This window comes from Hydrogenophaga taeniospiralis (assembly GCF_020510445.1).
Taxonomy (GTDB): Bacteria; Pseudomonadota; Gammaproteobacteria; order Burkholderiales; family Burkholderiaceae_C; genus Hydrogenophaga.
Genome location: NZ_JAHBAG010000001.1, coordinates 1,050,070 through 1,498,232 on the forward strand (window position 1 = coordinate 1,050,070; position 448,163 = coordinate 1,498,232).

At 66.3% G+C, this 448,163-nt stretch carries 424 protein-coding genes, 1 tRNA gene and 6 pseudogenes (2 of these 431 only partly in view); 249 read left to right on the plus strand and 182 right to left on the minus strand.

From position 1 onward, the window contains the following. Together KIH07_RS05170 and KIH07_RS05175 are read left to right on the plus strand one after the other, a co-directional pair. Positions 1-821, plus strand: partial view of a lysylphosphatidylglycerol synthase domain-containing protein gene (locus KIH07_RS05170; protein ID WP_226490956.1) — the 3' portion only. 142 nt of this gene lie to the left of the window's left edge; the window shows 821 of its 963 coding nt (coding positions 143-963); its start codon lies beyond the left edge, outside the window; the stop codon is at positions 819-821. Positions 822-850: 29 nt separating this feature from the next. Continuing rightward, entirely contained in the window at positions 851-1,483 is a 633-nt protein-coding gene (locus KIH07_RS05175) for an MBL fold metallo-hydrolase (protein WP_226490957.1), read from the plus strand. 76 nt (positions 1,484-1,559) lie between these two features. On the opposite strand, the gene KIH07_RS05180 is transcribed toward KIH07_RS05175, so the two are convergent. After that, on the minus strand, positions 1,560-2,432 hold the full coding sequence (locus KIH07_RS05180; protein WP_226490958.1) for a M48 family metallopeptidase: 873 nt from the start codon (positions 2,430-2,432) through the stop codon (positions 1,560-1,562). A 144-nt stretch (positions 2,433-2,576) separates the two neighbouring features. On the opposite strand from KIH07_RS05180, the gene KIH07_RS05185 reads away from it, so the two are divergent. Then, the gene (locus tag KIH07_RS05185; RefSeq protein WP_226490959.1) at positions 2,577-4,061 is read left to right on the plus strand and encodes an AmpG family muropeptide MFS transporter; all 1,485 of its coding nucleotides are present in this window, start codon (positions 2,577-2,579) and stop codon (positions 4,059-4,061) included. Between the two features lie 66 nt (positions 4,062-4,127). Here the strand turns inward: KIH07_RS05185 and KIH07_RS05190 are convergent, their stop codons facing one another. Beyond that, on the minus strand, positions 4,128-5,732 hold the full coding sequence (locus KIH07_RS05190; protein ID WP_226490960.1) for a class I adenylate-forming enzyme family protein: 1,605 nt from the start codon (positions 5,730-5,732) through the stop codon (positions 4,128-4,130). A gap of 88 nt (positions 5,733-5,820) precedes the next feature. Here KIH07_RS05190 and KIH07_RS05195 point away from each other — a divergent pair, with 88 nt between their 5' ends. Then, positions 5,821-6,540 (plus strand): response regulator, encoded by a 720-nt coding sequence (locus KIH07_RS05195; RefSeq protein WP_226490961.1) that lies wholly within the window; start codon positions 5,821-5,823, stop codon positions 6,538-6,540. Further along, entirely contained in the window at positions 6,537-7,829 is a 1,293-nt protein-coding gene (locus KIH07_RS05200; protein ID WP_226490962.1) for an ATP-binding protein, read from the plus strand. Before KIH07_RS05195 ends, KIH07_RS05200 begins: the two co-directional genes overlap by 4 nt. A 334-nt stretch (positions 7,830-8,163) precedes the next feature. Here the strand turns inward: KIH07_RS05200 and KIH07_RS05205 are convergent, their stop codons facing one another. The 5 genes from KIH07_RS05205 to radA are packed head-to-tail and all read right to left on the minus strand — an operon-like array spanning position 8,164 to position 12,365. Beyond that, the gene (locus KIH07_RS05205; RefSeq protein ID WP_226490963.1) at positions 8,164-8,370 is read right to left on the minus strand and encodes a zinc-finger domain-containing protein; all 207 of its coding nucleotides are present in this window, start codon (positions 8,368-8,370) and stop codon (positions 8,164-8,166) included. 1 nt (position 8,371) lies between these two features. After that, a complete protein-coding gene (locus tag KIH07_RS05210) occupies positions 8,372-9,310 on the minus strand; it encodes a branched-chain amino acid transaminase (RefSeq protein WP_226490964.1) in 939 nt (312 codons plus the stop codon). Between the two features lie 58 nt (positions 9,311-9,368). Continuing rightward, positions 9,369-9,815, minus strand: coding sequence for a glycerate kinase (locus KIH07_RS05215; RefSeq protein WP_226490965.1), 447 nt, complete (start codon positions 9,813-9,815; stop codon positions 9,369-9,371). Continuing rightward, on the minus strand, positions 9,812-10,975 hold the full coding sequence (locus KIH07_RS05220; RefSeq protein ID WP_226490966.1) for an acyltransferase family protein: 1,164 nt from the start codon (positions 10,973-10,975) through the stop codon (positions 9,812-9,814). The genes KIH07_RS05215 and KIH07_RS05220 overlap by 4 nt, the downstream gene beginning before the upstream one ends. A 7-nt stretch (positions 10,976-10,982) precedes the next feature. Then, positions 10,983-12,365 (minus strand): DNA repair protein RadA, encoded by a 1,383-nt coding sequence (radA, locus tag KIH07_RS05225; RefSeq protein ID WP_226490967.1) that lies wholly within the window; start codon positions 12,363-12,365, stop codon positions 10,983-10,985. A gap of 66 nt (positions 12,366-12,431) precedes the next feature. Between radA and KIH07_RS05230 the strand changes: the two genes are divergently transcribed. After that, complete coding sequence (locus tag KIH07_RS05230) at positions 12,432-13,574, plus strand: hypothetical protein (RefSeq protein WP_226490968.1); 1,143 nt, start codon at positions 12,432-12,434, stop codon at positions 13,572-13,574. 392 nt (positions 13,575-13,966) lie between these two features. Here KIH07_RS05230 and KIH07_RS05235 read toward each other — a convergent pair. Beyond that, positions 13,967-15,004: pseudogene (locus tag KIH07_RS05235) on the minus strand (NAD(P)H-dependent flavin oxidoreductase); the annotation flags it as partial. Between the two features lie 115 nt (positions 15,005-15,119). Here KIH07_RS05235 and hpaR point away from each other — a divergent pair. The 10 genes from hpaR to hpaI all read left to right on the plus strand — a co-directional run bounded on the left by hpaR (position 15,120) and on the right by hpaI (position 24,065). Next, positions 15,120-15,611 carry a homoprotocatechuate degradation operon regulator HpaR gene (gene hpaR, locus KIH07_RS05240; protein ID WP_226490969.1) on the plus strand — a complete coding sequence of 164 codons (492 nt, stop codon included), beginning with the start codon at positions 15,120-15,122 and terminating at the stop codon, positions 15,609-15,611. 10 nt (positions 15,612-15,621) lie between these two features. Next, the gene (locus KIH07_RS05245; protein ID WP_226490970.1) at positions 15,622-16,284 is read left to right on the plus strand and encodes a fumarylacetoacetate hydrolase family protein; all 663 of its coding nucleotides are present in this window, start codon (positions 15,622-15,624) and stop codon (positions 16,282-16,284) included. Then, a complete protein-coding gene (locus tag KIH07_RS05250; RefSeq protein WP_226490971.1) occupies positions 16,281-17,075 on the plus strand; it encodes a fumarylacetoacetate hydrolase family protein in 795 nt (264 codons plus the stop codon). The genes KIH07_RS05245 and KIH07_RS05250 overlap by 4 nt, the downstream gene beginning before the upstream one ends. Positions 17,076-17,149: 74 nt before the next feature. Then, on the plus strand, positions 17,150-18,619 hold the full coding sequence (gene hpaE, locus KIH07_RS05255) for a 5-carboxymethyl-2-hydroxymuconate semialdehyde dehydrogenase (RefSeq protein WP_226490972.1): 1,470 nt from the start codon (positions 17,150-17,152) through the stop codon (positions 18,617-18,619). Between the two features lie 337 nt (positions 18,620-18,956). Next, positions 18,957-19,883, plus strand: a complete 927-nt coding sequence (gene hpaD / locus KIH07_RS05260) for a 3,4-dihydroxyphenylacetate 2,3-dioxygenase (RefSeq protein WP_226490973.1) — start codon at positions 18,957-18,959, stop codon at positions 19,881-19,883. Between the two features lie 2 nt (positions 19,884-19,885). After that, entirely contained in the window at positions 19,886-20,332 is a 447-nt protein-coding gene (locus KIH07_RS05265; RefSeq protein WP_226490974.1) for a 5-carboxymethyl-2-hydroxymuconate Delta-isomerase, read from the plus strand. A gap of 2 nt (positions 20,333-20,334) precedes the next feature. Next, on the plus strand, positions 20,335-21,156 hold the full coding sequence (gene hpaH / locus KIH07_RS05270; RefSeq protein WP_226490975.1) for a 2-oxo-hept-4-ene-1,7-dioate hydratase: 822 nt from the start codon (positions 20,335-20,337) through the stop codon (positions 21,154-21,156). A gap of 136 nt (positions 21,157-21,292) precedes the next feature. Then, a complete protein-coding gene (locus tag KIH07_RS05275) occupies positions 21,293-22,135 on the plus strand; it encodes a class II aldolase/adducin family protein (RefSeq protein WP_226490976.1) in 843 nt (280 codons plus the stop codon). Further along, the gene (locus tag KIH07_RS05280) at positions 22,132-23,184 is read left to right on the plus strand and encodes a 2-dehydropantoate 2-reductase (protein ID WP_226490977.1); all 1,053 of its coding nucleotides are present in this window, start codon (positions 22,132-22,134) and stop codon (positions 23,182-23,184) included. Before KIH07_RS05275 ends, KIH07_RS05280 begins: the two co-directional genes overlap by 4 nt. Before the next feature lie 74 nt (positions 23,185-23,258). Next, on the plus strand, positions 23,259-24,065 hold the full coding sequence (gene hpaI / locus KIH07_RS05285) for a 4-hydroxy-2-oxoheptanedioate aldolase (protein ID WP_226490978.1): 807 nt from the start codon (positions 23,259-23,261) through the stop codon (positions 24,063-24,065). Between the two features lie 13 nt (positions 24,066-24,078). Here the strand turns inward: hpaI and KIH07_RS05290 are convergent, their stop codons facing one another. The 3 genes from KIH07_RS05290 to KIH07_RS05300 all read right to left on the minus strand — a co-directional run bounded on the left by KIH07_RS05290 (position 24,079) and on the right by KIH07_RS05300 (position 26,029). Beyond that, the gene (locus KIH07_RS05290) at positions 24,079-24,699 is read right to left on the minus strand and encodes a MarC family protein (protein ID WP_226490979.1); all 621 of its coding nucleotides are present in this window, start codon (positions 24,697-24,699) and stop codon (positions 24,079-24,081) included. 61 nt (positions 24,700-24,760) lie between these two features. Further along, a complete protein-coding gene (locus KIH07_RS05295; RefSeq protein ID WP_226490980.1) occupies positions 24,761-25,258 on the minus strand; it encodes a MaoC family dehydratase in 498 nt (165 codons plus the stop codon). Further along, positions 25,259-26,029, minus strand: a complete 771-nt coding sequence (locus KIH07_RS05300) for an SDR family oxidoreductase (protein ID WP_226490981.1) — start codon at positions 26,027-26,029, stop codon at positions 25,259-25,261. An 83-nt stretch (positions 26,030-26,112) separates the two neighbouring features. On the opposite strand from KIH07_RS05300, the gene KIH07_RS05305 reads away from it, so the two are divergent. The 3 genes from KIH07_RS05305 (at position 26,113) to KIH07_RS05315 (ending at position 28,166) form a co-directional block, all read left to right on the plus strand. Then, entirely contained in the window at positions 26,113-26,712 is a 600-nt protein-coding gene (locus KIH07_RS05305; RefSeq protein WP_226490982.1) for a 2-hydroxychromene-2-carboxylate isomerase, read from the plus strand. A gap of 32 nt (positions 26,713-26,744) precedes the next feature. Continuing rightward, entirely contained in the window at positions 26,745-27,428 is a 684-nt protein-coding gene (locus KIH07_RS05310) for a dienelactone hydrolase family protein (RefSeq protein WP_226490983.1), read from the plus strand. Between the two features lie 87 nt (positions 27,429-27,515). Next, on the plus strand, positions 27,516-28,166 hold the full coding sequence (locus KIH07_RS05315; protein ID WP_226490984.1) for a glutathione S-transferase family protein: 651 nt from the start codon (positions 27,516-27,518) through the stop codon (positions 28,164-28,166). Positions 28,167-28,296: 130 nt separating this feature from the next. Here KIH07_RS05315 and KIH07_RS05320 read toward each other — a convergent pair whose 3' ends face one another. Further along, positions 28,297-29,406: a magnesium transporter CorA family protein gene (locus KIH07_RS05320; RefSeq protein WP_226490985.1), complete on the minus strand. Its 1,110-nt coding sequence runs from the start codon at positions 29,404-29,406 to the stop codon at positions 28,297-28,299. A 34-nt stretch (positions 29,407-29,440) separates the two neighbouring features. Further along, the gene (gene hemB / locus KIH07_RS05325; protein WP_226490986.1) at positions 29,441-30,442 is read right to left on the minus strand and encodes a porphobilinogen synthase; all 1,002 of its coding nucleotides are present in this window, start codon (positions 30,440-30,442) and stop codon (positions 29,441-29,443) included. A gap of 320 nt (positions 30,443-30,762) precedes the next feature. On the opposite strand from hemB, the gene KIH07_RS05330 reads away from it, so the two are divergent. The 22 genes from KIH07_RS05330 to KIH07_RS05435 all read left to right on the plus strand — a co-directional run bounded on the left by KIH07_RS05330 (position 30,763) and on the right by KIH07_RS05435 (position 46,768). Then, a complete protein-coding gene (locus KIH07_RS05330) occupies positions 30,763-31,884 on the plus strand; it encodes a hypothetical protein (RefSeq protein WP_226490987.1) in 1,122 nt (373 codons plus the stop codon). Between the two features lie 244 nt (positions 31,885-32,128). Beyond that, positions 32,129-32,557, plus strand: a complete 429-nt coding sequence (locus KIH07_RS05335) for a CopD family protein (RefSeq protein WP_226490988.1) — start codon at positions 32,129-32,131, stop codon at positions 32,555-32,557. Between the two features lie 27 nt (positions 32,558-32,584). Continuing rightward, positions 32,585-33,691 (plus strand): VanZ family protein, encoded by a 1,107-nt coding sequence (locus tag KIH07_RS05340; RefSeq protein WP_226490989.1) that lies wholly within the window; start codon positions 32,585-32,587, stop codon positions 33,689-33,691. A 9-nt stretch (positions 33,692-33,700) separates the two neighbouring features. Beyond that, a complete protein-coding gene (locus KIH07_RS05345) occupies positions 33,701-34,039 on the plus strand; it encodes a (2Fe-2S) ferredoxin domain-containing protein (RefSeq protein WP_226490990.1) in 339 nt (112 codons plus the stop codon). A gap of 68 nt (positions 34,040-34,107) precedes the next feature. Then, a complete protein-coding gene (locus KIH07_RS05350; RefSeq protein WP_226490991.1) occupies positions 34,108-34,731 on the plus strand; it encodes an alpha/beta hydrolase in 624 nt (207 codons plus the stop codon). A gap of 57 nt (positions 34,732-34,788) precedes the next feature. Further along, on the plus strand, positions 34,789-35,964 hold the full coding sequence (locus KIH07_RS05355; RefSeq protein ID WP_413465701.1) for a D-alanyl-D-alanine carboxypeptidase family protein: 1,176 nt from the start codon (positions 34,789-34,791) through the stop codon (positions 35,962-35,964). Positions 35,965-36,131: 167 nt separating this feature from the next. Beyond that, positions 36,132-36,509 (plus strand): 30S ribosomal protein S12, encoded by a 378-nt coding sequence (rpsL, locus tag KIH07_RS05360; protein ID WP_068169701.1) that lies wholly within the window; start codon positions 36,132-36,134, stop codon positions 36,507-36,509. A 156-nt stretch (positions 36,510-36,665) separates the two neighbouring features. Further along, complete coding sequence (rpsG, locus tag KIH07_RS05365) at positions 36,666-37,136, plus strand: 30S ribosomal protein S7 (protein WP_068169697.1); 471 nt, start codon at positions 36,666-36,668, stop codon at positions 37,134-37,136. A gap of 99 nt (positions 37,137-37,235) precedes the next feature. Beyond that, a complete protein-coding gene (gene fusA, locus KIH07_RS05370) occupies positions 37,236-39,338 on the plus strand; it encodes an elongation factor G (protein WP_226490992.1) in 2,103 nt (700 codons plus the stop codon). 110 nt (positions 39,339-39,448) lie between these two features. Continuing rightward, positions 39,449-40,639, plus strand: coding sequence for an elongation factor Tu (gene tuf / locus KIH07_RS05375; protein WP_068176647.1), 1,191 nt, complete (start codon positions 39,449-39,451; stop codon positions 40,637-40,639). Positions 40,640-40,707: 68 nt separating this feature from the next. Next, positions 40,708-41,022 (plus strand): 30S ribosomal protein S10, encoded by a 315-nt coding sequence (rpsJ, locus tag KIH07_RS05380; RefSeq protein WP_068174613.1) that lies wholly within the window; start codon positions 40,708-40,710, stop codon positions 41,020-41,022. Positions 41,023-41,247: 225 nt separating this feature from the next. Then, on the plus strand, positions 41,248-41,922 hold the full coding sequence (gene rplC / locus KIH07_RS05385) for a 50S ribosomal protein L3 (RefSeq protein ID WP_068174615.1): 675 nt from the start codon (positions 41,248-41,250) through the stop codon (positions 41,920-41,922). Then, positions 41,922-42,542 (plus strand): 50S ribosomal protein L4, encoded by a 621-nt coding sequence (gene rplD / locus KIH07_RS05390; RefSeq protein WP_226490993.1) that lies wholly within the window; start codon positions 41,922-41,924, stop codon positions 42,540-42,542. The genes rplC and rplD overlap by 1 nt, the downstream gene beginning before the upstream one ends. Beyond that, positions 42,539-42,853, plus strand: a complete 315-nt coding sequence (rplW, locus tag KIH07_RS05395; protein WP_226490994.1) for a 50S ribosomal protein L23 — start codon at positions 42,539-42,541, stop codon at positions 42,851-42,853. The genes rplD and rplW overlap by 4 nt, the downstream gene beginning before the upstream one ends. Before the next feature lie 2 nt (positions 42,854-42,855). Beyond that, positions 42,856-43,680 carry a 50S ribosomal protein L2 gene (gene rplB, locus KIH07_RS05400; protein WP_066272349.1) on the plus strand — a complete coding sequence of 275 codons (825 nt, stop codon included), beginning with the start codon at positions 42,856-42,858 and terminating at the stop codon, positions 43,678-43,680. 12 nt (positions 43,681-43,692) lie between these two features. Next, positions 43,693-43,968 carry a 30S ribosomal protein S19 gene (rpsS, locus tag KIH07_RS05405; protein WP_056266785.1) on the plus strand — a complete coding sequence of 92 codons (276 nt, stop codon included), beginning with the start codon at positions 43,693-43,695 and terminating at the stop codon, positions 43,966-43,968. Between the two features lie 9 nt (positions 43,969-43,977). Next, positions 43,978-44,313, plus strand: coding sequence for a 50S ribosomal protein L22 (gene rplV / locus KIH07_RS05410; protein ID WP_068174624.1), 336 nt, complete (start codon positions 43,978-43,980; stop codon positions 44,311-44,313). 15 nt (positions 44,314-44,328) lie between these two features. Continuing rightward, positions 44,329-45,204, plus strand: coding sequence for a 30S ribosomal protein S3 (rpsC, locus tag KIH07_RS05415; protein WP_226490995.1), 876 nt, complete (start codon positions 44,329-44,331; stop codon positions 45,202-45,204). 2 nt (positions 45,205-45,206) lie between these two features. Next, on the plus strand, positions 45,207-45,623 hold the full coding sequence (gene rplP / locus KIH07_RS05420; RefSeq protein ID WP_068174628.1) for a 50S ribosomal protein L16: 417 nt from the start codon (positions 45,207-45,209) through the stop codon (positions 45,621-45,623). Positions 45,624-45,639: 16 nt separating this feature from the next. Continuing rightward, positions 45,640-45,846 carry a 50S ribosomal protein L29 gene (rpmC, locus tag KIH07_RS05425; protein WP_226490996.1) on the plus strand — a complete coding sequence of 69 codons (207 nt, stop codon included), beginning with the start codon at positions 45,640-45,642 and terminating at the stop codon, positions 45,844-45,846. 9 nt (positions 45,847-45,855) lie between these two features. Further along, a complete protein-coding gene (gene rpsQ / locus KIH07_RS05430) occupies positions 45,856-46,125 on the plus strand; it encodes a 30S ribosomal protein S17 (protein WP_068174632.1) in 270 nt (89 codons plus the stop codon). Positions 46,126-46,255: 130 nt separating this feature from the next. Beyond that, positions 46,256-46,768, plus strand: a complete 513-nt coding sequence (locus KIH07_RS05435) for a peroxiredoxin (protein ID WP_226490997.1) — start codon at positions 46,256-46,258, stop codon at positions 46,766-46,768. Between the two features lie 78 nt (positions 46,769-46,846). Here the strand turns inward: KIH07_RS05435 and KIH07_RS05440 are convergent, their stop codons facing one another. After that, the gene (locus KIH07_RS05440) at positions 46,847-47,344 is read right to left on the minus strand and encodes a GNAT family N-acetyltransferase (RefSeq protein ID WP_226490998.1); all 498 of its coding nucleotides are present in this window, start codon (positions 47,342-47,344) and stop codon (positions 46,847-46,849) included. An 82-nt stretch (positions 47,345-47,426) separates the two neighbouring features. Further along, entirely contained in the window at positions 47,427-48,104 is a 678-nt protein-coding gene (locus tag KIH07_RS05445; RefSeq protein ID WP_226490999.1) for a cytochrome b/b6 domain-containing protein, read from the minus strand. A 148-nt stretch (positions 48,105-48,252) separates the two neighbouring features. Between KIH07_RS05445 and KIH07_RS05450 the strand changes: the two genes are divergently transcribed. Next, complete coding sequence (locus tag KIH07_RS05450; protein ID WP_226491000.1) at positions 48,253-48,705, plus strand: c-type cytochrome; 453 nt, start codon at positions 48,253-48,255, stop codon at positions 48,703-48,705. A gap of 97 nt (positions 48,706-48,802) precedes the next feature. On the opposite strand, the gene KIH07_RS05455 is transcribed toward KIH07_RS05450, so the two are convergent. The 3 genes from KIH07_RS05455 to KIH07_RS05465 all read right to left on the minus strand — a co-directional run bounded on the left by KIH07_RS05455 (position 48,803) and on the right by KIH07_RS05465 (position 51,331). Then, entirely contained in the window at positions 48,803-49,327 is a 525-nt protein-coding gene (locus KIH07_RS05455; protein ID WP_413465702.1) for a TlpA family protein disulfide reductase, read from the minus strand. Positions 49,328-49,569: 242 nt separating this feature from the next. Then, entirely contained in the window at positions 49,570-50,022 is a 453-nt protein-coding gene (locus tag KIH07_RS05460) for a thioredoxin fold domain-containing protein (protein ID WP_226491001.1), read from the minus strand. 43 nt (positions 50,023-50,065) lie between these two features. After that, positions 50,066-51,331 carry a CaiB/BaiF CoA transferase family protein gene (locus KIH07_RS05465; protein WP_226491002.1) on the minus strand — a complete coding sequence of 422 codons (1,266 nt, stop codon included), beginning with the start codon at positions 51,329-51,331 and terminating at the stop codon, positions 50,066-50,068. Positions 51,332-51,400: 69 nt separating this feature from the next. Here KIH07_RS05465 and KIH07_RS05470 point away from each other — a divergent pair, with 69 nt between their 5' ends. The 6 genes from KIH07_RS05470 to KIH07_RS05495 all read left to right on the plus strand — a co-directional run bounded on the left by KIH07_RS05470 (position 51,401) and on the right by KIH07_RS05495 (position 56,241). Beyond that, positions 51,401-51,964 carry a hypothetical protein gene (locus KIH07_RS05470; RefSeq protein ID WP_226491003.1) on the plus strand — a complete coding sequence of 188 codons (564 nt, stop codon included), beginning with the start codon at positions 51,401-51,403 and terminating at the stop codon, positions 51,962-51,964. A gap of 89 nt (positions 51,965-52,053) precedes the next feature. After that, entirely contained in the window at positions 52,054-53,322 is a 1,269-nt protein-coding gene (locus KIH07_RS05475) for an MFS transporter (protein WP_226494624.1), read from the plus strand. A gap of 11 nt (positions 53,323-53,333) precedes the next feature. Then, positions 53,334-53,780, plus strand: a complete 447-nt coding sequence (locus KIH07_RS05480) for a PTS sugar transporter subunit IIA (RefSeq protein ID WP_226491004.1) — start codon at positions 53,334-53,336, stop codon at positions 53,778-53,780. Beyond that, positions 53,749-54,018 carry an HPr family phosphocarrier protein gene (locus tag KIH07_RS05485; RefSeq protein ID WP_068174652.1) on the plus strand — a complete coding sequence of 90 codons (270 nt, stop codon included), beginning with the start codon at positions 53,749-53,751 and terminating at the stop codon, positions 54,016-54,018. Before KIH07_RS05480 ends, KIH07_RS05485 begins: the two co-directional genes overlap by 32 nt. A 4-nt stretch (positions 54,019-54,022) precedes the next feature. Continuing rightward, positions 54,023-55,789 (plus strand): phosphoenolpyruvate--protein phosphotransferase, encoded by a 1,767-nt coding sequence (gene ptsP, locus KIH07_RS05490; RefSeq protein WP_226491005.1) that lies wholly within the window; start codon positions 54,023-54,025, stop codon positions 55,787-55,789. 29 nt (positions 55,790-55,818) lie between these two features. Beyond that, a complete protein-coding gene (locus tag KIH07_RS05495; RefSeq protein WP_226491006.1) occupies positions 55,819-56,241 on the plus strand; it encodes a VOC family protein in 423 nt (140 codons plus the stop codon). 63 nt (positions 56,242-56,304) lie between these two features. Here the strand turns inward: KIH07_RS05495 and KIH07_RS05500 are convergent, their stop codons facing one another. The 3 genes from KIH07_RS05500 to KIH07_RS05510 form a co-directional block, all read right to left on the minus strand. Continuing rightward, positions 56,305-57,201 (minus strand): sulfotransferase family protein, encoded by an 897-nt coding sequence (locus KIH07_RS05500; RefSeq protein ID WP_226491007.1) that lies wholly within the window; start codon positions 57,199-57,201, stop codon positions 56,305-56,307. Next, positions 57,198-57,776, minus strand: a complete 579-nt coding sequence (gene cysC, locus KIH07_RS05505; RefSeq protein ID WP_413465798.1) for an adenylyl-sulfate kinase — start codon at positions 57,774-57,776, stop codon at positions 57,198-57,200. Before cysC ends, KIH07_RS05500 begins: the two co-directional genes overlap by 4 nt. A 247-nt stretch (positions 57,777-58,023) precedes the next feature. After that, on the minus strand, positions 58,024-58,863 hold the full coding sequence (locus KIH07_RS05510; RefSeq protein ID WP_226491008.1) for a DMT family transporter: 840 nt from the start codon (positions 58,861-58,863) through the stop codon (positions 58,024-58,026). A gap of 105 nt (positions 58,864-58,968) precedes the next feature. Between KIH07_RS05510 and KIH07_RS05515 the strand changes: the two genes are divergently transcribed. After that, on the plus strand, positions 58,969-59,319 hold the full coding sequence (locus KIH07_RS05515; RefSeq protein WP_226491009.1) for a carboxymuconolactone decarboxylase family protein: 351 nt from the start codon (positions 58,969-58,971) through the stop codon (positions 59,317-59,319). Positions 59,320-59,448: 129 nt separating this feature from the next. Here KIH07_RS05515 and KIH07_RS05520 read toward each other — a convergent pair whose 3' ends face one another. The 5 genes from KIH07_RS05520 to KIH07_RS05540 are packed head-to-tail and all read right to left on the minus strand — an operon-like array spanning position 59,449 to position 63,098. Continuing rightward, on the minus strand, positions 59,449-60,132 hold the full coding sequence (locus KIH07_RS05520) for a helix-turn-helix domain-containing protein (protein WP_226491010.1): 684 nt from the start codon (positions 60,130-60,132) through the stop codon (positions 59,449-59,451). Positions 60,133-60,134: 2 nt separating this feature from the next. Then, positions 60,135-61,157 carry a lipoyl synthase gene (gene lipA, locus KIH07_RS05525; protein WP_226491011.1) on the minus strand — a complete coding sequence of 341 codons (1,023 nt, stop codon included), beginning with the start codon at positions 61,155-61,157 and terminating at the stop codon, positions 60,135-60,137. Between the two features lie 38 nt (positions 61,158-61,195). Further along, entirely contained in the window at positions 61,196-61,888 is a 693-nt protein-coding gene (gene lipB / locus KIH07_RS05530; protein ID WP_226491012.1) for a lipoyl(octanoyl) transferase LipB, read from the minus strand. 2 nt (positions 61,889-61,890) lie between these two features. Continuing rightward, the gene (locus tag KIH07_RS05535) at positions 61,891-62,175 is read right to left on the minus strand and encodes a DUF493 family protein (protein WP_226491013.1); all 285 of its coding nucleotides are present in this window, start codon (positions 62,173-62,175) and stop codon (positions 61,891-61,893) included. Between the two features lie 11 nt (positions 62,176-62,186). Further along, positions 62,187-63,098, minus strand: coding sequence for a D-amino acid aminotransferase (locus KIH07_RS05540; protein ID WP_226491014.1), 912 nt, complete (start codon positions 63,096-63,098; stop codon positions 62,187-62,189). A gap of 133 nt (positions 63,099-63,231) precedes the next feature. Here KIH07_RS05540 and KIH07_RS05545 point away from each other — a divergent pair, with 133 nt between their 5' ends. From KIH07_RS05545 to KIH07_RS05590, 10 genes are all read left to right on the plus strand, one after another. Then, a complete protein-coding gene (locus KIH07_RS05545) occupies positions 63,232-63,732 on the plus strand; it encodes an ATP synthase subunit I (protein WP_319004779.1) in 501 nt (166 codons plus the stop codon). Positions 63,733-63,761: 29 nt separating this feature from the next. Beyond that, positions 63,762-64,646 carry a F0F1 ATP synthase subunit A gene (gene atpB, locus KIH07_RS05550; RefSeq protein ID WP_226491015.1) on the plus strand — a complete coding sequence of 295 codons (885 nt, stop codon included), beginning with the start codon at positions 63,762-63,764 and terminating at the stop codon, positions 64,644-64,646. Positions 64,647-64,720: 74 nt separating this feature from the next. Further along, complete coding sequence (gene atpE, locus KIH07_RS05555) at positions 64,721-64,966, plus strand: F0F1 ATP synthase subunit C (protein WP_068174683.1); 246 nt, start codon at positions 64,721-64,723, stop codon at positions 64,964-64,966. 126 nt (positions 64,967-65,092) lie between these two features. Next, the gene (locus KIH07_RS05560) at positions 65,093-65,563 is read left to right on the plus strand and encodes a F0F1 ATP synthase subunit B (protein WP_068174685.1); all 471 of its coding nucleotides are present in this window, start codon (positions 65,093-65,095) and stop codon (positions 65,561-65,563) included. A gap of 53 nt (positions 65,564-65,616) precedes the next feature. Continuing rightward, positions 65,617-66,147, plus strand: a complete 531-nt coding sequence (locus KIH07_RS05565) for a F0F1 ATP synthase subunit delta (protein ID WP_068174687.1) — start codon at positions 65,617-65,619, stop codon at positions 66,145-66,147. Positions 66,148-66,209: 62 nt separating this feature from the next. After that, positions 66,210-67,766, plus strand: a complete 1,557-nt coding sequence (gene atpA, locus KIH07_RS05570; RefSeq protein WP_226491016.1) for a F0F1 ATP synthase subunit alpha — start codon at positions 66,210-66,212, stop codon at positions 67,764-67,766. Positions 67,767-67,796: 30 nt separating this feature from the next. Then, a complete protein-coding gene (gene atpG / locus KIH07_RS05575) occupies positions 67,797-68,663 on the plus strand; it encodes a F0F1 ATP synthase subunit gamma (protein ID WP_226491017.1) in 867 nt (288 codons plus the stop codon). A 44-nt stretch (positions 68,664-68,707) separates the two neighbouring features. Beyond that, positions 68,708-70,114 (plus strand): F0F1 ATP synthase subunit beta, encoded by a 1,407-nt coding sequence (atpD, locus tag KIH07_RS05580; protein WP_226491018.1) that lies wholly within the window; start codon positions 68,708-68,710, stop codon positions 70,112-70,114. A gap of 120 nt (positions 70,115-70,234) precedes the next feature. Beyond that, positions 70,235-70,651: a F0F1 ATP synthase subunit epsilon gene (locus KIH07_RS05585; RefSeq protein ID WP_226491019.1), complete on the plus strand. Its 417-nt coding sequence runs from the start codon at positions 70,235-70,237 to the stop codon at positions 70,649-70,651. 117 nt (positions 70,652-70,768) lie between these two features. After that, positions 70,769-71,341 carry a cyclic nucleotide-binding domain-containing protein gene (locus KIH07_RS05590; RefSeq protein WP_226491020.1) on the plus strand — a complete coding sequence of 191 codons (573 nt, stop codon included), beginning with the start codon at positions 70,769-70,771 and terminating at the stop codon, positions 71,339-71,341. A gap of 93 nt (positions 71,342-71,434) precedes the next feature. On the opposite strand, the gene KIH07_RS05595 is transcribed toward KIH07_RS05590, so the two are convergent. Genes KIH07_RS05595 through KIH07_RS05605 form a run of 3 tightly spaced genes read right to left on the minus strand, consistent with a single transcriptional unit; the run spans position 71,435 to position 73,531 of the window. Further along, complete coding sequence (locus KIH07_RS05595; protein ID WP_226491021.1) at positions 71,435-71,962, minus strand: TPM domain-containing protein; 528 nt, start codon at positions 71,960-71,962, stop codon at positions 71,435-71,437. Positions 71,963-71,975: 13 nt separating this feature from the next. Then, positions 71,976-72,926: a TPM domain-containing protein gene (locus KIH07_RS05600; RefSeq protein WP_226491022.1), complete on the minus strand. Its 951-nt coding sequence runs from the start codon at positions 72,924-72,926 to the stop codon at positions 71,976-71,978. After that, positions 72,923-73,531: a LemA family protein gene (locus KIH07_RS05605; RefSeq protein WP_226491023.1), complete on the minus strand. Its 609-nt coding sequence runs from the start codon at positions 73,529-73,531 to the stop codon at positions 72,923-72,925. Before KIH07_RS05605 ends, KIH07_RS05600 begins: the two co-directional genes overlap by 4 nt. A gap of 124 nt (positions 73,532-73,655) precedes the next feature. Here KIH07_RS05605 and KIH07_RS05610 point away from each other — a divergent pair, with 124 nt between their 5' ends. Genes KIH07_RS05610 through KIH07_RS05620 form a run of 3 tightly spaced genes read left to right on the plus strand, consistent with a single transcriptional unit; the run spans position 73,656 to position 75,735 of the window. Next, positions 73,656-74,093 carry a YybH family protein gene (locus KIH07_RS05610; RefSeq protein ID WP_226491024.1) on the plus strand — a complete coding sequence of 146 codons (438 nt, stop codon included), beginning with the start codon at positions 73,656-73,658 and terminating at the stop codon, positions 74,091-74,093. A 15-nt stretch (positions 74,094-74,108) separates the two neighbouring features. Continuing rightward, positions 74,109-75,143: a YheT family hydrolase gene (locus KIH07_RS05615; RefSeq protein WP_413465703.1), complete on the plus strand. Its 1,035-nt coding sequence runs from the start codon at positions 74,109-74,111 to the stop codon at positions 75,141-75,143. Between the two features lie 16 nt (positions 75,144-75,159). Continuing rightward, complete coding sequence (locus tag KIH07_RS05620; RefSeq protein ID WP_226491025.1) at positions 75,160-75,735, plus strand: DUF2946 family protein; 576 nt, start codon at positions 75,160-75,162, stop codon at positions 75,733-75,735. Between the two features lie 61 nt (positions 75,736-75,796). Here KIH07_RS05620 and KIH07_RS05625 read toward each other — a convergent pair whose 3' ends face one another. Next, on the minus strand, positions 75,797-76,648 hold the full coding sequence (locus tag KIH07_RS05625; RefSeq protein WP_226491026.1) for a c-type cytochrome: 852 nt from the start codon (positions 76,646-76,648) through the stop codon (positions 75,797-75,799). Positions 76,649-76,788: 140 nt separating this feature from the next. On the opposite strand from KIH07_RS05625, the gene KIH07_RS05630 reads away from it, so the two are divergent. The 13 genes from KIH07_RS05630 to KIH07_RS05690 all read left to right on the plus strand — a co-directional run bounded on the left by KIH07_RS05630 (position 76,789) and on the right by KIH07_RS05690 (position 92,502). Continuing rightward, a tRNA-Arg gene (locus KIH07_RS05630) sits at positions 76,789-76,864 on the plus strand. A 143-nt stretch (positions 76,865-77,007) separates the two neighbouring features. Further along, positions 77,008-77,997 (plus strand): 3'-5' exonuclease, encoded by a 990-nt coding sequence (locus tag KIH07_RS05635; protein WP_226491027.1) that lies wholly within the window; start codon positions 77,008-77,010, stop codon positions 77,995-77,997. A 160-nt stretch (positions 77,998-78,157) separates the two neighbouring features. Further along, entirely contained in the window at positions 78,158-79,396 is a 1,239-nt protein-coding gene (locus tag KIH07_RS05640; RefSeq protein WP_226491028.1) for an NnrS family protein, read from the plus strand. Between the two features lie 18 nt (positions 79,397-79,414). Then, positions 79,415-79,738 carry a ferredoxin FdxA gene (gene fdxA, locus KIH07_RS05645; RefSeq protein WP_226491029.1) on the plus strand — a complete coding sequence of 108 codons (324 nt, stop codon included), beginning with the start codon at positions 79,415-79,417 and terminating at the stop codon, positions 79,736-79,738. A gap of 300 nt (positions 79,739-80,038) precedes the next feature. Beyond that, positions 80,039-81,343: a sugar phosphate nucleotidyltransferase gene (locus KIH07_RS05650; protein WP_226491030.1), complete on the plus strand. Its 1,305-nt coding sequence runs from the start codon at positions 80,039-80,041 to the stop codon at positions 81,341-81,343. A 260-nt stretch (positions 81,344-81,603) separates the two neighbouring features. Beyond that, positions 81,604-82,128, plus strand: a complete 525-nt coding sequence (locus KIH07_RS05655; RefSeq protein ID WP_226491031.1) for a hypothetical protein — start codon at positions 81,604-81,606, stop codon at positions 82,126-82,128. A gap of 18 nt (positions 82,129-82,146) precedes the next feature. Next, positions 82,147-82,824, plus strand: coding sequence for a hypothetical protein (locus KIH07_RS05660; protein ID WP_226491032.1), 678 nt, complete (start codon positions 82,147-82,149; stop codon positions 82,822-82,824). Positions 82,825-83,262: 438 nt separating this feature from the next. Next, the gene (locus KIH07_RS05665; RefSeq protein ID WP_226491033.1) at positions 83,263-85,500 is read left to right on the plus strand and encodes a hypothetical protein; all 2,238 of its coding nucleotides are present in this window, start codon (positions 83,263-83,265) and stop codon (positions 85,498-85,500) included. Positions 85,501-85,561: 61 nt separating this feature from the next. After that, positions 85,562-86,065: an OmpA family protein gene (locus tag KIH07_RS05670; RefSeq protein ID WP_226491034.1), complete on the plus strand. Its 504-nt coding sequence runs from the start codon at positions 85,562-85,564 to the stop codon at positions 86,063-86,065. Between the two features lie 89 nt (positions 86,066-86,154). Next, on the plus strand, positions 86,155-87,840 hold the full coding sequence (locus tag KIH07_RS05675; RefSeq protein WP_226491035.1) for a hypothetical protein: 1,686 nt from the start codon (positions 86,155-86,157) through the stop codon (positions 87,838-87,840). Next, complete coding sequence (locus tag KIH07_RS05680; RefSeq protein ID WP_226491036.1) at positions 87,837-89,672, plus strand: peptidase domain-containing ABC transporter; 1,836 nt, start codon at positions 87,837-87,839, stop codon at positions 89,670-89,672. The genes KIH07_RS05675 and KIH07_RS05680 overlap by 4 nt, the downstream gene beginning before the upstream one ends. Beyond that, positions 89,669-90,997, plus strand: a complete 1,329-nt coding sequence (locus KIH07_RS05685) for an HlyD family type I secretion periplasmic adaptor subunit (protein ID WP_226491037.1) — start codon at positions 89,669-89,671, stop codon at positions 90,995-90,997. The genes KIH07_RS05680 and KIH07_RS05685 overlap by 4 nt, the downstream gene beginning before the upstream one ends. Before the next feature lie 2 nt (positions 90,998-90,999). After that, the gene (locus tag KIH07_RS05690; RefSeq protein ID WP_226491038.1) at positions 91,000-92,502 is read left to right on the plus strand and encodes a TolC family protein; all 1,503 of its coding nucleotides are present in this window, start codon (positions 91,000-91,002) and stop codon (positions 92,500-92,502) included. A gap of 114 nt (positions 92,503-92,616) precedes the next feature. On the opposite strand, the gene KIH07_RS05695 is transcribed toward KIH07_RS05690, so the two are convergent. From KIH07_RS05695 to KIH07_RS05780, 18 genes are all read right to left on the minus strand, one after another. Beyond that, entirely contained in the window at positions 92,617-94,002 is a 1,386-nt protein-coding gene (locus tag KIH07_RS05695) for a sigma 54-interacting transcriptional regulator (protein WP_226491039.1), read from the minus strand. A gap of 127 nt (positions 94,003-94,129) precedes the next feature. After that, the gene (locus KIH07_RS05700; protein WP_226491040.1) at positions 94,130-95,833 is read right to left on the minus strand and encodes a pilus assembly protein TadG-related protein; all 1,704 of its coding nucleotides are present in this window, start codon (positions 95,831-95,833) and stop codon (positions 94,130-94,132) included. 83 nt (positions 95,834-95,916) lie between these two features. Further along, the gene (locus KIH07_RS05705) at positions 95,917-96,396 is read right to left on the minus strand and encodes a TadE/TadG family type IV pilus assembly protein (RefSeq protein WP_226491041.1); all 480 of its coding nucleotides are present in this window, start codon (positions 96,394-96,396) and stop codon (positions 95,917-95,919) included. Positions 96,397-96,467: 71 nt separating this feature from the next. Continuing rightward, positions 96,468-96,986, minus strand: coding sequence for a TadE/TadG family type IV pilus assembly protein (locus KIH07_RS05710; RefSeq protein WP_226491042.1), 519 nt, complete (start codon positions 96,984-96,986; stop codon positions 96,468-96,470). Between the two features lie 5 nt (positions 96,987-96,991). Further along, positions 96,992-97,300: a DUF3613 domain-containing protein gene (locus tag KIH07_RS05715; protein WP_226491043.1), complete on the minus strand. Its 309-nt coding sequence runs from the start codon at positions 97,298-97,300 to the stop codon at positions 96,992-96,994. Positions 97,301-97,334: 34 nt separating this feature from the next. Beyond that, positions 97,335-98,117 carry a tetratricopeptide repeat protein gene (locus KIH07_RS05720; RefSeq protein WP_226491044.1) on the minus strand — a complete coding sequence of 261 codons (783 nt, stop codon included), beginning with the start codon at positions 98,115-98,117 and terminating at the stop codon, positions 97,335-97,337. Continuing rightward, on the minus strand, positions 98,114-99,061 hold the full coding sequence (locus KIH07_RS05725; protein WP_226491045.1) for a type II secretion system F family protein: 948 nt from the start codon (positions 99,059-99,061) through the stop codon (positions 98,114-98,116). The genes KIH07_RS05720 and KIH07_RS05725 overlap by 4 nt, the downstream gene beginning before the upstream one ends. A 5-nt stretch (positions 99,062-99,066) precedes the next feature. Then, the gene (locus KIH07_RS05730; protein ID WP_226491046.1) at positions 99,067-100,008 is read right to left on the minus strand and encodes a type II secretion system F family protein; all 942 of its coding nucleotides are present in this window, start codon (positions 100,006-100,008) and stop codon (positions 99,067-99,069) included. A gap of 1 nt (position 100,009) precedes the next feature. Next, positions 100,010-101,320, minus strand: coding sequence for a CpaF family protein (locus tag KIH07_RS05735; RefSeq protein ID WP_226491047.1), 1,311 nt, complete (start codon positions 101,318-101,320; stop codon positions 100,010-100,012). Positions 101,321-101,332: 12 nt separating this feature from the next. Then, a complete protein-coding gene (locus tag KIH07_RS05740) occupies positions 101,333-102,613 on the minus strand; it encodes an AAA family ATPase (protein WP_226491048.1) in 1,281 nt (426 codons plus the stop codon). 22 nt (positions 102,614-102,635) lie between these two features. After that, on the minus strand, positions 102,636-103,955 hold the full coding sequence (locus KIH07_RS05745; RefSeq protein WP_226491049.1) for a type II and III secretion system protein family protein: 1,320 nt from the start codon (positions 103,953-103,955) through the stop codon (positions 102,636-102,638). A 35-nt stretch (positions 103,956-103,990) separates the two neighbouring features. Beyond that, positions 103,991-104,995, minus strand: a complete 1,005-nt coding sequence (cpaB, locus tag KIH07_RS05750) for a Flp pilus assembly protein CpaB (protein WP_226491050.1) — start codon at positions 104,993-104,995, stop codon at positions 103,991-103,993. Positions 104,996-105,052: 57 nt separating this feature from the next. After that, positions 105,053-105,520 (minus strand): prepilin peptidase, encoded by a 468-nt coding sequence (locus KIH07_RS05755; RefSeq protein WP_226491051.1) that lies wholly within the window; start codon positions 105,518-105,520, stop codon positions 105,053-105,055. A 37-nt stretch (positions 105,521-105,557) separates the two neighbouring features. Next, positions 105,558-105,731, minus strand: coding sequence for a Flp family type IVb pilin (locus KIH07_RS05760; RefSeq protein ID WP_226491052.1), 174 nt, complete (start codon positions 105,729-105,731; stop codon positions 105,558-105,560). 732 nt (positions 105,732-106,463) lie between these two features. Next, entirely contained in the window at positions 106,464-108,146 is a 1,683-nt protein-coding gene (locus KIH07_RS05765; RefSeq protein ID WP_226491053.1) for a SulP family inorganic anion transporter, read from the minus strand. A gap of 167 nt (positions 108,147-108,313) precedes the next feature. Further along, positions 108,314-109,717, minus strand: coding sequence for a sulfatase (locus KIH07_RS05770; RefSeq protein ID WP_226491054.1), 1,404 nt, complete (start codon positions 109,715-109,717; stop codon positions 108,314-108,316). 92 nt (positions 109,718-109,809) lie between these two features. Continuing rightward, complete coding sequence (locus KIH07_RS05775; RefSeq protein WP_226491055.1) at positions 109,810-110,784, minus strand: Bug family tripartite tricarboxylate transporter substrate binding protein; 975 nt, start codon at positions 110,782-110,784, stop codon at positions 109,810-109,812. 48 nt (positions 110,785-110,832) lie between these two features. Further along, positions 110,833-111,801: a Bug family tripartite tricarboxylate transporter substrate binding protein gene (locus KIH07_RS05780; RefSeq protein ID WP_226491056.1), complete on the minus strand. Its 969-nt coding sequence runs from the start codon at positions 111,799-111,801 to the stop codon at positions 110,833-110,835. Between the two features lie 120 nt (positions 111,802-111,921). Here KIH07_RS05780 and KIH07_RS05785 point away from each other — a divergent pair, with 120 nt between their 5' ends. Next, positions 111,922-112,425: a MarR family winged helix-turn-helix transcriptional regulator gene (locus KIH07_RS05785; RefSeq protein ID WP_226491057.1), complete on the plus strand. Its 504-nt coding sequence runs from the start codon at positions 111,922-111,924 to the stop codon at positions 112,423-112,425. A 30-nt stretch (positions 112,426-112,455) separates the two neighbouring features. On the opposite strand, the gene KIH07_RS05790 is transcribed toward KIH07_RS05785, so the two are convergent. Genes KIH07_RS05790 through KIH07_RS05810 form a run of 5 tightly spaced genes read right to left on the minus strand, consistent with a single transcriptional unit; the run spans position 112,456 to position 117,236 of the window. After that, positions 112,456-113,415, minus strand: coding sequence for an ornithine cyclodeaminase family protein (locus tag KIH07_RS05790; protein ID WP_226491058.1), 960 nt, complete (start codon positions 113,413-113,415; stop codon positions 112,456-112,458). A 53-nt stretch (positions 113,416-113,468) separates the two neighbouring features. After that, positions 113,469-114,212 (minus strand): ABC transporter ATP-binding protein, encoded by a 744-nt coding sequence (locus KIH07_RS05795; RefSeq protein WP_226491059.1) that lies wholly within the window; start codon positions 114,210-114,212, stop codon positions 113,469-113,471. After that, positions 114,209-115,399: an ABC transporter permease gene (locus KIH07_RS05800; RefSeq protein ID WP_226491060.1), complete on the minus strand. Its 1,191-nt coding sequence runs from the start codon at positions 115,397-115,399 to the stop codon at positions 114,209-114,211. Before KIH07_RS05800 ends, KIH07_RS05795 begins: the two co-directional genes overlap by 4 nt. Continuing rightward, positions 115,396-116,607, minus strand: coding sequence for an efflux RND transporter periplasmic adaptor subunit (locus KIH07_RS05805; protein WP_226491061.1), 1,212 nt, complete (start codon positions 116,605-116,607; stop codon positions 115,396-115,398). The genes KIH07_RS05800 and KIH07_RS05805 overlap by 4 nt, the downstream gene beginning before the upstream one ends. Further along, entirely contained in the window at positions 116,604-117,236 is a 633-nt protein-coding gene (locus KIH07_RS05810; RefSeq protein WP_226491062.1) for a TetR/AcrR family transcriptional regulator, read from the minus strand. The genes KIH07_RS05805 and KIH07_RS05810 overlap by 4 nt, the downstream gene beginning before the upstream one ends. A gap of 153 nt (positions 117,237-117,389) precedes the next feature. On the opposite strand from KIH07_RS05810, the gene KIH07_RS05815 reads away from it, so the two are divergent. Together KIH07_RS05815 and KIH07_RS05820 are read left to right on the plus strand one after the other, a co-directional pair. Then, complete coding sequence (locus KIH07_RS05815; protein ID WP_226491063.1) at positions 117,390-118,727, plus strand: TrkH family potassium uptake protein; 1,338 nt, start codon at positions 117,390-117,392, stop codon at positions 118,725-118,727. Continuing rightward, on the plus strand, positions 118,717-119,391 hold the full coding sequence (locus KIH07_RS05820) for a potassium channel family protein (protein WP_226491064.1): 675 nt from the start codon (positions 118,717-118,719) through the stop codon (positions 119,389-119,391). The genes KIH07_RS05815 and KIH07_RS05820 overlap by 11 nt, the downstream gene beginning before the upstream one ends. A 180-nt stretch (positions 119,392-119,571) precedes the next feature. On the opposite strand, the gene KIH07_RS05825 is transcribed toward KIH07_RS05820, so the two are convergent. From KIH07_RS05825 to KIH07_RS05835, 3 genes are read right to left on the minus strand one after another with little or no spacing between them, the layout of a single operon-like run. Then, positions 119,572-120,666, minus strand: a complete 1,095-nt coding sequence (locus KIH07_RS05825; protein WP_226491065.1) for a patatin-like phospholipase family protein — start codon at positions 120,664-120,666, stop codon at positions 119,572-119,574. Positions 120,667-120,709: 43 nt separating this feature from the next. Then, positions 120,710-123,115: a zeta toxin family protein gene (locus tag KIH07_RS05830; RefSeq protein ID WP_226491066.1), complete on the minus strand. Its 2,406-nt coding sequence runs from the start codon at positions 123,113-123,115 to the stop codon at positions 120,710-120,712. A gap of 18 nt (positions 123,116-123,133) precedes the next feature. Further along, entirely contained in the window at positions 123,134-123,478 is a 345-nt protein-coding gene (locus tag KIH07_RS05835; RefSeq protein WP_226491067.1) for a hypothetical protein, read from the minus strand. Positions 123,479-123,684: 206 nt separating this feature from the next. Between KIH07_RS05835 and dinG the strand changes: the two genes are divergently transcribed. Then, on the plus strand, positions 123,685-126,069 hold the full coding sequence (dinG, locus tag KIH07_RS05840; protein ID WP_226491068.1) for an ATP-dependent DNA helicase DinG: 2,385 nt from the start codon (positions 123,685-123,687) through the stop codon (positions 126,067-126,069). 106 nt (positions 126,070-126,175) lie between these two features. On the opposite strand, the gene KIH07_RS05845 is transcribed toward dinG, so the two are convergent. The 3 genes from KIH07_RS05845 to KIH07_RS05855 are packed head-to-tail and all read right to left on the minus strand — an operon-like array spanning position 126,176 to position 129,587. After that, positions 126,176-127,099: a LysR family transcriptional regulator gene (locus tag KIH07_RS05845; RefSeq protein WP_226491069.1), complete on the minus strand. Its 924-nt coding sequence runs from the start codon at positions 127,097-127,099 to the stop codon at positions 126,176-126,178. Positions 127,100-127,134: 35 nt separating this feature from the next. Next, positions 127,135-128,598, minus strand: coding sequence for a sulfatase-like hydrolase/transferase (locus KIH07_RS05850; protein WP_226491070.1), 1,464 nt, complete (start codon positions 128,596-128,598; stop codon positions 127,135-127,137). 29 nt (positions 128,599-128,627) lie between these two features. Further along, positions 128,628-129,587 carry a tripartite tricarboxylate transporter substrate-binding protein gene (locus KIH07_RS05855; RefSeq protein WP_226491071.1) on the minus strand — a complete coding sequence of 320 codons (960 nt, stop codon included), beginning with the start codon at positions 129,585-129,587 and terminating at the stop codon, positions 128,628-128,630. Between the two features lie 216 nt (positions 129,588-129,803). Between KIH07_RS05855 and KIH07_RS05860 the strand changes: the two genes are divergently transcribed. Together KIH07_RS05860 and KIH07_RS05865 are read left to right on the plus strand one after the other, a co-directional pair. Continuing rightward, positions 129,804-130,274, plus strand: a complete 471-nt coding sequence (locus KIH07_RS05860; RefSeq protein ID WP_226491072.1) for a CopD family protein — start codon at positions 129,804-129,806, stop codon at positions 130,272-130,274. Positions 130,275-130,404: 130 nt separating this feature from the next. Then, entirely contained in the window at positions 130,405-131,019 is a 615-nt protein-coding gene (locus KIH07_RS05865; RefSeq protein ID WP_226491073.1) for a LysE family translocator, read from the plus strand. Positions 131,020-131,041: 22 nt separating this feature from the next. On the opposite strand, the gene KIH07_RS05870 is transcribed toward KIH07_RS05865, so the two are convergent. From KIH07_RS05870 to KIH07_RS05880, 3 genes are all read right to left on the minus strand, one after another. Continuing rightward, complete coding sequence (locus KIH07_RS05870) at positions 131,042-131,350, minus strand: EthD family reductase (RefSeq protein WP_226491074.1); 309 nt, start codon at positions 131,348-131,350, stop codon at positions 131,042-131,044. Between the two features lie 104 nt (positions 131,351-131,454). Further along, the gene (locus KIH07_RS05875; protein ID WP_226491075.1) at positions 131,455-132,549 is read right to left on the minus strand and encodes a metal-dependent hydrolase; all 1,095 of its coding nucleotides are present in this window, start codon (positions 132,547-132,549) and stop codon (positions 131,455-131,457) included. Positions 132,550-132,602: 53 nt separating this feature from the next. After that, complete coding sequence (locus tag KIH07_RS05880; protein WP_226491076.1) at positions 132,603-133,553, minus strand: LysR family transcriptional regulator; 951 nt, start codon at positions 133,551-133,553, stop codon at positions 132,603-132,605. Between the two features lie 123 nt (positions 133,554-133,676). Here KIH07_RS05880 and KIH07_RS05885 point away from each other — a divergent pair, with 123 nt between their 5' ends. The 9 genes from KIH07_RS05885 (at position 133,677) to KIH07_RS05925 (ending at position 142,273) form a co-directional block, all read left to right on the plus strand. Further along, positions 133,677-135,185 carry a CoA-acylating methylmalonate-semialdehyde dehydrogenase gene (locus KIH07_RS05885; protein WP_226491077.1) on the plus strand — a complete coding sequence of 503 codons (1,509 nt, stop codon included), beginning with the start codon at positions 133,677-133,679 and terminating at the stop codon, positions 135,183-135,185. A 330-nt stretch (positions 135,186-135,515) separates the two neighbouring features. Further along, entirely contained in the window at positions 135,516-136,031 is a 516-nt protein-coding gene (locus KIH07_RS05890) for a DUF1269 domain-containing protein (protein ID WP_226491078.1), read from the plus strand. Between the two features lie 131 nt (positions 136,032-136,162). Next, positions 136,163-137,287, plus strand: coding sequence for a cytochrome c oxidase subunit II (locus tag KIH07_RS05895; protein ID WP_226491079.1), 1,125 nt, complete (start codon positions 136,163-136,165; stop codon positions 137,285-137,287). A gap of 19 nt (positions 137,288-137,306) precedes the next feature. Further along, entirely contained in the window at positions 137,307-139,073 is a 1,767-nt protein-coding gene (locus KIH07_RS05900; RefSeq protein WP_226491080.1) for a cbb3-type cytochrome c oxidase subunit I, read from the plus strand. After that, positions 139,070-139,684, plus strand: a complete 615-nt coding sequence (locus KIH07_RS05905) for a cytochrome c oxidase subunit 3 (RefSeq protein ID WP_226491081.1) — start codon at positions 139,070-139,072, stop codon at positions 139,682-139,684. The genes KIH07_RS05900 and KIH07_RS05905 overlap by 4 nt, the downstream gene beginning before the upstream one ends. 9 nt (positions 139,685-139,693) lie before the next feature. Beyond that, entirely contained in the window at positions 139,694-140,416 is a 723-nt protein-coding gene (locus tag KIH07_RS05910; protein ID WP_226491082.1) for a heme-copper oxidase subunit III family protein, read from the plus strand. Between the two features lie 5 nt (positions 140,417-140,421). After that, the gene (locus KIH07_RS05915; protein ID WP_226491083.1) at positions 140,422-140,751 is read left to right on the plus strand and encodes a cytochrome C oxidase subunit IV family protein; all 330 of its coding nucleotides are present in this window, start codon (positions 140,422-140,424) and stop codon (positions 140,749-140,751) included. A gap of 85 nt (positions 140,752-140,836) precedes the next feature. Further along, the gene (cyoE, locus tag KIH07_RS05920) at positions 140,837-141,706 is read left to right on the plus strand and encodes a heme o synthase (RefSeq protein ID WP_226494628.1); all 870 of its coding nucleotides are present in this window, start codon (positions 140,837-140,839) and stop codon (positions 141,704-141,706) included. Between the two features lie 87 nt (positions 141,707-141,793). Next, entirely contained in the window at positions 141,794-142,273 is a 480-nt protein-coding gene (locus KIH07_RS05925) for an aminoacyl-tRNA deacylase (protein ID WP_226491084.1), read from the plus strand. 33 nt (positions 142,274-142,306) lie between these two features. On the opposite strand, the gene KIH07_RS05930 is transcribed toward KIH07_RS05925, so the two are convergent. Continuing rightward, positions 142,307-143,089: a DUF2189 domain-containing protein gene (locus KIH07_RS05930; RefSeq protein ID WP_226491085.1), complete on the minus strand. Its 783-nt coding sequence runs from the start codon at positions 143,087-143,089 to the stop codon at positions 142,307-142,309. 367 nt (positions 143,090-143,456) lie between these two features. Between KIH07_RS05930 and mgrA the strand changes: the two genes are divergently transcribed. Then, positions 143,457-144,497 (plus strand): L-glyceraldehyde 3-phosphate reductase, encoded by a 1,041-nt coding sequence (gene mgrA / locus KIH07_RS05935; protein WP_226491086.1) that lies wholly within the window; start codon positions 143,457-143,459, stop codon positions 144,495-144,497. A 1-nt stretch (position 144,498) separates the two neighbouring features. Here mgrA and trxA read toward each other — a convergent pair whose 3' ends face one another. Further along, positions 144,499-145,407 (minus strand): thioredoxin, encoded by a 909-nt coding sequence (gene trxA / locus KIH07_RS05940; RefSeq protein WP_226491087.1) that lies wholly within the window; start codon positions 145,405-145,407, stop codon positions 144,499-144,501. Positions 145,408-145,546: 139 nt separating this feature from the next. Between trxA and purE the strand changes: the two genes are divergently transcribed. The 3 genes from purE (at position 145,547) to KIH07_RS05955 (ending at position 148,484) form a co-directional block, all read left to right on the plus strand. Beyond that, complete coding sequence (gene purE, locus KIH07_RS05945; RefSeq protein WP_226491088.1) at positions 145,547-146,038, plus strand: 5-(carboxyamino)imidazole ribonucleotide mutase; 492 nt, start codon at positions 145,547-145,549, stop codon at positions 146,036-146,038. Positions 146,039-146,042: 4 nt separating this feature from the next. Beyond that, positions 146,043-147,266, plus strand: a complete 1,224-nt coding sequence (locus KIH07_RS05950; RefSeq protein WP_226491089.1) for a 5-(carboxyamino)imidazole ribonucleotide synthase — start codon at positions 146,043-146,045, stop codon at positions 147,264-147,266. Positions 147,267-147,470: 204 nt separating this feature from the next. Next, the gene (locus KIH07_RS05955; RefSeq protein ID WP_226491090.1) at positions 147,471-148,484 is read left to right on the plus strand and encodes an L-threonylcarbamoyladenylate synthase; all 1,014 of its coding nucleotides are present in this window, start codon (positions 147,471-147,473) and stop codon (positions 148,482-148,484) included. A gap of 137 nt (positions 148,485-148,621) precedes the next feature. Here the strand turns inward: KIH07_RS05955 and dacB are convergent, their stop codons facing one another. Beyond that, entirely contained in the window at positions 148,622-150,172 is a 1,551-nt protein-coding gene (dacB, locus tag KIH07_RS05960; protein WP_226491091.1) for a D-alanyl-D-alanine carboxypeptidase/D-alanyl-D-alanine-endopeptidase, read from the minus strand. Positions 150,173-150,312: 140 nt separating this feature from the next. On the opposite strand from dacB, the gene tsaB reads away from it, so the two are divergent. The 4 genes from tsaB to KIH07_RS05980 all read left to right on the plus strand — a co-directional run bounded on the left by tsaB (position 150,313) and on the right by KIH07_RS05980 (position 153,712). Next, entirely contained in the window at positions 150,313-151,179 is an 867-nt protein-coding gene (gene tsaB, locus KIH07_RS05965) for a tRNA (adenosine(37)-N6)-threonylcarbamoyltransferase complex dimerization subunit type 1 TsaB (protein ID WP_413465706.1), read from the plus strand. An 11-nt stretch (positions 151,180-151,190) separates the two neighbouring features. Then, the gene (gene rimI / locus KIH07_RS05970) at positions 151,191-151,805 is read left to right on the plus strand and encodes a ribosomal protein S18-alanine N-acetyltransferase (RefSeq protein ID WP_413465707.1); all 615 of its coding nucleotides are present in this window, start codon (positions 151,191-151,193) and stop codon (positions 151,803-151,805) included. Continuing rightward, positions 151,802-152,695, plus strand: coding sequence for a uracil-DNA glycosylase (locus tag KIH07_RS05975; protein WP_226491092.1), 894 nt, complete (start codon positions 151,802-151,804; stop codon positions 152,693-152,695). Before rimI ends, KIH07_RS05975 begins: the two co-directional genes overlap by 4 nt. 153 nt (positions 152,696-152,848) lie before the next feature. Further along, positions 152,849-153,712: a PEP-CTERM/exosortase system-associated acyltransferase gene (locus KIH07_RS05980; RefSeq protein ID WP_226491093.1), complete on the plus strand. Its 864-nt coding sequence runs from the start codon at positions 152,849-152,851 to the stop codon at positions 153,710-153,712. Here KIH07_RS05980 and KIH07_RS05985 read toward each other — a convergent pair. After that, positions 153,660-154,547: a DMT family transporter gene (locus tag KIH07_RS05985; RefSeq protein ID WP_226491094.1), complete on the minus strand. Its 888-nt coding sequence runs from the start codon at positions 154,545-154,547 to the stop codon at positions 153,660-153,662. The two genes, KIH07_RS05980 and KIH07_RS05985, sit on opposite strands and share 53 nt — an antisense overlap. A gap of 152 nt (positions 154,548-154,699) precedes the next feature. Between KIH07_RS05985 and pyrF the strand changes: the two genes are divergently transcribed. Beyond that, positions 154,700-155,539: an orotidine-5'-phosphate decarboxylase gene (gene pyrF, locus KIH07_RS05990; RefSeq protein ID WP_226491095.1), complete on the plus strand. Its 840-nt coding sequence runs from the start codon at positions 154,700-154,702 to the stop codon at positions 155,537-155,539. A 106-nt stretch (positions 155,540-155,645) separates the two neighbouring features. Here the strand turns inward: pyrF and KIH07_RS05995 are convergent, their stop codons facing one another. From KIH07_RS05995 to KIH07_RS06005, 3 genes are all read right to left on the minus strand, one after another. Then, on the minus strand, positions 155,646-156,704 hold the full coding sequence (locus KIH07_RS05995) for an XdhC family protein (protein ID WP_226491096.1): 1,059 nt from the start codon (positions 156,702-156,704) through the stop codon (positions 155,646-155,648). Positions 156,705-156,807: 103 nt separating this feature from the next. Further along, positions 156,808-157,269: a (2Fe-2S)-binding protein gene (locus KIH07_RS06000; protein WP_226491097.1), complete on the minus strand. Its 462-nt coding sequence runs from the start codon at positions 157,267-157,269 to the stop codon at positions 156,808-156,810. Positions 157,270-157,283: 14 nt separating this feature from the next. Then, positions 157,284-159,563, minus strand: a complete 2,280-nt coding sequence (locus tag KIH07_RS06005; RefSeq protein WP_226491098.1) for a xanthine dehydrogenase family protein molybdopterin-binding subunit — start codon at positions 159,561-159,563, stop codon at positions 157,284-157,286. 189 nt (positions 159,564-159,752) lie between these two features. Here KIH07_RS06005 and KIH07_RS06010 point away from each other — a divergent pair, with 189 nt between their 5' ends. The 8 genes and pseudogenes from KIH07_RS06010 to KIH07_RS06045 all read left to right on the plus strand — a co-directional run bounded on the left by KIH07_RS06010 (position 159,753) and on the right by KIH07_RS06045 (position 165,170). Continuing rightward, positions 159,753-160,418, plus strand: a complete 666-nt coding sequence (locus tag KIH07_RS06010; protein ID WP_226491099.1) for a TetR/AcrR family transcriptional regulator — start codon at positions 159,753-159,755, stop codon at positions 160,416-160,418. 9 nt (positions 160,419-160,427) lie between these two features. Beyond that, complete coding sequence (locus KIH07_RS06015) at positions 160,428-160,622, plus strand: hypothetical protein (RefSeq protein WP_226491100.1); 195 nt, start codon at positions 160,428-160,430, stop codon at positions 160,620-160,622. A gap of 62 nt (positions 160,623-160,684) precedes the next feature. Continuing rightward, on the plus strand, positions 160,685-161,029 hold the full coding sequence (locus tag KIH07_RS06020; RefSeq protein ID WP_226491101.1) for a hypothetical protein: 345 nt from the start codon (positions 160,685-160,687) through the stop codon (positions 161,027-161,029). Between the two features lie 16 nt (positions 161,030-161,045). Next, a pseudogene (locus KIH07_RS25530) lies at positions 161,046-161,414 on the plus strand (zeta toxin family protein); the annotation flags it as partial. Beyond that, positions 161,362-161,718 (plus strand): hypothetical protein, encoded by a 357-nt coding sequence (locus tag KIH07_RS06030; RefSeq protein ID WP_226491102.1) that lies wholly within the window; start codon positions 161,362-161,364, stop codon positions 161,716-161,718. The pseudogene KIH07_RS25530 and the gene KIH07_RS06030, both read left to right, overlap by 53 nt. Continuing rightward, positions 161,715-163,754 carry a hypothetical protein gene (locus tag KIH07_RS06035; RefSeq protein ID WP_226491103.1) on the plus strand — a complete coding sequence of 680 codons (2,040 nt, stop codon included), beginning with the start codon at positions 161,715-161,717 and terminating at the stop codon, positions 163,752-163,754. Before KIH07_RS06030 ends, KIH07_RS06035 begins: the two co-directional genes overlap by 4 nt. Positions 163,755-163,827: 73 nt before the next feature. Beyond that, positions 163,828-164,556: a glutathione S-transferase family protein gene (locus KIH07_RS06040; protein WP_226491104.1), complete on the plus strand. Its 729-nt coding sequence runs from the start codon at positions 163,828-163,830 to the stop codon at positions 164,554-164,556. Further along, positions 164,553-165,170 (plus strand): glutathione S-transferase family protein, encoded by a 618-nt coding sequence (locus tag KIH07_RS06045; RefSeq protein WP_226491105.1) that lies wholly within the window; start codon positions 164,553-164,555, stop codon positions 165,168-165,170. The genes KIH07_RS06040 and KIH07_RS06045 overlap by 4 nt, the downstream gene beginning before the upstream one ends. Positions 165,171-165,181: 11 nt before the next feature. Here KIH07_RS06045 and KIH07_RS06050 read toward each other — a convergent pair whose 3' ends face one another. Then, positions 165,182-165,628, minus strand: coding sequence for an acyl-CoA thioesterase (locus KIH07_RS06050; RefSeq protein WP_226491106.1), 447 nt, complete (start codon positions 165,626-165,628; stop codon positions 165,182-165,184). Between the two features lie 94 nt (positions 165,629-165,722). After that, the gene (locus tag KIH07_RS06055) at positions 165,723-167,276 is read right to left on the minus strand and encodes a CYTH and CHAD domain-containing protein (protein ID WP_226491107.1); all 1,554 of its coding nucleotides are present in this window, start codon (positions 167,274-167,276) and stop codon (positions 165,723-165,725) included. A gap of 90 nt (positions 167,277-167,366) precedes the next feature. Between KIH07_RS06055 and KIH07_RS06060 the strand changes: the two genes are divergently transcribed. From KIH07_RS06060 to KIH07_RS06070, 3 genes are all read left to right on the plus strand, one after another. Continuing rightward, entirely contained in the window at positions 167,367-168,191 is an 825-nt protein-coding gene (locus KIH07_RS06060; RefSeq protein WP_226491108.1) for a MipA/OmpV family protein, read from the plus strand. A 169-nt stretch (positions 168,192-168,360) separates the two neighbouring features. Next, positions 168,361-171,462, plus strand: coding sequence for a type ISP restriction/modification enzyme (locus tag KIH07_RS06065; protein WP_226491109.1), 3,102 nt, complete (start codon positions 168,361-168,363; stop codon positions 171,460-171,462). Then, on the plus strand, positions 171,459-173,171 hold the full coding sequence (locus tag KIH07_RS06070; protein WP_226491110.1) for an RNA-binding domain-containing protein: 1,713 nt from the start codon (positions 171,459-171,461) through the stop codon (positions 173,169-173,171). The genes KIH07_RS06065 and KIH07_RS06070 overlap by 4 nt, the downstream gene beginning before the upstream one ends. 130 nt (positions 173,172-173,301) lie before the next feature. Here the strand turns inward: KIH07_RS06070 and uvrA are convergent, their stop codons facing one another. Continuing rightward, positions 173,302-176,295 (minus strand): excinuclease ABC subunit UvrA, encoded by a 2,994-nt coding sequence (gene uvrA, locus KIH07_RS06075; RefSeq protein WP_226494632.1) that lies wholly within the window; start codon positions 176,293-176,295, stop codon positions 173,302-173,304. A gap of 292 nt (positions 176,296-176,587) precedes the next feature. Here uvrA and KIH07_RS06080 point away from each other — a divergent pair, with 292 nt between their 5' ends. Both KIH07_RS06080 and KIH07_RS06085 read left to right on the plus strand, forming a co-directional pair. Further along, positions 176,588-177,268 (plus strand): hypothetical protein, encoded by a 681-nt coding sequence (locus KIH07_RS06080; RefSeq protein ID WP_226491111.1) that lies wholly within the window; start codon positions 176,588-176,590, stop codon positions 177,266-177,268. Further along, positions 177,265-178,599 carry a (Fe-S)-binding protein gene (locus KIH07_RS06085; RefSeq protein WP_226491112.1) on the plus strand — a complete coding sequence of 445 codons (1,335 nt, stop codon included), beginning with the start codon at positions 177,265-177,267 and terminating at the stop codon, positions 178,597-178,599. The genes KIH07_RS06080 and KIH07_RS06085 overlap by 4 nt, the downstream gene beginning before the upstream one ends. 35 nt (positions 178,600-178,634) lie before the next feature. Here KIH07_RS06085 and KIH07_RS06090 read toward each other — a convergent pair whose 3' ends face one another. After that, the gene (locus tag KIH07_RS06090; protein WP_226491113.1) at positions 178,635-179,699 is read right to left on the minus strand and encodes an acyltransferase family protein; all 1,065 of its coding nucleotides are present in this window, start codon (positions 179,697-179,699) and stop codon (positions 178,635-178,637) included. Positions 179,700-179,757: 58 nt separating this feature from the next. Then, positions 179,758-180,156 (minus strand): hypothetical protein, encoded by a 399-nt coding sequence (locus KIH07_RS06095; RefSeq protein WP_226491114.1) that lies wholly within the window; start codon positions 180,154-180,156, stop codon positions 179,758-179,760. Between the two features lie 219 nt (positions 180,157-180,375). Here KIH07_RS06095 and KIH07_RS06100 point away from each other — a divergent pair, with 219 nt between their 5' ends. From KIH07_RS06100 to KIH07_RS06115, 4 genes are all read left to right on the plus strand, one after another. Beyond that, positions 180,376-187,158, plus strand: a complete 6,783-nt coding sequence (locus tag KIH07_RS06100; protein ID WP_226491115.1) for an Ig-like domain-containing protein — start codon at positions 180,376-180,378, stop codon at positions 187,156-187,158. Positions 187,159-187,809: 651 nt separating this feature from the next. Continuing rightward, positions 187,810-191,571 carry an RHS repeat domain-containing protein gene (locus KIH07_RS06105; protein WP_226491116.1) on the plus strand — a complete coding sequence of 1,254 codons (3,762 nt, stop codon included), beginning with the start codon at positions 187,810-187,812 and terminating at the stop codon, positions 191,569-191,571. A gap of 592 nt (positions 191,572-192,163) precedes the next feature. Further along, positions 192,164-194,554: an Ig-like domain-containing protein gene (locus KIH07_RS06110; protein ID WP_226491117.1), complete on the plus strand. Its 2,391-nt coding sequence runs from the start codon at positions 192,164-192,166 to the stop codon at positions 194,552-194,554. After that, on the plus strand, positions 194,551-194,964 hold the full coding sequence (locus KIH07_RS06115; protein WP_226491118.1) for a hypothetical protein: 414 nt from the start codon (positions 194,551-194,553) through the stop codon (positions 194,962-194,964). The genes KIH07_RS06110 and KIH07_RS06115 overlap by 4 nt, the downstream gene beginning before the upstream one ends. 119 nt (positions 194,965-195,083) lie before the next feature. Here the strand turns inward: KIH07_RS06115 and KIH07_RS06120 are convergent, their stop codons facing one another. The 12 genes from KIH07_RS06120 to KIH07_RS06175 form a co-directional block, all read right to left on the minus strand. Continuing rightward, positions 195,084-195,605 carry a type II secretion system protein gene (locus KIH07_RS06120; RefSeq protein ID WP_226491119.1) on the minus strand — a complete coding sequence of 174 codons (522 nt, stop codon included), beginning with the start codon at positions 195,603-195,605 and terminating at the stop codon, positions 195,084-195,086. Further along, complete coding sequence (locus KIH07_RS06125) at positions 195,592-195,990, minus strand: type II secretion system protein (protein ID WP_226491120.1); 399 nt, start codon at positions 195,988-195,990, stop codon at positions 195,592-195,594. Before KIH07_RS06125 ends, KIH07_RS06120 begins: the two co-directional genes overlap by 14 nt. A gap of 3 nt (positions 195,991-195,993) precedes the next feature. Beyond that, positions 195,994-196,518 (minus strand): type II secretion system protein, encoded by a 525-nt coding sequence (locus tag KIH07_RS06130; protein ID WP_226491121.1) that lies wholly within the window; start codon positions 196,516-196,518, stop codon positions 195,994-195,996. Further along, positions 196,515-198,857, minus strand: coding sequence for a secretin N-terminal domain-containing protein (locus KIH07_RS06135; protein ID WP_226491122.1), 2,343 nt, complete (start codon positions 198,855-198,857; stop codon positions 196,515-196,517). The genes KIH07_RS06130 and KIH07_RS06135 overlap by 4 nt, the downstream gene beginning before the upstream one ends. Next, on the minus strand, positions 198,854-199,408 hold the full coding sequence (locus tag KIH07_RS06140) for a hypothetical protein (protein WP_226491123.1): 555 nt from the start codon (positions 199,406-199,408) through the stop codon (positions 198,854-198,856). Before KIH07_RS06140 ends, KIH07_RS06135 begins: the two co-directional genes overlap by 4 nt. Next, positions 199,405-199,950 carry a hypothetical protein gene (locus tag KIH07_RS06145; protein WP_226491124.1) on the minus strand — a complete coding sequence of 182 codons (546 nt, stop codon included), beginning with the start codon at positions 199,948-199,950 and terminating at the stop codon, positions 199,405-199,407. Before KIH07_RS06145 ends, KIH07_RS06140 begins: the two co-directional genes overlap by 4 nt. A 71-nt stretch (positions 199,951-200,021) precedes the next feature. After that, positions 200,022-200,600, minus strand: a complete 579-nt coding sequence (locus KIH07_RS06150; RefSeq protein ID WP_226491125.1) for a hypothetical protein — start codon at positions 200,598-200,600, stop codon at positions 200,022-200,024. Further along, the gene (locus KIH07_RS06155) at positions 200,597-201,424 is read right to left on the minus strand and encodes a hypothetical protein (RefSeq protein ID WP_226491126.1); all 828 of its coding nucleotides are present in this window, start codon (positions 201,422-201,424) and stop codon (positions 200,597-200,599) included. The genes KIH07_RS06150 and KIH07_RS06155 overlap by 4 nt, the downstream gene beginning before the upstream one ends. After that, positions 201,405-202,991 (minus strand): GspE/PulE family protein, encoded by a 1,587-nt coding sequence (locus tag KIH07_RS06160; RefSeq protein ID WP_264181803.1) that lies wholly within the window; start codon positions 202,989-202,991, stop codon positions 201,405-201,407. The genes KIH07_RS06155 and KIH07_RS06160 overlap by 20 nt, the downstream gene beginning before the upstream one ends. Positions 202,992-203,113: 122 nt before the next feature. Next, complete coding sequence (locus tag KIH07_RS06165; RefSeq protein ID WP_226491128.1) at positions 203,114-204,319, minus strand: type II secretion system F family protein; 1,206 nt, start codon at positions 204,317-204,319, stop codon at positions 203,114-203,116. Positions 204,320-204,329: 10 nt separating this feature from the next. After that, entirely contained in the window at positions 204,330-204,761 is a 432-nt protein-coding gene (gspG, locus tag KIH07_RS06170) for a type II secretion system major pseudopilin GspG (protein WP_226491129.1), read from the minus strand. Between the two features lie 13 nt (positions 204,762-204,774). Beyond that, complete coding sequence (locus tag KIH07_RS06175; protein WP_226491130.1) at positions 204,775-205,470, minus strand: lytic transglycosylase domain-containing protein; 696 nt, start codon at positions 205,468-205,470, stop codon at positions 204,775-204,777. 389 nt (positions 205,471-205,859) lie between these two features. On the opposite strand from KIH07_RS06175, the gene KIH07_RS06180 reads away from it, so the two are divergent. Then, positions 205,860-207,053: an MFS transporter gene (locus KIH07_RS06180; RefSeq protein ID WP_226491131.1), complete on the plus strand. Its 1,194-nt coding sequence runs from the start codon at positions 205,860-205,862 to the stop codon at positions 207,051-207,053. Between the two features lie 3 nt (positions 207,054-207,056). On the opposite strand, the gene KIH07_RS06185 is transcribed toward KIH07_RS06180, so the two are convergent. The 3 genes from KIH07_RS06185 to KIH07_RS06195 form a co-directional block, all read right to left on the minus strand. Continuing rightward, positions 207,057-207,851: a cupin-like domain-containing protein gene (locus tag KIH07_RS06185; protein WP_226491132.1), complete on the minus strand. Its 795-nt coding sequence runs from the start codon at positions 207,849-207,851 to the stop codon at positions 207,057-207,059. Beyond that, positions 207,848-209,302: a metal-dependent hydrolase gene (locus tag KIH07_RS06190; RefSeq protein ID WP_226491133.1), complete on the minus strand. Its 1,455-nt coding sequence runs from the start codon at positions 209,300-209,302 to the stop codon at positions 207,848-207,850. Before KIH07_RS06190 ends, KIH07_RS06185 begins: the two co-directional genes overlap by 4 nt. 123 nt (positions 209,303-209,425) lie before the next feature. Next, positions 209,426-210,829 carry a chloride channel protein gene (locus KIH07_RS06195; RefSeq protein WP_226491134.1) on the minus strand — a complete coding sequence of 468 codons (1,404 nt, stop codon included), beginning with the start codon at positions 210,827-210,829 and terminating at the stop codon, positions 209,426-209,428. 143 nt (positions 210,830-210,972) lie between these two features. Here KIH07_RS06195 and ssb point away from each other — a divergent pair, with 143 nt between their 5' ends. From ssb to KIH07_RS06220, 5 genes are all read left to right on the plus strand, one after another. Continuing rightward, the gene (gene ssb / locus KIH07_RS06200; protein WP_226491135.1) at positions 210,973-211,476 is read left to right on the plus strand and encodes a single-stranded DNA-binding protein; all 504 of its coding nucleotides are present in this window, start codon (positions 210,973-210,975) and stop codon (positions 211,474-211,476) included. A 341-nt stretch (positions 211,477-211,817) separates the two neighbouring features. Next, positions 211,818-212,864 carry a tyrosine-type recombinase/integrase gene (locus KIH07_RS06205; RefSeq protein WP_226491136.1) on the plus strand — a complete coding sequence of 349 codons (1,047 nt, stop codon included), beginning with the start codon at positions 211,818-211,820 and terminating at the stop codon, positions 212,862-212,864. Beyond that, positions 212,848-214,383, plus strand: coding sequence for a site-specific integrase (locus tag KIH07_RS06210; protein WP_226491137.1), 1,536 nt, complete (start codon positions 212,848-212,850; stop codon positions 214,381-214,383). Before KIH07_RS06205 ends, KIH07_RS06210 begins: the two co-directional genes overlap by 17 nt. Continuing rightward, on the plus strand, positions 214,380-216,383 hold the full coding sequence (locus KIH07_RS06215) for an integrase (RefSeq protein ID WP_226491138.1): 2,004 nt from the start codon (positions 214,380-214,382) through the stop codon (positions 216,381-216,383). Before KIH07_RS06210 ends, KIH07_RS06215 begins: the two co-directional genes overlap by 4 nt. Continuing rightward, positions 216,380-216,814 (plus strand): hypothetical protein, encoded by a 435-nt coding sequence (locus KIH07_RS06220; protein ID WP_226491139.1) that lies wholly within the window; start codon positions 216,380-216,382, stop codon positions 216,812-216,814. Before KIH07_RS06215 ends, KIH07_RS06220 begins: the two co-directional genes overlap by 4 nt. A 154-nt stretch (positions 216,815-216,968) precedes the next feature. Here the strand turns inward: KIH07_RS06220 and KIH07_RS06225 are convergent, their stop codons facing one another. The 3 genes from KIH07_RS06225 to KIH07_RS06235 all read right to left on the minus strand — a co-directional run bounded on the left by KIH07_RS06225 (position 216,969) and on the right by KIH07_RS06235 (position 218,923). Continuing rightward, positions 216,969-217,397: an IS66 family transposase gene (locus tag KIH07_RS06225; RefSeq protein WP_264181805.1), complete on the minus strand. Its 429-nt coding sequence runs from the start codon at positions 217,395-217,397 to the stop codon at positions 216,969-216,971. 386 nt (positions 217,398-217,783) lie between these two features. Continuing rightward, a complete protein-coding gene (gene tnpB, locus KIH07_RS06230; protein ID WP_226491140.1) occupies positions 217,784-218,122 on the minus strand; it encodes an IS66 family insertion sequence element accessory protein TnpB in 339 nt (112 codons plus the stop codon). A 471-nt stretch (positions 218,123-218,593) separates the two neighbouring features. Beyond that, a complete protein-coding gene (locus KIH07_RS06235) occupies positions 218,594-218,923 on the minus strand; it encodes a helix-turn-helix domain-containing protein (protein WP_226491141.1) in 330 nt (109 codons plus the stop codon). A gap of 67 nt (positions 218,924-218,990) precedes the next feature. On the opposite strand from KIH07_RS06235, the gene KIH07_RS06240 reads away from it, so the two are divergent. Then, positions 218,991-219,461 (plus strand): hypothetical protein, encoded by a 471-nt coding sequence (locus tag KIH07_RS06240; RefSeq protein ID WP_226491142.1) that lies wholly within the window; start codon positions 218,991-218,993, stop codon positions 219,459-219,461. A 161-nt stretch (positions 219,462-219,622) separates the two neighbouring features. Further along, positions 219,623-219,829: pseudogene (locus KIH07_RS06245) on the plus strand (IS3 family transposase); the annotation flags it as partial. Between the two features lie 105 nt (positions 219,830-219,934). On the opposite strand, the gene KIH07_RS06250 reads toward KIH07_RS06245, so the two are convergent. Next, entirely contained in the window at positions 219,935-220,597 is a 663-nt protein-coding gene (locus tag KIH07_RS06250; RefSeq protein ID WP_226491143.1) for a TetR/AcrR family transcriptional regulator, read from the minus strand. A 357-nt stretch (positions 220,598-220,954) separates the two neighbouring features. On the opposite strand from KIH07_RS06250, the gene KIH07_RS06255 reads away from it, so the two are divergent. The 17 genes from KIH07_RS06255 to pcaF all read left to right on the plus strand — a co-directional run bounded on the left by KIH07_RS06255 (position 220,955) and on the right by pcaF (position 238,259). Continuing rightward, positions 220,955-223,072 carry a molybdopterin-dependent oxidoreductase gene (locus KIH07_RS06255; RefSeq protein ID WP_226491144.1) on the plus strand — a complete coding sequence of 706 codons (2,118 nt, stop codon included), beginning with the start codon at positions 220,955-220,957 and terminating at the stop codon, positions 223,070-223,072. A gap of 29 nt (positions 223,073-223,101) precedes the next feature. Then, positions 223,102-224,058 carry a DUF1295 domain-containing protein gene (locus KIH07_RS06260; protein ID WP_226491145.1) on the plus strand — a complete coding sequence of 319 codons (957 nt, stop codon included), beginning with the start codon at positions 223,102-223,104 and terminating at the stop codon, positions 224,056-224,058. Between the two features lie 321 nt (positions 224,059-224,379). Continuing rightward, the gene (locus KIH07_RS06265; protein ID WP_226491146.1) at positions 224,380-225,327 is read left to right on the plus strand and encodes a LysR family transcriptional regulator; all 948 of its coding nucleotides are present in this window, start codon (positions 224,380-224,382) and stop codon (positions 225,325-225,327) included. Positions 225,328-225,465: 138 nt separating this feature from the next. Continuing rightward, positions 225,466-225,972, plus strand: coding sequence for a hydroxyquinol 1,2-dioxygenase (locus KIH07_RS06270; RefSeq protein WP_226491147.1), 507 nt, complete (start codon positions 225,466-225,468; stop codon positions 225,970-225,972). Positions 225,973-226,012: 40 nt separating this feature from the next. Beyond that, complete coding sequence (locus KIH07_RS06275) at positions 226,013-227,020, plus strand: hydroxyquinol 1,2-dioxygenase (RefSeq protein WP_226491148.1); 1,008 nt, start codon at positions 226,013-226,015, stop codon at positions 227,018-227,020. Positions 227,021-227,069: 49 nt separating this feature from the next. Next, complete coding sequence (locus tag KIH07_RS06280) at positions 227,070-228,578, plus strand: aldehyde dehydrogenase family protein (protein WP_226491149.1); 1,509 nt, start codon at positions 227,070-227,072, stop codon at positions 228,576-228,578. A 20-nt stretch (positions 228,579-228,598) separates the two neighbouring features. Continuing rightward, entirely contained in the window at positions 228,599-229,660 is a 1,062-nt protein-coding gene (locus KIH07_RS06285; protein WP_226491150.1) for a maleylacetate reductase, read from the plus strand. Positions 229,661-229,699: 39 nt separating this feature from the next. Further along, a complete protein-coding gene (locus tag KIH07_RS06290; RefSeq protein ID WP_226491151.1) occupies positions 229,700-230,953 on the plus strand; it encodes an ABC transporter substrate-binding protein in 1,254 nt (417 codons plus the stop codon). A 19-nt stretch (positions 230,954-230,972) separates the two neighbouring features. Continuing rightward, the gene (locus KIH07_RS06295) at positions 230,973-231,692 is read left to right on the plus strand and encodes an ABC transporter ATP-binding protein (protein WP_226491152.1); all 720 of its coding nucleotides are present in this window, start codon (positions 230,973-230,975) and stop codon (positions 231,690-231,692) included. A gap of 1 nt (position 231,693) precedes the next feature. Then, positions 231,694-232,395, plus strand: a complete 702-nt coding sequence (locus tag KIH07_RS06300; protein WP_226491153.1) for an ABC transporter ATP-binding protein — start codon at positions 231,694-231,696, stop codon at positions 232,393-232,395. 8 nt (positions 232,396-232,403) lie between these two features. Beyond that, positions 232,404-233,252 (plus strand): branched-chain amino acid ABC transporter permease, encoded by an 849-nt coding sequence (locus tag KIH07_RS06305; RefSeq protein WP_226494634.1) that lies wholly within the window; start codon positions 232,404-232,406, stop codon positions 233,250-233,252. A 13-nt stretch (positions 233,253-233,265) separates the two neighbouring features. Next, positions 233,266-234,258, plus strand: coding sequence for a branched-chain amino acid ABC transporter permease (locus tag KIH07_RS06310; protein ID WP_226491154.1), 993 nt, complete (start codon positions 233,266-233,268; stop codon positions 234,256-234,258). A gap of 69 nt (positions 234,259-234,327) precedes the next feature. Next, on the plus strand, positions 234,328-234,657 hold the full coding sequence (locus tag KIH07_RS06315; protein ID WP_226491155.1) for a Dabb family protein: 330 nt from the start codon (positions 234,328-234,330) through the stop codon (positions 234,655-234,657). A gap of 66 nt (positions 234,658-234,723) precedes the next feature. Then, positions 234,724-235,554: an intradiol ring-cleavage dioxygenase gene (locus KIH07_RS06320; protein WP_226491156.1), complete on the plus strand. Its 831-nt coding sequence runs from the start codon at positions 234,724-234,726 to the stop codon at positions 235,552-235,554. Positions 235,555-235,651: 97 nt separating this feature from the next. Beyond that, positions 235,652-236,368, plus strand: a complete 717-nt coding sequence (locus KIH07_RS06325) for a 3-oxoacid CoA-transferase subunit A (RefSeq protein WP_226491157.1) — start codon at positions 235,652-235,654, stop codon at positions 236,366-236,368. 18 nt (positions 236,369-236,386) lie between these two features. After that, positions 236,387-237,064: a 3-oxoacid CoA-transferase subunit B gene (locus KIH07_RS06330; RefSeq protein WP_226491158.1), complete on the plus strand. Its 678-nt coding sequence runs from the start codon at positions 236,387-236,389 to the stop codon at positions 237,062-237,064. After that, complete coding sequence (gene pcaF / locus KIH07_RS06335; protein ID WP_226491159.1) at positions 237,057-238,259, plus strand: 3-oxoadipyl-CoA thiolase; 1,203 nt, start codon at positions 237,057-237,059, stop codon at positions 238,257-238,259. The genes KIH07_RS06330 and pcaF overlap by 8 nt, the downstream gene beginning before the upstream one ends. A gap of 215 nt (positions 238,260-238,474) precedes the next feature. On the opposite strand, the gene KIH07_RS06340 is transcribed toward pcaF, so the two are convergent. From KIH07_RS06340 to KIH07_RS06375, 8 genes are all read right to left on the minus strand, one after another. Continuing rightward, positions 238,475-239,119: a c-type cytochrome gene (locus KIH07_RS06340; RefSeq protein ID WP_226491160.1), complete on the minus strand. Its 645-nt coding sequence runs from the start codon at positions 239,117-239,119 to the stop codon at positions 238,475-238,477. A gap of 29 nt (positions 239,120-239,148) precedes the next feature. Next, positions 239,149-240,051, minus strand: coding sequence for a pirin family protein (locus KIH07_RS06345; protein ID WP_226491161.1), 903 nt, complete (start codon positions 240,049-240,051; stop codon positions 239,149-239,151). Positions 240,052-240,065: 14 nt separating this feature from the next. Then, entirely contained in the window at positions 240,066-240,467 is a 402-nt protein-coding gene (locus KIH07_RS06350; protein WP_226491162.1) for an OsmC family protein, read from the minus strand. A gap of 13 nt (positions 240,468-240,480) precedes the next feature. Beyond that, positions 240,481-241,449: a glutathione S-transferase family protein gene (locus KIH07_RS06355; RefSeq protein WP_226491163.1), complete on the minus strand. Its 969-nt coding sequence runs from the start codon at positions 241,447-241,449 to the stop codon at positions 240,481-240,483. 2 nt (positions 241,450-241,451) lie between these two features. Further along, a complete protein-coding gene (locus tag KIH07_RS25535) occupies positions 241,452-241,790 on the minus strand; it encodes a thioredoxin family protein (RefSeq protein ID WP_226491164.1) in 339 nt (112 codons plus the stop codon). A 31-nt stretch (positions 241,791-241,821) separates the two neighbouring features. Further along, entirely contained in the window at positions 241,822-242,523 is a 702-nt protein-coding gene (locus tag KIH07_RS06365; protein ID WP_226491165.1) for a pirin family protein, read from the minus strand. 150 nt (positions 242,524-242,673) lie between these two features. After that, positions 242,674-243,408 carry a hydrolase gene (locus KIH07_RS06370; protein ID WP_226491166.1) on the minus strand — a complete coding sequence of 245 codons (735 nt, stop codon included), beginning with the start codon at positions 243,406-243,408 and terminating at the stop codon, positions 242,674-242,676. A 237-nt stretch (positions 243,409-243,645) separates the two neighbouring features. Beyond that, on the minus strand, positions 243,646-244,644 hold the full coding sequence (locus KIH07_RS06375; RefSeq protein ID WP_226491167.1) for a LysR substrate-binding domain-containing protein: 999 nt from the start codon (positions 244,642-244,644) through the stop codon (positions 243,646-243,648). Between the two features lie 59 nt (positions 244,645-244,703). On the opposite strand from KIH07_RS06375, the gene KIH07_RS06380 reads away from it, so the two are divergent. From KIH07_RS06380 to KIH07_RS06390, 3 genes and pseudogenes are all read left to right on the plus strand, one after another. After that, positions 244,704-245,129: a DoxX family protein gene (locus KIH07_RS06380; protein WP_226491168.1), complete on the plus strand. Its 426-nt coding sequence runs from the start codon at positions 244,704-244,706 to the stop codon at positions 245,127-245,129. Between the two features lie 36 nt (positions 245,130-245,165). Next, a complete protein-coding gene (gene wrbA / locus KIH07_RS06385; RefSeq protein WP_226491169.1) occupies positions 245,166-245,765 on the plus strand; it encodes an NAD(P)H:quinone oxidoreductase in 600 nt (199 codons plus the stop codon). Between the two features lie 299 nt (positions 245,766-246,064). Further along, a pseudogene (locus KIH07_RS06390) lies at positions 246,065-246,175 on the plus strand (IS5/IS1182 family transposase); the annotation flags it as partial. A gap of 378 nt (positions 246,176-246,553) precedes the next feature. On the opposite strand, the gene KIH07_RS06395 reads toward KIH07_RS06390, so the two are convergent. The 8 genes and pseudogenes from KIH07_RS06395 to KIH07_RS06430 all read right to left on the minus strand — a co-directional run bounded on the left by KIH07_RS06395 (position 246,554) and on the right by KIH07_RS06430 (position 257,143). Continuing rightward, positions 246,554-247,522 (minus strand): VacJ family lipoprotein, encoded by a 969-nt coding sequence (locus KIH07_RS06395; protein WP_226491170.1) that lies wholly within the window; start codon positions 247,520-247,522, stop codon positions 246,554-246,556. 58 nt (positions 247,523-247,580) lie between these two features. Then, entirely contained in the window at positions 247,581-248,378 is a 798-nt protein-coding gene (locus tag KIH07_RS06400) for a MipA/OmpV family protein (protein WP_226491171.1), read from the minus strand. Positions 248,379-248,432: 54 nt separating this feature from the next. After that, entirely contained in the window at positions 248,433-251,516 is a 3,084-nt protein-coding gene (locus KIH07_RS06405; RefSeq protein WP_226491172.1) for an efflux RND transporter permease subunit, read from the minus strand. Continuing rightward, positions 251,513-252,625: an efflux RND transporter periplasmic adaptor subunit gene (locus tag KIH07_RS06410; protein WP_226491173.1), complete on the minus strand. Its 1,113-nt coding sequence runs from the start codon at positions 252,623-252,625 to the stop codon at positions 251,513-251,515. Before KIH07_RS06410 ends, KIH07_RS06405 begins: the two co-directional genes overlap by 4 nt. A gap of 77 nt (positions 252,626-252,702) precedes the next feature. Further along, complete coding sequence (locus KIH07_RS06415; protein WP_226491174.1) at positions 252,703-254,127, minus strand: efflux transporter outer membrane subunit; 1,425 nt, start codon at positions 254,125-254,127, stop codon at positions 252,703-252,705. Between the two features lie 305 nt (positions 254,128-254,432). After that, positions 254,433-254,593: pseudogene (locus tag KIH07_RS06420) on the minus strand (IS5/IS1182 family transposase); the annotation flags it as partial. Between the two features lie 64 nt (positions 254,594-254,657). Continuing rightward, positions 254,658-255,617, minus strand: a complete 960-nt coding sequence (locus tag KIH07_RS06425; RefSeq protein ID WP_319004780.1) for a sugar kinase — start codon at positions 255,615-255,617, stop codon at positions 254,658-254,660. Continuing rightward, positions 255,614-257,143, minus strand: a complete 1,530-nt coding sequence (locus KIH07_RS06430; protein ID WP_226491175.1) for a UxaA family hydrolase — start codon at positions 257,141-257,143, stop codon at positions 255,614-255,616. Before KIH07_RS06430 ends, KIH07_RS06425 begins: the two co-directional genes overlap by 4 nt. A gap of 148 nt (positions 257,144-257,291) precedes the next feature. Here KIH07_RS06430 and KIH07_RS06435 point away from each other — a divergent pair, with 148 nt between their 5' ends. The 12 genes from KIH07_RS06435 to KIH07_RS06490 all read left to right on the plus strand — a co-directional run bounded on the left by KIH07_RS06435 (position 257,292) and on the right by KIH07_RS06490 (position 272,924). Next, entirely contained in the window at positions 257,292-258,002 is a 711-nt protein-coding gene (locus KIH07_RS06435) for a FadR/GntR family transcriptional regulator (protein WP_226491176.1), read from the plus strand. A gap of 236 nt (positions 258,003-258,238) precedes the next feature. Continuing rightward, complete coding sequence (locus tag KIH07_RS06440) at positions 258,239-259,795, plus strand: sugar ABC transporter ATP-binding protein (protein WP_226491177.1); 1,557 nt, start codon at positions 258,239-258,241, stop codon at positions 259,793-259,795. Positions 259,796-259,828: 33 nt separating this feature from the next. Further along, a complete protein-coding gene (locus KIH07_RS06445; protein ID WP_226491178.1) occupies positions 259,829-260,812 on the plus strand; it encodes an ABC transporter permease in 984 nt (327 codons plus the stop codon). 69 nt (positions 260,813-260,881) lie between these two features. Beyond that, a complete protein-coding gene (locus KIH07_RS06450; RefSeq protein WP_226491179.1) occupies positions 260,882-261,826 on the plus strand; it encodes an ABC transporter substrate-binding protein in 945 nt (314 codons plus the stop codon). A 50-nt stretch (positions 261,827-261,876) separates the two neighbouring features. Further along, the gene (locus KIH07_RS06455; protein WP_226491180.1) at positions 261,877-262,884 is read left to right on the plus strand and encodes an aldo/keto reductase; all 1,008 of its coding nucleotides are present in this window, start codon (positions 261,877-261,879) and stop codon (positions 262,882-262,884) included. 10 nt (positions 262,885-262,894) lie between these two features. Beyond that, positions 262,895-263,731 carry an amidohydrolase family protein gene (locus KIH07_RS06460; RefSeq protein ID WP_226491181.1) on the plus strand — a complete coding sequence of 279 codons (837 nt, stop codon included), beginning with the start codon at positions 262,895-262,897 and terminating at the stop codon, positions 263,729-263,731. A 19-nt stretch (positions 263,732-263,750) separates the two neighbouring features. Next, entirely contained in the window at positions 263,751-264,080 is a 330-nt protein-coding gene (locus tag KIH07_RS06465; protein ID WP_226491182.1) for an L-rhamnose mutarotase, read from the plus strand. Between the two features lie 23 nt (positions 264,081-264,103). Beyond that, positions 264,104-265,114, plus strand: coding sequence for a zinc-binding alcohol dehydrogenase family protein (locus KIH07_RS06470; RefSeq protein WP_226491183.1), 1,011 nt, complete (start codon positions 264,104-264,106; stop codon positions 265,112-265,114). Positions 265,115-265,128: 14 nt separating this feature from the next. Beyond that, positions 265,129-266,247, plus strand: coding sequence for a mannitol dehydrogenase family protein (locus tag KIH07_RS06475; protein ID WP_226491184.1), 1,119 nt, complete (start codon positions 265,129-265,131; stop codon positions 266,245-266,247). 8 nt (positions 266,248-266,255) lie between these two features. After that, entirely contained in the window at positions 266,256-267,851 is a 1,596-nt protein-coding gene (locus KIH07_RS06480) for a methyl-accepting chemotaxis protein (RefSeq protein ID WP_226491185.1), read from the plus strand. A 310-nt stretch (positions 267,852-268,161) separates the two neighbouring features. Further along, complete coding sequence (locus KIH07_RS06485; protein WP_226491186.1) at positions 268,162-269,685, plus strand: ABC transporter substrate-binding protein; 1,524 nt, start codon at positions 268,162-268,164, stop codon at positions 269,683-269,685. A 1,319-nt stretch (positions 269,686-271,004) separates the two neighbouring features. Next, complete coding sequence (locus KIH07_RS06490) at positions 271,005-272,924, plus strand: alpha-L-fucosidase (protein ID WP_226491187.1); 1,920 nt, start codon at positions 271,005-271,007, stop codon at positions 272,922-272,924. 103 nt (positions 272,925-273,027) lie between these two features. Here the strand turns inward: KIH07_RS06490 and KIH07_RS06495 are convergent. From KIH07_RS06495 to KIH07_RS06505, 3 genes and pseudogenes are all read right to left on the minus strand, one after another. Then, a pseudogene (locus KIH07_RS06495) lies at positions 273,028-273,706 on the minus strand (transposase). A gap of 164 nt (positions 273,707-273,870) precedes the next feature. Then, positions 273,871-274,884, minus strand: coding sequence for an alpha/beta hydrolase (locus KIH07_RS06500; RefSeq protein WP_226491188.1), 1,014 nt, complete (start codon positions 274,882-274,884; stop codon positions 273,871-273,873). Positions 274,885-274,925: 41 nt separating this feature from the next. Continuing rightward, entirely contained in the window at positions 274,926-275,351 is a 426-nt protein-coding gene (locus tag KIH07_RS06505) for an organic hydroperoxide resistance protein (RefSeq protein WP_226491189.1), read from the minus strand. A 117-nt stretch (positions 275,352-275,468) separates the two neighbouring features. Here KIH07_RS06505 and KIH07_RS06510 point away from each other — a divergent pair, with 117 nt between their 5' ends. Further along, positions 275,469-276,341 carry an AraC family transcriptional regulator gene (locus KIH07_RS06510; RefSeq protein ID WP_226491190.1) on the plus strand — a complete coding sequence of 291 codons (873 nt, stop codon included), beginning with the start codon at positions 275,469-275,471 and terminating at the stop codon, positions 276,339-276,341. Positions 276,342-276,803: 462 nt separating this feature from the next. On the opposite strand, the gene KIH07_RS06515 is transcribed toward KIH07_RS06510, so the two are convergent. From KIH07_RS06515 to KIH07_RS06525, 3 genes are all read right to left on the minus strand, one after another. Further along, the gene (locus KIH07_RS06515; RefSeq protein WP_226491191.1) at positions 276,804-278,201 is read right to left on the minus strand and encodes a sensor histidine kinase; all 1,398 of its coding nucleotides are present in this window, start codon (positions 278,199-278,201) and stop codon (positions 276,804-276,806) included. Beyond that, entirely contained in the window at positions 278,198-278,863 is a 666-nt protein-coding gene (locus KIH07_RS06520; protein WP_226491192.1) for a response regulator transcription factor, read from the minus strand. The genes KIH07_RS06515 and KIH07_RS06520 overlap by 4 nt, the downstream gene beginning before the upstream one ends. 224 nt (positions 278,864-279,087) lie before the next feature. After that, positions 279,088-279,465: an HAD domain-containing protein gene (locus tag KIH07_RS06525; RefSeq protein WP_264181813.1), complete on the minus strand. Its 378-nt coding sequence runs from the start codon at positions 279,463-279,465 to the stop codon at positions 279,088-279,090. Positions 279,466-279,761: 296 nt separating this feature from the next. Here KIH07_RS06525 and KIH07_RS06530 point away from each other — a divergent pair, with 296 nt between their 5' ends. Continuing rightward, complete coding sequence (locus KIH07_RS06530) at positions 279,762-279,995, plus strand: H-NS histone family protein (RefSeq protein ID WP_226491194.1); 234 nt, start codon at positions 279,762-279,764, stop codon at positions 279,993-279,995. 221 nt (positions 279,996-280,216) lie between these two features. Then, positions 280,217-280,525 (plus strand): hypothetical protein, encoded by a 309-nt coding sequence (locus KIH07_RS06535; protein WP_226491195.1) that lies wholly within the window; start codon positions 280,217-280,219, stop codon positions 280,523-280,525. Between the two features lie 435 nt (positions 280,526-280,960). Here KIH07_RS06535 and KIH07_RS06540 read toward each other — a convergent pair whose 3' ends face one another. From KIH07_RS06540 to KIH07_RS06580, 9 genes are all read right to left on the minus strand, one after another. Continuing rightward, the gene (locus KIH07_RS06540) at positions 280,961-281,431 is read right to left on the minus strand and encodes a GNAT family N-acetyltransferase (RefSeq protein WP_226491196.1); all 471 of its coding nucleotides are present in this window, start codon (positions 281,429-281,431) and stop codon (positions 280,961-280,963) included. After that, positions 281,428-281,709: a DUF1778 domain-containing protein gene (locus KIH07_RS06545; protein WP_226491197.1), complete on the minus strand. Its 282-nt coding sequence runs from the start codon at positions 281,707-281,709 to the stop codon at positions 281,428-281,430. The genes KIH07_RS06540 and KIH07_RS06545 overlap by 4 nt, the downstream gene beginning before the upstream one ends. A gap of 144 nt (positions 281,710-281,853) precedes the next feature. Next, positions 281,854-282,222, minus strand: a complete 369-nt coding sequence (locus tag KIH07_RS06550) for a hypothetical protein (protein WP_226491198.1) — start codon at positions 282,220-282,222, stop codon at positions 281,854-281,856. A gap of 446 nt (positions 282,223-282,668) precedes the next feature. Then, on the minus strand, positions 282,669-284,675 hold the full coding sequence (locus KIH07_RS06555) for a DUF4157 domain-containing protein (RefSeq protein ID WP_226491199.1): 2,007 nt from the start codon (positions 284,673-284,675) through the stop codon (positions 282,669-282,671). Positions 284,676-284,960: 285 nt separating this feature from the next. Continuing rightward, positions 284,961-285,332, minus strand: coding sequence for a DNA-binding protein (locus KIH07_RS06560; protein WP_226491200.1), 372 nt, complete (start codon positions 285,330-285,332; stop codon positions 284,961-284,963). A 1,016-nt stretch (positions 285,333-286,348) separates the two neighbouring features. Further along, on the minus strand, positions 286,349-286,840 hold the full coding sequence (locus KIH07_RS06565) for a hypothetical protein (RefSeq protein ID WP_226491201.1): 492 nt from the start codon (positions 286,838-286,840) through the stop codon (positions 286,349-286,351). A gap of 12 nt (positions 286,841-286,852) precedes the next feature. Further along, positions 286,853-288,406, minus strand: coding sequence for a DUF4403 family protein (locus KIH07_RS06570; protein WP_226491202.1), 1,554 nt, complete (start codon positions 288,404-288,406; stop codon positions 286,853-286,855). Between the two features lie 13 nt (positions 288,407-288,419). Next, a complete protein-coding gene (locus tag KIH07_RS06575) occupies positions 288,420-288,704 on the minus strand; it encodes a hypothetical protein (RefSeq protein WP_226491203.1) in 285 nt (94 codons plus the stop codon). 1,384 nt (positions 288,705-290,088) lie between these two features. After that, positions 290,089-291,342, minus strand: a complete 1,254-nt coding sequence (locus KIH07_RS06580; protein ID WP_226491204.1) for an SH3 domain-containing protein — start codon at positions 291,340-291,342, stop codon at positions 290,089-290,091. Positions 291,343-291,510: 168 nt separating this feature from the next. Between KIH07_RS06580 and KIH07_RS06585 the strand changes: the two genes are divergently transcribed. Beyond that, the gene (locus tag KIH07_RS06585; RefSeq protein WP_226491205.1) at positions 291,511-292,761 is read left to right on the plus strand and encodes a nucleoid-associated protein; all 1,251 of its coding nucleotides are present in this window, start codon (positions 291,511-291,513) and stop codon (positions 292,759-292,761) included. Further along, entirely contained in the window at positions 292,758-293,747 is a 990-nt protein-coding gene (locus KIH07_RS06590) for a GTP pyrophosphokinase family protein (protein WP_226491206.1), read from the plus strand. Before KIH07_RS06585 ends, KIH07_RS06590 begins: the two co-directional genes overlap by 4 nt. Positions 293,748-293,954: 207 nt before the next feature. Here the strand turns inward: KIH07_RS06590 and KIH07_RS06595 are convergent, their stop codons facing one another. Continuing rightward, positions 293,955-294,938: an IS5 family transposase gene (locus KIH07_RS06595; RefSeq protein WP_226491207.1), complete on the minus strand. Its 984-nt coding sequence runs from the start codon at positions 294,936-294,938 to the stop codon at positions 293,955-293,957. A gap of 773 nt (positions 294,939-295,711) precedes the next feature. Between KIH07_RS06595 and KIH07_RS06600 the strand changes: the two genes are divergently transcribed. Next, entirely contained in the window at positions 295,712-297,049 is a 1,338-nt protein-coding gene (locus KIH07_RS06600; protein WP_226491208.1) for a DUF3422 family protein, read from the plus strand. 101 nt (positions 297,050-297,150) lie between these two features. Beyond that, positions 297,151-297,768: a ubiquinol-cytochrome c reductase iron-sulfur subunit gene (gene petA, locus KIH07_RS06605; protein ID WP_226491209.1), complete on the plus strand. Its 618-nt coding sequence runs from the start codon at positions 297,151-297,153 to the stop codon at positions 297,766-297,768. A 47-nt stretch (positions 297,769-297,815) separates the two neighbouring features. Here the strand turns inward: petA and KIH07_RS06610 are convergent, their stop codons facing one another. The 3 genes from KIH07_RS06610 to KIH07_RS06620 all read right to left on the minus strand — a co-directional run bounded on the left by KIH07_RS06610 (position 297,816) and on the right by KIH07_RS06620 (position 300,677). Then, positions 297,816-298,589 (minus strand): DUF4395 domain-containing protein, encoded by a 774-nt coding sequence (locus KIH07_RS06610; protein WP_226491210.1) that lies wholly within the window; start codon positions 298,587-298,589, stop codon positions 297,816-297,818. A gap of 232 nt (positions 298,590-298,821) precedes the next feature. After that, positions 298,822-299,946, minus strand: coding sequence for a tRNA 2-thiouridine(34) synthase MnmA (gene mnmA, locus KIH07_RS06615; protein ID WP_226491211.1), 1,125 nt, complete (start codon positions 299,944-299,946; stop codon positions 298,822-298,824). Positions 299,947-300,008: 62 nt separating this feature from the next. Continuing rightward, entirely contained in the window at positions 300,009-300,677 is a 669-nt protein-coding gene (locus KIH07_RS06620) for a glutathione S-transferase family protein (protein ID WP_226491212.1), read from the minus strand. A 345-nt stretch (positions 300,678-301,022) separates the two neighbouring features. On the opposite strand from KIH07_RS06620, the gene KIH07_RS06625 reads away from it, so the two are divergent. From KIH07_RS06625 to KIH07_RS06675, 11 genes are all read left to right on the plus strand, one after another. Then, positions 301,023-301,502 (plus strand): VOC family protein, encoded by a 480-nt coding sequence (locus tag KIH07_RS06625; RefSeq protein WP_226491213.1) that lies wholly within the window; start codon positions 301,023-301,025, stop codon positions 301,500-301,502. A gap of 146 nt (positions 301,503-301,648) precedes the next feature. Then, positions 301,649-302,467 carry a dioxygenase gene (locus tag KIH07_RS06630; RefSeq protein ID WP_226491214.1) on the plus strand — a complete coding sequence of 273 codons (819 nt, stop codon included), beginning with the start codon at positions 301,649-301,651 and terminating at the stop codon, positions 302,465-302,467. An 11-nt stretch (positions 302,468-302,478) separates the two neighbouring features. Next, positions 302,479-302,961: a hypothetical protein gene (locus KIH07_RS06635; RefSeq protein ID WP_226491215.1), complete on the plus strand. Its 483-nt coding sequence runs from the start codon at positions 302,479-302,481 to the stop codon at positions 302,959-302,961. 164 nt (positions 302,962-303,125) lie between these two features. Beyond that, positions 303,126-304,190 carry an extracellular solute-binding protein gene (locus tag KIH07_RS06640; protein ID WP_226491216.1) on the plus strand — a complete coding sequence of 355 codons (1,065 nt, stop codon included), beginning with the start codon at positions 303,126-303,128 and terminating at the stop codon, positions 304,188-304,190. A gap of 3 nt (positions 304,191-304,193) precedes the next feature. Continuing rightward, complete coding sequence (locus KIH07_RS06645) at positions 304,194-305,315, plus strand: ABC transporter ATP-binding protein (RefSeq protein ID WP_226491217.1); 1,122 nt, start codon at positions 304,194-304,196, stop codon at positions 305,313-305,315. 3 nt (positions 305,316-305,318) lie between these two features. Continuing rightward, positions 305,319-306,188, plus strand: a complete 870-nt coding sequence (locus tag KIH07_RS06650; protein ID WP_226491218.1) for an ABC transporter permease — start codon at positions 305,319-305,321, stop codon at positions 306,186-306,188. A 1-nt stretch (position 306,189) separates the two neighbouring features. Further along, complete coding sequence (locus tag KIH07_RS06655) at positions 306,190-307,059, plus strand: ABC transporter permease (protein WP_226491219.1); 870 nt, start codon at positions 306,190-306,192, stop codon at positions 307,057-307,059. A gap of 172 nt (positions 307,060-307,231) precedes the next feature. Continuing rightward, positions 307,232-307,489, plus strand: coding sequence for a PepSY domain-containing protein (locus KIH07_RS06660; protein ID WP_226491220.1), 258 nt, complete (start codon positions 307,232-307,234; stop codon positions 307,487-307,489). A 13-nt stretch (positions 307,490-307,502) separates the two neighbouring features. Continuing rightward, positions 307,503-308,042 (plus strand): cytochrome b/b6 domain-containing protein, encoded by a 540-nt coding sequence (locus KIH07_RS06665; RefSeq protein WP_226491221.1) that lies wholly within the window; start codon positions 307,503-307,505, stop codon positions 308,040-308,042. An 87-nt stretch (positions 308,043-308,129) separates the two neighbouring features. Next, positions 308,130-308,552, plus strand: coding sequence for an alternative ribosome rescue aminoacyl-tRNA hydrolase ArfB (gene arfB, locus KIH07_RS06670; protein WP_226491222.1), 423 nt, complete (start codon positions 308,130-308,132; stop codon positions 308,550-308,552). A 164-nt stretch (positions 308,553-308,716) separates the two neighbouring features. Further along, a complete protein-coding gene (locus KIH07_RS06675) occupies positions 308,717-309,469 on the plus strand; it encodes a hemerythrin domain-containing protein (protein WP_226491223.1) in 753 nt (250 codons plus the stop codon). 11 nt (positions 309,470-309,480) lie between these two features. Here the strand turns inward: KIH07_RS06675 and KIH07_RS06680 are convergent, their stop codons facing one another. The 3 genes from KIH07_RS06680 to KIH07_RS06690 are packed head-to-tail and all read right to left on the minus strand — an operon-like array spanning position 309,481 to position 311,897. Continuing rightward, on the minus strand, positions 309,481-310,845 hold the full coding sequence (locus KIH07_RS06680) for a GAF domain-containing protein (protein WP_226491224.1): 1,365 nt from the start codon (positions 310,843-310,845) through the stop codon (positions 309,481-309,483). Continuing rightward, positions 310,842-311,345, minus strand: a complete 504-nt coding sequence (locus tag KIH07_RS06685; RefSeq protein WP_226491225.1) for a hypothetical protein — start codon at positions 311,343-311,345, stop codon at positions 310,842-310,844. Before KIH07_RS06685 ends, KIH07_RS06680 begins: the two co-directional genes overlap by 4 nt. A 33-nt stretch (positions 311,346-311,378) precedes the next feature. Continuing rightward, positions 311,379-311,897, minus strand: a complete 519-nt coding sequence (locus KIH07_RS06690) for an NUDIX hydrolase (RefSeq protein WP_226491226.1) — start codon at positions 311,895-311,897, stop codon at positions 311,379-311,381. 287 nt (positions 311,898-312,184) lie between these two features. Here KIH07_RS06690 and KIH07_RS06695 point away from each other — a divergent pair, with 287 nt between their 5' ends. The 5 genes from KIH07_RS06695 to KIH07_RS06715 all read left to right on the plus strand — a co-directional run bounded on the left by KIH07_RS06695 (position 312,185) and on the right by KIH07_RS06715 (position 318,832). Then, the gene (locus KIH07_RS06695) at positions 312,185-312,919 is read left to right on the plus strand and encodes a hypothetical protein (protein WP_226491227.1); all 735 of its coding nucleotides are present in this window, start codon (positions 312,185-312,187) and stop codon (positions 312,917-312,919) included. 48 nt (positions 312,920-312,967) lie between these two features. After that, a complete protein-coding gene (locus KIH07_RS06700) occupies positions 312,968-314,578 on the plus strand; it encodes a Re/Si-specific NAD(P)(+) transhydrogenase subunit alpha (RefSeq protein ID WP_226491228.1) in 1,611 nt (536 codons plus the stop codon). Between the two features lie 14 nt (positions 314,579-314,592). Further along, positions 314,593-316,014, plus strand: coding sequence for a Re/Si-specific NAD(P)(+) transhydrogenase subunit beta (pntB, locus tag KIH07_RS06705; RefSeq protein ID WP_226491229.1), 1,422 nt, complete (start codon positions 314,593-314,595; stop codon positions 316,012-316,014). A gap of 255 nt (positions 316,015-316,269) precedes the next feature. Beyond that, positions 316,270-317,958 carry a long-chain-fatty-acid--CoA ligase gene (locus KIH07_RS06710; protein ID WP_226491230.1) on the plus strand — a complete coding sequence of 563 codons (1,689 nt, stop codon included), beginning with the start codon at positions 316,270-316,272 and terminating at the stop codon, positions 317,956-317,958. A gap of 118 nt (positions 317,959-318,076) precedes the next feature. After that, positions 318,077-318,832 (plus strand): 5'-methylthioadenosine/adenosylhomocysteine nucleosidase, encoded by a 756-nt coding sequence (locus KIH07_RS06715; RefSeq protein ID WP_226491231.1) that lies wholly within the window; start codon positions 318,077-318,079, stop codon positions 318,830-318,832. 321 nt (positions 318,833-319,153) lie between these two features. On the opposite strand, the gene corA is transcribed toward KIH07_RS06715, so the two are convergent. Both corA and KIH07_RS06725 read right to left on the minus strand, forming a co-directional pair. Continuing rightward, positions 319,154-320,140, minus strand: a complete 987-nt coding sequence (gene corA / locus KIH07_RS06720; protein WP_226491232.1) for a magnesium/cobalt transporter CorA — start codon at positions 320,138-320,140, stop codon at positions 319,154-319,156. Positions 320,141-320,342: 202 nt separating this feature from the next. Further along, entirely contained in the window at positions 320,343-321,614 is a 1,272-nt protein-coding gene (locus KIH07_RS06725) for a patatin-like phospholipase family protein (RefSeq protein WP_226491233.1), read from the minus strand. 143 nt (positions 321,615-321,757) lie between these two features. Here KIH07_RS06725 and KIH07_RS06730 point away from each other — a divergent pair, with 143 nt between their 5' ends. Further along, entirely contained in the window at positions 321,758-323,008 is a 1,251-nt protein-coding gene (locus tag KIH07_RS06730) for an MFS transporter (RefSeq protein WP_226491234.1), read from the plus strand. Here KIH07_RS06730 and KIH07_RS06735 read toward each other — a convergent pair. From KIH07_RS06735 to KIH07_RS06755, 5 genes are all read right to left on the minus strand, one after another. After that, positions 322,953-323,498, minus strand: a complete 546-nt coding sequence (locus tag KIH07_RS06735; RefSeq protein WP_226491235.1) for a response regulator — start codon at positions 323,496-323,498, stop codon at positions 322,953-322,955. The two genes, KIH07_RS06730 and KIH07_RS06735, sit on opposite strands and share 56 nt — an antisense overlap. Before the next feature lie 20 nt (positions 323,499-323,518). Continuing rightward, positions 323,519-324,406, minus strand: coding sequence for an HDOD domain-containing protein (locus tag KIH07_RS06740; protein ID WP_226491236.1), 888 nt, complete (start codon positions 324,404-324,406; stop codon positions 323,519-323,521). Between the two features lie 111 nt (positions 324,407-324,517). Further along, the gene (locus KIH07_RS06745) at positions 324,518-326,134 is read right to left on the minus strand and encodes an EAL domain-containing protein (protein ID WP_226491237.1); all 1,617 of its coding nucleotides are present in this window, start codon (positions 326,132-326,134) and stop codon (positions 324,518-324,520) included. Continuing rightward, on the minus strand, positions 326,118-328,277 hold the full coding sequence (locus tag KIH07_RS06750; RefSeq protein WP_226491238.1) for a PAS domain S-box protein: 2,160 nt from the start codon (positions 328,275-328,277) through the stop codon (positions 326,118-326,120). Before KIH07_RS06750 ends, KIH07_RS06745 begins: the two co-directional genes overlap by 17 nt. Next, complete coding sequence (locus tag KIH07_RS06755; RefSeq protein WP_226491239.1) at positions 328,274-329,659, minus strand: HD domain-containing phosphohydrolase; 1,386 nt, start codon at positions 329,657-329,659, stop codon at positions 328,274-328,276. The genes KIH07_RS06750 and KIH07_RS06755 overlap by 4 nt, the downstream gene beginning before the upstream one ends. A gap of 197 nt (positions 329,660-329,856) precedes the next feature. Here KIH07_RS06755 and KIH07_RS06760 point away from each other — a divergent pair, with 197 nt between their 5' ends. From KIH07_RS06760 to hprK, 4 genes are all read left to right on the plus strand, one after another. Continuing rightward, positions 329,857-331,095 carry an MFS transporter gene (locus tag KIH07_RS06760; protein ID WP_226491240.1) on the plus strand — a complete coding sequence of 413 codons (1,239 nt, stop codon included), beginning with the start codon at positions 329,857-329,859 and terminating at the stop codon, positions 331,093-331,095. 170 nt (positions 331,096-331,265) lie between these two features. Beyond that, positions 331,266-331,595 carry a ribosome hibernation-promoting factor, HPF/YfiA family gene (hpf, locus tag KIH07_RS06765; protein WP_226491241.1) on the plus strand — a complete coding sequence of 110 codons (330 nt, stop codon included), beginning with the start codon at positions 331,266-331,268 and terminating at the stop codon, positions 331,593-331,595. Between the two features lie 142 nt (positions 331,596-331,737). Continuing rightward, positions 331,738-332,208 carry a PTS sugar transporter subunit IIA gene (locus KIH07_RS06770; protein WP_226491242.1) on the plus strand — a complete coding sequence of 157 codons (471 nt, stop codon included), beginning with the start codon at positions 331,738-331,740 and terminating at the stop codon, positions 332,206-332,208. Positions 332,209-332,353: 145 nt separating this feature from the next. Continuing rightward, positions 332,354-333,304 carry an HPr(Ser) kinase/phosphatase gene (gene hprK, locus KIH07_RS06775; RefSeq protein WP_068167658.1) on the plus strand — a complete coding sequence of 317 codons (951 nt, stop codon included), beginning with the start codon at positions 332,354-332,356 and terminating at the stop codon, positions 333,302-333,304. A 36-nt stretch (positions 333,305-333,340) separates the two neighbouring features. Here the strand turns inward: hprK and fur are convergent, their stop codons facing one another. After that, positions 333,341-333,784 (minus strand): ferric iron uptake transcriptional regulator, encoded by a 444-nt coding sequence (gene fur / locus KIH07_RS06780; protein WP_226491243.1) that lies wholly within the window; start codon positions 333,782-333,784, stop codon positions 333,341-333,343. A 187-nt stretch (positions 333,785-333,971) separates the two neighbouring features. On the opposite strand from fur, the gene KIH07_RS06785 reads away from it, so the two are divergent. The 8 genes from KIH07_RS06785 to holA all read left to right on the plus strand — a co-directional run bounded on the left by KIH07_RS06785 (position 333,972) and on the right by holA (position 341,807). Continuing rightward, complete coding sequence (locus tag KIH07_RS06785; RefSeq protein ID WP_226491244.1) at positions 333,972-334,574, plus strand: outer membrane protein assembly factor BamE; 603 nt, start codon at positions 333,972-333,974, stop codon at positions 334,572-334,574. After that, positions 334,571-335,392: a 4-hydroxy-tetrahydrodipicolinate reductase gene (dapB, locus tag KIH07_RS06790; RefSeq protein WP_413465711.1), complete on the plus strand. Its 822-nt coding sequence runs from the start codon at positions 334,571-334,573 to the stop codon at positions 335,390-335,392. The genes KIH07_RS06785 and dapB overlap by 4 nt, the downstream gene beginning before the upstream one ends. A 23-nt stretch (positions 335,393-335,415) precedes the next feature. Then, the gene (locus KIH07_RS06795) at positions 335,416-336,075 is read left to right on the plus strand and encodes a MotA/TolQ/ExbB proton channel family protein (protein WP_413465712.1); all 660 of its coding nucleotides are present in this window, start codon (positions 335,416-335,418) and stop codon (positions 336,073-336,075) included. Between the two features lie 55 nt (positions 336,076-336,130). Continuing rightward, the gene (locus KIH07_RS06800) at positions 336,131-336,589 is read left to right on the plus strand and encodes an ExbD/TolR family protein (RefSeq protein ID WP_226491245.1); all 459 of its coding nucleotides are present in this window, start codon (positions 336,131-336,133) and stop codon (positions 336,587-336,589) included. Between the two features lie 169 nt (positions 336,590-336,758). Further along, the gene (locus KIH07_RS06805) at positions 336,759-337,136 is read left to right on the plus strand and encodes a hypothetical protein (RefSeq protein ID WP_226491246.1); all 378 of its coding nucleotides are present in this window, start codon (positions 336,759-336,761) and stop codon (positions 337,134-337,136) included. A gap of 318 nt (positions 337,137-337,454) precedes the next feature. Beyond that, positions 337,455-340,145 (plus strand): leucine--tRNA ligase, encoded by a 2,691-nt coding sequence (leuS, locus tag KIH07_RS06810; protein WP_226491247.1) that lies wholly within the window; start codon positions 337,455-337,457, stop codon positions 340,143-340,145. An 11-nt stretch (positions 340,146-340,156) separates the two neighbouring features. Then, complete coding sequence (lptE, locus tag KIH07_RS06815; RefSeq protein WP_226491248.1) at positions 340,157-340,744, plus strand: LPS assembly lipoprotein LptE; 588 nt, start codon at positions 340,157-340,159, stop codon at positions 340,742-340,744. Positions 340,745-340,754: 10 nt separating this feature from the next. Beyond that, a complete protein-coding gene (gene holA, locus KIH07_RS06820) occupies positions 340,755-341,807 on the plus strand; it encodes a DNA polymerase III subunit delta (protein WP_226491249.1) in 1,053 nt (350 codons plus the stop codon). A 28-nt stretch (positions 341,808-341,835) separates the two neighbouring features. On the opposite strand, the gene KIH07_RS06825 is transcribed toward holA, so the two are convergent. Continuing rightward, positions 341,836-342,813 (minus strand): helix-turn-helix domain-containing protein, encoded by a 978-nt coding sequence (locus KIH07_RS06825; RefSeq protein ID WP_226491250.1) that lies wholly within the window; start codon positions 342,811-342,813, stop codon positions 341,836-341,838. 192 nt (positions 342,814-343,005) lie between these two features. Here KIH07_RS06825 and KIH07_RS06830 point away from each other — a divergent pair, with 192 nt between their 5' ends. The 8 genes from KIH07_RS06830 to KIH07_RS06865 all read left to right on the plus strand — a co-directional run bounded on the left by KIH07_RS06830 (position 343,006) and on the right by KIH07_RS06865 (position 353,189). After that, positions 343,006-344,205 carry an amino acid ABC transporter substrate-binding protein gene (locus KIH07_RS06830; RefSeq protein ID WP_226491251.1) on the plus strand — a complete coding sequence of 400 codons (1,200 nt, stop codon included), beginning with the start codon at positions 343,006-343,008 and terminating at the stop codon, positions 344,203-344,205. Between the two features lie 108 nt (positions 344,206-344,313). Then, positions 344,314-345,204 carry a branched-chain amino acid ABC transporter permease gene (locus tag KIH07_RS06835; protein WP_226491252.1) on the plus strand — a complete coding sequence of 297 codons (891 nt, stop codon included), beginning with the start codon at positions 344,314-344,316 and terminating at the stop codon, positions 345,202-345,204. A 16-nt stretch (positions 345,205-345,220) separates the two neighbouring features. Continuing rightward, positions 345,221-346,249 carry a branched-chain amino acid ABC transporter permease gene (locus KIH07_RS06840; protein ID WP_226491253.1) on the plus strand — a complete coding sequence of 343 codons (1,029 nt, stop codon included), beginning with the start codon at positions 345,221-345,223 and terminating at the stop codon, positions 346,247-346,249. A gap of 123 nt (positions 346,250-346,372) precedes the next feature. Then, positions 346,373-347,152: an ABC transporter ATP-binding protein gene (locus KIH07_RS06845; RefSeq protein ID WP_226491254.1), complete on the plus strand. Its 780-nt coding sequence runs from the start codon at positions 346,373-346,375 to the stop codon at positions 347,150-347,152. After that, a complete protein-coding gene (locus tag KIH07_RS06850; protein WP_226491255.1) occupies positions 347,149-347,964 on the plus strand; it encodes an ABC transporter ATP-binding protein in 816 nt (271 codons plus the stop codon). Before KIH07_RS06845 ends, KIH07_RS06850 begins: the two co-directional genes overlap by 4 nt. A 32-nt stretch (positions 347,965-347,996) precedes the next feature. After that, complete coding sequence (locus tag KIH07_RS06855; protein WP_226491256.1) at positions 347,997-349,451, plus strand: aldehyde dehydrogenase; 1,455 nt, start codon at positions 347,997-347,999, stop codon at positions 349,449-349,451. A gap of 276 nt (positions 349,452-349,727) precedes the next feature. Next, positions 349,728-351,839 (plus strand): glycosyltransferase family 39 protein, encoded by a 2,112-nt coding sequence (locus KIH07_RS06860; RefSeq protein WP_226491257.1) that lies wholly within the window; start codon positions 349,728-349,730, stop codon positions 351,837-351,839. Between the two features lie 150 nt (positions 351,840-351,989). Next, on the plus strand, positions 351,990-353,189 hold the full coding sequence (locus tag KIH07_RS06865) for an acyltransferase family protein (RefSeq protein ID WP_226491258.1): 1,200 nt from the start codon (positions 351,990-351,992) through the stop codon (positions 353,187-353,189). Positions 353,190-353,300: 111 nt separating this feature from the next. On the opposite strand, the gene KIH07_RS06870 is transcribed toward KIH07_RS06865, so the two are convergent. Then, complete coding sequence (locus KIH07_RS06870; RefSeq protein ID WP_226491259.1) at positions 353,301-354,149, minus strand: 2OG-Fe(II) oxygenase; 849 nt, start codon at positions 354,147-354,149, stop codon at positions 353,301-353,303. A gap of 209 nt (positions 354,150-354,358) precedes the next feature. On the opposite strand from KIH07_RS06870, the gene KIH07_RS06875 reads away from it, so the two are divergent. From KIH07_RS06875 to KIH07_RS06895, 5 genes are all read left to right on the plus strand, one after another. Next, a complete protein-coding gene (locus KIH07_RS06875; protein WP_226491260.1) occupies positions 354,359-355,639 on the plus strand; it encodes a glutamate-5-semialdehyde dehydrogenase in 1,281 nt (426 codons plus the stop codon). Between the two features lie 184 nt (positions 355,640-355,823). Continuing rightward, positions 355,824-357,116 carry a glutamate--cysteine ligase gene (gene gshA / locus KIH07_RS06880; protein WP_226491261.1) on the plus strand — a complete coding sequence of 431 codons (1,293 nt, stop codon included), beginning with the start codon at positions 355,824-355,826 and terminating at the stop codon, positions 357,114-357,116. A gap of 287 nt (positions 357,117-357,403) precedes the next feature. Continuing rightward, entirely contained in the window at positions 357,404-359,272 is a 1,869-nt protein-coding gene (locus KIH07_RS06885; RefSeq protein WP_226491262.1) for a potassium transporter Kup, read from the plus strand. A gap of 93 nt (positions 359,273-359,365) precedes the next feature. After that, positions 359,366-360,310 carry a glutathione synthase gene (gshB, locus tag KIH07_RS06890; RefSeq protein ID WP_226491263.1) on the plus strand — a complete coding sequence of 315 codons (945 nt, stop codon included), beginning with the start codon at positions 359,366-359,368 and terminating at the stop codon, positions 360,308-360,310. Between the two features lie 90 nt (positions 360,311-360,400). Next, entirely contained in the window at positions 360,401-360,676 is a 276-nt protein-coding gene (locus KIH07_RS06895; protein ID WP_226491264.1) for a VF530 family DNA-binding protein, read from the plus strand. A 317-nt stretch (positions 360,677-360,993) separates the two neighbouring features. On the opposite strand, the gene KIH07_RS06900 is transcribed toward KIH07_RS06895, so the two are convergent. The 3 genes from KIH07_RS06900 to KIH07_RS06910 all read right to left on the minus strand — a co-directional run bounded on the left by KIH07_RS06900 (position 360,994) and on the right by KIH07_RS06910 (position 363,915). Next, the gene (locus KIH07_RS06900) at positions 360,994-361,326 is read right to left on the minus strand and encodes a DMT family transporter (protein WP_226491265.1); all 333 of its coding nucleotides are present in this window, start codon (positions 361,324-361,326) and stop codon (positions 360,994-360,996) included. A gap of 88 nt (positions 361,327-361,414) precedes the next feature. Further along, on the minus strand, positions 361,415-362,197 hold the full coding sequence (locus KIH07_RS06905; protein WP_226491266.1) for a class II glutamine amidotransferase: 783 nt from the start codon (positions 362,195-362,197) through the stop codon (positions 361,415-361,417). Positions 362,198-362,421: 224 nt separating this feature from the next. Next, positions 362,422-363,915 carry an MFS transporter gene (locus KIH07_RS06910; RefSeq protein WP_226491267.1) on the minus strand — a complete coding sequence of 498 codons (1,494 nt, stop codon included), beginning with the start codon at positions 363,913-363,915 and terminating at the stop codon, positions 362,422-362,424. A 149-nt stretch (positions 363,916-364,064) separates the two neighbouring features. Between KIH07_RS06910 and KIH07_RS06915 the strand changes: the two genes are divergently transcribed. From KIH07_RS06915 to KIH07_RS06930, 4 genes are all read left to right on the plus strand, one after another. Then, positions 364,065-364,724, plus strand: a complete 660-nt coding sequence (locus tag KIH07_RS06915; protein WP_226491268.1) for a response regulator transcription factor — start codon at positions 364,065-364,067, stop codon at positions 364,722-364,724. 132 nt (positions 364,725-364,856) lie between these two features. Continuing rightward, positions 364,857-366,191 carry an ATP-binding protein gene (locus tag KIH07_RS06920; RefSeq protein WP_226491269.1) on the plus strand — a complete coding sequence of 445 codons (1,335 nt, stop codon included), beginning with the start codon at positions 364,857-364,859 and terminating at the stop codon, positions 366,189-366,191. 767 nt (positions 366,192-366,958) lie between these two features. Then, complete coding sequence (locus tag KIH07_RS06925) at positions 366,959-368,464, plus strand: DegQ family serine endoprotease (protein ID WP_226491270.1); 1,506 nt, start codon at positions 366,959-366,961, stop codon at positions 368,462-368,464. 32 nt (positions 368,465-368,496) lie between these two features. Continuing rightward, positions 368,497-368,796: a hypothetical protein gene (locus KIH07_RS06930; RefSeq protein WP_226491271.1), complete on the plus strand. Its 300-nt coding sequence runs from the start codon at positions 368,497-368,499 to the stop codon at positions 368,794-368,796. Between the two features lie 7 nt (positions 368,797-368,803). On the opposite strand, the gene KIH07_RS06935 is transcribed toward KIH07_RS06930, so the two are convergent. Then, positions 368,804-369,061, minus strand: a complete 258-nt coding sequence (locus tag KIH07_RS06935) for a cysteine-rich CWC family protein (RefSeq protein WP_226491272.1) — start codon at positions 369,059-369,061, stop codon at positions 368,804-368,806. A gap of 223 nt (positions 369,062-369,284) precedes the next feature. Between KIH07_RS06935 and KIH07_RS06940 the strand changes: the two genes are divergently transcribed. Both KIH07_RS06940 and KIH07_RS06945 read left to right on the plus strand, forming a co-directional pair. Further along, positions 369,285-369,950: a c-type cytochrome gene (locus KIH07_RS06940; protein WP_413465713.1), complete on the plus strand. Its 666-nt coding sequence runs from the start codon at positions 369,285-369,287 to the stop codon at positions 369,948-369,950. A gap of 35 nt (positions 369,951-369,985) precedes the next feature. After that, complete coding sequence (locus tag KIH07_RS06945; RefSeq protein WP_226491273.1) at positions 369,986-371,296, plus strand: cytochrome c; 1,311 nt, start codon at positions 369,986-369,988, stop codon at positions 371,294-371,296. A 12-nt stretch (positions 371,297-371,308) separates the two neighbouring features. Here the strand turns inward: KIH07_RS06945 and KIH07_RS06950 are convergent, their stop codons facing one another. Then, positions 371,309-372,214 carry a LysR family transcriptional regulator gene (locus tag KIH07_RS06950; protein ID WP_226491274.1) on the minus strand — a complete coding sequence of 302 codons (906 nt, stop codon included), beginning with the start codon at positions 372,212-372,214 and terminating at the stop codon, positions 371,309-371,311. A 119-nt stretch (positions 372,215-372,333) separates the two neighbouring features. Here KIH07_RS06950 and KIH07_RS06955 point away from each other — a divergent pair, with 119 nt between their 5' ends. Both KIH07_RS06955 and KIH07_RS06960 read left to right on the plus strand, forming a co-directional pair. After that, positions 372,334-372,540: a hypothetical protein gene (locus tag KIH07_RS06955; RefSeq protein ID WP_226491275.1), complete on the plus strand. Its 207-nt coding sequence runs from the start codon at positions 372,334-372,336 to the stop codon at positions 372,538-372,540. Between the two features lie 2 nt (positions 372,541-372,542). Next, positions 372,543-372,956: a tautomerase family protein gene (locus KIH07_RS06960; RefSeq protein ID WP_226491276.1), complete on the plus strand. Its 414-nt coding sequence runs from the start codon at positions 372,543-372,545 to the stop codon at positions 372,954-372,956. A 23-nt stretch (positions 372,957-372,979) separates the two neighbouring features. Here the strand turns inward: KIH07_RS06960 and KIH07_RS06965 are convergent, their stop codons facing one another. The 4 genes from KIH07_RS06965 to KIH07_RS06980 all read right to left on the minus strand — a co-directional run bounded on the left by KIH07_RS06965 (position 372,980) and on the right by KIH07_RS06980 (position 377,833). Further along, positions 372,980-374,092, minus strand: coding sequence for a DUF2855 family protein (locus tag KIH07_RS06965; protein WP_226491277.1), 1,113 nt, complete (start codon positions 374,090-374,092; stop codon positions 372,980-372,982). Between the two features lie 123 nt (positions 374,093-374,215). Beyond that, the gene (locus KIH07_RS06970) at positions 374,216-374,515 is read right to left on the minus strand and encodes a hypothetical protein (RefSeq protein ID WP_226491278.1); all 300 of its coding nucleotides are present in this window, start codon (positions 374,513-374,515) and stop codon (positions 374,216-374,218) included. A 158-nt stretch (positions 374,516-374,673) separates the two neighbouring features. Continuing rightward, positions 374,674-376,890, minus strand: coding sequence for a malate synthase G (locus KIH07_RS06975; protein ID WP_226491279.1), 2,217 nt, complete (start codon positions 376,888-376,890; stop codon positions 374,674-374,676). A 199-nt stretch (positions 376,891-377,089) separates the two neighbouring features. Continuing rightward, positions 377,090-377,833, minus strand: coding sequence for an IclR family transcriptional regulator (locus tag KIH07_RS06980; RefSeq protein WP_226491280.1), 744 nt, complete (start codon positions 377,831-377,833; stop codon positions 377,090-377,092). Positions 377,834-377,918: 85 nt separating this feature from the next. Between KIH07_RS06980 and KIH07_RS06985 the strand changes: the two genes are divergently transcribed. From KIH07_RS06985 to KIH07_RS07005, 5 genes are all read left to right on the plus strand, one after another. After that, complete coding sequence (locus tag KIH07_RS06985; RefSeq protein WP_226491281.1) at positions 377,919-378,872, plus strand: hydroxymethylglutaryl-CoA lyase; 954 nt, start codon at positions 377,919-377,921, stop codon at positions 378,870-378,872. A 19-nt stretch (positions 378,873-378,891) separates the two neighbouring features. Then, positions 378,892-380,097, plus strand: a complete 1,206-nt coding sequence (locus KIH07_RS06990; RefSeq protein WP_226491282.1) for a CaiB/BaiF CoA transferase family protein — start codon at positions 378,892-378,894, stop codon at positions 380,095-380,097. Between the two features lie 98 nt (positions 380,098-380,195). Further along, on the plus strand, positions 380,196-380,579 hold the full coding sequence (locus tag KIH07_RS06995) for a DUF4189 domain-containing protein (protein ID WP_226491283.1): 384 nt from the start codon (positions 380,196-380,198) through the stop codon (positions 380,577-380,579). 108 nt (positions 380,580-380,687) lie between these two features. Then, on the plus strand, positions 380,688-381,620 hold the full coding sequence (locus KIH07_RS07000; RefSeq protein ID WP_226491284.1) for a LysR family transcriptional regulator: 933 nt from the start codon (positions 380,688-380,690) through the stop codon (positions 381,618-381,620). An 88-nt stretch (positions 381,621-381,708) separates the two neighbouring features. Continuing rightward, positions 381,709-382,485: a S1 family peptidase gene (locus KIH07_RS07005; protein WP_226491285.1), complete on the plus strand. Its 777-nt coding sequence runs from the start codon at positions 381,709-381,711 to the stop codon at positions 382,483-382,485. Here the strand turns inward: KIH07_RS07005 and KIH07_RS07010 are convergent. The 4 genes from KIH07_RS07010 to KIH07_RS07025 form a co-directional block, all read right to left on the minus strand. Beyond that, positions 382,482-383,306, minus strand: a complete 825-nt coding sequence (locus tag KIH07_RS07010; protein WP_226491286.1) for a carbon-nitrogen hydrolase family protein — start codon at positions 383,304-383,306, stop codon at positions 382,482-382,484. The two genes, KIH07_RS07005 and KIH07_RS07010, sit on opposite strands and share 4 nt — an antisense overlap. 26 nt (positions 383,307-383,332) lie before the next feature. Next, complete coding sequence (locus KIH07_RS07015; RefSeq protein ID WP_226491287.1) at positions 383,333-385,006, minus strand: flavin monoamine oxidase family protein; 1,674 nt, start codon at positions 385,004-385,006, stop codon at positions 383,333-383,335. An 83-nt stretch (positions 385,007-385,089) separates the two neighbouring features. Beyond that, a complete protein-coding gene (locus KIH07_RS07020; protein WP_226491288.1) occupies positions 385,090-385,770 on the minus strand; it encodes a LysE/ArgO family amino acid transporter in 681 nt (226 codons plus the stop codon). Positions 385,771-386,035: 265 nt separating this feature from the next. Further along, the gene (locus KIH07_RS07025) at positions 386,036-387,010 is read right to left on the minus strand and encodes a helix-turn-helix domain-containing protein (RefSeq protein ID WP_226491289.1); all 975 of its coding nucleotides are present in this window, start codon (positions 387,008-387,010) and stop codon (positions 386,036-386,038) included. A 222-nt stretch (positions 387,011-387,232) separates the two neighbouring features. Between KIH07_RS07025 and eat the strand changes: the two genes are divergently transcribed. From eat to eutC, 3 genes are all read left to right on the plus strand, one after another. Further along, the gene (gene eat / locus KIH07_RS07030) at positions 387,233-388,624 is read left to right on the plus strand and encodes an ethanolamine permease (protein ID WP_226491290.1); all 1,392 of its coding nucleotides are present in this window, start codon (positions 387,233-387,235) and stop codon (positions 388,622-388,624) included. A gap of 216 nt (positions 388,625-388,840) precedes the next feature. Further along, a complete protein-coding gene (locus tag KIH07_RS07035) occupies positions 388,841-390,175 on the plus strand; it encodes an ethanolamine ammonia-lyase subunit EutB (RefSeq protein ID WP_413465799.1) in 1,335 nt (444 codons plus the stop codon). Further along, complete coding sequence (gene eutC / locus KIH07_RS07040) at positions 390,172-390,999, plus strand: ethanolamine ammonia-lyase subunit EutC (protein WP_226491292.1); 828 nt, start codon at positions 390,172-390,174, stop codon at positions 390,997-390,999. Before KIH07_RS07035 ends, eutC begins: the two co-directional genes overlap by 4 nt. Positions 391,000-391,421: 422 nt before the next feature. On the opposite strand, the gene KIH07_RS07045 is transcribed toward eutC, so the two are convergent. From KIH07_RS07045 to KIH07_RS07085, 9 genes are all read right to left on the minus strand, one after another. Beyond that, on the minus strand, positions 391,422-391,760 hold the full coding sequence (locus KIH07_RS07045; protein ID WP_226491293.1) for an L-rhamnose mutarotase: 339 nt from the start codon (positions 391,758-391,760) through the stop codon (positions 391,422-391,424). Positions 391,761-391,782: 22 nt separating this feature from the next. Then, complete coding sequence (locus KIH07_RS07050) at positions 391,783-392,559, minus strand: SDR family oxidoreductase (protein ID WP_226491294.1); 777 nt, start codon at positions 392,557-392,559, stop codon at positions 391,783-391,785. 32 nt (positions 392,560-392,591) lie between these two features. Then, positions 392,592-393,485 carry an amidohydrolase family protein gene (locus KIH07_RS07055; RefSeq protein ID WP_226491295.1) on the minus strand — a complete coding sequence of 298 codons (894 nt, stop codon included), beginning with the start codon at positions 393,483-393,485 and terminating at the stop codon, positions 392,592-392,594. Then, positions 393,482-394,768 carry an L-fuconate dehydratase gene (locus tag KIH07_RS07060; protein ID WP_226491296.1) on the minus strand — a complete coding sequence of 429 codons (1,287 nt, stop codon included), beginning with the start codon at positions 394,766-394,768 and terminating at the stop codon, positions 393,482-393,484. The genes KIH07_RS07055 and KIH07_RS07060 overlap by 4 nt, the downstream gene beginning before the upstream one ends. A 32-nt stretch (positions 394,769-394,800) precedes the next feature. After that, positions 394,801-395,655, minus strand: coding sequence for a fumarylacetoacetate hydrolase family protein (locus tag KIH07_RS07065; protein ID WP_226491297.1), 855 nt, complete (start codon positions 395,653-395,655; stop codon positions 394,801-394,803). 130 nt (positions 395,656-395,785) lie between these two features. Next, positions 395,786-396,727 (minus strand): ABC transporter substrate-binding protein, encoded by a 942-nt coding sequence (locus KIH07_RS07070; RefSeq protein ID WP_226491298.1) that lies wholly within the window; start codon positions 396,725-396,727, stop codon positions 395,786-395,788. A gap of 95 nt (positions 396,728-396,822) precedes the next feature. Further along, the gene (locus KIH07_RS07075) at positions 396,823-397,824 is read right to left on the minus strand and encodes an ABC transporter permease (protein ID WP_226491299.1); all 1,002 of its coding nucleotides are present in this window, start codon (positions 397,822-397,824) and stop codon (positions 396,823-396,825) included. 21 nt (positions 397,825-397,845) lie between these two features. Then, complete coding sequence (locus KIH07_RS07080) at positions 397,846-399,369, minus strand: sugar ABC transporter ATP-binding protein (protein ID WP_226491300.1); 1,524 nt, start codon at positions 399,367-399,369, stop codon at positions 397,846-397,848. Between the two features lie 2 nt (positions 399,370-399,371). Continuing rightward, on the minus strand, positions 399,372-400,133 hold the full coding sequence (locus KIH07_RS07085; RefSeq protein ID WP_226491301.1) for an SDR family oxidoreductase: 762 nt from the start codon (positions 400,131-400,133) through the stop codon (positions 399,372-399,374). A gap of 157 nt (positions 400,134-400,290) precedes the next feature. On the opposite strand from KIH07_RS07085, the gene KIH07_RS07090 reads away from it, so the two are divergent. From KIH07_RS07090 to KIH07_RS07135, 10 genes are all read left to right on the plus strand, one after another. After that, a complete protein-coding gene (locus KIH07_RS07090; RefSeq protein ID WP_226491302.1) occupies positions 400,291-401,133 on the plus strand; it encodes an IclR family transcriptional regulator in 843 nt (280 codons plus the stop codon). Between the two features lie 101 nt (positions 401,134-401,234). Next, positions 401,235-402,164, plus strand: coding sequence for an HTH-type transcriptional regulator ArgP (locus tag KIH07_RS07095; RefSeq protein ID WP_226491303.1), 930 nt, complete (start codon positions 401,235-401,237; stop codon positions 402,162-402,164). Between the two features lie 11 nt (positions 402,165-402,175). Next, entirely contained in the window at positions 402,176-403,849 is a 1,674-nt protein-coding gene (argS, locus tag KIH07_RS07100; protein WP_226491304.1) for an arginine--tRNA ligase, read from the plus strand. Between the two features lie 14 nt (positions 403,850-403,863). Continuing rightward, the gene (locus tag KIH07_RS07105; RefSeq protein ID WP_226491305.1) at positions 403,864-404,559 is read left to right on the plus strand and encodes an SPOR domain-containing protein; all 696 of its coding nucleotides are present in this window, start codon (positions 403,864-403,866) and stop codon (positions 404,557-404,559) included. 89 nt (positions 404,560-404,648) lie between these two features. Next, positions 404,649-405,284, plus strand: coding sequence for a thiol:disulfide interchange protein DsbA/DsbL (locus tag KIH07_RS07110; RefSeq protein WP_226491306.1), 636 nt, complete (start codon positions 404,649-404,651; stop codon positions 405,282-405,284). A gap of 139 nt (positions 405,285-405,423) precedes the next feature. Next, positions 405,424-406,068, plus strand: a complete 645-nt coding sequence (gene lptA / locus KIH07_RS07115; RefSeq protein WP_226491307.1) for a lipopolysaccharide transport periplasmic protein LptA — start codon at positions 405,424-405,426, stop codon at positions 406,066-406,068. A gap of 32 nt (positions 406,069-406,100) precedes the next feature. Then, positions 406,101-406,850 (plus strand): LPS export ABC transporter ATP-binding protein, encoded by a 750-nt coding sequence (lptB, locus tag KIH07_RS07120; RefSeq protein WP_226494639.1) that lies wholly within the window; start codon positions 406,101-406,103, stop codon positions 406,848-406,850. Between the two features lie 107 nt (positions 406,851-406,957). Further along, a complete protein-coding gene (gene rpoN / locus KIH07_RS07125) occupies positions 406,958-408,622 on the plus strand; it encodes an RNA polymerase factor sigma-54 (protein WP_226491308.1) in 1,665 nt (554 codons plus the stop codon). A 12-nt stretch (positions 408,623-408,634) separates the two neighbouring features. After that, the gene (locus KIH07_RS07130) at positions 408,635-409,975 is read left to right on the plus strand and encodes a THUMP domain-containing class I SAM-dependent RNA methyltransferase (RefSeq protein ID WP_226491309.1); all 1,341 of its coding nucleotides are present in this window, start codon (positions 408,635-408,637) and stop codon (positions 409,973-409,975) included. 74 nt (positions 409,976-410,049) lie between these two features. Continuing rightward, positions 410,050-410,487 carry a putative toxin-antitoxin system toxin component, PIN family gene (locus tag KIH07_RS07135; RefSeq protein WP_226491310.1) on the plus strand — a complete coding sequence of 146 codons (438 nt, stop codon included), beginning with the start codon at positions 410,050-410,052 and terminating at the stop codon, positions 410,485-410,487. Here the strand turns inward: KIH07_RS07135 and KIH07_RS07140 are convergent. Next, the gene (locus tag KIH07_RS07140; RefSeq protein WP_226491311.1) at positions 410,462-410,704 is read right to left on the minus strand and encodes a hypothetical protein; all 243 of its coding nucleotides are present in this window, start codon (positions 410,702-410,704) and stop codon (positions 410,462-410,464) included. The genes KIH07_RS07135 and KIH07_RS07140 overlap by 26 nt on opposite strands. A gap of 80 nt (positions 410,705-410,784) precedes the next feature. On the opposite strand from KIH07_RS07140, the gene KIH07_RS07145 reads away from it, so the two are divergent. Then, the gene (locus KIH07_RS07145) at positions 410,785-411,339 is read left to right on the plus strand and encodes a hypothetical protein (protein WP_226491312.1); all 555 of its coding nucleotides are present in this window, start codon (positions 410,785-410,787) and stop codon (positions 411,337-411,339) included. A 62-nt stretch (positions 411,340-411,401) separates the two neighbouring features. On the opposite strand, the gene KIH07_RS07150 is transcribed toward KIH07_RS07145, so the two are convergent. From KIH07_RS07150 to KIH07_RS07160, 3 genes are all read right to left on the minus strand, one after another. Then, positions 411,402-412,538, minus strand: a complete 1,137-nt coding sequence (locus tag KIH07_RS07150; protein WP_226491313.1) for a hypothetical protein — start codon at positions 412,536-412,538, stop codon at positions 411,402-411,404. A 108-nt stretch (positions 412,539-412,646) separates the two neighbouring features. Further along, entirely contained in the window at positions 412,647-413,456 is an 810-nt protein-coding gene (locus tag KIH07_RS07155; RefSeq protein ID WP_226491314.1) for a hypothetical protein, read from the minus strand. A 125-nt stretch (positions 413,457-413,581) separates the two neighbouring features. Beyond that, positions 413,582-413,824: a hypothetical protein gene (locus tag KIH07_RS07160; RefSeq protein ID WP_226491315.1), complete on the minus strand. Its 243-nt coding sequence runs from the start codon at positions 413,822-413,824 to the stop codon at positions 413,582-413,584. Positions 413,825-414,102: 278 nt separating this feature from the next. On the opposite strand from KIH07_RS07160, the gene KIH07_RS07165 reads away from it, so the two are divergent. Beyond that, positions 414,103-414,315: a hypothetical protein gene (locus tag KIH07_RS07165; RefSeq protein WP_226491316.1), complete on the plus strand. Its 213-nt coding sequence runs from the start codon at positions 414,103-414,105 to the stop codon at positions 414,313-414,315. Here KIH07_RS07165 and KIH07_RS07170 read toward each other — a convergent pair. Then, positions 414,279-415,229, minus strand: coding sequence for a LysR family transcriptional regulator (locus KIH07_RS07170; RefSeq protein ID WP_226491317.1), 951 nt, complete (start codon positions 415,227-415,229; stop codon positions 414,279-414,281). The two genes, KIH07_RS07165 and KIH07_RS07170, sit on opposite strands and share 37 nt — an antisense overlap. A 223-nt stretch (positions 415,230-415,452) precedes the next feature. On the opposite strand from KIH07_RS07170, the gene KIH07_RS07175 reads away from it, so the two are divergent. Genes KIH07_RS07175 through KIH07_RS07245 form a run of 15 tightly spaced genes read left to right on the plus strand, consistent with a single transcriptional unit; the run spans position 415,453 to position 431,924 of the window. Continuing rightward, entirely contained in the window at positions 415,453-417,117 is a 1,665-nt protein-coding gene (locus tag KIH07_RS07175) for a DUF1302 domain-containing protein (protein ID WP_226491318.1), read from the plus strand. Positions 417,118-417,131: 14 nt separating this feature from the next. Beyond that, positions 417,132-418,484, plus strand: coding sequence for a DUF1329 domain-containing protein (locus KIH07_RS07180; protein ID WP_226491319.1), 1,353 nt, complete (start codon positions 417,132-417,134; stop codon positions 418,482-418,484). A gap of 12 nt (positions 418,485-418,496) precedes the next feature. After that, complete coding sequence (locus KIH07_RS07185) at positions 418,497-419,534, plus strand: WD40/YVTN/BNR-like repeat-containing protein (RefSeq protein WP_226491320.1); 1,038 nt, start codon at positions 418,497-418,499, stop codon at positions 419,532-419,534. Continuing rightward, positions 419,531-421,951 carry an efflux RND transporter permease subunit gene (locus KIH07_RS07190; protein WP_226491321.1) on the plus strand — a complete coding sequence of 807 codons (2,421 nt, stop codon included), beginning with the start codon at positions 419,531-419,533 and terminating at the stop codon, positions 421,949-421,951. The genes KIH07_RS07185 and KIH07_RS07190 overlap by 4 nt, the downstream gene beginning before the upstream one ends. Before the next feature lie 27 nt (positions 421,952-421,978). Beyond that, a complete protein-coding gene (locus KIH07_RS07195; protein ID WP_226491322.1) occupies positions 421,979-423,229 on the plus strand; it encodes an FAD-dependent oxidoreductase in 1,251 nt (416 codons plus the stop codon). Continuing rightward, the gene (locus tag KIH07_RS07200; protein WP_226491323.1) at positions 423,226-423,726 is read left to right on the plus strand and encodes a nuclear transport factor 2 family protein; all 501 of its coding nucleotides are present in this window, start codon (positions 423,226-423,228) and stop codon (positions 423,724-423,726) included. The genes KIH07_RS07195 and KIH07_RS07200 overlap by 4 nt, the downstream gene beginning before the upstream one ends. Before the next feature lie 5 nt (positions 423,727-423,731). Then, positions 423,732-424,907 carry an alpha/beta hydrolase family protein gene (locus KIH07_RS07205; RefSeq protein WP_226491324.1) on the plus strand — a complete coding sequence of 392 codons (1,176 nt, stop codon included), beginning with the start codon at positions 423,732-423,734 and terminating at the stop codon, positions 424,905-424,907. A gap of 29 nt (positions 424,908-424,936) precedes the next feature. Further along, a complete protein-coding gene (locus tag KIH07_RS07210; RefSeq protein ID WP_226491325.1) occupies positions 424,937-425,887 on the plus strand; it encodes a VOC family protein in 951 nt (316 codons plus the stop codon). A 13-nt stretch (positions 425,888-425,900) separates the two neighbouring features. Beyond that, positions 425,901-426,251, plus strand: coding sequence for a Rieske (2Fe-2S) protein (locus KIH07_RS07215; protein ID WP_226494640.1), 351 nt, complete (start codon positions 425,901-425,903; stop codon positions 426,249-426,251). Continuing rightward, complete coding sequence (locus KIH07_RS07220; protein ID WP_226491326.1) at positions 426,248-427,372, plus strand: FAD-dependent oxidoreductase; 1,125 nt, start codon at positions 426,248-426,250, stop codon at positions 427,370-427,372. The genes KIH07_RS07215 and KIH07_RS07220 overlap by 4 nt, the downstream gene beginning before the upstream one ends. Positions 427,373-427,384: 12 nt before the next feature. Next, complete coding sequence (locus tag KIH07_RS07225) at positions 427,385-428,539, plus strand: MFS transporter (RefSeq protein WP_226491327.1); 1,155 nt, start codon at positions 427,385-427,387, stop codon at positions 428,537-428,539. After that, the gene (locus KIH07_RS07230; protein WP_226491328.1) at positions 428,536-429,339 is read left to right on the plus strand and encodes a cyclase family protein; all 804 of its coding nucleotides are present in this window, start codon (positions 428,536-428,538) and stop codon (positions 429,337-429,339) included. The genes KIH07_RS07225 and KIH07_RS07230 overlap by 4 nt, the downstream gene beginning before the upstream one ends. Beyond that, complete coding sequence (locus KIH07_RS07235; RefSeq protein ID WP_226491329.1) at positions 429,336-429,914, plus strand: cupin domain-containing protein; 579 nt, start codon at positions 429,336-429,338, stop codon at positions 429,912-429,914. Before KIH07_RS07230 ends, KIH07_RS07235 begins: the two co-directional genes overlap by 4 nt. 31 nt (positions 429,915-429,945) lie before the next feature. Then, a complete protein-coding gene (locus tag KIH07_RS07240) occupies positions 429,946-430,947 on the plus strand; it encodes a fumarylacetoacetate hydrolase family protein (protein WP_226491330.1) in 1,002 nt (333 codons plus the stop codon). 17 nt (positions 430,948-430,964) lie between these two features. Further along, on the plus strand, positions 430,965-431,924 hold the full coding sequence (locus KIH07_RS07245; RefSeq protein ID WP_226491331.1) for an NAD-dependent epimerase/dehydratase family protein: 960 nt from the start codon (positions 430,965-430,967) through the stop codon (positions 431,922-431,924). 3 nt (positions 431,925-431,927) lie between these two features. Here the strand turns inward: KIH07_RS07245 and KIH07_RS07250 are convergent, their stop codons facing one another. The 6 genes from KIH07_RS07250 to KIH07_RS07275 all read right to left on the minus strand — a co-directional run bounded on the left by KIH07_RS07250 (position 431,928) and on the right by KIH07_RS07275 (position 439,445). Further along, the gene (locus KIH07_RS07250; RefSeq protein ID WP_226491332.1) at positions 431,928-432,320 is read right to left on the minus strand and encodes a RidA family protein; all 393 of its coding nucleotides are present in this window, start codon (positions 432,318-432,320) and stop codon (positions 431,928-431,930) included. A 175-nt stretch (positions 432,321-432,495) separates the two neighbouring features. Then, a complete protein-coding gene (locus tag KIH07_RS07255) occupies positions 432,496-434,139 on the minus strand; it encodes an AMP-binding protein (RefSeq protein WP_226491333.1) in 1,644 nt (547 codons plus the stop codon). 148 nt (positions 434,140-434,287) lie between these two features. After that, a complete protein-coding gene (locus KIH07_RS07260; protein WP_226491334.1) occupies positions 434,288-435,490 on the minus strand; it encodes an acyl-CoA dehydrogenase family protein in 1,203 nt (400 codons plus the stop codon). A 90-nt stretch (positions 435,491-435,580) separates the two neighbouring features. Next, positions 435,581-436,435 carry an enoyl-CoA hydratase family protein gene (locus KIH07_RS07265; protein WP_226491335.1) on the minus strand — a complete coding sequence of 285 codons (855 nt, stop codon included), beginning with the start codon at positions 436,433-436,435 and terminating at the stop codon, positions 435,581-435,583. Positions 436,436-436,440: 5 nt separating this feature from the next. Next, entirely contained in the window at positions 436,441-436,941 is a 501-nt protein-coding gene (locus tag KIH07_RS07270) for a MarR family winged helix-turn-helix transcriptional regulator (RefSeq protein WP_226491336.1), read from the minus strand. Then, positions 436,938-439,445, minus strand: coding sequence for a bifunctional salicylyl-CoA 5-hydroxylase/oxidoreductase (locus tag KIH07_RS07275; protein WP_226491337.1), 2,508 nt, complete (start codon positions 439,443-439,445; stop codon positions 436,938-436,940). Before KIH07_RS07275 ends, KIH07_RS07270 begins: the two co-directional genes overlap by 4 nt. 188 nt (positions 439,446-439,633) lie before the next feature. On the opposite strand from KIH07_RS07275, the gene KIH07_RS07280 reads away from it, so the two are divergent. Further along, positions 439,634-439,960, plus strand: coding sequence for a DUF1840 domain-containing protein (locus tag KIH07_RS07280; protein WP_226491338.1), 327 nt, complete (start codon positions 439,634-439,636; stop codon positions 439,958-439,960). Between the two features lie 236 nt (positions 439,961-440,196). Here the strand turns inward: KIH07_RS07280 and KIH07_RS07285 are convergent, their stop codons facing one another. From KIH07_RS07285 to KIH07_RS07320, 8 genes are all read right to left on the minus strand, one after another. Beyond that, positions 440,197-441,180, minus strand: coding sequence for a tripartite tricarboxylate transporter substrate-binding protein (locus KIH07_RS07285; protein WP_226491339.1), 984 nt, complete (start codon positions 441,178-441,180; stop codon positions 440,197-440,199). Between the two features lie 134 nt (positions 441,181-441,314). Continuing rightward, the gene (locus KIH07_RS07290; protein WP_226491340.1) at positions 441,315-442,568 is read right to left on the minus strand and encodes a phenylacetate--CoA ligase family protein; all 1,254 of its coding nucleotides are present in this window, start codon (positions 442,566-442,568) and stop codon (positions 441,315-441,317) included. Positions 442,569-442,691: 123 nt separating this feature from the next. Next, on the minus strand, positions 442,692-443,504 hold the full coding sequence (locus tag KIH07_RS07295; RefSeq protein WP_068167498.1) for an ABC transporter ATP-binding protein: 813 nt from the start codon (positions 443,502-443,504) through the stop codon (positions 442,692-442,694). A 220-nt stretch (positions 443,505-443,724) separates the two neighbouring features. Next, positions 443,725-445,062: an ABC transporter substrate-binding protein gene (locus KIH07_RS07300; protein ID WP_226491341.1), complete on the minus strand. Its 1,338-nt coding sequence runs from the start codon at positions 445,060-445,062 to the stop codon at positions 443,725-443,727. Positions 445,063-445,137: 75 nt separating this feature from the next. Next, positions 445,138-446,214 carry a branched-chain amino acid ABC transporter permease gene (locus KIH07_RS07305; RefSeq protein WP_226491342.1) on the minus strand — a complete coding sequence of 359 codons (1,077 nt, stop codon included), beginning with the start codon at positions 446,212-446,214 and terminating at the stop codon, positions 445,138-445,140. A 33-nt stretch (positions 446,215-446,247) separates the two neighbouring features. Further along, positions 446,248-447,177 carry a branched-chain amino acid ABC transporter permease gene (locus tag KIH07_RS07310; RefSeq protein ID WP_226491343.1) on the minus strand — a complete coding sequence of 310 codons (930 nt, stop codon included), beginning with the start codon at positions 447,175-447,177 and terminating at the stop codon, positions 446,248-446,250. Positions 447,178-447,332: 155 nt separating this feature from the next. Continuing rightward, entirely contained in the window at positions 447,333-448,115 is a 783-nt protein-coding gene (locus KIH07_RS07315; protein ID WP_226491344.1) for an ABC transporter ATP-binding protein, read from the minus strand. Further along, positions 448,112-448,163, minus strand: partial view of an AMP-dependent synthetase/ligase gene (locus tag KIH07_RS07320; protein ID WP_226491345.1) — the 3' end only. 1,895 nt of this gene lie beyond the right edge of the window; 52 of the gene's 1,947 nt are visible here — the last part of the coding sequence; its start codon lies off the right edge, out of view; its stop codon occupies positions 448,112-448,114. Before KIH07_RS07320 ends, KIH07_RS07315 begins: the two co-directional genes overlap by 4 nt.

The following is a 448,163-nucleotide window of genomic DNA, read 5'->3' on the forward strand; positions in this document are numbered from 1 at the left end:
CGCCCGATCGGCTGGCGGCGGCGGCCGGCCTGGCGCTGCTCAGCCATGGCCTGTACGCCAGCTTCGACCTGATCGGGCGCCGGCTCAGCGGCCACCGGCTGTCGGCGCTGCGCACGCTCGGCACCGCCGCCATCAGCTACGCGTTCAACCTCAACGCCGGCTCGCTGGTGGGTGGCTTCGCCCTGCGGCTGCGCCTGTACACGCGCTGGGGTCTGTCGGTGGCGCAGGTGGCCCAGGTCATCGCGCACAGCATGGCGACCAACTGGCTGGGCTACCTGTGGGTGGGCGGTGTGGTGCTGCTGTGGGCGCCGCCCCGCCTGAGCGCCGGCTGGGCGCTGCCGGACCCGGCTTTGCGCGCCGCCGGGCTGGCGATGCTGCTGGCGGCGCTGGCCTACCCGGTGCTGTGCCGCTTCGTGCGCCCGCGCCGGCTGGTCTGGCGCGGCCAGTCGTTGACGTTGGCCAGCGCCCCCCTGGCGGTGTGGCAGTTGGTGGCGGGCGGCGCGAGCTGGCTGCTGATCGGCGCCACCGTCTGGAGCCTGTTCGGGGGCCGCATCGATTACCCGACCGTGCTCGGTGCCCTGCTGCTGGCGGCGCTGGCGGGCGTGCTGACGCACGTGCCGGCGGGCCTGGGCGTGCTGGAGGCGGTGTTCGTGGCCACGCTCGGTGGCCGGCTGCCGGTGGTCGAGGTGTTGGCCACGGTGCTGGCCTACCGCGCCACCTACTACCTGTTGCCGCTGGCGCTGGCCCTGCCCGCCTACGCGCTGAGTGAGGCGGCCGCGCGGCACCGCAACGGCGCGGCCGAGGCGTCGGCCCAACGATAATCCGGGCCACCCTCCGCCGGCCCAAGCCCATGTTGAAGTACCTCACCGTTCCCGTCACCGCGTTCGCGCAAAACTGCTCCATCGTCTGGTGCGACGAGACCCTGGACGCCGCCGTCATCGACCCCGGAGGCGACCTGGACCGCATCGAAGCCGAAGCCCGGCGCCTGGGCGTCACGCTCAAGGCGATCTGGCTCACCCACGCCCACATCGACCACGCCGGCGGCACGGCCGATCTGGCCCGGCGCCTGGCGCTGCCCGTCATCGGCCCGCACCCAGGCGACCAGTTCTGGATCGACGGCCTGCCGCAACAAAGCCAGATGTTCGGTTTCCCGCCCGCCGGCCCCTTCACGCCCACGCGCTGGCTCGCCGACGGCGACACGGTGCAGATCGGCAACAGCAGCCTCAACGTGCGCCACTGCCCGGGCCACACGCCGGGACACGTGGTGTTTCATTCGCCCGAGGCCAAGCGCGCGTTCGTCGGCGACGTGCTGTTCGCCGGCAGCATCGGGCGCACCGACTTCCCGCAGGGCAACCACGCCCAGCTGATCAGCAGCATCCAGCAGCGCCTCTGGCCCATGGGCGACGACACCGTGTTCATCCCCGGGCACGGCCCCGAAAGCACGCTCGGCGAAGAGCGGCGGTTCAACCCCTACGTGCGCTGAATGGAGTCACCCCCGCTGCGCTGCGCGCGACCCCCTCGGGGGGCAGCGACCCGCGCAACGGCGGAGCTCTTTACCCTTACCCCTTGCGCGCCTGCTCGTACAGCCCCTGCACCTTCGGCACATTCGCCTCCAGGTCGCGGATGCGGTTCGGGCCGGTGGGGTGGGTCGATAGAAAGCCGATGCCCGGGCCCCCCGTTTTGGCGGCCATCTTCTGCCACAGGCTCACGCTGGCCCGGGGCTGGTAGGCGCCGCGCGCCGCGAGTTCCAGGCCCACCAGATCGGCCTCCGACTCGTCCTCGCGGCTGAACCGAAGCGTGAGCAACTGCGAGCCCAGCCCGGCGGCCACGTTGCCCAGATCGCCCAGCCCCAGCAGCTGGGCGCCCAGCCGCAGGCCGATGTCGGTGGCACTGCTCTTGGCCAGGCGTTCGCGCGCGTGTTCGCGCAGCGCATGGGCCATCTCGTGGCCCATGATCATGGCGGTCTCATCGTCGCTGAGCGCCAGTTGGTCCAGGATGCCGGTGTAGAAGCCGATCTTGCCGCCGGGCATGCAAAAGGCGTTGATCTCCGGGCTCTGGATCAGGTTGACCTGCCATTTCCATTCGCGTGCGCGCGGGTTCCAGGCCGCGGTGTGCGGAATGATGCGCCGCGCGATGGCGTGCAGCCGTTTGACCTGCGGATGGCCGGCGGGCAGCAGCACCTGTTTGCCCTGGGCCTCGCGCATCATCTGCACGTACTGCTGCGTGGCCGCGCCTTCGATCTCATCGGCCGGCACCAGCTTGCGCAGTGAAGACGGTTTGCCCACATCGACCTGCGCCGCCGCGGGCAGGGTGGTGCTGGCCGCGGAGGCCGCGGCGGCCAGGACAAAGGCGCGCCGGGACGACCAGACGTGGCCGGGGCGCGGTGCGGACGCGGAGGGCTGGGGGGACTTGAGATCGCAGAGAAGACACATGCCGCCATGATAGGGGGACGGTCGGCGCATGGGCACAATGGGGGCATGGCCCAACCCACACCCAGCGCTGTCGCGAACGCTTCCCCCAACGCCCCTGAGGCCGGTCAGGGGGGGCCGCCCGCCCGCCCGCCGTGGCGCGACACCTTGCGCTCCCTGTGGGACCGGCGTGTGTTGACCATGCTGTTCCTGGGTTTTGCCGCCGGCCTGCCTTACTTGCTGGTCTTTTCCTCGCTCTCGCTGTGGCTGGTGGAGGCCGGGGTGGAGCGCGCGGCGGTCACGTTTTTCAGCTGGGCGGCGCTGGGCTATTCGTTCAAGTTCATCTGGGCGCCGCTGGTGGACCGCCTACCGCTGCCGCTGCTCACGCGCTGGCTGGGCCGGCGCCGCGCCTACCTGTTGCTCGCGCAGCTGGGCGTGATCGCTGCCATCGTCGGCATGGGCAGCACGGATCCGGCCAGCGGCCCCACCAGCCTGACCGCTATGGCGCTGTTCGCGGTGATGCTGGGCTTCATGTCGGCCACGCAGGACATCGTGATCGATGCCTACCGCATCGAGATCGCATCACCCGAGTTGCAAGGCGTGTTGTCGTCGGCCTACATCGCGGGCTACCGGATCGGCATGATCGTTGCAGGAGCGGGGGCGCTGCTGCTGGCTGAACACTTGGGATCGGCGCGCGAGGTCTATGTGTACGCCGCCTGGCAGCAGACCTATCTGGTGATGGCCCTGGCCATGGGCGTGGGGGTGCTGACCACGCTGCTGATCCGCGAGCCGGTGGTTGCCGAGCGCGAACCCCAGCCTTCGGGGGCGCACGCGCGCCTGCTGGCGGTGTTTCTCTGCGCGGTGCTGGGCTTTGTGGGGGTGTTCTGGTCCTGGGGACAATGGCTGTCGCCGGCCGAGCCCGGCCCCTTGTTGGGCCTGCTGGTGGAGGCCTTGCGCATGGGCACCGCGCTGGCGGCGGCTTTCGGGATCGGCGCTCTTCTGGTGTACGCGGGCCTAGCCAGCCGGGATCGGGCGCGCGAGACCTGGGTGTTGCCGGTGCTGGATTTCTTTCGCCGCTACGGCACACGCACCGCCTGGCTGCTGCTGGCGCTGATTGGCCTGTACCGCATTTCGGACATGGTGCTGGGGACAATCTCCAACGTGTTCTACCAGAACATGGGCTTTTCCAAGACCGAGATCGCCTACGCGGTCAAGACCTTTGGTGTGGTGGTGGCCATTGCCGGCGGTTTTGTGGGGGGCTTGTTGACCACGCGCATTGGCGTGATGCGTTCGCTGTTCTGGGGCGCGGTGCTGGCCGCACTGACCAACATGGCCTTTGTATTGCTGGCCTTCGCCGGGCATGACGTACAGCTGATGTACGCCGTGGTCGCGGCCGACAACCTGGCCGCCGGTTTCGCCAGCGCCGCGTTCGTGGCCTTCCTCTCCAGCCTGACCAGCGTGTCCTTCACCGCCGTGCAGTACGCCATCTTCAGCTCGCTCATGTCGCTGCTGCCCAAGACGCTGGGCGGCTATTCGGGCGGCATGGTGGACGCGCTGGGTTACCCCGGGTTCTTCATGCTGACCAGCTTGATGGGCCTGCCTGTTCTGGTGCTGGTGCTCATGGCCAAGCGCCTGTTGCCGGTCGGTCGCTGATCTGGCAGGCCACGCGGCTGGCGCCTGCGCAGGCCAAGACCTGAAACCGGGCCGCAGGCTGGTGGTTCAGTCCGGGTGCAGGGTGTCGAGCACGGCCCTGAGCGCCGGTTTCTGCACCTTGCCCAGGGCGGTTTTGGGCAGGGTGTTCATCCGGTGCCAGCGGCGCGGCCATTTGTAGCGCGCCAGCCGCCCGTCCAGAAAATCCAGCAGGGGCTGTGTCCAGTCGTCGCCGCTGGGGGCGCCCTCGCGCAGCACCAGCACGGCCGCGGCCACCTCGCCCCAGCGCGCGTCCGGCTGGCCGACCACCGCGCACTCGGCTACCAGGGGGTGCTGCACCAGCAGGTTCTCGATCTCGGCCGGGTAGATGTTTTCGCCGCCGGAAATGATCATGTCCTTGGCACGGTCCACCACGGTGTAGCTGCCATCGGGCGCCTGCCTTGCCAGGTCGCCGGTGTGGAAAAAGGCCTCGTCGTCGCAGGCGGGCCAGAGCGGCCAGTAGTGGCGCACCACGTTGGGCGCGCGTATCCAGAGTTCACCCACCTCGCCCTGGGGCATCGCTTGCCCCCGGGCATCGCGCAGTTCGACGCCGACCCCGGGCGCGGGCCAGCCGCACGAACCCAGGTGGCTGCGCGCGCAGTCGGGCGGCAGGGCGATGGAAAACGGCCCGGTTTCGGTGCTGCCGTACACATTGCACACCGGCACGCCGCGCGCGTGGAAGGCCTGCAGCGGCCCTGGTGGCAGCAGGCTGGAGCCGGCCCAGACCGCGCGCAGGCTGGACAGATCGGTGCCGGCCCAGCGCGGGTGCGCGGTCAGCGCCTGCAACGTGGCGGGCACCTGCAGCGTGAGCGTGGGGCGGTCGGTCTCGATGCAGGTGAGCATGGCGTCGGCGTCAAAGCGCGTGAACAGCAGCACCTGCGCGCCGACCGACAGCGCCGGCAGGGTCTGGATGCACAGCCCGCCGACGTGGAACAGCGGCAGCGCCGTGGCCACCACGTCGCGTTCGCTCAGGCCCTGCACCTGGGCCGCGATGGCCATGTTGGCCAGCAGGTTGCCCTGGGTGTGGACCGCCCCCTTGGGCTGGCCGGTGGTGCCCGAGGTGTAGACCAGCAGCAGCGGTCGCTGCAGCGGGTCGTCGGTGAGGGGTGGCGGCGCTTCGCTGGCGGGCGCCGCACCCGGTGTCGGCGAGGAGGGTGCCAGCGCGTGCACGGGCCACAGCGCCGGCGCCGGGTGGGCGCGCCGCACCAGGTCTTGCGCGGCGGTGGCCAGGGTGTCGTCGTGCACCAGCAGCGTGGGCGTGCAGTCGAGCAGCACCGACGCCCATTCGGCGGGCGAGAGCCGGTGGTTCAGCGGCACCAGCAGCGCCCCCAGCCGCGCCAGGGCGAACAGCAGCACGATCTGCGCCGGGTGGTTCAGGCCCAGCCAGGCGACGCGTTCGCCGGGTTGAAGCCCCTGGTGGTGCAGCCATTGCGCGACGCCATCCACCCGCTGGCGCAGCGCCGCCGCGTCGAGCATGGCCCAGTCGGCACCGGTGCTGGCGGCGGCCGGGTCCCGCCAGCTCAGCAGCGGCTGCGCGGGCCGTTGCGTGGCCAGCCGGTCCAGCAGGGCATCGAACGAGCCGGCCGGCAGGGCAGGGGGTGTGACCGTGACCGGCCAGGGCGGAGGTGGCGACATTCACCTTACTTTACGCGAGCCACCCCACCCGGTTTACAGGGCTTGGGCACCATGGTGTGCTCTGGTGGACACCGCTACACTGAAAACCATGACATCTCCATTGCTGATGATTGAAGACGACGGCCGCCTCGCCCAGATGGTGGCGGAGTATCTTGGCCAGTCGGGTTTCGAGGTCACCCACGCCGCCGACGGTGAAAAGGGCCTGGAGCAGCTGCAGCTGGCGTTGCCCGAGCTGGTGATCCTGGATCTGATGATGCCGGGCATCGACGGGCTCGAAGTCTGCCGTCGCATCCGTGCCCTGCCGGGCGAGGCCGCGCGCGTGCCGGTGATCATGCTCACCGCCAAGGGCGACCCGATGGACCGCATCATCGGTCTGGAGATGGGGGCCGACGATTACCTGCCCAAACCTTTCGAACCGCGCGAGCTGCTCGCGCGCATCCGCGCCGTGTTGCGCCGCCGCTCGGAAAACGGCGGGGGCACCTCCACCACGCGCAGCACGCCGGTGCTGCGCTTCGGCTCGCTGGAGATCGACCGCGACGCCCGCTCGGTGCAGGTGGCGGGCGTGGCGTGTGAGCTGACCTCGTACCAGTTCGACCTGCTGGTGGCGCTGGCCGAGCGCGCCGGGCGCGTGCTCACCCGCGACCAGATCATGGAGGCCGTGCGCGGGCGCGAGCTCGAAGCCTTTGACCGCTCCATCGACGTGCACATCGGCCGCATCCGCAACGCCATCGAAGCCGACAGCAAAGACCCCAAGCGCATCCTCACGGTGCGTGGCGTGGGCTATGTGTTCGCGAAGCTGCAGGAATGAAACGCCTGCTTGGGCAGCGCCTGTACCTGCGCATCTGGCTGGCCGTGGTGGCTGCGGTGGCGGTGTTGACCCTGGTGGTCGGCTGGCTGTGGCAGATGGCGCTCGACCGCGACCGGCAGGAGCGCGACGCCCGCATGGCGCGCGAGATCGTGCTGCGCAACAGCGCGGGCGAGGTGGTGGGCCAGTCGCCGGCCAAGGCCGTGCGTGTGCCCGGCCAGGGGCTGGAATTCCAGGTCACCATGAAGGACGGGCAGACCCTGTACGTCCAGCTGCCACGCCCCAACCGGACCCCCGGCAGCGTGGTGTCGTCGCGCCGCGCGCCCCTGGGGCTGGAAGCGCCGTTTGGTTTTGCCTGGCTGCTGGGCATGGTGGCGCTGGCCGTGGCCTTGGGCGCGTACCCGATCGTGCGCCGCCTGACCAAGCGGCTCGAAGCGCTGCAAAAGGGGGTTGAGCGCTGGGGCCAGGGGGACTTGTCCACGCGGCTGCCGGTGCATGGGCAGGACGAGGTGGCCTTCCTGGCCGCGCGCTTCAACGCGGCCGCCGAGCGCGTGCAGACCCTGCTGATGTCGCACAAGGCGCTGCTGGCCAATGCCTCGCACGAACTGCGCTCACCGCTGGCGCGCATCCGCATGGGGCTGGAGCTGTTGGGACGCGACAACGCCACCACCGGCCAGCGCGCCGAGATCGCGCGCAGCATCGAAGAACTCGACCAGCTCATCGACGAAATCCTGCTCGCCAGCCGGCTCGACGTGCGCGATGCCAACGACAGCTCGGTCCTGGGCCCCACGGAGGAGGTGGATCTGGTGGGCCTGGCGGCCGAAGAATGCGCCCGCACCGGCGCCGAGCTGGAGATCGCCGAGGGCGCCTCGCCCGTGCTGGTCCAGGGCCATGCCCGTCTGTTGCGCCGCCTGCTGCGCAACCTGCTGGAAAACGCGCGGCGCTATGGCGTGCGCGCGTCGCAATCGGGTGAGGCCGGCGACGCCGACGTGCACCTGCGCATCTTCGTGCGGACGGTGGAGTCGGCCCGGCGCTCGCGCGGCGCCATTCCCGCCGCCCCGGCCTCGCGCGCCGTGGTGTGGGTCGAGGACCATGGGCCGGGGGTGCCGCCCGAGCTGCGCGAGCGCATTTTCGAGCCGTTTTACCGCCTGCCCGGCGCCAGCGAGCGTGAGGGTGGGGTCGGCCTGGGGCTGGCGCTGGTCAAGACCATTGCCGAGCGCCATGGCGGCAGCGTGCACTGTGAAGGTGGCGAAGGCGGCGGCGCCCGTTTCGTGGTCGAACTGCCGCTGTGAACCGCTTCGGTCCATGACATTTGTGATCTGAATCACAAACATTTCGGGTCATATTCACCTTTGAAATACCACAAATCCCCCAAACGGGGGATAGCGTAAAAGCAGGTGGCGGCGCACAATTTAGACTGTTGCTGTCACAACATCACCAACAGACGGATCCGGCAAACAACACACGTCATGAAACACGTTTGAAACTGGTCTCCCAACGACGTCCTTCCAAGGACCTTCCAAAAGCCACCCTCGGGTGGCTTTTTTTTGTCCTGCCGTGCCGTCGCCCAAAAAAAAATGGGCCGACACGCGGTCGGCCCATGCGGCTCACGCCAGCGCTTCGGGATCAGTGCCCGTGCGAAACCGTCTCGCCGGCCTTGAGCCGGTACACCGTGCCGCAGTAGGGGCAGCGCGCCTCGCCCGTTTTGGCGACGTCCAGATACACCTTGGGGTGGGCGTTCCAGAGCTTCATGTCGGCCAGGGGGCTGGGGCAGAAGATGCCGCCTTGGTGGTTGAGGTCTTTGGCGGCCAGTTCGACCGATGCGTTTTTCATGTCAAACCTTCGTCAGCCAGTGGGCGTACTTGTCGTTGCGGCCATTGACGATGTCAAAGAACGCGCTCTGGATCTTTTCGGTGATCGGGCCGCGGCTGCCGGCGCCCAGCTCGATGCGGTCGAGTTCGCGGATCGGGGTCACTTCTGCGGCGGTGCCGGTGAAGAAGGCCTCGTCGGCGATGTAGACCTCGTCGCGGGTGATGCGCTTTTGCACGATCTCCAGGCCCAGGTCCTTGGCGATGTGGAACACGGTGTTGCGGGTGATGCCGTTGAGCGCGCCGGCCGACAGGTCGGGTGTGTAGATCACGCCGTTTTTCACCACGAAGATGTTTTCGCCGGCGCCTTCGCTCACGAAGCCCGAGCTGTCCAGCAACAGGGCTTCGTCGTAACCCTCGTCGGTCACTTCCATGTTGGCCAGGATGGAGTTGGTGTAGTTGCTCACCGCCTTGGCCTGCGTCATGGTGATGTTGACGTGGTGGCGGGTGTAGCTGCTGGTCTTGACGCGGATGCCGCGCTGCAGGCCTTCTTCGCCCAGGTAGGCGCCCCAGGCCCAGGCCGCGACCATCAGGTGGATGGTGTTGCCCTTGGGGCTGACGCCCAGCTTCTTGTCGCCGATCCAGGTCAGCGGACGGATGTAGCAGCTCTCCAGCTTGTTTTCGCGCACCACCGCCTTCTGGGCCTCGTTCACCTCTTCCTTGGTGAACGGCAGCTTCATGCGCAGGATCTTGGCGCTGTTGAACAGGCGCTCGGTGTGCTCTTCCAGGCGGAAGATGGCCGTGCCGTTGGCGGTGTTGTAGGCGCGCACACCTTCAAACGCGCCACAGCCGTAGTGCAGGGTGTGGGTCAGCACGTGGATCTTGGCGTCGCGCCAGTCGACCATCTGGCCGTCCATCCAGATCTTGCCGTCGCGATCGGACATCGAGGGAACTACGGGGCTCATGCATTCGTCCTTTGGAGATGAGGGGGTGGCCCTGGGGCAGGCCTGCCAACCGGCGATTTTACGGCGCGGTACCGGGCGCCGGGGCGGGCGCTGTTTCCGTGGTCGGGCCGGCCGCCGGGCGGTTCAAGGCCCAGCTCTGCAGCCGACCGCCCAGGAAGGTGGCGGTCACCGACGAGGCGCTGCCGTCCGTCCAGCGGAACACCTCGGGCTCCTCGCTCTCGGCGGACAAGCGCTCACCGAGCGCGCGCGTCATGGCGATCACGTGCATCAGCGTCACGCCGGTTTTGAGCTTGGCGTTGAGCATGACGGCGCTGTCGACCCAGCCGATCGGCCGGTTCGCGGCCCGTTTCATGACCGTCATCAGCCGCGTGAAGTGCAGCAGCAGCCACATCAGCAGGCCGCCCGAGACGGCGACCACGCCGGGCCAGCCGTAGCGCTGCCAGGCCACATAAACGAGGAACAGGGCGGCCAGTGCCAGGGCTGCGTTTTTCACACGGGTGTTCATGGAAGTTGGGGGGGTGGAAGTGAAGGATTCTGCGCTGTCTGGCCCAAGGGCCCCCTGGGTGCACGCTGGCGCCGGGCCAGCCAGGCCAGGGCCGGTTTTTCCACCCACTCGTGGCTCGCGACGGCCAGCAACAGGGTGATGACCAGACAGAGGCCGAGCGCCCCGGCGCTGCCCTCGACGGTGTTCCATCGCATGGGCAGGAGCTTGGGCAGCCATCGCAGCACCGGGAAATGCCAGAGGTAGATGCCATAGCTCCAGTCCCCAAGGCGAACCAGGACGGTGGAGCCCAGCCACCGTGCGCCTTTTCCAGGCTGGATCAGCGTGGCGATCACCAGTGCGATGGACAGTCCGGCCAGCAGATCCCAGGTGATCAGCAGGAGGCCGCCTGTTTTCAGCACGTCCTTGTTGGCGTCGAGCAGCCACAGCAGCGCGACGTAGATCAGCACCGCGGGCAGCAAGGCGTGGCGCATGGCCTGGTGCGCGGAATCGGCCCAGCGGTTGATCGACAGCCCTGCCACAAACAGGAACAGCATGCCCGGGAAGGCCTTCAGCAGGTACGCATAGCGCTGCAGGTCCTCGCCTGCATGTTGTTGCGCCACGCCGGCGCGCCAGCCCAGGCTGACCAGCAGGGCCATGACCACGATGGGCCACAGCCCCCACCGACGCTGGCACAGCAGCAGGAGCGGCAGCAGCAGATAGAACAGCAGCTCCACCGGCAGCGTCCACCACACCCCGTTGTACATGTCGACCCCGCCGGGCAGCGGCGCCAGCCAGAGCAGGAAGTTGCCCAGCAGTTGTCGCGCTTCGAGAAACTGGAACGAGCCCAGGAAGGCGTAGGTGGCGACGATGGAGATGGCCAGCTGGACCCAGACCGCCGGGTAGATGCGCATGAAGCGCCGTTGCCAGAACTGGACGACGTCGCGTCGGGTCAGCGGCCGGTTCCAGATCGTCGCGGCCAGCAGATAGCCCGACAGCACGAAGAACCAGTGAACGCCGACCCAGCCGTAGTCGATGAAAAAGAAGGGCGCCCATTCCGTGCCCAGGAACGAGACGGTTTTGTGGTGGTTGGCCAGGGCGGGAAAGTTGCCTCTCCAGTGGTAGAGCAGCACGAGCAAGGCGGCCAGGCCCCGCAGGCCGTGCAGGACGGGGTTGAATTTCATGGTTTCTTCAGTCGGCGAGTTGGCGGACCAGGGACATCGCTTCTTCGATGCGCTCCACGGCGTGGATGGTCAGGCCCTCGAAGGCCTTGTCGTTCTTCTTCGGCGCGTTGGCTTTGGGCACCACCGCCACGCTGAAACCCAGCTTGGCGGCCTCTTTCAGCCGTTCCTGGCCGCGTGGCGCGGGCCGCACCTCGCCCGCCAGACCCACTTCGCCAAAGGCGATGAAGCCCTTGGGCAGCGCCTTGCCGCGCAGGCTGGAGGTGATGGCGAGCATCACGGCCAGATCGGCCGCCGGTTCGCTGATGCGCACACCGCCCACGGCGTTGACGAACACGTCCTGGTCCATGCAGGCCACGCCGGCGTGGCGGTGCAGCACGGCCAGCAGCATGGCCAGGCGGTCGCGGTCCAGGCCCACGCTCAGGCGCCGTGGCGACGGGCCGCCGCTGTCCACCAGCGCCTGGATCTCCACCAGCATCGGCCGGGTGCCTTCCAGCGTCACCATCACGCAGCTGCCCGGCACCGGCTCGCTGTGCTGGCTCAGAAAGATCGCGCTGGGGTTGCTCACCCCCTTCAAACCGCGCTCGGTCATGGCGAACACGCCGATTTCGTTCACCGCGCCAAAGCGGTTCTTGATCGCGCGGATCAGGCGGAAGCTGGAATGGGTGTCGCCTTCGAAGTACAGCACGGTGTCTACCATGTGTTCCAGCACGCGCGGGCCGGCGAGAGCGCCTTCCTTGGTCACGTGGCCCACCAGCACGATGGCGGTGCCGCTGGCCTTGGCCGCGCGCGTCAGGTGGGCCGCGCATTCGCGCACCTGCGCCACCGAGCCGGGCGCGCTGGTGAGCTGCTCGGAGTACACGGTCTGGATCGAGTCGATCACAGCGATGGCGGGCTGGGTGTGGGCCAGCGTGGCCAGGATCTTTTCCAGTTGGATCTCGGCCAGCACGCTGACCTGCGAGCCGTCCAGCCCGAGGCGGCGCGAGCGCAGCGCCACCTGGGCGCCGCTCTCTTCGCCGGTGACGTAGAGCGTTTTCTGGCCCGAGCGTTGCAGCGCATCCAGCGCCTGCAGCAGCAGGGTGGACTTGCCGATGCCCGGGTCGCCGCCGATCAGCACCACGCCGCCTTCCACGATGCCGCCGCCCAGCACGCGGTCCAGCTCGTCGTGGCCGGTGGGGGTGCGCTGCACGTCGGTGGCGTCGATGTCGGCCAGGGTCGTGACCTCGGCGGTCTTCGCCAGCGAGGCGAAGCGGTTTTTCGCCGGAGCCGATGGCGATTCGGCCACCGATTCGATCAGCGTGTTCCAGGCGTTGCAGTGCGGGCACTTGCCCAGCCACTTGGGGCTGGTACCGCCGCATTCGTTGCAGGTGTATTGGGTTTTGTCTTTGGCCATGTGGCAGGCAATATAGTCGAGTCCCGCCGGGCCGGCTCCGGCCCCGCCCGCCCCACTGGACCCCTTTTGCCCGACCCCCGCCATCCCACCCCGCCGCCCGCCGCGGCCTTGCGCGCGCTGCCGCCCGACGAGCAGCCGCTCTCGGCGGCTGCGCGGGCCTTCAACCTGCAGCTGACCCGCGTCGACAAGCTCAAGGCCCAGCTCGACGAGCTGGACGCGCTGGGCCAGTCGCACCGGGTGGAGCTGCACCGTTGGGTCGCGCCCTTGCAGCAGCGCCAGCGCCAGCGCATGCGCGAGCTGGCCCTGTGGCTGGCCGAGTGTCTGCGGGGCAAGACGCTCAGCCGCCTGCAGCAGGCAACGGCGACCGCGGCCCTGTGCCGGTTGGCGCAGACCCTGGCCGAGGAGGGCGACAGCGCCATGGCCGCGCTGCACGACCAGCACAGCCCGCAGACGCTGGCGCAGAAGAAGCAGGCCGCGGCCGACGCCATGCGCGAGCGGCTGGAGCAGGTGCTGGGCGAACCGCTGGCCGATGCGGGGGAAGACGCGTCGATGGAAGCGCTGTTGCGTGCCGGCATGGCGCGGCTGCGCGCGTCGCAGGACGAAGAGCAGGCGCGCCGCCAGGCCAAGGCCAAGGCCCGCAAGGCGCGGCAGAAACCCGGCGCGGAGCAGACCCAGGCCCAGGTGCAGCAGACCGATGCCGACACCCAGCTGCGCACCCTGTTTCGCCAGTTGGCCAGTGCCCTGCACCCGGACCGCGAGACCGATCCGCAGGAGCGTCTGCGCAAGACAGCGCTCATGAGCGAAGCCAACGCCGCCTACGGCCGCAAGGACCTGGTCACGCTGATGCAGATCCAGCTGCGCGCCGAACTGGCAGACCCGACGGCGGTTTCGCGCCTGGCCGATCACCGGCTGGCCGCGCTGACCCTGCTGCTCAAGCAGCAGGTGGCCGGGCTGGAGCGCGAGCGCGCCGCGCGCCAGCAGCGCCTGGCGGGCGAGTTCGACCTGCCGCCGGGCCAGGTGGCCAACCCGAACACGTTGAAGCAGAGCCTGCTGGCGCAGGTGGCGGCGCTGGAGTCCGCCGTGGCGCGGACCGAGCAGGATCTGGCGCAGGTGCAGGAACCGGCCGGCCTCAAGCGCTGGCTGAACCAGCAGCGCGAGCAGCGCAGCCACACGGTCCGTAACGACCGCGACCTCGACGACTATGGCTGATCCGGTGCGGCCGGGTGGCCGTAGCGCCGTTTCACCTCGGCGATCTCCACCGTGTAGCTGGCGTACCAGCGCTCCCGCCCCAGCCGCTGTGCCATCAGGTGGTCGGTGTGCTGTTTCCAGGCGCGGATGCTGGCTTCGTCGGGCCAGTAAGAGAGCGCGATTTCCTGGTCGCCCTCGGTGGCGGCGGTGAAATCCAGGCAGCCGAACCGCGTCAGCGCCAGCTCGCGCATCTGCGCGGCCATGGCGCTGTAGTCGGCGTCGAGCGCGCGTGCCTTGGCGCGGAAGATCACGACAAATCCGGATTCAAGCGCCGGGCCGCCCCCAGCTGGAATCGCGGCCCCCTCGGGGGGCAGCGACCCGCGCAAGCGGTGGAGCGTGGGGGCCATGGACTCGAAACCCCGGGCGAGCTGGTGGGTGATCTCGGCCGCCGGCAGTGACCGGCAGCCGCTGGCGTTCTGGCCCGACCACAACGGTGAAAAGTCGCCGCTGCCCAGCGCCTCGAAGTGCGCGCGCAGCGGCGCCATGGCGGCGGTGGCGAGCGGGAAGGCCGGCGCGGCTGGGCTCAGGGGGCCGAGTTCGCGCATCACGCGGTTGACGATGCCGCGCGCCGGCCGGCCGGTGAACAGGTTGGTGAGCGCCGTGTGCTGCGCGGCCTCGCTCTGCAGGGCGGCACGGTGCAGGGCGCTGGTGGTGGTCTCCGGGCAGCACAGGTAGGCCGTGCCCACCTGCACGCCGGCCGCACCCAGCGCCATGGCGGCCGCCACGCCCGCCGCATCGGCGATGCCGCCGGCGGCGATCACCGGCACGTCCACCGCCGCCACGATCTGCGGCAGCAGCGCGAAGGTGCCGACTTGCGTGGTGATGTCATCCGTCAGGAACATGCCCCGGTGGCCGCCCGCCTCCAGGCCCTGGGCGATCACCGCGTCGGCGCCGTGGGCCACGAGCCAGCGCGCCTCGTCCACCGTGGTGGCGCTCGACAGCAGCACGCTGCCCCAGCTTTTCACGCGGGCCACCAGCTCCGGCGCCGGCAGGCCGAAGTGGAAGCTCACCACCGGCGGGCGGAAGGATTCCAGGATGTCGGCCGACGCGGCGCTGAACGGCACGCGGCCGGCGCCGGCCGGCACCGCGGTGAGGTCCAGCCCGGCCTCGGCATAGAAGGGCGCGAGCGCCGCGCGCCAGGTGGCCTCGCGGGCCGCGTCGGGCTCGGGCGGGGTGTGGCAGAAGAAGTTGACGTTCCAGGGGCGCTGGGTGCCGGCGCTCAAGGCCGCCAGCTCGCGCTGCAGCGCCTCGGGCGTGAGCATGGCGCCGGGCAGCGAGCCCAGGCCGCCGGCGTTGCTGACGGCCATGGCCAGGGCCGCGCCCTGCACGCCGGCCATCGGCGCCTGGATCAAGGGAAATTCGGTGTGCAGCAGGTCGGTCAGGGGGGTCATGCGCGGATTGTCGGTGCGCCGGACCCCGGTGACCAGCGCCACGGTATGGGCCACCCCAGGGCTCAGGGTAAACCCGGAAACAAGGTGCTGGAAAATCATTTAATATATTAAATAAATGAGCGCCGAAACCCCTTTTGTCCACCGCAACCTGCCCCGCCTGCTGCTCGAAGCGCGCGAGGCCGTGATGCAGCACACCCGGCCCAGCCTGCGCGAGCACGGCCTGTCGGACCAGCAGTGGCGCGTGCTGCGCGTGCTGGGTGAACACGCGGCCGACCCGGCGGGCGTCGAAACCGGCCGCGTGGCCCGCGAAGCGCTGCTGCTCGGCCCCAGCCTCACCGGCGTGCTCACGCGCATGGAGCGCGACGGCCTGATCAGCCGCGCGCGTTGCCCGCAGGACGCGCGCCGCACCGTGGTGCGCGCCACGCAGGCCGGCCTGAAGCTGGTGGCCACGCTGTCGCAGACCATCGAGGCGCACTACGCCTGGATGGAGTCGCAGCTGGGCAAGGCGCGGCTGGCGCAGCTCTACGCCCTGCTCGACGGTGTGATCGCGCTGGAAGTGCCCGATGCCGAAGCGGGCGAGGGCGAGGCCGAAGAAGACGCCGCATGAAGGAGCACCCATGAACACCCCCTGGACCCCGCCGTACCTGCCGCAGGGCACGGTCTACGGCACCCTGTTGAACTTCCGGCGCGAGCACGCGCTGTGGGCGCCGCGCATGAGCGAGGCGCCCTACAAGGCGCCGCCGCAGGCGCCGGTGCTCTACATCAAGACCGCCAACACCTTCACGCCGTCGGGCCATGCCATCCCCTTGCCCCACCAGCTTGCCGAGGTCGAGGTGAGCGCGTCGCTCGGTCTGGTCGCGGGCGAGGGCGGCCGGGTCGCCGGCGCCGTGCTGTTCAACGACGTGGCGGTCCCGCACGAGAGCTACTACCGTCCGCCGGTGAAGTTCCGCTGCGTGGACGGCTTCCTGGGGGTGGGGCGCGACCTGCTGCCTTTCGACGCCCTCGGGGGGTTTGCGGGGCTGGCCAGGCTGAGCCTGGAGCTGCGGGTGCACGGGGTGCTGAAGCAGACGGTGTCGCTGGCCGATCTGGTGCGCGACGCGGCCACGCTCTGGGCCGACGTGAACGCCTTCCAGACCCTGCGGCCGGGCGACGTGCTGATGCTTGGCACCGACTGCCTGAGCGACGGCACGCGACCACGCGCACATGCGGGCGAAGCGGTCGAAATTACCGCCGTCGGCTTCCATCCGCTGGTCAACCATTTCACCGAGGAGCTGGCATGAAGCGCGCCCGCATCGCCTGGGCCGGCGCGGTCCACGACGCCATCGAAGCCGATGGTCAGCTGGAGTTGCTCACGCCCGCTTTCAAAGGCCGCCGCATGGCCTTCGACGAGGTGGTCTGGTTGCCGCCGCTGGCTCCGGTGCCCCGTCCCCGCACCGTGCTCGCACTGGGCCTGAACTACGCCGACCACGCGAAAGAACTCGCCTTCAAGGCGCCCGAGGAACCGTTGGCCTTCATCAAAGGCGAGGCCTCGCTCATCGGCCACCGCGCGTTCACCGTGCGGCCCGAGGGCGTGCGGTTCATGCACTACGAATGTGAACTGGCGGTGGTGATCGGAAAGCCCGCGAAACGCGTGAAGAAGGCCGACGCCCTGCAGTACGTGGCCGGCTACACCGTGGCCAACGACTACGCGATCCGCGACTACCTGGAGAACTGGTACCGCCCCAACCTCAAGGTGAAGAACCGCGACACCTGCACGCCCATCGGCCCCTGGCTGGTGGACGCGGCCGATGTCCCCGACCCCATGAACCTCGCGCTGAAGACGACCGTGAACGGAAGGGTCACGCAGCAGGGCAGCACGAAAGACATGATCTTCGACGTGCCCACGCTGATTCAGTACTTCAGCGGTTTCATGACGCTCATGCCCGGCGACCTGATCCTCACCGGCACGCCCGACGGTGTGGTCGACTGCCAGCCGGGCGACGTGGTCGTTACCGAGATCGAGGGCATCGGCTCACTGACCAACACCATCACCGCTGAGCAAAAGGGGTCAGATCCTGATTCAGGACAGTGACCTCGCCGGATCAAAACCACGTTGAACGAAATCAGGCTCTGACCCTTTTGCGGTCTGGCCGGCGAAAGACCCTTATGAAAATCGATCACCTCATCAACGGCAAGACCGTTGCCAGCCGCGACTATTTCGAATCCATCAACCCCGCCACGCAGGGCGTGCTGGCCGAAGTGGCCTCGGGCAGCGAAACGGAAGTCAACGCGGCGGTGCAGGCCGCCAAGGACGCGTTTCCGAAATGGGCCGGCCTGCCCGCGACCGAGCGCGCCAAGAAGATCCGCGCGCTCGGCGAGCTGATCGCGAAGCACGTGCCCGAAATCGCGCAGACCGAAACCGACGACACCGGCCAGGTGATCGCGCAGACCGGCAAGCAGCTGATCCCGCGCGCGGCCGACAACTTCAGCTACTTCGCCGAGATGTGCACCCGCGTGGACGGCCACACCTACCCCACGCCCACGCACCTGAACTACACGCTGTTCCACCCGGTGGGCGTGTGCGCGCTCATCAGCCCGTGGAACGTGCCCTTCATGACGGCGACCTGGAAGGTCGCGCCCGCGCTGGCCTTCGGCAACACGGCGGTGCTGAAGATGAGCGAGCTGAGTCCCATGACCGCCGCACGCCTGGGCGAGCTGGCGCTGGAAGCCGGCATCCCGGCCGGCGTGTTGAACGTGGTGCACGGCTTCGGCAAGGAAGCGGGCGAGCCGCTGTGTGCCCACCCGGACGTGCGCGCGATCAGCTTCACCGGTTCGACCGCGACGGGCAACCGCATCGTCAAGACCGCGGGCCTGAAGAAGTTCAGCATGGAGCTGGGCGGCAAGAGCCCGTTCGTGGTCTTCGACGACGCCGATCTGGACCGTGCGCTCGACGCCGCCCTCTTCATGATCTTCAGCAACAACGGCGAGCGCTGCACGGCCGGCAGCCGCATCCTGGTGCAGCAGAGCATCTACGCCGACTTCGCCGCGAGGTTCGCCGAGCGCGCGAAGAAGATCGTGGTCGGCGACCCGCTGGATGAGAAGACCACCATCGGCCCGATGATCAGCCAGGGCCATCTGGCCAAGGTGCGCAGCTACATTGAATTGGGGCCGAAGGAGGGCGCGACCCTGCTGTGCGGCGGTCTGGATCGGCCGTCGTATGCGACCGAATTGCCGGCGCATGTGCGGGCCGGCAACTACGTGTGGCCCACGGTGTTCGCCGACGTGGACAACCGCATGCGCATCGCGCAAGAAGAGATCTTCGGCCCGGTGGCCTGCCTGATCCCGTTCCGCGACGAAGCGCACGCCATCGAGTTGGCGAACGACATCGCCTACGGCCTCTCCAGCTATGTGTGGACCGAGAACATCGGCAAGGCGCACCGGGTGGCGGCTTCGATTGAAGCGGGCATGTGTTTCGTGAATTCGCAGAACGTGCGGGACCTGCGGCAGCCGTTTGGTGGCACCAAGGCATCGGGCACGGGGCGTGAGGGCGGGACCTGGAGTTACGAGGTGTTCCTGGAGCCCAAGAACGTGGCTGTTTCTCTGGGGTCGCACCACATTCCCCATTGGGGAGTTTGAGTTGCTCTCTGCTGTTTTACACAACCACCTGGGCGGGAAGGGAGCGCCGTGGCGCTCTGTTCCGCTCATGTCCCCCGAAACGGGCTATGCCCGTTTCTCCTCCTTTACTTCGCTACACAGAACGCCACGTCACTCCCTTCCTGAAACGATGTTGGCGCTCAACGTTCAAATGCCGATGCGCAGCGAGAAGGCGGTGATGGGTGTGTGCCGCAGCGAAGTAAAGGAGGAGGGCTGCGCGCAGCGCAGACCGGGGGACATGAGCGGAGGTGGGCGCCCGGCGTGGTCGGCCCACGGAGCGCACGAAACAAATCCCATCCACTGACAGGAGACAAACCCCATGGGCAAAGTAGCACTGGTCGGCAAGATCACCCACGTCCCCTCCATGTACCTCAGCGAGCTGGACGGCCCGCGCAAAGGCACCCGGCAGGACGCCATCGACGGCCACAAGGAAATCGCGCGCCGCTGCAAAGAACTTGGCGTCGACACCATCGTCGTCTTCGACACCCACTGGCTCGTCAACGCCAGCTACCACCTCAACTGCGCCCCGCAGTGGCAAGGCACCTACACCAGCAACGAGCTGCCGCACTTCATCAGCAACATGCCCTTCGCCATCCCCGGCAACCCCGAGCTCGGGCAACTGCTGGCCAAGGTGGCCAATGAACACGGCGTCGAAACCCTGGCCCACCACGCCACCACGCTCGACCCCGAGTACGGCACCCTCGTGCCCATGCGCTACATGAACGCCGACCAGCACTTCAAGGCCATCTCGGTCTCCGCGCTGTGCACGGTGCACTACCTCAACGACAGCGCACGCCTGGGCTGGGCCATGCGCAAGGCCGTGGAAGACCACTACGACGGCACCGTCGCCTTCCTCGCCAGCGGGTCCTTGAGCCACCGCTTCGCACAGAACGGCCTCGCGCCCGAATTCGCCTTCAAGGTCTGGAGCCCCTTCCTCGAAACGCTGGACCACCGCGTCGTGCAGATGTGGGAAAACGGCGAGTGGGCCGACTTCTGCGGCATGCTGCCCGAGTACGCGGCCAAGGGCCACGGCGAAGGCTTCATGCACGACACGGCCATGATGCTGGGCGTGTTGGGCTGGAGCGAGTACGACGGCCAAGCCGAGGTCATCACGCCGTATTTCGGTGCGAGCGGCACCGGCCAGATCAACGCCGTGTTTCCAGTCACCCCCGTCACCGGCAAGGCCATCCCCAAGGCGCAGGCCTCGGCCGCCGATGGCTTCAGCCTGGTCAGCACAAGGCTCTGAACATGCCCCACCTCGTCATCCTCTACACCCCCAACCTCGACAAGCCCGCGGCCGAAGGCGGCGTCGACATGGGCGGCCTGTGCCGCGCCCTGTGCGACACCATGCTCGCCGTGCGCGACGAGCAGGACCGCCAGGTTTTCCCCACCGGCGGCACGCGCGTGCTGGCCTACCCCGCCGCGCACAGCGCCGTGTCCGATGGCGGTGCGGCCGGCATCGCGGCCGGTCTGGGCGGCGACTACGCCTTCGTCTACATGAACGTGCGCATGGCCAAGGGCCGCAGCGCGCTCGTGCACCAGCGCGTGGGCGAGGCGCTGAACGCCTGCGTGAAAGAGCGCTTCGCCGAACAGCTGGCCCGCCGCCCCATCGGCATCACGGTGCAGGTGGACGAGGGCCACGAGGTCTTCGACGCCAAGAACAGTTCGCTGCACCCGCTCTTCCAGAAGACATAACCATGTTCGACGACGCCCTCGTTCAGCAACTCGCCGCCGAGCTGCATCGGTCCCAGCAGATCCGCACCCAGGTCGAGCACTTTTCCAAACGCCACCCCGGCATGACCGTTCAAGACGGCTACCGCATCGGCCGCGCGTGGGTGGACATTCAGAAGGCCGAAGGCAAAAAGGTCATCGGCCACAAGATCGGCCTGACCAGCCGTGCCATGCAAATCAGCAGCCAGATCGACGAGCCCGACTACGGCACGCTGCTCGACGACATGCTCTACGTCGCGAAGGTCGGTGAGGTGCTGGAGATTCCGGTCAGGAACTTCATCGCACCCCGCGTCGAGGTCGAACTGGCCTTCGTGCTCAAGGCGCCGCTGGCCGGTCCGAACGTGACGGTGGACGACGTGCTCGCCGCCACCGACCACATCACCCCGGCCATCGAGATCATCGACGCGCGCATCGAGCAGTTCGACCGCCACACCAAGGTGATGCGCAAGGTCTACGACACCATCAGCGACAACGCGGCCAACGCCGGCATCGTCATCGGCGACCCCGAGTACCGTGCCGACCCGCGCAGCACCAACCGCCCCTGGTGCGGTGCCATCCTGCGCCAGAACGGCGCGGTCGAAGAGACCGGCCTGGCCGCCGGCGTGCAGGGCGACCCCGCCATCGGCATCGCGTGGCTGGCCAACAAGCTGGCGCCCTGGGGCGAACGGCTGGAAGCGGGCGAGATCGTGCTGGCCGGCAGCTTCACGCGGCCGGTCGCGGCCAAGGCGGGTGACCTGTTCGAGGCCGATTACGGGCCGCTGGGTTGCCTGCGTTTCCGGTTCGTCTGAAGAAAATGAAACCCCCTGCGCCGCTTCGCGTCTTCCCCCTGGAAGGGGGACCACACCAGCAGCCCGGCAAAGCCGGTTCTGCGGTGTGCGCTGGAAGGCGTCGCACACCCGTTACCCCTGTCGTTAAGGAGACCCCATGCCCGACGCCTTCCTCAAACCCGCCCGCTTCAGCGACGCCGAGTGGCACGCCCGCGTGCAGCTCGCCGCGTGTTACCGCATCTTTGCCCACCTGGGCTGGGCCGAGCTGATCTACAACCACATCTCGCTGCGCGTGCCGGGGCAGAAACAGCCCCCCCTGCCCGGTGCTTCGCACCGTTCTCCCCCTGAGGGGGGCGGTTCGTCTTGGGAGCGGCCCGGCGACGAACCTGACCACTTCCTCATCAACCCCTTCGGCCTGCACTACACCGAGGTCACGGCGTCCAACCTGGTCAAGGTCGATGTCGACGGCAACATCATCGGCAACGACGACTGGCCGATCAACCCGGCCGGTTTCACCTTCCACGGCGCCATCCACGCCACGTTGCCCGACGCGCACTGCGTGATGCACGTGCACACCACGCCGACCATGGCCGTGTGCTGCAGCGAAGAGGGGTTGAGCTACACCAACTTCTATGCCGCCCAGCTCTATGGCCAGGTGGCGTACCACGACTTCGAGGGCATCACGGTGCACCGCGACGAAGGCGCGCGCGTCCTCGCCAGTGCGGGCGGAAAGCGCGTGCTGCTGCTGCGCAACCATGGGCCGGTGATCATCGGTCACACCCTCGCGCAGGCCTTCAGTCTGATGTGGCTGGTACAGCGCGCCAGCGAGATCCAGGTGGCCTCGGCCCCGCTCGGCAAGCTGCGCCAGATTCCGGTGCCGGTGCTCGAAGGCTGCGTGCGGGACTCGCTCAACTTCAACCCCAAATTCGGCGCCGGTGAGGATTCGTTCGCCGCCATGCAGCGCCTGATCGACCGCATCGACCCTGGGTACCGCGCATGAGCAATACCCCTGTCTTCAAAAACGTGGCCATCGTTGGCGTCGGTGCCATCGGCGGGCTGTTCGCTGGCTGGCTGGGTTCGCGTCTGCCCTCGGGTCAGGTTCAACTCTCTGCGGTGGCTCGTGGCGAAACCCTGCGCACCCTGCGCGGGCAGGGCCTGACCTGGGTGGATGTCGACGGGACCGAACACCATGCGAGCGTCAACGCCAGCGACGACCCGGCGAGCCTGGGTGTGCAGGACCTGGTGATCGTCTCGGTCAAGGGCCCGGCCATGCCGCAGGTCGCACCGGCCGTGCGCGCACTCATGGGGCCGCACACGGTGGTGCTGGTCGCGATGAACGGCGTGCCCTGGTGGTTCTTCGACGGCCTGCCCGGCGAAGCCGCCGGCTTGCGGTTGAACGCGGTGGACCCCGGCGGCGCGACGGCCGCGCAGATCCCCACGTCGCAGGTCATCGGCTGCGTGGTGCACGCCAGCGCCGCTTCGCCGTCCCCGGCGCGCATCGAGCGCATCAAGAACAACCAGCTCATCATCGGCGAGCCGGCCGGCGGCGCGACGCCGCGCGTGCAGGCCGTGGCCGATCTGCTGAGCGCGGCGGGTTTTGGCGTCACCGTGTCCGAACGCATCCAGCGCGACATCTGGTTCAAGCTCTGGGGCAACATGACCATGAACCCGGTCTCGGCCATCACCGGCGCGCCCTGCGACCGCATCCTCGACGACGACCTCGTGCGCGGCTTCTGCAGCGCCGTCATGCGCGAGGCGCAGGCCATCGGCGCGCGCATCGGCATCCCGATTGACCAGCAGCCCGAAGACCGCCACGCCGTCACGCGCAAGATGGGCTCCTTCAAGACCTCGATGCTGCAGGACGTGGAGGCCGGCCGCCCCATCGAACTCGACGCCCTGGTGGGCGCGGTGCGCGAGATCGGGCAGCACCTGGGCGTGGCCACGCCGAACATGGACGCGCTCATGGGTCTCACCAGGCTCATGGGCCAGATGCGAGACTTGTACCCCCCTGCGCCGCTTCGCGTCGTCCCCCCAGGGGGACAGCACTAGCCGTCTGGCAAAGCCAGCCCGGCGGTGCCCTTGGACCAAGGCACTCCCTCCTCAACGCTCTTAGGCACTTCGACATGAAGATCCCCCAGAACACCTTCCGCGATGCACTCAAGGCCGGCCAGCCGCAGATCGGCTGCTGGGTCGGCTTTGCTTCGCCCGACGTGGCTGAGGCCCTGGCCGGCTGCGGCTTCGATTGGCTGCTGCTCGACGGTGAACACGCGCCCAACGACCCGCGCAGCGTGCTGCAACAGTTGCGCGCCGTCGCGCCCTACACGACCACGCACCCGGTGGTGCGCGCCGTCGAGGCGAACGTGGCCCTGGTCAAGCAGTACCTCGACGTGGGCGCGCAGACGTTGCTGATTCCCATGGTGGACACGGCCGAGCAGGCGGCGTTGATGGTGAAGGCCATGCGCTACGCCCCCGACGGCATCCGCGGCATGGGTGCCGCGCTCGCCCGCGCCTCGCGCTGGAACCAGGTCGACGACTACCTCAACCAGGCCAACGGCCAGATGTGTCTGCTGGTGCAGGCCGAGACGGTGGAGGCGGTGAAGAACCTGAAAGCCATCGCCGAGACCGACGGCGTGGACGGTGTGTTCTTCGGCCCGGCCGACCTCTCGGCCAGCATGGGTTACCGGGGCCAACCCGGCCACCCCGAGGTGCAGAAAGTGATCCTGGAAGGCATCGCCACGGTCAGGGCCGCCGGCAAGGCCGCCGGCATCCTGGCCACCGACCCGGTGCTGGCGCAGCAGTACCTGGACGCCGGCGCGCTGTTCGTGGCCGTGGGGCTGGACACCAGCCTGCTGGTCAAGGCCGCGACCGATCTGGCGCGCCGGTTCTCCGGCGCCCGCGCGGCGGCGGCTGGCGCATCGGGCGGTTACTGAAATCGGGCGCGTGTCACGCGCCCAGCGCAGGGAACAGCTTGACCAGCCCGGCGGCCATCACCTCCACCGACAGCGCGGCCAGGATCAGGCCCATCAGCCGGGTCATGACGTTGATGCCGGTCTGGCCCATCAGGCGCGCGATCGGCTTGGCCAGCGAGAAACACAGCGCGGTGGCGACCGCGACCACCACGCCGTAGCCCACCAGCGCCGCGTGCTGGAAAAAGGTCTTGGCCTGGTCGGCGTAGATCACCACCGTGGACATGGTGGCTGGGCCGGTGAGCAGCGGGATGGTGAGCGGCACCACGGCAATCGAGGCGCGCGCCGAGGCGTCGTCCACCTCGCCCTGGGTGGTCTTTGCCTCGGCCGGTTGCGCGTTCAGCATCGACAGCGCCGAGGTCAGCAGCAGCATGCCGCCACCCACCTGGAAGCTCGCCAGCGAGATGCTGAAAAATTCCAGGATCTGCAGGCCGATGATGGCGCAGGTGGCGATCACGGCGAACGCGCTGATCGACGAGATCAGGATCGTGCGCCGACGCTGCGCCGAGCTGAAGCCCTGCGTGTAGTGAATGAAGAACGGAACGATCGCCAGCGGGTTGACGATGGCGAGCAGGGTGATGAGGGGCTTGAAATCCATGGCCGGCATTGTGGGGCAGGAAGGGCCCGCCCGCGCTGCATCAGCGGAAATCAGGCGGCATTCATGCCGGGTTTGGCGTCCCAGGCTCCCGTCGCCGAAACATGCCATACCCTTCCATGTGCAGCACCTTGTCGCCGTGCTGGTTGAACATCTCCCACACCGTGCGCACCAGGCCCACGTCGGGCCGCTTGCTCATGGCGCGCTTTTCGGTGATGGTGTGCTGCAGCCGCAGCACGTCGCCGGGGTAGACCGGCTTGGTCCACTTCAGGCTCTCCAGCCCGGGCGAACCGAGGCTCGATGTTTCATGCAGGAAATTCGTGACCATCAGCCGCATGGCCATGGCGCAGGTGTGCCAGCCGCTGGCGCTCAAGGCTCCGAACACCGAGGCCTGGCCGGCTTCTTCGCTCAGGTGAAAGGGTTGCGGGTCGAACTGGCTGGCGAAGGCGATGATTTCTTCCTTCGTCGGCGAGACGCTGCCCAGGTCGCGCACCTGGCCGATCTCCAGGTCTTCCCACCAGATCTTGATGTGCGGGCTGTGTTCGGGGGTGGTGGCGGTCATTCAGCGTCCTCCAGAAACGTCGAGCAGGCTCATGGTGGTGTAACTCGCGGCGTCCGACAGCAGCCAGACGATGGCCTGCGCCACCTCGTCGGCCGTGCCGCCGCGCTGCATCGGCACCTGGTGCTTGAGCTCGTTGACGCGGTTGGGCAATCCGCCCGAGGCGTGGATGCCGGTCTCGATCAGGCCCGGGCGCACGGCGTTCACGCGCACGCCTTCGGCGGCCACTTCTTTGGCCAGACCGATGGTGAACGCGTCGATGGCGCCCTTGGCCGCCGCGTAGTCCACGTACTGCCCGGGCGAACCCAGGCGAGACGCCGCGCTGGACACGTTGACGATGGCGCCGCCCTCGCCCCCATGCCGCGTGCTCATGCGCCGCACCGCTTCGCGCGCGCAGAGCATGCTGCCGATCACGTTGATGTCGAACATGCGGCGCCAGCGCGCCACGCTCATCTGATCCAGCCGCGCGGTCACGTCCACCACGCCCGCGTTGTTCACCAGCCCGGTGAGACGGCCGAGCTTGGCGTCCACCTTCTCAAACATCTGGAGCACCTGCGCCTCGTCGGCCACATCGGCCTGCACCGTGATCGCCGTGCCGCCGCCCGCGCGGATGGCGCGCACCACCTCGTCGGCCGCGAGCGAGTTCGCGGCGTAGTTCACCGCCACGGCCCAGCCCTGGCGCGCGGCGAGCAGGGCGGTGGCCGCGCCGATGCCGCGACTGCCACCCGTTACCAGCAACACCTTCGGATACCTTGCGTTGTCGTCCTGTCCCATAACCTCTCTCCTGCAAAAGCCGCCGGCATCGCTTACAACACCGGCTCGACCGCCCTTCATTACAACAGCGTCAGGAAACCACCATGCGTCGCACAGTCGACTACTACTTCGCCCCCCAGAGCCCCTGGATGTACCTCGGCCACGAGCGTTTTGCCAAGCTGCTGCAGCGCAGCGGCGCCCAGGTGCGGGTGCTGCCGGTGGACTTCGGCAAAGTGTTTCCAGCGTCGGGCGGACTGCCGCTGCCGCAGCGGGCGCCCCAGCGCCAGGCCTACCGGCTGGTGGAACTGCGCCGTTTCAGCGAGGCGCTGGGCATTCCGCTCAACCCGCAGCCACGCTGTTTCCCGGTGGCGGGCGATCCCGCGGGCTGGCTGATCACGGCGGTGGCCGGGCAGGACGGCGAAGCCGCCGCGATGCGGTTGACCGGCGCGGTGGGCCGGGCGGTGTGGGCGCAGGAGCGCGACATCGCCGACGCCACCGTGCTGGCCGATCTGCTGGCCGAATGCGGGCTGGACCCGCAGCGCCTGGCGCAGTCGCAGCAGGACGGTGCGAAGGCGCTGTACGCGACCCACACCGCGCAGGCGATTGACGCCGGGGTATTCGGTGCGCCAAGCTACGTCATCGACGGTGAAATTTTCTGGGGTCAGGACCGGCTCGATTTTGTCGAGCGCCGGCTACTCGCCTGACCCCTCTGTTTGACAGCGCACAGGAGCTTTCCATGGGGACTTTCACCAATCTCACCGCCGCCGATGGCTTCACGTTTCCGGCCTATGTGGCCCAGCCCACCGGAAAACCCCGGGGCGGCCTCGTCGTGTTGCAGGAGATCTTTGGCGTCAACGCCCACATCCGCGCCGTGGCCGATGGCTACGCAGCCGACGGCTATTTCGTCGTCGCGCCCTCGACCTTCCACCGTGTGAAGGTCGGCGTGGAGATGGGCTACACCGAAGCCGACATGCAGGCCGGTATGGCGCTCAAGGCCGCGGTGGAGGCGTTGCCGGCGCCGGGCGTGATGTCCGACATCCAGGCCGCCATTGACCACGCGGCGCAGGCGGGCAAGGTCGGGATCCTGGGTTACTGCTGGGGCGGCCTGCTGACCTGGCGCGCGGCCAGTGCGCTCAGCGGCCTGTCCGCCGCCGTGCCCTACTACGGCGGCGGCATGACCACCGAGGCCGAGGCGGCGCGCCAGCCGAAAGTGCCGGTGATGGCCCACTTCGGCGAACAGGACCGCTGGATTCCCATGGACAGCGTGCGCGCCTTCGAAAAGGCCCAGCCGGGCGTGGTGGTGCACGTCTACGCCGCGAACCACGGCTTCAACTGCGACCACCGTGGCGCCTGGAACGCCCCGGCGGCGAAACTCGCGCGGGAGCGCACGTTGGCCTTCCTGGCCCAGCACCTCGGCTGACACCGTGCGCGCCGCCGAGTTGACGCGGCGCATCGCCTGGGACAATGCTGCCCACCTGTTGGGTGTATCCACCCCGAAGAACCGACCATGATCCAACTGCACCATTCCCCCAGCAGCGCCAGCATGGTGCCGCACATCCTGCTCGAAGAGCTGGGCCTGCCCTACGAACGGGTGCTGGTGGACCGCACGCAGAACGCGCAGAAGACGACCGCTTTTCTCAAGCTCAACCCCAACGGCCTGATCCCGGTGCTGACCGACGGCGACCTGGTGCTCTACGAGACCGCCGCGATCTGCCTGCACCTGTGCGACACCCACCCCGAGGCCGGCCTGGCGCCCGGTCTGGGCACGGCCGAGCGCGCCCATTTCTACAAGTGGCTGATGTGGCTGACCAATACGCTGCAGAGCACGCTCATGGTGTATTTCCACCCGGACCGCTGGGTCAACGCCGGCAATGCCTCGGGCATGGCCCAGGTCAAGATCCATGCCGAGGCCCGTACCCGCATCCTGCTGGACCAGCTCGACACCGAACTGGCGCGCCACGCCGGTCCCTGGTTCATGGGGGCCTCGTACACCGCGCTGGACCCGTATGTGTTCACCCTGTGCCGCTGGACGCGGCACTTCGCCAGCACACCGGCGCGCGACCGGCCGCACCTGGGGCCCTACCTGCAGCGCGTGCTGGAGCGGCCGGCGGTGCAGCGCGCCCTGGCCAACGAAGGCCTGAGCCCTCCGTTTGTTTGAGTCCGTCCTTCGTTTGCGTGCCCCAGCGTGTCCGGCGCGAGGCACCCAGCCCAGAATGCGGTGGAACCGGCTTCGCCGGGCCACTCGCATGGCCCCTTGAGGGGCCGCGCGCAGCGCGGCGGGGGTGGGTCTATCGTCCCGTGCGCGCCAGGTAGCGCTTGCGCCAGAACAGCACACCCAGCAGCACCGCCGTCAGCGCCATGGTGCCCATGGCCCACCAGAAGCCCGACTTCTGGTGCAGCAGCGGGATGAACTCGAAGTTCATCCCGAAGATGCCCGCGATCAGGTTCAGCGGCAGGAAGATGGCGGTCAGCGCGGTCAGCGTGCGCATGATGTCGTTGGTGCGGTTGCTCTGCGCCGAAAAATGCATCTGCACCGCGATTTCCGCGTTTTGTTCCAGCCGGCGCACGTGGTGCACCACGCGTTCGATGTGCTCCAGCACGTCGCGGCTGCGCACCCTGAGCAACTCCAGGCCGCGCTGCCCGCCGATGGTCTCGCTGGCTTCCCAGCCGGCCAGGGCCTCGATCCAGTCCTGGATCGAGGCGCGCTGGTCTTCGCAGATCTCGTCGAGGTGGTGCAGCGACTTGCGCGCGTCCAGCAGCGAGCCCCAGTTGTTGAAGTGCGTGCCTGGGCGTAGCAGCTCGGTCTGCCAGTGGTCGAGCTGGCGCGTGAGCTCGCGCCGCAGCTCCAGAAAACCATCGACCATGAGGTTGACCACGCGCAGCATCAGGTCGGCCGGGCTGGTCGGCCACTGGTTGCCGATGGCGCGCTGCGCCCCGTTGGCCGGCGAGAGCAGGCGCGCCGCGTAGGTCTCGAGCACGCCACAGCCGGCCGGGTGCACGGTCAACACCACCTTGTCGAACACCGCGAAACACACCGGGCTGGTGTCGATGCGGCGCAGCACCGGCGGACCGCTCTGTTTCTGGCGCTGGGTCAGCGGCTGGCCCGGGTGGTCGAGGTCGGTTTCGCTGTGGCCCGCTGCGAGGCGGCGAAAGGCGAGGATGTCGTACAGCGAGGTGTAGTCGTAGTGTGAGGGCAACTGGTTGTTGAGCAGGTCAGAGACGTGCAGGTCGACCAGGGTCATGCCGCATGTCGCTTGCAGGCAGGCCTGCACCGCGCCCAGTTCGACCTCAAGCTCGCGCCGGCTGCAGGCGATCCAGACATAGCCCTGGGGCGGCGCCTGGACGGGCAGGGCGGCAATCTCGGCGACCGCGTGGGGCTGGATGTGAAAGATGCGCATGCGTGGCCACGCTTGGACGTTGAGCGTGCGGACTTCAGGCGCGCAGCAGGCGCGCCGCGTCGCGCGCGAAGTAGGTCAACACGCCGTCGGCGCCCGCGCGCTTGAAGGCCAGCAGGCTTTCCATCATCACCGCGTCGTGGTCCAGCCAGCCGTTCTGCGCGGCGGCCTTGAGCATGGCGTATTCGCCGCTGACCTGGTAGGCGAAGGTGGGCACGTGGAACTCGTCCTTGACCCGGCGCACGATGTCCAGGTAGGGCATGCCGGGTTTGACCATCACCATGTCGGCGCCTTCGGCGATGTCCAGCGCCACTTCGCGCAGGGCCTCGTCGCTGTTGCCCGGATCCATCTGGTAGACCTTCTTGTCGGCCTTGCCCAGGTTGGCCGCCGAGCCCACGGCATCGCGGAACGGACCGTAGAAGGCGCTGGCGTACTTGGCGCTGTAGGCCATGATGCGCGTGTGCACCAGGCCGCGTGCTTCGAGTTCGCGACGGATGGCGCCGATGCGGCCGTCCATCATGTCGCTGGGCGCGACCATGTCCACGCCCGCCTCGGCCTGCGTGAGGGCCTGTTGCACCAGGATCTCGACCGTGGGGTCGTTCAGGATGTAGTTGTGTTCGTCCAGCACGCCGTCCTGCCCGTGGCTGGTGAACGGGTCGAGCGCCACGTCGGTCATCACGCCCAGTTGGGGGTATTGCTTCTTGAGTTCACGCACCACGCGCGGCACCAGACCATTGGGGTTCAGCGCTTCCCGGCCGTCGGGGGTCTTGAGCGACGGGTCGATCACCGGGAACAGCGCCATCACCGGGATGCCCAGTTGCACGCAGTCTTCCGCCACCGGCAGCAGCAGGTCCAGGCTCAGGCGCTCCACGCCCGGCATGGAGCCCACCGCTTCGCGCCGGCCGTGCCCGTCGAGCACGAAGACCGGGTAGATCAGGTCCGACACCGTGAGGCGGTGTTCGCGCACCAGATCCCGGGTGAAAGGGTCGCGACGCAGGCGGCGCGGGCGGGCGAGGGGGTAGGGGGCGGGTAGATGCATGGGGGGTATTGTGGCAAAGCCGCGCCGGCGCGGGGCGGAGCTCAGCGGGGACGGTCTGGTGCGAGGCAAGGTCGATCTGAATGTGTCGAATCGTAAAAACAGCAAGAGGATTGAAAAACCTGGGGGTTTGTGTTGAACTCCACAGTAAGAAGAAAATACTGCAGTCGCATCCGTACCGTGTTCGGGGAGGCGGTGGTACTTTCATGTCAACCCCTACCCTCGAATGGCTTGCTGGGCCGTTCGATCATGTGGTGGACCGGCGTGTGTGGTGCTGGTGTGCTCAGGTGGGGGATCCCGCACTTACTTCACGAGTCCTCACCATGTTGCAAACCAAGAAAAGCCATTCCAACCCAACGACCGCCGGCAAGGCAGGCGCCGATGCCGACGCCTGGTCGCTGGAGGAGCACTGGCCCGAACTGGTCACCGGCCTGGCCGACCAGATCACCGAAGGCGTGAGCGCGCTGCAGCAGCACCTTGACAACCTGCTGGCCCACGGCCGGATCAACAAGCTGGAGCACCGCGCGCTGAGCATTCCGGCCGAGCGGATCAAGCTCGCCGGTGTGAGTGCCCAGCAGATCCACCGGTTCTACGGCGGGCGCATCCGCCAATCGCATGAAAAAGTGGACATGTCGGTGCTGGTCGAGGGCGTGCTGCAGGAGCGCAAGAAGGAACTGGCCATCCTGGGGATTGCATTGCGGCGCAAGCTCAAGCCGGTCGAGGTCTTGATCGACCCCACGGTGGCGCACACCTTCGTGAACGCCGTGCTCGACTGGGGGATGCCGTTTGGCAACCGGGTGGACGTGCGCATGGACCTCAACGCCTGGCCCCAGCACGCCCGGTTGCAGATGCGGGTGTCCAACGATGGGGTGCCGCCCTCCAGCGTCACTTCGTCCGACAACCTGAGCTGGATGTTGATCCGGCAGATCGCGTTGGGCGCGGGCGGGATCGAGATTTCGCGGGGGGTGACCGACGAAGGCGTGAACTTCACGGCGCTGTTCAACCGCACCGTGCAGGCGATCGATGGCATTTCCGCAGTCGACCTGTCCGATGAGCACTCCTCCATGTTCAAGTCGCTCTCGGGCACCTATGTGCTGACCATTTCTCCCAGTCTGCAGATCCGCGCCGACGTGCGCGACGCTTTGCGGGAAATCGGCATCATCTCCGACAGCGTGGTGGACTTCAATCAGGCCCGTGATGCCGTCAAGGCGCGCATGCCCAACCTGATCGTGGTCGACTCGGAGATCAAGAACGACGCGTTCGAGAGTTTCCGCCGCGACCTGCTGCGGGAGGTGTTCGAGTTCCCGTTCGTCGAAATTTCGCCCGACGACAGTTCGTTTGACATGTCCGGGTTCGGCGAGTTTTCCATGGCCAAGGTCGGGCGCGGCAATATCCGCGAGGCCCTGGGCACCGCCGTGATGTTCGAACTTGCAAAAATGATGTAAATGTCACACTTTGTGGCGTGTGAAGGCCATGGAATTGTCAAAATTGACAGGGTGTTTTTTGGAGGAAATGTTTTTTTGGTGTAGCATAGAGCCGGGCGAGCCGAAAGGTGAGCCTCCCGCTTTTCCTCCCTGAGCGGGTGCCTTAGTGTGTGACAGCAAAAAGGCTTCCCAACCCGGCCCACGGCCGGGTTCTTTTTTGCCCGCTCCTTTTTCGAGGCTTCGGCCCGAGGGCTACACTGACCCCATGCTTTGGGTCAAATCCTTTCACATCGTTTTTGTGACCAGCTGGTTTGCCGGCCTGTTCTACCTTCCCCGCATCTTCGTGAACCTTGCCATGGTGCCGCCCGAGAGCGTGGCGGAGCGCGAGCGCCTGCTGCTCATGGCTCGCAAACTGATGCGTTTCACCACCATGCTGGCGGTTCCCGCCTTGGGTCTGGGGCTGTGGCTCTGGTTGGGCTACGGCATTGGGCGGGGTGAGGGCAACGGGTGGCTGCACGCCAAGCTGGCGGTGGTGTTGCTGATCCTGGGCTATCACCATGCCTGTGGCGTCATGCTGCGCCAGTTCCTGCGGGGAACCAATCGGCGCGATCATCGCTGGTTCCGCTGGTTCAACGAGGCGCCCGTCGTCATGCTGGTGATCGTGGTCCTGCTGGTGGTGGTCAAACCCTTTTGACGTCCGTTCCGCGGACTTGAATCCGCTTTGAAACCGTACTCTTCCGCCTGGCCGCTGGCGTTGCTGTTTGGCGCGCTGGTGGTCTACGCCAGTCTCTATCCCTTTTCGGGCTGGCGGGTGCAGGGCGTCCTGCCCATGGCGTTCCTCCAGGCGCCCTTGCCGCAGTACTGGACCGGTTTCGACGTGATCGCCAACCTGCTCGGTTATGCGCCCCTGGGTTTTCTGCTGGCGCTGGCCATGCTGCGTTCGGGTTGGGGTCACTGGTCCTGGCCGATGGCGGTCGGTCTGCCTGTCCTCCTGTCATTGGCGGTGGAAACGCTGCAGAACTACCTGCCCATGCGGGTTCCGTCCAATGTGGATCTCGCGCTGAACACGGCCGGTGCCGCGCTGGGGGCGAGCACTGCCTGGGTGCTCGAGCGGCTGGGGGGATTGAGGCGCTGGACCCAGTTTCGTGCCGACTGGTTTGAACCCAGCGCCCGTGGCGGGCTGGTGCTGCTGGCCCTGTGGCCAATGGCGCTGCTCTATCCGGTGTCCGTGCCTTTTGGTCTTGGGCAAGTGTGGGATCGGCTGGAGACGGGGTTGACCACCCTGCTGGAAGACACCCCGTTTCTGGACTGGCTGCCCCTGTGGGGAGCGGCGTCGGTTCCTCTGGGGCCGCTGGCCGAGGTGCTGTGTGTGGTCCTGGGCCTGTTGGCGCCTCTGCTGATGGGGTACGCCGACATGCGTTCCATTCCCCGTCGGGCAGGGTTCATGGTGATGCTGCTGCTGTGCGCCACGGCGTCGGCGAGCATATCGTCAGCACTCACTTACGGCCCGGAGCATGTCTGGTCCTGGATCAGTCCTCAGGCAATTCTGGGCATGGGGCTGGCGTTGCTGGCAGGGTTGGCGTTGTTGACCCTGCCCCGACGGCTCTGCAACGTGGGCATGTTGCTGAGCCTGGCGGTGTCGTTGAGCCTGTTGAACCGCGCGCCGGCCAGCCCATACTTTGCCCAGTCGCTCGAAGTCTGGGAGCAGGGCCGGTTCATTCGGTTTCATGGCCTGTCCCAGTGGTTGGGCTGGCTCTGGCCGTTCGCCGCGCTGATCCATGGGGTGATGGCCGTGGCCCGGCCGGCAGCACCACCCCGTCCCCACTAAAATCCCACAATGCCTGAAAACAAGTCTTATTACGAGCGGCACATCTTCTTCTGCCTCAACCAACGCGAAGGCGGGGAGGCCTGCTGTGCCCAGCACAAAGCCCAGGCCGCGTTTGACCGCTGCAAGTCCCAGGCGAAAAGTCTCGGCCTGCTGGGTGCGGGCAAAGTCCGGGTGAACAAGGCGGGTTGCCTGGACCGTTGTGCAGGGGGGCCGATTGCGGTCGTATACCCGGAAGCGGTCTGGTACAGCTATGTCGACGAGAGCGACATCGATGAGATCGTGCAGTCTCACCTGCGCGATGGCGTGGTGGTGCAGCGCCTCCTGACGCCCCCCGACGTGGGGCGCTGAGCCATGGTCGTCGCACCGGTGTGTCCTGCGCTGGGGCCGGGCGCGCGCCCGGTCCGGGGAGTCTGCCTATGAATGCGCAGACCGAATACCTGCTGCAGACGGGCCCGGCCGGTCTGCTGGAGGTGGCGATCGACCGGCCCGAGGGGGTGTCTTTGGGCGCGGCTGTGCTGGCGCACCCCCACCCGCTGCACGGCGGGACGCTGACCAACAAGGTGGTGCAGACCCTGGCGCGTGCTTGTGTGCTGGCGGGCTGGACCGCTGTGCGTTTCAACTTCCGGGGTGTGGGGCGCAGCGAGGGCGCCTACGACGAAGGCCGGGGCGAACTGGCCGATCTGCTGTCGGTTGTGGATGCCCAGGCGCCGCAGGGCGCGCTGTGTCTGGCCGGATTCTCGTTCGGCGCCTTTGTCACCAGCCATGCGGTGGCAGCCTTGCACCCCCGGCGTGAGATGCATCGGGTGGTTCTGGTGGGTACCGCCGCCAGCCGATTTGAGGTCGCGAGCGTTCCTGCGGAACTCCATCTGCGCACCTTGGTCATCCATGGCGAGCGCGACGACACCGTGCCACTTTCGGCCGCGATGGATTGGGCGCGGCCCCAGTCCCTGCCGGTGCTGGTGGTTCCCGGTGGCGGGCATTTCTTTCATGGCCAGCTGCCGTTGCTCCGGGAGCTGGTTTTGCGCCACCTGCGCGCCTGAGCTGGCGGCGGGCTGGTTTTTCTCTCTTTCTTTTCTATTTCTCAAGGACCGGATTTGTTGCGTCGATTGTTTGCCCGTGTTGTATCTGTGTTGGCCGCCACGGTGGCCCTTTCGGCGGCGGCCCAGTCGCCCCAGCCACCCGAGGTCGCGGCGAAGGCCTACCTGTTGCTGGATGTGACCTCAGGGCAGGTGTTGGCGGCCCGGGAGGCCGACCAGCCGGTGGAACCCGCTTCGCTGACCAAGCTGATGACGGCCTACCTGGTGTTTGATGCCCTCAAGTCGGGCAAGCTCAGCCTGACGCAAACCCTTTCGGTGAGCGAGCGGGCCTGGAAGATGCCGGGATCGCGCATGTTCATCGATCCCAAGATGCAGGTGCCGGTTGAAGACCTGATCAAGGGCATGATCGTGCAATCGGGCAACGATGCGACCATGGCGTTGGCCGAGGGCGTTGGGGGGACCGAAGAGCGTTTCGTCCAGATGATGAACGATCAGGCCAGGGCGCTGGGCATGAAGGCCAGCAGCTTCAAGAACCCAGAGGGCCTGACGGTGGCGGGCCACACCACCACCGCCCGGGATCTGGCCACCCTGGCCACCCGTCTCATGCGGGATTTCCCGGAGTACGTGCCTTATTACGCGATCCAGCGCTACCGCTACCCGGGCACGCCCGCCTCCAACGACACCAATCGCAACCTGTTGCTGTTTCGCGATCCCAGCGTCGATGGCCTGAAAACGGGGCACACCAATACGGCGGGCTATTGCCTGGTGGCCACGGCGCGGCGCCAAGTGCCAGGCCTCGGTGAGGGCGCTCAGGGTCAGCGCCGCCTCCTCAGTGTGGTGCTGGGCGCCGCCAGTGAAAACGCGCGGGCCGCGGAGAGCCAGAAACTGCTCAACTGGGGGTACACGGCCTACGAGGCCGTGCGGCTGTCCCAGGCGGGAGCGCCGCTGGCCACGCCGCGCGTCTGGAAAGGCACGGCCTCCCAGGTGAAACTGGGGCGGCCCGAGGGCGTGGTGGTTTCCGTGCCGACCGGCGAAGGGGCGCGCCTGAAGACCGATATCGTGCGACCCGAACCATTGGTGGCTCCCCTGAGGCGTGGACAACCCGTCGGCACGCTGCGCGTGACCCTGGCCAGCGGTGTACCCGTGGCCGAAGTGCCACTGACGGTGCTCGAAACGGTGGATGAAAGCGGTATTTTTGGCCGCGCTTGGGATGCCCTGCGTCTTTGGATTCAGTGATTCGGCCCGCGCACAGGAGTTGCGTGCGGCGCTCCTGCCCGGTGCGAACGGAGGAATTGCCTCCAACGGTTTGGCGGAAAACCAGGCCCATGCTACAGTAGAGGGCTTTTCGGAATTTTCCGAGAGGTTTTCGTTTTCGCTTTTCTTTAAACGTTTAGGGACGTTTCATGCCAACCATCAATCAACTCGTGCGCCACGGCCGGGAGGTCGAAAAGACCAAATCCAAGAGCCCGGCCATGGAAAACTCTCCGCAGCGTCGCGGTGTGTGCACCCGTGTGTACACCACGACCCCCAAGAAGCCCAACTCCGCTCTGCGCAAGGTTGCCAAAGTGCGCCTGACCAACGGCTTTGAGGTCATCTCCTACATCGGCGGCGAAGGCCACAACCTGCAGGAACACAGCGTCGTGCTGGTTCGCGGCGGTCGTGTCAAGGACTTGCCCGGTGTGCGTTACCACATCGTGCGCGGTTCGCTCGATTTGCAAGGCGTGAAAGACCGCAAGCAGTCGCGCTCCAAGTACGGCGCCAAGCGCCCCAAGAAGGCCTGATTCTTTGGAAATTGCGGTGCCGCTTCCGCCTGGCTGGTGGATCGAGCGCCAAGGCCCACAACACGGAATCGTCCGTGCGGGTCGAGTAAGTGAGAGTTCAGGATGGCTCTCGCGGTGCCTGAAAAGGTGCCAACTGAACAAATATGAGGTGAAAAAATGCCACGTCGTCGCGAAGTCCCTAAACGTGAAATCCTGCCGGATCCCAAGTTCGGCAACGTCGAGCTCTCCAAGTTCATGAACGTGATCATGGAAGGCGGCAAGAAAGCTGTCGCCGAGCGCATCATCTACGGTGCTCTGGAGCAGATCGAGAAAAAGACGGGCAAAGACCCGGTCGAAGCTTTCTCCATCGCCATCAACAACGTCAAGCCCATGGTGGAGGTCAAGTCCCGCCGTGTCGGCGGTGCGAACTACCAGGTGCCCGTTGAAGTGCGCCCGGTGCGTCGTCTGGCGCTGTCGATGCGCTGGATCAAGGAAGCTGCGCGCAAGCGCAGTGAGAAGTCCATGGCCATGCGCCTGGCGAACGAGCTGATCGAGGCCACCGAAGGTCGCGGAGGCGCCATGAAAAAGCGTGACGAAGTGCACCGCATGGCCGAAGCCAACAAGGCTTTCAGCCACTTCCGCTTCTGAAGCTCGCGGGTTCCATTCGAGCCCGCCATCCTTGTCAGAAGCGAGCCCGCTGGCCTCATGAGGGCAGCGGGCTCTGGTACTTAATTTTGGAGAATTTTCATGGCACGCAATACGCCCCTTGAGCGTTACCGCAACATCGGTATCTCGGCGCACATCGACGCTGGCAAGACCACCACCACCGAGCGCATCCTGTTCTACACGGGTGTGAACCACAAAATCGGTGAAGTGCACGACGGTGCCGCCACCATGGACTGGATGGAGCAGGAGCAGGAGCGTGGCATCACGATCACGTCCGCTGCCACCACCTGCTTCTGGAAAGGCATGGACAACTCCTTCCCGGAGCACCGTTTCAACATCATCGACACCCCCGGCCACGTGGACTTCACCATCGAGGTGGAGCGTTCCATGCGCGTGCTCGACGGCGCCTGCATGGTGTACTGCGCCGTGGGTGGCGTGCAGCCCCAGTCGGAAACCGTCTGGCGCCAGGCCAACAAGTACAAGGTGCCGCGTCTGGCCTTCGTGAACAAGATGGACCGCACCGGTGCCAACTTCTTCAAGGTCGTTGACCAGATGAAGCTGCGCCTCAAGGCAAACCCGGTGCCCATCGTGATCCCGATCGGCGCCGAGGAGAAATTCACCGGCGTGGTCGACCTGCGCAAGATGAAAGCCATCATCTGGGACGAGGCCTCCCAGGGCATGAAGTTCACCTTCGAGGAAATTCCGGCCAGCCTGCTGGAGCAGGCCAAGGAGTGGCGCGAAAAGATGGTGGAAGCCGCTGCTGAAGCCACCGAAGAGCTGATGAACAAGTACCTCGAAGAAGGGGATCTCAGCGAGGCGGAAATCACCGCCGGTCTGCGTGCGCGTACCCTGGCTTGTGAAATCCAGCCCATGCTGTGCGGCACCGCCTTCAAGAACAAGGGTGTGCAGCGCATGCTCGACGCCGTGGTCGAGCTGCTGCCCTCGCCGGTGGACATTCCTCCCGTGACCGGTACCGACGAAGACGAAGCGCCGACGTCCCGCAAGGCGGACGACGAAGAAAAGCTGTCTGCGCTGGCGTTCAAGCTGATGACCGACCCGTTCGTGGGTCAGCTGACCTTCGTGCGTGTGTACTCCGGCGTGCTCAAGAAGGGCGACACCGTGTACAACGCGGTCAAGGGCAAGAAAGAGCGCATCGGCCGTATCGTGCAGATGCACGCCAACAACCGCCAGGAAGTGGAAGAGATCCGCGCTGGCGACATCGCTGCCTGCGTGGGCCTGAAGGACGTGACCACGGGTGAAACCCTGTGCGACCCGTCCGCCATCATCACGCTGGAACGCATGGTGTTCCCGGAGCCGGTGATTGCCCAGGCCGTCGAGCCCAAGACCAAGACCGACCAGGAAAAGATGGGCATCGCCCTCAGCCGCCTGGCCGCCGAAGATCCGTCGTTCCGCGTGCGCACCGACGAAGAATCCGGTCAGACCATCATCGCCGGCATGGGCGAGCTGCACCTGGAAATCATTGTCGATCGCATGAAGCGCGAGTTTGGCGTGGAAGCCAACGTCGGCAAGCCGCAGGTGGCCTACCGCGAAACCATTCGCGGCACCGTCGAAGAAGCCGAAGGCAAGTTCGTTCGCCAGTCGGGTGGTAAGGGCCAGTACGGCCACGTCGTGCTCAAGATCGAGCCGCAGGAAGCCGGCAAGGGCTTTGAGTTTGTCGACGCCATCAAGGGCGGCGTGGTGCCGCGCGAGTACATTCCCGCGGTCGAAAAGGGTGTGATCGAAGCCCTGGGTCAGGGTGTGCTGGCCGGTTACCCGGTGGTGGACGTCAAGGTCACGCTGCACTTCGGTTCGTACCACGACGTGGACTCGAACGAACTGGCGTTCAAGATGGCCGCGATCTTTGGCTTCAAGGAAGGCTGCCGCAAGGCCCAGCCGGTCATTCTGGAACCCATGATGGCCGTGGAAGTGGAAACGCCGGAGGACTACGCCGGTACCGTGATGGGCGACCTTTCCAGCCGCCGTGGCATGGTGCAGGGCATGGAAGACATGGTGGGTGGCGGCAAGGCCATCAAGGCCGAAGTGCCGCTGTCTGAAATGTTCGGCTATTCGACCTCGCTGCGCTCCGCCACCCAGGGCCGTGCCACCTACACGATGGAATTCAAGCACTACTCCGAGGCGCCGCGCAACGTTGCCGAGGCCATCGTCGCAGCGCGTTCCAAGTAATTTCAGCCGGTCTGCGATCTCACGCCGCCCTGTCCCCGTGCGGGGCGAATCAGCAGTGGGATGCAGACCTAAAACCGTGACACGGGTTTGTTCTTTCTAGGAATTGAAAAATGGCAAAAGAGAAATTTGAGCGGACCAAGCCGCACGTGAACGTGGGCACCATTGGTCACGTTGACCACGGCAAGACCACGCTGACGGCGGCCATCACCACCGTGCTGGCGGCCAAGTTCGGCGGTTCGGCCAAGGCCTACGACCAGATCGACGCGGCGCCCGAGGAAAAAGCGCGCGGCATCACCATCAACACCGCCCACGTGGAATACGAAACGGCCAACCGCCACTACGCCCACGTCGACTGCCCCGGCCACGCCGACTACGTCAAGAACATGATCACCGGTGCCGCCCAGATGGACGGCGCCGTGCTGGTGTGCTCCGCCGCCGACGGCCCCATGCCCCAGACCCGCGAACACATCCTGCTGGCCCGCCAGGTCGGCGTGCCTTACATCATCGTGTTCCTGAACAAGTGCGACATGGTCGACGACGCCGAGCTGCTCGAACTCGTTGAAATGGAAGTGCGCGAACTCCTGGACAAGTACGACTTCCCCGGCGACGCCACCCCCATCATCCATGGTTCGGCCAAGCTCGCCCTCGAAGGCGACAAGGGTCCTCTGGGTGAAGAAGCCATCATGAAGCTGGCCGACGCCCTGGACACCTACATCCCCACGCCCGAGCGCGCGGTGGACGGTGCCTTCCTGATGCCCGTGGAAGACGTGTTCTCCATCTCCGGCCGCGGCACCGTCGTGACCGGTCGTATCGAGCGCGGCATCATCAAGGTCGGTGAAGAAATCGAAATCGTCGGCATCTCCACCACCCAGAAGACCACCTGCACCGGCGTGGAAATGTTCCGCAAGCTGCTCGACCAGGGTCAGGCCGGCGACAACGTCGGTATCCTGCTGCGCGGCACCAAGCGCGAAGATGTGCAGCGCGGCCAAGTGCTGTGCAAGCCCGGCTCCATCAAGCCGCACACCCACTTCACCGGTGAGGTCTACGTGCTGTCCAAGGACGAAGGCGGCCGTCACACCCCGTTCTTCAACAACTACCGCCCGCAGTTCTATTTCCGCACCACCGACGTGACCGGCTCCATCGAGCTGCCCGAAGGCAAGGAAATGGTCATGCCGGGTGACAACGTGTCGATCACGGTCAAGCTGATTGCCCCGATCGCCATGGAAGAAGGTCTGCGCTTCGCCATCCGTGAAGGCGGTCGCACCGTCGGCGCCGGCGTCGTCGCCAAGATCATCGAGTAATCCGATTTGTTTGCGGGACCGGGCCCAGGGCCTGGTCCACAAGCGATTGACCAAACAAAGGAATTACCATGTCTTCCAAGCAAAAAATCCGCATCCGCCTCAAGGCCTTCGATTACAAGCTGATCGACACGTCGGCCGCCGAGATCGTTGACACCGCCAAGCGCACCGGCGCCATCGTCAAGGGTCCCGTGCCCCTGCCGACGCGCATGAAGCGTTTCGACATCCTGCGTTCGCCGCACGTCAACAAGACCAGCCGCGACCAGCTCGAAATCCGCACCCACCAGCGTCTGATGGACATCGTGGACCCGACCGACAAGACGGTTGATGCCCTGATGAAGCTCGACCTGCCGGCCGGCGTGGACGTCGAAATCAAGCTGCAATAAGCACGCTGTGCAGTTCTGCCGGCAGATGTTGCCGGTGGACTTGCAAAAAAAAAGCCTGCTGGTTATACTGGCAGGCTTTTCAAGCTTTGGCTTGAGAGGTTCGGCTTTGCGCCGATGCGGCCTGTCAATTTTGCAGCTGCCGTATTCCTAAAACGTGTCGGTGCCCTCTGGGTGTGCCGATGCACCATCAGCCCCGGCCAATTGAAGTCGGGAACGGAGAAAACAATGAGTCTTAGCAACTCCCTCGGGTTGTTGGGTCGCAAGGTGGGCATGATGCGTCTGTTCACCGATGACGGGGATGCAGTTCCTGTCACGGTGGTCGATGTGTCCAACAACCGTGTGACACAAGTCAAAACTCAAGCCAACGATGGCTACGATGCACTGCAGGTCACCTTTGGTGTTCGCCGTGCTTCCCGCGTCACCAAGCCCGAAGCGGGCCACCTGGCGAAAGCCGGTGTTGAGGCGGGTGAGATCATCCAGGAATTCCGCGTCGCCTCCGACGTCGCTGCCCAGTACCAGCCCGGTGCCGTGGTGGCCGCCAATGCGATCTTCGCAGCGGGCCAGAAGGTGGACGTGCAAGGCACTTCGATCGGTAAAGGCTTTGCCGGCACCATCAAGCGCCACAACTTCAAATCCCAGCGCGCTTCGCACGGCAACAGCCGTTCGCACAACGTGCCGGGTTCGATCTCCATGGCCCAGGATCCGGGCCGTGTGTTTCCGGGCAAGAAAATGACCGGCCACATGGGCGATCAGACCAAAACCATCCAGAACCTGGACATCTTCCGTGTTGACGAAGCCCGTCAACTGCTGATGATCCGTGGCGCTGTGCCGGGCTCCAACGGCGGTTTCCTGACCGTTCGCCCCGCTGTCAAAGCCAAAGTCAACAAGGGAGCTAACTGATGCAAGTTGAACTCCTGAATGACCAGGGTCAAGCCTCCACCAACGTGGACGTGCCTGAAACCGTGTTTGGTCGCGACTACAACGAAGCGCTGATTCACCAGTTGGTGGTGGCTTATCAGGCCAATGCCCGCCAGGGTACGCGTGCTCAAAAAGACCGTGAAATGGTCAAGCACTCGACGAAGAAGCCGTTCAAGCAAAAAGGCACGGGCCGCGCCCGCGCCGGTATGACGTCTTCCCCGCTGTGGCGCGGAGGCGGTCGCATTTTCCCGAACAGCCCCGACGAAAACTTCACCCAGAAGCTCAACAAGAAGATGTACCGCGCCGGTATGGCGTCCATCTTCTCGCAACTGGTGCGTGAAGGCCGTCTGGCCGTGGTCGATTCCATCAAGGTCGACTCGCCCAAGACCAAGCAGCTCGCCGACAAGTTCAAGGCCATGAACCTGAACCACGTGCTGGTGATCGCCGAAGAGATCGACGAAAACCTGTACCTGGCTTCGCGCAACCTGCCCAACGTGCTCGTCGTTGAGCCGCGTTACGCCGATCCGGTGTCGCTGGTGCACTACAAGAAGGTGATCGTCACCAAGGGTGCCATCGACCAGCTCAAGGAGATGTTCGCATGAGCGTCACGAAATACGACGAAGGCCGTCTGATGCAGGTCCTCGTGGCACCCATCGTGTCCGAGAAAGCCACGCAAGTCGCCGAGCAGACCAACGCCGTGATGTTCAAGGTGTTGCGCGATGCTTCCAAGCCCGAGATCAAGGCCGCTGTTGAACTGATGTTCAAGGTGCAGGTCAAGGGTGTTTCCGTGCTCAACCAGAAGGGCAAGTCCAAGCGTTTCGGCAAGACCATCGGTCGCCGCGACCACGTGCGCAAGGCCTATGTGACCTTGATGCCGGGCCAAGAGCTCAACTTTGGCGGGGAGGCTGTTTAATCATGGCAGTTATCAAGATGAAACCGACTTCACCAGGCCGTCGCGGCATGGTGAAGGTCACGCGTGACCACCTCCACAAGGGTGAAGGTTTTGCGCCGCTGCTGGAGCCTCAGTTCCAGAAGGCCGGCCGCAACAACAACGGTCACATCACCACCCGCCACAAAGGCGGTGGTCACAAGCACCACTACCGTGTGGTGGATTTCCGTCGCAACAAGGACGGTATTCCGGCCAAGGTCGAACGCATCGAATACGACCCGAACCGCACCGCCCACATCGCGCTGCTGTGCTACGCCGACGGCGAGCGCCGCTACATCATCGCCCCGCGCGGTGTTGAAGTCGGTGCCACGCTGTTGTCGGGTTCGGAGTCGCCGATTCGTGTCGGCAACACCCTGCCGATCCGCAACATCCCGGTCGGTTCGACCATCCACTGCATCGAGCTGCAGGTTGGCAAGGGCGCGCAAATCGCCCGTTCCGCCGGCGCCTCGGCCGTGCTGCTGGCACGCGAAGGCATCTACGCCCAGGTGCGCATGCGCTCGGGTGAAGTGCGCAAGGTCCACGTGGACTGCCGCGCCACCATCGGTGAAGTGTCCAACCAGGAACACAGCCTGCGTCAGCTGGGCAAGGCCGGTGTGAAGCGTCACATGGGCATTCGCCCGACCGTTCGCGGTACTGCGATGAACCCGATCGACCACCCGCACGGTGGTGGTGAAGGCAAGACCGGCGAAGGCCGCGCTCCGGTGGATCCGTGGGGCAACCTGACCAAGGGCTATCGCACCCGCAACAACCGCCGCACGCAGTCGATGATCGTGTCGCGTCGCAAGAAGTAAAGGGTTGACAACATGACACGCTCACTCAAAAAAGGCCCCTTCGTTGACCATCACCTGATGGCCAAAGTGGAAAAGGCCGTGTCCACCAAGGACAAAAAACCCGTCAAGACCTGGTCGCGTCGCTCCATGATCCTGCCCGATTTCATCGGGTTGACCATCGCCGTTCACAACGGCAAGCAGCACGTGCCCGTGTACATCACCGATCAGATGGTTGGACACAAGCTCGGCGAGTTCTCGCTGACGCGCACGTTCAAAGGCCATCCGGCCGATAAAAAAGCGAAGAAGTAAGGACCAACCATGAGTACAGAAACCCGCTCTGTCGTTCGCGGCGTGCGCCTGTCGGTGGACAAAGGCCGACTGGTTGCCGACCTGATTCGCGGCAAAAAGGTCGACCAGGCCCTGAACATCCTGGCGTTCACGCAGAAGAAGGCCGCTGGCATCGTCAAGAAGGCCCTGGAGTCCGCCATCGCCAACGCTGAACACAACGACGGCGCCGACATCGACGAACTGAAGGTCACCACGATCTACGTCGAACAAGGTGCAACGCTCAAGCGCTTCTCGGCCCGCGCCAAAGGCCGCGGCAACCGCATCAGCAAACCCACGTGTCACATCTACGTGACGGTTGGCAACTGAAGAGGTCACAGGAATATGGGACAGAAAATCAACCCGACCGGGTTCCGCCTCGCAGTTTCCCGCAACTGGGCCAGCCGTTGGTACGCCAGCAACCGCGATTTCGCGGGCATGCTGGCCGAAGACATCAAGGTGCGTGAGTACCTCAAGGCCAAGCTGAAGAATGCCGCCGTCTCGCGCGTCGTGATCGAGCGTCCTGCCAAGAACGCACGCATCACCATCTACTCGGCACGTCCGGGTGTGGTGATCGGCAAGAAGGGCGAAGACATCGAGAAGCTGAAGAAAGAACTGGCCGCCAAGCTGGGCGTGCCGGTCGCGGTCAACATCGAGGAAGTGCGCAAGCCCGAAATCGATGCCAAGCTGATCGCCGACAGCATCACGCAGCAGCTCGAAAAGCGCATCATGTTCCGCCGCGCCATGAAGCGCGCGATGCAGAACGCCATGCGTCTGGGTGCCCTGGGCATCAAGATCATGTCGTCCGGTCGTCTCAACGGTATCGAAATCGCTCGCTGCGAGTGGTACCGCGAAGGCCGCGTGCCGCTTCACACCCTGCGCGCCGACATCGACTACGGCACGTCCGAAGCCAAGACCACCTATGGCGTCATCGGCGTCAAGGTCTGGGTCTACAAGGGCGACACCCTGGGTCGCAACGATGCGCCCGTGGTCGCGGAAGCGCCGCGTTCCGAAGAAGAGCGCCGTCCGCGCGGTCCGCGCCGCGAGCGTCCGGCAGGTCCTCCTGCCCGCGCAGCGGTTCGCCGCCCTGGCGCCAATGCCGCCCCGGCCGATGGCAGCGACAAGCCTGCCGAAGCCACGGGTGGTGACACCAAACCCGCCGTTAAGCGCGTTCGTAAAGACGCACCCGCATCTGCAGCTGCGGACGGCAAAGGAGAATAAACATGTTGCAACCCGCTCGTCGCAAGTACCGTAAAGAGCAAAAAGGACGCAACACGGGCGTCGCCACCAGTGGCGCCACCGTGGCGTTCGGCGACTTCGGTCTGAAGTCCACCGACCGCGGCCGTCTGACGGCCCGCCAGATCGAAGCCGCACGCCGTGCCATTTCCCGTCACGTCAAGCGTGGCGGCCGCATCTGGATCCGCGTGTTCCCGGACAAGCCGATCTCCCAGAAGCCCGCCGAGGTCCGTATGGGCAACGGCAAGGGTTCGGTGGAGTACTACGTGGCTGAGATCCAGCCCGGCAAGGTGCTCTACGAGATCGTGGGTGTGCCCGAGCAGCTGGCGCGCGAAGCGTTCACGCTGGCCGCCGCCAAGCTTCCACTGCGCACCACGTTCGTGACGCGCCTGTTGGGTCAGTGATTCAGGAGAACACAAGATGAAAACTGCTGAACTGCGCCAAAAGGATGTGGCCGGCCTCGAAGCCGAAGTGAAATCGCTGCAAAAGGCCCACTTCGGTCTGCGCATGCAAAAAGCCACGCAACAACTCAACAACAACGCCACGCTGGGCGACACCCGTCGCGCGATTGCCCGAGCCAAGACCATCCTGGCCGAGAAGCAGCGTGCTGCGGCCACGGCCAAATAAGGAGTGACCATGACGGAAGCTAAAACATCCCTCAAGCGCACCTTGGTTGGCAAGGTGGTCAGCGACAAGCGTGCCAAGACCGTGACGGTTCTGGTCGAGCGCCGTGTGAAGCACGAGCTCTACGACAAGATCGTTGCCAAGTCGAGCAAGTACCACGCACACGACGAAAACGGCGAATACAAGACGGGCGACGTGATCGAGATCACCGAAAGCCGTCCGCTGTCCAAGACGAAGAACTGGGTGGCCACGCGTCTGGTGCAGAAAGCCGCACTGGTGTAAGCCTCTTTGTGCTGCGTGCAGCACGGATCTGAAAAGCGACCGACAATCCGGTCGCTTTTTCTTTTTCCGGCCCCCCAGTTTTGCGGGGCCACCACTGGCCTGAGGGCCTTATCTGTACGAGGAGCGACACATGATCCAGGTGGGAGACAAGATTCCGGCGGCCACGCTGATGGAGTACGTCGAGGTGGAAGGCAATGGCTGCAGCATCGGTCCGAATCCGGTCGATACGCAGAAGGCCAGTGCGGGCAAGACCATCGCCGTGTTTGGTTTGCCCGGTGCGTTCACGCCCACCTGCTCGGCCAAGCATGTGCCCGGTTATGTGGAGCAGTTCGACGCGTTCAAAGCGGCGGGCGTGGACGAAATCTGGTGCCTGAGCGTGAACGATGCGTTCGTCATGGGGGCCTGGGCCCGCGACCAGAAGACCGGCGACAAGGTTCGCATGCTCGGTGACGGCGATGCCGCTTTCGCCAAGGCCACCGGCCTGACGCTGGACCTGACGGGCAAAGGCCTGGGTCTGCGCAGCAACCGCTATTCCATGCTGGTCAAGGATGGCGTGGTGCAGACGCTGAACATCGAGGGGCCTGGCAAGTTCGAAGTGAGCGACGCAGCTACCTTGCTGGCACAGGCACGCGCGGCCGGCTGAGTTTTCTGAAGAACCCGAAAGAGGGGGCAGATCGCCATCGGCGGTCTGCCCCCTCTTTTTCATGATCGTGCCCGTGGGTCACAAAGCGACTTTGAGGTAGTGCGCACCGGGCAAGGGGTTGTGGTAGTAGGGCGGAACCTCGATGAAGCCGGCTTCCTGGTAAAGCGCGCGTGCGGCTTCCATGTCGCTCAGGGTGTCGAGCAGCATGGTGGTGTAGCCGGCCAACTGCGCGCGCGACATGATCTGCTCGACCAGTTGCCGGCCCAGTCCGAAACCGCGAAACGCGCGACGCACGAACAGGCGTTTCATTTCACAGGCGTTGAGGTGGTCGCTGTTGGCCAGCGGGCGAAACGCGCAGCAACCCGCGGGCGCGCCGTCCACCCGTGCCAGCATCAAGCCACCCGCCGGTTCAGCGTATTCGCCGGGCAAATGGTCGAGTTCGGTCGCGAAACCCTGGAAACACAGATCAATGCCCAAATCGGCCTGGTAGTCGAGGAAAAGCGCTCGCGCGGCTTCGATATCTTCCGGGGTTTGGGCCAGGTGCAGGGTGATCTCGGCGGAAGCGGGCTCGGTCATGGACACGACAGGATGCGACGGGGCATCGGTGGAAGTCAGTCGGCCTGAGACTATACGACAAGGCGTGCGGGGCCGGCGCAGGTCAAAAGGCCGTGGCCACCCCAAGCCCGACCAGCCTGTTCACCGCCACCGCACACAGCGTCAACACGGCCAACGCGAGCAGGCGGGTGCGCGTCGTGTCCCGCGCGCTGGGCACGGGAGTCCGCACCTGCTTGTCGCCGTCGATCATGGGCCGGACCAGCCGCTCCTTCTTGACCAGCTTGTAGTAGCCGATGGCCAGCAGATGCAAGGCAACGAGCACCAACACAAACAGCTTGCCGACGCTCTTGTGGTAACTGGTGGCCAGGCTCACGGTGTCGCCCGAGACCCAGGCCACCAGCGGGCCTGTGAAGGCGATCTCGTCGTCGCTGAACAGGCCGGTACCGACCTGGGCCAGCAGGATGGCCAGCAAGGCGAACACCGACAGGGCGCCCAGCGGGTTGTGGCCGACCCGGTGCTCGGGGCTGCGGGACCGACCCCGGAGATACGACCACACCACGCGCGGCGCATAGGCAAAACTGGAAAAACGCGACCAGTGTCCGCCCACAAACCCCCACACCAGGCGAAACAGCAGCAGGGTCAGGACGGCATAGCCCACGCGCAGATGCCAGTTCATCCAGTTGCCGCCGACATTGGCGGTGATGAGTTGAGCGACGACACAGACCGCCAGCACCCAATGAAACAGGCGGGTGGGCAGGTCCCAGACGCGAACGGTGTGCATGGCAACGCTCCCGGAAATCGGCGGACACCGATTATGGAGAAGTTCGGGCGAACCGGGCCCGCTCGGAACCAAAGCGCCTGACTTGCACTCAGGGCGTTGTGGCGCCCCACGCCCCCATCCTGGTCACATCTGCCGCAAAGGAGTTCACATGAAGGCTCTCGCATCGCTTGCATTGGTCATTCCCCTGGTCGGACTGTCTGCGCCCGCCATGGCGCAGTTCCAGAAAGCCGAGGACGCCGTCAAATACCGGAAATCGGTCATGACGGTCTTGGGCCATCACTTTGGTCGAATCGGCGCCATGGCCAACGGACGGGTGCCGTTCGATGCCAAGGTGGCGGCCGACAACGCCGCACTCGTGGAGACGCTGAGCAAGTTGCCATTCGTGGCCTTCGCTGAAGGCACCGACAAGGGTGAAACCCGGGCCAAACCCGAGATCTGGACCGACCAGACCAAGTTCAAACAGGCGGCCGAGAAGATGCAGACCGAGGTGGCCAGACTGTCGGCCGCGGCGAAGACCGGCAGCCTGGACAGCGTGAAAGCGGCCTTTGGTGCCGCGGGAGAAAGCTGCAAGGCTTGCCACGACGCGTTCCGCAAGGAGTGAGAGACCGGGCGCCGAGCCCGATGGATGCCGGAAAATCAAAGAGGGGCTGACGTCGTGCAACGTCAGCCCCTCTTTTTTGGGTGGTATGTCCTTGGAGTCAGCTCTGGGCCAGCAGTTCTTCGATCAGGCTGTGCAGGGCGGTGAAATCGGGTTCGCCCACGAAGCGCTTCACGATGCGGCCCTGTTTGTCCACCAGGTAGGTGGTGGGCGTGAGCCGGACGTCGCCCCAGCTCTTGGCCAGCTCACCCGTGTTGTCAAACGCCACCTTGAAAGGCAACTGCCGGGTCTGGGCGAAATTGAGCACCCAGGCCGGCGGGTCGTAGCTCATGGCCACCGCGACGGTTTCGAAACCCTGGTTTTTGTACTTGTTGTGGGTGTTGACCAGCGAGGGCATTTCCTTCACACAGGTCACGCAGGTGGTGGCCCAGAAGTTCACCAGGGTCACCTTGCCCTTGAGGTCGGCGGTGGTGACGGTCGCGCCATCGAGCAGCACGAAGGTGGATGCCGGAGCCTCTTCCCGCGCCGCGCAACCGGTCAGGACCAGCACCACGGAGGCGCTCAGCGCCAGCAGCATGGACAAAAACGGGCGCCGTGAAGCCTGGGGGCGGAATGCGTGGGTCATGGTCGGGGTTCGGCGGGAAGGACGGTGTTTGGCGATGCCCGGCAGATCGATCGGGGGCGCGAAACGTATCGCTTTGAGATCGTCTTGCTCGCAGGGAGTTCAATCCCCATCCACGCCTGGGTTGGCAGTTTAACGAATCGGGCATCGCCCGTGTCTGCGTCAGGTCAAGCACCCGGCACGGGAGTGGCGCCGGAAACGGGGTGTGTGTCCGGTGCCAATCGATGGATCATCGCAGTGTATGCTCACTTCAACGCTTTGCGGGCCGTGGCCAGGCGCGCGTCCAGGTACTCGCCGTAGAAGTCGGGCACGGCCACGCCGACCAGCCGTTCGGCCAGTTCGCGCCCGTCCAGCCCCAGGAACAAGACCGTGGGTGCAAAACGCGCCTTCCACCGCCGTGCCTGCTCAGCCGGGGTGGTGTTTTCGCCGTCGAAGCCCTGCAGGTTGCTGGTGCGGTCCCGGATGTCGATCTGCACCGCGTGCACCAGGCCCTCGCGCCGCAGGGGCAGCAGGTGGTGATTGCGCACCAGGTCGCAGTATGGGCAGCCCGACAGCGTGGTCATGACCACCAGCGGTTCGCCGCGTGCGGCGGCGGCCTGGCCGGCCGCGCGCAGGGACGCCGGGCTGGGCAGCGCGGTCGAAACGAGCGGCGCCGATCCGGAGGTGGGCGTCTTGGAGAATGTGGCGGATGGGCTCATGGGCGGGGCGGCTTGAGGTGGTGGGGCGGTCGCGGCGTCCGCTTCAGACAACGCCCCGCCGTTGAAGTTCAGACCAGCGTTGTGGCGAATCGCCCAGCCAGTCGTTCAGCACCTCGGCCGTGTGCTGGCCCAGCAGCGGTGGCGGCAGGTCGTTGCGCACCGGGGTGGCGCTGAGTTTGAGCGGGCTCGCCACCAGGTCCAGCGTGTCGGCCAGCGGGTGGGTCCAGCTGTGGACCATGCCGCGCGAGCGCACGTGTTCGTCGGCAAACACCTCGGCCAGGTTGTTGATCGGGCCGCAAGGCACCTTGGCCGCTTCGAGCGCGCCGAGCCAGTCGGCCTTGCCGCGGGTCTTCATCAGCGCCGCCAGTTCGGGCACCAGGGTGTCGCGGTGGCGCACGCGGTCCTGGTTGCGGGCGAAACGCGCGTCCACGGCCAGTTCGGGCCGGCCGGCCACTTCGCAGAACTTGGCGAACTGGCCGTCGTTGCCCACCGCAAGAATGATGTGTTGTGGCACGCCCTGCGCGTCGGGTGCCACCTCGAACACCTGGTAGGGCACGATGTTGGCGTGCGCGTTGCCGGCGCGCCCCGGCACCTTGCCGTCTTCGCGGCCCCGCACCAGGTAGTTGGCGCCCAGGTTGGCCAGCATCGCCACCTGGGTGTCGAGCAGCGCCATGTCGATGTGCTGGCCAACGCCGGTGCGCTCGGCGTGGCGCAGCGCGGCCTGGATCGCCACGGTGGCGTACAGGCCGGTGAACAGGTCAGCGACGGCCACGCCCACCTTTTGCGGCCCACCGCCGGGCAGGTCGTCGCGCTCGCCGGTCACGCTCATCAGGCCGCCCATGGCCTGGATCGCGAAGTCGTAGCCGGCGCGGTCCTTGTAGGGCCCGGTCTGGCCAAAACCGGTGATCGAGCAGTAGACCAGCCTGGGGTTGATCGCCCGCAGCCGTTCGTAGTCCAGCCCGTAGCGCGCCATGTCGCCAACCTTGTAGTTCTCGACGAACACGTCGGCCTGGGCCGCGAGCTCACGGATCAACGCCTGGCCCTCGGGCTGGGCGATGTCGCAGGTGATGGAGCGCTTGTTGCGGTTGGCGCCGAGGTAATAGGCGGCCTCGGCGGTGTCGGCGCCGTCGCGACCCCTGAGGAAAGGAGGACCCCAGCCGCGCGTGTCGTCGCCGCCGGGGTGGTTGGGGCCGGGCGGGCGTTCCACCTTCACCACGTCGGCGCCCAGATCGGCCAGCGTCTGGGTGCACCAGGGGCCGGCGAGCACGCGCGACAAATCGAGTATGCGGATACCATCCAGAGCGTTCATCTCGCCATTGTGCGCGACCCGGCATGCGCCGACTGTCGCTGATGCAAGGCCGACTTCTGCTGGAATCCCATGCTGCTCCCTGTCCTGGCCGGTGTGCGACGCGCGTGCCGTTCGCTGCCCCGTGTCGCCGGCCCGGCCGTGCTGGCCTTGTGTGCCTGCAGCCCCACCTTCAACTGGCGCGAGTTGCGCCCCGAGGGCACGCCCTTGCTGGCCCTCATGCCCTGCAAGCCCGAAAGCGCGGTGCGCCCCGTGCCGCTGGGCGGCGCGCCGACCGAGCTGCACATGCACAGCTGCGACACCGGCGGCCTGACCTTTGCCGTGGCCTGGGCCGACGTGGGGGAGCAGGCCCGGGTGCCCGAAGCGCTGGCGCGGTGGCGCGTGGCCACGCTGGCTTCGATGCGGGTGGACCCGGCGCTCGCGGGCGCGCCGCAGACGCAGTGGAGCGCCCCGGTGCCGGGGGCCGAGCGGGCGCAGGGGCTGGTGGCGGGTGGCACTGGCCACGATGGTCGGGCGGTGCAGGCCAGGGCGCTGTATTTCGCGCGCGGCGCGCAGGTGTACCAGGCGGCGGTGTACGGCCCTGCCCTGCCGGACGCTGTGGTCAGCATCTTTTTCGACGGGCTGCGCCTGCCGTGAAGCCTCCCATCGAATCGGGTGCCCAAACCCCGTCGCACCGCGAGCCGGGCCCGGTGCGCCACGTGCCCACGGCGCCCGGTGCACGGCCGCTGGCCGCGCCGGACCTGCTGGGGGCGCGGGCGGCGGTGCTCGTGTTTCTCGCGTTCGCATTGGCCTACTTTCTGTCCGCACTGGTGCGTGCGGTCACGGCCACGCTGTCGCCCGCGCTGAGCGTCGAGCTTGCCCTGCAGGCCAGCGACCTGGGTTTGCTGGCGGGCGGCTACTTCTTCGGCTTCGCGCTGACCCAGCTGCCGCTGGGCAACTGGCTGGACCGCCACGGGCCGCGGCGGGTGATTCTGGGCTTTCTGGGGGTGGCGGTGCTGGGCTGCGTGGAGTTCGCGCTGGCCACCGGCTTTTCGGGCCTGCTGGCCGCGCGCGTGCTCACGGGCATGGGCGTGAGCGCCTGCCTGATGGCGCCGCTCACCGGCTACCGCCGCTGGCTCACGCCCGCCACGCAGATGCGCGCCAACTCCTGGATGCTCATGACCGGCTCGCTGGGCATGGTGGCGGCCACGCTGCCGGTGCAGTGGCTGCTGCCGCTGACTGGCTGGCGAGGTCTGTTCTGGGCGCTGGCGGCGCTGTTCGTGCTGGCCATGGTCGGCATTGCGTTCACCGTGCCGCCCTGGCGCAAGGCCGTCGCACCGCCGACCTCGGCCGGGCCGAGTGAGCTCGGTGCGCCGGCGGGCTATGGCCTGATCTGGCGCCATCCCTACTTCCGGCAGATGGTGCCCATCGGCTTCGTCAACTACGGCGGCATGGTGGCGGTGCAGACGCTCTGGGCCGGCCCCTGGATGGTGAAGGTCGCGGGGTATTCGCCCCAGCAGTCGGCGGCCGGCCTGTTTGGCATCAACCTGTCTATGCTCTGCACGTTCTGGCTCTGGGGTGTGATCAACCCCGGCCTGGCGCGGCGCGGCCTGCCCGCCGAACGGTTGATCGCCTGGGGGCTGCCGCTGAGCCTGTGCGTGTTGCTGAGCATCGTCTGGCTGGGGGCCGACGCGGGCTGGCCGCTGTGGGCGCTGTTTTGTGTCAGCAGCACCTTCGTGGCGCTGTCGCAGCCGGCGGTGGCGCTGGCGCTGCCGGCCGAAGCGGCCGGGCGGGCCCTCTCGGCCTACAACCTGGTCATCTTCGCCGGGGTGTTCACCGTGCAATGGAGCGTTGGCCTGGTGATCGATGCGCTGGCCGTGTTCGGCTGGAGCGAACCCGACCGCTACCGGGGCGCGGTGGGCGCGTTCCTGGGCTGTTGCGTGCTGGCCTACCTGGCCTTTCTGCGCATGCAGCTTCGTGCCCGGGCGCGTGGCACGCCGCCCCAACACCGCTAAACTGCTCTGCTATGAACGGCATCCTCATCATTGCACACGCCCCGCTGGCTTCGGCCTTGCGCCAATGCGTGCTGCACGTGTTTCCCGACAGCGCAAACGCGGTGTCGGCCCTGGATGTCCAACCCAATGTACCGCCCGAAGAGTCGTTGGCCCAGTCGCGCGCGCTGATGCGCCAGCTCGGCCTGCCCAACACCCTGGTCGTGACCGACGTGTTCGGCGCGACGCCCTGCAACGTGGCGCAGAAGCTGGTCGACGGCGTGAGCTCCAAGCTCATCACCGGCGTCAACCTGCCCATGCTGCTGCGCACCGTGTCTTACCGCCACGAGTCGCTTGACGCGCTCGTTTCGCGCGCCATGATCGGCGCCACGCAGGGGGTCATTCAAGTGGCGGTGACCGCTCCCCAGAACCAGGCCCGAAGAGCCACCCATGATCAAGACCACCGTGACCATCAGCAATAAGCTCGGGCTGCACGCACGCGCCTCGGCCAAACTCACCAAACTCGCGGCCAGCTTTGCCAGCGAGGTGTGGATGTCGCGCGGCGAGCGCCGTGTCAACGCCAAGAGCATCATGGGGGTCATGATGCTGGCCGCCGGCCTGGGCAGCACGGTCGAGATCGAGACCATCGGCAGCGACGAGCAGGTGGCGATGGACGCGCTGGTGGCGCTGGTGAACGACAGGTTCGGCGAAGGAGAGTGAGCGCATGAGCTTCACGGTCCACGGACAGGCGGTTTCCCGGGGCATTGCCATCGGGCGGGCCGTCATCGTCGCTTCCAGCCGCGTGGACGTGGCGCACTACTTCGTCACGGCCGATCAGGCCACGGCCGAGATCGAGCGGCTGCGCCATGCGCGCAACGCGGTGATGGAGGAGATCGTGCGCGTGCAGCAGGGCCTGGGCGAGCTTGGCTCCAACGACGCCCATCCCGAGCTCAGTGCCTTGCTCGACGTGCACCTGATGCTGCTGCAGGACGAGCAGCTCATCAATGGCGTCAAACACTGGATCGTGGACCGGCACTACAACGCCGAGTGGGCGCTGACGACCCAGCTGGAGGTGATCGCGCGCCAGTTCGACGAGATGGAAGATCCCTATTTGCGGGAGCGCAAGGCCGACCTGGAGCAGGTGGTCGAGCGCATGCTGCGTTTCATGCGCGGCGTGGCCTCGCCCATCATGGCGCCGGTCCCGACCGAGACCCGGCGCGATGCCGCGCACGACAGCCTGGTCGACGCGCCGCTGGTGCTGATCGCGCACGACCTCTCGCCCGCCGACATGCTGCAGTTCAAGCAAAGTGTGTTCGCCGGTTTCGTGACCGACGTCGGCGGCAAGACCAGCCACACCGCCATCGTCGCGCGCAGCATGGACATCCCGGCGGTGGTCGGCGCGCGCTCGGCCAGCCACCTGGTCGAACAGGACGACTGGGTCATCATCGACGGCGACGCCGGCGTGGTGCTGGTCGATCCTTCGCCCGTTCTGCTGGCCGAGTACGGTTTCAAGCAGCGCCAGGGCGAGGTCGAGCGTGAGCGCCTCTCGCGGCTGAAGAACACCCCGGCCGTCACGCTCGACGGCCAGCGGATCGAACTGCAGGCCAACATCGAACAGCCCGATGACGCGGTGGCCGCCCTCAAGGCCGGCGCCGTGGGCGTGGGCCTGTTCCGCACCGAATTCCTGTTCATGGGCCGCAACGGCAAACTGCCCGACGAGGAAGAGCAGTACCGGGCCTACCGCCGCGCGGTCGAAGGCATGCAGGGCCTGCCCGTGACCATCCGCACGGTGGACGTGGGGGCCGACAAGCCGCTGGACCGCACGCCGGTGCGCGGGGGCGAAGACCACCTCAACCCCGCGCTGGGTCTGCGCGCCATCCGCTGGAGCCTGGCCGACCCGGCCATGTTCCTCGCGCAGCTGCGCGCCATCCTGCGCGCGGCCGCGCACGGCTCGGTCAACCTGCTCATTCCCATGCTGGCCCACGCCAGCGAAATCCGCCAGACCCTGGCGCTGGTGGACCGGGCGCGCGAGCAGCTCAACACGCGCGGCCAGGTCCACGGCCCGGTGCGGCTGGGCGCGATGATCGAAATTCCCGCCGCGGCGCTGACCATTCCGCTGTTCCTGAGGCACTTCGACTTCCTGTCGATCGGCACCAACGACCTGATCCAGTACACCCTGGCGATCGACCGGGCCGACGAGGCCGTCGCTCACCTCTACGACCCGGTCCACCCGGCCGTGCTGCAACTGCTCGCGAGCACGATTGCGCAGTGTCGGGCGCAGGGCAAGGGGGTGAGCGTGTGTGGCGAGATGGCCGGCGACGTGACCATGACGCGCCTGCTGCTCGGGCTGGGCCTGCGCACATTTTCCATGCACCCGTCCCAGATCCTGGCGGTCAAGCAGCAGATTCTGCGCAGCGACACCGCGCGCCTGCAGACCTGGGCGCAAAGCGTGCTGGTCGCCGAGGACCCGGCGGCGCTGATGGCCGACTGAGCGGCCGAGAAGCTGAAGGTATCCGCACCATGCTGCTGCGCATCCACCACGCGGCGATCATCTGCGCCGACTACGAACGGTCCCGGCGCTTCTACACCGAGGTGCTGGGTCTGCGCGTGCTCGCCGAGCACCACCGCGAGCCGCGCCAGAGCTGGAAGCTCGACCTGGCCTTGCCCGACGGCTCGCAGATCGAGCTGTTTTCGTTCCCGAACCCGCCGCCAAGACCGTCCTTCCCCGAGGCTCAGGGCCTGCGGCATCTGGCGTTTGAGGTGGACGATGTGGCGCAGTGCAAGCGCGGGCTGGAAGCGATGGGCGTGGCGGTGGAGCCGGTGCGGGTGGACGAATACACCGGCCGGCGCTTCGTGTTCTTCAGCGATCCCGACGGCCTGCCCTTGGAGCTGTACGAGGCCGCCCAGGACGAAGGGGCGGCGGGTGGGCCCGCGACGGGTTAAAGCGCCGTGGAACCCGATGGTCGAGGCATCTGGCACCACCGGTGCGCGATGCCTTCGGCCGGATCAGTTGTGGTGCTGCAATTCATACCCCAGCTCGACAAGCAGGCCACCCGCCACGCGTTCGAAGCGCCGGACTTCGTCCTCGCTCAGTTCTTCGCGCCAGGAACCGATGCGCCCGGTGCCCGGTCGTTCCATGGTTCTGCGCTGTTGGCGCAGGCGCTGCGCGTGGCTCGCGATGACGGTGCCATCCAGCGAGAGACGCGTCCGGTGTTCTTCCAGCCTTCGGGGGGCGCGCTCCTGGTGGTTCAGCAACTGGTCCGACCAGTGCAGATCCAGGAAATCGCACAGGTGCCGCAACACGGGCTCTGGCCGCGCCACCAGGTCTTCGTAGAAGACCTCGACGTAGTGGGTGCGGCCCAGGCCCGTGCCGCGGGCGGCCCGCACCCGGTCGGTCCAGGCACGCGCCAGGACTTCGGGCTCATGGCCCGGCGAGAACCATTGCTGGCGCCAAGACGCCGCCACATCGCGGCCGTCGCGAATGAGATGGACGAACCGGGCCTCTGGCAACAGCGCGGCAATCGCGCCGATGTGAAGCGAATAGTCCGGCGTCTTTTCGCCCCAACGTGGTTTGCCCAAGCGTTGCGCGTAGAGCCGATAGAAGGCCCGCAGTCCGTCCGCCACGGTGAAAGGTTCAAGGGCTTGTACGGCCTCGGCCAGTGTCTCGCGCGCGAGACCGAAGTCCTCCCAGTTGGGGGCCTGGGGCGGAAAGGCGGTGACTGTGTCGAGAAAACGAGCGCGCAGATCGCTCGTCGACGCGTCCAACGCCGAGGCGGCAACGACGAAGCCCGTCTCGGGCGGGATCGCGAGGTCGGGATGGGCGTCGAGCATCAGCCGCAGCAGCGTCGTGCCCGAGCGAGGTGCGCCCACGATGACCGGCATCGGGAGCGGAGGATGGCTCATGGCGTTGCTTCCCCGATCAGCGCGAGCAGTTCATTCACGGCGGGCCGCAGCCCCGTCCGCATGGGGTTGATCGCCAGCCGGGGCGCCTCCGGCGCTTCATAGGGAGCGCTGACACCGGTGAACAGGGCGAGTTCGCCTCGCCGGGCTTGGCGATAGAGGCCCTTGACGTCGGCGGCTTCGCACACTTCCAGCGGCGTGCTGACGTGGATTTCCAGGAAGCGATGCGCCCCGATGATGGAGCTGGCGTGTGCCCGGTCGGTCCGCAAGGGCGAGATCAACGCCGCAACGACGATCAGGCCGGCGTCGTTCATCAACCGGGCGACCTCGGCGGCACGGCGGATGTTCTCGCTGCGCTCGTGCGCGCGGAAACCCAGGTCCCGGTTCAGCCCGCGGCGCAAGGTGTCGCCGTCGAGCACCACACATCGGCGGCCGCGCTCATTCAATGCCCGGGACAGTGTCTGGGCCAAGGTGGTTTTGCCCGCTCCGCTCAAGCCGGTGAGCCACAGGGTGAGAGGCGCATCGGGGGACGTGTCAGGCGCTGGTGCGGACATGGGATCGGGCGCCCGGCTGCCCATCGTTTGTCGATCCATCGAACTTCATGAGCAAGGTCGTCTGATGCATGGGTTCGATTTCTGAAGTGGGCGCCCATTATTGTCGAAGCGAATGCGGCCGCATAGACCGCCTCCGCCGCGCCGACCATCAACCAGGCCGTTTCCCCAAAGCCCATACCGGCCGCGGGCCCGGGCCATCGAGGCCGTGCGGGTGTTTGACAGACGCAACCTGAACGGTTGAATGCTTTGAAAGGGATCCATGGGGGCGCCCTCAACGGCTCCGGGTGGCCATCACCGCTGCGCCGATGATCATCAACGCCGCCAGTGCCACGGAAGCGCTCGGCGTCTCGCCGCGCACCCACAGCAAGGTGAGGGTCGACAGCAGCGGTGTCAGGAAACTCAGCACCCCGATCTGGCGCGCGTCGCCCCGCTTGAGCGCGGCATCCCAGAGGAAAAACGCGCCGCCCAGCGGGCCCAGACCCAGCACCACGATCAGACCCCAGTCACGGGCCGACAACGTGGTGCTGGGCTCCAGCCAGAAATGGCACAACACCGAGAGCAGGCCCGAGGCCAGCGCAAAGCTGCCGATGGCCGCGGTGGGGAAGGCCCGCACACGTTGGGTCAGCAGCGAGTAGCTGGCCCAGATGAAGGCCGAGCCCAGCGCGGGCACGTAACCCCAGGCCCAGACCGCTTCGACGCCGGCGCCGCGCCCACCCAGGATGGCCAGCGCCGCGCCGGCAAAACCGATCAGTGCGGCCAGCACATGGCGCGTGGTGAGCGACACCCCGGGCAGGAACAGCGGCGCCAAGACCACGATGCCCAGCGGCCAGAGGTAGTTCACCAGATTGGCCTGCACCGGCGGGGCGTGGCGCAGCGCGATGAACAGCAGGAAGTGGAACCCGAACAGGCCGTAGACACCGAGCGCGAGCGTGGCGCCGGGCACCCGCCATCGGCGGACATCAAAACGCGACAGTGGCAGGGCGATCACGCTGCCCACCAGCAGGGCCAGCCCGGTGAGCAGGAACGGGGGCACGTGGGACAGCGACACGCCGAGCGCGGCCAGGGAGGCCCACAACGCCATGGCGCCCAGCGCCAGCAGGTTGGCCGTCATGCGCTTCCCCCGGCCGGCGCGGCCGGACTTTGATCAATGACAAGGTGGGGTGAGCGGTTCATGCTTGATACTCCACTGGGTATTAAATTCTGCAAAGGACACTTCTTGAGCACCTTCAACCACAACGAGCTGATGCGCGACATCAACGAGAGCCTGGCGCCGTTCCGCAAGGCCCAGCCCACCGCCATGGCGGGTTTCGGCCAACTGGCCAGGGCCGCCATCACCGATGGCGAGCTCAGCGCCAAACACAAGGAGCTGATCGCTCTGTCGATCGCGGTCACGCAGCGCTGCTCGGGTTGCATCGGCTTTCACGTCAAGGCCCTGGTCCAGCTGGGCTGCACGCGCGCCGAACTCGAAGAGATGCTGGCTGTGTGCGTGTACATGGGCGGGGGGCCGGCGCTGATGTACGCCGCCGAGGTGATCGCGGCCTGGGAAAAAATGAGCGCCACGGGCTGAGGGCCCGCAGGCCTGGGGTGCCACAGAGGTGGAGACTGATCGCCGTGAGCCAGGACACATGCGGCCAGCATAGGGGGCCGCACTGTTGGCGGACGCGGGTGGATCGTCGCGATCCGCGGGTCTTGCGCTTCAGTGGCCCGCTTGCTTGCGCAGGGCAGCGGTGAGCGCCGACGGCGAGCGGTAGCCCGTGCGCCGCGCCACCTCGGCCACGGGCAGGCCCTGGCTTCTGAACCGGCGTGCCTCGGCCAGCCGCAGCTCGCGCAGCCACGCCATGGGGCTTTGTCCCAGGTCCTCGCGGCAACGGGCGGTGAACTGCGCGGCGCTCAGGTGCACGCGCGACGCCAGGTCGCCCACCTGCAGGGCCGCATGACCGTGGGCCTGTGCCCAGGCGGTCAGCGCGGCCCAGTCGATGGCGCGCCGTGCCCGCCGCACCGCGGCGGGCGGTGTCCAGGCTTCCAGGAGCAGGGCCGGGCCCAGCAGCCGGGCGCGGGGCAGGGCGCCGTCGCAGGCCGCGGCAAGGTAGATGGCCAGGGGTGCCAGTGCCCGAGGCTCGGGGTTGTGGTGGGCGTGTTGCCAGCGGGCATCGCGGGAGTCCAGCACCAGGCAGCGTGCCGACCCGCTGGCTTCGAAGTCGTGGCGGTCCCCGGGGACGATCACGACGCCGTCACCGGCGGCGATGCGCCGGCCGCGGCCATCCACTTCCAGCTCCAGCACGCCGTCCAATCCGAGCAGGATCTGGAAGTGGTCGTGCGCGTGGCTGCCGTGCGAGGCGCCATAGCACCGGACCGACAGGGTATCGGCCGGGCGGTTCATGCTCAGGCCTTGGGGGCGCCCGCGTGGAGCGCGTTGTGCGCCTGCTGGTCGGCGTGGTAGCTGCTGCGCACCATCGCGCCTACGGCGGCGTGGGTGAAGCCCATCTCGTAGGCCTTGGCCTCGAACATCTTGAAGGTGTCGGGGTGCACGTAGCGGCGCACCGGCAGGTGGTGGCCGCTGGGGGCCAGGTACTGGCCGATGGTCAGCATCTCGATGTTGTGCGCGCGCATGTCGCGCATGACGTCGAGGATTTCCTCGTCGGTCTCACCCAGGCCGACCATCAGGCCGCTCTTGGTGGGCACGTGCGGGAACAGGGCCTTGAACTTCTTGAGCAGGTTCAAGCTGAACTGGTAGTCAGAACCCGGGCGCGCTTCCTTGTACAGGCGCGGCGCGGTTTCCAGGTTGTGGTTCATCACGTCGGGCGGCGCGGCCTTCAGGATCTCCAGCGCGCGGTCGTCGCGGCCGCGGAAGTCGGGCACCAGCACCTCGATCTGCGTGCCCGGCGACAGCTCGCGGGTTTTCTCGATGCAGGCCACGAAATGGCCGGCGCCGCCATCGCGCAGGTCGTCGCGGTCCACACTGGTGATCACCACGTATTTCAGCTTGAGCGCTGCAATGGTCTTGGCCAGGTTCTCGGGCTCGTTCACGTCCAGCGGGTCGGGGCGGCCGTGGCCCACGTCGCAGAACGGGCAGCGGCGCGTGCACTTGTCGCCCATGATCATGAAGGTGGCCGTGCCCTTGCCGAAGCATTCACCGATGTTGGGGCAGCTGGCTTCCTCGCACACCGTGACCAGCTTGTTGGCGCGCAACACGTCCTTGATTTCGTAGAAGCGCGTGGTCGGCGAGCCGGCCTTGACGCGGATCCACTCGGGCTTCTTCAGCACCTCGGCCGGCACGATCTTGATCGGGATGCGCGAGGTCTTGGCCTGGCTCTTCTGCTTGGCGCTGGCGTCGTAGCCGGCGGCGGGCTGGGCTTCGCGGACCGTGTGGGTGTCGGCGGCCGTGGGGGTGTCGGGGCGGGTCATGGCGTGGGCGCGGGTGGCGCGATGAGAGAACGGGAGGTTCAGGGGCTGAGGGTGGCGCCGAGCTTCTGGCTCAGGACCTGGGCCGCTTCATCCCATGAAACGGCGACCCCGATTGTAGAAAGGTCCACCGTCTGCAGCCCCGCATACCCACACGGATTGATGCGCCAGTAGGGCTGCAGGTCCATGGCCACGTTGAGCGCCACGCCGTGGTAGGTGCAATGGCGGCTGACCTTGATGCCCAGCGCGGCGATCTTGCCCAGGCCGGTGAAGTCGGGGTCGGCCGCAGGTTGGCCGTCCACTTTCTTTTGCGGTCGCTGGGGTAGCAGGGCGTGGCTGGTCGGGTCGTCCAGCCGCACGTAGATGCCGGGTGCACCGGCCACGCGGTGGCCGGTCACGCCGAAGTGGTCCAGCGTGCGGATCACCGCTTCTTCGATGCGGTAGACGTACTCCTTGACGAAGTAGCCGGCGCGTTGCAGATCGATCAGCGGGTAGGCCACCACCTGGCCCGGGCCGTGGTAGGTCACCTGGCCACCGCGGTTGGTTTTCACCACCGGGATGTCGCCCGGCGCGAGCAGGTGGTCGTCGCGGCCCGCGATGCCCTGGGTGAACACGGGCGGGTGCTCGCAGACCCAGAGCTCGTCGGGCGTATCGGCGGTGCGCGCCTCGGTGAACGCCACCATGGTGTCGCAGGTGGGTGCGTAGTCCACCCGGCCGAGGTGGCGAATCTGCATGCTCACAGAACGATCTTGACCATCGGGTGCGTGGTCAGCGTGCGGTACAGCTCGTCGAGCTGCTCGCGGCTGGTCACGTACACCGACAGCGTGAGACCCAGGTAGTTGCCGGCCTTGCTCGGGCGCATCTCGATGGTCGAGGCGTCGAAGCTGGCATCGAAGGCCTTGGCCACATGGGTCATGGCCGTGACGTAGCCGTCCACGTTGGCGCCCATCACCTTGACGGGGAAGTGGCAGGGGTATTCGATGAGCGATTGTTCGGGCGAGATCTCGCGGGGCTGGTCCATGGCGATATTCCTCAAATCGATTGCGCGGCCTTGGCGCGCTGGTATCCGGCATAGAGCCGCTCGTACACCGGGCCGGGGCGACCACGCTGCGCGCCATGCCCCACCGGCTGGCCGTCCAGCGTGGTGATGGGCAACACCTCTTTGGTGGCCGAGGACAACATCAGTTCGTCGGCGTCCAGCACCTCGGTGCGGCCGATGCGACGCAACTCGAAGGGGATGTCTTGCTCCCTGCAAATCTCTTCGATCAGATCGAAGCGGATGCCTTCGAGCACCAGATGGTCCTTGGGCGGCCCCATGACCACACCATTCTTCACCACCCAGACGTTGCTGGCGGCGGCCTCGCTGAGAAAACCATCACGGAACATCACGGTCTCGATGGCATCGGCGTCGGCACTGATCTGGCGTGCCAACACGGCGCCCAGCAGGCTGGTGCTCTTGATGTGGGCCTTCTGCCAGCGGAAGTCGTCGGCGCTGACGCAGGACACGCCGACTTGTCGTTGCTCCGGCGTCGCCGGCTTCATGTCACCCACCATGACAAACACCGTGGGCCGCAGGCCAGGCGGCATCACGTGGTCGCGCACCGCGACGCCACGCGTGACCTGGATGTAGACCAGCTGGTTGGCCGCGCCGGTGGACGCCATCTGCGCCTGGATCAGGCGACGCGCGATCGCCAGCCAATCCGCGGCCCTCAGCGGGTTGGCGATGCGCAGTTCACCCAGCGAGCGCTCCAGTCGGGCCGTGTGCTGCTCGAGTCGGAAAATCTTGCCGCCGTAGGCCGGCAACACCTCGTAGACACCATCACCAAAGATGAAGCCCCGGTCGAGCACACTCACCTTGGCATCGCACAAAGGGCCGTACTCGCCGTTCAGATAGCAGAGTGAGTCGGGCAGCACGGACGCACTCGTTTCGCGGGGGGTGTTCATTTTTGAGATTATCGGACGCAGCGCGAGCGCCTGCCCCAGTTCGGCCGGCAGGCTTGACGAGCCCATGGGGTTTCTACGTATAATCAACGGCTGTGCTCAATCGCATCCATCTGTAACCCGTCTGTAATTTGCCATGTCGACAATGCCTCCGGTCGGGTCGACGAAGCAAGCCGCAGATGCTTGGGAAGATGGGGCGAACGAAGCCGATTTCAAGCCACTCACGCACGAAGAGGCGTTGCGGTGGCGGTCCGGTCAGCCGGTGCTGTCGGTCTGGCGCCTGGTTGGCGTGCAGTTGCTGGTCGGTCTGGCGGTCGCTGCACTGACGTGGTTGTTCACGCAGTCGGTGTCGCTGGCGTCGTCGGTCCTGTATGGCGCTGCTTCGGTGGTGCTCCCAACGGTCTTGATGGCTTGGGGCATGACGTCGAGTGCCTTGTCCCGCCGGGCGGCGGGGCATGTGATCTCGATGTTCATGGGTTTTGTTTTGTGGGAGGGGGTCAAGATTCTGCTGTCGGTGGCCATGTTGTGGTCCGCGCCCAGAATCGTCCCTGACCTGAATTGGCTCGCCCTGTTGGCGGGCTTGGTGGTGGTGCTCAAGGTGTACTGGTTTGGATTCTGGATCCAGACCCGGCGTTGAACTCAAACGGTAGACGGAAACATACAAACATGGCTGCTGAAGGACACACATTGACCCCGGGTGAATACATCCGGCACCATCTGGTTCATCTCAACAACGCCGGCCACAAGCAGGAGTCGATTGTCGACTTCTCCATCATCAACCTGGACTCGGTGTTCTTCAGCGTCGCGCTGGGCGCGCTGGTCAGTTTCTTCCTGTGGCGCGCCGCGCGCAAGGCCTCGGCCGGTGCTCCCGGCCGTTTCCAGGCCGCGGTCGAAATCCTGTTCGAGATGGTCGACAACCAGGCCAAGTCGGTGATCCACAACGCCCACAGCCGCAAGCTGGTGGCGCCGCTGGCGTTGGCGGTGTTCTGCTGGATCTTCATGATGAACTTCATGGACATGCTGCCGCTGGACCTGCTGCCCATGCTCTGGGGCAAGTACAACGCCGCCATCGGTCACGATCCGGCCCACGCCTACCTGCGCGTGGTGCCCACCGCCGACCTCTCGACCACGCTGGGTCTGTCGATGTCCGTGCTGCTGCTGGTGCTGTTCTACAACCTGAAGATCAAGGGTCTGGGTGGCTGGTCGCACGAGCTGGTCACCGCCCCGTTTGGCACCAGCAAGAACCCGGTGTTCGCGCTGCTGCTGGGCGTCGTCAACTTTGCCATGCAGATGATCGAATTCGTCGCCAAGACCGTCTCCCACGGCATGCGACTGTTCGGCAACATGTTTGCCGGCGAACTGGTGTTCATGCTGATCGCGCTGCTGGGGGGCTTTGCGGCCTTCTCGCTGAGTGGCGGCCTGTTCTTCGTCGGGCACATCATCGCCGGCACGGTGTGGACCATCTTCCACATCCTGGTGATCACGCTGCAGGCGTTCATCTTCATGATGCTGGCCCTGATTTATCTGGGCCAGGCGCATGACGCTCACTGAGTGGCACGGATCTTCCGCGCACTGAGTTTCTTTTCCTCTCTTTTCAACTTTCTTCCATTTCAATAGGAGTCATCATGGAAAACGTTCTGGGTCTCGTCGCACTGGCTTGCGGTCTCATCGTCGGTCTGGGCGCTCTGGGCGCTTCGGTTGGCATCGGCATGATGGGTGGCAAGTTCCTCGAATCCGGTGCCCGTCAGCCTGAGCTGATGAACGACCTGCAGACCAAGATGTTCCTGCTGGCCGGTCTGATCGACGCCGCGTTCCTGATCGGTGTGGCCATCGCCCTGCTGTTCGCGTTCGCCAACCCCTTCACGCTGTAATCGGGTTTGCTGCCCTGCGTGGCGCTTCCGATGTGGTGATGGAGGCCTTGGGCCGAGTCACCGTTCGCGGCGCTTCGCGGCAGCAAGTGCGTCACCACCTTTGTTAACACACAGAAAGGCGTTGCGATGAATATCAATGCAACCCTCTTTGCGCAGGCCATCGTCTTTGCGATCCTGGTGTGGTTCACGATGAAATTCGTGTGGCCTCCCATCGCCAAGGCACTGGATGAGCGTGCGTTGAAGATCTCCGAAGGACTGGCTTCCGCCGAGAAAGCCAAGTCCGAACTGGCCGTGGCCAACAAACGTGTGGAAGAAGAGTTGAGCAAGTCGCGCAACGAATCCGCCACCCGCCTGGCCGATGCCGAACGCCGCGCCCAGATCGTGATTGAAGAGGCCAAGGCGCGAGCCACCGAAGAGGCTTCCAAGATCGTGGCCACCGCCCGTCAGGAAGCCGATCAGCAGGTCATCAAGGCGCGCGAACTGCTGCGGGAAGAAGTCGCAGCGCTGGCCGTCAAGGGTGCAGAGCAGATCCTCAAGCGCGAAGTCAACGCCGGCATCCATGCCGAGTTGCTGGGCCGTTTGAAGAGCGAACTCTGATCCGCCCTACGCTGACGCACCCTACGTTAACCGCAGGCATCCCAAGGTAGACCATGGCCGAAATCGCAACAATAGCCCGCCCTTACGCGGAAGCGCTGTTCAAAGTGGCGGGCGCGGACGCAGCCGGTGCAGCCGCATGGCTGGACGAACTGGCGGCCGTTGCTTCCAACGAGCAACTGCGTCAGTTCGCTGACAGTCCCAAGTCCTCACCCGAACAGGTGTTCGGTGTCATCTCTGGTGTGCTCAAGAGCAGCCTGCCCGCCATGGCGCAGAACTTCCTGCGCACGGTGATCGACAACGGACGCCTTGCCGCCTTGCCCGAAATTGCCAGTCAGTTTCGCGCATTGAAGAACGCGCAACTGGGCTCCTTCGACGCCATCGTGTACAGCGCTTTTGACATGGACAACGCCGCCTTGGCCGACCTCTCCGGCGTGCTGGAAAAGCGGTTTGGCCGCAAGCTCAACTTGCAGGTCACGCTGCAGCCGGAGCTGATCGGTGGTGTTCGCGTGGTGGTGGGTGACGAGGTGCTCGACACCTCGATCAAAGCCCGCCTGGAACAAATGAAAGTTGCCCTCACGGCCTGAAGGCCTTTTGGCTGACTGCACGGGCGCGCCCTCATCCCATTTAACGAAAGAAGGAAAGAGTCATGCAACTCAATCCCGCCGAAATCTCTGAACTGATCAAGTCCCGTATCGAGGGTCTGGGCGCATCGAGCGATGTGCGCAACCAGGGCACCGTGGTGTCGGTGACCGACGGTATCGTCCGCGTCCATGGCCTGTCCGATGTGATGCAGGGCGAAATGCTGGAATTCCCGGCCAACAAGGACGGCGTGCCTTCCTTTGGTCTGGCTCTGAACCTGGAGCGCGACTCCGTCGGCGCCGTGATTCTGGGTGAGTACGAGCACATCTCCGAAGGCGAGACCGTCAAATGCACGGGCCAGATTCTGTCGGTGCCGGTCGGCCCCGAACTGATCGGTCGTGTGGTCAACGCCCTGGGCGCTCCGATCGACGGCAAGGGCCCGGTCAACGCCAAGATGACCGACGTGATCGAAAAAGTCGCCCCGGGCGTGATCGCCCGCAAATCGGTGGACCAACCGGTGCAGACCGGCCTGAAGTCGATCGACTCGATGGTGCCCGTGGGCCGTGGCCAGCGCGAGCTGATCATCGGTGACCGCCAGACCGGCAAGACCGCCGTGGCGATCGACGCGATCATCAACCAGAAGGGTCAGAACATGACCTGCGTTTACGTCGCGATTGGCCAGAAGGCCTCGTCGATCAAGAACGTGGTGCGTGCCCTGGAGCAGGCTGGCGCGATGGAATACACCATCGTCGTGGCGGCTTCGGCCTCTGAATCCGCTGCCATGCAGTACCTGTCGGCCTATTCCGGCTGCACGATGGGCGAGTACTTCCGTGACCGCGGCCAGGATGCCCTGATCGTGTACGACGACCTGTCCAAGCAGGCCGTGGCCTACCGCCAGGTTTCGCTGCTGCTTCGCCGCCCGCCAGGCCGCGAAGCCTACCCCGGCGACGTGTTCTACCTGCACAGCCGTCTGCTCGAGCGCGCCGCGCGCGTGAACGCCGACTACGTCGAAGCCTTCACCAAGGGTGAAGTCAAGGGCAAGACCGGTTCGCTGACCGCACTGCCCATCATCGAAACGCAGGCCGGCGACGTGTCCGCTTTCGTGCCGACCAACGTGATCTCGATCACCGACGGCCAGATCTTCCTGGAAACCAGCCTGTTCAACGCCGGTATCCGCCCCGCCATCAACGCCGGTATCTCGGTGTCGCGCGTCGGTGGTGCGGCTCAGACCAAGCTGATCAAGTCGCTGTCCGGTGGTATCCGTACCGACCTGGCCCAGTACCGTGAACTGGCCGCGTTCGCGCAGTTCGCTTCCGACCTGGACGAAGCCACCCGCAAGCAGCTCGACCGCGGTGCCCGCGTGACCGAACTGCTCAAGCAGGCCCAGTACTCGCCCCAGTCGATCGGTCTGATGGCCTCCACGCTGTTTGCCGTGAACAAGGGCTACCTCGACGACGTCGAAGTGAAGAAGGTGCTGCCGTTTGAAGCGGGCATGCACGCTTACTTGAAAGACAAGTACGCGGCCCTGCTGGCCAAGATGGAATCCGACAAGGCCATGGACAAGGACGCTGAAGCCCAGCTCGCCGCCGCCATCGCCGAGTTCAAGAAGACCGGCACGTACTGATCCGTCCATTGACCCGATAAAGGAGCAGCAATGGCAGTAGGCAAGGAAATACGCGGCAAGATCAAATCGGTGGAGAACACCAAGAAGATCACCAAAGCCATGGAAATGGTCGCCGCCTCCAAAATGCGCAAGGCGCAGGACCGCATGCGTGCGGCCCGGCCCTACGCAGAAAAAGTGCGCCAGATCACCGGCAACCTGAGTCGGGCCAACCCGGAGTACACGCACCCGTTCATGCAGATCAACACCGCCAAGGCCGCCGGCTTTGTCGTGGTGACAACCGACAAGGGTCTGTGCGGGGGCCTGAACACCAACGTGTTGCGCGCGGTGACCAACCAGCTCAAGGACCTCCAGTCCAAGGGTGTGAGCGCCGAAGCCGTGGCCATTGGCAACAAGGGTCTGGGCTTCCTCAACCGCATCGGTGCCAAGGTGGTGTCCAGCGTGACGGGTCTGGGCGATACGCCCCACCTCGACAAGCTGATCGGCCCGGTCAAGGTGCTGCTCGATGCCTACACCGAAGGCCGGATCAACGCGGTCTACGTCTGCTACACCAAGTTCATCAACACGATGAAGCAGGAGTCGGTGATCGAACAGCTGCTGCCGCTCAACGCGAGCACCTTGCAGGACGGTGCCGGTGGCCGCGACTGGGACTACATCTATGAACCCGATGCCCCTGCCGTGATCGACGAGCTGCTGCTGCGCTATGTGGAAGCCCAGGTGTACCAGGCGGTGGCCGAGAACATGGCTTCCGAGCAGTCCGCCCGCATGGTGGCCATGAAGGCCGCCACCGACAACGCCGGCAGCGTCATTGGTGAACTCAAGCTGGTCTACAACAAGACCCGCCAGGCCGCGATCACGAAAGAGCTTTCGGAAATCGTGGCCGGTGCCGCAGCGGTCTGAAGCAGCCGCCCAACAGAATCCAGAGAAAACAGAAGGTATCCATCATGTCTCAAGTACAAGGCAAGATCGTCCAGTGCATCGGCGCCGTCGTGGACGTGGAATTTCCGCGCAACCAGATGCCGCGCGTTTACGACGCCCTGAAAATGGAGGGCTCGGCCCTGACGCTGGAAGTCCAGCAGCAGCTCGGCGACGGCGTGGTGCGCACCATTGCGCTGGGCTCGTCCGACGGCCTGCGCCGTGGCATGGTGGTGTCCAACACCTCCAACCCCATCATGGTGCCGGTGGGCAAGGCCACGCTGGGCCGCATCATGGACGTGCTGGGCACGCCCATTGACGAACGTGGCCCGGTGGATCAGACCCTGACCGCTTCCATCCACCGCAAGGCCCCGGCCTACGACGAACTGTCCCCCTCGCAGGAACTGCTGGAAACCGGCATCAAGGTGATCGACCTGATCTGCCCGTTCGCCAAGGGCGGCAAGGTGGGCCTGTTCGGTGGTGCCGGTGTGGGCAAGACCGTGAACATGATGGAACTCATCAACAACATCGCCAAGGCCCACTCCGGTCTGTCGGTGTTCGCTGGTGTGGGCGAGCGTACCCGTGAGGGCAACGACTTCTACCACGAGATGGCCGACTCCAAGGTCGTGGACCTCGAGAACCTGCCCAACTCCAAAGTGGCCATGGTCTACGGCCAGATGAACGAACCCCCGGGCAACCGTCTGCGCGTGGCCCTCACCGGCCTGACCATCGCCGAGTCGTTCCGCGACGAAGGCCGTGACGTGCTGTTCTTCGTGGACAACATCTACCGTTTCACGCTGGCCGGTACCGAAGTGTCCGCCCTGCTGGGCCGCATGCCTTCCGCCGTGGGCTACCAGCCGACGCTGGCCGAAGAAATGGGCCGCCTGCAAGAGCGCATCACCTCCACCAAGGTGGGCTCGATCACCTCCATCCAGGCTGTGTACGTGCCTGCCGATGACTTGACCGACCCGTCGCCCGCCACCACCTTCGCCCACCTGGACTCCACCGTGGTGCTGTCGCGTGACATCGCTTCGCTGGGTATCTACCCCGCTGTGGACCCGCTGGACTCCACCAGCCGCCAGCTCGACCCGCTGGTCGTGGGCCAGGACCACTACGAAACCGCTCGCGCCGTGCAGAACACGCTGCAGCGCTACAAGGAACTGCGCGACATCATCGCCATTCTGGGCATGGACGAACTGGCGCCGGAAGACAAGCTGGCCGTGGCCCGCGCCCGCAAGATCCAGCGTTTCCTGTCGCAGCCGTTCCACGTGGCCGAGGTGTTCACCGGTTCGCCCGGCAAATACGTGCCGCTGTCGGAAACCATCCGCGGCTTCAAGATGATCACCAACGGCGAGTGCGATCACCTGCCCGAGCAGGCGTTCTACATGGTCGGCACCATCGACGAAGCCTTCGAGAAGGCCAAAAAAGTCGCGTAAAGCGGCGTACTCGGGCGCCCGGCGTTGTTGGTGTGCGCTATGTGCAGCAGCACATCTCCGCGCACCGCCTAGCCGGACACCCGATTACTTGCTTTCCGACGACTTTTTAAAGGAGAACATATGAGCACCATCCGCGTCGATGTGGTCAGCGCCGAAGAGTCCATCTTTTCGGGCGAGGCCAAGTTCGTGGCGCTGCCGGGTGAAGCCGGTGAGTTGGGCATTCTGCCCGGTCACATTCCGCTGATCACCCGCATCAAGCCCGGTGCCGTGCGCATCGAAAAAGCCGACGGCGGCGAAGAGTTCGTGTTTGTGGCCGGTGGCATTCTGGAAGTGCAGCCGAACCACATCACCGTGTTGTCCGATACCGCCATCCGTGGCAAGGATCTGGACGAGGCCAAGGCCACCGACGCGCGCAAGCAAGCCGAAGAAGCGGTCAAGAACGCCAAAAGCGACATCGATCTGGCCAAGGCCACCTCGGAACTCGCGGTCATGGCGGCCCAGATCGCGGCGCTGCGCAAGTACCGTCAGAAGAAGTGAAACGCCCGCAGCGTTTGACGAAAGCCGGCTCAGCGCCGGCTTTTTTTCGCCAGGGGTTTGCCTGGCGAACGCCGCATGGGAAGATAGCGGACCCCATAACCACAACGAGCGCGCGGGATGTCATCGATCTTTGAGAACCCCGATATGGCCCCCGAAGAGGTGGCGGCCCGGCTGCTGGTGACGGCGTCCGCCCTGGACGACCTGACCCTGGCCGACGCCATGAAGGTGGTGGGTTACATGCGGCCCAAGCGCATCAAGGCGGGCACCGTGTTCATCCACGAGGGGGAGGTGACGCACAACGACTACATGCTGCTGGTGCTCGAAGGCGACATCGCCGTGGCCAACGATCTGCCGGGGCTGCACGAAAGCATCGTGGTCAACATCCTGGGCCCGGGGCACCTGATCGGTGAAATGGGCGTGCTCGACGGCGCACCCCGCTCGGCCACCTGCACCGCGACCACCGACATCGCCGCGGCGGTGCTCTCGCGCACCGCCTTGATGCGGCTGCTGCGGGACGAGCCGCGCGTGGGCGCGCGCTTGCTGCTCGCCATTTCCAAGCGCATGGCAGACCGCCTGCGCGACACCACGCGCAAGCTCCGGACGTTCGCGTTGATGAACAAGGCGCTGCAGGAGGAACTGCAGGTGATCATGAACAGCCGCACGCCCTTGCCCAAGAAGACCATCCGCTGAGCCGTTGGCGATGGGTGCCGCAACGCACCCGAGAAGGCCGGCCCTCTGCCCGAACGGCTGAGCCCGGGTCGCGGCGCGCCCCGTGGCGCGGCACTAGACCCGTACCACGGCGTCGGGCAGTTCGTTGGCGGTTTGCGTGCCGGGTTCGGCCGGGAAGTGCTCCACCAGCAGGGCCGAGACTTCTTCCAGGGCCTGGGTGAGGCCGTCCTCGAACGCCCCCTCGTGCAGATGGGCGCCCAGGCGGTCGACGATGCCCTGCCACTGGGCCGCACTCACGCGCCGGCTCAGTGCCCGATCGGCCACGAATTCGATGGCGTGTTCGGCCAGCAGCAGGTAGATCAGCACGCCGTTGTTGGACTCGGTGTCCCACACACGCAGGCGGCCAAACCAGCTCAGGGCGCGCTGGCGCACCACCGCTTTCAACGGCATGGTGGCTTGGACGCGCCACAGGTAACTGGTGGGCAGGGCGGCTTCCACGCACAGCCGCACCTCGCCGGTGTGGCGCAGCTCGCTGGCGGCGACGCGCCGGGCAAGGCGGGCGGCCATGTCGTCCGGGACGGCGCGCCGCGTGTCGGCGCGGTCGCGCCAGCGGTGTTTGAGGATGCGAAGCAGTTTGTTCATGCGCGTGTCCGAATCACCAGTTGCCGGAAGCACCGCCGCCGCCGAAGTTGCCACCGCCCCCGGACCCAAAACCCCCGCCCCCGGACCCAAAACCCCCGCCCCCGGACCCAAAACCCCCGCCACCGGAGCCGAAACCACCGCCACCCCCGAAGCCGCCGGTGGGGCCGCCCCAGCCGCCGCGCCCGCCCCGTCCCGAGGTGGGCGTGGTGGGCAGGAACTGCATGAAGAGCGCGGCCAGCATGCCCAGCAGGCCGGCACCGATGGCGATCCACAGCACCGCCGTGAACAGCCAGGCCAGGCCCCCGACACCCAGGCCGGTGAGCAGGCTGCCAAAGCGGTTGCCGAAGATGCCGCGCAACACGCTCGCGATGATGGGCACGGCGAAGACGATGAAGACCAGCAGATCCATCGGTTCGAAACCGTCCTTGGCGGTGGAGGCTTCGGGCAGCGGCAGGTCTTCGCCCGAAATGCGGGCCAGGATCTGGTCTACGCCGGCCTGGATGCCGCCGGCGTAATCGCCGGACCGGAAGGCCGGGGTCACGGCCTGGTCCAGGATGCGCCGCGCCATCAGGTCGGGAATGGCGCCTTCAAGCGTCTTGGCCGTGGCGATGCGCATGCGCCGGTCGTCCTTGGCGATGACGAACAGCACGCCGTCGCCCACCTCCTTGCGCCCGATCTTCCAGGCGTCCCCCAGGCGCTGGGTGTAGTCGGCGATGTCTTCGGGGGCGGTGGTGGCCACCATCAGCACCACCACCTGCGAGCCGCGCGACTGTTCGAAGGCCGCGAGCTTGGCTTCGATGGCGGCCAGGGCGGCGGCGTCCAGCGTGCCGGTCTGGTCCATCACCCGGGCCCGCAGCTCGGGCACCGGTTGCAGGCCTTGCGCGGCGGCCAGGCCGGCGCAGAGCCAGAGCGCCAGCGTGGCAAGCCAGCGGCCGAGCCCGGTGCGGGATCCGCGCAGTGTCATGGTTTGTTGAAGTCGACCGCCGGCGGCGCCGAAATGGCCGCCTCGTTCTGCACCTGGAAGTTCGCCTTGGGCGCGTAGCCGAAGACCATGGCCGTGAGGTTGGTCGGGAAGCTGCGCGCGAGCACGTTGTATTCCTGGACCGTCTGGATGTAGCGGTTGCGCGCCACGGTGATGCGGTTCTCCGTGCCTTCGAGCTGCACGCGCAAATCGCTGAAGCCCTGGTTGGCCTTGAGGTTGGGGTACTGCTCCACCACCACCATCAGGCGGCTGAGCGCGCTGCCCACTTCGCCCTGGGCGGCCTGGAATTTCTGCATCGCGGCCGGATCGTTCACCATCTCCGGTGTCATCTGGATCGACGTCGCCTTGGCGCGCGCCTCGATCACCTTGGTGAGCGTCTCCTGCTCGAAGTTGGCCTCGCCCTTGACCGTGGCGACGATGTTGGGGATCAGGTCGGCGCGGCGCTGGTACTGGTTGAGCACCTCCGACCAGGCCGAGCGGCTCTGCTCGTCGAGCCGCTGGAAATCGTTGTAGCCACAGCCGGTGAGGCTGGCACCGAGAAGCAGGGCCGTGGCCCAGGTGAGCAGGCGTCGGACAGATGGGGACATGAGGAACCTCCACGGGGCCGCAGGGGCCGGATGAACAAGAGACACGGGCGTCGCGCAACGCCCAGGGCACTATACCCCGGTGTCCGGCCGCCACGGGCTCGGGGCGCGCGGCAAAATAGCCCGCATGCGAAAACCCAAACTGCCACCCAGTTCCGCGGACGATACCGAGGCGGCCTTCTACGACGCCCTGCAGCACGCCGACATCGAGCGGCTCATGGCCTGCTGGAGCGACGATGACGAGATCGTCTGTGTGCACCCGGGTGGCCCGAGACTGGTCGGGCACGCCGCGGTGCGCGCGGCTTTCGAGGCCCTGTTTGCCAACGGCAGGGTCATGGCACAGCCCGAAAAGGTGCGCCGACTCGACACCGGCGCCTGCTGCGTGCACAGTGTGGTCGAGCGGGTCTCGGTGATGAGCGACGATGGTCTGCAGCACGCCTGGGTGGTGGCCACCAATGTCTACGCCAAGACCGCGCAGGGCTGGCGTTTGGTGGCGCACCACGCCAGCCCGGGCTCGCGCTCCGAGCCTCAGGATGTGTTGACGGTGCAACCGGTGCTCCATTGAGAGAGGGGGTGTGCCATGAAACGCGACGACACGGCCTGGATGGGCCCCGGCATTCGCGCCGAGGGCTTCGACTACCGCCCCCCCTGGTGGGTGCCGGGGGGCAATGTGCAGACGCTGTGGGCCGCGCTGGCCGCGCGCCGCCACTTCGGCCCCGCGCCGCGCTGGCAGCGCAGCCGCTGGACCACGCCCGATGGCGACTTCATCGACGTGGACCGGGCCGACCACCCCAGCGCGCCCGGGGCACCCCTGCTGGTGCTGTTCCATGGCCTGGAAGGTTCGTCGAGCAGCCAGTACGCCGTGGCCTTCGCCGACTTCGCCGCAGCCCGGGGCTTGGCGCTGGCGGTGCCGCATTTCCGGGGCTGCTCGGGGGAACTCAACCTGGCCCCGCGCGCTTACCACTCGGGCGATTTCCTCGAGGTCGACTGGGTGCTCAAGCGCTTTGCCCATGAACATCCGGATCGGCCCCTGATCGCGGCTGGGGTGTCGCTGGGTGGCAACGCCCTGCTGCGCTGGGCCGGCGAAATGGGCGCCGAGGCCTGCGCCGTGGTGCGGGCGGTCGCGGCGGTCTGCTCCCCGCTGGACCTGGCCGCCGGGGGGCACGCCATCGGGCGCGGCTTCAACCGGCTGGTCTACACCCGCATGTTCCTCTCGACCATGGTGCCCAAGGCCCTGAAGAAGCTGGAACAGTACCCCGGCCTGTTCGACCGCGAGGCCCTGCTGGCCGCGCGCGATCTGTACGAGTTCGACAACCTGTTCACCGCGCCCTTGCACGGCTTTCGCAACACCGACGACTACTGGTCGCGGGCCTCGGCCAAACCCTTGCTGTCCGGCATCCGTGTGCCGGCGCTGGCGCTCAACGCGCGCAACGACCCGTTCGTGCCCCCTGCCTCGCTGCCCACGGCGCGGGAAGCCGGCCCCTGTGTCACGCTGTGGCAACCTGGCGCGGGTGGGCACGTCGGTTTTCCCGCGCCGTACGGCCACCTGGGCTTGCCCGGCCACGTGCGGGCCATGCCCGAGGCGGTCGGTGGCTGGCTGCTCCAGCACACCTGAACCCGGAGACCCCACCATGGACGACATCGTCAAAGCCGCTCTGGCCAAATGGCCCAACGTGCCGCACTGCTACGGCTGGCTCGGGCTGGACGCGCGGGGCCAGTGGTTCATGCGCGACGACCGCATCCAGGCCGCCGGGCCGTTTGCGGCGGTGCCCGGCGAGAGCGCTGCCGCCAGCAAAGGCTCGCTGCTCAAACACGACAAGCTGATCGAATTCATCCACCGCAACTACGCTGCCGACGAAGCCGGGCAATGGTTCTTCCAGAACGGGCCGCAGCGTGTCTACGTGGAACTGGAGCTCACGCCCTACATCTGGCGCCTGCAGCCCGATGGGAGCGTGCTGGCCCACACCGGCCAGCCCGCGGGGGCGGTGCAGCGCTGTCTGCTGGACGAAGCGGGGCGCCTGTACCTGCAGACCGGGCTGGGCCTGGGGTTGGTGCACACCAGCGACATGGCGCTGGCCGCCGACGCGGTGGACGCGGGGGCCTGGCGCCCCGAGGCCGTGACCGCGGCCGAGCTGCCCGTGCGGTTCGGCTTTGTGCGCAGTCCCCAGCGCCGCCTGGCATCGGCCAGCACCGCCAGTGGGGGCTGAGCCGGGCGGGGGACGAAAAAAAGCCGGTCACTGACCGGCTTTTGTCTGGGCTCGGTGCGGCTTACTTCACCGCGGCGAGCATGTATTCCACGGTGGCCTTGATGTCGGCGTCCGACGCGGTGCTGCCGCCCTTGGGCGGCATGGCATTCTTGCCCTTGATGGCGCTGGCGGTCAGGCCGTCCACGCCCAGCGTCAGGCGCGGGGCCCAGGCGGCCTTGTCGCCGAACTTGGGCGCGCCGGCCACACCGGCCGCATGGCAGACCGCGCAGGTCTGCTTGTAGATGGCCTCGCCGGCACCGGCGGCCACCGTGGTGGATGCCGCAGCAGGGGCGGGTGCGTCCACCGGAGCCGCGGCGGGAGCGGCCGCCACGGGGGCGGCTTCGGTCGCTGGCGCTGCGGCGGGCGCGGCAGCGGCGCCTGCGGGCGCCTGGGGCACCTCGAACTTGCCGCCAGCGGCGTTGGCCATGTGCACCACGGCACGGCCGATCTCCACATCGCTGAAGGCGCCGCCACCTTGGGCCGCCATCGCGTTCTTGCCCTTGAGCGCGGAGTTCAGCAGGGCCTCGTAGCCGGTGCCGATGCGGGGGCCCCAGGCGGCGGCGTCGCCGAACTTGGGCGCGCCCACCACGCCGGCGGCGTGGCAGGCCGAGCACTGGGCCGTGTACACCGCTTCACCCGTCTGCAGCGGGCGGTTGGCGTCGCGCAGTTCCACCGAGCCCACGCGCTGGATGCGCTGGGCCGTCGCGAGTTCGGTGTCCACGGCGCCCGCGGCGGGCTTGTCACCGGCGGTGACGTAGTACACCAGGCCAATGATGATGAAGATGGGAGCCACAAAGGCAAAGAACGACGTCCACAGCAGCTGGGCGGGCGTCTTGATCGGGCCGGTGTGAGATTCGTGCGCGTGGTCGCTCATGTTGTCCTCAAGGGTGCGGAACGGGGCCAGGATTGGGGGGTTGGCGGGCCTGCACCGGGTGGGCAGACAGCCCGCGATTATAGCCAGCGGCCCCCCTGCGCCCGCCTGACACGGGCCCCGCCTGCTAGAATCGCCCGGTTGCGGCTGTAGCTCAGTGGATAGAGTATTGGCCTCCGAAGCCAAGGGTCGTGGGTTCGATCCCCGCCAGCCGCACCACCATCCACGACCAGCATGGGTTTTTCATCGCCCGTCCATGGCTCGCCCCACTTCCCCGATTCCCTGCCTCTGACCTTGCCGGCCCTCGGTCGCTGGCCCTGCGTGGAAATCCGTTCGTTCAAGTGCTCGGGTAGGCTTCACGGATGCAACAGTTCAGTTTCGAGTTTGACCCACCCCGTCCGGCGCAGCCGGCGGCCACCCCACCCGCTGCGCCCGTGGCCGAGCCGAGCCTGGAGGCGATGGCGCAACGGCTGGAGCAGCACCCCGACTTTCGGGTGTTGCGCCGCCTCGTGCCCATCCTGGACTTCGGGCCCGCCGCGTTGCCCACCACCGCCCGCCAGCGTGTGCTGGTGCTCGACACGGAAACCACCGGGCTGTCGCACCCGACCGACCGGATCATCGAGCTGGCCATGCTGCTGGTGGAGGTGGACACGGCCTGCGGCTTGCCGGTGGGCCCGGTGGCCTGCTTCGAGGGCTTCGAAGACCCCGGCATGCCGATTCCGCCGGTGGCCCGGGAGGTGACGGGCATCACCGATGAGATGGTCAAGGGCCACCGCCTGGACGACCAGCAGGTGGAGGCGATGGTGTCCCAGGCCGACCTGATCGTGGCGCACAACGCCGGCTTCGACCGCCCCTTCGTGGAAGCCCGTTTTCCCTGCTTTGCCGGGAAGGCCTGGGCCTGTTCGTTCATGGACATCGACTGGAAGGCGGCCGGCGCGGGCTCGTCCAAGCTCAGTGCCCTGGCCAACGACCAGGGCTGGTTCTACGACGCCCACCGGGCCCTGGTGGACTGCCATGCCTTGTTGCACGTGCTGGCCAAACCCGTGGGCAGCGGCGCTACCACAGGCCTGAGCCAGCTGATCGCCGCGGCCGCCAGGCCCAGCTTCAAGCTGCGTGCCACGGGTTCGCCCTTCGAGTCCAAGGACAAACTCAAGGGCCGGGGCTACCGGTGGGATGCCGACGCCAAGGTCTGGGCCTGCACGCTGGCCAGCCAGGAACAGCTGGACGCCGAGCTGGCATGGCTCAAGGCCGAGGTCTATGGGCGTCGCCAGGCACGCCTGGAGATCGAGGTGCTGGACAGTCTGGTGCGCTATTCGGCAAGGCGGGGCGAGGCCGCCGACCGGAGCCTGTAGGGCCTCGTCGGGCGAGACCCCGACCACCGAGGCACCTCAAAGCCCTTGAAGAAGTGCGCGATAGCTTGATTCCGGTCGGCATCGGAATTAAGATTCATACAAAATGAATCTTATAAACACCGAGGCGGAAGCCCGACGCCGCTGAACCCCTCGCATCCCCATGCCCACCCCGACGCTCCCCCCGACCTTGTCTCTCACCCCGGCCGGCTCCCCGGCGGCCCCCGGCACACCGGCGCTGGAAGGCTGGCCGCTGCTGCGCCTGGGGTTCCGGCCGTTTTACCTGGGTGCCGCGCTGTACGCGCTGCTGGCGGTGCCGCTGTGGACGGCCCTTTTTCTGGGCCAGGTGACGCTGACTCTGGCGGTGCCGCCGTTGCTGTGGCACGCGCACGAAATGCTGTTCGGGTTTGCGGTCGCCGTCATCGTCGGCTTCCTGCTGACCGCCGCCAAGGTCTGGACCGGGCTGGCCATGCCGCGCGGCGCCCTGCTGGGGGCCCTGGTGGTGGTCTGGCTCGCTGCCCGCCTCGCGGCCGTGCTCGCGCCTTACCCGGTGTACGCCGTGCTCGACCTGGCGTTGCTGCCGCTGGTGGCGGCCGTGCTGATCGAGCGGCTGCTGCGTGCGCGCAACCGCCGCAACCTGCCCTTGGCCGCTCTCCTGGTGCTGCTCTCGCTGTCCAACCTGGCGTTTCACCTGAGCGTGTCCGGGGCCCTGGCGCTGCCACCCCTGAAGGCCCTGTACGCCGGTCTGGCGCTGATCGTGATGATCGAGTGCGTGATCGCGGGGCGGGTGGTCCCGGCGTTCACCATGGGGGCCACACCGGGGCTGAAGCTGGTCGCGCGGCCGTGGCTGGAGCGCGCCACCCTGTCGTTCACCGCGCTGGCATTGGCGCTCTGGCTCTTCCTGCCGGCGGGGCCCAGCACCGGCCTCGTCAGCGCCGGGGTGTTCGCGCTGGCCGCTGGGCTGCACCTGCGCCGCCAGTGGCACTGGAAGCCCTGGACGACCCGGGGCCGGCCCATCCTGTGGATCCTGCATGCGGGCTACGCCTGGATACCGCTGGGCCTTGCGCTGCTGGCGCTGGCCCAGGCCGGCTGGATCGGCACCTCGGCGGGCGTGCACGCGCTGGCGGTCGGCGCCACCGGGGGCCTCATCATCGGCATGATCACGCGCACGGCCCGCGGCCACACCGGGCGGCCGCTGCAGGCATCGAAGGCTGAAGTGGCGGCCTACGCCCTGGTGATGGCGGCCGCCACGCTGCGCGTGCTGCTGCCGCTGGTGGCGCCGCAATGGCTGCCGCTGGCCCTGGTGGGCGCGGCGCTCACTTGGTGTGCCGCGTTCGCCATCTATCTCTTCATCTTTGCGCCGTGGCTGGCCCAGACCCGCCACGACGGCAAGGATGGCTGACCCACAGGAGCCCCCGCCATGACCTTTGTCGTCACCGAAGCCTGCATACGCTGCAAATACACCGACTGCGTGGACGTCTGCCCGGTCGATGCCTTCCGGGAAGGGCCGAACTTTCTCGCCATCGATCCCGACGAATGCATCGACTGCGCGGTGTGCGTGCCGGAGTGCCCGGTCGCGGCCATCTATGCCGAGGACGATGTGCCCGCGAATCAGCAGGGCTTCATCGCGCTGAACGCGGAACTCTCCCGCGAGTGGAAACCGATCACCCGCACCAAGCTGGCCCTGCCGGACGCCGACGAGTGGAGCAAGGTCGAGGCCAAGCTGAACGAGCTCAAGCGCTGAAGCCCCGGCGCGGCCGACGGGGCCGCCGCCGGCCATCGTGTGGAGCCCCGCCACCCGTTCCCTTGCGCCGTTACGTGACGCGTCGCCCCGACCGGGTAACGCCGCGGCCCCGGTGCGCGCCCGAGCGGCCCCGCCTGCGGGTGAGGTCGGAAAAAGTCGTTGTGAATCAAGGCCTGGATGCGGCCCGGCGCGTGGCCGTGGCCGCTGGCGCGAAACCTGCACCCGGCCCATGGCAGAAGCGGCAACCCCGCCTGCGGCACCCAGCCCAGGCGCGTTGCCTCGCCCAACACCGGACGACCCATGACCATCATCCCCGTCATCTTGTGCGGGGGGGCCAGCACCCAGCTGTGGCCCCTGAGCCGGAGCAACCGGCCCGCGCAGTTCGTGCCGCTGATCGACGGCCGCAGCCTGCTGCAGCTGACCCTGTCGCGCCTGGCCTGGTGCGGAGCGTCGGTGATCTGCGTGGCGGACGAGGACCACCGGTTCCACGTGCAGGAAGCGTTGCGCAAGGAGCGCCTGCACGGGCAGATCGTGCTCGGGCCGGATGGGGCCATGCCCGCGGTGGCCATGGCGCTGGCGGCGCTGCAGGTGCGCACCCTCGAGGGTGGAGACCCTCTGCTGCTGTTTTCCCCGGCCAACCACCACGTGCCCGACAGCGTGGCGTTTCGCGAGGCGGTGCTGGAGGGCGTGGGGGCCGCGATGTCGGGCGCCATCGTCCATCTGCGTGCCCGGCCCGGGCTGCCCGGCCCCGTCTGGCAGCGCGGCGTGGTGCTGGCCCGGGCCAGCACCGTGCTGGCCGCGCTCTCGGCCCACGCGGAGAGCACCCTGCTCACCTGCGCCAACGCCATGGTGGGCGTGGCCTGCGAAACCCCGGCGGGCGACGCGCGCATCCGGTTCGTGCGGCCCCACCCGGTGGATCTGCGGTGTTGCCTCCAGGAAGCGGGGGAGCGGGACTTCATGGCGCGATACGCGCGGGTGGTGGAGCGGCCCTTTGCCGGGCCCTGGACCCAGGTCGACGGCTGGAACGACGTGGCCGCGCTGCTGCCGGCCGACACCGCGGGCAACCACATCACCGGCCCGGCACACACCGTGCACGCCCGCCGCAACCTGATCCACGCCCACGGACGCACGGTGGTCGCCCTCGGCACCCAGGACCTGCTGATCGTCGATACCCGCGACGCCCTGCTGGTGGCTCGCCGCGACCAACTGCAGGCGATGGACGCCGTGCTGGCCCAGCTGCGCTGCCAGCAGGCCTCGCTCACCGCCCGGCCTTCGCAGGCGGTGGCGCAATGGGGGCAGCTCAGCAGCGTGGACCAGGGGGAGCGCTTCGAGATCAACCACCACCGGGTCAAGCCGGGGGGCTGCCTGGGCCTGCGGCTGCACCACCACCGCTCGGAACACTGGATCGTGCTCCGGGGCACCGCGGAAATCACCCACGGCGAGCAGAGCCAGCTGCTGTACGAAAACCAGTCCACGCAGATCGCCGTGGGCCAGGCCTACCAGGTGTGCAACCCCGGGAGCATCGAGCTGGAAATGATCGAAGTGCAGACCGGCAGCTTCATCGGCGACCAGGACGTGATCCACCTGGAAAGCGTCGCGGGGTAAGGCGCTGCGTTTCCTGTTCCCGGTGCCGTGGGCCGTGGCGTTACGTAACGGGGGCGCTCCCAGCCATTGAAAACCGGCCCCGGCCCGCTGCCTGCGGCCTTCGAACCGTGTGGGCCTGAAAACAAGGCGTTGAATTCAAACGGAATTTGCCCCGTTGGGGATGGCCGGCGATCGGTGGCACCCTATTTGCTTTGTTGTCACAAATTGTGTGCTTTGTGCAGGTCCGTGGCCGCCGACTGGCGTGAATGGAGAAACCGGAAATGAAAGAAAAAGACGTCGCGATGGGTTACGTGGTGATTTCCCGCGTATTGGCGCTGTTGACCGATCATCGCGCCCCTGAAGAAAACCGAACCGAGGGCCTTCCGGGTGACATGCGTTGCCTGGAAGATGCCCAATTGGTCGAATTGTTTGGTTCTGTCATGGCGCGCGGATTCATCGGCATTCTGGATGTGTTCAGAAAAGCGCAGAGCTTGTCCAATGCGGGGGAATTCCCGGTGGCGGGATTGGTGCTGGACGCATCGTTGAGCGCCAATGCCATGGAGCAGATGGAAATATCGGGGGTGCTCAAGGCGCTGCTCTCACGGAAATACGCGGTGGTGCTGCTGGGGGCTGGCGGTGGGCGAATCGATTTGCACGAATTGAGCGAATGTTGCACCAATTACGATTTCGTCCACATGTACATGAGCGACATCTTTCCCAGCGCCAAACCCGCCGAGCGGCGCCCCAGCGAGGCGCGCAGCAGCTGGGTCGAGCGGGCCTGGGCGCAGTCGGCCCAGCTCGCCTGAGCAGGCCCGGTTTGAACCATGCGGCAGGACTTGCCCGGGGCGATCGTCTTTTCGGATGAGCTGAAAAACACCTATCCCGCCGAAGACGTCAAGGGCCTCATCCGCTCGGGAAGCCTGCGAAAACTGGCCCGGGGCGCCTTCACCACAGAGCGCCAAAAACCGCTGGACGTGATCGTGCGGGAGAACTGGTGGCGGCTCGCGGAGCGATGGTTCCCGGGTGGCCTGGTCGTGCGGCGCTCGGCCGTGCCCGGGGTCATCGAACGCGAAAAGGTGGTGTACCTGACGTTTGGCCGCATGCATGGCACCACCCAGATCCACGGATTCCGATTCACCGTTTCACCGGGGCGGCCGGCGGTCAAAGGCGTGAAAAACATGGTTTGTGACCACCGGCTGGGCAAGCTGTTTGTGTCATCGCGCGTGCGGGCCATGTTGGAAAACCTGGAATTCGACATTGACCAACCCGAAAGCATTCTCGGGTATGGCTGGGTGGAAGACGAATTGCGCCGGCTGTACCGGCACCAGGGATATGCCGGGCTGGTGGCGCTGTGCATGGATGCGGGTGCATTGGCCAGCCATTTCGGCATGGAGAAACCACGGGATGAATTGGCCATCTGCGTGGAAAGGGTATTGGCGCTGTCGGGGAATGGGCGGGGTCCGTTGCCGAATGTTGCGGGGATGCGCGGGGCCGTTACGTAACGCGGAGCCCGTCGCTGACGTAACGTGGCCAGGGCCTGGGCCCATTGACCCGGGCAGTGGGGTGCCGGGACGTGAGATTTTCCCGGAAATGCCCTGGAAATGCGGCATTTTTGCCGATTTTCGGGAGCTGACGGGGCTTTGATGGGGCATTCAAGCCGCTGGCATGCAAGTTGCGATTTACACCCCGTTGAGCGATTGTTTCGGCGTGTTCGTTCAATGGATCGGGGAAATGCCCCGGCGCTTGAATGGCCCTGCAATGGCTTTCGCATGGCCTGGATTCGATGGAATTCATGACGTGCGATGGCCCTGGAACGGCAATCGATGGGTGGCGTACTTTTAACTGGAGAGGGTGTTATGGCGACTGAAACTGTATTGAACCAAGGGGTGGCCGGTGCTGCGGCGAACACGGCGTCTGCTTCGGCGGCGGAGCTGGGCGTCTTGTCCAACGCATCACCGGGGGTGGTGGTGGTCCGCGAGGGGCAGCGCATGGCCGTGCAGGACAGCGTGGCCCTGAAGGTGGGCGACCAGGTGCTGGTGCCCCAGGGGGGCCAGGCCGCCGTGACATTCCCGGGATCGGCAGCCAACCAGGCGCCCTTGCAGGGGACGCTCGTGGGCGGGACGGACGCCACCATTGGCGTCGCGTCGCTGCCCAACGGGACGCAGCAGGCGGTGATCGATCTCGCGGCGGGCGACTTCGTGCCCAGCGGGCAAGGTGCCGAGGAAGCGGCCGTGCTGATGGTCAAGAAAGCCGCCCCGTCCTTGTTGGGCGGCGGCCTGGCCCTGGGTGAGTTTGCACTGGGCGCTCTCGGCGTCGGGGCCGTCGCCGCGATGCTCAATGACGATGGCGATGACTCGGATGCCGATGCTGATGCTGATGCCGATGCCGATGCTGACGCTGACGCTGACGCTGATGCCGATGCTGACGCTGACGCTGACGCTGATGCTGATGCCGATGCCGATGCCGATGCCGATGCCGATGCCGATGCCGATGCCGATGCCGATGCCGATGCCGATGCCGATGCCGATGCCGATGCCGACGCCGATGCCGACGCCGACGCCGATGCTGACGCCGATGCTGACGCTGACGCCGATGCTGACGCTGACGCCGATGCTGACGCTGACGCTGACGCTGACGCTGACGCTGATGCTGACGCTGACGCTGACGCTGATGCTGATGCTGATGCTGATGCTGACGCTGACGCTGATGCCGACGCTGACGCGGATGCCGACTCCGATTCGGACGCGGATGGCGGCGACAAGCTGTTCGATCCGGGCAGCGACCTGGCCGACGGGACGGTGGATTCGCTTGACAGGACCCTGGTGCTCGAAGGGGTGCTGGAACCGGTGGCGTCCACGGTGGGCGATCTGACCGACACCGTCAGCGATGCCCTGGCGCCGCTGGTGGGCGACGAATTCACCGAGGACGATCCGAATGGCCTGGACCCGGCCGACGATTTCGTGGATCAGGTGGCCGACACCGGTGAAAGCCTGCTGGAGCCGGTCGTGGACGGCCTGCTGGGCGACGGGACGACCGACATGCTGCTGGGCTCGACGGTGGGGCAGGTGGACTACCTCACGGACGCGGTCGGCAACCTGGTGGACGATGGCACGCTGGTCGGCGATGCGCTGGACGGTCTCGGCCTGGGCGGCCTCACCGACGGTTTGCTGGACGAAGGTGGTGTGGTCGATGGCCTGCTGGGCGCCACGGTGGGCGACGAGGGCCTGGTGGGTGGCCTGCTGGCCGACGAAGGTCTGGTGGGTGAGCTGCTGACCGACGACGGTCTGCTCGGGGGCTTGCTGGATGTGCAGGAGCCCACCACCGGCGACGCGCTGCTCGATCCGTCCGAAGGGCTGCTGGGTGGGGCGGTGGACGACACCGGCGCCCTGGGCCTGGGCGACACGCTGGAGCCGGTGGTGGACATCGTCGGCAACGTGACCGACACCACCAGCGGCCTGCTGGCCCCGGTGCTGGGCACCGACTTCCAGGCGGACGACCCCAACGCGCTGGACGGTGTGGACGGCCTGGTCGGCACCGTGACGGACCCGGCGGGCGATCTGCTGGCGCCCGTGGTCGATGGCCTGCTGGGCGACGGCGCGCTGGACGGCACGCTGGGCGCCGTGGAAACGCAGGTGGACTACGTGACCGACGGCGTCGTCAACGTGCTGGAGGGCGATCTGCTCGGCGGGGACCTGCTCGGTGGTCTGACCGAAGGCGATCTGCTGGGTGGCTTGACCGAAGGCGACCTGCTCGGTGGCGTGGTCGGTGAGGACGGCCTGCTCGGTGGTCTGACCGAAGGTGATCTGCTGGGTGGCTTGACCGAAGGTGACTTGCTCGGCGGTGTGGTCGGTGAGGACGGCCTGCTCGGTGGTCTGACCGAAGGCGATCTGCTGGGTGGCTTGACCGAAGGCGACCTGCTCGGTGGCGTGGTCGGTGAAGACGGCCTGCTCGGTGGTCTGACCGAAGGCGATCTGCTGGGTGGCGTGACCGAAGGTGACTTGCTCGGTGGCGTGGTCGGTGAGGACGGCCTGCTGGGTGGTCTGACCGAGGGCGATCTGCTGGGTGGCTTGACCGAAGGCGACCTGCTCGGCAGCACCCTGGAGCCGGTGACCAGCATGGCGCCGCTCGACGGGGCGCTCACGCCGGTGGTGGACCTGACCCAGGGCCTGCCGGTCTGATCCGATCCATCTCCACAACGGGCCTTCCCGGCGCGACCGCCGGGAAGGCGGGAGGAAACACATGAAGACACAGCTTTTTCTATGGACCTGTGTGGCCGCTTTCGCCAGCGGCTGCGCGACCCAGCCCCAGGAGGGCGCCAAGCAGCAGGTGTATTACCAGGCCTACAAGCGGCAGGACGCCGCTGTGGTCCGGCGGGTGGAGCCCGCGCCGGTGGCGAGCGTGCTGGGGCCGATGGGCGTGTCCGGCACGGTCTATTTCGGCTTCGACCAGTCGACCCTGCAGCCGCAGTACCTGCGCATCGTGGAACAACACGGTGAGTACCTGCGCCAGAACACCGGCCGCAAGGTGCAGCTCGACGGCCACACCGACGAGCGCGGGGGCACGGAATACAACATCGGGCTCGGCCAGCGCCGCGCCGAGACGGTCCGGCAAGCCCTGATGCGCATGGGCGTGGCCGACACCCAGCTGGAGGCGGTGAGCTTCGGCAAGGAAAAGCCGGCCTCCGCGCTGCAGACCGAAGAAGGCCACCAACTCAACCGGCGGGTGGAGTTCAGCTACCGATGAGCCGGGCCGGTGCGGGCCCGCCCGCACCGCTGCCTTCCCCCTCCAACCCTCACACCCGTACGGCCATGACCCTCCAGGACCAGTTGAGCATGTGCCGGCAGCTCCTGCCGGCCGGGAACACGTCGGTGGGCCCCTGGCCCGCGCAGACCCTGTTCTTCTCCGTCAGCGACCGGGCTTCGCGGGCCCGGGTGTTCCACGTGAGTGCCGCCAGCCTCGACGCGGCCTGGCAGCAGGGTGTGGACTGGGTGCAGGCCTGGAGCGCGGCGACCCAGCGCAGCGAGCCCCTGTGGCTGCGGGTGGACGTGGTCACCTCGGTGCGGGCGATGGCCTGGAGCGGGTTCAAGGAACAGCTCCAGCAGGTCAAGCGCAACTACCTGCGCTACGGGCTCGCGCTCGACGAAGGCTTTCGCCACGCCTTCACCGAGCAGGAGATCAACGCCAACGCCATGATGTACGGCGGGGCCGGCATCGCGCACGCCGAGGTCAACATGGGCCACCTCAAGCGCTACGGCCGGGCCCGGTTTGGCGAAGACTTCGAGCCGGTCCTGCTGCCCTCGTCGCCGGTCTACCTGCTGACCACCGCCGGCGTGTTCTGCGACGAACACGGCCGCGCGCACCCCATCAGCGGCCAGGGGCCGGACGCCGGCCGGCGCGACCTGGCCGAGCTCGATGCGGCCACCGTGCGCGGCCTGGTGCGCTCGGGCGCCGGGTACCTGGCGCGCCAGGTGCAGGAAGACGGGCGTTTCATCTACGGCCGCTTTCCCTGCTTCGACCGCCGCATCGACACCTACAACGCCCTGCGCCACGCCAGCTCCACCTACGCCATGATCGAGTCGTGGGAGCTGATCGAGGGCGACGAACTGAAGGCCGCAATCGAGCGCGCCCTGGTGTACCTGGTGGAGCGCCTGATCCGCACCTGCCAGCTGCCCGACGGCCGGCGCGCCGCCTTCCTCGTGGACGAGGTGGGCCAGGAGATCAAGCTCGGCGGCAACGCGATGGCGATTCTGGCGCTGGTCAAGTACAGCGAGGTCATGGGCACCAGCGCCTGCGCCGACCTGCTGGAGCGGCTCGGCACCGGCATCGAGCTGATGCAGGACCCCCGCAGCGGCGCCTTCACACACGTGCTCCATGCGCGCAACCTGAAAGTCAAGGAGCCGTTCCGGATCATCTATTACGAAGGCGAGGCCGCGTTCGCCCTGTGCCGTCTCCACGGCTTCAGCGGCGACCCGCGCTGGCTGGCCATGGCCGAGAAGGCGTTCGATCATTTCATCGCGTCGCAGCACTGGCAGCACCACGACCACTGGCTGAGCTACGGTGTCAACGAACTGACCCGCTACCGCCCCGAGGAAAAGTACTTCCGCTTTGGCCTGCAGAACATCGAAGGCCACATCGGCTTCGTGCGCCACCGCCGGACCACCTTCCCCACCCTGCTGGAGCTGATGATGGCCTCCAGCCAGATGCTGCGCCGCCTGCAGGACAGCCCCGAGCTGGGCCACCTGCTGGCCGACGTGGACCAGGAAAGCTTCCGCGAGGCGCTGGTGCACCGGGCCCGCCACATGCTCAACGGGCATTTCTGGCCCGAGATGGCGATGTACTTCAAGCAGCCCGACAGCATCGTGGGCTCGTTCTTCATCCGCCACCACTCGTTCCGCGTCCGCATCGACGACGTGGAGCACTACCTGTCGGGCTACGTCGCCTACCACGCCTGGCTGATGCAGCAGCAGACCCAGGCGACGCTGGAGGCCAGCGCCGGCATTCCCGAAAGTTGCCCATGATCAAACTCCTGCTTCCGCGCCAGCTGGTGGCCCGGGTGCCTACCGACGGCACCGAGAGCCCCTTCGCGCACGGCCTCACCCAGGCCTTCGACGACGCCTACCCCCTGCTCAAGCGGGCCGCGCTGTGGTCGCTGCCGATCAGCCTGTTTGGCCTGCTGCCCTCGGTGTTCGTGCTCCAGGTCTACGACCGGGTGATCTCGCGCAGCGGCACGGCCACGCTGGTGGCCCTGGTGGCCGGCATCTTCGTGTTCCTGGGCATCGAGTTCTGGCTGCGCACGCGGCGCTCGCGCGACCTGCGCAACGCCGGCGCCACCATCGACCACCACGTCTCCGAGTCGCTGATGGGCTCCATGCTCAAACGGCCCCTGATGGCGCTGGAGGCGCGGCCCGCGTCGGCCTGGTTCATGCTGTTTCGCGACGTGGGCGCCGTGCGCGGTACGGTCACGGGCGGGCTGCTGGGCGCCATCTTCGATCTGCCCATGGCGCTGTTCGCCCTGATCGTGATCGGTGTGGTGGCGCTGCCGGTGCTGCCGATCGTGGTGCTGTTCCTGGCGGTCATGGCCTTCCTGGCCTGGTGGTGGGCCGACGAGGTGCGCGCTGGCCGGGTGGAGGAAACGCAGCGCGCGCGCGACGTGGACCGCGTGGTCTCCGAAATCTGCCGCGCCCGCGAAACCATCAAGACCCTGGGGCACGACGCGCCGGTGGTCCAGATGTGGCTGCAGGCCTACCGCAACTGGCTGGCCGAGAGCTTCCGCAAGAACGGCGAGCTGGAGACCGCGCGCGACAGCAGCACCGTGCTGCTCACGGTGTTCTCCGTGCTGGTGGTCACGGCCGGGGCCGTGGCCGTCACCCAGCAGCTGATGACGGTGGGCGGGCTGATGGCCGTCAACCTGCTGGCGATCAAGGCGCTCTCGCCGGTGGCGGGCATGGCCTCGGGCTGGCGCGGGCTGGCGCGCGCGGCCGAAGCGGCGCAGCGGCTGGAGAAGGTGCTGGCCGAGCCGGTGGAGCGCGCCGCCAGCGGCGTGGAGCTCACCAAGCCGCCTGGCCTGCTGCGCCTCACGGAGGTGAGCTTCCGCTTCCCCGACGCGCCGCGCCCGGTGTTTGAAAAGCTCAACCTGGAGATGGGCCCGGTGGGCCTGCACGTGATCGTGGGCAAGAACGGCGCCGGCAAATCGACCCTGGTGAAGCTGCTGGGCGGGCTCTACAGCCCCAGCGAGGGCGCGATCCAGATCGGTGGCTACGACCTGGCCCAGTTCTCGCGCGAGGAGCTGGTGGGCTGGATCAGCTGCCTGTCGCAAGAGGTGTACTGGTTCGGTGGCGCGCTGATCGAGTCGCTGCGCCGGGCCGCGCCCGGCCAGACCGACGAGCAGATCGTCTCGGCCTGCCGGCTGTCGGGCGCGCACGAGTTCATCTCGCGCCTGCCCCAGGGCTACCGCACCGAGGTGGGCGAGGGCGGCATGGGCCTGTCGGTGGGCGAGCGGCGCAAGCTCGCGCTGGCCCAGCTGTTCCTGCGCAAGCCCGCGGTGCTGATCCTGGACGAGCCGAGCAACGACCTGGACTACCAGAGCGAGACCCACCTGATGACCGCGCTGGGCGCCGTGGCCAAGCGCCGCAACGTGGTGGTCGTGACGCATTCGCTGCGCATGGTCTCCATCGCCACGCAGATCTATTACGTGGGCGGCGACGGCACGGTGCAGCAGGGCACCCCGGCCGAGATGGTGCCGCGGCTGTTCGGCGTGCAGCGCCCGGTGCCGGTGCCGGCGCCGGCCCGCGAGGCGGTGGCTGGCGGCGGCTCGGTGGTGCATCTGAAGGGCATGGGGGTGGGCACATGAAACACACCGACAACTCGCCGGACCTGCCCGATGTGCTGCGGCGCCGCCCGGGCGGCGGGGTGGCGGGGCAACCCGAGCGGCGCGGGGTCTACTGGGCGCTGTGGAGCGCGGTGGCCGTGCTGGCCGTGGTCGGCCTGGGCTACCCGGTCGAGACCGTGGTGGTCGCGCCCGGGCGGGTGATCCCGTCGGACCGCGTCAAGTCCGTGCAGCACCTCGAAGGTGGCATCGTCGCCGCCGTGCTGGTGAAGGACGGCGAGCGCGTGCGCGAGGGCCAGCCCCTGGTCGAGATCGATCTGGGCGGCAACGGGCTGAACCTGGAGGAGCTCTCGGCGCGCTTCGCCTCGAACCAGGCCGCGCGCATCCGCCTCAGGGCCGAGAGCCAGGACCAGCCCCTGCGGCGCGAGATGTTCCCCGCCGCGCTGGACGCGGCCGTGGTGCAGGGCGAGATGGGCGCCTTCGAGGCCCGCATGCAGGAGCAGCGCGGGCTGCTGGTGGGCGCGGGCTCGCAGCTGGAGCAGGCCCGCAGCAAGGAGCTGGAGCAGCAGGCCAAGGTGGTGGGCCTGCAGCAGCGGGTGCGGCTGTTCCAGAGCGAGGTCGAGATCTCGAACCAGTTGCTGCGGGAAAAGCTGGTGGGGCAGCTGGAGGTGCTGCAGAAACGCCGCGAGCACGAGGCCGCGCGCAGCGAGTTGCAGGTGGCCCAGCAGTCCCTGGTGTCGGCGCGCGCGGCCATCGCCGAGGCCCAGGCCAAGGTGGCCGAGGTCACGGGGCGCTTTCGCCGCCGCGCGTCGGAGGAGCTGGCCGAGGTCGAGCGCGACATCGCCAGCCTCAACGAGAACCTGGCCCGGGCCCAGGCGCAGCGCGAGCGCACGGTGGTGCGCGCGCCCACCGAAGGCATCGTCAAGGGCTCGCGCAACCCGAGCCCGGGCTGGGTCATCAAGCCCGGCGAGCCCATCATGGAGATCGTGCCCGACGAGGACGTGATCATGATCGAGGCCAAGCTCAGCCCGAACGACCGCGGCTTCGTCTCGCCGGGCCAGACCGCCCAGGTGAAGGTCACGGCCTACGACTTCCTGCGCTACGGCACCATCGACGGCACGGTGACCCTGGTCGCGGCCGACGCCGACCGCGATGCCACCGCGCCCAACGCGCCGCCCTACTACCGCCTGCTGCTCAGCACCAGCCAGTCCTTCATCGGCTTTCCCCAGAACCGCGTGACCCCGGGCATGGAGGCCGAGATCGACCTCAAGGTCGGGCGCGATCCTTTCATCTGGTACCTGCTGCGCCCGGTGCTCAAGCTGCAGCGCGAAGCCTTCCGGGAGCCCTGACCATGACCCTCCACCGTGTCTGGCCCCTGGGCCTGCTGATGTGCTGCGGCCTGAGCGCCGCCGCCGAACCGGCGCCGCCGCTGGCGCTGCGCTCCGCGCGCCAGGTCAACATGGAGGTGCTGGGCGTGAGCACCCAGCTCGGCCACCTGCGCAGCGGCCTGCTGCAGGCCATGCAGGCGCACCCCGAGGTGCTCTCGGCCAAGGCCGCGTCGGACAGCCGGTTGATCGAAGTGGAGGCGGCCCAGTACGCGCGCTACCCGCGCTTCCAGCTCGGCACGGGCGCCGGTTCGTCGAGCTCGCAGGGGGACGGCGGGAGCGAGAGCTACCGCGTGGTGTCGGCCACGGCGCGCATGACTCTGCTCGACGGCGGCGTGATCAGCGCGCGGATCGACGCCACCCAGGCCAACAGCGTGGCCTTCGAGATGGCCATGAAGTCCACCTCGCAGAAGGTCGCGCTCGACGCCCTGACGGCCTACCTGCAGGTGCTGCGTTTCGAGAACAAGCGCACCGTGGCGCAAAGCGCCGTCGCGGCGCTCGACGAGCTCGCGCGCCTGGAGCAGCGCAAGGTGGACCTGGGCGCCGTGGGCGAGAACGACCTGCGCATGACGCGCTCGCGGCGCGCGGCCTTCGCGGCCAAGCGGCAGGAGTTCGAGGTGCAGCTGGCCGACGCCACGGCGAAGTTCGAGAGCTATTTCGGCTTCGCGCCCCAGCCCTCGCGCCTGCCGGCGCTGGCGATACCGGCGCACTGGAAGCCGGTGTCGCAGCAGGACCTGCTGGCGCGGGTGGAGGCGCAGAGCACCGAGCTGGCCGAGGCGCGCAGCCGCATCGAGCACGCCCAGGCGCTGGTGCGCCAGCAGGAGGCCGCGCGTTTCCCCGCGGTCGAGGTCGTGGTGGCCAAGACCCGCGACCCGCGCGGCGTGGTCTACGCCGACTCGACGCGCACCGGGCTGGAGTTCAACTGGAATTTCGGCAACGGCTTCGACCTGCAGCTCAAGGTGAAGACCGCGCTGGCCGAGCTGGCGAACCAGCAGGCCAAGCTGGAGGCTGTGCGGCTCAACCTGGTGCAGCTGAGCAACACCGCCTGGGGCCAGGCGCAGGCGGGTGAGCAGAAGGTGTCGGAGCTGGCCGGGGCGGTGCGCGAGGCGGCCCTGCTGGTGCAGGGGCGCCGGCGCATGCTGGAGGTCGGCCGCGAGACCCTGCTCCAGGTGCTGGATGCACAGGTCGAACACGATCTGCAGTTGCTCGACTTCGTGGACGCCGTGGCCGACCTGCGCACCAACGAGCTGCGGCTGGCCCGGGTGAGTGGCCGCCTGGCGCTGGACGCGGCCAGCGACGCCGGCTGGGTCGGCCAGCTGTTCGCCCAGGGCGGCGCGTCGGGGCTGCTGTGGCTGGCGCAGGGCCTGTGCCCGGTGACGGCGGGCTGCCCGGTGCCCGAGGCACCGCAGGGCGGTGTGGCCATGGCGGCGCTGCGGCTGCAGCTGGACCGCGAGCTCGCTGCGCGATGAAACACCCCCGCCGCGCTGCGCGCGACCCCCTCAAGGGGGCGACACTGGCCGTCCGGCAAAGCCGGCCCGGCGGTGTCCCCGGTTGGGCCGTTTCGTGTACCGCGGGCAGGGGCGCTACGCCATGTCGGGGATGTCGGGAATGCCGGGCTCGCCGTCGATGATCTGGTACTTGCGCATCTTTTCCCACAGCACCTTGCGGCTGATGCCCAGGTGCTGGGCCGTGTCCTGGCGCCGCCACTCGTGTTCCTGCAGCGCCTCGATGATGCGGTTGCGCTCGTCGCCGTTCCAGCGGCGCCGGTCGGGTCGGTCGGCGCCGTTGCCCAGCGCCACCAGGTCGCGCGAATGGCCCATGGCGCGCTGGATCAGGGCCTGGTCCCAGCGGTGCACCTGGCGCACCACCACGCCCACCCGCTCGGCGAGGTTGCGCAGCTGGCGCACGTTGCCCGGGTACTCCATGCTGGCCACGGTCTCCACCAGCCAGTAGGGAACCTCGGGGTCCACGTCGTCCACCCCGTCGATCACCGAGAGCAGGATGCTCTTGAAGATGGCGATCTTGTCGATCTCGCCGCGCTGCTCCAGGTTGGGCACGTGCAGCTCGATCACCGCCAGCCGGTAGAACAGGTCGGAGCGGAACTCGCCCAGGCGCACCAGCTCGCGCAGGTCGCGGTTGGTGGCCGCGACGAGGCGGAAGTCCAGCTGGATCGACGCGGTCGAGCCGATGCGCGTGACCGCGTTGTCCTCCAGCACCCGCAGCAGCTTGACCTGCTGGTAGCGCGGCAGATCGCCGATCTCGTCCAGAAACAGCGTGCCGCCGGTGGCCTGCTCGAAGTAGCCCTTGTGGGCCGCCACGGCGCCGGTGAACGAGCCCTTGGCGTGGCCGAAGAACAGCGACTCGAACAACCCGTCGGGGATGGCGCCGCAGTTCACCGCCACGAACGGGCCCTTGGAATAGTCCTGGTGGCCGATGTGCAGCTGCTGCGCGATGCGCTCCTTGCCCACGCCGGTCTCGCCGCGGATGAGCACGTTGTGGTCGCAGTTGGCGAAGGTCTGGGTTTCCTCCAGCAGGGCGCGCATGCACTCGGAGTTGGCGATCAGGGCCTCGGGCTTGTCGGGCGAAGAGCCGTGCGCCTGCAGCTGGCGGACCACCTTGGTGACCATGGTGCGCAGCTCGGCGCAGGTGAAGTCGTAGGGCAGCACGTGCAGGTATTCGGCGGGGTAGGTGTGGGTGTCGCGGTCGCGCGTGGCCGCGCCCACCCACACCACCGGGATGCCGCGCAACACGTCCGAGGCCATGGTCAGCAGGCCACTTTCGATGGCGGTGACGCTGATCACGGCCACCGTCAAGCGGCGGCGCAGCCGCTCCTCGGGAATCGGTTGGCCGTCGGCGCGCACGATCTCCACGTCGAAGGTGGACATGCACTGGGCCACGCGGTCGTGGATGTCGACCTTGCCCTCCCAGACATAGATCTCAAGATCGTCAAGGCTCAAAAGCTCTTTCATGAGGCGGTTCCTCTCCCACCGGAAAGTCCCCGCCGCCGGGCTTGGGCGTGGGGGGCTGTGAAAACAGGGGCGCGACAGGCGATGTGTTGCATGGATGGGGGTTTCTTCATGGGCTTCAACAGGGTCTTCAATAGACCAGTCTGGCTTTGCCGCAGCTCACCGAGAGCACTTCGACGTCGGTTTCACCCAGGTTCAGGCCCAGGACGTCGAGCAGGCTCTGCACGATGGCGTCCAGGATGGGGTCGAGCGTGGCGAGCACGTCGCCGAGGCCTTCGCCCAGCAGGGCGTCGGTGATGCTGGAGACGGTCTGGCTCACGCCCAGGGAGGCCGCGCTCACCGTGGCCTGGTGGGTGCCATCAAGCGGGTCCGACGGCTCGTTGAGCGGCCCGGTGTTGACGGGCGCCTGCGAGGACAGCAGCGGCAGAGCCACGCGGGCCGGGGGGATGATCGGGAGGCCAAAAAGGTCCAGCACCGACAGGATTTGGTGGTCCCGCACGCCGTCGGGGGCATCGGGAACCCCATTGCCGCCGTCGGCGACGCAGCGGTTGTTCTCGGAGAAGAAATGGTCGTTGTTGCTGTCGCTCACGCTGGTCATGTCCTGGAAGCGGCCGATGCACAGCGCCACCGGCGCCGAGCTCACGGCGATGGAGGCGTTCTGGCGCTCGGACTGGCAGTCGACAGCGGTCAGCGTGCCCGTGGACTGCACCAGCTCCAGGATCAGCGGCAGGTCCAGGCCGGTGCCGAGCAGGCCCAGCAGGCCGCCGACCAGCGGGATTTCGTCGGTCTGGGCGCGCAGGTAGAGGCGGATCTGGGCCGTGTGGGCCACCGTGCCGATCCCCCCGATGCCCACGGCCGGTGGCTCCACGACGCTGGCCCGGGCCGCCACCCCCAGCGTCGGGATGCTCAGGTCGGGCAGGTCCACCAGGTGTTCGCCGTTGGCCACGGTCAGCGCGGTGCCCACCAGGCTCAGCAGATCCACCTCGGCGTCGAGCGCGGAAGTGCCGCTGCTGTCCAGCCCGAGCAGCACCCCCGGGGTGTCGCCGTTGCCGAAGAGCGGGATCTGCGTGTTGAGCGCGTCGGCGCTGAGGTGGGCGATCAGGTGCGTGAGCAGCGCCACCTGGGCGTCGGCCGCGCTGCCCTGGGCCTGCAGCGCGGTGACGCTGGCGTTGAGCAGCGTGCCCAGGCTGAGGTTCTGGATGTCGGCCAGCGCGTTGAGCGTGCCCACGTCCAGATCGGTGGTCACCGGGATGCCCAGGGCTTCGAGCAGGCCGGCCGGTGTGATTAGGGCGTTGGCCAGCCCCTGGTAGCTCAGGATGTCGGTGTCGTCCAGATCGACCCCAAGCACCCCCAGGATGGACGGCAGCAGGCTGCCCGCCTCCAGCCGCAGCAGCCGCGAGCCCACGGTGAACGCCGCCACCGGCGGATCGATCGTGGTCACCGCTTCCACATAGATGCTGCGGTCCATGTCCAGGGGCAGCAGCGCGGGTGGCGTGGCGTTGAAGCTCACGCGCACGGCGTTGAAGTCCCCTGCGCTGAACGCCTTCTCGGCGGTGTAGGTCGGGTCCCAGTGCCCGCAGACGACGGTGGGCGTGTAGCCCTCCAGGTTGTGCGTGACGTGTTCCAACGCCACGGCCTGGGCGGGCGCACAGTTGCTGGCCTGCACGTGGGGCGCTGCGGCCAGGGCCGCGAGGTCCGCGGTCTTCTGCAGCTCGCGCTTCATGAAAAACAGATAGCCCAGATCCAGCCCCACCAGCAGGAAGGCGGCGATGCCCAGCGTCATGGCCGCCTGCACCAGCACGGAGCCAGCCTGGCGACGCGCGAGGTGCTCCACCCGGGAACCCGGTGGAACCGGCTTCGCCGGGCCACATCGGGTTGCCCCCTTGAGGGGGTGGCGCGAAGCGCTGCGGGGGTGTGTCATCGCAACTCCAGCGCCACGGAGGCGCGCCCTTCGAGGGTGTCGGACATCCAGCCGCTGGTGTCGAGCAGAGGCAGGGAGGGCAGCACCCGGTTTTCGCTGTAGGGGTAGCTCACCACCACGTCGGCCCGGGAGGACGGCTGCCCCGGTTCGCCGATCAGTTGCAGCTGCACCTCCACCACATCGTCGAGCCAGGCCTGGCGCAGCGCGGGGGTGCTGCTCTGCGCCGGGGGCGCGATCAGCGACTGCGCCAGCGACTCCAGCACCACGCTGCGGACCCGGGGCAGGCCCACCGGCTCCAGCGGCGAAGGCATGCCTGCGGCGCGCGCGCCGTCTTCGGCCGCGCGCGACACCGCCTGCTGCGTGTAGAGCACGGCGCCAAAAGTGGCCAGGCCGTACAGGAAGAGCAAGAGCAGCAGCGCGATCAGGGCGAATTCGATGGCCGCCACGCCGCGGCACCGCGAGCGCGTCGAATGCATGCGGTTACGCGGGCGCGCCGAATGCAGGCGGCAACGCGAGCGCATCGGGCGCGGGTGGGCGGGCTGCGCCATCACAAGGCCCTCCCGTCGAGCAGCATGCTGGCCTGCCCCACCAGCGTCTCGGGCATGAAGATGCCGAACCCGGGCAGGGCGGGCGCCACCGGGTGGGTGCCGTAGGGGTAGGTCACCGTCACGGTCATCTGGCAGCCGCTGGTGATGTGCACGCCGCAGTCCAGTGCCGTCAGCCCGTCTTCGGTGCAGGCGCCGCCTTCGAGCCGGCACACGCTGGCACTGACCTGCGGGGCTTCGGGCAGCCAGGTCACGAGGCTGGTGGCCAGGGCCTTCGCGGCGCTGATGCGGGCCGGCAACTGGCTGCCGCCCGAGGCCTGGTGGCGCAGGCCGGCGCGCGCGCCTTCTTCGGCCGCGTTCTGCAGGCCCAGGCGCAGGCTGAAGACGATGCCGTAGCTCAGCAGCGCGTAGAGCAGCGCGAAAAACACCGGGAAGACCACGGCGAACTCCACCGCGTACGCGCCGCCCTGGCGCGGGCGGGAGCCGCGGGGCCGGTGCGGTGGGGGGGCGCCAGCGGCCATGCGCCTTATTCCTTGGCCGAGCCGGTGGCGGCGTCGCCCAGGCGGGAGCCGAACCACGGCGGCACTTCGGTCTGGAAGCTCTTGAGGTAGCGCTGGTGGCTGAGCTCGGCCACGCTGCCCTCGATGGGGCGTGGCACGGTGGAGGCGACGCTGCCCTCGCGCTGGCGCTGCAGCAGGCTGCGCGTGGCGTCGCCCACGGCCAACCGGCTGGGCGTCTCGCCCGGGGTGGGCGCGGTCGGGGTCGCGGCGGTCTGCGCCCACAGGGGCGTGCTGGCGAGCAGCACGGTCAGGAGCAGGGGGCGGTGGGTGTTCATGCGGAGGGCCCTTCGTGGGGTGGTCATGGGACGGTCACTGGGGCTGGTTGGCCCGGGCTTCGGCCAGGCTGGCCTGGCTCAGGCGCTGCGCGCTTTTCAGCACCAGGCTGGACGGGGGCGCGGGCTGCGCGGCGCCGGGGCGCAGCACCAGCGCCAGCTGCTCGATGGCCTGGCGCGTGGCGGGGCTGAGCGCGCGCTGCGCCATCAGCCGCCGCGCGTGCTCCGGTTGGCCGGTGCTCAGGTGGTACAGGGCCAGGTTGCTCGCCACCCGGGGGTGGTTGGGCAGCAGCTCCGAGGCTTGCATGAGCGGCAGCCGGGCTTCTTCGAAGCGTTGCGCCAGCAGGTAGGCGTAACCGAGGTCGTTGAGCACCAGGCCGTCGGTGGGCAGGAGCTGGCGCGCTTTTTCCAGCATCAGGATGGCGCGGGGGAAATCCTCCTGGCTCCCGGCGATCAGGCCCAGGCCCCGGTAGGCGGCACCGCGCACCGGGGTGTCGAGCAGTTGCTCGTACAGGCGGCGGCTCGCGCTCCACTGCGCGGTGTGGCGCAGCGCCTCGGCCTTGAGGACCTGCGAGTCGGGCGAGGTGCCCCATTTCTGTTCCAGCGCGTCGATGTGGGCCAGCGAGGCGAACCACAGGCCGTTGCCCTGCATCTGCCGCACCAGGCTCAGGTAGGTGGGCCGGTTGTCGAGCGTGGGGCCGGGGCCGGTGGGGGAGGCCGTGGCCGCGCCGTCGGCGCCCGGGGCTGTGGTGCGTGCGGCGCAGGCGCCCAGCAGCAGGGCCGCGCACAGGGCGAGGGTCAGAGACAGTCGTGGATTCATTTCACCATGCTCCCGAGAGACCGGATCACCGCGAGGAAGCCCGGCCCGGCCACGATGATCAACAGGGCGGGCAACAGCGTGGTCACCATGACCACGGTCATCTTCACCGTGATGACGCCCACCCGGGTCTTCATCTCGGCCTTGCGGTGCACCCGCAGCCGTTCGCTGAACTGGCGGATCGGCTCCTGGATGGCGCCGCCGTGTCGGTCCACCTGGATCAGCAGCGAGATCAGGTCGGTGAGGTGCTGGTTCTGGTGCAGATCGGCCATGCGCTGGAACGCGTGTTCGCGCGTGCGGCCCTGGTTGTACTGGCGGTTGGCCGCCGCCACGTCGTTGCCCAGGATGGGGATCACGGCCGTGAAGTCCTTGGCGATGATCTGCAGGCTCTGGTCCAGGCTCAGGCCCACGCTCTGGAGCAGGCCGAGCAGGTCCACGAACAGCGGCAGCTCGTGCGAGACCCGGATGCGGCGGCGCGCGGCCAGGCGCTGCAGCAGCCATTTGGGCAGCATGAAACCCACCACGAAGGCCGTGGCCAGCAGCAGGAACCCCTTGCGCGTGAGGTCGGGCCCGTGCACGAACAGCGCGTCCGTCAGCAGGGGCAGGCCGACCGCCAGCGCGGCGCGCGTCAACAGCAGGGTGAGCTGGGCCCGCACCGAGGGGAAGCCGCACTGGCTGATCATCCGGCGGTCTTCGTCGGCCACCAGCAGGCGGCCCAGCCGGGTGTCTAGCCAGTGCGCCGGCAGCTGCTCGTCGCGGTTGGGCGCCGCCAGGCCCGGGTCGTCGCTCTCGCGGGGCAGGCCGGCACCGCTGCGGTCCAGCGCGTTCTGGATCACCTGGGCGCCGCGCCGCTGCAGCCGCTGGCGGCGCAGCAGCAGCGCGGCCATGAGCACCAGGGCCAGGCTCAGCGAGGCCAGGGACAGCAGCAAGAGGGTGTGGGCCGTCATGGGGGTCACTCCAGCCGGGACAGGCGGTAGAGCAGGTAGACGCCCAGCGCCTGCAGGCCGGCCGCGCCCAGCACCAGCTGGCGCCCGGTGCCGTCGTCCCAGAGGCGGGCGAAATACGCGCCATTGATGGTGATGATGGCCGCGCCCACCACCAGGGGCAGCAGGCCCAGCACCCAGGCCGACATGCGGGTCTCGGCCGACATGGCCACCAGCTCGTGCTCCATTTCCTCGCGGTCGCGCATGAAGTGCGCGACCCGCTCCAGCAGCACGTCCGAGCGGCCGCCGTAGCGCACCCCCAGGCCCATGATGGACGCGAGCAGCTGCATCTCTTCGAAGCGCACCTTGTTCGCGACCTGCTGCAGCGCCTGGTCGATGTCCAGCCCGGCGCGCACCAGGCTCAGGGCGTTGTCCATCTGCTGGCGCAGCGGGTTCTGCACGCCGGGGATCGCCATCTGGAAGGCGGCCTGGGTCGAGTTGCCGACCACGATCAGGCGGGCAATGATGTCCAGGAAGCCGGGCAGCTGGCGGATCAGTTCGGTGCGGATTTTCTGCACCCGGGTCCAGAGGTAGAACGCGCCCAGCGCGAGCAGCAGCGCCAGCAGGCCGGCCGCGGCCATCCAGCCGGAGCGCGCGCCCACGACCACCACGGCCGCCACGATCAGCAGCCCGCCGGTCAGCAGCTGCCGGGAGGAGAGCGCGCCCAGCAGCCACTCGGGCATGGGGAAGAGCTCGCGCTGGCGCGCCACCGGGGTTGGCTCTTCCAGAGGGGGCGGCGCGCCAAAGCGCAGCTCGGAGGCCAGGGCCGCGCCCTCCAGCGCCATCTTCTTCGCCAGGGTCTGGTTGGCCACCCGGCGCCGCCGCTGGCGCGCCGCCATGTCCCACAGGAGCAGCAGCGCGCCACCCAGGGCCAGGGTCAGGCTGAACAGCAACACCCAGGGGCCGGACATGTCAGCTCTCTTTGTGTTGCTGGCGCTGCAGCACCTGCCGCAGGCGGACGATCTTGGGCGAGTGCGGGCTGATGCCCAGCGAGATCCAGCGGTCGCGCTCGTCCCCGTCGGGCAGGGGCTGCGGCTCGTAGCGGAACAGCTCCTGCATGGCGACCACGTTGTCGTTCAGGCCGGTGATCTCGCTGATCGAGATGATGCGGCGCCCGCCGTTGGGCAGGCGCCCGATCTGGATGATGAAGTCGATGGCGTTGGCGATCTGGCGCCGCAGGCTGACCTCGCTGCCCTGGTAGCCGGCGAAGCCTGCCAGCATCTCCAGCCGGTACAGGCACTCGCGCGGCGAGCTGGCGTGGATGGTGCCCATGGAGCCGTCGTGCCCGGTGTTCATGGCCTGCAGCATCTCGATCACCTCGCCGCCGCGCACCTCGCCGACGATGATGCGGTCCGGGCGCATGCGCAGGCTGTTGCGCAGCAGGTCGCGGATGGCCACGTGGCCGGCCCCGTCGTAGCTGCCGGGGCGGCTTTCCATGCGGACCACGTGCGGGTGGTTCAGGGCCAGCTCGGCCGTGTCTTCGATGGTGACCACGCGCTCGTTCTCGGGGACGAAGCTCGCCAGCGCGTTGAGCAGGGCGGTCTTGCCCGAGCTCGTGCCGCCGCTGATCAGGATGTTGCAGCGCGCGCGCACCGCCATCTCCAGCAGTTGCGCCATGGCCAGGTCGAAGGTGCCCAGCTTGAGCAGGTCTTCGGGCGTGAGCGGGTCCTTGCGGAACTTGCGGATCGACACCACCGGGCCGTTGATCACCAGCGGCTCGATCACCACGTTGATGCGCCCGCCGTCGCTCAGCCGCGCATCGACCATGGGGTTGGACTCGTCCAGGCGCCGGCCGATGGGCGCGAGGATGCGCCGCACGATGCGCATCAGGTGCGCGTTGTCGGCGAAGTTGAGCACCGCCTTCTGCAGCACCCCGTGTTTGGAGATGTAGATCTGCTTGCTGCCGTTGATCAGGATGTCTTCCACCGCGGGGTCGTTGAGCATGTCCTCCAGCGGGCCGAAGCCGGCGAACTCCTTGGTCAGGGCCTCGGCCAGGAGCTGGGTCTCCTGGCTGTTGATCGGCACCCGGTGCAGCCGCACCAGGCTCTCGCATTCCAGCGCGACGAACTGCTGGATCGAGCTGCGCGACCAGCGGCCGAACTCGGCGCCGAGCTCCTCGATCCGGTTGAGCAGGTGTTCGTGGATGAAGGCCTTGATGGTCTGGAACTCCTGGGAGTTCTGGAAGGTCTGCCTGTCGTCGGAAAACTCAACGTCCAAAGTCATGGTGGTGCTTCCTTAACTCTTCCACTTGCCGATCAGTTGAGTCATGTACCGCGTCCAGATGCCGGGGCTGGCCGTGGCGGAGGGGGTGTCGCCGGGCCAGGGCCCGAGGCTGCGGATCATGCCGCCCAGGGCCGTGACGTAGGGGTCGTTGCGGGCCACCCGCGAGATCAACTCGCCCTTGCTCGCGGCGATCAGCAGCGGGGCGCTGCGGTCGGGGATCACATGCCCCAGCGGGATGCCCAGCCGCGCGGCGATGTCGCTCGCGGGCAGGCCGATGCTGAGGCTGTACTTGTTGAGCACGAGGGCGAAGTGCTGGGTGTCCAGGCCGCGCTCGCGCAGCTCGCGCAGCAGCGTGGAGGTGGAGACGATGCCGCCGATGCTCTGGTCGCAGACCACCCAGACCTTCTCGGCGTCGCGCACCGACTGCGCCACGAAATCCACCGTGCTGAAGCCGCCCAGATCGGCGATCAGGAAGTCGTAGAAGTCGGTGAGCCGCCGGATCAGCGAGACCGACTCCGCGTGCGACACCTCCTTGATCTGCGCCAGGCTGGCCGGCAGCGGCAGCAGCGCCATGCCGCTGGGGTGGTGGGCCAGCGCCGTCTGCAGCAGGGTCTGGTCCAGCCGCTTGAGGTTGCGCACGCCGTCGACAAAACTGAAGCTGCTCTCCTGCCCCAGGTAGAGCAGGCCGTCGCGCGCGGGCAGCCCCAGGTCGAGCAGGACCACGCCCAGGCGCTGGGCCAGCCGGTTCGCCGCCTGTGGCTGCGCCTGCGCCGCGTTGCGCATCTCCTGCAGGCTCACCGCGAGGTTGCTCGCCAGCGTGCTGACCCCCAGGCCGGGGCGCGCGCCCAGCAGCGCGATGGTGCGGCCGCGGGCCTTCTCGCGGTCGCTCAGCCGGCGCACCATGAGCGCCTGCATGACCGACTGCACCGCCTCGTTCGAGGCGTTGACGAAGACGAAATCGTCGACCCCGCTGCGCAGCGCGAGCAGCGTGCACTGGGTGTCGGCCTCGCGGCCGGTGCCGATCAGCAGCACCTCGGGCCAGTCCCGGCGCAACAGGTCCACGATGCGGCCGGCGCGCGCGGCGTCGGCGTCGCTGAAGTCCAGGAACACGCACTGGGGGTGCAGCATCGCGACCCGCTCGCCGACGGTGTTTTCGTCGACCGCGACCGTGGTCACCGAGCCCAGGTCGGCCAGCGCGTGGTTCAGCCAGCTGATGTGCGGGCCGTGCACCGAGACATACAGGTAGACGCTGTCGGCCACGCTGTTGAGGGGGGTGAAGGGAGCGTTTTTCATCGTGGGCTTGCCGCGGGCGGCCTCATTTGGAAAAACCGGGCAGGGCTTCGTCGGCGCTGGTGCCGATGAAGTGGCCGCGCCAGACCGCGGGGTCGCGGATCTCGCTGGCGCCGGGCAGCGCGCTCTGCAGGTCGGTGCCGCGCGCCAGCGGCCGCACCAGGGTCGGCGTCACCACGATGACCAGCTCGGTCTCGTTCTGCAGGTAGTTCTGCCGCTTGAAGAACGCGCCCAGCACCGGGATGTCGCCCAGGCCGGGCACCTTGTCCACGTTGGAGCTGGTGGTGCGGCTGACCAGGCCGCCGATGACGAAGCTCTCGCCGTCGCCGAGCTCGATGGTGGTGTCGGCCCGCCGGGTGGAGATCGCGGGCACCGACATGCCGCTGAGGGTGACGGCGTTGGTGTAGTCCAGATCGCTGGCCTCGGGGGCCACCTTGAGCACGATGCGCTCGTTGGACAGCACCGTGGGCGAAACCGTCAGGCCGATGCCGAAGGGCTTGAACTCGATGCTGGTGCTGCCCAGGCCCTGCGCGACCGGCACCGGGATCTCGCCCCCGGCCAGGAAGTTGGCGCTCTGCCCGGACAGCGCCACCAGCGTGGGTTCGGCCAGCACGCGGGCCAGCCCGTTGCTTTCGAGCAGGCCGAGATTGAGGCCCAGGTTGGCCTTGCCGAAGTTCATGACCAGACCGAAGGCCTGCGCCAGCGGCGAGATGGACTCGGTGGCGAGTTCCCCGTTGGGCCCCCAGGTCGCCTGGGTCAGCGAGCTGGGGGAAAAGACGCCGAAGCTGAAACCGTGCCGGTTGGGCGCGGTGCTGAACAGGTTCAGGCCGGCCTGCTTGAGCACGCGCTTGTTGAACTCCACCACCTTGACGTCCACCTGCACCGTGTGGCTCTTCACGTCCACCGTGGCCTGGTTGTGCAGCAGGTCGTCCTTGCCGCGCGCGGCCTCGGCCGAGCGGGCGGCCTTCAGGTAGGCCGGGGTGCTGGGGTGGGCCTGGTCCAGCGTCTGTTCGCGGCGCCGCACCTGGATGGCGTAGCGCCGGGCGTCCTTCTCGCCCTTGACCCACAGCATCAGCGAGGTGCTGCCCGCGGCCTTGGCCGTGATCAGCACGCGCACCGCCTTGCCGTTCAGGCCGGCGCGCGACAGCGCCATGCTGGCGACCGCTTCGTCGGCGATGGCGATGCGCTCGATGCCCTGGTCGAACAGCAGCTCGTGCATCGTCCCCTGGGTCAGCGACAGCACTTCCTGCGACGCCGCCGGCTGGGCAGCGAAGGCCGTGCCGGTGGCGAGCAGCGTGGACAGGATGCAGGGCCCCAGGATCGGGTGGCTGTGCGAGGGCTTCATGGGGGCGCTCTTTCGGGTGGGGCGGTGCGGGCGGTTCATGGCAGGCGCACCGTGTCGACCTGGCCACTGCGGATCACCTCGACGCTCGGCCCCGAAGGGGGCGGGGCCGCGGCGCCGGCCCGGTGGGCGAGCGGCGCGGCGGGCAGGCGTCGCGCCCCGGCCGCCCCGCGCAGCGCCTGGGCGCCCTGGGCCAGGCTTTCCATGGCCAGGCCGCCGAGGGCCCGGTCCGCACCCTGCGGTTCGGCGACCGGGGTGGCGGCCGCGTCCTTGGGGCCACGGGCGAGCGCGGGTTGGAGCACCGTGGGCCACGAGGGGTACAGGTCGGCGGTGGGCACGGCCGCGTCCGACGGGTTGCGCAGCGTCAGCGACAGCCGGCCGTGGGCCTCGGCCAGCAGCACCGCGTTGACCTCTTCGACCCGGATCGCCAGCACCGCCGTGCGGGCCTGCTCGGTGCGTGGGGCCGCCGCCGCGGACGACGCTGCCTTGCCGTTTGGGGGGGCGGGGCCGTCCAGCGAGCCGGGGCCGTAGGCCAGGACCCGTTTGCGCGACAGCAGCATGCGGGCCTGGCTGCGGTCGATCTCGCCGTTGTCGCGCTTGAGCGCGAAGAACACGTCGACGTAGTCGCCCGGGCGCACCCGGTTGCCCACGCTGCTGACTTCGTCCATCTTGACCGCCAGGGCCCGCTCACCCGGCTCGATCAGCGTGGCGAGCCCGGCCGCCAGGTGCTGGGCCAGCACCGGGGTGTCCACGCCCAGCGGCAGGGTCGGGGTCTGGCCGACGATGCCCTGCGTGTCCTTGAACGCGCCCACCGGGTTGATGCCCAGCTGGACCGTGCGCAGGTCTTCCGGCTGGATGGGCTGGCCGGCCGCGATCGGCCTGGCGGCCACCACCACCGTGTGCTGGGGCGGTTGGGGGGCCGAGCGGGTGGCCGCGGCCTGGGCGGCCGGGTCGGGCTTGCGGCTGAGCACCCAGGCGTATCCCCCCAGGACCAGCGCGGCCAGCACCAGCAGGGCCGCCAGGATTCTTGTCAGGTTGAACATAGGGCTCCGATGGAAGGAAAACGGAACGTTCTGACGGGGCGCCACGGCGCGGCGGGCTCACGGCGGCACCGGCAGGTGCCGCCAGAGCGTGAACGCCAGGGCGACGATCGACATGTAGGCCGCCAGCGGGATCTTTCGTCCCTGGGGTCTGGTGCCCGGTGGGCCGGGTGGGGGCATCGGAGCCCGGCGGCGCAGCGCGTGCAACGAGAGCACCAGCAGCGCATGCAGCAGGGCCAGCAGGTTGGCCCCCAGCCAGGTGGCCAGCATCAGCTGGGGCCCCAGCCACAGGCCCAGCACCGTGCCCAGCTTGACGTCGCCCGCCGCCATCGACCCCATGAGGTAGAAGGGCAGCAGCAGCGCCAGCGCGAGCAGGCCTCCGAGCGCCGCACGGGCCGCCGTGAGCTCCACGGGGTTCAGGTTCAGCGCCAGGGCGGTGAGGGCGCCCAGAGCGCCGACCACCACCATCGCGTTGGGGGCTTTGCGTCGGGTGGCATCGAAAAAGACGGCCACCAGAAGAAACGCCACAAAGCCTGTGAGAACCAGGCCCGCGGTCAGGCGGGCGTCAAGCGGCGGGAGCCAGCGCGGTTGCAATGGATTGGAATATCAATTTCAGGTTGTCCCCGACGTCACCGACGACCACCAGAATGACGACCGAAATCAGGCCCGCAATGAGGCCGTATTCAATGGCGGTGGCGCCCTCTTCGTCTTGCCAAAAAGCCAGAAGGTTATTTTTCATCATCAAATCCCTGGAAAAAAGTGAATGCACGTTGAAAAAAAGAACATTCCAAATTGCCTTGCGACAACTTGTAACAATCTAAAGCATTTTCAATGCCAGCCGAAATCAAGGTGGTTGGGGCAGGGTTTGATAGACCCCATGAACCCGGTTCGCGCGGGCCACGCTGGCAGAAAACGCAGCACGCCGCCCTTGCGGGGCGGCGTTTCTGGCGATGGCGCTGTGCCTGCGGCGGTGGATCATGGGAGGTGTTCCTGGCCAATGTTACGGGCATGTAACGAAAGATCGATTGGGCATGTTACGTAACGATCAGGCTTTTGTCTCGCCAGAAAATTGGAATTCGTGAATTACTTTACATCCCGAAACAGGCGGATACGCCCAAAGGGTCTTCCGGAAATATTTCACGGTTTTTTGCGGAAATAGAAGCACTCTGTAAGTCAATTGACCACAGGATGGTGCCGGTCAATCGTTGGCATGACGGGTTGAAATGAGTTCTTTTCTATTAATCAATTCCAGGGCAATCGTTGGTGCTTTTGCGCAACGCCTGGGACGCCCTTGCCCGCCATTCATTGGGATTTTGCAAGCCGGTCCGGTTTGAACCGGCTCCAGAAAGATGAGGCCGTTGCGCGGCGGCGCATCTGCGCCGCCGCGCAACGGCTCGCGAAGGGGGAGGGGGGCCGCCGCGCGGGCGGCTGGTGCCTTACCGGTTTGTCGCCACAACGAAAGCGGCGCTGCTCAGCCAGGCTGGGCTGCGGCAGTGTCTGCCGTTTCCCGCCAGGCCTCGCTGGCGCGCAGGGCCTCGGCTTCCGTGCGGTAGAGCTTGAGGCAGGGGCCTTCCTGCAGGTGGCCGGCGGTGCGCAGCAGGGTTTCCACAGGCAGCTTGATGCCCACCAGGTGCAGGGTCACACCCTGCTCGTGCAACTGGGCGCTCAGGCGGCCGAAGGCTTCCACGCCGGTGGCGTCGATCCAGTTGATGGGGTGCGCGACCAGCATCACGTGGCGGGTGCCGGGGTGGGCGCTCAGGTGCTCGGTCACGGCGCGTTCAAAGGCGTTCGCGGTGGCGAAGTCGAGCGCCGCGTCCATGCGCAGCGCGTAGGTGGCCGGCGCCAGCGGCTCCAGGTGCCAGAGGTGGCGGTCGCGCAGGCTGCCGTCGGCGTGCAGCCCCACTTCGATGATGCGCGGGTGCAGCCGCAGGTACAGGAAGTGGCTGAGCGCGATCATCACGCCGGTGATCACGCCCCAGTACAGGCGCGGCGCGCTCAGCACCGTCACCGCGAAGGTGGTGCCTGCGGTCACCGCTTCGACCCGCGAGATCGCCCACAGCCGTGTGAACGCGCGCGGCTTGATGAGCCCCATCACCGCCACCAGCACGATCGCCGCCAGCACCGCCAGCGGCACGTGGTGCAGCAGCGGCGTGAGCAGGAGCAGCGCGAGCAGCACCACGCCCACCGAAAACACCGTGGCCCAGCCGGTCTGCGCGCCGGCGTAGAGGTTGAGCGCCGAGCGCGAGAACGAAGAGCTGGTGGGGAAGGCGCCGCTCAGGCCCGAGGCCAGCTTGGCCAGCCCCTGGCCGATCAGGTCCTGGTCCTGGTCCCAGCGCTGTCCGCGTTTGCCGTTGTCCACCTTGGCGCTGGACGCGGTTTCCAGAAAACTCACCAGGGTGATCACCAGGGTGGGCAGCAGCAGCTGGCCCAGCGTGGCCCAGCCGGGCCAGCCCGGCAGGTAGGGCACGGGCAGGCCCTGGGGCAGGGTGCCGATCACCGCGCCACCGCCGGCCTCGAAGCCGGTGGCCCGGCCGATGGCGGCGCTGCCCACCACCACCGCGAGCACGGTGGGAAAGCCCGGGCGCCAACGGCGCGCCAGCAACAGCAGCGCCAGGCTGCCCAGCCCGAAGGCCAGCGCCGGCCAGTGCGGGCGCGGCAGCTGGGCCAACAGGTCCTGCTGGGCCAGCCCCAGCAGCGCCGGCAGCTGCGAGGCGATGATGAGCACCGCCGCGGCCTGCGTGAAGGCCATCAGCACAGGCGAGTTCACCAGGTTGAGCAGCCAGCCAAACCGCACGAAGCCCAGCACGATCTGCAGCAGGCCCGAGAGCAGCGCGAGCCAGACGGCCAGTTCGATCCATTGCGCGCTGCCCGGCTCGGCCAGGCCAGCGAGCGAGGCGCTCACCAGCAGGCAGGTGAGCGCGGTCGGCCCCACCGAGAGCCGCACCGAGGCGCTGAACAGCACCGCGATCAGCGCCGGCAGCATGGACGCGTAGATGCCGGTGATCAACGGCATGCCCGCCAGCGCGGCATAGGCCACGCCCTGCGGAATCACCATCAGCCCCACCGTCAGCCCGGCCATGGCCTCGCTGCGCAACAGCGCAGCCGTCGGACGCGGCCAGTTCAGGAAAGGCAGGAAGCGGTGCAGGCGGGTCATGGGCAATTATTGGCGATGGCGTGCGGCTTCAGCTGCCGGGGCCTCTGCGTTGAATCAGCGGACTTTCCGGCGCGAAATGCCCCACCCCAGAATGCGGTGGAACCGGCTCCGCCGGGCCACTCGCATTGCCCCCTGGGGGGTAGCGGCGCAGCCGCTGCGGGGGGAGCCTATCGTGCGGGCATGTCTTTCGCGCCATACCCCAGGCTCACCGTCGCGTCGGGCGGAATCGGCGGCATGCCCGCGTTCCAGGCCAGCCAGCGTTCGCGCATGTCCGCCAGCCGCTGCGGTTCGAGTGGCGCGCGGTTGGCGCGCTCGCGCGCGTCGGCGCTGATGTCAAACAGGTACTCGTTCCCGTCCACCATCAGGTATTTCCACGGCCCCTCGCGCAGCGCGCGCTGGCTGCGGTGGTTCATGCGCCAGAACATCGGCCGTTCGAAGCGGTGCCCGGGGTCGCGCAGCAGGGCATGGAGCGACACGCCGTCCAGCGGATGGTCCGGGTGCGGCCGGCCGCCGCCCACGTCGAGCATCGTGGCCGACCAGTCCATGGTCATGGCGTGTTGCCCGCTCTCCGCACCGGCCGGGATCACCGCGGGCCAGTGCGCGATCCAGGGCACGCGGATGCCGCCCTCGGTCAGGTCCATCTTGCCGCCCACCAGCGGCCAGTTGTCGGAAAAGCGCTCGCCGCCGTTGTCGCTGGTGAAGACGATCAGCGTGTCCTCCAGCAGGCCTTCCTCGCGCAGCGCGGCCACCAGCCAGCCGATGCCTTCGTCCATGTGGTGGATCATGCGGCGGTAGGCCTCGACGCTGCCGCCGTGCAGGTGGAACAGGTTCTTCGCCACCTCGGGCGCCACGTGCGCATCGTCGCGCGTTTCCCAGGGCCAGTGCGGCGCGGTGTAGTGCAGGCTCAGAAAGAACGGCGTGCCCGCGCGGGCCTCGGCGGCGCGCGCCTTCACATGCTCCACCGCCTTGTTGGAAAACACGTCGGTCAGGTAGCCCACCTCCTTGTGGGGTACCAGTCGTCCGCCGGGCCGCCCCAAGGACGACTGCGCCCCCTCGGGGGGCCTGGCTTCGCCAGGGTCGGGGGCCAGGACATCGCCGATGTAGAGGTCGTGGTCGCCGCTGGACGAACAGTGGGTGAAGTAATCCACCCCACCGGCCAGGATGCCGAAGAATTCTTCGTAGCCCGAGCGCAGCGGGCCGAAGTGCGGCGGGTAGCCCAGGTGCCACTTGCCGATGAGCGCCGTGCGGTAGCCCGCGTCCTTCAGCAGCGAGGGCAGGGTGGGGATCTCGGGCGGCAGGCCCAGCGTGGCGCTGCCCTTGCTGCGGCTGTTGATCGGCTCTTCCAGCGCACCGCGCAGGCGGTACTGGTAGCGCATGGTGGCCATGGCGAAGCGGGTGGGCGAACACACGGGCGAGTTGCTGTAGCCCTCGGTGAGCTTCAAGCCACCCGCGGCCAGCGCGTCGATGTTGGGCGACACGGCGCCAAAACCGGCGGGCCGGCCACCGTAACAGCCCAGGTCGGCATAGCCCAGGTCGTCGCTGACGATGTAGATGATGTTGGGGCGTTTCATGATGTTGGATCGGAGTATGGCGACCAGGTGGGTGCGCATGGGTCTTGCCGGCACACACCGCGGAACCGGCTTTGCCGGGCCGCTGGTGGGGGTCAATTCGATTTCATGCCGGTGGCGCGCACGATCTCGCCGTAGCGAGCGTTCATGCGGGCCAGGCGCTGTGCGGCGGCGGCACCGGTCTGGCCTTCGTAGAACAGGTCCAGGTTCTTCAGCCGCGCCCGCGCGTCGGGGCGCTGCAGCGCGTCGGCAATGCCCTTGGCCAGGGTCTGCACCACCGGGTCGGGCGTGGCGGCCGGCACCATGACGAGGTACAGCACCTCCGACTCCAGCGCCTTGAGGCCCAGCTCGCCCACGGTGGGCAGTTCGGGCGCGAGCTGCGAGCGCTTGGGGCTGGTCACGGCCAGGGCCGTGATCTTGCCGCTCTTCACGTGCGGCAACATGCCCGGCGTGGCCAGGATGCCGCCGTCCACCTCGCCGCTGAGCACGGCGGTGACGGCCGGCGTGTTGCCGCGGTAGGGAATGTGCGTGGTCTTGATGGGCGTGCTGTTGGAGAGGATGGCGACCGCCAGGTGGCCGGGGCTGCCGTTGCCGCCGGAGCTGAAATTCAGCGACTTCTGCCGGCCCTGGCTCAGCAGGTCGCCAAAGCGCCGGATGCCGGTGGCCGGGTTCACACCAATCAGCAGGCCCGACGAGGCCATGACGATCACCGGCTTGAGGTCGCCCGGCTGGAACGGCATGGCCGGGTAGATGTGCGGGTTCACGGTGAACGCGGTGTCGATGCCGAACAGCACGGTGTGCCCGTCCGGCGCCGCCTTGGCCACGGCGGCGGCGCCCACGTTGCCGCCCGCGCCGGCCTTGTTTTCCACCACGAAGGGCTGTTTGAGCGTTTCCTGCAGCACCGCGGCCACCGAGCGCGCCAGGATGTCGGAAGGCCCGCCGGGCGGGAAGTTGTTGACGAGCGTGACCGGTCGGGCCGGATAGGCCTGGGCCAGGGCGGTGGAGGCGCACAGGGCCGACAGGGCGGTGCAGGTGAGGGCGGTCAGGGCGTGGCGACGGAAGAGGTTCATGGGACGACTCGGGAACGGACAGGAAAAACCGGAGGGCGCAGGGGCCGCTCAATCCAGCTGGATGCCGGTGGCCTTGATCGGGCCGGCCCAGCGTTGCAGGTCGGTGGCCTGGGCGGCGGCCAGCTCGGCCGGGGTCGAGCCCACCGGCGCGTAACCCTGCTCGATCAGTTTGGCCTTGAGCGCGGGCGTGCGCACCGCCTTGGCCACGGCGGCGCTCAGCCGGTCGCGCACCTCGGGCTTCAGGCCGGCCGGGCCGTACATGGCGAACCAGGCGGTGGCCTCCATGTCCACGCCCTGTTCTTTCAGTGTGGGCACCTCGGGCACCTGCGGGTCGCGCTGGGGGCCGGTCACGCCGATGATGCGCACCTTGCCCGCGCGGTGCAGCTCGGCGGTCTCGGTCACCACGTCGAACTTGTAGTGGATGTGGCCACCCAGGAGCGCCGTGTTGGCCGGGCCGCCGCCCTGGAAGGGCACGTGCGTGAGCTCGGCGCCGGCCCGCTGGCCGAACAGCACGCCCATGAAGTGCGGCAGCGTGCCCTGGCCCGGCGTTCCGTAGGTGGCCTGGCCTGGGGCGGCCTTGGCCTTGGCCAGCATCTCGGCCACGTTCTTGACGCCCGCCGATGGCCCGGCCACCACGCTGAACTGGAAGTGCGCCAGCAGCGAGATCGGCGTGAAGTCCGCCACCGCGTCGTAGTCCAGCTTCTTGTAGACGTGGGGGAACAGCACCATCGGCCCGCTGGGCAACAGCACCACGGTCTGGCCGTCGGCCGGCGCGCGCTTGACCAGGCCGAGCGCGATGCGCCCGCCCGCGCCGGGCTTGTTCTCCACGATCACCGAAGCGAAATCGTCCTTCAGGCCTTCGGCCAACAGCCGTGCCAGCAGGTCGGCCGAGCCGCCGGGGGGGAAGCCCACCACGATCTTCAGCGGCGGCGCCGGGGTCTGCGCGAGAGCGGGGAGGGCCAGAGCGGCCGTGGCGGCCAGGGCCAGTGTGCGGGCGGTGAACTTGCGTCGTAGCATGCTTGTCTCCTGATTGATGTGCATCAAACGGGTGTTTCCCCGCTGCAAGGCGCGATGCTAGGGATTCACAATCAATTGCAGAAATCAATCATTCCGGGTGTTTTCCCTGAGACCGTTCCCATGACCCCTCCCGACCGGATCAGCGAGCCGCAACGCCAGGGCGACCTGCTGCTGTACCGGCTGCACCGCATCCAGACCACCGCCGGGCGGCTGGTGGTGCACCTGTGCGAAAGCGAGTTCGGCATCACGCGGCGCGAGTGGCGCGTGCTGTCGGTGCTGAACGAACACGAGGGTGTGCTCTCGTCCGTGCTGGCCGAGCACGCCATGCTCGACCGCGCCCGCACCTCGCGCGCGCTCACCTCGCTGGCGGCCAAGAAGCTGGTCACACGCCAGCCCCGCCCGTCGGACCGGCGCGAGGTGCATGTGTTCCTGACCGACGAAGGCCGGCACAGGTACGCGCAGATCCTGCCGCGCGTGATGGCGATCAACCGCGAACTGGTGTCCGGGCTCTCGGCCCCGCAGCGCCAGCAGCTCGACCAGATCGTGGACGCCTTGCAGGCGCAGGCCGGCCGCATGCTGGCGGCGTCGAAGGCCCGGCTGGCGCCGCTGGATGGCGGCGACTGAGGCGCCGCTGCGGGCCCGAGCGAAAGAGGCTCAGCCGCGCGCCGACTCGTACACCAGCACCGCGGCGGCCAGGTCTTCCAGCGCCGTGCCGACCGACTTGAACACCGTGCGCTCGTGCTCGCCCTTGCGGCCGGTGGCCACGCCCTTGGAGAGCGTGGTCAGCGTGCCGCGCACGTCGTCGGCGCGCAGCACGCCGTGCTGCATGGGCACCAGCAGGTCGCCGCTTTTCTGCAGCGCCTCGTCGGTGTCCACGAACACGCGCGCGTCCTGGAAACAGGCGTCGTCGGCCTCGCGCATGGCCGGGGTGAAGCTGCCGATCAGGTCCAGGTGCGAGCCCGGTGCGAGCCAGGCGCCGCGCACCAGCGGCTCGGTGGACAGCGTGGCGCAGCTCACGATGTCGGCCTCGCCGCAGGCGGCGGCCAAGTCGGTGCTGGCGAAGGCCGGCAGGCCGGCGGCGCGCACCTGGGCGGCCAGGGCCTGCGCTTCGCTGGCGCGGCGCGCCCACACCGTCACGCGCTCCAGCGGGCGCACCGCGCGGTAGGCGGCGGGCAGCAGCTGCGCCACGCGGCCCGCGCCCACCACCAGCAGGTGTTTGGCGTCGGCGCGCGCCAGGTACGAGGCCGCCAGCGCCGAGGCCGCTGCCGTGCGGCGCTCGGTGATCTGGTCGCCGTCGATCTGCGCCAGCGGCGCGCCGGTGCGCGCGTCGAACAGCAGGTAGCTGCTGTGCAGGCCGGGCAGGCCGCGTTTGGCGTTGCCGGGGGCGATGTTCACGATCTTCACGCCGTAGTACTTGCCCGGCAGCCAGGCCGGCATGATCAGCGAGGTCATGCGCCGGCTCGCGGCGTCGCCGCCTTCGCTGATGGGGCTGTTGATCTCGTGCACATGGCGCGGCGGGACTTCGCAGCCGCCGGCAAAACGCTCGCGCAGCGCGGCGATCAGGCGGTCAAAGGGCAGGGCGGCCCGGGTGGTGTTGGCGTCGAACAATTGCATGCCGCGATGGTAGCGCCCGGCCATGGCGCCCATCGGCGACCGGTGCACGCTGGTCAGCTGCTGGCGCTGGCTTCCAGCGCGCGGCCTTCGCCCGCTTCCTCGACCGTCTGGCCGTCGCGGATGTGGTAGATCCGTTTGAAGGTGGGGATGATCTTTTCGTCGTGCGTCACCACGATGATCGCGGTCTGCGCCTGGCGCGCCATCTGGTTCAGGATGCGCATCACCGCCAGCGCTCGCTCGCTGTCCAGCGGCGCGGTGGGTTCGTCGGCCAGGATCACCGGCGGTTTGTTGGCCAGCGCCCGCGCGATGGACACGCGCTGCTGCTCACCGCCCGAGAGCTGCGAAGGCTCGGCCCGGGCGCGGTGCTGCACGTCCAGCGCGGTCAGCAGTTCCAGCGCGCGTTCGCGGGCCTTCGCGTTGGGCTGGCCCGCCAGCATGGGCAGCAGCGCCACGTTGTCGGTCACGTCCAGGAACGGAATCAGGTAGGGCGCCTGGAACACGAAGCCGATGCGGTCGCGCCGCAGCGCGCGCAGGTCGCGCGCGATCCAGCCGTTGTCGTAGATCACCTCGTTGCCCAGCGTCATCTTGCCGCTGGTGGGCTCGATGATCGCGCCCAGGCATTTCAGCAGGGTGCTCTTGCCCGAGCCCGAGGGCCCGACCAGGCCCACCACCTCGCCGGGCGCGACCTGCATGTTCACGTGTTTGAGCGCTTCCACGGCGGTGTCGCCGTGGCCATAGACCTTGCGCAGGCCTTCGATGAGGATGCCGCCTTGCGGTGTGGTGTTCATGGGGTTCATCCGATCGCCGCGCCCGGGTCCACCTTCAGTGCCACGCGGATCGCCAGCGTGCTCGCCAGCGCGCACATCAGCAGCGTGGCCACCAGGCCGGCCACCGCGTCGCCCGGCAGCAGCAGCACGTATTTGGGAAACGCCGGCCCCCACACCGTGGCCGCCACCTTGCCCACCGCGAAGCCGATCAGGCCCAGGCCCAGCGCCTGCTGCAGGATCATGCCGGCGATGGTGCGGTCGCGCGTGCCGATGAGCTTGAGCACCGCGATCTCGCGCAGCTTGCCCATGGTCATGGTGTAGATGATGAAGGCCACGATGGCCGCGCTCACGATGGCCAGGATCACGAGGAACATGCCGATCTGCTTCGCCGAGTTGGCGATCAGCTTCACCACCAGGATGTCTTCCATGCCGTCGCGTGTGTAGACGCTCAGGTGTTTCCACCGGCGGATCGGCTCGGCCACCTGCTCGGGCGTGAAGCCCGGCGCGGCCTGCACCAGCACCGCGTTCACGCTGCGGCTGCTGGTCTGCAGCGCCTGCACCGCCTCCAGCAGGCCGGGGCTGCCCGGGCGGTTGAAGGCCGGGTTGGCGGCGGTGCGCGCGCGGTCGTTCACGATGGCGTCGTTGTCTTTGAGGAACTGCGTTTCCTGCGCGTCCTTCAGCGGCACGAACAGCATCGGGTCGCCGCCCGACGACACCATGCGCTGCGTCAGCCCCACCACGGTGTAGCCGTGGCGGCGGATGCGCACCGTCTCGCCGAGCTGAAAGCCGGTCTTCACGTCGGCCACCGCCTCGTAGTGGCTGCGCGTGAGGTGGCGCCCGGCCACCAGGTAGCCCGGCGCGCCGGGCAGGCCGGGCTCGATGCCGACCACCATCACACGGTTGTCCACGCCCTGGCGCGCCACCTGCATGGTGAGGTAGGTCACGTTGGCCGCGGCCGCCACGCCCGGCATGCCGCGCACGCTCTTCACCACGTCGTCCTTGATGCTGGACGACTCGGCGTACGGCCCCTGCGTGTCTTTCTGCACCACCCACAGGTCGGCGCGGCTGTTGGCCAGCAGCGCGTGCGCGTCGTCCACCATGCCGCGGTACACGCCCGCCATGGTCAGCGTCACGCCGATCAAGAGGCCCAGGCCCAGCCCGGTCAACACGTACTTGCTCCAGCCGTGCAGGATGTCGCGGCCCGCCAGGCTGATCACTGTGCTGCTCCCGCCGGCGGCGCCAGCCGCTCCACCACGCTGATGCGTGCATCGGGCTGGAGCGCCTTCTGGCTGTACAGCACCACCGTGTCGCCCTCGGCCAGTCCCGCATCCTGCGCGGCCTTCACCTGTACCGTGCCGTCCAGCCCCTGCACGCCCGGCACCACCGGCACGAACCGCAGCCCGCCGTCGGCCAGCCGCCACACGCCGGTGGTGCCCTCGTGCTGCTGCAGCGCCGCGTTGGGCAGCAGCAGGCCCTCGGGTGTGGCCGGCAGGGCCAGCGTCACCTCGGCCATCTCGCCCACGGAAACGCCCGCGGGCAGCGCGTCAAACGCCACCATCGCCAGCCGCTCCTCGGTCACGCTGTCGGCCAGCGGCTCCACGCGCACCACCCGGCCGGCCAGCGCCTCGCCCGGGCGCGAGCGCAGCACGATGCGCGCCGCCAGCCCCGGCGCCAGCCCGGCCGAGCGGCCCTGGTCCACCCGCAGCTTCACCCACAGGCTTGCCGGGTCCACCAGCCGCAGCACCGCCTGGCCCGCCACCACCGTGCTGCCACCTTCGGCGTCGCGGCTGGCCACCAACGCCGCGGCCGGAGCCACCAGCCGCAGGTTGCCGCGCTGCTGCGCCAGCGCCGCGCGCTCGGCCCGCAGACGGATGATGTCCTGCGCGCTGCCGCCCAGGTTGGCCTGCGCCGCCTGCACGCCCGCGCTGGCCGAGGCCACCTCCTGCGTGCGCGCCTCCAGCGCGCCGGCGCTGATGAAGCTCTGCCGCGCCAGGTCTTCATTGCGCTTCAGGTTCGCCGCCGCCAGCGCGCGCCGCGCCTGCGCGTCGCCCACCTGCGCCGCGGCCGCCTGCCGCACGCTCTGCGCCCGCGCGAGCGAGGCGTCCAGCGCGGCCAGCCGCTGGTCCAGGTCCACCGGGTCCATCTCGGCCAGCGCCTGGCCGGGCGCCACCGTGTCGCCCACGTCCACCTGCACCGTGCGCACCCGTCCGGCCACCGTGGGCCCCACCAGCCAGCTGCGCCGCGCCTCCACCTGGCCGATGCCGAAAATCTCCGGCGTCACGCGACCGGTCTTCACCGCCGTCACCTGCACCTTCACCGGCGCCAGCGGCCCGGTGCGCAGCGCCACAAAGGCCAGCGCGGCCACCAGCGCCAGCGCCAGGCCGCCCAGCAGCAGGCGGCGTGTGTTCGTGGGTTTCATCGTCATGGGGTGCCTTCCGGGGAGGGGTCGGTCGGTGCGGTCTGCGCGGCCACGCCGTTGTGAAAAATGCGGTACACCTGCGGCGCCTGCGCGGCCATGCCCGCTACCTGTCCGCTCAGCAGCGACTGCATCACCAGCCCCTGCACCGAGCCGATGAACAGCACCGCCGCCGCCGGCAGCTGGGTGCCCGGCGCCAGCTGGCCCGCGGTCTGCGCGCGCTGCAGCAGGCCGGTGAGCAACTCGCGGTAGGCCTGCATGAGCTGGCGCACCCGCGCCTTCAGCGGCGTGTCTTCGGGGTGCTGCAGCTCCTGAAAGATCACCCGCGGCACGCCGGGGTGCGCCACCACGAAGTCCACGTGTTCCAGAAACACCGCGCGCAACGCCGCCAGCGGCTGCGCCTGGGCATCGGCAGCGGCCCGCAGCCGCCCCAGCAGTTGCTCGTGCGCGAAGTCGATCACCGCGACCCAGATCGCTTCCTTGCTCTCGAAATGGCGGAACACCGCGCCCTGCGTGATGCCCACCGCCTGCGCCAGGTCGGCGGTCGTCACAGCGGCGGGGCTGTGCTCGGCCGCCAGCGCCAGCGCCGCGGCCACCAGGGCGGCCCGGCGGGTTTGTGTGGGTTGTTTGTGGGGCATGTCGATAATGTAATTGAGCAATTACTTATATTCAAGCTGGAACAGAAAGTCGGACGGGAATCGGTTGGCGTTGCAGCCCTTCATCGCCTGGCGCGGGGACCGGAGCCGCCGCCATGACCGGCTAGACTCGCTCACCCCGTCCGCCTCGCCCCGATGAAGAACCACCTGCCCACCCACCCGGCCTCCGTGCTGGCCCTGGCGTTTCTGGCCACCATCGTGTTGGGCACGGCGCTGCTGATGCTGCCCTGGGCCAGCGCCAGCGGCGAGGGCGCACCCTGGCTGACGGCGCTGTTCACCGCCACCTCGGCGGTGTGCGTGACCGGGCTGGTGGTGGTGGACACGGGCACCTACTGGAGCCCGCTGGGCCAGGGGCTGGTGATGGCGCTGTTCCAGCTCGGTGGCTTCGGGATGATGACCTCGGCCACGTTGATGGGGCTGCTGATCGGCGGGCAGATGAAGCTGCGTACCCGGTTGCTGCTGCAGTCGGAAACGCATGCGCTGTCGCTGGGCGACGTGCGCTCGGTGGCGCGCATGGTGCTGGTGGTCACCGTGGTGTGCGAGGGCGGCGTGGCGCTGTGGCTGGCGGCGCGCCTGGCCATCAAGACGGACATGGGCTGGTCGCAGGCGCTGTGGCACGGGGCTTTCCACTCGGTGTCGGCGTTCAACAACGCGGGCTTTTCCACCTGGTCCGATGGTGTGATGGGCCACGTGACCGACGGCTGGATGCTGGGGCCGCTGATGCTGGCCATCGTGGTGGGCGGGCTGGGGTTTCCGGTCATCACCGAGCTGTGGGCCAACCGGCGCAAGCGGCATGCGCGCTGGTCGGTGCACACCACGCTCACGGTCTGGGGGTCGGCGGCGCTCGTGCTGCTGGGCACGCTGGCGCTGTGGCTGGTGGAGCACGACAACCCCAGGACGCTGGCCCCGCTGGGCTTTGCGGACCAGTGGCTGGCGGCCCTGTTCACCTCGGTCTCGGCGCGCACGGCGGGGTTCAACGCGGTGGACATCGGCGCGCTGGAACTCGAATCGCTGATGCTGCACTGCGTGCTGATGTTCATCGGCGGCGGCAGCGCCGGCACGGCCGGTGGCGTGAAGGTGACCACGGTCTTCCTGCTGCTGCTGATCGTCTGGAGCGAGATCCGCGGCCGGGCCGACGTGGAGCTGCGCGGGCGCCGCATTGCCACGCCGGTGCAGCGCCAGGCGCTGTCGATCCTGCTGCTCAGCGGGGCGGCGGTGTCGCTGGGGTTGCTGGTGATCATTCCGATGACCGAGCTGCCGCTGGACAAGCTGATGTTCGAAGTCGTGTCGGCCTTTGCCACCGTGGGCCTGTCCACCGGCATCACGGCCGATCTGCCGCCCGGTGCGCAGGGCGTGATCATTGCGCTGATGTACACCGGGCGCGTGGGCGTGGTCACGCTGGCGCTGGCGCTGGCGATCAACCAGGTGCCCAGGGCCTACCGCTATCCCGAGGAGAAACCGATTGTTGGCTAAATCAAACTCAACGCGAGGCGACAGCGTGGTCGTCATCGGCCTGGGGCGCTTTGGCTCCAGCGTGGCGCGGGCGCTGGTGGCCGCAGGCCACGAGGTGCTGGCCATCGACACGGACGGGGAGGTGGTGCAGGACCTGGCGCACGAGCTGCCGCACGTCGTCCAGGCGGACTCGACCGAGTTGCCGGCGCTCAAGCAGCTCTCGGTGACCGACTTCTCGCACGCGGTGGTGAGCATCGGCGCGAACCTGGAGGCGAGCGTGCTGACGGTGCTGAACCTGGCGCAGATGGGCGTGAAAGACATCTGGGCCAAGGCCAACAGCCCGCAGCACGGGCGCATTGCCGAGCGGGTGGGCGCGCACCACGTGATCTACCCGGAGGCGGACATGGGCGAGCGCGTGGCGCACCTGGTGACGGGCAAGATGATCGATTTCATCGAGTTCGACGACGGCTTCGCCATTGCCAAGACCCGAGCGCCCATGGAAACGCACAACAAGACGCTGGCGGTGTCGAACGTGCGCAAGAAGCACGGCATCACGGTGGTGGGCATCAAGCGCCGCCACCAGGACTTCATCTACGCCAAGCCCGACACCGAGATCAAGCCGGGCGACCACCTGATTCTGGCCGGGCCGACGCCGCTGATCGAGAAGTTCGCGGCGCTGTACTGAACGGAGGGCGGCGGCGATCAGGCCAAGCCCGAGCCAGGGCGACAGCAGGGTCATGGTGTGTGGGGTGGGCAGGGTGCGCCGCCCAGGGCACAGCCGGGTTGCTCTTCGACAGGCCCAGGACGAACGGCCAGTGCCGTCCCCTGGAGGGAGTCGCGCGAAGCGCGGCGGGGGTGTTTCATGCTAGCCGGTGTAGGCCGGCGGCAGCTCGAAGGTGGAGCGCTGGCCCAGGTGCCGGCCGTTCGTGCGCAGCCAGGCGTCGGTCGCGGCGCGGCCGATGTCGTGCAACTGGGACAGAAAGGCCCAGCCGGTCTGCGTCTTGCTGGCGGCGCCGAACTGCGCGAGCTCGACTTCGGCGTCGAGCCGGTGCAGGCGCAGGTCGTCCACGCGCTGGAACAGCGGGCGCCGGTAGGCGCTGTCGGGGCGGCCGGCCTCCTGCAGCAGTTCCTTGAGCAGGCCGATGGTGCGCAGCTCCTTGAGCAGGCTGGCGTTGAAGGTGACTTCGCTGGCGCGGTCGAGGATCTCGCTGGCCTGGGTGGGCACGGCCTCGCGCCGGCTGGGGTTGATCTGCACCAGCAAAAGGTCGTCGGCCGAGGTCTCGCTGATCAGCGGCAGCAGCGAGGGGTTGCCGGCGTAACCACCGTCCCAGTAGGCCTCGCCGTCGATCTCCACGGCCTGGAACAGCAGCGGCAGGCAGGCCGAGGCCAGCACCATGTCGGCGGTGAGCTCGTGCTGGCGAAAGATGCGCAGGTCGCCGGTGGCCACGTGCGTGGCGGCCACGAAGAGCTGGGTGCGGTCGCAGGCGCGCACGCGCTCGAAGTCCACCGTGTCGGTCAGGATGTCGCGCAGCGGGTTCAGGTTCAGCGGGTTGAACTGGTAGGGCGAGAACTGGCTGCCGACGAACTGCGCGAAGTGCTGCCAGGGCGCAGCCACCGCCTGCAGCCACGGATGGCCCAGGCCGAACAGCTGGGCCATCGACCCCGCGCCCAAAGCGTGGAACGGCGAGGCGTCGGCGACCCGCTTCCAGAAGCGGCGCAGGCCGGCGCGTGCGCCTTCGCGGCCGCCCTCCATCAGCCCGGCGGCCAGCGCCACCGCGTTCATGGCGCCCGCGCTGGTGCCGCTGACGGCCGCGATCTCCAGCCACTCTTCTTCCAGCAGGCGGTCCAGCACGCCCCAGGTGAAGGCGCCGTGTGAGCCACCACCCTGCAGGGCCAGGTCGATGCGCAGTTTCTGGCTGGTGGCGCGCGGCGCGGGTGGGGGGCGGTGGCGGGTGGTCATGGGCGGTCCTCGTCGACGGACCATTGTGCATGGCCGATCCCGCTCAGGCCCGCATGCGCGCGGTCGCCGGCGCCTCCTGCCCAAGGCCGGGCGCCTGGGGCTGTTCGCCCACCTGGGCCTGCGCCTGGGACTGCGCCAGCGCATGGGCGCGCTCCAGGTGCTGCTCCGGGCTCTGGCGCAGGGCGCTGTCCACCCGGAACTCGCTCAGCGGGGCCTGCTCCTGCACCACCGCCACCAGCTGCGCGTCCCGGCTCAGGTGAAACGCCTGCACCGCACCCCGGTGCGCATATTGCTGGGCGTGGGCCACGGCGGCCGCGCTCACGCGCTCGATCTGCTCCGGGCCGTGCCCATGCGCGGCCAGCGGCGGGCCCAGCTGGGCGCGGGCCAGCCCGGCGTGGTGCGCCTGATGGGGCGACAACGAGGGGCTTGCCGCGCCTGGGTGCTGACACCCGCCGGGTTCTGCCACCACCAGTTGAGCTCGGTCGTGCTGTTTCAGTTGACGCGGTGCGCCATGCGCAGGGGTGCCCGGGCCGCCCTGCGCGGGGCTTTTTCGCAAAGCCGCAGGCAGCTCGGGCGCCGGAATGCCGCGCTCCTGGAGCGCAGCCCGGATCGCCGAGACGTGGCCGGTGTCTTTCCAGAGGCGGTTCAGGCCGTCCTGCACCCGCTGGGCCTGGCGCTGCTCGGCCAGCGCCGGGGGCCAGCCTTTGTCGAGGTGGTTGCGCGAATCCTTCTGGCCCGCGAGTTCCAGCACACGGCGTTTGTCTTCCACCATCTGGCCCGCGTGGTGCTGGTGCTTCTCCAGCAGCTGTTCGCTGCCCATGGCGCGGTAGTTCTCCAGCGGCTGGTGCGGGCGAACGCGCGGGTACTTCTCGTGCAGCGCGTCGCTGTAGGCGGCGCTGGCCGCTTCGCCCGGGCGCTTGCCGGCGTCGATGTGCCGGGCCAGCGCCTCGTTCACGTCGTCCTTGTCGAGCCGGGGGTACTGCGCATGGGTTTTCTCCCAGGTGCTTTCCACGCCGGCCTTGCCTTCGAAGAAGCGGCCATTGCGTTCGGCCTCGGTGGCGAACCGCCCGCTCGCCTGGCTCAGGCGGTCTTCCAGTTGCGCGCGTTTGGACGGGTCGGTTTCAGCGGCCAGGTCTTCCCGCAAGCCGTTGACCTGGCGCAGCAGACGGCCTTCGCGCGACACATGGTCGTAGCCCAGCTCGCCCACCTCGCGGCCCAGGTACTTGCTGAACTGCTGCAGGCGGGAGTCTTCGTAGGCCCGGTCCGCCAATACCCCGGCCGCTCCGCCCACCACGATGCCGCCGGCGATGGGGCCGACGGGGCCGGTGACGGGGCTGGTGAGCACGCCACCGGCCGCGCCCAGGGCTCCGCCCCCTGCCCCGGCCAGGCCCGTCACCGTGCCGCGAGTCGCCACGTCGGCGCCTGCCTCTGCGCCGCGCACCCACTGCTCGCGGTTGCTGCGCGCCTGATCGATGGCGTCGCGGGTGTCGTTGACGCCCTGGTAGACGCCGTAGGCGGTGCCGGCGATGCCCAGCCCTTTGCCCATGGTGCGCGTGGCGCCCGCCAGGTTGGAGCCGCGTGCCTCGGTGGCGAGATCGCCCAAACCCTTTTCGACGGCTTGCGCCTGCCGTTCCTGCAAGAGCGTGGCGGTTGTCTGCGCGTTCACCTGGGTGTTGGGCAAACGCTCGGGCAGCTCATGGTGCAGACGGCGTTGGTCGTGGATGGACCGCTCCAGCTCGGCCGCGCGAATGAAGCCCATACGGCCTTCTCGCGCCGCTTCCAAGGCCTGGCTGGGCAAGACCGTGGGCCGGGTGCGCGAGTCGTGGTGCAGCTGTCCCTCCCGGTCGTAGATGCGGATCGGTGAGCCGGTCTCGCGGGCGACCGCGTCGAGTTGATGTGGCAGTTGCTGGTAGACGTTGTCCCGGACGCCTGAGGGGACGTATCGGCCGTGGCCCTTGCGCATCAATTGATCGGTAAACCGCGCATCCACGCCGAGTTCGCTCTCGATCCGGTGCGTGGCGATGGCGCGCACCTCCACGTCGTAGCCTCTGGCCTGCAGGTCTTTGATGACATCCACCCTGGGCGTGGTGGTGTCCAGAATGATGTTCTTGCGGTCGCCGATGGCGGCGTCCCGCAACTCGGTGGCCCATTGGCTGGCGTCGCCATGGGTCTGGCCCGACCAGGTGTAGGGGTGTTGCTGGCGCAAGCCATGGGCTTGCGGATGAAAGCTACGCAGCTTGTCGGGATCGACTGTGACAACGTTGCCTCCCAGCTCGGCCCTGGCGGCATCAACCAGGTTTCCTTTGCCCGCTCCAGGTTGCCCCGCCATGATGACGGCGCGTGGGCGCTCCTGGCTGGTGGCGTTCTGGAATTGAGATTGCCGCAAGACTTTGTTGTTCAGAATCTGCTGATGCAGATCCGGGTCGATTTTTGGGTAGTCATGTGCCATGGCTCAAACGCTCCAAAATCAATCAAAAAATGCTTTCAATTCCCCCACGCCTCGGCCCAGCGAGTCCGTGCGGCAATTGATCATCAGCATCTCTTTTTCTTTCGCCTTGGCGATCAGCGCGGTATTCCCCGTGGCCTCTGCTGCTTTGACCTCTTCTGTGGCATCGGACCAATAGCTTTCAAGGCAAACCTCCAGCAGCGCGATCGCCCGCTCGAACTGGTCGTACCGCAACGTCTTGCTCATGAAGAGCGTCACGCCGGTACCGGTCAGCGCCTCTTCCAGGTCCGCGATCAGCGCAGGGTATTCCTTCAGCGCCTCTTGCAGGACTTTGGGCACGGGTGGGTGGTTCTTGTAGGTCTTCATGGTGTTCGCTTCCCTGGCTGGCGTGGCGGGTCCGTATGCATACTTTCGATGGATGCGGCGCGCATCTTGGCACAGCGATTCCAGGCCCCCGCCTGGGACCCTGCCGGATCGCCGCACGACCGCCGCACAGCAACCCAGGACACCGGCCCTTCACACCGCCCAGACACCCGCGGTCTGTGACAATCCCCGTTTGCCTGTTCTTCCGCATGACCCAGAGCGCCGAATCCCCCGAAGCCCCACCCGCCGAACCCGATGTGTTGCCCGGCGGTCCACTGGCGCGCGAGGCGCTGGCCCTGGCCGCGTTCGACCACATGGTCTCGCACGCCCCGGGCTTTCGCGCGCGCCCCGGCCAGCGCGAAATGGCCGCGCTGATCGCGCACACGCTCAGCGGCGTGTCGCTCGGCGACGGCTCGGTCAGCGCTGAGGCGGGCTTGCCCGAGCGTGGCATCGCGGTGGTGCAGGCCGGTACCGGCGTGGGCAAATCGGCGGCCTATGCCTCCACCGTGATCCCGCTGGCCCTGGCGCAACAAAAGCGCGTGATCATCTCCACCGCCACCGTGGCGCTGCAGGAACAGCTGATCGCCAAGGACCTGCCCGCGTTGGCCGCCGCGCTGCCCGAGCCGTTCACGTTCGCGCTCGCCAAAGGGCGCGGACGCTACGTGTGCCGCCTCAAGCTCGACCAGCTCAGCGGCGGCGACGCCGCCAGCGCCGACCTGTTCGAGAGCGACGACGCGCTCGGTGCCGCCGATGCCTCGCCCGCGGCGGTGGCCGCCAGCACCGTGGCCAACGCCGCCGCCAGCGCCCGCGCGGCCGAGCGCTGGAGCGAGCGCGCCCAACAGTACGCGCAGTGGACGGCCTCGCTCGACGCCGGCAGCTGGGACGGCGACCGCGACCGGCTCGACGAACCGCCCGAAGGCGAGCTGTGGGGCCCGGTGGCCGCCGAGCGCCACACCTGCACCGCGCGCCACTGCCCGAGCTACAACAGCTGCAGCTACTACCAGGCGCGCGCCCGGCTCGCGCAATCGCAGGTGATCGTGGTCAACCACGACCTGCTGCTCTCCACCTTGGGCCTGCACGCGCTGCCCGCGCCCGAAGACTGCTACCTCGTGTTCGACGAAGCGCACCACCTGGGCGCCGTCGCGCAGGGGCAGTTCACCGAAAGCATGGACCTGATGCGCAGCCAGTGGCTGGACCGCCTGCCGCGCGCGGTGGACGAAGTGGCTGGCGCGCTGCAGCACACGCCGGGCGTGGACGTGGCCACGCTGGCGCGCGAACTGAAGACCGCGCAGGGCGAACTGGCCCGTCTGGCCATGGCGCGCATCGGCGCGCTGCCCGAGTGGCTGGCGCTCACCGGGCGCGGGCGCACGCCCGAGCCCGCCGAAGGGGGCAGAGGCTCGGCGCGCGGCGGGTTTCGCCAGGCGGCCCCGCCCGAACGGGGGTACCAAGCGCCACCGGTGGTCGATCGTTTTGAAGGCGGCGCGCTGCCGCCCGAGTGGCTGGAAACGGTGGCGCAACTGCACAGCCGCGCCAGCGCCCTGCTCAAAGTGATGGAGGCGCTGGCCACCCAGCTCAAGGCCAACGCGCGCGACAACCCGGGCGACGCGGCGCGCTGCGCCAAGCTTTATAGCCGCCTGGGCGTGCTCGCGCCGCGCCTGCAGCACGCGCAGGCCACGGCCGAACTCTGGCTGCAGGACCCGGCCGCCGGCCAGGCGCCGCTGGCCAAATGGCTCGAAGCCGGCATCCAGCACGGCCTGGTCACGCTCACCGCCCACGCCTGCCCGCTGCAGCCCGGCAGCCTGTTGCGCAACCAGCTCTGGAACAAGGTGCGCGCGGCCGTCGTCACCTCGGCCTCGCTCGTCACCTGCGGCGGCTTCGAGCACTTCCTGCACGAGTCCGGCCTGGCGTACGACGACGCCGTGGTGGCCCGCGAAGTGCAAAGCCCGTTCGACCACGCGCGCCAGGGCCGGCTGGTCGTGGTGCAGACCCGGGCCGACCCGAAAGACGTGGAGGCCTACACCCGCGAAATGCTGGACGCGCTCATGAGCGATCTGGCCGCCGTGCAGCGCGGCGCGTTGGTGCTGTTCACCTCCAGGGCGCAGATGCGGCGTGCGCAGGAACTGCTGGAGCGTGGCCTGCACAGCGATCTGCGCGGGGCGGTGTTGGCGCAGGGCGAGGCCTCGCGCACGCAACTGCTGCGCCGCCACACCGAGCGCGTGCAGGCCGGTGAGCCGTCCATCCTGTTCGGTCTGCAGTCGTTCGGCGAAGGGCTGGACCTGCCCGGCGAACTCTGCGAGTGGGTGTTCATCACCAAGCTGCCGTTCGCCTCGCCCAGCGACCCCGTGGGCCAGGCGCGCGCTGACTGGCTCAAGGCCCAGGGCCGCGACCCGTTCAGCGAACTCGTGGTGCCCGCCACCGGCGCGCGCCTGCTGCAATGGACCGGCCGGGCCCTGCGCAGCGAGACCGACGAAGCGGTGGTGGTTTGTTACGACGCGCGCTTGCTGCGCCAGAACTATGGCCGGCGCATGCTCAAGGGCTTGCCGCCTTACAAGCTGCAGCGTCGCGATGCCTACGGCGTGACAACCGACTTGTGAGTCGCGTGCCCGCAGTGCGCTGGTTGGTACACGCGTTGCGCGTTGAGGATGCCCGCTGAATCCAGCAGCACGGACAGGAGCTCTTGGCGCAACAAGGTGGATGGTTTCAGGGGAGCTTTCTGGCCAGCAGGGCGCCATTGTCGATCAGCGTGCCGACCACTTCCACCAGGGCGCTGCGCACGGCTTCCCCGGCCGGGGTCAGGGGATGGTCCACCAGCCACACCAGGCTCTGGGTGCGTTCGATGGCCGGTTCGGTGATTTCGCGGGCCACCACCCCCGCTGAAGCGGATGCGGCCAATGCGTTGCGCGGCATCACCGCGCAGGCCAGGCCTTCGCTGACCATGTCGCGGTACAGCTCGGGGTTGTTGAGTTCGTAGCGCACGTTCAGCGGGCACCCCAGCGAGAGGGCGGTGCGCTCTATGAGTTTGCGCAGATCGTGCTCGCGGTCGGGCGCCACCAGCGGGCGGTCACCGATGTCGGCAAAGCGGATGGGGCCCGATTCGACGCCCCAGGTGCGGGCGGCGCCGAAGAGGAAAAAGCGCTCTTCGAAGAGCGGAATCGCTTCCAGGCGCGAGATCTCCGAGGCGATGGGCAGCAGCGCCAGATCGACCCGACGTGCCTCCACCAGAGCGCGCGCCTCGCGCGACATGCCCGTACTCAGCTGCAGCTGTACCGCAGGAGCACGTTCCCTCAGGGCGCGGAACAGCGGGACGGCCAGCACCGGCGCCACCGAGCCCACCAGACAGAGGCTGACGTTGCCGCGTGCTTCGCTGGCCGAACCGCGCACGTCGTCCTTGATGCTGTCGATCTGACGCAGGATGGAAGTTGCACGGTCCAGCAGGCGCCGTCCCTCCGCGGTCAGCTCGACGCCGCGGGCATGGCGCGTCAAAAGCGGCGCCCCCATTTCTTCTTCCATCGCCGCCACGTGGTGGCTGAGGGCCGGCTGGGCGATGTGCAGGGTATTGGCGGCGGTGGTGATGCTGCCGGCGCGTGCGATTTCAACGAAGTACTTCAGTTGCCTGAGCGTCATGGAGTCACTCTACCGCGACACACTGGGCGCGGTGCTCAGACCGAAACGGCTGGCACCAGGGCCGCTGTCGGTACCGGCGTGGCACCGCCCGAACCCAGTGTGGCCGCCACCGCCTGGCCGCCCAGGCGCTCGATCATGGCCGCCTGATCGGCCTTGGCCAGCGCATCCACCGCTTCGGGGTCGCAGATGCGGCGCAGTTCGGCTTCCATGGCCTGCACGACCCCGCTGTGTGCGGGGTCGCCGGCGAGATCGTGCAATTCCTCAGGATCGTCGTCCAGATCGAACAGTTCAGGCCGGTGGCGCACGTAGTAGTGGAACTTCCAGCGCCCCTTGCGCACCATGAAACCGGCGGTGTTGCTGCCAGCGGCGTGGTATTCGCTGAACACCACACGCTCTGGCTGGGGCGCGCCAGCGGCCAGCGCGAACAGCGACCGCCCGGGGCGTTCGCCCATTTCTGGGGCCGGGTCAATGCCCGTGCCTTCCAGGATGGTCGGAAACAGGTCCAGCAGGTCCACGGGCGTGTCGCACACCGCAGGCGCCACACCCGGCCCGGCCAGGATCATGGGCACACGCACGCTCTCCTGGTACAGGGTGGACTTTCCCCACAGGCCACGCGTGCCCAGGTTGTCGCCGTGGTCGGAGGTGTAGACGACGGTGGTGCTGTCTTCCAGCCCGGCTTCGCGCAGCGCGTCGAGGATCTGGCCCACGTTGTGGTCCAGGAAGCTGCACAGGCCGTAGTAGGCGGCGAAGGCGCGCAGGCGTTCTTCGGGCGACTCGAACTGATCCTCGTTGTCCATGAAGGCGGCGTAGTCCTGCACCCAGGGGTGCCGCTGGTACCCGTCAGCCGGGTGCAGTTTGGGCGTGGGCAGGTGGTCCAGCGGGTACAGGTCGAAGAACGCCTGGGGTGCGATCAGGGGGAAGTGGGGTGCCACCAGGCCGACATAGAGCACGAAGGGCTGCTGCGGCTGCTGCGCCGCTGCCTGCAGCCATTGCACCGAGCGTTCGGTGACGGACCGGTCGTACGAGGTGTAGTGCGACTCGCCGCCGCCGATGCGATCACCCAGCATGCGTTTGCCGTTGGGGCTGCTGACGTAGGGGTCCCGGATCGATGCCCAGACCATGCCGTGGCCACCGACGACGTGCATGGGAATGTGCTCGAGGTCGAATCCGGCGGGGTCTTCGTCACTGCGGTAGTGCAGCTTGCCAATGCTCTCGACGCGAACCCGGTGCCGCTGCAGCACATAACCCCAGCCGCGTGGCGCGCCGGTGTAGGGCATGGCGTTGTCCCAGTGGCGCGTCTGGTGCACGCGCAGGCCAGTGGCAAAAGCGGCGCGTGCGGGCACACAGATCGGGCTTGGGGTGTAGGCCTGGGTGAAGCGGGTGCCGCGGGCGGCCAGCGCGTCCAGGTGGGGCGTTTGGGCCACTGGGTGGCCGGCACAGCCCATGACTCTCGGATCATGTTCATCGGACATGATCACCACCAGGTTTTGACGGGGCACGGTATCTCCTGAGGGGGTGAGCCAGCGGCTCAGTTTTCCGGCGTGTAGCCCACCGACTGGACGACGCGCGCCCAACGGGCGTGTTCAGCCCGCAGTTGCTTGTCCATGGCTTCGGGGCTCATGGTCAGCGGGGTGAATTCGGCTTTCTCCAGCACTTGTGACACCTTGGGCGACCTCACCGCGGCGCCGATGGCCTGGTTGAGTTGGGAAACCAGCGCCGGTGTGGTGCCACGGCGTGCAAAGAAGGCAAACGACTCGCTGATGCTCAAGTCCGGGAAACCTGCCGCTTTGAAGGTCGGCACCCCCGGGAGCGCCGCATTGGGTACGTCGTCCGATATCGCGAGGATGCGCAGTTGCCCGCTGCGGTGCATGGGCAGCAGGTTGGGTGTCGTGGTGATCACGGCCGGCAAATGGCCGCCCACGGTGTCGGTCACGGCGGCCGACCCGCCCTTGTAGGCCACGTGGGTGAAAGAGAAGTTGGCGTGCTTGCCCAGCAAGGTGCCGATGAATTGCATGGCGGTGCCTGCGCCAGGTGTGCCAAAGGAGGCCATGGCCGGCGTCCTGGCCGCCTGTGCCAGGAAATCCTGCAGGCTGGTGGCTGGGCTGCTTGCGCCCACGGCCAGCGCAAAGCTCATGCGGCAGGCCGGGGCGATGGGCGTGAGTTCCTTGAGCGGATCGAACTTCGCCTTGACCACGTGTGGATACAAGGTCAGGTTGCCTTGAGGCGCCAGAATCAATGTGGTGCCGTCGGCGGGCGCGGCCAGCAGGGCTTCGGTGGCGAGGCGACCTGAGGCCCCCGCCTTGTTTTCAACGATCACGGTGTAGCCCGTGTCGCGCAGGCCTTCGGCCACGGCGCGGGCTACCACGTCGACGGCGCCACCGGCTGCGTAGCCGACCAGGATGCGTAGGTTCATGGCTTGCGCCAGGGAAGGGAAGGCGAGGCTGGATGCGCCCAGCAAGCCCACGAAGGCTCGGCGATTGATGAACATGTTGTCTCCGGTCGTTGGTTGTGTGGGGGCAAGGCCCGATCGCAGTATGGAGTCGATGCCGGCTGGCGAGAAATACAGATCTCACGCATCAGGCATGCAGAAAACCGAATGGGTCGGTGCACGTTCGCGCACCCTTTGCTACGATGCCGCTGCATTCGTCGTTGCACGCGGGTGTTGCGGTTCCAGACCATCCATTCGACCCACACCTCTACAACCATGATCTACGCGACGCTCAAACTGCTCCACGTTCTCGCCATCATCGTGTGGGTCGGCGGCATGGTGTTCGCCCACTTCTTTCTGCGCCCGGCCGCGCTGCAGCTGGAGCCACCGCTGCGCGTGCGCCTGATGTACGCGACCCTGCAGCGCTTCTTCGCCGCCGTGCTGGTCGCCGTGCTGCTGGTGCTGGTCACGGGGCTGTGGATGATCGCCCGCCTGGCCAAAGAGTCGGCACAGGCCGGGCTGGCCTTCAACATGCCCCTGGACTGGACCATCATGGCCACGCTCGGCATCGTGATGATGGCCATCTTCGGCCACATCCGGTTCGCACTGTTCAAGCGCCTGAGCCGCGCCGTGCTGGCCAGCGACTGGCCCGCGGGCGGCGCGGCGCTCGCGTCCATCCGCACCTGGGTGGGTATCAACCTGGGGCTCGGGCTGGTGATCATCGTGTTCACCTTGCTGATGGCTTGAAAGGGGAAATGCCTTCCCGGACCGGCGCGTCACGCTTTGACGCTTCGAGGGCGCTGTCGCAGCGGCCGCACATCGGGCATCATGTGGCGCTATCGCTCCGCCAGGTTCAATACGTCAGAAGGGCATGCTCATGATCGGTCTTGAATTCCTCATCACCTCGCTCATCGTGGTGCTCATTCCCGGCACCGGGGTGATCTTCACCGTGTCCACCGCGCTGCTGCAGGGGCGGCGGGCGGGCGTGCTGGCTTCGCTGGGCTGCACGCTGGGCATCGTGCCGCATCTGCTGGCCACCATCCTGGGCCTGGCGGCGGTCATGCACACCAGCGCGCTGGCGTTCGAGGTGCTGCGTTACGCGGGTGTGGCCTATCTGTTCTACGTGGCCTGGGCCACCTGGAAGGACCGCGGCGCGTTCGCCGTGGACGGGCAGGCCGCGCAGCGCTCGGGCCGGAGCATCGTGTTCAAGGCCTTCCTGCTCAACATCCTCAACCCCAAGCTGACCATCTTCTTCCTGGCCTTTCTGCCGCAGTTCGTGGACCCAGCGGCCGCCTCGCCGCTGGCGGCCCTGCTGCTGCTGAGCGCTGTGTTCATGGCCATGACGTTTGCGGTGTTCGTGGCCTATGGCCTGCTGGCCCACGCGTTTCGCAAGGCCGTCATCGAGTCGGCGCGCGTGCAGGCCTGGCTGCGCCGGGGTTTTGCCGCGGCCTTCGCCGGGCTGGGCGCCCAGCTCGCGCTGCAGGAGCGCTGAGCGGCCTTCAACCGCTGAGCGTTCAGGGTTTGGCGACCACCACTTCGCTGATCTGGATCACCGGCGCGATGTCGGTGTAGTTCGGAATGTCGCCCATGATCTCTTTCGTGTGCGGCCCGAACCCGGCCTGGAACGCTTCCACCGAGGGGCAGAACAGGTGGCCGCAGGCGGCGTAGAGCGGCTCGGCGCCGGCCAGTCCTTTGTCCACCGTGTAGTACAGCAGATGCTTGCCCAGGCGGGACTTCACCAGCGGCATGTGTTTGTCGCGGTAGTAGTCGTGGTTGAAGTGCGTGCCGGGGGTGTTGGGGTACATCACGCTGACCTTGATCATGGTTTGTCTCCGGTTGGGGGTGAATGGCTCAAGCCGGCTGCATCGTGCCGCGCCCAGCGGTTTCGGGCAAGCCACCGTGGCTGCCCACGGGACGCGGGGCGCACCTACCCGGCGCGGCCGCCCTGCGTCACTTGCCAGGGTGGCGGGGTGTCGTTCCCCAGCAGACGCTGCCACAACCAGGGCAGGGCGGTGCCTAGGTCGGGGCGCATGCCTTCGAGCGTGGGCCGATGGCCGCCGTTGGCCCGCGCCGTGGCGCTGCCCAGGTTGAAGCGGAAGGTGTAGGCGGGTTCCTGGCCCATGCGCAGGTCGGTCACGAACAGGTGGCCGTCGGTTTCCGAGAGGCTGTAGAAGCCATGGGTGAACGCCGCCATGCGCGCCACCGCCGGTTCGCTGCCGTGCGCGGCGATCAGCGCGGCGCCCCGTTCGTGCGCGGTCCAGCGCAGGGTGGGCTGGGCGTCCAGCAGCGAGTAGTGGCCTTCGAAATACCGCGTGGGCGTGACGGCCACCAGGCGCCAGAGCACCGTGTTGAAGGGCGCGGGGGTGACGAGCAGGCCCTGCGGGTGAATGCCGTTTTGCCGCAGCGAGTCGCGTGCGATGCGCTCCACATGCTGCTGCGCGACCACGCCCCAGACCAGGTAGAGCGTGCTGAGCACCAGGCACGCGGCGTTCCAGCGCAGGCCGCGCGTGTTTTTCAAGCGCATGGCCGCGACCACGCCCACGATCAGCGGCACGGTGTAGGCCGGGTCGATGATGAAGACGCTGCCCACGCCGTAGGGGTGGTCGGTGAAGGGCTGCAGCAGCTGCGTGCCGTAGACCGTCATGGCGTCGAGCAGCGGGTGGGTGATGAGCGCCAGCCAGAGCGCGAGTGTCCAACGCCCCCACGCTCCGCCGCTGCCCCCCAAGGGGGTGCGGTTCTCGCTTGGGGCGGCCCGGCGCTTGAACCCGGCCGCTTCGCCATGCAGGCGCGCCACGGCCCAGGCCAGCAGCGGCGCGGCCAGCGTCAGGAAGAACAGCGCGTGGCTTTCGGCGCGGTGGCGCGTCATGTTGAGCATGGCGTCGCCGTGGTCGATGAAGGCATCAAGGTCGGGCAGGGTGCCGGCCACGGCGCCCCAGAGCGCCGCCTTCCACACGGCGGTGCGGCGTCCCATGACGGCCACGCTCACGGCCGAACCAAGCGCGATCTGGGTCAGTGAATCCATGTGGGGAGCTTAGCGGGTGGACGCAAGCCGCCCGTGCCGCAGGGGTGTTCACGCTACAAACCAAACCCCGGCGCCAGCGCCTCCCGCAGATAGGCCACCAGGGCCGTCACCGCGCGCGGCACGTGGGCCGAATAGGGGCGGATCGCGTAGAGCTGTTCGGCGAAGGCGCCCACCGGTTTCCAGCCGGGGAGCACCTGCACCAGCTTGCCCGCGAGCAGGCTGGCCTGGGCGCTGAAGTCGGGCAGCAGCGCAATGCCCAGCCCGCTCAGCGCGGCGTCGCGCAGCGCCTCGCTGTTGTTGGCCGCCAGCGAACCCGACACCTGCACGGTCACCCGCTCGGCACCGGCCTGGGGCGTGAGCGGCTCCAGCGTCCAGGCCGGCGTGTCCTGCGAGCGCGGGTAGTGCAGGCAGTTGTGCTGCGTCAGGTCGGCGGGCCGCTGCGGCGTGCCCTGGCGGCGCAGGTAGGCGCGGCTGGCCACCAGCACCGAGCGCGTGGCGCACAGCGTCCAGGCCACGTGCGTGTCGGGTGGGTTGGCGGTGTGGCGGATCGCCAGATCGAAGCCCTCGGTGGCCAGCGAACTCAGGTGGTCCGACAGGTTCAGCTCCAGCCGCACCTCGGGGTACTGGCGCAGGAAACCGGCCAGGCGCGGCACCAGTTGCTGGCGGGCAAACGCCACCGGCGCCGTCACGCGCAGCAGGCCGCGTGGCTCACCAGCCGCGTCGCGCACCTGGGCGAAACACTGCGCGATGTGCTCGAACGAGGCCCGGGTGTCGTCCACCAGCCGCTGGCCGGCCTCGGTCAGGCGCACGCTGCGCGTGGTGCGCTGCACCAGCGCCACGCCCGCCATGCGCTCCAGCTCGGCGATGCGCTGGCTCACCGCCGCCTTGCTCACGCCCAGCCGCGCGGCCGCCGCCGTGTAGCTGCCCTGCTGGGCCAACACGCCCAGCCAGTGGAAGTGGCCCCAGAGCTCTTGATGCCGTTCGTGGATCTTCGGTGGGTTCATGGGCCGTATTGTTCACCATACTGAACAATCAATTCAGCTTTCCGGCCTTGTATCGAGAGAGGTCGGTTCCTACACTGGCAAGGCAGCTCAGAAACCGATGTCCATCCTTCAGCGAGACACACCATGACCACCGCCATCACCCACTACATCGCTGGCGCCCGCGCAGCCGGCACTTCCCCCCGCGCGCAGGACGTGTTCAACCCCGCCACCGGCGCCGTCACCGGCCGCGTATCGCTGGCCAGTGCCGCCGACGTGGACACGGCCGTGGCGGCAGCGCAGGCCGCCTTCCCCGCCTGGTCGGACACGCCGCCGATCCGCCGCGCGCGCGTGATGTTCAAGTTCCTGGAACTGGTGAACCAGCACAAGGACACGCTGGCCCACCTGATCACCGCCGAACACGGCAAGGTCTTCACCGACGCGCAGGGCGAGGTGGCGCGCGGCATCGACATCATCGAATTCGCCTGCGGCATCCCGCAGCTGCTCAAGGGCGACTTCACCGACCAGGTCTCCACCGGCATGGACAACTGGACCATCCGCCAGGCGCTGGGCGTGGTGGCCGGCATCACGCCGTTCAACTTCCCCGTGATGGTGCCCATGTGGATGTTCCCGGTGGCCATCGCCGCGGGCAACACCTTCGTCCTGAAGCCCAGCCCGATCGACCCCAGCGCCAGCCTGTTCATGGCCGATCTGTTGAAGCAGGCCGGCCTGCCCGACGGCGTGTTCAACGTGGTCCAGGGCGACAAGGAAGCCGTGGACGCGCTGCTGGTGCACCCGGACGTGAAGGCCATCAGCTTCGTCGGCTCCACCCCCATTGCGAACTACATCTACGAGACCGGCGCCCACCACGGCAAGCGCGTGCAGGCCCTGGGCGGCGCGAAGAACCACATGGTGGTCATGCCCGACGCCGACCTCGACCAGGCGGTGGACGCGCTGATCGGCGCGGCCTACGGCTCGGCCGGCGAGCGCTGCATGGCCATCAGCGTGGCGGTGCTGGTGGGCGACGTGGCCGACAAGATCATGCCCAAGCTGATCGAGCGCACGAAAGCGCTGAAGGTGCTCAACGGCACCAACCTCGCCGCCGAGATGGGCCCCATCGTGACCGCCGCCGCGCACCAGCGCATCACGGGCTACATCGAGGTGGGCGCGGCCGAAGGCGCCGAGCTGCTGGTGGACGGTCGCCAGTTCGATGCGAAGCAGCCCGGCGAGGGTTGCGAAGGCGGTTTCTGGATGGGCGGTACGCTGTTCGACAACGTGACCCCCGAGATGCGCATCTACAAGGAAGAGATCTTCGGCCCGGTGCTCAGCTGCGTGCGCGTGCACGATTTCGCCGAGGCGGTGAACCTGATCAACGCCCACGAGTTCGGCAACGGCACCAGCTGCTTCACGCGCGACGGCAACGTGGCGCGTGAGTTCGCCCGCCGCATCCAGGTGGGCATGGTCGGCATCAATGTGCCGATCCCCGTGCCCATGGCCTGGCAGGGTTTCGGTGGCTGGAAGAAGAGCCTGTTCGGCGACATGCACGCCTACGGCGAAGAGGGCGTGCGCTTCTACACCAAGCAGAAATCGATCATGCAGCGCTGGCCCGAGTCGATTGGCAAGGGCGCTGAATTCGTGATGCCCACCGCCAAATAACGTACCCCCGCGCCGCCTTCGGCGTCACCCCCCAGGGGGCGCCACTGGCGGCCCGGCGGAGCCGGTTCCGCGGTGGCCTCGGATTGGGACACTTCGGCCTCGTTGCTTTTTTGGGCGGCGGGGCTTCTTGTTTTCTGCATCTCTCGGGTTGATGGCGTGGCGGGTGCAGCCCCCGATTCTTGATACCGAATCGTGGTCTTTTTCGTGGCTTGGACAGGGCCGCGAATGGGGCGTACAAACCACCCAACAGGCACCCAGAGGGGTGTCGCTGATCAGGAAGGTTTGAGAGCTTGCATTGCATGCCACACCGCTGAGCGGAAGGAGGCCCCTATGAGCAAGCGTATCTACTGGCTGCTGCCCGATGTGGCCAGCGCCCGCAGGACGACGGATGACATGCTGTTGGCTCGCATCGACGAGCGACACATGCACTTTGTCGGCCGCGAAGACATCAACCTCTCCGGCCTGCACGTGGCCAACGTCCTGCAGACCTCCGACGTGGTGCGCGCCGCCCAGTGGGGTGCGCTCATCGGCGCGGTCCTGGGTTCCGCGGCGGGTCTGGTGGTGGCGTGGTATCTGCAGGTCCCCGGCGAGCCACCGCGATGGGGCTTGGTCGTCGTGCTCGCGATGGTGGGTGCGATCTTCGGCACCTGGGCCTCGAGCATGATCGGTGTGTCCATCCCCAGCCAGCGGCTCAGGCGGTTCGAGCGGGCGATCCAGCAGGGGCAGATCCTGCTGATGCTGGATGTGCCGCCAGGGCGTGTCGAGGCCATCGAGTCGCGGCTGCAGGCTTTGCATCCCGAGGCCCACCTGGAAGGCATCGAACCCAATATTCCGGCCTTTCCCTGAGAACCTGAACCGCGGTAACAAGGCGCTGGCGCGCCACCACCGGAGGGAACCATGGACATGGGATCGCATCGATCACGGGGGGGGGGGCCGCTGCGCGAGCCATTCGCTTTCGCCTGCGCGCCCTAGACGCCATGGTCATCGCCATCGCACTGCTGCTGATCGTCGCCGCAACGGTGGTTTTCCATCTTGTGACCCCTTGGTGGCTCACGCCGTTGGCGTCGAACTGGGCATCGATGGACGACACGCTGACCATCACCGTTGTCGTCACCGGGGTGTTCTTTGTCGCCATCAACCTGTTCGTGGTCTACACCTTGTGGCGCTTCCGCCACCGCCCGGGCGCACGCGCCGCCTACGAGCCCGACAACAAACGCCTTGAGCGCTGGCTGGGCGGCATCACCACGCTGGGCATCGTGGCACTGCTGGCCCCTGGCCTGCTGGTGTATGCGCGCTACATCGACCCGCCGGCTGACGCGATGCTGCTCGAAATCCTCGGCCAGCAATGGCAATGGCGCTTCCGCATGCCAGGTGCGGACGGCAAGCTGGGCGGCACCGACCTGCGCTTCGTGTCGGCCGAAAACCCTTTCGGCCTGGACCCGGCCGACCCCGCCGCGCAGGACGACACGCTGATCGATGCCAACGAGGTTCACCTGCCGACCGACCGGTCGGTGAAGGTACTGACGCGCTCGCACGATGTGCTGCACGACTTCTTCGTGCCGCAGTTCCGCGCGCGCATGAACATCGTGCCGGGCCAGGTGAGCTGGTTCTGGTTCACGCCCACCCGGGCGGGTCGCTTCGAGTCCATGTGCGCGCAGCTGTGCGGCGTGGGGCACCCGGCCATGCGCGGCGTGGTTGTGGTGGAGGATGCGAGCGCCTGGCAGGCCTGGCTGCAGCAGCAGCCCACTTTCGCGGCGACGCTGGCCAAGGCCAACAGCGCGGCGGGAGGCGGTGTGCAGGATATCGCGGCGCTGGGCCGGGTGCTTGCGCAGTCCAAGGGCTGCGTGGCCTGCCACACGGTGGACGGCCGGCCCGGCGTGGGACCGACCTGGCAAGGCCTGTTCGGCAAGACCGAAACCTTCGCCGACGGTTCCACCGCGCGGGTTGACGAGGACTACCTGCGCGGCTTCATCCGCAACCCGAAGGCGCGCAACGTGAAAGGCTTCGCGCCGGTGATGCCGCAGTTCGAACTGACCGCCGACGAACTCGACGCGCTGGTGGCCTACATCAAGACCCAGGGCCCCGCGCCCGCTCGGCCCTGACCCCCACAGGACGCCCGCCATGGCCCTCGTCGACACCAGCCATCACGATGACGCTCCGCGCAGCTTCATCACCCGCTACGTCTGGAGCCAGGACCACAAGGTGATTGCGGTGCAGTACGCCTGCACGGCCATCGCGGTCGGGCTGGTGGGCCTGCTGTTGTCCAACCTGATGCGGCTGCAGATCGGCTTCCCTGGCGTGTTCGAGTTCATCAACGCCGAACGCTACTACCAGTACGTGACCATGCACGGAATGATCATGGTGATCTACCTGCTCACGGCGCTGTTCCTCGGCGGCTTTGGCAACTACCTGATCCCGCTCATGATCGGTGCGCGCGACATGGTTTTCCCGTACATGAACATGCTGAGCTTCTGGGTCTATCTGCTCAGCGTGATCGTGCTGATGGCGAGTTTCTTCGTGCCGGGCGGTCCCACCGGCGCGGGCTGGACGCTGTACCCGCCGGCGGCCATCCTGCCCGGCACGCCGGGGCACGACTGGGGCATCATCCTCATGCTGGTGTCGCTGCTGATCTTCATCGTCGCCACCACCATGGGCGGGCTGAACTACGTCACCACGGTGCTGCAGGCGCGCTGCGAAGGCATGACGCTCTTGCGCATGCCGCTGTCGGTGTGGGGCATCTTCGTGGCCACCATCCTGGCGCTGCTGGCGTTTCCGGCGCTCTTCGTGAGCGGCGTGATGATGCTGCTGGACAAGACCCTGGGCACCAGCTTCTTCATGCCCGCACTGCTGTCGATGGGGCAGGCCACCAGCCACAAAGGCGGCAGCCCCCTGCTGTTCCAGCACCTGTTCTGGTTCTTCGGCCACCCCGAGGTCTACATCGTCGCGTTGCCGGCCTTCGGCATCGTCTCCGACCTCATCAGCGTGCACGCGCGCAAGGCGATCTTCGGCTACCGGACCATGGTCTGGGCCATCGTGGTCATCGGGGGCCTGAGCTTCGTGGTGTGGGCGCACCACATGTTCGTGAGCGGCATGAACCCGTGGTTCGGCTTCTTCTTCGCCACCAGCACGCTGATCATCGCGGTGCCCACGGCGATCAAGGTCTACAACTGGGTGCTCACACTGTGGCGCGGCGACATACACCTCACGGTGCCGATGCTGTTCACGCTGGCCTTCATCCTCACCTTCCTGGCCGGTGGGCTGACGGGGCTGTTCCTGGGCAACGTCAGTGTCGACATCCCGCTGTCGGGCACCTATTTCGTCGTCGCCCACTTCCACATGGTGATGGGCGTGGCGCCGCTGCTGGTGGTGTTCGGCGCCATCACGCACTGGTACCCCTTGGTCACCGGCCGCATGCTCGACGAGCGGCTCGGGCGCATCCACTTCTGGATCACCTTCCTCGGCACCTACGCGATCTACTTTCCGATGCATTACCTGGGCGTGATGGGCATGCCGCGGCGCTACTACGACTACGCGAACTACGCGTTCATTCCCGCCTCGGCCCACACGCTCAACGCCTTCATCACCGTGGTGGCCTTGATCGTGGGCGCGGCGCAGCTGCTGTTCGTCTTCAACCTGCTGTGGAGCGCCTGGCGCGGGCGCCCTGCCGAGACCAACCCCTGGCGCGCGGCATCGCTGGAATGGGCCACGCCGCACACGCCGCCGCGCCATGGCAACTGGGGCCCGCAGCTGCCGGTGGTGCACCGCTGGGCCTACGCCTACAGCGTGCCAGGCGCCGCACAGGATTTCATTGCACAAGATGCGCCGGCACTGGCCGGCGGCCAGGAAGCCGAGGCGCCGGCGTCGCCCCATGACGGAGCCCGCTCATGAACACCACCACGCTGCAGATCGGGGACCCGGCCGCCACCCGGGCGCGCGCCGCCGCGACCGGCCTGTGGCTGTTCATGGGCGTGGTCAGCGTGCTGTTCGCCTTGTTCCTCGTCGCCTACGCGATGCGCATGGATGCGGCCGACTGGTCGCCGATCGCGATGCCGCCCCAGCTGTGGCTGAGCAGTGCGCTGCTGCTGGCCGGCGGCCTGCTGCTGCAGCGTTCGGCCACGGCGGCGCATGCGCTGCGCCACGCCCGGGCGAGGCGCCTGCTGCTGGTCGGCGGCGTGGCCGCGATGGCCTTTCTGGGCTCGCAGCTGTGGGCCTGGCAAAGCCTGCTGGACGCCCGCGTGGTGCTCGCGGGCAACCCGGCGGCGAGTTTCTTCTATGTGCTCACCGCGCTGCACGGGCTGCACGTGATCGGCGGCCTGGTCGCCTGGAGCGCCACCGTGCAGTCGGCCATTGCAGCGCCGGCCGAGCCGCGACGCCTGGCCCTGCACATCACGCTGTGTGCACGCTACTGGCACTTCCTGTTCGCCGTGTGGGCCGTGCTGTTCGCCGCGCTCGGCTGGCTGACGCCGGAAGTGGTGCGCTTCATCTGCGGCGACGCCTGAAAGACCGCCATGGGCAACATCGCCACCCACGTCACCCCACCGAGCACCGGGACCTCTGCGCCGGTGACGGGGCTGCGCGGGCTGGTGGCCGACTGGTCGTCCGACCGCCAGGCCTTCCACGTCGCGTGGGGCAAGGCGATGATGTGGTTCTTCCTGCTCAGCGACACCTTCATCTTCGGCAGTTTCCTCACCGGCTACATGACGGTGCGCATGTCCACCACCGTGCCGTGGCCGAACCCGAGCGAGGTCTTCGCGCTGCACGTCGGCGGTGCCGACATTCCGCTGCTGCTGATCGCGGTGATGACCTTCGTGCTCATCACCAGCAGCGGCACCATGGCGATGGCCGTCAACTGCGCCTACCGCCGTGACCGTGTCAACGCAGCGCGGCTGATGTTCGTGACCGCGGCCTTCGGCGCCATGTTCGTCGGCATGCAGGCCTTCGAGTGGACCAAGCTGATCGTCGACGAAGGCGTGCGCCCCTGGAGCAACCCGATGGGCGCGGCGCAGTTCGGCTCCACCTTCTTCATGATCACCGGCTTTCACGGCCTGCACGTCACGGCCGGGGTGATCTACCTGATCGTCGTTGCCGTGCGCCTGCTGCGCGGGAGGTATGACGGCCCCAAGGCCGGCGCATCCGCAGGCAACTACCAGATCGTCGAGATCGCCGGCCTTTACTGGCACTTCGTCGACCTGGTGTGGGTCTTCATCTTTGCATTGTTCTACCTGTGGTGAACGCCATGCACACAACCAGCAACGCCCTCCCCGGGCAGCAACAGCACCCGATCGGCCTGTACCTGAAGGTCTGGGTCCTGCTCTTCGTGCTGAGCACGATGTCTTACGCCGTGGACTACTACCACCTGCAAGGCATGTTGCGCTGGAGCCTGATCCTCATCTTCATGCTGCTGAAGGCCGGCCTCATCGTGGCCGTGTTCATGCACCTGGCCTGGGAGCGGCTGGCGCTGATCTACGCCATCCTGCTGCCGCCGCTGGCCCTGATCGCGCTGGTGGGGCTGATGGCCTCTGAGGCCGGCTACGTGCACCTGACGCGGCTGCTCTTCTTCCGCTAGCGTTCAACCTGGAAACCCCACGAGGGCCTGCGCCATGTCGAAGCCTCCCACCGCACTGGCCGTGCCCCTGCCGCGTGGCAGGGTGATGCCCTGGCGCAGTTATGTCGAACTGGTCAAGCCCCGGGTCATCGCGCTGATGATGTTCACGGTGCTCGTCGGCATGCTGCTGTCGCGAGCGGGGTGGCCGCCCTGGACGGTGCTGGTCTTCGGCACCCTGGGCATCGGCTTGGTGGCCGCCAGCGCGGCCGCCGCCAACCACGTGATCGACCAGCGCATCGACGCGCTGATGGCGCGCACGCGGGGCCGGCCGCTGCCGCGCGGTGTGCTGGGCACGGCGCAGGCGGTCGTCTTCGCCATCGCCCTGGGCCTGGCCGGCCTGGCGCTGCTGCTGTGGGTGAGCAACCCGCTGTGCGCCGTGCTCACGCTGGCATCGCTGCTCGGGTATGCCGTGGTCTACAGCCTGTTGCTCAAGAAGCGAACGCCGCAGAACATCGTCATCGGGGGCGCCGCCGGTGCTGCGCCTCCGCTGCTGGGCTGGGTGGCGGTGACGGGCCAGGTGGACGCGGGCGCGCTGGTGCTGTTCCTCATCATCCTGATCTGGACGCCGCCGCATTTCTGGGCCCTGGCGATCCACCGCCGCGACGACTACGCCCGCGCCGGCATCCCGATGCTGCCGGTGGTGCGCGGCGTGCCCTACACCACGGCGCAGATCCTGTACTACAGCATCGCCCTGGGCGGTGTGTCGCTGCTGCCGGTGGCCATCGGCATGAGCGGCCCTCTCTACCTGTTCGGCGCACTCGCCCTCGGTGCGCGCTTCATCGCCTGCGCCTGGCGCCTGCGCCGGGACATCGCGCTGGCGATGCCCACCTTCCGCTATTCCATCGTCTACCTGTTCGCGCTGTTTGCGCTGCTGCTGGCCGACCACTGGCTGGCGGCCTCGGGCTGGTCCGTCTGAGTGGCCCAACCGAAGTGCCCCAACCGAGGGAGCGGCAGGGCGAGCACAGCCGCAGCCATGGGGCAGCGCATTGAGTTGGAGGCCGCCATGTTCATTCCCCCTCGCTTGTCATCCTTCCTGCAGGCGCAGGACGCCGAATACGAGGTCCAGCGCCATCGGCACACCCGCGGCAGCTCGGACACCGCCCATGCCGCGCATGTGTCGCCGCACCAGCTGGCCAAGGCCGTCGTGCTGGAAGACGACATCGGCTGCGTGATGGCCGTGGTGCCGGCCGATCGCTACGTGCGGCTGGGCCGGGTGTCGCAGCTGCTGGAGCGCCAGCACCTGCGCCTGGCCGACGAGAACCGCATTGCCGCGTTGTTCCCCGACTGCGAACGCGGCGCCGTGCCCGCGCTGGGCATGGTCTGGGGCCTGGAGACGGTGGTCGATGACGAACTCGAAACCCTGAGCGTGGTCTACATCGAGTGCGGCGATCACGAGCGCCTGCTCCGGCTGGACCACCGGCAATTCCATGCGCTGATGCGCCAGGCGCGGCACGGGCAGTTCAGCGGACTGCGCCTGCACTGAACCGCCGCCGGGCCATGGCGGCGGCGCCGGCCTTCATCCGGCCCCATCCACGATGAGGTCGCGGTAGGCGTGCCAGCTGGCATGTGCCAGCAAGGGGAAGATGACGATCAGGCCCAGCATCAAGGTGGCGAAGCCGATCAGCACCAGGCCGGCGATCAGCGCGGCCCACAAGGCCATGGCGGCGGGGTTCGCCAGGCAGCAGCGCATGCTCGTGATGGCGGCCGTCACCACGTCGATCGGCCGGTCGAGCAGCAGCGGCGCACTCACCACCGACAGCGTGAACGCCATGACCGCGAACGCGGCCCCCACGCCAAAGAAAGCCAGCAACAGCGGCCAGTATTCGCCGGAGAACAGCACGTCCTGAACGACCGCTGATAGGTCGGGCACGTTGCCGCCGTAGGAGAGCGCGAAGATGATCGCCGAAACCCGCTCCCACAGGATCAGCGACAGCGTCAGCATGAGGCCGAACAAGGCGATCGAACCGGCGTTGGATCGCCAGGCGAACATGGCCCGCGCCATGTCGATGCGTTCGTGGCGTTCGATTTGCGCCGATATGGCGTACAGCCCGATGGCCACGAACGGCGCCACCAGCAAGAAGCCGCCGGCAAAGGCCGGCACCAGGTAGGTGGCGCCCCAACTCAGGGCCAACAGCATCACACCGAAGGCGGTGATGTACACACCGTAAGCCAGGCTCGATCGGCCCGATTGGGCGAGATCCGCGTAGCCTCGGCGCAACCATTCGAGTGGCTGCAGGGTTTCGACTCGGCGCACATGGGGTGTGTCCACGGCCGCGTGTCTTTCAAGGGCATGGTCCATGACGGTCTCCTGCTGGAAGGGGCCAACGCAGATCGGCCCGGCCGCAGGCTGCGGTCATCGGTGGTGCGGCCAGCCACCCGCCCCCAGTCGGCGGCACGGCTTGCCGACCACGCCGAGGGTCGACATGCACAGGCAATGCTAGACCCGTGGACCGCGCCGCGGCCGATGCCTGCTGCCCCAGCAGGGTTTTTCCGGGTCGGGCGCTTTGGACCGTGGGACATCCGCGGCGTCGGACACCCCACGCCATCGACTGGCCAGCAAGCACCCCACAGGGAGCAACCCAATTGCCGACACAAAGGGCTGGGTTTCCGGGTGGTTACTGGGTAGAGTGGCTGTTTATCACCGACCAACAAGAAGGAGACCCGCCATGTACACCGCCGCCCCCACCCGCTACGACAGCATGCCCTACCGGACCTGCGGACACAGCGGCCTCAGACTGCCCGCCATCTCTCTGGGCCTGTGGCACAACTTCGGCGACAGCACGCACCTGGACACCCAGCGTGCCCTGCTGCACACCGCGTTCGACCTGGGCATCACCCACTTCGACCTCGCCAACAACTACGGCCCGCCGGCCGGCAGCGCCGAAACCAATTTCGGCGAACACCTGCGGCGCGACTTCCGGCCCTACCGCGACGAACTGCTCATCTCCACCAAGGCCGGCTGGGACATGTGGCGCGGGCCGTACGGCCAGGGCGGCGGTTCGCGCAAATACGTGCTCGCCAGCCTGGACCAGAGCCTCAAACGCATGGGCCTGGACTACGTGGACATCTTCTATTCCCACCGCTTCGACCCCGACACCCCGCTGGAAGAAACCATGGGCGCGCTGGCCACGGCGGTGCAGCAGGGCAAGGCGCTGTACGTGGGCATCTCCAGCTACTCGGCCGGCAAGACCCGCGAAGCCGCGGCGCTGCTGCGGCAGATGGGCGTGCGCTGCCTGATCCACCAGCCGTCCTACAGCCTGCTCAACCGCTGGATCGAAGGCGAACTGCTCGACACCCTGAGGGCCGAGGGCATCGGCTGCATCGCCTTCAGCCCGCTGGCCCAGGGCCTGCTGACCGGCAAGTACCTCAACGGCATTCCCGAGTCGGCGCGCATCAACCAGCCGGGCGGCGGCTCGTTCAAGCCCGAGCACCTGAGCGAACAGAACCTGGCCCACGTGCGCGCGCTCAACGAGATCGCCGCCTCGCGGGACCAGAGCCTGGCCCAGATGGCCGTGGCCTGGGTGCTGCGCCAGCCGGGCATGACCTCGGCCCTGATCGGCGCCAGCAAACCCGAGCAGATCGTGGAGCTGGTGGGGGCGCTGCAGCACCTGGACTTCACGCCCGACGAACTGGCCGCCATCGACCAGCACGCGGTGGAAGGCGGCATCAACCTCTGGAAGAAGCCCTCGACCGATCAGCGGCCGTAGGTCAGCTCAGCACCACGCTGGAGAGTCGCCGGCGGTAGGTCGCCACCGTCGGGTCTTCGGGGGGCACCTGGCCTTCGGCCACCTTGGGCTTGGGCGGTTCGATGATGTCGAGGATGGCGATGTAGGTCTTGCGGGCCAGGTCTTCGCTCCAGGCCTTGTCGCGCATCAGGATTTCCAGCAACTCGTCCATCGCTGGCACGAACTCGCTGTGGGCCATGAGCAACTGGGCCAGCGCGAAGCGGCTGTCGAAATCGCGCTTGTTGGCGGTGATCGCGGCCTGCAGTTCGGCCGCGCGGGCCTGCGGGTCGCCCACTGTGGCCTGGGCGTCGCGCGCCTTCATCCAGCGGCTGAGCGAGTCGAGCCGGCGCACCCCGGCGGCCTTGGCGATCACGGGGGCGAAGGCCACCTTGGCGTCGTCGTCGCGCTCCAGCTCCAGCAGCAGCTTCACCAGGTCGAAACGCGCGTCGTCGTTGTTGGGGTCGGTCTGCACCGCCTGCTGCAATTTCTCCAGAGCACCTTCCACGTCGCCATCGGCCAGCGCGTCCAGCGCGGCGGCTTCTTCCTCGGCGGCGGCCACTTCTTCGGCCGCGGGCAGGTGTTTGTCCAGGAATTCCTTGATCTGGCCTTCGGGCAGCGCGCCCATGAAGCCGTCCACCGGCTGGCCGTTCATGAGCAGCACGCAGGTCGGGATGCTGCGGATGCCGAAGGCCTGGGCGAGTTGCTGCTCCTGGTCGGAGTCGATCTTCACCAGCTTGAAACGGCCCGCGTAGTCGGTCTCGATCTTCTCCAGCAGCGGGCCGATGACCTTGCAGGGGCCGCACCACGGCGCCCAGAAATCCACCAGCACGGGCGTTTGCATCGAGGCTTCGATGACCTCGGTTTCGAAGTTGGCGATGGTGACGTTGATCATGGCAATGGCTCTGGAGATGGGCCCACGGTGGGCGGTGCGCGGGCGCGAAACGTAAAATCGACACTTTACCGGAGCCGGGCCGTCCTCCCCAGACCCGCTCCCCCCGCCGGCCCCCCGGGGCCCGACACAAGGCAACCCAATGAATCCCATTCAAGTGGGCGTGGTCATGGGCTCCAGCAGCGACTGGGACACCATGCAACACGCCGTGCAGATCCTCAAGGACTTCGGCATCGCACACGAGGCGCGGGTGGTTTCGGCGCACCGCATGCCCGACGACATGTTCGCCTACGCCGAAGCCGCCGTCGGCCGCGGCCTCAAGGCCATCATCGCGGGCGCGGGCGGTGCGGCGCACCTGCCGGGCATGATCGCGGCCAAGACGGTGGTGCCGGTGCTGGGCGTGCCGGTGATGTCCAAGGCGCTGTCGGGCGTCGATTCGCTGCACAGCATCGTTCAGATGCCCAAGGGCGTGCCGGTGGCCACCTTTGCCATCGGCCCCGCCGGCGCGGCGAACGCGGCGCTGTTCGCCGTGGCCCTGCTGGCGAACGTTGACCCGGCCCTGCGCGCCCAACTCGAAGCCTTCCGCGCCGCGCAGACCGAGGCGGCCCGCCACATGACCCTTCCCACGGAATGACCCCATGAGTCTCAAGCCCTTGCTTCCCGGCGCCCTGTCCGACCGCGGCCAGCAGATGACCCTGGGCGTCATGGGCGGTGGCCAGTTGGGCCGCATGTTCGTGCAGGCCGCGCAGGCCATGGGCTATTTCACGGCGGTGCTGGACCCGGACCCCGCCAGCCCGGCCGGGCTGATCAGCCACTACCACATACAGACCCCGTACGACGACGAGCAGGGCCTGGCGCAGCTGATGCAGCGCTGCGACGCCATCACCACCGAGTTCGAGAACGTGCCCGCGCCCGCGCTGCTCACGCTCGGCGCGCACCGGCCGGTGGCGCCGTCGGCCGCCTGCGTGGCCGTGGCGCAGGACCGCATCGAGGAAAAAGCGCATTTCGTGGCCTGCGGCCCGATCAGCGGTGTCTACCCCGCGCCCTACGCGGCCGTTGAAACGCCCGAGTTGCTGGCGGCGGTGCCGGCCAATCTGCTGCCCGGCATCCTGAAAACCGCCCGCCTGGGTTACGACGGCAAGGGCCAGATCCGCGTGAAGAGCCGCGAAGAGTTGGCCGCCGCCTGGGAGCAGCTGGGCCGCGTGCCCTGCGTGCTGGAAAAGCTGATGCCGCTGCAAAGCGAGTGTTCGGTGCTGGTGGCGCGCGGCGCCGACGGCCAGGTGGTGAGTTTCCCGGTGCAGGCCAACACGCACCACGACGGCATCCTGGCCATCACGGAGGTGTACGAGGGCGCCGTGCCGGCCGAGCTGGCCGCGCGCGCGCAGGCCAGCACGGTCGCCATTGCCAACCACCTGCATTACGTGGGCGTGCTCTGCGTGGAGTACTTCGTGGTGGACGACGGCGCGGGCGGCTCGGACCTGATCGTCAACGAAATGGCACCGCGCCCACACAACAGCGGCCACTACACGCAGAACGCCTGCGACATCTCGCAGTTCGAGGCGCAGGTGCGCGCGCTGGCCGGCCTGCCGCTGCCCACACCGCGCCAGCACAGCCCGGCCATCATGGTCAACCTGCTGGGCGACCTCTGGTTCAACGCCAACGGCGTGCGCGCCCAGGCCAGCGAGCAGCCGGTGTCGCCGCCCTGGGCCCAGGTGCTGGCGCTGCCCGGCACCCACCTGCACCTCTACGGCAAGCTCAGCGCGCGCCCGGGCCGCAAGATGGGCCACCTGAACATCACCGCGCCCACGGTGGCGCAGGCGCGCGAGACGGCGGCGCGGGTGCTGGCCCTGCTGGGACTATGACCCTCCCGACGCGCCTGCGGCGCGCCTTGCAGGCCGCAGCATCGCCAGAGTCGATGCCTCTTCGGGCTGTCCAAGCCTGCGCGGGCAGGCTTGGAGCCGCAGCCCTCAGCCCCCCAGGGGGCCGCACTGGCGGCCCGGCAAAGCCGGTTCCGCGGTGCGCCGGGTTTGGGGCATTTCTCCCATGATGATGTTGCTGATGCGCCCATGTCTCTCGTTCTGAACGCCCAAGATCCGGCGGCCATCGGGTCCGCTGCCCGGCGCCTGGCAGCGGGTTCGCTGGTGGGGCTGCCGACCGAAACCGTCTACGGCCTGGCGGCCGACGCCGACAACGCCAGCGCGGTGCACCGCATTTTTGAAGCCAAGGGCCGCCCGAGCGACCACCCGCTGATCGTGCACCTCGCGCCGGGCGCGGGGCCGCAGGGCTGGCGCGCCGGGGTGGACCACTACGCGAGCGAGGTGCCGGCGTTTGCGCTGGCGCTGATGCAGGCGTTCTGGCCCGGTCCGCTCACGCTCATCCTGCCGCGCCGGCCCGAGGTGGCGGCGGTGGCCGCGGGGGGGCAGGATTCGGTGGGCCTGCGCTGCCCGGCGCACCCGGTGGCCCAGGCGCTGCTGACGGCCGCGGTCGCCCAGGGCGTGCACGGCGTGGCCGCGCCCAGCGCCAACCGCTTTGGCCGCGTCAGCCCCACCACGGCGCAGCACGTGGCCGAAGAGTTCGCCGGGCTGTCCGACGACGCGCTGCTGATCCTGGACGGCGGCGCCTGCCCGGTCGGCATCGAGTCCACCATCGTGGACTGCACGCGTGGCCACCCGGTGCTGCTGCGCCCCGGCATGATCACGCCGGACCGGCTCGAAGCGGCCTGTGGCCAGCCGCTGCGCGCGCGCGACGAGGCCGCGCCGCGCGCCTCGGGCACGCTCGAATCGCACTACGCGCCACGCGCCCAGGTGCGCCTGATGAGCGCGCAGCAGTTGCAGGCCGCCCTGGACCTGCTCGGCGCCGACGCGAAAAACATCGCGGTCTACGCGCGCCAGGCGGTCCGCACGGTGGCGGCGGTGCCGCGGCGGCGCATGCCCGATGACGCCGCGCGCTGCGCGCAGGAGCTGTTCGCCGTGCTGCGCGAACTCGACGCTACCGGCGTGCGCCTGATCTGGGTCGAGACGCCCCCGGACGACGCCGCGTGGGATGGCGTGCGCGACCGGCTGCAGCGCGCCGCGGCCTGAGCCCGTCGGAGGACCACCGGAGCGCGATCCCGATGCGTGAAGCGGTGCAGCCCAGGGCACCGCCGGGCCGGCTTTGCCGGACGGCCAGTGCCGCCCCCTTGAGGGGGTAGCGCGAAGCGCTGCGGGGGTGGTTCGCTTCAATCCGCCTGCGAGGCCGTCCACTCCACCAGCGCTTCGAGCGCCGGGCGCGCGGCCGGCGCGTTGGGGTGGTTGATGAAGCCGACCACCGCGTAGCGCGTGCCGTTGACCGCATTGACGTAGCCGGCCACCCCCATCACGTCGCGCAGGGTGCCGGTCTTGAGCCAGGCGTTGCCGCGCGCTGCGCTGAGCGGGTCTTGCGCCATGCGGGCGGCCGTGCCATTGACGCCGGCGATGGACAGCGACTGCACGAAGCGCTCGCCCTGCGGGTGGCGCGCGGCGTGGCGCAGCAGGCCCACCAGCGCATCGGCGGTGATGCGCTCGTCGCGCGACAGGCCCGAGCCGTTGTGCAGCACCGGGGGCTCGTGGCGCGGCCCGAAGGTGCGCCGCCACCAGGCCGCGATCACCTCGCGCGAGCGCTCGAAGCGGCCCGGGCGCATCAGGGCCAGCCGGTCGGCCAGCGCGCTCTCGCTCATCACCTGGGTGGGCGAGAGCCGGCCCAGGGTGAGGAAGACCTGCTGCGCCATCACGTTGTTGCTCCACTGGTTGACGTCGGTGATGATGTCCGACAGCGGCAGCGAGCGCGCGTCGTGCAGCAGGCGTGCGCCGGGTGGCGTGGGGCCGGTGCGCACCTGGCCGGTGAGCGCGCCGCCGCTGGCGCGCCACAGGCCTTCCAGGGCGCGCGCGGCGTAGCTGGCGGGGTCCTGGTAGGCCACGGGCCAGCTGCGTTCGCCGCAATCCAGCGGATAACGGCCGCCGAAACGGATGGTGTTGGCGTCGTCGAAACGCGCCAGCAGGCCCAGGCGCCAGTCGCCGCAGCCGCCGCCGGAGAGCGGCACGGTGGTGTCGACGGCCAGGCCCGCCAGCGGCGGCTCGCTGCGCACCCAGGCCACGCCTGCGGCCGGGTCGGGCAAGAAGCTCAGGATCACCGACTTGAAGTTCACCAGCAGGGCGTCGGGCGAGGCGTTGTACGGGCGCAGGGCCTCGCCGTCGAACGCGCCGGGGTCGCTCTCGGGCAGCTCGAAGTCGCTGTGGTCGAGCACCATGTCGCCCAGGACCACGCGCACGCCCTGGTCCTGCAGGGCCACGAAGGCGTCCTGGATGCGTTCGAGCACCAGCTTGGGGTCGCCGCCGCCGCGCACGTACAGGTTGCCGCGCAACACGCCTTCGCTGACCTCGCCGTCGGTGAAAAAGCGCGTGTTCCAGGTGAAATCCGGGCCCAGCAGGTCGATCGCCGCGTAGGTGGTGACCAGCTTCATCACCGAAGCCGGGTTGACCGAGGCCTCGGCGCGGTGGCGCAGCCGCTCGGGGCCGGGCGGCGCGACCGGCACCACCAGCGCCGAGAGCGCATCGGCCGGCACACCGGCGCGCGCCAGCGCCGCCGACACGCCGGGGGGCAGCCCGTTCTTTGACGGGACCGGCAGCTGGGCGCAGGCGGGCAGGGTCAGCGCCCCCAGCAGGACGAGCGCGGTGCGCGCGAGGGCGCGGCGCACACGGCGCCAGTGGGGCGGGAAAGAGAGCAACACAGCGGGCAGCAGGGCGGCGGACATGGGGGTTTTCATTATGGGACGGCGGCCCGCGCCGCTGGCGCCCTGCGGTGAAAAGAGGCGGCCCTTGCCGGGCACGGGCGGTCTGCGGGCATGCCGCGCGGCGGCCAGGCCGGCCCCCCGGGGTGGCCGATAATGCCCGGATGTCTTTGTCCCCCGCCAGCCTCGACCCGGCCACCCGCTCCCCGTTGCGGTTGCTGGCCCTGGAAACCAGCACCGACACCCTGTCGGTGGCGGTGGGTCCGGGCACGCCCGAGCGGCCGGTCCGCCCGCACACCGGCCCGGGCGGCGCGCAGGCCTCGGCCACGCTGCTGCCGGTGGTGCAGACCCTGCTGGCCCAGGCAGGCTGGGCGCTGCACGAACTCGACGCGCTGGTGTTTGGCCGCGGTCCGGGCTCGTTCACCGGCCTGCGCACGGCCTGTGCCGTGGCCCAGGGCCTGGCCTACGGCGCCCGGGGCGCGGGCCGCGCCGGTGGCATCCCGGTGCTGCCGGTGGACACGCTGCACGCCCTGGCCGAGGAAGCGCGCTGGCAGCGCGAGCAGGCCGGGCAGGCGCTGCCGGGCGTGATCGTGGCCCTGCTCGACGCCCGCATGGACGAGATGTACGTGGCGCTGTACGCCTGCGGGCCGCAGGGCCTGGCGATCGCGCCGCTGCAGCCGCCGCGCCTGTGCGCACCGGCCGAGCTGGGCGGGTACCTGCGGCAGAGCCTGCCGCCGGCGCTCTCGCTGGAGGCGGGCGACTGCCTGCTGGCCGGCAATGTGTTCGAGGCCTACGGCGCGCAGTTCAGCGATCTGCCCGGCGCACGCCAGCGCGCGCTGCCCACGGCCAGCGCCTTGCTGCGCCTGGCCCCGGCGCTGCTGGCCGCCGGACATGCCGTGGCCGCGCAGGACGCGCTGCCGCTCTACGTGCGCGACAAGGTGGCGCAGACCACGGCCGAGCGTGAGCAGCTGCGGCTGGACCACCTGGCCCGGCTGGCCGCGCCCACACCCACCGATCCCCTGGGCGCCTGATGGGGGCTGGCATGGCGCAATCACCCGAACCCGGCACGACCCAGGACGCGTCCCGCGTGCCCGTGTGGACCCCGGCCGACTGGCCGCGCGCCGATGCCACCGCCGCGCGCCGCATCGCCTTCGTGCCCATGGCCGAGGCCGATCTGGACGCGGTGCACGCGGTGGAAAAGCTGGCCTACACCCACCCCTGGACGCGCAAGCACCTGGCCGACTCGCTGGCCTCGGGCTACCCGGCGGTGATGCTGCTGAGCGAGGCGCTGCCCGGCGAGACGGCCAGCCCCGGGCGCAGCGACGGCCGCGTGCTGCTGGGCTACCTCGTGGCCATGCCCGGGGTGGACGAAGTGCACCTGCTCAACATCACCGTCGCGCCGACCCACCAGCGCCAGGGCTGGGCGCGCTTCATGCTCGACGCGCTGGTGCTGTGGTCGCGCGGGCAGGGCGCGCAATGGCTCTGGCTGGAGGTGCGGCAGGGCAACGTGCCCGCGCGTGCGCTCTACGAAAGCTACGGTTTCACCCAGGTCGGCCTGCGCCGCGGCTACTACCCGGCGGGCCATTTCCAGCGCGAAGACGCGGTGGTGATGAGCCTGAGCCTGGCGGCCCGCGGCAACGGTGGGGAGGCCCCATGACGGACACCTCGTTCGTGCCCCAGCTCGACGCGCGCCAGCGCGCCATGCTGGCCGAGATGGGCGTGCGTGTCTGGGCCCCCAAACCCCCGCCCGCGGTGACCGCCGAGCCGCCGGCGGTGGCGCCACCCGTGGCCGCTCCGGCCCGGGCCGCCGCGCCCGCGACCCCGCCGCCCACCGCCGCCGCACCCGTGGCGGCGCCCGCCGCCAGCCGCGCGCCGGCAACGCCCGCGGCCCGGCCGGTGCCGGCACCCGCTGCCGCGCCGCTCGCCGCCGCCGCGCCCCTGGGCCCCCGGCCGGCCGGGATCGACACCATGGACTGGCCGGCGCTGCAGGCCGCCGTGGCCGGCTGCGAAGCCTGCGGCCTGTGCCGCAGCCGCAAGAACACTGTGTTCGGCGTGGGCGACACCCAGGCCGACTGGATGGTGATCGGCGAAGCGCCGGGCGAAAACGAAGACCTGCAGGGCGAGCCCTTCGTGGGCGCGGCCGGCCAGCTGCTCGACAACATGCTGCGCGCCGTGGGCCGCAGCCGCAGCGGGTCGGGGCAACAGGCGGCCTACATCGCCAATGTGCTCAAGTGCCGCCCGCCGGCCAACCGCAACCCGCAGCCGCAGGAAGTGGCGCAGTGCGAGCCCTACCTGGCGCGCCAGGTGGCGCTGGTCCAGCCCAAGGTCATCATCGCCATGGGCCGTTTCGCGGTGCAGTCGCTGCTGCAGACCAGCGAGCCCATCGGCCGCCTGCGTGGTCAGGTGCACCGTTACCAGGGCGTGCCGGTGATCGTCACCTACCACCCGGCCTACCTGCTGCGCACCCCCGGCGACAAGGGCAAGGCCTGGGCCGACCTGTGCCTGGCGATGGAGACCGTCGCCGCCGAGTCCGGCGGGCAGCCCTGAGCGGCAGGGTTCGCCGCGGCATTGCAAGCGCTGGCAGGGTGCCGACCCGACGGGTGCTGGCAGGCGTGACACTTAAAAACGCGGCTTTTCGCGTTTTCCGGTCATTCCACCATGCACACATCGCCCTTGTCCTCCCCGGGGCCGAGCCCCCGGATGTCCCGTGGGTCAGCCCACCTCCCCACCCTTGAATCCACCCCGCCCGCCCGCCGAGACGAACCGCTGGACCTGGCCAGCGCCTTTCTGGCCTGCCTGCGACCCGAGATCGCGCGCACCGAGCCCCAGCGGCGCGAGGTCCACCGGCTGCGCCACCAGGTGTATTGCGAGGAACTGCGGTTCGAGCCCCTGCGGCCCGACGGGCAGGAGACCGATCCGTTCGACCCGCAGTCGGTCCATGGCATGGTGCGTCACCGGCGCTCCGGCGTGCTCGCCGGCACCGTGCGCCTCGTGGGCAAGCGCCATGCCGGCGAGCAGTTGCCGATGGAGGCGCATTGCGCCCCCGGGCTCACGCACGAGAGCCTGCTGCCGCGCCATTTCCCGCCCCACGAGGTCTGCGAAGTCTCGCGGCTGGCCGTGCCGGCCCGCTTTCGCCAACCGCGCGTCGAGCCGGCCGAAGGCGCCAGCGCCATCGGGCACATGGGTTTTTCGGCCGAGGAACTGCGCACCTTTCCCTACATCGCGGTCGGCCTGTATCTGTCGGCCATCGCCATGGCCCGCCACACCGGCCGCTTCCACATGTACGCGGTGATGGAGCCGCGCCTGGCGCGCGGGATGGGTTTCGCGGGCATCCGCTTCGAGCGCCTGGGCCCGGTCATCGAATACCACGGTCAGCGCGCGGCCTACCACCTCGACAGCCGCATCGCCCCGGAACGCCTCGCGCCCCCGTACCAGGACCTGCTGCAGCGCATCGATGCCCGGCTGTTCCCGGCCGTGGCCGCCCGCGAGGATGTGCCCGGGCTCTGGCCGTTCAGGGTCCCACCGTCCGCTGGGGCCACAGCACCGTCGCAATCGCCACCATGACCAGCGCCACGGCGGCCCAGTCCTGCCAGTGCAGCACCTCGCCCAGCCACCAGGCGCCGCTGAACACGCCCAGCACCGGGATGAACATGACCGACAGCGAGGAGGCGATCGGGGGCAGGTCGCGCGCCAGCATCAGCCAGGCCACCTGGGCAAACGCGAACACACCGACGGCGTTGTAGACGATGGCGCCCCACACCGGCAGCGTGGGCCAGGCCCAGGCGTCGCGCTCGAACAGCAGCGCCAGCAGGCTCATCCACAGCGTGGTGAACACGGTCATCCAGAAACAGATCGCCAGCGTGGGGTGCGGGATGCGGGTGCGCCGCATCAGCTGCGTGCCCAGCGCCCAGGTGGCCGCGGCCACCAGCATCATGGCCACGCCCAGCGGCTTGCCCGAGAGCGTGCTCAGCTCGTGCCAGAGCAGCAGCACCACGCCCAGCGCCGCGGCCGCCACGCCGCCCCAGGCCCGGTGGGGCAGGCGCTGGCCGAACCAGGCCGCGCCGATCAGCGCCGAAAACACCGGCATGGTGTAGCCCAGGATCGCCGCCCGCCCGCTCGACAGCGTCTGGATCGCCAGGATCGCCAGCGTGTGCCAGAAGAACATGTTGAACACGGTGAGCCAGCCCAGCTCACGCCAGTGTTCGCGCCCGATCACGAACGGCACCCGCCGCGCCACCAGGAACAGCGCCAACACCGGCAGGCCCAGCCACATGCACAGCGAGCGAAAGCTCAGCGCGGGAAAACCCGTCACGCCGAACTTCATGATCGGCCAGTTGATGCCCCAGACCAGGGTGAGCAGGGCGAGAATGGCCAGTTGCCGGCGTGAGAGGGCTTGCATGGGGCGTGATCTTAGGCGGAGGGGCCTTTGTAGGCGGAGCGTGGGGGCGAGCGAGCCGGTGCCGGGCCGCCCCAAGCCGGGTCAGCCCCCTCGGGGGGCAGCGACCCGCGCAGCGGCGGAGCGTGGGGGCCAGTCTCCTAAAATCAGTGCCCATGACCTTCCTCGACATGCTCGGCGCGGCAGAGCGCCAGAACCAGTCCCTGCTCTGCGTTGGCCTGGACCCGGACCCGGCCAGGTTCCCCGCCGGCATGAAGGGCGACGCCAGCCGCATCTACGACTTCTGCGCCGCCATCGTCGAGGCCACGGCCGACACCGCGATCGCCTTCAAGCCGCAGATCGCCTACTTCGCCGCCCACCGCGCCGAGGACCAGCTTGAACGCCTGATGGCGCACATGAAGCGCATCGCGCCCCAGGTGCCGGTGATCCTGGACGCCAAGCGCGGCGACATCGGCAGCACGGCCGAGCAGTACGCCATCGAGGCCTTCGAGCGCTACGGCGCCGACGCGGTCACGCTCTCGCCCTTCATGGGCTTCGACTCGGTGCAGCCCTACCTGAAGTACCACGGCAAGGGCGCCTTCCTGCTCTGCCGCACCTCCAACCCCGGTGGCGACGACCTGCAGAACCAGCGCCTGGCGTCGGTGGACGGCCAGCCGCGGCTGTACGAACACATCGCGCGCCTGGCCCAGGGGCCGTGGAACCTCAACGGCCAGCTCGGCCTGGTGGTGGGCGCCACCTATCCCGAAGAAATCGAGCGCGTGCGCGAACTCGCGCCCACGCTGCCGCTGCTGATCCCCGGCGTGGGCGCGCAGGGCGGCGACGCCGTGGCCACCATCCGCGCCGGTTATCGCCGGCAGGGCGACGCGACCACCGGCCCGGTCATCGTCAACAGCTCGCGCGCCATTCTCTACGCCTCCAGCGGTGACGACTTCGCCGCCGCCGCGCGCACCGAAGCCCTGCGCACGCGCGAGGTGCTGAACGCCGCCCAGGGCTGAGCCGCTGAGCCGGGGGCGGCCTGCGCCCCATGATCGAAGACGCCAAGGCGGGGGCGGATTCTGGTGCCGATTCCAGACAGATTCGACCTGCCTTTTCGCTGGGCCGTCAGGTCGGCCCCGTTGAAGCATGGCCAGTGAGTGCATTTTTGGCGCTGGCCACATCCATGTCGCGGGAAAGTGGTACGCCGTTTTTTACCGCCAGCACCTCCGCCATGATGCTCACGGCAATCTCCGGTGGCGTCTTGCTGCCGATGTAGATGCCAATGGGGCCGCGCAGCCGCGCCAGACTTTGCGGAGTTTGTTCGAAGTGTTCGATCAAGCGCGTGTGGCGGGCCTCGTTGTTGCGCCGCGAGCCGATGGCCCCCACGTAGAAGGCCTCGGTGTCCAGCGCCTCCAGCAGAGCAAGGTCGTCGAGCTTCGGGTCGTGCGTGAGTGCGATCAGGCAGCTGCGGCGGTCGAACTTGAAGTCGCGCACCACGTCGTCCGGCATTCCGGTCAGCAGGCTGACGCCAGGCACCGACCAGGAAGCGCGGTACTCCTCGCGCGGGTCGCATACGGTGACCTTGAAGCCACTGAAGAGTGCCATTGTGGCGAGGTATTCGGTGAGTTGGCCTGCGCCGATCAGCAGCATGCGGTACTCGGGGCCGAAAGTGTTGAAAAGCACTTTGCCATCGTCAACCAGTGGCAAGGGCGAGGTGACCGCACGCAACTCCACCCGGCCGCTGACCATCTCCATGCACCGCTGGACCATGTGGCCATCGGTCAGAGATTGCACCAGCCCCAGCAGAGATGCCGGATCGGGGTTGTACTCCAGCACCAGTTCCAGCGTGCCGCCACACGGCAGACCGAAGCGGTGGGCTTCATCGGCGCTCACGCCGTACTTGACCCGCTGTGGCTTGCTGTCCGGAATCTCGTGCGTGATGCCCGTCTCGCTCGTGCTGGCTTCGACCTGCTGGCCTCGGCTGTAGCGGTAAATCAGATCGTCTTCAATGCAGCCGCCCGAGACCGAGCCCACCAACAAGCCACTCTCGCACAGCGCCATGATGGACCCGACCGGGCGCGGGGACGAACCCCAGGTGCGTACCACCGTGGCAAGCAGGGCGCGCTGCCCTTGGGCACGCCAGCCATGCAGCGTGCGAAGGACGGTGACGTCGAGGTTTTCCATGTCGCATTCCGTTGGATGGCCGCAGCACCGAGCCGGTTTGATCGTGGCGTCGCTTGTCCTGCGATGGTGTTCCGTCGTCGAGTGTCGGCTTCCGACGGTCAGCTCAGGCGGCCGCCCGCATCTCCGCGGCTTTGTGGATGGCCGCGCGGATGCGCGGGTAGGTGCCGCAGCGGCAGATGTTGCCGGCCATGGCCGCGTCGATGTCCGCGTCGGTCGGCTTGGGGTTTTGCTTCAGCAACGCAGCAGCAGCCATCAGCTGCCCGCTCTGGCAGTAGCCGCACTGCACCACATCGACATCGACCCACGCAGCCTTCAGCACGGCCACCTGCGGCCCGGACAGCCCTTCGATCGTGGTCACCTCGCGCGGGCCGACGGCCGAGATCGGCGTGACGCAGGATCGCGTCGGCTCGCCGTCGACGTGCACCGTGCACGCGCCGCACAGCGCCATGCCGCAACCGAACTTGGTACCGGTCAGCTGCAGCTCGCCACGCAACACCCACAGCAGGGGTGTGTCGGGCTCGGCCTGCACTTCAACGGGTTTGCGATTGATCGTCAACGTGGTCATCGGGCTTCTCCGGGTCAGGTCAGTTTCAGCGGCAGGCTGCGCAGCCGCTGGCCAGTGATGGTGAACAGGGCATTCGCCACCGCCGGGGCAATCGGCGGCGTGCCGGGTTCGCCGACCCCTTCGGGGTTCTCGTTGCTGGCGATGATCTCTGTCTCGATCACCGGGCATTCGTCGAACCGCAGCACCGGGTTGTTGTGGAAGTTGGTCTGCTGGACCTGGCCCTTCTCGATGCGCACTTCGTCGTTCAGCGCGGCCGACAAGCCGTAGACGATGCCACTTTCCATCTGCTGGCGGACCAGGTTCGGGTTGATGGCGATGCCGCAGTCGATCACGCAGACGACGCGGTGGACGCGAATGCGCTTGTCGGTGGACACCGACACTTCGGCCACCTGCGCCACGATGGAGCCGAAAGACTGGTGCAAGGCCACGCCACGGGCACGCTTGCTGCCGTCGGCCGCTGCAGGCAAGGGCTTGTCCCAGCCGGACAACTCGGCGGCGCGCTTCAGCACCTTCAGGTGCCTGGGGTGTTTCGCCAGGAGCGCGGCGCGCAAGGCCACCGGGTCGCGCCCGGCGGCATGGGCCACTTCGTCGAGGAAGCTTTCCTTGAAGAACGCGTGGTGCGAATGCCCGACCGAACGCCAGAAGCCCACGGGAATGGGCAGTTCGAACACCTCGTGGCCAATGCGCGCGGCGGGCCATTCGTAGGGCTGGTCGAAGGCGCCTTCCGAGGTGGTTCGGTCGGGTAGCGCGCTGCCCACGCCGATCATGCGCTCGATGATCTGCGGCATGATGGCCTGGCCGGCCGACGTGTTCACCCAGCCCAGCAGCTGGCCCGACGCATCGAGGCCGGCCTGGAAACGCGCTACGCAAGCCGGGCGGTAGAAGTCGTGCGTCATGTCCTGCTCGCGCGACCAGATGGTCTGCACCGGCGCGCCACCGGCCTCGCGGGCGATGGCCGCGGCCTGCGCGACCACGTCGACTTCGCAGCGCCGGCCGAAGCCACCGCCGAGCAACTGCATCTGCACGTCGACCTGTTCGGGCGCGAGGCCCAGCACCTTGGCCACCGCGTGGCGTGCCATGTCAGGTACCTGCGTGGCCGCCCACACGGTGGCACGGCCGTCCTTGAACTGCACGGTGCAGTTCATCGGCTCCATGGTTGCGTGGGCCAGGTACGGCGCGCGGTATTCGGCCTTGATCGTCTTCGCGGCGCTCTTCAGCGCGGCATCGACGTCACCATGCTGGTAGAAGCTGAAGCCATCGTCCGTGTCCAGCGATTGCGCCAGCCGCCGATAGATCACGTCGGTGGACAACTGGGCGGTCGCGCCATGGTCCCATTCGATGCGCACCGCCTTGACGGCGCGCATCGCGTGGTACGGCGTGTCGGCAATCACCGCGACGCCGCCGGTGCTGCCGTAGAGGCCAGGCACCGCGAGCACCTTCTTCACGCCGGGCAGCTTCTGCGCGTCGGCGGCATCGAAGCTGGCGACGTGGCCGCCGAGCGTCGGACACATCTCGATGCTGGCGTACTGCATGCCGGGCGGCAGCACGTCGATGCCGAAGCGCGCGCTGCCGTCCATCTTGGACGCCGCCTCCAGGCGCTTGCGCGGCTGGCCGATCAGCTTGAAGGTCTTGGGGTCCTTCAGCACCACCGATTCAGGCAAGGGCTGGCTCGCGGCGGCGGCCGCCAGCTCGCCGAACGAAGCGCTCTTGCCCGACGGGTGCAGCACGCGGCCCGCCTCGGCACGGCACTCGCCGGCCGGCACCTGCCACTGCCCGGCCGCAGCGGCCACCAGCATCGCGCGCGCCGACGCCCCGGCCTGGCGCATCGGCAGCCACAGGTCCCGCATGCTGGAGGACGCGCCGGTGAGCATCAGGCCGAACTCGCGCATCGCCTTGCCGGTGACTCGCCCGGCGATGGCCTTCATCGTGCCGTGGTCATCGGGGTGGAAGGGCAGGCTTTCGATCATCCCGGCAATGTTCTGGTAGATCTTGTCGATCGGCGCGCGTTCGACGCGGACCTGCGCCCAGTCGGCGTCCAGCTCCTCGGCCAGCACCATCGCCAGGCCGGTGTAGATGCCCTGGCCCATCTCGGCCTTGCACATCACGATGCCGACCGTGTTGTCTGCGCCGATCTTGACCCAGCCGTTCAGCGCCGACTGGCCCGGGCCGACCGGCAGCGGATCGGACGTGACCAGGCGCGGCTTGGGCGGCAACGCCGTCCAGCCCACCATCAGGGCGCCGAGCGCTCCGGCCACCCCAGCACCGCTGAGTAGGACTGTTCTGCGGGTTACCATGATCACTCTCCTGTTGCGCGGCGTGCGCACGTTCTTCGTCAGTGGGATGCAGTGGAACTCTTTCAGCCAATCGCAAGCTGGATGCCGTGTCGAATTGCTTGCCGTGCTGGCGCCATTAAGAGACCGATAGTCTGCAATATAGCAGACTATCGGTCTCTTGAGGAGATCAACGTTCCCTGACACATCCTTATGAGCAACCCATCACCGTATCTGCGCGCGCGTTCTCCCGAGCAGAAGGAGGAGCGTCGGCGCCATCTGCTCGATACCGCGAAGTTCCTGCTGCTTCAGATGCCCGACGTGCACGCACTGGGCATCAACGAACTGGCGCGGCAGGCGCAGATGACCAAGTCAAACGTCTACCGATACTTCGAGAGCAGCGAAGCCGTCCTGCTTGAGGTGCTTGTTGAGGAGTTCATGGCCTGGCGCAGCGAGCTGGTCAAGGCGCTGAACCGAGGGGGCAAGCGCAGAGGGACCATCGAACACATTGCCTGGGCGTTCACCACCACCTGGGTCGCCCGCCCGCTGCTGTGCAGACTCACCAGCATCTTCCCTTCCATCCTTGAGCGCAACGTCTCCACCGAACGCGTGGTCCAGTTCAAACAAGGCTTGCTGGCCGTGCGCCAGGAGACCGCGATCGACTTCCATCGCTGCATTCCAAGCATCCCGGCCTCGACCTTCGATAGATTCATCCACCTCGCCCTGCCACTGCTCATCGGTCTATGGCCGCTGGCAAGCCCTGGGGAAGTCTCTGCTGTGGTGATTGCACGCCCCGACCTGGCACCGCTGCGATACCGATTCGAGCAGGATCTGGAAGAGGGGATGCTGATGCTGTTGCGCAGTCTTTCCCGGGGATAGCGCATTCGAATGGCTCGTTTTCTTGATGAGGACGGTGAGCTCGAACGGTTTCCAGACCTGCACGGCGTCTTTTTGGGCGCCGACCAGAAGGCGGCTGCTGCCAGGCTGCCGTCGGCGGCCGGCGTGCTGGGCACGGTCTACGACGCCAGGAACCAGGTCGACGCCGCCATCGATACCGCGATGCCGGAGATCCACATGGGCTGAGCGGGTGGTGTGCGAACATCTCGTCCTGTCATTCACAACGAGCATTTTCCAGGGACATCGACATGACCAACTCCACCGAACACCCACCCGTACCCAAGGTGCTGCAGGAGGCACTCAAGGACTATCCAGAGCTGCTTGCCAAGCTGGAGGAAGGACTCAAGACCGTTGGCCGCTCGCCGGACATGAGCAAGATGCAACGGAGTGACCAGCTGGAACGGGCTTTCTGGTTGCTTGAAGGTGACATGGACGGTTTCGTCGAGCGCGCAAATGACGAGCTGGCCTCTGCTGAGGCTTCCGGCGATGCCGACAAGGGCGCTGAAGTGCGAAAGAAGCTGCACCTTCTGCGGTTGCACCGACGTGATGGTGGCGACGAACTGATGAGGTTCTTCAGCTGGGGTCAGGACTGAGGGAGCGGGCCATGGGAAAGGTGGGCTGGCCCGCACAACGCTGTCAGAGATGGGCGGGAATGCGGCCGTGATCGATCCGGACGATCTGCGCAGCGCTCATCCCGACGCACGCAACCTGCGCGACCATAAGCCATACATCTGGTCTGGAGAGACGCACAGCGATGCCGGTCGCTGGGCGCAGGAGCTTCGGGCCGACGCAGTGGCCCAGCGCAAGAACCTCGTGCTGGACACGACCATGCCTCGCGCCCGCGAATGGCTGGCGTGGGGACAGCGGGTGATGTGCGAACATTCCGCGCTGTCACCCACTCCAACCGTTTCCCAGGGAAGCCACCATGACCCAAAAAATCGACACCGTCCGACTGAAGGCCGCCGCCGAGCGCCTTGAATGGGTATGCCAACAGTACCCGAACGAAGAGCGCGTGCAACATGTGTTGAAGGTCATGCAACCCATGATCGACGACGCCAAGGCGGGTCGCATTCTGGAGCCGATACCGGACAGGTTCAAGCTGCCGTTTCGCTGGGCGATGTCGTCTGAAGGTCTGTTTCGCGACTTCGCGGATCCTGACGTCGAGGGTGCCTATGTGGACTTCGGCATCGAACTGGAGGGCGGTCTGTCAGAGCAAGAAAAGCGAATCCTTGCCGACATGGAGGCCCAGCGGGCAGCGATTCCGAAAGGCACTCAATCATGAGTGACCCTGGTCTGACTCCCGATGAACTCAAACGGCCATACGACGAGAAGACCCTCAAGGAAGCACGGACCTTTGAGACCCAGGGCGTCAACCGGCAGGCGGCCCTGGACTATCTGGAAACGCCCGAAGGAAAGTTGTATCGGCAGCGGCTCCTCGAAGCATCTCCCGACACACCGCTGAACAAACTCAACGACCGGGCCATCGACCAGATCACCTCCGGCCGCGAGCTCCCCCGCATGGAGACCCTCCACGAGCCTCTGGTCAAGATCGTCCCCAAAGGCCAGCAGCCTTCGCCGTATTCTCCGTTCTGGGCCAAGGAAGCCGACCTCGACGCTGCGATCAAGGAAGGCCGAAACCTCTCCCAGCACTTCGCCCTGCCGGTCGCCAGCGAATCGCCCCAGTACGACGTCTACAAGATCACCCCGAAAGCGCCCACCGAGGTCTTCGTCAACACCGTGGCGCCGACCAGTGAGCTGGACGGCCAGGTGACGAAATCCGGTGGCGCACGCCAGTACCTCACACCCAACCGCAACCTGTACGAACCGCACGAATTCGTGCGAAGCGTCGACAACCACCTGCACCTCCCCACCAAAGGACGGGCCGTGCGCCCCACGGTCAAGGCCGCCGGCGTGCTGGGCACGGCCTACGGCGCCTACGACGCGAAGAACCAGATCGACGCCGCCATCGACACCGCGCGCTCCAACCGCGAGCAGTGGGTGCGTGGCGGCGAAGAGGCGGCGAACCAGACCGTCAAGACAGCGGTGACCGGCACGGCCGCCACGCTCGGTGCGATTCCCGGTGCGGCCGGCGGCGCACTCACCAGCCCGGTGACGGGGCCGGTCGGTCCGGTGGCGGGCGGCCTGCTCACCGGTGGCGCGGCCGCCGTCGGTGCCGAGAAGCTGTACGAAGACTCGCGCCTGCAGCAGTGGAGCAAGGTCCTCGGGCGCGAGGTGGGCCAGTTGGGTTACGACCACGTGTCCCGGGAAGGCCGCCTGCTGCGCCAAGTCAACGGCCTGAAGGAGGAGCTGCAGCACACCACCGACCCGGCTGAGCGCGCGCGCCTGCAGACCCGGCTGGATTCGACCTGCGCCGCTTTCGGCAATGAGGCCGAGCGCAACGGCCGCTATTTCGAGGGTCGGGCCGGCATCGACCAGGGCTGGGAAGCGATGCATGCGCGTTTCCCCAAGGTCGACAAGGACGATGTCAGCGACGCGCTGGCCAGGCACATCGACGCTGGCAAGCCGCCCGCCGATGCGGTGCGCGGCGCCTACAGTGATGCGGTGCACGAAAAGTACCCACGCGCCCTGCCGCACCAGCCGCTGGAAAACTACCGGGCACTGAGCAGCGAGCAGCTGGCCGACAAACACCGCCAGTACGTGGGCGAGGTCGGCCAGGGCCGCAAGGAGGTGATGGCGCTGGCGGCCAACCGGGATTCGCACAACAACCTCGATCAGGGCTGGCCCAGATCGCTGGCGCAACAGCGCCAGGCGGGCCGGGTGCAGGAAGGCCTGAACGAGCTCTGGCGCGACACCGGCCACCTGGGCGCGATCCGAGAGGCCCACAAGGAACGCGGGCTGATGCCGCCCGAACTGCCGGCCGAGCTGCGCCCGGACGCGCGCTCTCGGGACCCGCAGGCGGCGGCACCGATACGCTCGGGCCAGCTCCCGCTCACGCCCGGGCAGGCGCGGCACCGTCAACTGGCCATGGACCAGCTCGGGCCAGGTCTGCACGAACGCGGCCTGGACGCCGACGGTATCGACCGCGTCAGCGCCGCCGCCGTGAGCCATGCCCAGGCCCATGCGCACCGAGGCGAGGTGCGTTCCTTTCACCTGAGCAAGGACGGGGAGCGCGTCGCGGTGGTGCAGGAACATGCGCCGATCAGCGAGTTCGGCGTGCGGCAGGCACAGGCGCAGCCCGCGGAACAGCATCTCGCGCACGCGCACCAGGCGGCCCATGTCCAGGCGCAGGAAGCGACCCGTGCCGCCGAGGCACCTTCCGCGCCCACACACGCGGCGCCCGAACGCGCGATGGCCTGAGGTTTCTCGCGTTGGTGACAGCCAACCGATGCGGCCGTCCCTACCATGGGGTGTTCCAACCAGGAAATACCGCATGATCGACTTGTATACCGCCGCCACGCCCAACGGGCACAAGGTGTCCATCGCGCTCGAAGAGCTGGGCCTGCCCTACACGCTGCGGGTGCTGGACCTGGCGCGGAGCGAACAGAAGGCACCCGCATTCCTGGCCATCAACCCCAACGGCCGCATCCCCGCCATCGTGGACCGCGAGGCCGACGATTTCGCGGTGTTTGAATCGGGCGCCATCCTCATCTACCTGGCCGAAAAGACCGGCCGGCTCATGCCCGCAGACGCCAAAGGCCGCTCGCGCGTGCTGCAGTGGCTGATGTTCCAGATGGGCGGCATCGGCCCGATGATGGGCCAGGCCAATGTGTTTTTCCGCTATTTTCCCGAGAAGATCCCGGCCGTGATTGACCGCTACCAGGGTGAGAGCAAGCGCCTGTTCCGCGTGCTCGACGGCCAGTTGAAAGACCACGAGTACCTGGCGGGCGACTACTCCGTCGCCGACATCGCCAACTGGGCCTGGGTGCGCACGCACCGCTGGTCGGGCGTGGACATGGACGACCTGCCGCACCTGCGGCGTTGGCGCGACGCGATCCGGGCGCGCCCGGCGGTGCAGCGTGGCATCGAACAGCCGTCGTCCAGGGTGGACCTCACGCGCGACGGCGACGCGGGCGCGCAGCGTTTCGCCGAAGACGCGCGCCGCATGGTGGAGATGGGGCAGAGCCTGGGCCCCGCCCCGGCGCGCGGAGGCGCCGCATGAAGCTCTACGTGTCGCCGCGAGCACCCAACCCCCGGCGCGTGCTCATGTTCCTGGTGGAAAAGAACATCAACGGGCTCGATCTGGTCAACGTGGACCTCAACGCGCTGGAGCACCAGAGCGAGCAGTACCGCCGCAAGAGCCCGCTGGCGCGCGTGCCCGCGCTGGAACTGGACGACGGACGGATGCTGACCGAAACCCGCGCCATCTGCACCTACATGGAGGGGCTCCACCCCGAGCCCAACCTGATGGGCGCGGACGCCACCGAGCGCGCCTTCATCGAAATGGCCGACCGGCGGGTGGAGTGGTATTTCATGCTGCCGATCGCCAACTGCGTGCGCCATACCCACCCGGGGCTGGCACCGCTGGAGCAGCCGCAGTTCCCCGAGTTCGGCCAGTCACAAGGCCAGAAGCTGAGCGACACCGCCGCCTGGCTCGATGGTGAGCTGCAGCGCCAGCCCTGGGTGGCCGGTGAGCGCTTCACCATCGCCGACATCACGGCCTTCTGTGCGCTGGAGTTCGCGAAGCTGATGCGCTTCCACGCGGGCCAACAGGGCTTTGCCGCCTTGCAGGCCTGGCGCGACCGGATGGCGGCACGCCCCAGCGCCCTGGCTTGACAAAGGTTCACCTATTCCAGGGGGGCCGGGCGCGTGCTCTCGAACTGGGCGCGGGCGCTGCTGGCCAGCGCCATTTCACCGGGGGTTTCGGGGGTCCAGCTGTTGACCAGCATGGGCCGGCCCTCGGTGTCCAGCGCGATCATCACCACCAGGCATTCCGCGATCTTCTCCATGCGGCCGTCGGTCACGTCGCCGCCGCGCACCTCCACGCCGATGTTCATGTTGGTTTCGCCGGTGAAGGCCAGGCGGGCGCGCACTTCCACCATGTCACCGAGTTTCAGGATTCGCTGAAACCGGATGCTGCTGACGTAGACCGTGCGGCAGCGGCCGCGCGACCAGGCGGTGGCGCAGGCGTGGCCGGCGTCGTCGATCCACTTCATCACGGTGCCGCCGTGCACATCGCCGCCGGGGCCGACGGCGCTCTGTTCAACCAGAAAACGCAAGGTGGTGGACGACATGAGAGCTTCCTTGTGTCACAGGGTGAAGGCCCCATTGTGGGCCGCCAGTGAGGCGTTTGCCAAGCTTTCGGCCGACCGGGGGGCGGAACCGGTCTTACCCCCAGGGCGTGGGGGTGTTCATCAGCGTTCGCTCCAGGTGCGGCAGGGCGCGCAGGCCCTCGCGCAGGCGGGTCTGTACCCGGTCGAGCAGGTCGTTTGCCACCGGGAGTGGGCAGGAGCCCAGCAGGGTCTGTGCCGTGCTCAGGTCGTTGAGCGAACCCAGCAGCTCCTGGGCTTCGGTCAGGGTCGCGGTGCTGCGCCGCAGCCGCTTGGCGGGCAGCAGGCTGGTCAGGAACTCCTGGGCGTAGCGCAGCTTTTTCAGCTGGATGCGCAGCGCATGCCGGCCTTCGCTGCCCTGGCGCAGGGCCTGGCGGGCCTGCCGCCGCAGCCGCGCGTGCCGCTGGCGCAGGGTGCTGCGCGCCCAGCCCGGCAAGGGACGCGCCGCCCGCTGGGGCGCCGGGGGCGCCAGCGCCAGCAGCGCGCGGGTGAAGGCGAGCAGGTTCAGCGCGTGGGCCGGGTCGGTGAGGGTGGCCATGGCCCGCTGGTGGGCGGCGCGGCGCTCGGTGTCGACCCAGTCGCGCAGGGCCGGAATTTGGGGGTCGGTCCCGGCGTCTTTCGCATCCTGCAGCAGCTCGGGCAGCCATTCGGTGGCGAACACGTCCCAGTTGCGCGCGTCGCCCAGGCGGTTGGCGGTGGCCTTCCATTGCTCGCCCCAGTGGCTGGCAAAGCGGCGCGGCAGGGTCGGGCCGAACAGCCGCAGTCCGGTGCGCAGCCGGCGCAGCGCCACCCGGGCCTGGTGGACGAACTCCGGGTCGGGCGGGGTCTGCGGGTCGCGCGCCTGCAGCAGCCCGGCCACATTGGCCTGCAGGTGGGCCAGGCAGCTCAGGGCCGCCGCACGGAAAGCGGCGCGGGGGTGCATGTCGGGCGCCAGCAGCACCGGGCCGGCCTTGACCGGCTGCTGGCGCTGCCCCTGGAACAGCGCCAGACCGCGCTCGGCCTTGCTGCGGTCCGAGGGGTGCAGCCACAGGCCGCGCGCGGCGTCGCCCTCGGGGCCCAGCGCCAGGGTGTGCGCCAGATCGAGCAGCGCGTCCACCGGGCCGCTCTTGAGTTCGAGCTCCAGCTCCAGGATCGGCTCGCTCTGCGTGCCCCGGGGCGTGCTGGGCGTGTGGCCGGTGGTGATGGCCCCTTCGTCGAGCGCCACCTCGATCAGGGCCTCGCCCTGGCGCAGCAGCCAGCTGCGGCGCGTGAAGTCGGTGCGGAACACCGGAACCAACTGCCAGGCCAGGCGGCTGAGCTCCTGCGCCAGGGCCGGGTCGTCCACCAGCGCCGCGAAGTCGAACGCGCCAGCTCGGGTCGGGCCCTCCCATTCGCCGCGCCGCGACAGCCCGCCCACCGATGAGCCTGCGGTCTTCACGGTGAGCAGCGTGCGCCGGCCCACGCGCCGTTCGCGCACCGCGATGCGCCGTTGCAACAGTGCCTGCGTGGGGGTGTCGAAATAGGTGTTGAACAGGCGTTCGCGCCGCGCGGTCTGGGCCAGCAGCGGGTGCGCCAGCAGGCGCGGCAGCTCGTGTGGCCGCAGCGCGAGCTTGAGTTCGGTTTCCAGTGCCATGGCTCCGAGTGTGCCGCAATGGGGCAAATCCTCCGGCACGCTTGCATCTGGTTGCCATTTGCCCCGGCGCGCGCTGGCTATGATGCCCGGATGTCTGGAATCAATTGGTGTGGTGTGTGTTGGGTGGTGGGCAGCTGTCTGGCCTGGGAGGCGCGTGCCGACGATCAGATCGTGATCGGCGGCGATACGGGTTACCTGGTGGGGGCCTCGGTGGTCAGCGCCACCGGGCACGTGGGCAGCGGCGGGCGCGTGTCGCTGGACCTCAAGCCCATGTGGGCCTTCCAGCTCGGGCCGTTCAGGGTGTCGAGATCGCGGGCCAATTCGCTCATGAACACCGGCCGCGAACGGTTGGAAACCGGCCTGAGCACCGAATTCGACTGGTTGACCGACTGGCGGCTCGGCGCCTCGCTGCGCCTGGACAACGGGCGGTCTTTCGACGACGACCCCGTGTTCCGCGGCCTGCCCGACGTGCCCACCACCCTGCGCGGGCGCGTCTCCACCGGCCACCCCCTGGGCGAGCGCTGGGACTGGAGCATGAGCGTCGATCACGACCTGCTGGGGCGCAACGGCGGCATGCGCCTGGGCACGGGCGTGAATTACCGTTATCCGCTGTCGCCCCGCACGAACTGGGATTTTTCGCTTGGGGGCGGTTGGGGCGATTCGAGGTACCTGCGGACCCACTACGGCATCACGAACGAGGCCGCGCAGGCCACGGGGCGCTCCCCCTACCGGCTGGGCGGCGGCTGGGAAAACGTCCGGCTGGCCGCGAACTTCGAAACGGCGATGACCCACCACTGGGTGATCTTCGGGGGGCTGGAGGTGTCGCGCCTGCTCGGGGCCACCTCGCGCAGCCCGCTGGTCGGGCGGGTCACCACGCACGGTCTGAGCGTGGGGCTGGCGTACCGCAGCAAATAGCTGGAGCACCCCCCGCGCGTCGCCTGCGGCGCCACCCCCCTGAAGGGGGCGATGCCTGCGGCCCGGCGAAGCCGGTTCCGCGGTATCTCTGGGGTGGCCGTTCGCAGCGACATAATCCTTGCTGAGCTGCGCAGCGGCACCTGCTGCGCGTGGCCCATCCAGGGAACCTATGAGCCAGCTCCTCATCAACGACTACCTCAAGCAACTCGACCTCATCAAGAAGGTCAGCGGCAGCCAACGCGAGACCATCGTCCGCGAAGCCTTCAAAGATTTGCTTAAGGCCTGGGGCCGGCAACACGATCTGGTGTTCCTCGCCGAGTACCCCGTCAAGACCGCGACCAAAACCAATATCGCGGTGGACGGTGCCCTGCTGCACGAGCTGCGCATGCCGCTGGGCTACTGGGAAGCCAAAGACGCCGACGACGACCTCAGCGAAGAGATCGCCAAGAAATTCAAAAAGGGCTACCCGCAAGACAACATCGTCTTCAGCGACGACGCCAGCTTCGTGCTCATCCAGCACCGGCAAGAGGTGATGCGCTGCGAAGTGGCCGACACCGCCGCGTTGGAGAAACTGCTCAAGCTCTTCTTCGGGTTTGAGCGGCCCGAGATCGCGGGTTTTCGCGCGGCGGTGGAACAGTTCAAGACCGACCTGCCCGCCGTGCTCGACGCCCTGCGCCAGATGATCGAGGCGGCGCACGACAGCAACCCGGGCTTTCGCGCGGCCGAAGACAAATTCCTCGTGCACGCGCAAGAAGCCATCAACCCCGCGCTGACCGACGCCGACGTGCGCGAGATGCTGATCCAGCACATCCTGACCGAAGAAATCTTCGCCAAGGTGTTTGACGACAGCGACTTCCACCAGCACAACAACGTCGCCCGCGAGCTGTACGCGCTTGAAGGCGCCTTCTTCACCGGCGCGCTCAAGCGGCAAACGCTCAAAGGCCTGGAGAGCTATTACGCCGCCATCCGCGCCGCCGCTGCGCAGATCGGCAGTCACGGCGAGAAGCAGACCTTCCTCAAGGTCATCTACGAAAACTTCTACAAGGTCTACAACATCAAGGCCGCCGACCGTCTGGGCGTCGTCTACACGCCCAACGAGATCGTGCGCTGCATGATCGACGGCGCCGACTGGCTGTGTGAACAGCACTTCGGCAAGAACCTGATAGACAAGGACGTCGACATCCTCGACCCGGCCACCGGCACGGGCACCTACATCTGCGAACTGCTCGAACACTTTCGCGGCCAGCCCAAAAAGCTGGCGCAGAAATACCTGCACGAGCTGCACGCCAACGAGGTCGCCATCCTCCCGTACTACGTGGCCAACCTCAACATCGAAGCCACCTACGCCGCCATCACCGGCCAGTACGCCGAGTTCCCCAACCTGTGTTTTGTGGACACGCTCGACAACGTGGGCCTGCACACCGCCCAGCGCGGCAGCGTGCAGGATTTGTTTGGCAGCGTGTCAGAAGAAAACGTGGCCCGCATCAAGCGGCAGAACAGCCGCCGCATCAGCGTCGTCATCGGCAACCCACCGTACAACGCCAACCAGGCCAACGAGAACGACAACAACAAGAACCGCGAATACCCCGACATCGACCGCCGCATCAAAGCCACCTACATCGCCGAGAGCACTGCGCAGAAGACCAAGCTCTACGACATGTACGCGCGCTTCTTCCGCTGGGCCAGCGACCGGCTCGATGCGAACGGCATCCTCGCCTTCGTCACCAACCGCAGCTTCATCGAGAGCCGTACCTTTGATGGCTTCCGCAAGACCGTGGCCGCCGAGTTCAGCGACATCTACGTGGTGGACCTCGGCGGCGACGTGCGCGCCAACCCCAAGCTCAGCGGCACCAAACACAACGTGTTCGGCATCCAGACCGGCGTGGCCATCAGCTTCATGGTCAAGCGCCTGGCCGCGACCAAAGAGAAGCGGCCCGCCCGCGTGTACTACCTGCGCCGCCCCGAGCTGGAGACCGCTGAAGAAAAGCTCAGCTTCCTCGCCAGCCACCCCATGCGCGCCATGCAGTTTGACGAGGTGTCGCCCGACAAGAACGCCAACTGGGTGAACCTGACCAGCAACGACTTTGAGACGCTGCTGCCGCTGGCGAGCAAGGAGACCAAGGCGGCGCAGACGGCGGGGAAAGAGCGGGCGATCTTCAAGCTGTTCACCAATGCCGTGAACACCGCCCGTGACGACTGGGTTTACGACTTCGACGGCGCCCACCTCCAGAGCAAGCTGGCATTTCTCATCGATGCGTACAACGATGAGCACAAAGCGACGAAGTTGCGCGGCAAAGTGGACGTCAAGTTGATCACCAAGGCCATCAAATGGAGTGCAGGTTTGTTGGGCAACGTAGGGCGAACCACCGCAGACCATTTCGATGCTGACTTGGTGGTTGAGTCCGCGTATCGCCCGTTTTTCTCGCAGGCGTACTACGCTGACCCGATTTTTTCGGACCGTTTGACCGGCAATCATGCTGAATGCTTCGGCTCGGATTTCAAGCGCAAACCGAAAAGCTTCGCCTTGACAGCGCCTGGAGCTTCCAGGTCGTTCAGCGCATTGGCGACCAAGGGCATAGCCGATTGGCACTTCCTGGGCGACACCCAGCTCTACCCGTTGACGCGAACCGGCAGCGGAAATGATGCGGACAACGTCACCGACTGGGCTTTGAAGAAGTTCACTGCCTACTACGCCGAAGAAATCGGCAAAGGTAAAGGCGCGCGCAAGATCACCAAGGAGGCGATTTTTCACTATTGCTACGCCGTGCTGTACGACCCGCTGTACCGCGAGAAGTACGCGCAGAACCTCAAGCGCGAATTCCCACGCATCCCGTTCTATGCTGGTTTCTGGCAGTGGGCCGCGTGGGGTGAGCAGCTCATGGCGCTGCACATCGGCTATGAAGCCGTGGAGCCTTTCTCTTTGACCCGCCACGACGAACCCGACGCCAAAGCCCGCGCGGCGGGCCAGAGCCCGAAAGCCCTGCTCAAGTCCGACCCAGCGACCGGCAGCATCACGCTGGACAGCGAAACCACCTTGCGCGGCGTGCCCCCCGAAGCCTGGGCCTACAAGCTCGGCAACCGCTGCGCCATCGACTGGGTGCTCGACCAGCACAAAGAAAAGAAGCCCAAAGACCCGACCATCCGCGAACGCTTCGATACCTACCGCTTCGCCGACCACAAAGAGCAGGTGGTGGACCTGCTGCAACGCGTGACCACGGTGAGCGTGGAGACGGTGAAGATCACCGAGGCGATGAAAGGGGTGGCGCGATGATGGATATGACTGAAGCGACGCGTCTGCTGGACGGATTCAGGGCATTGCCCGCGGAAACGGAGTGGCTGGACTTCAAGGAGGCCAAGAACTCTTTCGATATCGACGAGTTGGGCAAGTACGTGTCGGCGCTGGCGAACGAAGCCAATCTGCTGGAGCGGGACAGTGGCTGGCTGGTTCTGGGCGTCAAGGACAAGCGAGACGCTCAAACGGGGTTGCGGCCCGTGGTGGGCAGCACTTTTCGGAACGGGGCCGCCGCGCTGAATGACCTCAAGCATCTGGTGACCCAGGGCACATCGCCGTCGCATGGTTTTGTTCAGGTCTTCGAGGTGCCGCATGCCGACTGCGCGCTGGGGGCTCGCGTTCTGATGTTCCAGATTCCCCCGGCGCTTCGCGGGCAGCCGGTGGCGTGGAAAGGTCATTTCTATGGCCGCGCCGGCGAGTCGCTGGGGGCACTGGGCTCCAAGTTCGAAGCCATCCGAATGCAATCGGCCGCGCTGGACTGGACGGCTCATTGCGTATCGGACGACTTTGGGCTCCTGTTGCCTGAGGCGTTGGAACGTGGCCGAGCCCTGTATGCGAAGAAGCACCCACGACGGCTTGACGAAATGCAGCAGTGGTCGGCAGAGCGATTTCTGGCGGGGCTTCGGCTGTCACGCCAGGGCGTGCTGACACGGGCGGCCTTGCTGTTGTTCGGTCGTCAGGACGCTGTGTCCACCCTGGGCGATGTGTCCCCGCGTCTGACATGGCAGTTGTTGACCGATCAGGATGAGCCACTGGATTACCAGCATTTCTCACTGCCGTTCGTTGTGGCGGTGGACGCTCTCGTGTCCAAGATCCGCATCCACACCGTTCGGATACTTCCGCCCGGGCAACTGGCGCCGCTGGAGGTGCCGAACTACGACGACTGGGTGATCCGCGAGGCTTTGTTGAACTGCGTGGCCCACCAGGACTACGCGCTCGGCGGGCGCGTGCAGGTCAAGGAATCGCCCGCATCGCTCTTGTTTTCAAACGCGGGCGGGTTCATACCGGGCTCCATCGACAAAGTTCTGGATGCGTCGCACGCCACGCACCTGTATCGAAACCCCTGCCTGGCGGATGCCATGGTGGAGCTGGGGTTGATCGACACCATCGGCAGTGGCATCAAGCGGATGTACCGGACGCAACGTGATCGGCATTTCCCTTTGCCAGACTTCGACATCGAACAGGCGCCGCCGGCAGTGTCTGTCCGCATCTACGGTCGGGAGATCGATCCAGCGTTTACTCGTGCCTTGTTGCTGGCATCCCATCTCTCTCTGGCGGATGTGATCGCACTGGACCACGTTCAGAAACGACGGCCGATTGATGCCAAAGTGCTGACTGATCTGCGTCGGCGCAAACTGCTGGAAGGCCGATCCCCCGCAGTTCATATCGCAGCAGCGGTAGCCGACGCCACGAACCAGCGGGGACAGTACTCACGCTTGGCCGGTTTGCAGAAACCGGCACTCAAACAACTGGTGCTTGGCTTGATCGACCGGTTTGGCAAGGCAACGCGTGAGGATATTGAGCAAGCTTTGTTGGAGGCCATGCCTTCGGGGCTGACTGCTCAACAGAAAGCCAATCGGGTGAAGAACCTACTGAGTGAAATGTCCAACAAAGACAAAGCCATTGTGGCCAACCGAAGGGGCGTCGGCGCTGTGTGGACCCGGTGTCCGCCATTGTCTAAAGGCTGAAGTTATCAGGCCAAGCTCAGACAATTTTTAGACAATCATGGGTAAAAGTCTTTGTAAAACAAGAACTTGAATTGGATATCCGGTATCGGCGAACCGATATCGGATATCCAATCTGGGTTGACTTCGGGCTTCAACGCCCCAGCAACCGCGCCAGATACCGCCCGGTGTGGCTCTCGCCGTTGGCGGCCAGATCTTCGGGGGTGCCCACGCCCACCACGGTACCGCCGCCCGAGCCGCCTTCGGGGCCCATGTCGATCAGCCAGTCGGCGGTTTTAATCACGTCCAGGTTGTGTTCGATCACCACGATGGTGTTGCCGGCGTCGCGCAGCTGGTGCAACACCTTGAGCAGCAGTTCGATGTCAGCGAAGTGCAGGCCGGTGGTGGGTTCGTCCAGGATGTAGAGCGTGCGGCCGGTGTCGCGCTTGCTGAGTTCCAGCGCCAGCTTGACGCGCTGTGCTTCGCCGCCCGAGAGCGTGGTTGCGCTCTGGCCGAGCTGGATGTAGGTCAGGCCCACGTCCATCAGGGTCTGCAGCTTGCGGTGCAGCGTGGGCACGGCGCCGAAGAAGGCGTGGGCCTGCTCCACCGTCATGTCCAGGATCTGCGCGATGTTCCTGCCCTTGTATTGAACGTCCAGCGTTTCGCGGTTGTAGCGCTGGCCGTGGCAGACCTCGCAGGGCACGTAGACGTCGGGCAGGAAGTGCATTTCCACCTTCACCACGCCGTCGCCCTGGCAGGCCTCGCAGCGGCCGCCGGCCACGTTGAAGCTGAAGCGGCCCGGGCCGTAGCCGCGCTCTTTCGCGGTGGGCATTTCGGCCATCAGTTCGCGGATGCCGGTGAACAGGCCGGTGTAGGTGGCCGGGTTGCTGCGCGGCGTGCGGCCGATGGGAGACTGGTCGACGTTGATGACCTTGTCGAAGTGTTCGATGCCTTCGATGGCGTCGTGTTCGGCCGGTTCTTCGTGCGAGCGGTAGAGCGTGCGCGAGACGGCGGCGTAGAGCGTGTCGTTCACCAGGGTCGATTTGCCCGAGCCCGAGACGCCGGTCACGCAGGTGAGCAGGCCGACCGGAAAGGCGACGCTCACGCCCTTCAGGTTATGGCCGGTGGCGTTGACGACGCGGATTTCCTGCAGCTCGCGCAGCGAGGCCAGGTGCGCGGCTTCGCGCGCGCTGCGGCGCTCGGCCGCCGGGCTCATGGGGAAGCGCGACTTGATGGGCGCGGCCCTGGCCGCGGCGGCGGACTTGTTCACCGGCAGCCAGGGCGTGCGCCGCGTGGGCACGGCGATCTCGCGCGCACCGCTCAGGTACTGGCCGGTCATCGAGCCGGGCGTGGCCATCACCTGTGCGCACGTGCCCTGCGCCATCACATGGCCGCCGTGCACGCCCGCGCCCGGGCCCATGTCGATCACGTGGTCGGCGCAGCGGATCATGTCCTCGTCGTGCTCCACCACCAGCACGGTGTTGCCCAGGTCGCGCAGGTGCTGCAGCGTGGCGATGAGGCGGTCGTTGTCGCGCTGGTGCAGGCCGATGCTGGGCTCGTCCAGCACATACATCACGCCGGTCAGGCCGCTGCCGATCTGGCTCGCCAGGCGGATGCGTTGGGCCTCGCCGCCGCTGAGCGTGTCGGCGCTGCGGTCCAGGCTCAGGTAGTTCAGGCCCACGTCGTTCAGGAACTTCAGGCGCTGGCGGATCTCGTTGATCACGCGCGCGGCGATGTCGCCCTTGGCGCCCGGCAGCTGCAGGCGCGTGAAATAGGCCAGCGACTCGCCCAGCGTGATGTGGCTGATCTTGTAGATGGGTTGCTTCTGCTCGCCTTCGCCCACGAACACGTGGCGCGCTTCCTTGCGCAGGCGCGAGCCGCCGCACTCGGGGCAGGGCTGGGTGGCGCGGTAGCGCGCCAGCTCTTCGCGCACGTTGGCGCTGTCGGTCTCGCGGTAGCGGCGCTCGAAGTTGCGGATGATGCCTTCGAAGGGGTGTTTTTTGCTGATCTTCTTGCCCGCGCGTTCACCCGATTCGAGCGCGTAGCTGAACTTGATCTCTTCGTCGCCCGAGCCGTAGAGCAGCACCTGCCGCACCGCTTCGGGCAACGATTCCCAGGCCGCTTCGGCGCTGAACTTGTAGTGCGCCGCCAGGCTTTCGATCATCGCGAAGTAGTAGCCGTTGCGCCGGTCCCAGCCCTTGATGGCGCCGCTGGCCAGGCTGAGCGTGGGGAAGGCGACCACGCGCTCGGCGTCGAACACCTCCGTGTGGCCCAGGCCGTCGCAGCTCGGGCAGGCGCCCATGGGCGAGTTGAACGAAAACAGCCGCGGCTCCAGCTCGCCCACGGTGTAGCTGCAGACCGGGCAGGCGAACTTGGCGGAAAAGCCGTGTTCGGCGCCGCTGTCCATCTCCACCGCGATGGCGCGGCCTTCGGCCAGGCGCAGCGCGGCCTCGAAGCTTTCGGCCAGCCGCTGGCGCAGCGGGTTGGCGCCGGTCTCGTCGAGGTCGGGCCGCACCTTGATGCGGTCGATCACCACGTCGATGTTGTGTTTCTCGGTCTTTCTCAGCGCCGGCAGGGCGTCGAAGTCGAGCACCTCGCCATTGATGCGGAAGCGCACGTAGCCCTGGGCCTGCATGTCGGCGAACAGCTCCAGGAACTCGCCTTTTTTCTCGCGCGCCACGGGTGCCAGGATCATGAGGCGCGTGTCCTGCGGCAGCGCCAGCACTGTGTCCACCATCTGCGCCACGCTCTGCGAGGCCAGCGGCAGGTCGTGGTCCGGGCAGTGCGGCGTGCCGGCGCGGGCGTACAAGAGGCGCAGGTAGTCGTGGATCTCGGTCACCGTGCCCACGGTGGAACGCGGGTTGTGGCTGGTGGCCTTCTGCTCGATGGCGATCGCGGGCGACAGGCCCTCGATCAGGTCCACGTCGGGCTTGTCCATCAGCTGCAGAAACTGCCGGGCGTAGGCGCTCAGGCTTTCCACGTAGCGGCGCTGGCCTTCGGCGTACAGCGTGTCGAACGCCAGGCTCGATTTGCCCGAGCCCGACAGCCCGGTGATCACCACCAGCGCGTGCTTGGGGATGTCGAGGTCGATGTTCTTGAGGTTGTGCGTGCGCGCGCCGCGCACGGACAGCACGGCGGCCGTGCGCAGGGCCGCGGCGTGGGCGGGGCTGAGCGGGGCGGGCGGCGCGTCCAGCGCGGTGCCGGTCAGCGGGGTCGGGTTCTGGTTCAAGGCGGGGTCACCAGGGCTGGGTTCTGGCGTCAAAAAGGCAACCCGACATGATACGGCGGGACCACTTCCGGGGTGCGCCCACCGGACCGGGCGGCGTCCAGGGCATGACGGAGCGCAAACACCGCGCAGCGGCGGATGACGGGACTTGGTTTTTCGGGCGGATTGGGCGTACTGTGCAGACCTTGGTGGCAACAAGAAGGGCGGGTTCCCCATGGATTTTCTGGACTGGGTGCGCGGCCCGCTGCTGGCGCTGTCGCTTTTCGTCTTTGTCGCGGGTGTCGCCTGGCGGTTGCTGGCGCTGTGGCGCATGCCCCGCTTGGCCGCACCCGGCGCGCCCGAACGCCAGCCCTTCGGCACCGGTGCGGCGCTGCGCGCAGCCTTCACCCGCATGCTGCCGCGCGGCGGTTTTCACCCGAGCGCCACGCTCGTCACCGTGAATCCCTATGTGTTCCACATCGGGCTCGCGGTGGTGGTTTTCGGCTATGCACCCCACATCGCCTTCATCCGCCGCCTGACCGGCCTGTCGTGGCCAGCCTTTCCCGACGCCGTGATGTACGCCGCGGCGGCGGCCACCATCATGTCGCTGCTGATGGCCTTGCTGTTCCGTCTGACCGATCCGGTGCTGAAACGAATCTCGACCGCCGACGACGGGATCACCTGGGTGGTCACGTTCCTGCCCCTTATCACCGGCATGGCGGTGATCGGCGATCCGTCCTCGACCATCCTGGCGCGCGACCACGTGATCTACCGGGACCCGCTGGCGGTGCACCTGTTGACGCTGGAGCTGCTGTTGATCTGGTTTCCCTTCGGCAAGCTGATGCACGCTTTCCTGTTCCTGCCGGCGCGCATGCAGCTGGCCACGTTCTTTGGTCGTCGCGGGGTGCGCTCATGATCAACATGGATGTGTTCCATGGCTTTCTGCAAGCCATCCACCACCTGCCGGAGATGGCGCAGCCCGATGCGCTGAGCGACGCCGACCGCCTGGGCCGCGCCAAGGCGGTCATGCGGGCCAAGACCGACCGCGGTCTGGCGCTGGACCTGGAGGCCTGCGTGAACTGCGGCTACTGCTCGGAAGCCTGCCACTTCTACCAGAGCACGAACGACCCCAAATACAGCCCCAGCCGCAAGCTGGACCTGCTGCGCCGGGTGCACGCGCGCGAAACCTCGGCGTTTGCGCCCCTCAAGCGCCTGTTCCTGCCCGACATCACCCTGGACGACCTTAAGGAATGGCAGGAGCTGGTCTACGACTCGTGCACCGAGTGCGGGCGCTGCAGCATGATCTGCCCGATGGGGGTCAACACCGCACGCGGTGTGAACGTGATGCGCGAAGCGCTGTTCGAGGCCGGGCTGGCCCCGCTGGAGCTGACGGCGGTGGCGCAGGAACAGGCCGGGCGGGGCACGGTGTTCGGCGTCGGCCCCAACGAGCTCCGGCAGACGCTGGACCTGCTGCGAGCCCAGGGCATCACGATCCCGCTGGACGAACCGCAGGCCGACCTGATGATGGTGACCACGGTGATCGACGTGCTGCTGTACCAGGACGCGCTGGCCGCCACGGCGCGCATCCTCAACCACCTGGGCGTGCGCTGGACCCTGCGCAGCGCTGGGTTTGAGGCGGCGAATTTCGGCCTGCTGTCCGGCAGCGAATCGCTGCAGAAGGCGGCCAGCCAGCGCCTGATCGACGAGGCGCTGGCCATCGGGGCCAAGACTGTGATCCTGCCGGAGTGCGGGCACGCCTACCCGGCGCTGCGCTGGGAAGCGCGGCTCGCCAACGGCCAGCCGTTGCCCTTCGAGGTGCTGGCGGCGTCCGAATTCGTGGGGCGCGAAATCACCGCCGGGCGGCTGCGGCTGCGGCCACCCGAAGACCCCAGCCACAAGATCACTTACCACGACGCCTGCAAGCTGGCCCGCCACGGTGGTGTGGTGGACGAGCCGCGCGCGGCGCTGAAAGCTTTGGGCATGGACCTGCGGGAAACCACGCCCACGGCCGAGCAGAACTGGTGTTGCGGCGGCGGCGCGGGCGTGTTCCTGATCAATCGCGCCGAGGGCTTGCGGCACCAGGCCTGGGCCATTAAGCGCGAGCAGATTGACGCCACCGGGGCCGACACGGTGGTGGTGTCCTGCGGCAGCTGCCGCCTGAACGCGATGGCCGGCGCCGAAGCCGACGCCTGGCCCACGAAGATTGAAAGCGTGGTCGAAATGGTGGCCCGGCAGTTGCCGGTCTGATGCCCTCGGTGCCGCGCCAGCGGCGCTTCGGTCCGTCAAATCGCGGCCGCGCGCGCCGGGACCCGTGCCGACCAGCGGCGTGCCAGGCGCATGCCGGGCTGCTCGACCCAGCGGTACAGCCCATAGGAACACAGGTAGATCACCGGCAATGTGACCAACAAATGGATCGGGCCAAAGCGGCCGAGCTTGTAGAAGCCATAGAGGATCAGCGGGACGTGCAGCAGGTAAATCGAATACGAAATCTGACCGGTCCAGGCCAGAAAAGGCAGGCGCAGCGCCGGTGTGTTCAGCATCCAGACAAACAGGGCCGCGACCCCCAGGCCCGCCACCTGCTCTGCCACGGGCAGGAGGTGGAAATAAAACGGCATTGCGCCAAGGCAGGTCAGCCAGACCAGGGCCGGAACCCATGGGTTGAGATCGCGCAGCCGATCGCGCAGGTGAAAGGCCACGGCACCCAGGCCGAAATACACCAACTGAGCGGGGAAGGCGGCGCCCATGAGCACGTTCAATTGACTGGGTGACCAGGGCCGGGTCATGGCCTCCAGCGACGGTCGGTACAAGGTGTCAAGCCCGTGGTGGCGGGCCATCCAGGTCCATGCCACGGAGAGCAGCAACAGCCCCCCGAGCATCCACCAGGGCCGGCGAAGCCCGGCCACCAGCAGCAGGGGCGCCAGCGCGTACCAGACCATCTCGACCGTCAGCGTCCAGGAGACGCTGAGTACGTTGAATTCCAGCAAGGCCACCGCGTGCAGCTGCTGGAGGTTGATCAGGTTGAGGAAAAAGGGGAACGGGTGCTCGCCGATGCGCTCCAGATCGAGCATCCCGAACACCGCCCCGATCGACAGGTAGGTCACCCAGTACGCCGGGAAAATCCGCAGCACCCGGTGCAGCCAATAGACCGATGTGGGGTGCCTGCTGGCGCTGTCGGTGATCAGATAGCCGCTGAGGACAAAAAACAGCTGGACCCCCAGCAGGCCCCCATACGTGCCCAGCATGGGCACCGAAAAGCCCGTGTGAGCGAAGACATGGTGGACCACCACCGCCAGGATCGCCATGCCCCTCAGGACGTCGATGTTCGGCGAGTGGTGGTGGGTCGTCATGCGGGTTGGGCGGGAGGAGGGTTTTCGATTCTGGCCGACTTAAATCGAGCTGCCGGTGTTACTCGTTGCCGTAGGTCTCAGTCATGTTCCCGTTCGGACCCGTGACCGTCTTGCGGGTCACGCCATCACGCTCGTGAATGCGAACCAGCAAAGACGTATAGAGGTAAGTCCCTCGCCCTGACTCCCATCGGTACAGCTGTACCTTGTCTCCATCGGCCACCTGTGACACCGGGTCGGAGCCAACGATGCCGCGCACGTGTGCGTAGCTCATACCCTCTGCGATGGCTTCGTAAGCCGCATCGAGATCGGGCGATTGATAGTTTTCGTCACCCCCACCGCAACCCGCCAACCACGAGCCCGTCGCGATGACCAGTGCCGCCAGAAAAGGTCGGCGCTGGTGTGGTTTCCAAGGTGTATTTCTCATGTGACTTTCTCGGGCAGTGTTGAGTGATTTCATGACGAAGCGGTACTTTTGAATCTGAGTTCAGTTTGGTGGACGGCAAATCTGGTCGAATTCTGTCACTCTGAAACAAAAAATTTATTTTGTAGAATATTGTTTCAAATGGGGGGGAGGCAGCTCACGGCGCTTCTCTGGAATTGCAAAAAAACATGGCGAGCGGCACTGACCGCTTCCGCTATTGAGGGGGGTGAGATGCGAGAGTGTGCCAATAACTTGATGGGCAAAGGCGCCATGCCCGAGCCACGCCGCCAGACCTGGGGCCAAAGGGCCAAAGCGCTGTGGCTCGCGGGCCTCATGGCCCTGGGCAGCACCTCCCTGTGGGCACAGACCAACCAACCCCCCATCCTGGGCCTGACCCAGCCCTGGGATGGCGCCACCTTCAACGCCCCGGCCAGCTTCACCGTGGCGGCCTGGGCCTACGACGCCGACGGCATTCAGAGCATCGCCTTCTACGACGGCGCCACCCTGCTGGCCACCGACACCCAGGCGCCCTACGAATTCCAGTGGACCAACGCCCCGGCCGGTACCCACAGTCTCACCGCTCGAGCCACCGACACCCGCGGCTCGGTGGCCACCAGCACGCCAATGACCGTCACCGTCGGCGGCAACACCCCCAACGATCCACCTATCCTGGGCCTGACCCAGCCCTGGGAAGGCGCCAGCTTCAACGCCCCGGCCAGCTTCACCGTGGCGGCCTGGGCCTACGACCCCGACGGCATCCAGAGCATCGCCTTCTACGCCGGCAACACCCTGCTGGCCACCGACACCCAGGCGCCGTACGAATACCAGTGGACCAACGCGCCAGCGGGTACCCACGTCCTCACCGCCCGTGCCACCGACACCCGAGGCTCGGTGGCCACCAGCACGCCAATGACCGTCACCGTCGGCGGCAACACCCCCAACGATCCACCCATCCTGGGCCTCACCCAGCCCTGGGAGGGCGCCACCTTCAACGCTCCGGCCAGCTTCACCGTGGCGGCCTGGGCCTACGACCCCGACGGCATCCAGAGCATCGCCTTCTACAGCGGCAACACCCTGCTGGCCACCGACACCCAGGCGCCCTACGAATACCAGTGGACCAACGCCCCGGCCGGTACCCACCGCCTCACCGCCCGCGCCACCGACACCCGGGGCTCGGTGGCCACCAGCACGGCGATGACGGTCAACGTGAATGGCAGCACACCCAACCAGGCCCCGACGGTCAGCCTGACCACCCCGGTGGCGGGTGCGAGCTTCACGGCGCCTGCGACGGTGAACATCACCGCCAACGCGGCGGACAGCGATGGCAGCATCGCCAGTGTGGCTTTCTACAGCGGTGCCACTCTGCTGGGCACCGACACCAGCGCACCGTACAGCTTCAGCTGGACCAACGTGCCAGCTGGCAGCTACAGCATCACGGTGCGAGCTACCGACAACAGTGGTGCCATCACCACCAGCGCGGCCGTGGCCGTCACGGTGAACGCCCCTGCCAACCAGGCGCCGTCGGTGAGCTTGACGGCTCCTATGGAGGGTGCGAGCTTCACGGCGCCCGCGACGGTGAATATCACCGCCGACGCAGCAGACACTGACGGCAGCATCAGCAGCGTGGCCTTCTACAACGGCGCCACCCTGCTGGGCACGGACACAACTGCGCCCTACAGCTACAACTGGGCCAACGTTGCCGCCGGCAGCTACCAGATCACCGCCAGAGCTACGGACAACAGTGGTGCCGTCACCACCAGCGCGGCCGTAGCCGTCACGGTGAACGTTCCCGCCAACCAGGCACCGACCGTGAGCCTGACTGCTCCGGTGGCGGGTGCTCAATTCACCGCCCCGGCGAGCATCACACTCACTGCTGAAGCAGCAGACAGCGATGGCACAGTGGCCAGCGTTGCCTTCTACAGTGGTGCCACTCTGCTGGGCAGCGACACCAGCGCGCCGTACAGCTACAGCTGGACCAACGTGCCAGCTGGCAGCTACAGCATCACTGCGCGCGCCACCGACAACCAAGGCGTGGCAACCACCAGCGCGGTCGTGGCCGTCACGGTGAATGCTTCAGCCAACCAGGCACCGACCGTGAGCCTGACCAGCCCTGCTACAGGTGCTAGCTTCACGGCTCCGGCGACGGTGAACATCACCGCCAATGCGGCGGACAGCGATGGCAGCATCGCCAGTGTGGCTTTCTACAACGGCGCCACGCTGCTGGGCAGCGACACCAGCGCACCGTACAGCTTCAGTTGGAACAACGTTGCCGCTGGCAACTACAGCATCACGGCGCGAGCCACCGACAATCAGGGGGCCGTAACCACCAGTGCGGCAGTGGCCGCTACGGTGAACGTTCCCGCCAACCAGGTTCCGACGGTGAGCCTGACCAGCCCTGTTACAGGTGCTAGCTTCACGGCTCCGGCGAACGTCACGCTCAGCGCCAACGCAGCAGACAGCGATGGCACAGTGGCCAGCGTGGCCTTCTACAGTGGTGCCACGCTGCTGGGCAGCGACACGACGGCGCCCTACAGCTTCAGCTGGGCTGATGTCCCTGCAGGCATCTACAGCCTCACGGCCAGGGCCACCGATGACGATGGCGCCACCACAACCAGCGCTGCGGTGAACGTCACGGTAAGCGCAGCCAACCAGTCACCCACGGTTGCGCTGACCGCTCCGGCTTCGGGAGCGGAGTTCACGGCGCCGGCCAGCATCTCGCTGACAGCAGATGCAACCGACTCCGACGGCAACATCGCCAGTGTGGCCTTCTACAACGGCGCCACGCTGCTGGGCAGCGACACGACTGCGCCCTACAGCTACAGCTGGAGCAACGTGCCGGCCGGCAGCTACAGCATCACGGCCCGAGCCACCGACAACAGTGGTGCCGTCACCACCAGTGCAGCGGTGGCCGTCGCGGTGAACGCCCCTGTCAATCAGGTACCCACGGTGAGTCTCACCAGCCCTGCGGCAGGTGCTAGCTTCACGGCCCCGGCGAGCATCACGCTCAGCGCCAACGCAGCAGACAGCGACGGAACTATCGCCAGCGTGGCGTTCTACAACGGCACGACCCTGCTGAGCACCGACACCAGCGCGCCGTACAGCTACAGCTGGGCCAACGTTGCCGCTGGCAACTACAGCATCACGGCGCGAGCCACCGACAACCAGGGCGGTGAAACCGCCAGCGGGGCAGCCATCATTGCGGTTGCCGGACCAGGCATCAACGCTGTGCCCTCGGTACTTTTGACGTCCCCGGTGGCCGATTCCAGCTTCACAGCGCCGGCTGCTATCACCCTCAATGCAGACGCGTTGGATTCAGATGGAACCATCGCTCAAGTATCTTTCTACAACGGCAATATCCTGTTGGGAACCGATACCACGGCCCCATACAGCTACCTGTGGAACAACGTGCCCAATGGGCTACGCAGTCTTCGGGCCAGTGCGACAGACAACAACGGTGCTGTAACCGTCAGTGAAGCGGTATCGATTGTGGTGAACAGTGCTGCAACTCCGCCCACGGTTCGCCTTGTTGAGCCGCTGACGGGTGCGCGTTTTGTTTCGCCGGCCACGATTACCGTCAGCGCCGAGACCGACAGAATCACCAGCGGAGGTGTGGAGTTCCACGGAATCGGAAATTCCGTATCCGACAACAGCCCTCCCTACAGACAGACTTGGACCAATGTTTCGCCTGGAACATATGACCTTCAGGTCTATGCAAATGATTTCGCCGGCAGAGTCTCCGGAGGTGCGCCCGTGCGCATCACTGTGGTGCGCCCCGATGCGTCACCGCCTTCCGTGAGCCTGACAGCGCCGGCAGCAGGAGCCACTTTTACCGCGCCAAGTGCTGTCACCGTCAGCGCTGAAGCCTTTGACTCAGACGACAGTGTGGCCAGTGTCGCGTTCTTCCATGGTGGGACGCTGCTCAGCATTGACAGCGCAGCACCCTACACCTTCACTTGGAACAACGTGCCTGTTGGCACCCACAGCCTGACCGCCGTCGCGACCGACCATTCTGGCGAAACGAGCACCAGCCAGGCCAGAGAGATCACCGTTGTTGGCTCCAACCCTGCGCCGCGAGTAAGCATCAGTTCACCGCGCAATGGTGCGAACTTCCTGACACCAGAAGGTTCTTCATACCTGTCCAGTTTGGAGATCAGTGCCGATGTTGTGGATCCTGCTGGCACCGCCGAAAGTGTGGCCTTCTACGACTTTTCTCGGCTGCTCGGCGTAGACGCTACAGCTCCGTACAGCATCAACGCGACCAACTTTGCTTCCGACGCCGCGCCCGGTGCAGAGCATCGCCTGACCGCCAGAGTAACCAACAGAGACGGCTCAGTTGACACCAGTGCCCCAGTCGTCATATCGGTCGAACAGCCAAACGCAGTGCCTGAAGTTCGTGTGTTCGTCTCAGACGGCAATGGTGCACTGGAAGCGTTCCCCGCCATGGCCAACATCACCCTTTTGGCCGGGGTAACCAACATCGATGGAGTTTCCACCGCTGCTGACGTGCAAAGTGTGTCCTTTTTTGAAGGAGGGCGTCTCCTGGGCACAGACACCAGCGCACCCTATTCCTACACGATGCCTGAAGTGGCCGCAGGGGTCTACAGCGTCAGTGCAAAGGCGACGGACCGCTTGGGTGCCGTGGGGGTCAGCGCCGCGCAAACCATTGTGGTGAAGCCGTTCAACCGAAGGCCCACGGTCAGCATGACCGGACCGGCAGAAAATACCGTCTACACCGCGCCGGCCAACATCACCATCACGGCTGAAGCCACCGATGCGGATGGACCGATAGCCCATGTCGCCTTCTATCAAGGTGGGCAGCTGCTGGGAATCGACACCTCCGCGCCCTACAGCTTTGTGTGGACCAACGCTCCACGCGGCTTTGCCGAAATCATGGTTCAAGCGATGGACAACGATGGCGCTGTTTCCGACAGTGCCGCAGTCACGGTGGAGGTCAGAAGCGCGACCGGCGAATTGCCCAAGATTGCGATCAGCAGCCCCTCAGCAAATGCTCGTTTGTCACCCCGGCAATACCAGGGAATTTTGATCGCCGCTGAAGGTGACCCCAGCATCCGGCGTGTTGATTTCTATAACGGCGCCACTTTGTTGGGCACGGCTGTTTGTGATGCCAGTTGTTTGCAAAATTTCAGCGTGGGGGTTGCGAGTCACTCCTATGAGTTGCCTAGAGCACAGCTCATAGCAGGTGAATATCTTGTGACTGCGAAAGCGACCGATATCAACGGCGTGGTGCACGACAGCGCACCGTTGGTTTTTTCGGTGATTGCCTTTGACCATGCGCCTGCTACGGTCAACATCGTTCAACCCATTTCGCAGTCGGTGGTGGTGCAAGGAGACCCACTGGCTGTGTTGGCCACCGCATCGGCGGCCGATGGCATTTTCGAGCTTCGGTTGAACTATCAGTCAACCATTCAAACCGTTCATACGGACGATGATTCCGCAGTTCATTCTGATGCAACACTGAACGTTCAGATCGACTCTGCCAGATTGGGTGGAGAGACCCACACGTTCGTGGTGGAAGCAATTACGGAGGCTGGTGAGAGCTCTTACAGCGAACCGGTGAACGTGGTGGTCGTTCCAAAAGTTCGGTTTACCCAACCCTTTCCCAGGTCGTTCCAGTCGCCAGCCGTTATTCCTTTGGAGTTGGATGTTCGGGTGCCGGTAACCGGCGCGCGCTTTTTCGCGCGAAAGGACTTGCCTGAAGAAGGAGAGGAGGTGTTGCTGGGCACCGATGCTGCTGCGCCCTACCGGTGGAACTGGACCGGCGCCACGCCGGGCCGGTACCGTTTCTGGGCCATTCTGGATCTGCCCGATGGACAGACTTTCGACACCAGAGACCGTGGTGCGGAATACGTGACCGTGGTGGGGGCGCCGGTCAACGCGCCGTCGGTGGTCAGTATCACGGCGCCCACTCAAGGGGCTGCCTTCATGGCGCCAGCCAATGTCACCATCACCGCCAATGCGTTGGACGACGAAGGTGTGGCCAGCGTGGCCTTCTACCAAGATGGCACGCTGCTCGGCAGCGACGCCGCAGCGCCGTACAGCTTTGCTTGGAACAATGTGCCGGCTGGCACCTACAGCCTGACGGCCCGGGTCACAGACAACACAGGTGCGATCACCGCCAGCGCACCCGTCGCCATTTCCGTGACGGATGATGACCCGAACCAGCGCGAAACCATCACCTACATCCACACCGACATCAGCGGCAGCCCGCTGGCGGCGACGAATGCCAACGGCAACATCGTGTGGAAAGAGAACTACCAGGCCTATGGCGAGCGGCAACTGCAGCAGCCTGGCAGCGAGGGGCAGGGGCAGTGGTTCCACGGCAAGGAGGCCGATGCGAGCACGGGGCTGCAGTACTTCGGTGCGCGCTACTACGACCCGGCGGTGGGCCGCTTCATGGGCGTGGACCCGGTGGGCTTCCAGGAAGACAACCTGAACAGCTTCAACCGGTATGCGTATGGGAACAACAATCCGGTGCGGTATCTGGATTCGGATGGACGTTGGGCCGAAGATATTGTCCTAGGGTTGCCCAGTATGGCAGTGGGCTCGATGAGTTTGTCAAACAACTTCAGGCAGGGAAACTATGGGGCTGCAGCAATAGACGGAATTGGCTTGGTGCTGGATACGGCGGCAGTCGCTTTGCCGGGTATTCCGGGCGGTGTGGGTCTGGGAATTCAGTTAAGTCGGGCGACTGTCGGTGGAGCTGCCAAGGGGGCAATGTGGACATCAACCAAGTCCCAGTCCATTGCCCAGAACGCCTTTAGGCACTTCAAGGATCATGGCGCTGACTTTGGTGCGAAGAATGCGGTTGACTACGTTCGAAAAGCGCAAGACTTCCTCCACAACCCTGGAGCCGGCGTATTATCGAAAACCCGAGCTAACGGTGACGTAGTGCGGTTCGACCCGGCAACAAATGCCTTCGGTGTGATGGACAAGACCGGGGCTCCGCGTACGTTCTACAAACCTGATCCGGCGAAGCACGGGTATGCAACGAACTTGGACTACTTCCATGCACAGTGATAAAGACCTTCATTGTCGCGTTTGTGGCTATAGATCGGAAGATCCGCCCTGGGGCGATGATGGTCGAACTCCACTCTATGACTTCTGCCCTTGTTGCGGGGTTGAGCACGGTTACCAAGACTCGTCGCCGATAGGTGCTCGCAATTACAGAACAGAGTGGATTGCTGCTGGCGCGAAGTGGAAAGAACCTGCCGCGAGGCAGCAGGGGTGGGATCTCAATGAGCAACTGCGCCACCTTCCACCAAATTTCGAATGATTGATTGACGAGTTCTGGTTCGTCCTCTGTTGTCAACTGCGTGAATCACTATGGCTGGCGATTAAGGTCCGAGGTTCAACACTCTGAAACTCATCAGGAGACCAAGTTTCAGACCTTTCCCCTTGTCCTCACATCCAAGCAATCCCATCAATTAAATATAGTTGCCAGATACCCGGCGATGGCTTGTTTGCTATATCTGAGCCACGTTTCCTTGGCCGAGCCATTTGACCCCAGGGAGGAGCTCGAATGTCATATCAAACATAACACCGTGGTGTGGGTGCCAGAACCCGAGAGTCGGCATCATTGATGCGCAGTAGTTCAATTGATACCCATGCGGTTTTGCATGGGTGGCACGAGCAAGGTCAGTTAAAAAGTTTCGCTTGAAAGGTGAGGATATGTATTTCCAGAAATTGATAGACTCTCAGAAAAAAATGCTATTCCAACATGGCGTTCGAGCCGCGATGGCCAGCCTGCTGCTAGTGGCTTTCTCCGGCCAATCAGCCATTGCTCAAGACGATACGAGTTTGCCGGCCATGCCGGACTACTACCAAGAAGCCGGTTTGTCGAGCACCAAGGGCTATGAAAACCAGGCGGTCAATGAGGTCATTGACACCCTCAGCGGCAAGTTGCAATACCACTTCACCGATCTGGTGATTCCGGGCAACGGCGGCATGGATCTGGCGGTACAGCGCTCGTACAACGCCATTGACGATCCGCTTGCCACGATCACACCTTTGCCATTGGAGCCCAGCCCCGCGGGTTTGGGCTGGACCATGCACTATGGGCGAATCATTCGTGGCCAACTGATTGACATCTGTTCCAACAATTGGGCAGTGGCGGGCAAAAACCCGGTGCTGGAAATGCCGGATGGACAGCGTCGGGTGTTGTATGAACACGATCAGACGGTGCCGACCATGTGGATCACCAAAGATTTCTGGCGCGCCACTTGCAACACAAGCTCGGGCGCCCTGGGTTTCAATGTGGAATCTCCCGACGGCACCCGTTACGAGATGACCACCATTGGCCACTTGTTCACGGTCGGTGGTAAGTTGATGAAGACCTACTACACCACGCGTATCGTGGATCGCAACGGCAACGCCATGAATTTCAGTTACACCACCGTCAATGGGGTGACTGCGGTGTCTGGTATCACGACGAGCGATGGTCGCTCGGTGACATTCAACTACAACACTTTGGGTATTTCTTCGATTACTGATGGTACCCGCACTTGGAACTACACCATGGCGGCGGGCCCCGATGGACACAATTACTTGACCCAAGTGACGCGGCCCGATGGATTGGCTTGGACGTTCGCTTACCATTCTGCAACGCCCGGCACGGGTTCCTTGAGTCGTGTGGAATACCCCAGCGGCGGGACCATTGACTACACCTATGACCATGTCAATTTTAGATCTGGCCTGGTGAATTCATCGCTGAGCACGGTGGTGAAAACCAAAGTCGCCACACCGGGGTTTGGGTCGACAGATCCGGTGGGCAACTGGACCTACAGCTATGCGCCAGCCACGGCATCATTGCCATTCACCGACAATGGTGATGGAACGTTGACTTACTGGTATGCGGTTCCACCCGTTGGAACTGCATCGAATGGCGGCGCCTGGTCTCCTACCCAGTTGGATGTCACCACGGTTGAGGGGCCTGAGGCGGGTCGGGTGGTGCAACACTTCCATTTGGGCGTGCTGTCTCTTTCGGGTGGCGGTGGATCGGGGCGTGGAATTGGACAGTATGTTGGGCGGGTCTCGCCTGGTGAGCACCAGCAGTACGCGTACGAAGATATCTATATTTCAGGTCAGACCGATCCCACGGGTAGCTTGTTCGGCTTGCCGTCCGACGACACGTATGCTGCGGTCAAAAAATCTGAGACCATCAAGCGAGATGAGGTCAGCCCTGGGTCAGGGAGCTACCTGGAGCTGCATAGGAAGAACAGTTCCAATTTTGATGAGTGGGGCAACCCGGCATCGGTGGTTGAAACTTCCTTCGGAGGCTACTCTGGCAACTATTCGCGAACCACTGCGCTGACCTATGACCTCAAACCCAGCAAATGGTTGATGCGGCAAGTGAGTGGGCAAACGGTGACGGTGGGCTCGGAAACCCACGCCACCACCCGAAGCTTTGACCCTGCCAACGGCAATGTGCTTAGCGAGACTGTGGCTGGCGTGCCGACCACTTTCACTTATTTCCCGACGGGCGACTTGTTAAGCCGTACAGACGCGCTGGGCCGCACCACCACGTATGGTGGCTATATGCGAGGCATCCCTCAGACCGAGGTGCAGCCCGGCGACGTGACCGTGAGCAGGGTGGTGAATGCCGCTGGCAATGTGGTTTCGGAAACCAATGGAAGAGGTTTCACAACCGCCTATACCTACGATGGTCTGAACCGTGTGAAAACCGTGAACCCTCCCGTGGGCAATCCGGTCGCTGTGGACTATGCCGCCCGGTCAAGGAGCGTCACACGCGGGAGCATGGTCGCCTTGCAAACCTTCGACGGCTTGGGGCGCTTGGTGCGCCAGGAGGCCAGTGCGCCCTCTGAGACCACGGTTGGTGTGGACTACCGCTACGACGCTCGGGGCCGACGGGTGTTTCAGTCCTACCCCAACAGCAGTTCAGGGACGACCTATGGCTACGACGATCGGGACCGGGTCATTTCGATCACCCACCCCACACTGAATGGTGCCGCTTTCAGTGAAACTTTTGAATATGGCGGATTGAATACCCAGCACTACGACAGTTCTGGACGCGGCGAATCGTTGACGTACCGTTCATTCGGAACGGGCGGCAAACCCGAGTTGATCGAGGTTTGGAAAGGCGCAACCACGGGAGGTGGCAGTTATTCTGCAATCCATTACAGAGCCAAAATCCAACGGAATATCTTGGGGCAACCCACCGAAGTGGTGCAAGGTGCGAATACCAACGGGGCAGGCACCTGGACGGGCGGATGGACAAGGAACTATGGCTACAACAGCAATTTCCATTTGACATCGCAGACCGATCCAGAAGTGGGAACCACCACGTATGGCCGTGATTTGCTGGGCAATTTGACCAGCAAGCAAATCGGAACACAGCCTGCGATCACTTTCGGCATCGACCCGCGCAATCGGGTAAGCACAGTAACCTATGCGGCCTCCGAGGACCCAACAGTGCCGCAGGCGCCCAATGTGGTCAATACCTACTTCAAAACCGATGTGCTTGCCAGTGTGGCCAGCGGGGGTGTGGAGCGGCAATACACCTACGACGGTGCTGACAAAATCACCACTGAAACGTTGGTGGCTGATGGTACGCACAGCTACACGCTGACCTATGGCTATGACGCCAATGAAGCCTTGAATACCGTGACATACCCTTCGGGAAGCGTGGTGGACTACAACCCCGATGGATTTGGCCGGGCACGCGCAGCGGCGCCGTACGTCACAGGTGTGAACTATCACCCGAATGGCATGCCGCAGCAAATGACCTATGCCAACGGTGTGACTTCAACCATGGGTTTGAACGAACGACTCTGGCCTTCTTCGCTGGAAGTCAGTCGAAATACACAGGGTATTGTGCAAAACGCCTACAGCTACGATGTGGTGGGTAATTTGACCCAAATTGCTGACGGCGTGGATTCTTTGTACGATCGACAGTATGGATACGATGCCGTGAACCGATTGACCAATGAGATCAATTCAGGCGGCAATTTCTTGTATGTGTATGACAACGTGGGAAATATCAAGGCTGTGTACCTGCGCTACTTGCTCAACGGAGATTTCGTTTACTTCACAAACAAGTCTTATGCCTATGACGGTGACTCGGTTTCACCAACTGGTACGGGACGGCTTGTGAATTTTGACAATGGTGGAGCGGCGCGTACCTATTCCTACGACTCGGCAGGCAATGTGAACGGAGATGGCCTCGGCATGACCTTCGGGTACGACCGCGCGAACAACATGCGCTGCTCGAACTGCGGCACCGCTTCGCCCGTGTTGCATGACTACGATGGGACAAACATGCGGGTAAAGACCACCGAAGGCGGTGCAACCACCTACAGCCTGTACGACCATCGGGGTTTGTTGCTCCAAACTGAAAAGTCGGGCGTGGAACGCAAGGAGTATGTCTATTTGGGTCGCCGCCAAGTGGCGGAACGCAAGATTCCTTTGAATTGATTTGGTAGAAAGTGCAGCATGAACAAATTCATCGTTACCCGATCTGGTTTGAAATACTTGCCACACGGAATTCTCTTGGCGGGCCTGTTGTCGTTCGCCGGCGCATCACGGGCCCAGGCGGTGAATGGCATGAGGCAACTCCCTGTTGCTGAAATCCCTCAAGCAATGGACATGGCCAGACCCAGTTCGACAAGAGGCCCCGTTGAGATGTCTGCGACCTCCGATGCGAGCAACGGGGAGTCATCCAGAAGTGCCAGCGCCTCAAGGGTGCCGGCACGCGCTGAAAGGCAGTCCATGCGCTGCAAACCTGGTACATCACCGGACCGAGGCGGGGTTTGCAGATAAGCCTGCGCCAACCAAGCCAAACACCCAATTGCACGGGGATTTGGCTTTCGAAGAATGGATCCACTTGACCGGAAACCCGCCGGTTTAAGGGGCACTTCGTCCGACCCATCCACCGAACTGAAGCCGCCGCTGGAAAGCGGTGGCTTTCACCGAGCCAAGGTCCCACCGAGTGCCGCTTTTGATGCCGCAGCGCGCCGTCAAGAGGTCCTATCCGTTTGATTGACAGCCCAACCGAGCAGTTTCAAGAATGACCCAGCATCCGCGCGCGTCCCGAATTCTCAAGTCGGCCCTGTTGGGCATGAGCCTTGTGCTGGCTGCGGCACTGGGTGTTGTGCCAGCGCAGGCATCGGCCGCGCCGACGGAGGCCACGCGCCTCATCTTCAGCGAAGGCCAGCGCCTCAATCAGCAAGAACTCTCTGCGGCGCAAGAGGGTGTGCAGGCCAAGAGCACTGTGTCGGCCAGCAGCATCACGCGCGTGCCGGTATACCGCTTCTACAACAGTCAGACCGGTGCGCACTTCTTCACGACCTCCGTCAGTGAGCGCGACCACATTCAGGCGACCATGCCGCAGATGGCTTATGAAGGCATCGCCTTCGAAGTCAGCAGCACCGCCTCCAGCGGGCTCGATCCGGTCTATCGGTTCTACAACCCGTCCACTGGGGTTCACTTCTACACCATCAGTGAGTCCGAGAAAGACCACCTGGTGGCCAACGCACCCTTCATGCAGCTCGAAGGTGTTGCCTACTACGCCAGCAAGCTTGCGGGTTCAGGCCGAAGGGCTCTGTACCGTTTTTACGTGGCCTCGGGCGGGTTTCACTTCTACACGGTCAGCGAAAGTGAGAAAAACTACGTGGTGGCCAACTTGCCCAACTACCAGTACGAAGGCATCGGCTACTACGTGCTGGGAGCCAACCAGGCCCCCACGGTGGCCCTCACCAGCCCCACCACTGGCGCCAGCTTCGCCGCCCCGGCCGGCATCACGCTGAGCGCACAAGCCGAAGACACCGACGGTAGCATCGCCAGCGTGGCCTTCTACAACGGCGCCACCTTGCTGGGCACGGACACCACAGCGCCCTACAGCTTCAGCTGGGCCAATGTGCCAACCGGCAGCTACAGCCTTACCGCCAGAGCCACCGACAACAACGGAGCGACCACGACCAGTGCGGCTGTGAGCGCCACGGTAAGCGCAGTCAATCAGCCTCCCACCGTTGCACTGACCAGCCCAACAACGGGCGCCAGCTTCACCGCCCCGGCCAGCATCGCCCTCACCGCCAACGCAGCAGACAGCGACGGCACAGTGGCCAGCGTGGCCTTCTACAACGGCGCCACCCTGCTGGGCAGCGACACCAGCGCGCCCTACAGCTTCAGCTGGAGCAACGTGGCGGCCGGCAGCTACAGCATCACCGCCGTGGCCACCGACAACAGCGGCGCCACGACCACCAGTGCGGCGGTGAGCGTGACCGTGGGGGCGACCAACACACCGCCCACGGTCAACCTGACCGCGCCACTCACCGGAGCCAGCTTCACCGCCCCGGCCAGCATCGCCCTCACCGCCAACGCAGCAGACAGCGACGGCAGTGTCGCCAGCGTGGCCTTCTACAACGGCGCCACCCTGCTGAGCACCGACACCACAGCGCCCTACGCCTACAGCTGGACCGGCGTGGCCGCAGGCAGCTACAGCCTCACCGCAGTAGCCACCGACAACCAGGGGGCCACGACCACCAGTGCGCCGGTAACCGTGACCGTGAGCAGTGGCCCCATTGAAATCACCTACATCCACACCGACATCAGCGGCAGCCCGCTGGCGGCGACGAATGCCAACGGCAACATCGTGTGGAAAGAGAACTACCAGGCCTACGGCGAGCGCCAACTGCAGCAGCCCGGCAGCGAGGGGCAGGGGCAGTGGTTCCATGGCAAGCAAGCCGATGCGAGCACGGGGCTGCAGTACTTCGGTGCGCGCTACTACGACCCGGCGGTGGGCCGCTTCATGGGCGTGGACCCGGTGGGCTTCCAGGAAGACAATCTGAACAGCTTCAACCGGTATGCGTATGGCAACAACAATCCGGTGAAGTATCTGGATCCGGATGGGAACAGTGCTGAGGAAGTAAAAGTCTGGGTTGCAAATTGGTGGAGCATGTCCCTTGCGGGCTTTCAGTCTGCGACTCCCGGAGAAACTGCTCTTAAAGTCCTTGAAGGCAGCCCTGCAGGAGCGGGTGCAATAGGTGGTGCCGGGTTTTTCTTTAAGGGCGGGGCTGGTGTTGCAAAGGGTGTAAGCGCCACAAAGGGCATTCCGGGCATAGACAAACCGTTCAGAGCAGCCAACGCACTGCATCCGCCGAATGCTGCCGTGGTCGAGAAAATGAATAGCCTACGGATCTGTAGCGGGACGGACTGCTCCGAGATTGCCAGTGCTCTGCGAGCTACGGCTGGTGAAGGGCGGATACTGCGGGTGACGGGTCAAGGTGGTAGTGATTTGCGCTTGATGGAGTACGGAAAGATCGACGGTGGCTTCAAATACCACGAGGTCTTCACGGACGGTAAATACATCTACGATCCGCGACTTAGCAACTCAGCAGTTCCGAAGGGTGACTGGACGCGAATGATTCAAGACCTCAATCCAGGAGCGGTAGTCAAATGAAAGCCACTGGCAGAGAAGTCATTGATGTGATCGAGAAGGTCATCGACTTGGAATGGTTTCGGTATGGAAGGGCAGAGGCGGATGGTGTTACGACCCACGTGCCGATCACCGTGTGGCGGTTTAAGTCGGCCGGCGCAGCTGATGAAGTGGCCAATCGCATCATTAACGCGCTTCGCTTTGTACTGAACGCCTTCTCGGGCAACGTGCACTGGACACTGAGGTTCTCAGAAAGGAACTGGGTGCTACTGCCGACGCAGGTCCAAGAACTGGAGAATTCGGGGCGGTTCAGAACGGATGGAGACCTCATGGATCATCTTTACCGTGAGGATCCCAGTCTCGGTCGCAAGGCCCACGAGGATCTTGCTGCGATTGCTGATGGACTAGCTCGCCAGTTGCGGATTTCAGACTGAACACTTGTTACAAAGGGTGGGCGGGCTCTAATCCGAAGTGCAACACCCAGAATCGAAGAGCGCCGAAAGCCAAAGCTACCCCTGACCCCTGACCCCTGACCCCTGACCCCTGCCCAAACTCAGGGCGCCCGCAAAGCCGGCATCCCAGCCACCTGTGCCGCAGGCAGGCCAAACACCCAGTCGCTGTAGCGTTGCGCCTGCTCGAAGCGGGCGTGGGCCGCGTCGAAGCCATGGGTCTTCAGCGGAGGGCGTTCCGACAGGCTGTGGATGCCGACGATGCGCCCGGCTGCGTCGTGGATCAGCCCCCATTGCGCCTGCCCCGTGATGGGGTCGGCGTAGAGCTTGCGCAGGTGGCGCCGCAGGCCGGGTGTGCGGGGGTCTTTGAGCAGGTCTTCAAGCGCCATCGGGCCGGCCAGCGTCAGCGGCGTGGGCGCCCGTGGGGTGTTTTCGCCCGGCGGGCGCACCCCCGCATAGCTGTGCAGCGCGTTTTCAAAAGCCTGCCCCACGTACAGCAGCTCGCGCTCGGCGCTGCGTTGGCCCATGGCGCTGCCGCGTGAGAGCGCGCTGGCGCCGGTGGCGGCCACGATAGCCACCGCCACCAGCAGCAAGACGTAGGCGAATCCGCGTTCACCAGTCCGCATATGGCTCTCCGGAGCGCGCGGTGCCCGGCGCGCCGCTGTGGATGTCGTAGACCTGGCCCTCCTGGCCGTCGGGGACTTCGACCACGCGCCAGGTGGTGGCGGATTCGGTGATCGGGTCCACCGGCAGGGCCCGCAGGTACCGGGTTTCAACCAGCTCTTCCAGGCTTTCCGGGTAGCGGCCTTTGTCGCCGTGGAAGCTGTCGATGACTTGCCGCACGGTCCGCAGGTTTTCCCGCAGGGTGGCTTCCTTGGATACGTCGATCTGCCGCGTGTACCGGGGCGAGACGAGCATGAGCAGCGTGGCCACGATGGCCAGCACCACCAGGAGCTCGATCAGGGTGAAGCCGTGGCGGCGATGCGATGGGGTGAGAGGCCGGCCGGTCATGACTCACCACGCCTTGAGCGGCACGCCATTGAGTCCGACCAGTTCTGAGCGCGAATACACGTCGTACACGTCGTCGCCGGCCTGGGGGTCCTGTGCGTCGCTGGCGTAGGCGCGCAGGCCCCAGGTGTCGGCGTTTGACGCCTGTGCATCGGCGTGGAATGGGTCGCGCGGAATGCGCCGCAGAAAGTACATCTTTGTGCGCTTGGGGTGGCGCCTGTCCTCGACTCCGTCGACCAGAATGTCCAGATCGGGCGGGTAGCCGGTGTCACCGGCTTGCCGGGTGATCCGGCCTTCATCCACCGCCCGCTTGTAGGCGTCGATGGCGTCGCGGATTTCTCGCAGGGCCAGCCGAAGCTCTTGTTCCTTGTGCCGCTGCCCCACGACCTGTGCCGTGGGCACCACGAGGGTGGCCAGCACGGCCAGGATGCCCAGGGTCACCATGAGTTCGATCAGGGTGAAGCCGCGGGAAGGGCGCGGGCCTGCGGCCGGGTGTGGCACCGCGGCCAGGGGCGGTGGGGCCCAGATCATGGGGTCACCACAAGCTTCATGGGCGGTGGTGGTGGCAGCTCAAGGGTCGCGCTCTGCAAGCCCACGGGCGCTGCCGCCGTCACGCCCAACGCGGTCTCGGGCGGCGACGAGCTCAACACCCGCACATTGAAGGTGGCCACCACGCCGGAGCCGCTGACGCCGCTCTCTGCCGCCGTGGTGGAGGTCAACACCACCTGCCCGGCGGGGTCCACCCGGTGCGCGAAGCTGCTCTTGCCGCCGCTGCGTTTGAAGAGGGTGCCCTCGCTGACCGACAGGATCTGCAGCGCCTTCGGATCGAAGGCGACCGATACCGGCAGGCTGACCACCGGTTGTTCGGACTGCAGGACCAGCTGGATCGCGACGGTGTCGCCCTTGCGGACCCGGCTGGGGCCTTGCCAGCGCATGCGGGTGGCTCCCGTTTCGGGGTCGGCGCCGTTGCCTGCGGGGTCGGCGCGGTCCTGGGCTTCTGGCTGGGCTTCACCGCTGCCGGGTGCGCCCGGCAGCGGCGGGGCCAGAGCGGGGCCGCGTGCGGGCTCGGCCCGCGCGTCAGCGGCAATGGCGCCGGCCGGGAACGATGCGCCCAGAGAGGCTTCGGTGCCCGAGTCGAACTCCAGCGTGGATGCGCCCGGGCGCTGGATGTTGCGCAGGATGCGGGGGGTGATCGACAGCACGATCTCGGTCTTGTTTTCGTCGTCGAGGTGGCTACCGAACAGCCGGCCGGCAATAGGCAACTCCCCGAGCCCGGGGACCTTGTTCGCCGCCGAGCGTTCCTCGTTGCTGAGCAGGCCGGCCAGCACCTGGTTTTCCCCATCCTTGAGCCGAAGCACGGTCTGGGCGGAGCGGGTCCCGATGCGGTAGGCCACCGAACCGGCCTGGGTCTTGAGCTGATCGACGATGGTGCTCACCTCGAGCGCCACATTGATCGCCACCTCGCCGTCCACGTAGACCGTGGGCTCCACGTCCAGCTTGAGGCCCACATCCACGTAGGTGATCGACTCGGCCACGAAGCCCGTGGCGCTGGACGTGCTGGTGATGTTGGGCACGCGGTCGCCGATCAGGATTTTTGCCTTTTGCCGGTTGCGCACACGAATGCGCGGGTTGGCCAGGATTTCACCGTCGGAGTCCACCTTGCGGGCATTGATGCTCGTGCTACCCACCGACGCGCCGATGGTCCGGCCCGTGCGGTCCCGGCCCACGCTCCAGAGATCGGCCAGTGTCAGCCCGCTTTCGTTGGCGCCCAGGGGGGTCAGGCTGAGTTGATCGGGCCAGCGAACGCCCAGCTCCAGCAGGCGTTTGCGGTTGACTTCGAGCACCTCGACTTCCAGCATCACTTCGGGTTCGGCCACGTCGTGCGCCGCCACCAGCTTTTCGGCCAGGGCAATGGCCTCGGGCGTGTCGCGCATGACCAGCATGTTCAGCTTGTCGTCGGACACGAGGTCGCGCGTTTTCAGGATGGTCTTGAGCGTGGCCGCGACGGTCTTGGCTTCGGCGTTCGAGAGATAGAACACCCGGACCTTCAAGGGTTGGTATTCGCGCACCTTGGCTTGCGTGCTGGGGTGGATCAGCACGGTGTTGCCGTCCAGCACCTGCTGCTCAAGCTGGTTGGTGAGCAATGTCAGGCGGATGGCGGCGTCGATGGTGGAGTTCCTGAGGTAGATCGACGTCTTCTGATCGAGCTTGACCTCCCGGTCGAAGAGGAAGTTGATGCCGGATGAGCGCGAGATCACCTCGAACACCGACTTCAGGGGCGCGTCCTTGAACTCGATGGTGATGGGCTTTCGAAAGGCGTCGCTGAGGTTTTGGCGGTTGCCGCCCCGTTTGTCAGCGTCGGCTTTGTCAAGCGCCTGGGCGATGCGCAAAGCATCGGGTTGGCGTGGGTCTTCGATCAGGATCTGCCGGACGTGGTTGCGTGCTTTGTCCCACTCCTTGCGCGCCATGGCGGCTTTGGCCGCGGCAGCCCACTCCCGGTGCCGGTCTTGTGTTTCCAGTGCATGCAGCAGGTCGCCCGAACGACCGGCGGCCCTGGACGTGGTGGGGGTACTCGTGAGTGCCTGGCGGGCCTGCTCGGTCTGACCGCGGTCCAGGGCCTGCTGCACTTGGGTGCGCTCTTGATGCGCGGCGGCGTCCTTGGCATTGGAGGTTGCCAGTCGGTAGCGGGCGGAGTCTGGCTCCAGCTGGCTGGCCTGCTCGAACCGTTGGGCGGCTTCGGCGTGCTGCCCGGCGCGGGTCAGGCGCTGGCCTTGAAAATTTTCCCATTGCGCCGCACAGCCCGAGAGCAGCACAACGATGGCCAAGCTCTGGCAGGTCCAGCGTGCGGTCAGACGACTCGGGGCCTTCATGGGGCTTCTCCGATGTACAGGGTCTGGGTTTGTTCGAGGGGCAGGTAGGTCAGTGTCATGTGGGGTGGTGCGATGCGATCAACGCGGTAGCTCTGTGCAAACTGGCTGCCTTCACGGACGATGTGGCTGTGGTCCCCTCGGGCCAGATAGACCTCCCAGGCGGCGCCGTTCCATTGCTTGCCGAGCAAGGTGAATGGCAATGGTGGTGCGGTCGGCGGCGGTGGCGGCAGTGGTTTGACCGTGGGTTGTGGCTTGGGTGGGGGCGTCCAGTTGTGTTGACCGAACAGGTCGATGGGGCCTTGGGTAGCCTGTTCCGCTGCGGGTGCGGCCCAGGCGCTGCGGTCCTGGATGGGCAGCAGCGCCACCACGTCCGTGGTCGGCTTCTTGTCCTGCTTGGGTCGGGCGCCACCGGCGACCGGTTGCACGATGTCGGCATCCGCCTCGGGCGGTGGGGGTTGCCAAGCGAGCAGGGCCGACAACCCGAGCAGCGGCAACCACAGCCACCAACGGCGGTGCGCGCCTGTCGGCGCGGGTCTTGTGGTGGTGCTCAAGATCCCCTCCCGGGCTGGGTTGTCTTGATCGTCGGCGCCGTGGTGCCCGGCGAAACCCAGATGGACAGCTTGAGCGTGACCTCCGGGCGATCCTGAGCGACGTTCTCGCGCTGGATGACGATCTGATCGATGCTGAGACCGGGAAACTGCTGCAGGGCTTGCAGCATGAACGCTTTGAGTTGCGGATACCGGGCTTGCACGGGCAGCGTGACCTGCTGCTGGACCAGGCCCCCGAATCCTTGGGTGTCTTGCCGGAAATCGGCTTGCTGCAGGTCCAGCTGGTGTTGCGTGCCCAGGGCGTACAGCTGGCGCATGATGCGATTGACATCGCCCTGGGGGTAGGCGACGCGATACAGGGCGGACAGGGTCTGTTGATCGGGCGAAGCGGGGGCTTTGGGAGCTGCTGGCTGCCGCGCTGCCGTCGCGATCGAGCTTCGCAATTTGCCGATGCGCACATGGGCCTGCTGCGACTGGGCCTCCACCTGCAGCCGCACCAGATGCGCGGCCAGCGCGATGACCACGGCGCCCGCCAGCAACAGCATGCCCCAACCGTGTCGCCACAGCCAGACCCCGGTGCGCAGGCGAAGGGATGCGCCCCAATGCATGATGAGTCTCAAGAGCCTTCCTTCAGCTTGAGCTGGAATGTCAAGCGAACCGGCCTGTTCGGGTCCTGGTCGTTGGTGCTGTGGCGGCGGTAACTGACATCGCCGAACACGCCTTGGTGGGCCAGGTCGCCCGCATAGGCGATCACGTGGTCGATGGAGGTGGATTCGGCTTCGATGGTCAGTACGCCATGGCCATCGGGTTCGAGCCGCAGGATGGCGATCTGGGGGGGAGTGAGCTGCTCGATGGTGGCGAACACCTTGGGCCACGGCGTGTTCAGTCGCTGTATGACGCGGTTGATGCCTTTGCGGGTGTCTGGCGGCAGTTCCGATGCCTGGTCGGTGGTGCTCGAAACTTCGCGCGTTGATCGGGTCGCGGCATGGGCGATTTGAGTTTGCAGCGCAGACTCGGTGTCGCTCAACGCCCGAAATTGGCCCAGGGCGTGCCAGCTTTCCACGGTGGCCCAGCCCGCCAGCGCGAGGGCCACCAGCAGGACCAACCAGGACATCGACTGGCGACGGGGGAGGCTTGCATGTCCCCACATCCGCAGGGACGGGGAAGCCTCGAACCGGATGGCGTGGTTTTTCAAGGCTGGACTCCCATGTTGAGCAACCGAACGGCGGCACGCAGGTGGCTGGACGCCTCATCGGGTGGCGGGTCTGCTTCGGGGCCCTGCGGGCCTTGGTTCCATGCGTGCTGCAGTTTTTCGTCAGCCCAGCACAGGTTGCGTTGGCCGGGGGTCTGGTGGTGTGTCGTCCCCAGATGCAGCCAGTGCAAGGTTTCGTCAGGCCAGGCCGTTCTCAGGCGCTCGCGCTGCCATTCGTCCACCAGGTGCTGTTCGATCAGGGGCGTGGATGCTTGCCCACTGAGCCGCCAACTGCGCAGGTGCAGATGCCTGCCACGGCGCCGGTAGACGATATGGGCTTCGAACGGCGTCGTGATGGCACACCAGCCGTCGCGCACGCCCCTGGCGTCAAGGCGGGCAGCTCCAAGCGAAAAGGGCGAGCTGACGATCGGCGCCTTGCCCATGGCGCTGAACAAGGTCCGTGGCAGCGCCTGGCAGACAAATGGCCGATCGGCTCGCCAGTCTCCTTGCACGACCCAATCCCTCTCGTGATTCATGGCGCCCAATCGCTGGTGGGCATGGGCGCGGGCCACGCTCGCCAACTCGGTCAGACTGCGAACACCCTCTGGAACGGGCTGCAGCCACAACGGCATGACCGAGCTGCCGATCACCCACAAGGTCCGGCTGGAAGCCTTTGGCGAGAGCAGCTCGGCCCATGCGGCGGACTCAACCGGCGCGTGCCCGGGGATGCATGTGATGGGCTTGCCGACGTGGGTGTCGGTCCATGCGGTCGAGTGGGGGGCGACGACGACCACCCGCGAAGGGGCATCAGATGGAAAGCGTGACACGGCGCACCTCCTCCAATGTGGTCAGGCCCTTTCTGACCAGCGTGAGGGCTGAGCCCTGCAAGGTGGCGAACCCGCGTTGTCTTGCGTGGTCCTTGATCCGTTTGACGGCCGCGCCCTGAACAATCAGTTCGCGCAGTTCGTCGTCCAGCAGCAGGATTTCCGCAATGGCGCGACGGCCCCGGTAGCCGGTGCCGCGGCAGTCCCCGCAGCCGCACCCTTTCATGAATTGATACGCCTGCGCCTGCTCGTCGTTGAGTGCAAAGCGCCGCAGGTCCGCCGCGTCGGGGACGTAAGCTTGGCTGCAGTTCGGACAGTTGATGCGGATGAGGCGCTGCGCCCAAATGCCATTGAGGGCCGAAGCCAGGGCGTACGGGTCCAGCCCCATGTGGGTGAACCGTCCGAACACGTCAAAGACGTTGTTGGCATGGACTGTGGTCAGCACCAGATGACCGGTAAGCGCTGACTGCACGGCGATTTCAGCGGTTTCTTGATCCCGAATCTCGCCCACCATGATCTTGTCGGGATCGTGGCGAAGAATCGACCGCAGGCCCCGGGCAAAGGTCAGGCCTTTTCGTTCGTTGACCGGTATCTGCAGAACCCCGGGCAACTGGTATTCGACGGGGTCCTCAATGGTGATGATCTTGTCTTGTCCGGTGTGGGTCTCGGTCAGGGCTGCATAGAGCGTGGTGGTTTTGCCGGAGCCGGTGGGGCCGGTCACCAGCAGCATGCCGTAGGCCGCCTGGGTCAGTTCTCTCAGCAACTCAATGGACCCGGTGTCGAATCCGAGGGCGTCCAGGCTGAGCCTGCCATGGGCTTCCACGATCGCTTGTTTGTCCAGAATCCGGATCACAGCATCTTCGCCATGGATGCTGGGCATGATGGAGACACGAAGGTCGATCAGGCGTTCCTGCGCCTGAACCTGAAAGCTGCCGTCTTGCGGTACCCGTCGTTCAGCGATGTCCAGGTTGGCAATGACCTTGATGCGTGAAATGACCTGTTCGGCCAGTTCCTTGCCGGGTATTTGCTTGATTTCATCCAGGACGCCATCGATGCGGTACTTGATGCAGAGACCCGAAGCCATGCACTCAAGGTGAACGTCGCTTGCCCCAGAGCGCAGCGCATCGTAGAGCGTAGAGCTGACCAGCCGGACGGCCGGGCTGGTGGCTTCGGCCACCGAAGCCAGGGAGAGGAGTTGCACGCCGGACAAGCGCTCCGTGGTGTCCATTGCCCCTGCCCCTGTCTCTGCGCCGAGCTGGTCCATGGCGCGAAGGGAGGACTCCTGCAGGTGCAGATAGGCATGGATGTCGTCGACCGTGGCGAGTGCGTGCTCGATGGCGCTTTGGGCGGCGTGTTCGAGTTGCACCAGAACGGATGTCTCAAAGGGGTCCGTCGTGACGGCGATCATTTTTCCGTTGATCGCGTCTGACATGAGGAGCGCACGTCGCTGTTGCGCCAACGTCAGTGGCCACGCGGAAAAAGCCGGTTCGAGCGCCTGCAGCCCGGCGCTGTCCAGCATGCGCAGGCCAAAGGCCCTGGCCAGTTCCTCGCACGCTTGGCGCACGGACATCCCTGTGTCGGAGGATATGACGTCGAGCAGCTGGCGCCCCTGCTGTTGTGCGAGGTCGTGGCAACGCCGAAAGTCTGGCGTTCGGGTGGGGGCACTGAGGGAGGATGGGGAGGCTGGATCGGTCACTGCAGGCTACCTGCCAAGTCAAAAACGGGGATGTACAGCAGGATCACGATCAGACCGATGACCACGCCGATGATGGCCATGAGAATGGGCTCGAAGGCTTTGGTGAACCGGTCGATCCAGCGGGCGGTTTCGGCTTCATGGAAGGCGGCGGCTTTGCCCAGCATGGTCGCCATTTGCCCACTGCGCTCGCCGACTCTCAACAGCCGGGCAGCCACCACGGTGGAGAGACCGTTGCTCTCCAGGGCGGTGGTCAATGGAGTGCCTTCGGTGACCTGTTGCCGTACGGCATCCCAAGCCACATGTCTTTTGGGTGTCAGGACCGCGCTCGCGAGTTGCATGGTCCGACCAATGGGGATGCCTCCTTCGAGCAGCATGCTCAGGGTCAGGTACAGCCGCGAGAGCTCCAGGATCTCGAGTCGCGGGGCGGCCCCGGGCAACATGCTCAGGGCCTGCCACCATTGACCCGATCGCCGTAAGCGAGCGATGTGCATGGCCCCGAGGGTGAGGACGGTTCCGACGAGAACCAGGGCCATTGCCTGGTGCGCGGCTATCCATTCCCCTGCATGGAGCAGCCACATGGAGGCCCATGGAAGATCGCGCCCCGACCCTTGGTACACCGAGGAGAATTTTGGAACGACATAACCCAGAAGGAACAAGGCGACGGCCGCCCCGACCACCGACAGGATGATGGGATAGATCGCTGCACCAATGATCTTGTAGCGCAGACCTTGTAGCTGGGTTTCGTAGTGGATGTAGCGTTGCAGTGCTTTGGGGAGATCGCTGGTGTCCTCCGCCGATTGCACAATGCCCACCAGAAGTGCGGGGAAAACACCAGCCTGGTGTTGCATGGCTTGTGACAGCCGCTGGCCTTCCTGCAGGTGGGACAACAATCGCTGCAGGACCCGTTGGCCCTGCGGACGATGGGCTCTCTCAAGCAATATCTCCAGGGCTTCTGCAATACCCAGGCCCGCGCCAATCAGGGCATGCAACTCCTGAACGAACAGCAACAAATTGAGTTCCGAATGGGCCGGTCGGTTTCCTAAACCCTTGAATGCGGCGGAGACCGGGCGCAGACTCAACGGGGTGAGTTGGCGTGCGACCGCTTGTTGACGGGCATCGATTTCATCGATGGCGTCAATCTCAAGGCTGATGATGCGTTGCCCGGAGTCGAGGGCACGCACCTGATACCGATTGCCATGCATGGCCGGGCCGTCAATGGCTGGTCACATCGGCGGCGTCACCCACACCACCTGGTTGACCGTCTTTTCCCAGACTGATGATCTCAAGGTCTTGCTCTTGTGAGCCGGGGTTGCGGTAGACGTAGGGACGGGACCAAGGGTCTGCCGGGACTGCCTTCTCCAGATAAGGGCCGTTCCATTTGCGCGCCAGTGCGGAGTCAGCCGGGGGGCGCATGAGCGCGTCCAACCCCTCTTGGGTCGAGGGATATTGCCCGACATCGATGCGATAGGTGTGCAGGGCCTTCATGAACCCCTCGATTTGTGACTTGGCCACGGCCTGTTCTGATCTGCCAATCTGTTTGAAGTACCTTGGTCCGACGTAAGCTGCCAGCAGCCCGATGATTGCAATGACGACGAGCAGCTCCAGCAGAGTGAATCCATGTGGTTGGCGGCGAACGAGATACATGGTGCAGGGTGGTTCAATCGGGTTGGCTCGGCCGCACACGGTGGCGATCCACTCGGGCGAGGACGGAAGGGACATAGATGAGGGTTTCGTTGTAGGCTGGAATCCGCATGCCATGACGCTGCACCGCGTTGCGCCCGGCGTTGTAGGCGGCCAGGGTGAGCGCCCAATTGTTGTTGTGGGCCTGGAGCAGGTCTTTGAGGTGGCGAATGCCGAAGTCCAGATTCTTCTCAGGGATATGCAACTCACGCGGGTCTCGCATGCCATAGGCCCTGGCGGTGTCCGGCATCAACTGCATCAGGCCCCTCGCACCCTTGGGTGAAACCGCACGCGGGTTGAACGACGACTCGACATCGATCAAGGCCAGCACCAGGGCCGGATCCATGCCATGGCGCTGGCTGATGTGTTCGACCAGAGGCCTGACCGCCTGGGCCTCGATCAAGGCTCGCTGCTGCGCAAGGGGTTGGTCGCGTTTTGCTTCCGTGCCTGGATTCGAGACCGGTGGTTTTATGGCGCCAATCTGCGTGAACTGGTAGTCGGGCCCTGTCGGGTGACTGGCCCAATGGGGCTGCCCTTGGGGGTCGATTTTGACGTAGGTCTGGGCATGCCCTACACCGTTCAGGAACATTGCAGTCAGGGCCAGACCCATTCCCACCACAACTCTGTGAGGCATGGGTGGATTCCTGTGGAAGGACCACAGCGGCAGATGCATTGCTTTCACTCCCTGCTTCCTACTTGTCGCCCCTCTGGGCAGAGAGGTTCATGCGCTGCTCGAACCGATGTAACGCTTATGGCCAAATGCAACTTGACTGTTTGATGTGTTGCAAATTGTGCTGCTTATGGTAGCAGTTTGAAGAAAGCGCATACCAAGACGCGAAACTCTCCGGCGTCTGCTTGGTCATCGCCGGGAGGTGGGGCGCAACCCATGCTCCGAGGCTCTGGAGTGCTTTGTTGAAGGCTGTGAGATAGAGGCGTGAATGGCCTTTGCGGACCGGCTTGACAGCACGGTGACGATAATTGCCTTGCTCCTTGTCTCCTTACCTGAACGCCGAAGTGATCTCATCTACCCCAGTCGCCACTTCAGTCATCACTGCCACCCGCATGACGCCCGAAGAGCGCCGTGCCAGCGGTGCGCTGGCGCTGGTGTTCGCGTTGCGCATGCTGGGGCTGTTCATCGTGTTGCCGGTGTTCGCGCTGGAGGCCGCGCGCCTGCCCGGGGGCGATGACGCGGGCCGCGTCGGGCTGGCGATGGGGCTGTACGGCCTGACCCAGGCCTTCCTGCAGATTCCGTTTGGACTGGCCTCCGACCGTTTCGGCCGCAAACCCACCATCGTGGCCGGCTTGCTGGTGTTCGCGCTGGGCAGCGCCATCGCGGCCTGGGCGCCCGACCTCACCTGGCTCTCCATCGGCCGCGCGGTGCAGGGCGCGGGCGCGATCTCGGCCGCCGTCACCGCCTTCCTGGCCGACGTGACGCGCGACAGCGTGCGCACCAAGGCCATGGCGATGGTGGGTGCGAGCATCGCACTCATGTTCGCGCTCTCGCTGGTGATCGCCCCGCTGCTGGCGGGCTGGGTCGGCCTGGCGGGCATCTTCGGCCTGACCAGCGTGCTCGCGCTGGCCGGCATCGCGGTGGTGATCTGGGTCGCGCCGCCCGAGCCGCGTGTGCACAAGCCGGCCGACATCGCGCAGGTGAAGGGCGCGGGGCTGGGCCTGGTGCTGCGCGACAAGGGTCTGCTGCGGCTGAACCTGGGCGTGTTCGTGTTGCACGCGGTGCAGCTCGCCATGTGGATGGCCGTGCCCGCCATGCTGGTGCAGGCCGGGCTGGCCAAACCCGATCACTGGCAGGTCTACCTGCCGGCGGTGGCGGCCTCGCTGCTGGTCATGGGCGGGGTGCTGTTTCCCATGGAGCGCAAGGGCCATCTGCGCACGGCCTTCCTGATCGCCATCGCGCTCATCGGCGCGGTGCAGATCGGCCTGTGGTGGCTGGCCGGCAGCGGCGCGGCGCCGGGCCTGTGGACGCTGGGCGGGCTGATGTTCGTCTTCTTCATCGGCTTCAACACGCTCGAAGCCAGCCAGCCCAGCCTGGTCTCGAAGCTGGCGCCGGCGCATGCGCGCGGTGCGGCGCTGGGGGTCTACAACACGCTGCAGTCGGTCGGTTTTTTTGTGGGCGGCGCGGTCGGCGGCTGGCTGGCCCAGGCGCACGGCGCCACCGGGTTGTTCGCCGCCTGCGCGCTGGCCATGCTGGTCTGGCTGGTGGTGGCCTGGCCGATGCGGGCGCCCGCCGCGCAGCGCTGAACCTCAGCCCGGACCCGTGGCCCCACCGTGGCAGGTGCAATGGCCGCGACGCCACAGGCCGGCGTTGTGCGCGAGCTGCCAGGCACCGGTCTGCAGCCAGCAGCGCCAGACGCGTTGCCGGCTGCCGAAGAAGCCACTGAGCAGCACGCTGGCTTCGAGGTTCACGACCTCATGCCACCAGCCATGGGGCACGTACAGCGCGTCGCCGGGTTCCATGTCCACCACGCGGGGCGCGGCCAGGCCCTGGGCTTCGAGCCGCTGCGCCAGGGCATCCACCCCCAGCACCGACAGCCTGGCCCAGCGGTCGAACTTGCGCGACACCCCGCGCAACGCTTCCACGCTGCCCGGCGGCAGCAGGTAAAACCGTTTGCGCCCGCGCAGGGTCAGGGCCACGTTGTCCAGCAGGTCGTGGTGCAGACCGGTGCGCGCGTGGGCGGGCCCGATCCAGGCCTGGTGCGAGACCACCGACCCGGGCGGGAACAGCGCGCTGGGGTCGAGGTCGTCGCGCAAGGCCGGAAAGTGCTTCAGGAGATCGAACTCTTTCAGATGGCCCACGGGTTCGCGGGTGGCGCACGGGTCTTGATCCAACCGCGCCAGGTGCTCGCCCCAGGTGGTGTGGACCAAGCGGGCGGGGTCGGTTTCGCGGTTGCCTTGCACCACCTGGACGGGTCGATGGGGGTCGAGTGTGCCCAGGTGCGCGAAGGTCCAGCGTTGCAGGGCGGGCCAGTCCCGTGCGGCACCGCGCCACAGCTGCGGTGTGTCGCCCCATTCGCGGGGCGGTGGTAGAGGCCGCGTCACGGCAGGCTGGACAGCCAGCGCTGCATCGACTGGATGTGGCGCAACGACACGCGGCGCCACAGCGGCGCCCAGCGGGCACCCGGCACCTGGCCGCGCAGCAAGACGCCATGGTCCAGCGAGCCGGCATGCGGAAAGTAGTCCGGCAGCACCGCTTCGATGTGCCGAAAACCTTTGCCGTGGTAGTAGCGCAGTTGGGGGTCCAGCGGCAGGCCGCGGCGTTGCTGCCGGACGTAGGCCTGGGCATTGCCCTGGGGGTGGCGCTGGAGCCAGTTCGCCAGGCCGGGAATCGGTGAGCCCAGAAAGATGTGGCGCCAACCGCCCTTGAGCGCGTGGGGCCAGAAGTACCCGAAGATCGCTTTCACGGCCGCCGGATCGATGCTGCTCAGGCTGATGCCGAACAGGGCATTGCCGGGCCCGGCGGTGGTGCCCGCCGGGTTGCCCTCGACGCAGTCGCGCCATGTCCTGGCCTGCGACATGGCGTGGATGCTGGTGGGTTTCATGAACAGCGAGGCCAGGGCTTTGCCGGTGCGCGGGCAAAACGCGCCCAGGCAATGGCCGGGGTGGCGGCGCATGCGGTCGAGCAGGTCCGATGCCTGCGCGGCTTGCTCCGCGGTCCAGCACGCGTGTTCCAGCGCCATCAGGGCCGGGATGTCGGCGGGCCGCAGCTCACGAACGGTGATCGGCGCCGATGCCGCCTTGGCCATCGACCAGCGTCTGGGCAGCAGGTACGACGCCCAACCCAGGCCGGCGGACCACAGGTCGGGGAGTGCCTGCACCGCCGAGGCGAGGCTGGAGGCCCAGAACCGCGATGGGCTCAGGCGCCCCGTCGCCACGTCGTGCCGGTAGAAGGTCCGCATGTGGCGCAGCACATCGCCCAGCATGACGGCCGAGGCCACCAGAAACCAGCCCACCCGCGCGCCATAAGACAAGTCCCGCGCCGCCATCAGCTCGACCGTGACGCCCAGGTGGGCCATCTCTTCGGCGCAATGCCAGCGCCACAGACGCGTTTGCGCGTTGGGGGTTGCGGTCAGCACCCGTTCGCTGCGCAGGGCCACCGCTGAAATGGTGGCGGTGACGTGCTCGAACGCCGCCGCCAGGCACAGGCGCTGGTCCGCCGACAGGCGGGTCTTGATGCTGCCCAGATCGTGGGCGATGCGCGCTTCCATGGCCGCTACGCCGTGGCCTTGTTGTTCGAGCCGTGCGTTGTAGAGCCGGTGCGCGCGCTGGTGGGCCTCTTCTTCCTTGACGAACCGGGCGCACTCAAGGCGCAGTTCGGCGGCCGGGGGCAGGTGCTGGGCGGCCTCTGTCACGGCGTCCATCACAAAAGCTTCCCCTTCCGGAAGCATCACGGAGAACGCGTCGAAGAGATGGGTTCGGGCGGCGGTCTGGTTCCAGAAGCGCGTGGGTGAATCGGAGTTGTGGGTCGGGGCGGTCGTTGGCGGGGAAGACATGGGCAACGTGAGAAGGGCGGACAGAGCCTGTCACCCTAGCGTCGTCATGTTTCATCTGCGTGACGGCAGGCCTCCGCCAGCTTCGGACCTGCACCGGCCCGGGTTCGCGGACCGGCCGGAGGTCTACCGGTCTGCGGGCGGTGTGGGCGCCGGCGACCCCTCCAACGGGGCGAGGCCGCTGCCGCGCGGTGCCACGTTCGCGTCGCCGCGCAGCGACCGCATCATCAGGAGCGACATGGTGCTGTAGAGCGGGCGGCTGATCATGCGCGAGAGCAGGCTGGCCAGCAGCGCGCAGGCCATCAGGCTGAGCACCATGCTGTGGCCATCGGTCATCTCCATCACGATGATCATGGCCGTGATCGGCGTCTGCGTCACGGCCGCCAGAAAGCCGCACATGCCCAGTGCGATCAGCGCCGGGCCGTGCGGCGAGTCGAGCAGCCAGGCCACGTCGGCGCCCAGGCCGGCGCCCAGCGACAGGCTGGGGCCGAAGATGCCGCCGGGCACGCCGGCCCAGGCCGAGAGCCAGGAGGCGATGAATTTCAGGCCGGTGAACACCAGCGGCTGGTGCTCGCCACCGTTGTCCGCCGCGTCCAGCAGGGCGTGGGTGTGGTGGTGGCCCACGCCCACCGCGTTGCCGTCGCTCACGATGGCGATCACCGCCACGACGAAGCCGCAGAGCGCCGCGAACCTGACCGGGCGTTTGCGGCGGTAGGCACAGAAGCGATCGGGCAGGCCGGTGAACGAGGCCAGCATCAGGCGCGAGAGCAGGCCGCCCAGCAGGCCACAGCCCAGCGCCACCAGCAGACCGGGGCCGAGCAGGTTCCACCACGAGACGCCGTCGGCATGAATGCGGCCGAAATACGAGAGGTTGCCGAACGCCGACACTGCCACCAGGCCGGCCACCACGATGGCCGCCAGCATCAGGCCGCTGCTGCGGTCCTGCAGCCGGCGCGAGAGTTCTTCGATGGCGAACACAATGCCGCCCAGCGGCGTGTTGAAGGCCGCGGCGATGCCGGCGGCGCCACCGGCCACCAGCAGCTCGCGCGTGCTGATGTCGGTCTTGGGCGAGAGCCAGCGCCGCGCGTGCAGCATCACGCCCGCGGCGATCTGCACCGACGGCCCCTGCCGGCCGATCGACAGGCCGGCCAGCAGGCCACCCGCAACCGCCGCGATCTTGGCCAGCGAGAGCCGCAGCGACACGAAGCGCGAGCGGCTGGCGATCGGGGTTTCCGGCGCCAGCGCGGTCAGCACCTGCGGCACGCCCGAACCCGCCGCGCCCGGTGCCCAGCGCCGGATGCTCCAGACCACCAGCGCGGTGAGCGCCGGTGTCCAGAACAGTGGCGCCCACCAGACGGCACCGCGCAGGCTCTGGTACAGGCCGAAGGCGGCGTCGGCCAGCAGCGTGAACCCCACCACCGCCAGACCGGTCAGCACCGCGTAGGCGATCACGATGCCCCGGTCCAGCCATTGCCGGCCGTCGCCCATCTCGTCGCGCAGGTTCTGCAGGAAGTCCGGTTCGCCTTTCATCGGGGGCAGTGTAGGGCCCGGGGCGGGGTGGCCGATACCGGCAGGCGGCGTATTGGGCGCGGCCGGCACTTGCGGCACAATGGTTGACCGTTTTGCGGCCCGGGTTCCCGGCGCCGCCCGCTAATTCCCCCAAGGGCACACACATGGCATCCGTCAACAAAGTCATCCTCGTCGGCAACTGCGGCCGCGATCCCGAAATCCGTTACCTGCCCTCGGGCCAGGCCGTCGCCAACGTGAGCGTGGCCACCTCCAGCCGCCGCAAGGACAAGAACAGTGGCGAGATGATCGAAGACACCCAGTGGCACCGCGTCACCTTCTACGACCGCCTGGCCGAGATCGCCGGTGAATACGTGAAGAAGGGCCGTCCGATCTATGTCGAGGGCCGCCTGAAATACGGCACCTACGTCGACAAGGCCACTGGCGTGGAAAAGAACACCGTGGACATCATCGCCACCGAAATGCAGCTGCTCGGCGGCCGCGAAGGCATGGGCGGGGGCGACGAAGGCGGTGGTGGTGGCAGCGGCGGTTATTCGCGCCCGGCCGCCGCGCCGCGCCAGGCACCGCCCGCGGCCCGCCCGGCCCCGGCGCCCGCTGCCGCCCGCCCGGCCAGCGGTTTCGACGACATGGACGACGACATTCCGTTCTAATTCCTCCCTAACGCATTTTTGTTGTTAGTAGGCCCCTGCTCTCTGTGAGCAGGGGCCTTTTTCTTTACCCACACAAGATTTTGTGATCTACTTAGGCGATAACTTAATTGCTCCTTTGCAATTTTGGTGGGTAGATGACGCGATTTGTCGCCAAGCGCATCCAGTTCCGAAACGGAGAACGGCACTCAATCCTTGGCCGAGTTGGGGGCCTTCCTGTCCATGAGGCGACCCTCTTCCTCGCGAGATTTAGGACGCGGGGGCGTGCAGCCAACACCATTCACGTGGTCTGCACGACCTTGGCTCTTCTTTATCGGTGGCTGCATTCGTCAAAGATTGACCTCATGGGCCGTCTTCGGCAGGGACAGTTCTTGACCGCGCCGGAGATCTATCGCTTGGTCGACACAGCTCAGTACCGGCTCGACGACCAAAGCGAGGACGATTCGACGAAGGGCGTTAAGAGTCAGGTTGTCGATCTGCATCGCGTCCGAATGCGACGCAAAGCGGTTCACGTTGACCGCCAGGCTGTCGGGGTTGCGAACCACGCAACACGGCTCCGCTACATCTTTGCGTACTTCGACTTCCTTGTCGGCTACGTGGCGGCGACCCTGCCTAGACCCTTGAAGGTCCAACTCGAGGAAGATTCGAAGCAGGTGCTGAGCGTCCTCCGGGCTCAGGTTCCGGAAGTCCCTGTAGGCGGAAAGCTTGGCGCTCGCGAAGGAATGTCGGAGGAAGACCAACAACGCCTGCTAGCGACTGTGCACCCCGACTCGCCGCAGAACCCATGGAAGCGGGGCTTCGTTAGGCACCGCAACTGGCTGATTGTGGTTCTGTTGTTGGCCACTGGAATGCGACGGGGCGAGCTCCTGAACATCCGCATCAGCGATCTACAGCAGCGCAAGCCTTTGGTGAACATCGTTCGGCGGCCTCACGAGGCGGGAGACCGTCGCTTGATTCAGCCAACCCCGAAGACCCGCGAGCGGACCGTCGAACTTCGACCTTCAATTATGAAGGCAGTGTGGGAGCACATTGCGCTGCGGGACGAGATTAGAGTGGCTCGAACGCATGGCTATCTCATCGTCAGTGAGGATGGGCCAGAGCTCGGCTACAAGTCCGTCGACCGGATATTCGCCGACATCCGCGGTGCGTGCCGCGGAATCGAGATTGACCTATCGAGCCATGTTATGCGCCACACCTGGAACGACAGGTTTTCTGAGCAGGCCGAGGCCATGGCGTTGAGCGAGGTCGCTGAAGAGAGAGCACGCAATGAACAACAAGGGTGGGCAGACAACTCCAAGTCAGCTGCGACCTATACCCGTAGATACGCAGCCCGCAAGGGGCGCGAACTGTCTCTGAAGCTACAAGAAAAACTAGATGTCCCTGACCAATAACCTCCGCGCCTCGACGGCGCTTGCGGTACTCCTGCCCGATCGCATCGTCTCAAAATCAGGCGCTGGCTTGGACCCGAGCGCTGACATTTGGGTTTGGACTGATGGCCCGTTCAAGCGGCGCATCGACTTCTCGCGCTACTCGGGGGGCTTTGAACGCCATGTCCTCTCGTTGAAACATGCCCTTATCCCGTTCTTCAAATCGAGTTCATCGGCGCACGTCGTCAACCTTGAGTCCTCATTCCGGTACTTCGTTGAGCTGACCGGCCCCTGCCCGGATCGAGACTTCGCTGCGGCGGACTTTTCAAATTTCTCAGCAAGACTTCGCCCTACTGAGGCCTGGAGAGTCGGCACTCTCAACGGACTCATCCAGAAGTGGGTGGCGCTGAACCTCCCCGGAATGCGTGGCGAATGCGCAAGCCATCTTGCCGAGCGTCGGAAGCCCGGAAATACCAAGGGGGAAGCGGTTGCCACCCGCGACCCCGAAACTGGTCCTCTCAGCGAAGGAGAGGTCATCGCTCTGTACTCCGCGGTCAATGCCGCGTACGGGCGCGGCGACCTGCCGCTCTGGACTCTGATTCTTTGCCGGCTTTTGCTCGCCTGCGGTGGCCGCATTTCGCAGTATGCGTCGCTCAAAGCCCTCGATTTCGACCCGGACACGTTTGTGCTGCGGTTGCCGCAGGTCAAGACACGAGAGGAGCATGCCCGAGTTCGCTTTCTCGAATTCGACATCAGTCCGCAGACGAGCCAACTGCTTTCGGACTACTGCGCAGGGCTTCGCAACGCCGGGTACGCCAACGACGCGGCGCTCTTCCCAGAGGACTTGATCATGCGTCGAGGGGCAACAAAGGAACTGCGTGCGGCTGGCGACTTGTTTTTCGGTCACTGTGACCCGACCACGTTGTCGCGCCGCTTCCGGGAGGAGGTCAGTGAAGTGGCTCCGCCGACACCTCGCCTGAACTACGCCCCGCTTCCGGTGGCACCTCAGCGCTTCCGATACACCTTCGGAACCCGCCTTGCAGAGGAAGGGGCGAGCATGGTGGTCATTGCCAATCGGTTGGGCCATGCCGACCTTCAGAACGTCGACGTGTACTTCTCGGCGTCGCCCAAAGTGATCGAGAACATCGACAAGGCCATGGGCCCCATGCTCATCTCCCTTGCTCGGGCGTTTCAGGGTCAGCTGGTGGAAGACGAAGCGAGCTCGACACAGAAAGGCGCACCCGGCAGCCGCATCATCGACTTTCGTGTCTCTGATGAGACGTTGGGCGGATGCAATCAATGTGGCAAGGGCTGCGCGTTCAACAAGCCGGTGGCCTGCTACACCTGCTTCCGGTTCGAGCCCTTCCTAGATGCCCCCCACGAGGAGGTGCGGGAGCACCTGCTGAAGGAGCGAGAAGAGTTCGCAGCTGACCCACGTATGGCCGCTATCAACGACGAGGCCATTCAAGCTGTGGAAGAGGTCATTGCGATGTGCGCGGAGGTTCGCCAACAGCGAACTGCAGCGGAAGAGGCTACGGCATGATCAAGCCCATCCCCGTGCTCAACTTCGTCCCACGCGCGGAGTTAGATGCTGCGGCCAACCTGAGTGCGTTTGTGGACTTGTGCAGAGCTTCCGATGTCCTGGGGGCCAGCACCCAGTTCGAGTCGAACGCATGGGACATCGGTTACCTTAAAGGGCAGAACAAAGTTCACCGAGCCATCTTCAGCACGCTGGAGGCGTCGGCGGAGGCGAAACCCGAGCCGAGCATGCCGGCCCCGTTCTTGGACTTCGCCAAGGCAACCACGATTTATCTGCAGGACAAGCGTCCCGTTGAATCCCAAGCCCCCCGAATCGCAGCGCTCCGTAGCATCGAGGCCGCTCTGCGTCAGTTGAACAAGGCGTCTCGGCCAACTGCCGTGAATCCAGATGTGCTCGACGCGGCGGTGGAGTTGGCCTATGCGCAAACGTCGGCAGCCGTTGCGTACCGAACGGCGGGCCAGATTGAAGCCATTGCCACCTTCATGAACGACAAGGCGTTCATCCACCTTCGCCAAGTCTGGAAACACGGAAGGAAGAGGCCTACCGAAGGCGGAACGCGAATCTCCGTGGAAGCGCTGAAGGCGCGCCAGGAAAAGCTTCCGTCGAGGGCAGCATTGCAAGCGCTGGCCGGCATTTTCCTTAAGGCGGTCGAGGTCCCGGATGTCCTGATCTCCAGCAACACCGCCTTGATGATTTGCGCGCCCGAACGCATCAATGAGGTCGTTCGTCTTCGACGCAAATGCATCGTAGAGGGCGACGGAGAGTTCATGGGCAAGCTTGGGATCCGATGGGCGGGCTCGAAGGGATTCGAGAACACCACGAAGTGGCTGCCAACGGCGATGGGGCCTGTAGCCCAGGAGGCCGTCAGCAACCTCCTGCGTGTCACCGAGCCAGCTAACGAGTTGGCCCGGTGGTACACAAAGAACCCGAATGCCATCTATCTCCATGCCGGGGCGCAACACCTACGCAACCGACGCATGCTGTCGCACTCGGACATCGCGCTCATTCTGTGGGGAGACGAGTTCGCGGTGGACGCGGCGAAGGCCTGGGCCAAAAAGACGCACGACCTGACGCCGCATGGAGATAGCGAGTATCTGTTTGCCGACATGGAGCAGAAGTTGCTTGCAATGCTCCCAGGCACATTTCCGTACATGCCTGGCGACGCGAACCTCAAATGCGAGGACGCGATGGCCGTCATGCGCGTCAATGAATTGCACTCGGCCAGGGGAACCTATCTGTGCATGTTCACCACGGTGGACTACCAGACGATCACCAACCCTTATGGCGCTCGGGAAGGCAGAGCGTCCATCTTTGACCGGTTTCAGTACACCGAGGATGACGGGTCTTCCATCAAGCTCAAGAGCCACGCCTTGCGGCACTACCTCAACATGCTCGCTCAGACCGGCGGGCTGAGTAGTGCGGAGATCGCGCTTTTCTCGGGGCGCAAGGACCAGAAGCAGAACCGGTCTTACGACCACATGACCTCAGAGGAAGTTCAGGCACCCATTGCGGATGCTTTGAGGAGCGGCTTCACCGCCGAACTTGAGCCAGTCCAAGTTGAGCGGCGCATCATCCCCCGGGACGAGTTCATTGGCCTTGGCATTCGCGCCGGCCACACAACCAAGTACGGTTGGTGCGAGCACAATTTCGCCAGCGAGCCCTGCCCGATGGCCCGGGACTGCATGAACTGCCAGGAGCATGAGTGCATCAAGGGTGACTCGCATAAGGAAGCGAACCTCCGTGCATTGAAGACGCAGACCGAGTACTTCCTTGGCAAGGCCAGGCAAGCGCTTGGCGCAAGAGACTACGGGGCCGACACCTGGGTCGCGCACCACACGAAGACTCTTGAGCGGGTGAATGCGTTGCTCGCAATTTTCGAGGACCCGAACGTGCCCTCTGGCGCCCGCGTTCGTCTTGATGTAGACAACGCTCCCCTCATCACCAAGGACAACGTCCAGCCAATCAAGTTCGTCCGCAGGTCGCGGCACAAGGCGTTGGCATGAAGAAGAGCCGAGCACCAGACCTGACACAGGAGGTCCTGCAGCAGGTCCTCGATACGTTGGACGGATGGACAGGAAAGCTTACTTGGGACCTGCTGCTCGAGGCTGTACATCGATTGACCGGGCACTGGTATTCCCGATTTACCTTCGCCGACTATCCGGAAATTGCAAACGCGTTCTCCTTCCGGAAGGAAAGCCTCCGGGGTGCGGTACCTCGAACCCGCGGCGAGCCAAAGGATGAGCGGCTTCGGGCCGCCTTGAAGCAAATTGAGCGACTCCAAGCGAGGGCGGATCGATTGCAGGTCGAGAACGACTTGCTGGTTGAGCAGTTCGTGACGTGGGCGATCAATGCCGAACGCAAGGGCGTCACGCTTGACATGTTGAATGCCACGCTGCCGAAGCCAGAGCGGGATCACTCCAAAGGAGTCAAGTAATGGCAAGCGGCCAACAGATCGCCGAAGAGAACGTTCTCAAGTTCACGACATGGGCGGCGTCGAAGACGGACGATGATTTCCGCAACATGGCAATTCGTGGGGTGCTATCCCACCTTGACGGCAGTTAGCGAAGCCCGGTATGCGCTGTTGCTGATCAGCCCGCGGACTGCCAGATGTGCGGAAGCAGTTCGTCGATGCGGCTGTTCAGATGTGTCGGCAGCCGCGTGAGCACGTCCTTGAGGCAGGCCCACGGATCGTGGCCATGCAACTTGGCCGACTGCACCAGACTCATCACGACCGCAGCACGTTGACCGGCCAGTTCACTGCCGGCGAACAACCATGCTTTCCTGCCAAGAGCCCACGGGCGGATTTGGTTTTCGCAATGGTTGTTGTCGACGTTCACATTGCCATCGAGCAGGTTTTGCGTCAGTGCTGTCCAGGCGTTCAGGCTGTAGTTCAATGCCTTGGCCGTTGAGCTGCAGTCAGGCACTCGGCTTCGCTCCAGGCACAGCCAGGCATGCAGTGTCTCCCACAGCGGCCGGGCGTCCAGGTGCCTTCTGGCGAGTCGCTCTTGGGTCGTCAAGACGGCCAGCTCACGCTCGAGCCGGTAGATCGCGCGATGCGTTGCAACGCCTCATCCGCGACCGCGCTCTTGCCCCCTTCGCGCAATAGCTCGTCGAACTTGCGTCTGGCGTGCGCAAGGCACCCTGCGGGGAACCTCCATGCCTTCAGCCGCGCGAGCTGCAAGGTGATGTTCTCGATCTTGGCGTCCTTGACCTGATCTCGCTGTCTTGCTGGCGCAAGCGTTGAAGCTTCTGCTGCGCGAGCGCGGCGACGGCCTCGGGCGTCAGAGCTTGCAGGTCTTCGTCCTTGAGAAAGTGCAACTCGTGCATGTGCGAATCATGCCGATACTGGCGACCAGTCGCCACTCGGGCATGCGCTGTCAACGCACCCGCCGCTGGCTCAGCGTCAGAGCCGCGTGATCGTGCTCATCTCGGGCAGGCGCTGCCAGGGCAGCCCGACCACCAGCGCATCGAACTGCGCTTGCGTCAGCGCGATCGGCTTGGTCGCATCGATCTCGCGTGGCCACACGAAGCGCCCGACGTTCAATCGTCTCGCAGCGCACCACACGCCGAAGCCGTCATGCACGATCATCTTGATGCGCGTGGCCCGCGCATTGGCAAACATATAGCCGTGATGGGCGTTGGCGCTGCCCAGGGCGTGGACCACATTCGCGAGCAGTCGCTCGGCGCCAGCGCGCATGTCCACTGGCTTCGTGCACAGCCACAGCGCGTCGATACGGAGCATCGCAACACCTCGCGCAGCCACGCTGCGCAGTCGGCCGCGGCCGAGACCGGCCAGGTCACTTGGAAAGCAGAGCCCAGCCAACCACGAGACGAACAGGTTAGGGCGGCCTTGGAGCAGGTTGCGCGCTACAGGGCCAAGGTTGGGCGTCTTGAAACCGAGAACCAATTGCTACACGAGCAGTTCGTCACCTGGGCAATCAATGCCGAGCGTCACGGGACAACGATGGCGATGCTCAATGCGCCACTTCCAAAGCCTCCTCGGGACCAGAGCAGGGGCGCGAAGTGATGGCATTGGACCGCCTCTCGGGAGAGATTGTTCACGGCGGAGGTTCTCTCGCCTGCGCATCGAAATAAGTCTCAACCCACATGGGGTTGGCTTGCTCCGAGCATCGTCGCTGGCTTGCATAGCGATTTCTACCAAAATATAACGTCGTATAACAAGCTCACGATATACGACACTACATATTGATAGCTACGCCTGATCTCGACGTTTACCCGCGATCTCTGTCTCGTGTGTATGGATGGACTTCAGCTCGCTTCTCACCCTTGCTTGGACAAGTTCGGAAAATTCCGGAGAGGCACTTGTGTACGCCAGGGTAAGCAATGTCAAAGGGTGAAGGTCCAAGGCGTGCGCGAGCTCATCTACTTTTTGCAGCGTAGGACTCTTCATCCCGCGCTCTAAAGAGCTGACATAAGTGCGGCTTGACACCACTGCGAAGTCTTCCTGCGTCCTGCCAGTGGCAGACCGGGCAAGCCTGAGTGCTTTTGAGAACTGATTGTTTGTCGAAGGAGCCGAGGGCATCCTTCGATTACTTCATTCTGAGCCCTATAAGACTACAATCTATAGGATTCATTTCTCGCACTCACACATGTTCATCACTGACACGACAAACAGGCAAGAGCTGTTGAGCAGGTTCTGTCCAGATGGGTTGAACTACTGGCGAGCGGTAGAGTTGGAGTTCAACCGGCCGTGGTACATCGTGAGGGTGCAAATCCAGCTTGAGGACGCACAGCAAGTAGACGCTGAAGCCAGCATCACCTCCACGGTCTTGATCGCCGACGTTGAAGACGTACTCAACTTGTTCAACTCAGGTGCGAAGTCACAAAAGGTCAAAGGGGTATCCGCTTTGATACCTGAGGACCTCAGTCAGTCCAACGGCTGGGTCTTGGAGCAGATCTCCGCCATCTGGGCCTCTGAGATGCCGACAGGCAAGCAAGATGGTTTCAAGAAAACCTACTTCCTAGAAACCGAGTGCGGGAATCGCTATCCGGTGAATCCGATGGAGGAAGTCGAGTACGAATCCGCTCGAATGACACTCCTGCAACGACTAACTTCTTAACTCATCACACTGGAGGTACCCGGCGATTTAGATGGTGCCGTCGTCGTCGTCCTGGCCACTTTCTTTCATACTTGAACTTCCGCCGATGTGACCTGCCCACTTGGGGCGTTCATCATGCCGGGCCTCTCTGTAACTGAACGGTTCGAAATCCTGGGACAGGGTCACAGGGCCGCGAGGTCTGGGACAACTCGGTGATGGAGAGCTTCTTCAGCTCAATGAAGACCGAGCGGACGGCCCGAAAGGTGTACCGCACGCAGGCCCGGGCCGACGTGTTCGACTACATCGAGCGGTTCTACAACCCGACGCGGCGTCACTCGACGCTCGGGTATGTCAGTCCCGTACAGTTCGAGGAAGCTCAAAAAGCTTAGGTCGGTGTCAACGGAACCGGCAGCAGCCCAGATCGACAAAATTGATTCGGGCTTGTACCGTGTGGCAACGACTGTAGGTGGCGGAGTGAACCGCCCCGGGACGGTTCAGCCGTCTTGAAGGGCAATCTCGCACTGAAGACAAAGTTGATCGACCCAGCTGTCCAGGGTTCGGACCTCCCCCAAGCGCTGCCGGAAATATCGCGCGCCCCAGACAGAGAGTGCGATGGCGGCTACCTGGGCACGCTCGGGTCGTGGTCCATCCCAACTATCGAACAGCGCCATCCAGCGTCGCTCCAGTCTCGCAAAGAAGCGGGTGTAGTCGCCGCGTCGTGCGAGCGAGGACTCAAGTTGGAGCAGTTGATCGTCGCAGTAGCCGGCGGCCTGAAAGTCACAGCACGCGCAGATGAAGCGGTGCAGCCGCTCCCTCCAGTTGCCCTCGGTGCGTTCGAGTTCCGTATCCAATTTCGCCAGCGCCGTGTCGGCGAGGTGGCGCGCATAGCCAATGAGCAGTGCGTCGACGTTGGGAAAGTATTCGTACAACGTACCAATGGCGAAGCCCGACTCGAGCGCAACGTTGCGCATCGTCGCCGCCGCAGGGCCGTCGCGAGACCAAATCCGAACAAATGCGTCGTAGATGGCCAAAACCGTGAAGCGAGAGCGTCGTTGCCGCGGTCGTTTGCGCGGCTGCGCTGGTGCGCTGTTCGACTCTGCAACTCCTGCGACCAAATCCGAACGCCTTCTTTGCTTGCCTTCGCTATGCTTGGTCACAAAGTCAGTCCTTCGTCTTTTTGGCCCGGAAGGGTTCTCGCCCAATGAACCGGCACCGAGCTGGAGCGCAACCATGGATGGAGCGGATTTTTGATTGTGCCAGCGAGAGGCACCGCGCGAACCGCAGTGTCAGTCGTTCGGCGACCCGCCGGAGCCGGTCGTTCGCGCATGGGTGTTCAGTTGCGGCCGTGAGGTCGTGACTGGTTTGGAAAGGGCAGCGGCAGAGGCGCTGCCACAGGAGACATGTATGCACACCGATCCCTCGCGTTTCTGGCTCACTCTGTCGCTGGCCACGCCCATCACCCTCATTCAACCCTCCCGGGTGGGATATGAACCTGACTGGAGTTGATGCCGAACATGTTCGAAATCCAGACCCATTTCAGAACCTGCAACATCTGCGAGGCCATGTGCGGCCTGGAGATCAGCTACCAGGGCGGCGCCATCCTGTCGATCAAACCCGACAAGCAGGACCCGTTCAGCCATGGCCACATCTGCCCCAAGGCTGTGGCACTGCAGGACTTTCACACCGATCCCGACCGCATCCGCACACCGCTGCGCAAAGCAGGCAGCGGCTGGCGCGAGATCAGCTGGGACGAAGCCTTCGCGGAGATTGGGCAGCGGGTGCGCGCCATCCAGGCGCAGCATGGCGCCGACAGCGTGGGCGTCTACTTGGGCAACCCCAACGCGCACAACCTGGGCAACGCCGTCTTCCTGCCGCGGTTCCAGAAGGCACTGGGGAGCAGGAATCGCTACAGCTCTGCCTCGGCCGATCAGTTGCCGCACCACGTCGCCGCCAACTACATGTTCGGCGCGAGCATGGCCATTCCGGTGCCCGACATCGACCGCACGGACTTCATGCTGATCATCGGCGGCAATCCCGTCGTCTCTAACGGCAGCATGATGAGCGGCGCGGGCATGCCCGGACGCATCAAGGCCATACAAAAGCGCGGCGGCAAGGTGGTGGTGATCGATCCGCGCCGGACCGAAACAGCGAAGCTCGCCAGCGAGCACCTCGCCATCCGCCCCGAGGCCGATGCCTTGCTGCTGTTCGCGCTGATCCGCACCGTGATCGAGGAGGGCCTGGTGGACTTCGGCCACCTCAAGGGCATGGTCGATGGCTACGACGGCATCGTGGCCGCGAGCGCAGGCTTCACGCCGGAGCGGGTCTGCGAGGCGGTGGGCCTTCCCGCTGACCGGATCCGGCGCCTGGCGCGCGAGTTCGCCACCGCACCGTCGGCCGTGTGCTACAGCCGCATGGGTGCCTCGACACAGTCCTTTGGGGGCCTGTGCCAATGGCTGACGGTGGTGTTGAACATCGTGACCGGCAACTTCGACCGGGAAGGCGGCGCAATGTTTCCACAGCCCGCCTTCGATCTGCTCGCCCGGGTCCAGCCCAACGACCCGGACGCACGCCCTCCGCTGCGCTCGCGTGTGCGGCAACTGCCGTGCTTCAGCGGCGAGTTTCCCGTCGCCACGCTGGCCGACGAGATCCTGACCGAAGGTTCCGGGCAGATCCGGGCCATGTTCACGATCGCCGGCAACCCCGTGCTGTCCGCGCCGAACGGCGACCGTCTCGACACGGCCTTCGCACAACTGGACTTCATGGTGTCGGTGGACATCTACCTGAACGAGACCACCCGGCACGCCGACATCATCCTGCCCGCCGCGACCGGGCTAGAAATTGCCCAGTTCGACGTGTTCTTCAACAGCTTCGCCGTGCGCAACCCAGCGAAGTACTCGCCGCCGCTGTTCCAGCCGCAGGGCAACCAGCGCCACGACTGGCAGATCCTCAAGGGCCTGATCGCCTGCCTGACCGGTACGGCGGACGACGGCACCACGCCCGAGATGCTGCTCGATGCCGCGCTGCGATCAGGTCCTTACAAGGATCAGGGCCTGAGCCTGTCGACGCTGTCGGAGCACCCACACGGCCTCGATCTCGGCCCACTCAGGCCGTGCGCACACGAACGCGTCAGAACCCTCAACGGGCACATCCGGCTAGCGCCCGCCCTGTTTCTGGGCGACCTGCCGCGTCTGAGCGCCGCGCTGCAGGCCGATGCGGGCGAACGCGAGCATTACCCCTTCCGGTTGATCGGCCGGCGCCTGGTGTGGAACCACAACACCTGGACGCACAACTCGCGTCGGCTGCTCAAGGGCGCGGGCCCGATCACCGTGCAGTTGCATTCGTCCGACGCAAGCCGCCTTGGCGTCAGCACCGGGCAGATGGTTGTCGTGCGCTCCCGAACCGGGCAGGTGGACATCGAGGTCGAAGTCAATGACGACATGTCCCCTGGCGTGATCAGCATCCCCCAGGGCTGGGGACACTATCGCCCCGACATCGGCATGCGCACGGCCGCCGGACTGCCCGGCGTCAGCATCAATAGCCTGACCGACGGTGGCCGCATCGACCCGCTCACCGGCAACGCTGCCTTCAACGGCACGCCGGTGGCCATCCGCGCATCACGTCAGATGGCCTGATTCCCTCCACATACTGTTTCCGCACGCCCATGGTCTTCATCGCCTCGCTGCTGCCCTTCGCCGGCGCGTCCCTCCTGTGGTTCTTCCTGCCCGACATGGCCCAGCTCGGCTGGATCAACGGCGTCGGGCAGCTCGTGCTGTTCACGCTGGTGGTCTGCATCCCCGCCTGGAGGACGGGGCGCCTGTCCTATGTGGACATCGGCTGGCCCCTGGGGTTGGCGCTCATCGGCCTGGTGGTTTTGGCGTTCGCGCAAGGCGTGGGCTGGCGCAAGGTGATCATCGGTCTGATCTACCTGTTCATGGGCCTGCGCATGGGTATAGGGGCGCTGAAGATGTGGCGCGCGGGGTACTTCAAGAAGGAATTCCCGCGCTACCAGTACCAGCGCCTTCGCTGGGAACGCAAAGGCATCACCAACATCCGCCTGATGATCCAGGTGGAGGCGCTGGTGCAAGGCTTCGCCAACATCTCCTTCCTGGCGTTCCCGGCCTTCGTCATCGCCACCAACCGGAGCGAGCAGGTCCATCCGCTCGAAGTCGTGGGACTGCTGCTGTGGGTGGCTGCCTTCGCGACGGAAAGCGTGGCGGACGCGCAGAAGCTGGCGTTCCTGCGCGAGATGAAGCGGCAGAACCAGACGCGCAAGGTCTGCAACGTTGGGCTGTGGCGCTACAGCCGGCACCCCAACTACTTCGCCGAATGGATGGTCTGGAACGCGCTCGTCATCGCGGCCATTCCTGCCTGGCTGGATCACCACGGCCGCAGCCCGCTGGCGCCGTGGGCACTGCTGGGCATCGGCATCCTCTACGTGTCGCGCGTCATGTACACGACGCTGGTGCACTACACGGGTGCCAAGCCTGCCGAGCACTATTCGGTGCAAAAGCGCCCGGAGTACCAAGCGTATCAGCAGGCCACCAACATGTTCTTCCCAGGGCCGACCCGGGCCGCCCAGTTGCGCGCGCCGGGCGAAACCGGGCGGCCGGTGGAGTAGCGAGATCGCTCGCGGCGGTCAGAATCGATAGATATATCCGACGCTGACCCTCGACTGACTGGACTTTCAACCAGTGGGCTGTCCCTGATGGCGGCACCATATCCCGCGACACCGAGTTCCAGGAACACGGTGTGTGGGCGCGCAGGGCTGTGGGGACACCGAGATATCCCGTACTTTGACTATTTCTCAGTAGAGCCGCATTGAGCTTGTGAAGCCGCCCCGGGGAACCAGCGGCGGTTCACTTACATTCAAGCTGCAATCTCATACCCCTCGGTTTCACCTGCTGGTGCGCTTGACCACAGCGCAAGAGGATTTAGCTTCATGGATCGGCTTCAAAACATTGAGACCTTTGTTCGCGTTGCTCACACCCAGAACTTCACCGAGGCGGCCAGGCAGTTGCGCGTGGCACGTTCGGTGGTGACCACGCGCATCAAACAACTTGAGGAATACGTTGGAGCACCTCTGTTCCATCGCAGCACCCGGGTTGTGCGCCTTACAGAAATGGGGCAGGCATTCCAGAGGGATTGCACAGAACTGGTCATCCGAGCGAGCGATCTCGTTGATCAAATGCGAGATGTGCGGGGATCACCCACAGGAACGTTGAGTGTTCATGCGCTCACCGGGCTGGTGCTGGGGCATTTTGCCGCGCTCATTCACGAGTTTCAGGAAACATATCCGGATATCCGGCTGGACTTGAATGTCAGTGATGCGGTCGTAGATCCGGTCAAAGCCGGTGTTGACTGCGCGCTGCAAATTTTCCCGGCCATGTCGACCGAGCTGGTGTCCCGCCCACTGTTTCCTGTGCGCCGGGTTTTTTGTGCAACGCCTGAATACCTTGCGAAGCATGGCACACCAAAAGATCCGCGGGACCTTCATGACCACAAACTGGGTCTGTATTCGCGCTATCCGACGCGCGATCGCTGGACCTTTCACTACCAGGGTCAAGAGATCACGCTGTATCTCAACGGCAAGCTTTTGACGAACAGCGTGCACCTGCTGCGGGAGTATGCAATGGAGCACGCCGGTATCGTCTGTGTGCCTACCTTGGTGGCTGCAGACGCAATCAAGGCAGGGGCTCTGCAAGTGGTGCTGCCTGAGCACCTTTTGTCGTCTTTCTGGTTGAGTGCCGTCTACGCCGAGACGTCCCGCAACGCTTACAAGTTGCGGCTGTTCATCGAGCACATCTCCGCCCAGTTCAAGCGGCTGCCACCCTGGGATGCAGACCTGATCGAACGAGGTTTGATACCGGACGCCTTGGTGGCAGGGTGATCCGGTTCAGGGGTTTACCCTGACTATTGTTCTGTATATAAGAACAATTCGATCAGTATGTGATGGCTACCTCAGTCCTTGTGATGGGCATACAGTGCGGCTGTTCGCAGCGCTTGCTGTACCACTCAAGGAGACAAAATGGCTGTCAAATATGAAACCAAATTTGGTTCACTGAAAAGTTTCGTGAAGGGCCGCGTGGAGCCCATTGCAGACGATGTCAAGCACTACGTCTTCTCGAATTGTTTTGATATTGCACAAAAGTCAAAGCCGTACGAGAAGGTGGTCTTCGGTAAAAACCAGATTTACGTGCTGGAAGCCATCCGTGCTGAAGGCGCTTCCCCCTGGTTCACTTGTGCACACGACGAGTTCGTCTTGAACATGGACACCGACGTTGAAGTGCATCTGATCAAGCTCGACGCGGCACAGACGGTCCAGGACACGGAAAAGAACGGCGCGGTCTTGGTCAAGGGCGAGCCCAAGGGCCAGAAGATGGGCTGGATGAAGCTCAAGCGCGGTCACCAAGGCATGCTGCCCAAGAACACCGCCTACCAACTGCGTGCAGCTGAACCGAGTGTGGTGGTGCTGCAGACCTGCCAAGGCGACCTGTCGGTCGAAAAATGGGCTGACATCTGTCAGGCCGCTTGAACCCAACTTGCCGCAACCCAACGATTGAAAGACCGACATCATGAACGCACATGCAGAAATCGCCAAAGCCATCCATTCCCAGCCCGACCCCGTGTTGGGCTACCAAGAATTCCGGCTCGGCTCATTTGGTTTCCGGCGCGACGAATACTTCGCACACGTCTCCTGGACCACACGCGATGGTCGTCCCCTCTCGCACACGATGGACGTGCGTGAATTCCTGCGCGCACTGATGAGGGATGTGGCCTGGGGGTTCTTCTATGGTGGCGTGAACTTCGACGACGTGATCGGGACGGTGAATCACTACAGTTCAGTGGACCTGCAAGCCGGCCACTTCAACGGCACCATGAAGTCTGCCGGCGTGGACATTCTGGAAAACTTTCCGACCGAGCAGATCCGCCGTGTTTTTGAGAACATGCTGGACGACTGGACCAATGCCACCTTTGATCCCTTTGCTGCTCCGCAGGAAACGGGATCGGCCTACGGCCGCAAGAATGGCCACAACCGTGCGGCCATCACCCGTGCGCGGGAACTGGCTACCCGCTGCGTAGGTTTGAAAGGTGATCTGGCCTTGCGCACCGACGAGCGTGGCGCCCCGGTCAACCGGCAGTTTGCCGACGTTCCTCAAGACGAGCCTGAGCTGCATCCCGAGCCAGGCTTCGAAGGCGAGGTGCATGCATTCAACCTTTTCGCCTTCCTGAGTCGTTCGCAGGTCACCTGGAATCCATCGTTCACCAGCGTGGTCAAGCACAGCTACATGTGCCCGACCACGGAAGAGCACATCCTCCCGATCATGCATTCGAATGATCGCGTCGAATGGTTCTTCCAGATGAGTGATTCGATCGACTGGGACTGCGCCGACAAGAACACCGGCAAACCACTCGCGCGGGTCATCATGAAAGCGGGCGACATGGCGGCCATGCCGGCCTACTGCCGCCACCAGGGCTTCAGCCCCAAACGCTCGATGCTGCTGGTTTGGGAGAACGGTTCGCCCAAGCTGGTCTACGAAATCGAGAACGGCGAGGCCCCCGAAGTGCCTGTCACGTTCTGACTCCCCAAACATCCTCGTAATACCCCGCTCCGGCGGGACTGGAGTCTTCATGAACCTCGCAGACATTGCAGCCGCGGCAGGCCTGCGCACGCCTGTACGCCACCAACTCTTCATCAACGGTCAGTTTGTCGACGCCGAATCGGGCGAGACGCTGGCCACCCTCAACCCGCACGACAACTCGATCATCACCGAGGTGTCCATGGCAGGCAAAAGCGATGTGGACAAGGCCGTGGCCGCCGCCGAAAAGGCGTTGCCAGCGTGGAGCCGCATGTCGGGCATGGACCGTGGGCGCATCCTGCTGAAGCTGGCCGATCTGATCGAGGCCAACGCGGAAGAACTGGCCCGCCTGGAGTCGCTGGACACGGGGCATCCCATCCGGGATTCGCGCATGCTTGACGTGCCTCGCACCGCTGTGACCTTCCGCTATTTCGGCGGTATGGCCGACAAGTTTCAGGGCGAGCAGATTCCCGTGGAGGCGGGCTTTCTGAACTACACCTTGCGTGAGCCGGTGGGTGTGGTGGGCCAGGTGGTCCCTTGGAACTTCCCGCTGATGTTCACGAGCTGGAAGATGGCGCCGGCACTGGCGGCAGGCAACTGCGTTGTCATGAAGCCGGCCGAAATCACGCCGCTGTCCTCGCTGAAGATCGCCGAGCTCATGGCTGAGGCTGGAATGCCAGCCGGCGTCGTCAACATTGTTCCAGGGCTGGGTTCGGTCGCTGGCCAATACATTGCGGAACATCCCGGCATCTCCAAGGTGGCATTCACCGGCAGCACCGCAACGGGCCGCCGCATTGTGCAAGCGAGCGCAGGCAACCTGAAGAAGGTGCAGCTGGAACTGGGCGGCAAGGGCGCCAACATCGTGTTCGAAGACGCCAACCTCATGGCTGCGGTCAATGGCGCTGCCTGGGCGATCTTCCACAACCAGGGCCAAGCCTGCATCGCCGGCTCGCGCCTGGTGCTGCACGAAAAAATCGCCGACGCGTTCCTGGAGAAGTTCATTCCCTTGGCAAAGAGCATCCGGCTTGGCAACCCGCTGGACCCGAACACCGAGATGGGGCCGGTGACCAGTCTGTTGCACCGCGACAAGGTTCTGGCCTACGTTGATATCGCTCTTCAGCAAGGCGGTGAGTTGTTGGCCGGTGGTCGTGCACCAGGCGGTGATCTGGCCACGGGGTGCTATGTCGAACCGACTGTCGTACGCGCTGGCTCCTGGAAAGATCGCGTCGCTCAGGAGGAGGTGTTTGGCCCCTTTGTCACGGTGATCACGTTCAAGAACGACGAGGAAGCGCTGCAAATCGCGAACGGAACCGAATACGGATTGGGCGGCGGCCTGTGGACCAACAACCTGCAACGAGCCCACAAGTTTGCCCGCGAGATGAAGAGCGGCATGGTCTGGATCAACTGCTACAAGCGCGTCAACCCGGGTTCGCCGTTCGGTGGCGTTGGAGCCTCTGGCTACGGGCGTGAGATGGGCTTTGATGCCATGCGCGAGTACACCCAGGTCAAGAGCGTCTGGGTCAATGTGGACGCCCAGCTGGCGCCGCACTACCCCCGTTGAACCAGATTGGCGCGACGACCATGCATTCCTTCATCTACAGCGCTCTGCCGTCCCGGGTGATCTTTGGCTGCGGCAGCCTGCAGCAAGTCCGACAGGAAGTGGAGGCCCTGGGTGCTACCCGAGCGCTCGTACTCTGCACGCCGGAACAGGTGACACTGGCTCAACAGGTCTCGGACTTGCTGGGTGACCGCTCGGCGGGACTGTTCGACCGCGCGGTGATGCACGTGCCGATAGAGACCGCCCGTGAAGCTCGGGATGTCGCTCAACGGCTGGGTGCGGATTGTGCCGTCGCCGTTGGCGGTGGATCAACGACCGGCTTGGGCAAGGCCATCGCGCTGGAGTCGGGATTGCCGATCCTGGCCATCCCGACGACCTATGCAGGTTCGGAAATGACGCCGATCTATGGCATCACCGAATCGGGGCTCAAGAAGACCGGCAAAGATGCTCGTGTCTTGCCAAAAACCGTCATCTATGACCCTGAGCTGACCCTTGGCTTGCCCATTGGCATGAGTGTGAGCAGCGGCATCAATGCGATCGCACATGCAGCGGAAGGACTGTACGCACACGATGGAAATCCCATCATGAGCTTTCTGGCGGAAGAGGGCATCGCTGCGATCGGACGGGCGCTGCCACTACTGAAGCAAAAGCCGGCCGATGCCGAGGCCCGAAGTGACGCGCTCTATGGCGCCTGGCTGTGCGGGTCGGTGCTGGGGCATGTGGGCATGGCGCTGCACCACAAGCTCTGCCACACCTTGGGTGGCAGCTTCAATCTGCCCCATGCCGAAACGCACACCATCGTGTTGCCCCATGCGCTGGCCTACAACGCTGCGGCTGCGCCCAAGGCGATGGAGCGCATCGCGCGAGCTTTGGATGCGCAGTCCGGCCCGCAAGCGGTCTACAACCTGGCGCTTTACAACGGCGCCCCGGTCGCACTCCGTGATATCGGCATGCGCGAGGAGGACCTGGACAAGGCCTGTGACATCGCCATGCAGAACCAGTATCCCAATCCCCGTCCGCTTGAACGAGGTCCGCTGCGGCAGTTGCTGCAAAACGCTTACGAAGGCGTGAGACCCGTTGGCTAGCCGTGTGCATTCCCACCAACAACTCCAGGAGACAACACCATGAAAATCGCACGCAGAACATTCACCCACAGCCTGGTCGCAGCCGCAACCATCGGTGCCGCCCCATGGGCATGGGCCGCAGACACCGTCAAGATCGGCTATGTGTCGCCGCAGACGGGTCCGCTCGCGCCCTTTGGTGAAGCCGACAAATGGGTCATCGAGCAGATGAAGGCTGCCTTCAAGGACGGCATCGTCATCGGCGGAAAAAAACATGCCGTTGAGATTGTTCTCAAGGACAGCCAGTCCAATCCCAACCGGGCGGGGGAGGTCGCGAACGACCTGATCCTCAAAGACAAGGTGGCCTTGATCCTCACGGCCGGAACACCCGAGACCGCGAACCCCGTCAGCGATGCCGCCGAGCTCAACGAAATCCCTTGCATTTCGAGTGTTGTGCCATGGCAGCCATGGTTTTTTGGACGTCAGGGCGACCCGGCAAAAGGCTTTGACTGGACCTATCACATCTTCTGGGGTCTTGAAGATGTGATCGCCAATTACACCAATGGCTGGAAGTCCGTGTCGACCAACAAAAAGGTGGGTGGTCTGTTCCCGAACGATGGTGATGGCAACGCGTGGGGCGACAAGGAGTTGGGATTCCCCAAGCCCCTGCAGCAAATGGGCTTCAGCCTGACCGATACCGGTCGTTTTCAGAACGGCACTCAGGATTTCAGCGCACAGATTGCCGCGTTCAAGCGTGCTGGCGTCGAGATCGTGACTGGCGTCGTGATTCCCCCCGATGCCAAGACCTTCCTGACCCAGGCCAAGCAGCAAGGGTTCAAACCCAAGGTCGTCACGCTGGGCAAGGCGCTGCTGTTTCCTGGCGCCATCGAAGCGCTCGGAGACCTGGGTGAAGGCCTGTCAACCGAGGTGTGGTGGAGCCCTTCCCACCCCTTCACCTCCAGTCTGACCAGCCAAAGTGCCAAGGCACTGGCCGAGGCGTACGAAGCTGGCACAAAGAAGCAGTGGACCCAACCCATCGGTTTTGCCCATGCGCTTTTCGAAGTCGCATCCGACGCCCTCAAGCGCAGCAAGTCGCTCAAAGCTGGCGACGTGCGTGACGCGGTGGCCGCGACCAAGATCAAGACCGTGGTGGGCGATGTCGCGTGGGGCGGGAAAGGCCCGTTCAAGAACGTGAGCAAGACGCCTCTGGTGCTGGGCCAGTGGAGCAAGGGAAAGAAGTTCAAGTACGAGCTGACCATCGTCAACAACGATGCCGCAAAAGCGATCCCGGTGGGTGGCGCTCTCAAGCTGAACTGAGCCCAGAGGTAACGCCGTCATGCCACTGCTCGCTCTCCACGCCGTCAGCAAGTCCTATGGGGCAATCAAGGTCACAGACAACATCACGTTGTCTGTGACCAAGGGCGAAACCCTTGGAATCCTGGGCCCCAACGGCGCCGGAAAGACCACGCTTTTCAACCTGATTTCGGGTGATGTGAGCGTGAACGCCGGACGGGTGGAGTACGCAGGTGAGGATGTGACAGCATTGCCGCCCCACTTGCGGTGCCGGCGGGGAATCGGCCGGAGCTATCAGGTGCCACAACCGTTCGGAAACATGAGCGTGTTCGAAAACCTGGTGACGGCCGCCAGTTTCGGAGGCGGTCAGAGTGAGCGCATGGCGTGGGATACCGCTGTTCGCATCCTTGACCAGACCGGCCTGATGCAGCACGCCAACAAGGCGGCGGGGTCGCTGACCCTGCTCAATCGAAAGCGCCTTGAGTTGGCGAGGGCCCTTGCGACCGGGCCAGAGCTCCTGCTGCTGGACGAGATCGCTGGCGGCCTCACCGAGCACGAATCCCACGAGCTCGTCGAAGAACTCAAGCGCATCAAGGCGAGTGGCGTGACCATGATCTGGATCGAACACGTCGTGCATGCACTGCTGTCGGTGGCCGACAGGCTCTTTGTCATCAACTTCGGTCAGCAGCTGGCCGAGGGCAAACCGAACGATGTGATGAGCAACCCCGACGTCCAGCGTGTGTACATGGGGTTGGAGGCCTGACATGAGCGCAATTCTTCAAACTTCCGCGCTGAAGGCTTTTTATGGTGATGCACAGGCGCTGTTTGGCATCGATTTCGAGCTGAACGTGGGAGAGCTGGTCGCCATCATTGGTGCCAACGGTGCCGGCAAGTCCACCTTTCTCAAGTGCCTGACCGGCTTGGTCAAGACACCCGCATCGTCTGTGATGTGGAAGGGAAAAGCCATCGGCGGTTTGCCTCCGGGACACATAGTCAGCCAGGGCCTGGCCATGGTGCCCGAGGGGCGCCGCCTGTTCCCCTCACTCTCGGTCGAGGAAAACTTGCTGATGGGCGCCAACGCACGACGCAAAGGACCGTGGAGCCTGGATCGCTTGTTCAAGCTGTTTCCCATCCTCCAGGAAAAGCGCCACCTGCCCGGAACGTCGTTGTCCGGCGGACAGCAGCAGATGGTGGCCATCGGTCGGGCACTCATGAGCAACCCGGAAGTGCTTCTGTGCGATGAACTTTCTCTGGGCCTGGCGCCCATCGTGATCCGTGAGATTTACAACGCCATGCCCGCCATCACGGCGGAGGGCATGACGGTGGTGATCGTTGAGCAGGACGTGACGATGGCTCGCAACGCGTCGCAGCGTCTGTACTGCTTTCAGGAAGGCAAGGTCTCGCTGCAGGGCGAGTCCAGCGACCTGACGCGCGAGCAGATCTCTCAAGCCTATTTTGGAGTCTGACCGTGGAAATGCTTCTGCAAGGCCTTTTGCTTGGGGGCCTCTACGGCTTGTTCGCCCTCGGTCTTTCGCTCATGTTTGGCGTGATGCGACTGACCAATACCGCCCATGGTGACTTCATCATGCTGGGGTCGTTCTCGACGTTTGCGCTGGTGACCCTGGGACTTTCTCCCTGGTTCGCCCTCATCGCTGTGCTGCCCATGGCCTGGGTCTGCGGCTACGTCCTGCAACGCTATGTCCTCAACGGGACTCTGGGCAAGGACCCCTTGCCATCGTTGGTGGTGACCTTTGGTCTGTCCATCGTCTTGCAGAACCTGTTGCTCGAATTGTTTTCGGCGGACCCCCGTTCGATCGAAACCGATGGCTTCAACACCCTGAGCTGGGCAGTGACCTACGACGTTTCGCTGGGTGCCTTGCCATTGCTCATATTCGCCTTGTCGATCCTCGCGACCGCAGGACTGCAGTGGCTCTTCAGCCATACGGCCATTGGCCGTTCGTTCCGGGCCGTCTCCGACGACCGCGAGATCTCCGAACTCATGGGGCTCAACGCACGCAAGGTGTATGCCCTGGCCACGGCCCTCGCGTTTGTCCTCGTCGCGGTGGCGGGTGCCCTGCAAGGCATGAGAACGACTTTCTCGCCATCCGATGGTCCCTTGTTGCTGCTCTTTGCCTTTGAGGCCGTGATCATCGGCGGCATGGGCAGCTTCTGGGGGACGCTGGCCGGCGCCATGTTGCTGGGCATTACCCAGCAAGTGGGTTTCCGTCTGGACCCCGGTTGGGGCATCTGGGGGGGGCATGTGATGTTCCTGGTGGTGCTGGTCGTGCGTCCGCAGGGTCTGTTCCCCAAAACCCGTGGTTGATGAGGTCCCTCACATGAACATGTCTTACACAATCGTTCGCGGCACCCGAGGCAGCCAGGTCTTGCTGATTGCAGCGCTGGCCATCGTCGTCCTGGCCGCGAGCCTGCCTTGGTGGGGCGAGTCCAGCTGGATGCGCGAGTTTGTCGAGATCGCGTGCTACTTCATCTTTGCCATGATGTGGAACTTGCTGGCCGGCTATGGCGGGATGGTCTCCATCGGCCAACAGGCCTTCTTCGGCCTGGGTGGCTATGTGATGCTGATTTTGGGAAACCACCTGGGCGTCAATCCCTTCGTGGCCATCGGACTGGGTGGTCTGGTCGCCGGGCTGATTTCTGTCCCGGTGGCCTGGGTCGCCTTCCGGCTACAAGGCGGCTACTTCGCCATCGGCACCTGGGTAATCGCTGAGGTGTTTCGGCTCACATTTGCGAATATGTCGGCTGTGGGCGGTGGATCGGGCACCACGTTGACTGCTCTGCGGGGCATCGACAAAGCGACCCGCGAGTCGGTCACCTACTGGATGGCGCTGGCTTGTGTGGTGGCCGCCATCAGCCTCGTTTACCTCTTTTTACGCAGCAAGCAGGGGCTGGCCTTGCTGGCCATTCGGGACAACGAGGTCGCGGCCAGATCGCAGGGCATCGCGGTCGATCGAATGAAGCTCGCGGTCTATGCCGTAGCGGCATTTGGTGCCGGTTTGGCGGGCGCTCTCTATTTCGTGGGCAATCTGCGCATCAGCCCCGACGCAGCCTTCAGCGTCAACTGGACAGCTTTTGCCATCTTCATGGTGGTGATCGGTGGCATTGGACGGATTGAAGGCCCCCTCGTCGGCGCTCTGATTTTCTGGGCGCTCAACAAGGCCTTCAGCGACTATGGCACCTGGTACCTGATGGGCCTTGGCCTGCTCGCGATCGTCGTCACGATCTTTTTCAAGCAGGGTCTGTGGGGCTTTGCCCAGCAGCGTTGGGGCTGGACCCTGTTCCCCACCTCACGCCACTTGCTGAAAGTCTGACGCCATGTTTGCGTCCATGTTGTCCGACCTCAACGTTCGTACCTCTCTGCTCCTTGGGGGGGCACATCCATGAGCCACAACGTCCCAGGCATCGCTCACATCGTGACTTGGCGCCTCAACGGTGCTACTGCAGAAGCGCGCAAACAACAGGCCCAGTTGATGGTGCAGGCGTTTGAAGCGGCTCGACCCGAAGTGCCAGGGCTTCTGCACATGCATGTCGGATCCAACGTCATCGATGCACCCGACGCCTGGGATGTGGCGCTGTACATGGCGTTTGCCTCCCGCACACACCTGGAAGCCTATCAGGCCCATCCGTCGCACCTGGCCATCAAGCAGCTGGTAGGTCCCATGCGTGTTGCTCGGTGTCAGGTTGATTTCGAGTTACCCGGGCAGCCTTGAGGAATCGCAAGGCACTCTGCTTCGCGTATTCACTTCCCTGACCTCATTTCTTCTCTGGAGATCGCAATGAACCATCTGAACCAAGACTCCCTCACTCAAGCGGTGATTGAGCGCTTGGCCCATACGCCGAACCCCAGACTCAAAGAAATACTGAGTTCGCTTGTGACGCATCTGCATGCCTTCGCACGAGACGTGCACCTGACGGAAGAAGAGTGGTTCCAGGGCATCGAGTTCCTGACCGCGACCGGACAGAAGTGCACAAGCACTCGCCAGGAATTCATTCTGCTGAGCGATGTACTCGGACTGTCGATGTTGACGGTCTCGATGCAGAACGACAAGCCGCAAGGATGTACCGAATCCACGGTGTTCGGTCCCTTCCACGTGCCGAACGCGCCGCAGTATGAAAACGGCGCGGACATCGCCAACGGTGCCAGTGGCCAGCCTTGCCACGTGCACGGCTTCATCCGCGGGAAGAGCGGTGAAGCGATTGCCAACGCAACGATCGATGTCTGGCAGGCCGATGACGAGGGTCACTACGACGTGCAGAAGGAAGGCCTGGACCATGCACAGGCCCGAGGCGTTTTGCACTCACGCACCGATGGAAGCTACGACTTCAAGTCCATCGTCGCAGAGGCCTACCCCATTCCCACTGATGGGCCTGTGGGGCACATGCTGGAGGCGACACGTCGCTCGGCTTGGCGCCCGGCCCACTTGCATTTCATGATCCAGGCGCCGGGCTACCAAACACTCATCACGCATGTGTTTCGACGGGGAGACAAGTACCTGGAAGCCGACCCCGTATTTGGCGTGCGCCAGTCGCTCATCGCAGATTGGGTTCGCCAGTCGGATGGCTTGACGGACCTTGCTTTTGACTTTGTCTTGAATCCGGTGGTGTGAATCTTCGGGCTTGCCTCTGGGTTCATTTTTACCAACCGCAGGCTGCTTCATTGTCTAAGCGCATGTTCCCCGCTGGATCATTCTCTAGAGAAACAACGTGATCAACAAAATTACCCCATCCATTGCAGAAGCCCTCGCTGGCGTTCCCGACGGAGCCACCGTTCTGATTGGCGGCTTCGGTACTGCTGGCATACCCAATGAACTCATCGAAGGCCTCATCGATCAGGGCGCGCGAGACCTCACGGTCGTCAACAACAACGCGGGTAACGGTGACACGGGCCTTGCGGCATTGCTCAAGAGCGGGCGTGTGCGCAAGATCATCTGCAGCTTCCCGCGGCAAGCCGACTCCCATGTTTTTGATGCGCTGTACCGAGGCGGGAAAATTGAACTGGAGCTGGTGCCTCAAGGCAACCTGGCCGAGCGCTTGCGCGCGGCCGGGGCGGGCGTTGGCGCCTTCTTCACGCCCACAGGGTTTGGCACACAACTGGCTTTGAACGCGGATGGCAGTCCCAAGGAAACGCGCGTCATTGAAGGGCGGCCCTATGTGCTGGAGTACCCCATTCGTGGGGACCTGGCACTCATCAAAGCCGAGCGCGGAGACCGCTGGGGCAATCTGACCTACCGCAAGGCCGCCCGAAATTTTGGCCCGGTCATGGCCACCGCAGCAGCGCGCACCGTTGCCAGCGTGCACGAAATCGTCCCGCTTGGTGCGCTCGACCCAGAAGCCGTTGTCACTCCAGGCATTCACGTCACGCATGTCGTCCAGATCGAGCGGGTGGCGACCCAGGCCGGTGGATTCAAGGTCGTGGCCTAAACAAGGAAGCAGAAGATCATGAGCAACTTCACTAGACTCACCAAGGAGCATTTGGCCCGGCGCGTGGCGCTGGATATCCACGACGGTGCGACGGTCAACCTGGGCATCGGCATGCCGACACTGGTGGCCAATCACATACCCGAGGGCCGGGAGGTTGTCCTGCACAGCGAGAACGGCATACTGGGCATGGGTCCTGCGCCAGTGTCTGGAGATGAGGATTTCGATCTCATCAACGCGGGAAAGCAGCCCGTGACGCTGCTGGCAGGCGGGTGCTTTTTTCATCATGCAGACAGCTTTGCAATGATGCGAGGCGGCCACCTGGACATCTGCGTTCTGGGTGCCTTTCAGGTCTCGGAGAAGGGTGATCTGGCGAACTGGCACACCGGCGAGCAGGGTTCCATTCCCGCTGTAGGCGGCGCGATGGATCTGGCCATTGGCGCCAAGCAAACCTGGGTGATGATGGACCTGCTGACCAAGAGCGGCCAGAGCAAGGTGGTTGACCAATGTACCTACCCGCTCACCGGCATTGCCTGCGTGAAGCGCATCTACACCGACCTTTGCACTTTAGAGTGCACTTCCCAGGGGCTGGTGTTGGTGGACAAGGTGGACGGGCTGAGTCATGAGGCTCTGGAACAGATGCTTGGTCTGCACGTGGCCCTGGCTACCACCGTTACAGCGGAGGTGCAGCATGCGTGAAGCATTTGTGTGCGATGCCATCCGAACCCCTTTCGGGCGCTACGGTGGTGCGCTGTCTTCTGTGCGAGCGGACGACTTGGGGGCCATTCCATTGCGAGCCTTGATGGCACGCAATCCCAACGTGGACTGGGCATCTGTGGTGGACGTGCTGTTCGGCTGCGCCAACCAGGCCGGCGAAGACAACCGCAACGTGGCTCACATGAGCAGCCTGCTCGCGGGCCTGCCGCTGGAGGTGCCCGGTGCCACCATCAACCGCCTGTGTGGTTCTGGTCTCGATGCCGTGGGCTCGGCCGCACGCGCCATCAAGAGCGGCGAAGCCGGCCTCATGATCGCCGGCGGCGTGGAGAGCATGAGCCGCGCCCCCTTCGTCATGCCCAAGGCGGAAAGCGCCTTCAGCCGCAACAACGCCGTCTACGACACCACCATCGGCTGGCGCTTCGTCAACAAGCTGATGAAAGCCCAGTACGGTGTGGACTCCATGCCCGAAACGGCCGAAAACGTGGCCACCGACTACGGGATCGAACGCGCAGCGCAGGACCGCATGGCCTTGGCCAGCCAGATGAAGGCCGTGGCCGCGATCAAGGCTGGTCACCTCGCGCGCGAGATCTGCCCGGTCAGCATCCCGCAGAAAAAGGGCGACGCCATCGTCGTGGACACCGACGAACACCCCCGCGAGACCAGCCTCGAAACACTCGCCAAGCTCAAGGGCGTGGTGCGACCCGACGGCACCGTGACGGCCGGCAACGCCAGCGGCGTGAACGACGGCGCCTGCGCCCTGCTGCTGGCCGACGAGGCCACGGCCGCCAAAAACGGCCTGACGCCCAAGGCCCGCATCGTGGGCATGGCCACGGCCGGCGTGGCCCCGCGCATCATGGGCATCGGTCCGGCGCCGGCGACGCAGAAGGTGTTGGCGCTCACCGGCCTCGCGCTGGAGCAGCTCGATGTGATCGAACTCAACGAAGCTTTTGCTGCGCAAGGCCTGGCCGTTCTGCGCACCCTGGGCCTGCAGGACGACGATGAGCGCGTGAACGCCTGGGGCGGCGCCATCGCCCTGGGCCACCCGCTGGGTGCCAGCGGCGCGCGCCTGGCCACCACGGCGGTGAACCGGCTGCACGCCACGGGCGGGCGCTACGCGCTGTGCACCATGTGCATCGGAGTCGGGCAGGGCATTGCGCTGATCGTCGAGCGGGTCTGAACGCACGATCTAAATGCGGTTGACCAGGCCGCTGACGAGGATTCAAACACCGTTCGCGCCTCGTCGGAAAATAGGTTGGCAACTCGCCCGTGTGTCACACACCACGTGCGGTACCAACGAAAATCCTTGGACGGCACAAACCGTGACAGGACGTGCAGAGACAAAAATGCCCCACTTCACTGAGGAGATTTGGACTCAAAGAATGAGGCGGAAAGCTACCTGCTTGAGACACCTCTAGACAAACCAGAAAACCACCGAACGACTGCGTCCAACTCGTCCATCTGCAGCTTCGGTGCTCCTTTTGCGTCGGTCGCTACCGCCTGCATCACGGGATGCCGACGAGTCCCCTGCACGTAGCCGAGGAACGCTCCTTTAAGGTACGGCTGATGCTGTCCGGCCAAACGTGGGATGTCCTCAGTAGCTGGCGGTATGGTCGAGTCTCCATGGCAAGCAACACATTGCGCGGCCGAAGCGGGCATGAATACTTGAGCACTGGGACGTTCGGGGGCTCGGGGCGCAGATGCAAAGTAGTGGACCACTTCAGCTAGTTCTTCGGCATTGAGTCCGGCCGCCACGCCACGCATGAAAAAGTGGTCACGCTGTCTGCGTGCGTAAGCCAAGATGGCGTTCTCCAGGTATTTCGGCTGTTGCGCACCCAGCAGTGGGATCAACTGTGCGTCCAGCATCGCCTGTTGTTCCAGGGTTTGGTTATGGCAGTTAACGCACAACTGCACAGACTGCGGCGGTGCACGATCCATCACCTGAGCACTTGCCGGCGCAGCGAGCACGGCGAGCACCAAGCTCACGGGAAATAGCTTCACGATCTTTCTTTCAATTGGTTTATGTGCAATGGAATGCATCTGGCTGCGGCGCAACGGTCAGATGCGGCTCAGGACTTCGGTGCCGCAGACCCGTCACGCCAGGGCGGTGCCTCTACACGGTCGCTCTCGCCCGGGATGGGGGCGAATCTCCGCTGCGCCCAGTCGTCCGCCGCACGGGCGATCTGCTCGTGCCGTGTTGAAACAAAGTTCCACCACATGCGAACGGGCTGTTCCAGAGGCATGCCGCCAATGACGACCAGACGCGCTCCGTCGGACCCGGCCAGGATCTCGGTGCTTTTGCCGGTCTCAAGGACCACCATTTCCGTTGCCGCTACTGCCTCACCATCCAGTGAATAGTCGTGGGCTACGCTGTAGACCGCCAATTCAGGTGCTAGCGGCGGCAAGGTGAAACTGGCGTTGGCATCCACCTTGACGTCGAGGTACAGCGTCGCTGAGGCGGTGCGAACAGGGCTCGTCTGGTTCCAGGCACTTCCGACCAGGATTCGAGCATGCACGCCCGACGCCACTTCAACCACTGGTACGTCCGCAGCAGGCACGTGCTGGAAAGAAGGCTCGCACTGCTCCAGTGCAGGCGGCAGCGCCACCCAAAGTTGAAGTCCGTGTGTGGAGCGTTGCTGTCCTCGATCAGCATCGTGGACCCGTTCGCTGTGCACGATGCCGCGCCCGGCAGTCATCCAGTTCACGGCGCCCGGCTCAATGACCTGCACGCTGCCGATACTGTCCCGGTGTACCTGTCGGCCCTGGAAGAGATAGGTGACTGTGGCAAGCCCAATGTGAGGGTGGCCGCCAACGTCACTATCGACATCTGGTGCCAGCGTCGCGGGGCCGAATTCATCAAAGAACACGAAAGGTCCGACTGCCCGGCGCTCATGTGCAGGCAGTACGCGGCGGACACGAAGACCCGGTGCGAGGTCTGTCATTCGACCGCGAAGGCGAAGCAGCTTGCTCATAGAGTTCTCCTGCTTCAGCTCAGTTGGGTGTTGATTGACACTGCGCCTTCGAGCACCTTGTGGATCGGGCATTTTTCCGCAATCTCAAGCAGGCGCGCGCGCTGCTCCTCCGTGAGGTCACCGGTCACGGTGATTTCTCGCTGCAGTTGGTAGTTGACCTTCCCATCATCTCCGCGGGTTTCGGCGTGTTCAATCTTGACTTGCAGTGATGTGACTGGCCAGCGCTGACGCCGCAGGTACAACTCCAGTGTCAGGGCCGTGCAGGCCGCCAGAGCGGAGTTGAGCAAATCATGTGGGTTGGGTGCCAGGTCGTCCGAGCCCAGCGTCTTGGCAACGTCAGCGTTCCAAACGTGTTTGCCGTTGCTCAGGGTGGTCAGGGCGCCTTGTGAGCGGTGCAGTCGAGCTTCTATGGTCATGGTCGTTTCTCTTTCACAGCGACACCTGGCGAGCCTGTGCGCCGGCAAGAGCGGCCAGGACATCGGGTCCCTTGGGAATCAATCCGGAAGGATTGATGTGCTTGTGCGAACCGTAGTAGTGATGGCGAACATGCTCCAAGTCCAGCGTGGCGGCAACGCCTGGCTGGTGATGGATGTTGGCCATGTAGCGCATCAGTGCAGGCGACTGGAGCACCGTCTTGCGGTTGCACTTGAAATGCGTGTGGTACACGGCATCGAAGCGGATCAACGTGACGAACAACCGAACGTCAGCCTCGGTCAGCACATCACCGCAAAGGAAGTCCTTGCGGGTCAGAATGTCCTCGACACGATCCAATGCCGCAAAGAGCTGGTCTGCAGCGGCATCATGTGCCTCTTGACTGCGTGCGAATCCGCTGCGGTACACGCCGTTATTGATGTCTGCATAGACCCAGGCATTCGTTTCTTCAATGGCGTTTTGCAAGTGAAGTGGATAGAGATCCACTTCACGGTGGCGAGCCCAGGCCTGAAAGCTGCCGTTGAGCATGCGAATGATCTCGGACGACTCGTTGTTCACGATCGTTCCCAGATGCTTGTCCCAGAGCACAGGCACTGTCACGACGCCCTTGAACTCTGGGTTCGCGGCAAGGTAAACCTCCCGCAGAAGCTTTCTGGACGCGACCGTGTCGCCGGTAGCCCCGCGAAAATCGGTTCCAAACGACCAACCAATCTCGGAGAGGTAAGGGTGCACCACGTCGACACTGATCACATGCTCCAAGCCCTTGAGCGCGCGCACGATCAATGTTCGATGTGCCCAGGGACAGGCCAACGACACGTACAAGTGATAGCGCCCGGCCTCGGCCGGATGCGCAGCATCGGGGCCATCGCCAATGGCACCATGAAAATGGGTGGGGCGTCGTGCAAACGTTCCATCAGAGGCTATCTGTTGCGTCCAGGTATTGCCCGAAGGCAGGTCTTCCCGCATGGTCAACTCCGTTGGACTGCCACCGACCCATCAACGAATCGAGCCAGTTGGGCCGCAGAAAGAGCGCCGCTGTGCACGCCAAGTACGCGCCCGTTGTCGAGCACCATGCTGGTTGGAACCGCTCGAACCATGAATCGGGCGGCGACCTCGGGGTGATCGTTGATGTCCATCTTGATCACGGGAAGTTGGTTCGCTCTGCTTTGAGCAAACGCCTCTAGGTGCGGGGCCATGGCTCTGCATGGTCCGCACCAGGATGCCGAGAACTGGACAAAGATCGGACTCGGCGATTCGTCAATGATTCGCTGCAGTTCTGAGGGGTCGGGGGCATGAACGTGGGTCATTGGCCGTTCTCCAAGCAGTATTCAGAATTGGTCAAGGTGCCAGATCAAAGATCAGAACCTCAGCGTTGCGCCCATCGCTCAAAGACAGGTGGGGCTCGCCTTCGATCTTTAGCGCGTCACCGGCCCGGAGCTTCTGGCCGTTCACGGAAAGTTCGCCACGCACCAGATGAACATAGGCTTTCCGGTCTGGATTCAGTTCAAGCTTGGCCTGCTCGGTGCCGTCGAACAGTCCGGCATACAGGCCGGCATCGGCATGAATTGTCACCGCATGGGTGCCGCCCAAAGGAGATGCAAGCAAAGCCAGCCGTCCGCGCTTGGATTCGATGGGAATGGTCTTCTGCTCGTAGCTTGGCGATACGCCTTGCCGATTGGGCTGGATCCAGATTTGCAGAAAGTGCGTCGTTCGATCAGGGGCATGATTGAACTCGCTGTGCACAACCCCAGTTCCTGCGGACATGCGCTGTACATCCCCTGGAGGGATGCCTTTCACGTTGCCCATGTTGTCCCGGTGAGCCAGCTCGCCCTCCAGCACATAGCTGATGATCTCCATGTCGCGGTGACCATGAGCACCGAAGCCGCCACCCGGCGCTACGCGGTCTTCGTTGATCACGAGCAGGTTACCCCAACCCATGTGGGCGGGGTCAAAGTATTCAGCAAACGAGAAACTGTGGGCAGACCTCAGCCAACCGTGGTTGGCGTGGCCTCTGTCTTCTGATCGTCTGAGTGTCATCATGGTTGTGGTTCCTTTCAGGATGGCGTTGTTCCGTGATGCGTGAGTCGCTCCCACCATCACAGGGTGGCGCACCGTTGCGCAGTGGCATTCAGAAGGGAATCGGCCCCCCTCGGACGCAAGCCCGGGAGAGCCGATTCCAATCTCTGGTGCTTACTTCTTGCTCGACTTGCCTTCGCCAGCATCGGCACCCAGCATCGCCTTGGCGTACTCCAGACCCACGCCGTAGGCACCGCCGTGCTCGAGCGCAATCTTCACCGTGGCGTCGTAGGTGCTCTGGCGGGCCCAGTCACGCTGGTACTCGAGCAGCAGTTGCATCCAGGTGATCGGCACCGCGCCGGCCTGCACCATGCGGGTGACCGCCATGTCGTGGGCTTCCTTGGTGACGCCGCCGGAGGCATCGGTGACGATGTAGACCTCGTAGCCCTCTTCCAGCGCCGCGAGTACGGGCATCGTCAGGCAGACCTCGGTCCACAGCGCGGCCATGACCAGCTTCTTCTTGCCGGTCTTCTTCACTGCCTCGCGGAAGTTCTTGTCTTCCCACGAGTTCATCGTCGTACGGTCGATGACCTTCGCGTCCGGGAACACAGCCTTCACGCCAGCGAACAGCGGGCCCGAGAAGCTCTTCTCCGCCACCGTGGTCAGGATGGTGGGCACGTTGAAGGCCTTGGCGGTCTTGGCCAGCGCCACCGAGTTGTTGGTCAGCAGCGTGCGGTCGATGCTCTGCACCGCAAAGCCCATCTGCGACTGGTGATCAATCATGATCACCGCCGAGTTCTGCGGCGAGAGCAGTTTCTTTGCATCGCCGGGCGCCTGCTCGGCGTGCACTGTCGAGAGGATGCCAACGGCCAGAGCGGCGGTGGCGAATTTGCGAATCATCGAGATCATTTGTCACTCCTATATACGAAGTTTTCGAACGAGGGGAAATTCCCAGTGTTGTGCGGGAATTCACCTCTGAAATCCCTTCACAGGAGTGATTCTTGGCGGAGTGATGACCTTTTATGTCGAAACGTTTTTGACTGAGTGTTCGATTTTTTCGAAAGTTAATTTTGGCAACAGCCGGCTAGCAACGCCTCTTCTGCGGAACACCGAGGCCGCAACTGCTTGGTGCGATCACCTGGACTTTCAGTACTCAGCGACCCATGCCTGCGACGCACGATTCAAAAAGTTGGGCACGACATCGGCGTCACCCAGCGCATCGCGCCACCACTTCAACGCTCGACCTGGGTCACCAGTACGCCAAGCCAAAAGCACCTGGTCGTCCGGCTTTGGCTCTTCAACCTGCTTCTCCACGAGCAGTCCGCGCTGCAAGGCAGACTTGACAAACAGGTGGGGCAAGAAGCCCACCCCCAGGCCTGCCACCTGCAGGGCATACTTGGTACGCATGTCTGGTACGGCGATGATCTGCTGCCCCCTCAGCAGCCCGACCGTTCGGGCAGGTAGGTGCCGAGCCGAGTCGGATGCGACGATCATTCGATGCTTGCGTACCTCTTCGCTAGGGACAATGCCTCCCCACTCTGCGAGAGGATGTTGCGGCGACACACAGAAAGCAAACTGAAGGTCGGCCACGTTCTTCGTGCGGAACCCGCCTCCCGACGGGCCCTGGCCAACGGCCAAGATGATGTCCGCTCGCCCATCTTGCAGCGACTCCCATACGCCGGTCATGGCTTCGCCCATCAACTTCACCCGCGTGCCATGCGCCTCGGTGCAAAAGCGCTCCAGCAATGAGCTGAACATGATGGGCGGAATCAAGGTGTCCGACGAAATACGGATTTCACTCTCCCACCCGTCGGCAATGCGTTTGACTCGGCACTCCAAGTCGTCTGCCGCCAGTAGCAGCACGCGCCCCGCTTCCAAGAGTTCCTTGCCTGCTGGCGTAAGTTCAACGCGGGGACCATGACGATTGAAAAGACCCACCTTGAGGTCGCTCTCAAGTTTGGCCACGGCATAGGACACCGTCGAGGTCACTTTGTTCAAGAGCACACCTGCGCCTGAAAATGAGCCCGAACGGGCGATCGCATCGAGCAATTCGAGTCCATCAAGTGTCAAGCGGCGCATCACAGGTCCATTGGAGAGGGAAGGGTTTCGAATAATTCGAACAAACGATTCAGAAGTATCCAACATCAGTGGTGTGCACCGGCCATAGCATGAAGTCCCAACTCACAAACAACCCGGAGACGCCCGTGTCCACTTCAACCATTTCGTCTACCCAAAACGCAGCAGCCTTGGCTGGGCGCCTGCTGTTGGCTGCCCTCTTCATTCCTGCTGGCCTTAGCAAGCTCACCGGATTCCAGGGAACTGTCGGCTACATCAGTTCCGTTGGGCTGCCTATGCCATCGATTGCCGCAGCACTGGCCGTGATGGTTGAAATCGGCGCTGGCCTCGCGCTGATCGCTGGCGCCAAAACCCGCATTGCGGCACTCGCCCTTGCTGGGTTCACCTTGGTCGCTTCGTTCTTCTTCCATGCATATTGGGGCGTCCCCGCAGAGCAGCAGATGGTTCAGCAACTGCTCTTTTTCAAGAACATTGCCGTCGTCGGTGGCCTGTTGACCTTGGCCGCTTGGGGTGCCGGCGACTGGAGCCTTGACGCTCGCAGCAACAACGTTTGACATTCCCCGCAACCCACCACTTCTCAGGAGCATCTCATGTCCAAAATCCTTGTCCTCTACTACTCGTCCTACGGTCACCTGGAAACCATGGCCCAAGCCATGGCTGAAGGCGCACGCGCCGGCGGCGCGTCTGTTGACGTGAAGCGTGTTCCCGAGACTGTGCCGCTCGAAGTTGCCAAAGCAGCGTACTTCAAGCTCGAACAAGCCGCACCGATTGCAACTGTCGCGGAGTTGGTCGATTACGACGCCATCATTGTCGGCGCCCCCACGCGGTTCGGACGCATGCCCGCCCAGATGGCAGCGTTTCTGGATCAGGCAGGTGGACTGTGGGCGAGCGGCGCACTAAATGGCAAGGTTGGCGCTGCGTTCACCTCTACAGCAACCCAGCACGGGGGCCAGGAAGTGACGCTCTTCTCGATCATTACCAACTTGCTGCACTTCGGCATGACCATCGTAGGTCTGCCGTACAGCCATCAAGGCCAGATGACACTGGATGAAGTGGTTGGTGGCAGTCCCTATGGCGCAACGACCATTGCGGGAGGCCAAGGTCAACGTCAACCCAGCGCGATCGAGTTGGAAGGTGCCCGGCACCAAGGACAACTCGTGGCACAAACAGCCAACAAGCTGTTCGGCTGAGCTCGTCCTTGGCCCGCCGGCTCCTAGGCACATGGAGTTTTCGGCCGGCGGTCAACAGTTGGTACAACCTCAGACGCCGCCGCGATAACCTGGACCATGTGTCTTAGCCTTGACCTTTTGCCCCGGCTCTTGTGGATCATGGGCCGTTGCGGCGGGCCCAGTTCAAACCCGGGGCGGTTCAGTACGGTTGCTTTCCGACAGGCGCCCACATCGAATCTGCGCGCGGACTGAAGTTGTCTTCAGGCGATGCGAAATCGTCGCCGGTGAACATGCATTGAAGTTGGAGTTGACCCACTTTCGTGGACGGCCGTGGCGTCCCGTTGTCGCTCGTCATGACCGGGGCAAATGAGCATGACGTCACGCAACTCGATGCTGTACTGCAAGCCGTCATGGTCAAGCGCAAGAAACCCAGATGATGTCCATGAGCGAAATGCCGTGGTCAAGAACGCCGCAGCGTGGACGTCATTTCAAGGGGCCTGCAGGAGGTTTCAGGACAGATCCCAGGCATCGATGGTCAGCAGCAGGTCGGGGGAGCAGGCTGCGATCTTGTCCTAGTGGAAGATCACGTCGCCCTTCCAGTTCGCCGGCTGACCGCCGGCCAGCAGCGGCAGGACATAGCCCGCCGGCGCCGAAGAATGCTGCACAGTTTGCGATGCCCACATGTTGTGCGTCCACACTGCGAGATGACCGAGAACTGCATTCGCTCTACCAACTTGTATTCCTCGTTCGACGATGGCATGCTGATCAACAGCAGGCCATCAGAGGGCGCGGTACCCACGGCTTCCCAATCAGTCTCGGCTCCGGCTCAGATCCTGTTCTATCTGTCGATTGCGTCGTTGCGCCCACGCATCACGTACGAAGGTGTAGTCGTCGAGCGCGTCTTTGCGGAACTTGTCCAGGGGAAGCATCTGTGCGCGGCCATCGACCATCTGCACGATCTGCAGCTTGTCGGCGATGCCCGATTTGTCGATCTGGCCGATGGGCGACAACGGTTGGTCACCGACGATGGCGACGGTGTCACGCACCGTGCGCGGCCCGAGCAGCGGCAACACCAGATAGCGCGAGTCGTTCCATCCCCAGGTCGCCAGCGTCTGGCCAAAGTCCTCGCCATCGCGCTTGGGCAGGCCGATGTGGGCGGCCGGATCGAACACGCCCGCGATGCCGGCCGTGGAGTTGACGACGAATCGCCCGAGCGACTGTCCGGCCTGGCCTGGCCGACCCTGCAGCGCCTGGTTGACGGCGGTGACAGGCAGGCGCAGGTTGCTGAAGAAACGTGACACGCCTGATTGCACGGGGTCGGGCACGATCGTGTCGTAGCCCACGGCCACGGGGCGGAACACGAAGCGGTCGAGCACATTGTTGAAGCCGTGCATCTTGCGGTTGAACCCCTCCCAGGGATCGCGCACAGGCGGTTGGGTGTGTAGCGCTTCGGCGTCCGGTTCGGCTTGCGTGATCGCTTCGGGCGCGTTGGCGCTGGCCACCGATGCTTGGGCGGAGGTGTCGGCCGGCGATATGTTGGACCCCACGATGGCGCGGTTGACAGTGCTGTCTTGATCAACGGCGCCCATGTCCTGGGCAGGCAGGGGCGCGATGGTCGTTGGTGACGCTGGCACTGCGGCCGCGGATGCGACCAGTGTACCGGAGGTGGAAGGCGCGGCGTTCAGCTCGGTCACAGGTTGCTGCTTGACGGCGTTGCTGGCGCAGGCACTGGTGCCCAGCACGATCGCCGCCAGCATGAGGGATTGGATGGTCTTCATTTCGAGATCTGCTGCGCCATAGGCAGCAAGTGCCTATGGCGATGGGTTTGAGGGAGCGTCAGAAGCGGTAGGCGTAGCCGAGCGCGAGCGTGGTCCCGGTGGTCTTGTCCACCAGCGGGCTATCCTCGACGGAGCTACCGAAGCGCGTGGCACCGACGTCCACGAACACCGAGTGATGGCGTGACGGCGAGTAGTCCATGCGCAGGCCGACCTGCACGTTCGTGGTGGCCTTGCCTTCATAGAAGGCCCGACCAGCCTGGGCCTCGGATTGCCGCACGCCGTAGTAGTAGTCGACGTACTTGTCGTCGACCCATTCGGCGGCGAGGCGCGGCGTGAAGCCGAACTTGCCGGCAGCGAAGCGCCGGTCGATCTGCAGCTTGGCACGGGTGCCCTTGCTGTTGCCCATGGCGTCGGACAGCACTTCACCGCTGAGGTTTGCGAAACCCGTCTTCCAGGTCACCGCGCTGCCGGCCCAGAGGCTGGACTTGCGCTCATCCATGCCGCTGAGGACGGGAGAGTCCTTGGCCTCGTAGCCATCACCCGACCAGCGGGTGCGCAGTCGGAATGAGAGCGCTTCGGTCGAGTACAGCTTGACGTCGAACGTCGGGAGGGTGGCGCTGATCCACTTGCTCTCGTATGAGACCAATGGAAGGGGAAGCACCTCACGATCGAAGTCGCGGTAGGGCTTGTCGAGTACGACGGCACCGAAGCCCAGGGCCCACTGGCCGCTGCTGTCCTTGGCCTGACTGTCCTGCGCGAAGGCCGACGGCACCCACGCGGCGCAGAGCGCAGCAGCGAAGATGAGGGTCAGCTTGGACGATGCCAGCGGGAGACGGGAGAGTTTTTGTTGAGACATGGTTTGGTCCTTTCTGAGACGCATGGGGGGGAAGAATTTCATTGCTCTTTGCAGCTAGGCCGCAGGCGTGGAGCGGGCTGGGCTTCGTCCCGCCTCAGGGGAAGCCTTGAAGCGCCGCGCGAGCCAGGCCTCGAAGTCGTGGATGTAGCTGAACACCGCCGGCACGATCACCAGGCTCAGCAGGGTTGAGGTGATCAGGCCGCCGATCACGGCAATCGCCATGGGCTGGCGGAAACTGGCGTCCGCGCCCAGCCCCAGCGCGATCGGCAGCATGCCGGCGATCATGGCAACGGTGGTCATCACGATCGGGCGGGCGCGCTTGCGGCAGGCGTCCAGCAGCGCATCGATCACCGTCAGGCCGCGTTCCTGGCGCGCCAACACCGCGTACTCGACCAGCAGGATCGAGTTCTTGGTGACGATGCCCATCAGCATGACCAGGCCGATCATCGAAGGCACATCCAGCTGGCTGCCCATCAGCAGCAACGCGATGAAGGCGCCGCCCAGGGACAGCGGGATCGCTGACAGGATGGTGATCGGCTGGAAGAAGTCCTTGAACAGCAGGACCAGCACGCAGAACATGCACAGGATCCCGGTCACGATGGCGAGCGTCAGTCCGGACGACAGCTCTGCCGCTACCTCGGCATCACCCGACTGCATCAGCGAGACGCCTGGCGCCATGTTCTGCACAGAGGGCAAGCCATGGGCGATGGCCAACGCCTCGCCCAGCGAGCGGTTGCCCAAGTCAGCAGTCACGGTGACGTAGCGTTGGCGGTCGTAGCGGTCGATCTGTGCTGGCCCGCTCTCCACGGCGAAGGTGGCCACGCTGGACAAGGGCACCAGGCCGTCGCGCGAGGCCACGCGCAGGCTGGCGAGTGCTGCCATGTCCTGGCGCACGGCGTCGGGGACACGCACGCGGATGCTGATCTGGCGGCTGTCCAGGTTGAGCTTGGACAGTTGGGAGTCGAAGTCGCCGCTGGTGGCGGTACGCATCAGCTCGCCGATGGTGGCGCTGCTCACCCCGTGCTCGGCCGCCCGGTTCAGGTCGGGTCGCACGACGATCTCGGGTCGCTCCAGGCTGGCGGTGCTGCGCACGCCGGACAGGCCACCCGCACGAAGCTCCCGGGTAAAGGCATCCACGGTGGTCTTGAGCGCGCCGGCGTTGTCGCTGGCCAGGATCATTTGCAGCTGTTCGCCTGAACCGCTGCCACCGACGGTGAAGCGCGCGCCGGGCACCTTCTCCAGCACACGGCGCACAGCCTGCTCGATCGCGGACTGGACGTCGCGCTCCTTGCGGTCGGACAACACCAAGGTGATCTCGCCCTTGCGGACCTCGGCCACCTGCACGGTGCCGCCGCTTTCAGCAGCGCCGACCGTGGTGAAGACGCTTTGAATGCCCGGCAGTTCGCGCACCGCCGCACGCACGCGCTCTGCGGCGGACAAGGTGTCGTTGAGAGCGCTGCCCGGCGCCAATTCCAGCGTGATGGTGGTGAAGCCCCTATCAGAGGGCGGCACCAGCCCGGTGGGCAGGAACGGCAGCAGCGCCATGGAGCCAATGAAGAAGGCGGCGGCCGCTGCCATGGTCTTGCCGCGGTGGTGCAGGCACCAGCTTGCCAGCTGCAGATAGCGACGCATCAGCGGGCCATCCAGCTCGCTGGCGGCGTGCGTACCGGGCTTGAGCAGCTTGGCCGCCATGATGGGCGTGATCAGTCGCGCCACCATCAGCGAGGCAAGCACGGCGATGACCGCCGTCCAGCCGAACTGCTTGAAGAACAGGCCTGCCACGCCGCCCATGAGGGTGGTCGGCACGAACACCACCACCAGGGTGGTCGTGGTGGCGATCACCGCCAGTGCGATCTCGTTGACCGCGTCGGACGTGGCCTGCATGGTCGACTTGCCCATGCGCCGGTGGCGCTCGATGTTCTCGATCTCGACGATCGCATCGTCCACCAGAATGCCGACGATCACCGCCAGCGCGAGCAGCGTCAGGGTGTTGAGCGAATAGCCCAGCCACCACATGGCGGCGAAGGCCGGCAGGATCGACAGCGGCAGCGCCGAGGCGGCCACCAGCGTGGCGCGCCAGTCTCGCAGGAACAGCCAGACCACCAGCACGGCGAGGATCGCGCCCTCGTAGAGCATGGCCATCGAGCCGTCGAACTGTTCGAGCGTGTAGGCCACGCTGCCCGAGATCGGCGTGACCTGCAGGGATGTGTGCTCAGCCTGGAGCTGCTGGAGTGCCTGGGTGACCCCCGCGGCGATGCGGGTCTCGTCAAAGCCCTTGGTGCGCTGGATGGTGAAACCGATGACGGGCTTGCCATCCAGCAGCGCTGCTTGGCTGCGCTCGGCGGCGGTGTCGTGCACGGTGGCGACTTGATCCAAGCGCACCTTGCCACCGGTGGCGAGGATGACTGGCATGGCGCGCAACTCATGGGCCTGCTGCACGGTGGCCACGATGCGCAGCGATTGCTCTTCGCCGCCCAGTTGGCCGCGTCCGCCCGAGGAGTCCTGCTGGGTACGGCGCAACGCGCGGGATATATCCGCGGCAGTAACCCCCAGCGCATTCATCTGCACCGGATCGACGTCCACGCGGATCTCACGCTGTACGCCGCCCAGGCGCTGCACCCGGCCCACGCCAGGCACGTTGACCAGTGCCTTGCTCAGCGTGTCGTCCACGAACCAGGACAGGGCGACCTCGTCCATGGTCTGCGAACTGATCGAGTAGGTCAGGATCGGACTGCCACTGACCGTCTGGGCGCTGACTGCGGGCTGCAGCAACTCGGTCGGCAGGTCCGAGCGCACGCGGTCGACCGCGTCCTTGGTCTCGATCAGCGCATCGGACAACGACTTTTCCAGCGCGAACTCGGCCTGGATCTGCACCTGGCCATCGGTGATCGTGGTGCGGGTGTGGCGCAGGCCGGAGATGCGGGCCAGCGAGTCCTCAACCTTGCGTGCGACCTCGGTTTCAAGCTGGGCCGGCGCAGCGCCGGGTTGGGCCAGCGTCACGTTGACCGAGGGCAGGTCCATGTCCGGCAGGGCCTGTATCGGCAACTGCCGGAAGCCATACAGGCCTGCCAGCGTTAGCAGCACGAACAGCAGAATGGCCGGAGTCGGGTTGCGCAGTGACCAGGTCGCGAAGTTCATCGCTGGCCCTCCATCGAAACGGAGACAGGTGCGCCAACCGGAACGAACTCGATCCGCACGGTGTCGCCGTCGGCCAGCAGTCCGGCGCCCTGGGCCACGATGCGCTCACCCGCGGCGAGTGTGTCCAGGATCTCGACCTCGGTGCCTTGGCGACGGCCGATGCTTACCGCCTGGGCCTGCACCTTGGATTCTTCCCCCGCGCTTTCCAGGCGGAAGACGATGCTGCGTCCGTTGCGTATCACGACGCTCGATGCCGGTACCACCTGGGCGGGGCTGGGAGCGAGCGCGATGCGACCATCCACGTACATGCCGCCGCGCGCCAGGCTGCCTGGTTCGATGTCCGCATAGATCAGGCCCAGCCGCGAGCGCGAGTCCAGCAGCGGTGCGATCTGGCGCACACGGGCCTTCGCATGCAGGCCTTCGGGCAGTTGCAGCGTCACGGCCTGGCCGATGGCAATGTTGGCGATTTGGGTCGCGGTGAATTCGCCGCGCCATTCGAGCCGACCCTGACGGACCAGCCGGAACAGTTCCTGGCCGTTGTTGGCGACCGCGCCCAGCGTGGCGATGCTGGCGCTGATCACGCCATCGTCGGGTGCAACCACATCGGCTTGGCGCAGTTGCAGGCGTTTGGCCTCCAACTGGGCCTGCGCGGCGGCAACCTGGGCCTTGGCGGTGACGGCCTCGGTGACGTAGCGCTGAACTTCCTGCTCGCTGATGCCCCCGCTGCCTTTGAGCTGCAGGGCACGAATGCGGTTGGCATCGGCCTGCGCCGTCACGCCCTGCGCCTGGATGAGCGCGGCCACCAATTGCGCCTCTTCGGCGCGCAGCGTGGCCGTGTCGAACCGGGCCAGAAGCTGGCCGCGGCGCACCACGTCGCCTACCGCAACGTCGAGCCGGACAATGCTGAGCCCGGAGGTCTGTGCGCCGATGATGGCCTCTTGCCAGGGTGCGATCACGCCGCTGGCATCCAGCGTCCTGGCCCATTGCGCTTCGCGCGGCACGGCGGCCGTCACCGACAGCGAAGCCAGGCTGTGCACCGGGGCGGGCGTGGCGCCACGCGACATGACCCCCCAGGCGGTGGCAGCGAGCGCCAGCGCACCGACACCCACCAGGGCGACCAGTCCGATCCGCCGGCGCCGACCTGCAGGGGCTGCAAGGGAGATTTGAGGGGATGGCGTAGGTGTCGTCATGACAGCAAGCCTCCCTGGGTGGCTGCCGTGGCATGGCCTGAGGCGCGTACCAGCGCGACCCATGCCCGGTTGCTGTCGTGCGCAGCGGCGATGGCGCTGTCCTGGGACTCGGCGAGTTGGCGGCGCGCATCCTCCACCTCGAACAGGCTGACGGCGCCGACGTTCCAGCGTGCCTGCGTCGCGTCCAGCACGCGCTGTGCGGCCGCGACGGCGTCCAGCGTGCTGCGGCGGCGCTGGATGGCCGATTCGATGGCGGCCATGGCGTTCTCCACATCCTGCGCGGCCGAGCGGACCGCCAGGCGCAGATCGGCCTCGGCGGCGCGGTAGCGGGCCTGGGCCGCCGAGACGCTGGCCGCGCCCCGACCGCCGTCCAACAGAGGTGCGCCGAGCGTCGGCCCGAGGGACCAGACGGTCTCGCTGAGGGATAGACCGGCTGCCCGCAACCACTGACCGCTCAGCGCAGCACCCAGATCGAGCCTAGGCAGGCGCTCTGCGCGTGCGACCGCGACGTCCGACCAAGCTGCTGCCGCTTCGCGTTCGGCCACGACCACCGCCGGGTGGGCCATGAGCAGGGTGGCCGGCAACGCCAGTTGCACCGGCGGTGGGGCCGGGATGGTGGTCACCAGGTCGGCCACACTGCCCGCCCGGGTATCCATGGCGACCACGGCCTGCACGACACGGCGAGGCTGACCGCTAACCGCCACCAGTGCGTTGATGTTGCGTGCGCAGGCTTCCACGCGCGTGGCCAGCATCGTGCGAGCGGCTGCCAGGCCGCTTTGTGCTCGGGCTTCCTCGATGGGGGCGACGAAGCCGGTGTCCAGCCGCCTGCGGGTCAACGCCAAAGTCTTCTTACGCGAGTCGATCTCGTCGCGCAGCACGGCCGTGGACAGCTCGCAGGCCCGCGAAGCCAGCACCAGGTCGCTGATCTGCGAGGTCAGGGCCAGCCGGGCGGCCTTGGCATCCGCATCGCGCGCCTGGACCCGTAGCATGCCGGCATCCACCGAGTTTCGGACCCGACCGAAGAGGTCGATCTCCCAGGAAAGCCCCAGTCCGATGCTGCTCTGCGTGCTCAGGGTAGTGCCGCTGCTCGGGCTGTCGGTGTTCAGGCTGCGGGCTCGCGTGGTGTTGCCGTTGACGTCCAGCGAGGGCAGGCGCTGCGCCGAAGTCACCCCAAGCAAGGCTCGGGCCTCGTCGACCCGCGCGATGGCCTTGGCGATGCTGGGACTGTCGGCCAGAGCAGCATCCACCAGAGCATCGATCACGGGATCGTTGAGTTCGCGCCACCAGTCTTCGTCGGCTGGCGTGGCCAGTGCCGTTTCGGCGGCCGGCATCGTCCAGGCTTCGGGGGCGTCCAGGCGTGCCGGCTGGTACGGCTCCTGGGTGGCGCAGCCCGTCAGCGCGGCCAGCAGCAGAACGGTCATGCCGCGCGATCCGGCGCGTCGCAACAAGCTGGCACCCGGCAGGGCCACGTGGCCATGGCGATATCGCGACGCAGGAACGCCCAGATCCTGGCGGTATGAGCGAGGTGCAGCCCCTGGCTGCCGACGCAAGCTGCGCTGCGGACAAATCAAGGGTGGCGGTGTGCCTGGGCTTGGCGTGCGATCCAACATGGAACCTTCCGATCTCGTGACGCGTCGAAACGACGCATTTGTGAGAGCGGATACTGCCCAAGCCGATTTAGGGGATTTTTAGAGTTATTAGGAATTCTTTAAAAAAGGGACCCTAGGATGGTCGCGTCGGAGAAGATGTGCTGGCGCCCGCGTTGGTCGCTGGCTGGGGCGTACCACTGCATGTCTGCGTCAAGCGACCCTCGGGCCTTGAGCGCGGCGTTGTAGCAGCCCAATTGGTTGTCTTGTAGCGCGTCTTGGCGCCCTTGGGCTCAGTCATGTCCCGAGGCTACCGGCCCAGAGAGCCGACTTTGTGCAACAAAGCCGTCATGAATTGTGAAATATCAACAATAGCGCCTCGGCACCTGCAATGCGGCAGCCAGCTGCTCCGGGTTCGGCAATCCCTCGCTGTCACCTACAAACTGGACCACGCGCGCGCCAATAGCGTTGCCGCGCAGGGCGGCATCGGCCAGGCTCTGGCCATCCAGCAACGCGCTGAGCACGCCCACAGCAAAGCCGTCACCGGCGCCTACGGTGTCCACCACACGCGACACCTGAAAGCCGGGCACCGTGGTGCGCCCAGCGGCGTCGGCCACATACGCGCCTTGCGGGCCGAGTTTGATGACGACCTGCTGGGCGCCCCGGTCCAGATACCAAGATGCGATGTCATGTGGCGTCGTCTGCCCGGTGAGCAGCTGTCCTTCCGACAAACCCGGCATCACCAGGTCTGCCTGAGCCGCCCAATCATTGAGCCCTGCGACCATGGCGGTTTGCGATGGCCACAGACGCGGACGCAAGTTGGGGTCAAACGACACGAACACACCCGCCGCCCGCGCCTGCTGCACCAGGGTCAGTACCAGCGCGCGCACGCTGTCCGATAGGGCCACGCTGATGCCGGTGATGTGCAACCAGCGCACCCCCTGCAGTCCCTCAGCGGGGAGATCCTCCGGCCCCAAGTGGCTGGCAGCCGAGCCCCTGCGGAAGTAAGCAATCTGCGGGTCGTGTCCATCGGGCTCGCAGGACTTGAGCATGAAGCCCGTGGGGTGCTGTGCATCCGCCTGCACATGGCGGCGGTCTATGCCTTCGCGGTCCAACGTGGCCAGCAGGTAGTCACCAAACGGGTCTTGCCCCACGCGGCTGATATAGCCCACGCGCCAGCCCAGACGGGACAAGCCCGTGGCCACATTGAGTTCGGCACCCGCACTGGTGCGGCTGAAGTGCTCCACCGCAGCCAACGGCCCGGGCGTTTGCGCCACCAGCAAGGCCATGGCCTCGCCCACTGTCACAACATGGGGCGCGCTCACATTACGGCCCCGAGCTGCCAGGGCACAAACTCGTTGTCCCCCAGGCCATTGTTTTCGCTGCACGTAGGCTGGCCCGAGGCGGTGGCCAGCATGAGTTCAAACAGCTGTTGTCCAGCCTGCGCAATGGTTTGTGTGCCCTCCACCACGGTGCCGGCGTCAAAGTCCATGTCCAACCGCATGCGCTCAAACAGTGCGGTGTGCGTGGCCAGCTTGAGCGAGGGCGTGGGCTTGCAGCCGTAGGTAGAGCCGCGCCCGGTGGTGAAGCAGATGAGGTTGGCACCGCCCGCCACCTGGCCCGTGGCCGACACCGGGTCGTAGCCCGGCGTGTCCATGAACACCAGACCCTGCGCCCGCACGGGCTGGGCGTATTCGTACACGGCCATCAAGCCTGTGCTACCGGCCTTGGCCACGGCGCCCAGCGACTTTTCCAGGATGGTGGTGATGCCACCGGCCTTGTTGCCGGGGGAGGGGTTGTTGTTCATGTCGGCGCCATGGGTCTGGGTGTAGGCCTCCCACCACTGCAGCCGCGCCATCAGTTGATCGGCCACGGCCTGCGAGGCTGCGCGCGCGGTCAGCAAGTGTTCAGCACCGTAGATTTCGGGGGTCTCCGAGAGGATGGCCGTGCCACCCTGGCGCACCAGCAGGTCCACCGCCGCTCCCAGCACGGGGTTGGCACTGATGCCCGAATAGCCGTCCGAGCCGCCGCACTGCAGGCCGACGGTCAGGTGCCGGGCACTGACCGGCACGCGCGTGGCGCGGTTGGCAATGGGCAGCATCTGCTCCAGCGCGGCAACGCCGGCCGCTATGGCTTCGCGTGTGCCCCCCGCATCTTGGATCTTTAGCGTGGCAAACAGCCCCGGTGCACGCTCGGGCAGCCCTTGCACCAGCCCCGCCACCTGGTTCACCTCACAGCCCAGGCCCATGACCAGCACGCCGGCAAAGTTGGGCTGGTCCGCATAACCGCGCAGTGTGCGGCGCAGCACGTCCATGCTTTCGCCACTGCTGGCCATGCCGCAGCCCTGGCCGTGGGTGATGGCGACCACGCCGTCCACGTTCGGAAAAGCACGCAGCACCTCGGGCGTGAAATGCTGGGCAATGCGCTGGCACACCGTGGCCGAGCAGTTGACGCTGGACACCACGCCCAGGTAGTTGCGGGTGGCCACGCGCCCATTGGCTCGCACGATGCCCAGGAAGGTTGCGGGCTGGCTGCTGGGCACCACGGGCTGGTAGGCGCTGCCCGCGCCGTGCTCGGCCTGCGAGACCACCATGGCCACGTTGTGCACATGCACATGTTCGCCCACGGCAATGTCGCGCGTGGCCACACCAATGGTCTGGCCGTATTTCAGCACTGGCTCGTCTGCGGCGATCGGCTGCAACGCCAGCTTGTGACCCGCCGCGATGGCATCACGTGCCACGACCGTCCCGTCTCCCACGGCAATGGGCTGGCCGGGCGTCAGCGGGCTGCGGGCCACGCCCACGTTGTCAAGGTCACTGAGCTGTATCAGCAGGGGAATGGAGGGGGGCATGGATGGATGTTCAAAGGCGCAACGGTGGCCTTAAATGGCGTAAATTGGTAAGGCCAGTGTAGCAAAGGCCAAATTGGCCTGACCATTTTCTTGAAAATCTCGTGGCAAATCCCACCGTCGCGTAAACTGCACCCCACACGGAGGCCCCATGCTGGACCAGCTCAAACAGGTCGACAACCGTCGGCTGTACCAACAAATTGCCGACCAGATACGCGCCTTCATTGACAAGGGCAACTACACCCCCGGTGCGCGCCTGCCGCCCGAGCGGGATCTGGCCCAGCAGTTGGGCGTCTCGCGCCCCTCGGTGCGCGAAGCCCTGATTGCACTGGAGATTGAGGGCAGCGTGGAAGTGCGCATGGGCGCTGGCGTGTATGTGTGCAGCGTGGCCCAGCGCAAACCCCAGGCCCTGGACACCATGGGCGAAAGCCCGATCGAACTCATGCAGGCTCGCGCCGCGATCGAAGGCACCGTCATCCTGCAGGCCTGCGCCAAAGCCACTCCCGAAGCGCTTGCGGCACTGCGCCAGATTCTGGACAACATGCTGGCAGCCATGGCACAAAACCGCTCGCCTCTGGTGTTTGACCGGCAGTTTCACCAAACCATTGCCGCCATGACCGGCAACGCCGTGCTGGAGCGCCTGGTGTGCGAGCTGTTTGACGAGCGTCACAGCCCCATCGCCGCGCGGCTCAGCGCCCACTCCGAATCGGGCCAGACCTGGGCCACCGCTTTGCAGGAGCACGAAGCCATCCTGCGCGCCCTGGAAAACCGCGATGTGCTGGCCGCACAAACCGCGCTGCGCATGCACCTGCAAGCCTCGGAACAGCGCTGGGTAGAAAACAACCGGCGCGAGTGGTCCTGAGCTAACCCCCCCCCACTCCACGCCACTTTGCAAAATTGGTCAGGCCTGCGCCTTTGCGCAGGCCTTTTTTACGACCGTTTGCCTCTCTTTTTACCCAAAACTACGGGTAAATACCAGTACGCATGCCCATCTTGGTAAGGCCAAATATGCCAAACAGTGTCAGGTGGCCTTACCAATTTGCAACAACGCAAATACCCCTGCCTCGCCGTCCTTAGACCGCCCCACAGGAGTCTGCATTGCTGCCATCCGTGTCCGACCCCATCCGTTCCGACGCACCCAGCCCCGCTGCTGCCGTGCTGCTGCGCCTAGAGGGCATAACCAAACGCTTCCCAGGCGTGCTGGCATTGGACGGGGTGAGCTTTGAGGTTCGGCGTGGCGAGGTGCACGCGGTGTGTGGCGAAAACGGTGCGGGCAAGTCGACCCTGATGAAGGTCATCAGCGGCCAGTACCAGCCCGATGCAGGGGCACTGCACTACCGAGGCGAGGTCTGCCAGTTCCAGTCCACTGCCGAGTCCGAGGCTGTGGGCATTGCCATCATTCACCAGGAGCTGAACCTGGTGCCCCACCTGACGGTGGCGGAAAACATTTTCCTGGCGCGTGAACCGCGCAAGGGCTGGCTCATTGACCGCACCGCACTGCACCATCAGGCGCAGCACTGCCTGGACCGGTTGGGGCTGGACATTGCGCCCGATGCGCTGGTCAAAACCCTGTCGGTGGCGCAACAGCAGATGGTGGAGATTGCCAAGGCGCTGTCACTCAACGCCCAGGTTCTCATCATGGACGAACCCACCTCCTCCCTCACGGAGTCGGAGACCGAGAAGCTGTTCGCCATCATCCACGAGCTCAAACGTGCGGGCGTGGGCATTGTCTACATCTCCCACCGGCTGGACGAACTGGCTCTCATCGTGGACCGCGTCACGGTCTTGCGTGACGGACGCTACGTATCCACCGAACACCTGGCCGACACCAGCGTGGAACAGATCGTGGCCAAGATGGTGGGTCGATCGCTGGACGATGTATTCCCCAAAAGGACATCCGTGCCCACCGCAGAGGTGCTCTTGCGCGTGCAGGGCCTAACCCGCCAAGGCGTGTTCCACGACGTGAACTTTGAGCTGCGCCGTGGCGAGATTCTGGGCTTTGCAGGGCTCATGGGCGCGGGTCGCACCGAAGTGGCGCGCGCAATTTTTGGTGCTGACCCCATCGACGCGGGCCAGGTGTTCCTGGGCGAAAAACTGCTGGCGATCCGCTCGCCACGCGATGCTGTGCGCCATGGGCTGGCCTACCTGTCGGAGGACCGCAAGCACGACGGACTGGCATTGAAGATGACGGTGGCACAGAACATCACGCTGGCCCACATGGAAGCCGTATCCAACCGTGCTGGCATGATCCAGTTTGCCAAAGAGCAGGATGCCGCACGTCACTACATCGGCGCACTCGACATCCGCACGCCCAGCAGCAGCCAGATCGTGCGCCTGCTTTCGGGCGGCAACCAGCAGAAGCTGGTCATCAGCAAATGGCTGTTCCGCGAATCGCGCGTTCTGTTCTTCGACGAACCTACGCGCGGCATTGACGTGGGCGCCAAGTACGCCATCTACCAGCTGCTGGACCAGCTCGCAGGCCAGGGCATTGGCGTCGTGATGATCAGCTCCGAGCTGCCCGAAATCATGGGCATGACCGACCGCGTCGCTGTCTTCCATGAAGGCCGGCTGATCACCATCCGCCCCACCCGCGAAACCAGTCAGGAGGAAGTCATGCACTACGCCTCCGGCCGCAGCGTGCCCTCTGCCAGCTGAGCCCACCAAGCCCACTTTTCCCCGGACCACACCATGACCGAACAACAAAAAGACCTGTTTCAAAAATTTGCTGCGCTGGCCAGCCTGCTGGGGCTTGTTGCCATCTTCTCGTTCACCAGCAACGCCTTCTTCAGCGTGGGCAATGGCATGACCGTGGCGCTCCAGGTCACCTCCATTGCCTACCTCGGCATCGCAGCGACCTGCGTGATCATCACAGGCGGCATTGACCTCTCGGTAGGCGCCATCCTGGCACTGGCCGGCGTGGTGGCCGCCATGCTGGTGAAGGCCGGCGCACCTGTGCCCCTGGGCATGCTGGCCGGCCTCTTGGTCGGTGGCCTGTGCGGACTCATCAACGGCCTGTGCGTCACCGTGCTCAAGCTGCCCCCTTTCATTGCCACCTTGGGCATGATGCTGGTGGCGCGCGGTGTGGCCTTGCAGATCACCGATGCACGCGCCATTGGCGGCCTGGGCGACAGCTTTGCAGAACTCGGCAACGGCGCCTTGTTCCGCATCGTCAATATCGGTGCAGACGGTTTTCCCGATGTGGTGTTTGTCGGCATTCCCTACCCCGTGGTGCTCATGGTGGTGCTGGCGTTGGCCGCCTCCATCCTGCTCAACCGCGCCACGCTGGGGCGCCATCTCTACGCCATCGGCTCCAACCTGGAAGCCGCCCGGCTCTCGGGCGTGAACGTCAATGGCGTGACGCTGTTTGCCTATGTGCTGTCCGGCCTGCTGGCCGGCCTCACCGGCTGCGTGCTGATGTCACGTCTGGTCACCGCCCAGCCCAGCGAAGGCCTGATGTACGAGCTCGACGCCATTGCCGCCGCAGTGATAGGCGGCACCTCGCTCACGGGCGGCGTGGGCACGGTGTCGGGCACGGTCATTGGCGCATTCGTGATCGGCATCCTGCGCAACGGTTTGAACATGAGCGGCGTATCCGCGTTCACCCAACAAATTCTGATTGGCGTCGTCATCCTGCTGGCCGTATGGATAGACCAGATGCGCCATCGCAAGTGATCCCTACCGGCAGGGCTTACCGGGACTTCGAGAGACAACCTCCACCACCACTCACACATGAGGAAAGAAATGAAAAAATTTGTCCACACCCTGATCGCATCCGCCCTGGTGGCTGCGTCGTCGATGGCCCTGGCCGCCGACAAGGAAATTGCCGTCATTGTGAAGACCGCCAACTCCGACTTCTGGCAAAACGTGAAAAAAGGCTCCACCACGGCCGTGGGCGGGCTCAAAGGCTACACCGCCACCTTCCAGGGCGCGGCCTCTGACACCGACCTGGCCGGGCAAGTCTCCCTGGTGGAGAACGCCGTGAACCGCAAGGTGGCAGGCATCGTGCTGGCCCCTTCTGACCCCGATGCGCTGATCCCCGCCATCAAAAAAGCGTGGGAAGCCAAGATCCCTGTTGTGTTGATTGACTCCGCAGCGTCGGATGCCGGCAAGGCCTACTACCAGTCCTTCCTGGCCACCGACAACAAGGCGGCCGGTGAAATGTCCGCCAAGACGCTGATCGACAAGATTGGCACCACCGGCAAGATTGCCATCATGTCCTACACCGCCGGTTCGGGCTCCGAAATCGGCCGTGTGGGTGGCTTCACCGACTACATCAAGAAGCACTCCAAACTGCAGATCGTGGGCCCCTTCTATTCCAACTCGCAGATGGGCACGGCGCTGAACCAGACCACGGACGTGCTGGCCGCTAACCCCGACCTCAAGGGCATCTTTGGCGCCAACGAACCCACCGCCATTGGCATGGGCCGTGCACTGGCCCAAGCAGGCAAGGCCGGCAAAGTCGTGGCCATTGGCTTTGACGGTAACTCCGACCTGCAAGGCTTTGTGAAGGACGGCACCATCGAAGCCATCGCTGTGCAAAGCGCGTTCGAAATGGGCAACCTGGGTGTGAAGACCGTGGTGGAGTTGGTTGAAGGCAAGAAAGTACCCGCCTTCCGCGACACCGGTGTGCTGATGGTCACCAAAAAGAACATCGACACCCCTGCGGCCAAGAACGTTCTCTACTAATCCACCCAACCCAAGGACACCTCCGGCACTGGCTGCCGGGGGATGGGCATATGCACACCACGGATCTGAAAAAACTCCCCCGCGTGGACCTGCGGCTGACCGCTCTGGGTCTGGGCTGCTCGCAAATGGGTGGCCTGTACCGCGCCACCAGCGCCCGCGAGGTGGAGGCCGTCTTTGCCAGCGCCTGGGCAGCCGGCGTGCGCTACTTTGATACTGCGCCCTACTATGGCTACACGCGCTCCGAGCACCGGCTAGGTGCCCAATTGGCCGACTGCCCCCGCCACGAGTACGTGGTCAGCACCAAGGTGGGCCGCCTGCTGCGCCCCGATACCAGCATTGCTCCGGGCGACGGTGGCTGGGCCAACCCCTATCCGTTTCGCCCGTACTACGACTACAGCTACAGCGGCGTGATGCGCTCGTTCGAGGACAGCCTGCAGCGCCTGGGCCTGGCCCACATCGACATCCTGTATGTGCACGACATCGGCCGCGACACCCACGGGGATGCGCACCAGCACTACTGGCAGCAACTGACACAGGGCGGCGGCTTTCGCGCACTGGACGAATTGCGCCGCAGCGGCTCGACGCGGGCCGTGGGCCTTGGCGTCAACGAGTGGCAGGTGGTGATGGACAGCATGCAGGAGTTCGATCTGGACTGCACCATGCTGGCCGGACGCTACACCCTGCTGGAGCAGGAGAGCCTGAGCCCCTGCCTGGATGAATGCCTGCGCCGCGGAAATGCCATCGTGGCCGCCGGCCCGTTCAATTCCGGTGTACTGGCCGGCAACACCAAGTTCAACTACGCGGAGGCACCACCGGCCGTGGTGGCGCGTGTGCGAGCCCTCACGCAGGTTTGTGAAGAATTCGACGTGCCTTTGCAGGCTGCGGCATTGCAGTTTCCGCTGGCGCACCCTGCGGTGGTGAGCTGCGTTACCGGCACCCGCACCGCCGCCCAGCTGCAGCAGAACGTCGCCTGGCTGGAGACACCCATTCCCGCTGCACTGTGGCAGACCCTGCGCACCTGCGGACTGCTGCACCCGGATGCACCGATACCGGCCTGAGCACAGCCCCATGCTGATCGACGCCCACCAGCATTTCTGGAAGCTGGCAGACCGCGCCGGCCAGTGGCCACCGGCCGCGCTGGCGGCCATCTACCGCGACTTTGGCCCGGCCGACCTGCAGCCTGCGCTGGCGCAGTGCCGAGTGACCGGTACCGTGCTGGTCCAATCGCTGCCCACGCTCGCCGATACCCACTATCTGCTGGAGATGGCGCAGCGCAACCCCTTCGTGCTGGGCGTCGTGGGCTGGGTGGACCTGCTCGCCGCAGACGCGCCCGCGCAGATCGCAGCGCTGGCGCAGCACCCCAAGCTCAAGGGGCTACGCCCCATGCTGCAGGACCTGCCCGATATCCAGTGGATTGCCAACCCCGCATTGGCGCCTGCCCTGTGCGCCATGGAGGCCCACGGCTTGGTGTTTGACGCGCTGGTGCTGCCCCAGCATCTGCAGGCGCTGCGAATCATGGCCCAACGGCACCCCGCGCTGTCGATCGTCATCGACCACGCCGCCAAGCCCGAAATCGCCGAGCAGCGGCTGGAGCCGTGGCGCACCCATTTGCAGGCGCTGGCCACGCTGCCCCAGGTGCATTGCAAGCTGTCCGGGTTGCTCACCGAGGCCGGTGACAGCCCCAATGCGCAGGCGCTGGGCCCGTATGTGGACCATGCCCTGAAAGTATTTGGCGTACGCCGGCTCATCTGGGGCAGCGACTGGCCCGTGCTGCAACTGGTCGCCGACTACCCCGACTGGCTCGCCATGGCCCGCGCGCTGTGCCGCGCCCATGCTGGCATGGACGACGCCGGCATGGCGGCCATCTTTGGCGGCAATGCGCGCCGCCTGTACCACCTTGACTGACACAAAACTGGAGACTCACATGCAACGAATGGGCTGGGTTATCGGCATTGACCCCCAACACATCGCCGAATACAAGCGCCTGCACGCGGCCGTCTGGCCCGCTGTGCTGCAGCGTATTCACCAATCGAACGTGCGCAACTACAGCATCTTCCTGCGCGAACCCGAAAACCTGCTGTTCGGCTATTGGGAATACCACGGCGAAGACTTTGACGCGGACATGGCCGCCATTGCTGCCGACGCCGAGACACAACGTTGGTGGACCTTGTGTGGTCCCTGTCAGCGCCCGCTGGAATCCCGCGGCCCGGACGAGCACTGGGCTGCCATGGAATCCGTGTTTCACACCGACTAACCCCGCACTATCCAAGGATTTTTATGTTGACCGTCATTTGTGAAACTCCCGGCGTGCTGCGCGCCATTGAAGGAGCCGCACCCACCCGCAACGAAGGGGATGTGCTGCTGCGCATTCGCCGTGTGGGCGTGTGTGGCACCGACTTGCACATCTTCACCGGCAACCAGCCGTATCTGGCCTATCCGCGTGTCATGGGCCACGAAATTGCGGGCACCGTGGAGGAGGCCCCCGCGGGTAGCATGCTGCAACACGGCGACACCGTCTTCGTCATGCCCTATCTGTCGTGCGGGCAATGCGTCGCCTGCCGCCAGGGCAAGACCAATTGTTGCGTCAACATCCAGGTACTGGGTGTCCACCGTGACGGCGCATTCACAGAGTACCTCAGCGTGCCCGCACAGTTTGTGCGCAAGGCCGAAGGCGTGTCGCTGGACCAGGCGGCCATGGTGGAGTTTCTGGCCATAGGCGCCCACGCCGTGCGCCGCGCTGACGTGCAGCCCGGCCAGCGTGTGCTGGTGGTGGGCACCGGCCCCATTGGCATGGCCGCTCTGCTGTTTGCCGGCCTGCGCGGTGGCCAGGTCACGGCGCTGGACACACGGACCGAGCGGGTGGAGTTCTGCAAGCAACACCTGGGCGCGCATGCGGGTGTGCTGATTGGTGACAACGACCTGGAGGAGCTGCGGGCATTGACCGAAGGGGACTTCTACGATGTCGTTTTTGACGCCACCGGCAACGCCAAGGCCATGGAGCGGGGCTTCCAGTTCATTGCCCATGGCGGCAAGTATGTGATGGTGTCAGTGGTGCGTGACAGCATCACATTTTCCGACCCCGAGTTCCACAAGCGCGAGGCCACGCTGCTGGGCAGCCGCAACGCCACCATGGAGGATTTTGAGACCGTGCTGGAGGCCATGCGGGGCGGACGGATTCCCACCGCGGCGCTCAATACCCATCGCCTGTCGCTGGCCGACGTACCCGCCAAGTTCGCCACACTGCTGGACCCTGCACAAGGCGTGGTCAAGGCCCTGGTCGAATGTTGAGAGGGCCAGGGCCGGTGAACTACCCCATTCTCCAGTTCGGCACTGGCCGCTTCCTGCAGGCGCACGCAGACCTGTTCATCTCGCAGGCCCTGGCCCAGGGCCAAGCGCTGGGTGGCATTGCTGTCGTCCAGAGCACCGACAGCCCGCAGAGCAGCGCACGCGCTGCCGCACTGGCACACGGCTACCGCGTGGAGCTGCGTGGCATGCAACAGGGCCAGCGTATCGAAGAGACCGTGCAAGTGAACGCAGTGCAGGCTGTGTGGCATGCCCGCCATGGCTGGGCGCGGCTGCGCGAGGCCATGGCCGGCTCAGTACAAGTCATCATTTCCAACACCGCAGACACCGGTTTTTTGCTGGACGCCCGGGATACAGCCGCTCTGCTGCAAACGCCAGACGCTACACCATTTGCGTACCCCGCCAAACTGGTGGTCTTGCTCTACCAGCGCTGGCAACAGCAGCCCGAAGCGCCGTTGACCATCTATCCCTGCGAACTGGTCAGCCGCAACGGGGACGTGCTGCGCACGCTGGTCTGCACCCTGGCCACGGAGTGGAACGCGCCACCCCTGTTTGTGCACTACCTTCGTGAACACTGCGTGTGGGTGAATTCATTGGTGGACCGCATTGTGTCGTCCCCACTCGAGCCCGCCGGTGCGGTGGCGGAACCCTATGCGCTATGGGCCGTGGAGCGCCAGCCGCGCATGGTGCTGCCGTGCACCCATCCGGCCCTCATCGTGACCGACCAACTGGCGGCCTATGAGCAGCGCAAGCTCTGGCTGCTGAACCTGGGTCATACCTTTTTGGCGGAGTGCTGGCAGCAGCTGGGCAGCCTGGCCGACATGACCGTGGTGCAGGCCATGCACACGCCGACGCTGCGCACGCCGCTGGAAGCCGTGTGGGCCGATGAAGTGCTGCCGGTGTTTGACGCGGAGGGCACAGGCGCCGAAGCCCGCAGCTACCTGGAGGAATTGCGCGATCGGCTGCTCAATCCGTTTCTGGAACACCGCCTGGCCGACATTGCGAAAAATCACGGTGAAAAGAAGCAGCGGCGCATAGCACCCGTGGTGCAACGGGCAGCGGAACTGCAACTGCCCCTTGCACAAACCCAGCTGCGCAATGCGCTGGCTGTAGTCTGAGGAAGACTATGCACTGGTTTCTGAACCGTCGGCTGGTTACCAAACTGACCCTGGTGTTTTTGTTGTTGTTGGTGTGGATGGCGCTGGTGTGCCTCTCCGGCCTGTTCGCGCTGCGTACGGTCAACCAGGGGGTAACGGATTTGGGGGATCACCTGGTGCCTGCACTGCATGCGGTCTCGGAGATGAATATCCGGGCTAGCGACTACCGTGGCGCAGAGCAGCAGCATGTACTTGCGGCTGGCCCCTCTGAGAAGAAGAAGGCCGACAAGGCCATGGTCGACGCGCTGGCAGCCTTCAACCAGGCACAGGCGCACTACGAAAGCCGCATGGTCAGCGCGGAAGAAGCCACGCCATGGCGTGACTTCCAAACGGGCTGGCAGGCCTACCTGGCCGACAGCAAGAAGGTCGTGGAGCAGTCCAACAACGGCTTCACCGAGGCTGCAAAGGACTTGCTGGTGGACGGCTCCAAGGTCCATTTCGATGCAGCCCGAGGCGCGCTGCTCACCTTGTTCGACCTGAACACCCAACGCGTACATCAGGCGCGCCAAGCCGGCGAAACGGTGTACGAGCGCGCCGTGGGCACCACGACAGCAGCACTGACGATCAGCTTTGCGCTGGGCATGGCGCTCGCGCTATGGCTGGCACGTACCATCTCCAGGCCACTGACCCGCGCCGTAACGATTGCGCAAAGCGTGGCAGCCGGGGACCTGCAACCCCTGTCCACGCAGCACGCGGCTCAGGCGGACGAAATTGGCCAGTTGCTCGCGGCACTGCTGGCGATGCAGACGCAGCTGGGTCAGGTGGTGGCCGAAGTCCGCGACGGTGCCGACCGCATGGCCCATGCCACCGCCGAAATCGCCCATGGCAACCACGACCTGTCCAGCCGCACCGAGCACCAGGCCAGCGCCCTGCAGGAGACAGTCTCCGCCATGGAGGCACTGGAAACCACCGTGCAGCAAAACGCCGATGCGGCCAAGCAAGCCAATGTGCTGGCGCAAAAGGCCTCGGGCATGGCGGCGCTGGGTGGTGAGGTCGTCGGTCAGGTGGAGGACACCATGCGGGGCATCCACGACAGCTCGCGCAAGATTGCGGACATCATCAGCGTGATTGACGATATTGCCTCTCAAACCAACATCCTGGCGCTGAACGCGGCGGTTGAAGCGGCCCGCGCGGGCGAGGAGGGCCGTGGCTTTGCGGTGGTCGCCTCTGAGGTACGCAGCTTGGCTGGGCGCAGTGCCGAAGCGGCCAAGGAAATCAAGACACTGATCACCGACAGCGTGGAGCGGGTCAACACCGGCTCCGGTTTGGTTCACAAAGCCGGCACCACCATGGTCGAGGTGGTGGCCAGCATCCGGCAAGCCACCGACATCATGGGCGCCATCAGCCAGGCGAACGCAACGCAAAGTGCCCATACAGCGCAAATAGCTCGGGCGGTGGGGCAGATGGACCAGACCACCCAACAGAATGCAGCACTCGTCGAGCAAATGGCTGCGGCGGCAGGCAGCCTGCAGCGTCTGGCCGAGGAGCTGGTGCAGGGCGTGGCGGTGTTCAAGCTGGGTACTGCCCCGGTGCAAGACGCCTCACCACCGCCCCCATCTGTCTAAGGTACTGGCTCTGATCAGGCGACAAATATGGCAAAGCCACAGGTGATTCAATAAATTGGACTTGCCAATTGACCAACCAGATGCCTACATCTATGCCCATCGATCTGATTTTCATGTCGCCTCTGCCGTTGCTACAACTGAAGGGTTGTGGACTCAAATCCCAGGCGGAAGACTTGGTTCACACCGTTAAGAGTTTTGAAGTTTCTGCTGACAGTTCGGCAGACGGGATGCTCCGCCTTCATATGGATTGACTTGTAGAGCCATTTAAAGTCAATCCCATTCGACTCAATAAATAGCAGAGAGACAAACCATGCAGACGGCAGCCACTCAAGAAAATTCGTTGGAAAATGTCGCTCGTGAAGTCTGGAGAGGAATCAAAATTCTCTCTTCTGCATTTCTATTGACAATGACACTTGGATCTGCGGCACACGCCGAGCTGAAGCGATTTGACGGTACAAAAGTCAGGGTTCTGACTTTTGATGGCCCTTCAATCTTGGAGCCACTGAAACGTCGTGCCAAGGAGTTCGAAAAACTCACCGGAGCTACGGTAGTTGTTAAGTCAGTTCCATACGCCGACCTATATGGAAAAGTAAAAACGGATTGGCAACTGAATCAAGGCGAAATAGATGCCGCATTGATCATGCCCCAATGGATGCCTGATTTTGCGATTCCGGGCTACTTGGAAGAGCTGTCTGGTCGCATGTATCAGGACTCCGGTCTGAAATCAAACGACATTGCCCCGTTCTTCTCTGCCGTGTCGCAGAAGTACGGAAGTAAGACCTATTTGATGGCGCTAGACGGGGACTTTCATCTCCTCTACTACCGATCTGATATTTTGCAGAAAATTGGAAAGCAGCCGCCTCAAACTTGGGATGAGTATCTGGAGATAGCCCGCTTGACCCATAACCAGGACTATGGTGATGGAAAAATAAGTGGCTCATGCATCGCAAAGAGGAAGGGGGGGCAATCGTATTGGATTATTACCACTATCGCTGCGAGTTATCTTCAATCAAAAGGGGCTCAGGAAGGGGTGTTCTTCAACCGCGGCGACATGTCGCCATTGGTAAACAATGAAGGGTTCACTCGAGCGCTGGAAATTTATAAGGAGTCTACAAACTATGGCCCGCCCAATGAGGTGCAGATGGACATTGGAGACACTAGAGCACTGTTCATAAAAGGCGGATGTGCTCTAACCGTAGATTGGGGTGATATCGGCCCACTCGCAGCGGATGCGAAGAAGTCCAAAGTAGTTGACAAGGTCGGTGTACAAATTCTTCCCGGGTCAAGGAAAATTGTGGATCGCTCAACGGGGAAACTTATTTCCTGCGAGCAAGACAAGTGCCCCTTCGCAAAGGACGGTGTAAACCATGCGCCTTTTGCTGCCGCAGGTGGCTGGTCCGCAGGTATTAGTTCCCATGCCGACAAAAACGTCAAAATCGCCGCCTACGCCCTCTTTTCCTATATGTCTCAGCCTGCACAATCCAACGTGGATGTCACAAAAGGGGAGACCGGCTTCAATCCGTACAGATTCAGTCAATTCATGGATTTGGAACCATGGATAAAGTCAGGGATGTCCATGAAAGCCACGAAGGCATACTTGGGTGCAATTCAAGACTCGCTGTACTCGCAGAATATGGTTTTGGATTTGCGGATACCTTCTAATAATATTTACCAGCAGGTGGTCTTGGATGGGGCACTTGCAAAATATCTTGAAGGTAGTGCAGATGCGAAGTCGACAATTAAGAGCATTGAGGATGGTTGGAATCGTCTCACCGACGAAATCGGTCGGGCATCGCAGTTGAAAGCGTATTTGAAGAGTATTGGCTCAAAGTAGCTCAGTTCAGGCAAGCTACGATCGGTAGGCAGAGATGCTGGCTGTTGAATTGCGCTGAATGGCCTACTCCCGGTACGGTAAACAAATCCCAACCTCAAGCCGCAGCAATTTCAAACGCCTCGGGACTGATACCGCCCAGAAGACTGTTGCGGGGGGCGGTTGTAAAACACTTTGATTCAATCAAATACGTCGACCGGGCCAACTCCAGAATTTTATTGATTTGCTTGCGGATTCGTTATTTTTCAGACCGATGAAGAATGATTGCGCAACTGCATTGCCTCGTACGTTGAATTCCATCGAAATCTGACTCACTGGGTTGTGGACGATAACTTGGACTACTTAGAGGTAGTTCATGTACTCATGTGAAGACACAGGTTCGTCTTCCGGACCAGGAACAGTCCATTTTCCAATTGGTAAGGCCAATTATTTTGGTAAGGCCAAACCTGGCTGGCAGCTGTACCTCATGTTCCATCATATTCCTCTTTAGATATACCAAGATACATAGGGTTTTTACCAATAAATACGCTCAAAAAATATGCCATAGTGGCCTTACCAATTTGAAAAAACTACCAAATTCGGTAAATTGGACTTACCAAACGGCCTGCCATATACCTACATCCATGCTCCATGCCCATCGACCAGGTCTCCATGCCGCCTCTGCCCTTGCTGCAACTGATGGGTATGCGCAAAGCGTCTACAGACGTAAGGGCGAGATGCGTGCAATGTATGGCGAGAATGGCGCCGACAAGTCGCCACGGATGACGATCACGAGCGGCGTCTACCAGACCGAAACCAACACCACGCGCGGCGGCCTCGACGCATGCGGCCGAGGTGCACGGCATGGCAATGATTCACCAGAAATTGAACCTGATCCCCCATCTGCCGGTGGACGCCCGCCTACTGACCATAAACGAGCCGACTTCATCGCTCACCGAATCGAAAACCCCGTAGCTATCCAAGGGGGGGCGCAAACTCCAGCGCATTTGGGTGGGCATCGCCCACAGGCAGTACCGGTTCGACGAGATGACACAGATCGTCGACCGGCAGCGGGAGAGCAAGTTTCCACCGCCTCGCGGCGTACCAACCCGACACACGGTGCTCGAGGTCCACCGCCCGCAATGAAATGACATTTACAGGTCGTCATGCGTCATTTATACCGAATGGATATCTCATGCTCTGCGCTTCGCGTTTTGCATAAAGCTAAAAGAACCGCGGCTGGACCATTTTACTGAGCACGGTCGCCCCAATAGCCTCCTTTCGCTTACCCCAATCACCGTGCTGCACTACAAGTACGGAAACATTATCTTGGAGACAACCACATGAACTCTCACCAACTGTCACGACGCGGTTTCCTTGGCGCATTGGGCGCTGTGCCACTGCTTGGTTCAATCTCAACCGAAGTCTTTGCCCAATCGCAGACGAATCTGCAGGACTTCGTGAATCTTCGATTTGGCATGTTTAACCACTTCAACATGGGAACGTTTACCAATGAGGAATGGGCAGCGCCGAATCAGAATCCGTCACTATTCGCACCAAGCTCCGTGAATTGCGCGCAGTGGGCCGATACCGCGGTGCGGGCGAAGATGCAGTACGGCGTCTTGACGACCAAGCACCACGACGGGTTCGCTCTGTGGCCGACCGCGCACAGTTCGTACAACGTGATGAACTCGCCGTACCGGCAAGACATCGTGGCGCAGTACGTGGAAGCGTTCCGCTCGCGCGGTTTGAAGGTCGGCCTCTACTTCTCTGTCTGGGATCGGACGAAGGGTGTGCAGAGCCTTGGAGGGTTCGTCAATGACGGGAATCAGACGATTTCCCCTGTGGACATCAATTTGGTACTGAACCAGATTCGCGAGTTGCTGACGAACTACGGAACGATCGACATCCTCATCACGGACGGGTACGCATGGCAGATGGGCCAACAGCAGGTTCCGTACCAGCAAATTCGCAATCTCGTTCGCTCGCTGCAACCCAACTGCGTGATGATCGACCACGGCGCGCTGTCGGTGCCATGGCTAGGCGATGCTATCTACTTTGAAGAGCCGCTCGGGGTCACCGCCCCCAGCAACAATACCTATCCCGCCATGCAAGGGCAGACCGTCAGCGACGGATGGTTTTGGCACCCATCGACGCCAAGCGAAAGTCTGATGAGCCGAGATGCCATCTTGCAGCACCTGCAGACGTTGGAGCCAACGTGGGTGTCGTTCATCCTCAACTGCCCCCCCAATCGCAACGGTCTCTTGGACACGAACATCGTGAACCGACTGACAGAGGTCGGGGCGGCTTGGGCTGGCCCGAACAACGCGCGCCCGCAGTTACCCACCCAACAAGTCCGCGCGGAATGGCCAATCACACCCGTTGCTGCACATGCGACTGGGTACCACCCAGGCGAACCGGCGATGCATGCGATCGACGGTCGCAGCAACAACGGAGAGGAGACATGTTGGTCTACGTGGGCGGTCACACCGTCATTGCCGCACGCCATCACCGTCGATCTGGGCGGTGTGTGGTCGAACGTATCGACCTTGGAATACCTGCCCAAGCAATGGCGCCGCAACAACTCCGCCGATGGTGATATCACGAGCTACACCGTCTACACGAGCATCGACGGGGTCAACTGGACCCAGGTCGCTTCGGGCAATTGGGCGGCGAACCGGAACGTCAAGGTCGTCGAATGGTCGAATCGCAGTGTTGGCTATGTCCGCCTGCAGATCAACGCCGCGGCGGGCGGCTACTCGAACGTCAGCGGTCTGATCATCGGCGGCCGCACTGTGAAACCGGAGCTTCTCTCACGGCCTTTCCCCGTCCTTGGAACCATCTACCGCATCCAGGCCCGACACAGTGGTCAGGTAGTCGATGTCGTGGGCTGCGGTGTGGCCAACGGCACGAATGTCCAGCAGTGGCCATGGCTTAACAACAACTGCCAAAAGTTCACTTTCGAGCTGGTCGACGACGACACTGGCTACTACAAGATCCGCAATGTAGGGACGGGCAAGTTGGTTGAGGTTGGGGGACTGTCACGAGCCGATGCCGGAAATGTTCAGATTTGGGCGGATGACAACGTACCCCAACAACATTGGGCGATCACGCCGATCGGCGACGGGACCTATGTCATAAGGAACCGCCTCAGTGGCAAAGCAATGAACGTAACTGGTGCAAGCACAGCGAACGGTGCCAACATCGATCAGTGGGAATACAACGCAGTGGTGCAAGAGCAGTTTTATATTATTCCTTCGTAACACGGCCTACTTCGGGGGCTATTGTTTAGCCTCCGAAGTAGGTTCAACTTGCTTTGTTGCACAAGTCGGAAGGGGGGCGAGATGACCCTAACCCCAGACGCAGTTACGGCATGGCAAGCACGGGCACCGTTGTCGGGCGCCCGTGCTGGGTGAAACGGTTGAGCAGAGCCACACGCACGAGCAACTCCACCACCTGACGCTCAAACGTGCGTGCCATCACGCGCTCGTCCAGGCGCTTGAAGCAATGCATCTTGGTCTCCACCAAGCTTCTGCGGTGGTAGCCGCTCCACTTTTTCCAGATGCTATGCCCCAGCCTGTGACAGGCTCTGAGCGCATCGTTGCGCACGACCGCCCCCACCAGAGTCGCCTTCCACGGTTGGGCGTTCTTGCGCGTGCCCAGGAACTTGATCCCGGTGCTGTCCACCAGCAGGCTCAGCGCGGTGGTGCTGGCTCGATATAGGGCAGTTGCACCCGCAGCCTCTTCTGGCGCCGGCACACGGCGCTGAAGTTGGGGACTCTCCAGTCCAGGCCAGCCAGGCACAGCAGACTCTCCGCCAGCCCCAGGCTCTGGCGCAGTGCCAGACCAAAGAGGCATTTTGATGCTCAAGCAGAACTGGATGGTCGCGTCGGAGAAGATGTGCAGGCGCCCGCGCTGGCCGGGGCGTACCACTGCATGTTTTCGTCAAGCCAGATGGTCAGCGACCCTCGGGCCCTGAGCGTGGCGTAGTACGCAGCCCAGTTGGTTGTCTTGAGCGCGCCTTGGCGCCCTTGGGCTCAGTCATATCCTGAGGCTACCCGCCCAGAGAGCCGACTTTGTGCAACAAAGCCGTTTGAATATCAAACCAACACCCATCCACGGGAGTGGGCCAACTCCGAGCTGGCCCGCTCCTGTCGGGTAGACGAAAGCTGGCCCAGCAACGACGGAGTGTCGGATCAGCGCACGTCCTTAGCGCAGTCGTGCTTTGAGCTCCTCACTGGCCTGATGCAGTGCCGCGCGAGTGGTAGGCAGGTCTGCCAGCACGTTGAGCAGGCCGAAGTCGTGGATCATTCCGTTGTAACGGGTCGCTACCACATTCACGCCCGCTCCATCCAGCTTGCGGGCATAGGCCTCACCTTCGTCACGCAAGACGTCCTTCTCGGCGGTTTGAATCAGCGTCGGAGGGAGACCCTTCAATTGCTCGGGCGTGGCCAGCAGCGGCGACGCGTAGATCTCCTGGCGCTGCTTTGGGTTGGTGGTGTAGGCATCCCAGAACCACTTCATCATGTCCTTGGAGAGGAAGTGGCCGTTGGCGAATTCGTCGTATGACGCGTTCTCGAAGTTCGCGTTGGTGACCGGCCAGAACAGCACTTGCGCGCGCAGCGCGGGCGTGCCTTTGGCCTTGGCCATCTGTGCCACCACCGTGGCCATGTTGCCACCGACGCTGTTGCCTGCGATGGCCAGCCGCTTGCCGTCCACGTTGATCTGCGCGCCGTTTTCGGCCACCCACTGGGTCGCTGCGTAAATCTCGTTGATGGCCACCGGGTAGCGTGCCTCGGGCGACGGCGTGTAGTTCACGAAGATCGCCACCGCACCGGAATCGACCACCAGGTCACGGACGAAGCGCTCATGCGTCGGGAAGTCGCCCAGGATCCAGCCGCCGCCGTGCACGAAGATGAATGCAGGCAGCACGCCCTTGACACCCGCCGGCCGCACGATGTTGAGCACAATGGGTTTGCCGTCGACCGTGATGGTCTTCTCGCTCACGTCGGCTGGAGGCAGTTTGGCGCCCTTTTGTACACCTACGAGCACCTGGCGTGCGTCGGCGGGCGACATGGTTTCGAGCGGTTTTCCGCCGCCTTTGGCCAGGGCTTCGAGGAAGGCTTGGATGTTGCGTTCGACACCGGGGCTGCCAGCTGCCAGCGACAGGGTGGACGTCAGTGCAATGGCGGAGGCAGCGATGAGCTTGTGTGTGAATTTCATGATGTTGATCCTTGGTTGAAAGCGAATATGGGTCGGGCAAGTCAAACGACGGTCAAGCGCACGGCGATGTTGTCGCGAGTGGCGTTGGAGTACGGGCAGACAATGTGAGCTTTGCCGACCAGTTCCTGCGCTTGTTCATGGGGCAAGTCGGGCAGGCTGATCTGCAGATCAACCTCGATGCCGAAACCGGTGGGAATGGCACCGATCCCGACCGTGCCCGTGACGCTGGTCGCATCCGACAGCTTCACCTTCTCTTGGGCCGCGACGAATTTCAGCGCGCCGAGGAAGCAGGCTGAGTAGCCCGCGGCAAACAACTGCTCCGGGTTGGTGCCGGTGCCGCCGGCGCCGCCGAGTTCGCGCGGCGTGGACAGTTGGACTTTCAGTAAACCATCCGAGGAGGAAGCATGGCCTTCCCTGCCGCCAGTGGCGGTGGCTTGGGCTTGATAGAGGACTTTTTCGATGGGCATGAAGGGCTCCGTGTGACTTGAAGGAATGGCGTGTTGCCGTTGGGCAGGACGAACTTTAGGCTCGGAATAAGGACTTTTAATCACTTAAAATACCGATAACTTGATTAGGAGTATCGAATGACCGAGGCATGCACCGATCGCCTGGAAGCTCTGCTGAATCACTTCCCGGTTCGCGCGCGCATGTTCCATTCGGGCGCCTTGTGCGGCATCACGGATTTCTCCGCCCCTGGCGAAGGCGGCCAGATACACCTGATCAGGACGGGGACCATGGAGGTCATCCATCCCGGACGCCCAACGCTCCATGTAAGCGTTCCCAGCTTGCTGCTCTATCCGCGCCCCATCGCCCGCCGCTTCGTCTCAGACGTGCAGCGGGGCGTCGACCTGGCCTGTGCAGAACTGCACTTCGACGGTGGCGCAGCGAACCCGGTGGTGGGTGCGCTGCCAGACGTCATCTGCTTGCCGCTGGAGAGCATCGATGGCGCTGGCCAGACGTTGACACTTCTGTTCGATGAAGCGTTCGGCAACAACTGCGGTCGGCATGCGCTGGTCGACCGGCTGTTTGAGGTCGTGTTGATTCAGGTGCTGCGGCACCTGATGGAAACGGGCCAGATGGGCGGCGGCATGCTGGCCGGTTTGTCGCATCCCAGACTGCGCAAGGCGCTGGTGACCATGCACGAGCAGCCAGGGCGGGCGTGGTCGCTGGAGGCATTGGCCGACCTCGCGGGAATGTCTCGCAGCGTGTTCGCCGGGAGCTTTCGCAGCGTTGTCGGTTGCACGCCTGGTTCCTATCTGCAAGCGTGGCGCGTCAGGCTGGCGCAACAGGCATTGACCCAAGGGCGACCGTTGAAGACGATCGCGATCGAGGTGGGATATGGGAGTGAAGCAGCGTTGTCCCGGGCATTCAAGGCGCAATGTGGGGCGACTCCACGTGAATGGCGGCAGATGCGAGATGCCACCAGAAGACACCAACTAGCCAGGGATATTTCATAGTGCGCAATCCCATTTGAACTTTCGCGCGGACAGATCTAGGTGATCGTAAGCACTCATGTGTTGATGCCAGCCCCCAGCCCCGATTTGAGCCACGCACCGACTATTTGTTGTGCCACCGAAGCGAGGGATACGCCGTTAAAGGCGCTGTCAATTCGCGTCCCCGGCCTGGCTCACTCACGGTTCGGCATGTGGCTCAAATCGGGACCGCGCCCACAGTTGGAATGTTCTGCGGGACAAGGGACATTCTCGAACGAGGTGCTCGTTCCTTCGCCCACCGGCATGCATTTTGGAAAGACGGATCGGCGCACAAAGCAGTAAGAGATTGGCCTCTAAGGCGGCCGGTCTCTGGCTATGCGTTCACGCGTAGGCCATCACGTCAGCGCGCCGTGTATTGAGTGCTATGGCCGGCCTCGGCTGCGCGTCATGAACCGACCATGGTCCCTCGAATGGGAATCGGGCGGACTAGACGGGACCCCTTGGCTCGACGATGCCAGGAAACACGACGCGCACCATGAGGCCCCGGCCTTCCAAGCCGGTGCCGGTCTGAATGGTGGCGTTGTGCGATTCGGCAATGCCGGCGACCAGCGACAGGCCGATGCCGCTGCCGCGCACGGGCGTGTCCGCGACCCGATGGAAGCGCTCGAAGATGGCCTCGCGTTCCTCGGCTGGAACGCCTGGGCCGTCATCGGCGACTTCCAGATAAACCGCGCGAGCTGGCTCGTTCCCCTCGTGGGTTTGGTAGCCGCAGCGCACGAGCACATTCCCACCCTCGGCGGTGTACCGCATGGCGTTGTGCATCAGGTTGCGCAGCAGAATGCCGATCTCATCGATGTCGCATGGGATCGCGCAGGCATGCACATCCAGGAAGAGCGCGCGCTGGTTCAGGCTTGCGTAGACCTCGAACTCCTGTGCGACGTGCTGCACCAGTTTGCTCAAATCGGCGGGCATGTGCTTGGGGGCTTTGGCGCCGGCATTGATGCGCGCCAGATCCAGCAACTGCTCAGAAAGACGGGTGCTGCGCCTGGCGACCACCAGCAGCTTTCTGAGGGCGCCATCCTTGTCCTGGGGATTGGTGGCTCGCAGAGCGATCTCGGCCTGTGCCTGCAGAGCCGACAACGGTGTGCGCAGCTCATGGGCTGCATCGCCAATGAAGCGGCGCTCGCTTTCAATGGCCTCGTCGAGCTGTTTGAGCACGTGGTTGAAGGAGTCGACCAGTGGATGCAATTCCCGCGGCAAGCGATCCAGCGGCAAGGCGGTGAAATCGAAGCGACGGCGATGGCGCATGGCCGCCCCGAGCGCGCGCACGGGTCTGAGAGCGCTCTGACTGACGAGCCACATGATGAAGCCTGCAATCACGAGCAGCACCGTTGCCAGGACAAGCGCATGCGTCGCTTCGTGGCGCATGTCCGCATCCACGACGCTTTGCAGATTGCCCACCTGTACGGCCACACGCCCGGTACTGTCCGAGGCGGAGTAGACGCGCCACTTCTGGTCCTGCACGAGGGTCGAGGCCGCGCCGTCGGCGAAATCAGGCTGGAGCGGCGATTCAGGCGCTCCTGGCGTACCGGCGACCATATTGCTGCGATCGACCCAGATCTGGAACACAAGAGGTTCGTGCACAGTACCGGGGGCGGCACGTAGATTGAGCCGCGGCTTGCCTTGTATGTCGAAATTGCTATCGGCTGGGATCGTGACCAGCAGTTGGGTGGCAATGGCCCCGAGTTTCTCGTCCCAGGTGCTGGAACGGTTGAGCGAGAACTGCGTGAGAACGACCCCAAACACCACCGTCCAGCACAGCGCGATGACCGCAATGATCACCAGAATCAGTTGCGCGTTGAAGGAGCGCGATCTCGACTTCATGCGGTCGGCTGTCCGATGACGTAGCCGAGCCCGTGAATGGTACGGATCAGATCGTCCCCGAGCTTGCGGCGCAGCTGGTGGATGAACACGGCGATGGTGTTGCTCTCGACGTTGCTGGCCGTGCCATAGACGACATCGTGCAGGTGGTCGCGCGTGACCACGTGGCCGGGGCGCTCAAGCAGTGCCAACAGGGTGCGGTACTCCTGTGCACTGAGGACGACCTCGACCCTTGCCTTGGTGATGACGCGTTTGCTGCGGTCGATGCGCACGTCCCCGTAGGTGAACACCGGAACGACGCTTCCCTGGCTGCGGCGGATCACAGAGCGTACGCGCGCCCAGAGTTCATCAAACTGGAACGGCTTGACCAGATAGTCGTCGGCACCCGCGTCCAGGCCAGCGATGCGCTCGCTCAGTTGGCCGCGCGCCGTCAGGATCAGCACCGGCGTGGGGTCGTATCGCCCGCGCATCGATCGCAGCACGGACAGGCCCGAATCTCCCGGAAGACCGATGTCGAGCAGAACGGCGGCATAGGTGTGATCCACCAGCGCGCCGCGCGCAGTCGCCGCATCACAGACGTGGTCGATGTGCCATCCACTCTGGCGCGCGCCGTCGCATATGGACTCGCCCAGCATCTGGTCGTCTTCAACAAGGAGGAGATTCATGTCTTATCAATCCGTATCGGGGCACCATCCATTCTTAATGATCATGCAGCAATCGCGTTAATAACTTTTTAAGAGCCGACTGCAAGACTTCGCATAGCGGGCGCCGCCTCGGACAAGGAGTTGTTCGATGACACCAGCCTTTCCCGCTTTTCAACTTCATCGGGAGCGATATGACGGATCTGGCCGGCAGTCTCTTCCATTGAAAATCCGTAGCTCGTCACGTGTCAGGCGGTGCAGGCATCCGGTGCCGCCAGTTTGCCCCGATCTTCAGCGCCACGAGTGGCCCGTGCGAACACAAGGTGCTTGTGCGTCAGTTTTTCGAGCCAGGATGTGCAGTTCATCTGCGCATTCGCGAACTTGCCGTGCCAGACGCGCTCTTCCAGTGTGATCACCGGCGTGACACCGATGACCCGCGACTCAATGTCGCTGGCGAACCATTCTCGAAGCTCTTCGATCGGACGGGTGATCCTCCATGTGGTGCTCAGAACCACCAACACGCCCGGGTGGTGCCGAAGCACCGCCTCGATCAGGGGCAGTGACAGGAACAGGAGGGCGCTTCCACAGGGCACCGGATGTGTGACACCGTCGAAGTCCAGAAGCAAGACGGGTGCGGCTTGAGGGTTTACGCCAGACCCCCGTCGTGCGTGATAAGGGCCGGTTGGCAAAGTACCGGGCAGCTCGTCTTGACAGGCTCTTGGCGAGCGAAGCGTCGGTGACAGGGTGAGATGTGGCGGCGCATCGGGGACTCCTGGAGGGAGCCTGGCCGCGGTTCAAACAGAAAGAAGGGCATTCGGTGCAAGCGCCTGATCGCCCGGGTGTTGCGTAGAAAATAAACGATATCGCTTATTCGCAGAGGGAGTTTCGATACATCCGGACTGGCCGTGAGGGCCACGCATACATGAACCATCAGAAGCCACGTGACCGCAACAGGATCGAGCCGTCTCGCGCTCGGCCGAGCGAGGCCATGGGAGAGCAGCGGTACCAGGAACTCATGCGCGGCCTGAATCACTTGTTCCTGGAATCCGAACACGAAACGCAGGACCAAACGGCTGCCCACCGTCAGCGGGTGATCGAGGAGATCAAAGCCTTGATGAAGCACCATGGCCTGACGGTTGAGGACATCGGCGGGTGACGAAACCCCGATGAAGCGGCACGCCGTCTGATCGGGTCAGGATCCGCCATCCGCAACAGCGCTGCGGGATGGGCCGGGGAACGCTCCCACCTGTCAGAGTTGCCAGGGCCACGCATGGCGGGCTCAACGAATGCACGAGCATCGCCAGCCAGATGAGCCGCCACAGGTTCAAACAAGGGGCGGCCAGCCTCAACTGGCAAGAATCAAAAGAGGGGGGGGCAATGGGGAAGTTTCCGGCGGAATTCGCCGACATGCTCAGCGCGCGAGGCCAGGTGATGCTGCGGCAGGGTTTCGCAGACACAGCGCGTTTCGCCGGCTGGAGCGCGAACAAGGACACGGGCTCCGGCCAGACGCCACTGGCCTTCTTGCCGGGCATGCTCAACAAGACCTGGGCGAAGCAAGCGCGCCACCTGCTTGACGCCACCATGCCGGCCCATGTCCGCCGCATCGAATCGCGCATTCCGCCCGAGACCATCTCCGGCATGCGCCGCAACTACACCGAGCGCTTGCCCAAGAGCATGCGCATCTAGACGGCCTATTTCGACTCCCCCCGAACGGCCGCTTACCGGGCCGCCGCGGACATCGCCTGCTGCAGATGCTTCGTTCGGAAAGCCTGGCTCTCTTCGCCGAGCGGATCACATCTACGGCCTGAAGTCTCCGTACGACTTCTACGCGTGAGACGGGGCGCGCCCACGCCTGGCGCGTGCACAGTGCACACCGTTGCTGGTCGCGGTGCAACTTGGACAGGGCTGCGCGGGCATTGCGGCCTTGAACTTGTTGGGTCGGTCGTGGGCCGGTGCTCTGATGACCGGGCCATCAAACGCTAGGGTTTGACGCCAGCTTTCGTTGACTGGCCCATGAGCTTGAAGCGACGGTGAGGGTACGACTTCCACCTGGAGGCATTTGACATGGTCCACCACTCCGCAATCAGGAGTGCCGGGAGCTGGTCAACGAAGCGACGAGTTTCAAACAGCTGGTACGGTTGCCAGAGGCAGGAACAAGGTGCGCGGTGAGTCGGGTAAAGCGATGAAGCCATGATGCCGGTAGAAGTTGGCTGCCGCATCGTCTTTGGCATCCGCCATCAAGGCGTAGGCGGCAATCTCGGGGCGGGCAGCTCGGCTCAGAGCATCGGCGAGCAGTGCACTGCCCAGCCCTTGCCCCTTGAAACCCTGATCGACAGCCAGGCGGCCCATGCGAATCGCGGGCACGGTCGGATGGCGAGGCAGTCTCTTCCCCGTACTGGCCGATGCCAAGGTGTAGTAGCCAGCGATGTGTGTTCCGTCCGCCGTGGCCACGAAACAGGCGGCCACGCGACGGCGAACGTCTTGGGTGACTTGCTCGTGCAAGTACCGATCCAACGGATCCGAGCCACTGTTGAACGTGGCCCGATCACGAACACCATCGAGCAGCGCGAGCTGGAACGGTGCGCGGCTCATTCAGCGCGCAAGAGCTTGCTGCGACGGGCGAAAGCACGCTTCAAGGCCGGGGACGGTTGCGGTGGCGACAGCAGCGCCTGAACAAAGCACTCCTGATCGGCCAGCGATAGCCGGATAACTTCGGCCTGCTCAATGGCCCGCTGCGCGGCGTCCTGCACGGCCGACACGACGAAATCGGTCATGGTGCGCCCCTGAAGTTCAGCGGCGCGCTTGAGCATCGCATGCAGATCGGTATTGATCCTGGCTTCGAGGCGGGCAGTAGAGATTGCAGCAGGCATGGGTTGAGCCTCCTAAAACGAAATAATGCGGCAATATGCCGTCCAAAACAACAGCCATGAATATTCAATGCTGACAGGGACTTAGGGTTGTGCCTGCGGCTTTTTACGTGAATCCCTGCCGGCCCTCATTTGAAGCATAGCCAATCACCCCTGCAGGGCCTCAACGGGGACACGGCGGCGACGCCGGACGCTCACCACAGGCGCGGTGACAGGACGTTCGATTGGGTGTTCGAAATCAAGGGCCTGAGGCAGGACACCCACCGCTGGCGCAGCGACGGGCAGCGATGGGTTACGACTCCAGTTTTTGCGAGGGAACTCTTGCCTCAGCGCACGGAGCACCTTGAACGTATTCAGTGGCTGAACCACTGCACCGTTGACCTGCACATATCGCCCCTCGGGCGTCTGAGCCAATGCCCCGATTTGGGTTCCGTTCTGGATGACCGCCAGATAGCGAAACCCAGCGTGCTCGACGAGCACAAAGGGGCGGATGTTGACTGTGGATTTGATGATCATGGATGCTGAAATCGGGTGCCGTCAGGAGCGTGATGGGGCGCTCCCGGCACATGGCCTTGTTTGCTGAGAATTGGTCGTCAACAAGAATCTGGCACGTCCTCATAACCGGGACCTTCTGCACCATTCCCTGAACACGATCTCTGGCCGGGCTACCGCTAGGTTGTTGATTTTAAAAGCGGCACATCGAAGAAACCTGGACTTTTCGCACCATTTCCCGGGATGCGACACTTAACACTGCAACCGGAATGACGGCTTTGCGGCACTTGGCCAGATGCCCGCTCCGGGTCGAGAGCTCCAGTTCGCAATCAAAGGCAGCGGACGTTCAACGCGCAGTTCTGCAGTGACATGTTCCCGACGTCGGCGCTGTCGGAAGCTGTCCAGGGTGACCTGGGCGAGCGAAGAGTCCCATCCCAGATGGAATCGGCCACTTGAGGCCAGCTTTGGCCTTACTTCGGGAAGAAGTCGAAGATCAGCCCGTTGGTCATGTCCATGATGCGCACCACCACGTCATTCATGCCAAGCTGCCCCGCATACCGACGTGCCTGCGCCGCGGCGGCTTCCAAGTTGCCGCGGGTGACCACGGTCAGCATCTTCAGCTCGCCCACGGTATTCAGGTGGAGGGTGTCGGCGCCCTTGGGGGCCATCTTGCCGACTTTGTGGCCAGCTGTGCCACCAAGCTGCGGCGTGGCTTCGGCCAGGTACGCATCGACCATCTTCAGATCGCGTGCGCTGGGCTTGGCCACGCGAATGTGGAATCCGGATCTGTCGGCGATCTTCTTCACGCGCAGGTAGGCGGCCACCTGAGGCGTCATCTTCTTGCCGCTGTGGGCCGACGCGACGATCAGCTCACCTGTGGCGTCGTGCGCGCGAATGTCCGCAACTTCGGCGCCCACCGACACCACGTCGTCGGTGCCGGTGGACAGCATGGACGCCGCTTCCCGGTCGGGCAGTGCGTTGTCGTTCACCGGTCGGGAGGGGCCGACTTTCTCTCCTACATCCTCCAGGCCCTTCAATGCTGACGGCAGGTCGTTGTCGTTGGCGGGCACTGGGTGACTGGCCTGTTCGACCAGGTCATCGGCACCGCGTGCAAGGCCTTGTCCAGGAGAAGGCACCGTTGGCGCCGTCTTCGGCGCCTTGCGCAAGCCAGTTTTCAACCCTTGTTCGCCAATGTCGGCAACCGCCTTCTCGCCTTCCTTGAGCAATGCGCGGCCGGCACGGCTGGTCCCGGAGCCACCCAGCGGCAGCGTGGCGGCAGTCTCCAGCGCGAACACGACGCCCTCGGCCGTGCTCTCGAACATCGCTTCGAGTTTCTGAGCCTGCGACGGAATGCCGGCCAGCTCGCAGGCCATGGCATATGCCCCGAAAGCCTCCACCATCGCTGCGCGTGCGGCCTTCGCTCGCCCGAAGGCCGCTGTGGAGTCCTCAAGGTTCTGGGCCGCGCGCAGCGCCTTGCGTGCCTCGCCAAGCTCAGCCACGGCCTTGAGATAGCTGCCGTAGTGCTTGCGCGTTTCCTCGTAGATCGCGTTGAGGTCGCCGACTGTCAGTTGGTAGGCGCTCACAGCGTCGGCCACGCCCCCTTCGGCGATCGAGCCTACTGTAGCCTCGGGGTCAGGTTGATCGGCCACCCTCGCGATCAGTGTCTGCACCGGCAGCGACAGCAGTTTGCTCGCAGTTCCCAGCGTGGGGCTCACGACGAGGCCGACGCCTCCGCCTGCGTACTGGTAGACCTTGCCCTGCAGCCCTTCAGGCGTCTTCAGCTTGAGGGCCTGGCGCTCCATGTCGGCCACGTAACGCTGGAGTTGCATCGTGCCGTCGTGCATGTGCTGGGCTTCATCTACCCAGTACGAGCGCTGGGCAGACGGACTCCAGGGCTGGCCATCGGGCAAGCGCAATGGCTCGGCCGAAGCCGCTTCGATGGCCCGCTCGGCCTGAGCCTGGGCTTCGGCCTCGAGCGTCATGCTGTCAGGATGGATCTCGGCTTCCCAACGCGCGAAGTTGGTGGGGCCGACCTGGCGCGCGGTCAGCTCGGCGGCCGCGGCCCGCACCTTCGGGTCGTCCTTCGACAAGCCTTGCAGCAAAGCCTGCTGTTCAACAAAGCGGCTCCATACGCTGTCGATTCGCTCGGTAGGGATCAGGAGCGGCGCAGAACCTGGCCTCTCGCATTGGATTCTCAGCCCAGACCCTGCGGAGGCCCTGGCCTGCTGCACCACGTGCGTGAGCTCATGGGCCAGGAGGCGCTTGCCAGCTGTGGTGTGAGGTGCAAGTCGACCCGCACCGAAGACAATGTGACGACCACTCGTGAACGCATTGGCGCCCAGCGCGGTCACGGCCCGGTCGGCCGCCCCGTCGGCATGAACGCGAATGTTGGAGAAGCTGTACGAAAAGCGTGCCTCCATAGTGTCAAGCGTCGCCGCGTCGAGCGCCTGTCCAGGTGAAGACAGAACAGGCTGCACGACGGCATTCCATGCAGGCCGCGACACGGGTTCGCTTCGAGCCTTGGGCGCGTGGAGCGGAGACCGTTGGACTGAGCGCGTCATCGAGTTTGCCCTGTTCTATTGGAGTGCGAAAGCAGCGTGCCGACACTCAATGCTAGCCAGGATTGAGGCCTGATCGCTGACCAGCAGCGACAACCGCCCGCTCGGCACGAGCCGATACCAGTCGCGGATGGCCGAGACTTTGATGGGTCGAGCACCGTCAGGACCGGACACATCTACCTCAATGGCGCTGGTGAACAGACCCTACCCCGAGAATCCGGACCTGACGGACTCCAGGTAGCCGATCGCGTCTTCGGCTCGACCTACTCCCACGAGCTGAATCAACGTCTTGTGATGGAACGCGGGGATTGGCTCGTTCTTGATCAAGAAAAGCGCTCGCGGGAGGTCCTCATGATCCTCAGACGCAGCGGAGAGCAAGCGCATCAGATCGCGCAGGGCAACCTGCAGTTTCGGGGACTCGGGGTGAGTTCGAAGAGTGTTTCGATGCACACCTGCCAGAGCGGCCAGTTCTTGCTGCTGTAGCTCAAAAATTTCAGCGACGGCCGCAGCAGATAGGCGTGATGTGCCGGCTTCGCGCGCGCCCTCCAGCATGTCGAAAAAAGCCAGGGCACTCATTTTTGACCTCCAGTGATCCGATGACGAATGCACATAGTAGGCATATTCCACGCATAGTGCACATCTTGAATTCAGTGCCGGGGAAGATCAAAAGAGAGAGCCATTGATCCGGCCCTATGAGGTTTGAAGTTCAGAGTGCGGATGCACAGTGGGCAGAGGTCGGGAAGGTGAAGACTTCACCGGGCCGGATCAATAACTATCAAAATCTACACATGTATATCAAGTCCTTGATATACATGTGTAGACGTCGATATACCTTGGTAGATTTCGATAGATTTTCACCAAGGCATGAGCGCTCGAAGGCGTTCCAGGGTGGCCTACGCAATTCTCGATACCCACCACTGGGCGAAGTCCAACAGGTCGCGATGCGCTGATGACACCAGTTCCGCTGGGTAGTCTCGGTTCGGTGAGCCGTTTGGCGCACGGGCGATCGGTGCACGGTGGATGCTGGCGTCCACTCCCTGGAGATAGGGAAGGTGGTCATCCACAAAGGCTTCCGGCTGCAGGTCGAACAACAACTGTGCCTTGGGACTGATGGCTCCCACACCATGCCGGACAGCCCAGGCGCGCCAGCCACCCACCAAGGGCACGGCGTTACGTTGCGAATAGGACGGGTCCGGGAATACGGGGGCAAGATCACCAGATGCGCTGGTCTTACAAGGGCTGTCAGCGGGAACGGGACTTCTCGGGATGAATAGTTGCAACTGAACATTCAAGTGGCAACTGAAGTTGCATGGGTCTGAGTGCGTCTCCGCTGCGGGACCTCCTTTGGGTGACTCTGAGCAGGGGTGCCTGGGGCGCTACACCGACTTGCATTTCATGTGATCAACGTTCCCGAAAACTCACCCTGTCGGACCGGTTCAGGCTGGGTCCAGTCATAGGAAATTGACGGCTGAACGATCGCGAGTCTCGTAACCTGTCATTCGCGGAACAAGGCCCTGAGCGACTGGTTGACCATCCAAACCGGTCATCCGACTGAGGCAACACGCCGGTGGCAGATGGCAGCTATCCGGCGCTCATTTGAGTACAGTCTCCGACCGTGCGCACAAGGTCCGGCGCCCATCGCGCTCGTCACAGAAACCAAGGTTCACGATCACAGGGCCCTTGGTCTCTGGTGCCAGCAAGGTTGCCGTCGAAGACTGTGCTGACAAGCTCCCGGCGCCTTTCACCTTGGCTTTGAGATCGTTGCACACGGCGACAGCGTTTGGGTACTTTGAAGGGTCCGAACAAATGTCGACGCTCTTCGTGCGAAGCGTCGACACATTCTCCAGGGCCGCGGCAATGCACCACGAAGAGCCGCGAACCTCAATGAGGTAGCCCGAGGCCGCGGCGCCCAGACTAAGGTACGAGCGCTTGTTCGCGGCCTCAGTCGTGATCGACTGCCCTTCTGCCTTGAGTGCCTTCCGCATGTCGGCTTCGAGGAGGCAGGTTCCAAACGGCAGCGCAAAAACATGCGGCGTAGTAGTCATCGCCACCAGTGCACAAACCATCGTGACCGTTCGCTTCATGACGTTGTACTCCTACGGCAGCGTGACCTTGCCTAGCGACGCGTCGACCTTCGCGTCGAACAGCGCCTCCACCTGGAACGCCTTCTCGTTGGCCAGCATGCGCCCGATACCGATCTTGACGTCGCTCGCTGTGAGCTTGACCCCATCTTGGCCGGCGTTGTTGACCAAGTCGGTGATGTCGCCTTCAGCCTTGCTGAAGGGTTGGCTCAGATCCATCTCGAAGCCGTTTCGGATCGCCCGCGTGACCTGATCTTCGATCAGCACCGAGGCGACGTCCCAGATCGGATTGGCGAACTTGCGTGTTACCTTGACCTCTGATAAGCGCACCTTTCGGCCGCCGTCGACCGCCTCCGGCTTTGCCGTCAGCCACACCGTCCCGGACGTGTTCATAAAAAACAGGTACTGAAACTCGACTGCTACTGATACGCCGAGAGCAAGCTTCTGTCCGTTATCCGTCGGGTAAAGCTCCACCTTGGTCGGAGTGACCCTCACCCGGCCGAGTGGCGAGTTGGTGATGAACTTCGCGCGGTCTAGCTCCTGCTTGGCCAGCGCTTCGAAGGTGTAGTAAAGCGTCGATACCGGCACTGCTAATGAAAAGCTCCCCGGGCTGATAGGGGCCGGCTTGTTCGCTGGCAGGGGGATCGGTGTGGTGGACACGGCTTCTGGGTCCAGGGACACGTTTGCGTCCAGACGTCCCGACAGTACGGCATCCGTGTTAGTGACCTGCAGGCCGGGGATGTAAAGCGCCTGAGGAACGATGTTCAGGTGCAGCTGTTCATACGGCACCTTGACGGGAAAGCTGTACGGACGCCAAGCCTTAGCCAGTGCTTCCCTGACCGGCGTGCAGGGAATATTCTGCTGAAACAGATCCTTCACCTCGCCGATCTTGGGCTTGATTGAATTGTCGACGGCTCCTTCAAACTCTAGGTTCCAAGGCCCGAAACAGGCCAGGCCGTTTAGGACGCAGCTTCTCCCAATGAGTTCGACTCGTGGCGGGGTTAGCCACCTGTATTTAAGGTCGATACCTGTCAGCGTGGGACAGAAGTTTTGGTCCGCTGCTAGGCCGGACTCGAACCTGACCTCTACTGCTGCGTCGAAGTTCTTGTTCGAGAGCGACAACCATTTCGCGATCTCTCCACCGAAACCAGCGCCACCGCTGAGCGCGCCTGACACGTTCACAACGAGCTTGTTCTGAACGGGCTCGCCAGTGACTGTGATCGGGGCTGGCTGGCTGACCGTGTAGTTCCATTTGGCATCCAAGGATTCGCAGATAAGGCACCCTGAAAAAGGCCATGGTTTTTCGATCCTGACCTTTGCAATCGTCGCTTTGTCAACGACCGTGACGGGCAAGACCTTCCCGGTTGCGGTATTCGCCGCTGTCTCGAAGGTAACGAGCGGCATCGACAGCGCCGGCTGGATCGTACTCGCTCGAGGCTGTAGCGGCTCATTGGCAGGAAGCCGCGCCGGTTGCTCCGAGATCGCCGAGTAGCGATAGAAAAAGGCGCACCCGCCCAATTGGGACGCGGCGATGATGAGAACGCATGCCCGAAGGGCTCTGTTAAACATGGCCGCCCCTTTCTCAGCTGTCGAAGCCAAGGCAGATGCACACGCCGGAGCCCGGCTTGACTTTGTCGCCCTTGAATCGGCCCTCACCGTCATAGGTGCATACGTGGCTGTTTTGTACGACGACCGCGCACGAGGTACCGTTGTCGGTTTCGCTGTTCGGTGTGCCGATTGCGGGACATATTTGCGCCCCCTGGCGGCATCCGATGGTGGACGACGCGCACCCGTTCACAAGTAAAACTGCCATGGCGCATGCAAGCGCCACGCGGCTCGTTGCCAATGCAATTTTTCGTTTTGCCATGTCCGCTCCTTTGGCAGCGACGCCACGCATTTTCAGAAACTTATTGTTAAAGAGTCAACCGGTTTACCGCATTTTGCTCCAGCGCGGCCCTTAAATCTAGGGGTTGATGCGGCAGATTGTTGGCAGACAACTTGTACACCCCCTCGCGCAATTGACCAACTCGATCTCGGTTTGACCATCGAGCAAGGATTCGATCGCGTATTGGTGCAGCCTTTCAACTGCCATCGCTCTAGCCCTTGAACAAGCCGGAAACACCTGCCGACTACACCCCGACGAAAAGGGGTTTGATCCCGCCATGGGGGGCACGGACCTGACCGCGTACGTGAGGCCAAAGTGCTGAACCCTGAGTTGCTGCGTACTAGGCTCGCATCGACGCCGCATAGCAGTTGGACATTATTTTCCCGATTTGCTGAGACGTCTTTTTTCCCTACTCGACGGCCTCCATAACAAAGTGCCCATCAAAGGGCTCGCCTTGCAAGCTGTGAAAACTGGGCATTAAGGGAAGTCTTAGGCACATTTAGCGCGCGTCCATCGTGACGTCGATGAACGCCCCAAGTTGGTTTACCGCTGGCAGAAAGGAGACGCTGTGCAACGAGAGCTGGTGAGTGGCATCTTGTGGAAGTGCAGTGTCCGAAAGGTGGGTTGGTTGGCACTGCCCTGTCAGCCATTTCACGGATGCCATGCGGATGGCCTGGTTGAACCAAGTCGCGGCGAGTTCACCTTATTACCCGAGTGGCCTAGGCCGAATTGCTGGCGTGGCAAGTCTGGACCAATTTCGTGACTTCCGATTTATAGATCGACAGTTGGCAGCAGTAATGTCAGCTCAGGGTCGACAGTGTGAGTTCAGCCCTTCGAGCAGTTGACATTCGCCCGCGATTTGAAAGGGTACCTCCGACCTGCCAAGCTGGATGACTGCAGCCGCCTCGATACCGGTCATCGATGCTGCCGCACTGCCGGGCAAGCCGATGACAGCTTTGTGCAAGACACCGTGAACTCAGCTCCCGGCGGCGACAGACGGCATTCGCTGCAGAGCCGTCCTCCCGTGGGATCGCGAGAGGCTGATCTGAGTCACTCGGGGACGACGGTCCAAACAGCAGGGATGGTCGTCAGCGGTCATTCAGCGATCGACCACGCTAGCGACCGCTTTCCCGTCAAGATCGGGTACTCGCCGCTGGAGGGCACCAAGCCCTGGGAGAAGGACAGGTTTCGCTCGGGGCGGAGTGATACTGCCGACCCCAAGCTGCCCTCCACTTATGCCCGGTATCTGGCCAGCTGAATCTGCGACAACAGGGACTCAGTCTGCAAGAGTAAGAGCTCCTGCGCGTACCAAGCAGTTGAACCACACGAAGATTCATCGACCCCGTGTGAAGCTTCGTCCAGAGCGTCATTCACCACCGCCATCATGAAAGTTGGCGGGCACTCGTTCAAGGTATTTTTTCAAAACCCATCCCGTTCGATGCTCCCCGAGCAACCAGTGGTAGTACCCCACTTCGACCCATTTGCCATCACGTCCCACGGAGCGCACCACCTCATTGGGCAAAAGCTTGGCCTCAACGGAAGATCCGTGCCTTGGCTGGGATCGAACAGGAGCACTCCGACTGCGAACGACAAAACGCTCCTCCGGTACGTGGACTGAGTCCGCCAGACACTGTGCAATGAGCACCGTGAGGCTTTGTAGCTGTTGGGACTGCACCGCTAAGGCCGCAACAACCTGCTGATGATTGACCTCTGTTTTGGCCTCTTGCAAACTGCTGCTGTACTCCTGATAAGCAAAAATCAAAAAGATCAGCAAGAAGCTAATCAACTTGATTACGTCGTCTTGCCGATGACTCAGTAAACCCTTTTGACCAGGATCATTGTTTGGCTGTATTTGCCCATCCGGGCCAATCCCGATCCAAGAAAACTGATCTTCAACGCCCTCTTTTCCGAGAATCTTTGCCAGTGCAGCAGCAGAGTTCCAATCGATGGTTGGCAATGCAATTTTTCTGAGCCCAAGATCCTTTTGAATGTCTTGAAGTACAGCAGCCAGACTTACGACTTCATTGGGTACTTTCCATTGATTGCTGATGCTTTCAAAATCTTTCAAATACCTCTGAGTAGTACTTCCAAGATTAAGGCTCTCAAAAACCTTGGAAGTTTGAACGTGCGATTCTTCTAGCCTTTTTGCCCAGGTTGCTGCCGCAGAGCTAAGCGATGCAGTCTTTTCAAACACGCTGGCCATTTCAGTTGCCCGGGCACCCAGAGATGCAAAATCTTTAAGCATCCGTTGAGTAGAGTCATCGACCATCAAACTCTGGCGGATGCTCTCGATGGGCATCATCATTTTTCTCATGCTCTCCTGCCCGGCTTTGTACACCTCTTGCCACTTATTTATCGACTGCATTGCCGTCGCGTCCTCAGACACCATACTTTGAATTTGAGAAACCAAACTGACAGCAGGAAGCTGTGCCAATCTAATTTCTTCGGCCAACCGAGCGTAGGCAGGCGCCTGTGAAATTTCCCTGACGTGTTTGGACAGGGCATCCATTTGAGCCGTTGCACCAAGCCAAGCTGTGCGATCCTTTTCGATTTTCGCAAGCTCTCGGGCTAAGAGACCTACGGAACTAGATGTCAGGGATTTCTCAATAGCTGGATGCATGGTGGAGTGGTGCTGAAAAGATGAAACTCAGAAGCCTAAAAATGCCTCCCAGAAAACGTATTTCACCCCAGTTCGTTGGTGTTTGTATACCCCCACCATCTGCCATATTTGCCAAAGTCTGTTTAATGGGATGACCTTGTAGACAGAAGGCCCCCAGAGGAGCCCTCGATGGCGGCGGTAGTGGTAGCACCTCAGCCTGAAAACCAGTTGCCATGGCGCAGCATCGCGCTTTCAAACGGTTGCACTCGTCATCCGTCCAGTACGATGGCGGCAGGCGATGTGGCCTCGGCCGCATCAGGGAGTAAAAAACAAGACCGCATCATGTCCTTTGAAAACCTGTCCATTGGCCGCCTGATCATTCATGAAGTTTTTGCACGGGGCCCTGACAGAGCCCTTGTTCAGCCGAACTACGGCAACCAACTTTTAGTGCTGCCACAAGAGGCACGAGACGCCCTTCAAGCCCGCATCACCAACGCACTGGGTCAGTCCTCGCACGGTGTGGAGATGTCGATCCGGGACTTTGGTGCAGAGAGCACGTGGAAAATTTCAAAGGTGCTGATCGAGTCGCAAGGCAACGATCAGCTGTTCGTGAACCTCTCTCAAAGCATCGCGACAAAGCTTGCTGTTGCTCAGGGCAACCGAACGATCCCTGGTGGCATCGTGGTAGTGATCGAGGGCACGTGCGGCAACCCCTCCCGCTCGTTCATGTGCATCATCAAAGCTGAGCCACACGGGGGGTTCACCAAGCGGCAAGCCAACGGACAGCTGACACTCGAATACATCAAAGAGTTGATCCTCACGCCACAGGCAAAGCTCTACAAAATTGGGGCCTTCCTTCGGAAAGATCCCCAGGCTGCGACGGTGCAAAACCCCACGCACGGTTGGCACGCCTTCATCTTTGATGATCTGATCACGCAGGGCAACAAGCTGACCGCTGCACAGTATTTTTATGAAGCATTCTTGGGCCTCGAATTTCCCTCGAACAGTGCTTTTCAGACCAAGCAGTTTCATGCACTGACCAAGGACTTCATACGAAACGCCAACATCGATGCAGAGAAGAAACTGGATCTTTTGAACGCACTGACCACGTACTTGAAAGTTGATCAGGCCGCCACGATTCAAGTGGACGTGTTCTCACAAAATTACCTCGTTGACCCCGTGCTGCAAGACGCCTATACGGCACACATGCAGCAGAAGGACTTTCCACTCACCGCCATTCACAAGGACCTCTCAGAAGTCCAGTCCCAGCTGCGGCTGCGAAAGCTCACCTTCGGGCACGACATCAAGCTCACAGCACCGGCCTCGAACTTCGAGGACTACATTCGGATTGAATCGATCGATGGTGATGCCGATCCGCAAGGAAACGTGCCAAAGTGGACGCTGATCACGGTCCGTGATCACATCAGAGACCAAGAGTGAACGAGCAAGAAATCCTTGAACGATGGGAGAAGGAGTCCCCGTTCTACAAGGCATGGGCCGACCTCATCGGTCAAAAAATCGAAGAGCGGCTGCTGCCCCGTATCGAGCCCACACCACTGAGCTACTTTTTGAAGGTGGAGATGAAGCCGCGCCTCAAAGGCAACACGAGCTTGATCGACAAGGCCCTCTACCGCAGCAAGCCCTATAAGGACCCATACGACGACATCACGGACAAAGTGGGCATGCGGTATGTGGTGCTGCTGACCTCACACATCAAGGAGTTTGAATCGATCATCGAGAGCCAAGAATGCGCAGCGTTTTGGTTCTGGTCCAAGGACAAGGATTACGAGGCTGAGAAGCTCTCCAAGCCTCTCGAATTCGCGTATCAGTCCGTGCACTACGTGCTGCGGCCACAACCTGGCCTCGCTATCGATGGACAACCGCTGCCCGAAGGAGTCGCATGTGAGGTGCAGATCCGCACGCTCTTGCAGCACGCTCACAGTGAGCTGACACACGACACGATCTACAAGCCAAAGACCAACGCTCAACCTTCGGTCAAACGTACGGTTGCAAAAAGCATGGCCTTGATCGAGGCCACGGACGAGTTCTTTGAGCAGGCGATGACGGATCTGGCCAAGGCGAATGCACCACAGCATCAGCTCTTGGAGTACCTCTCTACTGCTTATAAAAACGGCACGGGCATTACCCCCGGACAAGAGCGATCCAACCAGTTGGTAGTTGACGCCCTCATGGAGCTACTTCCAGAAAATCCTGTCGATCGAATCGAGGAGTTCTTGGTCTCCAAGAACTACATTTTTGATCGGATTAAAGAGCAAAAAGGGCAGCGGCACTTTTTCAATCAACCCGCCGTGCTTCTAGCGTATTTTCTTTCCGACAAGTCGCCTGCCCAAACACGCGATATCTGGCCCATAGACTCAAATGATCTAGCCAAGGTTTTTAGCGATCTTGGTAAAAAATTTGAATGACTTTCCCTCCAACAGATAGCTCTCTAACCTTCTGAGCTTATTCTTTTGATGAGCAAAGCTTGAAGGGCTAAGGAAGGTCTGCACAACACCCGCCGCGGCGTGAGTTGATGCATGTGATTTCAGATGGCGACGATTTCAGGCACGCTGGGTGCGTTTGAGGGCCGAGTTCACCAGGTCTTGCACCCCTCTGGCGGCCCGCAGACGCACTCATCCCCGCATCTCCTGCAGCAACGTGCGCCGCACCATCCACAGATTGGACAGCGCAAACAGCGTGTGCAACTGCGCGGTGTTCTTGGCCAATCCCCGGTAGCGCACCTTCACATGCCCGAACTGGCGCTTGATCACCCGGAACGGGTGTTCAACCTTGGCCCGGATGCGCGCCTTGGCCTGCTCCAGTTGGTCCAGGATCGCACCCATCGGCGTGCTCTTGTCCAGCACCTTGCGCTTGCCCGGTCGCATCGCCACATGCCAGTTGACCTTGATCTCTTGAGTCTCTTGCCGCTTGCCCACGCCTTGATAGCCCGAGTCGGCGAAGACATCGGTTTCGTCTCCGTGCACCAGCGCGTGCGCCTGCGTCACATCGTTGACGTTGGCCGCCGTGCCCACCACCGTGTGCACTAGGCCCGAGTCCGCATCGACCCCAATGTGCGCTTTCATCCCGAAGTGCCACTGGTTGCCTTTCTTGGTCTGGTGCATCTCGGGGTCGCGCTCGCCGCTGCTGTTCTTGGTCGAGCTCGGTGCAGCGATCAGCGTGGCATCGACCACCGTGCCGCTCTTCAAAAGCAATCCCTTGGCCGCCAGCGTGGCGTTGACGGTAGCCAGGATCTGCAAGCTCAGGTTGTGGGCTTCGAGCAGGTGGCGAAAGCGCAGGATGGTGCTCTCGTCAGGCAGGTTGTCTTCGCCGGCATCCAGGCCCACGAACTCGCGAAACAGCACCATGTCGTACAGCGCCTCTTCCATCGCCGGGTCCGAGAGGTTGAACCACTGTTGGATGAAGTGGATGCGCAGCATGGTCTCGACCGCAAACGGTGGGCGACCGCCCTTGGCGCCAGGAGCCGGTGCGTGCGGCGCGATCAGCGAAACCAGCTCGGCCCACGGCACGACCAGGTTCATCTCGTCGAGGAACTCGCGCTTGCGCGTGCGCTTGGTCTTGCGCTCGAATCCGCTCTCGCCCAGGCTCATTTGCTTCATGCCGTCACTGTCTCACATCGGGCCGGGGGCGCCGGGGTTTTGCAGACCTTCCCTAAGCATACCGTCCGGTAAATTGGGGGAAGCTCAGTGTGCTCTCGCGGGAGGAAGAACATCTGGAGTAGGTGCGTTAGAGCGCCGCGTGCGCGCCAAACAGTGGGCTGCAACGTCTTCAGCACTCTCACGAGCTGACACTCAACAGCTGTGGTTGCTTTGGCCTGGATGACCGAAATGTGGCGAAGACTGCGGACTTAGCTTTACATCCCCAACGTCGGCAATCGCTGCGCAACGGTCCTAGCCGCCGGGGCATCGACCAATCAAAGTATGTTGGCATCTCCAGTGCAACGGAACAGACTTCGGATGTAGCCTTTTCATCGGACGCTACCAAAAGCGGCTGTAAATTGGTACTCTTTCGCATGCACCCATGTGATCGTTACGCGTAGATTTGGCTGCAAGGCCCTTTGTGCCGGAATTTTTCTGAAAACGCGTGGCGTTGCTGGTCCGGCTAGCTGGCTGTAGGTTCGATACGAAGCTGCGTTTTGGTAGTCTAGGAGGTGTGGACTCATGAACCCACACATTCAAGGGCGGACTGTTGATCTCCTCGCTCTATAAGTGGCTTCTATCCACAGTTTTTGGTGGGCATAACCGTTCTGATTTTCCCGATCCCTGATGCCACGTCGATCCCCAAGGACGTGGCCTTGCACCCGCCCGACCCCCGGTCCGGCGGGTTTTTTTTGCCGCGGCGGTGCGCGGCACAGCCGGCACAATCGGGCCCCATGGACACCACCTCCACCGGCGCCGCCACCCCCCACCGCCTGCCCGCCAGCGACCCGCAGCGCGAGCTGCTGCACAACGAGGTGCACGCGCGCCCGCCCGCGCGCATCCGCCTGCCCACGCTGGTCACCTACGTGGCGGTCTTCAACGAGGACGTGACGCGCGAACAGGAGTGTGAACAGCTGCGCCGGCTGCCCGGGCAGGACGCGCTCACCGTGGACGATCTGCAGGGCAACTTCCTGCGGTTGCGCCTGCCTGGCTACACGCTCAAGTGGGAGCGCCACACCGAGTTCACCCGCTACTCCATCGTGCAGGCGCTGCCCGAGGGCTGCGGCCTGGGCACCCGCGAGCCCGACCTGCTCTCGCACATCGCCACGCCCCCGGGCTGGCTGCAGACCATTCCCGGGCGCACCTTCGCCGCCATCCAGCTCGCCATGGTGGTCGGCGAGCTCCACCCGCTGAGCGACGGGCTGGCGCAGGCCCGCACCTGGCTGGGCGAGCACACCGTGGTGGCGTCGCTCATGGGCAACAACGGCCACTCGGTGGCCGTGACCGACTTCTGGCTGCGGCCCGGCGGCTTCGAGCGCATGCTGGTGATCGCGCCCGAGGACACCTCCGAAACGCGCGCCGGGCGCATCGTCTCGCGGCTGTTCGAGCTCGAAACCTACCGCCTCATGGCCCTGCGCGCCCTGCCCGTGGTCAAGCAGCTCGCCCCGCTGCTCGCGGCCTCCGAGCGGCAGCTGGCCGACATCACGGCCCAGCTGCAGAACAAGAGCGCGTCCGACCAGGCGCTGCTCGACACCCTGGTCTCGCTGGCCGGCGGCGTGGAGCGCGCCACGGCCGAAAACATCTACCGCTTCTCGGCCACCCGCGCCTACGACACCCTGGTGGCCCAGCGCATCGCCGAACTGCGCGAACGGCCCATCCAGGGCACGCAGACCCTGGGCGAGTTCATGCAGCGCCGGCTCTCGCCGGCCATGGCCACCGTGGCCGCCACGGCGCAGCGCCTGGCCTCGCTCTCCGAACGCGTCACCCGCACCAGCGCGCTGCTGCGCACCCGGGTGGACATCGCCACCGAAGAGCAGAACCAGCAACTGCTGGCCAAGCTCACCAAAGGGCAGGAACTGCAGCTGCGGCTGCAGAGCACGGTGGAAGGCCTGTCCATCGCGGCGATCTCGTACTACGTGATCAGCCTGCTGCTCTACCTGGGCAAGGCCGGCAAGGCCGTGGGCCTGCCGATCAACCCCGAGATGGCCGCCGGGGCCTTGATCCCGCTGGTGCTGTGGGCGGTGTGGCGCACCACCAAGCGCATCCACGAGAAGCTGCACGCGGGGCACTGAGGCCACTGCGGCCTGAACCATCGACGGCGCGCCGGCTCCAACGCTGGCGCGGCGCTGGCCGCTGGCCGGTGCCGCACGCCTTCAACCCACAGGAGCGCGCCATGAGCACCCACACCTTTCCTTCGCTGGCCCCCGATGCGGCCGGACACGACGCCGAGCGCCGCACCTGGCTGCGGCTCGCCACCTCGCTCGGTGGCGTGGCCACGGTGGGCGTGGCCGTGCCATTCGTGGCCAATTTCGCGCCCAGCGAGCGCGCCAAGGCGCAGGGCGCGCCGGTCGAGGTCGACATCAGCGACGTCGCCCCCGGCGGCCTGAAGACGGTGGAATGGCGGGGCAAGCCGGTGTGGATCCTGCGGCGCACGCCCGACATGCTGGCCGCGCTCGAACAGACGGCCGATCTGGCCGACCCGGCGTCGGAGCGGGAACAGCAGCCTCCCTACGCCGCCAACAACGTGCGCTCCGTGAAGCCCGAGGTGCTGGTGGTGGTGGGCATCTGCACCCACCTGGGTTGCTCCCCGACCAACCAGCCCGCCAGTTCGGACAACCCGAGCCTGCCGGCCGGCTGGAAGGGCGGTTTCTTCTGCCCCTGCCACGGCTCGACCTTCGATTACGCCGGTCGGGTGTTCCGCAACAAGCCGGCCCCCAGCAACCTGGAAGTGCCGCCCTACCGGTTCCTGGCCGACAACCGCTTGTTGATCGGTGAGGACGGCCAGGCCTGAGCCGGTGGTGGGCCGGGCACGCGCCAGCGCCGCGAGCGAGCGGGCGCTCAGCTGCACCCGTTGTGCTGCTTCCAGGTCGCTTCGTGGCCGATCGCCTTGGCGAAGGCCGGCACCTGGCAGCGTTCGGCTTCCGCCTTGGGGTCGGTGGGCGCACCGGCCACGGGCTTGAGACCCATGTCCTCCAGCGTCGCCATGTCGTCGAAGCCACCCAGCGGGCCGGTCTCGTCCACCCAGCCCTTGGCCAGCGTGAGGGCGCCCACGAACAGCACCAGCACGGCCGCCTGGGGCAGGGCGATGCCCCAGCCTGGGCGCCGGGCCGGCACCTCGCACACGCCGCCAGGGCAGAGCTGTGCTTTCTCGCGGTTGAAGACGTTGTAGAGCTTGCAGCCCAGGCAGATGCCGAAGGCGGTCTCGAAGAACATCAGCGTCAGGCAGCTGGCGCAGACCAGCATGTTCACCGGGCCCATGAAGCGGTTGAGCACCATCAGGTACAGCATGGCGATGCCCAGCAGCAGGCCCAGGCCCCAGGCGAAGCGCTTTTGCGGCGCGCCCACCCATTCGGGCGTCTGGTGGCGCACGATCCAGCCGCCCACGATCATGCTGGGCGCCCAGCGCGGGTTGAGCATGCGCAGCGTCATGTCGATCAGGAACACGATCACGAACAGGCGCGTGGGCTGGTAGTTGGCCGTGAGCAGGGCGTTCATGAAGGACACCACGGCGGGGAAGAACAGCAGGCCGGCGGCGGCGCGCACCGTGCGCTCGTTGACCACGCGCACCGGGTAGCCGTCCACGGTTTCGCCAAACTGGAACAGGTTATTCATGGTTGTCTCCGAATATTCGGATAGTTATGGTATCGAGGTCTGAATCCCGTGTCGTGGGGAAATTCCCTCGGTGCCACCCAAACCGGTGTGGCTTCCATACCGAACGGTTCTTACGCTTTGGGCAGCGAGTCGGGGTCCAGTGCTCTGAGCTTGCTGGAAAGCGGGCGCTCACTGATGCCCTGGCACTCGACCAGCCCGACGCGGCTGCTGCGCCGCAAAGGCCGATCGCCGCTCAGGTGGGCGCGTTGGCTGCCTCGGTCGTGATCACACCACCGCCCAGGCAGACCTCGCCGTCGTACAGCACGGCGCTCTGGCCGGGCGTCACCGCCCATTGCGGCTCGGTGAAATGCAGCGTGATGCCGGTGGCGTCGGTCTGCAGCGTGCAGGGTGCGTCGGCCTGGCGGTAGCGCGTCTTGGCCGCGATGTCTGCGACCTGCGGCGCCTCGCCCGCGACCCAGCTCAGGTCTTCGGCGCGCAGGCTGGGCGAGAGCAGCCAGGGGTGGTCGTGGCCCTGCACCACCCAGAGGATGTTCTTTTCCATGTCCTTGCGCGCGACGAACCAGGGCTGGTGCTCGTTGCCGCCCTTCTGCGCGCCCTTTTCACGGATCCCTCCGATCCCCAGGCCCTGGCGCTGGCCCAGCGTGTAGAACGACAGGCCCACGTGTTTCCCGATGGTGCGGCCGTTCGGGTCCTTGATTGGCCCCGGTTCCTTGGCGATGTAGCGGTTCAGGAAATCGCGGAACGGCCGCTCGCCGATGAAGCAGATGCCGGTGCTGTCCTTTTTCTTCGCGTTGGGCAGGCCGATCTGTGCGGCGATGCGGCGCACCTCGGTCTTGGGCAGCTCACCCACCGGGAACAGCGTCTTGCTCAGCTGCGCCTGGTTCAGCCGGTGCAGAAAGTAGCTCTGGTCCTTCAGCGGGTCCAGGCCCTTGAGCAGTTCGTGTTTTCCGGTGGCTTCATTCAGCCGGACACGGGCGTAGTGCCCGGTCGCGATCTTCTCGGCACCCAGGCGCATCGCGTGGTCCAGGAAAGCCTTGAACTTGATCTCGGCGTTGCACAGGATGTCGGGGTTGGGCGTGCGCCCGGCCGAGTACTCGCGCAGGAACTCGGCGAACACGCGGTCCTTGTACTCGGCGGCGAAATTGACGTGTTCGATCTCGATGCCCAGCACGTCGGCCACCGAGGCGGCGTCCACGAAGTCGATGTTGGACGAACAGTACTCGCTGTTGTCATCGTCCTCCCAGTTCTTCATGAAGATGCCGATGACCTCGTAGCCCTGCTGCTTGAGCAGGTGCGCGCTCACCGCGGAGTCCACGCCCCCGCTCAAACCCACCACCACACGCTGTTTGTTTGCCATCCGGGGATTATCCCAGCCGTGTACCAGGCCCCGGGCACGGTCGACATGGCCCAGCGCGGCCTTCATCGGCCGGTCGGTGGTTTGCCGGTGAAAACCGCCCGTTGGGCGTCGAAAGCGCGCTGGTAGGCAGGGCGCGCTTCTCCGCGGGCCACGTAGGCGAAAAGGTTTGGGTAGTCGTCCAGCATTCCCGATGGTTTCAACCTGAGCAGCACCGCCACCATCATCAGGTCGCCCGCGCTGAATCCACCATCGAGCCAGTCGGCACGCCCCAGGCGAGCGGAAAGTTCGCCCAGCCGAACACGGACGCGGCCCTCGACGAGCGGCAGGCGCTGTTCGGACCAGGGCTTGTCGCTCTCCAGGAGCCTGGCGTTCTGGAGTTCAAGGATCGGCGGCTCAACCGTGTTGAGCGCGGCAAACATCCATGTGATCGCGCGCGCCCGGGCATTCGCATCGCCAGGCAGCAGGCCTGCGTGGCGTTGCGCAACATGGAACACGATCGCCCCCGATTCGAAGAGGACAAGATCGCCTTCTTCGTAGGTCGGGATCTGCCCGAACGGATGAAGCGCGCGATGCGCGGGCTCCTTCATGGCGCTGAAGGAAACCAGACGAACCTCGTAGGCTTGGCCCGCTTCTTCAAGCGCCCAGCGAACGCGCATGTCGCGCGCGAGTCCCTTGCCACGATCGGGCGACCGTTCAAAGGCGGTGATGGTGGGGGTCATTGGAAAGGTCATGGCAGTTTCTCCTTGGCTGGGTATCTGGTTGAGCGCCGGTAACGCCATCTGGCCGCCCACTGACCCGACGTTCGAGACGGGCCGGAATCGACAACGGGGGCGGTTTCCGTCGTGGGTGCCGTGAAAGCCCAGGCCGGGGCATGACCCGATTCCAATCGTGGGTACGGCTTCATCGGATCGGCGCCGTGGCGTAAGGTCGCCCCTGAGCGCTGCCCCAGGGCAGTTTTCCATGGCGTCGAAGCGCCCCCGCAACGCATGACACGGTCCAGCCCAGGGTGCCGCCGGGCCGCCCCGTGAGGGAGTGCGCGCAGCGCGGCGGGGGTGTTTCATCTCAGGAGAACCCGGATGACCAGCAAGAACACGATTTGTCTCTGGTACGACGGCACCGCGCTGGATGCCGCGAGCTTCTATGCCGAAACCTTTCCGGACAGCGCGGTGGGCGCGGTCTATCGTGCGCCGGGCGACTATCCCTCGGGCAAGCAGGGCGATGTCCTGACGGTGGAGTTCACAGTGATGGGCATCCCTTGCCTCGGCCTGAACGGGGGCCCGGCGTTCAAGCACAGCGAAGCGTTCTCGTTCCAGGTCGCGACCGACGATCAGGCCGAAACGGACCGCTTGTGGAACGCGATTGTCGGCAACGGTGGTCAGGAAAGCGCGTGCGGCTGGTGCAAGGACAAATGGGGGCTGTCGTGGCAGATCACCCCCCGCGCCTTGACGGCCGCGATCGCCGATCCCGATCCGGCGGCGGCCAAGCGCTCGTTCGAAGCCATGATGGAGATGAGAAAGATCGACATCGCCGCGATCGAAGCGGCCCGACGCGGCTGACGCGTGCCGATGCCGACCGCCATGCCGAGGCGTGCCTCCATCAACAAATTTGACGCCAACCTGCAAACGGCTAGAACCCACGCGCCGGGCCTGCGTCCTAAAGTCTGAGCCATCGCCACCGCCCGGTGGCTCTGCGAAAGACCAGGATGCCCCGACTGCCCACGCTCTTCATCTCCCACGGCTCACCCACCTTCGCCATCGAACCCGGCCTGGCCGGCCCGGCGCTCACCGTTTTGAGCAAGACGTTGCCGCGCCCGAAGGCCGTGCTGGTGGTCTCGCCGCACTGGATGACGCGCGAGCCGCGCGTGTCCACCAGCGCCGCGCCGCAGACCGTGCACGATTTCGGTGGTTTCCCGCCGGCGCTCTACCAGTTGCAATACCTCGCGCCGGGTGCGCCAGCGGTGGCGCAGCGGGCCGTCGAGGTGCTGCGCGCCGCGGGCTGGGCGGTCGAGGCGGCCCCGCAGCAGGGGCTGGACCACGGCGCCTGGGTGCCGCTGCTGTACCTGTTCCCGCAGGCCGATGTGCCGGTGTTTCAGGTGTCGCTGCCGGCGCGGCTGGACGGCGCGCGCGCCTACACCTTTGGGCAGGCGCTGGCGCCGCTGGCCGAGGAGGGCGTGTTGATCATCGGCTCGGGCAGCCTGACCCACAACCTCCACGAAGTGCGCTTCGACGCACCCGACGCCCGCGCGGAAACCTACGCGGCTGAGTTCGTCGCCTGGATCCACCAGACCCTGGGTCAGCGCGACCACGCGCGCCTGCAGCAGACTATGGCGGTGGCGCCCCACGCGCAGCGCGCCCACCCCACGGCCGAACACCTGTGGCCGCTGATGGTGGCCGCCGGTGCGGCGGGCGCCGAAGCGCCGGCCACGCGCATCGACGGCGGCATCACCCACGGCGTGTTGTCCATGGACGCGTACCTGTTCGGTGCGGTGCCCGACGCGGCTGCCGCTGCGCTGGCGACCTGAAGCGGGCCGCCATGTCACAGCCCGCCACGTCAACCACCCTGCGGCTGGACGTCGGCGCGCGGGAAACCGGCGTCTTGCTGCAGCGCCCGGGCGCGGCCGACGAACGTTTCACCTTGCCCATCGGGCTGACCACCTTGTGGCCCATGAGCGGGCCGGGCGGCGGCCCGTCGCCGTGGGCGATCGAGCAGGCCATTCAGGTGGTGGAAGACCAGATCGAAGGGCTGCACCGCCGCGTGCCGGCCGGCGCCCGGCTGTCGCTGGCCCGTGGCGCAGTGGCGCCCTTGCGACGCGATGGAGCCATTCAGGGGGTGGACCATGAGGCCATTTCGCTGGACACGGTCGAGCGGTGGTACCAGGCGCTGGCGGCGCGCGCCGTGGGGGCTGTGTCGGCGCGCGGCACGGGCTTCGACGACCCCGCGGGCGACGCCCTGGTGCTGATCCTGCGCGAGTTCATGCACCACCTGGGCTTTGACGTGGCGCACCTCGCCGGCTGAGCGGCGGCGCGGCCTGTGCCTGTCACACCACTTTCACAGCCTTGACTTATTCTGGCCTTTACCGGATTCTGCGTGCTGCAAATCCGGCGGGCGCCCGCGGCAAAGCTCGCGGGCGTCTTTCTGTTCCGATCTGTCACACACCCACTCTGAAAGCGAGTTCCTCCATGAAGAACAAGTTGTCCACCCTCGTTCTGGCCACACTGGTGTTGGCCGCCGGCGGCGCCCAGGCGCAAGAGAAAACCCTGCGCCTGCTGACCTGGGGCGGTTATGTGCCCAAGGACGTGATGGAGCAGTTCACCAAGGAAACCGGTTTCAAGGTCGAGGTGACCACCTCCAACAACGAAGAGATGATCTCCAAGCTGCGCGCCACCGCGGGCGCCGGCTTCGACCTCGCCCAGCCCAGCCAGGACCGCATCGCCGGCCCGCAGACCGAGTTCAAGATCTACAAGCCGCTGGATCTTTCGAAGATCAAGGCCGATCTGTTCATCCCGTCCATGCTCGACGCGACGAAGAAAAACACCACGGTCGGCGGCAAGGTCTACGGCCTGCCGCACATCTGGGGCACCGACGGCCTGGTGGTCAACACCAAGACCTCCAAGGCCGCCGATTACGCCGACCTGTGCGCGGCCGAAAACGCCGGCAAGGTCAGCATGCGCCTGAAGCGCCCGACGCTGATCGCCATGGCCTTCGCCTCCGGCAAGGATCCGTTTGCCCTCTACGGCGACGCCAAGGCCTACAGCGCGCTGATGGACGACATGGGCAAGAAGCTCACCGAGTGCAAGAAAAACGTGAAGTTCTACTGGGACGGCAAGGACCAGTTGCTCGCCGGCATCCGCTCGGGGGAACTCACCACGGCCATGATGTGGGACACCGGCGGCTGGGAGCTCAACAAGGCCAACCCCGACGTGAAATTCATCGCGCCGAAGTCGGGCGCGCTGGGCTGGGTGGACACCTTCGCCATCCCCGCCAAAGGCAAGAACGACGCCGCCGCCTACGCCTGGATCAACTTCAACATGCGCCCCGAGATCGCCGCCAAGGTGGCGTCCTCGGCCGGCAACTTCACCGCCAGCAAGGGCGCCGACCAGATGATGGACCCGGTGCTCAAGAAACAGTTCGCCGACAGCTTCCCCGAAGCCGCGCTGAAGAACATCAAGTGGTACCCGGCCGTGCCGGCCGGCATCGAAGACATCGAAGGCCGCGTGCTCGACCGCGTCAAGGCCGCTCAGTAAGCCGTGGCGGTGCCGACACCGGCCGCGGGCGGCTCCGCCACGCACGATCTCGACATCCAGGCCGTGCGCAAACGCTATGGCGCGTTTGCGGCGGTGGATGACCTGAGCTTTTCCGTGCGGCGGGGCTCGTTCTTCTCCATCCTCGGCCCCTCGGGCTGCGGCAAGACCACGCTGCTGCGCATGGTGGCGGGCTTCATCGCCCCCGATGCAGGCGACATCGTGATCAAGGGCGCGTCCATGCGCGGCGTGGCGCCCAACCGGCGCCCGGTCAACATGGTGTTCCAGCACCTCGCGCTGTTCCCCATGATGAGCGTGGGCGAGAACATCGCCTATGGTCTGGAGCGCCGCGGCATCAAAGGTGCCGCTGCCAAGGCCAAGGTGACCGACATGCTCCAGCGCGTGGGCCTGCCCGGCAGCGAAGGCAAGCGCATCGACCAGCTCTCGGGCGGGCAGAAGCAGCGCGTGGCCATCGCGCGCTCGCTGGTGCTGGAGCCCGCGCTGCTGCTGCTCGATGAACCGCTGGGCGCGCTCGACCTCAAGCTGCGCGAGCACATGAAGGTGGAGCTCAAACAACTGCAGGCCGAGGTCGGAACCACCTTCGTCTACATCACGCACGACCAGTCGGAAGCGCTGGTCATGTCCGACCAGGTCGCCGTGATGAACCACGGCCGCTTCGAGCAACTGGGCACGCCGCAGCAGCTGTATTACCAGCCGCAGACCGCGTTCGTGGCGGGCTTTGTGGGCAACAACAACCGCTTCGAGGGGACCATCGAATCGCGCAACGGCGAGCAGGTGCTGCTGCGCACGGCCAGTGGCATGGGCCTGTGGTCGCAGCGTGTGGGCACGCTGGATGTTGGCCAGTCGGCCACCGTGTTCATCCGGCCCGAAGCCATCGAGATCGGGCGCAGCCCGCGCGAGCTGCCCGAGGGCGCTCCCGCCTGGAGCGCCGGCGTGCAGAGCGTGTTGTTCGATGGCGGCAACTCCACCGTGCAGGTGCTCGAACACCGGAGCCAGACGCCGCTGCACATCGCGCTGCCCCTCACCGGCCGCCTGGCCGATCTGCAGCACGGTGAAACGGTGCATTTCGCCTACCAGCCCGCACAGGCCTGGTGCTTTGCGGCCTGATCCATGAGCACCGCCACGCACCGCCGTTTCCTTCTTGGGGTGCTGCTCGCGCCGGCGCTGTTGTGGTTGCTGGGGCTGGTGATCCTGCCGCACGTGGAGCTGCTCTTCCTGTCGCTGCAGGCGCGCGTGGGGCCGGGCGAGTACGCGGCCAGCCTGGACCAGTTCCGCACCTTCGTGGACGAGCCGCTGTACTGGAACACCTTCGTGCGCACGGCGGTGATGTCGGTGCTGGCCACGGTGATCACGCTGCTGCTGGCGTTCCCGGCGGCGTGGTACATCGCCAAGGTGGCCCAGGGCCGGGCCCGGCTGGTGCTCTTGGTGCTGTGCCTGCTGCCGTTCTGGGTGAGCGAGATGGTGCGCACCCTGGGCTGGCTGATCCTGCTGCGCGAAACCGGCGTGGTCTCGGGCCTGCTGCAGGCCGTGGGCCTGGCCGATCAACCGGTGGAACTGCTGTACCACGACGCCACCATCCTGGTGGGTCTGGTCTACGCCTCGCTGCTGTTCATGGTGATCCCGCTCGTGAACAGCCTGGAGAGCCTGGACGACAGCCTGATCGAAGCCGCCTACGACCTCGGAGGCAGCACGGCCAACATCGTGCGCCGCATCGTGATCCCGCACGCCGCGCCGGGCATCGCCGCCGGCTGCATCGTCGTCTTCATGCTCTGCCTGGGCAACTACCTCACGCCCACGCTGCTGGGCGGCAAGAACTCGCTCTGGTTCACCGAGCAGATCTACACCCAGTTCATCACCCGCTTCAACTGGAACCAGGGCGCGGCGTTTGGCTTCCTGCTGCTGTTCCTCTCCAGTCTGTTGGTGTGGGCCGGACTCAAACTGACCGGCCAGCGCTTCGGCGCCGTGATGAAGGCGAGCTGACATGATCCCCAGCCTGCCCCGCCCCGCCTTGCAGCGCTTCGGCCTCGGCACCTTCGTCGCCGGCTTCTTCGTGTTCCTGTTCGTGCCGCTGCTGGTGGTCGCGCTGTTCGCGTTCAACAACGCCGACTACCCCACGCCGCCGTGGATGGGGTTCACGCTGGACTGGTTCACCGCCAGCAGCGACGCGCGCACCGGTCTGCTGCACGACGCCGAACTGTTGCAGAGCATGGGCGTGAGCGCCTGGGTGGCGCTGTGGGTCACGCTGCTCTCGGTGGGCGTGGGCACCTGCAACGCGTTCCTGCTGGAGCGTTTTGAATTCCCGGGCAAGAGTGCCATCGCGTTGCTCAGCATGTTGCCGCTGGTGATCCCGGGCGTGATCCTGGGCATCTCCATCCTCGCCTTCGCCAGCCGCATCGCCAACTTCGCCGACGAGACCTGGGGCCTGGAGCTGGACTTTCTGCGCCCCGGCCTGCCGCTGGTGATCCTGGGGCAGTTCTGCTACATCGTGACCATCGCCACGCTCACCATCTCGGCCAGCCTGCGCCGCTTCGACCGCACGCTCGAAGAGGCCGCCTACAACCTGGGCGCGAGCCGCCTCGCGGTGCTCTGGACCATCACCTTGCCCTACCTGCGCCCCAGCATGATCGGCGCCGCGGCCATGGCCTTTCTGATGTCGTTCGAGAACTTCAACACCACGCTGATGCTGGTGGGCTCGGACTCGCCGCTCACGGTGCTGATGTACGGCCGGATGCGCGAGGGCGCCACGCCGGTGCTCAACGCCATCAGCCTTTTTCTGATGGTGGCCTCGGCCCTGCTGGCGTTGATGCTGCTGTGGCGCAGCGGTGCGCGGCGACCCAGCGAACACGCCTGAGTCGGTGGTGTGGGGCATGGCGCGAAGCGCCGAATCCACGCGTTTCGTCCTCCTGTAACCGTGCTCACGGGTCGTCACACTTTCACACAGGGCTCTTAAGGCTCGCTTCATGTGAACCCCTTTCAATACGCGCACCAGCACTTGCTGGGGTGCTATTGAAAAAGGATGTTCCATGAAATCATTTGTTGTCTCCGCCCTGTTGATCGCTGTCTCCGGTGTGGCTCTCGCCGGCCCGACCTGCAATGTGCCCAAAGAGAAGTGGATGCCCGAAGCCACGTTCAAGAAGGGGCTGGAAGAAAAGGGCTACCAGATCAAGACCTTCAAGGTCTCCAAGGGCGAGTGCTACGAGATCTACGGCTTCGACAAGGACGGCAAGAAGGTCGAAATCTATTTCGATCCCGCCACCGCGGCCATTCTCGAAACCAAGTGATTCCGATTGAACGATGAAGCCCTCTGCCACCCTCGAAGCCAGCCGACCGGTCTGGGACCTGTTTGTCCGCGTTTTCCACTGGACCCTGGTGGTCTGCGTGCTGTTGAACAGCTTCGTGCTCGACGACGGCGAGACCGTCCACCAGTGGGCGGGTTACCTCGCTTCGGCCCTGGTGTTGGCGCGGGTGGTGTGGGGCTTTGTCGGATCGCGCCATGCGCGGTTCACCGATTTTTTCCCGACGCCGGGGCGCATCGCGCGCCACGTGCGCGGGGTGTTGTCGGGTCGCGCCGAATTCCACTGGGGGCACAACCCGCTGGGCGCGCTGATGATGATGGCGCTCATGGGCCTGGTGCTCGCGCTGGGCGTGACCGGCTGGATGCAGGGGCTTGACGCCTACTGGGGCGAAGAGTGGCTGCAGGAACTGCACGAGGGGATCGGCGAGGCGCTGATCATCCTGGTGGGCCTGCACGCGGCGGCCGCGCTCATCATGGGGCGCGTTGAGCGCGCCCGCCTCCTGAAGGCCATGGTCACGGGTGTCAAGGAACGGTATTGACTGAGCCCCCACACTCCGCCGCTGTGCGGGTCGCTGCCCCCCGCGGGGGCTGACCTGCCTTGGGGCGGCCCGGCGGCAGGTCGTTTCATGCGTGGCACACTGCCGCGCATGCCCCGCATCGATCCTTCCGAAGTCGAATTCACCGCCATCCGCGCGCAGGGTGCGGGCGGGCAGAACGTGAACAAGGTGTCCAACGCGGTGCACCTTCGCTTCGCCATCCACGCGTCGTCGTTGCCCGAGGCCATCAAGGAACGGTTGCTGGCCCTGAGCGACCAGCGCATCACCACCGAGGGTGTGGTGGTCATCAAGGCACAGACCAGCCGCAGCCTGGAGCAGAACAAGGCCGAGGCGCTGGAGCGGCTGCAGGCGCTGGTGGACAGTGTGGCCACGCTGCCCAAGGCGCGCAAGCCCACCAAGCCGACCTTCGGCTCCAAACAACGGCGACTCGAAGGCAAGGCCACGCGCTCGCAGGTCAAGCAGCAGCGCGGTCGCGTGCGCGGTCTGGATTGACTTCGGGTCCATTTCGCGCGCTTAAGATGTTTTTAGGGTTCCTTTAAGCGCTATTTAGCAGCGCGCCGAAGGGCTGGTTCCTAGACTGCTTTCCATGGCAGGCGACGCACGGGGCGTCGCCGCCACCCACGAAGCAGCCGGGCCTGGCCCGCGAAAGGAATCCCATGCAATCGAACACCCACGAACTGGCGCAGGTCGCCGCCACCGCCCAGGCCGTCGAGGCCGGAACGGGCCGCGTCAATCTGTACGCCGGTATTCACAAGGCCCTGCGCGCCTTCATGACCGACACCCTGCTGGCCGTGGGCCGGACCGACCCGGCCGACGCCGAGGAGGTGGCTTCCATCCACGAGCGCCTGGGCGCGCTGCTGGACCTGTGCGCCGCGCACGTGCGCCATGAGAACGGTTTCGTGCACCCGGCCATCGAGGCGCGCAGCCCGGGTGTGGTTGAGGGCGTGGCCGACGAACACGTCGGGCATCTGGAGCAGATCGCTCGACTGCGCTCCATGGCCGATGGTCTGCAGGGGCGGGCGCCGGCCGCGTGCGCGCTGGCGCTGCAGAATCTGTACCTGGCGCTGGCGCTGTTCGTGGCCGAGAACCTGCAGCACATGCACACCGAAGAGACCGTGCACAACACCGCCCTCTGGCAAGCCTTCAGCGACGCCGAGCTGGTGGGCATCCACGACGGCCTGCTGGCCACCGTGCCGCCGGCCGAAATGATGCTGGTGATGCGCTGGATGCTGCCGCACATGAACGCGCCGGAACGGCTGGAGATGCTGGGCGGCATGCGCCAGGGCGCACCGGCCCCGGTGTTCCAGGCGGTGCTGGACGGGGTGCGCGCGCAACTGGCGGAGCGCGACTGGGCCAAGCTGGCGCAGGGGCTGGGTCTGGCGCCGGTGGACGGCCTGGTGATGGCCTGAAGCCGCTGGCTTCAGGCGGCGACGTCCTCGAGCTCGACAGGACCGGCGGTGTCGAAGTGGAAACAGCCGCGGCCGGTTTTTTCGATGTGCAGCTGGGGGCATTGCTCGGCCAGCCGGCGCTGCAGCAGCAGCAAGCGCGCTTCGAGGTTGTCGGCCACGTCCGGCAGGCGCAGCGCGCGGTCCAGCCGCAGTTCGCGGTTGGTGAACTCGCGGCGGCCCTGGCGCTGCCGGTCCTGCAGCAGTTTCCACAGGATGGCGCCGGCCACGCCCTTGATCAGGTAGGCGTTGTTGACGAACACGCTGTCGTTGCTGCGGTAGTGGCGCACCTGCAGGCGTGGACCGGCCGGGGCTTTCGCGGGCGCGGCGGGGTGCTCGGTGCCGGGCATGTCGGGGCAGGGCTCGGCGCTTTCCTGCATGAGGTCGATGCCGGCGGCGAGTTGCCCGCCCAGCGTGACCAGCAGGTCTTCGTCCTCGAAGCTGAACTGCAGCTCCAGCGGGCTCTCCACGAACAGCACGCCCAGCACCCGGCCGGCCGAGAGCAGGGGCACGGCCAACTGGCTGCGTGGTTCGGGCAGACCGGGGTAGGGGATGTCGGTGCTGATCGCCGCGCTGCCATCGCCCGCCAGGCTGTCGCGCAGCGCCCGGCTGTACAGGTAGGCGCTGGCCATGTGCATGATGCGCACCGGCGTGCGCTCGCGCGCGGCCACGCCGATCACGCCGTCGCCCAGCGCGATCTCCGAGCCCACGCCCGAGGTGGCGTAGCCCCGGCTGGCCACGGTGTAGAGCCGCTCGGTGACCGGGTCGAGGATGAGCACCATGGCATGCCGGATGCCCAGGTCCTGCTCCAGCGTCTGCAGGGTGGCGTCGAGCAGCGCGTCGAGCGTGGCGCAGGCCGCCAGTCGCGCGCTGCCGCGGCGCAACGCGCCCAGCAGGTTGCAGCGCGGGGGCGCCGGCGGCAGTGGTGTGGACGAAGGGTCGCCGGGCACACGCTCGATCTCGCACACCTCGTGGATGTCCGAGCCCAGCAGGCGAAACACATGGGCCATGCCGCTGTGCGAGGCAATGCCCGCCAGCTGGGCCTTCATGCTTTCAAACACCGGGCCGCTGTCTTCGGTGCGCAGGTAGCGCAGGTGCAGGCGGTAGAAGCACGCCGTCAGTGGATGCAGCACCAACACCGTGGAGCGCGGTTGCGCCAGCAGGTTCTTGCGCGTCTTGTTGAAGAACTGGAACGACAGCGCCACGTGCCGCTCGTCGACGTAGAACACCTGGGATATGTAGGCGACGTTGGGTGTGCCGTCGGCCGCACAGGTGGCCATCATGGCCGGGATCGCGCCTTCCAGGCAGGGCCGCAGCTCGGCCAGGTCCACCGCGCTCATGGGGCCGGCCCACCCAGGGGCTGGCCAGCGCGGGGCCCGGGCGTCTGGTCAAAGGCTTCGTCGGGGGTGAATTCCACCGCCACCACGTCGTCGATCCGGTGCGCGAACATCGCCGAGACGAACGCCGGGCCGAAACCAAGGCCACCCAGCTCCTGCTGCATGGCGAGCCGGTAGCGCTGCAGCACGGCGGCGTCTTCCGGGCGCGCCTCGCGCAACCGGGCGCGGCGGGTCTTGAGCTGCACCGTGCGGTGGGTGCTGGGCTCGCTGAACACCACCGCCATGCGGCCGCTGGCGGCCACGTCGCGCAGCAACTGCGCCGAGGGGCGCTGCCCGAGGTAGACCGTGACGAAGTCGCCCGAAGCGCTGATCTGGCTGCCCAGTGCCCGCATGACGCTGGGGGTGAGGTCGTGCCCGCAGGCACTGACGATGACCGACACCCCGCGGGCCATCATGTCGAGCAGGTCACGGTTGAGCTGAGGCGGGGCGGCGGGGTGTTCCAAGGTGGGTGAGCCGAAGGCACCGAACGCCGGAGATCATAGCGACGGCGTGGCCGGCGGCAAAGGGTCTGCGCCGCCGGGCGCGTTCACGGACGGTTCGGTGTGCACCAGTTCCATCGGATAGCGCTGGCCCGCCAGGTGGTCCTCCACGCAGCGCAGCACCAGCGGGCTGCGGTGGCGCCCGGCGCTGGCGCGGATCTCGTCGGGCGTCATCCACAGGGTGCGCACGATGCCGGTGTCGAGCTCGCGTTGTGGATCGAAGTCGCCCAGTTCGCCGCAATAGGCGAAGCGCAGGTAGGTGATGTCTTCGCCGGTGCTGGCCCGCTGGAAGCGCGAGAGGTAGACGCCGACCAGGGCCGTGGGCGTGAAGTGGTGGGCGGTTTCTTCCAGCGTTTCGCGCGTCACGCCTTCGGTGGGGCTCTCCCCGGGGTCGAGGTGGCCGGCCGGGTTGTTCAGGCACAGGCCCTCGGGCGTGTGCTCTTCGACCAGCAGGTAGCGGCCGTCGCGCTCGATGATGGCCGCCACGGTGACACTGGGTTTCCAACGGGTGTTCATTCGGGCATTATCCCGACCGATCGTCTGGCTGTCCCTTGAGGTGGTAGTTCTTGCCGCATGATGAAACGTTGCACGGGTGCGGTGGCCTCTGCGCACCCGGTGCTTGGTACAAACCCTTGTGCGACAAGGGCTTGCCGGCGGCGAAGACCCGAAACGCGTCGGTTAAGCTGGCGCGCTGCCAGAAGAGCCCAGGGACGGGTGCTGGCGCCGACCAGGGACGGCGTCCGGCTGGCAAAACAGACGACACCGGGCGGAGGGCCCGGCACACACGATGGGAACCAACAAAAATGTCCAGAAGAATGTGGAAGGCCATGGTCTGCGGGTGCATGCTGTGGGGGGCTGTGACCAGCCACGCGGCCGAGTTCTCGGTCGGGCGGGTGGACATCCGGTTCGCCGACGAGGGCTGGAAAGAAGTGCCGCTGCCGGATCGCGCGCAGAGCTACGGGGGAGAAAAGTCGGGCGCGCTGGCGGTGCAGGCCAAGCTTTTTGTCCGCGACGGGAGCGCCAGCGAAGTGCCTGTGCTGGTCCTGGTGAGCGCCAATTCGCAAGGCATGGGCGGTGGCCGGGGTGGCTACATGGCCTACTCGCCCAATTGCAAGTCGGATGAACACAACTATCGCGAAGGCAATGAAGGCTTCAATGCGTCGTCCCTCCAGTGCCTGACCGTGATGCCCCGGTACAACGGTTCCAGCGTGATCAAGGCCCTGGCGCCCCAGCTGGAAGGTGCCCTCAAGACCGAAGAAGGCACGGAGCTGCCACCCTTCTACACCGTGTGGAGCCGGCATGCGATCTCCACGGGCTCGTTCGTGGACGTGCGCGTCTTCACGGTGTTTCCGATCAGCGCTGACGGCAGCGCTGCCGTGGGCGCCCTGCCCCAGGACGTGCCGCCCGCCCACGTGGTGTGGGGGCGGCAGCTGAAGGACGCAGTCAAGAGCAGCGTCTATTCGCTCTCCGGCCGTCTGGAGATGCCGCCCATCCAGGTGGTCGTACCGCCGCAGCCTGCTGCGGCCGGCGGCGGCTGACCGGCCACCCATCCTGTTTTTTGAACTCCCAGCATTGAGGACCTGCCCATGACTTCTGGCGCACCGACCGACACCGCCGCTGCCACCCCGCAGCGCATCGGCATTCCCCGTGAAACCTTCCCCGGCGAAAAACGTGTGGCCACCGTGCCCGACGTGGTCACCAAACTCGCCAAGCTGGGCTTTGGCGTGGTGGTGGAAACGGGCGCGGGCGAACTGGCCGATCTGAGCGACGAGGCTTACCGCGAAGCGGGCGCCAGCATCGCCGGCTCGGCCACCGAACTGTGGAACAGCGCCGACATCGTCTTCAAAGTGCGCGCCCCCACGCCCGACGAAGTGGCGCTGATGCACGAAGGCCAGACGCTGATCGGCTTCATCTGGCCGGCCCAGAACCCGGAGCTGATGCAGCAGCTGGCCGCGAAGAAGGTCACCGTGTTGTCCATCGACGCGCTGCCGCGCACGCTCAGCCGGGCGCAGAAGATGGACGCGCTGACCTCGATGGCCGGCGTCAGCGGCTACCGCGCCGTGGTCGAGGCGGCCAACGCTTTTGGCCGCTTCTTCAATGGCCAGATCACGGCTGCGGGCAAGGTGCCCCCGGCCAAGGTGTTCATCGCGGGCGCCGGCGTGGCCGGCCTGGCCGCCATCGGGGCGGCCGCCAGCCTGGGCGCCATCGTGCGCGCCAACGACACGCGTGCCGAGGTGGCCGACCAGGTGGTCTCGCTGGGCGGCGAGTTCGTCAAGGTGGACTACGAAGAAGAGGGCTCGGGCGGCGGCGGTTACGCCAAGGTCATGAGCGAGGGCTTCCAGCAGGCGCAGCGCGAGATGTATGCGAATCAGGCGCGCGAGGTGGACATCATCATTACCACCGCGCTGATCCCCGGCAAACCGGCGCCCAAGCTGATCACCGCCGAGATGGTGAAGAGCATGAAGCCCGGCAGCGTGATCGTGGACATGGCGGCCGAGCAGGGCGGCAACTGCGAGCTGACCGTGCCCGGCGAGGCGGTGGTGCGCCACGGCGTCACCATCGTCGGCTACACCGACCTGGCCTCGCGCATGGCGCGCCAGTCGTCCACGCTGTACGCGACCAACCTGTTCCGCCTGAGCGAAGAGCTGTGCAAGACCAAGGACGGCGTGATCAATGTCAACATGGAAGACGACGCCATCCGTGGCCTGACCGTGATCAAGAACGGCGAGATCACCTGGCCGGCCCCGCCGCTGGCGGCTGCGCCCAAACCGGCGCCCAAGCCCGCTGCCGCGCCGGTGGCCAAGAAGGGCCACGGCGAGCCTTCGGGGCCGATGCCGGCGGGCAAGCTGGCCATCGTGGCCGGTGTCACGGCGGTGTTGTTCGCGCTGGTGGGTGCCTACGCACCGGCCGAATTCCTGTCGCACTTCACGGTGTTCGTGCTGGCCTGCTTCGTCGGCTACATGGTGGTGTGGAACGTGAAGCCCGCGCTGCACACGCCGCTGATGAGCGTGACCAACGCCATCAGCTCCATCATCGCCATCGGCGCGCTGGTGCAGATATCGCCCATGGCCAACGCCACCGAGCGGCCCAACACACTGATCGTCGCCCTGGCCGCGCTGGCGCTGGTGCTCACCGCCATCAACATGTTCGGCGGCTTTGCCGTCACCCAGCGCATGCTGGCGATGTTCCGCAAATAAGAAGGAGACCCTGAATGTCTGCAAGTCTGGCCACGGTCTCCTACATTGGTGCGACCATTCTCTTCATCCTCAGCCTGGGCGGCCTGTCCAACCAGGAAACCTCGCGCCGCGGCAACCTGTTCGGCATGGTCGGCATGGCGCTGGCCGTGGCGGCCACGGTGTTCGGCCCGCAGGTCACCGCCGCCGGGCTTCCCTGGATCATCGGCGCCATGGTGGTCGGCGGCGCCATCGGCCTGACCGCCGCCCGCAAAGTGCAAATGACCCAGATGCCCGAGCTGGTGGCGCTGATGCACAGCATGGTCGGTATGGCCGCGGTGCTGGTGGGTTACGCCACCTACGTTGACCCAGAGGCGACCAAGGGCTTCGAGGGGGCGGCGCACACGATCCACGCGATGGAGATCTACATCGGCATCTTCATCGGCGCGGTCACTTTCTCGGGCTCGGTCATCGCCTTCGGCAAACTCTCGGGCCGTGTCGGCGGCAAGCCCATGCTGCTGCCCGGGCGCCACTGGATGAACCTGGCCGGTCTGCTGGCGGTGATCTATTTCGGCCGTCTGTTCCTGCAGGCCGAGACGCTGCAGGACGGCATGCTCCCGCTGTTCGTGATGAGCGCCATCGCGCTGCTGTTCGGCGTGCACATGGTGATGGCCATTGGCGGCGCCGACATGCCGGTGGTGGTGTCCATGCTCAACAGCTACTCGGGCTGGGCGGCGGCGGCCACGGGCTTCATGCTGAGCAACGACCTGCTGATCGTGACCGGGGCACTGGTCGGCTCCAGCGGCGCCATCCTGTCCTACATCATGTGCAACGCGATGAACCGCAGCTTCATCAGCGTGATCGCTGGCGGCTTCGGCTCCACCAGCGCCGCGCCCAAGGCGGCGGGCGGTGCGGCAGCCGAGCCGGCCGGCGAGGTGACCCCCATCCTCGCCGCCGAGACCGCCGAGATGCTGCGCGAGGCCAAGAACGTGATCATCGTGCCGGGCTACGGCATGGCGGTGGCGCAGGCGCAGCACACGGTGTTCGAGATCACCCGGCATCTGCGCGAAAAGGGCGTGAACGTGCGCTTTGGCATCCACCCGGTGGCCGGCCGCATGCCCGGCCACATGAACGTGCTGCTGGCCGAGGCCAAGGTGCCTTACGACATCGTGTTCGAGATGGACGAACTCAACGAAGACTTCCCCGACACCGATGTGACGATGGTGATCGGCGCCAACGACATCGTGAACCCGGCGGCGCAGGAAGACCCGACCAGTCCCATCGCCGGCATGCCGGTGCTGGAAGTCTGGAAGGCGCGCACCTCCATCGTGATGAAGCGCAGCATGGCCTCGGGTTACGCCGGCGTGGACAACCCGCTCTTCTACAAGGACAACAACCGGATGTTGTTCGGTGACGCCAAGAAGATGCTCGACGAGGTGCTGGTGGCGTTGAAGACCTGAGCGCGCGTTGGCCGCCGTCGATGGGCGGGCCGTGAGGGATGCGGCTTTGGTGTGCACCGGGCCGATGCGGCACCGGAAAAGGCCGTGAGCCTGTGGTGACACGGGCTCTTTGTTTCTGTAGCACCGAGGCAAGGACACCCCAGGTTTTAGAGTAGGCTGTCAGTCGTTCATAAGGGAAAAACACGAGAGCTGGCCCGTGTGCCCCGAAGGAGAATGTCAGGTTATGGTTTCAAACAAAACTAACGGAGATCACGCATGACCGAACCGACGGCCGATCGTCCCTGGCTGGGCGCTTACCCCAGTGGTGTACCCGCCGATATCGATGTCGCGCAGTACCCGTCGCTGGTGCATCTGATGGAGGAGAGCTTTCAGAAATACGCCGGCCGCCCCGCCTACAGCTTCATGGGCAAGGAGCTCAGCTTCGCCCAGGCCGACAGCCTGTCGCAGGCTTTCGCGGCTTACCTGCAGGGGCTGGGTCTGGTCAAGGGCGACCGCGTCGCCATCATGATGCCCAACGTGCCCCAGTACCCGGTGGCGGTGGCGGGCATCCTGCGTGCGGGCTTCGTGGTGGTCAACGTGAACCCGCTGTACACGCCGCGTGAGCTGGAACACCAGCTCAAGGACTCGGGCGCCAAGGCCATCGTCATCATCGAGAACTTCGCGCACACGCTGGAGCAGTGCATCGCCAGCACGCCGGTCAAGCACGTGGTGCTCGCGGCCATGGGCGATCTGCTCGGTCTGCTCAAGGGCGCGATCGTCAACTACGTGGTGCGCAACGTCAAAAAGATGGTGCCGGCGTTCAGCCTGCCGCAGGCGGTGCGTTTCAACGACGCCATTGCCAAAGGCACCCGGGGCAGCTTCAAGCGCCCCGAGATCCGGCCCGACGACGTGGCCGTGCTGCAATACACCGGTGGCACCACCGGGGTGAGCAAAGGCGCCGTGCTGCTGCAGAGCAACGTGATCGCCAACGTGCTGCAGTCCGAGGCCTGGAACGACCCGGTGATGAAGACCGTGCCGGCCGGCGAGCAGCCCACCAGCGTCTGCGCCCTGCCGCTGTACCACATCTTCGCCTTCACGGTGAACATGATGCTGTCCCTGCGCACCGGCGGCAAGACCATCCTGATCCCCAACCCGCGCGATCTGCCCGCGGTGCTCAAGGAACTGGGCAAGCACACCTTCCACAGCTTCCCGGCCGTCAACACCCTGTTCAACGGCCTGGCGAACCACCCCGATTTCAACACCGTCAACTGGAGCAACCTGAAGGTGTCGGTTGGTGGTGGCATGGCGGTGCAGGCTGCCGTGGCCAGGCTCTGGCTGGAGAAAACCGGCTGCCCGATCTGCGAAGGCTATGGCCTGTCGGAGACCAGTCCGTCGGCCAGTTGCAACCCCACCACCAGCACCGAATACAGCGGCACCATCGGCGTGCCGCTGCCGAACACCTGGATGAAGTGCCTGGACGACGACGGCAACGAAGTGCCCCAGGGCCAGCCCGGTGAGATCGCCATCAAGGGGCCGCAGGTGATGGCCGGTTACTGGCAGCGCCCGGACGAGACCGCCAAGGTCATGACACCCGACGGCTACTTCAAGACCGGTGACGTGGGCGTGATGGACGCGCGCGGCTATTTCAAGATCGTGGACCGCAAGAAGGACATGGTGCTGGTCAGCGGCTTCAACGTGTACCCCAACGAGGTCGAGGACGTGGTGGCCCAGTTGCCCGGCGTGATGGAGTGCGCCGTGGTCGGTGTGCCCGACGAGAAGTCGGGCGAGGCGGTCAAGCTGGTGATCGTGAAGAAGGATGCGTCGCTGACCGAGTCGCAGGTGCGCGACTTCTGCAAGGCCAACCTCACCGGCTACAAGCAGCCCAAGGTGGTGGAGTTTCGCACCGAGATGCCCAAGACCCCGGTGGGCAAGATCCTGCGCCGCGAACTCAGAGACAAGAAGTAGCCCCCCGCGCCGCCTGCGGCGTTGCCCCCCAGGGGGGCGCCCGGCAAAGCCGGTTCCACCGCGTTTGGGATCGAGGCCCGCGCGCCGGTGAGGCGTTCGCTTCTGCTCCAATACGGGCATGAAGACCAGTGCCCCAATCGCCATTGTCTCGGCTCTGCACGACGAACTTGCCAGTGTGCTGGCGCTGATGCCAGACGAGCAGAAACAGATCGTGGGTGGGCGCGAGTTCTGGGTGGGCCATCTGCATGGGCAGGATGTCGTGGCGGTGCTCAGCGGCATCGGCAAGGTGTCGGCCGCGACCACGGCCACGCTGCTCATTCAGCGCTTCGGTGTGAACCGCATCGTCTTCACCGGTGTGGCGGGCGGGCTGGGCGCTGGCGTTAACGTGGGTGACGTGGTGCTCGCGCGCAGTTTCCTGCAGCACGACATGGACGCTTCGCCCCTCTTCCCGCGCCACGAGGTGCCCGGCTATGGCCGAGCGCGCTTCGACGCCGACGCCGCGCTCACCGACGCCCTGGAACTGGCCTGCGAGCGCATGCTGCACACCCTGCCGCAGCAGCTGGGCACTGAGACGGTAGCGGCCTTCGGCCTGCACGCGCCACGCCTGCACCAGGGGTTGCTCATCAGCGGCGACCGCTTCGTCGCGACCACGGCGGAGGGCGCGGCCCTGCAGCGCGAACTGCCCGAGGCGCTGGCGGTGGAAATGGAAGGCGCGGCCTTCGCGCAGGTGTGCCACGACTTCGGCGTTCCCCTGGCCGTGGTGCGAACCATCTCCGACCGCGCCGACGACGCGGCCCACGTGGACTTCCCGCGCTTCCTGCGCGATGTCGCCAGCCGTTACAGCGGCGCCATCATCGAATCGATGATGATTTGATGGCCCACCCCCGCGCCGGGCTCACTGCGTGGCCCGTCACCCCCTCAAGGGGGCGGCACTGGCGGCCCGGCAAAGCCGGTTCCGCGGTGCCCTGGCACCAACTCCCCCTCCGGCGTGGAGTGCCTTGACCCAGGATGCCGCGGAACTGGTTCCGCCAGGCCGCATGCATCAACACCTTGAGTCGGTTCCGCGGTGCCCCGGCACCAACGTCCTCTACGGCGTGGAGTGCCTTGACCCAGGATGCCGCGGAACTGGCTTTGCCAGGCCGCAGGCATCGCCCCCTTGAGGGGGTGACGGGCGCAGCCCGGCGCGGGGGTGGGCCTACCGCAACCAGCCGCGCTTGCGGAAGTACAGCATCGGCACCACGGCCGACAGCACCATCAGTGCCAGCGCGAACGGATAGCCCCACTTCTGGCTCAGCTCGGGCATGTACTGGAAGTTCATGCCGTAGAGGCTGGCGATCAGCGTGGGGGGCAGCAGGGCGACGCTGGCCACCGAGAAGATCTTGATGATCTTGTTCTGGTTGATGTTGATGAAACCGACCGTGGCGTCCATCAGGAAGTTGATCTTGTCGAACAGGAAGGCGGTGTGGCTGTCGAGCGAATCGAGGTCGCGCAGGATCTGGCGCGCGTCCTCGAACTGCTCGGCGCTGAGCATGCGGCTGCGCATCATGAAGCTGACCGCGCGGCGCGTGTCCATCACGTTGCGGCGGATGCGGCCCGACATGTCTTCGTGGCGCGCGATCGCCGAGAGCACCTCGCCGGCCTTGTTGTCCGTCACGTCGCCGGCCAGCACCTGGCGGCTCACATCGTCCAGATCGTCGTAGATGTCTTCGAGCGTGTCGGCGCAGTATTCGGCGTCGGCATCGAACAGCATCAGCAGCACGTCGCGGGCGTTTTCGATCAGGCCTGGCATGCGGCGCGCGCGCATGCGCAGCAGGCGGAACACCGGCACGTCCTCGTCGTGGATGGAAAACAGCACCCCCTGGCTCTTGAGCTCGGCGTTGTGCTCGTTGAGGATGAAGGCCACGCGCACCGCATGCGGGCTTTCATCGTCATCGATCAGGAAGTCGGAGCGGATGTGCAGCTCGCCGTTGTCTTCCTCGAAGAAGCGGGCCGATTCCTCGATGTCGTCGTCCATCGCGTCTTCGGGGATCGACAGGCCGAAGTGCTGCTTGACCCAGCGCCGCTCCTCGGGCGTGGGTTCTTCGAGGTCGACCCAGATGGGCTTGAACCGGGCCAGCTCTTCGAGCGACTCGATCTCTTCCTGGAACAGACGGCCATTGGCCAGGGTGAATACGTTGAGCATGGGGCGCTCCCGGCGGGGAATGTCTGAGGGGGGCAGGCCTGCGGGGCCTCGGGGCGGTTCGGGCGGCGCTTTCAGCCGGCCGGCCACCGAATCTCAGGGGCTGCGAGGGGCAGCGCTCAGACGGTCGCGGGGGAGGCTGAAAGCACACAACTGGGGGGTGTGCTTTCCATGGGGGCTCTTTGCGGGTTGAAACTGGTGCCGATTATGGCACCGTGGCCTGCACGTCGGCCTCCAGCGGGAGGCCGAAAAACCCCATCAATTCGTCCTTTCGTCGCCAGGCGTCGCCTTCGCCCAGTTCGATCAGGGCGTTGACGAAATCGGGTTCGAACAGTAGGTAGCTGGCCAGGGCGGCGGCGCTGCCGGCGGCGCCCTGGCCGGTGTCGAGCGCGCCCAGGCCGGTGAGGGTGTTGCGCGTCGGCGCGGGCAGGGCACCGATGTGTTTGCGTGCGAGTTCGTCGAGCGAAAAACTGGGCTGCACCGCCATCACGTGCACCGGCCGGTAGGGCAGGCGCTCGGCCAGTTCGGGGGGGAGCCTGGCCAGCGTCTCGCTCACCCGCTGGGCCTGCTCCACGTCGGCCTGCAGGGTGTCGTGGAACACGCTGGCCATGGCGTGCCCGGCGATGGTGCCGGCCGTCGGTTCGTCGTTGGCGCGCGCGACCAGGCCCGAGCGCTGGGGTTGCCCCACGCCGATCACCAGCACCCGGCGCGCCCGGAAGTGGATGGCCGGCGACAGGGGCGAGAGCTGGCGCATCGAGCCGTCGCCAAAATGTTCCTTGTGGCCGTTCACCCACAGGGGCACGGCCGGAAACAGGAAAGGAATGGCGCTGGAGGCCATCAGGTGTTCGATGGTGATGGGCTGGAAGTCGGCGCGCCGCCCGGGGCGGTGCCAGGGCGGCACCGGGTGGTCGGGCCGGGTCTGGCAGAAGGTCCAGTGTTCGCCCGTGGTGTAGCTGGACGCGGTGACCCCCAGCACATCGATGTGGCCTTGCTGCAGCGCGCGCTCCAGCCCGTCGAGGTCGATCGCACGGTGCAGGGTGTCCACCAAAGGCAGGGTGTCGAGCAGGGCGCGGTAGCGCCGCACCTGGCGCGCCAGGGTGAGCCCGGCGATGATGCGGTTGGCGCGCACCCAGCCCGGTGCTTCGAGCCGGTAGATGTGCTCCGAACGCAAGCCGCCCCAGAACGCGGCCAGGCGGGGCAGGGCGTGCAGCCCATCGGTGGCGTGGCTGGCGAGGTAGGCCGCGTTGAGGGCGCCGGCCGAGGTGCCGAACAGTCCCTGGAAGGGGAAGGGGGTGGGCGAGGAGCCGGCGGTCGTGGGGGCCCGGCTCGCCAGCATGGATGCCACCGCCTTGAGCACGCCGGCCTGGTAGGCCGTGCGGGCGCCGCCGCCCATCAGCACCAGCGCGCAATGGCCCGAGGCGGTCTCGGACAGTTGGGTGTCGAGCAGGTTGCGCGAGATCAGCGTATCGAGTGACACAATCGGAGCCTTGAGCCCAGGCGCGGGCGGTGCCTGCGATGACGTTGGGCGGTTGCCCAAAATCATGACACATCCCCCCGTGTTTTCCGACGGTTGCCGTGAATATGGCGGGGCCTGGGCGGCCCGTGCACAAGGATGCAACCATGCTCAAAGCCATCTGGAGCCTGCCGCGCACCGTCTGGTTCATCGGGCTCATCAGCCTGGTCAACGACAGCGCGAGCGAGATGCTCTACCCGTTGGTGCCGCTGTATCTCGCCTCCGTGCTGATGGCGGGGCCCCGTGCCCTGGGCATCATCGAAGGCATCGCCGAGGCGACCGCGAGTCTGCTCAAGCTGTTCTCCGGCGTCGTTGTGGACCGCACGCGCAAGTCCAAGCCCTGGATCGTGTTCGGCTATGCCCTGGCCGGCTTTGGGCGCCCCCTGATCGCTTTTGCCAGCAGCTGGCCCTTCCTGCTGGCCATCCGGTTCGCCGATCGCGTTGGCAAGGGGCTGCGCAGTTCACCCAGGGACGCCCTGCTGGCCGCCAGCGTCACACCGGACCGGCGCGGGCTGGCTTTCGGCCTGCACCGCGCCATGGACAACGCGGGCGCGGTCGTGGGCCCCTTGCTGGCGTTTGGCCTGCTGGCGGCACAGGTGTCGCTCAGGGACATCTTCCTGTGGTCCATCGTGCCCGCGCTCATCTGCGTCGGGCTGGCGCTGGCCATCCGGGAGCCGAAGGCCGAGCCACACCCGGTGAGCGCGGGGTTCGACTGGCGGCTGGGCGACATGCCCCCGGTCTTCCGGCGCTACCTGCTGGTGGTGGCCCTGTTCACGCTGGGCAACTCCTCCAACATGTTCCTGTTGCTGCGCGCCAACGAACTGGGCGTGCCCCAGGCGCAGGTGCCGCTGCTGTGGGCGGCGGTCTCGGTCATTGCCATGCTGTTCGCCACGCCCCTGTCCGCGCTCTCCGACCGGCTGGGCCGCGTCAGGCTGCTGTTGCTGGGTTATGTGGCCTATGCCATCTTCTACGCCACGCTGGGCTTCATCAACACCGATGGCTGGGTGCTGTTTGCCCTGTTCGGCTTCTACGGCCTGTTCATGGCGGCGACCGAAGGGGTGGAAAAGGCGCTGGTGGCCGACCTGGCGCCGCAGAACCGGCGCGGCACGGCCTTTGGCTGGTTCAACCTGACCGCCGGCCTCTTCCTGCTGCCCGCCTCCGTCGTGTTTGGCTGGATCTACCAGGCCATCGCGCCCTGGGCGGCGTTCCTGTTTTCGACCGCCTGCGCGATGGCCGCCGCGCTGCTTCTGCTGTTCACCGTAAAGGAAGGCCGTGGCGATGCGCCGCCGGACGGATCGCCGATCAGTCCAGCAGCGGCAGGATCACGCAGCCTTGTTCGTCCCAATCCACCTGGGTGATGCCGGGTTCCAGGGCTTCGAGCCGGCGCCGCTCCAGCTCTTCGGCGCTGACCTGGCTGGCCACCCACTGCGTGGCCTGATCCTGCTGCGCACGTTGCGCCAGGCTGAAGGCCAGGGCCGACGAAACGTGATGAACCAGCTCGTCGGTGTCCCAGGGTTTGGTGAGGTAGCGGTACAGGCCGAACTGGTTCACCGCCTCCTGGGCGGTCGCGAAATCCGCCGTTCCCGTCAGAATCATCCGCACGCACCCGGGCTGCATGTCCGCCGCCGTGGCCAGCAGCTCCATGCCGCCCATGCTGGGCATGCGCAGATCGCTGACGATGACGTCAAACCGTCGCACCCGCAGCTCGGCGAGAGCGTCCGCAGCGCTGCAGTGCGTCACGATCGTCACCTGACTGCCCAGGGGGCCGCGCAACGCACGGTGCAGGGCGCGAACGATGGGGGCTTCGTCATCGACGAGGAGAAGGCTGCCTTGAAGTGCTGGGTTCATGGATGCTCCGACAACGTGGTTCATGCACAGGACATGACGGACAACTCGCTCACGACGCGCTGCGTCAGACGGCGCAGCTGCGGCTCGCTGGCGTCCAGGACGGACCACATCGGGTCCATCAGGAACTCGGCCTCCGCTTCCGGACCCGCGCCCCCGGTGGGTGCGGCTTCCAGGCCATGGGCCATGTGGTTGGCCAACTGCACCAGGTGCGAGAAGGTCAGACGCTCACCCTCAGGGATGGAAGCCGGAAGATGGTGGGTGGCAATCGCCGCCGAGAGGGTGGCCGGGAAGTTCCATTGCTGGGCCACGGTGGCGCCGACCTCGGCGTGTGACACACCGAGCACCCGCTGCTCCGCCTCGTGCAAGGCCAGCCCTTCGGCCGCGCAGAGCCGCAGCGCCTGTGCCTCCAGTTCCGGGCTGGTGATGGCCAGAATCAGCTTGCCCACGTCGTGCAGCAAGCCCAGCAGAAAGGCCTCGCCGGTGTCCAGTGACGCGATCCGGGCCAATTCCCTGGCCGAGATGGCGGTGCACAAGGTGTGGCGCCAATAGGTGTCGAAGCTGAACCCCTCGCACCGCACCGCCCCGAAGCTGGACCGCAGGGAAATGGCCGCCAGCGTGCTCGCCACGGTTCGCAGGCCCAGCATCTGCACGGCATCGCCGATGCTGGCGACCTGCCCCTGCGCCCCATAGAACGCGGAGTTGGCCAGCCGCAGGATGCGTACGGACAGCGCTTGATCGCGCTCGATCGCTTCGATGCAGGTCGAAGCCGGTGCGTCGTCCTTGCTCAGCGCTTCGACCGCCGCGATGAAGGCGCCGGGCAGCGAAGGCAGCTCGCCGATGCACCGGGCCAGCGTGGCGGGTTTCAGATGTCGCGGCGGGGCCGCCGACTCAACGGGTTCCACATACATGATGAACTCTCCCTGAAGGCACTGTTGTTGGATGACCGACCAGAACCGTTGTCGTGCGCGGGCCCATGCGCCGGGTGACACCGGCGGGGTTCTGGGTGCGCAGCGGCGGGTTCATGCCAGCCGGTCCGGGGCCGCGACGGCGGCGTCTTCCAGCAGCTGAACCATCATCAGATGGCCCAGGGGCTTTTTTTGTCCAGGCACCTGGTGGAGCCAGACGAGGGCGTTTCGACCGTTGATGGCGGTGCACAGCCCGTCCGTGTCGGAGCGCTGGGCGGGTTGTCCCAGCGCGGTCAGCAGTTGCAGCATGGAGGGCGCTGGGTCTCCCCCCAAGGCCGACGACCATTCGGGCCACTGGCGCACGGCCAAGCGGTTGACGTAGGCCAGCATGCCGTCTTCTCCGATGCCGAAAACGGCCATCGGCAGCCCGTCCAGGGCGTCCCTGGAGGCGCCCGCGGCGCTCTGCATGGCCAGCCGGCGGGCGCTTTCGTCGCGCGCCATGCGCGAGAGCCGCTGGTTGGCCACGATCAACTCCCGGTTGGCCCGGTGGACCGCGCCCCCGAGGCGGCAGTTCTCCGCGGCCAGTTCACTCTGTTCAAAGGCCTTGGCGACGTGGTTGCGCAGGAGGTCGTCGTCCCAGGGCTTGGTGAGGAACTTGTACACGGAACCCTCGTTGACCGCCTCGATGATCGATTGCAGATCGGTGTAGCCCGACAAGGTCAGGCGCACGGTGTTGGGGTACAGGCGCTTGGCTTCGCGCAGGAACTCGATGCCCGTCATTTCCGGCATGCGCTGGTCCGAAACGATCACGTCCACCGGTTGACTGGCCAGCAGCTCCAACCCCTGGCGGCCGCTGGTGGCGGTGAGGATGTGGTAGCCATCGCGGCGAAACAGGCGCTTGAGCGACGACAGGATCGCCGCCTCGTCGTCCACCAGGAGCAGGGTGCGGCGGCGTGGACGCGTGCCCAGCAGGCCCTGGGGCATGGATGCGCCCGCGTGCAGCAGGGCATGCAGACCCTCGGCGGTCTGCGCGGCGCCGAAACAGTCGCCCTGCGCGAGATCGCATCCGTGGTCCACCAGGCGTTGCAGCTGGTCGTCGTGGGTCACACCGTCGGCCATGACGCGCATGTGCAGCCCATGAACGAGCTGGATCAGCGATCGGGTCAACGAGGTGTCGTGGCTGTCGGTCACGATGTCGGGCACCACGGCGCGGTCGATCCGGATCACGTCCAGAGGCAGCTCCCGCAGTTCGGACAGGCTCGACGCGCCGGCCCCGAAGCCACCCAGGATCACCTCCACGCCCGCCGCGCGCAAGGGCATCAGCGTTGTCGCCAGCGCCTTGCCATCGGTTGCCGCCCGGCGCTCCGGAACCAGCACCGACAACAGCGAGGCCTTCAGACCCCATGCCGCCAGTGTGGCCAGCCAGTCGTCCACCGTGCCGGGCAGCGCCAGCTCCAGCCATTCCAGGGGAAGGCACAGCCGCACATCGCCCACGTGTCCGTCCAGCACGGTGGCCACTTGTCGGCAGGCGGCCTCCTGGCGCTCGCGCAGCGGGTGACCGCAAGCGTCCAGTCCGTCCAGGATCTCGCCTTGCCAGAGCAGTTCCACAGCGACCAGCTGGCCGCTGACCAGGTTCCAGTGCGTCTGGAAGCGTGGCACCGTTGCCGGACCGGGGCTTTCCGTGTTGATGCGATCCGTCTGCGACATGGCGCGCTCAGACTGTGTGTTCATGTTCGTGCTCCCACACCGGTGGAATGGTGTCTTTCCCTTGCGCAACGGGTCCCGCGACCGGCAGCCAGACGCGGATGGCCGTGCCCTCCCCGACGGTGGAGCGCACCTGGATCGTGCCGCCGTGTTTCTGAACGATGGAGAACGACAGCGACATGCCCAGCCCGGTTCCCTTGCCCACGTCCTTGGTGGTGAAGAAGGGCTCGAAGATCCGGCGCTGGACTTCGGCGCTCATGCCGCAGCCCGTGTCCTCCACCTGCACCCAGACCCAGTCCTGCTCGACGCCGGACAACAAGGTGATCGTTCCCTTGTCCACAATGGCGTGCGCCGCGTTGACGATCAGGTTCATGAACACCTGGTTGAGCTGGGCGGCCAGGCACAGCACCGGTGGCAGCGGTGCGAGCTTCTTGACCACCTCGGCCTTGTATTTCACTTCGTGGCGCACGACGTTGAGGGTGGACTCCAGGCCCACGTTCAGATCGGCCTCCTGCCAGTCCGAATGATCGACGCGCGAGAAGTCCTTGAGGTCCTGCACGATCTTCTTGACACGCCCCAGGCCCTCGGCGCATTCGTCCAGCAGCAGCGGGAGGTCCTCGCGCAGGAACTCGATCTCGACCTCTTCCCGCTTCTTCGTCAGCGCGGCGGCCGCGGTGGCGTCGCCCGGGGCGGCCACCGCCGCGTCGCAGGCCTCGCTCAGGTCCAAGAGACCGGTGACGTATTGGCGCAGGGAGTTGAGGTTGGAGCTGACGAAGCCGATCGGGTTGTTGATCTCGTGCGCCACGCCGGCCGCCAGTTGCCCGATCGACGCCATCTTGTCCTGCTGAAGCAGCTGGTTCTGCGCTTCCTCCAGCTGATGGTTCATCGCATCGAGCTGGTTGATCCGCTCCTGCAGCTGTGCCTGGGCATCGCGGATGTCGGAGCGGTCCTGCATCATCCACCAGGTGCCAAGACCTGGGGCCGCCGAGTTGGCCACGTAAGCATCGACCTGCACCCAGATGGGATGGCCATCGGCGCGGCGCATCCACATCTCCAGGTGAATGGGTTCGCCTTTTTTGAACCGGGGAATGACATAGCTTTCAAAGTTGGCGAAGTCCTCTTCCGTCAGGTAGGTCGCACGGGCCGGCAGACCGGCCATGTCGGACGCGGCATAACCGAACATGTCGGCCATGGCGGGATTGACGCGCTGGATCACGCCTTTCTTGGCATAGGCCACCCCGATGGGCGAATTGGCGATGAACAGCTCCAGGTCACGGGCGGTGGCCGCCAGCTCGGCCGAGCGTTGCCGGACGAGTTCTTCGAGCTCGTTGCGGTGCCGCAGCAGCTCGTCTTCCGAGGTCCTGCGGGCGGTCACGTCCTGCAGGGTTTCGATGGCCCCGATCACCGCGCCCCGGGCGTCGTAGAGGGGGGCGGCCGTGAAAAACAGCCACTTGCCCGAGGTGCCGAACTGTGGAAAGAAGGCCTCGACCTCGACACCGCCGGCGATGATGGAGGAACGGTGCATCTGCCCGCCGTAGAACGACCGCATGGTTGCTTCATCGACCCCATCGACGATCATGTCCGCGAGCAAGGGGCGCTGTTCCGGGTAGAACGCCTTCCAGCCCTCTCGCGACCCGAGCACCTCGTTGCGCTTGATGCCCGTCATGCGCTCGCAGGCCGTGTTCCAGTGCGTCACCCGGTGGTACTGGTCGATCACCAGCGACGCCACCGAGGCCCCGTCGATGATCTGCGACAGCATCTCGGTCATGCCCAGCAAACTGCTTTGCACGTGCATCACGTCGCTGAGATCCACGCAGGTCACCACCACCTGGACCCGATCGTCGAAACAGACCTGCCGGGCATGGATCTCCACCGGACGAAGCCCCCCGTCGGGGGTCATGACCGAACCCGAAACCACGGGCGGTACCTCGCCGTGCTCCGAGCAGGTCAGGATCGCGGCGTGCAGAGGCGCGCGCGTGCTCTCGTCCACCAGATCCAGCAAGGACATGCCGAGCAGCGCCGACGGACTGCGCGAGCCCAGCCGGCACAACGCATCGTTGGCCGCCAGGATCCGCCCGTCTCCCAGCAAGGCCGAGGGAACGGCCACCGCGTCGACGATCTCCCGGGCCACCGCGGCATTCGATTTCTGTTGGTCCGCGACGTCCATCATGACTGGCTCCTCGGCACATCCAGGGCTTTGGCGTCCTGCGGGATCGAGCTCTTGCGGATCCACAGCGTGAGCCGAACGCCTTCCCTCGCGGAAAAGTCGCCCACCTGCTTGACCACGCGTTCGTCGAACACATAGCCCGCCGCCAGCAGGATGGCTCCTCTGGACGACACCAGGTCGCGTGCCAGCACCATGCCGGGACGCAGATCGCGCACATCCATGTGCACGTCCGCCTTGGCCGCGGCCGCCAGGTCATCGACGACCTTGATCATGGTTTCGACCACGGAGCGGTCGTAGCGCGTGTCAATGCCGCCGTGGAGCAATTTCTGCGCGCGTTCCACGGTGCAGCGCTGGTCCCCCAGGTTGCCGTTGATCATGTCGTCCAGATCGCTGGCCGCTGCCACGATGCGCGCGCCCATCACGATCTCGGGCGCCGCCAGGCCATCGGGAAAACCTTTTCCGTCCACGCGTTCGTGGTGCTGGCGCACGATGCGCGCCACCCCTTGCAGCTGCGACAGCGCCATCAACGTGGTTTCGCCGTCGATCGGGTGGCGCCGGTAGCGCTGGGTTTCTTCCGGGTTGTAGGCGGAGACCGACTTGCCCAGCATTGCGTCGGGAAACCCGATGTTGCCCACGTCGTGGACCAGCGCGGCCAGATGGATATCGCGGATCTCGCGGTCCGACAAGCCCAGGCGCCTGGCGGTCTCGCGGCTCAGATCGGCCACACGGCGTGAATGGCCGGAGTTGCCGACGCGCATCTCCATCAGGCTGGAAAACACGTTGACCGCCAGCACGAAGGTGTTGTCCAGATCCTCGTATGCCGCGTCCAGCATGCCGTTGATCTGCTGGAGTTCGGCGGTTCGCGCGGCCACGCGCGACTCCAGGGTCTGGTTGGCGTCGCGAAGCTGTTCGTTCTGCCGCTTCGTCAACTCGGTCAGTTCGGCGTTCTGCTGTTCCAGGCCGCGCCGGATCAGGGCTTCGCGCACCACCAGAACGAGGTCCTGGTCGTCCCATGGCTTGGAGATGTACCGGTGGATGGCGCCTTTGTTGATGGCCGCGATCGTGGCTGAAATGTCGGCGTAACCGGTCAGCAGAATGCGCGCGATGCCCTCGTCATGGGAGCGCACCAGTTCCAGGAAACGCGCCCCGTCCATTTCGGGCATGCGCATGTCCGAGATCACCAGATCCACCCGGTGGGTCTTCAGCAGCGCCAGGCCTTCGGCGGCGCTGGTGGCCTGCAGGGTCGCGATGCCCTGTGCCCGGAAGACGCGGCGCAATGCGCTCAATACGGAGGGTTCGTCATCGACGGTCAGAACCGTCGGTGCCGCCAGTGGCCCGGCATTCGCCGCGGCGGATGGTGGCTCTTGAAGGGCAATGGTGGTCATGGCGTCACGGACTCCCGGTGTGTCCTGGGTATTTCGACACCCGGGCATCACACTTGAGCCCCTTCGTGTCCGCCCCCTCCTGGGCGGTGGGAAGTCAGGGCAGCCTGTCAGGGCATTGGCGGTGCGTCGGGAGCGGGGTCGCCTGGCTGCGTATCCTCCACCGCTGGCCTCTCGGAGGGCCGGACCGGACCCCATTCATGAACAACAAGACCATTTCCCTGTCACACCGGCGCGAGCTGTGGTTGTTGATCACCATCGCCGGCATCCAGTTCACCCACATCCTCGATTTCATGATCATGATGCCGCTGGGGCCGCAGTTCACGCGGCTCTTCGGCATCAGCGATGCGCAGTTCGGGCTGCTGGTGTCGGCGTACACGCTCTCGGCCGGCGCCTCGGGCCTGGCGGCGGCCACCTATGTGGATCGTTTTGATCGCAAACGCCTGCTGATCACCCTGTACGGGCTGTTTGCGCTGGCCACGCTGGCCTGCGGCCTCGCGCCCGGCTACGGTTTCCTGATGGTCGCGCGCGTGGCCGCCGGCATGTTCGGCGGCGTGCTCTCGGCGCTGTCGCAGACCATCGTGGCCGACGTGGTGCCCTTCGAGCGGCGCGGTCGCGCCATGGGCATCGTGATGTCGTCCTTTTCGGTGTCCACCGTCGCGGGCGTTCCCCTGGGGCTGTTCCTGGCGAGCCACTGGAGCTGGCAGGCGCCCTTCATCGGCATCGCGCTGCTCAGTGGCGTGCTGGCGCTGGGGGCCGCGCTGACCTTGCCCAGGCTCAACCACCACCTGCTGGTCAAGGACCGGCCCTCGATCTGGCGCGGCATCGGCATGGTGCTCGCGGAGCCCAACCACCAGCGGGCGTTCGCCTTTTCCGCCTTGCTGATGTTCACCGGCTTCACCGTTCTGCCCTACCTCACCATCTACATGCAGACCAATGTGGGGGTGCAGGAGACCCAGATTCCCTACCTGTACCTGTGTGGCGGGGTGGCCACCCTGTTCACCGCGCGGCTGTTTGGCCGGCTGGCCGACCGGCTGGGCAAGGTCCGGACCTTCACCATGCTCGCGCTGGCGGTGATCGTGCCCATGCTCGCCACCACCCTGATGCCGCTGTGGCCGCTGTGGGGCGTGTTGATCGTGTCCACCGCGCTGTTCATCTGCATGAGCGGGCGCATGATCCCCGGCATGGCGCTCGTGACCGGCGCGGCCAACCCCGCCCTGCGCGGCACCTTCATGGCCCTCAATGCGTCGGTGCAATCCGCCGCGATGGGACTGGCCTCGTTTCTGGGCGGGCTCATCATCAGCCGGGACACGGCTGGGCTCGTTCAACACTACTGGGTGTCGGGTCTTTTGGGGGCCTGCGCCAGCCTGGCCGCCATCTTCATGGCGCGCCGCCTGCGCGTGCATGGCGCTGGCGCGGGGCAGGCTGCAACGCCATGACCCATGGGCGGTCAGCTGAGTGCCAAGGTTCGCGTTTTCATGCTTTGTTGCGGTGCGTGCTTGCGTCGCCCCGGTTTCATGGGCATAGTGGGCTCAAGACATCCCCGTGCCGCCGGGAGGTCTGACCGCCCGGCGGCTTGTGTCAACCCGGAGCATTAGGAGGCTCTTCCATGAACTTGACGATCAGCGGTCACCACCTCGAGGTCACGCCCGCCCTGCGCGGTTACGTCACGACCAAGCTTGAACGCATATCCCGACACTTCGACCAGGTGGTCGATATCAAGGTGCTGCTGACAGTGGACAACCTGAAAGAAAAAGACATGCGCCAGAAGGCCGAATGCAACATCCACGTCAAGGGACGGGATCTGTTCGCCGAAAGCGCTCACGCCGATCTGTACGCCGCCGTGGACGAGCTGGCCGACAAGCTGGACCGGCAGGTGTTGCGCTACAAGGACAAAGCACAAGACCATGCCCACGAGAGTGCCAAACGTTTGATGTGATGGAAATCACGGGTCGCCCACCGGCGGCCCGGTCGTTATGTTGCAATGCAGCGAGCCGCTTCAAAAGTCAAGCGGCTTTTTTGTTTTCCCGGTCTAGCCAACGCCGCCCAACTCGGCATAATTTGCGGTCCAAGAGGCCCACATGAACCGACTCTCTGCCATATTGCCCGCCGCGCAAGTGCTCGTCGGCGTCGATGCCACCAGCAAAAAACGCGCCTTCGAAGAAGCGGGCCTGTTGTTTGAAACCCTGCATGGCCTCAACCGTGCGCTGATCACCGACAGTCTCTTTGCTCGTGAACGCCTGGGCTCCACCGGGCTGGGCCACGGCGTGGCCATTCCCCATGGCCGCATCAAGGGGCTGAAGCAGCCGCTGGCCGCGGTGTTCCAACTGGCCAGTCCGATCGGTTTCGATGCCCCGGACGAGCAGCCGGTGCAGCTCATGATCTTTCTCCTGGTGCCCGAAGCGGCGACCCAGAAGCATCTGGAAATCCTCTCCGAAATCGCCGAGCTGCTCAGCGACAGCGCCTTGCGCGAGCAGATGAAGACATCGAGCGATGCCGTGGCGCTGCACGGCCAGATCACATCCTGGCAGTCGGCGCACGCCGCCGCCTGAGCTTGTCCGCTCTTTTGCGTCCCTTGCTGGCCAGTCCGTTGCAGGACGCCCATCGCTCGGGGGACGGCCTTCGGCGCGGGCGGGTCCATCGGGGTGAGCGCCGGTCGATCGTCGGGCCCGGCGCCGTTGTTCGGAGAGTCTGCGCTTGAAACCCACCGTCGTCAGTGCCGACGTTCTGTTCGAAGACCACCGGGATGCTCTGAAGTGGCAGTGGATCGCGGGGCTCGGGGCGTCGGAGCGGCGGTTTGACGAGGTCGCGATCCGTGAGGCGCGCTCAGGGGCCGATCTGGTCGGTTACCTCAATTACATCCATCCCTACCGGGTGCAGGTGTTTGGCGAGCGCGAGGTGGCCTACCTCACCAGCCCCAGCGAAGACGACAACCGCCGCCGGGTGGCGCGCATCGTGACGCTGGAGCCGCCGGTGCTCGTGGTGGCCGACGGGCAGACCGCGCCCGATGCCCTCATGGCCATGTGCGAGCGGGCGCAGATTCCGATGTTCGCCACCCAGGAGTCGGCGGCCTTTGTCATCGATGTGCTGCGCGCCTATCTGTCGCGCCATTTCGCGGATCGTGCGTCCATGCACGGCGTCTTCATGGACATCCTGGGCATGGGCGTGATGATCACGGGCGAATCCGGACTGGGCAAGAGCGAGCTCGGTCTGGAGCTCATTTCGCGCGGGCACGGCTTGGTGGCCGACGACGCGGTGGACCTCTACCGGATCAACCAGACCAGCATCGAGGGCCGTTGCCCCGAGTTGTTGCAGAACCTGCTGGAAGTGCGCGGCATCGGCCTGCTCGACATCAAGGCCATCTTTGGCGAGACCGCGGTGCGCCGCAAGATGCGGCTGTCCCTGATCGTGCACCTGGTGCGCCGCGAAACCATGGAGCGCGACTTCGAGCGCATGCCCCACGAGCCGTTGTACCAGGATGTGCTGGGCGTGCCGGTGCGCAAGGCGGTCATCCAGGTGGTGGCCGGCCGCAACATCGCCGTGCTGGTCGAGGCCGCGGTGCGCAACACCATCCTGCAGTTGCGCGGGATCGATACCTACCAGGAATTCGTGGCGCGCCACCGCGCGGCCATGGCGCGCGGCGAATAAGGCGGGGCGGCCCGCCCGTGCCGGGGGCTTCTGCCTTCAGCGATGCCCCGGGTTGTTGTGCCGGTGAGGGCAGTCGGGCTTGCTGCAATTGGCGTACAGCGAGAGCGCGTGCTCCTGCAGGATGAAGCCGCGGGTCTTGGCCACCATCTGCTGGCGTTTTTCAATTTCCGAATCAAAAAATTCCTCGACCCGGCCGCAGTCCAGGCAGACCAGGTGATCGTGGTGCTGGCCTTCGTTGAGTTCGTAGACCGCCTTGCCCGACTCAAAGTTGCTGCGCGTGAGCAGGCCGGCCTGTTCGAATTGCATGAGGACGCGGTAGACCGTGGCCAGCCCGATGTCGGAGCGCTCGTCCAGCAGGACACGGAACACATCCTCGGCCGTCATGTGGCGCTGCTTGGCGTTCTGGAAGACTTCCAGAATCTTCAGCCGTGGCAGGGTGGCCTTGAGTCCCGTGCTTTTCAGTTCATCGATATTGGTCATGGGCGGTGTGCAGGGGTTGAACGGGCCGATTTCAGGGGGTTGTGGTGCCCCCCTGGCAGCGCAGGGCGGCAACGTGGGTGGACCTACCCCGGGGCTACAATGAAGATCATATCGCCAGCGTGCGCCGGGGGAGACATTGTCCCCCGTCGGCGCATGCGAATCCGAGTGCCTTTCACGGTTTATCCCTATGCACCAACACACCCCCTTCCCACCGTCCCACCCGGGCCCGCGACAGAAGCCCCGCCACTTGGTGCGGGTGCTGTGCGCGCTCGCGGGAGCCGCCGCGTTGTCCGCCTGTGGCAGCGTCGGGGACAAACTGCCTTCGGTGGGGAGCCTGGTCACGCCGTACAAGATCGACATCCTCCAGGGCAACGTGGTCACGCGCGAACAGGCCCAGGCGCTGCAGCCGGGCATGTCCCGTTCCCAGGTACGCGATCTGCTCGGTTCGCCCTTGTTGACCAGCGTTTTCCATGCCGATCGCTGGGACTACGTGTTCACCTTCCGCCGGCAGGGGCAATCGCCCCAGCAGCGCAAGGTGGCGCTGTTTTTCAAAGGGGATGTGCTGGAGCGCTTCGAGGCCGATGAGCTGCCCAGCGAGGCCGACTTCGTGGCTTCGCTCGATGTGCGCCGCAAGTCCGACAAGGTCCCCGTGCTCAAAGCCACCGAAGAGCAGTTGAAGAAGTTCCAGGAAAACAACCCCGAGTCCAAGAGCGACACCGCGCCCGCTGCGCCGACCGCCGCACCGGCCACCAGCTATCCGCCACTGGAAACCCCGGGGGCGTCCCGGTGAGCGCCGCGTCTCAGGGACTGCACCGCGTATGTGTCGCCGGTGCCAGCGGGCGCATGGGGCATATGCTGGTCGAGGCCGTGCGTGACAGCGCGGACTGCGTGCTCAGCGGTGCGCTGGACAGGGCGGGCAGCTCCGCTGTTGGCCAGGATGCGGGGGCCTTCGCGGGACACACGACGGGCGTGGTCATCAGTGCCGATCTCGGTGCCGGGCTCTCGGGCAGCCAGTTCCTGATCGACTTCACGCGACCGGAAGGGACATTGGCGCACCTGCGCGAATGCGTGAAGCACGGGGTCAACGTGGTGATCGGTACCACCGGTTTCAGCGAGGCGCAGAAGGTCGAGATCGCCGAAGCCGCGCAGCAGATCGCCATCGTGATGGCGCCCAACATGAGCGTGGGCGTGAATGTCACGCTCAAGCTGTTGGAGATGGCTGCCAAGGCGCTGTCCACCGGCTACGACATCGAGATCATCGAAGCGCACCATCGGCACAAGGTGGACGCGCCCAGCGGTACCGCGCTCAAGATGGGTGAGGTGATCGCCGGCGCACTGGGCCGCGATCTGAAGGACTGCGCGGTCTATGCCCGCGAGGGTGTGACCGGCGAGCGCGATCCGTCAAGCATCGGTTTTGCCACCATCCGGGGGGGCGACATCGTGGGCGACCACACGGTGCTGTTTGCCGGGACGGGCGAGCGCATCGAGGTCACGCACAAGTCCAGCAGCCGGGTCACCTACGCCCAGGGCAGCCTGCGCGCGGTGCGTTTCCTGGCGGACAAGCGCAGTGGTCTGTACGACATGTTTGATGTGCTCGGCCTGCGCTGAGCACGAAGTACCGGAGAACGATCTTGGGTGTCTGGCAAAGTGTGATGCAGGGTGACGCGATCAGTCGCAGCGTGGCCCTGCTGTTGCTGTCCATGTCGGTGGCGAGCTGGGTGGTGATCCTCTGGAAGGCCTGGATGCTGCGCCGCGCCGTGTCCGACGTGCGCCTCTCCACGGCGGCGTTCTGGCAGGCGGCGCATCTGGACGACGCGCAGCAGCGCCTGTCCACGTTTGACGCGCAACGCCTGGTGTTGCCGCTGTTGCAGGCCGCGCGGACCATCGAGCAGGCCATGCCCCAGACACTGGCTGCGGCGGGCGATCGGTCTCAGCAGCTCACCCGTGTGCTGCGCGATGCCCTGCACCGGGTGTTGCACCGGTTGCAGTTTGGCCAAGTGTTGTTGGCCACCGTGGGGTCCACCGCACCCTTCGTGGGTTTGCTGGGCACGGTCTGGGGCATTTACAACGCCCTCATCGCCATCGGGGAAGACGGCCGTTTTCGCATCGAGCAGGTGTCCGGCCCCGTGGGCGAAGCGCTGGTGATGACCGCCGCCGGTCTTGCCGTCGCGATTCCCGCTGTGCTGGCCTATAACGTGCTGGGTCGCCAGATCGCACGCATCGAGGCCGATCTGGAAGGTTTTGCGCGCGATCTGCGCGAACTGCTCCTGCACAAGGAGCCCACCCTGTGAGCTGCCGAACCGCCGCCAGGCCCCTCGGGCCGCGCCTGCGAAGGAGCGAGAGATCATGAGTTTCGGGCGCCTGGAAAAACCCGCGGGCCACCAGCCCATGAGCGACATCAACGTCACACCCCTGGTGGACGTGATGCTGGTTCTGCTGGTCATCTTCATCATCACCGCGCCGCTGATGGCGAGCCGGCTGGAGCTGGAGTTGCCGAAGACCAGCACCCCCGTGCAGGCGGAGGAGCCCGAAGCCTTCGTCTCCATCGGTCTGGATGCGCAGGGACAGATCTTCTGGGATGACCAGCCGATTGACCTCGTCACCTTGCGCCAGCGGCTGGAGGAAACCGCCCGCCGCGATCCGGCCACCGAACTGCAGCTGCGTGCCGATGCGGCCGTGCCTTATGGCAAGCTGGCCCAGCTCATTGGCGTTGCGCAGCAGGCCGGGCTGGCGCGGATCGGGTTCGTGACCGATGCCGAAACCGCCAAGGCGCTGCAACTCCCGGGTGCCAGCGCACAGCCCTGAACGCCGGTGTTTCCGGGCGCGGGTGCCGCCGGATCGCGCATTTCGCTGTCGTTTTCTGTGCACCATCGGGCCCCGGCTTGGGGCTATGCTATAGGCCTTCACGAGCGGGGCGAGGGAACATGCCAGCTCCATCCATTCAGAGTCCGTTTGAAACCCAAGGAGAGCGTTGATGAAGCAGGGACACAAGCCAGCCGGGCGGCGGGCATTCGCACAACTGGCGCTGGCCGGCGCCGCCGCGCTGGTGTTGTCGGCATGCGGTGGCAGCGACAGCGATGACGGTCTGGACAAGCAGGGCGTGCTCAACCTGGAGGGCGCCTACAACACCGTGGGCTCCGGCATGAGCAAGGCGCAGGTCATTGGCATCGTGGGTGAACCACCTCATCAGGAATCCGACTTCATGCTGGGATGGTCGGACTATTCCTATGGCTCGACGCAGGGCCTGACGGTACGGTTCCACACGGTGGGCGGTCAGCTGGTGACCGATAGCGCTTCGTGGTTCGTGCAGGCCAATGGAACGGTGAGCCGTTCCTTGAACAAGAATCTCTGATCTTCTTTTTCGCTGATCGACGGGACGGTCCAGGCCTTGACCGGTCCCCCGCACCGTGGTCTGCCATCCGGCGTGACCCAGAAAGCGGTGCCTGACGGGGTTGTCCGCGTGCGCAGCGGGCGGTTCTGTCCACGCCTTTTCCCACTGCCTCCCGCACCCGCTCACGACCGGGCATGGGTGCCGCGTCCGGCCCGGTGTGCCAAGCCCTAAAATCCAGGCTTTGCGACGCACCCGCCCTGGGCCATTCTTCCGGGCCACCGAGGCGGGTCCGCGCTGGCTCACACAACCCCTGCCGCCGGGCAACTGGCCCGCTGTTTCATGCAACCGACCTATCAGCACAAAGACGTCGAGCGCGCCGCGCACGCCCACTGGAACGCCAACGACGCCTACCGCGTGAGCGAAGACGCGGGCAAGAAGAAGTTCTACGCCTGCTCCATGCTGCCCTACCCCAGCGGCAAGCTGCACATGGGCCATGTGCGCAACTACACCATCAACGACATGCTCACGCGCTACCTGCGCATGAACGGCCACAACGTGCTCATGCCCATGGGGTGGGACGCCTTCGGCCTGCCGGCCGAGAACGCGGCGCTGAAAAACGGCGTGCCGCCGGCCAAGTGGACGTACGAGAACATCGCCTACATGAAGCAGCAGATGCAGGCGATGGGCCTGGCCATCGACTGGTCGCGCGAAGTGGCCACCTGCGACCCCAGTTACTACAAGTGGAACCAGTGGCTGTTCCTCAAGATGCTGGAAAAAGGCATCGCCTACCGCAAGACCCAGATCGTCAACTGGGACCCGGTGGACCAGACCGTGCTGGCCAACGAGCAGGTGATCGACGGCAAGGGCTGGCGCACCGGCGCCACGGTGGAAAAGCGCGAGATCCCCGGCTACTACCTGAACATCACCTCCTACGCCGACGAACTGCTGGACCACGTGCAACTGGGCAACCCCAAGGCCACCCTCAACGGCTGGCCCGACAAGGTGCGCCTGATGCAGGAAAACTGGATCGGCAAGAGCGAGGGCGTGCGTTTCGCGTTCCCGCACACGATCAAAGCTGCGGACGGAGCGCTGATCGGCGACGGCAAGATGTACGTGTTCACCACGCGCGCCGACACCATCATGGGCGTGACCTTCTGCGCCGTGGCGGCCGAACACCCGCTGGCCCACCACGCCGCCTTGACCAACCCTGCGCTCGCTGCGTTCATCGAAGAGTGCAAGACCGGTGGCACGACCGAAGCCGAACTCGCCACGCAGGAAAAGAAGGGCATGGCCACCGGCCTGTTCGTCACCCACCCGCTGACCGGCGCACAGGTCGAGGTCTGGGTCGGCAACTACGTGCTCATGAGCTACGGCGACGGCGCTGTGATGGGCGTGCCGGCGCACGACGAGCGCGACTTCGCGTTCGCGCTGAAGTACGACCTGAAGATCCAGCAGGTCGTGGCGGTGGAGGGCGAAACCTTCTCGACCGCCGCCTGGGCCGACTGGTACGGTGACAAGCAGCGCTGCGTGTGCGTCAACTCGGGTGTGCTCGACGGTATGAACCAGAAGGCGGCTGTGGACAAGGTCGCCGAACTGCTGGCTGCCCAGGGTCTGGGCGAAAAGAAGACCACCTTCCGCCTGCGCGACTGGGGCATCAGCCGCCAGCGCTACTGGGGCACGCCCATCCCCATCATCCACTGCGCCGAACACGGCGCGGTGCCGGTGCCCGCGCAGGACCTGCCGGTGGTGCTGCCGCAGGACTGCATCCCCGACGGCTCGGGCAACCCGCTGCACAAACACGAAGGCTTCCACGCCGGCGTCACCTGCCCCGTCTGCGGCAAGCCCGCCCGCCGCGAAACCGACACCATGGACACCTTCGTGGATTCGTCCTGGTACTTCATGCGCTATTGCGACCCCACCAACAGCGAGAAGATGGTGGCCGAGGGGGCGGACTACTGGATGCCGATGGACCAGTACATCGGCGGCATCGAACACGCCATCCTGCACCTGCTGTACGCCCGCTTCTGGACCAAGGTCATGCGTGACCTCGGCCTGGTGAAGGTGGACGAACCCTTCAGCAAGCTGCTGACCCAGGGCATGGTGCTCAACCACATCTACTCGCGCCGCACCGAGAAGGGCGGCAAGGACTACTTCTGGCCGCACGACGTGGAGCACGTGCTCGACGACACGGGCAAGGTGGTGGGCGCCAAGTTGAAGAACCCGGCCGCCAGTGGTGACGGCATGCTGCCCGTGGGAACGGCCATCGATTACGAGGGCGTGGGCACCATGTCCAAGTCCAAGAACAACGGCGTCGACCCGCAGGACCTGATCGAGAAGTACGGCGCCGACACCGCGCGCCTGTACACCATGTTCACCGCGCCGCCCGAGGCCACGCTGGAGTGGAACGATGCGGCGGTGGAAGGCAGTTACCGCTTCCTGCGCCGGGTCTGGGGCTTCGGCCACAAGCTCAGCGCCATCGGGGGACTGGGCGCCCTGGCCGCTGGCGTGTCGGGCCAGAGTCTGTCCAAGGTCGCCAAGGCGTTGCGCCTGGAGATCCACACCGTGCTCAAGCAGGTGGACTACGACTACCAGCGCATGCAGTACAACACCGTGGTCTCGGGCGCGATGAAGATGCTCAACGCGCTGGACGACTTCAAGTCCGACGGCTCCGCGGGTGACAACGCCGCGCTCGCCGAAGGCTTCGCCATCCTGCTGCGTTGTATCTACCCGGCCACGCCGCACATCGCCCACAGCCTCTGGGTCGAACTCGGCTACGCCGCCGCATCGGGCGAACTGCTTGACGCCCCCTGGCCGCAGGCCGACGAAGCCGCGCTGCAGCGCGACGAAATCGAACTCGTGCTGCAGATCAACGGCAAGCTGCGTGGCTCGATCACCGTGCCGGCCAACGCCGACAAGGCCACCATCGAAGCGGCGGCGTTGGCGAGCGAAGCGTTCCAGAAACAGGCCAACGGCGCCGCCCCGAAAAAGGTGGTGGTGGTGCCCGGCCGGCTGGTCAACCTGGTGGTATAAAACTCCGTGCCATGACGCCCATTTCAAACCCCCACTCCCCCATTTCCGGCCAGCCCTTGACGGGCGCCACTGGCGTCGTCGCCGAACGGCGTGCGCTCCTGCGTGGCTTGGCCGGGGCGGGCGTCGTGCTCTCCGGCGGCCTGCTCACCGGGTGTGGCTTCGCGCTGCGCCAGGCGCCGACATTCGCGTTTGACTCGGTGAGGGTGTCGAACTATGAGAACTCGCCAGTGTCGCGCGCCCTGCAGCGCGCGCTCGCGGCGTCCGATATCCGCGTGTTGAATTCGTCCTCCCCCGCCGCTCAGGAGGCCCAGGTGGTGCTGGCGGTGCTGGTGGACCAGCGCGAGCGCGCGGTGGTGGGGCAGACCGCGGCGGGCCAGGTGCGCGAGCTGCAGTTGCGCACCCGGTTTCGCTTCAGCCTGAGCACCACAGCGGGCAAGAGCCTGATCGAGAGCACCGAGATGCTGCTGGAGCGCGACATCAGCTTCACCGAAACGGCCGCGCTCGCCAAGGCCTCCGAGGAATACATGATGTTCAACGACATGCAGGGCGACATCGTGCAGCAGGTCATGCGCCGCCTGGCTGCCGTGAAGTCGCTCTGAGCGCCGCCCCATGCAGGTCGCGGCGCCGCAGCTCGCCAGCCAGCTCCAGCGCGGCCTGCGCAGCCTCTACACCTTGTACGGCGACGAGCCGCTGCTGATCCAGGAAGCGGGCGATGCCATCCGCGCGGCCGCGCGCGAACAGGGCTACACCGAACGCACGGTGCACACCGTGGCCGGCGCGCACTTCGACTGGAGCGAGGTGCTCGCCAGCGGCGGCTCGTTGAGCCTGTTCGCCGACAAACAACTGATCGAGATCCGGGTCCCTTCGGGCAAACCCGGCAAGGACGGATCGCAGGTATTGCAGCAACTGGCCGCCAGCGCCGAAGGCAACGACAGCACGCTCACGCTGGTGGTCCTGCCCCGGCTGGACGCCGCGACCCAGAAGGGCGCCTGGTTTGCCGCGCTCGACAGCTTCGGGGTGACGGTGCGCGTGGACCCGGTGGACCGCAAGGCCCTGCCGCAATGGATCGCGCAGCGCCTGCAGCAGCAGGGCCAGCGTGTGGCCGCGGGTGAAGAGGGGCAGCGCACGCTGCAGTTTTTCGCCGACCGGGTCGAGGGCAACCTGCTCGCCGCGCACCAGGAAATCCAGAAGCTCGCGCTGCTGCACCCGCCGGGTGAGCTTGGCTTTGACCAGGTGGAGGCCGCCGTGCTCAACGTGGCGCGCTACGACGCCTTCAAGCTCGCCGAAGCGGTGCTGGGCGGCCAGAGCCTGCGCGTGCAGCGCATGCTCGATGGCCTGCAGGCCGAGGGCGAGGCCGCGGTGCTGGTGCATTGGGCCCTGTCCGAAGACATCCGCACGCTCAACCGCGTGCGCCACGCCATGGACGCGGGCCGCCCGCTGCCCATGGCCTTGCGCGAGAACCGGGTCTGGGGCGTCAAGGAAAAGCTCATGGAGCGTGTGTTGCCGCAGTTGGGCACCGCCACCCTGGCGCGCTGGCTGCGCGATGCCCACACGGTCGATGGCATCGTCAAGGGCCTCAAACAGCCCGACTGGCCGGCCGACCCCTGGGTGGCGCTGCAGCAGCTCGCGCAGCGCGTGTCCCAGGCCTGTGCGGTGAGATAGGGCCTGTTGACAGAGCTTCAGGCCCTGGTCACCGGGCTTCGGTGTCCAGGACCTGGCGCAGTGCGGTGTCGCGAAAGTCGCTCGGCGACAGGCCGGTGTGTTCGCGGAACACCCGGCTGAAATGCGCGCCGTTGTTGAAACCCCAGGAAAACGCGATGTCGGTGATGGTGCGATGCGCCTGGGCCGGGTCCTTCAGTTCGCGCATGCAGGCCTGCAGGCGCCGACGCAGGATGTGGTGGGCCAGCGTGTCGTCCTCGGCGTTGAAGGCGTTGTGCAGGTGGCGCTTGCTGCAGTTGAGCGACTGCGCGATGCGCTCGATCGACAACCCCGGGTCGCGCAGGTGCTGGCCGATGTGCTCGCGGATGCGGTCGCGAAAGGCTTCGAGCTGGGTGGTGGCGTTCTCGCGGCCCGCCAGTTCCTGCAGCGACAGCCGCACCAGCTCGATGATCAGCTCACCGGCGCCGCGCGCGGCGTGGTCGCTCATGACCGGCAGCTCCTGGTAGGTGCTGCGCATGGTTTCCAGCGCCACCCGTGAAATGCCGCTGGCGCCGCCCACGTGGCGGGCCATCAGCGGCTCCAGCCGCAGGCCGCGCTCGGCCACCTGCTCCTTGGGCAACATCACGATGAGGTGTTCCACCCGCTCCGGGTTGGCGATTTCGTAGCTGCCGGTGGTGTCGTAGATGGCCCAGCCGCCCGGGCGCACCCAGGCCTGTCGGCCCTGCTGTTCCACCGCGGCACTGCCCCGCCAGGGCGCCACGATCTTCAGATAGCTGGTGTCGCCGGCGCGCGCCAGGCGCGGGCTGCGCAACACGCGGTGGCGGTTGGCTTCGAGCTTGGTCAGCACCACGTCGCCCGCGTGCGAGGCGCTCAGGTGGCCGTCGAAACCGGTGTCGCCGTAGAGGTCGGATTCGAGACCGCCGAAGTGCTTCCAGATCCAGTCGCGCCAGGCGGGCGCGCGTTCGCTGGGGGCGACGGCGTCGGTGCTCATCACGGAGGAGGGGGTCATGTCGAGGCTCCGGCACTGGGGTGCACAAATTATGGGCGGCGGTGCACGGCCCTGGGGGGCCTGGGGTTGAGGGTTATCCCGCATGCGCGTGCACGCTCCGGCAAGCGGCTTGTGCACCACCAGCACAGCCGGGCAGGGGTGGGCTGCCTAGCATTCGGGGGTCCGCATCCCGAACACCACAGGAGACCTGCCATGGCCCAGTCCACCCGCCGTCTGATCCTCAAGAGCGCCGCCACCACGGTGGGCGCGATGGCCGTTGCGCCCCGGTTGCTGGCCCAGTCCACAGCGGTGCGCGTGGGCTACGCCATGGCCCGCACCGGTCCCTGGACCGGTGGTGCCCAGGTCAGCCAGGAGCCCAACTACCTGCTCTGGGCCGAACAGCAGAACGCCGCGGGCGGCCTCAGCGTCAAGGGGGTGAAGCGCCCGATCGAACTCGTCAGCTACGACGATCGCAGCGAGGTCGAAACCTGTGTGCGCACCTACGAAAAGCTCATGGGCAGCGACAAGGTGGACCTGGTGCTGCCGCCCTGGGGCAGCAACGCCAACTTCGCCGTGGCGCCGCTGGCCAACCGCTTTGGCTATCCCTTCCTGGCGCCCACCGCGCTCTCGAAACGGCTGGCGGAAATGAAGCTGCCGTACTTCTTCCTGCTGCTGCAGCAGCCCGCGCCCATGACCGGCGCGCTGGTGGACATGCTCAAGGCCAACGGCTGCAAGACCCTGGCCTGCATCTACGTGGACGATCTGTTCGGCCTGGAAAACTACGCCGCGCTCAAGGTGGCGCTGCAGGGCAGTGGCATCCAGATGGTGGAGGACAAGAGCTACCCTGGGGGCGTGAAAGACCTCTCGCCCGTGCTGCGCAGCATCAAGGACAAGAACCCCGACGCCTTCGTCGGTTTCACCTACCCGCCCGACACCATCCTGGCCAGCAAGCAGGCCAAGGAAGTGGGCTTCAACCCCAAGTTCTTCTACGCCTCGGTCGGCACCGCTTTCCAGCTGTATCGCAACGTGATGACGCCCGCGGGTGCCGAAGGCGTGCTGGGCATGGGCTCGTGGAACGCCAAGACCAGCTCGGCGGCCAAGGCCTACTTCGATGCCCACACCAAGAAGTTCGCCGGCAAGGAACCCGACCGCTGGGCCAGCGGGGCCTGCTGGGCGGGGCTGGAGATCCTCACCAACGCGGTGGCACGCCAGGGGCTGGACCGCAAGGCGATCCGCGACTACGTGGCCGGCACCACGCACAAGACCATCATCGGCGACATCCGGTTCAACGGCAGCGAGAACGTGGGCACCCCGGGCACGGTGAGCCAGTGGCAGAACGGCGAGTTCGAGGTGGTGTGGCCGAAGAACGTGGCGACGGCTGCGCTGAACCCCAACAAGCCGGCATGGAGATAAGGCCCACCCCCGCGTCGGCCTGACGGCCGCCACCCCCTCACGGGGGCAACGTCTGCGGCCCGGCCAAGCCGGTTCCGCGACGTTCTGGACAACTTCCTCTTCGCTCGCATGTCTTTTTCCGCCTGGCTCGAACTCCTCGCCTCCGGTCTCATCACCGGGGGCATCTACGCGCTCGTCGCGCTGGGGCTGAACCTGCAGTACGGGCTGATGCGCATCCTCAACATCGCGCACGGCGAGTTCCTGATGGTGGGGGCCTACCTGACCTGGATGGTGCAGACCTCGTTGGGCCTGTCGCCGCTGTGGATGGTGCCGGTGTCGTTCGGCCTGCTGATGGGGCTGGGGCTGGTCGTGCATTGGTTGTGTTTCCGGCGCCTGACCGCCACCTCGCCCAACCTCGACATCTTCGAGGCGCGCGGTCTCATGGTGTCGTTCGGCCTGATGTTCCTGGTGCAGAACGTGGTGTCCTACGTCTGGGGCGGTGACCTGCGCGGCTACGACTTCCTGACCGACCCGGTGCCGGTGGGCAACGCGCAGTTCGCCGCCAACAAGCTGCTGGTGTTCGCGCTGGCCTTGCTGTTTTCGGGTGCGCTCATCGCGCTGCTGCGGCTCACCCTGCTGGGCAAGGGCGTGCGCGCGCTGATGCAGTCGCCGGTGGGCGCGCAGCTGGTGGGCATCGACACCCGGCGGCTGCACCCGCTGATGTTCGGCGTGGGCCTGGGGCTCTCGGGCGTGGCGGGCTGCCTACTCTCCATGGCCTACACCATCAGCCCTTCCATGGGCGAGCCCTACACCGTCACCGCGCTGATCGTGATCACGCTGGGGGGCTTCGGCAGCATGAGCGGCGCGCTCGCCGGTGGCCTGCTGCTGGGCGTGATCGAGGCCCTGGGCATGCATTTCACCAACCCCTCCCTCAAGGCGCTGCTGAGCTACGTCGTGTTCATCGGCGTGCTGCTGCTGCGACCCGAGGGCCTGTTTGCCCGCAAAGGACGCAGGGCATGACGTGCACCGTTAACCCATGAACTCCCGACAACTCTTCGTGCGCGACCTGCTGGTGTTGTTCGGGCTCACCGGCTGGGCGCTGGCCATCCCCGGTTTCGGCAGCGAGTTCGCCGTGTCCATGGCGCTCACCTGCCTGATGTACATCGCGCTCTCATCGAGCTGGGCGCTGTTCTGCGGCAGCACGCGCTACCTCTCGCTGGCCACCTCGGCCTTCTTCGGCATCGGCGCCTACACCGGCGCGCTGCTGCTGGAGCAACTGGCCTGGCTGCCCGTGATCGCGCTGGGCGCGGCCGTGGCCGCCGCTGTGGCGGTGCTCATGGGGGCGGCCGTGCTGCACCTGCGCGGCACCTACTTCGCGGTGCTCACCTTCGGCATGACCGAGCTGATCCGCCACGCCATCAGCTACTTCGAAAAGAGCGTCACCGGCACCGTGGGCCGCGTGCTCATGGTGGTGCCCGAACGCGACACGGTGTACTTCACCCTGCTCGCGCTGGCCGTGATCGCGGTGGCGCTGTCCATCGCCATCCGCCGCACGCGTTTCGGCCTGGCCATGAGGGGCATCGGCGCCGACGAGCAACGCGCGCAGACCCTGGGCGTGAACACCCGCTTCATCAAGATCGCCGGCTTCGCGCTCACCGCCGCCGTGGCCGGCGCGGTGGGGGCGGCCATGTCGGTGCGCTGGACCTACATCGACCCGCACACCGTGTTCAACCCCTTCATCGGCTTCCAGACCGTGCTGATCGCGCTCATCGGCGGCGCCATGACGCTCTGGGGCCCGCTCATTGCCGCCATCGTGTTCAGCGTGCTGGCCGAGACGCTGCGCTTACAGGTGCCGCAGCTCTACATGGTGTCGCTGGGGTTGCTGCTCATCTTGTCGGTGCTGTACCTGCCGGGTGGCCTGGCCTCGTTGCGCGCCGACACCTTACGCGGCTGGCGCGAGGGTGCCAAGGCCTGGTGGACTGAGACGCGCGACGACCTGAGCGGTGAGACGAAACGCCGCAAACAACTTGAAAAGAGCTTGAGGGAGCGCCGCGATGTGTTTTGAATGGACCCTCACCCCAACCCTCTCCCGCCAGCGGGAGAGGGGGCTGTCTCTTCCTCTCCCTCTCCCGCTTGCGGGAGAGGGCCGGGGTGAGGGCAAGGCCTGCGCGTGCCCAGGAGCCATGCAATGAGCCAGCCCCTTCTCGACGCCCGCGACATCACCGTGCGCTTCGGCGGCCTCACCGCCGTGGACGCCGTGAGCGCGCGTTTCCTGCCCGGTGAACTCGTCGGCATCATCGGCCCCAACGGCGCGGGCAAGACCACCTTCTTCAACGCCATCTCGGGCGTCACCCAGCCCACCAGCGGCGCACTGCTGATGCAGGGGCGCGAGCTGAGCGGCCAAGGCCCGCACCGCTTTGCCGCCCACGGCCTGGCGCGCACCTTCCAGACCCCGCGCGTGTTCGCCGACATGCTGGTGCGCGACAACATCGCCTTCGGCCTGAAGTTCGCCGGCCGTCGGCCGCGCAAGTACCTCTGGTGGGGCGAAGAGACGGCGGTGCCCTGGGTGCTGCGCACACCCGAGAGCATCCTGGGTTTGATCGGCCTGTCCGCGCAGGCCGAGTTGCCGGCCGCCGCCATCACGCCGTCGCAGCAGCGCCTGCTGGAGATCGGTATGGCACTGGCCACGCGCCCGCGCATGCTGCTGCTCGACGAAGTGGCCGCCGGTCTGACCGAAAACGAGGTGGAGGAAATGGCCCGCCTGATCCGCCGCCTGCGCGACGAACTCGACCTCACCGTGGTCTGGATCGAACACGCCGTGACCACGCTGCTGCGCCACGTGGAGCGCGTGATCGTGCTGCACCAGGGCAAGAAGATCGCCGACGGCCCACCCGCCGAGGTGGTGCGCAACGCCGAGGTGATCGAGGCCTACCTGGGCGACGAAATGGCCGAGGAGAGCCCCGCATGATGTGGTACCGCGACACCCCCTTTGCGCTGGGCGGCAGCGGGCGCGCCCACCTCCGGGTCGAAGGCCTGTCGGCCGGCTACGGCGCCTTCCTCGTGCTGCGCGATCTCAAGCTCGACATCCGGCCCGGCCTGACCGTGGTGCTCGGTCCCAACGGCGCGGGCAAGACCACGCTGCTCAAGGCGCTCAACGGCCTGATCCCACGCAGCGGCACGGTGCTGCTCGACGGCACCGAGATGCCCGAGAAGACCCACGAGATCGTGCAGGCCGGCGTGGCCCTGGTGCCCGAAGGCCGGCAACTGTTTCCGCAACTCACCGTGGCTGAAAACCTGGAGCTTGGCGGCTGGCTGGTGCCCAAGGCCCGACGCGCTGAGCGCCTGGTGCAAGCCTTCGTGGACTTTCCCAAGCTCAAGGAACGCGCCACGCAACTGGCCGGCACCATGAGCGGCGGCGAACAGCAGATGGTGGCCGTCGCGCGCGCCATGATGTGCGCGCCGCGCCTGCTCATGCTCGACGAGCCCTCGCTCGGCCTCGCGCCCAAGATGGTGGACGAGCTGCTCACCATCGTGCGCCGCATCGCCGACGCCGGCACCACCGTGCTCATGGTGGAGCAGAACGTGAAGAAGGCGCTGGCGGTGGCCGACCGTGGCTACGTGATGGAACGCGGCACCCTGGTGGCCAGCGGGCCGGCCAAGCTGCTTGCCCGCTCCACCGTGATCCGCGAGGCCTACCTGGGCGCCGACAAGGACCCCGCCACCGGCACCACCAGCGCGGTCGATGCGGTGCAGCGCCGCAAGGCCGTGGCCACCACCTGACAACCCTTTCATCTGAACCCAAGGAGAACCCCATGTCCGACCTGTCCATGCTCATCAACGGCCTCAAGGTCACGGCCGAAAAAGGCGCCACCTTCGAGCGCCGCAACCCGCTCGACGGCAGCGTCGCCACGCGCGCCCCGGCCGCCTCGCCGGCCGACGCGGTGATGGCGGTGGAAGCCGCCGCCGAAGCCTTCAAGACCTGGAGCGAAACCGGCCCCAGCGAGCGCCGCGCCCTGCTGCTCAAGGCCGCCGACGCGCTGGAGGCCAAGACGCCCAGCTTCGTCGAGGCCGTGCCGGCCGAGACCGGGGCCACCGCCATGTGGGCCGGCTTCAACGTGATGCTGGCCGCCGGCATGATCCGCGAGGCCGCCTCGCTCACCACCCAGGTGGCGGGCGAGGTGATCCCGTCCGACGTGCCCGGCTCGCTCGCCATGGGCATCCGCCAGCCGGCCGGCGTGGTGCTCGGCATCGCGCCCTGGAACGCGCCCATCATCCTGGGCGTGCGCGCCATCGCCACACCGCTGGCCTGCGGCAACACCGTCATCTTCAAAGGCAGCGAGAACTGCCCGCGCACCCACCAGCTCATCGCCGAAGCGTTCGAAGACGCTGGCTTCCCGCCTGGCGTGCTGAACTACATCACCAACGCCCCGGCCGACGCGGGCGCCGTGGTCGAAGCCATGGTCGCGCACCCGGCGGTGCGGCGCGTGAACTTCACCGGCTCCACCAAGGTCGGCAAGATCATCGCCGCCACCTGCGCCAAGTACCTCAAGCCCGTGGTGCTCGAACTCGGCGGCAAGGCGCCCCTGGTGGTGCTGGACGACGCCAACATCGACGACGCCGTCAACGGCGCGGCCTTCGGCGCCTTCGCCAACAGCGGTCAGATCTGCATGAGCACCGAGCGCATCATCGTGGACCAGAAAATCGCCGACGAATTCGTCAAGAAGTTCAGCGACAAGGCCAAGAACCTGCCCCTGGGCGACCCGCGCAAGCCCGATCCGGTGGTGCTCGGCTCCGTCATCGGCATGGGCACGGTCAACCACTGCAATCAACTGATCGACGACGCGCTCGCCAAAGGCGCCAAGCTGGTGTGCGGCGGCAAGGCCGACACCACGCTCATGCCCGCCACCGTGCTCGACCACGTCACGCCCGCCATGCGCATCTACCACGAAGAAACCTTCGGCCCGGTGAAGTGCGTGGTGCGCGTCAAGGGCGTGGAAGAGGCCATCGCCTGCGCCAACGACAACGAATACGGCCTCTCGGCCGCGGTGTTCGGCGGCGACATCGCGCGCGCCTTCAACGTGGCGCGCAAGATCGACTCCGGCATCTGCCACGTCAACGGCCCCACCGTGCACGACGAAGCGCAAATGCCCTTCGGCGGCGTGAAGGGCTCGGGCATCGGGCGCTTCGGCGGCAAGGCCGGCATCGCCGAATTCACCGAACTGCGCTGGATCACGGTGCAGACCACGCCGCGGCACTACCCGTTCTGAGCGCGGTGGTGTTCAGGTGAATGGCTGCGAAGGCAGGGCCTTCGCAGCCGCCCGCTGCGTTGTCGGATTCTCGCGACGCCCGCGGGGGGCTTCGTGCCCGGATGGTGCGGGTTAAACATCCCTTAAGTGTTCGCTCGGCAGCATGGTCAGCCATGCCACCGGCTGGGTGGACGAATCAGGGTTGTATTTCCTCCATCCATGCGCGCTCTCGCCATCGCATTCCTTCGCACGCCAACGCCCGCATTCGCGGTGCTGCGGGCTTTGGTGCTCGGCAGCTTGGTTGCGCTGTCCTTCTTCGCCCTGGAGAACCTCAACAAGGAGTTGAGGCTGTCGCTCTCGGTGTGGACCGCGGGGCGCACCCCTTTGCAGGTCTACCACGCAGCCCGCGACCAGACCTTTGACGAGCGGCAGGTGATCACCCGGTCCGCCTTGGAGGGTGGCTGGCAGCAGCATGTGCTCGATTTCCGGGGCTACCGCGACGTGACCCTGTTCCGCATCGATCCGATGACGACCCGGGGGCCCCTGCAACTGGGGCCGGTGGTGCTGACCGGGCGCTGGACCGAGCTGAAGCTGCAGGGCCCCGACCTGGAGCGTGCCCTGAGCGCCTGGAACGACCTGCGCGTCACGTCGGCCGACCGCGAGACGCTCCGCCTGGAGGCCACCGGGCCCGATCCGCATTTCAACCTGGCGGTGCCCGACGCGCTGTTCGACCCGCCCCTGGGCCGGCTGAGCGCTGCGGCGGCGCTGCTGGGCGCCATGGTCGCGCTGGCCTGGCTGACCCTGGAAACCGCGACCGCGTTCCTGCGCCGCTATTTCCCGTTTGCCTACGTACGCCTGCGCAACACGCTCATGTTCGGCTGGGTGTTGCCGGTGCTGATCTGCGCCGGCCTCACGTACCACGCCTCCGACAACATCACCGACAGCCCTGTCCTGGGTGACGCCATCCAGAACCTGCTGATCGCGCGCAATGTGTATCAGCACAACACCTTTTCCATCGACAACAGCGCCAGCCACGCCCGGCCGAGCAATTTCCGGGAGCCGTTGCCGCCCCTGGTCGTGGGGCTGTACCTGAAGGCGCTGCTGCCCGCCGGCCAGCACCCTTCGTTTGCCCAGCTGCGGGCGGGTGACAAGACGCGTTTCGTCAAACTGAGCAACCTGATCTGGGTCTTTGCCGGCCTGGTCGGCGTGTGGCTGCTGATGATCCGGTTGACCCGCCACGGCGCCGCCGGCCTGGCCACCACCTTGCTGGCGTACTTGTACTTCTTTCACGCGCCGGCCTACATCGACACGCTCTATACCGAGCTGCCCACCGCCACCTTGCTCATCTGGTGCACCTACGCCCTGTTCCGGGCGGTGCGCAAGCTGCAGGCGCGTTACTTCGCCACCGCGGGCGTGTTGATGGGGCTGCTGGCGCTGTGCAAGGCCTCGTTCTTCTACATCGGCTGGGCCGCGCTGCTGCTCCTGGTGCTGGCCATGCTGTTCAGCCGTCGCGATCCGAAAGCCACCCGCTGGCAGGTGTTGCGCTGGGGGGCGGTGGCCGGGCTGTGCATGAGCCTGACCCTGGCGCCCTGGATGCTGCGCAACCAGTTGCAGTTCGGTTACAGCCAGGTGTCCGACCGGGGCGGCCTGATCCTGCTGGGCCGCGCGACCCTCAACCAAATGTCGGACGAAGAGGTGCTGGGCCTGCTCTATGAAAAAAGTCCCCGGCTCTACCGCCGGCTGGTGGAAGGCACCCGTTTCGCTGCCCGCCCGGGCGATTTCGAGCGGGGTGGCCGCTGGCAGCGCCTGAACCGGGGCGTCTCGTCGTTTTTTGAAAATGACCGCCGGGCCGCTTACCAGGGGAAACCGGATGGGGTGGTCAGCTTTCACTTCAAGTCCGGTGCCGAGGCCAAGCAGCGGCTCAATGAGTTGCGCGCCCAAGGGGTTCCCCACGCCGAGCAGGTGCTAGACCAAGCCATGAAGCGCGAGGCCATGGCCATGCTGCGGGCCGATCCCTGGCGCCACGTCTGGATGAGCGGCCCTTTCCTGTGGCACGGCTTCTGGAGCTTCCAGAAGTTCGAGATTCCGCTGCTCGATCCCGATCTGCAGGAAGTGCTGGTCGAGTTGCTGAACCTGGTGGCCGGGTCGGCCCTGCTGGCGGCTTTCGTGTTCGGCCTGTTCGCCCTGCGCCCCCGGCTGATCGCCCTGACGGTCATGCCGGTGGGGCTGTTGCTGTTCTACGCCTTCCTGACGCACAACATCCCCCGTTACTCCACGCCCGCCCATCCCCTGATGCTGGTCGTGCTGGGGGTGGTGGTGCATCGGGGCCTGGCCTGGGTCCGTCGGCGGGGCCTGCTCCAGGGGTCGCCGCGCCAGGTGTTCCAGCGGTTGCGGCTGGTGGGCCGATGAGCGGCATGGGGCCTGTCTGTGGCGTGAGGGCCACGGCTTAAGGGGTATTTAACTTTGCCTGTCTAAGCTACTGCACCACGACCCCCGAGCACCCGTGTGGACATGCGGCCCAGCTCCTGCACCGGTCGATCTTGCGCGGAACAGAACAGCATGTTGCATCAGTGGCTCCGGATGTCGCCCTCGGACAGCTTTGACTCGGTGTTGAAGCGCTACCGGGGCGTCGGACCGGGCTTTGATTTTCTGCGCATCTTTCTCGCGTTGGTGATTTTTGTGGGGCATGCCAAGTGGCTGGCCGGTCTCAGCGGCATGGCCATCGAGACCGTGGCCCACCAGGCGTCTCTCGCGGCGAGCCACGCCGCCGGGCTTGATGGGGGTGTCCTGAATGTCACGCCCTGGACCGGCCTGGGTCGCCCCTTCAAGCTGGCCCTGGTGCCCATGTTCTTTGCCCTAAGCGGCTTTCTGGTCATGGGCAGCGCCGTGCGGCTGAAGAGCACGTCGACCTTTCTCGCCCACCGCGTGCTGCGGATCTTTCCCGCGCTGGTGGTCGAGGTGGCCCTGTCGGCCTGTGTGCTGGGCTGGTGGTTCACCACCGTGCCGCTGGACCAGTATGTCTCCGACCCCCAGTTCTTCCGGTACTTCCGGAACACCTGGGGCGACATCAGCTATTCGCTGCCGGGCGTGTTCGCCAGCAACCCGGTGCCCTTCCTGGTCAACGTCAACCTCTGGACCCTGCCGAGCGAGTTCTACTGCTACCTCGCCATGGCGCTGCTGATGGTGACCCGGCTGGTCTACCACCGTGGGGTGTTCTCCGTGCTCATGCTGCTGGTCACCCTGGGCCTGGCCATGGCGCACGCGTTGACCGGCATGTCCGCGCCCCAGGGGCCCTACCCGGCGCATGTGGTGGTGTATTACTTCTTCATGGGCGTGCTGTTCTTCCACTGGAAGGAGCGCATTCCCGCCAACCCGTGGCTGTTCCTGGCCAGCATGCCGCTGAGCTATCTCCTGCTCATGTCCAACGCCATGACCTACGTGGCGCCGGTGGTGGTGGCCTACATGACGCTGTTCGTCGGCCTGTTGCCGATCCCCAAAAGCCGGCTGCTGTCCAGCGGAGACTACAGCTACGGCCTGTACCTCTACGGCTTCCCGATCACCCAGGCGCTGGTGGCCTGGCGCCCGCAGTGGTTCTCGGGCAGCCTGCCGGCGTTCCTGTGGCTGCTGCTGGCCGCCACCGTGTTGTCGTTCGCTTTCGCCGCGATCTCCTGGCACCTGATCGAGAAGCACGCTCTGGCGCTCAAGTCCTGGCTGCCGCCGCGGTGGTTTCCCGTGCCGGCCCGGGGCTCCAAGGCCTGAGGGCCGTGCCCCTGCGCTGCGGCCGCGGGGGAGCCTATGAAAAAAGCCCATGCAATCCCGCGAGGGGTTTGCATGGGCTCAGAGGCTGAGCGTCGTTCTGACGATGGGCGATCAGCCGCGCTTCTGGATCGTGTTGGCCAGATGGCGTTCCCGGAAGCGGCGCATCGCCCGGAACAGCACCGGGGGCATGTAGTCCTGCGAGACGCGCCAGCGCATGCCGCCGATTCTTTCGTGCGGCCGCTCGGCGAAGATCGTCGTGTGGGACTGGTTGGTCTCGTTCGCGGGCCGGCCGTTGGTGTAATAGAACAGCGCCAGCGACTTGCGCGAGTCGCCGTCGGGGCAGGTCAACGGGTCGGGGTGGCCGTGAAACGTCTTGCTGGTGGGTGAAAAGATCGCCAGGCGGTTGAAGACGGGCAGGATCTTGACCTCGCACTTCGTCACCTCCTGGTCCCACAACTCCAGGCTGCCGCCGTACTCTTCCTTCCAGTTCTTGTTCAGGTAGAGGATGACGTTGATGCGGCGGTCCAGGAAGTTGGCGTCGTGCTTGTTGAAGTCGGCGTGCAGCTTGAGCAGGCCTCCCTTGGGGGTCTGGTGCAGACCGCCGCCCCGCATCGTGGGGTCGGAGATCATGTTGTCGATGCCCGTGACCTTTTCCAGGAAGCGCAGGAAAGGCGCGGAATTGAACTGGTACAGCATGCTGCGCGTGACCGGGCCGAACTTGGTCTCGTCCACGCAGACCAGTTTCTGCTCGGCCGGGCGGTTGTAGTTGTGCCACTCGATGTCTTGCGCCTTGGGGAATTCGGCGAGCATGGCCTCTGCCACGTCCTGCGGCAGGAAGTTGTCGAAAGCCATGTGGTTGAACGGCGTGCCCAGCTGGTACTTGACCGCGCCTTCGGCGGCCAGCGCCTCGTACCGGGGGTCGTCAAATATGAAACGGTTGCCAAAGTCGCAGATTTGCATGTTCAGGGTTCCTGGGGAAAAGACACGAAGTGCTCCGGCGGGGATTGGAGCAGTAGCCCGAAAGCATGCGGTTGATCAAGATCAAGAGAGTGGCGGGTTGGTGCGCCGCGGGGCGTCGGGCATCTCATCACCGCGGTCCTTCGGCCGGAGCCTGGCAGCCCTTGGCCCCAAAACGCCCAAACCCCGGCCCCTCTGCGAAAATCTTCCCCATGAACGCGACCAACACCACCGAACTCATGAACACCCTGGGGCTGCAGGCCAAGGCGGCCTCGGCGCTCATGGCCAAGGCCAGTGCGGCCACCAAGCTGCGGGCGCTGCGCTCCCTGGCCGCGCTGCTGCGGGCCAACGTGGCACCGCTGCAGGTGGAAAACGCCAAGGACCTGGAGCGCGCCCGCGCCGCCGGCCTGAGCGAGCCCATGGTGGACCGCCTCAAGCTCACGCCCAAGGTGATCGAGACCTGCGCCGAAGGCTGCGAGCAGCTCGCCGCCATGGCCGACATCATTGGTGAGATCTCGGGCCTGAAGCAGATGCCCAGCGGCATCCGCGTCGGCCAGATGCGCGTGCCCATCGGCGTGTTCGGCATGATCTACGAGAGCCGGCCCAACGTGACCATCGAGGCCGCCTCGCTGTCCATCAAGAGCGGCAACGCCTGCATCCTGCGTGGCGGTTCGGAGGCCATCGACTCCAACCGGGCGCTGGCCGCGCTGGTGCAGCAGGCGCTGGCCGCCGCCGGCCTGCCGACCGACGCCGTGCAGCTCGTGCCCACCACGGACCGCGCCGCCGTGGGCCAGCTCATCACCATGCCGCAGTACGTGGACGTGATCATCCCGCGCGGCGGCAAAGGCCTGATCGAGCGCATCAGCGCCGAAGCCAAGGTGCCGGTGATCAAGCACCTGGACGGCAACTGTCACACCTACGTGGACGACCCCTGCGACATCGCCATGGCGGTGAAGGTGGCCGACAACGCCAAGACCCAGAAATACAGCCCTTGCAACGCCACCGAAAGCCTGCTCGTGGCGCGCGGCGTGGCGGCCGAGTTCCTGCCGAAGATCGGCGCGATCTACGCGGCCAAGGGCGTGGAGATGCGCGGCTGCCCGGAGGCGATGGCCATCCTGTCCGCCGTGCCGGGCGCGAACGTGGCGGCCGCCAGCGAGCAGGACTGGAGCGAGGAGTACCTGGCCCCTATCGTGAGTGTGAAGGTGGTGGCCGGCGTGGACGAGGCCATCGCCCACATCAACCACTACAGCAGCCACCACACCGACGCCATCCTCACCACCGACCACATGCACGCCCAGCGCTTCCTGCGCGAGGTGGATTCGGCCAGCGTGATGGTGAATGCGAGCACCCGCTTCGCCGACGGTTTCGAGTTCGGCCTGGGGGCCGAAATCGGCATCAGCACCGACAAGTTCCACGCGCGTGGGCCGGTGGGGGTGGAAGGCCTCACGTCCCTGAAGTACGTGGTGCTGGGCGAGGGTGAAATCAGGGGCTGACCGAGCTTGCAAGCCCTGCCTTTGTCCCCATATCCTCGAAGCCTTCGCCTTTTCAACCACTCCAATTCCAGCCCACACGCAACGCCCGAGCGTCCAGGGCCAGCACGGAACCGGCTTTGCCGGGCCCAGCTGGCGCCCCCCACCGGGGGGTGACGCCAAAAGGCGGCGCGGGGGGCTCTCCAATATGGTTCCGCACCTCGTCACCGCTCTCACCGGCCCCATCAACGAACTGGAACAGCGCATCCTCGAATCCACCCCCGTGATCGAGCGCTGGTTCCGGCTGGAGTGGATGGAGCACACGCCGCCGTTCTATTCTTCGGTGGACGTGCGCAACGCCGGTTTCAAGCTCGCGCCGGTGGACACCAACCTCTACCCCGGCGGCTGGAACCACCTCACGCCCGAGATGCTGCCGCTGGCGGTGCAGGCGGCCATGGCGGCGATCGAAAAGATCTGCCCCGAGGCCAAGAACCTGCTGCTGGTGCCCGAGAACACGCACGACACCTTCTACCTGAGCAACCTGGCCCAGCTGCAGCGCATCTTCTACATGGCCGGCCTCAACGTGCGCCTGGGCTCCTTGTCCAACGACATCAAGGCGCCCACCACCATCGACCTGCCGGGTGGTGAGTCGATCACGCTGGAGCCGCTGATCCGCAGCCGGCGCCGGCTGGGCCTCAAGCATTTCGACCCTTGCACCATCCTGCTCAACAACGACCTGAGCGCGGGCGTGCCCGGCATCCTGGAAGACCTGCACGAGCAGTACCTGCTGCCGCCGCTGCACGCAGGCTGGGGCACGCGGCGCAAGAGCCACCATTTCAAGGCGTACGAAGAAATCGCCAAGCGTTTCGGCAAGCTGCTGGGCATGGACCACTGGCTCATCAACCCCATGTTCAACCAGTGCGGCGAGGTGAATTTCGCCGAAGAACACGGGCTGGAGTGCCTGCGCAGCAACACCGACGCGCTGCTGGGCAAGATCCGCCGCAAATACAAGGAATACGGCATCAACGAGAAGCCGTTCGTGGTGGTCAAGGCCGACAACGGCACCGGCGGCATGGGCATCCTGACCGTGCGCGACGCCAAGGACATCGACGCGCTGAGCCCCAAGGCGCGCGAGCGCATGGCCACCGTGCAGGCCGGCCAGCCGGTCACCGAGGTCATCATCCAGGAAGGCGTGCTGACCAACGAGCGCATCAACGCTGCGGTGGCCGAGCCGGTGGTCTACATGATGGACCGCTACGTGGTGGGTGGTTTCTACCGTGTGCACGCGGAGCGCGGCGCCGATGAAAACCTGAGCGCCCCGGGGTCGAGCTTCGTGCCGCTGGCCTTTGAGCAGAGCGCGCAGCTGCCGCAGCCCGGCGTGAAGCCCGGCGCCAGCGTGCCCAACCGCTTTTACATGTATGGCGTGATCGGGCGGCTGGCCATGCTGGCCGCGAGCTACGAACTGGAAGCGACCGACCCGGACGCAGAGGTGTATGAGTGACCCCCGCGCCGCCTGCGGCGTCACCCCCTGAAAGGGGGCGATGCGAGTGGCCCGGCGGAGCCGGTTCCACCGCATCCTGGTGACGGGCACGCCGCGCCGGAATGGGGTGGGTTCCGCGATGTTCTGGGTGAGGGCACCTCTCGCGTTCTGAGTTGTTGCGCTGCAACATTTGTCACGCGCCGGCCTTTTCGGCGATACCCCCCCACTGGCGGCGCGCGGGCGGTGGGCGCAGAATCGCCCCCATCCTGACAGCCGAACCCGGGCCGACCAGTCCCGGGTATTTTTTTGTGTCCAGCAACAAGTCTTCGCTCGCCGCGCTCACCCTGGGCGCCATAGGTGTGGTGTATGGCGATATCGGCACCAGCGTGCTGTACGCCATCAAAGAGATCTTCGGGTCCGGCCACGTGCCTTTCACGCACGACAACGTCTATGGCGTGCTCTCCATCGTTTTCTGGACCCTCACCGTCATCGTCTCGCTCAAATACGTGGTGCTGGTGCTGCGCGCCGACAACGCGGGCGAGGGCGGCCTGATCGCCATGCTGGCGCTGGCCTCGCAGGCGGTGAAGGACCGGCCCGAGCTGCGCAAATGGCTGCTGGCCATCGGCATCTTCGGCACCTCGCTGTTCTATGGCGACGGCGTCATCACCCCGGCGATCTCGGTGCTGTCGGCGGTCGAGGGCCTGGAGGTGGTGTCGCCGGCCTTCAAGCAGTACGTGGTGCCGATCACGCTGGTGGTGCTGTTCGGCCTGTTCTTCGTGCAGAAGCGCGGCACCGGCGGCATCGGCAAGTTCTTCGGCCCGATCACGGTGCTGTGGTTTCTGGCGATCGCGGTGCTCGGCGTGTCGCACATCGTGGGCCACCCCGAAATCCTGGGTGCGCTCAGCCCGCACCACGCGCTGCGCTTCATGTGGCAGCAGCCGGGCACCACCTTCATCATCCTGGGTGCCGTGGTGCTGTGCGTGACCGGCGGTGAGGCGCTCTACGCCGACATGGGGCACTTCGGCAAGAAGCCGATCCGCGTGGCCTGGTTCGCCATCGTCATGCCCTGCCTGACGCTGAATTACTTCGGCCAGGGCGCGCTGCTGCTGACCGACCCCGCCGCGGTGAAAAACCCGTTCTTCAACATGGCGCCCGACTGGGCGCTGCTGCCCCTGGTGGGGCTGGCCACCATGGCCACGGTGATCGCTTCGCAGGCGCTGATTTCGGGCGCCTTCAGCGTCACCAAGCAGGCGGTGCAGCTCGGTTACCTGCCGCGCCTGAACGTGCAGCACACCAGCGTGCACGACACCGGCCAGATCTACCTGCCCTTCGTCAACTGGGGCCTGTTTGCCGCCATCGTGCTGGCGGTGGTGATGTTCAAGTCTTCCACCAACCTGGCCGCGGCCTACGGCATCGCCGTGACGCTGGACATGCTGATCACCACCGTGCTCACCTTTTTCGTGATCCGCTACGGCTGGAAATTCCCGCTGTGGCTGTGCCTGGTGGCCACCGGGTTTTTCTTCATGGTCGATCTGGCCTTCTTCAGCTCCAACCTGCTCAAGCTGTTCGCCGGCGGCTGGTTCCCACTGCTGATCGGTGGCGTGGTGTTCACCCTGATGATGACCTGGAAGCGGGGCCGTGAGCTGCTGTCACAGAAGCAGCAGGCCGAGGCCATCGAACTCGACAGCTTTCTCGAATCGGTGTTCATGGCGCCGCCCACGCGCGTTGAAGGCACGGCGGTGTTCCTCACGGCCGAGGCCGGCACCGTGCCCAACGCGCTGTTGCACAACCTCAAGCACAACAAGGTGCTGCATCAGCAGAACCTGTTCGTCACCGTGCGCAACCACGAAGTGCCCTGGATCGGGCTCGACAAGCGGCTGGCCGTGGAGCCGCTGGGCCACGACTGCTGGCAGGTGGCGATCCACTACGGGTTCAAGAACGATCCGGATGTGCCCAAGGCCTTGCAGCTCATGAGCGGCCGGGGTTGCGAACTCGAACCCATGGCCACCAGCTACTTCCTTTCGCGCGACCTGGTCGTGCCCACCCTGGGCAGTGGCATGGCACCCTGGCGTGAAAAGATCTTTGCCCAGATGCACCACAACGCCGGCGCGGCGGCCGAGTTCCTGAACCTGCCGAGCAACTCGGTGATCGAGCTGGGTTCAAAAATAGAGATATAGGGCGCCCGGACAAGGCGTTCGCGCCGTCGCCGACGCGTTGGCGCTGTTTGTGCAACAGTACGGGGCCGCCCGAAAAGCCACCTGACCACGCCCATGAACATCCTCTTCGTTGCCGATCCGCTCGCGTCTTTCAAGATCTACAAGGACACCACCTTCGCCATGATGCGCGAGCTGCAGCGGCGTGGCCACACCCTGGCCGCGACCGAGCCGCAGCACATGGCCTGGCAAAGCGGCCAGTCGGTGAGCGCCAAGGTGCGCCACATCGGCCTCACGGGCGATGCCGATGCGTGGTTCCGCGTCAGCCGCGAGGCCATCGAGCCGCTGCACGGTTTCGACGCCGTGATCATGCGCAAGGACCCGCCGTTCGACAGCGAGTTCTTCTACGCCACCCACCTGTTGGAGCAGGCCGAGCGCGAGGGCGCGCGCGTGTTCAACAGCCCGCGCGCGCTGCGCGACCACCCGGAAAAGCTCGCCCTCATGGAGTTCGCCCGCTTCGCGCCGCCCACGCTGGTGACGCGCCAGGCCGCCGCGATCCGGGCTTTCCACGCCGAACACCGGGACATCATCCTCAAGCCGCTCGACGGCATGGGCGGCATGGGCATCTTCCGCGTCGGCCCGGACGGCATGAACCTGGGCTCCATCATCGAGACGCTCAACCAGGGCGGCGCCACCAGCGTGATGGTGCAGCGCTACCTGCCGCAGATCGTGGACGGTGACAAGCGCCTGCTGCTGATCGGCGGGAAGGTGGCGCCCTTCGTGCTGGCGCGCATCCCGCAGGGCAACGAGGTGCGCGGCAACCTCGCCGCGGGCGGCAAGGGCGTGGCGCAACCCCTGAGCGACGCCGACCGCGTGGTGGCCGAGGCCATCGCCCCCACGCTGGCCGCGCGGGGCCTGCTGCTGGTGGGTCTGGACATGATCGGCAACAGCGTGACCGAGATCAACGTGACGAGCCCGACCTGCTTCCAGGAGATCACCGAGCAGACCGGCTTCGATGTGCCGGCGATGTTCGTGGACGCGCTGGAAGCCGCGTTGGGATGAAACACCCCCGCAGCGCTTCGCGCGACCCCCTCAAGGGGGCGGCGCTGTGGCATGCGCAGGGATGGCGCTCCGGCGACATGGAGAACTGACATGAGCGACATCGAAAAGCCCGCAGTGCCGATCAAGCAGGTGCGCAACCCGCTGCACGGCCTGACGCTGGAGGCCATCGTCACCGCGCTGGCGGAGCACTACGGCTGGGAAGAGCTGGGCCAGCGCATCCCGGTGCGCTGTTTCAACGTGGACCCGAGCGTGGGCTCCAGTCTGCGTTTCCTGCGCAAGACGCCCTGGGCGCGTGAGAAGGTGGAAGGCCTGTACCTGTTCATGCTGCGCGAGCGCAGCCGGGCGGCGGGCCGGCAACCCCGCTGAGGGTATCGCGGCACCCTGTCGTGTGGGAACCACGGCAGGGCTCGCCCGCCGGCCGGTGCGCGCGAGGCGAAAGACAACGAAATGGCTCGCAACTTCATGGCCAATTCGGTCAACTCCATCATGGGCCAGAACATGCGCATCTCGCTGGTGAGCGACATCTCCCGCGCCCAGACCACGAGCAGTTGCGCGAGGTCTACCTCGCCTGGGAGCGCAGCCTGTCGAACCACAGCATGGGCGCCCGGCGCCTGCCGGAGTTGCGCGAGAAGCTGTTCAAGGTGCGCTGAGCGGAGCACCGCCTTGGCCCTCGCGAGGGTGCTTCAGTGGGCCGCCGCCTTGGAAAACACGTTGAGCACCACCACGCCGGCGATGATCAGACCCATGCCGATCAGGCCGGGCAGGTCGATCTTCTGACCGTACATCACCAGCGCCACGAGGGTGATGAGCACGATGCCAAGGCCCGACCAGACCGCGTAGGTGACGCCCACCGGCAGCGACTTGAGCACCAGCGAGAGGCAATAAAACGCCACCGCATAGCCCACCACCACGACGGCCGAGGGCCCCAGCCGCGTGAAGCCGTCGCTGGCCTTGAGCGCGCTGGTGCCGATCACTTCGGCCACGATGGCCAGTCCCAGGGTGAGCCAGGCGTTCACTGGACCACCTTCCGTGCTGCGCTCACAGGAGTACCTACGCCCTGCGGGCTGCGGTGCGAGCTTGCTTGGGAGCGGCCCTGCGCGGCGCTCATGCCGCGCTCCGCGCCACTGCCAGCGGCAGCCCGTCCACGAACACCTTGAGCTCGTCGGGCTCGAAGGCGGTCCACTGTTCGTTGCGGGTCAGCGGGGTGGTGACGATCACCGCGGCGCGGTCGCCGGGCTGGTTGAGCTCGGCGAAGTTCACCGTCCAGTCCTGGTCCATCAGCGTGGCCTGGGTGAACGGGTGCTGGCGCACCAGGTAGTGCAGCTTGGTGCTGCAGTGCGCCCACAGCGCGTCGCCGTTGGAGAGCAGGAAATTGACGCTGCCAAAGCGCCGCACCTGGGGCAGGAGCTCGTGCAGGGTCAGCGTGAGCTCTTCGATGCTGGGCAGGCCGGCGTGCGACTTGGCCAGTTCCTGCAGCAACCAGCAGAACGCGCGCTCGCTGTCGGTGGTGCCCACGGGCTGGAACTGGCCGTGCAGCTTCGGGTGGTAGTCCTTGAGGTCGCCGTTGTGGGCGAACACCCAGTGCCGGCCCCAGAGCTCGCGCGAGAACGGGTGGGCGTTTTCCAGCCGCACGTCGCCGATGGTGGCCTTGCGCACGTGGGCAATGATGTTGCGGCTCTTGAGCGGGTAGCTGCGCAGGAACTCGGCCATGCGCGATTCGGCGGCGCACTGGTGGTCCACGAACAGCCGCAGACCGCGGCCTTCAAAGAAGGCAATGCCCCAGCCGTCGGCGTGGTGGTCGGTGGCGCCCCCGCGCTGGCAAAAGCCGGTGAAGCTGAACGAGGCGTCGGTGGGGGTGGCGCAGTTGAGACCCAGCAGTTGGCACATGTGGAATGACCCCCCTGCGCCGCTGCGCGGCTTCCCCCCTGGAAGGGGGGACCGCACTGGTGGCCCGGCAAAGCCGGTTCCACGGTGCGTGCTGGACGAGGCTTCTTCGCTCCAGCGCTGCGCCTCGGTCGGAGGCTTGGTGGTGGTGAAGCTCGTATTGTGCGACGGACTGTTCGCCGTGGGGCGGAGCCGCTTCGGCCGGGTTGCGCGGGTCCACCGTGGGATCAGTCTGCCTCGCGCTGCGCACGCAGCTTCCAGGCCGCCCCCAAGGCCAGCGCGCAGATGGCCGCGAGCATCAGAAAGGTCTCGCTGAACGCCGCCAGCCGCTCGGGGCTGGTGTTGGCGGTGTCCAGGCGGAAGCCGTGGGCGGCCACGCGCCATTCGAGCACGATGCCGCACAGGCTCACGCCGGCCGCGCCGCCGAGCATGCGCAGGAAGTTGATCACGCTCGAACCCTGCGGGATGTGGCTGCGCTCCAGGCCGCGCATGGCGCCGATGTTGAGCGAGGGCAGGATGAAGCCCAGGCCGATGCGCCCCAGGATGGCCCAGCTCACCAGCAGGGGGATGATCTGCGTGGGCTGGCGCAGGTCGATGGTCGCCATCAGCGCGAACGAGGCCGCCAGCAGCACCAGGCCCACGCTCACCAGCCGGTGCGTGGGCTGCCGGTCGGCCAGGCGGCCCACGATGGCGATCGTGACCGCCAGCACCAGCCCGGCCGGCAGCAGGATGCTGCCCACGTAGGACGGCGACAGGCCCAGACCCATCTGCATGTAGACCGGCAGCAGGTAGGTGGAGCCGAACAGCGCAATGCCATAGATGAAGGCCACGATGCTGCCCATGGCGAAACGCCGGTCGGCGAACATCGAGAGGTTCATCAGGGGGTCCGCACCCTCGCCGGGCCGGTGGTGGCGGGCCTTGAGCGTGCGCCGCTGCAGCCACACGAAGAGCAGCAGCAGCGCCAGCGCGCCGCCCAGCAGGGCCAGGCCCTGGGCCGGGGTGTCGCCCTGCAGCTGCACCAGGCCGTTGAGCAGGCACAGCGTGCCCGCGGCGGCCAGCAGCAGGCCGCGCCAGTCCAGCCCCGCGCCTTGGGGGTTGGCTGCGACGCCGCCCGGCGAGGTGGTGGGCACGAATCGGCGCGCCAGCCAGAGCGAGGCCAGGCAGAACGGCACCACCATGAAGAAGATTGAGCGCCAGCCAAAGCCATCGACCAGCAGGCCGCCGATGCTGGGGCCGATGGCCGGGGCCAGCACCACGCCCATGCCGAAGATGCCGCTGGCACGGCCCTGCTCGTGCGGCTCGAAGGCTCGCAGGATGATGATGGCCGGGATGGGCTGCACCACCCCAGCGGCCAGGCCCTCGGCCACGCGCGCGGCCAGCACGAGCGGGAAGTGGTTGGCGAAACCGCCGGCCACGCCACCGGCCATCAGCAGCCACATGCAGCCCGCGTAGGTGCGCCGGTAGCCATGGCGCGCAAGCAGCCAGGGCGTGGTCAGCATGGACACGGTCATGGCCGCCATGAAGCCCGAGGTGACCCACTGCGCACGCTCCTGGCCCAGCGTGAAGTGCTGGCTCATGTCGGGGATCGCCACGTTGATGATGGTCGAGGACATGATGGCCGCCATCGTGCCCACCATCACCGAGAGCAGCAGCAACCAGCGGTAGCGCGCGCCGTAGCGTTCGCGCAGTGCGGTGATGGAGTGGTCGGGGGGCGGTGTCATGGCGGGGAGGGTGGGAAGGCTGCAACGATAACCGCCCGCGCAATTCCCGGCGCCGGGTGCGGCCTCAGTTTCGCCTAAGTTTGGCTTGGGGAGCGCTGGCAGAATGACCGTGTGGGCCGTTCGGCCCCGGACTTCCGAAGGAATCCACCATGCGGCTGCTGCTGGTTGAAGACGACACGATGATCGGTGAGACCGTGCTCGATCTGCTGCGCGCCGAACACTACGCGGTGGACTGGGTGAAAGACGGCGAGCTGGCCGACACGGCGCTGCGCACGCAGGACTACGACCTGCTGCTGCTCGACCTGGGCCTGCCCCGGCGCGATGGCCTGTCGGTGCTGCGGGCGCTGCGCGCGCGCAAGAACCGCCTGCCGGTGCTCATCGCCACCGCGCGCGACTCGGTGCAGCAGCGCATCGAAGGCCTGGACGCCGGGGCCGACGACTACGTGCTCAAGCCCTACGACATGGACGAACTGCTCGCGCGCATCCGCGCCCTGCTGCGCCGCGCCGCCGGGCGCGCCGAGCCGGTGTACGAGCACCAGGGCGTGAGCATCGACCCGGCCACACGCGAGGTCACGGTGAACGGCCAGCCGGTGGTGCTGTCGGCGCGCGAATGGGCGGTGCTCGAACCCCTGCTGGCGCGGCCCGGCCTGGTGCTCTCGCGGGCGCAGCTGGAGGAAAAGCTCTACGGCTGGAAAGACGAGGTCAGCTCCAACGCGGTGGAGGTCTACATCCACGGCCTGCGCAAGAAGCTCGGGGCCGAACTGATCCAGAACGTGCGCGGCGTGGGCTACATGGTGAAGAAGGTATGAGCCCCCCCTGCGCCGCTTCGCGTCTTCCCCCCGGTGGGGGGACGGTGCCTGTGGCCCGGCGAAGCCGGTTCCACGGCACCTCTGGGCGAATGCACCGCGCGCCGTCTGCACCTGGGCCGGAGTGCTGACGTGATGCGCTACCCGACTTCCTTGCGCGCCCGGCTGCTCGTCTTCGTGCTGCTGGCCATCCTGGCCACGGCGCTGTTGCAGGCGGGGCTGGCCTGGCGGGCCGCGCGGGCCGAGGCCGACGAGATTTTTGACTACCACATGCAGCAGACCGCGCTGTCGCTGCGCGCCGGCCTGCCGCAGGGCCTCGTCACCGGCGTGATCCCCGTGCCCGCCGAGGGGCAGGACTTCGACTTCGTGCTGCAGATCTGGACGCTCGATGGCGAGCTGGTGTTTGAGTCGGCCGCGCGCGCCGAGCTGCCGCAGCGCGCGGTGTTGGGCTTCACCGATGTGCTGGCGCACGGCACGCGTTACCGCGTGTTTTCGGTGCAGGCGCGCAGCTTCGTGATCCAGGTGGCGCAGGACCTGGCGGTGCGCCAACGCATGGCCGGTTCGCTCGCGCTGCGCACGGCGGTACCGATCCTGCTGCTGGCGCCGCTGCTCATGCTGCTGGTGGGCTGGGTGGTCAGCACCTCGCTGGCGCCAGTGGCGCGCGCGCGGCGCCAGGTGGCGCAGCGCCAGGCCGACGACCTGACCGAGCTCACCGAGACCGACCTGCCCGACGAGGTGCGCCCGTTGGTGCACGAGTTCAACGGCCTGCTGCGCCGCGTGGCGCAGGCTTTCGACGCGCAGCAGCGCTTCGTGGCCGACGCCGCGCACGAACTGCGCTCGCCGCTGGCCGCGCTCAAGCTGCAGGTGCAGGGCCTGCAAAGGGCGTCCGACGACATCACCCGCGAGCGCGCGCTGGAGCGCCTGGGCTCGGGCATCGACCGCGCCACGCGGCTGATCGAGCAGTTGCTGGTGCTGGCGCGCCAGCAGGCCAGTGCGGCCTCGGGCGTGCGGCCCGAGCCGGTGGCGCTGGACGAGCTGGTGCGCCTGGCCGTGGCCGAGATGGCACCCGCGGCTCAGGTGCGCAGCATCGACCTCGGCCTGGTCCAGGCCGAGGTCGCGCGGGTGAGCGGCCACGCCGAGGCGCTGCGCATCCTGGTGCGCAACCTGCTGGAGAACGCGGTCAAGTACACCCCGGCGGGCGGGCGGGTCGATGTGGCGCTGCGGGCCGGTGCCGGCGCGCTGGAGCTCAGCGTGGAAGACAGCGGACCGGGCATTCCCGAGACCGAACGCGAGCGTGTGCTGGACCGCTTCTACCGCGTGCCGGACGCGGCCTCCGCGGGCAGTGGCCTCGGTCTGGCCATCGTCAAGGCGGTGGCCGATCTGCACGGCGCCACGCTGCAGCTGGACACCTCGCCAGCGCTGGGTGGCCTGCGTGTGCGGGTGGTCTTCCACCCGGGCGCCATGGGGTGAGTGGGGCTTGGGGTCAGGCTTTTTAAGGTCTTGCCTTTTGCTTTTTTGGGGTGAAGGGCTGGTCGTGCTGCGGTTCGCGTTCGTGGCACCTCGCGTGCCAAGGCGTGCGCGGGCAGGCCGCAGCGCTTGGGCGAGGCGGTCGGCGCTGAGCGCCGACTCCCCTGCGATGCTCGCGGCCGTGGCCCGTCGCACAACTCGCTGCGTTCGCTGGCGCTCTCTCCGCTCAGACAAGTGCGACGAGTCAGACAACGAAGCGCGCTGCGCGCGCGGCCACGGCCACTGCGCTTCTCGGCGCCTCACACGGCGCGCTGCGGCCTGCCCGCGCACGCCTTGGCGACAAAGGAGTGGGTTCACCACCCGTGGAGAGCCACTTCACTTCTTGCTGCGGCAGGCGCTGTCCGGTGGGGGCGATTTCTGGGGCGGCTGTGACCGCCAGCCTGGGGCCGGGCGCGCAAGTGCGCGCTTCGTTTCTGACTCGCGGCCATTGTTTGAGCGGAGAGAGCGTAAGCGAACGCAGCGAGTTTGGCTGCGCCGGCTCCAGGCTGGTGGGCGCAGCGGAGTCGGCGCAAAGCGCCGACCGTCCCAGTATGAGCCCCCGCCGGGCAGCGCCTGCCGCAGCACGCGAGGTGCTGCACCTCCATTGCGGTACCCGCGTGCCCCAAACGGAAGAGGGGCAAGACCCTGCCAGCAGTGGTTCTTAAGCCCGGTCTAAGTGTCTGCTTCGACAGTGACGCCATGTCCAACCCATGGCTTCACAAGGAGCACACATGAACACCCGAAACCTCACACCCGCCCGCCTCGTGCTGGCCCTGCTCACCGCTGGTGTGCTGGGCGGCGCCGGGGCCACCTATGTGGTCGGCGGCCTCGCGCGGGCCGAGGCGCCTGTCAGCGCGCCGGTGGCCAGCAGCAGCGCCGCCCAGCCGGTCAGTCTGCAGGGCGCGCCCGATTTTTCAAAGATCACCGAGCGCTACGGACCGGCCGTGGTCAACATCAGCGTCAGCGGTGTGCGCCACGCGTCCGCCGAGGGCGAAGAGGCTGCCGCGGCGCGCGGCTTGCCGCCCGGCATCGACCCCAACGATCCGTTCTTTGAATTCTTCCGCCGCTTCCAGGGCCCAGGCGGTGGCATGCCCGACCAGCGCGACACCCCGGTGCACGGTCAGGGCTCGGGCTTCATCATCAGCGCCGACGGCCTGATCCTCACCAACGCCCACGTGGTGCGCGACGCCAGCGAGGTGATTGTCAAGCTCACCGACCGGCGTGAGTTCAAGGCCAAGGTGCTGGGCTCGGACCCGAAGACCGACGTGGCCGTGTTGAGGATCGACGCCAAGGACCTGCCCACCGTGCCGATGGGCAGCACGCGCGACCTCAAGGTGGGCGAGTGGGTGCTGGCCATCGGCTCGCCCTTTGGCTTCGAGAACAGCGTGACCGCGGGCGTGGTCAGCGCCAAGGGCCGCTCGCTGCCCGATGACAGCTTCGTGCCCTTCATCCAGACCGACGTGGCGGTGAACCCGGGCAACTCGGGCGGGCCGCTGTTCAACAGCCGCGGTGAGGTGGTGGGCATCAACTCGCAAATCTACAGCCAGTCCGGCGGTTACCAGGGCCTGTCGTTCGCCATTCCCATCGAGCTGGTCACGCAGGTCAAGGACCAGATCGTGGCCACCGGCAAGGCCAGCCACGCGCGCCTGGGCGTGACGGTGCAGGAGGTGAACCAGGCCCTGGCCGACTCCTTCAAGCTCGACCGGCCCGAAGGCGCGCTGGTCGCCAGCGTGGAGCCCGGTGGCCCGGCCGACAAGGCCGGTCTGAAGCCGGGCGACGTGATCCGCCAGGCGAACGGCCAGCGCATCGTGGCCTCGGGGGATCTGCCGGCGCTGATCGGCCAGTCCATCCCGGGCAGCCAGATGGCGCTGGAGGTCTGGCGCCAGGGCCAGCGCGAGACGCTCACCGCGAAGCTGGGCGACGCCAGCGACAAAAAGGCCCAGGTGGCGCAGGCCGGCGACGGCGTGGGCCAGGGCAGGCTCGGCCTGGCCCTGCGCCCGCTGCAGCCGCAGGAAAAACGCCAGTCCGGCGTGAGCGCGGGCCTGGTGGTGGAGGGCGTGGGCGGCCCCGCCGAACGTGCGGGGGTGATGCCGGGCGACCTGCTGATGGCCGTGAACGGCACGCCGGTGCAGAGCGTCGAGCAGGTGCGCGCGGTGGTGGCGAAGTCGCCGAAATCGGTGGCGCTGCTGATCCGGCGCGAGGGCGACACGATCTTCGTGCCGGTGCGGCTCGGCTGATGGCGGGCACTGGAAGTACAGGGGCGGGCCCGGTGCCTCGTGGCACCGGCCTGTCGGCCCACATCCTGCCGACCTCGGCCACCATGATCGGGGTCTGCCTGACCGCGCTCTACATCAGCCTGCTCAGCCCCTTCAGCGCCGGGCGGATGGTGGTGGACAAGCTGCTCGCGGTGGACGCGCTGGTGTTCCTCGTCAGCGCGGTGTTGTCGTTCCTGTCCATGCGCGTGCACGGGCGGGCGGCGCGCTTCGAGTCGCTGGCCGAAAACGTGTTCATCGGTGCGCTGGGCCTGCTCGCCCTGGGAGCGCTGGTGCTGGCGTTTGCCGTGAGCTGAAGGCGGATCACGGCGCCGGGTCTGGCGGCGTGGCCGGGCCGGTGGGGCGCTGGTCGAACGCCGCGAGGCAGGCGCCGCAGATGCAGGCCTTGCCCCGCGCCTCGGTGGGCAGGCGGTCCAGCAGCTCGGCGCTGAAGCGCTGCGAGGTGCACCAGCACGGCGCCTGCGGCAGGCCGGTTTCCCGCTCGACCTCCATCGCGCAGCGGTTGTCCTCGCCGCACAGCGGGCAGCGGGTGGGGTCGGGGAATCGGGCGTCGGTGGGCATGGGTGCGGGAAGGGAATGGGCCAGTTTAGCGAGGCTGTGCACTGGGCGGTATGGTATTTTCGAGCTCCCCGAAACCCGCCCGCCACCGCTGCCCGCCGGGCGCCTGCCGCCTCCCCCTGGAATGTTCATGCGCCCCATCTGTCCGCCGCACCGGTCCGCGCGCTCCGCCCGCCGGGGCCCGGCAGGGTGGGGTCTGTTGGGCCTTTGGTTCTGGCTGTGGAGTGTGCCCGTCCTGGGCCTGGCGGCCGACGCCCCCGCGCGCACTGTGCCCGACACCCTCGCCCAGCGCGCCATGGCCTGTACCCTGTGCCACGGCAAGGAAGGCCGCGCCACCAACGCCGGCTACTTTCCGCGCATTGCGGGCAAGCCGGCGGGTTACCTCTACAACCAGCTCACCCACTTCCGCGACGGCCGACGCCAGAACCCCGGCATGGCCACGCTGCTCGACAACCTGTCCGACAGCTACCTGCGCGAGATCGCCGACCACTTCGCGGGCCTCGATCTGCCGTACCCGCCGCCACAGACGGTCAACGCGCCCCGCGATCAGCTCGCGCGCGGCGAGGCGCTGATCCGGCGCGGCGACCCGGCGCGCCAACTGCCCGCCTGCGCGGACTGCCACGGCCAGGCGCTCACCGGAAGGCAGCCCGCCATCCCCGGCCTGCTCGGCCTGCCGCGCGACTACCTGATCGGGCAACTCGGCGCCTGGCAAACCGGCCTGCGCCATGCGCACGCGCCCGACTGCATGGCGCAGATCGCCAAGGGCCTGACGCCCGACGACGTGGGCGCGCTCGCCACCTGGCTCTCGGCCCAGCCGCTGCCCGCCGACACGCATGCCGTCGCGCCGTCGGCCCAGCCGCTGCCGATGCGTTGCGGGAGCGTGGCGCGATGAGCCCGCACCGCAGCCTGCAGGGCGGAGGTCCGCCCATGAACGCCGCGAACCCTGCCGTGGTGCGCCGCCTGCTCGCCGTCGCGCTGGGCGCGGCACTGCTGCTGTTGGTCACGCTCGCGGTGCTGCTGGCGCGGCAGCTCAGCGCCGAGGCGCTGCCACCGCTGACCGCAGCACCCGCGCCCGCCGACCCGGCACTGGTCGCGCGCGGCGCCTACCTGGCGCGGGCCGGCAACTGCGCCGCCTGCCACACCACGCGCGGCGGCCCGCCCTACGCGGGCGGGCGCGGCATCGAGACACCCTTTGGCACCGTGTTCGCCGGCAACCTCACGCCCGACCCCGAGCATGGCCTGGGCCGCTGGAGCGCCGAGGCCTTCTGGCGCGCCCTGCACCATGGCCAGTCGCGCGACGGCCGGTTGCTCTACCCCGCGTTTCCCTACACCAGCTTCACCCAGATCGGCCGCGAAGACAGCGATGCGCTGCACGCCTTCCTGCGCAGCCTGCCGCCGGTGGCGCAGCCCAATCGGCCCCATGCGCTGCGCTTTCCCTACCGCACCCGGGCCGCGCTGGCGGTCTGGCGCGCGCTGTATTTCGAACCAGGCGGTTTCCAGCCCGACCCTGCGCAGCCGGCCGACTGGAACCGCGGCGCCTACCTGGTGCGCGGGCTGGCCCACTGCGCGGCCTGCCACGCCCCGCGCGATGCGCTCGGCGGCGTGGCGGCGGGGCGCGAGTTCGACGGCGGGCTCATGGCCGGGCAGGGCTGGTACGCGCCGTCGCTGCGCAACCGCTTCGAAGCGGGCCTGGCCGACTGGGCGGCGCAGGACATCGTGGACCTGCTCAAGACCGGCGTGGCGCACGGCGGCACCGGCGCGGCCAAGGGCGCGGCCATGGGGCCGATGGCCGAGGTGGTGTTCCACAGCACCCAGCACCTGAGCGACGCCGACCTGCGCGCCATGGCCCGCTACCTGCGCAGCCTGGGCCTCGACGCTGGGGCACCGCCACCGGCCGCGCCGCGCGCCGCCTCGGCGCAGCTGGCGCTCGGCCAGCGGGTCTACGAGGCGCAATGCACCGACTGCCATGGCGCCCAGGGCGAAGGCGCGCGCCAGGCCTACCCGCCGCTGGCCGGCAACCGCGCGCTCACCCTGGCCTCAGCGGTCAACCCGGTGCAGGCCGTTCTCAACGGCGGCTTCGCCCCCGCCACCGCCGGCAACCCCCGGCCCTACGGCATGCCGCCCTACCGCACCCTGCTCAGCGACGCCGAGATCGCCGCCGTGATCACCTACGCGCGCCAGAGCTGGGGCAACCAGGCCGCGGCGGTGTCGCCGCTGGAGGTGCAGCGGCTGCGCTGAAAGGCTTGCGCGCTAAGCGGCGTGCCCGCCGGCGATCCACTCGGCCCAGAAGTCGATGCAGGCCTTGATCTTCGGCAGCCGCTGGCGCGCGCTGGCGATGACGGCGTAGACCGGCACCGGCTGGGGGTCGATGCAATCGGCCAGCACCGGCACCAGCCGCCCCTGCCGCACCAGCGGGTCGGCGGCCACCGTGGCGAGCCGGCCGATGCCCAGGCCCTCCAGCACCATGTTGGCCGCCAGGCCGGTGTCGTTGGCGCGCCAGTAGCCTTCGGCCGTCAGCCGCACCGGGGCCCCGTCCACGATGAACGGCCAGTGGTTGAGGTGGGGGGCGGCGCTGTTGACGATGAGCCGGTGCTCGCACAGTTCGTCGGGGTGCCGGGGCAGGCCGGCCCGGGCGGCGTAGTCCGGCGCCGCGTACAGCGCACGGCCCAGCAGCCCGATCTGCCGCGCCACCAGGGTCTCGGGCAGCGAGGTGCTGGTGCGGATGGCGATGTCGATGCCATCGCGTGCCAGATCGGCCATCCGGTCGCTCACCTCCAGCTCCAGGCGCAGCTGCGGGTGTCGCTCGTTCAGGGCCTGCAGGCTGGGCAGCAGCAGGTACTGCGCCATCACGGAGCTGACCGCCACGCGCACCAGGCCGCGCGCTTCGCCGGCCTGAGTGGCGAACTCGCTCTCCAGCTGTTCCAGCGTGCCGGTGATGCGGTGGCAATAGTCCAGAAAGGTCTCGCCCTCGGCGGTGAGCGCGAGCCCGTGGGTGGAGCGGTGGATCAGGCGCGCCGCGCAGGTCTTTTCGATGCGGGTGAGCGCGCGGGAAATCTGGCTCACCGGCACATCGCGTTCGCGCGCCACGGCCGACAGGTTGCGCAGTGCCGCGACGCGGGCGAACAGCTGGAGGTCGTCGAAGGCCAGATCGTTCATGACCGCGATGGTAGGCCAGGTGGTTTTGCGCCGGGCGCAAAACGCTTTTGAACCGCATGCCGTTTCCCCGGAACCCGGCCTTGCCTAGAGTTCAGGCACCCCCTCAAAGGAGCTTCACCATGAACACCGAGCACCTCCACCAGACCCTTTCCCCCCAGGCCTACGCGGCCCTGCTCGACGGCCTGCGGGCCCAGGCCGAGCGCCAGCGCCGGGCCGAGCAGCGCGCCTTTGGCACGGGCGGGTGGCGCCGCATCTGGCGGGCCGCCACGCGGGCACAGACGCCGACCGCGCCGTTCAGCGCCTGCGCCGCCGCTCGGAAGGCCTGAGCATGCCCACCTTGCTCCTCAAGATCGCCCCGCTGCAGAACCCCGAGCGCTACCAGGCCCTGGCCGCCGCGCTGACCGCCATCACCGCCGACACCCTGGGCAAACGGCCCGAAGTCACGGCGGTGGTGATCGATGACCTGCCGCTGGCGCGCTGGGCCGTGGGTGGGCGCACGGTGCAGGGAGCCACGGCGCTGCTGGAGATCAGCGTCACAGCGGGCACCAATACCGAGGCGCAGAAAGCGCGCTTCATCGGGGCCGCGTTCAACGAACTGCGGCGCCAGCTCGCCCCCGATGGCGCGCTCGAAGAGGCCAGCTACGTGATCGTGCGCGAGCTGCCGGCCAGCGACTGGGGCTATGGCGGGCAGACCCAGGCGGCGCGTCGCGCGGGTCCGGTGGCCAGCGCAACGGGTGGGTAGGCCCAGAGGCCCGGGCTGCTCGGTCAGGCGTCCGCCAGGCTCACCACATGGGCTGTGCGCGGGTCGGTGCGGCCGGCCTGCAGCTCGGTAATCACCTCGCTGGCGGCGGCGAACCCCTGGCCGTGCCGGATCTGCATCCACGGTTGGTGCGGGTCGCTGATCGTGCGCAGGAACCGCGTCTGCGCGGCCCGCAGGCGCTGCTCGAACCCCTCGGCGCCCCAGTCGGCCCGGCGCTTCTGGATCTGCGTCGGGGCGAAGAAGAACGTGGGGCGGGGATCCGGCCAGCGCACCCCCGTGGCCTCGCCGCTGGGGTTCGCCGAGCCGACCACGCAGTCGTACACCAGCGCCGGCCCGAAGTGCTCGCGCACCTGCGCGCGCACATCCGGGCTGCCGGCGAAATCGAGGTAGAGCGTGGGCGTGGTGGCCGGCAGGCTGGCCAGCTCGTCGTAGCCGAGCACGCGGTCGTAACAGCCGAGCGAGCGCAGAAAGTCCTGGTGGCGCGGCGAGGTCAGGGCGATGCGCGTGATGCCCGGGTGCGCGCCCAGGCAATGGGCGGTGCCATAGGCCGTCTTGCTCGACGCGCTGGAAATGACCACCTGCTGCGCGCCGAAAAACGCCTGATCGGCCAGGAAATCCGCGCAGACAAAGGACGTGGTGAACAAGGGGCGCACCACCAGCAGCGGGTGCTCCAGCCCGGGCTGGTGGGCCGGGTCGGCGCTGCAGCGCTGGTAATGGTTGTACACCGGCGCCAGGAGCTGGCGGTGCTCGGCAGCGTCGGAAAAGCCGTGCGGTTTCACCCGGGTGGCCCGCACCTTGAGGTGGCTGGCGATGGGGAAGAACCCATAGAAGCGTTCACCCACCGCGATGCCCTCGGCGCTGGACAGCACGACATCGCCAAACCCCCACACCGGTATCTGCCCCCAGCCGGCCTCGCCGGTGGGAAACAGGTCCCAGTAGTGCATGCTGTCGCCGAACGCGGCGTAGGTGAGGTTGTTGGTGGTGAGCGCGAAGCAGTCCAGCCGGAAGACGACTTCGCCGGCCTGCAGCGGAAGGGGCATGGACACGGTGTCCAGGCGGGAGGTGGCGACCGCGTCCTTGCGCGTGCGCAGGCTCGTGACCGAGAGGGCATCGCGCATGGCGCGTCTCCTGGGAATGGTGGAAGGGCGAGTCTCCCCGCGACGGGCGGGCGGCGCTGAAACCTGGGTGACAGCGGCGGGCCGTCGGCCCCTGCGACGGCGCGGCTGGAGCGCCGGGAGGGCTCAGTCGGCCGGCGTGAAATGCGCCACCAGCGCCTCGCCCCATTCCCAGGGCCCGGTGATCGTCAGCGTCACCGTGGTCCAGCCGCCATCGGTCTGCGCCTGCTGGTCGGCGTCCCAGGTGCCGCCCTCGTCCAGCGGGCCACGCAGGCCGGGGCTGTGGCGCTCGGCCCAGTCCAGCACGGTCCGCACCTCGGCCATCACCGCGGGCAGCTCAGCCGCGCGCACGCTGGCCATGGCGTCCCAGGTGCCAGTGCCTTCGCCATCGTCGCTGGCGTCGAAGATCAGGTATTGAAGCGTCATGCCGCGATTGTCTTCGTGGCTTCTCTGCGCCATGCAAAACGGCGCCCGAAGGTGCCGTTTGAACGAAGGGTTGGCTCGGGGAGAGCCCTCACCCCCAGCCCTCTCCCAGAGGGAGAGGGGGCAAGAGGGGACGCCTCTCCCGGAATGTGCATGCGGGATCAGGCCGCCTTCACTTTCAAGCGCCAGGCATGCAGCAGCGGCTCGGTGTAGCCGCTCGGCTGGGCCAGGCCCTTGAACACCAGGTCGCAGGCGGCCTGGTAGGCCATGCTGGTGGTGAAGTTGCCGGCCATCTTCTTGTAGAACGGGTCGCTGGCGTTCTGCTGGTCCACCACGGCGGCCATGCGCTCGAAGGTTTCCTTCACTTGAGGCAAGGTCACCACGCCATGTTTGAGCCAGTTGGCCATGTGCTGGCTGGAAATGCGCAGCGTGGCGCGGTCTTCCATCAGGCCCACGTTGTGGATGTCGGGCACCTTGGAACAGCCCACGCCCTGGTCGACCCAGCGCACCACGTAGCCCAGGATGCCCTGGGCGTTGTTGTCCAGCTCCTGCTGCTTCTCGGCGGCGCTCCAGCTGGGGCTGGCGGCCACGGGGATGGTCAGCAGGCCGGTGAGCAGGTTGTCGCGCTCCTTGGTGGCGTCGATCTTCTCCAGCTCCTTCTGCACGTCGGACACCAGCACCTGGTGGTAGTGCAGGGCGTGCAGCGTGGCGCCGGTGGGGCTGGGCACCCAGGCGGTGTTGGCACCGGCCTTGGGATGGGCGATCTTCTGCTCCATCATGGCCTTCATCAGGTCGGGCATGGCCCACATGCCCTTGCCGATCTGGGCCTTGCCGCGCAGGCCACAGGCCAGGCCCACCAGCACGTTGTTGCGCTCGTAGGCCTGGATCCAGGCGCTGGTCTTCATGTCGCCCTTGCGCACCATCGGGCCGGCCAGCATGGCGCTGTGCATCTCGTCGCCGGTGCGGTCCAGGAAGCCGGTGTTGATGAAGGCCACGCGGCTGGCGGCGGCGGCGATGCAGGCTTTGAGGTTGACGCTGGTGCGGCGCTCTTCGTCCATGATGCCGAGCTTGACCGTGCTCTCTTTCAGACCCAGCACCTGCTCGACGCGGCCGAACAGCTCGCCGGCAAAGGCCACTTCCTTGGGACCGTGCATCTTGGGTTTGACGATGTAGACCGAGCCCTTGCGCGAGTTGCGGATCGGATCTTTCTTGGTGCGCTTGAGGTCGTGCATGGCGATGGTGGTGGTGACCATCGCGTCCAGGATGCCTTCGGGAATCTCTTGGCCTTCCGGTCCCCACAGCACGGCGGGGTTGGTCATGAGGTGGCCGACGTTGCGCACGAACATGAGCGAGCGGCCGTGCAGGCGCACGCCCTTCTTGCCGGTCGGGGCCGTGTATTCGCGGTCGGCGTTCAGGCCGCGGGTCAGCGTCTTGCCGCCCTTTTCGAACGATTCGGTCAATGTGCCCTGCAGGATGCCGAGCCAGTTGCGGTAGGCCAGCACCTTGTCTTGTGCGTCCACCGCGGCCACGGAGTCTTCCAGGTCGAGGATGGTGGAGAGCGCGGCTTCCACCACGAGGTCGCTCACGCCGGCGGCGTCGCTCGCGCCGATGGGCGTGGCGCGGTTGATCTGGATCTCCAGGTGCAGGCCGTTGTGCTTGAGCAGCACGGCGGTCGGGGCCTTGGCCTCGCCCTGGTAGCCGATAAACTGGCTCTTGTCGGTCAGTTTGCTGGTGCCGCCTTCGGCCAGGCCGACCACGAGTTCACCGTCCTTGTTGACCTTGTAGCCGGTGGAGCCGACGTGCGAACCCTTCTTCAGCGGGGCGCAACGGTCGAGCACGTGGCGCGCGTATTCGATGACCTTGGCGCCGCGCTTGGGGTTGTAGCCACCCTTCTTGCCGACTTTCTCGCAGCCCTTGTCTTCGCTCAGCACGTCGGTGCCGTAGAGCGCGTCGTACAGGCTGCCCCAGCGGGCGTTGGCGGCGTTGAGCGCGTAGCGCGCGTTCAGGATCGGCACCACCAGCTGGGGCCCGGCCTGAACGGCCAGCTCGTCGTCCACATGGCGGGTCGTGGCCTTGACCTTTTTGGGCTCGGGCACCAGGTAGCCGATGGATTCGAGGAACTGGCGGTAGGCCGCCATGTCGGTGATCGGGCCGGGGTGGGCGCTGTGCCAGGTGTCCAGTTCGGTCTGCAGGCGGTCGCGTTCGGCCAGCAGGGCGGCGTTCTTCGGGGCCAGGTCGGCCACGATGGCGTCAAAGCCTTTCCAGAAAGTGGCGCTGGCCACGCCGGTGCCGGGCAGCACGCTGTTGTTGATGAACTCGTAGAGCTCGGTGGCGACCTGCAGGCCGTGGACGGGGGTGCGCGGGGTGGATGCGGACATGGCGGACCTCGAAAAAAGAAAACAGAAAAAGGGCAAGGGCTTCCAACCGGGCCGGCGGCGTCTGGCGCGGGCGGGCCAGCGCGGGGCGCACCGACCGTGGGCCACGACAGCATGTTATTTGATACCTCGTTTGGTATTAAACAACTCGATGCCGAAGAATAAGTGACATTTATGGGGGTAATGGTGGTGTCGGCTGATTTCAGACCTGCCCGCTCAGACGGCGGGCGGCGGCCAGCACCGGCTTGACGTGCCGCTCTTCAAAACGGTGGGCCGGCATGGTCAGCGTCAGGGCGGCAGCGATGCGGCCATCGGCGTGGAACACCGGCGCGGAGATGCCCGCCACCTCGGCCAGGCGGTCCCCTTCGGCGATCCAGTAGCCCTGTTCGCGGATGGTCGCGCTGATGCGTTTTTCGCCCTGCGTCGGGCGGTGGCTGTCGTCGCACGCGCCGAAGGCCGTGAGCACGCGCCCGCCGCTGCCCCGGTTCAGCGGCAGCACCTCGCCGGCCCGGATGTGGTCGCGCACGGGCTGCGGCGAATCCACCCGGTACAGGCACAGCCGGGTCTGGTTCGGGGCCTGGCCTTGCCGCACGTGGTAGGCCGCGCTTTCGCCGGTCTGGCGCACCAGCTCGCGCAACACCGGCAGCACGACGCGGTCGAGCGAAAACGAGGCGGCGTAGATGCCGTGCAGCCGCGCCACCTCGCCGCCGAGCGCGTAGCGGCCGTCGTCGAGCCGCTGCAGCAGCCGCGCGTGCTCCAGCGAGGCCAGCAGCCGCAGTGCCGTGCTTTTGTAGAGCCGCGTGCGCTCGGCCAGCTCGGCCAGGGGCAGCGCGTTGTCGCCAGCGCGGAACGCGCCCAGCAGCGAGAGCGCTCGGTCGACCGCCGCGGCGCCACCGGGGGCGGCGTTGTCGTCGGCCATGGAATGGGTCTGGGCTTTGCGGGGCATGGGGCTGGATTGACACGGGGGCAGGGCTCTGCCATCATTTCTTCAGAAAGAATACTGTTCTAACTGACAGAACGCAAGTTCATTCATGAATTTTTCCAAACACGGCCCCGCTGGGCCCCAGGTGCTGATCAGCGAGGTCGGCCCGCGCGACGGTCTGCAGTCGGTCGGCGCCACCATGGCCACGGCCGACAAATGCCGCTGGATCGACGCGCTGGCCGCCGCCGGTCTGCGCGAGATCGAGGTCGGTTCTTTCGTGCCGGCCAAGCTGCTGCCCCAGATGGCCGACGTGGCCGAGGTGGTGCGCCACGCGCTCACCCTCACCGCCCGCTACCCCGGCCTCAGCGTGATGGCCCTGGTGCCCAACCGGCGCGGTGCCGAGGCGGCGCTGGCCTCGGGCGTGCACAAGCTCACCCTGCCGGTGTCGGCCAGCGAGGCGCATTCGCTGGCCAATGTGCGCAAGACGCGCGAACAGATGCTGGACGAGCTGCGCGAGGTGCTCGCGCTGCGGCGCGAGCGCGCGCCGGGCGTGGCGGTCGAGGTGGGGCTGTCCACCGCGTTCGGCTGCACGCTGCAGGGCGCGGTGGACGAAGACGACGTGATCCGCCTGGCAGTGGCCTGCGCGCAGGCGGGCGTGGACGAGGTCGGCCTGTCCGACACCACGGGCATGGCCCACCCGGCCCAGGTGCGCCGCCTGTTCACACGGCTGCGCGCCGAACTGGGCGGGCACGCCGGAGCGGCCCACATGCACAACACCCGTGGCCTGGGCCTGGCCAACTGCCTGGCCGCGTTCGACGTGGGCGTGCGCACCTTTGACGCCTCGCTCGGTGGCCTCGGCGGCTGCCCCTACGCCCCCGGCGCCTCGGGCAACGTGGTCACCGAAGACCTGGTGTTCATGTTCGAGGCCATGGGCTTGCGCACCGGCGTCGATCTGGAAAAGCTCATCGCCGCGCGCGCGCCGCTGCAGGCCGGCCTGCCCGGCGAGCCGGTCTACGGCATGATCCCCGAGGCCGGCCTGCCCAAGGGCTGGCACGTCGCCTGAAGCTTTCTGATTCAACCCCATGCAAGACAACACCGCCACCACCGAGTTGCCCCGCCACCTCCCCTACGAAGGCATCCGCGTCGTTGAATTCACCCACATGGTGATGGGCCCCACCTGCGGCATGGTGCTGGCCGACCTGGGTGCCGAAGTCATCAAGGTGGAGCCGCCCGCGGGCGACAACACGCGCCGCCTGCTCGGCTCGGGCGCGGGCTTCTACCCGCTGTTCAACCGCAACAAGAAGAGCCTGGTGCTCGACCTGCAGTCGCCCGAGGGCAGGGAAGCCGCGCTCAGGCTCATCGCCACCGCCGACGTGGTGAGCGAGAACTTCAAGCCCGGCACCATGAAGAAGCTCGGGCTCGACCACGAGAGCCTGAAGGCGCTCAACCCGCGCCTCATCTATGTGAGCCACAAAGGCTTCCTGCCCGGCCCCTACGACCACCGCACCGCGCTCGACGAGGTGGTGCAGATGATGGGCGGCCTGGCCTACATGACCGGGCGCCCCGGCGACCCGCTGCGCGCGGGCTCCAGCGTGAACGACATCATGGGCGGCCTGTTTGGCGCCATCGGCGTCATGGCCGCGCTCAGCGCGCGCGAGAAGACCGGTCGGGGCTGCGAGGTGCAGAGCGCGCTGTTCGAGAACAACGTGTTCCTGGTGGCGCAGCACATGATGCAGTACGCCGTGACCGGCCAGCCCGCCGCGCCCATGCCCGAGCGCATCTCGTCCTGGGGCATCTACGACGTGTTCAAGGTGCAGGGCGGCGAGCAGATCTTCCTGGCGGTGGTGAGCGACACGCAGTGGGCCATCTTCTGCGACGCCTTCGGCTACGCCGACCTGCGCGACGACCCGCGCCTGCAGACCAACAACCACCGCGTGCGCGAGCGCGACTGGCTGATTCCGCTGCTGCGCGAGCGCCTGGGTGCGCGGGCCGCGAGCGAGCTGGCCGAGGTGTTCGAGGCCCATGGCCTGCCGTTCGCCCCCATCACACGGCCGCACGACCTGCTGGACGACCCCCACCTCAAGGCCACCGGCGGCCTGGCGCCCATCACCCTGACCGACGGTGCGGCCGCGGGCCGGCAGGCGCAGACCGTGCTGCTGCCGTTCACGCTCGACGGCGAGCGCCCCGGCGTGCGCATGAGCCCACCCCGGCTGGGCGAGCACAACGAGGAACTGCTGCGGGCGCTGGGCTACGACACGCAGGCCATAGACCGTCTCAGCGGGCGCTGACGGGACGACCCGCCGGGCATAAACTGCGCGCTGGCGGGTGATCCGTGTGGACGCCCTGTGTGGTCTTTGTGACTTTGCATCTTTTCAAGGAGGTTGGTATGACGGACTCTCAATCGCTGCGCTGGACCGCGGCACTGCTGGTGTCTCTGACGGTGGCCGCTTGCGGCGGGAATGACGACGGCTACGGCGCGGTTGCGGTGAGCACGTCCACGAACCGGGTGGCCATTTCCTCCGGGGAACTGACCCAGTCGGTCGCCAACGACGAGGCGCGCGACGAGTGCGACGCGAACGACTGCACGGTGGTGCTGCAGTTCGAGGACTGTGGGGCCGCGTCCGCCGGCACCATCGGCCAGACCCTGGTGATCGCGGCGGCGGCCGGCGGCTCGGCGTTCGACGCCCAGACGGCGGCCAACAACGCGTGCACCGCCCAGGGTGCGGTGGGCTGTGGCGAGATCCCCAATCTGCCGGCGCAGTGCAACTGAACGGTTGAGCGGATACGGCGGCGTGGCCGCCAATGTTGCGAATTTGGTAAAAAATGAACCAGGGGTGGCCGTTGATTACCCCGCTTTGATGCGGTAATCTGGCCCCCCATGGACAAGCTCAAGCAGCTCGAAACCTTTGTGGCCGTGGCCACGCGCGGCAGCCTCACCGCCGCGGCCAAGGCCGAGGGGGTCGCGCCGGCCATCATCGGCCGCCGGCTCGACGGGCTGGAGTCCCGTCTCGGCGTCAAGCTCATGGTGCGCACCACGCGCCGCATCACGCTCACGCACGAAGGCAGCGCCTTTCTGGAAGACTGCCAGCGCCTGCTGACCGACCTGGCCAATGCCGAAGCCAGTGTCAGCGCCGGCGGCGTCAAGGCCAGTGGGCATTTGCGCCTCACCGCGCCGGCCGGCTTCGGCCGCCGCCACGTGGCGCCGCTGGTGCCCCGCTTTCGAGAGCTGCACCCCGAGGTGACGATCTCGCTCAACCTGAGCGACCGCGTGGTGGACGTGGCCGGCGAGGCCTACGACTGCGCGGTGCGCGTGGGCGATCTGGCCGACTCTTCCCTGGTGAGCGTGCGCCTGGCCGACAACCGCCGCCTGTGCGTGGCCACGCCGAGATACCTGCAGCAGCACGGCCGCCCCGCGAACCCGGCCGATCTGGTGCGCTTTGACTGCCTCACGCTGTCCTCCGACGCGTCCCAGACGCGGGGCTGGGCATTTTCCGTGCCGGCGGCCGGCGGCGAGGGCGCCGAGATCGTGCACCTGCGCCCGGGCGGCCCGCTCGATTGTTCGGACGGGCAGGTGCTGCACGAGTGGTGTCTGGCGGGCTACGGCATCGCTTGGCGCAGCGCCTGGGAGGTCGAGGCCGACATCGCGGCCGGGCGGCTGCAGAGCGTGCTCGACGAATTCGCCGCCCCGCCCAATGGCATCTTTGCCCTGTTTCCACAGCGCAAACACCTGGCGTTGCGCGTGCGGCTGTGGATCGACTTCCTCAAGCACCACTACAGCCAGCCCGATTTCTGGTCGGCAGGACGCGCCTGAATTGGCGCTACAGTGATGCCCGGGCGCAAGCCCTCCGCGATGTGCGGAATCTGTTGAAAACCACCCACCAATGGAAAGAGGGAGCGATATGCGGCGATGGATTCAAGGTCTGGGGATGGCGCTGGCGCTGTTGCTGGCCGGCTGCGGCGGCGGCGATGGCGCATCGGTCGCCGAAACGCAATGTGGCAGCCTGGGCCTGTCGCCCAAGGTCCTCAATGGCACCAACTGCGCCACGCCCGAGCTCTCGCCCGTGGTGCTGCTGTACGTGGTGAATTCCGCGGGTGCGGTGTCCGCCTGCTCCGGCACCATGATCAGCAGCGACAAGATCCTCACCGCCGCCCATTGCGTACGCGGCAGCGTGCGCAGGGTGGTGACGCCGGTCTGGCGCGCCGACGGCAGCGCGGGCGAGATGAACGCCAGCCGCTGGGTGGCCCACCCGGGGTTCCAGTGGACGGCTGAGGGGTTTGTGAACGACGTGGCGGTGGTGTTCCTGCCCGCGGCGCTGCCCAACCCCACCATGCCGCTGCTGGTGAGCCAGCCGGCTGCGGTTGGGCAGTCGGTGTTCGTGGCGGGCTGGGGTGGTCCCGGGTTCCAGCTGGCCGTCGGCACGGTCACCCTTGAAATGGTCAAGACGGCGCAGCTGGGACACCATTACACGGGCGGCGCCGGCAGCAACACCTGCGGCGGCGATTCCGGTGGCCCCATGTACCGCCAGACCGGTGCGGGCAATGGCCTGATCGGCATCACCTCGTTTGGCACGGCCACCAGTTGTGGCGCTGACGATTATTCGTACTACACCAACCTGCAGAGCCCGGCGGTGCAGAGCTTCATCCGGGCCCAGGTGCCTGAGGCGGCCACGATCTAAACAGGGGTCGACGGGGTTCCGATGAGTGGGCCGTACAGCCCGCTGCGCCGGCTCTCCAGATAGCTGTGCCCGCGAGCTGTGGCCAGAGCGCTCGGGTCCAGCGTCACCCACAACAGTTCCTCGCCGCGCCCGGCGCGCGCCAGCACCGCGCCCGTGGCGTCGGCCACGGTGCTCAGGCCACCATAGGCGGTGTCGTTTTCCTGGCCACAGGCGTTGGCGTAGGCCACGAACACCCGGTTTTCGCAGGCCCGCGCGGGCACCAGCAGCTGGGGTACCTCGTCGAACGCCGCCATGTTGGCCGTGGGCACCAGCACCGCGTCCACCCCTTGAAGCGCCAGCAGGCGCACGGTCTCGGGAAACTCCACGTCGTAGCAGATCAGCAGGCCCAGGCGCCAGCCGCGCCATACGAACACCTGCGAGGCCGTCTCGCCCGCGCTGAACTGCGCGCGGTCCATGGCGCCGTAGAGGTGGGTCTTGCGGTAGCGGGCCTGCGACCGGCCGTCGGGGCCGATGGCCTGCACGGCGTTGAAGGGTGGGCCCAGCGGGTTGTGTTCGGGGTAGCCGTAGACGATGGCGAGGCCGTGGCGCTGCGCGATGACGGCCACGGCCTGCGCCAGCGCGCCATCGGCCGGCTCGGCCAGATCCCGCACGCGCTCGGCGCCGATGGCGTAACCGGTGAGACCCATCTCGGGACACAGCAGCAGCTGCGCGCCTTGCGCGCGGGCCCGGGCGGCCGCGTCGTCGAGCCGCTGCAGCGCCTCGGCTGGGGTGGCGGCGTAAGGGGTTTGCCAGAGGGCGAGGGTGAGCGGTTCGGTGTTCATGGAGGTGCGCGGCGGGGGTGTTTCATCTACTCCGGCAAGGCCATCGGGCCGATCTGCGCGAACACATCGCCCGGCCCCGGGTTCGCGGCGTGGCACCGTCCGCCCAGGTGGCGCACGATGCCCCAGACCGCGTTCAGCGAGGTCTGTACCGCACCCTCGACCCAGGCCGGCGTCCACGACACGTCGTCGCCGGCGATGAAGATGCCGCGCTCGGCCTCGGGAAAGGCGTCTTGCATGAAGTGGCTGTACATGCGGTGGTTGTAGCGGTAGTGGCCGGGCAGGGCGCCCTTGAAGGCGCCGAGGAAATGCGGGTCGGCTTCCCACGACACGCTGATCGGGTCGCCCACGATGTGGCTGGCGATGTCCACGTCGGGGTAGATCTTCTGCAGCGCCGAAAGTGCGAGCTGCACGCGCTTGTGCGTGTCGTGCGGCAGCATCTTGAGCGCGTCGCCCATCCAGGCGTAACTCAAGCAGATCACGCCCGGCTGGTCCGGCCCGTTGTCGAACAGGTAGGTGCCGCGCGTGAGGCGGTCGGTGAGCGTCATGCCCAGCGTGGGCCAGCCGTTGGCCTTCAGGTCGTTCCAGAACGGGCGGTCCACCATGACGAAGGTCTTGCTCGACTGCATGTAGCGCGTGCGGTCCAGCGCCATCCAGTGCTTCTGCGAAAACAGCGTCTCTTCCACCGCGATCTGCGTGGTCAGCAGCCAGCTCTGGCAGGTGGTGAGCGCGGCCGGGTAGTGGCGCGTGTTGCCCCAGGTGTCGGTCAGCGCGAGCTGGCCGTCGGGCGCGCGCGCGATGGCCGTCACGCCCGGGCGCGGCGCGCCGTGGTGCAGGCCGGCCAGCGTGGTGCCCGCCGGCCAGTGGCGCAGCTCGTGCGCGGCGGGCGCGTGGTGCCACAGGCCCACGGGCACCTGCTGGGCGCCGCCCACGATCAGGTGCTGGTTTTCGTCGCAGCCCGTGAGCACCACACGCAGGATCTCCAGCATGGAGTTGGGGAAGTCCGAGTCCCAGCCGCCGGTGCCGAAGCCCACCTGGCCAAACACCTCGCGGTGGCGGAACGAGAGCGCGGCAAAGGCGGGGGACTGCGCCACGAAGTCGTAAAAGGTGCGGTCGTCCCACAGCGGCACCAGGCGGTCCCACAGGGCTTTGAGGCGCGGCACGTCGCGCTCGCGCAGCGCCTGCTGCAGGCCGCTGAAGCCGGCGCCGTCTTCCAGCGCGCTGGCCCAGGCTTCGGCCACCTCGGCAAACAGCGGCGGCAGATCGGCCAGGTCGCGCGCCCAGTGGGTCTGGCCTTCGAGGTCGATCACGGTGCAGCCCGCGGCGGGCGTGAGCGGGTTGGGGAAGGGCCGGGTCCGCAGGCCGAGCCGGTTCACGTAATGGAAAAACGCCGTGCTCGACGCCGGAAAGCGCATGCCGCCGAGCTCGGCCACCACGCCCTGGCCGCCCTCAAACGGCTGCGAGCGCAGCCGCCCGCCCATGCGCGAAGCCTCGTAGACCACCGGCTTCAAGCCCAGTTTCATCAGCTCGTAGGCCGCCACCATGCCGGCCATGCCCGCGCCCACGATGGCGACCTCGCTGCCCAGCCGCTCCGGCGGCAGCTCGCCCAGCCCCTGCGGGTGGGTGATCCAGTCGTCAAAGGCGAATGGGAAGTCCGGGCCGAAGATGGTGACGGGGGCGGTGGCGGGGCGGGTGGTGTTCATGGGGCGCAATCTGGAGAGGGGAGGTGCCGCGTTGATCCGGTTCAGGTGTGTGTGTGGCGACGGCCAGAAGGTCGGCGCGGGGGTTAGGTCAGGCTCATCATGAGCCAGCCCGCCGTGCCCCACATCATGAGCGCGACCAGGCCGTCGAGCGCGCGCCAGACCCGCAGCGAGTTGAGCCGGCGGCCGAGCCAGAACGCGGCCGCGCCCAGCGCGAAGAACCACACCACCGAGCCCGCCGCAGCGCCCAAGCCGAACACGGCGCTGCGCTGGCCATAGGCCAGGGAGGCCGAGCCGATCAACACGGCGGTGTCGAGCCAGGCGTGCGGGTTGAGCCAGGAAAAAGCCAGGGCCGACAGCACCGCCCGGCTGCGCGAGACCGGCTTCGCCACCGGGCCGGCGGCCTCAGTGGGCGCGTCGCCCATGGCGCCGGGCAGCGCGCCGGGGCGCAGAAAACGCTGGAACGCCTGCCAGCCGTACACCGAGAGGAACAGCATGCCGGCCCCCACCAGGGCGCCCTGCAGTTTGTCGGACAGGCCCCCGAGCTGGGCCAGACCGAGCACCCCCAGCGAGATCAGCACCACGTCGGACAGCGCGCACACCGCCACGGTAAGCCACAGGTGCTGGCGCTGCAGGCCCATGCGCAGCACATGGGCGTTTTGCGGGCCGATCGCCATGATCAGCGACATACTCAGCACCATGCCGGCGGTGAAGGCGGGCGAGAGAAAAGCGGGCAGGGGCGGCAGTGTGAAGGCCAGGGCGGACATGGTGGGTTCCTCGCAAGCGGGTTCGGTTCGGGCGTTGGCCCGGGTGTGTGACGCGAACCGAGTGTGCTTGAACCGCGCTTGAAGTTAATGGGTATTAACCAAAACTGAGTTTGGTTTAATTTTTATTAACTTAATGAGGTCAGCAGTACAGGGGAGAACCTCTCCGGAGCGCCGCACCCCAACCGAGAACGCGGCGGAACTGGCTTCGCCAGGCCGCACGCGTTGCCCCCTTTCAGGGGGTCGCGCGCAGCGCGGCGGGGGTGTTTCAAATCTGCTGGCGGGTCTGCGACGGTGTCTCGCCAAACAGGACCTTGTACTCCTGGGAGAAGTGGCCCATGTGCCAGAAGCCCCAGCGCGCGGCGGTGTCGGCGATGGTGGTCGCGGGCGGTCCTTCGCGCAGGGCGCGCCGCACCGCGTTGAGCCGCACGGTGCGCAGGTAGCTCGCCGGGCTCATGCCCAGCGCCTCCTGGAAACAGTTCTGCAGGGTCCGCCGCGTCACGTGCAGGCGGGTGCACAGCTCGGCCACGCTCAGCGGTTCGTCGGGCTGTTCGAACACCAGCTCCCGCACCCGGTGCACCAGCTCCTGGCGCCGCTGCTGCCGGGGGTTGACGGCCTCGCTCAGTGTCTGGGGCATCACGATGTCGCTGAGCACGGTCAGCAGGGCTTCGCGCAGCGTGCGGCGGCTGGCCGCGTGGAGCAGCACCTCGGGCTGGCTCTGCAGGCTGCGCAGCACCTCGCGCACCAGGCCCACCAGCCGGTAACGCTGCAGCGCCGTCAGCGCCTGCACCTGCGGCACACCGGCCCAGTCCTCGGGCCAGGGCCGGTGGTGCAGCGCCTGGGCGTGTTGCACCAGCTGTGCCTGGTCCAGCACCATGCCGTAGAGGCCGTGGCCGGCCGGCACCTGGAGGTCGAACGGGGTGTCGCCACAGGCCAGCATGAGCTGCAGGCCGCTGGTCGGGCGGCCCATGAAGCGCAGCCCGCCATCGGTCTCCGGCACGGCCAGGCCGATCCAGACGCCGCCGTGCCAGGGCCGGCAGCGCTGGTTGGTGGCGCAATTGGCCACCTCCTCGAACACCTGCAGGTCGTGGTCGACCAGCTCGCGCACCTCGCCGCTGAATGCGCCGGCGGACGTCTGCTCGTAGTGTTGCTCCCAGGCGTCCAGGTTGCGGGCGTGGATGTCCACATCCTGCGTGCGTTTGACGCGGAAGCAGGCGGCGGCGGTGTCGGACTGCACCAACATGGCGTGCTCCTTCGGACGGGGTTCTGGCCGGGCCTGAGTATCAAGTTTCATGCCACCGGGCGCTCTGCAGGAAAACCCGCCCCACGCTATCCCGAATCGGAAAAAATGCGGCCCGGGCCCCGACGCTTGCCCAAACGGGATACCACCGGGCGCACCGGATTGGACACACTGCGCCCCAGGCTGCCCGAGCCGTTTCGGGCGACTCTGGATGCGAGCAACAACATGTCAACCCCCCCCAAACAGGTATCGCGCGAGCTCAAGCCCGTGCTGGGCGTCTTCTCCCTCTGGGGCATCGCCGTCGGTCTGGTCATTTCCGGCGAATACTTCGGCTGGAGCTATGGCTGGGCCAGCGCGGGCACCCTGGGCTTTCTGCTGGCCACGGTGTTCGTGGCGCTGATGTACACCACCTTCATCTTCAGCTTCACCGAGCTGTCCACCGCCATCCCCCACGCCGGCGGTCCCTTCGCCTACGCCCGGCGCGCCTTCGGCCCCACCGGCGGTTTCATCGCGGGCTTCGCCACGCTGGTGGAGTTCGTCTTCGCGCCGCCGGCGATCTCGCTGGCCATCGGCGCCTACCTGGGGCTGCAGTTCCCCTCGCTCGACCCCAAGATGGCGGCGCTGGGCGCCTACGCCATCTTCATCACCCTCAACGCTCTGGGCGTGGGCATCGCCGCCATGTTCGAGCTGGTGGTGACCCTGCTGGCCGTGGCCGAGCTGCTGGTGTTCGCCGGCGTGGTCGCGCCCGGCTGGTCGCTGGCCAATTTCACCGCCAACGGCTGGGCCGGTTCCAGCGAATTCACCATGGGCACCTGGGCCGGCATCTTCGCCTCCATCCCCTTTGCCATCTGGTTCTTCCTGGCCATTGAAGGCGCCGCCATGGCCGCCGAAGAAGCCAAGGAACCGCGCCGCACCATCCCCGTGGCCTACATCACCGGCATCCTCACCCTGGTGGCGCTGGCCTTCCTGGTGATGGTCATGGCCGGTGGCGTGGGCGACTGGAAACAGCTCTCCAACATCAACGACCCGCTGCCCCAGGCCATGAAGATGGTGGTGGGTGAGTCCAGCACCTGGCTGCACATGCTGGTGTGGATCGGCCTGTTCGGCCTGGTGGCCTCGTTCCACGGCATCATCCTGGGCTACTCGCGCCAGATGTTCGCCCTGGCCCGCGCCGGCTACCTGCCCGCCTACTTCGCCAAGGTGCACCCGCGTTTCAAGACCCCGGTGCGCGCCCTGGTGGGCGGCGGCGTGATCGGCGTGATCGCCGTCTTCAGCGACGAATGGGTCAGCTTCGGCGGCCTGCCGCTCACCGCCAACATCGTGACCATGGCCGTGCTGGGCGCGCTGGTGATGTACATCATCTCCATGGCCGCGCTGTTCAAGCTGCGCGCCAGCGAACCGCTGCTGGAGCGTCCGTTCCGCGCACCGTTCTACCCGCTGTTTCCGGCGATTGCCCTGGTCTGTGGCCTGGTGTGCCTGCTCGCGGTGGTGTACTTCAACGCCATGCTCTCGGTGCTGTTCCTGGGCCTGATGGCACTGGCCTACGGCTACTTCCGGGTCACTTCCGCGCAGCGCGACGCCGCCCCGGTGGATGCCATGCTGGGCGTGGTGGAATGAGGCCCTGAACACCCCCGCCGCGCTGCGCGCGACCCCCTCCAGGGGGCGGCACTGGCCGTCCGGCAAAGCCGGCCCGGCGGTGCCCTGGGTTGGACCGTTTCATGCGTTGCGGGTGACGCCTCGACGCCATGGACAACTGGAAGGAAGGATGCATCCGTGAGTCTGGGCACCACCCTCGGGCAGCGCGCCTACCGTTTCGAGAACCTGCGCGAGGTCATGGCCAAGGCCACGCCCCTGCGCTCGGGCGACTGCCTGGCCGGCCTGGCCGCCGCCACCGAGCAGGAGCGCGTGGCCGCGCGCTGGGTGCTGGCCGACGTGCCGCTGCGGCGCTTTCTGGACGAAGCACTCATCCCCTACGAAGACGACGAGGTCACCCGGCTCATCATCGACAGCCACGACGCCGCCGCCTTCGCCCCGGTGGCCTCGCTCACCGTGGGCGGTTTTCGCGACTGGCTGCTCGGCGCGCAGGCCACGCCCGAGGCGCTGCGCCGGCTCGCGCCCGGCCTCACGCCCGAGATGGTGGCCGCCGTGAGCAAGCTCATGCGCAACCAGGACCTGATGCTGGTGGCGCGCCGCTGCGAGGTGATCACCCGCTTTCGCAACACCCAGGGCCTGCGGGGCCACCTCTCGGTGCGGCTGCAGCCCAACCACCCCACCGACGACCCCGCCGGCATCGTCGCCAGCATGATCGACGGCCTGATGCACGGCGCGGGCGACGCCGTGGTCGGCATCAACCCGGTGTCCGACAGCGTGCCCGACCTGGTGCGGCTGAACCACCTGCTGGCCGAGGTGCTGGCGCGCGGCGCCATCCCCACCCAGACCTGCGTGCTCACCCACGTCACCAACACCATGCAGGCCATGCAGCTGGGCGCGCCGGTGGACCTGGTGTTCCAGTCCATCGCCGGCACCCAGGCCGCCAACCAGTCCTTCGGCATCGACCTGGCCCTGCTCGACGAAGCCCACGCCATGGCCCAGGCGCTGGGCCGGGGCACGGTGGGCCACAACGTGATGTATTTCGAGACCGGCCAGGGCAGCGCCCTGTCGGCCAACGCCCACCACGGCGTGGACCAGCAGACCTGCGAGGCCCGTGCCTACGCCGTGGCGCGGCGCTACCAGCCGTTGCTGGTGAACACCGTGGTCGGCTTCATCGGCCCCGAGTACCTGTACGACGGCAAGCAGATCACCCGCGCCGGCCTGGAAGACCACTTCTGCGGCAAGCTGCTGGGCCTGCCCATGGGCTGCGACATCTGCTACACCAACCACGCCGAGGCCGACAGCGACGACATGGACAACCTCATGGTGCTGCTGGCCACCGCGGGGCTGAACTTCCTGATCGGCGTGCCCGGTGCCGACGACGTGATGCTGAACTACCAGAGCACCTCGTTCCACGACGCGCTGGTGCTGCGCGAGTTGCTGGGCCTGAAACGCGCGCCCGAGTTCGAGGCCTGGCTGCAGGGCGTGGGTGTGACCGGCGCGCAGGGGCAGCTGCTGCCAGCGCCGCGCCAGCCCGCCTTGCCCGCCACGCTGTGGGCGTTGCCAGAGACGCCATGACCCAACCCCCACCTCCCACGCTCCCCGTGCTCCTCGATGCGCCCGGCCCGGACCCCTGGGCCCACCTGCGCCGCCACACGCCCGCGCGCATCGCGCTCGGCCGCAGCGGGGTCAGCCTGCCCACGCGCGAGGTGCTGGACTTCGCACTCGCCCACGCCCAGGCGCGCGACGCGATCCACCTGCCGCTGGACACCGAGGCGCTGCAGGACGGCCTGCGCTCGGCCGGCTGGCCGGCCCCGCTGGTGCTGCAGAGCCAGGCGCACGACCGGCACGAATACCTCCTGCGGCCCGACCTGGGCCGGCGCCTGGACACCGACAGCGCCACCCGCCTGGCACAGAGCCGGGCCGACGCGGCGCCCGCCGGCGGCGCACCCGATCTGGTGCTGGTGCTGGGCGACGGCCTGTCGGCGCTGGGCATCCAGCAGCACGCCGTGCCCCTGCTCGGCGCCATCCGAGACGCGCTCGACCCGGCCCTGCGCCTGGGCCCGCTGGTGCTGGTGCGCCAGGCCCGTGTGGCGGTGGCCGACGAGGTGGGCCAGCTGCTGGGCGCGGCCATGGTGGCCATGATCGTGGGCGAACGCCCGGGCCTGAGCTCGCCCGACAGCGTGGGCATCTACCTCACCCACGCGCCCCGGCTGGGCTGCACCGACGCGCAACGCAACTGCATCTCCAACGTGCGGCCGGCCGGGCAGGACGTGGTCACCGCCGCGCGGCGCCTGGCCTGGCTGGTCGGCGAAGGCCGCCGTCTGGGCGTCACGGGCGTGGGGCTCAAGGACCACAGCGGCCTGCCCATGGTGAGCCCGGCGGCCATTGCTGGGGGTTGAGGGGCCTCTTCCGGGTTTTGCCGGATGCCGTGTGGGTGAACGGAAGGTCTCGTTCGTGGCACCTCGCGTGCCAAGGCGTGCGCGGACAGGCCGCAGCGCTTCAGTGAGGCGGTCGGCGCGATGCGCCGACTCCCCTGCGATGCTCGCCGCCTCACAAGGCGCGCTGCGGCCTGCCCACGCACGCCTTGGCGACAAAGGGGTGGGGTCGCCACCGGTGGAGAGCCACTTCACTTCTTGCTGCGGCAGGCGCTGCCCGGTGGGCGCAGCGGAGTCGGCGCAAAGCGCCGACCGTCCCAGTATGAGCCCCCGCCGGGCAGCGCCTGCCGCAGCGCGCGAGGTGCAACGAACGACACCGCCCGTTCAGCGACAGAGCATCTAGGCAGACGATGAAAAGGAGGGAGCGAGCAGCGCCCCTCGGCAGGCTACTGGCTGGCGAGGGAAAAGATGCGGTCCATGAATACCCACTTTTCCCCTGCCGGCGTCCAGGGCGTGGGTGCCTGGTAGGTCCACATCAGCGTCTCCCAACGCTGGATGACCGGATTGGCCAGCGAGGCCTCGGCCATGGCCTGCACGCTGTACACGGCGGGGTCCACCTCCATCACCATGAACAGGCGCGTGCCCAGGCGGTAGATCTCCATGTCCAGCACACCCTGCGCGCGCAGGTGGTCGCGCACCTCGGGCCAGATGCGTTCGTGGGCCTGTTCGTACTCGGCGATGCGTTGGGCGTCGTCCACCAGATCGAGTGCCAGGGCGTAGCGCATGCGGGCTCCTTCGGTGGCTTGCTCAGGACAGGGCGCGGTCCAGATGGGTGTAGCCCCCATCGACGAACAACCATTGCCCGGTGGTGTGGGACGAGGCGTCCGACAACAGGAACACGCAGGTGCGCGCGATCTCTTCCGAGGTGGTCATGCGCTGGCCGAGCGGGATCTTGCGCGTGATGCTGGCGAGCTTGTCTTCGGGGTTTTCGAAGCTCTCGATCCAGCGCGCGTACAGCGGTGTCATGACCTCGGCGGGCAGCACCGCGTTCACCCGCACGCCGTCGGCGAGCAGGGAGGCGGCCCACTCCCGGGTCAGGGACAGTTGCGCGCCCTTGGACGCGGTGTAGCCGCTGGTGTTGCCCTGGCCCGTGAGCGCGGTCTTGGACGACACGTTGACGATGGCGCCGCGCGTGGCCTTCAGGTGCGGCACGCAGTAATGCGCCATCACGTAGTAGTGGATCAGGTTGCGCTCCAGCGAACCGAGGAAGGCGTCGCGCCCGGCGTCCAGGCCCACGCTGTCGTTGACGCCTGCGTTGTTCACCAGGCCGTCGATGCGGCCGAACTCGCCCACCGTCTGCGCCACCGCGGCGGCGCAGGCGGCCTCGTCGGACAGCTCCAGCTGGATGAACCGGTGGCGCGCCCCCGTGGCCTGCAGCTGCTGCGTGAACGCCGCCGACATCGGGCTCTTGCCCAGGATCACGGGCACGGCGCCCTCCTGGGCCAGGGTGAGCGAGATGGCGGCGCCGATGCCGCTGGCGCCACCGGTGACGATGACCACTTTGTCTTTCAGATGCAGGTCCATGGAAACGTTTCTCTTTGGGGGTTGTCGGGGTCTTATGGAATGGCGGGCGGCGGCGGGCTCAGGTCGTAACAGCGCAGGGCGTTGCCGCTCCAGAAAGCCTCTTGCTCCGCGGCATTCAGGCGCGAGCGCGCCCACTGCTCGGCCAGGCCGTGCACCACGTCGTACGAGGATGACAACTGGCACACCGGCCAATCGGAGCCGAACATCAGGCGCTGCGGGCCGAACGCCTCCAGCGCCTGGTCGAAGCAGGCGAGGATGTTGCGGGTGTCTTGCAGCGTCAGGCCGTGGTTGTTCAGCCAGTCGGTTTCGGTCACCGCGCCGGAGAGCTTGCACATCACGTGCGGCATCGCCGCGAGCTCGCGCAGGGCGTGGCCCCAGCCGGGCGAGGCCTGCGCTCCTGCGTCAACCCAGTCGCGCAGCGCGGGTTTGCCCACATGGTCGAGCACCAGCCAGTGCGCGTCGTGGCGGGCGCACAGCGCCACCGCGGCGGGCAACTGGTGTTCAAACACCAGCACGTCGTACACGCGCTGCTGCCGTTGCAGCGTTTGCAGGCCGCGCTGGTGGGCCGGCGCGGCCACCCAGGCCGATGCATCGGCCTCGTCCTGCAGGATGTGGCGCAGGCCCTTGAAGGCCGGGTGTGCGCACCAGGCCCGCAGCCGGGGCTCCAGATCGGCGGCGCCCAGGTCGGCCCAGCCCACCACGCCCAGCACCTCGGGGCACTGGTCGGCCAGCCCCAGCAGGAAGTCGGTCTCGTCGGCCAGCGTGCGCGCCTGCACGGCCACCACACCGTCCACGCCGGCCGTGCGCATGGCCGCCGCGTTGTCGGACGGCAGGCAGTCGCGCCGCAGGGCCGGCATGGCCTCGCTGATCCAGGGAAACTCCGGCGCGCTGTAGCGCCAGAAGTGCTGGTGGGTGTCGATCTTCATGCGGCCCGGGGCTGGAATTCGTACTGCTTCAGGGACGCCGGCTTCATCTCGATCGAGAAGCCCGCGGCCCGCGGCGGCATGTAGGCCGCGCCCCGGATGACGCAAGGATCCCTGAAATGTTCGTGCAGGTGGTCCACGTACTCGATCACGCGACCCACGCGGGTGCCGGCGATGCACAGGTAGTCGATCATCGAGAGGTGTTGCACGTACTCGCACAAGCCCACGCCGCCCGCGTGCGGGCACACCGGCAGCTTGTACTTGGCGGCCATCAGCATCACGGCCAGGATCTCGTTCACACCGCCCAGGCGGCAGGCATCGATTTGCACCACGTCGATGGCGCCGCGCATGATGAGCTGCTTGAAGACGATGCGGTTCTGGCACATCTCGCCCGTGGCCACCTTCACCGGGGCCACGCCCTCGCGGATCACGCGGTGGCCTTCGATGTCGTCCGGGCTGGTGGGCTCTTCGATGAACCAGGGCTTGGCGAAAGCCAGTTCGCGCACCCAGTCCACGGCCTGGTTCACTTCCCACACCTGGTTGGCGTCGATCATGAGGTGGCGGTTCGGCCCGAGCACCTCGCGCGCGATGCGCAGGCGGCGGATGTCGTCGGCCTTGTCGCGGCCCACCTTGAGCTTGATGTGGTTGAAGCCGGCGTCGATGGCCTCCTGGCAGAGGCGGCGCAGTTTGTCGTCGTCGTAGCCCAGCCAGCCGGCCGAGGTGGTGTAGCAGGGGTAGCCTTCGCGCTCCAGCGTTTCCCAGCGCTCTTCCTTGCCCACGGCGCGCTCCTTGAGCAGGGCCAGGGCTTCTTCGGGTGTGATGCAGTCGGTGATGTAGCGGAAGTCGATCAGCTTGACGATTTCCTCGGGGCTCATGCGCGCCACCAGTTCCCACACCGGCACGCCTTCCTGCTTGGCCCACAGGTCCCACACGGCGTTGACCACCGCGCCCGTGGCCAGGTGGATCGCGCCCTTGTCGGGGCCGATCCAGCGCAGCTGGCTGTCCGACGTGATGTAGCGCCAGAAGCGGCCCATGTCCTCGGTCACCCAGGCCATGTCCAGGCCCACCACCAGGTGGCGCATGGCCTCGATGGCGGCGCAGCAGATTTCATTGCCGCGCCCGATGGTGAAGGTCAGGCCGTGGCCCTCCAGACCGGGCAGGTCGGTCTCCAGAATCACATAGGCCGCGGAATAGTCCGGGTCCGGATTCATGGCGTCCGAGCCATCCAGGTGTTGGGACGTGGGGAAGCGCACGTCTACGACGCGCATGGAAACGATGACGCTCATCTCGGTACCTGTGTCGGGGTCGGTCGGGCCTTTCAGGCCTGCACCGTGGTTTGTGTCTGGATGCCCAGGCCGTCGATGCCCAGGCGCATGGTCTGTCCGGCGCGCAGGTAGACCGGGGGTTTCTGCCCCAGGCCCACGCCCGGAGGGGTGCCGGTGGAGATCACGTCGCCCGGTTGCAGGCTCATGAAACGGCTCAGGTAACTGATCAGGAAGGCCACGCCGTAGACCATGGTGGCGGTGCTGCCGTCCTGGTAACGCTTGCCGTCCACCTCCAGCCACATCTTGAGCGCCTGCGGGTCGGGCACTTCGTCGGCGGTCACCAGCCAGGGGCCGGTGGGGCCGAAGGTGTCGCAGCCCTTGCCCTTGTCCCAGGTGCCGCTGCGGTCGAGCTGGTATTCGCGTTCGGACACGTCGTTCACCACGCAGTAGCCCGCCACGTGGGACAGCGCGTCGGCCGGCTCGATGTAGCGCCCGCCGCGGCCGATCACCACGCCCAGCTCCACTTCCCAGTCGGTCTTCACCGAGCCGCGTGGAATCTCCACCGCGTCGTCGGGGCCGACGATGGCGCTGGTCCATTTGTTGAACACCACCGGCTCGGGTGGCACCGGCATGCCACTCTCGGCGGCATGGTCGGAGTAGTTCAGGCCGATGCAGATGAACTTGCCCACCTGGCCCACGCAGGCACCCAGGCGCAGGTCCTGTTGCGGCGTGCCGGCCACCAGCGGCAGGCTGTCGATGTTGAGGCTTCGCAGGCGCGCCAGGCTCTCGGGCAGCAGGGCCGAGCCGGCCACGTCGGCGATCACGCCGGAGAGGTCGCGCACGCGACCCTGGGCGTCGAGCACGCCGGGTTTTTCCTGGCCGGGGGATCCGTAGCGCAAGAGTTTCACAGTGAGTCCTTAGATGACCCCCCGCGCCGCGCCAGGGCGCGTCACCCCCCAGGGGGCAACACGAGCGGCCCGGCGAAGCCGGTTCCGCCGTGTTCTGGAGCGGAGCGGGAGTGGGTTGGTAGGTCGTGGATCAGTCGTACAGAACCGCGGCGATCTTGGGATCGTTCATGTTCGACTTGTCGTAGTAGTAGAAACCGGTGTCGATGATTTTGGGCAGCTTCTCGCCCTTGAGCGCCTTCACGGCCGCTTCCACCGTCTTGTAGCCAATGCCGACCGGGTTCTGGGTGATCGCGCCGGCGATGGTGCCGTCGTTGATCATGTCCTTCTGGGCCTTGCCGGAGTCGAAGCCGATGATCACCACACCCGTCTTCTTGGCTTCCTTGACGCCCTTGCCCGCGCCGATGGCGCCGGGTTCATTGGTGCCGAAAATGCCCTTGAGCTTGGGGTGTGCCTGCATCAGCGCCTTGGCGATCTCGGCCGACTTCAGCTGGTCGCCACCGTACTGCACGTCCACCACCTTGATCTTGGGGTACTTGGCCTTGATCTGGTTCAGGAAACCATCGCGGCGGTCCACGCCGGTGCGGCTGGTCTGGTCGTGGGCGATCACCGCCACTTCGCCTTCGCCACCGATCTTCTCGGCCAGCTTGTCGGCGGCCAGGGCCGCGGCCGACACGTTGTTGGTGGTCGCCGTGGTCACGGGGATGTCGCTGTCCACACCCGAGTCAAAGGCGATCACCGGAATCTTGGCCGCTTGCGCCTTCTTCAGCAGGGGAATGGCGGCCTTGCTGTCGAGCGCGGCGAAGCCGATGGCCGCCGGTTTTTTCGCCATGGCGGCCGAGAGCATGTCGATCTGCTTGTCCACCTGCTGTTCGGTTTCCGGTCCTTCGAAAGTCACCTTCACCTTGTAGTCCTTGGCGGCCTGATCGGCTCCCTGCTTCACGGCCTGCCAGAACTGGTGCTGGAAGCCCTTGGACACCAGGGGGATGTACACCTCCTGGGCCGATGCGAAGCTGGTGAAGCCAGCCAGTGCCAGGCCGGCGGTCAAGGCCAGCAGTTTTCTCTTTGCGTTCATGTTTGTCTCCAGTTGAAAAAGTGCGTTTGAAACGGAATCACGGGAAGGAAAGCGGGGGCAGGTGAAGGGCTTGTGGCGTGGCGCGGTCTCCTTGTCTATTTCTTGTTGCGACGCAGGTTGTCGGTGTAGACGGCCAGGATGATGATCAGCCCGGTCAAGACCATTTGCCACTCCTGCGCCACCGACATGATGCGCAAGCCGTTGATCAGCACGCTCATGATGAAAGCGCCGATGATGGTTCCCAGAATCGTGCCCACGCCTCCGCTGAGCGAGGTGCCGCCGATCACCACGGCGGCGATGGCGTCGAGCTCGTAGCCCTGGCCCAGGGCCGGTTGGGCCGAGTTCAGGCGCGAGGCGATCAGCAGGCCCGAGATGCCGCAGATACCGCCCGCGAAGGTGTAGATGATGACCTTCCAGCGGTCCACGTTCACGCCCGACAGGCGCACCGCTTCCTCGTTGCTGCCCAGGGCGAAGGTGTAGCGGCCCAGGGCGGTCTTGTTCAGCACCACCGCGCACACCGCCGCCACCAGGAACAGGATCAGCACGCCATTGGGAATGGGCAGCGAGGGGAACACGTCGCCGATCAGCGAGCCCAGCGAAATCTGATCGAAGCCTTCCACGTCGCTGAAGTAGATCGGGCGTGTCTGCGTGATCAGCAGCGACAGGCCTTTGAGCAGCATCATCATGCCCAGCGTGGCGATGAAGGGCGGCACCTTGAGCTTGGTGATGACCAGCCCTGAAATGCAGCCCGACAGCGCGCCCATGGCCAGGGCACACGCGATGCCCAGCGGCAGCGGGAAGCCCAGGTTCACGATGAAGACGCCCGCCATCACGGCACAGAAGGTCATCAGCACGCCCACCGAGAGGTCGATGCCCGAGGTGATGATGACGAAGGTGCTGGCGATGGCGAGCACGCCGATCACCGTGGTGGACTGCAGGATGCCGATGATGTTGTCCTGCGTCATGAAGGCGTCGGGCTTGAGCACGCTGAACACCACGAGCAGCGCGATCAGGCTGGCGAAGGCCAGCAGCTTTTGTTTGGCCTGCGCCCCGAAAAAGCGGGCCAGCCAGGAGAAGGGGGAAGTTGCTTGTGTCATGGAATGCCTAGTTGGTCTGAATCAGTCGCGGCGGGTGGCCAGGGCCATCAGGTTTTCCTGCGTCGCCTCGCTGCCCGGCACCTCGCCGGTGATGCGGCCTTCGCACATCACCAGCACGCGGTGGCTCAGCTGCAGCACCTCGGGCAGCTCGGAGGAAATCACCACGATGGCGCGGCCCTGCGCGGCCAGGTCGATCAGCAGTTTGTAGATCTCGCTCTTGGCACCCACGTCGATGCCGCGCGTGGGTTCGTCGAAGAACAGGATCTCGCAGTCCTGCACCAGCCATTTGGCGATCACCACCTTCTGCTGGTTGCCGCCCGAGAGCAGACGCGCGGTCTGGGTGAGCGAGGGCGTCTTGATGCGCAGCTTGTCCACCATCTGTTGCGACACCTGGTGGATCGCCGCACGGTTCAGGAACATGCCCCACTTCAGCCAGCGCTTGAGGCTGGGCAGGGTGATGTTGGACTCCACGTCCATGCCCGTGGCCAGGCCAAAGTGTTTGCGGTCTTCCGAGAGGTAGCCCATGCCCGCGCGCACCGCGTCCTGCGGCGAGCCCATGCGCACGCGCTGGCCGCGCACATGGATCTCGCCCGAGTCCAGCGGGTCGGCGCCAAACACGGCGCGCGCCACCTCGGTGCGTCCCGCGCCCATGAGGCCGGCGAAGCCGACGATCTCGCCGCGGCGCACTGAAAAGCTCACGTCGCGGATCGTGCGACCCCGGTTCAGGCCACGCACCTCCAGCAGCACCTCGTTGGCCGAGGTGTCGGGGATGTGTTTGTCGGCATGCTCCAGGTAGCGCCCCACCATCATCGCGATCACCTGCGGCATGGGGGTGTCGGCCGGCACGGTGTCGATGGTGGTGCCGTCGCGCATCACGGTGACGCGGTCGGCGATGCGCTGGATCTCGTCCATCTTGTGCGAGATGTAGACGATGCCCACGCCCTCGCTCTTGAGCTTGCGGATGATGCGGAACAGCTCCTCGATCTCGGCGTTGTTCAGCGCGGCGGTGGGCTCGTCCATGATGAGCACGCGCGTCTTGAACGACAGCGCCTTGGCGATCTCCACCATCTGCTGGCGCGCCACCGTGAGCTCGCCCACGGGGGTGGTGGGTGCGAGCACCAGGTGCAGGCGGTCGAACAGCGCCTGGGTGTCGCGGTTGAGCTGGTCTTCGTCCAGCAGCAGGCCCGCGGCCTTGCGGGGTTCGCGCCCCAGAAAGATGTTCTGCGCCGCCGTGAGGTGCGCCATCAGGTGCAGCTCCTGGTGGATGATGCCGATGGCCAGCGACTGCGCGTGCGCCGGGCTTTGAATCTCCACCGGTTCGCCGTCGAGCCGCACCTCGCCGCTGTCCTTGCGGTAGACCCCCGCCAGGATCTTCATCAACGTGGACTTGCCCGCGCCGTTTTCGCCCATCAGGGCGTGGACCTCGCCGGCGCGCAGGTCGAATCGCACCCCGTCCAGCGCCTTGACGCCGGGGAAGGACTTGCTGAGGTTCTGGACCGAAATCAGAGGGGCCACGACGGGACCCTGGCTGGACAGGCTGTCCATGGTCAGATGGTCACGCCGCCGTCGACCAGCAGCGTCTGCCCGGTCACGAAGCGCGATTCGTCGCTGGCCAGGTACACCACCATGGGCGAGATGTCGTCCACCGTGGCCAGGCGGCCCATGGGCTGGCGGGCGATGAAGTCCTTTTCGGCCTGCACCGGGTCGGCCGCGGAGGCGATGCGCCCGCGCAGCGACGGCGTGTCCACCGTGCCCGGGCACAGCGCGTTGGCGCGCAGGCCCTGTTTCACGTAGTCGGCCGCGAGCGACTTGGTCAGCCCGATCACGGCCGCCTTGGTGGCCCCGTAGGCGCAGCGGTTGGCAAAACCCTTGATGCTCGACGCCATCGACGCCATGTTGATGACGGACACGCTGCCGTCCTGCGTGCGGGCCTTTTCCAGCATGGCCGGCATGAAGGCGCGTGTCATGCGGAACATGCTCTTCACGTTCAGGTCGAAGCTCAGGTCCCAGTCGGCCTCGGTGCAGTCGAGCACGCTGCCATTGGCCACCATGCCCGCGCAGTTGAACAGGGCATCGAGCGCGGGGGTGCGCTGCGCCAGTGCCTGCACGGCTTCGCTGTCGCGCACGTCCAGCCACACCGCCTCGATGCCCGGGTGTTCGGCGGCCAACTGGTCGAGCAGCGGCTGGTTGATGTCGGTGGCGATCACCCGGGCGCCTTCGGCGGCACAGGCCAGGGCGCTGGCGCGGCCAATGCCCTGCGCCGCCGCGGTGATGAGGATGGTTTTGCCTGCCAGACGACCTTCACGCATACGGGAAACCTCGGTTGAATAAATTCACAGATAAACAAACAATCCATGTATGAATAAAATCATAGGTGCAAATCGCCCACAACCGGCTCGGTAGTTTCCCTAGCCACGGCTGCGGTACAAAGCAGCTCGACCCGAGTCACCCCATTGAGAGACCCGCATGCCAGCCACCGCCCCCAAACCCCGCGGACGCCGCCCCAAGACCGACGCCGCACCCGACACCGCCGCCTCTGCCGACGACCGCTACCGCGCCCCCGCGCTGGACAAGGGGCTGGACATCCTGGAGCTGCTGGCCACCCAGCCGCACGGCCTCACGCGCGCCGAGATCGTGAAAGAGATGGACCGCAGCGCCAGCGAGATCTACCGCATGCTCGAACGCCTGGTGGCGCGCCAGTACGTGATGCGCACCCTCTCGGGCGACCGCTACGCGCTGAGCCTCAAGCTGTTCGCGCTGGCCCACATGCACCCCCCGCTCAGCCGCCTGATCAACCAGGCGCTGCCCATCATGGACGACTTCACGCGAAAAGCCGAACAGTCGTGCCACATGGGGGTGTACGACCGGGGCAACGTGCTGATCAGTGCGCAGATCAACAGCCCCAGCGGCTGGAGCTTTGCCGTGCAGCGCGGCGCGCGCGTGGGTCTGCTGGACACGGCCTCGGGCCACCTGTTGCTGGCCTATGCCGACGAGGGGCGCTTCAACCGCATGCTGGCCGAGCACACCCCGCTGGACGGGGAGGTGCCGATCACCCAGGACGAGCTGCGGGCCACGCTGGGCAGCATTCGTGAGCGCGGTTACCTGGAGCGCGAGAGCGCGCAGACCCTGGGCGTGGTGGACATCTCCTTCCCCATCCTCGGCCCCGACAACACCGCCCTGGCCACGCTCACCTGCCCCTACATCCGCCGCATCGACCGCCACGTGGGCCCCGACATGGTGCAGGTGCGCGAATACCTGCGCGACGCGGCCAACGCGTTGTCGCTGACCCAGGGCATGAACGCCGCGTGAATCCCGGACCGGGTGGCCCTCGTGTGGCCCGTGTGGGCGGCTGGCCGGATGGCATAGACTGGATCGGCATGCAACCCGGTTTGGTTAAATTTTTTTAAAACATGCTCGACGCCCGCCAACTGGAGGCCCTCACCGCCGTGATCGAGCACGGCAGCTTCAGCGCGGCCGCGGCCTCCCTGCACCTGACCCTGGCGGCGGTGTCCTTGCGCATCAAGGCGCTGGAAGACGCCCTGGGTCAGCGCCTGCTGGTGCGCGGCAAGCAGGTGCGCGCCACGCCGGCCGGGCAGGCCCTGCTCGGGCATGTGAAGCAGCTGCGGCTGATGGAGGCCGACCTGCTGGACGGCCTGCGCACCGGTGGCCCGGGCATCCGCGACGGCGCGCGCTGGCAGAGCCTGAGCGTGGCGATCAACGCCGACTCGGTGGCGAGCTGGTTCCTGCCCGGGGTGGCGGCCATGCTGCAGCGCCACCGCCTGCTGCTCGACATCATGATCGACGACCAGGACCACACGCACGACGCACTCAAGAGCGGCGACGTGATCGGCTGCGTGACCACGCTGGCCGAGCCCATGCGCGGCTGCGTGGCCGAACCGCTGGGCGTGATGCGCTACCGCTGCGTGGCCGCGCCCGAGGTGGTGCAGCGCTGCACCACGCCACAGGGCGAGGTCTCGCCGCACCAGCTGCTGGCCCTGCCGGCCATCATCTTCAACCGCAAGGACGCGCTGCAGGACAGCTTTCTGGAACAGCATTTCGGCCTGCGCCAGCCCAACTACCCGCGCCACTTCGCGCCCGCCGTGGACGCTTTCGAGACCGCCATCGAACTCGGGCTGGGCTGGGGCATGGTGCCCGAGCACCACCTCGCGGGCCGCCCGCGCCTGCAGGAAGTGCTGCCCGGATCGACGGTGGACGTGGCGCTGTATTGGCAGCACTGGGCGCGCGAACCGCTCAGCGCGCAGCGCCTGACCGAGGCGGTCAAGGCGGCGGCGCGGACCAGCCTGTCGCCGCTGGCGGCGGCGCCTCCGCCCGCCCCGTAAAATCCCGCCCCATGCTCTCTGTCAAACACGAACTGCTGGGTGGCCTCGCCGCCGAGCTGGAACTGCTCTCTCCTGGTGCGGGCAGCCGCGCCGCCTTCGAATCGCCCAAGGTGGCCGCGCACGGCGACTTCGCCTGCACCGCCGCCATGCAACTGGCCAAACCGCTCAAGCTCAACCCGCGCCAGCTCGCCGACACCCTGCGCACGGCCCTGTTGGCGCAGCCGGTGTACCAGCAGTGGGTGTCCGACATCGACATCGCCGGACCCGGTTTCATCAACATCCGCCTCAAGCCCGCGGCCAAGCAGCAGATCGTGCGCGAGGTGCTGCGGGCCGGCGAGGGCTTCGGGGTGGTTCCGCCCAACGGCCAGCGCCTGATGGTCGAATTCGTCTCGGCCAACCCCACCGGCCCGCTGCACGTGGGCCACGGCCGCCAGGCCGCGCTGGGTGACGCGATCTGCAGCCTGTACCAGACGCAGGGCTGGGACGTGCACCGCGAGTTCTATTACAACGACGCCGGCGTGCAGATCGGCACGCTCGCCAACAGCACCCAGCTGCGCGCCAAGGGCTTCAAGCCGGGCGATCCCGAATGGCCCGAGGCCGCCTACAACGGCGACTACATCCAGGACATCGCCAACGACTACCTGGCGAAGAAGACCGTGCACGCCGACGACCGCGACTTCACCGCCAGCGGCGACGTGAACGCGCTCGACGACATCCGCCTCTTCGCCGTGGCCTACCTGCGCCACGAGCAGGACCTCGACCTGCAGGCCTTCGCCGTCAAGTTCGACCACTACTACCTCGAATCCAGCCTCTACACCAGCGGCAAGGTGGACGCCACGGTGCAGAAACTGCGCGAGGCCGGCAAGACCTACGAGCAGGACGGCGCGCTGTGGCTCAAGTCCACCGAGTACGGGGACGACAAGGACCGCGTCATGCGCAAGGGCGACGGCTCCTACACCTACTTCGTGCCCGACGTGGCCTACCACATCAGCAAGTGGGAGCGGGGCTTCACCAAGGTGATCAACATCCAGGGCACCGACCACCACGGCACCATCGCCCGCGTGCGCGCCGGCCTGCAGGCCGCGAACGTCGGCATTCCACAGGGCTACCCCGACTACGTGCTGCACACCATGGTGCGCGTGGTCAAGGGCGGTGAAGAGGTCAAGATCAGCAAGCGCGCCGGCAGCTACGTGACCCTGCGCGACCTGATCGAATGGACCAGCAAGGACGCGGTGCGCTTCTTCCTGCTCTCCCGCAAGCCCGACACCGAGTACACGTTTGACGTGGACCTGGCGGTGCAGAAGAACAACGACAACCCGGTCTATTACGTGCAGTACGCCCATGCGCGCATCTGCTCGGTGCTGGCGGCCTGGGGTGGCGACGCGGCTTCGCTGAAAGACGTGGACCTCTCGGCGCTGGACAGCCCGGCCGCCCAGGCGCTGATGCTGCTGCTGGCGAAATACCCCGCCATGCTGGCCGACGCCGCGCGCGACTTCGCGCCGCACGATGTCACTTTCTACTTGCGCGAGCTGGCCGCCTGCTACCACAGCTACTACGACGCCGAGCGCATCCTGGTGGACGACGAGGCGGTGAAAAAGGCCCGTCTGGCCCTCGTCGCGGCCACCGCGCAGGTGTTGCACAATGGTTTGAAGGTGCTGGGCGTGAGTGCCCCGCAGAAGATGTGATGACGAAAGCCCGTATGAAAACCCGTTCTCCTTCCGCCCGTTCGCACGTGGGCGGAACCCTCATTGGCTTCGTGATCGGGGTGCTGGTGGGGCTGGCTGGCGCGCTGGCGGTGGCGATCTACGTCACCAAGGTGCCCATGCCCTTCGTGGACCGCGGGGTGTCGCGCAAACCGGCGCAGGATGCGGCGGAAGCCGAGCGCAACAAGGGCTGGAATCCGAACGCGGTGCTGGGCGGCAAACCCGCCCCGGTGCCCGGTACTGGCAACGAAGCCGGGGCCATCGTGGTGCCCCCGGCCGATGGCAAGCCGCTGCCGCCGGCCGCCGCTCCGAAGGCGCCCCCCGCGTCTGCCGCGCAACCGCAGGGCGACCCCATCGAGGATCTGCTGCGTTCGCGCCCGAAGGCCGACAGTGCGCCCGCCGCGCCCACCGCAGAGGCTCCCGCCAGCGGTGCCCCGAACCCGGCCACGGCCGACCCCTTCACGTATTTCGTGCAGGCCGGGGCGTTCAGAAACCCCGACGAGGCCGATGCGCAGCGCGCCAGGCTGGCCATGCTGGGCATGGCCGCCGAGGTCAGTGAGCGCGAGCAGTCCGGGCAGAAGGTGTACCGGGTGCGCGTGGGGCCGTTCGCGCAGAAGGCCATGGCCGACGCCACGCGCGAGCAGCTCGAAGCCAATGGTGTGGCCGCTGCGCTGGTGCGCGTGCAACGTTGAGCGCGCTGAACGCCTGAGCCGAGGCGGTGCCGCGGAACTTTTTTCCGCAGGGCCGGCCCCAACCAAGCCCATACAAGGAGTCCGATTTCATGCAACGCCGAGTTTTTTCCCGCACCCTGTTGAGCGCTGGCGCCTTGAGTGCCGCTGGGGCCCTGCGTCCCGCGCTGGCCCAGCGCATCGGTTTCAAAGAAGGCACCGACTACCAGCGCCTGAGCAAGCCCGCGCCGGTGGTCAGCCCGCCGGGGCAGGTCGAAGTGGTGGAGTTCTTCGCCTACAGCTGCATCCACTGCTTCAACTTTGAACCCGTGTTCAACGACTGGATCGGCAAGAAGCCGGCCCACGTGACAGTGCGGCGCATGCCGGTGGCGTTCAGTCCGGACTTTGTCCCCATGCAGCGCCTGTATTTCACGCTGGAGGCCATGGGGCTGGTGGACAAGCTGCACCGCAAGGTGTTCCAGGCGATGCACGAGGAGCGCCTGCCCCTGACCACGCCTCCGGCGATCGCCGCCTGGATCGAAAAGCAGGGTGTCGACAAGGCCAAGTTCGCGGCCATCTACAACGGCGCGGCGATCCAGCAGTCCAGGGAAGCCACGGCCTTGCAGGAAGCCTATATGGTGGAGGGCACGCCCGCGCTGGGTGTGGCGGGCCGTTTCTACATCGGTGGCCAGGGTCCGCGCACCCTGTTGATCGCGGACAACCTGATCGCCCAGGCGCGCAAGTCCTGAAGAACCGGGCGCCGGCACGACCAAGGCCCGCCCTCTGGCGGGCCTTGTGTTTTCCGGGCCGCGACAAAGTCCGGTGAGGTGCCTGCGGGCGGGGTTTGCGCCGCTACAATGAATGCAAGATTTGTGCCCCTGAAAAGCCATGCCTCAAAACACCTTTGCCCCCAGATTGCTTTCGCGCTTCATCATCGCGGCCCTTGGCCTGACGTTGGTCGCCGCTGCTCACGCAGAGCTGGCCGACAAGGACAAGCCGATGAACATCGAGGCGGATGCGCTGCGCTACGACGACGCCCGACAGAGCAGCGTGTTCACCGGCAACGTGGTCGTCACCAAGGGCACCATCGTGATGCGGGGCACGAAGATGGATGTCCGCCAGGACCCGCAGGGCAACCAGTTCGGCAACCTGTACGGCTCCGCGGCCAAGCCCGGTTTCTTCCGCCAGAAGCGCGAGGCGCTGGAGGAGTGGATCGAGGGTGAAGGCGAACACATCGAATACAACAGCCAGGCCGAGACGGTGGTTTTCACCGGCAGCGCCGTGCTGCGCCGCTACCGCGGGACCCTGATCAACGACGAGAGCCTGGGCAACGAGATCACCTACAACAGCCGCACCGAGGTCTTCACCGTCAAGGGCGGTGTGAGCAACCGCACGGCGGCCAATCCCTCGGGCCGGGTGCGCGCCATGCTCACGCCCATCCCCGACGAAGAGAAGGCGCCCGCGAAGCCCGCAGCGCCGGCCGATCCGGCCAAATTGCGCCCCAGCGAACAGCTCAACGAGAAAAACAAGTGACCGCAGCAGGTTTGGGCAGCGTGCCCGCTCCCATGGCCGTGCGCAGTCAACTGGAGGTGCACGGACTGCAGAAGGCCTACGGCAGCCGCAAGGTGGTCAAGAGCGTTTCACTCACGGTGGACAAGGGTGAGGTGGTGGGTCTGCTGGGCCCCAACGGCGCGGGCAAGACCACCTCGTTCTACATGATCGTGGGGCTGTTGCGCGCCGACGGCGGCGAGATCCTGCTGGACGGGCAGCGCATCGAGGCGCTGCCCATTCACCGGCGGGCCCGGCTGGGCCTGGGCTACCTGCCGCAGGAAGCCTCCATCTTTCGCAAGCTCACGGTGGAGCAGAACGTGCGAGCCGTGCTGGAGTTGCAGCGCGACGAGGACGGCAAACCCCTGTCCGCCACCGAGATCACGCACCGGTTGGACGAGCTGCTCAAGGACCTGCGGGTGGACCATCTGCGCGACTCGCCCGCGCCCTCGCTCTCCGGCGGGGAGCGGCGCCGGGTGGAGATTGCCCGCGCGCTGGCCACCCGGCCGCGCTTCATTCTGCTGGACGAACCGTTTGCCGGTATTGATCCGATCGCCGTGATCGAGATCCAGCACATCATTGGCTTCCTGAAATCGCGTGGCATCGGGGTACTGATCACCGACCACAACGTGCGCGAGACCCTGGGTATCTGCGATCACGCCTACATCATCAGCGACGGACAGGTGCTCGCCAGCGGCACCACGGCCGAGATCGTGGAGAACGCCGAAGTGCGCCGGGTGTACCTCGGCGAGCATTTCAGGATGTGATGCATGGGGCGCTTGTGTGTCTCATGCCCGCCGGCCCGACCCGGCTCCCGCACCGCTGCGCGACCCGCGCGCCGGGTCGCTGTCCCTCCGTTTTGCCGGCCTGACGCATGAAACAAGGCCTGTCGCTGCGCGTCTCCCAGCATCTGGCGCTCACGCCCCAGCTGCAGCAGTCGATCCGTCTGCTGCAGCTGTCCACGCTGGAGATGGCGCAGGAGGTCGAGCAGATGCTCGACGAGAACCCGTTTCTGGAGCGCACCGAGGAGCTCGCCGAACGCGAGGCGTTTGGTCTGGAGCAGATCGACGCGCCGGTGAGCGCGGGCGAGCAGATCGCCGAAGCCACGGTGGCGGCTGCCAGCGACCTGGCCCCGGCCGCCGAATTCGACGGCCCGTTGCCGCCTGCGTCGTCCACCGTGTCGCCGGTCGACGGCGGCGAAGGCGGTGAGGGCGAGGCGCTGGAGAGCCGGCTCGATGGCGCCGCGCCGATGGAAGAGAGCTGGGAAGGCGACGGCACGGTCGAGATGGCGCCCGATGACAGCGAGTGGGGCGGCGACGCGCCGCCGCGCAACAACAACTCGTCGGGCGACGACGACGAAACCGCCAGCGCCGCCGACCTCGCGCGCGTGCCCGTCAGCCTGCAGGACCACCTGCACGACCAGGCCCGCTGCCTGCGCCTGAGCGACGAGGACAGCGCCGCGCTGTATTTCCTGATCGAGTCGCTCAACGACGACGGTTACCTCGAAGAGCGCCTGTCCGAGCTGGCTGGCGCCTGGTTGCGGCTCTCGGCCCCGCCGGGCAAGCCGGTCGATCCGCAGGAGCACCTGGAGGAACTCGAAGCGCTCGAACAGCGCCTGGGCGTGGCGCTGCAGCTGCTGCAACACATGGAGCCTTCGGGTGTGGGCGCGCGCGACCTGGGCGAATGCCTGCGCCTGCAGATCCTGGAGCTGCGCAACAGCCCCGAGGCGCGGGCCGCGCTGGCCATCTGCAGCCAGCCGCTGGAGCTCATGGCCAAGCGCGACATCAAGCGCCTGTGCAACCTGTGTGGCCTGGACGACGCCACCGTGCGCGCCGCCCTGGCCTTGATCGCCCGGCTCGAACCCAAGCCCGGGCGCCGCTTCGTCGATGTCGAGCGCAACGTGGTCGTGCCCGACGTCATCGTCACCCGCGCCGGGCGCGGCTTCAAGGTCCAGCTCAACGCCGAGGTCATGCCGCGCCTGCGCGTGCACGACGTGTACGCCAATGCCATGCGGCAGAACCGGGGCGGACGCGACAACGGCGGCGAAGCCGGCCACGCCGCCATGCAGCAGCGGCTGCAGGAAGCCCGCTGGTTCATCAAGAACATCCAGCAGCGCTTCGACACCATCCTGCGCGTCTCCAGCGCCATCGTCGAGCGCCAGCGCAACTTCTTCATGCACGGCGAACTCGCCATGCGCCCGCTGGTGCTGCGCGAGATCGCCGACGAACTCGGCCTGCACGAGTCCACCATCAGCCGCGTGACCACCGCCAAATACATGGCCACGCCCTTCGGCACCTACGAACTGAAGTATTTCTTCGGCTCCAGCCTGGGCACCGAAACCGGCGGCAACGCATCGAGCACTGCGGTGCGCGCGCTGCTCAAGCAATTCATCGCCTCCGAAGAGCCGGGCAAGCCGCTGTCGGACAACCAGCTCTCCGACCTGCTGCGCGAGCAGGGCATCGAGTGCGCGCGCCGCACCGTGGCCAAGTACCGTGAGGCCTTGCGCATCGCGCCAGCGAACCTGCGCAAAGCGCTCTGAACACCCCCTGCCGTGAACCAACTCCAACTCTTTCTTCCCTGCGCCGCCGGCGTCGAGGACTTCCTCGCCGCCGAGGTGCAGCGCATCACCAACGAGCCGCTGGCTTTCAAGGCGCGTGGCGGCGTGGGGGTGCGGGCATCGTGGCGCGACGCCATGCGCCTGAACCTGCACAGCCGCCTGACGCAGCGCGTGCTGGTGCAGCTCTGGCACGGCGAGTACCGCAACGAGAACGACCTGTACAACGCCGCGGGCGACGTGGCCTGGGAAATCTGGTTCACCCCGGCGCAGACCATCAAGGTCGAGATCACCGCGCAGCACAGCCCGCTGACCTCGCTCAACTTTGCCGCGCTCAAGATCAAGGACGCCATCTGCGACCGCTTCCGTGCCAAGCGCGGCGAGCGCCCCAGCGTGGACACCACCTGGCCCGACGTGCGCATCTACGCCCACCTCACCACCGACAGCGTCACGCTCTACATCGACACCTCGGGTGAGCCGCTGTTCAAGCGCGGCTGGCGCGAAGACAAGGGCGACGCGCCGCTGAAGGAAACCCTGGCCGCCGCCATGATCGCCGCCACCGGCTGGGACGCCTGCGCCGACCAGCCGCTCGACGACATTCCCCCGCTCTACGACCCCTGCTGCGGCAGTGGCACGGTGGTGATCGAAGCCGCGCAGATCGCACTGAACATTCCGCCCGGCCTGCTGCGCCGTTTCGCGTTTGAAAAGATGCTGCCGTTCCAGGCCCACGTGTGGCAGGCCATCCGGGACGATGCCGTGCGCCAGCAGCGCGAGTGGCCGGCGGGCCACGCGCCCATCGTCTTCGGCAGCGACGTGTCGTTCCGCATGGTCGACTTCGCGCAGCGCAACGCCGAGCGCGCCGGCGTGGCCCACGCCATCCAGCTGCGCGGCGGTGACGCCCTGCAGCGCATGCCACCCTGCCAGACGCCCGGCGTGATGCTGCTCAACCCGCCGTATGGCGAGCGCATCGCCGCCGCCGGTGTGGCCGGTGAAAACGCCAGCGCGCGTGCGCTGCGCCAGGCGCCGCGCACACCGCGCACTTTCAGCGTGGGGCAGGCCGCGCCGCCCGCGCCCGGCCAGGGCCGCGGGGAGCCGGAGGTTTCGCGGCTGGGCCGCGAGAGTGCGCAGATGGCCGATGGCGGCGACGGCAGTGAGTTTTTCCAGCAGCTCGCGGCCCACTGGAAGAGCCACTACGCCGGCTGGAGCGCCTGGCTGCTCACGCCCGACCTCAAGCTGCCCGGCAAGATGCGTTTCAAGGAATCGCGCCGCGTGCCGCTGTGGAACGGCCCCATCGAGTGCCGGCTGTTCCGCTTCGACCTCGTGGCGCGCAGGACGTGAATCCCCCCCGCCGCGCGACGCGCCCAAGGCACTTCGCTCCGGTGGCGCTGGACGCGAGACGCTGAGCGATGCCCATGGACATGCTGGTGCTCGACACCAACATCGTGCTCGACCTGTTTGTCTATGAAGACCCGGCCACCGAGCCCCTGCGCGCCGCGCTCGCCGAGCCACAGACGGCCTGGCTGGCGACGGACGCGATGCGCGAAGAACTCGCGCGCGTGCTGGCCTATCCGCAGATCGTCAAACGCCTGGCCGCCCGCGCCTTGCCCGCCAGCGACGTGCTGGCCGCGTTCGAGCTGCGCGTGCGCATCGTGTCCGACGCGCCCAAGGCGCCCTACACCTGCAAAGACGCCGACGACCAGAAATTCATCGACCTGGCCGTGGCCCATGGCGCAGCGCTGCTGAGCAAGGACGCCCACGTGCTCTCCATGGCCCGGCGGTTGGACAAACTCGGCGTGCGCGTGAGCCGTCAGTGGCCAGGCGCTCTCAGCCCGGCCGCAGTTTCGCGCTGATCTCCGCGGCGTCCGGCGGATCGGCGAACACCGTGTTGTGCCGCCCGGTCAGCGGCCCGCCACCGGGGACCCATTCGCCCCGCTCCGTGTAGCCCACGGCCTTGAATTTCCACACCGCGCCGATGCGTTTGAGGTTGCCCACATGCCGGCCCTGCGCGTCCAGCACCGCGCAGGCGGTGTCGTTGATGGGCTGGAGCGTGAAGGTGTCGTGGGTCATGGGGGCATGGTAGCGGGCCAGGCAAGGCGCGGGTCCATACTCGCGTTGTTGCCGCCGCCGTCGGCCACACCATCATCACCATGCACCGTCTGACGAAATTCGGGTTGGGCGCCGTTGTCGGCAGCTCGCTGGTTCTTGCCTGGGGGTATTGGCACGCGCTCGGCCACGCCCATCTTCATCTGCGGGTGGACGACCACGCGCTGAAGTCGGCCCATGTCCTGTACGGTAGTCCGCACGACGTGCACCTGACGCTGCGCGACCGCGCCGGTGGCCTGCTCGCGGTTGCGCAGTCGGTCGAGCCACAGGGCTACATCCTGGCGGTCCACCCGGACGCTTCCATCGGCAACTGCGAGCGCCGTGATGGCCCCGGGGCTGCGGTTCAGGCCCCGCCGGGCGGCTACGCGGCGTGCTACCAGCGGTATTCGGCCTGGTTTGCAGAATGGGTGCCCCGCGTTCACAGCGCGGACGTGGTGGTGGGGGCCTGCGCGCTGCGGGGGGTCCCGGTGGTGGTTCACCGGTCCAACAGCGAATGGCTGCTCTGGTGGGTGCCGCTCCCCCACGTGGGCGGTCTGCCGCGACAGTACTTCGAACTCTCGCTGGCCATCGACAGCCGCGCGTGCACCCCCTTGACCTGATCCCCCGCAGCGCTTCGCGCTACCCCAAGGGGCGGCACCGTTTCAGGCGTCGGTATGGGTGTCTACGTCCCCGGGGAGCGCGGGCTTGTGGACAGGTCCACCAGCCGGGCGAGTTCGGGTGTGTTGATCGGGAAGCGTTTGACCACCTCGATCGCCGCGGCCCACAGATCGGCGTCGTGCTGGTGGGACTTCTGGTCGGACTCGCGCCAGTCGAACGGCTGCCAGCCGTTGTGGCGTGACACGCGGTCGCCTGCCTGCGCCAGCGCTTCGAGCAAGGCCTTCATGAACGCCGCGCCGTGCAGGCGAGTGCCTTCGAGCACGGGTCGGCCATCGGCGTAGCGCATGGCCTGCAGGGTGTCGGGCACCGGCATCTGGCCGGCCGGGTCCAGCAAACGCGTCAACCGGTTCCAGAACGCCCCGGCCTGGTAGGACGAGGCCCACAGGGCGCTGAGCGCCGCGGGCGTGGCCGGCAGGGTGCTGGCGGTGTCGGTGCCCGGGCCGAGCGCCGACTCGGCCCAGCGCGCCGTGCCTTCGGTGAACCAGGCCGCCTTGAACGGCGTGTAGCCGTTCTGGAACAGGTGAAACAGTTCGTGGGCCGGCGTCTGATTGGGGGGGCTCCAGCGGGTGTCCAGGTCGATCCGCAGCGCGCAGCGCGCCGAGGGAGCACCCGCGCCATGGGCGTACCGCCGGACCTCGTCGTAGGCCCGGCCGTGCGACACCGCGTTCTCCGGCCCGAGGGCGAGCAGGTGGATGTCGATGCCTTGCGCGCGGGCGTGGTAGCGGGGCTGCTGCAGGGGATGTGTGAGGCCGATCACCTCGACGAACAGGCGCCGTGCCGCGATCAGCTGGCGGGCGGCGTCCTCCACCCCGTCGGGCACGCCATTGCCGTCCGCGTCCTGGGTGTGGCGCAGGGCATGGGGCCCGCGCAGGGTGTAGAAGAGCCGGAATTCCTCGACGTGATGAACGCGGTCCAGCGCGGCGAGATCGGCCGGCCGACGCACCGGGCAGGCGCCCGGCTCCGCGGCGCGGGCGGGCGTTCCGCTCCCCAGCATCAGCCCCACCATGAGAGTCCCCAGGCCCAGCCCGACGCGCGCTGGCCTGTTGCGCGCTTGCGCAGCCGGTCCGAGGCCGTTTGACGCCCGGGCCGCCCGGTGGATCGGCGTGGCCAGGGGGTGAGCCGTTGCAATGACCTTGAGCATGTGCGTCCCATCGCTTCGGAACGTGTTCGCGTGCTCCCCGGGGCTCCGGGAGTTTGCGAACGTCCGTGGATGGAACGATAGCGGATCAGGCCCCGCTGCGGGGAGTGGTCAGAGCGGCCGGGCCACCCCGGGCAATCCGGTGTGGGCCGCCCATGGGCGCGGGGGCTCGGCGGCCATCAGGCGGGGGTGTGTGCCAAACACCTGTTGCAGTGTTTTCTGTTCCGGCAACACGTAGATCACCGCGCGCCGGGTGGCGAAGGTGGGGGCGATGTGCGCGTCGAAAAACGCCGCCGGCACGTTGATGCAGCCGTAGGAAATGCGCTTGTCGGCCACCGAAGGGGAGGCCAGACGCTGCAGCCGGCGCTCCCGGGGCTGCGTGGTGCGCACCCGGTGCATGGAGACGGCGGCGTCGTGGTCCACCCACACCACGTCTTCACCGGTGTGGTTGCGCCCGCGAATGCCCAGGAAGCGCCCTGCGGGCGTGGTGCGCTCTTCGGGTCGCACCTCTTCGATGGGCCGCAGGCCGATGCCGGGCACCGTGTCGTCGCCCTGCGCCGAGCCCAGCAGCACCGGCGTCGAGGCGCTCAGGCGCGCAGCCGCGTCGAACAAGTGGAGCTGGGCCGCCTTCTTGTCGATCACGACGAAGGCCATGCCGGCGTTGTCGCCGGTCTCGACCACCCAGTGGGCGAGCAGGCGGGTGTCGTCGGAGGTGGCGGCGCTGCCCAGATCGGGGAGGCGAGGGGGCTGGCCGCTGGCCGCACTGGCCACGGCCGGTCCTTGCCGCGGCGCCAGCTGGTGCGGCGGCAGCAGCAACGCCAGCACGGCGATGCCGAGCAGCGCGCCGCGCCGGATGTCTTCGGTCCGACCCAGGCGGGTTGCCTCCGGTGGGTCGGACAGGGGATTGGTATGGGCGTTCATGGTGTCACCCGGAGAGCCGCAGGACATGGACCTGGTGGACATGCAACGCCGCCCCGAGCGCGGTGACCGGGGCGGCGCCGGGCCGGAGCGGGCCGACGTGGATCGGCCCGCGGACCCCGGGGGCATCAGTTGCGGTCGGCGCGCACCATGGGTTCGGTCATGCCGGTTTCGGGTGCGGTGGTGCCCGGTGCCGCGGGGGTGGCGGCCGGTGTGGTGGTGTCCGCTGGCGGCGTCGTGGGCTGCTGTGCTTCGGTCGCGGGTGGCTGTGCCTCAGCCGGGCCCGGGGTGGACTGGGCGTACGCCAGACCGACCGCGCCAACGATGGCCAGGGCGGACAAGGAGGTGGTGACGAATTGCGTGGCTTTCATGAGAGGTTCCTTCAACGTGACTGCACAGGGCAGGAGGTGGATGAATCCAGCCGGGAAATGCCGACCGGATTGCAGACTAGGGTTGGCTGCACGAAGCGTCTGTGCGAAAACACACACAAACGAAGCTCGCTGCCCAAGCCCGTTCACCGTTCACACCTCGCGGACGGGCCCCGTGCCCGGCCCGGAACGGGCCGTGTCTTGGGGCCGTTGTGTGCGGCAGCGCACCGACCGGACAGGGCCGGGTGGTGATGCTGAGTGCGTCACCCCGGAGGAACCTCATGACACAGACCGCACGCATTGTTGGCACGGTGGAATACCGCGAAGGCGATGGCCCGAACATCGTGATCCGCCGCGGCCCGGTGGCGGTGGAGATGGGGGACAACGACGTCACCCTGAGCTGGGTCGACGAAGACACCCACGGCGCTGCGGCCATGCCCCTGGTCGACTTCAGGCGCTACGTGGCCGAAGGGACGATCGTGCTCGACGCCTGAGCCGTTGAGGGCAGTTGGGCGGCCGCCTCGCGCAGCAGGTCGCGCAGCCAGATCAGGCCTGGGTCGCGGGTGCGGTACTTGTGCCACTGCATGGCCTGGTGAAGGGTTTTCATCGGCATCGGCACCGGCCGGATCTCGATCGGCAGCAGGCTTTGAAGCTTGCTGGCGAGCCGCGAATGCACGGTGCCGATCAGGTCGGTGCCGACCACCAGGTAGGGCATCACGCTGAAGCTGTAGGTGGTGAGGCCGATCTCGCGGGTCAGGCCATGGTCGTTCGCCAGCCAGGTGTCGAACACCGGCAGGCTGCCATCGGGTGGGCGCATGGACACATGGCGTGCCTTCATGTAGCGCTCCATCGTCAGCTCGCCCTGCGCCAGCGGGCTGTCCCGCCACACCACGCACACAAAGCGGTCCTCGAACAACTGATCCAGCGGATGGTCCGGTGAACAGAAGTTCTCCGGAATGATCAGCAGGTCGGTCTCGCCGCGCTCCAGGTGGCGGTAGGGCTGGTTCACCTGGGGTTTGAGGTTGAAGCCCACCCGGCTGCCGCGCTGGTGGGCCAGTGCCAGCATGCCCGGGATCAGCACCTCCATCGAGTAGTCCGAAACGAACAGCGTGAACTCGCGTTCCGATGCCATCGGGTCGAACGCGGGCCGCGCGGCCACCGTGGTGTCGATGCGCACCAGCACGTCGCGCACCGCCTCTTGCAACAGCTCGGCCCGTGGCGTGAGTTCCATGCGGCCCCCCACCGTGACCAGCAGTTCGTCGTCGAAATACTGGCGCAGCCGCGAGAGCGCGTTGCTCATGGTGGACTGGCTCAGGAACACGCGCTCGCCGGCCCGTGTGACGTTCTTTTCGGTCAGCAGGGCGTCCAGCGCGACGAGCAGGTTGAGGTCGAGTTTCTTGAATCGCATGGCGGGGGTTGTGCAGAGCATCCCCAGTGTGCATCAGCCCTGAGTGCGCGGCGGGCCGTGCGCGCAGGGGTCTAGGGTTTGCCCTGATATTTCAGAAACCGATGGAAAGGATTCGCACAACCCATTTCCCAGGGGCTGCCCTTCTCCCTAAAGTCGCGACTCGTTTGATCTGGATCAAGTGGTCCGGATCGACGAGGACCCCACACCTACAAGGAGACAAGCCATGCCCGTTCGAGCACATGCCCGAAAAGCCCCTGCGCGCAGGTCCGCCGCACGTCCCGCGTTTTCCTGCCTCTTTCTGGCGCTGTTGACGGCCCAGTCGGCCTCGGCGATCGAGATCGACACCGGCAACCCCGACTGGACCCTGCGGTGGGACAACACCGTGAAGGTCAGCCTGATGCAGCGCCTGAAGGACGCTTCGCCCACGCTCTCGGCGCAGGTGCCGTTGACGGTCAATCAGGACGATGGCGACAACAATTTCAAGAAGGGCCTGGTGTCCAACCGCCTGGATCTGCTGACCGAGCTGGACCTCGCCGGCCCGGGTTATGGCGCCCGGATCAGCGGCGCCACCTGGTACGACAGCGTCTACAACGGCAAGACCGACAACACGGGCTTCACCGCCAACCACCGGCCGGGCAGCGCATTCGCCACGGAAACCCGCGACCTGATGGGTCGCAAGGCCGAGCTGCTCGATGCCTTCGTCTATGGCAAGTTCGACCTGGGTGAGCGCCCAGCCTCGGCCCGCCTGGGCCGCCACACCCTGCTCTGGGGCGAGAGCCTGTTCTTCGGCGCCAACGGCATCGCGGGCGGCCAGGCGCCGCTGGACCTGATCAAGCTGCTCTCGGTGCCCAACGCGACCTTCAAGGAAGTCGCCATGCCCACCGGCAAGCTCTCGGGCCAGGTGCAGCTCACGCCCGAGGTCTCGCTGGGGGCCTACCTGGCTTATGAGTGGGAGAAGACCCGGCTGATGCCGGCGGGCGCCTACCTCTCCAGCAGCGACTCGCTGGGCCCGGGTGCCGAACGCATCCTGGCCGGGCCCACCGCCGCTTTCGAGCGCCAGCCCGATCTGGACGCCAAGGACAGCGGGCAGGGCGGTGTGCAGCTGCGTTTCCGTGCGCCGTCCATCGACACCGACTTCGGCCTCTACGCCATCCGCTACCACGCCACCACGCCGAGCAACATCAACACCGTGCTCACGGGTGTGCCGCCCGCCGTGGCACCCAGCAGCTACCGCTGGATGTACCACGAGGGCGTGCGCGCCTTCGGCGCCAGCTTCGCCAAGTCGGTCGGCGAATGGGGCTGGGCCGGCGAGGTCTCGCTGCGCCAGAACACGCCGCTGGCCAGCTCGGGGCAGTCCACGCTCTCGACCATCGGTGTCAACGCCGGCCTGAACAACAACAGCAACCCTGGCTACGCCGTGGGTGAGACGGCGCATGCGCAGGTCTCGTGGATCGCCTCGCTCGGGCCGTCCTTCCTCGCCAGAGAGTCGTCGTTCGTGGGCGAAGTGGCGTGGAACACGCGGCTGAAAGTCACCCGCAATCAACACATGCTCAACCCCAACGCGGACAAATCGGCGGTGGGCACGCGCATGGTGTTCTCGCCCAGCTACCGCCAGGTGCTGCCGGGCCTGGACCTCTCGCCCAGCATCGGCCTGGGCTACACCAAGGGCAAGTCCTCGGCCGTCGGGCCGGGCTTCGGCGTCGACAGTGGCGGCGACATCAGCCTGGGCCTGAACGCGGTCTACCTCGGGTCGTGGAACCTGGGCGTGAACGTCGTGCACTTCCTGGGCAAGGCCGCGCCCACGCTCGACGCCAACAACAACGCCGTGTACCAGCAGGCGCTGAAAGACCGGAACTACCTGACCGTGTCGCTGCGCACCACCTTCTGATCGAGGAGACATTCATGAAACCCATTTCCCATTGGGCCCCGGCGCTGTTGTGCGCCCTGGTGGCCACGACCGCGGCACACGCTGGCGTCACCGCGCAAGAGGCCGCGCGCCTCAAGACCGAGCTCACCCCGCTGGGTGGCGAGCGCGCCGGCAACAAGGACGGCAGCATCCCGGCCTGGACCGGTGGCTACACCACGCCCATTCCCGGCTTCAAGAACGGTGGCCGCCGGGGCGACCCGTTCGCCAACGAGAAGCCGCTGTACAGCATCATCGCCGACAACCTGGCGCAGCACGCCGACAAGCTGAGCGACGGCACCCAGGCGATGTTCAAGAAGTACCCCAAGACCTTCCGCGTCGACGTCTACAAGACCCACCGCACCGCGGCTGCGCCGCAATGGGTCTACGACAACACGCTCAAGAACGCCACCAGCGCCAAGATCGAAGGCGGGGTCGTCACCGGCGCCTTCGGTGGCATTCCGTTCCCGATCCCCAAGACCGGTGAAGAGGTGATCGCGAACCACATGCTGCGCTGGCGCGGCGAGGCCTGGCAGGCCGACTTCGAGGGCTACCTGACCACCGCCAATGGGCAGAGGGTGCTGACGGTGAAAGCCACTGGCGACTTTCAGATGCCCTACTACGCCGAGAACGAGCGCGACAAGTTCCAGGGGGACTACTGGCTGACCCGCATTGTCAATTCGGGCCCTCCGGTGCGCGCGGGCGAGGCGATCACGGGGCGAGAGAACCTGGACCCGTCGCGGACGTCCGCCTGGGTGTACCTGACCGGCCAACGCCGCGTGCGCAAGCTGCCCAACGCCTGCTGCGACACCCCCACGCCAGCGACCAGTGGCGTGATGAGCTTTGACGAGATCGATGTCTTTGGCGGTCGCACAGACCGCTTTGACTGGAAGCTGGTGGGCAAGCAGGAGATGCTGATCCCCTACAACACCAACCGCCTGCACACCCCCAAGAATGTCGGCGACGTGTTGCTGGCCAACCACCTCAACCCCGATCACGTGCGCTGGGAATTGCACCGCGTCTACGTGGTCGAGGCCACGCTGAAAGCCGGGCAGCGCCACCAGGCGCCCAAGAGCCGCTACTACGTGGACGAGGACACCTGGGTGGCTGTGCTGGGCGACCGCTGGGACGCCAACGGGCAGCTCTGGAAGACGCTGTGGTCCCACCCTGTCGCCATGCCGGATCTGCCGGCCACCACGCCTCAGCAGCAGTTCGGCTTCAACGACCTGATCTCGGGCGCCTGGTATGCCAACGGCGTGGTCAACGAGCGCAACCAGCACTACAAGATCGTGCCGCGCCGCCCGGACAGCTTCTTCACCCCCGACGCCATGGCCGGCGACGGCGTGCGCTGAGCGGGTCGCACCATGCGTCTGTCACTTCTCCTGGCCGTGGTGTGCGCGGCAGCCGGCGCGGGCCCCGCGCTGGCCCGCTCGCCGGTGGTCGATGCGCTGCAACGTCCTGCCCTGGTGGTGAAGGCGCCGCAGCGGGCCGTGCTGCTCGCGGCGGCCCAGGCCGGTGCGCGCCTCGTGGCGGTGGGCGAGCGCGGCATCGTGGCCCTGAGCGACGACCGCGGCGCCACCTGGCGCCAGGCGCCCAGCCCGGTGAGCGTGACACTGACCATGGTGCGTTTCGCCGACGACCAACACGGCGTGGCCGTGGGGCACGGTGGCACGGTGCTGACCACCGAAGACGCGGGTGCCAGCTGGCGTCTGCGCCTCGATGGCCGGCGCCTGGCCGAACTGGCCAAGGTCGCCGCCACCACACCCGAGGCCCAGCGGGACGCCGAACGGCTGCTCGCCGACGGACCCGACAAGCCCTTCCTCGACGTGCTGCAGTGGGACGCCAAGCGCCTGCTCGCGGTGGGCGCCTATGGGCTCGCCTTCTACAGCGCCGACGGTGGTGAGACCTGGGGCCCCTGGATGGACCGTCTGCCCAACCCCAGGGCTCTGCACTGGTACGTGGCGCGGCGCGCGGGCAACACCTTGCTGCTGGCCGGCGAGCAGGGCCTGCTGGCCCGTTCGCTCGACGGCGGCCAGAGCTTTCAAACGATGAACTCACCTTACAAAGGCAGCTGGTTCGCTGGTGAGATCCGCCCCGACGGGCAGACCGTGCTGGCCGGGCTGCGCGGCAATGTGTGGCGCTCCACCGATGGCGGCGCCCAGTGGACACAGCTGGCCTCGCCGGTGCCGGCCACCATCACCGCCATGGCGGTCGACGCCGAGGGCGGGCTGCTGCTCGCCAGCCAGGCCGGCGTGGTGCTGCGCCTGCAGGGCGATGCCCTGGTGCCGCTGAAGGCGCCCCCGGCGCCCATGCCCTCGGCCCTGCTGCCGCTGCAGGGCGGCCCGCTGCTCACGCTCGGTGTGGCCGGTGTGGTTCCGGTCGACGCAGGAGCGCGCCAATGAACGCATCCGCATTCGATCCCCGCTCGGGTTCGCTGGTCGAGCGCGCGCTGTTCAACCACCGCGCCGTCGTGGTGCTGCTGTGCGCGCTGGTCACGCTGCTGCTGGGCTGGCAGGCCACGCGCCTGCAGCTCAACGCCAGCTTTGAAAAGACCATTCCGACCAGCCACCCCTACATCCAGAACTTCCTGGCGCACCAGAGCGAGCTGAGTGGCCTGGGCAACGCGGTGCGCATCGCCGTGGCGAAACCCGAAGGGAGCATCTACGACGCGAAATACCTCGACACCCTGCGGCGCCTGTCCGACGAAGTGTTCCTGCTGCCCGGTGTGGACCGGTTGCGCATGAAATCGCTGTGGACACCGAGCACGCGCTGGGTCGGCGTGACCGAAGACGGCCTGGAAGGCGGGCCGGTGATCCCCGATGGCTTCGACGACTCGCCAGCCAAGCTGCAGCAGCTCGCCGCCAACGTGGCGCGCTCGGGCGAGATCGGCCAGACCGTGGCGCGCGATGCGAAGTCTTCGGTGATCTTCTTGCCGCTGCTCGCCAAGGACGCCGAGGGCCAGGCCATCGACTACGCCCGGCTCTCCAACGAGCTCGACGCGCTGCGCACCAAGTACGAGGCCGAAGGCGTCACGGTGCACGTCACCGGCTTCGCCAAGATCGTGGGCGACCTGATCGACGGCGTGCGGGCGGTGCTGGTGTTCTTCGCCATCGCCGTGGCCATCGCCACCGCCATGGTGTTCTGGTACACGCGCTGCGTGCGCTCCACGCTGCTGGTGGTGCTGGCCTCGCTGATCGCGGTGGTCTGGCAGCTGGGCCTGCTGCCGCTGCTGGGCTACGCGCTGGACCCGTACTCCATCCTCGTGCCCTTCCTCGTGTTCGCCATCGGCATGAGCCACGGCGCGCAGAAGATGAACGGCATCATGCAGGACGTGGGGCGCGGCGTGGACCAGCTGGTGGCCGCGCGCTTCACCTTCCGCCGCCTGTTCCTCGCCGGGCTCACCGCGCTGCTGGCCGATGCGGTGGGCTTCGCGGTGCTGCTGGTGATCGACATCCAGGTGATCCGCGAGCTGGCGATTGCGGCCTCCATCGGCGTGGCGGTGCTGATCTTCACCAACCTGATCCTGCTGCCCATCGGGCTGAGCTACACCGGCGTCAGCGCCAGCGCCGCCGCGCGCAGCCTGCGCGCCGAGCAGGCCGATGCCACCGGCGCGGCCAAACACCCCATGTGGGCCCTGCTCGACCGCTTCACCCAGCGCCCCTGGGCCACGGTGGCGGTGGCCGGGGGCCTGCTGATGGGCGCGGGTGGCTTCGTCGCCAGCACCCAGCTCAAGATCGGCGACCTCGACCCCGGAGCGCCCGAACTTCGGGCCGACAGCCGCTACAACCGCGACGTGACCTTCATGAACGCGGCCTACGGCGCGGGCAGCGACGTGCTGGCGGTGATGGTGAAGACGCCCGACGGACAGTGTTCGGCCTACGACACCTTGAACAAGATCGACGCGCTCGAATGGGAGCTGCGCCAGATCGACGGCGTGGAAAACACCAACACGCTGGCGCTGCTGAACCGCCGCGTGCTCTCCGGCCTGAACGAAGGCAACCCGCGCTGGTACGAGTTCCTGCCCAACCAGGACATGCTCAACACCGTGACCGCCAGCGCGCCGCGCGGCCTCTACAACGACGCCTGCGGCCTGCTGACCCTCTACGTCTTCTTGCGCGACCACAAGGCCGACACGCTCTCCCGCGTGGTGGACCACGTCGAGGCCTTCGCCCGGATCAACAACACCGCCGACACACAGTTCCTGCTGGCCGCCGGTTCGGCCGGCATCGAGGCCGCGACCAACATCGTGGTGAAGGACGCCTGGCGCACCATGCTGCTCATGGTCTACGGCGCCGTGGTGCTGCTGTGCTTCGTCACCTTCCGCTCCTGGCGCGCGGTGGTCGTGGCGGTGCTGCCGCTGGTGGTGACCTCGTTCCTGGCCGAGGCGCTGATGGTGGCGCTGGGCATGGGCGTGAAGGTGGCCACGCTGCCGGTGATCGCGCTGGGTGTGGGCATCGGCGTGGACTACGCGCTCTACATCCTGTCCATCACCCTGGCCCAGCTGCGCGAAGGCAAGAGCCTGTCCGAGGCCTATTACCGCGCCCTGCTGTTCACCGGCAAGGTGGTGATGCTGACCGGCGTCACGCTGGCCGTGGGCGTGATCACCTGGGTCGCCAGCCCGATCAAGTTCCAGGCCGACATGGGCCTGCTGCTGGCCTTCATGTTCCTCTGGAACATGCTCGGCGCCCTCGTGCTGCTGCCCGCGCTCGCGCACTTCCTGCTGCCGGCATCGTTGTTCCGCGTCACCGCATCGTCGGTCCAGCCCCCAGCCAGCGCGGGTGCGGCAGCGCCGGTCGGCTTGCGGGCAGGGGCGCGTTGAACCCCAAAAGCAATCATGGAGAACCTCTTGAACAACCCCTCCGCACATACAAGCCCTGCGCCCCGACGCCGCGTGGCCGTCATTGGCGCGGGCCCGGGCGGCCTGTCGACCGCGCTGGCGTTTCACCGCGCCGGCCATGACGTCCGGCTGTTCGAGCGCCAGGACGCCGTGCGTCCCATCGGCGGTGCGGTGCTGCTGTCCCTGCCGGTGCTGTCCATCCTGCGCGACATGGGGGTGGACATTCATCGGTTGGGCGCCTACGCGGTCACCGAGTTTCGCAACCACCGGGGCAGGCTGCGCACGCGCCTGCCGTTCAACAAGAAGGCCGAAGCACGCGCCGGTATTCCGGGATGGCACTACGGCATGCTGCGTTCTGCAGCGCTGGAGCGCATGCTGGACGTGATCCCTCCCGAGCTGATCCAGCCCAACAAGCGGTTCCTGCGCTACGAGGAGTCGGCCCAGGCGGTCACGGTTCACTTCGAGGACGGCAGCCAATGGGAGGCCGATCTGCTGGTCGGCGCCGACGGCATCCGTTCGCAGGTCGCACAGCAGACGTTTGGAGACCTTGGCCTGTTCCACTGCGGCATCCAGGTCTGGCTGGCCTGGTGCCATTGCGAGAACATGCCCCCCGACGTTGGGTGGATCTCGCATTCGCGCACCGTGCAGGCCAGCTTTTTCCCGATCCTGCACGAGGGAAAGCCCGCAGTCGAATGGTGGGTTGTGGAGCCCTGGAACGAGGGCCAGACACCGCCCAGCGACACCAAGGCCCATCTGCTCAAGCACCTGGACGGCTGGGCCGATCCGCTGCCACGGCTGGCGGCCGCCACCGATTTCGAGCGCAACTGCTTTCGCTGGGAGATCTACAACCGCCCGGCCCTGAAAAGCTGGTCGCGTGGTCGCGTGTCCTTCGTTGGGGATGCTGTGCATCCGGTGTCGCCGTATGCCGCCTATGGCATGGGCATGGCCATCGAGGATGGCTGGTGGCTCGCCAAGTGCCTCGAAGGGGTGGATCTGGCCGAGCCCGCGGCGCTCGCCAAGGGTCTGGCGAGCTACGACCGCCAGCGCGTGGCCTTCACCAACAAGAACGCTGCGATGGCGCGCTACATGGGCTACCTGTTTCACCGCACGCCCTGGCCGTTGACGGTGCTGCGCGACGTGGTGTTCGACCACACGGGATTTCTGGAAAAGGCCCTGACCGAGCAGTACCTCAAGGACGCGGAGCTGCAGATGGAATCCCTTCCCATTCAAACACCGTCCCTCCTGAGGGCCTCGATATGAACCACGCCTGGTTGTACCGTTTCCTGTTGTCCCCCTCCCTGGTCATGTGCGTGGTGTCCACCGCCCTCGCCGCAGAGTCGCCCGACGCCGTGTTCGACCGCTACGTCGCCGCCGTGCACGCGGGCGACATGGCAACGGTGCGCGCCCTGATCGCGCCCGACGTCGAGCGCTCCGACTACGTCGGGTGCCGCCCGGAGATGGACAACCCGGCGTGCCTGGCGCACTACGTCGAGACCACCGTCGTGCAGCCGAAGGCGCGGTTCACCGTCCTGCGCCGCCAGCTCGATGGCGACACCGTCAGCGCCAGGCTGGAGGTGCGCAGCCCCTGGCATTCCAAGGCCGGCATCGAGCGCATCGTGGGCACCGACATCGTGCGCGTGCGCAACGGCCTGATCCACGGCTTCCGCTTTGTGCCCGACTTCGGCGACGAGTCCACCGCCATCTTCTTCGGCTCGCTGGGCATCGGCCCGCGCGCCGCCAAAACCCCTTCCAAGTGAGCACCATGTTCAAGTACTTTCCCACCAACTACGTCTGGAACCTCTCGGTCGATCTCGCGATCGAGATGGGCGCGCGCATCGGCGAGATCGAGCAGATGTGTGCCCCCTTGCAGGAGGCCGCCAAGGCGCCCGACGCTGCGGGCACCGCGGCCTTCCGCGAGACCTGGGTGAGCATGGCCGACCGGCTCTGCGGCCTGGCCGAAGAGGACGAGGCCAAGGGCCGTTTGTTGTCCGCTGGCGAAAAATACCGCCGCGCGGCCAGCTACCTGATCACCGCCGAGCGCCTGCAGGCGCACAACGCACCCGGCCGCATGGCGATCTACCGCCGCGAACTCGACCTGTTCCTCAAAGGTTCCCAGCTGATGGGCGACCCGGTCCAGCGGGTCGAGATCCCGTATGAGGGTCAGCACCTCTCGGCCCTCTACACCCCCGCTGACAACCTCCAGCCCGGCGAACGCGCTCCGGTCCTGGTGCAGCTCAACGGCCTCGATTCGACCAAGGAGATGAAGCACCTGGTCGGCCTGCCGCTGTGGCTGGCCAAGCGCGGCATCTCGTCGCTGGTGGTGGACCAGCCCGGCACCGGCGAGGCGCTGCGCCTGCAGGGACTGACCGCGCGCTTCGACACCGAACACTGGGCCAGCCGCGTGGTCGACTGGCTGGAGCAGCACCCCGCCGTGGACCCCAAGCGCATCGGCTGCGAAGGCGTGTCGCTGGGCGGCTACTACTGCCCACGCGCCGTGGCCATGGAGCCGCGTTTTGCCTGCGGCGTGGCCTGGGGCGCCAACCACGACTGGCGCGACGTGCAGAAGCGCCGGCTGGAGAAAGAGGGCGACTTCCCGGTGCCGCATTACTGGGCCCACGTGTGCTGGGTCTGGGGCGCCAAGGACGTGGACGATTTCATGCGCATCGCCGAAGACGTGCACCTGGACGGCATGGTCGAAAAGATCAAGGTGCCGTTCCTGGTGACGCACGGTGAGAAGGACTCGCAGATCCCGCTGAAGTGGGCGCACCGCACCTACGAGCAACTGGTCAACAGCCCGAAGCGCGAACTCAAGGTCTTCACCGAGCGCGAAGGTGGCGCGCAGCACGCCAGCTTCGACAACAGCATCAACGCCGGCCACTACATCGCCGACTGGGTGGCCGAAGCCCTGGGCGGCCGCACGGCCTGCAACACGGTATGAACCATCACACAGCAAGAAGGGAAACCCACATGAACATCATCGGACTCGACGCCCTGGTCTTTGGCGTGGACGATCTCGCCGCCTGCCGCCAGTACCTCATCGACTACGGCCTGCGCGATGCCGGCCACGGCCGCTTCGAAGCCCTCGACGGCACAGCCGTGGTCATCCGCGCCAAGGACGACCCGACCCTGCCGCCCAGCCTGGGCACCGCCAGCCTGCTGCGCGAAACCGTCTACGGCGTGGCCGATGAGGCCACGCTGCAGGCAATCGCCACCGAGCTGTCGCGCGACCGCGCGGTGATGCACGAGGACGGTGTGGTGCGCTCGCACGACGACATGGGCTTTGCGCTGGCCTTTCAGGTCAGCGTGCGCCGCCCGCTGGACCTGCCCGCCGAAACCGTGAACGCGCCGGGGGCACCGGTGCAGCGGCCGGCCAACGCCGTCGGCGTGGACCCCAACGCGCCTGCCCTGCCGCGCACGCTGTCGCACGTGGTCTATTTCGTGCCGGACGTGGCCCAGGCGGAAGCGTTCTACGTCAAGCGCCTGGGCTTCGTCTGCACCGACCGCTTCACCGGCGTCGGCCCCTTCCTGCGCCCCGCCGGCACGCTGGAACACCACACCTTCTTCATGATCCAGACCCCGCCCTTCATGAAAGGCTGCGAACACTTCACCTTCCACATGGGCGGCCCCACCGAGCTGATGCTGGCCGGCGCGCGTTTCGTCGAGAAGGGTTACCAGAGCTTCTGGGGGCCGGGGCGCCACAAGTTCGGCAGCAACTGGTTCTGGTACTTCAACTCGCCGCTGGGCTGCCACATCGAGTACGACGCCGACATGGATCTGCACGACGACAGCTGGGCCGAACGCGAAGTGCCCATGAGCGCCGACGCCTCGCAGCTGTTCCTGTTCCAGCACCGCGAAAACTGGGCGCCGTCGGGCCCGCCGCCTGGTGTTGGCAAGCCCGCGGTCGGCGCGGAGCACTGAGGCGATGGCCACCATGCGGCTGTGCCACCTGAGCGAGCTGCCCGAGGGCGCGGCGCGGGGCTTTGACCCGCAGCGCAGCGGGCAGGACTCGCTGTTCATCGTGCGCCAGGGCGAACGGCTGTTCGCCTGGGCCGACCGCTGCCCGCACCACGGCACGCACATGGCCTGGCGCAAGGACGCCTACCTCAACGCCGCGGGCGACCGCATCGTCTGTGGCGCGCACGGCGCGCAATTTGCCATCGACACCGGACTGTGCACACTGGGTCCCTGCCTGGGGGATTCGCTCACGCCGGCCCCTTTGCTGATTCACAACAACGGCGAGGTGCACCTCGCCCACAACCCCCGTCAGGAGACAACAACATGAACCCCTCGCGCATCCTCATCATCGGCGGCGGCTTTTCCGGCATGTCGGCCGCCATCCAGTTGCGCCGGCAAGGCCATGAGGTCGACCTCGTCGAGATCGATCCTGGCTGGCGCAGCTACGGCGCCGGCATCAGCCTGGGCGGCGCGACCCTGCGCGCCTTTCGCACGCTCGGCATCCTGGAAGCCTTCCTGGAGCAGGGCAGCGCCACCGACGGCGTGCACCTGTGCCTGCCCCACGGCCCCAAGGTGGCCGAGCTGCCCACGCCGCGCATCGCCGGGGCCGATGTGCCCGGTGGCGGTGGCATCATGCGGCCGGTGCTGGCGCGCATCCTGGCTGAGGCCACGCGGGCCTCGGGCGCGAATGTGTTTCTGGGTTGCAGCTTCACCACCATCGATCAGGACGCCGACGGTGTGGACGTCGGCTTCACCGACGGCCAGCGGCGCCGCTACGACCTGGTGATCGGTGCCGATGGCCTGTATTCGAAAGTGCGCGAGACCCTGTTCCCGCAGGCGCCCCAGCCGCGGTACAGCGGGCAGGCCGTGTGGCGCGCCGTGCTGCCGCGCCCGCCCGAAATCGAAACCGCCACCATGTGGATGGGCCCGCGCATCAAACCCGGTGTGAACCCGGTGTCGAAGACGGAGATGTACCTCTTCGTCACCGAGCCGCGCCCCACCAACGACCACGTCGACCCCGCCAGCTTCGCCGAGCACCTGCGCGGCCTGCTGGCCGACTTCCCCGCGCCCGTGCTGCAGGCCATTCGCGAGCAGATCGGCCCCGACTCGCAGATCGTCTACCGCCCGCTCGAAGGCCTGCTGATGCCGCGCCCCTGGTTCAGCGGCCGCGTGGTGCTGATCGGCGACACGGTGCACGCCACCACGCCCCACCTGGCCTCGGGCGCCTGCATCGGCATCGAAGACGCGCTGGTGCTGGCCGAAGAGCTGGGCCGGGCAGCCGAGGTGGGCGAGGCCCTGGCCGCGTTCGAGGCCCGGCGCTGGGAGCGCTGCCGCATGGTGGTGCAGAACTCGGCCCGCCTGGGCGAGATCGAGGTCGCCGGTGGCGACAAGGAAGAACACGCCCGCATCATGCGCGAGTCGCTGATGGCGCTGGCGCAACCCATCTGACCAGGAGATGCCATGAACCCCCGTTCCACAAGCACGTTCGGCCATGTGGCCCTGATCGTGGCGCACTGTGCCGGCATGGTCGATCTGGTGGCGCTGCCGGTCTGGGTCGGCACACTCATCCAGCACTACCAGCTCGACCCGCAGCAGGCCGGCGGCCTGGCCACGCTGTTCCTGATCGGCGCGGTGGTATCCAGCGTCTTCCTGGCCTCGCGTTTCCAGCGCGTGAAGGGGCGCTGGGTGGCGGCCGGCGGTTATGCGCTGGCGGCCGCCTGCTTCGGCACGCTGTCGCAGCCGCAGGACACCACCACCATGGCGGTGTTGCACGCGGTCGGTGGCCTGGCCGCCGGGGCCGCGCTGAGCGTCACCCACGGCACCATCGCGCGCAGTGTCAACCCACACCTGAAGTTCGCCATCGTGGGCATCGGCCTGGGGGTGTTCGCGGTGCTGTTCCTCGGCGCCTCACCCAAGGTGATCGAGGCGGCCGGTGGCTTCATGCTGTTCGCCATCTTTGGTGCGGTGATGCTGCTGGCTTCGTTGGTCTGCGCGGCAGGCTTTCCCGAGCCCGAGCGCGAGGCCACGGCGGTGGACGCACCGGTCGCGCACATTCCCCGCGCGGTCTGGTTCGGCATCGTGGGCATCAGCGCCATGGCCCTGGTGCAGTCGATGACCTTCAGTTTCCTGGAGCGTGTCGGGTCGGACCGTGGCTACAGCCTGACCCTGATCACGGGCGTGCTGGTGGTGTTGGGCATGGTCAACCTGCTGCCCGCGGCGCTGGCGGCGATGCTGGAAAAACGCTGGCATGCGCGCCGCGTGCTGCTGGCCGGCCCGGTGATCCAGGCGCTGCTGGCGGCGGTGATCATGAACGCGCCCAGCTTCTACGCCTACGCCGCATCGGCCTCGGTGTTCGCCGCCGTGATGATCTTCACCCACACCTTCGCCTTCGGCCTGATGGCGCGGCTCGAACCCAGTGGGCGCGCGATGGCCGCCACGCCCGCGATGCTGATGGTCGGCGCGGCCATCGGGCCGGTGCTGGGGGGCACGCTGGTGAAGTCGGCCGGCTACGGCAGCCTGGGTCTGGCGGCGGTGTTGATTGGTGGTCTGGCCGTTTACTGCATGTCCCGCCTGCCGGGGCAGGCACCTGCGGTCCTGACCGGGGCTGCCGCATGAAGCCGCAACGCCGTTTCGTCGACCTCTCCATCTACCTGGAGAACGACGTGCTGTCGGACCCGCCGCCGCTGGCGCCGAAGATCACCTACCAGAAGCACGCCGACACGTTGCCCGAGTTCATGGCCATGATCCCGGGCACCCAGCCCGAGGACTACCCCGATGGCGAGGCCGCGGCCGCCGAGTGGGTGACGCTCACCACACACAACGGCACCCACCTCGATGCGCCCTGGCACTTCCATTCCACGCAGGACGCGAAGAACGGCGGTGCGCGGCCCAGCATCACCATCGACGAAGTGCCGCTGGCGTGGTGCTTTCAGCCAGGTGTGAAGCTGGACTTTCGCCACTTCCCCGACGGCTACGTGGCCACCGCGGCCGACGTGGCCGCCGAACTGCAGCGCATCGGCCACACGCTGGAGCCGCTGGACATCGTGGTGGTCAACACCCGCGCCGGCAGCCGCTACGGCCACAGCGACTACCTGGGCGCCGGCTGCGGCATGGGCTACGAGGCCACCATGTACCTGCTGGAGCGCGGCGTGCGCCTGACCGGCACCGACGCCTGGAGCTGGGACGCGCCGTTCTCGTACACCGCCCAGCGCGTGGCCGAGACCGGCAACAAGGCCCTGATCTGGGAAGGCCACAAGGCGGGCCGCGACATCGGCTACTGCCATCTGGAGAAGCTGCACAACCTTGAAGCCTTGCCGGCCACGGGTTTCACCATCAGCTGTTTTCCACACAAGATCCGCGGCGCCTCGGCCGGCTGGACGCGTGCGGTCGCCATCTTTGAGGACGGAACCCCATGAGCTTTCCCCCGATCCACCGCGTCGTCACCGGCCACGATGCCGACGGCAAGGCCATCGTCGCGAGCAGCGGCCCGCTGCCCACCGTGGTCGAGATCGCCGCGATCCCGGGCACGGTGTTCCACGAGGTCTGGAGCACCGCCGCCACCCCGGCCCCGGTGGACAACGGCGCCGACCCGACGTTGGGCCCGCTGATGCTGCCGCCGCCCAAGCAAGGCACCCGCATGCGCTTCGTCGACATCCCGCCCGACACGGCCGAGTTCCTGGCACAGGGCGCCGGGAAGATGAAGGACGCCTTCAGCCAGATCGGCGACGAGAAAGCTTCGACCGTGAAGGCCCATTCGCCGCACCCGCTGATGCACCGCACCGAGAGCGTGGACTACGGCGTCGTGATCGAGGGCGAATTGACCCTGGTGCTCGACGACAGCGAAGTGCAGCTCAGGCCCGGCAGCGTGGTCGTGCAGCGCGGCAGCAACCACGCCTGGGCCAACCGCTCGGGCAAGCCCTGCCGCATGCTGTTCGTGTTGGTCGATGGCGCCTACGAGCCGTCCCTGGCCGCTGCGCTGGCCACGCGCTGACAGACCCTCCATTCCCGGGAACACCCCCCCCATGAAATTCGCCACCCTCAAAGACGGCTCGCTGGACGGCCGCCTCGTCCTGGTCTCGCGCGACGGGCAGCGCGCCGTGCGCGCCGACGCCGTCTCACCCAGCCTGATCGAAGCCCTGCGGCGCTGGGAACAAGTCCAGCAGCCGCTGTCCGATCTGTCCGAGTCGCTCAACGCCGGCAGCGCGCCCGGCGCTTTCGACTTCGACCCGGCCGCCTGCGCGGCACCCTTGCCGCGTTGCCCGCAGTGGCTCGACGCCTCGGCCTTCCTGAACCACGGCCGGCTGATGGAGCAGGCCTTCAACACGCCGCCCATCCCGCTGTTCGACAGCGTGCCGGTGATGTACCAGGGCGCCAGCGACGACTTCCTCGGGCCGATCGACGACGTGCCTTTGCCCAGCGAGGCCGACGGCATCGACTTCGAGGGTGAGTTCGGCGTGGTCACCGGGCCGGTGCCCATGGGTGTGTCGCCCGAGGCGGCGCTGGCCTGTGTGCGCCTGCTGGTGCAGATCAACGACTGGAGCCTGCGCGCGCTGGGCCCGCACGAAATGAAAACCGGCTTCGGCTTCCTGCAGGCCAAGCCCTCCACCGCCTTTGCGCCGGTGGCCGTCACGCCCGACGAACTGGGCAGCGCCTGGTGCGACGGCCGGGTGCAGATGCGGCTGCAGGTGCAATGGAACGGCGAGCGTTTTGGCGAGCCGCACGGCGGCGAGATGAATTTCCACTTCGGCCAGCTCATCGCCCACGCGGCGCGCACACGGCGGCTCACGGCCGGCAGCATCGTCGGCTCGGGCACGGTCTCCAACGTGTCGCGCGCGGCGGGTTCGGCCTGCATCGCGGAGCGGCGCGTGATCGAGAAGATCGACCAGGGCGAGATCCGCACCGGCTTCATGCGCTTCGGCGACCGCGTGCGCATGCAGGCCCGCTTCGACGGTGGTGCGGACGGGCCGTTTGGCGTGATCGACCAGCGCGTGGTCGCGATGGCCGACGCTGCCCACCCTGCCTGAGAACGGATGGGGACGCCATGCACGTGCTGATCACCGGCGCGGCCGGTTTCCTGGGGCGCGCCCTGACGCAGCGCCTGATGCCGGGCAGCCCGTTGGGCGGGCGCACCGTCGGCCAGCTCACGCTGATGGACCAGGCCTTCGCGCGCGCGGCGGGCGAGGGCGTGCGCCAGCTGGCGCTCGACATGGGTGACGCGACGGCGTTGCGTGCGGCGCTGGCCGAGCGGCCGCCCATCGACCTGCTGTTCCACCTCGCCAGCATTCCCGGTGGCACGGCCGAACAGCACCACGAGCTGGCGCGCCGCGTCAACCTGGACGCCACCCAGACCCTGCTGGAACAGGGGCGGCAGCAGGTGGTGCGGGGCGGGGCGGCCCCGGTGTTCGTGTTCGCCAGCTCCATCGCCGTCTTCGGCACCCTGCCCGCCGAGGTGGACGACGACACACCCGCGCGGCCACAGCTGAGCTACGGGGCGCACAAACTGGTGGGAGAGGTGCTGATCAACGACTTCAGCCGCCGCGGCTGGGTGGACGGGCGCGCCCTGCGCATCCCCGGCGTGCTGGCCCGCCCACCCGAACGCACCGGACAGCTCTCGGCCTTCCTGAGCGACCTGATCCGCGAGCTGGCAGCGGGCCGTCCCTTCGTCTGTCCCACCTCGCCCGGGGCCACCACCTGGGCCTCCTCGCTGCCTTGCGTGGTGGAACAGCTGCTGCACGCCGCCCGCTTCGACCCGGCCCTGACCGGCGGCGAGCGCGTGCTGACCCTGCCCACGCTGCGTTTTGCCATGGCCGAACTGGCGCAGGCGGTCGGCCGCGTGCACGGCACGCCCGCGGACGATCTTGTGCGCTGGGCGCCCGATGCCCGCATCGAGGCCCTGTTCGGCCGCTTTCCCCCGCTGCGCACGGCCCGCGCGGATGCCGCGGGCTTCCGCCGCGATGCCGACCTGGAGGCGCTGGTGCGTGGAGCGCTGGTTTCGGCCTGATCCTCAGTCCGGCAGCACGGCCGTGACCTCGATCTCCACCTGGGCCCGCGCTTCCACCAGGGCCGCGACCTGCACGCAGGTCATGGCCGGGAAGTGTTTGCCCATCACCTCGCGGTACACGCCGCCGAGTTCGCGCAGCCGTGCGTTGTATTCGACCCGGTCCACGATGTACCAGGTCATGCGCACCATGTGCTCGGGGCCGGCGCCAGCGCAGGCCAGCACCTCGCGGATGTTGAGCAGGGTCTGGCGGGTCTGTGCGATGAAGTCGTCGCTCTCGAACTGCTGGGCGCCGTTCCAGCCGATCTGGCCACCGACGAAGACCATCGTGCCGCGCGCGGCGACGCCGTTGGCGTAACCCTTGGGGGTGGCCCAGCCGGGAGGTTGCAGGTGTTTCATGTGAGAGTCGTCATTAAAAAAAAGCAAGGGTAGTGGCTTCCGCCAGCCAACCCGCGAGCGCCACAGCCCAATCCAGGGACGCCGAGGGTCCGGCTCCGCCGGCCCCAGGTGTCGCCCCCCTCCAAGCCGAAGGCGCCAGAGAGGGGGGTGGCGCCGTGAGGCGACGCGGGGGGTGTCATGTACTGGCTTGCTGGCGCAGCGCGAAGCGCTGCAGCTTGCCGGTTTCCGTGCGCGGCAGCTTGTCCACGAAGACCACGTCGCGCGGGTACTTGTAGGGCGCCAGGGTGTGTTTCACATGGTCCTGCAGGGCCTTGACCTGGGCGGCGTCGGCGGCCTCGCCGGGCTTGAGCACCACGTAGGCCACGATGACCATGCCGCGTTCGTCGTCCGGGCGGCCGACCACGCCGCACTCGGCCACCGCCGGGTGTAGCAGCAGCGAGGCTTCCACCTCCGGGCCGGCCACGTTGTAGCCGGCGGTGATGATCATGTCGTCGGTGCGCGCTTGGTAGAAGAAGTAGCCGTCGGCGTCCTGGCTGAAGGCGTCGCCGGGGAAGTTCCAGCCGTCCTTCACGTACTGCGCCTGGCGCGCGTCGTCCAGGTATTTGCAGCCGGTGGGACCGACCACGGCGAGCCGCCCGACCTGGCCCGGTGCAAGCGTCTGCCCGTTCTCGTCCACGATCTTCGCCCGGTAGCCGGGCACCACCTGGCCGATCGCACCGCGGCGCACCGCCTCGGGCGGCGAGGAGATGAAGATGTGGAACATCTCGGTGGCGCCGATGCCGTCGAGCATCTCCAGCCCGCTGGCCTCTTTCCAGAGCTGGCGGGTGGCGTCGGGCAGGCCCTCGCCCGCGCTCACGCTGATGCGCAGTTTCCCGACGCCGTGCTGCTTCGCGAACGCGGCCATCTGGCGGTAGAAGGTGGGCGCGGTGTAACAGATGGTGGCGCCCACCTGGCCAATGAGCTTGACCATGGCTTCGGGCGTGTAGGGAATGCTCGGGAAATACACCGAGGCCCCTGCCCACATGGGGAACACCAGCAGGCCGCCCAGGCCGAAGGTGAAGGCCAGCGGGGGTGAGCCCATCACGATGTCGTCCGGCGTGGCGCGCAGCACGTGGCGCGGCCAGGTCTCGCAGGCGGCGAGCACGTCGCGGTGGGTGTGCACGGCGGCCTTCGGGCGGCCGGTGGTGCCCGAGGTGAAGGCCAGCAGGGCGATGTCGTCGGCGCTGGTGGGGCAGGGCGTGGCCTGGTCGCTGGCGTGTTTGGCGAGTGCTTCGAGCGAGTCGGTGATCACCACAGCCGCGTCGCCGGTGTTGAACAGCCGCAGCGGCAGCCTTGCCGTTTCCGGACGCTGTGCCAGGGCCGCCTTGAGTTCGTCCTGCAGCTTCACGTCGCACAGCGCGGCGGAGGGGAGGGCTTTGTCGATGACGGCCTTGAGCTCGGTGGCGCGCAGCAACGGCATGGTGGCCACCGCGATCAGACCGCTTTGCACCACGGCCAGCCAGGCCAGCGCCATGGCGATGGAGTTGCCGCCGCGCAGCAGCACCCGGTTGCCGGGCACCAGACCCATGTCGCGCGTGAGCACGTTGGCGATACGGTTGACCTCGGCCCGGGCCTGCGCGTAGTTCAGCGTGCGCTCGTCGCTGCGCAGGAACGGCCGGTCGGCGTGGCCGCGGGTCACCGCGCGATCGAACAGCGCCTGCACCACGTTGAGCTGCGCGGGGATCTGTTGCAGCTCAGGCAGGTTGTAGCGCAGCTCGGGCCACTGTTCGGGTGGCGGCAAGCGGTCGTGGACGAACCGATCAAGTTGAGCGGATGGCATGGGGAACTCCTTCTCTCTCAGTCTGCATGGACGACCGGCGCGACATGCCCAAACCCGGGAATGCCACGGAACCGCCCTTCGACAAGCTCAGGACGGGCCGTAGGCATTGCCCCCTTGAGGGGGTCGCGCGCAGCGCGGCGGGGGTGTTTCATCTCAAAGCCTGTTTGCCAAGGATCAGCAGCTGCACCTCGCTCGCACCCTCGTAAATGCGCAGCGAGCGGATGTCGCGGTACAGGTGTTCGATGGGCTGGCCCACCTGCACGCCGCGCCCGCCGAACATCTGCAGCGCCATGTCGATCACGCGCTGCGCGTTTTCGGTGGCGGTGAGTTTGGCGCTGGCCGCGGCGGCCGTGTAGGCCGGTGTGCCCGCGCCGTGGGTGCTGCTGCGGTCGCGCATCCAGGCGGCGCGGTAGGTGAGCATGGCCGCAGCGTCGATCAGGGCGCTCATCTCGCCCAGCCGGGCCTGGGTGAGCTGGAAATCGGCCAGGGTCTGGCCGAACATCTTGCGCGTCTTGGCGTGGGCCACGGCCTCGGCGAAGGCGCGGCGCGCCATGCCCAGCGCGGCGGCGGCCACCGAGGCGCGGAAGATGTCCAGCGTCTGCATGGCGAGCTTGAAGCCGCCGTTGACGCTGCCCACCAGGGCATCGCTGCCGATGTGGCAGTCGGTGAACGTGAGCGTGGCCAGCGGGTGCGGCGCCATCACCTGGATGTGCGCGCTGCTGTCCAGGCCCGGGGCGTCGGCGTTGACGACGAAGGCGCTGATGCCGCGCGCGCCGGCGTCCGGCTCGGTCTTGGCGAACACCACGTAGAAGTCGGCCATGCCACCGTTGCTGATCCAGGTCTTCTGGCCGTTCAGCGTCCAGCCGGTGGGCGTTGGGGTGGCGCGCAACGCCATCGCCGCCACGTCCGAGCCGGCCTCGGGCTCGCTCAGCGCAAAGGCCGCGATCTGGTCGCCGCGGGCCACGGCCGGCAGGCGGTGCGCCTGCTGTGCGGCTGTGCCCGCAAGCGTGATGGCGCCGCTGCCCAGGCCCTGCATGGCGAAGGCGAAGTCGGCCAGCGGGGAGTGGTAGGCCAGGGTCTCGCGCAGGATCACGAGCGCGCGCGAGTCCAGCCCGGGCAGGGCGCCACCGTGGTCCTCGGGCACGCAGTAGCGCAGCCAGCCTGCGCCGCCCAGGCGCCGCACCCAGTCTTTGCAGGCGGCGCGGTCGTCGGACTCGTCCACCCGTTGTTCGCGCGCCCAGGCCACGAGGCCGTTGGCCAGCGCGCGGTGCGCGTCGTCGAAGAAGGGCAGTTCGAGGTGCGCGGTCGGCGCCAGCGCGCCGTGCGGGTGGGGGTGTTCGAAGGCGACCATTCAGGACTCCCGCCGGGCCGTCCCAAGGGAGGCCAGCGCCCCCTTGGGGGGCAGTGAGTACACGAAGTGATGAGCGTGGGGGTACATGGTTCAATCCCCTTCAAAGGCCGGGCGCTGCTTGGCCGCAAACGCCTCGTACGCGCGCCGGAAGTCCTGCGTCTGCATGCAGATGGCCTGGGCCTGGGCTTCGGCTTCGATGGCCTGGTCCAGCGTCATGGCCCATTCCTGGTGCAGCATGGTCTTGGTCATGCCGTGCGCGAAGGTGGGGCCTTGCGCGAGCTGGGCCGCGAGCTTGTGGGCCGCGGGCAGCAGCGTGGCGCTTTCGTGCAGCGCGTTGAAGAAGCCCCAGGCCTGCCCCTCTTGCGCCGTCATGGCGCGGCCGGTGAACAGCAGTTCGCTCGCGCGGCCCTGGCCGATCATGCGCGGCAGCAGGGCGCAGGCGCCCATGTCGGCACCGGCCAGGCCGACGCGGGTGAACAGGAAGGCCACGGTGGCGGCGGGTGTGCCCAGGCGCAGGTCCGAGGCCAGCGCCATCATGGCGCCGGCCCCCGCGCACACGCCGTCGAGCGCGGCCACGATGGGCTGCGGGCAGGCACGCATGGCGCTGACCAGCGCGCCCGTCATGCGGGTGAAGGCCAGCAGCTCGGGCATGCTCATCTTCGTGAGCGGCCCGATGATCTCGTGCACGTCACCGCCCGAGCAGAAGTTGTCGCCCGCGCCGGTGAGCACCACGGCCTTGATGTCGGTGGCGCGTTGCAGGGCCAGGAACCAGTCGCGCAGCTCGGCGTAGGAATCAAACGTCAGCGGGTTCTTGCGCTCGGGCCGGTTGAGCGTGACGGTGGCCACGCCGTCGGAAACGCTGAGGGCAAAGTGCTTGGGCGGGTTGCCGGCCATGGCGGCGTACTGGCCGCGCATGGGGTTGTGGTCGGGGATGGGGTGTTTCATGGTCTTTACTCGCTGGTTTCATCCACGCGTTGATTGATGTCGAGCTGGTGTTGTTTGACCTTGCCCAGCAATTTGTGCAACTGATCGAGATCGCGCGGCGAGAGGCCTTCAAAGGCCTCCACAATCCACTGCTCGTGCTGCGTGGCCATGTGCTCGAACGCACTGCGCCCCTCGGGCGTGAGCCGCACCAGGAAGGCGCGGCGGTCGCCTTCGACGCCGACGCGCTCCACCAGGCCCTCGGCCACCAGCTGGTCGGTGATGCCGGTGACGTTGCCGCCCGTGACCATGAGCCGGTGCGACAGCTCCTTCATCTTCAGGCCCTCGGGGTGGCGCTCCAGCTGGGCCATGAGGTCGAAGCGCGGCAGCGTGGTGTCGAACTGCTCGCGCAGCCCGGCGCGCACGCGCTTTTCGATCAGTTGCGAACAGGTCAGCAGCCGCAACCACAGGCGCAGCGACTGCGCGTGTTCGCTGTGGGCGCGGGCTTCGAGGTCGAGCGGAATGTTCATGCGGTTTCCTCGGGGGCGGCCTGGGCCACGGGGTTGGCCGCCTGCAGGCTTTGCTGGCGCGCGATCTCACGGTAGAGCTGGTCGCGCCCGCTTTCGTAGGGGCGCGGCCATTCGATGGCGCGGGTCTGCAGCTTGGCCGCTTCGTGCAGCGTCCAGGCCGGGTCGGCCAGGTGGGCCCGGGCCACGGCGCAGAGGTCGGCGCGGCCGGCGCCGATGATGCTGTTGGCGTGGTCTGCCTCGGTGATGGCGCCCACGGCCATGGTCAGGATGCCGGCCTCGTTGCGCACACGGTCGGCGAACGGCGTCTGGTACATGCGGCCGTAGACCGGCTTGGCCTGGCGCGTGGTCTGGCCCGAGGACACGTCGATCACGTCGCAGCCGGCGGCTTTGAACAGCCGCGCGATGGCCACGGCGTCGTCGGGCGTATTGCCTCCGGGCGCCCAGTCGTGTGCCGAGATGCGCACGCTCATGGGTTTGTCGGCGGGCCACGCGGCGCGCACGGCGCTGAACACTTCGAGTGGGTAGCGGCAGCGGTTGTCCAGCGAGCCGCCGTAGTCGTCGGTGCGCTGGTTGGTGAGCGGGCAGATGAAGGCCGAGAGCAGGTAGCCGTGCGCGCAGTGCAGCTCGAGCCAGTCGAAACCCACGGCGGCGGCGCGCCGGGTGGACTCGACGAAGGCCGCCGTCATGGCGTCCATGTCGGCGCGGGTCATGGCGCGCGGCACCTGGTTCTGTGGCCCGTAGGGCAGGGCGCTGGCCGAGAGCAGCGGCCAGTTGGGCGAGCTGTCGGGCCGCCCGCCGGGCGAGGGCAGCGGCTCGTCGATCTGATCCCAGCCGAGTTGCGTGGAGCCCTTGGGGCCGCTGTGGCCGAGCTGCAGGCCGATCCTGGCGCTGCTGCGGGTGTGCACGAAATCGACGATGCGGCGCAGCGCGGCCTCCTGCGCGTCGTTCCACAGGCCGGTGCAGCCCGGGGTGATGCGGCCTTCGGGCGTGGGGCTGGTCATCTCCACCATCACCAGCGCCGCGCCGCCCAGGGCGCGCGCGCCCAGATGCACCAGGTGGTAGTCGCCCGCCACACCGTCGGTGGCGCTGTACTGCGCCATGGGCGAGACGACGATGCGGTTCTTCAGCGTGAGGCCGCGCACGGTCAGCGGCAGCAGCATGGGTGGTGTAGGGTGCCGTGCCGCGCGATCCGGCGCCGGGCCGCCCCTGGCCGGACCAGTCCCCGGGACCGGCAAGGACAGGGTCCCTTCCCCGTCCTGGGGCAGCGACCCGCGCAGCGGCGGAGCGTGGGGGGTATGAGCCTCCAGCCAGGCCTCGTAACCTTCCAGCCACTGCGGGTCGCGCAGGCGCAGGTTTTCGTGGCTGATGCGCTGGCTTCGGGTGAGCAGCGAGTAGGCGAACTGCTGAATGTCCATGCCGGTGTAGCGGTCCACGTTCTCGAACCACTCGGTGGAGTTGCGCGCCGCGTTCTGGATCTTCAGCACCTCCACGCTGCGACGCGCTTCGTAGCCCCGCAGCACCTCGGCCATGTCGGCGTTGGCGTGGCGCGTGAATTCGTCGGCCAGGTCGATCGCGTCTTCCAGCGCGAGCTTGGTGCCGCTGCCGATGGAGAAGTGGGCCGTGTGGGCCGCGTCGCCCATCAGAACGATGGGCGTGAGCTTGCCTGAGATGTCTTGCCAATGCACCCATGTGTTGCAGATCACGCGCGGGAAGCGGATCCAGTTGGCCGAGCCGCGCAGGTGTTTGGCGTTGCTGATGAGCGCGTTGCCATCGAGGTATTTCGCGAACAGCTTTTCGCAAAAGGCCACGCCGTCTTCCTGGCTCATCTGTTCGATGCCGTGGGCCTGCCACACGTCCTCCGGGGTCTCGACGATGAAGGTCGAGGTTTCACCATCGAACTTGTAGGCGTGCGCCTGGAACCAGCCGTGTTCGGTCTGTTCGAAGGCGAAGGTGAAGGCGTCAAAGGTCTTCTGGGTGCCGAGCCAGACGAAGCGGCACTTGCGGGTGTCGATGTCGGGCTGGTAGGTGGCCTCGTAGCGCGTGCGAATGCGGCTGTTCAGGCCGTCGCTGGCGATCACCAGGTCGGCGTTGTACTGTGCGGCAAGCGCCTGGTCGTCGGTCACGTCGGTCTCGAACACCAGGTCCACGCCCAGCGCCAGGCAGCGCTCCTGCAGGATGTTGAGCAGGCGCTTGCGGCCGATGCCGATGAAGCCGTGGCCGCTGGAGCGCACGCGCCCGCCCTTGTAGAAGACCTCGATGTCGTCCCAGTGGTTGAAGGCGTCGGCCATCTGCCGGGCCGATTCCGGGTCGGCCACTTTCAGGTTCTGCAGCGTCTGGTCGGAGAACACCACGCCCCAGCCGAAGGTGTCGAACGGTCGGTTGCGCTCGACCACCGTGACGGTGAGCGAGGGGTCGCGCCGCTTCATGAGCAGGGCGAAATACAGGCCCGCGGGGCCACCACCGATGCACAGGATGCGCCGCAGCGCGGGAATGGAGGTGTTCATGTCTAATTAGTTTAGACATGAAATATATCGCGCCAACCGGGAAAACCCGTAGTCCGTTGCCCGGCGGTTTCGCTACAACCGAGGTGTGAGCACCGGCCCCGGGACCCCGCGCACGGGCTGGTGGTTCTACCGGATGCGGCGGCGGGGGTTTGGTGGAGAATGGGTTCACTGACACCAAGGAGAGCATCATGTCCCTGTACCGATTCAAATCCCGGGAAACCGGCGACCTGGTGATGCTGCAGCCGCACGGCAAGCGCATGCTCGAAATCCTGGGCAAGGACCCGGGCAACCCGGGCATCGTGTCGCCCGAGCAGATGTCGGGGGCCGTGCAGGCGCTGCGCGACGCCGTGGCGCACGAAGAGTCCGAACACAAGCGCCTGATCGAAGAGGCCGCGGCCCGGGGCGAGCCGCCCCCCGAATTCGACCCGGTGAGCCTGCGCATGCGCAGCGCGCCTTTCATCGAGATGCTGCAGCGCTGCGAGAAGGCGGGTGTCGAGGTGGTCTGGGGCGTCTGAGCGCCGGCACACAGGCCGAGTTCAAACCCCCGTGTGAACCGCTCAAAGCAATGCAGTCCGCGTCGGCGGGCTGCAGTTCGGTGATGGAATCCACCACCCGGATCGGGATCATGTCGCCCCTCGCCTCACCGGCGCGCGGGCCTTGACCCAGTGGATACCGTGGAACCGGCTCCGCCGGGCCACTGGCATCGTCCCCTTGAGGGGACGGCGCAGAGCGCCGCAAGGGTGGGTCGCGTTCAGTCCGCGAACTGGCCGGCCGCCTCGATGGCGGTCTTGAGCTTGGTGATCTCGCCGGCCACGTAGGCCTTGTGACCGGCCGGGGTCACCCGGTTGTCGTTCACCACCATGGCGCCCAGCGCTTCCTGGCGCTTGATGAACTCGGGGTCCTTCAGCGCGACGATCAGGGCGTCGTTGAGCTTCTTGGTCACGTCGGCCGGCGTGCCCTTGGGGGCGTACATGGCGTGCCAGATGGTCAGGTTGAAGCCCTTCAGGCCCATTTCCTGCAGCGAGGGGTAGTCCTTGAGCAGCTTGTGGTTGGACAGGGGCTTGGCCGTGGTCACGGCGAAGGCCTTGACGCGGCCGGCTTCGATCTGGCTGGTGGTGTTGGTGGTCTGGTCGCACATCACGTCCACCTGGCCGCCGATCAGGTCGTTCATGGCCGGGCCCGTGCCACGGTAGGCGATGGTGGTCATGGACTTGTCCAGCTTCACGGCCGACTGCCACATCAGCCCGCACAGGTGCGAAGCGGAACCCAGACCAGCGTGCGCCAGGTTGAGCTTGCCGCCGTTGGCGCGGATGTAGTTCTCGAAGTCGCGGTAGGTCTTGGCCGGCAGCTTGGGCGCGCCCAGCAGGGTCATGGGCACGTCGTTGATCATGCCCAGGTACTCGAAGTCTTCCAGCGGCTTGAACTGCTGCTTGCGGTACAGGCTGGTGGTGGCGGCCATGCCGATGTGCCAAACGAGCAGGGTGTGGCCGTCGGGCGTGGCGCGCGCGACCTTGGTGGCGCCGATGGTGCCGCCGGCACCGGCGGCGTTTTCCACCACCACGGTGGCGCCGCCCAGGGGCTTGCGCATGGCTTCGGCGAGCTGGCGGGCGACCAGATCGGTGGGACCGCCGGCAGCGAAGGGCACCACCAGGGTGATGGGCTTGCTGGGGAAGTCCTGGGCGAAGGCGCCCGACGAGACGGCAGCGGTCAAGGCAAAGGCCAGGATCTTGTTCATGCAAATGCTCCTATGGGTTGAATATTCGACGCTGAATCGTAGTCCCTGGGCGCGGGGCAGAAATCGCGGGAAGTACGTATCCAGCACTCGGGGGAAACCCTGTGTTTGAGCGATGTCATGGCCGGTCAGGCGGACTACCGATAACTGCGCGCGTCCTCGATCACCTTGCCATCGTTGGGCAGGCTGCCCGGGCTCACCACCTGGATCTCACCGCGCAGCTTGGTGACGTCGCGCACCACCGCTTCCAGCTGCTCCCGCAGACCGTCGGTGCTGTCCGTGGTCTCGACCAGCAGGCTCATCCGGTCGTTGGCCATTTCGCCGCTGACCACCAGCCGGGCTTTGCCCACCTGGGGGAAACGACGCACGATCTCGGCCACCTGCGAAGGGTGCACGAACATGCCCTTGATCTTGGTGGTCTGGTCGGCGCGCCCCATCCAGCCCTTGATGCGCGGCGCGGTGCGCCCGGTGGGGCAGGTGCCGCTCAAGATCGCGGACAGGTCGCCGGTGCCGAAGCGGATCAGCGGGTAGGCCGGGTTCAGGCTGGTGACCACGAGCTCGCCCACCTCGCCCTCGGGCACCGGGTCGCCCGTGCCCGGGCGCACGATCTCGACGATCACGCCTTCTTCCAGCACCAGGCCCTGGCGCGCGCTGGTCTCGTAGGCCACCAGGCCGAGGTCGGCGGTGGCGTAGGTCTGGTACACGTCCACACCCTGTTCCTTGAACCAGGCCGTCAGGCTCGGCGGGCAGGCCTCGCCACCGACCGAGGCCTTGTTCAGGCTGCGGATGTCGGCGCCGCTTTCGGCCGCTTTCTCCAGCAGGATGCGCAGGAAGCTGGGCGTGCCGGTGTAGCCGTCGGGCTTGAGCGCCAGCATGGCGTCGAGCTGCTGTTCGGTCTGGCCGGTGCCGGCCGGGAACACGGTGCAGCCCACCGCGTGCGCGCCCGACTCCAGGATGAAGGCGCCGGGCGTCATGTGGTAGCTGAAGCTGTTGTGCACCAACTCGCCCGCGCGAAAGCCGGCGGCAAACAGGGCGCGGCCGGCGCGCCAGTAGTCCTTGGTGGCGCCTTCGGGTTCGTAGATCGGGCCCGGCGAGGCAAACACCCGCGGCATCGCGGGGCCACGCAGCAGGGTCGAAAACCCCCCAAAGGCATCGCCGCCCGCGGCGCGCGATGCCTTTTGCATGTCCAGCAGTTCGTGCTTGCGGGTCACCGGCAGGCGCGCAAGCGCTTCCCGGCTGTTCACGCCGGCCGTGTCCACCCCCTTCAGCAGCTCGGCAAACGCGGTGCTGTTCGCCTGCGCATGCGCGACCTGCACCGGCAGCGCCGCCATCTGCGCCGCCTCACGCTCGTCGGGGGAGCGGGTTTCCAGAGCATCGAAGAATTTGGACATGGCAGTAGCGACAAAAGTTGGAGGGAGGTGTCTTCAATCGAGAACGCGGTGGAACCGGCTTCGCCGGGCCACTCGCGTTGCCCCCTTGAGGGGGTGACGCCGAAGGCGGCGCGGGGGTGCTCGCTACGCGAGCCACCTTTTTCTGCGCTTGTAGCTCTTCACATCCTTGAACGACTTGCGCTCGCCGCCGCCCATGCCGAGGTAGAACTCTTTCACGTCTTCGTTGTTGCGCAGGTCGGCCGCGGCGCCGTCCATCACGATGCGGCCCGATTCCATGATGTAGCCGTAGTCGGCGTAGCGCAGCGCCATGTTGGTGTTCTGCTCGGCCAGCAGGAAGGTGACCTTCTCCTTGGTGTTGAGGTCTTTCACGATCTCGAACACCTCTTCCACGATCTGCGGCGCCAGGCCCATCGAGGGCTCGTCGAGCAGCATCACGCTGGGGTTGGTCATGAGCGCGCGGCCGATGGCGCACATCTGCTGCTCGCCGCCCGAGGTGTAGGCCGCCTGCGATGTGCGGCGCGTTTTCAGGCGCGGGAAGTAGTTGTAGACCTTCTCCAGGTTCGCCGCGATCTCGCCCTTGTCGGTGCGGGTGTAGGAGCCGGTGAGCAGGTTTTCCTCGATGGTCAGGTGGGCAAAACAATGCCGCCCCTCCATCACCTGCACCACGCCGCGGTTCACCAGATCGGCCGGCGTGAGGTTTTCGATGCGGTCGCCGCGCAGCTCGATGCTGCCCTTGGTGACCTCGCCGCGCTCGGCCTTGAGCAGGTTGGAGATGGCGCGCAGCGTGGTCGTCTTGCCCGCGCCGTTGCCACCCAGCACGGCGGCGATCTTGCCTTCGGGCACGTTGAGCGAAACGCCCTTCAGCACCAGGATCACATGGTTGTAGATGACCTCGATGCCGTTGACGTTGAGAACGATGTTGGGAGTGGTGCTCATGGTGTGTTCCTCGTGAACCATTCACAAGACGCGGCGTGCCGGTCTTGTGGATGGCGGCTGGCGAACCAGCCGCGATCACTTTTCAACCTATCCGCCGCGAGTGAGGTGACCCATCCGAGGATGCCGCCGGGCCGGCTTTGCCGGACGGCTGGCATCGCCCCCTTGAGGGGGGCGCGCGAAGCGCGGCGAGGGTGGGTCAATTCATGCGGCGGGGGTGGGCTTAGCTCTGGCAGTCCTGACCCGTCCTGCGGGTCAGCTTCTTCTCGGCCGCGTACTTGTCGGCCGCGGCCTTGACCATGGGCTTGATGATCTGTTCATCGGCCTGGTACCAGTCGCTGCTGAACGCCCACTTGCTGCCGTCCCAGGTGTGGATGCGGGCCCAGGCCGCGCCCATGTGGTCCTGGCAGCTGGTGGAGATCGGGCGCATCACGCCCTTGAAGCCCAGCGCGTCGAGCTTGGCCTGCGTGAGGTTGAGGTTTTCATAGCCCCAGCGCGCCTGTTCGCCCGTCATCACCTTGCCCTTGCCATACTTCTCCTGCGCAGCACGAACACCCTCCACCGCGAACATGGCGCTCATGAGACCGCGCATGTAGAGCACCTGGCCCACTTCGTCCTTGGGCCCCGTGCCCTGGCCCTTGGCGTGCACCTTTTCCAGGATCTCCTTGACCACGGCCGAGCCGGTTTCGGTGCCGTGCTGCATGGTGATGGCGTTGTAGCCCTTGGCGCCCGCGCCCACGTCCTTCACGTCGGGCTCGGCGCCGGCCCACCACACGCCGTACATCTTCTCGCGCGGGTAGCCGGTGGCCTGCGCTTCCTTCAGCGCGGTGGAGTTCATCACGCCCCAGCCCCAGTTGAGCACGTAGTCGGGGCGGTTCTGGCGGATCTGCAGCCAGGTGGCCTTCTGTTCCACACCGGGGTGGGTCACGGGCAGCAGGCTCAGCGAAAAGCCGTGCATGGCGGCGCGTTCCTGCAGCAACGGGATCGGCTCCTTGCCGTAGGGGCTGTCGTGGTAGACCAGCGCGATCTTCTTGCCCTTGAGCTTGTCGTAGCCGCCTTCCTTCTTGGCGATGTGCTGGATCAGCACGTCGGCCGCCACCCAGTAGGTGCCGGCAATCGGGAAGTTCCACTTGAACACGCCGCCGTCGGCCGACTCGCTGCGGCCATAGCCGGCGGTGATCAGCGGGATCTTGTCGCTCGGGGCCTTTTCGGTCAGGGCAAAGGTGATGCCGGTGGACAGCGGCTGGAACACCGTGGCGCCGCCGTTCTTGCCCTTCAGGCGCTCGTAGCATTCCACGCCGCGGTCGGTGGCGTAGCCGGTTTCGCACTCCTCGAACGAGACCTTCACCCCGTTGACGCCGCCGCGGGCGTTGGTGAGCTTGAGGTAGTCGGCGTAGCCGTTGGCGAAGGGCACGCCGTTGGGCGCGTAGGCGCCGGTGCGGTACACCAGTGAGGGAAAGAACTGCTCCTTGGCCTGGGCCATGGCAGCCGTCGGGACCACGGCACCCGACAGGGCGGCACAGGCCAGTGACACGGAGAGAACCAGATTACGCATTTTCATCACTTGTCTCCTATAGGAACGTTCAAACACACACTGAAAAACCAACCGAAAAACAACCGCACCGCCGGAGCGCGTCTAGTGCGGGAAGGGCCAGAGGCGAAGTTTCTGTTTGCCGATGCTCCAGAGCTTGGCCAGCCCGTGCGGCTCCACGATCAGGAACCACACGATCAGGGCGCCGAACACCATGAACTCCGTGTGGGACACGGCGGCGGTGGAAATCTCCACGCCGAGCAGCGCGCCCAGGGCGGGCAGGAACTGGTTCAAGAAAATGGGCAGCACCACGATGAAGGCCGCGCCGAAGAAGCTGCCCATGATGGAACCCATGCCGCCGATGATCACCATGAAGAGCAGCTGGAACGAGCGGTCGATGGAGAAGGCCGCGGGCTCCCACGAGCCCAGGTGCACGAAGCCCCACAGGCCGCCGGCCACGCCCACGATGAACGAGCTGACCGCGAAGGCGCTGAGCTTGGCGTACATGGGGCGGATGCCGATCACCGCGGCGGCCACGTCCATGTCGCGGATCGCCATCCACTCGCGGCCGATGGCCGAGCGCACCAGGTTTTTCGCCAGCAGCGCGAACACCACCAGGAAGGCCAGGCAGAACAGGTACTTCTGCAGCGGCGTTTCGATGGACAGGCCGAACACCTGCAGGTTGGACACCGAGACCGAGCCCGAGGCGTTGTTGTTGGTGAACCAGCCGATGCGCAGGAACGCCCAGTCGCAGAAGAACTGCGCCGCCAGCGTGGCCACCGCGAGGTACAGCCCCTTCACCCGCAGGCTGGGGATGCCGAAGAACATGCCCACCAGCGTGGCGAAGAAACCGCCCGAGAGCAGGGCGATGATCAGTGGCATGCCCTCGATGCGGATGTAGGTGTTGTAGGCCATGTAGGCGCCCACCGCCATGAAGGCACCCGAGCCCAGCGAGATCTGCCCGCAGTAGCCCACCAGGATGTTCACGCCCAGCGCGGCCAGCGCCAGGATCAGGAACGGGATCAGGATGGCGCGGAACAGGTACTCGTCGGCCAGCATCGGCACGCCGATGAAGGCGAAGGCGATCAGCACGAGGATGGCCCAGCGGTCCTGCGCGATCGGGAAGATCTGCTGGTCGGCGCGGTAGGAGGTCTTGAATTGACCGTTTTCACGATAGAACATGGTGCGAGCCCTTTCTTTGTTTTCGTTGTGCGGTCACACGCGGTCAATAATTTTTTCGCCGAACAAGCCTTGCGGCCGGAACAGCAGGAACACCAGCGCCAGCACGTACGCAAACCAGATCTCGATGCCGCCGCCCACGTAGGGGCCGAGGTAGACCTCGGAGAGCTTCTCGCCCACGCCGATGATCAGGCCGCCGATGATGGCGCCGGGTACCGAGGTGAGGCCGCCCAGGATGATCACGGGCAGGGCGCGCAGCGCCACCGTGGTCAGCGAAAACTGCACACCCAGCTTGGAGCCCCAGATGATCCCGGCCACCAGCGCGGTGATGCCGGCCACGAACCACACGATCACCCAGATGCGGTTGAGCGGGATGCCGATGGACTGCGCCGCCTGGTGGTCGTCGGCCACCGCGCGCAGGGCGCGGCCGGTGCCGGTCTTCTGGAAGAACAGCGAGAGCACGGCCACCAGCAGCGCGGCCACGCAGGCGGCGTACACGTCCTCCAGGTTGACCAGCACGCCGCCTTCGAAGGTGCCCTCGAACAGGAACACCGGGTCCTTGGGCATGCCCACGTCGATCTGGTAGATGTCCGAGCCGAAGAGCGTCTGGCCCAGGCCGTCGATGAAGTAGGTGATGCCCAGCGTGGCCATGAGCAGGGTCACACCCTCCTGGTTCACCAGATGGCGCAACACCAGGCGCTCGATCAGCCAGGCCAGCGCGAACATGAGCACCGCCGCCAGCGCGAAGGCCAGCACGTTGCCGATCAGCTTGCTCTCCAGGCCCAGCCACTGCGGGATCCAGGCGGAGAAGCGGGCCATGGCCAGCGCCGCGAACAGCACCATCGCGCCTTGGGCGAAGTTGAACACGCCCGAGGCCTTGAAGATCAGTACGAAGCCCAGCGCCACCAGCGAATACAGCATGCCGGCCATGAGGCCGCCCAGCAATGTTTCAAGAAAAAAAGCCATGGCTTATCTCTCCCCCGTTGCTTGCTCGCTGCGCGTAGCCGCATCCCCCCTCAAGGGGGCGGCGCTGGCAGCCCGGCAGAGCCGGTTCTGCGGCGCCCTGGGTTGGCGCTCCTTCACATGGACTGGTGTGTTGTTCTGATACATGGTCTGTCCCATCAATGTGATGTGCCGAGGTACGCGCTGATGACTTCTTCGTTGTTGCGCACCTCGTCGGGTGTGCCGTCGCCGATCTTCTTGCCGTAGTCGAGCACCACCACGCGGTCGCTGATGTCCATCACCACGCCCATGTCGTGTTCGATCAGCACGATGGTGGTGCCGAACTCGTCGTTCACGTCGAGGATGAAGCGGCTCATGTCCTGCTTCTCTTCCAGGTTCATGCCGGCCATGGGTTCGTCCAGCAGCAGCACCTGCGGCTCCATCGCCAGCGCGCGGCCCAGGTCCACGCGCTTTTGCAGGCCGTAGGGCAACTGGCCCACGGGTGTCTTGCGGTGCGCCTGGATTTCCAGGAAGTCGATGATGTGTTCGACGAACTCGCGGTGCTGCTCTTCTTCGCGCTGGGCCGGCCCCAGGCGCAGCGCCTGCAGGAAGAGGTTGCTCTTGATGCGCAGGTTGCGCCCGGTCATGATGTTGTCGATCACGCTCATGCCCTTGAACAGCGCCAGGTTCTGGAAGGTGCGGGCGATGCCCATCTCGGCGACCTGGCGGCTGTTCATGTGCTTGAAGGTCTGGCCGCGAAAGCTGATGCTGCCGTCCTGCGGCTGGTACACGCCGTTGATGCAGTTGAGCATGGAGCTCTTGCCCGCGCCGTTGGGGCCGATGATGGCGCGCACCTCGTGCTCCTTCACGTTGAAGGAGATGTCGGTGAGGGCCTTCACGCCGCCAAAGCGCAGGCTGATGTTTTGCACGTCGAGGATGACGTCGCCAATCTTTTTGGTCATGCCGCAGCTTTCACGGGTGCAAAGGTCCTGGCGTCGTCCACCTTCAGC

What these genes read in the sequence shown, in the direction of transcription:
- KIH07_RS06395 (WP_226491170.1), bottom strand. Translation starts at nt 247,522, where the DNA reads ATGAAGACCATCCAATCCCTCATGCTGGCGGCGATCGTGCTGGGCACC.
- KIH07_RS05735 (WP_226491047.1), bottom strand. Translation starts at nt 101,320, where the DNA reads ATGACTTTGGACGTTGAGTTTTCCGACGACAGGCAGACCTTCCAGAAC.
- KIH07_RS06870 (WP_226491259.1), bottom strand. Translation starts at nt 354,149, where the DNA reads ATGCAAATCTGCGACTTTGGCAACCGTTTCATATTTGACGACCCCCGG.
- KIH07_RS06040 (WP_226491104.1), top strand. Translation starts at nt 163,828, where the DNA reads ATGATCGACTTGTATACCGCCGCCACGCCCAACGGGCACAAGGTGTCC.
- KIH07_RS06035 (WP_226491103.1), top strand. Translation starts at nt 161,715, where the DNA reads ATGAGTGACCCTGGTCTGACTCCCGATGAACTCAAACGGCCATACGAC.
- KIH07_RS05520 (WP_226491010.1), bottom strand. Translation starts at nt 60,132, where the DNA reads ATGAACCGCCCGGCCGATACCCTGTCGGTCCGGTGCTATGGCGCCTCG.
- lptB (WP_226494639.1), top strand. Translation starts at nt 406,101, where the DNA reads ATGGCCGTGCGCAGTCAACTGGAGGTGCACGGACTGCAGAAGGCCTAC.
- KIH07_RS07085 (WP_226491301.1), bottom strand. Translation starts at nt 400,133, where the DNA reads ATGCGTGAAGGTCGTCTGGCAGGCAAAACCATCCTCATCACCGCGGCG.
- KIH07_RS06175 (WP_226491130.1), bottom strand. Translation starts at nt 205,470, where the DNA reads ATGCATCTGCCGCTGTGGTCCTTCCACAGGAATCCACCCATGCCTCAC.
- KIH07_RS05445 (WP_226490999.1), bottom strand. Translation starts at nt 48,104, where the DNA reads ATGCACACCGTTCGCGTCTGGGACCTGCCCACCCGCCTGTTTCATTGG.
- KIH07_RS06235 (WP_226491141.1), bottom strand. Translation starts at nt 218,923, where the DNA reads ATGCCCTCGGCTCCTTCGACAAACAATCAGTTCTCAAAAGCACTCAGG.
- KIH07_RS05915 (WP_226491083.1), top strand. Translation starts at nt 140,422, where the DNA reads ATGCACACAACCAGCAACGCCCTCCCCGGGCAGCAACAGCACCCGATC.
- KIH07_RS06515 (WP_226491191.1), bottom strand. Translation starts at nt 278,201, where the DNA reads ATGAAGTCGAGATCGCGCTCCTTCAACGCGCAACTGATTCTGGTGATC.
- KIH07_RS06800 (WP_226491245.1), top strand. Translation starts at nt 336,131, where the DNA reads ATGAGTTTCGGGCGCCTGGAAAAACCCGCGGGCCACCAGCCCATGAGC.
- KIH07_RS05975 (WP_226491092.1), top strand. Translation starts at nt 151,802, where the DNA reads ATGACGGACACCTCGTTCGTGCCCCAGCTCGACGCGCGCCAGCGCGCC.
- KIH07_RS05350 (WP_226490991.1), top strand. Translation starts at nt 34,108, where the DNA reads ATGAATGCGCAGACCGAATACCTGCTGCAGACGGGCCCGGCCGGTCTG.
- KIH07_RS06785 (WP_226491244.1), top strand. Translation starts at nt 333,972, where the DNA reads ATGCACCAACACACCCCCTTCCCACCGTCCCACCCGGGCCCGCGACAG.
- KIH07_RS06530 (WP_226491194.1), top strand. Translation starts at nt 279,762, where the DNA reads ATGAACCATCAGAAGCCACGTGACCGCAACAGGATCGAGCCGTCTCGC.
- rpoN (WP_226491308.1), top strand. Translation starts at nt 406,958, where the DNA reads ATGAAACAAGGCCTGTCGCTGCGCGTCTCCCAGCATCTGGCGCTCACG.
- KIH07_RS05300 (WP_226490981.1), bottom strand. Translation starts at nt 26,029, where the DNA reads ATGGGACAGGACGACAACGCAAGGTATCCGAAGGTGTTGCTGGTAACG.
- KIH07_RS06755 (WP_226491239.1), bottom strand. Translation starts at nt 329,659, where the DNA reads ATGACCACCATTGCCCTTCAAGAGCCACCATCCGCCGCGGCGAATGCC.
- KIH07_RS05605 (WP_226491023.1), bottom strand. Translation starts at nt 73,531, where the DNA reads ATGTCCCCATCTGTCCGACGCCTGCTCACCTGGGCCACGGCCCTGCTT.
- KIH07_RS06845 (WP_226491254.1), top strand. Translation starts at nt 346,373, where the DNA reads ATGAGCCAGCCCCTTCTCGACGCCCGCGACATCACCGTGCGCTTCGGC.
- lipB (WP_226491012.1), bottom strand. Translation starts at nt 61,888, where the DNA reads ATGCAGATTCGCCACCTCGGCCGGGTGGACTACGCACCCACCTGCGAC.
- KIH07_RS07070 (WP_226491298.1), bottom strand. Translation starts at nt 396,727, where the DNA reads ATGAACGCAAAGAGAAAACTGCTGGCCTTGACCGCCGGCCTGGCACTG.
- dinG (WP_226491068.1), top strand. Translation starts at nt 123,685, where the DNA reads ATGACCCAGAGCGCCGAATCCCCCGAAGCCCCACCCGCCGAACCCGAT.
- KIH07_RS06675 (WP_226491223.1), top strand. Translation starts at nt 308,717, where the DNA reads ATGCAATCGAACACCCACGAACTGGCGCAGGTCGCCGCCACCGCCCAG.
- KIH07_RS05190 (WP_226490960.1), bottom strand. Translation starts at nt 5,732, where the DNA reads ATGTCGCCACCTCCGCCCTGGCCGGTCACGGTCACACCCCCTGCCCTG.
- KIH07_RS05670 (WP_226491034.1), top strand. Translation starts at nt 85,562, where the DNA reads ATGAAGACACAGCTTTTTCTATGGACCTGTGTGGCCGCTTTCGCCAGC.
- KIH07_RS05250 (WP_226490971.1), top strand. Translation starts at nt 16,281, where the DNA reads ATGAAGCGCGCCCGCATCGCCTGGGCCGGCGCGGTCCACGACGCCATC.
- KIH07_RS06925 (WP_226491270.1), top strand. Translation starts at nt 366,959, where the DNA reads ATGAACACCCGAAACCTCACACCCGCCCGCCTCGTGCTGGCCCTGCTC.
- KIH07_RS06300 (WP_226491153.1), top strand. Translation starts at nt 231,694, where the DNA reads ATGAGCGCAATTCTTCAAACTTCCGCGCTGAAGGCTTTTTATGGTGAT.
- KIH07_RS06965 (WP_226491277.1), bottom strand. Translation starts at nt 374,092, where the DNA reads ATGCGCGATGCCCTCTCGGTCACGAGCCTGCGCACGCGCAAGGACGCG.
- hpf (WP_226491241.1), top strand. Translation starts at nt 331,266, where the DNA reads ATGAACTTGACGATCAGCGGTCACCACCTCGAGGTCACGCCCGCCCTG.
- dacB (WP_226491091.1), bottom strand. Translation starts at nt 150,172, where the DNA reads ATGTCCGCCGCCCTGCTGCCCGCTGTGTTGCTCTCTTTCCCGCCCCAC.
- KIH07_RS06115 (WP_226491118.1), top strand. Translation starts at nt 194,551, where the DNA reads ATGAAAGCCACTGGCAGAGAAGTCATTGATGTGATCGAGAAGGTCATC.
- KIH07_RS06710 (WP_226491230.1), top strand. Translation starts at nt 316,270, where the DNA reads ATGACCGAACCGACGGCCGATCGTCCCTGGCTGGGCGCTTACCCCAGT.
- KIH07_RS05770 (WP_226491054.1), bottom strand. Translation starts at nt 109,717, where the DNA reads ATGAAACGCCCCAACATCATCTACATCGTCAGCGACGACCTGGGCTAT.
- KIH07_RS05200 (WP_226490962.1), top strand. Translation starts at nt 6,537, where the DNA reads ATGAAACGCCTGCTTGGGCAGCGCCTGTACCTGCGCATCTGGCTGGCC.
- KIH07_RS05880 (WP_226491076.1), bottom strand. Translation starts at nt 133,553, where the DNA reads ATGAACCCACCGAAGATCCACGAACGGCATCAAGAGCTCTGGGGCCAC.
- KIH07_RS05685 (WP_226491037.1), top strand. Translation starts at nt 89,669, where the DNA reads ATGAAACACACCGACAACTCGCCGGACCTGCCCGATGTGCTGCGGCGC.
- KIH07_RS05220 (WP_226490966.1), bottom strand. Translation starts at nt 10,975, where the DNA reads ATGAAATTCAACCCCGTCCTGCACGGCCTGCGGGGCCTGGCCGCCTTG.
- KIH07_RS05275 (WP_226490976.1), top strand. Translation starts at nt 21,293, where the DNA reads ATGCCCGACGCCTTCCTCAAACCCGCCCGCTTCAGCGACGCCGAGTGG.
- KIH07_RS07135 (WP_226491310.1), top strand. Translation starts at nt 410,050, where the DNA reads ATGGACATGCTGGTGCTCGACACCAACATCGTGCTCGACCTGTTTGTC.
- KIH07_RS06560 (WP_226491200.1), bottom strand. Translation starts at nt 285,332, where the DNA reads ATGAGTGCCCTGGCTTTTTTCGACATGCTGGAGGGCGCGCGCGAAGCC.
- KIH07_RS06080 (WP_226491111.1), top strand. Translation starts at nt 176,588, where the DNA reads ATGGATTTTCTGGACTGGGTGCGCGGCCCGCTGCTGGCGCTGTCGCTT.
- atpB (WP_226491015.1), top strand. Translation starts at nt 63,762, where the DNA reads ATGGCTGCTGAAGGACACACATTGACCCCGGGTGAATACATCCGGCAC.
- radA (WP_226490967.1), bottom strand. Translation starts at nt 12,365, where the DNA reads ATGGCCAAAGACAAAACCCAATACACCTGCAACGAATGCGGCGGTACC.
- KIH07_RS07310 (WP_226491343.1), bottom strand. Translation starts at nt 447,177, where the DNA reads ATGGCTTTTTTTCTTGAAACATTGCTGGGCGGCCTCATGGCCGGCATG.
- KIH07_RS06855 (WP_226491256.1), top strand. Translation starts at nt 347,997, where the DNA reads ATGTCCGACCTGTCCATGCTCATCAACGGCCTCAAGGTCACGGCCGAA.
- KIH07_RS07140 (WP_226491311.1), bottom strand. Translation starts at nt 410,704, where the DNA reads ATGACCCACGACACCTTCACGCTCCAGCCCATCAACGACACCGCCTGC.
- KIH07_RS07225 (WP_226491327.1), top strand. Translation starts at nt 427,385, where the DNA reads ATGAACCCCCGTTCCACAAGCACGTTCGGCCATGTGGCCCTGATCGTG.
- mgrA (WP_226491086.1), top strand. Translation starts at nt 143,457, where the DNA reads ATGTACACCGCCGCCCCCACCCGCTACGACAGCATGCCCTACCGGACC.
- rpsJ (WP_068174613.1), top strand. Translation starts at nt 40,708, where the DNA reads ATGTCTTCCAAGCAAAAAATCCGCATCCGCCTCAAGGCCTTCGATTAC.
- KIH07_RS06830 (WP_226491251.1), top strand. Translation starts at nt 343,006, where the DNA reads ATGGCCCAGTCCACCCGCCGTCTGATCCTCAAGAGCGCCGCCACCACG.
- KIH07_RS05680 (WP_226491036.1), top strand. Translation starts at nt 87,837, where the DNA reads ATGATCAAACTCCTGCTTCCGCGCCAGCTGGTGGCCCGGGTGCCTACC.
- KIH07_RS06565 (WP_226491201.1), bottom strand. Translation starts at nt 286,840, where the DNA reads ATGAAGCGAACGGTCACGATGGTTTGTGCACTGGTGGCGATGACTACT.
- KIH07_RS06290 (WP_226491151.1), top strand. Translation starts at nt 229,700, where the DNA reads ATGAAAATCGCACGCAGAACATTCACCCACAGCCTGGTCGCAGCCGCA.
- rplC (WP_068174615.1), top strand. Translation starts at nt 41,248, where the DNA reads ATGAGTCTTAGCAACTCCCTCGGGTTGTTGGGTCGCAAGGTGGGCATG.
- KIH07_RS06850 (WP_226491255.1), top strand. Translation starts at nt 347,149, where the DNA reads ATGATGTGGTACCGCGACACCCCCTTTGCGCTGGGCGGCAGCGGGCGC.
- mnmA (WP_226491211.1), bottom strand. Translation starts at nt 299,946, where the DNA reads ATGGCAAACAAACAGCGTGTGGTGGTGGGTTTGAGCGGGGGCGTGGAC.
- hpaR (WP_226490969.1), top strand. Translation starts at nt 15,120, where the DNA reads ATGAGCGCCGAAACCCCTTTTGTCCACCGCAACCTGCCCCGCCTGCTG.
- KIH07_RS06415 (WP_226491174.1), bottom strand. Translation starts at nt 254,127, where the DNA reads ATGACCGTTCTGCTGCTGGCCGCGCTGACGGGCTGCGCCACCCAGGAG.
- KIH07_RS05480 (WP_226491004.1), top strand. Translation starts at nt 53,334, where the DNA reads ATGAACGGCATCCTCATCATTGCACACGCCCCGCTGGCTTCGGCCTTG.
- KIH07_RS07055 (WP_226491295.1), bottom strand. Translation starts at nt 393,485, where the DNA reads ATGAAGATCGACACCCACCAGCACTTCTGGCGCTACAGCGCGCCGGAG.
- KIH07_RS06280 (WP_226491149.1), top strand. Translation starts at nt 227,070, where the DNA reads ATGAACCTCGCAGACATTGCAGCCGCGGCAGGCCTGCGCACGCCTGTA.
- KIH07_RS06285 (WP_226491150.1), top strand. Translation starts at nt 228,599, where the DNA reads ATGCATTCCTTCATCTACAGCGCTCTGCCGTCCCGGGTGATCTTTGGC.
- KIH07_RS05635 (WP_226491027.1), top strand. Translation starts at nt 77,008, where the DNA reads ATGCAACAGTTCAGTTTCGAGTTTGACCCACCCCGTCCGGCGCAGCCG.
- KIH07_RS05810 (WP_226491062.1), bottom strand. Translation starts at nt 117,236, where the DNA reads ATGCCCCACAAACAACCCACACAAACCCGCCGGGCCGCCCTGGTGGCC.
- KIH07_RS07000 (WP_226491284.1), top strand. Translation starts at nt 380,688, where the DNA reads ATGGACAAGCTCAAGCAGCTCGAAACCTTTGTGGCCGTGGCCACGCGC.
- KIH07_RS05510 (WP_226491008.1), bottom strand. Translation starts at nt 58,863, where the DNA reads ATGACGGCCAACCTGCTGGCGCTGGGCGCCATGGCGTTGTGGGCCTCC.
- KIH07_RS05310 (WP_226490983.1), top strand. Translation starts at nt 26,745, where the DNA reads ATGGGGACTTTCACCAATCTCACCGCCGCCGATGGCTTCACGTTTCCG.
- gspG (WP_226491129.1), bottom strand. Translation starts at nt 204,761, where the DNA reads ATGTATCTCGTTCGCCGCCAACCACATGGATTCACTCTGCTGGAGCTG.
- KIH07_RS06010 (WP_226491099.1), top strand. Translation starts at nt 159,753, where the DNA reads ATGAGCAACCCATCACCGTATCTGCGCGCGCGTTCTCCCGAGCAGAAG.
- KIH07_RS05280 (WP_226490977.1), top strand. Translation starts at nt 22,132, where the DNA reads ATGAGCAATACCCCTGTCTTCAAAAACGTGGCCATCGTTGGCGTCGGT.
- KIH07_RS05585 (WP_226491019.1), top strand. Translation starts at nt 70,235, where the DNA reads ATGAGCACCATCCGCGTCGATGTGGTCAGCGCCGAAGAGTCCATCTTT.
- KIH07_RS05905 (WP_226491081.1), top strand. Translation starts at nt 139,070, where the DNA reads ATGAACACCACCACGCTGCAGATCGGGGACCCGGCCGCCACCCGGGCG.
- KIH07_RS05845 (WP_226491069.1), bottom strand. Translation starts at nt 127,099, where the DNA reads ATGACGCTCAGGCAACTGAAGTACTTCGTTGAAATCGCACGCGCCGGC.
- KIH07_RS06510 (WP_226491190.1), top strand. Translation starts at nt 275,469, where the DNA reads ATGACCGAGGCATGCACCGATCGCCTGGAAGCTCTGCTGAATCACTTC.
- KIH07_RS06715 (WP_226491231.1), top strand. Translation starts at nt 318,077, where the DNA reads ATGAAGACCAGTGCCCCAATCGCCATTGTCTCGGCTCTGCACGACGAA.
- KIH07_RS06320 (WP_226491156.1), top strand. Translation starts at nt 234,724, where the DNA reads ATGAACCATCTGAACCAAGACTCCCTCACTCAAGCGGTGATTGAGCGC.
- KIH07_RS06730 (WP_226491234.1), top strand. Translation starts at nt 321,758, where the DNA reads ATGCTCAAAGCCATCTGGAGCCTGCCGCGCACCGTCTGGTTCATCGGG.
- KIH07_RS06165 (WP_226491128.1), bottom strand. Translation starts at nt 204,319, where the DNA reads ATGCATGGCAATCGGTATCAGGTGCGTGCCCTCGACTCCGGGCAACGC.
- KIH07_RS06745 (WP_226491237.1), bottom strand. Translation starts at nt 326,134, where the DNA reads ATGAACACACAGTCTGAGCGCGCCATGTCGCAGACGGATCGCATCAAC.
- KIH07_RS05245 (WP_226490970.1), top strand. Translation starts at nt 15,622, where the DNA reads ATGAACACCCCCTGGACCCCGCCGTACCTGCCGCAGGGCACGGTCTAC.
- eat (WP_226491290.1), top strand. Translation starts at nt 387,233, where the DNA reads ATGTCAACCCCCCCCAAACAGGTATCGCGCGAGCTCAAGCCCGTGCTG.
- KIH07_RS07165 (WP_226491316.1), top strand. Translation starts at nt 414,103, where the DNA reads ATGACACAGACCGCACGCATTGTTGGCACGGTGGAATACCGCGAAGGC.
- pcaF (WP_226491159.1), top strand. Translation starts at nt 237,057, where the DNA reads ATGCGTGAAGCATTTGTGTGCGATGCCATCCGAACCCCTTTCGGGCGC.
- KIH07_RS05195 (WP_226490961.1), top strand. Translation starts at nt 5,821, where the DNA reads ATGACATCTCCATTGCTGATGATTGAAGACGACGGCCGCCTCGCCCAG.
- KIH07_RS07285 (WP_226491339.1), bottom strand. Translation starts at nt 441,180, where the DNA reads ATGAACAAGATCCTGGCCTTTGCCTTGACCGCTGCCGTCTCGTCGGGC.
- KIH07_RS06405 (WP_226491172.1), bottom strand. Translation starts at nt 251,516, where the DNA reads ATGAACTTCGCGACCTGGTCACTGCGCAACCCGACTCCGGCCATTCTG.
- KIH07_RS06370 (WP_226491166.1), bottom strand. Translation starts at nt 243,408, where the DNA reads ATGATCTCGATGATTCGCAAATTCGCCACCGCCGCTCTGGCCGTTGGC.
- KIH07_RS07075 (WP_226491299.1), bottom strand. Translation starts at nt 397,824, where the DNA reads ATGACACAAGCAACTTCCCCCTTCTCCTGGCTGGCCCGCTTTTTCGGG.
- KIH07_RS06090 (WP_226491113.1), bottom strand. Translation starts at nt 179,699, where the DNA reads ATGACGACCCACCACCACTCGCCGAACATCGACGTCCTGAGGGGCATG.
- KIH07_RS05720 (WP_226491044.1), bottom strand. Translation starts at nt 98,117, where the DNA reads ATGAATCCACGACTGTCTCTGACCCTCGCCCTGTGCGCGGCCCTGCTG.
- eutC (WP_226491292.1), top strand. Translation starts at nt 390,172, where the DNA reads ATGACCCAACCCCCACCTCCCACGCTCCCCGTGCTCCTCGATGCGCCC.
- KIH07_RS06295 (WP_226491152.1), top strand. Translation starts at nt 230,973, where the DNA reads ATGCCACTGCTCGCTCTCCACGCCGTCAGCAAGTCCTATGGGGCAATC.
- KIH07_RS06975 (WP_226491279.1), bottom strand. Translation starts at nt 376,890, where the DNA reads ATGTCCGCATCCACCCCGCGCACCCCCGTCCACGGCCTGCAGGTCGCC.
- KIH07_RS05610 (WP_226491024.1), top strand. Translation starts at nt 73,656, where the DNA reads ATGCGAAAACCCAAACTGCCACCCAGTTCCGCGGACGATACCGAGGCG.
- KIH07_RS07010 (WP_226491286.1), bottom strand. Translation starts at nt 383,306, where the DNA reads ATGAACACCGAACCGCTCACCCTCGCCCTCTGGCAAACCCCTTACGCC.
- KIH07_RS05955 (WP_226491090.1), top strand. Translation starts at nt 147,471, where the DNA reads ATGTCTCTCGTTCTGAACGCCCAAGATCCGGCGGCCATCGGGTCCGCT.
- KIH07_RS05785 (WP_226491057.1), top strand. Translation starts at nt 111,922, where the DNA reads ATGACCCCTCCCGACCGGATCAGCGAGCCGCAACGCCAGGGCGACCTG.
- KIH07_RS06065 (WP_226491109.1), top strand. Translation starts at nt 168,361, where the DNA reads ATGAGCCAGCTCCTCATCAACGACTACCTCAAGCAACTCGACCTCATC.
- KIH07_RS06265 (WP_226491146.1), top strand. Translation starts at nt 224,380, where the DNA reads ATGGATCGGCTTCAAAACATTGAGACCTTTGTTCGCGTTGCTCACACC.
- KIH07_RS06020 (WP_226491101.1), top strand. Translation starts at nt 160,685, where the DNA reads ATGACCAACTCCACCGAACACCCACCCGTACCCAAGGTGCTGCAGGAG.
- KIH07_RS06195 (WP_226491134.1), bottom strand. Translation starts at nt 210,829, where the DNA reads ATGAAAGGCGAACCGGACTTCCTGCAGAACCTGCGCGACGAGATGGGC.
- KIH07_RS06600 (WP_226491208.1), top strand. Translation starts at nt 295,712, where the DNA reads ATGGACACCACCTCCACCGGCGCCGCCACCCCCCACCGCCTGCCCGCC.
- KIH07_RS07295 (WP_068167498.1), bottom strand. Translation starts at nt 443,504, where the DNA reads ATGAGCACCACTCCCAACATCGTTCTCAACGTCAACGGCATCGAGGTC.
- KIH07_RS05795 (WP_226491059.1), bottom strand. Translation starts at nt 114,212, where the DNA reads ATGAACCCCATGAACACCACACCGCAAGGCGGCATCCTCATCGAAGGC.
- KIH07_RS06805 (WP_226491246.1), top strand. Translation starts at nt 336,759, where the DNA reads ATGAAGCAGGGACACAAGCCAGCCGGGCGGCGGGCATTCGCACAACTG.
- KIH07_RS06640 (WP_226491216.1), top strand. Translation starts at nt 303,126, where the DNA reads ATGAAGAACAAGTTGTCCACCCTCGTTCTGGCCACACTGGTGTTGGCC.
- KIH07_RS06485 (WP_226491186.1), top strand. Translation starts at nt 268,162, where the DNA reads ATGCAGACGGCAGCCACTCAAGAAAATTCGTTGGAAAATGTCGCTCGT.
- KIH07_RS06960 (WP_226491276.1), top strand. Translation starts at nt 372,543, where the DNA reads ATGCCCACCTTGCTCCTCAAGATCGCCCCGCTGCAGAACCCCGAGCGC.
- KIH07_RS05650 (WP_226491030.1), top strand. Translation starts at nt 80,039, where the DNA reads ATGACCATCATCCCCGTCATCTTGTGCGGGGGGGCCAGCACCCAGCTG.
- KIH07_RS05950 (WP_226491089.1), top strand. Translation starts at nt 146,043, where the DNA reads ATGAGTCTCAAGCCCTTGCTTCCCGGCGCCCTGTCCGACCGCGGCCAG.
- KIH07_RS06500 (WP_226491188.1), bottom strand. Translation starts at nt 274,884, where the DNA reads ATGAAATTCACACACAAGCTCATCGCTGCCTCCGCCATTGCACTGACG.
- hpaD (WP_226490973.1), top strand. Translation starts at nt 18,957, where the DNA reads ATGGGCAAAGTAGCACTGGTCGGCAAGATCACCCACGTCCCCTCCATG.
- KIH07_RS07260 (WP_226491334.1), bottom strand. Translation starts at nt 435,490, where the DNA reads ATGGTCGCCTTCGAACACCCCCACCCGCACGGCGCGCTGGCGCCGACC.
- KIH07_RS07210 (WP_226491325.1), top strand. Translation starts at nt 424,937, where the DNA reads ATGAACATCATCGGACTCGACGCCCTGGTCTTTGGCGTGGACGATCTC.
- pntB (WP_226491229.1), top strand. Translation starts at nt 314,593, where the DNA reads ATGTCTGCAAGTCTGGCCACGGTCTCCTACATTGGTGCGACCATTCTC.
- KIH07_RS06400 (WP_226491171.1), bottom strand. Translation starts at nt 248,378, where the DNA reads ATGTCTCAACAAAAACTCTCCCGTCTCCCGCTGGCATCGTCCAAGCTG.
- KIH07_RS06575 (WP_226491203.1), bottom strand. Translation starts at nt 288,704, where the DNA reads ATGGCAAAACGAAAAATTGCATTGGCAACGAGCCGCGTGGCGCTTGCA.
- KIH07_RS07280 (WP_226491338.1), top strand. Translation starts at nt 439,634, where the DNA reads ATGTCCCTGTACCGATTCAAATCCCGGGAAACCGGCGACCTGGTGATG.
- lptE (WP_226491248.1), top strand. Translation starts at nt 340,157, where the DNA reads ATGACGCCCATTTCAAACCCCCACTCCCCCATTTCCGGCCAGCCCTTG.
- KIH07_RS25535 (WP_226491164.1), bottom strand. Translation starts at nt 241,790, where the DNA reads ATGACCCACGTTCATGCCCCCGACCCCTCAGAACTGCAGCGAATCATT.
- KIH07_RS05885 (WP_226491077.1), top strand. Translation starts at nt 133,677, where the DNA reads ATGACCACCGCCATCACCCACTACATCGCTGGCGCCCGCGCAGCCGGC.
- KIH07_RS06945 (WP_226491273.1), top strand. Translation starts at nt 369,986, where the DNA reads ATGAACGCCGCGAACCCTGCCGTGGTGCGCCGCCTGCTCGCCGTCGCG.
- rpsS (WP_056266785.1), top strand. Translation starts at nt 43,693, where the DNA reads ATGACACGCTCACTCAAAAAAGGCCCCTTCGTTGACCATCACCTGATG.
- KIH07_RS07175 (WP_226491318.1), top strand. Translation starts at nt 415,453, where the DNA reads ATGCCCGTTCGAGCACATGCCCGAAAAGCCCCTGCGCGCAGGTCCGCC.
- cpaB (WP_226491050.1), bottom strand. Translation starts at nt 104,995, where the DNA reads ATGTTCAACCTGACAAGAATCCTGGCGGCCCTGCTGGTGCTGGCCGCG.
- hemB (WP_226490986.1), bottom strand. Translation starts at nt 30,442, where the DNA reads ATGCATCTACCCGCCCCCTACCCCCTCGCCCGCCCGCGCCGCCTGCGT.
- KIH07_RS05660 (WP_226491032.1), top strand. Translation starts at nt 82,147, where the DNA reads ATGCGGCAGGACTTGCCCGGGGCGATCGTCTTTTCGGATGAGCTGAAA.
- KIH07_RS06435 (WP_226491176.1), top strand. Translation starts at nt 257,292, where the DNA reads ATGCTGGACCAGCTCAAACAGGTCGACAACCGTCGGCTGTACCAACAA.
- cysC (WP_413465798.1), bottom strand. Translation starts at nt 57,776, where the DNA reads ATGGGCAGCCGGGCGCCCGATCCCATGTCCGCACCAGCGCCTGACACG.
- KIH07_RS05865 (WP_226491073.1), top strand. Translation starts at nt 130,405, where the DNA reads ATGATCGGTCTTGAATTCCTCATCACCTCGCTCATCGTGGTGCTCATT.
- KIH07_RS06985 (WP_226491281.1), top strand. Translation starts at nt 377,919, where the DNA reads ATGAATTTTTCCAAACACGGCCCCGCTGGGCCCCAGGTGCTGATCAGC.
- KIH07_RS05890 (WP_226491078.1), top strand. Translation starts at nt 135,516, where the DNA reads ATGAGCAAGCGTATCTACTGGCTGCTGCCCGATGTGGCCAGCGCCCGC.
- KIH07_RS06050 (WP_226491106.1), bottom strand. Translation starts at nt 165,628, where the DNA reads ATGTCGTCCACCACCTTGCGTTTTCTGGTTGAACAGAGCGCCGTCGGC.
- KIH07_RS06865 (WP_226491258.1), top strand. Translation starts at nt 351,990, where the DNA reads ATGTTGCATCAGTGGCTCCGGATGTCGCCCTCGGACAGCTTTGACTCG.
- KIH07_RS05705 (WP_226491041.1), bottom strand. Translation starts at nt 96,396, where the DNA reads ATGCATTCGACGCGCTCGCGGTGCCGCGGCGTGGCGGCCATCGAATTC.
- KIH07_RS06190 (WP_226491133.1), bottom strand. Translation starts at nt 209,302, where the DNA reads ATGTCTTCCCCGCCAACGACCGCCCCGACCCACAACTCCGATTCACCC.
- KIH07_RS06275 (WP_226491148.1), top strand. Translation starts at nt 226,013, where the DNA reads ATGAACGCACATGCAGAAATCGCCAAAGCCATCCATTCCCAGCCCGAC.
- KIH07_RS05470 (WP_226491003.1), top strand. Translation starts at nt 51,401, where the DNA reads ATGCTGCTCCCTGTCCTGGCCGGTGTGCGACGCGCGTGCCGTTCGCTG.
- KIH07_RS05205 (WP_226490963.1), bottom strand. Translation starts at nt 8,370, where the DNA reads ATGAAAAACGCATCGGTCGAACTGGCCGCCAAAGACCTCAACCACCAA.
- KIH07_RS05640 (WP_226491028.1), top strand. Translation starts at nt 78,158, where the DNA reads ATGCCCACCCCGACGCTCCCCCCGACCTTGTCTCTCACCCCGGCCGGC.
- KIH07_RS06220 (WP_226491139.1), top strand. Translation starts at nt 216,380, where the DNA reads ATGAAGAAGAGCCGAGCACCAGACCTGACACAGGAGGTCCTGCAGCAG.
- KIH07_RS06740 (WP_226491236.1), bottom strand. Translation starts at nt 324,406, where the DNA reads ATGTATGTGGAACCCGTTGAGTCGGCGGCCCCGCCGCGACATCTGAAA.
- KIH07_RS06920 (WP_226491269.1), top strand. Translation starts at nt 364,857, where the DNA reads ATGCGCTACCCGACTTCCTTGCGCGCCCGGCTGCTCGTCTTCGTGCTG.
- KIH07_RS06545 (WP_226491197.1), bottom strand. Translation starts at nt 281,709, where the DNA reads ATGCCTGCTGCAATCTCTACTGCCCGCCTCGAAGCCAGGATCAATACC.
- KIH07_RS05675 (WP_226491035.1), top strand. Translation starts at nt 86,155, where the DNA reads ATGTGCCGGCAGCTCCTGCCGGCCGGGAACACGTCGGTGGGCCCCTGG.
- KIH07_RS05740 (WP_226491048.1), bottom strand. Translation starts at nt 102,613, where the DNA reads ATGAAAAACGCTCCCTTCACCCCCCTCAACAGCGTGGCCGACAGCGTC.
- KIH07_RS05335 (WP_226490988.1), top strand. Translation starts at nt 32,129, where the DNA reads ATGCTTTGGGTCAAATCCTTTCACATCGTTTTTGTGACCAGCTGGTTT.
- KIH07_RS05830 (WP_226491066.1), bottom strand. Translation starts at nt 123,115, where the DNA reads ATGGCACATGACTACCCAAAAATCGACCCGGATCTGCATCAGCAGATT.
- KIH07_RS05180 (WP_226490958.1), bottom strand. Translation starts at nt 2,432, where the DNA reads ATGTGTCTTCTCTGCGATCTCAAGTCCCCCCAGCCCTCCGCGTCCGCA.
- KIH07_RS06455 (WP_226491180.1), top strand. Translation starts at nt 261,877, where the DNA reads ATGCACACCACGGATCTGAAAAAACTCCCCCGCGTGGACCTGCGGCTG.
- KIH07_RS05465 (WP_226491002.1), bottom strand. Translation starts at nt 51,331, where the DNA reads ATGAACGCTCTGGATGGTATCCGCATACTCGATTTGTCGCGCGTGCTC.
- KIH07_RS06085 (WP_226491112.1), top strand. Translation starts at nt 177,265, where the DNA reads ATGATCAACATGGATGTGTTCCATGGCTTTCTGCAAGCCATCCACCAC.
- rpsC (WP_226490995.1), top strand. Translation starts at nt 44,329, where the DNA reads ATGGGACAGAAAATCAACCCGACCGGGTTCCGCCTCGCAGTTTCCCGC.
- KIH07_RS05985 (WP_226491094.1), bottom strand. Translation starts at nt 154,547, where the DNA reads ATGCAAGCCCTCTCACGCCGGCAACTGGCCATTCTCGCCCTGCTCACC.
- gshA (WP_226491261.1), top strand. Translation starts at nt 355,824, where the DNA reads ATGGTTCCGCACCTCGTCACCGCTCTCACCGGCCCCATCAACGAACTG.
- KIH07_RS07090 (WP_226491302.1), top strand. Translation starts at nt 400,291, where the DNA reads ATGCCAGCCACCGCCCCCAAACCCCGCGGACGCCGCCCCAAGACCGAC.
- KIH07_RS05565 (WP_068174687.1), top strand. Translation starts at nt 65,617, where the DNA reads ATGGCCGAAATCGCAACAATAGCCCGCCCTTACGCGGAAGCGCTGTTC.
- KIH07_RS06690 (WP_226491226.1), bottom strand. Translation starts at nt 311,897, where the DNA reads ATGAACACCCGTTGGAAACCCAGTGTCACCGTGGCGGCCATCATCGAG.
- KIH07_RS05215 (WP_226490965.1), bottom strand. Translation starts at nt 9,815, where the DNA reads ATGAACACCCGTGTGAAAAACGCAGCCCTGGCACTGGCCGCCCTGTTC.
- arfB (WP_226491222.1), top strand. Translation starts at nt 308,130, where the DNA reads ATGCGTGGCACACTGCCGCGCATGCCCCGCATCGATCCTTCCGAAGTC.
- KIH07_RS06260 (WP_226491145.1), top strand. Translation starts at nt 223,102, where the DNA reads ATGGTCTTCATCGCCTCGCTGCTGCCCTTCGCCGGCGCGTCCCTCCTG.
- KIH07_RS07060 (WP_226491296.1), bottom strand. Translation starts at nt 394,768, where the DNA reads ATGAGCGTCATCGTTTCCATGCGCGTCGTAGACGTGCGCTTCCCCACG.
- KIH07_RS06540 (WP_226491196.1), bottom strand. Translation starts at nt 281,431, where the DNA reads ATGAGCCGCGCACCGTTCCAGCTCGCGCTGCTCGATGGTGTTCGTGAT.
- hpaH (WP_226490975.1), top strand. Translation starts at nt 20,335, where the DNA reads ATGTTCGACGACGCCCTCGTTCAGCAACTCGCCGCCGAGCTGCATCGG.
- KIH07_RS07305 (WP_226491342.1), bottom strand. Translation starts at nt 446,214, where the DNA reads ATGTTCTATCGTGAAAACGGTCAATTCAAGACCTCCTACCGCGCCGAC.
- KIH07_RS07180 (WP_226491319.1), top strand. Translation starts at nt 417,132, where the DNA reads ATGAAACCCATTTCCCATTGGGCCCCGGCGCTGTTGTGCGCCCTGGTG.
- KIH07_RS06490 (WP_226491187.1), top strand. Translation starts at nt 271,005, where the DNA reads ATGAACTCTCACCAACTGTCACGACGCGGTTTCCTTGGCGCATTGGGC.
- KIH07_RS05290 (WP_226490979.1), bottom strand. Translation starts at nt 24,699, where the DNA reads ATGGATTTCAAGCCCCTCATCACCCTGCTCGCCATCGTCAACCCGCTG.
- cyoE (WP_226494628.1), top strand. Translation starts at nt 140,837, where the DNA reads ATGCCCTGGCGCAGTTATGTCGAACTGGTCAAGCCCCGGGTCATCGCG.
- KIH07_RS06650 (WP_226491218.1), top strand. Translation starts at nt 305,319, where the DNA reads ATGAGCACCGCCACGCACCGCCGTTTCCTTCTTGGGGTGCTGCTCGCG.
- KIH07_RS07230 (WP_226491328.1), top strand. Translation starts at nt 428,536, where the DNA reads ATGAAGCCGCAACGCCGTTTCGTCGACCTCTCCATCTACCTGGAGAAC.
- KIH07_RS06340 (WP_226491160.1), bottom strand. Translation starts at nt 239,119, where the DNA reads ATGCATTCCATTGCACATAAACCAATTGAAAGAAAGATCGTGAAGCTA.
- KIH07_RS06270 (WP_226491147.1), top strand. Translation starts at nt 225,466, where the DNA reads ATGGCTGTCAAATATGAAACCAAATTTGGTTCACTGAAAAGTTTCGTG.
- KIH07_RS06655 (WP_226491219.1), top strand. Translation starts at nt 306,190, where the DNA reads ATGATCCCCAGCCTGCCCCGCCCCGCCTTGCAGCGCTTCGGCCTCGGC.
- rpmC (WP_226490996.1), top strand. Translation starts at nt 45,640, where the DNA reads ATGAAAACTGCTGAACTGCGCCAAAAGGATGTGGCCGGCCTCGAAGCC.
- KIH07_RS07015 (WP_226491287.1), bottom strand. Translation starts at nt 385,006, where the DNA reads ATGAACACCACCCGCCCCGCCACCGCCCCCGTCACCATCTTCGGCCCG.
- KIH07_RS06995 (WP_226491283.1), top strand. Translation starts at nt 380,196, where the DNA reads ATGACGGACTCTCAATCGCTGCGCTGGACCGCGGCACTGCTGGTGTCT.
- KIH07_RS06305 (WP_226494634.1), top strand. Translation starts at nt 232,404, where the DNA reads ATGCTTCTGCAAGGCCTTTTGCTTGGGGGCCTCTACGGCTTGTTCGCC.
- KIH07_RS06630 (WP_226491214.1), top strand. Translation starts at nt 301,649, where the DNA reads ATGCCCCGACTGCCCACGCTCTTCATCTCCCACGGCTCACCCACCTTC.
- KIH07_RS06610 (WP_226491210.1), bottom strand. Translation starts at nt 298,589, where the DNA reads ATGAATAACCTGTTCCAGTTTGGCGAAACCGTGGACGGCTACCCGGTG.
- KIH07_RS05995 (WP_226491096.1), bottom strand. Translation starts at nt 156,704, where the DNA reads ATGGAAAACCTCGACGTCACCGTCCTTCGCACGCTGCATGGCTGGCGT.
- KIH07_RS06470 (WP_226491183.1), top strand. Translation starts at nt 264,104, where the DNA reads ATGTTGACCGTCATTTGTGAAACTCCCGGCGTGCTGCGCGCCATTGAA.
- rpsL (WP_068169701.1), top strand. Translation starts at nt 36,132, where the DNA reads ATGCCAACCATCAATCAACTCGTGCGCCACGGCCGGGAGGTCGAAAAG.
- KIH07_RS06875 (WP_226491260.1), top strand. Translation starts at nt 354,359, where the DNA reads ATGAACGCGACCAACACCACCGAACTCATGAACACCCTGGGGCTGCAG.
- KIH07_RS06015 (WP_226491100.1), top strand. Translation starts at nt 160,428, where the DNA reads ATGGCTCGTTTTCTTGATGAGGACGGTGAGCTCGAACGGTTTCCAGAC.
- KIH07_RS05910 (WP_226491082.1), top strand. Translation starts at nt 139,694, where the DNA reads ATGGGCAACATCGCCACCCACGTCACCCCACCGAGCACCGGGACCTCT.
- KIH07_RS05855 (WP_226491071.1), bottom strand. Translation starts at nt 129,587, where the DNA reads ATGTTCATCAATCGCCGAGCCTTCGTGGGCTTGCTGGGCGCATCCAGC.
- KIH07_RS06095 (WP_226491114.1), bottom strand. Translation starts at nt 180,156, where the DNA reads ATGAAATCACTCAACACTGCCCGAGAAAGTCACATGAGAAATACACCT.
- tuf (WP_068176647.1), top strand. Translation starts at nt 39,449, where the DNA reads ATGGCAAAAGAGAAATTTGAGCGGACCAAGCCGCACGTGAACGTGGGC.
- KIH07_RS06635 (WP_226491215.1), top strand. Translation starts at nt 302,479, where the DNA reads ATGTCACAGCCCGCCACGTCAACCACCCTGCGGCTGGACGTCGGCGCG.
- KIH07_RS06345 (WP_226491161.1), bottom strand. Translation starts at nt 240,051, where the DNA reads ATGAGCAAGCTGCTTCGCCTTCGCGGTCGAATGACAGACCTCGCACCG.
- KIH07_RS06330 (WP_226491158.1), top strand. Translation starts at nt 236,387, where the DNA reads ATGAGCAACTTCACTAGACTCACCAAGGAGCATTTGGCCCGGCGCGTG.
- lptA (WP_226491307.1), top strand. Translation starts at nt 405,424, where the DNA reads ATGCCTCAAAACACCTTTGCCCCCAGATTGCTTTCGCGCTTCATCATC.
- KIH07_RS07050 (WP_226491294.1), bottom strand. Translation starts at nt 392,559, where the DNA reads ATGGACCTGCATCTGAAAGACAAAGTGGTCATCGTCACCGGTGGCGCC.
- KIH07_RS06105 (WP_226491116.1), top strand. Translation starts at nt 187,810, where the DNA reads ATGTATTTCCAGAAATTGATAGACTCTCAGAAAAAAATGCTATTCCAA.
- KIH07_RS06045 (WP_226491105.1), top strand. Translation starts at nt 164,553, where the DNA reads ATGAAGCTCTACGTGTCGCCGCGAGCACCCAACCCCCGGCGCGTGCTC.
- KIH07_RS06505 (WP_226491189.1), bottom strand. Translation starts at nt 275,351, where the DNA reads ATGCCCATCGAAAAAGTCCTCTATCAAGCCCAAGCCACCGCCACTGGC.
- KIH07_RS07215 (WP_226494640.1), top strand. Translation starts at nt 425,901, where the DNA reads ATGCGGCTGTGCCACCTGAGCGAGCTGCCCGAGGGCGCGGCGCGGGGC.
- fdxA (WP_226491029.1), top strand. Translation starts at nt 79,415, where the DNA reads ATGACCTTTGTCGTCACCGAAGCCTGCATACGCTGCAAATACACCGAC.
- KIH07_RS05305 (WP_226490982.1), top strand. Translation starts at nt 26,113, where the DNA reads ATGCGTCGCACAGTCGACTACTACTTCGCCCCCCAGAGCCCCTGGATG.
- KIH07_RS06770 (WP_226491242.1), top strand. Translation starts at nt 331,738, where the DNA reads ATGAACCGACTCTCTGCCATATTGCCCGCCGCGCAAGTGCTCGTCGGC.
- KIH07_RS06935 (WP_226491272.1), bottom strand. Translation starts at nt 369,061, where the DNA reads ATGCCCACCGACGCCCGATTCCCCGACCCCACCCGCTGCCCGCTGTGC.
- rplV (WP_068174624.1), top strand. Translation starts at nt 43,978, where the DNA reads ATGAGTACAGAAACCCGCTCTGTCGTTCGCGGCGTGCGCCTGTCGGTG.
- KIH07_RS05980 (WP_226491093.1), top strand. Translation starts at nt 152,849, where the DNA reads ATGTCCCGTGGGTCAGCCCACCTCCCCACCCTTGAATCCACCCCGCCC.
- KIH07_RS06625 (WP_226491213.1), top strand. Translation starts at nt 301,023, where the DNA reads ATGACCAGCAAGAACACGATTTGTCTCTGGTACGACGGCACCGCGCTG.
- KIH07_RS06130 (WP_226491121.1), bottom strand. Translation starts at nt 196,518, where the DNA reads ATGATCTGGGCCCCACCGCCCCTGGCCGCGGTGCCACACCCGGCCGCA.
- KIH07_RS06595 (WP_226491207.1), bottom strand. Translation starts at nt 294,938, where the DNA reads ATGAAGCAAATGAGCCTGGGCGAGAGCGGATTCGAGCGCAAGACCAAG.
- KIH07_RS05805 (WP_226491061.1), bottom strand. Translation starts at nt 116,607, where the DNA reads ATGACGATGAAACCCACGAACACACGCCGCCTGCTGCTGGGCGGCCTG.
- KIH07_RS07250 (WP_226491332.1), bottom strand. Translation starts at nt 432,320, where the DNA reads ATGAAACACCTGCAACCTCCCGGCTGGGCCACCCCCAAGGGTTACGCC.
- KIH07_RS06840 (WP_226491253.1), top strand. Translation starts at nt 345,221, where the DNA reads ATGAACTCCCGACAACTCTTCGTGCGCGACCTGCTGGTGTTGTTCGGG.
- KIH07_RS05895 (WP_226491079.1), top strand. Translation starts at nt 136,163, where the DNA reads ATGGTCATCGCCATCGCACTGCTGCTGATCGTCGCCGCAACGGTGGTT.
- KIH07_RS05540 (WP_226491014.1), bottom strand. Translation starts at nt 63,098, where the DNA reads ATGAACACCCCCCGCGAAACGAGTGCGTCCGTGCTGCCCGACTCACTC.
- KIH07_RS05495 (WP_226491006.1), top strand. Translation starts at nt 55,819, where the DNA reads ATGCTGCTGCGCATCCACCACGCGGCGATCATCTGCGCCGACTACGAA.
- KIH07_RS07290 (WP_226491340.1), bottom strand. Translation starts at nt 442,568, where the DNA reads ATGTCCAAATTCTTCGATGCTCTGGAAACCCGCTCCCCCGACGAGCGT.
- KIH07_RS07200 (WP_226491323.1), top strand. Translation starts at nt 423,226, where the DNA reads ATGAACCACGCCTGGTTGTACCGTTTCCTGTTGTCCCCCTCCCTGGTC.
- KIH07_RS05455 (WP_413465702.1), bottom strand. Translation starts at nt 49,327, where the DNA reads ATGACCCACGCATTCCGCCCCCAGGCTTCACGGCGCCCGTTTTTGTCC.
- KIH07_RS05875 (WP_226491075.1), bottom strand. Translation starts at nt 132,549, where the DNA reads ATGGATTCACTGACCCAGATCGCGCTTGGTTCGGCCGTGAGCGTGGCC.
- purE (WP_226491088.1), top strand. Translation starts at nt 145,547, where the DNA reads ATGAATCCCATTCAAGTGGGCGTGGTCATGGGCTCCAGCAGCGACTGG.
- petA (WP_226491209.1), top strand. Translation starts at nt 297,151, where the DNA reads ATGAGCACCCACACCTTTCCTTCGCTGGCCCCCGATGCGGCCGGACAC.
- KIH07_RS06125 (WP_226491120.1), bottom strand. Translation starts at nt 195,990, where the DNA reads ATGACCGGCCGGCCTCTCACCCCATCGCATCGCCGCCACGGCTTCACC.
- KIH07_RS07235 (WP_226491329.1), top strand. Translation starts at nt 429,336, where the DNA reads ATGAGCTTTCCCCCGATCCACCGCGTCGTCACCGGCCACGATGCCGAC.
- KIH07_RS07300 (WP_226491341.1), bottom strand. Translation starts at nt 445,062, where the DNA reads ATGAAAATGCGTAATCTGGTTCTCTCCGTGTCACTGGCCTGTGCCGCC.
- KIH07_RS05745 (WP_226491049.1), bottom strand. Translation starts at nt 103,955, where the DNA reads ATGAAGCCCTCGCACAGCCACCCGATCCTGGGGCCCTGCATCCTGTCC.
- holA (WP_226491249.1), top strand. Translation starts at nt 340,755, where the DNA reads ATGCAGGTCGCGGCGCCGCAGCTCGCCAGCCAGCTCCAGCGCGGCCTG.
- KIH07_RS05725 (WP_226491045.1), bottom strand. Translation starts at nt 99,061, where the DNA reads ATGACGGCCCACACCCTCTTGCTGCTGTCCCTGGCCTCGCTGAGCCTG.
- KIH07_RS05500 (WP_226491007.1), bottom strand. Translation starts at nt 57,201, where the DNA reads ATGAGCCATCCTCCGCTCCCGATGCCGGTCATCGTGGGCGCACCTCGC.
- KIH07_RS05815 (WP_226491063.1), top strand. Translation starts at nt 117,390, where the DNA reads ATGAAGAACCACCTGCCCACCCACCCGGCCTCCGTGCTGGCCCTGGCG.
- KIH07_RS05460 (WP_226491001.1), bottom strand. Translation starts at nt 50,022, where the DNA reads ATGAGCCCATCCGCCACATTCTCCAAGACGCCCACCTCCGGATCGGCG.
- KIH07_RS07080 (WP_226491300.1), bottom strand. Translation starts at nt 399,369, where the DNA reads ATGGACAGCCTGTCCAGCCAGGGTCCCGTCGTGGCCCCTCTGATTTCG.
- KIH07_RS06430 (WP_226491175.1), bottom strand. Translation starts at nt 257,143, where the DNA reads ATGCCCCCCTCCATTCCCCTGCTGATACAGCTCAGTGACCTTGACAAC.
- KIH07_RS07190 (WP_226491321.1), top strand. Translation starts at nt 419,531, where the DNA reads ATGAACGCATCCGCATTCGATCCCCGCTCGGGTTCGCTGGTCGAGCGC.
- rplD (WP_226490993.1), top strand. Translation starts at nt 41,922, where the DNA reads ATGCAAGTTGAACTCCTGAATGACCAGGGTCAAGCCTCCACCAACGTG.
- KIH07_RS07155 (WP_226491314.1), bottom strand. Translation starts at nt 413,456, where the DNA reads ATGAACGCCCATACCAATCCCCTGTCCGACCCACCGGAGGCAACCCGC.
- KIH07_RS06315 (WP_226491155.1), top strand. Translation starts at nt 234,328, where the DNA reads ATGAGCCACAACGTCCCAGGCATCGCTCACATCGTGACTTGGCGCCTC.
- KIH07_RS06445 (WP_226491178.1), top strand. Translation starts at nt 259,829, where the DNA reads ATGACCGAACAACAAAAAGACCTGTTTCAAAAATTTGCTGCGCTGGCC.
- KIH07_RS06160 (WP_264181803.1), bottom strand. Translation starts at nt 202,991, where the DNA reads ATGTCCGTGCGCCAAGCGTGCGAGGAACTGGCCAGGGCCTTTGGCCTG.
- KIH07_RS06000 (WP_226491097.1), bottom strand. Translation starts at nt 157,269, where the DNA reads ATGACCACGTTGACGATCAATCGCAAACCCGTTGAAGTGCAGGCCGAG.
- KIH07_RS06350 (WP_226491162.1), bottom strand. Translation starts at nt 240,467, where the DNA reads ATGACCATAGAAGCTCGACTGCACCGCTCACAAGGCGCCCTGACCACC.
- KIH07_RS06700 (WP_226491228.1), top strand. Translation starts at nt 312,968, where the DNA reads ATGACTTCTGGCGCACCGACCGACACCGCCGCTGCCACCCCGCAGCGC.
- KIH07_RS05560 (WP_068174685.1), top strand. Translation starts at nt 65,093, where the DNA reads ATGAATATCAATGCAACCCTCTTTGCGCAGGCCATCGTCTTTGCGATC.
- KIH07_RS06180 (WP_226491131.1), top strand. Translation starts at nt 205,860, where the DNA reads ATGACGCCCGAAGAGCGCCGTGCCAGCGGTGCGCTGGCGCTGGTGTTC.
- KIH07_RS07035 (WP_413465799.1), top strand. Translation starts at nt 388,841, where the DNA reads ATGGCCAAGGCCACGCCCCTGCGCTCGGGCGACTGCCTGGCCGGCCTG.
- KIH07_RS07245 (WP_226491331.1), top strand. Translation starts at nt 430,965, where the DNA reads ATGCACGTGCTGATCACCGGCGCGGCCGGTTTCCTGGGGCGCGCCCTG.
- pyrF (WP_226491095.1), top strand. Translation starts at nt 154,700, where the DNA reads ATGACCTTCCTCGACATGCTCGGCGCGGCAGAGCGCCAGAACCAGTCC.
- atpA (WP_226491016.1), top strand. Translation starts at nt 66,210, where the DNA reads ATGCAACTCAATCCCGCCGAAATCTCTGAACTGATCAAGTCCCGTATC.
- wrbA (WP_226491169.1), top strand. Translation starts at nt 245,166, where the DNA reads ATGTCCAAAATCCTTGTCCTCTACTACTCGTCCTACGGTCACCTGGAA.
- KIH07_RS05695 (WP_226491039.1), bottom strand. Translation starts at nt 94,002, where the DNA reads ATGAAAGAGCTTTTGAGCCTTGACGATCTTGAGATCTATGTCTGGGAG.
- atpG (WP_226491017.1), top strand. Translation starts at nt 67,797, where the DNA reads ATGGCAGTAGGCAAGGAAATACGCGGCAAGATCAAATCGGTGGAGAAC.
- rimI (WP_413465707.1), top strand. Translation starts at nt 151,191, where the DNA reads ATGGCGCAATCACCCGAACCCGGCACGACCCAGGACGCGTCCCGCGTG.
- KIH07_RS07240 (WP_226491330.1), top strand. Translation starts at nt 429,946, where the DNA reads ATGAAATTCGCCACCCTCAAAGACGGCTCGCTGGACGGCCGCCTCGTC.
- ptsP (WP_226491005.1), top strand. Translation starts at nt 54,023, where the DNA reads ATGAGCTTCACGGTCCACGGACAGGCGGTTTCCCGGGGCATTGCCATC.
- KIH07_RS05315 (WP_226490984.1), top strand. Translation starts at nt 27,516, where the DNA reads ATGATCCAACTGCACCATTCCCCCAGCAGCGCCAGCATGGTGCCGCAC.
- KIH07_RS06480 (WP_226491185.1), top strand. Translation starts at nt 266,256, where the DNA reads ATGCACTGGTTTCTGAACCGTCGGCTGGTTACCAAACTGACCCTGGTG.
- KIH07_RS07185 (WP_226491320.1), top strand. Translation starts at nt 418,497, where the DNA reads ATGCGTCTGTCACTTCTCCTGGCCGTGGTGTGCGCGGCAGCCGGCGCG.
- KIH07_RS06375 (WP_226491167.1), bottom strand. Translation starts at nt 244,644, where the DNA reads ATGTTGGATACTTCTGAATCGTTTGTTCGAATTATTCGAAACCCTTCC.
- KIH07_RS07160 (WP_226491315.1), bottom strand. Translation starts at nt 413,824, where the DNA reads ATGAAAGCCACGCAATTCGTCACCACCTCCTTGTCCGCCCTGGCCATC.
- hpaI (WP_226490978.1), top strand. Translation starts at nt 23,259, where the DNA reads ATGAAGATCCCCCAGAACACCTTCCGCGATGCACTCAAGGCCGGCCAG.
- rplW (WP_226490994.1), top strand. Translation starts at nt 42,539, where the DNA reads ATGAGCGTCACGAAATACGACGAAGGCCGTCTGATGCAGGTCCTCGTG.
- KIH07_RS05440 (WP_226490998.1), bottom strand. Translation starts at nt 47,344, where the DNA reads ATGACCGAGCCCGCTTCCGCCGAGATCACCCTGCACCTGGCCCAAACC.
- KIH07_RS06100 (WP_226491115.1), top strand. Translation starts at nt 180,376, where the DNA reads ATGGGCAAAGGCGCCATGCCCGAGCCACGCCGCCAGACCTGGGGCCAA.
- argS (WP_226491304.1), top strand. Translation starts at nt 402,176, where the DNA reads ATGCTCTCTGTCAAACACGAACTGCTGGGTGGCCTCGCCGCCGAGCTG.
- fusA (WP_226490992.1), top strand. Translation starts at nt 37,236, where the DNA reads ATGGCACGCAATACGCCCCTTGAGCGTTACCGCAACATCGGTATCTCG.
- KIH07_RS06990 (WP_226491282.1), top strand. Translation starts at nt 378,892, where the DNA reads ATGCAAGACAACACCGCCACCACCGAGTTGCCCCGCCACCTCCCCTAC.
- fur (WP_226491243.1), bottom strand. Translation starts at nt 333,784, where the DNA reads ATGACCAATATCGATGAACTGAAAAGCACGGGACTCAAGGCCACCCTG.
- KIH07_RS06980 (WP_226491280.1), bottom strand. Translation starts at nt 377,833, where the DNA reads ATGCCCCGCAAAGCCCAGACCCATTCCATGGCCGACGACAACGCCGCC.
- KIH07_RS06895 (WP_226491264.1), top strand. Translation starts at nt 360,401, where the DNA reads ATGAGCGACATCGAAAAGCCCGCAGTGCCGATCAAGCAGGTGCGCAAC.
- KIH07_RS06665 (WP_226491221.1), top strand. Translation starts at nt 307,503, where the DNA reads ATGAAGCCCTCTGCCACCCTCGAAGCCAGCCGACCGGTCTGGGACCTG.
- KIH07_RS06905 (WP_226491266.1), bottom strand. Translation starts at nt 362,197, where the DNA reads ATGTGCCAACTGCTGGGTCTCAACTGCGCCACCCCCACCGACGCCTCG.
- KIH07_RS07145 (WP_226491312.1), top strand. Translation starts at nt 410,785, where the DNA reads ATGCACCGTCTGACGAAATTCGGGTTGGGCGCCGTTGTCGGCAGCTCG.
- KIH07_RS07150 (WP_226491313.1), bottom strand. Translation starts at nt 412,538, where the DNA reads ATGCTCAAGGTCATTGCAACGGCTCACCCCCTGGCCACGCCGATCCAC.
- KIH07_RS06310 (WP_226491154.1), top strand. Translation starts at nt 233,266, where the DNA reads ATGAACATGTCTTACACAATCGTTCGCGGCACCCGAGGCAGCCAGGTC.
- KIH07_RS06970 (WP_226491278.1), bottom strand. Translation starts at nt 374,515, where the DNA reads ATGACGCTTCAATACCTGATCTTCGACGCCAGCGACGATGGCGAAGGC.
- KIH07_RS06145 (WP_226491124.1), bottom strand. Translation starts at nt 199,950, where the DNA reads ATGCTGTTGCTGGCGGGCGCCGTGGTCATCGCGCTGGCCGCGCATCTG.
- KIH07_RS06735 (WP_226491235.1), bottom strand. Translation starts at nt 323,498, where the DNA reads ATGAACCCAGCACTTCAAGGCAGCCTTCTCCTCGTCGATGACGAAGCC.
- KIH07_RS05835 (WP_226491067.1), bottom strand. Translation starts at nt 123,478, where the DNA reads ATGAAGACCTACAAGAACCACCCACCCGTGCCCAAAGTCCTGCAAGAG.
- KIH07_RS06460 (WP_226491181.1), top strand. Translation starts at nt 262,895, where the DNA reads ATGCTGATCGACGCCCACCAGCATTTCTGGAAGCTGGCAGACCGCGCC.
- KIH07_RS06680 (WP_226491224.1), bottom strand. Translation starts at nt 310,845, where the DNA reads ATGAGCGCGGTGGACCTGGCCGAGCTGCGGCCCTGCCTGGAAGGCGCG.
- KIH07_RS05590 (WP_226491020.1), top strand. Translation starts at nt 70,769, where the DNA reads ATGTCATCGATCTTTGAGAACCCCGATATGGCCCCCGAAGAGGTGGCG.
- KIH07_RS06110 (WP_226491117.1), top strand. Translation starts at nt 192,164, where the DNA reads ATGACCCAGCATCCGCGCGCGTCCCGAATTCTCAAGTCGGCCCTGTTG.
- KIH07_RS07020 (WP_226491288.1), bottom strand. Translation starts at nt 385,770, where the DNA reads ATGTCCGCCCTGGCCTTCACACTGCCGCCCCTGCCCGCTTTTCTCTCG.
- KIH07_RS05760 (WP_226491052.1), bottom strand. Translation starts at nt 105,731, where the DNA reads ATGAAAAATAACCTTCTGGCTTTTTGGCAAGACGAAGAGGGCGCCACC.
- atpD (WP_226491018.1), top strand. Translation starts at nt 68,708, where the DNA reads ATGTCTCAAGTACAAGGCAAGATCGTCCAGTGCATCGGCGCCGTCGTG.
- KIH07_RS07025 (WP_226491289.1), bottom strand. Translation starts at nt 387,010, where the DNA reads ATGTTGGTGCAGTCCGACACCGCCGCCGCCTGCTTCCGCGTCAAACGC.
- KIH07_RS05435 (WP_226490997.1), top strand. Translation starts at nt 46,256, where the DNA reads ATGATCCAGGTGGGAGACAAGATTCCGGCGGCCACGCTGATGGAGTAC.
- KIH07_RS06055 (WP_226491107.1), bottom strand. Translation starts at nt 167,276, where the DNA reads ATGGCACTGGAAACCGAACTCAAGCTCGCGCTGCGGCCACACGAGCTG.
- KIH07_RS06825 (WP_226491250.1), bottom strand. Translation starts at nt 342,813, where the DNA reads ATGACCCCCTCCTCCGTGATGAGCACCGACGCCGTCGCCCCCAGCGAA.
- KIH07_RS05765 (WP_226491053.1), bottom strand. Translation starts at nt 108,146, where the DNA reads ATGACCCGCCTGCACCGCTTCCTGCCTTTCCTGAACTGGCCGCGTCCG.
- KIH07_RS05450 (WP_226491000.1), top strand. Translation starts at nt 48,253, where the DNA reads ATGAAGGCTCTCGCATCGCTTGCATTGGTCATTCCCCTGGTCGGACTG.
- KIH07_RS06465 (WP_226491182.1), top strand. Translation starts at nt 263,751, where the DNA reads ATGCAACGAATGGGCTGGGTTATCGGCATTGACCCCCAACACATCGCC.
- KIH07_RS05715 (WP_226491043.1), bottom strand. Translation starts at nt 97,300, where the DNA reads ATGAACACCCACCGCCCCCTGCTCCTGACCGTGCTGCTCGCCAGCACG.
- KIH07_RS06620 (WP_226491212.1), bottom strand. Translation starts at nt 300,677, where the DNA reads ATGACCTTTCCAATGACCCCCACCATCACCGCCTTTGAACGGTCGCCC.
- hpaE (WP_226490972.1), top strand. Translation starts at nt 17,150, where the DNA reads ATGAAAATCGATCACCTCATCAACGGCAAGACCGTTGCCAGCCGCGAC.
- KIH07_RS06005 (WP_226491098.1), bottom strand. Translation starts at nt 159,563, where the DNA reads ATGGTAACCCGCAGAACAGTCCTACTCAGCGGTGCTGGGGTGGCCGGA.
- KIH07_RS05535 (WP_226491013.1), bottom strand. Translation starts at nt 62,175, where the DNA reads ATGGACCAGCCCCGCGAGATCTCGCCCGAACAATCGCTCATCGAATAC.
- KIH07_RS06950 (WP_226491274.1), bottom strand. Translation starts at nt 372,214, where the DNA reads ATGAACGATCTGGCCTTCGACGACCTCCAGCTGTTCGCCCGCGTCGCG.
- KIH07_RS05210 (WP_226490964.1), bottom strand. Translation starts at nt 9,310, where the DNA reads ATGAGCCCCGTAGTTCCCTCGATGTCCGATCGCGACGGCAAGATCTGG.
- gshB (WP_226491263.1), top strand. Translation starts at nt 359,366, where the DNA reads ATGAACATCCTCTTCGTTGCCGATCCGCTCGCGTCTTTCAAGATCTAC.
- KIH07_RS06760 (WP_226491240.1), top strand. Translation starts at nt 329,857, where the DNA reads ATGAACAACAAGACCATTTCCCTGTCACACCGGCGCGAGCTGTGGTTG.
- KIH07_RS06060 (WP_226491108.1), top strand. Translation starts at nt 167,367, where the DNA reads ATGTCTGGAATCAATTGGTGTGGTGTGTGTTGGGTGGTGGGCAGCTGT.
- KIH07_RS05175 (WP_226490957.1), top strand. Translation starts at nt 851, where the DNA reads ATGTTGAAGTACCTCACCGTTCCCGTCACCGCGTTCGCGCAAAACTGC.
- KIH07_RS05600 (WP_226491022.1), bottom strand. Translation starts at nt 72,926, where the DNA reads ATGACACTGCGCGGATCCCGCACCGGGCTCGGCCGCTGGCTTGCCACG.
- KIH07_RS07110 (WP_226491306.1), top strand. Translation starts at nt 404,649, where the DNA reads ATGCAACGCCGAGTTTTTTCCCGCACCCTGTTGAGCGCTGGCGCCTTG.
- KIH07_RS07095 (WP_226491303.1), top strand. Translation starts at nt 401,235, where the DNA reads ATGCTCGACGCCCGCCAACTGGAGGCCCTCACCGCCGTGATCGAGCAC.
- tnpB (WP_226491140.1), bottom strand. Translation starts at nt 218,122, where the DNA reads ATGCTCCGTATCGACGCGCTGTGGCTGTGCACGAAGCCAGTGGACATG.
- KIH07_RS05775 (WP_226491055.1), bottom strand. Translation starts at nt 110,784, where the DNA reads ATGAACCTCTTCCGTCGCCACGCCCTGACCGCCCTCACCTGCACCGCC.
- KIH07_RS06580 (WP_226491204.1), bottom strand. Translation starts at nt 291,342, where the DNA reads ATGCATCCAGCTATTGAGAAATCCCTGACATCTAGTTCCGTAGGTCTC.
- ssb (WP_226491135.1), top strand. Translation starts at nt 210,973, where the DNA reads ATGGCATCCGTCAACAAAGTCATCCTCGTCGGCAACTGCGGCCGCGAT.
- KIH07_RS05690 (WP_226491038.1), top strand. Translation starts at nt 91,000, where the DNA reads ATGACCCTCCACCGTGTCTGGCCCCTGGGCCTGCTGATGTGCTGCGGC.
- KIH07_RS07205 (WP_226491324.1), top strand. Translation starts at nt 423,732, where the DNA reads ATGTTCAAGTACTTTCCCACCAACTACGTCTGGAACCTCTCGGTCGAT.
- KIH07_RS06070 (WP_226491110.1), top strand. Translation starts at nt 171,459, where the DNA reads ATGATGGATATGACTGAAGCGACGCGTCTGCTGGACGGATTCAGGGCA.
- trxA (WP_226491087.1), bottom strand. Translation starts at nt 145,407, where the DNA reads ATGATCAACGTCACCATCGCCAACTTCGAAACCGAGGTCATCGAAGCC.
- KIH07_RS07315 (WP_226491344.1), bottom strand. Translation starts at nt 448,115, where the DNA reads ATGACCAAAAAGATTGGCGACGTCATCCTCGACGTGCAAAACATCAGC.
- KIH07_RS06535 (WP_226491195.1), top strand. Translation starts at nt 280,217, where the DNA reads ATGGGGAAGTTTCCGGCGGAATTCGCCGACATGCTCAGCGCGCGAGGC.
- rplB (WP_066272349.1), top strand. Translation starts at nt 42,856, where the DNA reads ATGGCAGTTATCAAGATGAAACCGACTTCACCAGGCCGTCGCGGCATG.
- KIH07_RS06355 (WP_226491163.1), bottom strand. Translation starts at nt 241,449, where the DNA reads ATGCGGGAAGACCTGCCTTCGGGCAATACCTGGACGCAACAGATAGCC.
- KIH07_RS06750 (WP_226491238.1), bottom strand. Translation starts at nt 328,277, where the DNA reads ATGATGGACGTCGCGGACCAACAGAAATCGAATGCCGCGGTGGCCCGG.
- corA (WP_226491232.1), bottom strand. Translation starts at nt 320,140, where the DNA reads ATGCTCAACGTATTCACCCTGGCCAATGGCCGTCTGTTCCAGGAAGAG.
- KIH07_RS06365 (WP_226491165.1), bottom strand. Translation starts at nt 242,523, where the DNA reads ATGATGACACTCAGACGATCAGAAGACAGAGGCCACGCCAACCACGGT.
- KIH07_RS07270 (WP_226491336.1), bottom strand. Translation starts at nt 436,941, where the DNA reads ATGAACATTCCGCTCGACCTCGAAGCCCGCGCCCACAGCGAACACGCG.
- KIH07_RS05730 (WP_226491046.1), bottom strand. Translation starts at nt 100,008, where the DNA reads ATGTCCGGCCCCTGGGTGTTGCTGTTCAGCCTGACCCTGGCCCTGGGT.
- tsaB (WP_413465706.1), top strand. Translation starts at nt 150,313, where the DNA reads ATGTCTTTGTCCCCCGCCAGCCTCGACCCGGCCACCCGCTCCCCGTTG.
- KIH07_RS06695 (WP_226491227.1), top strand. Translation starts at nt 312,185, where the DNA reads ATGTCCAGAAGAATGTGGAAGGCCATGGTCTGCGGGTGCATGCTGTGG.
- KIH07_RS05825 (WP_226491065.1), bottom strand. Translation starts at nt 120,666, where the DNA reads ATGACCACCCGCCACCGCCCCCCACCCGCGCCGCGCGCCACCAGCCAG.
- KIH07_RS05265 (WP_226490974.1), top strand. Translation starts at nt 19,886, where the DNA reads ATGCCCCACCTCGTCATCCTCTACACCCCCAACCTCGACAAGCCCGCG.
- KIH07_RS05485 (WP_068174652.1), top strand. Translation starts at nt 53,749, where the DNA reads ATGATCAAGACCACCGTGACCATCAGCAATAAGCTCGGGCTGCACGCA.
- KIH07_RS05320 (WP_226490985.1), bottom strand. Translation starts at nt 29,406, where the DNA reads ATGCGCATCTTTCACATCCAGCCCCACGCGGTCGCCGAGATTGCCGCC.
- KIH07_RS05330 (WP_226490987.1), top strand. Translation starts at nt 30,763, where the DNA reads ATGTTGCAAACCAAGAAAAGCCATTCCAACCCAACGACCGCCGGCAAG.
- KIH07_RS07105 (WP_226491305.1), top strand. Translation starts at nt 403,864, where the DNA reads ATGAAAACCCGTTCTCCTTCCGCCCGTTCGCACGTGGGCGGAACCCTC.
- KIH07_RS07275 (WP_226491337.1), bottom strand. Translation starts at nt 439,445, where the DNA reads ATGAACACCTCCATTCCCGCGCTGCGGCGCATCCTGTGCATCGGTGGT.
- KIH07_RS07255 (WP_226491333.1), bottom strand. Translation starts at nt 434,139, where the DNA reads ATGCCATCCGCTCAACTTGATCGGTTCGTCCACGACCGCTTGCCGCCA.
- KIH07_RS06135 (WP_226491122.1), bottom strand. Translation starts at nt 198,857, where the DNA reads ATGAAGGCCCCGAGTCGTCTGACCGCACGCTGGACCTGCCAGAGCTTG.
- KIH07_RS07005 (WP_226491285.1), top strand. Translation starts at nt 381,709, where the DNA reads ATGCGGCGATGGATTCAAGGTCTGGGGATGGCGCTGGCGCTGTTGCTG.
- KIH07_RS05545 (WP_319004779.1), top strand. Translation starts at nt 63,232, where the DNA reads ATGTCGACAATGCCTCCGGTCGGGTCGACGAAGCAAGCCGCAGATGCT.
- KIH07_RS05925 (WP_226491084.1), top strand. Translation starts at nt 141,794, where the DNA reads ATGTTCATTCCCCCTCGCTTGTCATCCTTCCTGCAGGCGCAGGACGCC.
- KIH07_RS06240 (WP_226491142.1), top strand. Translation starts at nt 218,991, where the DNA reads ATGTTCATCACTGACACGACAAACAGGCAAGAGCTGTTGAGCAGGTTC.
- KIH07_RS05780 (WP_226491056.1), bottom strand. Translation starts at nt 111,801, where the DNA reads ATGCTACGACGCAAGTTCACCGCCCGCACACTGGCCCTGGCCGCCACG.
- KIH07_RS06550 (WP_226491198.1), bottom strand. Translation starts at nt 282,222, where the DNA reads ATGATCATCAAATCCACAGTCAACATCCGCCCCTTTGTGCTCGTCGAG.
- KIH07_RS05345 (WP_226490990.1), top strand. Translation starts at nt 33,701, where the DNA reads ATGCCTGAAAACAAGTCTTATTACGAGCGGCACATCTTCTTCTGCCTC.
- KIH07_RS06210 (WP_226491137.1), top strand. Translation starts at nt 212,848, where the DNA reads ATGTCCCTGACCAATAACCTCCGCGCCTCGACGGCGCTTGCGGTACTC.
- KIH07_RS05900 (WP_226491080.1), top strand. Translation starts at nt 137,307, where the DNA reads ATGGCCCTCGTCGACACCAGCCATCACGATGACGCTCCGCGCAGCTTC.
- KIH07_RS06215 (WP_226491138.1), top strand. Translation starts at nt 214,380, where the DNA reads ATGATCAAGCCCATCCCCGTGCTCAACTTCGTCCCACGCGCGGAGTTA.
- rplP (WP_068174628.1), top strand. Translation starts at nt 45,207, where the DNA reads ATGTTGCAACCCGCTCGTCGCAAGTACCGTAAAGAGCAAAAAGGACGC.
- KIH07_RS05655 (WP_226491031.1), top strand. Translation starts at nt 81,604, where the DNA reads ATGAAAGAAAAAGACGTCGCGATGGGTTACGTGGTGATTTCCCGCGTA.
- KIH07_RS06910 (WP_226491267.1), bottom strand. Translation starts at nt 363,915, where the DNA reads ATGACACCGCCCCCCGACCACTCCATCACCGCACTGCGCGAACGCTAC.
- KIH07_RS07265 (WP_226491335.1), bottom strand. Translation starts at nt 436,435, where the DNA reads ATGAAACACCCCATCCCCGACCACAACCCCATGCGCGGCCAGTACGCC.
- KIH07_RS07045 (WP_226491293.1), bottom strand. Translation starts at nt 391,760, where the DNA reads ATGCGCTACGCCCTGGCACTCGATCTGGTGGACGACGCCCAACGCATC.
- KIH07_RS05620 (WP_226491025.1), top strand. Translation starts at nt 75,160, where the DNA reads ATGGACGACATCGTCAAAGCCGCTCTGGCCAAATGGCCCAACGTGCCG.
- KIH07_RS07220 (WP_226491326.1), top strand. Translation starts at nt 426,248, where the DNA reads ATGAACCCCTCGCGCATCCTCATCATCGGCGGCGGCTTTTCCGGCATG.
- KIH07_RS06915 (WP_226491268.1), top strand. Translation starts at nt 364,065, where the DNA reads ATGCGGCTGCTGCTGGTTGAAGACGACACGATGATCGGTGAGACCGTG.
- KIH07_RS05710 (WP_226491042.1), bottom strand. Translation starts at nt 96,986, where the DNA reads ATGGCCGCTGGCGCCCCCCCACCGCACCGGCCCCGCGGCTCCCGCCCG.
- KIH07_RS05930 (WP_226491085.1), bottom strand. Translation starts at nt 143,089, where the DNA reads ATGGACCATGCCCTTGAAAGACACGCGGCCGTGGACACACCCCATGTG.
- KIH07_RS06660 (WP_226491220.1), top strand. Translation starts at nt 307,232, where the DNA reads ATGAAATCATTTGTTGTCTCCGCCCTGTTGATCGCTGTCTCCGGTGTG.
- KIH07_RS06570 (WP_226491202.1), bottom strand. Translation starts at nt 288,406, where the DNA reads ATGTTTAACAGAGCCCTTCGGGCATGCGTTCTCATCATCGCCGCGTCC.
- KIH07_RS06955 (WP_226491275.1), top strand. Translation starts at nt 372,334, where the DNA reads ATGAACACCGAGCACCTCCACCAGACCCTTTCCCCCCAGGCCTACGCG.
- KIH07_RS05295 (WP_226490980.1), bottom strand. Translation starts at nt 25,258, where the DNA reads ATGACCGCCACCACCCCCGAACACAGCCCGCACATCAAGATCTGGTGG.
- KIH07_RS05625 (WP_226491026.1), bottom strand. Translation starts at nt 76,648, where the DNA reads ATGAGCGACCACGCGCACGAATCTCACACCGGCCCGATCAAGACGCCC.
- KIH07_RS06205 (WP_226491136.1), top strand. Translation starts at nt 211,818, where the DNA reads ATGGGCCGTCTTCGGCAGGGACAGTTCTTGACCGCGCCGGAGATCTAT.
- KIH07_RS05790 (WP_226491058.1), bottom strand. Translation starts at nt 113,415, where the DNA reads ATGCAATTGTTCGACGCCAACACCACCCGGGCCGCCCTGCCCTTTGAC.
- KIH07_RS06030 (WP_226491102.1), top strand. Translation starts at nt 161,362, where the DNA reads ATGACCCAAAAAATCGACACCGTCCGACTGAAGGCCGCCGCCGAGCGC.
- KIH07_RS05615 (WP_413465703.1), top strand. Translation starts at nt 74,109, where the DNA reads ATGAAACGCGACGACACGGCCTGGATGGGCCCCGGCATTCGCGCCGAG.
- KIH07_RS06835 (WP_226491252.1), top strand. Translation starts at nt 344,314, where the DNA reads ATGTCTTTTTCCGCCTGGCTCGAACTCCTCGCCTCCGGTCTCATCACC.
- KIH07_RS05860 (WP_226491072.1), top strand. Translation starts at nt 129,804, where the DNA reads ATGATCTACGCGACGCTCAAACTGCTCCACGTTCTCGCCATCATCGTG.
- KIH07_RS07170 (WP_226491317.1), bottom strand. Translation starts at nt 415,229, where the DNA reads ATGCGATTCAAGAAACTCGACCTCAACCTGCTCGTCGCGCTGGACGCC.
- KIH07_RS06255 (WP_226491144.1), top strand. Translation starts at nt 220,955, where the DNA reads ATGTTCGAAATCCAGACCCATTTCAGAACCTGCAACATCTGCGAGGCC.
- KIH07_RS06585 (WP_226491205.1), top strand. Translation starts at nt 291,511, where the DNA reads ATGGCGGCGGTAGTGGTAGCACCTCAGCCTGAAAACCAGTTGCCATGG.
- KIH07_RS05870 (WP_226491074.1), bottom strand. Translation starts at nt 131,350, where the DNA reads ATGATCAAGGTCAGCGTGATGTACCCCAACACCCCCGGCACGCACTTC.
- KIH07_RS06120 (WP_226491119.1), bottom strand. Translation starts at nt 195,605, where the DNA reads ATGCGGACTGGTGAACGCGGATTCGCCTACGTCTTGCTGCTGGTGGCG.
- lipA (WP_226491011.1), bottom strand. Translation starts at nt 61,157, where the DNA reads ATGACCCGCCCCGACACCCCCACGGCCGCCGACACCCACACGGTCCGC.
- atpE (WP_068174683.1), top strand. Translation starts at nt 64,721, where the DNA reads ATGGAAAACGTTCTGGGTCTCGTCGCACTGGCTTGCGGTCTCATCGTC.
- KIH07_RS06520 (WP_226491192.1), bottom strand. Translation starts at nt 278,863, where the DNA reads ATGAATCTCCTCCTTGTTGAAGACGACCAGATGCTGGGCGAGTCCATA.
- leuS (WP_226491247.1), top strand. Translation starts at nt 337,455, where the DNA reads ATGCAACCGACCTATCAGCACAAAGACGTCGAGCGCGCCGCGCACGCC.
- KIH07_RS06450 (WP_226491179.1), top strand. Translation starts at nt 260,882, where the DNA reads ATGAAAAAATTTGTCCACACCCTGATCGCATCCGCCCTGGTGGCTGCG.
- rpsQ (WP_068174632.1), top strand. Translation starts at nt 45,856, where the DNA reads ATGACGGAAGCTAAAACATCCCTCAAGCGCACCTTGGTTGGCAAGGTG.
- KIH07_RS05595 (WP_226491021.1), bottom strand. Translation starts at nt 71,962, where the DNA reads ATGAACAAACTGCTTCGCATCCTCAAACACCGCTGGCGCGACCGCGCC.
- rpsG (WP_068169697.1), top strand. Translation starts at nt 36,666, where the DNA reads ATGCCACGTCGTCGCGAAGTCCCTAAACGTGAAATCCTGCCGGATCCC.